This window comes from Streptomyces sp. TP-A0356 (assembly GCF_001417775.1).
Classification (GTDB): Bacteria; Actinomycetota; Actinomycetes; order Streptomycetales; family Streptomycetaceae; genus Streptomyces.
The window spans coordinates 56,647-379,954 of record NZ_BBZJ01000019.1; the positions used below are offsets into that span (position 1 = coordinate 56,647).

282 protein-coding genes, 2 tRNA genes, 2 pseudogenes and 1 riboswitch (1 of these 287 cut by a window edge) are annotated in these 323,308 nt (G+C 70.9%); of the genes and pseudogenes, 166 read left to right on the forward strand and 120 right to left on the reverse strand.

Features of this window, described 5'->3' with window-relative positions; all coding sequences use genetic code 11:
- From ASC56_RS17185 to ASC56_RS17200, 4 genes are all read left to right on the forward strand, one after another.
- A protein-coding gene (locus ASC56_RS17185; RefSeq protein ID WP_055492313.1) for an isoprenyl transferase crosses the window boundary here: on the forward strand, positions 1–386 show its 3' end. The gene continues 388 nt to the left of window position 1, outside the view; the window shows 386 of its 774 coding nt (coding positions 389–774); its start codon lies beyond the left edge, outside the window; the stop codon is at positions 384–386.
- Between the two features lie 397 nt (positions 387–783).
- A complete protein-coding gene (locus ASC56_RS17190; RefSeq protein WP_055492314.1) occupies positions 784–2,109 on the forward strand; it encodes a PhoH family protein in 1,326 nt (441 codons plus the stop codon).
- Positions 2,110–2,505: 396 nt separating this feature from the next.
- Positions 2,506–3,216, forward strand: coding sequence for a transglycosylase SLT domain-containing protein (locus ASC56_RS17195; protein WP_199836015.1), 711 nt, complete (start codon positions 2,506–2,508; stop codon positions 3,214–3,216).
- A gap of 173 nt (positions 3,217–3,389) precedes the next feature.
- Complete coding sequence (locus ASC56_RS17200) at positions 3,390–4,703, forward strand: AI-2E family transporter (protein ID WP_079102568.1); 1,314 nt, start codon at positions 3,390–3,392, stop codon at positions 4,701–4,703.
- A gap of 118 nt (positions 4,704–4,821) precedes the next feature.
- Here ASC56_RS17200 and ASC56_RS17205 read toward each other — a convergent pair whose 3' ends face one another.
- Together ASC56_RS17205 and ASC56_RS17210 are read right to left on the reverse strand one after the other, a co-directional pair.
- Positions 4,822–5,355: an alkyl hydroperoxide reductase gene (locus tag ASC56_RS17205; protein ID WP_055492316.1), complete on the reverse strand. Its 534-nt coding sequence runs from the start codon at positions 5,353–5,355 to the stop codon at positions 4,822–4,824.
- Between the two features lie 4 nt (positions 5,356–5,359).
- On the reverse strand, positions 5,360–5,914 hold the full coding sequence (locus tag ASC56_RS17210) for a peroxiredoxin (protein ID WP_055492317.1): 555 nt from the start codon (positions 5,912–5,914) through the stop codon (positions 5,360–5,362).
- Positions 5,915–6,073: 159 nt separating this feature from the next.
- Between ASC56_RS17210 and ASC56_RS17215 the strand changes: the two genes are divergently transcribed.
- The gene (locus ASC56_RS17215) at positions 6,074–7,030 is read left to right on the forward strand and encodes a LysR substrate-binding domain-containing protein (protein ID WP_055492318.1); all 957 of its coding nucleotides are present in this window, start codon (positions 6,074–6,076) and stop codon (positions 7,028–7,030) included.
- Between the two features lie 62 nt (positions 7,031–7,092).
- On the opposite strand, the gene ASC56_RS17220 is transcribed toward ASC56_RS17215, so the two are convergent.
- From ASC56_RS17220 to ASC56_RS17240, 5 genes are all read right to left on the reverse strand, one after another.
- Positions 7,093–9,417 carry an ABC transporter permease gene (locus ASC56_RS17220; protein ID WP_055492319.1) on the reverse strand — a complete coding sequence of 775 codons (2,325 nt, stop codon included), beginning with the start codon at positions 9,415–9,417 and terminating at the stop codon, positions 7,093–7,095.
- Positions 9,414–10,103 carry an ABC transporter ATP-binding protein gene (locus tag ASC56_RS17225; protein WP_055492320.1) on the reverse strand — a complete coding sequence of 230 codons (690 nt, stop codon included), beginning with the start codon at positions 10,101–10,103 and terminating at the stop codon, positions 9,414–9,416. The genes ASC56_RS17220 and ASC56_RS17225 overlap by 4 nt, the downstream gene beginning before the upstream one ends.
- A complete protein-coding gene (locus ASC56_RS17230) occupies positions 10,100–10,624 on the reverse strand; it encodes a PadR family transcriptional regulator (protein ID WP_055492553.1) in 525 nt (174 codons plus the stop codon). The genes ASC56_RS17225 and ASC56_RS17230 overlap by 4 nt, the downstream gene beginning before the upstream one ends.
- Before the next feature lie 148 nt (positions 10,625–10,772).
- Positions 10,773–11,021: a hypothetical protein gene (locus ASC56_RS17235; protein WP_063784976.1), complete on the reverse strand. Its 249-nt coding sequence runs from the start codon at positions 11,019–11,021 to the stop codon at positions 10,773–10,775.
- Positions 11,018–11,953 carry an SPFH domain-containing protein gene (locus ASC56_RS17240; protein WP_055492322.1) on the reverse strand — a complete coding sequence of 312 codons (936 nt, stop codon included), beginning with the start codon at positions 11,951–11,953 and terminating at the stop codon, positions 11,018–11,020. The genes ASC56_RS17235 and ASC56_RS17240 overlap by 4 nt, the downstream gene beginning before the upstream one ends.
- Before the next feature lie 238 nt (positions 11,954–12,191).
- On the opposite strand from ASC56_RS17240, the gene ASC56_RS17245 reads away from it, so the two are divergent.
- Positions 12,192–14,546 carry a transglycosylase domain-containing protein gene (locus ASC56_RS17245; RefSeq protein ID WP_055492323.1) on the forward strand — a complete coding sequence of 785 codons (2,355 nt, stop codon included), beginning with the start codon at positions 12,192–12,194 and terminating at the stop codon, positions 14,544–14,546.
- Positions 14,547–14,597: 51 nt separating this feature from the next.
- Here ASC56_RS17245 and ASC56_RS17250 read toward each other — a convergent pair whose 3' ends face one another.
- The 5 genes from ASC56_RS17250 to ASC56_RS17270 all read right to left on the reverse strand — a co-directional run bounded on the left by ASC56_RS17250 (position 14,598) and on the right by ASC56_RS17270 (position 21,650).
- Positions 14,598–16,061: a catalase gene (locus ASC56_RS17250; RefSeq protein WP_055492324.1), complete on the reverse strand. Its 1,464-nt coding sequence runs from the start codon at positions 16,059–16,061 to the stop codon at positions 14,598–14,600.
- Positions 16,062–16,227: 166 nt separating this feature from the next.
- Positions 16,228–18,345, reverse strand: coding sequence for a SpoIIE family protein phosphatase (locus ASC56_RS17255; RefSeq protein ID WP_055492554.1), 2,118 nt, complete (start codon positions 18,343–18,345; stop codon positions 16,228–16,230).
- 273 nt (positions 18,346–18,618) lie between these two features.
- The gene (locus tag ASC56_RS17260) at positions 18,619–19,311 is read right to left on the reverse strand and encodes a DUF402 domain-containing protein (protein ID WP_199836016.1); all 693 of its coding nucleotides are present in this window, start codon (positions 19,309–19,311) and stop codon (positions 18,619–18,621) included.
- 84 nt (positions 19,312–19,395) lie between these two features.
- Positions 19,396–20,781 carry an aspartate ammonia-lyase gene (locus tag ASC56_RS17265; protein WP_055492326.1) on the reverse strand — a complete coding sequence of 462 codons (1,386 nt, stop codon included), beginning with the start codon at positions 20,779–20,781 and terminating at the stop codon, positions 19,396–19,398.
- Positions 20,782–21,257: 476 nt separating this feature from the next.
- Complete coding sequence (locus tag ASC56_RS17270; RefSeq protein WP_055492327.1) at positions 21,258–21,650, reverse strand: nuclear transport factor 2 family protein; 393 nt, start codon at positions 21,648–21,650, stop codon at positions 21,258–21,260.
- 101 nt (positions 21,651–21,751) lie between these two features.
- Here ASC56_RS17270 and ASC56_RS17275 point away from each other — a divergent pair, with 101 nt between their 5' ends.
- Positions 21,752–22,195 carry a MarR family winged helix-turn-helix transcriptional regulator gene (locus ASC56_RS17275; protein WP_055492328.1) on the forward strand — a complete coding sequence of 148 codons (444 nt, stop codon included), beginning with the start codon at positions 21,752–21,754 and terminating at the stop codon, positions 22,193–22,195.
- A 247-nt stretch (positions 22,196–22,442) separates the two neighbouring features.
- Here ASC56_RS17275 and ASC56_RS17280 read toward each other — a convergent pair whose 3' ends face one another.
- Positions 22,443–24,119 carry a fumarate hydratase gene (locus tag ASC56_RS17280; protein ID WP_107309277.1) on the reverse strand — a complete coding sequence of 559 codons (1,677 nt, stop codon included), beginning with the start codon at positions 24,117–24,119 and terminating at the stop codon, positions 22,443–22,445.
- Positions 24,120–24,325: 206 nt separating this feature from the next.
- Between ASC56_RS17280 and ASC56_RS17285 the strand changes: the two genes are divergently transcribed.
- A complete protein-coding gene (locus ASC56_RS17285; protein ID WP_055492329.1) occupies positions 24,326–25,027 on the forward strand; it encodes a DUF1707 domain-containing protein in 702 nt (233 codons plus the stop codon).
- A gap of 164 nt (positions 25,028–25,191) precedes the next feature.
- Positions 25,192–25,563, forward strand: a complete 372-nt coding sequence (locus ASC56_RS17290; RefSeq protein ID WP_055492330.1) for a WhiB family transcriptional regulator — start codon at positions 25,192–25,194, stop codon at positions 25,561–25,563.
- 74 nt (positions 25,564–25,637) lie between these two features.
- Here ASC56_RS17290 and glpX read toward each other — a convergent pair whose 3' ends face one another.
- A complete protein-coding gene (gene glpX / locus ASC56_RS17295) occupies positions 25,638–26,672 on the reverse strand; it encodes a class II fructose-bisphosphatase (RefSeq protein WP_055492331.1) in 1,035 nt (344 codons plus the stop codon).
- Positions 26,673–26,800: 128 nt separating this feature from the next.
- Between glpX and ASC56_RS17300 the strand changes: the two genes are divergently transcribed.
- Positions 26,801–27,322, forward strand: coding sequence for a DUF4245 domain-containing protein (locus tag ASC56_RS17300; RefSeq protein ID WP_055492332.1), 522 nt, complete (start codon positions 26,801–26,803; stop codon positions 27,320–27,322).
- 15 nt (positions 27,323–27,337) lie between these two features.
- Here the strand turns inward: ASC56_RS17300 and ASC56_RS17305 are convergent, their stop codons facing one another.
- Together ASC56_RS17305 and xseA are read right to left on the reverse strand one after the other, a co-directional pair.
- On the reverse strand, positions 27,338–27,568 hold the full coding sequence (locus ASC56_RS17305) for an exodeoxyribonuclease VII small subunit (protein WP_055492333.1): 231 nt from the start codon (positions 27,566–27,568) through the stop codon (positions 27,338–27,340).
- A gap of 9 nt (positions 27,569–27,577) precedes the next feature.
- On the reverse strand, positions 27,578–28,786 hold the full coding sequence (gene xseA / locus ASC56_RS17310; protein ID WP_055492334.1) for an exodeoxyribonuclease VII large subunit: 1,209 nt from the start codon (positions 28,784–28,786) through the stop codon (positions 27,578–27,580).
- A 188-nt stretch (positions 28,787–28,974) separates the two neighbouring features.
- Here xseA and ASC56_RS17315 point away from each other — a divergent pair, with 188 nt between their 5' ends.
- Both ASC56_RS17315 and ppgK read left to right on the forward strand, forming a co-directional pair.
- Positions 28,975–29,979: a 4-hydroxy-3-methylbut-2-enyl diphosphate reductase gene (locus tag ASC56_RS17315; protein ID WP_055492335.1), complete on the forward strand. Its 1,005-nt coding sequence runs from the start codon at positions 28,975–28,977 to the stop codon at positions 29,977–29,979.
- Positions 29,980–30,030: 51 nt separating this feature from the next.
- On the forward strand, positions 30,031–30,777 hold the full coding sequence (ppgK, locus tag ASC56_RS17320) for a polyphosphate--glucose phosphotransferase (protein WP_055492336.1): 747 nt from the start codon (positions 30,031–30,033) through the stop codon (positions 30,775–30,777).
- Between the two features lie 31 nt (positions 30,778–30,808).
- On the opposite strand, the gene ASC56_RS38120 is transcribed toward ppgK, so the two are convergent.
- Complete coding sequence (locus tag ASC56_RS38120) at positions 30,809–31,456, reverse strand: DUF6542 domain-containing protein (protein WP_079102569.1); 648 nt, start codon at positions 31,454–31,456, stop codon at positions 30,809–30,811.
- Between the two features lie 199 nt (positions 31,457–31,655).
- On the opposite strand from ASC56_RS38120, the gene ychF reads away from it, so the two are divergent.
- The 4 genes from ychF to ASC56_RS17345 all read left to right on the forward strand — a co-directional run bounded on the left by ychF (position 31,656) and on the right by ASC56_RS17345 (position 35,278).
- Positions 31,656–32,744 (forward strand): redox-regulated ATPase YchF, encoded by a 1,089-nt coding sequence (gene ychF, locus ASC56_RS17330; RefSeq protein WP_055492337.1) that lies wholly within the window; start codon positions 31,656–31,658, stop codon positions 32,742–32,744.
- Positions 32,745–32,839: 95 nt separating this feature from the next.
- Positions 32,840–33,118 (forward strand): hypothetical protein, encoded by a 279-nt coding sequence (locus ASC56_RS17335; protein WP_055492338.1) that lies wholly within the window; start codon positions 32,840–32,842, stop codon positions 33,116–33,118.
- Positions 33,115–33,513, forward strand: coding sequence for a PIN domain-containing protein (locus ASC56_RS17340; RefSeq protein ID WP_055492339.1), 399 nt, complete (start codon positions 33,115–33,117; stop codon positions 33,511–33,513). Before ASC56_RS17335 ends, ASC56_RS17340 begins: the two co-directional genes overlap by 4 nt.
- Positions 33,514–33,736: 223 nt before the next feature.
- On the forward strand, positions 33,737–35,278 hold the full coding sequence (locus ASC56_RS17345; RefSeq protein ID WP_055492340.1) for an amino acid permease: 1,542 nt from the start codon (positions 33,737–33,739) through the stop codon (positions 35,276–35,278).
- 21 nt (positions 35,279–35,299) lie between these two features.
- Here ASC56_RS17345 and betA read toward each other — a convergent pair whose 3' ends face one another.
- The 8 genes from betA to ASC56_RS17385 form a co-directional block, all read right to left on the reverse strand.
- Positions 35,300–36,952, reverse strand: coding sequence for a choline dehydrogenase (gene betA / locus ASC56_RS17350; protein WP_055492341.1), 1,653 nt, complete (start codon positions 36,950–36,952; stop codon positions 35,300–35,302).
- 97 nt (positions 36,953–37,049) lie between these two features.
- On the reverse strand, positions 37,050–39,803 hold the full coding sequence (locus tag ASC56_RS17355; RefSeq protein ID WP_234376982.1) for a SpoIIE family protein phosphatase: 2,754 nt from the start codon (positions 39,801–39,803) through the stop codon (positions 37,050–37,052).
- Positions 39,804–39,992: 189 nt separating this feature from the next.
- Entirely contained in the window at positions 39,993–41,630 is a 1,638-nt protein-coding gene (locus tag ASC56_RS17360; RefSeq protein WP_055492343.1) for a choice-of-anchor P family protein, read from the reverse strand.
- A gap of 357 nt (positions 41,631–41,987) precedes the next feature.
- Positions 41,988–45,326, reverse strand: coding sequence for a lectin (locus ASC56_RS17365; protein WP_079102571.1), 3,339 nt, complete (start codon positions 45,324–45,326; stop codon positions 41,988–41,990).
- Positions 45,327–45,603: 277 nt separating this feature from the next.
- Positions 45,604–46,845, reverse strand: a complete 1,242-nt coding sequence (locus ASC56_RS17370) for a hypothetical protein (protein WP_055492344.1) — start codon at positions 46,843–46,845, stop codon at positions 45,604–45,606.
- Between the two features lie 358 nt (positions 46,846–47,203).
- The gene (locus ASC56_RS17375; protein ID WP_055492345.1) at positions 47,204–47,572 is read right to left on the reverse strand and encodes a hypothetical protein; all 369 of its coding nucleotides are present in this window, start codon (positions 47,570–47,572) and stop codon (positions 47,204–47,206) included.
- A 136-nt stretch (positions 47,573–47,708) separates the two neighbouring features.
- A complete protein-coding gene (locus ASC56_RS17380) occupies positions 47,709–48,914 on the reverse strand; it encodes a beta-1,3-glucanase family protein (RefSeq protein WP_063784979.1) in 1,206 nt (401 codons plus the stop codon).
- Between the two features lie 96 nt (positions 48,915–49,010).
- Positions 49,011–50,282 carry a glycoside hydrolase family 16 protein gene (locus tag ASC56_RS17385; protein WP_055492346.1) on the reverse strand — a complete coding sequence of 424 codons (1,272 nt, stop codon included), beginning with the start codon at positions 50,280–50,282 and terminating at the stop codon, positions 49,011–49,013.
- A 1,271-nt stretch (positions 50,283–51,553) separates the two neighbouring features.
- Between ASC56_RS17385 and ASC56_RS37260 the strand changes: the two genes are divergently transcribed.
- The 22 genes from ASC56_RS37260 to ASC56_RS17495 all read left to right on the forward strand — a co-directional run bounded on the left by ASC56_RS37260 (position 51,554) and on the right by ASC56_RS17495 (position 74,968).
- Entirely contained in the window at positions 51,554–52,012 is a 459-nt protein-coding gene (locus ASC56_RS37260; protein WP_234376996.1) for a response regulator transcription factor, read from the forward strand.
- On the forward strand, positions 52,009–52,746 hold the full coding sequence (locus tag ASC56_RS17395) for an enoyl-CoA hydratase/isomerase family protein (RefSeq protein WP_055492347.1): 738 nt from the start codon (positions 52,009–52,011) through the stop codon (positions 52,744–52,746). Before ASC56_RS37260 ends, ASC56_RS17395 begins: the two co-directional genes overlap by 4 nt.
- 406 nt (positions 52,747–53,152) lie before the next feature.
- Positions 53,153–54,442 (forward strand): beta-ketoacyl synthase, encoded by a 1,290-nt coding sequence (locus ASC56_RS17400; RefSeq protein WP_055492348.1) that lies wholly within the window; start codon positions 53,153–53,155, stop codon positions 54,440–54,442.
- Positions 54,439–56,259: a CoA-transferase gene (locus tag ASC56_RS17405; RefSeq protein ID WP_055492349.1), complete on the forward strand. Its 1,821-nt coding sequence runs from the start codon at positions 54,439–54,441 to the stop codon at positions 56,257–56,259. The genes ASC56_RS17400 and ASC56_RS17405 overlap by 4 nt, the downstream gene beginning before the upstream one ends.
- The gene (locus tag ASC56_RS17410) at positions 56,256–57,296 is read left to right on the forward strand and encodes a ketoacyl-ACP synthase III (RefSeq protein WP_055492350.1); all 1,041 of its coding nucleotides are present in this window, start codon (positions 56,256–56,258) and stop codon (positions 57,294–57,296) included. The genes ASC56_RS17405 and ASC56_RS17410 overlap by 4 nt, the downstream gene beginning before the upstream one ends.
- Positions 57,297–57,334: 38 nt before the next feature.
- Positions 57,335–58,306 (forward strand): ketoacyl-ACP synthase III, encoded by a 972-nt coding sequence (locus tag ASC56_RS17415; protein WP_055492351.1) that lies wholly within the window; start codon positions 57,335–57,337, stop codon positions 58,304–58,306.
- Positions 58,299–59,180: an SDR family NAD(P)-dependent oxidoreductase gene (locus ASC56_RS17420; protein WP_234376983.1), complete on the forward strand. Its 882-nt coding sequence runs from the start codon at positions 58,299–58,301 to the stop codon at positions 59,178–59,180. Before ASC56_RS17415 ends, ASC56_RS17420 begins: the two co-directional genes overlap by 8 nt.
- Entirely contained in the window at positions 59,177–60,001 is an 825-nt protein-coding gene (locus tag ASC56_RS17425) for an SDR family NAD(P)-dependent oxidoreductase (protein WP_055492352.1), read from the forward strand. Before ASC56_RS17420 ends, ASC56_RS17425 begins: the two co-directional genes overlap by 4 nt.
- A 53-nt stretch (positions 60,002–60,054) precedes the next feature.
- The gene (locus tag ASC56_RS17430) at positions 60,055–61,323 is read left to right on the forward strand and encodes a beta-ketoacyl synthase N-terminal-like domain-containing protein (protein ID WP_079102594.1); all 1,269 of its coding nucleotides are present in this window, start codon (positions 60,055–60,057) and stop codon (positions 61,321–61,323) included.
- On the forward strand, positions 61,313–62,638 hold the full coding sequence (locus tag ASC56_RS17435) for a beta-ketoacyl synthase (protein ID WP_079102572.1): 1,326 nt from the start codon (positions 61,313–61,315) through the stop codon (positions 62,636–62,638). The genes ASC56_RS17430 and ASC56_RS17435 overlap by 11 nt, the downstream gene beginning before the upstream one ends.
- Positions 62,635–64,272, forward strand: coding sequence for an SDR family oxidoreductase (locus ASC56_RS17440; protein WP_055492354.1), 1,638 nt, complete (start codon positions 62,635–62,637; stop codon positions 64,270–64,272). The genes ASC56_RS17435 and ASC56_RS17440 overlap by 4 nt, the downstream gene beginning before the upstream one ends.
- A complete protein-coding gene (locus ASC56_RS17445) occupies positions 64,269–65,111 on the forward strand; it encodes an SDR family oxidoreductase (protein WP_234376984.1) in 843 nt (280 codons plus the stop codon). The genes ASC56_RS17440 and ASC56_RS17445 overlap by 4 nt, the downstream gene beginning before the upstream one ends.
- On the forward strand, positions 65,111–66,841 hold the full coding sequence (locus ASC56_RS17450) for a CocE/NonD family hydrolase (RefSeq protein WP_055492355.1): 1,731 nt from the start codon (positions 65,111–65,113) through the stop codon (positions 66,839–66,841). The genes ASC56_RS17445 and ASC56_RS17450 overlap by 1 nt, the downstream gene beginning before the upstream one ends.
- Positions 66,838–68,571, forward strand: a complete 1,734-nt coding sequence (locus ASC56_RS17455; protein WP_055492356.1) for an AMP-binding protein — start codon at positions 66,838–66,840, stop codon at positions 68,569–68,571. The genes ASC56_RS17450 and ASC56_RS17455 overlap by 4 nt, the downstream gene beginning before the upstream one ends.
- On the forward strand, positions 68,568–69,485 hold the full coding sequence (locus tag ASC56_RS17460) for an enoyl-CoA hydratase/isomerase family protein (protein ID WP_055492357.1): 918 nt from the start codon (positions 68,568–68,570) through the stop codon (positions 69,483–69,485). Before ASC56_RS17455 ends, ASC56_RS17460 begins: the two co-directional genes overlap by 4 nt.
- A gap of 69 nt (positions 69,486–69,554) precedes the next feature.
- Positions 69,555–70,415, forward strand: a complete 861-nt coding sequence (locus ASC56_RS17465; RefSeq protein WP_234376985.1) for an alpha/beta fold hydrolase — start codon at positions 69,555–69,557, stop codon at positions 70,413–70,415.
- On the forward strand, positions 70,405–70,920 hold the full coding sequence (locus tag ASC56_RS17470) for a GbsR/MarR family transcriptional regulator (protein WP_055492359.1): 516 nt from the start codon (positions 70,405–70,407) through the stop codon (positions 70,918–70,920). Before ASC56_RS17465 ends, ASC56_RS17470 begins: the two co-directional genes overlap by 11 nt.
- A gap of 50 nt (positions 70,921–70,970) precedes the next feature.
- Positions 70,971–71,924: an amidohydrolase family protein gene (locus ASC56_RS17475; RefSeq protein ID WP_234376986.1), complete on the forward strand. Its 954-nt coding sequence runs from the start codon at positions 70,971–70,973 to the stop codon at positions 71,922–71,924.
- A gap of 123 nt (positions 71,925–72,047) precedes the next feature.
- Complete coding sequence (locus tag ASC56_RS17480; RefSeq protein WP_055492561.1) at positions 72,048–72,347, forward strand: hypothetical protein; 300 nt, start codon at positions 72,048–72,050, stop codon at positions 72,345–72,347.
- Positions 72,348–72,782 (forward strand): archease, encoded by a 435-nt coding sequence (locus tag ASC56_RS17485; protein ID WP_199836017.1) that lies wholly within the window; start codon positions 72,348–72,350, stop codon positions 72,780–72,782.
- A 253-nt stretch (positions 72,783–73,035) separates the two neighbouring features.
- Positions 73,036–73,464, forward strand: a complete 429-nt coding sequence (locus ASC56_RS17490) for a DUF2267 domain-containing protein (RefSeq protein ID WP_055492360.1) — start codon at positions 73,036–73,038, stop codon at positions 73,462–73,464.
- A 79-nt stretch (positions 73,465–73,543) separates the two neighbouring features.
- Positions 73,544–74,968, forward strand: coding sequence for an RtcB family protein (locus ASC56_RS17495; RefSeq protein WP_055492361.1), 1,425 nt, complete (start codon positions 73,544–73,546; stop codon positions 74,966–74,968).
- Positions 74,969–75,024: 56 nt separating this feature from the next.
- Here ASC56_RS17495 and ASC56_RS17500 read toward each other — a convergent pair whose 3' ends face one another.
- A complete protein-coding gene (locus ASC56_RS17500; protein ID WP_055492362.1) occupies positions 75,025–76,140 on the reverse strand; it encodes a pyridoxal-phosphate dependent enzyme in 1,116 nt (371 codons plus the stop codon).
- A gap of 165 nt (positions 76,141–76,305) precedes the next feature.
- Here ASC56_RS17500 and ASC56_RS17505 point away from each other — a divergent pair, with 165 nt between their 5' ends.
- From ASC56_RS17505 to ASC56_RS17530, 6 genes are all read left to right on the forward strand, one after another.
- Positions 76,306–77,862, forward strand: a complete 1,557-nt coding sequence (locus ASC56_RS17505) for a S8 family serine peptidase (RefSeq protein ID WP_055492363.1) — start codon at positions 76,306–76,308, stop codon at positions 77,860–77,862.
- Positions 77,863–78,189: 327 nt separating this feature from the next.
- Positions 78,190–78,942, forward strand: a complete 753-nt coding sequence (locus ASC56_RS17510; RefSeq protein WP_055492364.1) for a GntR family transcriptional regulator — start codon at positions 78,190–78,192, stop codon at positions 78,940–78,942.
- Between the two features lie 452 nt (positions 78,943–79,394).
- The gene (locus ASC56_RS17515; RefSeq protein ID WP_055492365.1) at positions 79,395–79,574 is read left to right on the forward strand and encodes an SPOR domain-containing protein; all 180 of its coding nucleotides are present in this window, start codon (positions 79,395–79,397) and stop codon (positions 79,572–79,574) included.
- Between the two features lie 52 nt (positions 79,575–79,626).
- A complete protein-coding gene (locus ASC56_RS17520; RefSeq protein WP_055492366.1) occupies positions 79,627–80,025 on the forward strand; it encodes a (deoxy)nucleoside triphosphate pyrophosphohydrolase in 399 nt (132 codons plus the stop codon).
- Positions 80,026–80,342: 317 nt separating this feature from the next.
- Positions 80,343–80,801 carry an ATP-binding protein gene (locus tag ASC56_RS17525; RefSeq protein ID WP_107309278.1) on the forward strand — a complete coding sequence of 153 codons (459 nt, stop codon included), beginning with the start codon at positions 80,343–80,345 and terminating at the stop codon, positions 80,799–80,801.
- 287 nt (positions 80,802–81,088) lie between these two features.
- Positions 81,089–83,698, forward strand: a complete 2,610-nt coding sequence (locus ASC56_RS17530) for a SpoIIE family protein phosphatase (RefSeq protein WP_055492563.1) — start codon at positions 81,089–81,091, stop codon at positions 83,696–83,698.
- On the opposite strand, the gene ASC56_RS17535 is transcribed toward ASC56_RS17530, so the two are convergent.
- Positions 83,685–85,382: a TPM domain-containing protein gene (locus ASC56_RS17535; RefSeq protein WP_234376998.1), complete on the reverse strand. Its 1,698-nt coding sequence runs from the start codon at positions 85,380–85,382 to the stop codon at positions 83,685–83,687. The two genes, ASC56_RS17530 and ASC56_RS17535, sit on opposite strands and share 14 nt — an antisense overlap.
- A 219-nt stretch (positions 85,383–85,601) precedes the next feature.
- On the opposite strand from ASC56_RS17535, the gene ASC56_RS17540 reads away from it, so the two are divergent.
- On the forward strand, positions 85,602–85,898 hold the full coding sequence (locus ASC56_RS17540; RefSeq protein WP_159039671.1) for a hypothetical protein: 297 nt from the start codon (positions 85,602–85,604) through the stop codon (positions 85,896–85,898).
- 183 nt (positions 85,899–86,081) lie between these two features.
- Here the strand turns inward: ASC56_RS17540 and ASC56_RS17545 are convergent, their stop codons facing one another.
- From ASC56_RS17545 to ASC56_RS17560, 4 genes are read right to left on the reverse strand one after another with little or no spacing between them, the layout of a single operon-like run.
- A complete protein-coding gene (locus ASC56_RS17545; protein ID WP_055492370.1) occupies positions 86,082–86,858 on the reverse strand; it encodes a succinate dehydrogenase/fumarate reductase iron-sulfur subunit in 777 nt (258 codons plus the stop codon).
- On the reverse strand, positions 86,855–88,804 hold the full coding sequence (locus tag ASC56_RS17550; RefSeq protein WP_055492371.1) for a fumarate reductase/succinate dehydrogenase flavoprotein subunit: 1,950 nt from the start codon (positions 88,802–88,804) through the stop codon (positions 86,855–86,857). Before ASC56_RS17550 ends, ASC56_RS17545 begins: the two co-directional genes overlap by 4 nt.
- A gap of 18 nt (positions 88,805–88,822) precedes the next feature.
- On the reverse strand, positions 88,823–89,656 hold the full coding sequence (locus tag ASC56_RS17555) for a hypothetical protein (protein ID WP_055492372.1): 834 nt from the start codon (positions 89,654–89,656) through the stop codon (positions 88,823–88,825).
- 53 nt (positions 89,657–89,709) lie between these two features.
- Positions 89,710–90,000: a hypothetical protein gene (locus ASC56_RS17560; RefSeq protein WP_055492373.1), complete on the reverse strand. Its 291-nt coding sequence runs from the start codon at positions 89,998–90,000 to the stop codon at positions 89,710–89,712.
- A gap of 331 nt (positions 90,001–90,331) precedes the next feature.
- Here ASC56_RS17560 and ASC56_RS17565 point away from each other — a divergent pair, with 331 nt between their 5' ends.
- Positions 90,332–92,449, forward strand: a complete 2,118-nt coding sequence (locus tag ASC56_RS17565; RefSeq protein ID WP_055492374.1) for an ABC transporter family substrate-binding protein — start codon at positions 90,332–90,334, stop codon at positions 92,447–92,449.
- Positions 92,450–92,660: 211 nt separating this feature from the next.
- Here the strand turns inward: ASC56_RS17565 and typA are convergent, their stop codons facing one another.
- Positions 92,661–94,568, reverse strand: a complete 1,908-nt coding sequence (gene typA / locus ASC56_RS17570) for a translational GTPase TypA (protein ID WP_055492375.1) — start codon at positions 94,566–94,568, stop codon at positions 92,661–92,663.
- 748 nt (positions 94,569–95,316) lie between these two features.
- On the opposite strand from typA, the gene ASC56_RS17575 reads away from it, so the two are divergent.
- From ASC56_RS17575 to ASC56_RS17600, 6 genes are all read left to right on the forward strand, one after another.
- Complete coding sequence (locus tag ASC56_RS17575; RefSeq protein ID WP_055492376.1) at positions 95,317–96,966, forward strand: ABC transporter substrate-binding protein; 1,650 nt, start codon at positions 95,317–95,319, stop codon at positions 96,964–96,966.
- Positions 96,967–97,159: 193 nt separating this feature from the next.
- On the forward strand, positions 97,160–98,086 hold the full coding sequence (locus ASC56_RS17580; RefSeq protein ID WP_055492377.1) for an ABC transporter permease: 927 nt from the start codon (positions 97,160–97,162) through the stop codon (positions 98,084–98,086).
- 34 nt (positions 98,087–98,120) lie between these two features.
- Positions 98,121–99,044: an ABC transporter permease gene (locus ASC56_RS17585; protein WP_055492378.1), complete on the forward strand. Its 924-nt coding sequence runs from the start codon at positions 98,121–98,123 to the stop codon at positions 99,042–99,044.
- Positions 99,045–99,095: 51 nt separating this feature from the next.
- Positions 99,096–100,142, forward strand: coding sequence for an ABC transporter ATP-binding protein (locus ASC56_RS17590; protein WP_055492379.1), 1,047 nt, complete (start codon positions 99,096–99,098; stop codon positions 100,140–100,142).
- A complete protein-coding gene (locus tag ASC56_RS17595) occupies positions 100,135–101,283 on the forward strand; it encodes an ABC transporter ATP-binding protein (protein WP_055492380.1) in 1,149 nt (382 codons plus the stop codon). The genes ASC56_RS17590 and ASC56_RS17595 overlap by 8 nt, the downstream gene beginning before the upstream one ends.
- A gap of 93 nt (positions 101,284–101,376) precedes the next feature.
- Positions 101,377–101,781 carry a VOC family protein gene (locus ASC56_RS17600; RefSeq protein WP_055492381.1) on the forward strand — a complete coding sequence of 135 codons (405 nt, stop codon included), beginning with the start codon at positions 101,377–101,379 and terminating at the stop codon, positions 101,779–101,781.
- On the opposite strand, the gene ASC56_RS17605 is transcribed toward ASC56_RS17600, so the two are convergent.
- Genes ASC56_RS17605 through ASC56_RS17625 form a run of 5 tightly spaced genes read right to left on the reverse strand, consistent with a single transcriptional unit; the run spans position 101,778 to position 107,739 of the window.
- On the reverse strand, positions 101,778–102,866 hold the full coding sequence (locus tag ASC56_RS17605) for an ABC transporter ATP-binding protein (RefSeq protein ID WP_079102573.1): 1,089 nt from the start codon (positions 102,864–102,866) through the stop codon (positions 101,778–101,780). The two genes, ASC56_RS17600 and ASC56_RS17605, sit on opposite strands and share 4 nt — an antisense overlap.
- Complete coding sequence (locus tag ASC56_RS17610; protein WP_055492382.1) at positions 102,863–103,861, reverse strand: ABC transporter ATP-binding protein; 999 nt, start codon at positions 103,859–103,861, stop codon at positions 102,863–102,865. The genes ASC56_RS17605 and ASC56_RS17610 overlap by 4 nt, the downstream gene beginning before the upstream one ends.
- On the reverse strand, positions 103,858–104,781 hold the full coding sequence (locus ASC56_RS17615; protein ID WP_055492383.1) for an ABC transporter permease: 924 nt from the start codon (positions 104,779–104,781) through the stop codon (positions 103,858–103,860). Before ASC56_RS17615 ends, ASC56_RS17610 begins: the two co-directional genes overlap by 4 nt.
- On the reverse strand, positions 104,778–105,845 hold the full coding sequence (locus ASC56_RS17620) for an ABC transporter permease (RefSeq protein ID WP_107309279.1): 1,068 nt from the start codon (positions 105,843–105,845) through the stop codon (positions 104,778–104,780). The genes ASC56_RS17615 and ASC56_RS17620 overlap by 4 nt, the downstream gene beginning before the upstream one ends.
- Positions 105,846–105,888: 43 nt before the next feature.
- Positions 105,889–107,739 (reverse strand): ABC transporter substrate-binding protein, encoded by a 1,851-nt coding sequence (locus ASC56_RS17625; protein ID WP_055492384.1) that lies wholly within the window; start codon positions 107,737–107,739, stop codon positions 105,889–105,891.
- A gap of 487 nt (positions 107,740–108,226) precedes the next feature.
- Here ASC56_RS17625 and ASC56_RS17630 point away from each other — a divergent pair, with 487 nt between their 5' ends.
- The 5 genes from ASC56_RS17630 to ASC56_RS17650 are packed head-to-tail and all read left to right on the forward strand — an operon-like array spanning position 108,227 to position 113,843.
- Positions 108,227–109,849 carry an ABC transporter substrate-binding protein gene (locus ASC56_RS17630; RefSeq protein ID WP_055492385.1) on the forward strand — a complete coding sequence of 541 codons (1,623 nt, stop codon included), beginning with the start codon at positions 108,227–108,229 and terminating at the stop codon, positions 109,847–109,849.
- A 33-nt stretch (positions 109,850–109,882) separates the two neighbouring features.
- A complete protein-coding gene (locus ASC56_RS17635) occupies positions 109,883–110,806 on the forward strand; it encodes an ABC transporter permease (RefSeq protein ID WP_055492386.1) in 924 nt (307 codons plus the stop codon).
- Positions 110,799–111,782 (forward strand): ABC transporter permease, encoded by a 984-nt coding sequence (locus ASC56_RS17640; protein WP_055492387.1) that lies wholly within the window; start codon positions 110,799–110,801, stop codon positions 111,780–111,782. The genes ASC56_RS17635 and ASC56_RS17640 overlap by 8 nt, the downstream gene beginning before the upstream one ends.
- 5 nt (positions 111,783–111,787) lie before the next feature.
- Positions 111,788–112,777 carry an ABC transporter ATP-binding protein gene (locus ASC56_RS17645; RefSeq protein WP_055492565.1) on the forward strand — a complete coding sequence of 330 codons (990 nt, stop codon included), beginning with the start codon at positions 111,788–111,790 and terminating at the stop codon, positions 112,775–112,777.
- A complete protein-coding gene (locus ASC56_RS17650; RefSeq protein WP_055492388.1) occupies positions 112,764–113,843 on the forward strand; it encodes an ABC transporter ATP-binding protein in 1,080 nt (359 codons plus the stop codon). Before ASC56_RS17645 ends, ASC56_RS17650 begins: the two co-directional genes overlap by 14 nt.
- Before the next feature lie 174 nt (positions 113,844–114,017).
- Here ASC56_RS17650 and ASC56_RS17655 read toward each other — a convergent pair whose 3' ends face one another.
- Positions 114,018–116,150 (reverse strand): S9 family peptidase, encoded by a 2,133-nt coding sequence (locus tag ASC56_RS17655; protein ID WP_055492389.1) that lies wholly within the window; start codon positions 116,148–116,150, stop codon positions 114,018–114,020.
- Positions 116,151–116,353: 203 nt separating this feature from the next.
- Here ASC56_RS17655 and ASC56_RS17660 point away from each other — a divergent pair, with 203 nt between their 5' ends.
- The 8 genes from ASC56_RS17660 (at position 116,354) to ASC56_RS17695 (ending at position 124,220) form a co-directional block, all read left to right on the forward strand.
- On the forward strand, positions 116,354–116,548 hold the full coding sequence (locus ASC56_RS17660; RefSeq protein WP_055492390.1) for a hypothetical protein: 195 nt from the start codon (positions 116,354–116,356) through the stop codon (positions 116,546–116,548).
- Between the two features lie 202 nt (positions 116,549–116,750).
- Positions 116,751–117,674 (forward strand): N-acetyl-1-D-myo-inositol-2-amino-2-deoxy-alpha-D-glucopyranoside deacetylase, encoded by a 924-nt coding sequence (gene mshB / locus ASC56_RS17665; RefSeq protein ID WP_055492391.1) that lies wholly within the window; start codon positions 116,751–116,753, stop codon positions 117,672–117,674.
- Positions 117,671–118,090, forward strand: coding sequence for a DUF6113 family protein (locus tag ASC56_RS17670; RefSeq protein WP_055492392.1), 420 nt, complete (start codon positions 117,671–117,673; stop codon positions 118,088–118,090). The genes mshB and ASC56_RS17670 overlap by 4 nt, the downstream gene beginning before the upstream one ends.
- Positions 118,091–118,315: 225 nt before the next feature.
- Positions 118,316–120,583, forward strand: coding sequence for a hypothetical protein (locus ASC56_RS17675; protein ID WP_079102574.1), 2,268 nt, complete (start codon positions 118,316–118,318; stop codon positions 120,581–120,583).
- 166 nt (positions 120,584–120,749) lie between these two features.
- Positions 120,750–121,673 (forward strand): ABC transporter ATP-binding protein, encoded by a 924-nt coding sequence (locus ASC56_RS17680; protein ID WP_055492394.1) that lies wholly within the window; start codon positions 120,750–120,752, stop codon positions 121,671–121,673.
- Positions 121,670–122,410: an ABC transporter permease gene (locus tag ASC56_RS17685; protein WP_055492395.1), complete on the forward strand. Its 741-nt coding sequence runs from the start codon at positions 121,670–121,672 to the stop codon at positions 122,408–122,410. Before ASC56_RS17680 ends, ASC56_RS17685 begins: the two co-directional genes overlap by 4 nt.
- A gap of 5 nt (positions 122,411–122,415) precedes the next feature.
- On the forward strand, positions 122,416–123,609 hold the full coding sequence (locus ASC56_RS17690) for a sensor histidine kinase (protein WP_055492566.1): 1,194 nt from the start codon (positions 122,416–122,418) through the stop codon (positions 123,607–123,609).
- Positions 123,606–124,220 (forward strand): response regulator transcription factor, encoded by a 615-nt coding sequence (locus ASC56_RS17695; RefSeq protein WP_055492396.1) that lies wholly within the window; start codon positions 123,606–123,608, stop codon positions 124,218–124,220. Before ASC56_RS17690 ends, ASC56_RS17695 begins: the two co-directional genes overlap by 4 nt.
- Positions 124,221–124,288: 68 nt before the next feature.
- On the opposite strand, the gene ASC56_RS17700 is transcribed toward ASC56_RS17695, so the two are convergent.
- Positions 124,289–125,140, reverse strand: a complete 852-nt coding sequence (locus tag ASC56_RS17700) for a transglutaminase-like domain-containing protein (protein ID WP_055492397.1) — start codon at positions 125,138–125,140, stop codon at positions 124,289–124,291.
- 17 nt (positions 125,141–125,157) lie between these two features.
- Positions 125,158–126,207: a GNAT family N-acetyltransferase gene (locus ASC56_RS17705; RefSeq protein WP_055492398.1), complete on the reverse strand. Its 1,050-nt coding sequence runs from the start codon at positions 126,205–126,207 to the stop codon at positions 125,158–125,160.
- A 140-nt stretch (positions 126,208–126,347) separates the two neighbouring features.
- Between ASC56_RS17705 and fdxA the strand changes: the two genes are divergently transcribed.
- Positions 126,348–126,668 carry a ferredoxin gene (gene fdxA, locus ASC56_RS17710; RefSeq protein ID WP_043443616.1) on the forward strand — a complete coding sequence of 107 codons (321 nt, stop codon included), beginning with the start codon at positions 126,348–126,350 and terminating at the stop codon, positions 126,666–126,668.
- A 148-nt stretch (positions 126,669–126,816) separates the two neighbouring features.
- Positions 126,817–127,911 (forward strand): bifunctional succinyldiaminopimelate transaminase/glutamate-prephenate aminotransferase, encoded by a 1,095-nt coding sequence (locus tag ASC56_RS17715; RefSeq protein WP_055492399.1) that lies wholly within the window; start codon positions 126,817–126,819, stop codon positions 127,909–127,911.
- Between the two features lie 87 nt (positions 127,912–127,998).
- Here the strand turns inward: ASC56_RS17715 and ASC56_RS17720 are convergent, their stop codons facing one another.
- Together ASC56_RS17720 and ASC56_RS17725 are read right to left on the reverse strand one after the other, a co-directional pair.
- Positions 127,999–128,451, reverse strand: a complete 453-nt coding sequence (locus tag ASC56_RS17720; RefSeq protein WP_055492400.1) for a hypothetical protein — start codon at positions 128,449–128,451, stop codon at positions 127,999–128,001.
- A 385-nt stretch (positions 128,452–128,836) separates the two neighbouring features.
- Positions 128,837–129,805: a hypothetical protein gene (locus tag ASC56_RS17725; RefSeq protein WP_055492401.1), complete on the reverse strand. Its 969-nt coding sequence runs from the start codon at positions 129,803–129,805 to the stop codon at positions 128,837–128,839.
- Positions 129,806–129,901: 96 nt separating this feature from the next.
- Here ASC56_RS17725 and dapE point away from each other — a divergent pair, with 96 nt between their 5' ends.
- The gene (dapE, locus tag ASC56_RS17730; protein ID WP_055492402.1) at positions 129,902–130,981 is read left to right on the forward strand and encodes a succinyl-diaminopimelate desuccinylase; all 1,080 of its coding nucleotides are present in this window, start codon (positions 129,902–129,904) and stop codon (positions 130,979–130,981) included.
- 163 nt (positions 130,982–131,144) lie between these two features.
- Positions 131,145–131,903, forward strand: a complete 759-nt coding sequence (locus ASC56_RS17735) for a TIGR00730 family Rossman fold protein (protein ID WP_055492403.1) — start codon at positions 131,145–131,147, stop codon at positions 131,901–131,903.
- 2 nt (positions 131,904–131,905) lie between these two features.
- Here ASC56_RS17735 and folP read toward each other — a convergent pair whose 3' ends face one another.
- Positions 131,906–132,766, reverse strand: a complete 861-nt coding sequence (folP, locus tag ASC56_RS17740) for a dihydropteroate synthase (RefSeq protein ID WP_055492404.1) — start codon at positions 132,764–132,766, stop codon at positions 131,906–131,908.
- 152 nt (positions 132,767–132,918) lie between these two features.
- Here folP and ASC56_RS17745 point away from each other — a divergent pair, with 152 nt between their 5' ends.
- Complete coding sequence (locus ASC56_RS17745) at positions 132,919–133,266, forward strand: DivIVA domain-containing protein (RefSeq protein WP_055492405.1); 348 nt, start codon at positions 132,919–132,921, stop codon at positions 133,264–133,266.
- Complete coding sequence (locus ASC56_RS17750) at positions 133,263–133,856, forward strand: DNA-3-methyladenine glycosylase I (protein ID WP_055492406.1); 594 nt, start codon at positions 133,263–133,265, stop codon at positions 133,854–133,856. The genes ASC56_RS17745 and ASC56_RS17750 overlap by 4 nt, the downstream gene beginning before the upstream one ends.
- 64 nt (positions 133,857–133,920) lie before the next feature.
- On the opposite strand, the gene ASC56_RS17755 is transcribed toward ASC56_RS17750, so the two are convergent.
- Positions 133,921–134,724 carry an enoyl-CoA hydratase/isomerase family protein gene (locus tag ASC56_RS17755; RefSeq protein WP_055492567.1) on the reverse strand — a complete coding sequence of 268 codons (804 nt, stop codon included), beginning with the start codon at positions 134,722–134,724 and terminating at the stop codon, positions 133,921–133,923.
- A 371-nt stretch (positions 134,725–135,095) separates the two neighbouring features.
- On the opposite strand from ASC56_RS17755, the gene ASC56_RS38125 reads away from it, so the two are divergent.
- On the forward strand, positions 135,096–135,263 hold the full coding sequence (locus ASC56_RS38125) for a DUF3117 domain-containing protein (protein WP_003966491.1): 168 nt from the start codon (positions 135,096–135,098) through the stop codon (positions 135,261–135,263).
- 162 nt (positions 135,264–135,425) lie between these two features.
- Here ASC56_RS38125 and ASC56_RS17760 read toward each other — a convergent pair whose 3' ends face one another.
- Entirely contained in the window at positions 135,426–136,124 is a 699-nt protein-coding gene (locus tag ASC56_RS17760) for an O-methyltransferase (protein ID WP_305793669.1), read from the reverse strand.
- 224 nt (positions 136,125–136,348) lie between these two features.
- On the opposite strand from ASC56_RS17760, the gene sigE reads away from it, so the two are divergent.
- The 5 genes from sigE (at position 136,349) to ASC56_RS17785 (ending at position 141,890) form a co-directional block, all read left to right on the forward strand.
- Positions 136,349–137,044 carry an RNA polymerase sigma factor SigE gene (gene sigE / locus ASC56_RS17765; RefSeq protein WP_079102576.1) on the forward strand — a complete coding sequence of 232 codons (696 nt, stop codon included), beginning with the start codon at positions 136,349–136,351 and terminating at the stop codon, positions 137,042–137,044.
- A complete protein-coding gene (locus ASC56_RS17770; RefSeq protein WP_079102577.1) occupies positions 137,041–138,033 on the forward strand; it encodes an anti-sigma factor in 993 nt (330 codons plus the stop codon). The genes sigE and ASC56_RS17770 overlap by 4 nt, the downstream gene beginning before the upstream one ends.
- 139 nt (positions 138,034–138,172) lie before the next feature.
- Positions 138,173–140,347: a trypsin-like peptidase domain-containing protein gene (locus ASC56_RS17775; protein ID WP_079102595.1), complete on the forward strand. Its 2,175-nt coding sequence runs from the start codon at positions 138,173–138,175 to the stop codon at positions 140,345–140,347.
- Between the two features lie 199 nt (positions 140,348–140,546).
- A complete protein-coding gene (locus tag ASC56_RS17780; protein ID WP_055492410.1) occupies positions 140,547–140,990 on the forward strand; it encodes a sec-independent translocase in 444 nt (147 codons plus the stop codon).
- Positions 140,991–141,233: 243 nt separating this feature from the next.
- On the forward strand, positions 141,234–141,890 hold the full coding sequence (locus ASC56_RS17785; RefSeq protein ID WP_234376987.1) for a hypothetical protein: 657 nt from the start codon (positions 141,234–141,236) through the stop codon (positions 141,888–141,890).
- An 88-nt stretch (positions 141,891–141,978) separates the two neighbouring features.
- Here ASC56_RS17785 and ASC56_RS17790 read toward each other — a convergent pair whose 3' ends face one another.
- Genes ASC56_RS17790 through ASC56_RS17800 form a run of 3 tightly spaced genes read right to left on the reverse strand, consistent with a single transcriptional unit; the run spans position 141,979 to position 145,002 of the window.
- The gene (locus ASC56_RS17790; protein WP_055492412.1) at positions 141,979–143,112 is read right to left on the reverse strand and encodes an Mrp/NBP35 family ATP-binding protein; all 1,134 of its coding nucleotides are present in this window, start codon (positions 143,110–143,112) and stop codon (positions 141,979–141,981) included.
- A gap of 44 nt (positions 143,113–143,156) precedes the next feature.
- Positions 143,157–143,735 carry a DUF1003 domain-containing protein gene (locus ASC56_RS17795; RefSeq protein WP_055492413.1) on the reverse strand — a complete coding sequence of 193 codons (579 nt, stop codon included), beginning with the start codon at positions 143,733–143,735 and terminating at the stop codon, positions 143,157–143,159.
- Positions 143,725–145,002, reverse strand: a complete 1,278-nt coding sequence (locus ASC56_RS17800) for a magnesium transporter MgtE N-terminal domain-containing protein (RefSeq protein WP_055492414.1) — start codon at positions 145,000–145,002, stop codon at positions 143,725–143,727. The genes ASC56_RS17795 and ASC56_RS17800 overlap by 11 nt, the downstream gene beginning before the upstream one ends.
- Before the next feature lie 174 nt (positions 145,003–145,176).
- Between ASC56_RS17800 and ASC56_RS17805 the strand changes: the two genes are divergently transcribed.
- Positions 145,177–145,929 carry a hypothetical protein gene (locus ASC56_RS17805; protein WP_055492415.1) on the forward strand — a complete coding sequence of 251 codons (753 nt, stop codon included), beginning with the start codon at positions 145,177–145,179 and terminating at the stop codon, positions 145,927–145,929.
- 118 nt (positions 145,930–146,047) lie between these two features.
- Here the strand turns inward: ASC56_RS17805 and ASC56_RS17810 are convergent, their stop codons facing one another.
- Both ASC56_RS17810 and ASC56_RS17815 read right to left on the reverse strand, forming a co-directional pair.
- Positions 146,048–146,578: a hypothetical protein gene (locus ASC56_RS17810; protein WP_055492416.1), complete on the reverse strand. Its 531-nt coding sequence runs from the start codon at positions 146,576–146,578 to the stop codon at positions 146,048–146,050.
- Positions 146,579–146,657: 79 nt separating this feature from the next.
- Positions 146,658–147,773 (reverse strand): magnesium and cobalt transport protein CorA, encoded by a 1,116-nt coding sequence (locus ASC56_RS17815; RefSeq protein WP_055492417.1) that lies wholly within the window; start codon positions 147,771–147,773, stop codon positions 146,658–146,660.
- Between the two features lie 470 nt (positions 147,774–148,243).
- Here ASC56_RS17815 and ASC56_RS17820 point away from each other — a divergent pair, with 470 nt between their 5' ends.
- Positions 148,244–148,828 carry a suppressor of fused domain protein gene (locus ASC56_RS17820; RefSeq protein WP_055492418.1) on the forward strand — a complete coding sequence of 195 codons (585 nt, stop codon included), beginning with the start codon at positions 148,244–148,246 and terminating at the stop codon, positions 148,826–148,828.
- A 30-nt stretch (positions 148,829–148,858) separates the two neighbouring features.
- Here the strand turns inward: ASC56_RS17820 and ASC56_RS17825 are convergent, their stop codons facing one another.
- Positions 148,859–150,124, reverse strand: coding sequence for an MFS transporter (locus ASC56_RS17825; protein WP_055492419.1), 1,266 nt, complete (start codon positions 150,122–150,124; stop codon positions 148,859–148,861).
- A 172-nt stretch (positions 150,125–150,296) separates the two neighbouring features.
- On the opposite strand from ASC56_RS17825, the gene ASC56_RS17830 reads away from it, so the two are divergent.
- The 3 genes from ASC56_RS17830 to ASC56_RS17840 all read left to right on the forward strand — a co-directional run bounded on the left by ASC56_RS17830 (position 150,297) and on the right by ASC56_RS17840 (position 152,741).
- Entirely contained in the window at positions 150,297–150,938 is a 642-nt protein-coding gene (locus ASC56_RS17830) for a DUF6758 family protein (RefSeq protein ID WP_055492420.1), read from the forward strand.
- A 157-nt stretch (positions 150,939–151,095) separates the two neighbouring features.
- Complete coding sequence (locus tag ASC56_RS17835; protein ID WP_055492421.1) at positions 151,096–151,962, forward strand: PHP domain-containing protein; 867 nt, start codon at positions 151,096–151,098, stop codon at positions 151,960–151,962.
- Positions 151,963–152,135: 173 nt separating this feature from the next.
- Positions 152,136–152,741, forward strand: coding sequence for a MarC family protein (locus ASC56_RS17840; protein ID WP_055492422.1), 606 nt, complete (start codon positions 152,136–152,138; stop codon positions 152,739–152,741).
- A gap of 89 nt (positions 152,742–152,830) precedes the next feature.
- Here the strand turns inward: ASC56_RS17840 and ASC56_RS39760 are convergent, their stop codons facing one another.
- On the reverse strand, positions 152,831–152,983 hold the full coding sequence (locus ASC56_RS39760) for a hypothetical protein (protein WP_107309281.1): 153 nt from the start codon (positions 152,981–152,983) through the stop codon (positions 152,831–152,833).
- Positions 152,984–153,232: 249 nt separating this feature from the next.
- On the opposite strand from ASC56_RS39760, the gene ASC56_RS17845 reads away from it, so the two are divergent.
- On the forward strand, positions 153,233–154,129 hold the full coding sequence (locus ASC56_RS17845) for an NYN domain-containing protein (RefSeq protein ID WP_055492423.1): 897 nt from the start codon (positions 153,233–153,235) through the stop codon (positions 154,127–154,129).
- A 99-nt stretch (positions 154,130–154,228) separates the two neighbouring features.
- Here the strand turns inward: ASC56_RS17845 and ASC56_RS17850 are convergent, their stop codons facing one another.
- Together ASC56_RS17850 and ASC56_RS17855 are read right to left on the reverse strand one after the other, a co-directional pair.
- Positions 154,229–155,128 carry an alpha/beta fold hydrolase gene (locus ASC56_RS17850; protein ID WP_055492424.1) on the reverse strand — a complete coding sequence of 300 codons (900 nt, stop codon included), beginning with the start codon at positions 155,126–155,128 and terminating at the stop codon, positions 154,229–154,231.
- 132 nt (positions 155,129–155,260) lie between these two features.
- A complete protein-coding gene (locus tag ASC56_RS17855) occupies positions 155,261–157,597 on the reverse strand; it encodes a DEAD/DEAH box helicase (protein WP_234376988.1) in 2,337 nt (778 codons plus the stop codon).
- A 473-nt stretch (positions 157,598–158,070) separates the two neighbouring features.
- Between ASC56_RS17855 and ASC56_RS17860 the strand changes: the two genes are divergently transcribed.
- Positions 158,071–158,808 (forward strand): ferritin-like fold-containing protein, encoded by a 738-nt coding sequence (locus tag ASC56_RS17860; RefSeq protein WP_371330094.1) that lies wholly within the window; start codon positions 158,071–158,073, stop codon positions 158,806–158,808.
- Between the two features lie 219 nt (positions 158,809–159,027).
- On the opposite strand, the gene ASC56_RS17865 is transcribed toward ASC56_RS17860, so the two are convergent.
- The 4 genes from ASC56_RS17865 to ASC56_RS17880 all read right to left on the reverse strand — a co-directional run bounded on the left by ASC56_RS17865 (position 159,028) and on the right by ASC56_RS17880 (position 161,073).
- The gene (locus tag ASC56_RS17865) at positions 159,028–159,297 is read right to left on the reverse strand and encodes a hypothetical protein (protein WP_055492426.1); all 270 of its coding nucleotides are present in this window, start codon (positions 159,295–159,297) and stop codon (positions 159,028–159,030) included.
- A gap of 223 nt (positions 159,298–159,520) precedes the next feature.
- Positions 159,521–159,748, reverse strand: coding sequence for a DUF3107 domain-containing protein (locus ASC56_RS17870; RefSeq protein ID WP_055492427.1), 228 nt, complete (start codon positions 159,746–159,748; stop codon positions 159,521–159,523).
- Between the two features lie 142 nt (positions 159,749–159,890).
- Positions 159,891–160,535: a TetR/AcrR family transcriptional regulator gene (locus ASC56_RS17875; protein WP_055492428.1), complete on the reverse strand. Its 645-nt coding sequence runs from the start codon at positions 160,533–160,535 to the stop codon at positions 159,891–159,893.
- 286 nt (positions 160,536–160,821) lie between these two features.
- Complete coding sequence (locus ASC56_RS17880; protein ID WP_055492429.1) at positions 160,822–161,073, reverse strand: hypothetical protein; 252 nt, start codon at positions 161,071–161,073, stop codon at positions 160,822–160,824.
- A 208-nt stretch (positions 161,074–161,281) separates the two neighbouring features.
- Between ASC56_RS17880 and ASC56_RS17885 the strand changes: the two genes are divergently transcribed.
- The 7 genes from ASC56_RS17885 to moeZ all read left to right on the forward strand — a co-directional run bounded on the left by ASC56_RS17885 (position 161,282) and on the right by moeZ (position 170,485).
- Positions 161,282–162,331 (forward strand): alpha/beta fold hydrolase, encoded by a 1,050-nt coding sequence (locus tag ASC56_RS17885; protein WP_055492430.1) that lies wholly within the window; start codon positions 161,282–161,284, stop codon positions 162,329–162,331.
- Between the two features lie 698 nt (positions 162,332–163,029).
- The gene (locus ASC56_RS38135; protein WP_055492432.1) at positions 163,030–164,073 is read left to right on the forward strand and encodes a DUF3152 domain-containing protein; all 1,044 of its coding nucleotides are present in this window, start codon (positions 163,030–163,032) and stop codon (positions 164,071–164,073) included.
- Positions 164,074–164,255: 182 nt separating this feature from the next.
- The gene (locus ASC56_RS17900; protein WP_055492433.1) at positions 164,256–165,986 is read left to right on the forward strand and encodes a DUF3492 domain-containing protein; all 1,731 of its coding nucleotides are present in this window, start codon (positions 164,256–164,258) and stop codon (positions 165,984–165,986) included.
- On the forward strand, positions 165,983–167,362 hold the full coding sequence (locus ASC56_RS17905; RefSeq protein WP_055492434.1) for a hypothetical protein: 1,380 nt from the start codon (positions 165,983–165,985) through the stop codon (positions 167,360–167,362). Before ASC56_RS17900 ends, ASC56_RS17905 begins: the two co-directional genes overlap by 4 nt.
- A 184-nt stretch (positions 167,363–167,546) precedes the next feature.
- Entirely contained in the window at positions 167,547–168,506 is a 960-nt protein-coding gene (locus ASC56_RS17910) for an NAD(P)-dependent oxidoreductase (protein WP_055492435.1), read from the forward strand.
- Positions 168,494–169,243: a spherulation-specific family 4 protein gene (locus ASC56_RS17915; RefSeq protein ID WP_055492436.1), complete on the forward strand. Its 750-nt coding sequence runs from the start codon at positions 168,494–168,496 to the stop codon at positions 169,241–169,243. Before ASC56_RS17910 ends, ASC56_RS17915 begins: the two co-directional genes overlap by 13 nt.
- A gap of 63 nt (positions 169,244–169,306) precedes the next feature.
- Complete coding sequence (gene moeZ, locus ASC56_RS17920; protein ID WP_055492437.1) at positions 169,307–170,485, forward strand: adenylyltransferase/sulfurtransferase MoeZ; 1,179 nt, start codon at positions 169,307–169,309, stop codon at positions 170,483–170,485.
- Positions 170,486–170,564: 79 nt separating this feature from the next.
- On the opposite strand, the gene ASC56_RS17925 is transcribed toward moeZ, so the two are convergent.
- Both ASC56_RS17925 and ASC56_RS17930 read right to left on the reverse strand, forming a co-directional pair.
- The gene (locus ASC56_RS17925; RefSeq protein ID WP_055492438.1) at positions 170,565–172,127 is read right to left on the reverse strand and encodes an alpha/beta hydrolase; all 1,563 of its coding nucleotides are present in this window, start codon (positions 172,125–172,127) and stop codon (positions 170,565–170,567) included.
- A gap of 131 nt (positions 172,128–172,258) precedes the next feature.
- Positions 172,259–175,204: a lysylphosphatidylglycerol synthase domain-containing protein gene (locus ASC56_RS17930; RefSeq protein WP_055492439.1), complete on the reverse strand. Its 2,946-nt coding sequence runs from the start codon at positions 175,202–175,204 to the stop codon at positions 172,259–172,261.
- 186 nt (positions 175,205–175,390) lie between these two features.
- Between ASC56_RS17930 and ASC56_RS17935 the strand changes: the two genes are divergently transcribed.
- From ASC56_RS17935 to nudC, 5 genes are all read left to right on the forward strand, one after another.
- Complete coding sequence (locus ASC56_RS17935; protein WP_055492440.1) at positions 175,391–175,756, forward strand: MGMT family protein; 366 nt, start codon at positions 175,391–175,393, stop codon at positions 175,754–175,756.
- Between the two features lie 332 nt (positions 175,757–176,088).
- Positions 176,089–179,796, forward strand: a complete 3,708-nt coding sequence (locus ASC56_RS17940; RefSeq protein ID WP_107309284.1) for an ATP-dependent DNA helicase — start codon at positions 176,089–176,091, stop codon at positions 179,794–179,796.
- Between the two features lie 241 nt (positions 179,797–180,037).
- On the forward strand, positions 180,038–183,553 hold the full coding sequence (locus ASC56_RS17945) for an ATP-dependent DNA helicase (RefSeq protein ID WP_055492441.1): 3,516 nt from the start codon (positions 180,038–180,040) through the stop codon (positions 183,551–183,553).
- A gap of 10 nt (positions 183,554–183,563) precedes the next feature.
- Positions 183,564–184,967, forward strand: coding sequence for a dipeptidase (locus tag ASC56_RS17950; protein ID WP_055492571.1), 1,404 nt, complete (start codon positions 183,564–183,566; stop codon positions 184,965–184,967).
- Positions 184,968–185,119: 152 nt separating this feature from the next.
- A complete protein-coding gene (nudC, locus tag ASC56_RS17955; RefSeq protein WP_199836018.1) occupies positions 185,120–186,073 on the forward strand; it encodes an NAD(+) diphosphatase in 954 nt (317 codons plus the stop codon).
- Positions 186,074–186,202: 129 nt separating this feature from the next.
- Here nudC and ASC56_RS17960 read toward each other — a convergent pair whose 3' ends face one another.
- On the reverse strand, positions 186,203–186,445 hold the full coding sequence (locus ASC56_RS17960; protein WP_055492443.1) for a mycoredoxin: 243 nt from the start codon (positions 186,443–186,445) through the stop codon (positions 186,203–186,205).
- A gap of 230 nt (positions 186,446–186,675) precedes the next feature.
- Here ASC56_RS17960 and ASC56_RS17965 point away from each other — a divergent pair, with 230 nt between their 5' ends.
- The 5 genes from ASC56_RS17965 to ASC56_RS38145 all read left to right on the forward strand — a co-directional run bounded on the left by ASC56_RS17965 (position 186,676) and on the right by ASC56_RS38145 (position 190,654).
- A complete protein-coding gene (locus ASC56_RS17965; protein WP_107309285.1) occupies positions 186,676–188,967 on the forward strand; it encodes an ATP-dependent DNA helicase UvrD2 in 2,292 nt (763 codons plus the stop codon).
- A gap of 165 nt (positions 188,968–189,132) precedes the next feature.
- Positions 189,133–189,453 (forward strand): hypothetical protein, encoded by a 321-nt coding sequence (locus ASC56_RS17970; RefSeq protein WP_055492445.1) that lies wholly within the window; start codon positions 189,133–189,135, stop codon positions 189,451–189,453.
- A gap of 176 nt (positions 189,454–189,629) precedes the next feature.
- A complete protein-coding gene (locus tag ASC56_RS17975; RefSeq protein ID WP_019072119.1) occupies positions 189,630–189,998 on the forward strand; it encodes a WhiB family transcriptional regulator in 369 nt (122 codons plus the stop codon).
- The gene (locus ASC56_RS17980) at positions 189,995–190,318 is read left to right on the forward strand and encodes a hypothetical protein (protein ID WP_055492446.1); all 324 of its coding nucleotides are present in this window, start codon (positions 189,995–189,997) and stop codon (positions 190,316–190,318) included. Before ASC56_RS17975 ends, ASC56_RS17980 begins: the two co-directional genes overlap by 4 nt.
- 111 nt (positions 190,319–190,429) lie before the next feature.
- The gene (locus tag ASC56_RS38145) at positions 190,430–190,654 is read left to right on the forward strand and encodes a hypothetical protein (protein ID WP_159039672.1); all 225 of its coding nucleotides are present in this window, start codon (positions 190,430–190,432) and stop codon (positions 190,652–190,654) included.
- Between the two features lie 6 nt (positions 190,655–190,660).
- Here ASC56_RS38145 and ASC56_RS17985 read toward each other — a convergent pair whose 3' ends face one another.
- The gene (locus ASC56_RS17985; RefSeq protein WP_055492447.1) at positions 190,661–192,022 is read right to left on the reverse strand and encodes an AarF/ABC1/UbiB kinase family protein; all 1,362 of its coding nucleotides are present in this window, start codon (positions 192,020–192,022) and stop codon (positions 190,661–190,663) included.
- Positions 192,015–193,239 (reverse strand): annotated as a pseudogene (locus ASC56_RS17990) (TOMM precursor leader peptide-binding protein). The gene ASC56_RS17985 and the pseudogene ASC56_RS17990 overlap by 8 nt, the downstream one beginning before the upstream one ends.
- A gap of 213 nt (positions 193,240–193,452) precedes the next feature.
- On the opposite strand from ASC56_RS17990, the gene ASC56_RS17995 reads away from it, so the two are divergent.
- The 4 genes from ASC56_RS17995 to ASC56_RS18010 all read left to right on the forward strand — a co-directional run bounded on the left by ASC56_RS17995 (position 193,453) and on the right by ASC56_RS18010 (position 197,596).
- Positions 193,453–194,049: a M48 family metallopeptidase gene (locus tag ASC56_RS17995; RefSeq protein ID WP_079102582.1), complete on the forward strand. Its 597-nt coding sequence runs from the start codon at positions 193,453–193,455 to the stop codon at positions 194,047–194,049.
- A gap of 265 nt (positions 194,050–194,314) precedes the next feature.
- A complete protein-coding gene (locus tag ASC56_RS18000) occupies positions 194,315–196,132 on the forward strand; it encodes a TerD family protein (RefSeq protein WP_055492449.1) in 1,818 nt (605 codons plus the stop codon).
- Positions 196,133–196,143: 11 nt separating this feature from the next.
- Entirely contained in the window at positions 196,144–196,824 is a 681-nt protein-coding gene (locus tag ASC56_RS18005; protein WP_055492450.1) for an AIM24 family protein, read from the forward strand.
- Positions 196,825–196,840: 16 nt separating this feature from the next.
- Complete coding sequence (locus ASC56_RS18010) at positions 196,841–197,596, forward strand: AIM24 family protein (protein WP_055492451.1); 756 nt, start codon at positions 196,841–196,843, stop codon at positions 197,594–197,596.
- Positions 197,597–197,641: 45 nt separating this feature from the next.
- Here the strand turns inward: ASC56_RS18010 and ASC56_RS18015 are convergent, their stop codons facing one another.
- Positions 197,642–198,157 (reverse strand): NUDIX hydrolase, encoded by a 516-nt coding sequence (locus ASC56_RS18015; RefSeq protein ID WP_055492452.1) that lies wholly within the window; start codon positions 198,155–198,157, stop codon positions 197,642–197,644.
- Complete coding sequence (locus ASC56_RS18020; protein ID WP_055492453.1) at positions 198,154–199,605, reverse strand: zinc-dependent metalloprotease; 1,452 nt, start codon at positions 199,603–199,605, stop codon at positions 198,154–198,156. The genes ASC56_RS18015 and ASC56_RS18020 overlap by 4 nt, the downstream gene beginning before the upstream one ends.
- Before the next feature lie 191 nt (positions 199,606–199,796).
- Between ASC56_RS18020 and ASC56_RS18025 the strand changes: the two genes are divergently transcribed.
- From ASC56_RS18025 to ASC56_RS18035, 4 genes are all read left to right on the forward strand, one after another.
- Positions 199,797–200,960 (forward strand): SDR family oxidoreductase, encoded by a 1,164-nt coding sequence (locus ASC56_RS18025; protein ID WP_055492454.1) that lies wholly within the window; start codon positions 199,797–199,799, stop codon positions 200,958–200,960.
- Between the two features lie 251 nt (positions 200,961–201,211).
- A complete protein-coding gene (locus ASC56_RS18030) occupies positions 201,212–201,673 on the forward strand; it encodes a molybdenum cofactor biosynthesis protein MoaE (RefSeq protein WP_055492455.1) in 462 nt (153 codons plus the stop codon).
- 186 nt (positions 201,674–201,859) lie between these two features.
- On the forward strand, positions 201,860–202,024 hold the full coding sequence (locus ASC56_RS41205; protein WP_199836019.1) for a hypothetical protein: 165 nt from the start codon (positions 201,860–201,862) through the stop codon (positions 202,022–202,024).
- 95 nt (positions 202,025–202,119) lie between these two features.
- Complete coding sequence (locus ASC56_RS18035; RefSeq protein ID WP_055492456.1) at positions 202,120–203,217, forward strand: PDZ domain-containing protein; 1,098 nt, start codon at positions 202,120–202,122, stop codon at positions 203,215–203,217.
- 86 nt (positions 203,218–203,303) lie between these two features.
- Here ASC56_RS18035 and ASC56_RS18040 read toward each other — a convergent pair whose 3' ends face one another.
- Positions 203,304–203,846, reverse strand: coding sequence for a PPA1309 family protein (locus ASC56_RS18040; RefSeq protein ID WP_055492457.1), 543 nt, complete (start codon positions 203,844–203,846; stop codon positions 203,304–203,306).
- A gap of 164 nt (positions 203,847–204,010) precedes the next feature.
- Here ASC56_RS18040 and ASC56_RS18045 point away from each other — a divergent pair, with 164 nt between their 5' ends.
- The 4 genes from ASC56_RS18045 (at position 204,011) to ASC56_RS18060 (ending at position 209,348) form a co-directional block, all read left to right on the forward strand.
- Positions 204,011–206,995 carry a UPF0182 family protein gene (locus ASC56_RS18045; protein WP_055492458.1) on the forward strand — a complete coding sequence of 995 codons (2,985 nt, stop codon included), beginning with the start codon at positions 204,011–204,013 and terminating at the stop codon, positions 206,993–206,995.
- Between the two features lie 44 nt (positions 206,996–207,039).
- Positions 207,040–207,113 (forward strand) — tRNA-Met (locus ASC56_RS18050).
- 228 nt (positions 207,114–207,341) lie between these two features.
- A complete protein-coding gene (locus ASC56_RS18055; RefSeq protein WP_055492459.1) occupies positions 207,342–209,156 on the forward strand; it encodes a tetratricopeptide repeat protein in 1,815 nt (604 codons plus the stop codon).
- A 118-nt stretch (positions 209,157–209,274) separates the two neighbouring features.
- Positions 209,275–209,348 (forward strand) — tRNA-Met (locus ASC56_RS18060).
- A 177-nt stretch (positions 209,349–209,525) separates the two neighbouring features.
- On the opposite strand, the gene ASC56_RS18065 is transcribed toward ASC56_RS18060, so the two are convergent.
- Entirely contained in the window at positions 209,526–209,942 is a 417-nt protein-coding gene (locus tag ASC56_RS18065; protein WP_055492460.1) for a Fur family transcriptional regulator, read from the reverse strand.
- A 145-nt stretch (positions 209,943–210,087) separates the two neighbouring features.
- Here ASC56_RS18065 and ASC56_RS18070 point away from each other — a divergent pair, with 145 nt between their 5' ends.
- A complete protein-coding gene (locus ASC56_RS18070) occupies positions 210,088–211,539 on the forward strand; it encodes a catalase (protein ID WP_055492572.1) in 1,452 nt (483 codons plus the stop codon).
- 73 nt (positions 211,540–211,612) lie between these two features.
- On the opposite strand, the gene ASC56_RS18075 is transcribed toward ASC56_RS18070, so the two are convergent.
- Both ASC56_RS18075 and hisN read right to left on the reverse strand, forming a co-directional pair.
- Positions 211,613–212,014 (reverse strand): cyclic nucleotide-binding/CBS domain-containing protein, encoded by a 402-nt coding sequence (locus ASC56_RS18075; protein ID WP_055492461.1) that lies wholly within the window; start codon positions 212,012–212,014, stop codon positions 211,613–211,615.
- A gap of 298 nt (positions 212,015–212,312) precedes the next feature.
- Positions 212,313–213,113 carry a histidinol-phosphatase gene (gene hisN / locus ASC56_RS18080; RefSeq protein WP_055492462.1) on the reverse strand — a complete coding sequence of 267 codons (801 nt, stop codon included), beginning with the start codon at positions 213,111–213,113 and terminating at the stop codon, positions 212,313–212,315.
- A 187-nt stretch (positions 213,114–213,300) separates the two neighbouring features.
- Between hisN and ASC56_RS18085 the strand changes: the two genes are divergently transcribed.
- Positions 213,301–213,909: a TetR/AcrR family transcriptional regulator gene (locus ASC56_RS18085; RefSeq protein WP_234376989.1), complete on the forward strand. Its 609-nt coding sequence runs from the start codon at positions 213,301–213,303 to the stop codon at positions 213,907–213,909.
- Between the two features lie 85 nt (positions 213,910–213,994).
- Here the strand turns inward: ASC56_RS18085 and ASC56_RS18090 are convergent, their stop codons facing one another.
- From ASC56_RS18090 to ASC56_RS18105, 4 genes are all read right to left on the reverse strand, one after another.
- Positions 213,995–214,318 carry a multidrug efflux SMR transporter gene (locus ASC56_RS18090; RefSeq protein WP_055492463.1) on the reverse strand — a complete coding sequence of 108 codons (324 nt, stop codon included), beginning with the start codon at positions 214,316–214,318 and terminating at the stop codon, positions 213,995–213,997.
- Positions 214,319–214,422: 104 nt separating this feature from the next.
- Complete coding sequence (gene rsgA / locus ASC56_RS18095; protein WP_055492464.1) at positions 214,423–215,433, reverse strand: ribosome small subunit-dependent GTPase A; 1,011 nt, start codon at positions 215,431–215,433, stop codon at positions 214,423–214,425.
- Positions 215,434–215,449: 16 nt separating this feature from the next.
- Positions 215,450–216,766 carry a 3-phosphoshikimate 1-carboxyvinyltransferase gene (gene aroA / locus ASC56_RS18100; RefSeq protein ID WP_055492465.1) on the reverse strand — a complete coding sequence of 439 codons (1,317 nt, stop codon included), beginning with the start codon at positions 216,764–216,766 and terminating at the stop codon, positions 215,450–215,452.
- Between the two features lie 166 nt (positions 216,767–216,932).
- Positions 216,933–217,664, reverse strand: coding sequence for a M50 family metallopeptidase (locus ASC56_RS18105; RefSeq protein WP_055492466.1), 732 nt, complete (start codon positions 217,662–217,664; stop codon positions 216,933–216,935).
- 49 nt (positions 217,665–217,713) lie between these two features.
- On the opposite strand from ASC56_RS18105, the gene ASC56_RS18110 reads away from it, so the two are divergent.
- The 10 genes from ASC56_RS18110 (at position 217,714) to ASC56_RS18155 (ending at position 227,819) form a co-directional block, all read left to right on the forward strand.
- Positions 217,714–218,529 (forward strand): SOS response-associated peptidase, encoded by an 816-nt coding sequence (locus ASC56_RS18110; protein ID WP_055492467.1) that lies wholly within the window; start codon positions 217,714–217,716, stop codon positions 218,527–218,529.
- A gap of 10 nt (positions 218,530–218,539) precedes the next feature.
- Entirely contained in the window at positions 218,540–219,166 is a 627-nt protein-coding gene (locus ASC56_RS18115; protein ID WP_371330105.1) for an alpha/beta family hydrolase, read from the forward strand.
- Between the two features lie 255 nt (positions 219,167–219,421).
- Complete coding sequence (sigR, locus tag ASC56_RS18120) at positions 219,422–220,105, forward strand: RNA polymerase sigma factor SigR (protein ID WP_055492469.1); 684 nt, start codon at positions 219,422–219,424, stop codon at positions 220,103–220,105.
- Positions 220,102–220,404 (forward strand): mycothiol system anti-sigma-R factor, encoded by a 303-nt coding sequence (rsrA, locus tag ASC56_RS18125; RefSeq protein WP_055492470.1) that lies wholly within the window; start codon positions 220,102–220,104, stop codon positions 220,402–220,404. The genes sigR and rsrA overlap by 4 nt, the downstream gene beginning before the upstream one ends.
- Before the next feature lie 195 nt (positions 220,405–220,599).
- The gene (locus ASC56_RS18130) at positions 220,600–221,994 is read left to right on the forward strand and encodes an HD-GYP domain-containing protein (protein WP_055492471.1); all 1,395 of its coding nucleotides are present in this window, start codon (positions 220,600–220,602) and stop codon (positions 221,992–221,994) included.
- Complete coding sequence (locus ASC56_RS18135; RefSeq protein WP_055492472.1) at positions 221,991–223,235, forward strand: HD-GYP domain-containing protein; 1,245 nt, start codon at positions 221,991–221,993, stop codon at positions 223,233–223,235. Before ASC56_RS18130 ends, ASC56_RS18135 begins: the two co-directional genes overlap by 4 nt.
- Before the next feature lie 141 nt (positions 223,236–223,376).
- A complete protein-coding gene (locus ASC56_RS18140) occupies positions 223,377–224,354 on the forward strand; it encodes a hypothetical protein (protein ID WP_055492473.1) in 978 nt (325 codons plus the stop codon).
- Positions 224,355–224,450: 96 nt separating this feature from the next.
- Entirely contained in the window at positions 224,451–225,101 is a 651-nt protein-coding gene (gene def / locus ASC56_RS18145; protein WP_055492474.1) for a peptide deformylase, read from the forward strand.
- Between the two features lie 271 nt (positions 225,102–225,372).
- A complete protein-coding gene (gene cyc1, locus ASC56_RS18150; protein ID WP_107309288.1) occupies positions 225,373–226,458 on the forward strand; it encodes an epi-isozizaene synthase in 1,086 nt (361 codons plus the stop codon).
- Positions 226,455–227,819 (forward strand): cytochrome P450, encoded by a 1,365-nt coding sequence (locus ASC56_RS18155; RefSeq protein ID WP_055492476.1) that lies wholly within the window; start codon positions 226,455–226,457, stop codon positions 227,817–227,819. The genes cyc1 and ASC56_RS18155 overlap by 4 nt, the downstream gene beginning before the upstream one ends.
- Before the next feature lie 16 nt (positions 227,820–227,835).
- On the opposite strand, the gene ASC56_RS18160 is transcribed toward ASC56_RS18155, so the two are convergent.
- Complete coding sequence (locus tag ASC56_RS18160) at positions 227,836–228,798, reverse strand: GlxA family transcriptional regulator (RefSeq protein ID WP_055492477.1); 963 nt, start codon at positions 228,796–228,798, stop codon at positions 227,836–227,838.
- A gap of 93 nt (positions 228,799–228,891) precedes the next feature.
- Here ASC56_RS18160 and ASC56_RS38150 point away from each other — a divergent pair, with 93 nt between their 5' ends.
- Positions 228,892–229,134: a hypothetical protein gene (locus ASC56_RS38150; RefSeq protein ID WP_079102584.1), complete on the forward strand. Its 243-nt coding sequence runs from the start codon at positions 228,892–228,894 to the stop codon at positions 229,132–229,134.
- Here ASC56_RS38150 and ASC56_RS18165 read toward each other — a convergent pair.
- From ASC56_RS18165 to ASC56_RS18190, 6 genes are all read right to left on the reverse strand, one after another.
- Complete coding sequence (locus ASC56_RS18165) at positions 229,047–230,060, reverse strand: ribonucleotide-diphosphate reductase subunit beta (RefSeq protein ID WP_055492478.1); 1,014 nt, start codon at positions 230,058–230,060, stop codon at positions 229,047–229,049. The two genes, ASC56_RS38150 and ASC56_RS18165, sit on opposite strands and share 88 nt — an antisense overlap.
- Positions 230,060–232,429 carry a ribonucleoside-diphosphate reductase subunit alpha gene (locus tag ASC56_RS18170; protein WP_055492479.1) on the reverse strand — a complete coding sequence of 790 codons (2,370 nt, stop codon included), beginning with the start codon at positions 232,427–232,429 and terminating at the stop codon, positions 230,060–230,062. Before ASC56_RS18170 ends, ASC56_RS18165 begins: the two co-directional genes overlap by 1 nt.
- Positions 232,430–232,551: 122 nt before the next feature.
- Positions 232,552–232,709, reverse strand: a riboswitch (cobalamin riboswitch).
- Between the two features lie 35 nt (positions 232,710–232,744).
- Positions 232,745–233,251, reverse strand: coding sequence for a GNAT family N-acetyltransferase (locus ASC56_RS18175; RefSeq protein WP_055492574.1), 507 nt, complete (start codon positions 233,249–233,251; stop codon positions 232,745–232,747).
- Positions 233,252–233,343: 92 nt separating this feature from the next.
- The gene (mctP, locus tag ASC56_RS18180; protein ID WP_055492480.1) at positions 233,344–234,972 is read right to left on the reverse strand and encodes a monocarboxylate uptake permease MctP; all 1,629 of its coding nucleotides are present in this window, start codon (positions 234,970–234,972) and stop codon (positions 233,344–233,346) included.
- The gene (locus ASC56_RS18185; RefSeq protein ID WP_199836020.1) at positions 234,969–235,235 is read right to left on the reverse strand and encodes a DUF3311 domain-containing protein; all 267 of its coding nucleotides are present in this window, start codon (positions 235,233–235,235) and stop codon (positions 234,969–234,971) included. The genes mctP and ASC56_RS18185 overlap by 4 nt, the downstream gene beginning before the upstream one ends.
- Positions 235,236–235,470: 235 nt before the next feature.
- Positions 235,471–236,235, reverse strand: coding sequence for a GntR family transcriptional regulator (locus ASC56_RS18190; RefSeq protein WP_055492482.1), 765 nt, complete (start codon positions 236,233–236,235; stop codon positions 235,471–235,473).
- A 427-nt stretch (positions 236,236–236,662) separates the two neighbouring features.
- Between ASC56_RS18190 and ASC56_RS18195 the strand changes: the two genes are divergently transcribed.
- The 4 genes from ASC56_RS18195 to ASC56_RS18210 all read left to right on the forward strand — a co-directional run bounded on the left by ASC56_RS18195 (position 236,663) and on the right by ASC56_RS18210 (position 241,461).
- A complete protein-coding gene (locus tag ASC56_RS18195) occupies positions 236,663–237,949 on the forward strand; it encodes an extracellular solute-binding protein (RefSeq protein ID WP_055492483.1) in 1,287 nt (428 codons plus the stop codon).
- A 165-nt stretch (positions 237,950–238,114) separates the two neighbouring features.
- Positions 238,115–239,101 carry a carbohydrate ABC transporter permease gene (locus tag ASC56_RS18200; RefSeq protein WP_055492484.1) on the forward strand — a complete coding sequence of 329 codons (987 nt, stop codon included), beginning with the start codon at positions 238,115–238,117 and terminating at the stop codon, positions 239,099–239,101.
- On the forward strand, positions 239,098–239,958 hold the full coding sequence (locus ASC56_RS18205) for a carbohydrate ABC transporter permease (protein WP_055492485.1): 861 nt from the start codon (positions 239,098–239,100) through the stop codon (positions 239,956–239,958). The genes ASC56_RS18200 and ASC56_RS18205 overlap by 4 nt, the downstream gene beginning before the upstream one ends.
- 9 nt (positions 239,959–239,967) lie before the next feature.
- The gene (locus ASC56_RS18210) at positions 239,968–241,461 is read left to right on the forward strand and encodes a glycoside hydrolase family 3 protein (protein ID WP_055492486.1); all 1,494 of its coding nucleotides are present in this window, start codon (positions 239,968–239,970) and stop codon (positions 241,459–241,461) included.
- A 72-nt stretch (positions 241,462–241,533) separates the two neighbouring features.
- On the opposite strand, the gene nagB is transcribed toward ASC56_RS18210, so the two are convergent.
- Positions 241,534–242,319 carry a glucosamine-6-phosphate deaminase gene (gene nagB / locus ASC56_RS18215; RefSeq protein ID WP_055492487.1) on the reverse strand — a complete coding sequence of 262 codons (786 nt, stop codon included), beginning with the start codon at positions 242,317–242,319 and terminating at the stop codon, positions 241,534–241,536.
- Positions 242,320–242,541: 222 nt separating this feature from the next.
- Here nagB and ASC56_RS18220 point away from each other — a divergent pair, with 222 nt between their 5' ends.
- Both ASC56_RS18220 and ASC56_RS18225 read left to right on the forward strand, forming a co-directional pair.
- Entirely contained in the window at positions 242,542–243,615 is a 1,074-nt protein-coding gene (locus ASC56_RS18220) for an SIS domain-containing protein (RefSeq protein WP_055492488.1), read from the forward strand.
- 640 nt (positions 243,616–244,255) lie between these two features.
- Positions 244,256–245,722, forward strand: coding sequence for a sensor histidine kinase (locus ASC56_RS18225; RefSeq protein ID WP_055492575.1), 1,467 nt, complete (start codon positions 244,256–244,258; stop codon positions 245,720–245,722).
- Between the two features lie 204 nt (positions 245,723–245,926).
- On the opposite strand, the gene ASC56_RS18230 is transcribed toward ASC56_RS18225, so the two are convergent.
- Positions 245,927–246,184, reverse strand: coding sequence for a WhiB family transcriptional regulator (locus ASC56_RS18230; protein WP_003992873.1), 258 nt, complete (start codon positions 246,182–246,184; stop codon positions 245,927–245,929).
- Between the two features lie 320 nt (positions 246,185–246,504).
- Positions 246,505–247,473 (reverse strand): diacylglycerol kinase family protein, encoded by a 969-nt coding sequence (locus ASC56_RS18235; protein WP_055492489.1) that lies wholly within the window; start codon positions 247,471–247,473, stop codon positions 246,505–246,507.
- Positions 247,474–247,623: 150 nt separating this feature from the next.
- Between ASC56_RS18235 and ASC56_RS18240 the strand changes: the two genes are divergently transcribed.
- A complete protein-coding gene (locus ASC56_RS18240) occupies positions 247,624–248,073 on the forward strand; it encodes a hypothetical protein (RefSeq protein WP_055492490.1) in 450 nt (149 codons plus the stop codon).
- Positions 248,074–248,132: 59 nt separating this feature from the next.
- Here ASC56_RS18240 and ASC56_RS18245 read toward each other — a convergent pair whose 3' ends face one another.
- From ASC56_RS18245 to ASC56_RS18255, 3 genes are all read right to left on the reverse strand, one after another.
- Complete coding sequence (locus ASC56_RS18245; RefSeq protein WP_079102585.1) at positions 248,133–249,275, reverse strand: RNA polymerase sigma factor SigF; 1,143 nt, start codon at positions 249,273–249,275, stop codon at positions 248,133–248,135.
- On the reverse strand, positions 249,272–249,685 hold the full coding sequence (locus tag ASC56_RS18250) for an anti-sigma regulatory factor (RefSeq protein ID WP_055492491.1): 414 nt from the start codon (positions 249,683–249,685) through the stop codon (positions 249,272–249,274). Before ASC56_RS18250 ends, ASC56_RS18245 begins: the two co-directional genes overlap by 4 nt.
- A 271-nt stretch (positions 249,686–249,956) precedes the next feature.
- On the reverse strand, positions 249,957–250,217 hold the full coding sequence (locus ASC56_RS18255; RefSeq protein WP_055492492.1) for a UBP-type zinc finger domain-containing protein: 261 nt from the start codon (positions 250,215–250,217) through the stop codon (positions 249,957–249,959).
- A gap of 62 nt (positions 250,218–250,279) precedes the next feature.
- Here ASC56_RS18255 and ASC56_RS18260 point away from each other — a divergent pair, with 62 nt between their 5' ends.
- On the forward strand, positions 250,280–251,875 hold the full coding sequence (locus ASC56_RS18260) for a Na+/H+ antiporter (protein WP_055492493.1): 1,596 nt from the start codon (positions 250,280–250,282) through the stop codon (positions 251,873–251,875).
- Positions 251,876–251,918: 43 nt separating this feature from the next.
- Here the strand turns inward: ASC56_RS18260 and ASC56_RS18265 are convergent, their stop codons facing one another.
- The gene (locus tag ASC56_RS18265; protein ID WP_234376990.1) at positions 251,919–252,842 is read right to left on the reverse strand and encodes a 1-aminocyclopropane-1-carboxylate deaminase/D-cysteine desulfhydrase; all 924 of its coding nucleotides are present in this window, start codon (positions 252,840–252,842) and stop codon (positions 251,919–251,921) included.
- A gap of 263 nt (positions 252,843–253,105) precedes the next feature.
- Between ASC56_RS18265 and ASC56_RS18270 the strand changes: the two genes are divergently transcribed.
- The 4 genes from ASC56_RS18270 (at position 253,106) to ASC56_RS18280 (ending at position 256,502) form a co-directional block, all read left to right on the forward strand.
- Positions 253,106–254,512 carry a family 2B encapsulin nanocompartment shell protein gene (locus tag ASC56_RS18270; RefSeq protein ID WP_055492494.1) on the forward strand — a complete coding sequence of 469 codons (1,407 nt, stop codon included), beginning with the start codon at positions 253,106–253,108 and terminating at the stop codon, positions 254,510–254,512.
- A 177-nt stretch (positions 254,513–254,689) separates the two neighbouring features.
- Positions 254,690–255,748 carry a family 2 encapsulin nanocompartment cargo protein polyprenyl transferase gene (locus tag ASC56_RS18275; RefSeq protein ID WP_371330100.1) on the forward strand — a complete coding sequence of 353 codons (1,059 nt, stop codon included), beginning with the start codon at positions 254,690–254,692 and terminating at the stop codon, positions 255,746–255,748.
- A 192-nt stretch (positions 255,749–255,940) separates the two neighbouring features.
- Positions 255,941–256,135, forward strand: coding sequence for a hypothetical protein (locus ASC56_RS41955; RefSeq protein ID WP_079102586.1), 195 nt, complete (start codon positions 255,941–255,943; stop codon positions 256,133–256,135).
- 19 nt (positions 256,136–256,154) lie between these two features.
- Positions 256,155–256,502 carry a DUF952 domain-containing protein gene (locus ASC56_RS18280; protein ID WP_055492496.1) on the forward strand — a complete coding sequence of 116 codons (348 nt, stop codon included), beginning with the start codon at positions 256,155–256,157 and terminating at the stop codon, positions 256,500–256,502.
- A 275-nt stretch (positions 256,503–256,777) separates the two neighbouring features.
- Here ASC56_RS18280 and ASC56_RS18290 read toward each other — a convergent pair whose 3' ends face one another.
- From ASC56_RS18290 to ASC56_RS18300, 3 genes are all read right to left on the reverse strand, one after another.
- Positions 256,778–257,527, reverse strand: a complete 750-nt coding sequence (locus ASC56_RS18290; RefSeq protein ID WP_055492498.1) for a VOC family protein — start codon at positions 257,525–257,527, stop codon at positions 256,778–256,780.
- Positions 257,528–257,633: 106 nt separating this feature from the next.
- On the reverse strand, positions 257,634–258,047 hold the full coding sequence (locus tag ASC56_RS18295) for a VOC family protein (protein ID WP_055492499.1): 414 nt from the start codon (positions 258,045–258,047) through the stop codon (positions 257,634–257,636).
- A gap of 9 nt (positions 258,048–258,056) precedes the next feature.
- Positions 258,057–258,488 carry a helix-turn-helix transcriptional regulator gene (locus ASC56_RS18300; RefSeq protein WP_055492500.1) on the reverse strand — a complete coding sequence of 144 codons (432 nt, stop codon included), beginning with the start codon at positions 258,486–258,488 and terminating at the stop codon, positions 258,057–258,059.
- A gap of 198 nt (positions 258,489–258,686) precedes the next feature.
- Here ASC56_RS18300 and ASC56_RS18305 point away from each other — a divergent pair, with 198 nt between their 5' ends.
- Positions 258,687–259,751 (forward strand): nucleotidyltransferase domain-containing protein, encoded by a 1,065-nt coding sequence (locus tag ASC56_RS18305; RefSeq protein WP_199836022.1) that lies wholly within the window; start codon positions 258,687–258,689, stop codon positions 259,749–259,751.
- A gap of 176 nt (positions 259,752–259,927) precedes the next feature.
- Here ASC56_RS18305 and sodN read toward each other — a convergent pair whose 3' ends face one another.
- Positions 259,928–260,323: a superoxide dismutase, Ni gene (gene sodN / locus ASC56_RS18310; protein WP_055492501.1), complete on the reverse strand. Its 396-nt coding sequence runs from the start codon at positions 260,321–260,323 to the stop codon at positions 259,928–259,930.
- Between the two features lie 145 nt (positions 260,324–260,468).
- On the opposite strand from sodN, the gene sodX reads away from it, so the two are divergent.
- Positions 260,469–260,903, forward strand: coding sequence for a nickel-type superoxide dismutase maturation protease (gene sodX / locus ASC56_RS18315; protein WP_055492579.1), 435 nt, complete (start codon positions 260,469–260,471; stop codon positions 260,901–260,903).
- Here sodX and ASC56_RS18320 read toward each other — a convergent pair.
- A complete protein-coding gene (locus tag ASC56_RS18320; RefSeq protein WP_055492502.1) occupies positions 260,807–261,436 on the reverse strand; it encodes an ABATE domain-containing protein in 630 nt (209 codons plus the stop codon). The two genes, sodX and ASC56_RS18320, sit on opposite strands and share 97 nt — an antisense overlap.
- A gap of 103 nt (positions 261,437–261,539) precedes the next feature.
- Between ASC56_RS18320 and ASC56_RS18325 the strand changes: the two genes are divergently transcribed.
- Positions 261,540–262,310 (forward strand): trans-aconitate 2-methyltransferase, encoded by a 771-nt coding sequence (locus ASC56_RS18325; RefSeq protein ID WP_055492503.1) that lies wholly within the window; start codon positions 261,540–261,542, stop codon positions 262,308–262,310.
- An 85-nt stretch (positions 262,311–262,395) separates the two neighbouring features.
- Here ASC56_RS18325 and ASC56_RS18330 read toward each other — a convergent pair whose 3' ends face one another.
- Genes ASC56_RS18330 through ASC56_RS18340 form a run of 3 tightly spaced genes read right to left on the reverse strand, consistent with a single transcriptional unit; the run spans position 262,396 to position 265,102 of the window.
- Positions 262,396–263,196 (reverse strand): amino acid ABC transporter ATP-binding protein, encoded by an 801-nt coding sequence (locus tag ASC56_RS18330; protein WP_055492504.1) that lies wholly within the window; start codon positions 263,194–263,196, stop codon positions 262,396–262,398.
- Positions 263,193–264,122: an amino acid ABC transporter permease gene (locus ASC56_RS18335; protein WP_055492505.1), complete on the reverse strand. Its 930-nt coding sequence runs from the start codon at positions 264,120–264,122 to the stop codon at positions 263,193–263,195. Before ASC56_RS18335 ends, ASC56_RS18330 begins: the two co-directional genes overlap by 4 nt.
- 29 nt (positions 264,123–264,151) lie before the next feature.
- Positions 264,152–265,102: an ABC transporter substrate-binding protein gene (locus ASC56_RS18340; RefSeq protein ID WP_055492506.1), complete on the reverse strand. Its 951-nt coding sequence runs from the start codon at positions 265,100–265,102 to the stop codon at positions 264,152–264,154.
- Between the two features lie 537 nt (positions 265,103–265,639).
- On the opposite strand from ASC56_RS18340, the gene ASC56_RS18345 reads away from it, so the two are divergent.
- The 5 genes from ASC56_RS18345 (at position 265,640) to ASC56_RS18365 (ending at position 269,891) form a co-directional block, all read left to right on the forward strand.
- A complete protein-coding gene (locus ASC56_RS18345) occupies positions 265,640–266,863 on the forward strand; it encodes an NADP-dependent malic enzyme (protein WP_055492507.1) in 1,224 nt (407 codons plus the stop codon).
- A 438-nt stretch (positions 266,864–267,301) separates the two neighbouring features.
- Entirely contained in the window at positions 267,302–268,267 is a 966-nt protein-coding gene (locus ASC56_RS18350) for a zinc-binding dehydrogenase (RefSeq protein WP_055492508.1), read from the forward strand.
- Positions 268,268–268,434: 167 nt separating this feature from the next.
- Positions 268,435–268,644: a helix-turn-helix domain-containing protein gene (locus tag ASC56_RS18355; protein WP_018571396.1), complete on the forward strand. Its 210-nt coding sequence runs from the start codon at positions 268,435–268,437 to the stop codon at positions 268,642–268,644.
- Complete coding sequence (locus ASC56_RS18360) at positions 268,644–269,207, forward strand: Clp protease N-terminal domain-containing protein (RefSeq protein WP_055492509.1); 564 nt, start codon at positions 268,644–268,646, stop codon at positions 269,205–269,207. Before ASC56_RS18355 ends, ASC56_RS18360 begins: the two co-directional genes overlap by 1 nt.
- 78 nt (positions 269,208–269,285) lie before the next feature.
- The gene (locus tag ASC56_RS18365; RefSeq protein WP_199836023.1) at positions 269,286–269,891 is read left to right on the forward strand and encodes a hypothetical protein; all 606 of its coding nucleotides are present in this window, start codon (positions 269,286–269,288) and stop codon (positions 269,889–269,891) included.
- A 64-nt stretch (positions 269,892–269,955) separates the two neighbouring features.
- Here ASC56_RS18365 and ASC56_RS18370 read toward each other — a convergent pair whose 3' ends face one another.
- The 7 genes from ASC56_RS18370 to ASC56_RS18400 all read right to left on the reverse strand — a co-directional run bounded on the left by ASC56_RS18370 (position 269,956) and on the right by ASC56_RS18400 (position 279,417).
- Positions 269,956–270,990, reverse strand: coding sequence for a PadR family transcriptional regulator (locus ASC56_RS18370; protein WP_055492510.1), 1,035 nt, complete (start codon positions 270,988–270,990; stop codon positions 269,956–269,958).
- Between the two features lies 1 nt (position 270,991).
- On the reverse strand, positions 270,992–271,951 hold the full coding sequence (locus ASC56_RS18375) for a DUF4097 family beta strand repeat-containing protein (RefSeq protein ID WP_055492581.1): 960 nt from the start codon (positions 271,949–271,951) through the stop codon (positions 270,992–270,994).
- Positions 271,952–272,293: 342 nt separating this feature from the next.
- Complete coding sequence (locus ASC56_RS18380) at positions 272,294–272,473, reverse strand: DUF6104 family protein (RefSeq protein WP_055492511.1); 180 nt, start codon at positions 272,471–272,473, stop codon at positions 272,294–272,296.
- Between the two features lie 248 nt (positions 272,474–272,721).
- Complete coding sequence (locus ASC56_RS18385; RefSeq protein ID WP_055492582.1) at positions 272,722–276,495, reverse strand: multifunctional oxoglutarate decarboxylase/oxoglutarate dehydrogenase thiamine pyrophosphate-binding subunit/dihydrolipoyllysine-residue succinyltransferase subunit; 3,774 nt, start codon at positions 276,493–276,495, stop codon at positions 272,722–272,724.
- A gap of 282 nt (positions 276,496–276,777) precedes the next feature.
- A complete protein-coding gene (locus ASC56_RS18390; protein WP_055492512.1) occupies positions 276,778–277,884 on the reverse strand; it encodes a HAMP domain-containing sensor histidine kinase in 1,107 nt (368 codons plus the stop codon).
- On the reverse strand, positions 277,881–278,618 hold the full coding sequence (locus tag ASC56_RS18395) for a response regulator transcription factor (protein WP_055492513.1): 738 nt from the start codon (positions 278,616–278,618) through the stop codon (positions 277,881–277,883). The genes ASC56_RS18390 and ASC56_RS18395 overlap by 4 nt, the downstream gene beginning before the upstream one ends.
- 112 nt (positions 278,619–278,730) lie before the next feature.
- Positions 278,731–279,417: a spermidine synthase gene (locus ASC56_RS18400; RefSeq protein WP_055492583.1), complete on the reverse strand. Its 687-nt coding sequence runs from the start codon at positions 279,415–279,417 to the stop codon at positions 278,731–278,733.
- A gap of 222 nt (positions 279,418–279,639) precedes the next feature.
- On the opposite strand from ASC56_RS18400, the gene ASC56_RS18405 reads away from it, so the two are divergent.
- Entirely contained in the window at positions 279,640–280,431 is a 792-nt protein-coding gene (locus tag ASC56_RS18405) for a rhomboid-like protein (protein WP_055492514.1), read from the forward strand.
- Positions 280,432–280,948: 517 nt separating this feature from the next.
- Positions 280,949–283,366 carry an endopeptidase La gene (lon, locus tag ASC56_RS18410; RefSeq protein WP_055492515.1) on the forward strand — a complete coding sequence of 806 codons (2,418 nt, stop codon included), beginning with the start codon at positions 280,949–280,951 and terminating at the stop codon, positions 283,364–283,366.
- Positions 283,367–283,446: 80 nt separating this feature from the next.
- Here lon and ASC56_RS18415 read toward each other — a convergent pair whose 3' ends face one another.
- The gene (locus ASC56_RS18415; protein ID WP_055492516.1) at positions 283,447–284,265 is read right to left on the reverse strand and encodes a lysozyme; all 819 of its coding nucleotides are present in this window, start codon (positions 284,263–284,265) and stop codon (positions 283,447–283,449) included.
- 284 nt (positions 284,266–284,549) lie between these two features.
- On the opposite strand from ASC56_RS18415, the gene ASC56_RS18420 reads away from it, so the two are divergent.
- Entirely contained in the window at positions 284,550–285,092 is a 543-nt protein-coding gene (locus tag ASC56_RS18420) for a MarR family winged helix-turn-helix transcriptional regulator (RefSeq protein WP_055492517.1), read from the forward strand.
- 22 nt (positions 285,093–285,114) lie between these two features.
- On the opposite strand, the gene ASC56_RS18425 is transcribed toward ASC56_RS18420, so the two are convergent.
- Entirely contained in the window at positions 285,115–285,903 is a 789-nt protein-coding gene (locus ASC56_RS18425) for a protein phosphatase 2C domain-containing protein (RefSeq protein ID WP_055492518.1), read from the reverse strand.
- A gap of 371 nt (positions 285,904–286,274) precedes the next feature.
- Here ASC56_RS18425 and ASC56_RS18430 point away from each other — a divergent pair, with 371 nt between their 5' ends.
- From ASC56_RS18430 to ASC56_RS18450, 5 genes are read left to right on the forward strand one after another with little or no spacing between them, the layout of a single operon-like run.
- A complete protein-coding gene (locus ASC56_RS18430; protein WP_234376991.1) occupies positions 286,275–289,313 on the forward strand; it encodes a nitrate- and nitrite sensing domain-containing protein in 3,039 nt (1,012 codons plus the stop codon).
- The gene (locus ASC56_RS18435) at positions 289,310–289,813 is read left to right on the forward strand and encodes a roadblock/LC7 domain-containing protein (protein WP_055492519.1); all 504 of its coding nucleotides are present in this window, start codon (positions 289,310–289,312) and stop codon (positions 289,811–289,813) included. The genes ASC56_RS18430 and ASC56_RS18435 overlap by 4 nt, the downstream gene beginning before the upstream one ends.
- Positions 289,810–290,214: a DUF742 domain-containing protein gene (locus ASC56_RS18440; protein ID WP_055492520.1), complete on the forward strand. Its 405-nt coding sequence runs from the start codon at positions 289,810–289,812 to the stop codon at positions 290,212–290,214. Before ASC56_RS18435 ends, ASC56_RS18440 begins: the two co-directional genes overlap by 4 nt.
- Entirely contained in the window at positions 290,195–290,842 is a 648-nt protein-coding gene (locus ASC56_RS18445; protein WP_055492521.1) for an ATP/GTP-binding protein, read from the forward strand. Before ASC56_RS18440 ends, ASC56_RS18445 begins: the two co-directional genes overlap by 20 nt.
- Before the next feature lie 23 nt (positions 290,843–290,865).
- Complete coding sequence (locus ASC56_RS18450; protein ID WP_055492522.1) at positions 290,866–292,119, forward strand: styrene monooxygenase/indole monooxygenase family protein; 1,254 nt, start codon at positions 290,866–290,868, stop codon at positions 292,117–292,119.
- Here ASC56_RS18450 and ASC56_RS18455 read toward each other — a convergent pair.
- The 4 genes from ASC56_RS18455 to ASC56_RS18470 all read right to left on the reverse strand — a co-directional run bounded on the left by ASC56_RS18455 (position 292,092) and on the right by ASC56_RS18470 (position 295,561).
- The gene (locus ASC56_RS18455; protein ID WP_063784983.1) at positions 292,092–293,333 is read right to left on the reverse strand and encodes an NlpC/P60 family protein; all 1,242 of its coding nucleotides are present in this window, start codon (positions 293,331–293,333) and stop codon (positions 292,092–292,094) included. The genes ASC56_RS18450 and ASC56_RS18455 overlap by 28 nt on opposite strands.
- Positions 293,334–293,436: 103 nt before the next feature.
- On the reverse strand, positions 293,437–293,751 hold the full coding sequence (locus ASC56_RS18460; RefSeq protein ID WP_055492523.1) for a hypothetical protein: 315 nt from the start codon (positions 293,749–293,751) through the stop codon (positions 293,437–293,439).
- A gap of 58 nt (positions 293,752–293,809) precedes the next feature.
- Positions 293,810–294,535 carry a TetR/AcrR family transcriptional regulator gene (locus ASC56_RS18465; RefSeq protein ID WP_055492524.1) on the reverse strand — a complete coding sequence of 242 codons (726 nt, stop codon included), beginning with the start codon at positions 294,533–294,535 and terminating at the stop codon, positions 293,810–293,812.
- Between the two features lie 96 nt (positions 294,536–294,631).
- On the reverse strand, positions 294,632–295,561 hold the full coding sequence (locus ASC56_RS18470; protein WP_055492585.1) for a diiron oxygenase: 930 nt from the start codon (positions 295,559–295,561) through the stop codon (positions 294,632–294,634).
- Between the two features lie 136 nt (positions 295,562–295,697).
- Between ASC56_RS18470 and ASC56_RS18475 the strand changes: the two genes are divergently transcribed.
- Entirely contained in the window at positions 295,698–296,804 is a 1,107-nt protein-coding gene (locus tag ASC56_RS18475; RefSeq protein ID WP_055492525.1) for a ferritin-like domain-containing protein, read from the forward strand.
- An 83-nt stretch (positions 296,805–296,887) separates the two neighbouring features.
- Here the strand turns inward: ASC56_RS18475 and ASC56_RS18480 are convergent, their stop codons facing one another.
- From ASC56_RS18480 to ASC56_RS18495, 4 genes are all read right to left on the reverse strand, one after another.
- The gene (locus ASC56_RS18480; protein ID WP_055492526.1) at positions 296,888–297,376 is read right to left on the reverse strand and encodes a DUF3291 domain-containing protein; all 489 of its coding nucleotides are present in this window, start codon (positions 297,374–297,376) and stop codon (positions 296,888–296,890) included.
- Between the two features lie 46 nt (positions 297,377–297,422).
- The gene (locus ASC56_RS18485) at positions 297,423–298,955 is read right to left on the reverse strand and encodes a penicillin-binding transpeptidase domain-containing protein (RefSeq protein ID WP_234376992.1); all 1,533 of its coding nucleotides are present in this window, start codon (positions 298,953–298,955) and stop codon (positions 297,423–297,425) included.
- Entirely contained in the window at positions 298,952–300,319 is a 1,368-nt protein-coding gene (locus tag ASC56_RS18490) for an FtsW/RodA/SpoVE family cell cycle protein (protein ID WP_055492527.1), read from the reverse strand. The genes ASC56_RS18485 and ASC56_RS18490 overlap by 4 nt, the downstream gene beginning before the upstream one ends.
- A gap of 146 nt (positions 300,320–300,465) precedes the next feature.
- On the reverse strand, positions 300,466–300,972 hold the full coding sequence (locus tag ASC56_RS18495; RefSeq protein WP_079102588.1) for a dual specificity protein phosphatase family protein: 507 nt from the start codon (positions 300,970–300,972) through the stop codon (positions 300,466–300,468).
- Positions 300,973–301,068: 96 nt separating this feature from the next.
- On the opposite strand from ASC56_RS18495, the gene ASC56_RS18500 reads away from it, so the two are divergent.
- Positions 301,069–301,872: a nuclease-related domain-containing protein gene (locus ASC56_RS18500; RefSeq protein WP_055492529.1), complete on the forward strand. Its 804-nt coding sequence runs from the start codon at positions 301,069–301,071 to the stop codon at positions 301,870–301,872.
- 60 nt (positions 301,873–301,932) lie between these two features.
- Here the strand turns inward: ASC56_RS18500 and ligD are convergent, their stop codons facing one another.
- Positions 301,933–302,814 carry a non-homologous end-joining DNA ligase gene (ligD, locus tag ASC56_RS18505; RefSeq protein WP_055492530.1) on the reverse strand — a complete coding sequence of 294 codons (882 nt, stop codon included), beginning with the start codon at positions 302,812–302,814 and terminating at the stop codon, positions 301,933–301,935.
- A 51-nt stretch (positions 302,815–302,865) separates the two neighbouring features.
- Between ligD and ASC56_RS18510 the strand changes: the two genes are divergently transcribed.
- Positions 302,866–304,071 carry a Ku protein gene (locus ASC56_RS18510; RefSeq protein ID WP_055492531.1) on the forward strand — a complete coding sequence of 402 codons (1,206 nt, stop codon included), beginning with the start codon at positions 302,866–302,868 and terminating at the stop codon, positions 304,069–304,071.
- Positions 304,072–304,256: 185 nt separating this feature from the next.
- Here ASC56_RS18510 and ASC56_RS18515 read toward each other — a convergent pair whose 3' ends face one another.
- Positions 304,257–306,020 (reverse strand): beta-ketoacyl synthase, encoded by a 1,764-nt coding sequence (locus tag ASC56_RS18515; RefSeq protein ID WP_055492532.1) that lies wholly within the window; start codon positions 306,018–306,020, stop codon positions 304,257–304,259.
- A gap of 474 nt (positions 306,021–306,494) precedes the next feature.
- Here ASC56_RS18515 and ASC56_RS18520 point away from each other — a divergent pair, with 474 nt between their 5' ends.
- The 5 genes from ASC56_RS18520 (at position 306,495) to ASC56_RS18540 (ending at position 312,219) form a co-directional block, all read left to right on the forward strand.
- The gene (locus ASC56_RS18520; RefSeq protein ID WP_079102598.1) at positions 306,495–307,025 is read left to right on the forward strand and encodes a hypothetical protein; all 531 of its coding nucleotides are present in this window, start codon (positions 306,495–306,497) and stop codon (positions 307,023–307,025) included.
- A 618-nt stretch (positions 307,026–307,643) separates the two neighbouring features.
- A complete protein-coding gene (locus tag ASC56_RS18525) occupies positions 307,644–307,901 on the forward strand; it encodes a DUF6507 family protein (protein WP_055492587.1) in 258 nt (85 codons plus the stop codon).
- 106 nt (positions 307,902–308,007) lie between these two features.
- Positions 308,008–310,206, forward strand: coding sequence for a hypothetical protein (locus tag ASC56_RS18530; RefSeq protein ID WP_055492534.1), 2,199 nt, complete (start codon positions 308,008–308,010; stop codon positions 310,204–310,206).
- 77 nt (positions 310,207–310,283) lie between these two features.
- A complete protein-coding gene (locus ASC56_RS18535; RefSeq protein WP_159039673.1) occupies positions 310,284–311,213 on the forward strand; it encodes a hypothetical protein in 930 nt (309 codons plus the stop codon).
- Positions 311,214–311,220: 7 nt separating this feature from the next.
- A complete protein-coding gene (locus tag ASC56_RS18540; RefSeq protein ID WP_055492536.1) occupies positions 311,221–312,219 on the forward strand; it encodes a DUF6177 family protein in 999 nt (332 codons plus the stop codon).
- A 117-nt stretch (positions 312,220–312,336) separates the two neighbouring features.
- On the opposite strand, the gene ASC56_RS18545 is transcribed toward ASC56_RS18540, so the two are convergent.
- Together ASC56_RS18545 and ASC56_RS41965 are read right to left on the reverse strand one after the other, a co-directional pair.
- Positions 312,337–312,789, reverse strand: coding sequence for a hypothetical protein (locus ASC56_RS18545; RefSeq protein WP_055492537.1), 453 nt, complete (start codon positions 312,787–312,789; stop codon positions 312,337–312,339).
- Positions 312,790–312,892: 103 nt separating this feature from the next.
- Positions 312,893–313,279 (reverse strand): RNaseH domain-containing protein, encoded by a 387-nt coding sequence (locus ASC56_RS41965; protein ID WP_234376993.1) that lies wholly within the window; start codon positions 313,277–313,279, stop codon positions 312,893–312,895.
- Between the two features lie 148 nt (positions 313,280–313,427).
- Here ASC56_RS41965 and ASC56_RS18555 point away from each other — a divergent pair, with 148 nt between their 5' ends.
- The gene (locus tag ASC56_RS18555; protein WP_055492539.1) at positions 313,428–315,104 is read left to right on the forward strand and encodes an SWIM zinc finger domain-containing protein; all 1,677 of its coding nucleotides are present in this window, start codon (positions 313,428–313,430) and stop codon (positions 315,102–315,104) included.
- A gap of 175 nt (positions 315,105–315,279) precedes the next feature.
- On the opposite strand, the gene ASC56_RS18560 is transcribed toward ASC56_RS18555, so the two are convergent.
- Both ASC56_RS18560 and ASC56_RS40645 read right to left on the reverse strand, forming a co-directional pair.
- Positions 315,280–316,524: an MFS transporter gene (locus tag ASC56_RS18560; RefSeq protein WP_055492588.1), complete on the reverse strand. Its 1,245-nt coding sequence runs from the start codon at positions 316,522–316,524 to the stop codon at positions 315,280–315,282.
- Between the two features lie 298 nt (positions 316,525–316,822).
- Positions 316,823–316,978 carry a hypothetical protein gene (locus ASC56_RS40645; RefSeq protein ID WP_159039674.1) on the reverse strand — a complete coding sequence of 52 codons (156 nt, stop codon included), beginning with the start codon at positions 316,976–316,978 and terminating at the stop codon, positions 316,823–316,825.
- A gap of 560 nt (positions 316,979–317,538) precedes the next feature.
- Here ASC56_RS40645 and ASC56_RS18570 point away from each other — a divergent pair.
- Together ASC56_RS18570 and ASC56_RS41215 are read left to right on the forward strand one after the other, a co-directional pair.
- On the forward strand, positions 317,539–318,504 hold the full coding sequence (locus ASC56_RS18570; RefSeq protein ID WP_055492541.1) for a hypothetical protein: 966 nt from the start codon (positions 317,539–317,541) through the stop codon (positions 318,502–318,504).
- Positions 318,505–318,717: 213 nt separating this feature from the next.
- Positions 318,718–318,840: pseudogene (locus ASC56_RS41215) on the forward strand (IS630 family transposase); the annotation flags it as partial.
- Between the two features lie 507 nt (positions 318,841–319,347).
- Here ASC56_RS41215 and ASC56_RS40650 read toward each other — a convergent pair.
- Together ASC56_RS40650 and ASC56_RS18585 are read right to left on the reverse strand one after the other, a co-directional pair.
- Positions 319,348–319,779 (reverse strand): hypothetical protein, encoded by a 432-nt coding sequence (locus ASC56_RS40650; RefSeq protein WP_055492543.1) that lies wholly within the window; start codon positions 319,777–319,779, stop codon positions 319,348–319,350.
- A gap of 49 nt (positions 319,780–319,828) precedes the next feature.
- Positions 319,829–320,761 (reverse strand): aminoglycoside phosphotransferase family protein, encoded by a 933-nt coding sequence (locus ASC56_RS18585; RefSeq protein ID WP_055492544.1) that lies wholly within the window; start codon positions 320,759–320,761, stop codon positions 319,829–319,831.
- A gap of 514 nt (positions 320,762–321,275) precedes the next feature.
- On the opposite strand from ASC56_RS18585, the gene ASC56_RS38170 reads away from it, so the two are divergent.
- On the forward strand, positions 321,276–322,676 hold the full coding sequence (locus ASC56_RS38170; RefSeq protein WP_234376994.1) for a serine/threonine-protein kinase: 1,401 nt from the start codon (positions 321,276–321,278) through the stop codon (positions 322,674–322,676).
- Positions 322,677–323,308: the final 632 nt, after the last annotated feature.

Here is a 323,308-nt window from a genome sequence, read left to right on the forward strand (position 1 = left end):
CCGTCCTCAAGGAGGCCGAGGAGGCCACCGCCCACATCGACGGGATACTGGTCAACGTCGCCATCGGCTACGGCGGCCGCCAGGAGATCGCCGACGCCGTCCGCTCGATGCTCCTCGACGCCCAGGAGAGGGGCACCTCGATGGAGGACCTCGCCGACTGCGTCGACATCGACATGATCGGCAGACACCTCTACACGAGTGACCAGCCCGACCCCGATCTGGTGATTCGTACGAGTGGCGAACAGCGGCTGTCCGGTTTCATGCTGTGGCAGACGGCCCATTCGGAGTACTACTTCTGTGAGGTCTTCTGGCCGGCCTTCCGCAAGGTCGACTTCCTGCGCGCCCTGCGCGACTACGCGGCGCGACACCGCCGTTACGGCGGCTGACACGCCCCTCGGCGGGGCGGCCGAGCACCCCCCGGGACAGGGGAGGAACTTCACCCGTTCGGGCGCGGGCGTCACGAGGAGTTCACCGGGGCGCCGTCATATGCCGTGGCATGGCAGCGCGTGTTCGAGGGCATAAGCCAAGCAGGTCGACACCCGAACCACGGGCGTCGTATCTCAGCGGACGGCTCGGGGCCGTCCGCCCGGGAGGCCCTTTGCACCAGCGCGACCGTGCGGTCCCTGCACGGAGGAAGCAGCGGAGGGCCGGTTCCCGGCCCGCGCACCGCGGCCGGCAACCGGCCGCCTTCCTCCCGCCCGCCCTCGCGGCCTTCTCCCCGCCGGCCCTCCCGGACCTCCTTCTCGTCGCTCCCCGACCTCATCCGAGGGGGTACGTCCTTCCGTGGTGACCAGCGCAAAGCGCCACAAGCCAGACCGGCGCACCTATGTTCTCGACACCAGCGTCCTGCTGGCCGACCCGAACGCCATGAGCCGTTTCGAGGAGCACGAGGTCGTGCTCCCGATCGTCGTGGTCACGGAGCTGGAGGCCAAGCGGCACCATCCCGAACTGGGGTACTTCGCCCGGCAGGCGCTGCGCCTGCTCGACGACTACCGCGTCCGGTACGGCCGCCTCGACGCCCCCATCCCGACCGGGGATCTCGGCGGCAGCCTGCGGGTCGAGCTCAACCACTCGGACCCCAGCGTGCTGCCCACCGGCTACCGCCTGGGGGACAACGACTCCCGCATCCTCGCGGTCGCCCGCAACCTGCAGGCGGAGGGGTTCGACGTCACCATCGTGTCGAAGGACCTCCCGCTGAGGATCAAGGCGTCCTCCGTGGGCCTCCTCGCCGAGGAGTACCGCGCGGAACTGGCCATCACGGACTCCTCCGGCTGGACCGGGATGTCCGAGCTGACCCTCTCGGCCGAACAGGTGGACATCCTCTTCGAGGACGGGCGCGTCCACATCCCCGAGGCGGCCGACCTGCCCGTGCACACCGGTCTGACCATCCAGTCGGAGCGGGGCAAGGCCCTCGGCCGCGTTGCCGCGGAGGGCGACGTCCGTCTTGTGCGCGGGGACCGGGAGGCGTTCGGCATCAAGGGCCGCAGCGCGGAACAGCGGATCGCCCTCGACCTGCTGCTCGACCCGGACGTCGGGATCGTGTCGATGGGCGGCCGGGCCGGCACCGGCAAGTCGGCGCTTGCGCTGTGCGCGGGTCTTGAGGCGGTGCTGGAGCGCAGGCAGCACCAGAAGGTGATGGTCTTCCGGCCGCTGTACGCGGTGGGCGGGCAGGAGCTCGGCTATCTGCCCGGCACCGAGGCCGAGAAGATGAGCCCGTGGGCGCAGGCGGTGTTCGACACGCTGTCCGCGGTCACCAGCCGCGAGGTCATCGAAGAGGTCACCGCGCGCGGCATGCTGGAGGTCCTTCCGCTCACCCACATCCGCGGCCGCTCGCTCCACGACGCGTTCGTGATCGTCGACGAGGCCCAGTCGCTGGAACGGAACGTCCTATTGACGGTTCTGTCCCGAATCGGCGCCAATTCGCGGGTGGTTCTCACCCATGACGTGGCCCAGCGGGACAATCTGCGGGTGGGCCGGTACGACGGAGTGGTCGCCGTCGTGGAGAAGCTGAAGGGGCATCCGCTCTTCGCGCACGTCACCCTCACCCGGTCCGAGAGGTCCCAGATCGCTGCCCTTGTGACCGAAATGCTCGAAGACGGGCAGATCTGACCCACATGCTCAATTGGGGGTAGTCACCCGTCGGTTGGCGCCGCCCGGCAAAGGCCAAGAGCCTAGCCGGGCGGCGTCTTGGTGTGTGGGACTTTCCATGAATCCCTTGGGCCAAACGAGGTGTGAGCTTTCACACTCAACGCGGAATTGCCACCCGGCGCCGGGTTACGGCAGAGTCTCATTCCTGTCAGGCCCCGCATACGACACACCGGTACCCCCAGCGGTACGGCACCACAGAAGCATCAGAACTCCATAGAGCTGTCGTATGCCGCCCGAGCACCACTCGGCGCTCCCGTCCTGGGGGTTGCCCACCGGGCCCGTGCCTCCCGTGACCCCGCAGTTGGGAGGCCAGCGTCAGGGGCACGATTGCGTCCGCCAGGGTCACCGAAGCGGGCGATGCTGGAAGGAAACCGTGTGAGCCGGATTTCGGTCCGGGGATTCGCAGTGGCCTCGGCCACGGCGGTCACCGCTGTCGGAAGCGTCGTCGGAGTTGCCTCGGGCAGCACCGCCCAGACCAACGACGCCCAGACGACGGCAAACGACACCACGCTCCTCGCGGACATACCCGCGGGTCAGCAGGCGCAGGTGCAGACCGCCTCCCTGACGCAGCAGGCCGATGCGCAGGCCATCGCCGCCGACGCGAGCGCCAAGAAGGACGCCGAGGAGGCGGCCCGCAAGCAGGCTGCCGCGGACGCCGTCGCCAAGCAGAAGGCCGCGGCGCAGGCCGAGGCGGACGCCAAGGCGCGCAAGGAGGCCGAGACCAAGGCCAGCCGCGCCACTCGTGACGTGTCCAGCTTCCCGGTCCAGGCCTCGTACAGCATCGCGCAGATCCAGGCGATGGCGCGTCAGATCGTGGCGGGCGACCAGTTCCAGTGCTTCAGCAACATCGTGGACCACGAGTCCAGCTGGAACTACCAGGCGGTCAACGCGTCCTCCGGCGCGTACGGCCTCTTCCAGGCCCTGCCCGGCTCCAAGATGTCGTCCGTCGGCGCCGACTGGCAGACCAACCCGGCCACGCAGATCAAGTGGGGCCTCAACTACATGAACAGCCGGTACGGCAGCCCGTGTCAGGCCTGGTCGTTCTGGCAGGCCAACAGCTGGTACTGAGCCGTGGAGCCGCCCGTGCGCGGCCGCTCAACCTCAGGAAGCCCCTCACCGTCTTTGGGTGAGGGGCTTCGGCCGTTTACCGGCCGTCGGCCCCTGCCATGTACGGTCGGAACCGACGACTCCAGGGGGGAGTGGTGGGGAGCACCCGGGGACACGGGGGAAGAGGACGGATCATGTCAGAAGTGCCAGGGTGGCTCGCCCGGCTCGGTGCCGGACTGACCCAGATGGGCGAGCGGTTGGACGAACGCCGCGCCGAGGTCGAGAAGGAGCGGAGCGAGCCCGAGCCGCCCCCGGCGCCGGAGCACGTCCCGCCGCCACCCGCGTACGCGCCCGCCGCGGCGCCGCGCCCGCATCCCGTCGAGGCGGTGCCGTGGGGCGTACGGGTCGCGGCCGAGGCGGGCTGGCGACTGCTCGTCCTCGCGGGCACGGTCTGGATCCTGATGCGGGTCATCAGCGCCGTACAGCTGGTGGTGCTGGCGTTCGTGTGCGCCCTGCTCATCACGGCGCTGCTGCAGCCGGCCGTGGCCAGGCTGAGGCGTCACGGCGTGCCGAGGGGGCCGGCGACCGCGCTGACCGCGATCCTCGGCTTCGTCATCATGGGCCTCATCGGCTGGTTCGTGACGTGGCAGGTCATGGAGAACATCGACTCGCTCTCGGGCCAGATCCAGAACGGCATCGACGAGCTGCGGAAGTGGCTGCTGAACAGCCCCTTCCATGTCACGGACAAGCAGATCAACAAGATCGCGAAGAACCTGCGGGACGCGGTCGGCGCGAACACCGACCAGATCACGTCGGCAGGCCTGGAGGGCGTGACGGTCATCGTGGAGGCGCTGACCGGCATCCTCCTGACGATGTTCTCCACCCTCTTCCTGCTGTACGACGGCCGCCGCATCTGGGAGTGGACGCTGAAGCTGGTGCCGGCCGCGGCGCGGCCGGGCGTGGCGGGCGCCGGGCCTCGGGCGTGGCGCACGCTGACGGCCTACGTCCGCGGCACGGTGATCGTCGCCCTGATCGATGCGATCTTCATCGGTCTGGGGATCTACTTCCTGAACGTCCCCATGGCCGTGCCGCTCGCCGTCTTCATCTTCCTGTTCTCCTTCATCCCGCTGGTGGGCGCGGTGGCCTCGGGTGCGCTGGCCGTGGTGGTGGCGCTGGTGACGCAGGGTGTCTTCACGGCCATCATGACGCTGGTCGTGGTCCTCGCCGTCCAGCAGATCGAGGGTCACGTCCTGCAGCCGTTCATCCTCGGCCGGGCGGTGCGGGTCCATCCGCTGGCGGTGGTGCTGTCGGTGACGGCCGGCGGAATCGTCGCGGGGATCGGCGGAGCGGTGGTGGCGGTGCCGCTGGTCGCGGTGACGAACACCGTGGTGGGCTATCTGCGGTCGTATACGGGTGGGACGCCACCGCAGCGGTACGACGCCGTGGAGACGGACGCGACACCGAACGGGGCACCGGCGCAGCCGGCGGTCACCGAGCCGGCGCCCTAGTGCCCCGGCAGGCGACGGGGCGAACGTTGCCTGTCGGGGCACCAGCTGTACTCGGGCATGACGAAGGGGCCTGCTCCCAGCCTCGGCCGGGAGCAGGCCCCTTGTGACGGGCGAACGCCTACTCGGCGAGGACCGCCTCCGCGTCCAGGGTCACGCCGACCGCCTGGATCACTGACGCGATCTTGAACGCCTCCTGGATGACCTCACGGTCCAGGCCCGCCTTGCGCAGCACCTGCTCGTGCGAGTCCAGGCACATCCCGCAGCCGTTGATCGCCGACACGGCGAACGACCACAGCTCGAAGTCGACCTTGTCGACCCCGGGGTTGCCGATGACGTTCATCCGCAGACCCGCGCGCAGGGTGCCGTACTCGTGGTCCGAGAGCAGATGGCGGGTGCGGTAGAAGACGTTGTTCATCGCCATGACGGCGGCCGCGGACTTCGCCGCGGTGTACGCCTCGGGCGACAGGTTCGCCTTCGCCTCCGGCTCCAGCTCGCGCAGCACGATCGCCGAGCGTGACGCGATCGCCGTCGCCAGCACCGTGCCCCACAGCTGCTGCGCCGGCAGCTCGGAGTTGCCGATGACCGAGCCCAGGTTGAGCTTGAGGTCCTTGGCGTAGTCCGGAATGGCGGACTTGAGGGTGTCGAGGGACATCCGGTCACTCACCAGCCAGCAGCTTGACCGGGTCCAGGGTGTTCTCGCCCTTGCTCCAGTTGCACGGGCACAGCTCGTCGGTCTGCAGGGCGTCCAGGACCCGCAGGACCTCCTTGGGGTTACGGCCGACGGAACCCGCGGTCACCATGGTGAACTGGATCTCGTTGTTCTGGTCGACGATGAAGACGGCACGCTGCGCGAAGCCGTCCTCGCCCTCGATGCCCAGGGCGCGCATCAGCTCGTGCTTCGAGTCGGCCATCATCGGGAACGGCAGCTCGCGCAGGTCCGGGTGGTCCTTGCGCCAGGCGTGGTGCACGAACTCGGAGTCACCGGAGAAGCCGAGGATCTGGGCGTCACGGTCGGCGAACTCGTCGTTCAGCTTGCCGAAGGCCGCGATCTCGGTCGGGCACACGAAGGTGAAGTCCTTGGGCCACGCGAAGACGATCTTCCACTGGCCCTCGTAGGTCTTGTGGTTGATCTGCTCGAACTCCTTGCCCTTCTCCAGCGAGACGCAGGCGGTCAGTTCGAACTCGGGGAACTTGTCACCGACAGTGAGCACACGCTCTCCTAGCAGCACAGAAGCACCGTGTTCACAAGGTGCTTCTCATGGGTTGGACATCCTCGATCCTGGCACAGGGTGCATTGATTCGGGAAATAGCTACACTCGGTCATGTTGATCGGTGTCGACTATCAGTGACTACGAGTAAGGGGTACGGTCATGGCTGGGACCAAGACCAACGGGCGCCGCCAGCCCAGCCTCGCCCAGCTGCGCGCCTTCGCCGCCGTGGCCGAGCACCTCCACTTCCGGGATGCCGCCGCCGCGATCGGCATGAGCCAGCCCGCGCTGTCGGGCGCGGTCTCCGCCCTGGAGGAGGTCCTCGGGGTCACCCTGCTGGAGCGCACCACCCGCAAGGTGCTCCTCTCGCCCGCTGGTGAGCGCCTCGCCGTGCGGGCCAAGGCGGTGCTGGAGGAGGTCGGCGCCCTCATGGAGGAGGCCGAGGCCGTGCGGGCCCCCTTCACCGGGGCCCTGCGGCTCGGTGTGATCCCGACCGTCGCACCGTACCTGCTGCCCACCGTCCTCAAGCTGGTCCACGACCGCTATCCGCTCCTCGACCTGCAGGTTCACGAGGAACAGACCGCCAACCTGCTCGACGGGCTGACCAGCGGCCGCCTCGATCTGCTGCTGCTCGCCGTCCCCCTCGGTGTGCCCGGCGTCGTCGAACTGCCGCTCTTCGACGAGGACTTCGTGCTCGTCACCCCGCTCGACCACTGGCTCGGGGGACGTGAGGGGATCCCCCGCGAGGCCCTGCGCGAACTGAACCTGCTGCTCCTCGACGAGGGGCACTGCCTGCGCGACCAGGCTCTCGACATCTGCCGGGAGGCCGGCCGCGAGGACGCGCCCGTGACCACGACCGCGGCCGGACTGTCCACCCTCGTCCAGCTCGTCGCAGGCGGCCTCGGCGTCACCCTGCTGCCGCGTACCGCCCTCAAGCTGGAGACCACCCGCAGCGACCAGCTCCTCACCGGCTACTTCGCGGACCCGGCCCCCAGCCGACGGGTCGCCCTGGCCATGCGTGCGGGCGCGGCGCGAGGTGCCGAGTACGAGGAGCTGGCGGAGGCGCTCCGTGAGGCGCTGCGTCCGCTGTCCGTACGGGTGCTGGGCCCCGACGCCTGAGCGCAGCCGGCGCACGCGCGCGGGACCCTCCCCGCCGGGGAGGGTCCCGCGCCTGCCGCGGGCTACTCCGTACGCAGCCCCTCCGGCCGCATCAGCCGCAGCAGTGGCGGCAGGCTGAGCACCGTGACCAGCAGGACGACCCCCGCCCCGATGCCGGACATCGTCAGCACGCTCGCCCAGTCCACGCTCACCGTGGCGCCGGACATCTTGAGCAGGATCGCGCCCAGCGTCAGACCGACCGCCGACGCCAGAAGCAGGCCCATCGCGATCGGGATCGCCGTCTGCCACAGCACCGACAGGCTCAGCGTGCGGCGCCGGGTGCCGAAGGCGACCAGCGACGACAGCAGCTTCCTGCGTTCCCGCAACTGCTCCAGTTGCGAAACCAGCAGACTGACGCCGATCAGCCCCAGCACACAGGTGGCGCCGACGAACAGGCCGGTTCGGATGGAGGTGAAGGCCCCGGACCGTTCGGTCGCCGCCCAGGTCATCGGTGTCGCCAGCGGAACGACCCGGGCCGCGGCGTTGCGGACGTGTTCGAGCGCGTCCGGAACCGAAGGGTCGAGCGCGAGGAAGACCACCCCCGCGAGGGCCGACTCCGTCCTGGCGGGCAGGGTGCCGCGGGTGATCAGGAAGCCGCCACGCTTCACGCCGGTCGGATCCTCGCGCGACTGGGCCTGCTTGATACCCCGCGGCACCGTCCAGGCGAACGGGGCGCTCCCGTTGTACCTGGCGTCGATGTACACCGTCCGGCCGGGCCTGGCCAGCTTCGGGGTGTCGGTGTCGTACTCGGCACCCAGCACCGAGAACACATCGCCCTCTCGGCAGGAGGGCAACGTCGCCACCTCGCGCAGGGACGCACAGTCGCCCACGAGCACCCCGGCGCCCTCGTTCGGATCCTGGCGCCGGTCTCCTGCGTACGCCTCGGAGAGCGCCATGACCCGGCGCACGCCCCTGGCCCTGCCCAGCTCCTCGGCGGCCGCGCCGACGGGGATGGTGCTCGGCACGTTCACCTGCGTCTGCGCCCGCTGCACGTTGTTGCGGGACTGCTTGGTGTAGTCGCCCTCGACGCCGGCGAACAGCATCTGCAGGGCGATCGCGCCGGCCACCGCCACCGCGATGCCGTTGACCATGCGGGCCGCGGTGCCGCTGCTCAACTGCAGCCTGCGCACCGCGAGTTGCCAGGCCACCCCGCCGGAGTTGAGCCGGGCGACGACCGTCTCGACGACCCATGGCAGCAGAGCGGTGACGCCGACGAGCAGGAGCAGGACACCGCCGATCACCAGGTACTCGTTGAAGTTCCCGTTGCCGCGGCCCTGCCCGAGCATCGGGTAGAGCATCGCGAGCCCGCCCAGCGGCAGCAGCAGCCGCCACCACAGCCGGCGCCGTGCGGGCTTGGCGGTGCGCACCACGCCGAGCGGCTCGATGACCACCCCGCGCAGCGCCAAGAGGGTGACCAGCACCGCGGCCGCCGGGACCGCGACCGCCACCAGCAGCGCCAGCGTGGGAGAGGGGTTGAGATAGCTGGGGAAGACGCTGATGCCGTAGACCTCCACCGACGCCGTGCCCGCACGGCCGATCAGGAAGAACACGGTGCCGAAGACCAGCCCGAGCAGGGCCCCCGCGAGGGCCTCACCGGCGGCGATCCGCCGGGTCATCCCGCTGTCGGAGCCGACGAGACGCAGCGCCGCGAGCCGTCGGTCGCGCCGCTCGCCGCCGAACCGCACGGCCGTGGCGATGAAGACGCCGACGGGCATGAGCAGTACCACCACGACGACGAGCATCAGCAGGACGAGGACGGGGTCCGACTTCTCGTGTGTGGGGTGGGGGTTACCGAACATGTCGATACGGGTCACGTTCGGCGGGTCGATCTTGGCGGCGAGCCCCTTGACGCCCGCGTAGTAGGCGAGTTCGTGGGAGCCGATCAGCCCGCTCTCCCCGATGGTTCCGACGATCCGGTACGGCAGCCGCTGCCTCAGCAGCTGTCCGTCGTCGGAGGTGAGCAGGTCCTTCAGCGCGGGGGAGACCACCATCTCGCCCGTCCCGGGGAACCTCTCCAGTCCCGGCGGCAGCGGCGCCCGTGCCCCCTCGGGCTCCATCAGCCGCCCACGGATGTCCCTCTTGTGGTACGTGGTGTCGAGGTCCGCGATCACCAGGGTGTTGTCCGCCCTGGGCTTGGGCTCCTGGTTGTAGGTGTGGTCCGCGCGGGCGTTCTCCCGGTCGTGCCGCGCCGCCACCGCGCCCGGGAGGGCGGTGGTGAGCAGCAGCACCGCCACGCCCAGCCCGACGCCGACGGCGGTCAGCAGCAGCCGGACCCACCCCTCGCGCCCGCCGGAGAACGCGTACTTGGCCCCCATGGCCAGATCCCTGCACCACTGGCGCACCCTCATACGATGCGCTCCATGTCCCGGGACTTCCCGTCCCGCACGACGATCTCGCGGTCGGAGTAGGCGGCCACCCGCGCCTCGTGGGTGACCAGCACGACGGCCGCGTTGGTGGACCGGGCCGCCTCGGTGAGCAGATCCATCACGCGCTCGCCGTTGAGCGAGTCCAGGGCGCCGGTGGGCTCGTCGGCGAACAGCACGCGCGGTCCGGTGACCAGGGCGCGGGCGACGGCGACACGCTGGCCCTGACCGCCGGATATCTCACCCGGCCGCTTCTTCGCCAGGTCGTCGACCTCCAGCCGGGACATCCAGGCCAGGGCGGTCCGCTCGGCCTCCTTGCGCGAGGTGCCGCTCAGCCGCAGCGGGAGCGCCACGTTCTCGACACAGGTCAGCTCGGGCACCAGCTGTCCGAACTGGAACACGAACCCGAACTCGGAGCGCCTGAGGAGGCTGCGCTGGGCGTCGCTCATGCCGGCCATCTCGCGGCCGTCGTAGGTGATCGAGCCCGAGTCGGGCGGCACGATCCCGGCGAGACAGTGCAGCAGGGTCGACTTGCCGGAGCCGGACGGACCCATCACGGCGACGATCTCGCCCGGGTGGATGGAGAACTCCGCGCCGTCCAGGGCGACGGTCGGCCCGTAGGTCTTGCGCAGGTTGTCGGCGACGAGCAGGGAACCGGCGGGAGCGGTCACTTGGCCACCACCTCGGCGAGCCTGTCGAGGCGCGCGGCGGCGAGCTCCAGCCAGCGCAGATCGGCCTCCAGATGGAACAGGGCGTGGTCGCAGATCAGCTGGTCGGCGAGATCGCCCTTGCGCTTGCGGTCGGTCAGGATCCGCATCATGCGCAGATGCTCGGCGCGCTGGGTGTCGAGGATGTCGGCAGCGTCGCGCTGTGTGAGCAGGGCCAGGACGACCTTGGTGTAGAGGGTCGACTGGAGATACGGCTCGGGCTTCTCCGGGGTCGCGAGCCACCGCTGTACGTCGGTGATCCCGGCCTCGGTGATCGCGTACCGTTTCCGTTCGGGCCCGCCGCCCGCCTCGATTCCGTCGACTTCGACGAGCCCGTTCTTCAGCAGACGGGACATCGTCGAGTAGACCTGGCCGTAGTGCAGCGGCCGGTCATGACCGAACTTCTCGTCGAAGGCCCGCTTCAGGTCGTAACCGTGACGGGGCCCGGACTCCAGGAGTCCTAGGAGGGTGTGACCGATGGACATGCCGAGCACTGTACACACGGCGTATACATCTGGCGTATACGTCATGCGTATAGGTGCCGCTCGGACGGGGCGTCCTCGCTGGTGGAGGCGGATTGTCACGGTTCTGCTACTGCGACGGTCCCGCGCCCTGGGCGTGCCTGGGTCGTGCCTACGCCTCGGGCTCCCCGGACGCGGGCGGACGTCCTCGGCGAGGGATGGGCTTCGCCCCACCGGGCAGGCGCCCCGCGTCGGACAGTGCCCTGCGCAGCAGGAACTCGATCTGCGCGTTGGCCGAGCGCAGCTCGTCCGAGGCCCAGCGGGCCAACGCCTCGTAGACCAACGGGTCCAGCCGCAGCAGCACCTGCTTGCGCTGCTGCGGCCGACGCTGAGGGGCCGAGCCCCCGGAGGGAGCCGTCACTGGTAGAGGGACCCCGTGTTGAGCACGGGCTGCGGAGTGCGGTCCCCGCACAGCACCACCATCAGGTTCGACACCATCGCCGCCTTCCGTTCGTCGTCCAGCTCCACGATGTCCTGCTCGGAGATCCGGGCCAGCGCGGCCTCGACCATCCCGACCGCGCCGTCGACGATCTGCCGTCGTGCGGCGACCACCGCGCCGGCCTGCTGTCGCTGGAGCATCGCGGAGGCGATCTCCGGAGCGTACGCGAGGTGCGTGAAGCGCGACTCGATGATCTGCACCCCGGCGGCCTCCACGCGCGCGTGCAGTTCGACGGCGAGCTTCTCGGTGATCTCCTCGGCGTTGCCGCGCAGTGAGAGCCCGCCCTCGTCGTGGGCGTCGTACGGGTACTCGATGGCGATGTGCCGCACGGCCGCCTCGGTCTGTGTGGCCACGAACTCCAGGAAGTCGTCCACCTCGAAGGTGGCCTGTGCGGTGTCCTCGACCTTCCAGACCACCACCGCGGCCAGTTCGATCGGGTTGCCGTAGGCGTCGTTGACCTTGAGGACCGCCGTCTCGTGGTTGCGGACCCGCGTCGAGATCTTCGTCCGCGAGGTGAACGGGTTCACCCAGCGCAGGCCGTCCTGCCGGATCGTGCCGCGGTAGCGTCCGAAGAGCTGGACGACGCGGGCCTCGCCCGGCGCCACCGTGTTCAGACCGCACATCGCGATGAAGGCCGAGAGGCCGGTGAGAAGGCCGACGCCGATCAGCGCGACCTTGACGCCCGACGCGGCGACCGTCGCGCCCCAGACCACCAGGCCCACGCCCAGCGCCAGTCCGGCCAACCCCAGCAGCAGCGCGAAGCCGCCGCCGATGCTGCGCGCGGTGAACTCCCGGACCCGTGGCGCGGGCATCTCGGGTATGTCGCCGGTGGTGGAAGCGTCGTATGTCGACATGGGTGGTGCCCCCCGTTTCGTGTCATAGCTCTGACCTATCTAAGTGATAACACATTTCCCGTCACGACAACCTTCCACACCTCCGGAACGTCGGTTCCGATGAAGTGGGTGCTGATTCTCACGTCCGCAAAAGGGAGGATCAGCAGTCCTTTGTCATACCGCGCGGTGTTAGCTTTCTGAGCTGACCTGAGCCACCTACCTGTGTGACACACGAGAGCGAAGCGGAGCGGATCGACTCATGGGACGAGCGGAAGAGAGACGAGCGCGGCAGCGCAGTGGCCGCCGCGCGGCGCCCAAGCGCTCGCCCAGAGCGGCGGGGTCCGCGTCGGTCGGCACCGCACCGGCGACCGGCGGCCGTGCCGCCGCGCGCGGCAGGGCCGCCAGGAGCGGGAAGACCGGGAAGAGCGGCATACGCCGGTTCTTCACCTGGAAGAAGGTCCTCGGCTCGTTGTTCGGCTTCGTTCTGCTGGTCATGGGCGCGTTCGTCCTGCTGTACGTCATGACCCCCATCCCGGCGGGGAATGCCACCGCCCAGCTGCAGAGCAACGTCTACCAGTACGGCGACGGCTCGATCCTCGCCCGCACCGGCGAGCTCAACCGCGAGAACGTCGACCTCGCCGAGATACCCAAGGACGTTCAGCACACCTTCGTCGCCGCCGAGAACAAGACCTTCTACCAGGACAACGGCATCGACCTGCGGGGCACGGCCCGCGGTCTGCTCAACACCCTCTCCGGCAAGGGCGCGCAGGGCGGTTCGACGATCACTCAGCAGTACGTCAAGAACTACTACCTGACCCAGAACCAGACCGTCACGCGCAAGCTGAAGGAACTGGTCATCTCGCTGAAGCTGGACCGCAAGAAGTCCAAGGAGTACATCCTCGCTGGCTACATCAACACCAGCTACTACGGCCGCGGGGCCTATGGCATCCAGGCCGCCGCGCAGGCGTACTACCGCAAGGACGCCAAGAAGCTCACGGTCGAGGAGGGCGCGTACCTGGCCTCGCTGCTCCAGGCGCCGAACCAGTACGACTGGGCCATCGCCACGGACACCGGCAAGCAGCTGGTGCAGGGCCGCTGGAACTACGTGCTGAACAACATGGTCGGAATGCACTGGCTGGATGCGAGCAAACGCCAGGCCATGAAGTTCCCCGTGCCGAAGGCGCCCAAGCCGGCGCCCGGCATGGAGGGCCAGACCGGCTATCTGGTGGACGCGGCGAACGCCGCGCTGGAGAAGCAGCTCGTCGCCCAGGGCACCGCGGCCTCGCTCGGTGACGCCGAAGCCCTCGTGAGGACGGGCGGCTGGACCATCACGGTGAACATCGACAAGAAGAAGCAGCGGCAGCTGGAGCAGGCCGTCAAGGACCAGCTGACCAGCAAGCTGAACCCGAAGAAGCGTTCCGTCGACGGTGATGTGCAAGCCGGTGCCGTGTCCGTCGATCCTGGGACGGGACGGGTGCTCGCCCTGTACGGCGGCGTGGACTACTTCAAGCACTACACCAGCAACGCGACCCGCCGCGACTACCAGCCAGCCTCCACCTTCAAGCCGCTGATCCTCGCGGCCGCCCTGGACCAGAGCGCCAAGACTCAGGACGGCCGGCCGATCAACGCGAACACGATCTACGACGGCACCAGCGGCCGTCCGGTCAAGGGCAGCCCGATCGGCTTCGCCCCGCCGAACGAGGACCACCAGGACTACGGCGACATCACCGTCCAGACGGCGATGAACAAGTCCGTCAACTCGGTCTTCGCGCAGATGGGCGTCGACGTCGGCATGGAGAACGTGCTGAAGGTCGCGAACTCGCTGGGCATGGACACCAAGGGCCTGGCGGCCGTGCCCGCGCAGACCCTCGGCTCCATGGGCGCGAGCCCACTGGAGATGGCCGGCGTCTACGCGACCCTCGACAACCACGGCAAGAAGGTCACCCCGGCGATCATCAAGTCGGCCGTGCACAAGGACCGTACGGTCACCTTCCCGAACCCGATCGGTGACCAGGTGATCACCCGTGAGGCCGCGGACACGGTGACCTCGGTGCTGACCGGCGTGGTCGACGACGGTACGGCCAAGTCGTCGGTGGCGGACAACCCCGCGCGCAACGGCCAGCAGGTCGCGGGCAAGACGGGTACGTCCGACAGCAACAAGTCGGCCTGGTTCACCGGCTACACGCCCGACCTGGTCACCTCGGTCGGCCTGTTCGGGGAGGACGCCAAGACCCACGCCCAGGTCACCCTGCAGGGCGCCACGGGTCTCGTGCCGAGCCCCGGCCGCATCAACGGCGGCGGCTACCCGGCGCAGATCTGGGCCCAATACACGTTCGACGCGATGGGCGACGTCAGCAGGTTCGACCTGCAGACCACGCAGGGCGCGGCGGTCCAGCCGAGCGTGACGCCGTCGGTCACGCACTCCACGAGCCCCACGCCCTCGACGTCGCCGACCACGAAGAAGCCGACGTCGCAGCCGCCGACGAGTTCGCCCCCGGCATCGCCGTCGACGCCGGCGACACCCAGCCAGCCGCCGACGAGCTCGCCCCCCTCGACGCCGGACACCACGCCTTCGACGCCACCGAATCCGCTCAATCCCAACGGCGGGCAGTGACGGGAGGGCGCCCGGTGGACCGGCCACCGGGCGCCCTCCTCGTCGTGTACGTCAGCTTCCGTTGACGTTGCCGGCGATGCGGTCGCCGATCTCCTTGTCGATGTTGCGCCAGTACTGCAGCGCGCGGTCCAGGACCGGGCGCGAGACGCCCTGCAGCAGATGGCCGGTGACGTTGGAGACCAGCCGGTCACGGGCGGCGTCGTCCAGGACCTGGCGGACCATCGTGTGGGCCTGGCCGAAGTCGTCGTCCTCGCGGTGCAGCCGGTAGGCCTCTCGCACCATCTCGCCCGCCGTCTGCCAGCCGGCCGGGTCGCCGAACTCGTGCACGGCAGCGGCCGGCCCACCGTAGGAGTTGGGCGCGTAGGGCCTCGCGGTGTGGGCGGGCTCGTAGCGCATCGGGCCGTCCTTGGCGTAGGAGCGCACATCCACCCGCGGCCGGTTGGGCGGCAGCTGGTCGTAGTTCGGGCCGATGCGGTACCGGTGCGTGTCCGGGTAGGAGAAGAGACGGCCGAGCAGCATCTTGTCCGGGGACGGGCCGATGCCCGGCACCATGTTGGACGGCTCGAACGCCGCCTGTTCGATGTGGATGAAGTAGTCCTCGGGGTTCTGGTTCAGGGTCATCCGGCCGACCTCGATCAGCGGGTAGTCGCCGTGCGGCCACACCTTGGTCAGGTCGAACGGGTTGAACCGGTAGTCCGGTGCGTCGTCGAACGGCATCACCTGGACGTGGACCGTCCAGGAGGGGTGGTCGCCGCGCTCGATCGCCTCGTACAGATCGCGGCGGTGCAGGTCGGCGTCCTTGCCGGCCAGTTCGTCGGCCTGCTCCTGGGTGAGGAAGTCGATGCCCTGGTCGGTCTTGATGTGGTACTTGACCCAGAACTTCTCGCCGCCGCCGTTGATCCACATGTACGTGTGCGAGGAGTAGCCGTTCATGTAGCGGTACGTCTTCGGGATGCCCCGGTCGCCCATGAGCCACGTCACCTGGTGCGCGGACTCGGGGGAGAGGGTCCAGAAGTCCCACTGCATGTCGTTGTTGCGCAGCCCGGTCACCGGGTGGCGCTTCTGGGAGCGGATGAAGTCCTGGAACTTCATCGGGTCACGGACGAAGAAGATGGGGGTGTTGTTCCCCACCAGGTCGTAGTTGCCGTGTTCGGTGTAGAACTTCAGCGCGAAACCGCGCGGGTCGCGCCAGGTGTCCGGGGAACCGAGCTCGCCGGCGACCGTGGAGAAGCGCGCGAGCATCTCGGTGCGCTTCCCGGGCTGGAAGAGGTCGGCCTTGGTGAACTGACTGACGTCATTGGTGACTTCGAAGATTCCGTATGCGCCACTGCCCTTGGCGTGTACCACCCGTTCCGGGACCCGCTCCCGGTTGAACTGGGCCATCTTCTCGATGAGGTAGTGGTCCTGCAGCAGGATCGGACCGTCCGCGCTCACGGTGAGTGAGTGTTCGTCGCTCTCCGCGGGGATGCCTGAGTTGGTGGTGGTGTACGGAACCGACTGGGGTATCTGGGTCACGAGCGTCCTCCCGTCATGCACAGGGGTCGGTCAGGTCGCTTCACCCACCTCAGCAGTCAACGCCGCCGATCGGAGGTCGGCAACATATGGACGGGGTCTCGTTCTGGTTCTCTTCCGGCCTCGGCCCCCGGCCCCGGGCGCTGAGGCCGAGGCCGGAAGCCCGGGGTCAGCCCCGGTTCAGCTCGAACCAGACCACCTTTCCGGTGCTCAGCCGGGTCGCACCCCAGCGCCGGGCCAGCCGGTTCACCAGATACAGTCCCCGGCCGCCCTCGTCCGTGGCCCGCGCCTGCCGCAGCCGCGGCAACTGGGGCACGTCGTCGCCGACCTCGCAGCGCAGCACATCGGTGCGCAGCAACCGCAGTGTGATCGGCCGTGACGCGTAGCGCACGGCATTGGTGACCACCTCGCTGACCAGCAGCTCCACCGAGTCCGTGAGCTCTTCCAGACCCCAGCGGGCGAGCGCCCGGCGGGCCAGCCTGCGAGCCCGGCTCGGCGCCGCGTCCTCGGGCTCCAGGAACCAATAGGCGACATCGCTCGGCGCGATCCCGTCGAAACGGGCGGCGAGCAGCGCGATGTCGTCGTCCCGGTCGCCGGGGCCGAGCATGTCGAGCACCTCGTCGCACAGCGCCTCCAGCGGCGGCGGGTGATCGGCGCCGGTGAGCTGGGCGGTCGCGGCGAGCTTCTCCCGCAGCTGCTCTATGCCCGTCCACACGTCCCTGAGCCGTGACTCGACCAGCCCGTCGGTGTACAGCAGCAGGGTCGCCCCGGCCGGGGCGTCCAGCTCGACCGCCTCGAAGTCCACTCCGCCCACGCCGATGGGGGCGCCCGCCGGCACCCGCAGCACCTCGGCCCGGCCGCCCAGATGCAGCAGGACCGGCGGCGGATGTCCGGCGTTGGCGATGGTGATCCGGTGCGAGACCGGGTCGTACACCGCGTACAGGCAGGTGGCCATGCGGTCGGTGCCGAGCCGCTGGGCCTGTTCGTCGAGGTGGTGCAGGACCTCCTGCGGCGGCAGGTCCAGCCCGGCCAGTGTCTGGGCCGTCGTACGCAACTGCCCCATGATCGCCGCGGACGTCATGGAGTGGCCCATGACGTCACCCACGACCAGGGCCACCCGGCTGCCCGGCAGCGGAATCGCGTCGTACCAGTCGCCGCCGACCCGTGCGGTCTCCGCGGCCGGCAGATAGCGGGACGCCAGCCGTACGCCCGTCGGGTTCGGCAGGGTCTCCGGCAGCATCGTCCGCTGCAGCTCGTCGGCGATGTACGCCTCACGGCCGTACAGCACCGCCTTGTCGATGCCGAGCGCGCTGTGCGTGGCGAGCTGCGCGGCGACCAGCAGATCGTCCGGCTCGAACGCCGCGCGTTCGGGGCGACGCAGGAACAGCGCGGCCCCGATGACGCGACGGCGCCCGCGCAGCGGCGCGAGGATCGCGCGCTGCCCCGGCGGGATCGAGAGGTTGTGGCCCAGCAGCTCCGGGAGCGCGGCGCGGGCCGCGGGCGCGTCCGCGAACACGGGCCGCACCCCGCGCAGCACCTCGGCGAGCGCACCGCCGGGCCGCACCTCGCACAGCTCGTTGCTCAGCGACGCCAGACCGGAGGTCTCCGGAATCGGCACGGGCAGGATCCCGTCCTCCAGATCCCGCTCCTGCGGGATCCGGTCGGTGCGCCGCAGCCGCAGCACCAGGGGCCCGGTGGGGCGCTCGTCGCCCACGGGCAGCGGGTCGCGCAGATAGACGAGGATCGCGTCCGAGAAGGTCGGCACGGTGGCCCGGCACAGCCCCATCACGATCTCGTCGAGATCGATGCCACGGGCGATCCGCCGCGTGGCGGCGCCCACGAAGCGCAGCCGGTCCCCGTCCCGCCGCATGGGCATGGGGCCGCTCGGCAGCGTCTGGCCGGTGCGCCGGTCCTTGCCGCCGGGCGGGGCGGTGGGACGCTCCTGCCCGGCGCCCGGCTGGGCCGGAATGCTCTCGGGAGCGGGGCGCGGCCGGTGTGTGTCGGGCTCGTCGGCGGCCGGCTGCGAGTGCTCGGTGCCGCCCGTCGCCGGCACCGGGGGCGGGGAGCCGCCCGGGTTGCCCGACGGCCCGTGCTGGCCGCAGGACAGCGGCGCGCCGGACGAGGCGGCCGCGTCGCCCGCGCGGGTCTGTGCGGGTAAGGCCGTGGCCGGCGGCGCGGACAGCGGCTCCGGGGTACGCAGCAGCGCCCCGCGGGGATCCGCGGGGCCCGCGCCCGGCTGCGGGCGCTCGTGGGAGGTCGGGTGCTCCGTCACGCGTGTCGAATCCATCCGTCCGGGGCTGCGCGCCATGCGTGAAGTTCGTCCCGCAAAGAAGCCGATACCCGGAATACGTGCCCCAGGAACGGAATTCCCGCGCGGTCCCACGCCGTCCATGATGCACCGGCCGGCCCGGCCGGCCCGGTGTGGCCCTCGTACCCCTCGCTCACGTCCTGCCGCCCCTCGGTGACGTTGGTCAAGCCCAGCGCATACTGCGGGAGTTGTTCTTCCGTGCCCTTGCGGAGGACGATCCTACGGTTGTACCGCGGGGGCGCAACAAGGGTCTCATGAGGTCATGTGCACGGGTGTGCGGTCCCAGTCCTCCGGCAGGGGCGGCACCGACCAGGACGGACCCGGGCGCCAGTGCTGCCAGCCGTCCGCGAACGGCCGGCCCCAGGCCTCGATCACCTCCACCGCCGACCGCCCCGCCGCACGCACCCGCTCGGCGAGTTGAGGGCCCATCAGGCCGTCCCGCTGGGCCTGCGCGAACTCGTCCTCGTCACGCCAGCCCCAACTACGGTCCGGGTAGACGCAGATGTCCAGGTAGTGGTCCTCGGAGTCGACTCCGCCGGACCAGCGCACCAGGGGTTCCTCGAGGTTGACGTACCAGTTCTTGAACCGCCAGCCCGGCTCCCAGAACAACCACACCGACCAGGGCTCCGCGGGCCGCGCCAGCTTGAGCACGCCGGTGCCGAACCAGCGGTCCAGCTGCACGGTCCGCGGCTTGGTGTAGCGGGAGTCCAGGGGCTCGGCGTGCAGTGGCGTGCCGTCGACGAGGACGGGTTTCACACACTGGGTACCGGGCGCCAGCCACACGGCCAGCAGTTCCTCGTCGTCCCTGACGACGGTGACGGGCCGCGCGATGTGGAAGCGCTCCCCACCGTTCTCCCGATACCTCCACAGGATGTGATCCCCCGGGGCCCAGTGTGCCGTCGACCCGCCCGCTTCCACTCGTCTCACCGCTCCGCCCTCTGCCATGCACAGATATTAGGTGCCCCAGGCATACGACGCCCCGCGCACCCATCACGGTTCGCCCACGGGCGGGTGACGTGACGCCGGACGTCACGGGTGCGTCATCCGCAGGACGTCCAGCGCCTCGTCCAGCTGCTCCCGAGTGAGGTCACCGCGTTCCACGTACCCCGATTCCAGGACGACCTGACGGATGGTCTTGCGCTCGGCGAGCGCCTTCTTGGCGACCTTGGCCGCCTCTTCGTACCCGATGTACCTGTTGAGGGGGGTGACGACGGAGGGCGACGACTCGGCGTACTCCCGGGCGCGCTCGCGGTGGGCGACGATGCCGTCGACGGTGCGGTCGGCGAGCAGCCGGGAGACGTTGGCGAGCAGCCGAACGGACTCCAGGACGTTCTTCGCCATGACCGGCATCATCACGTTGAGTTCGAAGTTGCCGGCGGCCCCGGCGGTGGTGATCGTCGCGTCGTTCCCGATGACCTGCGCGGCGACCATGAGGACGGCCTCCGGGATCACGGGGTTGACCTTGCCGGGCATGATCGAGGATCCGGGCTGCAGATCGGGCAGGCCGATCTCGGCGAGTCCGGTCCGGGGCCCGGAGGACATCCACCGCAGATCATTGGCGATCTTGGTCAACCCGACGGCGATCGTCTTGAGTTGTCCGCTGAGCTCGACGATCCCGTCCCGGGCGCCCTGGGCCTCGAAGTGGTCGCGGGCCTCGGTGAGCGGCAGCCCGGTGACGCGGGCGACCTCGGCGATGACGGCGGCGGAGAAGCCGGGCGGGGTGTTGATCCCGGTCCCTACCGCGGTGCCGCCCAGCGGCAGTTCGGCCAGCCGCGGCAGCGCGGCCTTCAGCCGCTCGACGCCGTGGCGTACCTGGGCGGCGTATCCGCCGAACTCCTGTCCGAGTGTCACGGGCGTGGCGTCCATGAGGTGGGTCCGCCCCGCCTTCACCACATCGGCGAATTCGTCGGCCTTGCGTTCGAGGGAGGTCGCGAGGTGTTCGAGGGCGGGGATCAGATCGCGGGTGACGGCGGAGGTGGCGGCGATGTGCAGGGAGGACGGGAAGACGTCGTTGGACGACTGGGAGGCGTTCACGTGGTCGTTGGGGTGCACGTTCCTGCCGAGCCGTTCGCTCGCGAGGGTGGCGATGACCTCGTTGGCGTTCATGTTGGACGAGGTGCCGGAGCCGGTCTGGAAGACGTCGACGGGGAAGTGCTCGTCCCACCGCCCCTCGGCGACCTCGGCGGCGGCCTCCTCGATGGCGTCGGCCACGTCCTTGTCGAGCACGCCGAGCTCCGCGTTGACCTTGGCCGCGGCGCCCTTGATCCGCGCGAGCGCCTCGATGTGCGCGCGCTCGATCCGCTGCCCGGAGACGGGGAAGTTCTCCACGGCCCGCTGAGTCTGCGCCCGCCACTTGGCGTCGACGGGGACCTGCACTTCGCCCATGGAGTCGTGCTCGATGCGGTATTCGCTCATACCGGGTACAGCGCGGGGGCGGGCGGGGATGTTCCGGGCGGTGGGCCGAATGGGGGTGCGCGGCACGGCCCCTGGGGCCGGACAGGCAGGCTCGGGACGGGCAGGGGCGGGACGGGGCAGGGGCGGCGGAGGCCGGGGCGGGACGGGGCAGGGGCGGCGGGGCAGGCTCGGGACGGGCAGGGGCGGCGGGGGCCGGGAGGCGAGCCCGCCTCGCCCAGGGCCTCCCCTCGCCCCGGGCTCCCGCCGCCGATGTCTTGCGCCGGTCTGGGCTCCCGCCGGCGTCTTACGCCAGCCCGGGCACCGCGCAGGCGGTCAGCGCGAGCACGACGACCAGAGCGTGCCGCACGCCGCGCGGATCTCGCGCCGCCGAGCTGACAGGTCCTCATGAACCCGACGTCAAGCGACCCCGCCGAGGCCTTGGTCGTCAAACATGCCGGGTCCAGGCCGCCTTCGCCACCGGACGGTGAGCGGCGAGCTCAGCGGGCGCTGCCGATGTTGCGGTCCGCTTCGGAGCCCTGGAGCATCAGTGTGGTCTCCTCTATGCGGCTGAAGCGGCCGTCGGATGCCAGGTCGGCGAACACGTAGACCTCCGTGAGCACACTCGAGCCGTCCTTCTTCGTGATGTTGACCGTATGGCGGTCGGCGTACTTGGTGCCGTCGTAGAGCTCGTCGTGGACCGCGACAGAGCCTTCGGCGACGAGCGTGCGCACGTGGGCGATGTGTTCGATGAAGCCGGCGCGGTCGGCCCACTGCCCGTCCGTGCGCTGCCGGTAGTCGGGGGTGAAGTGGCGATCGGCGGCTTCTTCGACGGTGATGTCGGTGTTGAAGATCAGGTCGGTGAGGGCGGCGGCGACGCCAGTGGGGTTCATGCGGATTCCTTTCGCGGTGAACACCGGGGAAGTGCGTGCGCTGCGCACGCTTCCCGGACTGTAGCACCAGATGCGTGCGCAGCGCACGCTACTGTGGGGGTATGGAGAACGAGGTAGGACACGAGATCGCCGATGCGCTGGGCATCCTGCTCAAACGCACCACCCGCGCCCAGCTGCACAAGAACCTGACCGAGGGCATGGGGGAGGCGGTGGACGAGCTGACCTACCCGATCCTCAGCGCACTGGCCAGGACCGGCCCCCGCAGTGCCGCCGACCTGGCTCCGGACGCCGGACTCGACCGCTCCGGCGTCACGCGCCGCGCCTCCCGCCTGGAGGCTGCCGGACTCATCCGCCGCGAACCGGACCCCACCGACCGTCGCGCATCCCTGCTGGTCCTCACGGACGAGGGAGAACACACCGTGGCCGAACTACGCGAGCGCCTGGCCACCCACATCGCGGCGAGCCTCAACTCCTGGCCCCCCGGAGACGCCCAGACCTTCGCCCGCCACCTCCGCCGCTTCATCACCGAAGGCCCCTTCGTATAGCCGCCTCACGCCACCGGGCCGTCGCCGTCGAGTTGAGGCGCCGGCTCGATTCCGGCGTCGCAGTCGGAGTGTCCATGTGCGGCTCCGTCAACTGAAGCGCGCTACTGCGCCAACCCAAGGGCTCACCCGCTGGCGTGTCCGTCTGATCGCCCGAGCGGTTGGCCGGGTGCAGCTCATAGCGCCGCCCATGGCACAGCAGCAGACCCCCCGGCGACGCCGAGGGGTCTGTGAGGCGCTTGGGGGTGGCTCAGGACAGGCCGGGGCCCCGTACCGGGATCGACGTGAACGTCGGCTGGGGAGCGGGGTCCTTGAAGAAGTCGTTGCCCTTGTCGTCCACCACGATGAACGCCGGGAAGTCCTCCACCTCGATCTTCCAGACGGCCTCCATCCCGAGCTCCTCGTACTCGACGACCTCGACCTTCTTGATGCAGTCCTGCGCCAGACGCGCGGCCGGTCCACCGATGGATCCCAGGTAGAAGCCGCCGTGCGCCGCACACGCGTCCGTGACCTGCGCGCTCCGGTTGCCCTTCGCCAGCATGACCTTGGAGCCGCCCGCCGCCTGGAACTGCTCGACGTAGGAGTCCATGCGGCCGGCCGTCGTCGGGCCGAAGGACCCCGACGCGTAGCCCTCGGGGGTCTTGGCCGGACCGGCGTAGTAGACCGGGTGGTCCTTCAGGTACTGCGGCATCTCCTCACCACGGTCCAGCCGCTCCTTGATCTTGGCGTGCGCGATGTCGCGCGCCACGACCAGCGGCCCGGACAGCGAAAGCCGGGTCTTCACCGGGTACTTGGTCAGCTCGGCGAGGATGTCGTCCATCGGCTGGTTCAGGTCGATGCTGACGACGTCGCCGTCCTGCTCCAGGTGCTCGTCCGTCGTCTCCGGCAGGAACCGCGCCGGGTCCGTCTCCAACTGCTCCAGGAACACGCCCTCGGCGGTGATCTTCGCGACCGCCTGCCGGTCCGCCGAACACGACACCGCGATCGCCACCGGGCAGGACGCCCCGTGCCGCGGCAGCCGCACCACCCGTACGTCGTGGCAGAAGTACTTGCCGCCGAACTGTGCGCCGATGCCGATCTTCTGCGTCAGCTCGAAGACCTTCTCCTCCAGCTCCTTGTCCCGGAAGCCGTGGCCCAGCTCGGAGCCCTCGGCCGGCAGCTCGTCCAGGTAGTGCGCGGAGGCGTACTTCGCGGTCTTCAGCGCGTACTCGGCGCTCGTACCGCCGACGACGATCGCCAGGTGGTAGGGCGGGCAGGCGGCCGTGCCCAGCGAACGGATCTTCTCCTCCAGGAACTTCATCATGGAGGCCTCGTTCAGGACGGCCTTGGTCTCCTGGTAGAGGAAGGACTTGTTGGCGCTGCCACCGCCCTTCGCCATGAACAGGAACTTGTAGGCGCCGCCGTCCGTCGCGTACAGCTCGATCTGCGCGGGCAGGTTGGAGCCGGTGTTCTTCTCCTCCCACATGGTGAGCGGGGCCATCTGCGAGTACCGCAGGTTCAGCCTGGTGTACGCGTCGTAGATGCCACGGGAGAGGGCCTTCTCGTCCTCACCCCCGGTGAGCACGTTCTGTCCGCGCTTGCCCATCACGATCGCCGTGCCGGTGTCCTGGCACATGGGCAGGACGCCCGCGGCGGCGATGTTCGCGTTCTTCAGCAGGTCCAGCGCCACGAACTTGTCGTTCGCCGACGCCTCCGGGTCGTCGATGATGCGGCGCAGCTGGGCCAGGTGGGCGGGCCGCAGATAGTGCTGGATGTCGTGGATGGCCTCCTCGGCCAGTTTGCGCAGCGCCTCCGGCTCGACCTTGAGGAACGTCCGCCCGTCGGCCTCGAAGGTGGAGACACCTTCGGAGGTCACCAGCCGGTAGGGGGTGGTGTCCTCTCCCGTGGGGAGCAGATCGGTGTACGCGAACTCAGGCATCTCGCCCATTCCTCACTCGTCAGGCAGCGGCTGGCCTCCGTTGGCAGCGTCCACCAGCGTAGAACCTGGCGCCGACGGCGAGCTTGTGAGGTAGGGCTCAGTCGGGCGGGGTCCCGCTCACTCGACGGCACCCCGCCGACCGGACCGTGACCGGGTCGTCCACGGGTCGGACCGAGGGGTAGTCGCGATCTATCGCGTTTCGGTACGCTGCTGCCGTGGACCTTCACAAGAGCCCCGCCCCGACGGGCCGGCAGCCCGTGCCCCCGGCAGAGTTGCGCTGCTCCGACGCCGACCGCGACCGCGTCGCCGACATCCTGCGCGACGCCCTGGCCGAGGGCCGACTCACCTCGGAGGAGCACGCCGAGCGCGTCGAGGGTGTGCTGAGCGCCAAGACGGTCGGCGAGCTGGACCGGTTCGTCCGCGACCTGCCCGCGGCCCACCCCCGCCGCACCTCCTCGGCGTACGCGCCGCCGCCCCGCCCCGCCCCCGGTTCGCCGCCCGTCGAGCCGGAGGAGCATGTGGTGGCGGTCTTCAGCAGCGCCATGCGCAAGGGCCGCTGGCGTCCCGGCCGCCGTATGCGTGCGTACGCGATCTTCGGCACCGTCGAGATCGACCTGAGCGAGGCGATATTCGAGTACCAGCAGGTGGTGATCAAGGCGGTCTCGGTCTTCGGCACGGTGGACATCCGCGTCCCGGAGAACGTCTCGTTGCACGGCACCGGTGGCGGCGTATTCGGCGCGTTCGAGGTGATTCCGCTGGATTCGGGAGACCCGGACGCTCCCGCCGTCCACGTCGATGGACTGGCCGTCCTCGGAACGGTCGACGCAAGGCCCAGACGGGGCAAGCGGGTCGCGGACATCCTCGACCGCGTCTCGGACAAGGTGGACAGAGCTTTGCGCAAACACCTGGACCGTTGACGCTTGTGAATCCGTTCGCGTCCGAAGTGAACCGGACACGTTGTGGTGGTAGGAACGCCCCCTGGAATTCCGGCGGTTGGGAACTCAGTGCATAGGCACGCGTACAGCGGGTAGGCCTTGCTGCATCGTCTCTCGCTCGCGAAGCCGTCGTCAGGAGTAGACCCGTGCTGCAACCGCCGCATTCGTCCCTGCAGTTCGCTGAGGTTCCGCATCAGCGGGTGCCAGCGCGCGACAGGGATCAGGACGCCCCCTGGCATACGGAGGCGGTGTGCCGGCGCGACGAGGCCGGCCTGTTCTTCGCCCCCTCCAAGGAACCCACCGCGGCCCGGCTGTCCCGCGAGGAGGCGGCCAAGCGTGTCTGTGCGCGCTGCCCGGTGATGGTCGAGTGCCGGGAACACGCGCTGCTGCAGCCCGAGCCGTACGGGGTGTGGGGCGGCCTCACCGCCGCCGAGCGCCGTGTGGTGCTGGCGCGGCGCCGCCGCCGCGACCTGGAGCTCAAGAAGGCCGCTCGGGGGACGATAGCCGCGGCCGGCTGAACGAGACCTACGACCTGGGGGGTACGGAAAGGGGCGCGCTGTCCGCACAGAGCGCGCCCCTGTCCGAGCCCTGGCTACTTGGCGCGGTCGAAGTCGATCGCGCTGTACGCGCGCAGCTTGCTCAGCCGGTGGACGGAGCCGATCCGGCGGACGGTGCCGGACTTGGAGCGCATGACGATCGAGTCGGTGCTCGCCGTCTCGGAGCGGTAGCGCACGCCACGCAGCAGCTCGCCGTCGGTGATGCCGGTGGCGACGAAGAAGACGTTCTCGCCGGAGACCAGGTCATCGGTGGTCAGCACCCGGTCGAGGTCATGGCCCGCGTCGATGGCCCGCTGGCGCTCCTCGTCGTCCTTGGGCCACAGCTTGCCCTGGATGGTGCCGCCCAGGCACTTCACGGCGCACGCGGAGATGATGCCCTCGGGCGTGCCGCCGATGCCGAGCAGCAGGTCGACGCCGGTGTCCTCGCGCAGCGCCAGGATCGAGCCGGCGACATCACCGTCCGAGATCAGCTTGATGCGGGCGCCGGTCTCCCGGACCTCCTTGATGACCCCCTCGTGGCGCGGCCGGTCGAGGATGACGACGGTGACGTCCTCGGGGGCGGAACGTTTGGCCTTCGCGACCCGGCGGATGTTCACCGACACGGGCGCGTCGATGTCCACGAAGTCGGCAGCCTCGGGGCCGGTGACCAGCTTGTCCATGTAGAAGACGGCGGACGGGTCGAACATCGTGCCGCGGTCGGCGGCGGCCAGCACCGCGATCGCGTTCGGCATGCCCTTCGCGGTGAGCGTGGTGCCGTCGATCGGGTCCACGGCGATGTCGCACTCCGGGCCGGTGCCGTCGCCGACCCGCTCCCCGTTGAAGAGCATCGGGGCCTCGTCCTTCTCCCCTTCGCCGATGACGACGACGCCGTTCATCGAGACGGTGGAGACGAGGGTCCGCATGGCCCGTACGGCGGCTCCGTCGGCGCCGTTCTTGTCCCCGCGGCCGACCCAGCGGCCCGCGGCCATCGCGGCGGCCTCGGTGACCCGGACGAGTTCGAGGGCGAGGTTGCGGTCCGGAGCCTCGGAGGGAACTTCGAGCTCGGACGGCAGATGGTGATTCTCGGTCATCGGAGCGCACCTTTCTGATACGACGACGGCCGGATGAGGGTGATGCCCCACGACTCTACCGTTGAGCAGACAGTATGAGCAGGGGGCCCCACGGATGAGCGGACCCCTGCACCTGCGACGATAGGGCCGTGGCAGGTACGAAAGGCAAGCAGAAGACGGTCCGGGACATGCTCCTCTCCCTGGCCCTGATCGGGCTGATGGCGGGCGTCATCTACCTCTTCATCCCGCATGACGACCACGCTCCCGACCTCAAGCGCGTCGACTACAGTGTCGAGCTGCTCACGGCGCGGCGCGCGGCGAGCTACCCGGTGGCCGCGCCCGAGGGCCTGCCCGACGCCTGGAAGGCCACCTCGGTGCGCTTCGAGGGCGACCACTTCGACGCCTGGCACCTCGGCTTCCAGGACCCCAAAGGTCAGTACGTGGCGATCGAGCAGTCGACTCAGAAGGCGTCCGCCTTCATCGACGACGCGAGCCAGGGCGCACACGAGACGGCGGTCACGCAGAGCATCGGCGGCCACACCTGGCAGCGCTACACCGGCGGCCGCTACGGCGCGCTCGTGCTCAAGGACAAGGGCTCCACCACCGTGGTGACCGGCACGGCGTCGTTCGAACAGCTGACCAAGATGGCGCAGGCGCTGAAGACACGGTGACGCAGGGGCGCGGGGTCACTCCGAGCCCTCGGCGCCCTCCTCCACTTCCTCCTCGGCCAGCGCCGCGTCGAGCCGCTTCCGGGCGCCCTCCAGCCACGTCCGGCACACCTTGGCCAGCTCCTCGCCCCGCTCCCACAGGGCAAGGGACTCCTCAAGCGTGGTGCCTCCGGCCTCCAGACGCCGTACGACCTCGATCAACTCGTCGCGCGCCTGCTCGTACCCGAGTGCCTCGTCCGTCTTGCTCATGCGCCCACCCTAGATCTCGGCCCGTACCGTCAGCTCACCCTCGGCGACGCGCGCCCGCAGCGCCTCGCCCGCCGCCACCTCCTCCGGCGCCCGGACGACGTGCCCGTCGGCCTTCTGCAGCACCGCGTACCCCCGCCGCAGCGTCGCGGCCGGCGACAGGGCCACCACGCGCGCGTGCGTATGGACGAGCTCCGACTCGGCACGGTCGAGCACATGCCGCAGCGTGCGCCGGCTGCGGTCGACCAGCGAGGCGACCTGGTCGGCCCGCTCGTCGATCATCCGGTGCGGATCCTCCATCGAGGGCCGCGCCAGCGCGTGCCCGAGCCCCCGCTCCTCGCGCTCGAGGAGGGAGTGCAGGCACCGCCGTGCCCGGTCCCGCAGCCCCCGCACCCGCTGCAGCTCCTCGCCGACGTCCGGCACGACCTTCTTGGCGGCGTCGGTCGGGGTGGAGGCGCGCAGATCGGCGACATGGTCGAGCAGCGGATTGTCGGGCTCATGGCCGATGGCCGACACGACGGGCGTACGACAGGCCGCCACCGCCCGTACGAGCTGCTCGTCCGAGAAGGGCAGCAGGTCCTCGACGCTGCCGCCGCCGCGCGCCACGATGATCACGTCCACGTCCTCGAGCGCGTCCAGCTCCTTCACGGCCTGGACCACCTGGGGTACCGCGTGCACGCCCTGGACGGCGACGTTGCGCACCTCGAAGCGGACGGCGGGCCAGCGGTGCCGCGCGTTCTCCAGCACGTCGCGCTCCGCCGCCGAGGCCCGGCCGCAGACCAGCCCGACGAGCTGCGGCAGGAAGGGCAGCGGCTTCTTGCGCTCGGGTGCGAACAGCCCCTCGGCGGCCAGCGACTTCTTCAGCTGTTCGAGCCGCGCGAGCAGTTCACCGACGCCCACGGGCCGTATCTCGGCGGCGCGCAGCGAGAGCTGTCCCCTGGGGGCGTACCACTCGGGCTTGGCGTGGACGACCACACGGGCACCCTCGCTCACGACGTCGGCGACGGCGTCGAACACCTGGCGATAGCAGGTGACGCCGACGGAGATGTCGTACGACGGGTCGCGCAGCGTCAGGAAGACGACTCCGGCGCCCGGCCGCCGCGACAGCTGGGTGATCTGCCCCTCGACCCACACGGCGCCGAGCCGGTCGATCCAGCCCCCGATGAGCCGCGACACCTCACCGACGGGCAGCGGTGACTCCGCGGACGTGTTGACAGCCATGGGCCGAGAGTAACGGCCACGACCGACAACGCCGGTCGGGACGACCGGCCCGGGCCCGCCCGCCGCCTCGCGGCCGCCCCGCCCCCCTGTCCCACCAGCACATGCCGCCCCCGGCTCACGCCCTCTTCCGGTTCCTCACCCGGTCTCCCCAAGGAGGCGATCTCCGGCCCGGAGGGTGCGGCCTTACGATGGTGCGCATGACCGCTTCGCCTGGCCGCCGTGTCCTGCTCGCCGCCCCCCGGGGCTACTGCGCGGGTGTCGACCGTGCCGTGATCGCCGTCGAGAAGGCCCTGGAGCAGTACGGGGCTCCGATCTACGTCCGCCACGAGATCGTCCACAACAAGTACGTCGTCCAGACCCTGGAGAAGAAGGGCGCGATCTTCGTCGAGCAGACGGAGGAGGTGCCCGAGGGCAACATCGTCATGTTCTCCGCGCACGGCGTGGCGCCCACGGTCCACGAAGAGGCCAGAAGGGGCCGGCTCGCCACCATCGACGCCACCTGCCCGCTGGTCACCAAGGTCCACAAGGAAGCGGTCCGCTTCGCGAACGAGGACTTCGACATCCTCCTGATCGGACACGAGGGCCACGAGGAGGTCATCGGCACGTCCGGTGAGGCCCCGGACCACATCCAGCTCGTCGACGGTCCCGAGGACGTGCCCAACGTCGAGGTGCGCGACCCGTCGAGGGTCGTGTGGCTCTCCCAGACCACCCTCTCGGTCGACGAGACGATGGAGACGGTCGACGCCCTCAAGGAACGGTTCCCGCAGCTGATCTCCCCGCCCAGCGACGACATCTGCTACGCGACGCAGAACCGCCAGCTCGCGGTGAAGCAGATGGGCGCCGAGGCGGACCTGGTCATCGTGGTCGGCTCCCGGAACTCCTCGAACTCCAAGCGGCTGGTCGAGGTCGCCAAGCTCGCGGGCGCGCGCGAGGCGTACCTCGTGGACTTCGCCGACGAGATCGAAGAGGCGTGGCTGGAGGGCGTGTCGACGGTCGGCGTGACCTCGGGCGCGTCCGTGCCGGAGGTGCTGGTCGAGCAGGTCCTGGAGTGGCTCGCGCAGCGCGGTTTCGAGGACGTCGAGATCGTCAAGGCGGCCGAGGAGTCCATCACCTTCTCGCTCCCCAAGGAACTCCGCCGCGACTTGCGCGAGGAGGCCGAGGCTCTCATCACGGAGCGCACCGGCGAGAACTGACGGCCCGGCGTCGGGGAGATGCCGTCGCCGCCACGACGTACCGTGGTCTCCATGCAGATCTTCGGCGTGGACATCGGCGGATCCGGAATCAAGGGCGCTCCCGTGGACCTGGACCGGGGCGAACTGACGGAGGAGCGCTTCAAGGTGCTCACCCCGCATCCGGCGACGCCCGACGGCGTGGCCGACGGGGTCAAGGAAGTCGTCGGTCACTTCGGCTGGACGGGCCCGGTCGGCATCACATTCCCCGGCGTGGTCACCGGCGGCTCCACGATCCGTACGGCGGCGAACGTCGACGAGAGCTGGATCGACATGGACGCGCGCGCTCTGCTCAGCGAGCGGCTGGGCGGGCTGCCGGTGACCGTGCTGAACGACGCGGACGCGGCGGGCGTGGCCGAGATGCAGTTCGGCGCGGGCCGCGACCGGCGAGGCACGGTCCTCGTGCTCACGTTCGGCACGGGCATCGGCAGCGCCCTGTTCTTCGACGGCGTCCTCGTGCCGAACACGGAGCTGGGCCATCTGGAGCTGGGCGGCCACGACGCGGAGAAGCGCGCCTCGACGAAGGCCAAGGAGGACCACGGCCTGACCTGGGAGCACTGGGCCCGCCGGGTGCAGAAGTACCTCGCCCATGTCGAGATGCTGTTCTCCCCCGAGCTGTTCATCATCGGCGGCGGGGTCAGCCGCAGAGCCTCCAAGTTCCTGCCCCTCATCGAGGGCGTCAGGGCGGAGATCGTCCCGGCCCAGCTGGAGAACAACGCGGGGATCGTGGGGGCGGCGATGAGGGCGGCCAAGGAGGCGTGAGGGTGCGGCCGGCGTCCGTCGGCCGGGCCGGTCAGGCCGTCCGTCGGCGTTCCGCCGCCCGTCGGCGCATCATCCGCACTCTGCGGACGGTCGCGATGACACCCGCGACGAGTGTGCCGCCGTACAGCCAGCCCGCCTGAGTGGCCAGCGCGGTGGCCAGCCCCACCAACCGCCCGCCGAGCCCGCCGTCGCCCTCGGTCACGGTCAGCAGCCCGACGGCGAAGGCGATCGGTACCACCACGGGCGCGGCCACCAGGTCCCCGCGCCGCACCCACAGTGCGGTCAGCGCGCACACGGGCAGGAACAGCACGCCGTACACCGTCAGGGACGCCCCGAACAGCAGCTGGTCCAGACAGCCGAGCGCGAGCATCACGGCCGCGCAGAACAGTCCGCCGCCGAGGCCGGTGAGCCTGGGGTCGGGCAGCCGCCGTACCGCCTGGACGAGGGGCGCGGCACCGTTCCGCGCGGGCGCCGGGCGCCGGGCGCCGGCTGCCCGGCTCGCCGGGCGTGCCCCGGCGGCACCTCCCCGGGGCTCGGGCCGGCCGGGCGCGCCGGACGGGGAGGGCCGGGCCGCCGTACCGGACCGCACCGGCACGGGTGCGGTCCGCCGGCCCTGCGGGGGAAGGGGCGCACCTCGTCGCGGTGCGTGGTGCGGGGGTCGCGTCCTGTGTTGCTCCACTGGACCAACTTAGGTCCGTTTATGTGCGGAATGATGTCTGGGACACGCCGATGGCGAGACCTTGGCCAAGCGTTCGATACGTCGCCGGGGCGGGCGCGGTACGCCGTAGACTGGTGGATCGGCCCGCACACACTCCTGACGGACCCGGGCCCACACCGCCCAGTCCAGTCCTCCAACCTCATGTACGGGAAGTCGCAACGTGTCGCTCACGATCGGAATCGTCGGTCTGCCCAACGTCGGCAAGTCGACCCTGTTCAACGCCCTGACCAAGAACGACGTACTCGCGGCCAACTACCCGTTCGCCACGATCGAGCCGAACGTCGGCGTCGTGGGCGTGCCCGACGCGCGTCTCACCGAGCTGGCCGGGATCTTCAAGTCGGAGCGGACCCTTCCGGCGACCGTGGACTTCGTCGACATCGCGGGCATCGTGCGCGGCGCGAGCGAGGGCGAGGGCCTGGGCAACAAGTTCCTGGCGAACATCCGCGAGTCTGACGCGATCTGCCAGGTCATCCGCGCCTTCAAGGACGAGAACGTCGTACACGTGGACGGCAAGGTCTCGCCCAAGGGCGACATCGAGACGATCAACACCGAGTTGATCCTCGCGGACCTCCAGACGATCGAGAAGGTTCTGCCGAGGCTGCAGAAGGAATCCCGGATCAAGAAGGACGTCGCCTCCAAGGTGAAGGCCGTCGAGGAGGCGAAGGAGATCCTGGAGAACGGCGACACGCTCTTCTCGCACGGCATCGTCCAGGGCAGCGAGCGTGCGGCGCTGCTGCACGATCTGCACCTGCTGACCACGAAGCCCTTCCTGTACGTCTTCAACGTCGACGAGGACGAGCTGATGGACGACGGCTTCAAGGAGGAGCAGCGCGCGCTGGTCGCCCCCGCCGAGGCGATCTTCCTCGACGCCAAGCTCGAGGCCGACCTCGCCGAGCTGGACGAGGACGAGGCCCTCGAACTCCTCCAGTCGGTCGGCCAGGACGAGCCGGGCCTCGCGACCCTGGCCCGGGTCGGCTTCGACACCCTGGGCCTGCAGACCTACCTCACGGCGGGCCCCAAGGAGTCCCGCGCCTGGACGATCAAGAAGGGCGCCACCGCCCCCGAGGCGGCCGGTGTCATCCACACCGACTTCCAGAAGGGCTTCATCAAGGCGGAGGTCATCTCCTTCGAGGACCTGGTCGAGGCGGGCTCGATCACGGAGGCCCGCGCGAAGGGCAAGGCCCGCATGGAGGGCAAGGACTATGTGATGCGGGACGGGGACGTGGTGGAGTTCCGCTTCAACGTCTAGTCGCAATTCCGCCACGTTGCTCTTGTCGAATCACGCATGCGATCAGGTTCGGCAAGCGGGTCGGATTGTGGCATTCCGAATGCCAAACTGGGGGCATGGCTGATGGTGGTGAGCTTCTTCCAGGCGATGGTCCCAGCAGTGGCATCTCGGTCTCTCTGTCCGCAGGCACCTTGCAGGCCATCCGGAAGCGTGTGGGCAAGCGAGGCGTCTCGGCGTACCTGGAGCGGGCTGCGCAGCGTCAGATCGAGCGTGACAATCTCGACGACCTGATCGCGGACTTCGACAAGATCCACGGCCCGGCGGATCCGGATGGGGTTGCGGCGAAGCGGGCCAAGCTGACGGGCCCTGAGACCGGGGCCGAGGCGGCTGCGTGAGCGGCGCCCTGATCCTCGACAGCGAGGGACTGGCCAAGGCTGTGGGCAGGGACCGGGAAGTCCACGAGTGGCTGACCGCAGCCCGCGACGCGGACTACCCGGTGATCACTTCGGCGGCTGTCCTGGTCGAGGTGATCCACCCGAGGATCGACGACGCTGCCCTGAAGTGGACCTTGTCCCGCATTCGCGTGGAGCCGGTGAGCCAGGCGATCGCTCAATTCGCAGCCGCACTCCTGCGCGCCGGCGGGCTCCACGGTCACAAGTACGCCATCGACGCCATGCTGTGCGCCACGGCCCTCACCCAGCCGGGGCGGGTGACGATCCTGACCTCCGGCGTGGAGGACATCCGGATGCTCACCGAGGCGCATCCCCGAGTGGTGGCCGAGAAGGTCTGACGGTGCAGGCCACGGAGGCGCAGTGCGGTCCTGTCCCCACGACGCTGATCTGGCAAACGCGCAGTTCGGTGGGCGGATCCGGAGGTCGTCGTCTGCCTCGGGAACGGGGCGGCACGTTGCTCGGCCGGATCCGTGGAGCCTTCGCACCACGAGGCCGAGACGGTAATCTGGCCTGCGGGAATACCCCGGCCTGCAGTGTTCCGCTGGGAACCATGGAGCGGCCATGCGCACCAGAAGGGGTCTTGGGCTCCATCTTCCCGAGCCGCCCGGCGACGACGGCGTGGATCTGAAGCGGTTCGGCTACCGACAGGAGTTGGCGCGCTGCCTCGGACCGGCGTCCAGTTTTGCCGCCGGCTTCAGCTTCATCTCGGTCATGACCGGCGTGTTCCAGCTCTTCGGCTTCGGCTTCGCCTCCGGTGGGCCTGCCTCGATCTGGACGTGGCCGCTGGTGTTCCTGGGGCAACTCGCCGTAGCCCTGTGTTTCGCCGAGATGGCCGGGCAGTTCCCGCTGGCGGGTTCGGTGTATCAGTGGTCCAAGCACATCGCCCGGCCCGCCGTCTCGTGGCTGTCGGGTTGGATCATGGCCATCGGCGCGGTGGCGACGGCGGCTGCGGTGGCCGTCGCCTACCAGGTCATCCTGCCGCAGATCACATCGGCCTTTCAGATCATCGGCGGCCCCGCGGACGCGGGTACGACCTCGACCCCCAATGGCGCCGGGAACGCGATCGTGCTCGCGCTCGGACTGGTCGTCCTCACCACGCTCGTCAACATCGCCGGAGTACGGCTGACGGCGAAGATGAACAACGTGGGCGTGGCCGCCGAGATGATCGGCGTGACCCTTCTCATCGTCATGCTGGCCGTGCACATCAAGCGGGGACCACAGGTTGTCCTGGAGACGGGGGGCACGGGTGCCGGCCACTCCTCGGGCTATCTCGGCGCCTTCCTGCTCGCCTCCCTCATGAGCGCCTACGTCCTCTACGGCTTCGACACCGCCGGATCGCTCGCGGAGGAGACGATGGGGCCGAGACGTCACGCGCCCCGTGCCATCCTGCGGGCCCTCACGGCCGCGTTCCTCGTCGGCGGGCTGCTGATGCTCGTCGCCCTGATGGCGGTCCGCGACATCACCGCGCGGCAACTGGGCACCCTCGGCATGCCCTACCTGGTCAAGTCGACGCTCGGCACCGGGATCGGCGACGCGTTCCTGGTGTGCGCGGCGATCGCCGTCACCGCCTGCTGCCTCGCCGTGCAGACCGCCGCCATCCGCCTGCTGTTCTCCATGGCCCGCGACGGCCGGCTGCCCTTCGGCAAGGCCCTGGCCCGGGTCTCCCCTCGTTCCAGGACCCCGGTCGTACCGGCCGTTCTCACCGGCGCACTGACGATCGCGCTCCTGGTGGTCAACATCGGCAACCGGCACGTCTTCTACACCCTGACCTCGGTCGCCGTCATCCTGTTCTACATCCCGTATCTGATGGTCACCGGGCCCATGCTGGTGCGCCGGCTGCGTGGCGACTGGCCGCGGGCGGACCATGGGCCGCACTTCACCATGGGTCGCTGGGGCCTGGCCGTGAACGTCGTCGCAGTGCTGTACGGCGCGGCCATGACCGTCAACCTGGCCTGGCCACGGGCCGCCGTGTACCCCGGTGGGCCCTGGTACTACCGGTGGGGCGCCATCCTCCTCACCGCCGTCGTCACCGCCGTCGGTGGCTTGCTGTACCTCCGCTATCGCCATGTCTGCCACAGCGGTGTGGTCTCGGCACGTTCGTGACCGGCGGCGGCCGGGCCGCCCTCAGCCGGTGCGGCAGTGGTGGTAGAAGTCGGCCGGGTCCGGGGCCAGTGGCGTGTTTCCGAGGATGATGTCGGCAGACTTCTCGGCGAGCATCATCACCGGTGCGTAGATGTTGCCGTTGGTCACGTACGGCATCGCGGAGGCGTCCACGACATGGATTCCCGCCAAGCCGTGCACCTGCATCGTGTCCGGGTCGACCACCGATGACTCGTCGGTGCCCATCTTGCAGGTGCACGCCGGATGGAGTGCGGTCTCGCCGTCGCGGGCGACCCAGTCCAGAATCTGCTCGTCGGTCTCGACCGAGGGCCCCGGGGACAGTTCACCGCTGCTGAACTCCTCGAAGGCGGGCCGGCCGAGAATGCCTCGGGCGATGTGGATCGCCTCGACCCACTCCCTGCGGTCCTGGGCGGTCGACAGGTAGTTGAACCGCAGCGCCGGGTGCGCGCGCGGATCGCGTGTCCTGATCTTGACTGATCCCCGCGCGTCCGAGTACATGGGGCCGACGTGCACCTGGTAGCCGTGTCCGCCCGTCCGGCAGGACCCGTCGTAGCGGATGGCGGCCGGGAGGAAGTGGAGCATCACGTTGGGCCAGGCGACGTCTTCGTTGCTCCGTACGAAGCCACCGGCCTCGAAGTGGTTCGTGGCCCCGGGGCCCTTGCGCAGGAACAGCCACTCGGCCCAGATCAAGGGGCGTCGCCACAGCCTGAGGGCGGGCTGCAGCGACACCGGCTGCCTGCTGCCGTGCTGCACGTAGACCTCCAGGTGGTCCTGGAGGTTCTCGCCCACGCCGGGCAGGTCGTGCACGGGGTCGATGCCCAGTGACCTGAGCTCGTCGGCGTTGCCCACCCCGGAGAGCTGGAGCAGTTGGGGCGTGTTGATCACGCCGCCGCAAAGGATCACCTCGCCGCCGCGGACGCGCCGCACGCCGTGTCCGCGTGTGTACTCCACGCCCACGGCACGATGGCCCTCGAACATGATCCGGGTGACCAGCGTCCGGGTGCGCACCTCCAGATTCGGGCGGCTCATGGCGGGGTGCAGGTAGGCACGGGCCGCGCTGAGCCGGCGCCCGCGGTGCACGTTGCGGTCGAAGGGGGCGAAGCCCTCCTGGCGGTAGCCGTTCAGGTCGTCGGTCAGTGGGTAGCCCGCCTGCTGCACGGCTTCGAAGAAGGCGCTGAACAGCGGATTGGTGGCTGGTCCGCGTTCCAGGACGAGGGGCCCGTGATGGCCGCGGAAGACCTCCTCCGGCTCGCTGAGGCAGTTCTCCATCCGCTTGAAGTACGGCAGGCAGTGCGCGTGGTCCCAGGCCTTCATGCCCGGATCGGCGCTCCAGCGCTCGTAGTCCAGGGGGTTTCCCCGTTGGAAGATCATGCCGTTGATGCTGCTGGAGCCGCCGAGGACTCTGCCTCGCGCGTGCTGGATCCGCCGCCCGTGCATGAACGGTTCCGGCTCGGACTCGTACTTCCAGTCGTAGAACCGGTTCCCGACGGGGAAGGTCAGGGCCGCGGGCATCTGGATCAGGACGTCCCACGGGTAGTCGGGCCGCCCGGCTTCGAGCACCAGGACCCGGTGGGCGGGGTCGGCACTCAACCGCGCCGCGACAGCGCAACCGGCGGAACCTCCGCCGACGATGATGAAGTCGTACTGCTGCCGCACAGCGTGACCTCCCGTCGTCAGCCACCGGCGTCTGCCGGGTCGATGCCTTCCGGCCCCGCTCCACACGTACACCGTCGCGAGGAGTCCGGAACGCCTGTCAGCCACGCGACAGCGGCTGCTCGGCCCAGATGACCTTGCCGTGCGGGGTGTAGCGGGTACCCCAGCGCTGGGCGAGCTGGGCGACGAGGAACAGGCCACGGCCGCCTTCGTCGGTTGCAGCGGCTTGGCGCAGATGTGGCGAGGTGCTGCTGGTGTCGCAGACCTCGCAGATGAGCGTCCGGTCGCGCAGCATCCGCACCTGGAGGGGACCGGTGGCATGGCGGATGGCGTTGGTCAGCAGCTCGCTCAGGATCACTTCGGTCGGGAAGCAGATGTCGTGCAGTTCCCAGAGCGTGAGTCGCTCGGTGACCGCGACCCGCATGTCGGACACGATGGCCGGGTCGGCGGGAAGATCGTCCCAGCAGGCGATGTCGAGGGGATCGAGACCCTTGGGACGTACGACGAGCAGGGTGACGTCGTCCTCGCTCGGCAGGGCGGACGGCAGACCTTCGATGACTGCCTTGCAGGTTTCCTCCGGCGACCGGCCAGGGTGGGCGAGGATGCGGCGCAGGTCCTCCAGCGCGGTCTCGATGGACCGTTCGCGGTCCTCGACGAGCCCATCCGTGAAGAAGACCAGTTGGCCGGCGTCCGGCAGGTCGATCTCGACCGTTTCGAAGGGAAACCCTCCCAGGCCGAGCGGCGGCGCGGCGGGGAGTTCGGGGAAGGTGACCGTCCCGTCGGGGCCGATGAGCGCCGGCGGGAGGTGTCCTGCCCGGGCCATGCTGCACCGGCGGGTGGTCGGGTCGTAGACCGCGTACAGGCACGTGGCTCCGATGAACACATCGGCGTCGCTCTCCTCCCTGGCCATCTGGTCGACCAGGTCGTCGAGGCGGCTGAGGAGCTGGTCGGGAGCGAGCTCGAAGGACGAGAAGTTGTGCACTGCGGTGCGCATGCGCCCCATGGTGGCTGCGGCCTGGACGCCGTGGCCGACCACATCGCCGACGACCAGGGCGACGCGGGCCCCCGACAGGGGTATGACGTCGAACCAGTCACCCCCGACCCCGGCCTGCGACGGCAGGTAACGGTGAGCGACCTCGAGTGCGTTCTGTTCGGGCAGGGCCCGTGGAAGCAGGCTGCGCTGGAGGGTCAGGGCCGCGGTGTGCTCACGGGTGTAACGGCGCGCGTTGTCGATGCAGAGGGAGGCGAAGGCGACCAGCTCCGAGGCGAGGGAGAGGTCGTCGTCTTCGAAGGGGACGGACTTCTTCGAGCGGTAGAAGGTGGCCACCCCCAGGGCCACTCCGCGGGCGCTCAGTGGGACGGCTATGAGGGAGCGGAGCCCCCGGTCGAGGGTTTCCGCGGCCCATACCGGGTCCTGGGCCATCCACATGCCTGACGCCTGCACATCCGGCTCCATCGCCGGCTCCCCACTGGCGAGGCATCTGGCCTGTGGTGTCGTGGCGGCGAAGGCGACCTGCTCGCCCACCCCGCAGAACGGAGTGTCGTCTCCCCCGCCGACTGCGGCACGTTGCATCCGCGCGCTGGCGGCCGAGGGCTCGTCCCCGCGGAGCACCTCGGGGTAGAGGTCGACGGTGACCACATCGGCGAACTCCTGGATCAGCACCTCGGTCAGCTCTTCGGCGGTCCGGGTCACATCCAGGGTGGTGCCGATGCGGCGGCTGGACTCACGCAGGAGCTCCAGGCGGCGTCGCGCCGCGAGGGCGAACCTGCCCACGCCCGGTTCTCCGATCGCCAGGAGCCACCGGGAGCGCTGCCCGTCCTTCTCGGCCGCTGCCGGAGGCGCGGTGTCGGCGGCAGGCCCGGGGCCAGGGGGCGCACCGGTTCGGTGCCTCCCCATGCCCGAGTCCGTCGCAGCCGAACGGGGCACCTCACCCGTGGTGATCAAGGGGGTGTCGGCAGGCAGTACCGCCTCCACCGCGACGCCTTCCAGCCCGTCCGTCACCGGCTGGGCCAGGAGTGTGGCGAACCGGCCGCCATGCAGGGGCACCGTGATGGCAGCCCGGTGGCCCGCGGCGATGAGGTCCGCCGCCTTCTCCTCCAGGATGAGACGGTCGGTGCCCCCCAGCGTCTCCGCGGTCGGGACACCGATGCTGATGTGCCTTCCATCCGGTCCAGGTGTCCGGGCACGGCGTGTGGCCTTGAGGTAGGCGTCCAGCAGGGCACGCTCGCGATCGGTCTTCTGCGCCAGCAGCCTCTGTTCGACCACCGGGGCTGCCTTACGGCCCATGGTCTCCAGCGCCGCCGTGAATTCCGATTGCCGGGATGCGAGGTCCAGGACGCCGACGATCCGTCCGCTCAGCGGGTCGTGCACCGGAACGGCCACGCAGCCTTCGACCACCCATGCGTCGGCGAAGTGCTCATGACCGCGTACGCGACCGATGGACCGCTCCATGAGCGCGAGGCCTATGGAATTGGTGCCGGCGAGTGATTCGTGGAAGCTGAAGCCGGGTGCGCTGCCACCGACCTCCTCGAGATAGCGGGCGACCTGTGGTTGTCCCGCCACGCACCTGAGCACTACACCCTCACTGTCGGTGAGGGTCACGGTCGCCCAGGTACCCGCGATAGCGACTGCCAGGTCATCGAGCACCGGCTGCGCCGCGCGGAAGAGATCCGTATCCAGGTCGGGTTCTCCCTGGTACGTCGATCCGACGCCTCCCGGGTCAAGGCCCAGGGACCGGCAGCGGCTCCACGAGGACAGGATCGCGCTGCGCACCCCGACGCCTGCGGGCTCACCCGACAGGAATCGTTCACGGCTGCGCGCGACCCTCGTGTTGCTGTCGTGATCGTCCGCCACGTGGACCACTTCCCAGCGGCGCAAATTACGGCGAGTCCTATACAAGATACAGCAAAGCCGTAGATACACCCCCCGGACGAAACCGCAGGTGAGCGCTGCGGTATCGCCTCCACGGACGGGGAGACCGCCGCTTCCTGCGAAGCCGCGGTCTCCCGTGGGTCGTTCCTGCCGGATCCTTCCAGGACGGATCTAGTACATGGCTCGGTGGCCCTTGCCCGGCTTCTTCTTGGGGTCCTTGCCGGAGTGCTTGTCGTCCCTGCACCCGTCGCTACGCCTGTCGTCGCCACACGGATCCCGCAAGATCGTCACCCTGTTGCTGGTGACGGTCACCGCGGTGCCGTCGGAGGCCGTGCCGGTGACCCCGACGACGAAGGCGATCCTTCCGGCACTGACGTCCGCACTGGTGGTGGTGTAGATGGCGGTACAGGTCACGGACGCGCCAGGCGCCAGCGTGGTCGTCGGGCAGCTCAGGGCCAGTGAGCCGACGGCCGCCTGGAGGGAGCTGATCGGCAGCCCACCGGTGTTGGTGATCCGGAGGCTGACGTGCAGCTGCTGGCCCGCCCTGCTGAACCGGCGCTCGCTGACGCTCAGACGGGCGCTGAGACCGGCCCGTGCCGTCAGCAGTGTGCTGACCTGGTTGCTGGTCGCGCTCACCGACGCGCCGCCGGGGGTGGTGGCAGTGACCGAGCCCTGGTCGGTGACCGAGCCGGCCTGGACGTCGGCCGCCGTGGTGACGTAGGTGGCCTGGCAGGTGGTGCTCTGGCCCGGCGCGAGCTGGTTGGTGCCGCAGCCGGAGACGTTGACGCCGGGGGTCAGGTCCGTCACGGTGACGTTGTTGATCTGCGCCTGGCCGGTGTTGGTGACGGTGTAGGTGTAGTGCAGCGTCTGACCGGCGCCGTGGAAGTCGGCTTCGGTCGGCTTCTTCGTGATGGTCAGCGCTCTGAGCGGGACGACCAGCTGGGGGCTGGTGGAGGTGACGACCCCGCCGTCCGGAAGAGTGGCCGTCACTGTCGCGGTGTCGACGATGCGCCCCGCGGCGACGTCCGCGGCGGTCGCGGTGTACGTGGCGGTGCACGGCACGGTGGCGCCGGGGACCAGCGGTCCGGCGGGGCAGGTGACCGTCGGCGAGCCGGGACCGTTGTCGGTGACCTGGAGGTTGGTCAGCGGCTCCGTGCCGTTGTTCCGTACGGTGACCGTGTAGTGCAGCGTCTGGCCCAGGACGAATGAGTCTTCCTGGGCCGTCGTCTTGGTGACCGTCGGTGCCGGGGCCGCGCCTCCGCACTGGACATGGCCGACGATGACATCGGCTGAGTTGAACTGCTGCAGCAGCTTCAGATGGACCGCGTTGACGGTGAGGATGCCGTTCGGGTCCGTCGTCTGTTCGTTGAGCGTGACGGTGCCGAGGTTGGGCACGTTCACGACGGTGTTGGGTGCCGCGTTCGCCTGGAGGGCGACAGGTGACTGCGCGGGGACCGTGGCCTGGCCCGAGGAGATCACGCCCGAGCCTGTGGCCCCGTTGGGGGTCGCGTTGCAGGTGGAGCGGACACCGACGAGGCTCATGGCGCCGATCGAGCCGAAGTTGGCGTCGATGGTCTGCACGGTGGCCGAGGCGCTGGACGTCCCCGCTGCGGGGTCGCCGGCGGTGATGGCGGTCAGGGTGGAGCTGGTGAGGAACGGCCCGGCGTTGATGCCCGCCTGGGTCGTCGTACCACCGGGCGGGTAGTCGGAGACCGGTACGGGTCCCACGGCGACGATCGAGCCGATCGCGGCGGAGGAGACGACGTACGCGTGCGCGACCGGCGACGGCAGCGCGGCGTGGGCCGGCATTGCGGAACACAATGTGCCGGGGAGAGCGGTGAGCGCGGTGATCGCCAAACCGCGCCTGAGGCGTGAGCCCATAGAGAGGTTCCTTGTGTTGCGGCGTGGGGGAAGCCTGCCGGGCAGTGCCGGTGGCATATCACGACCTGGCACATGCGGCGCCCGGGAAGCTGACCGCGAGAGCGGCACGCACATCATGGCCTCGAGGACCGATCACCCTTGATCATCTGGTGGACGAGCCGCGGCGCGTCGCCCATGAACCACCCCAGTGGCCGAACATCCCGCGCGGCACGCCTCTCGGCCCGTCGAGCGGGGTCGGCCCCCTCCGGAGCCGACCCCGTGACCGTGCCCCCTGCTGGATCCGTGCTACGGAAGTGTCCAGCGCTGGGCGCCGGTGCCGTTGCAGGTATGCAGCTGAAGCTGTGTGCCCCAGGTGGTGGACGAGCCCGGGTCGTCCAGGCACTTGCCGGACGCGGGGTTCACGAGGGAGTCGCGGGCGCCGACGCGCCACTGCTGGGCGCCGGTGCCGTTGCACGTGTACCACTGGACCGGAGTGCCGTCGGCCGTACCGGAGTCGGTGACGTCCATACAGCCGCCGAGCACGCGAAGGGTGCCGTCCGGCTCGACCGTCCATTGCTGGGCGCCGGTCCCGTTGCAGGCGTAGATCTGGAGGGGATTGCCTTCGGCCGTCGCACTGCGGCGATCGTCGACGCACAGACCGGCCGAGACACCCGAGACGATGGGCCCGGTGGCCGGACCGGTGGCGCTCCCGGTGCCGAAGCCGATCGCGAAGACGTGCAGTCCTCCGGTGCCGACGTCGGACGGCAGCCGCACGCCGCTGACCGTCTTGCCCGCAGCCAGCGCCACGGGCGTCGTGGCGAACACATACGTCTTGACGTCGTCGGAGGCGGAGCCGGCGTGGTTGCGGTAGGGCGCGGTCACCGCGACGGTGTTGCCCGAGACCGGCGAGGTACCGCCGCCGTTCAGTGTCCAGTCGGAGAGGCGGACGGTGACCGACTGGGTGGTGCCGTCCGTGTAGGTGACGATCGCGGTGCCGGAGGAGGGGCCGTTGTTGGCGGCGCCCAGGAAGGAGATGGCGCCGGAGCCCGACGCCCGTACGCTCTGCCCGTTCGCCTCGTAGTTGTCGGGCGTGCCGGTCGCCGCGTCGGGCCAGGTGAACGTGACGCCGTTGGCGGTGATCTTCGATCCGGGAGTGACTCCCGCGGTGGACAGGGCGTTCGCGGAGTAGCTGTGACCCGCGCCGTCGAAGTTGGCCGACGAGGTGGCGGAGTCGGGGGAGGTCCCGATGCCGGTGTAGGTGGGCGACCCCGGGTACGAGGGCGGCGCCGCGGAGGCGGCCGAGGCCCAGGAGGTGTTGGGGGAGGTACCGAGTTCGTAGGTGAGCGTGCCACCCTCGCTGATGGCGCCGGCCGGCGCGTGCGCCTTGTCCCACGCCGAGCCGTTCCAGGTGGCCGACCGTACGTAGGGAGCGTTGTCCGCGGCGTTGACGCCGTTGATCGTGAGGGTCCTGCCGGACGGGAGGGTGATCACCGCCTGGGTGAAGAGGGGACTGCCCAGTGCCAGGTCGGCGGTGCCGGGGGTCTCCGGATACATGCCGAGGGCGGACCACACGTACCACGAGCTCATCTCGCCCAGATCGTCGTTGCCCGCCAGCCCGGACGGGCTCGCGGTCCAGATCTGGTCCTGGATCTGCCGGACGATCTTCTGCGTACGGTACGGGCGGCCTATGTAGTCGTACTCCCAGGGGATGTTCAGGCTGGGCTCGTTGCCGAGGTCGGTGTGCCCGCTGCCGCCGGTCAGCGAGGACAGGTCCGTGTCGAGAAACCTGGCCATGACCGGGTCGCCGCCCATGGCGGTGGCCAGCCCGTGCAGGTTGAACGGCACCATGGGGGTGTACTGCCAGGAGTCCCCCTCGACGAAGTTCTTGCCGGAGGTCGGCGAGAACCCCGCGGTCCAGGTGCCCGAGGCGTCGCGCGGCTGGATGAATCCGCTGCCGAAGTCGAAGAGGTTGCGCCAGTTCTGCGCGCGGTTCACGAGCCGGCGCTGATCAGCGGTGTCACCGAGGGCCCCGGCCAGGGCGGAGACGGCGAAGTCGGCCGAGTCGTACTCGAGCGTGGTGGACGCCGGGCCGTAGTAGTTGCAGCAGCCGTAACGGCCGTTGCTGGGCAGCCAACCCAACTGCTCCAGGTAGTCGAGCCCTGGCCGGTTGTTGTTGCTGTGGGTGGCCTCCGCGACCATGCCCCTGAGTGCGGTGGTCGTGTCGAAGTCCCTGGCGCCGAAGGCGTAGTAGCCGGCGATGATCTCGTCGGCCGGATCGCCGACCATGATGTAGGTCTCGCCGTTGTTCTCCGACCACTTGGGGAACTGTCCGGTCTGGCGGTAGTCGTCGACCATCGACTGCGCGGTGTCGGAGGCGACCTGTGGGGCGACGAGGGCTTCGAGCTGGGCCTGTGAGCGGTAGGTGTCCCAGCCCGAGTAGTTGGCGTAGGCGGCGCCGTGGCCCGGGTCGACGGTGTGTGTCCTGCCGTCGAAGCCCGGGTACCGGCCGTTGCTGTCACTGATGACGTTCGGATGCAGCAGCGCGTGGTAGAGCGCTGTGTAGAAGACGGTCTGCTCACCGGGCGTGCCGCCGGCGATCCGCACCCGGCCGAGCAGGGAGTTCCAGGCGCTCAGCGCCGCGCCCCGCACGCCGCCGAGATTCCAGCCGGCGTTCTCCGCCGTGCGGTTGCCCGCCGCGTCGGCGACCGACACGTACGAGATGCCCACCTTGGCCTGGACGACCCGGTTTCCGGTGGTGTCGAACGTGACATAGCCGTCGGACCCGCTCGCCTGCGGGGTGAAGGTGTGTGCCGTACGGGGAGTGGCACCGTGCAGCACCGGCTTGTTCGGCGCCTCGGGGGTGTCGGGCGAGACGCCGGTCGTGGGCGAGGGCTGCGGGGCCACGGCCGCCGCCGTGCCGCTGTGGCTGAACGGCCGGTCGAAGACCATGTCGAAGTAGACGGTGTAGGAGTTGCCGGCGCCGCAGAAGTTGCCGCTGGTGACCTGACCGCTCACTTCGGTGCTGTTCACCACGGTGAACTGCGTGTTGGAGTCGCCACTCTGGCTGCCCGTCAGCTTCAGGATCAGATTCGCCTGGCTGCTGGAGGGGAAGGTGAACCGCGCCATGCCGCTGCGGGTTGTCGCGGTCAGCTCCGTCTTGACGCCGTTGTCCAGCGACACGGTGTACGAGCCGGGGGTGGCGGACTCGTTCCTGTGCGAGAAGCCGTCCGTGGCGCCGGTGTCGACCGCACCCACGGTCGGCAGGACCGGGATGTCACCGGCGGCGCGGCAGCCCGGCCCCGCGATGTGGGTCAGGCTGAACCCGGTGATGGAGGAGTCGTTGTACTCGTATCCGCCGCCGTAGGGCCGGTGCGGGGTGTCGGGGCTCCACTGGACCATCCCGAACGGCATGTCGGCCCCGGGGAAGTCGTCGGCGGCGTGCGTCGTCCCGATGAACGGGTTGACGAGGGAAGCGGGATCGGTGACCAGCGCGGGCGCGGGGGCCGCGGCGATGGCCGGGGCGGAGGCGGTGGCCACCACCAGGGCACCGGCGGTCAGGACGGACAGAGGGCGGAACCGCGGGAGGACTTGGGGCAGGAACGAACCGAATCCGTGCCGTCTTCCCGGACTTGTCGGTCTTGCCATCGTGATGACTCTTCCCTTCGACGGGCAGGATGATCGACCTGGACGAGGGAACTTCGCACGGGCGGTTGACAACGTTGTCCGGCGCCTGTGTGCGCCGGGCCGTGCCCGGCTGCAGGCGATGGCGGGTGGTGCGGCGGGATGGTACGGAGCGGAGCGGGTCGAGGGATGACAGCGTGGTCAACTGTCCGTACTTCCGGGAACGTTCGCCCCTTCGCCTCCTGCTGTCAAGGGTTCCCGCGGCCGCAGGAATACCGGTGCGTCCGGACCGGAACACCCTTCACAGGGTCCAGCCGTGACCGCCGCTGTTGTGGGACAGGGCCAGGACGGCGGTGGTCACGACGAGGTACTGGGTGAGGCGGCCTTGGCGGAACAAGGCCGCCAGCGCCCAGGCGAGAGCCGTGTACCAGGGCATCGTCCACGGTGCCGCGAGGACCCAGGCGAAGGTGAGCGCGAACGGTACGGCGACGACAGCGGGGGTGCCCGCCGGGACGCGACGGCGCAGCGCCCACGCCAGCGCGAGCATCAGGAGGGGCCACAGGACACTGGTGGCCGTCTCGGCCGCACGATGGCCGAGGGACGCGGTACCGAACCGGTCGAACACCGCCCACAACGAGGGTTCGGAGACCAGATGCGAGGCCGCGGAGAGCGGGGCGAGGGCGTGCAGGCCGTAGACGCCGTAGAGGAGGGCCGGCGTCAGCAGGGCCGCGCACGTCACCCGGGCAGCTCGTCCCCAGGCGCCCGAACGCAGCATCGGCCAGGCCAGTCCGACACCGAGCAGAATGGTGCTGATCTTGACACCGCAGGCCAGGCCGACCAGTCCTCCGGCGATCAGGTCGTGGTGCCATCGGGCGGCCCGGTGAACGAAGTGGATCGCGCAGACGGCCAGGCAGGCGACGAGGGTGTCCAGGTGCCCACCCGCGACCAGCACGCCGATCAGGAGCGGGTTGGCGGTCCACAGCAGGCCGGCCCGGACCGGATCCTCGGCGGTGCGCATCAGCAGATGGCCGGTGCCCAGGAACGCGGCGGCGTTCGCCAGCATCAGCGCCCAGATCGTCAGCCACGGCCGATCACCGCCCACGACCGCCGCGGCGGCCTGCCACCAGGTCGCGATCGGTCCGTACACGGAGGGCGTGCTCCGCCACCCCTCGCTCACCAGATGGCCGTAGGCCCCTCCCAGCTGGGCGGGCGTCGTCACATACGGATCACCGCCGAGCGCGGCGATACGGCCGTACGCGGCGTAACTGGCCGTGTCGGAGGAGCCGACCGGAGTCAGATTGGCGACGACGAGGACGGCGAGCGCACCGGCGCCGAAGAGGAGCCGTGAGTCGGGACGCCAGCCGCGGCCATGGGCGTTGAGCATGCCGAGTGCGCCAAGGCACGACAGCACTATGGCCGCGCAGGTGACCGCCTGGGAGACCGTGTCGGACATGGCGGGCAGGCGAAGCCAGGGGATCGGTGCCCTGAGCGTGTTGTGATTGGGCGCACTCGCGCCCACCAGCCCGAACAGTGCGATGCCCACCGCGGACATCCATACGGCTGCGCGTGGCCGCGGCGGCGCGACGACCATCGGTTCCCGTGCGGGAGCTGTCCGGATCCGACCCGCAGAACGCGGAGCCCGCTCTTCGTTGTCGGTCGTCAAGGTCACTCTCTGGGTCGCTGTCGGAGCTTGCGGCGAGAACGCCGGTGACCATCTTGCCTGCGATGCGGATCTCGGCGGTGGGCGGGGGAGTGTCGGCCGAACGCCATCCCTCCCACAGCAGCCCTCGGACCGGGCACGGAGCGGTCGGTTGAAATGGTGATGGCGTCCAGCTCCCCAGGGAGCCGGACGCCATCGGGTGACGTCGTCAGAAGGGCCCTGACCTCCTGGAACAACACACCTAGCGGCCCTTGGCCTCGGCCCGCCTTCCGTCCAGCATTCCGTGCAGATGTGCGGCGGCCTGCTCGATGTCCGTGTACTTCTGTTGCGCGGCGCGTACCTCGGCCGAGAGGACGCCGCAGCGATGGAGGCGCTCGAAATCGCCGTAGGGGAACTTGTACCTGCCCTTCGTGTCCTCCCCCATGGCGTCGTCGATCCCCAGGTACCACCGGGCGTACTCGTCGAGTCCGTGCTTCTCGATGTAGGCGTTCTCAGCCGCCGCCGAGGGCTGGTGCTCGCTCCACTCGTCCCGGTCGTCGAGGACGATGCGGTCGTCTTCGATCAGCTTCTTTGCGTGGTCGAACGCCTTCGCGTTCAGCTTCACCGTCATCCGCTCACACCTCCCGGCGCCGGTGCGACCAGCCGTCGGCGGTACCGGCCGCGGCTGGTCCCGTATCCCTCCCGACTACCCGGATTCACTCAAATCACTGATGTGCCGGTCGCCGGCGGGGTGCCTCGGCGGGGTCCTACAGACCACCGACGGTGATGGTGAAGCGGGAGGGGGTCCCCGACTGCACCTTGCCCTCGAAGTCCACTCCGGCCGGGTGCACGTCGTCGTACGGGAACGCGTATCCGAGTCGGTCCGGGGTGGTGGAGTGCAGGATGCGGGCGTAGTGATTGGTCCGGGGCCGGGTGTAGAAGGCGGCCGGGTCCTCTGCGTCCGGCTGGTTCGGGTTGTCCAGCAGGGTGGTCCGGTTGAAGGCGGCGGCCAGCCTCGCGCTGAGGTTGCCCATGACGTCGTTGCCCGTCGTGAAGGGCGCGTCGCTGCAGGAGAAGATCGCCAGGGTGGAGGGCTTGGCGAAGCTGCCGATCCCGGGGAAGGCCAGGGTGTCGCCGGTCACCCGGCCGACGGCGGTGCCCCAGGTGAACTGGGTGTCGATCCGCAGGTCGGTGGAGCGGTACTTGCTCCACACCTGGTCGACATAGCTCTCGAAGTAGCCGGCGAACAGGGACGAGTTCGCACGGATGGCCAGGTTGGGGCTGAGGACCCGCAGGTCCGCGCCGTTCTTGCTGACGATCAGCCGGCTCCAGTCGCTGCCGTCGGCCGCCGACTGGGCACGCAGCGCGCCGGCGACGCGCGACAGGCCGTCGGACGGCAGTCCGCGCACCGTCTGGGTGCCCTCGGCGGTCTCCAGCCGGAAGGCGATCGGGAGGCTGACCATGTCGACGAAGGTGATGTTGGCGTACAGCTGGTCGTCGTTGAAGGTGAACTCGCAGAAGTCGTGCCGGATCGCCGCGTTGGGATCGGAGGGGTTGCTCACCGAGGGAAGCGCCAGGCCGCCGCCCCGATTCATCAGGAAGGTGAGCTTGTCCCCCACGGAGAAGTAGATCCGTCCGCTGTCCAGATGCGGCAGGGTCACCCTGCGAGGGCCGGCCCCCGGCGCGTTGAGTGCGATGGCACAGTCGACAGCCAACGGCGTCTGGTCGTTCGCCGGAGACGGCGGGTGGTGGAGGGTGGAGCCATCGGCCTGGACGAAGGCCCAGTTACCGCCCGCCGCGGGGTCACGGCCCAGCACATAGGCGTACACGGTGCTGCTGCCGGTGGTGTTGACCAGGTCCAGCGGAAGGGTCGCCACGGTGGACGCGTTGGCGCTGGACTCAAGCCACCACGCCACTGCGGGGGCGGCGAGGGCCGCGCCGGCGGACGCGGCGAGGAACTTTCGGCGTGACATCGGTCGGTGGTGGCGCGGCGTCATGGTGTGCTGCTTCCTTCAGGGGGGTGGCGGAAAGGACGGGGCGGGGGTCCGCCGCTTCGGGCGCGGTCGGGATCAGCCGATGGTCCACTTCTGGTTGGCGCCTCCGGTGCACGTCCAGATCTGGAGCCGGGTGCCGTCGGCCGAGGAGTTGTCCTTGGTGTCCAGGCACTTGTCCGCGCCGACGTTGGTCAGGTCATGGGCGGCGGTGTACGTCCACTGCTGGGCCCGGGTGCCGTTGCAGGTGTAGAGCTGGACAGCCGCACCGTCGGCGGTGGCGCCACCCGCGACGTCCAGGCACTTGCCGAGGGCCCGTACGGTGCCGTCGGGGCCCGACGTCCAGTGCTGGGCCGCGTTGCCGGTGCAGTTGTGCAGCTGGATGGGGGTCCCGTCGGCGTTCGAGGCGCCGGCCACGTCGGCGCACATGCCGCCGATTCCCGTGATCGCGCCGCTCCTGTCCGTCCCGGAGGGCGCGTCGTTCCAGGCCGAGGCGCGGACGTAGTCGACGGTCATGGTCCCCGGGAAGGACGTGGACCCGTCCGGGCCGCCCGGCCAGTCGCCCCCGACCGCCAGATTGAGGATGACGAAGAAGGGGTGGTTGAAGACCCACTTGTTGCTGCCGGCGTCGGCCGGTGTGCGGGTCTCGTACGCCGTGCCGTCCACCGACCAGGTGATCGAGTTGGGGCTCCAGTCGACGGCGAAGACGTGGAAGTCGTCCGCGAACGCCTTGCCGCCGGGCAGGGTGTATCCGGCGCCGAGGCCGCCGGATCCGGAGTAGCCGGGGCCGTGGATGGTGCCGTGGACGGTTCCCGGCTCCTTGCCGATGTTCTCCATGACGTCGATTTCGCCGTTGTTGGGCCAGCCGACGCTGCCGATGTCGTCACCCATCATCCAGAAGGCGGGCCACACACCCTGACCGCGCGGGATCTTGATACGGGCCTCGAAGTGGCCGTACGCCTGGGTGAAGGACCTGGCCGTGTTCAGCCGCGCCGAGGTGTACTGGCACGGTCCGTTCCAGCAGTTGAGGCCGGGGTCCGTGTTCTTGCGGGCGGTGATGACCAGATGCCCCTGGCCGTCCATCGAGGCGTTGCTGGTGCTGTTCGTGTAGTACTGCAGCTCGTGGTTGCCATTGCCCGAACCACCGGTCTCCAGCGTCCACTTGGAGGAGTCCGGCGCGGTGCCGGCGGGGCCGTCGAATTCGTCGGACCAGGTCTGCGCGCCGATCGCGGCGTTGGCCTTCGAGGCGATGGGACCCGTCGCCGACATCAGGAGCGCGGTGGTACAGGCGGCGGCGATCAGGAGCACGAGCCCGCCGAGCGACAGTCGGCGTGCGCGATGAGCGGCCATGGTGGGGGTGCCTTGTCTGTGAAGTGGGGGAGTGGGCGTCGGCGGACGCGCGAGGAACGTCAGAGAGCGCTCTCACGTCGTGGCGGTCTCGCGGACGGGGCCCGATCCTATGCACGACACCACGCCGGGCCAACCGGAGACGCGCGGACGGCAATTACTCTGACCTGCGGTTCTTTCGCCATAGGTGTTGCATAAAGATCTATTAAGGCGGGCTTAACGTGGAGCGCGGGGGTGCGCGGTGTCAGGACGACCGGCGTATGACCGGTTCCGGGCGGAGGATCACCTTTGGTTCCGCGACGGTCTCGTCGTCGAGCCGGCCGATCAGGAGGCGTGCCATGTGCCGGCCCATCTCTTCCAGGGGTCCAGCCCGCCACGGCCACGTCCCCGGGCACCTGGCGCCCCGAGGCGACGGACGGGCCGGGCGGTCGGTTCCCGCCAGATCAGGTCCCGCGGGGGGCCGAGCGGCGGCGCAGCGCACGGCTCGGCCCTCTTCGGCCTGACGGAAGTTGCCCGAATGCGTTCGACGGCGGCGAAGTATCTTTCGTTTCCGATATTAGTAATACAGTCACTCTCATGGAAACCCCTCCTGTATCCCTCATTTGATTCGGTCGCGAATGGCCGAAAGGGCCCTGCCTGTTCGTCGAAACGCACTGCTACGCTGGCGGCAGGGGAGCGATGTAATGGGAAGAGGGGCATTCGATGTCTTCGCTCGAAAGGCGTGTCACTGCACAGGCGTCGACATGGCGGAGAGCGGCGAACCCCTGTTTCACCGACCCGTCGATAATGGCGGGCATTGCGGGATCGGGCCGTGTCTCCCCGGCCCGGGGCGGCAGTTGATCGGCGATCGCAAGGCCTGTATCGCCTGTTCTGTGGTCACTTTGGACCCACGGCAGCGGCTGGGACGGTCGCCTGCCGCCACTCTTGCGCGCGATTTCTAGCGGATTCAGAAAGAGCTGAACGTGCTCGGGTGGAGCCGCGCCCTGTCACGGCAGTGCACCAAGCGGTTGAGTACAGAGGTATCTCACGTGACTGGAAAAGCAAGGTGCAGCCTGTTCATACTTCACTCGTCCCCGCTGATTCGTAAGGCATTGCTCGATCTCTTCCGGGACAATCCCGGAATCGCGGTGACCGGCAGTGCCCTGCGTCTCGCCGACGCGGTTCCATTGATAAGGAGCACAAGGCCCGACATTCTTCTTGTCCAGTACGAGCAGTGGTACGGCTGCCAGGAATTCCTGAGAAACAGTCTCTCCGCGTGGAACACACGCGTGGTGATGTACAGCCGTGACAACACCCCGCAGTCCGTGGCGGATTCGATCCGGGGCGGAGCAGCGGCATTCGTCCATGACTCGTGCCCGCCGGAGAACATCGTGAAGGGCCTGTACGACGTGCTCAGCGGGCGCGGCTTCTGGCATCTCGGCGACGACGGCGAGGACTTCCGGGAGCCGGAGGCGCCGGCCGAGCGGTCCTGGACCGAACAGCGGCCGCCGAAGCTGAGCAACCGTGAGGAGCAGGTCCTGCAGCTGCTGCTGACACGCCGGTCCAACGAGGAGATCGCCCAGGAACTCTTCCTCACCCGCCAGACCGTCAAGAACTACGTCAGCCGGGTCTTCCGCAAGGTCGGGGTGTCCGGCCGCAAGGAGCTGTTCCAGGCGTACGGCCCCCCCGACCGCGCCCGGCGCCCGATACCCCGCGGCGGCACCTGGACGACGGCGGAGAGGGAGGCGATGTGACGACCGACGACGGGCCGGTGATCCTCACCGAGGGAGGCGCGGTGGCCATCCTCACCCTGAACCGCCCCGACCGTCACAACGCCCTGTCGACGGCTCTGCTGAGCCGACTGGCCGGGCACCTGGACGAGTTGGCGGGGGCCGGTGCGCAGGACCGCCCGCGCTGCCTCCTCCTCACGGGCGCCGGGCGTTCCTTCTGCAGCGGCGCGGACACCAAGGAGCCCGCATGGGGAGACCTCTCCCTGCGCGCCGAGCGCCGGTCGCACTTCACCGCCGTGTTCTCCGCCCTCCACCGGATCCCCTTCCCCGTGCTCGCCGCCGTCGAGGGATACGCGCTCGGCGGCGGACTGGAACTGGCCCTCGCCTGCGACCTGGTGATCGCCGGCGGCAGCGCGCTGTTCGGCCTGCCGGAGCTGGGCATCGGCGCCGTCCCCGGCGGCGGTGCGGTGCATTCGCTGATGCGCAGGGCGGGACGCGGCGTGGCGGCCAGGATGCTGCTGACCGGTGAGCGGATCAGCGCCCGGGAAGGAGCGGGTCACGGCGTCGTGGACCGGGTCACGGAGGACGGCTCCGCCCTCGCGACGGCGCTGGACGTCGCCGGCCGGCTGTCCGCCCACGAACCGGATTTGCTGACGGCCGCGGCACGGCTGCTGCGGGACTCCGGCCATCTGGACCGGACGGCGGCGCTCGGGCTGGAGAGCGGCTTCTGGTGGGAGGCGGCGGCCAGAAGGAGCTGAACGCACCGGACATCGGGCGGGTTCGCCGCCATGCGCACGGCCGCCACGGGAACCCTCCGGGGCGGCCGTGCCGTCGGCATGCCCGCGAGTGGCCCCGTGCGGGCCCGACCCGCCAGGTCCACCGCCCCGCTCCACCCCGTACGACGGCGTGACGTGCTCCCCGTGCGTGACGCGCTGTGACGGCGTGAGGCACTATCACCGCATCACACTGCATCACAGGCTGTGACGATGTGATGGGTCACGACGGCGTGCGGCGGTCCGCCGGCACCACGCGCCACCACGGCCCGGCCCCGAGCAACAGCGTTCCCCGCACCGGAAGTTGAGTACCTGCGGTCACCGGTCACCGAGGGTATTGAGTACCTGGCGGCCATCCCGCGGCCCCTGTCGTGCCGGTTACGTTCGGTGCATGGTCAATCACCGCAAGTCCTCCGCAGGCCGTCCGGATCCGATTGTCCTGACCGGGGTCGGATGCGTACTGCCGAACACCCCCGATGCCCGGACGTTCTGGGACCACGTCTCACACGGCGTTCCACAGGTCGGCCGCCTCGACCGGTTCGACCCGGCCGCCGAAGACATGCCGGTCCATGTCGCCGCCCAGCTCCGCTCGTTCGACCACCGGCCCTATCTCCCGAACCTTCCCGCGGGCCATGCGGCCAAGTACAGCAGGGAGATCCTGGTCACCATGTCGGCCGTCGCCGGCGCCTTCAGGGACGCGGGCCTGAGTCCGGGCCAGGTGCCCTCCGACCGGCTGAGCATCGTCCAGTCCTCCTCGCGGGGCCCGCTCGCCTGGTGGCAGTCGGCGATGACCGGTACGGCCGCCACCGATCCCTACCGGGACAGCGGCGCCATGTTCCGGGGCCTGGCCGGTTGCCCGGCAACGCTGTCAGCCATTCACCTCAAGGCCCGCGGCCTGGTCACCACCATCAGCAGCGCCTGCGTCGGCGGCCATCACGCCATCGGCCTGGCCCTGCGCGAACTGCGCGCCGGCAGCGCGGACGTGGTGCTCGTCGGCGGCCATGAGTTCCCCATCCTCGCCGAGGTCGCGCGCTGCTACCTCGCGCTCGGCAACGGTGTGCTCTCTCCCGAGCGCGACGACCCCGCGTCGGCCGTACGCCCCTACGACCGCACCCGTCGCGGCTTCGCCCTCGGCGAGGGCGCCATGACGCTCTGCCTGGAGCGGGAGTCCTCCGCCCGGGCCCGCGGAGCGCGCGTCTACGCGAGGATCCTCGGCCACCGCGCGCTCAACGAGGCGGCCCACGGCACCAGCATGGACCTGGTCGGGGACGTCACCGCGTCCGTCGTCGCCGGGGCGCTGAACGACGCGGGACGCAAGCCGGAGGAGATCGGTTACGTCTGCGGGCACGGCACCGCCACCCGCTACAACGACATCGCCGAGAGCCGAGCCCTGCGCAGGCTCCTGCCCCGCCACGACGACGGCGACCTGCCGCCGCACGGCTCCAACAAGCCGATCTACGGCCACACCTTCGGCCTGGCCGGAGTCATCAATGTCGCCGCGACGGCGCTGATGCTGTACCACCAGCGGCTCGCGAGGACCGCCAACCACGTCACCCCCGACCCCGAGTGCGACCACGACCATGTGGCGGACGGGCCGAGGGACACCGAACTCGACCTGGCCGTCTCCCTGTCGTTCGCCTTCGGCAGCCAGACGTCCGTCATGGCCCTGGAGCGGGCATGACGCTCCTCGCCCAACGGATCCCGCCCCGGCGTGGCAACGGCCCGTTCATCGCCTCCGGCCCCGACGAACTGGTCCGTACCTTCGTCAGGCCCGGCGCGCACGTCCACGCCGCCGCCACCCTGTCCCGGCCCAACGCGCTGATCAACGCCGTGGCCCGGGTCTTCGCCGGCACGCGCAGCCTGACCCTGAGCACCACCGCCGTCCACTCCAACGCCCATGCGCTCGCCCTGTCCGGAGCCCTGCGGAAGGTCATCACCGGGTTCCTCGGCGACACCTACCCGGCACCCCGGCCCAATCGGCTCTACCGCGAACTCGCCTCCGGGCAGCCCTTCGAGGTCGAGCTCTGGTCACTGCTCAGCTACACCCAGCGGCTGATGGCCGCGGCGCTCGGACAGCCCTACGCCACCACGGGGTCGATGCTCGCCGAGACCGACCTGCGACACGGCAAGGACGGCGTGCTGCACACGGTCGCGCACCCCGAGGACCCCGGACGCTCGGTGACGCTGATGAGCCCGCTGCGCCCGGACCTCACCCTGTTCCACGGGGTCTGCGCGGACCGGCGCGGCAATGTCGTCGCCTGCCCTCCACTGGGCGAGGGCGCCTGGGCCGCGTACGCGGCCCGCGAAGGCGTGCTGGCCTCGGTGGAGGCGATCGTCGACGACGAGGTCGTGGCCGCGATGCCGGACCGGGTGGTGATCCCCGCGGCACGCGTGCGGGGGCTGTGCGAGGCGCCGCTGGGGGCCCATCCGCAGTCGCTGCGCACGAGCGGACTCGCCGGGATCCCCGGCTATCTCGACGACTACGCCTTCCTCACCGAGATCGTCCTGGCCTGCGGGCAAGCGGACACGGCACAGGACTGGTACGAGACCTGGGTCGGCGGTGTCAGCGGCCATGACGCCTATCTGGACCGCCTCGGCAAGCAGCGGCGCGAGGCCCTGCGGCTGACCGACGACCGCACAGTCCGTACGGGCACCACCACGACGCCCGGAGCTGTCGCAGCGCCCCGAGACGACACCGGCCGCTTCCCCCCGCCCGATGACGCCCTGGCCCCGCCCACCGAGCAGGAACAGCTGATCGTGCTCGGTGCCCGGGCCGTCGCCGACCTCGTCGCGGAACGCGGCTACGACACCGTCCTCGCCGGCATCGGCGCCTCGCACATGGCCGCCTGGCTCGGCGCCCGGCTGCTGGCCGCCCGCGGGATCGAGGTCTCGGTCGCCGCCGAACTCGGCCTGCAGTCGATGGACCCGGTGCCCGGTGACGTCTTCCTGTTCAGCCAGCGCCACGCCGGCCGCTCCCGGATGCTGGCCGGCATCGCCGAGACGCTCGGCGGCGCGGTCGCCGCCAACCCGCGCTGCCTGGGGGTGCTGGCCGCCGCCGAGATCGACGAGGACGGCAACATCAACACCACGCTGCTGCCCGACGGCCGATGGATCACCGGCTCCGGCGGAGCCAACGACATCGCGTCCGCGGTGGACTGCCTCGTCGTCGCCCAGGCCGGCCCCCGTCGCTACGTCACCTCCCTCGCCCATCTCACCAGCCCCGGCCATCGGGTCCGGGACGTGGTCTGTCAGTTCGGACGGTTCGGCAGGCCGGGCGCGGGCAGTCCGTTCCGGCTCACCACCTGGCTGCCGCCGGTCACCAACGGCCCGCCCGCGCCGGAAGGTACGGAGGCGGTACCGCCCGCCAGGCCCGCCGAGACCGTGCGGCGGCTCACCTCCTGGCGCCTGCCGGAACCGGCCCCGACCGACGAGAAGCCCCTCACCCCCGAAGAACTCGCACTGCTCCGCAGCATGGACCCGGAAGGCCACTACCGATGAGTCCCACCGGCACCACCGCGCCCGCCGCCGTCCCCCTCCGCCGCCCCCTGCCGCCCACCGCGATCGCCCCGGCCCGGCTCAGCGGCATCGGCCACTACTTCCCGGGCGAGCCGGTCACCAACGTGTACTTCGAACAGATCGACGCGCTGGGCATCGACGACGCCTGGATCCAGCGCCACACCGGCATCCGCAGCCGGCACTGGCCGTCCGACGAGAAGGAGCGCGCCGTCGAGATGGCGGCCCGGGCCGTGGATCTCGCCCTGGCCGACGCCGGCCTGGCCCCCGAGGACATCGACCTGCTCATCGGGACCACCTCCACCACCCGGCCGCGCGTCAACCCCTCCAGCGCCACCAACAACTACATGGACATCTCACTGCCGTTGCAGCACCAGGCGGGGCTGCGGCACGCGATGTGCTTCGACGTCACCGCCGTCGCCTGCGCCGGGTTCATCTACGGCAGCGCGACGGCCTGCGCGATGCTGCCGGCGCTCGGCTTCCGCAACGCCCTGGTCGTCTGCGCCGAGAACCCCAAGCCGATCCTCAACTTCGACTACCGCTACTCGGCGCTCTTCGGCGCCGGCGCCGCGGCCGCGGTCTGGTCGGCCGACCCCGGGCACAGGGGGCTGCTCGACGTGGTCCTGCACGCCGACGGCTCGTACTTCGACGCCTTCGACATCGACGACAACGACAAGATGCTGATGCGGGGCGGGCAGGTCGGGCAGCTCGGCCCCCAACTGCTGACCCAGGTGGGCCGGGAGATCCTGGAGCGCAACGGCCTCACCGTGGACGACATCGACTGGTTCGTCCCGCACCAGGGCAACCTGAACATGATCAATCAGGTGTGCGAGGCGCTCGGGCTTCCCCGCGAGAAGGTCCTGACCAACATCCAGACCCGCGGCAACACCTCCAGCGTCAGCATCCCCAGCTGCCTGTCGGAGAACCTGCGCTCGGGCAACGTCCGGCCGGGCGACCTGCTCGCCACCATCGGCATCGGCCGCGGCTTCAGCTGGGGCGCGATGCTCTTCCGCTACCGATGACCGGCCGTACGGCACCGGCCCGACCGGGGGGACAGACAGTGAACGACGAGACATCGACATGGCGCGGCAGCGGTCTGCGTCTCGCGGGGTACGGGCACTACTACCCCCGCACCCGGGTGGAGATCACCGATGAGGGCTCGCACGAGGGGAACGCGGTCGACACAGCCGTGATCGGCACGCTCGACGTCCGCGCCCGGCATGTGGCCGAGGAGGACGAGACGGTCCCCTTCATGGCCGTCCAGGCGGCCGGTCGGGCCCTGGAACACGCCGGTCTGGACGCGGCGGACACGGATCTGCTGATCCTCAGCAACTGGACCGACCGGCAGTTCGTACCGGAGCACGGGCCGCAGGTGGCCCATCTGCTCGGAGCGGGACGGGCCTTGGCCTTCGACGTGTGCGGGGCGTGCACCGGATTCGTGCACGGGGTGCAGACCGCGGCGGCGCTGCTGGGGGCCCGTCCCGGGTGGCGTACGGCGGTCGTCGTCTCCTCGGAGCAGTTCTCCCGGCGGGTGCGGCCCGGCAGCAGGGGAGAGCTCGTCGTCGGTGACGCGGCCGGTGCCGCGGTGCTCGTCAAGGGCGCGGCCGGGGGTGAGGACGGGCTGTGGGACTCCCTGCTGATCAGCGACGGCGCGGCCCGCGAGACCGTCACCGTCCTTCCGCCGCGAGGCTGGATCAAGAGCAGCAGGAGCCTCGTGGACGTCGCGGTCGCCTCCCACGCCGACCTGGCGGATCGGGTACTGGCCCGTGCCGGACTGAAGATGGCGGACATCGACTGGGTCGTACCGCATCCCGGCACGGGAGTGCTGCACCGGGCCGTCCAGGAACGGCTGGGCATCCCCGGCGAACGGTTCGTCACCAACTTCGAGGAGCGCGCCAACACCGGCAGCGCCTCGATCCCGATCGTGCTGTCCGAGATGGCGCGCGACGGCCGGATGAAGCCCGGCGATCTGCTCCTGACCCCGACCGTGGGATCGGGCTGGTACTACGGAGGGCTGCTGTTCCGTGCCTGACCAACAGCTCATCACCCCTGACCGTCAGCGCTCCGGCCCGCCGGCCGGCCGCCGCGGCACCGCCCTGGTGACCGGCGGCAGCCGGGGCCTGGGCGCGGCCGTCGCCCGCCGTCTCGCCGCCGCCGGCCGGCACACCGTCATCTGCGCACGCTCCCGGGACCATCTGGACGCCTGTGTGAAGTCCGCCGCCGCCGACGGCCTGACCCTGCACGCGGTCCGGGCCGACGTCACCGACGAGGCGTCCGTCGACGCCCTGTTCGCCCGTCTGTCCGCCGAGGCGCCACCACTCGAGCTGTGCGTCAACAACGCGGGCCGCAACTACTCGCACCGGCTGGTGAGCGTACGGCCCGGCGAGAACGGCACCCCGAGGCTGAGCCCGCACCCGGTCCAGGACTTCGAGTGGACCGTGCGGCTGTGCCTGACGGGAGTCTTCCTGGTGGGGCGGGCGGCCGCCGAGGCCATGCTCGCCGCCGGCACGCGGGGCGCCATCGTCAACATCTCGTCCACGGTCCGCCACGGCGCCTACGGGCAGTCCGCCTACTGCGCCGCCAAGGCGGGCGTGGAGTCACTCACCCGCACCTGGGCGACGGAACTCGGCGAGTACGGGATCCGGGTGGCGGCCGTCGCACCGGGCGTGCTCGACGGCGAGGCCCTGCGCAGGCGCACCTCCGCCAGCCCCAGGCACGCCGCCTACATGGACGACCTGCGGCGGCACGTCCCGCTGCGCCGCTGGTGCGACGAGCGGGACGTGGCCGAGGCGGTCGCCTTCGTGGCCGACAACCCCTCGGTGACCGGCACCGTCCTGGAGGTCGACGCCGGAGGTCTGCCCGCCCGTGTCCTGGCCACGACCAACCGAACGGTGGAATCAGCATGAAGATCGGCTTCGCACCGGATGTCATGGACGGACGAACCACCCTGGTGACGGGAGCCAGCAGCGGCATCGGCGCCGTCATCGCGGCGATGCTGGCCGCACACGGCGCCAGGGTGGCGCTGCTCGCCCGTAACGAGAAGGAACTGCGGCGGCTGGCCGAGCAGATCGAGAGCGGGGGCGGGCGGGCGGTGGCCGTCGCGGCGGACCTCACCGACGGCGGGGCGGTGGCGGCGGCCGTCCGCCGGACCGAGGAACTGCTCGGCCCGGTCGACCAGTTGGTGCACTGCGCGGGCGAGGCCCGCAACCAGGCGTTCCTCTGCGACCAGACGGAGGAACAGTGGATGTCCCCGCTGGAGATCAATCTGGTGGGTGCCTTCCGGGTGGCCCGCGCCGTCGTCCCCGGGATGATGGAGCGCCGCAGAGGCGGTGTCGTGATGGTGTCGTCCGTCGCGGGCAAGCGCGGACTGCCCGCCAACACGTCCTACTGTGCGTCCAAGTTCGGGCTCAACGGCCTCACCCAGTCCCTGGCCGCCGAACTCGGTGCCTTCGGGATCCGGGTCAACGCGGTCTGCCCCGGGCTGACGGACAGCCCCGCGGCCACCGACGGCGGCCGCTACGGCGACGCCTTCATGGCGAGCCTCGCCAAGCACCACGGTCCGCCCGATCTGACCTGGGAACGCTATCTCAGGCGCGCGGTGGGCGCGACGATCCTGCGTCGGCTGGTACGGCCCGAGGAGGTCGCCACCCTGGTGCTGTATCTGCTCTCCGACCTGTCGGGAGGCATCACCGGACAGGCCGTCAACGTGGACGGGGGTGCCCTGTGAGCCGCGCGACCGCCACCTTCGTACGGGGCCCGAGGGACACCCTCGTCACCGGTATGGGCTTCTGCCTGCCCGGAGGTCCGGAGCGTCCCGTGCGGACGGCCGACGACCTGTGGCGCACCGCGTCCACCGGTACCAGCCACGTCGACCAGGGGGGCTTTCACCACGGCGCGGTGCACGGCGCCCGTCAGGCCCTCACCGAACTGCTCCCCGAGCTGCCGGAGAACCATCTGCGCAGCTACGCCGACGTGCATCTGTTCGGTCTGGTGTCGCTCGCCGAGGCCTGCGCGGACGCCGGGCTCGACCACAGGGCCGGCGAGCTGTCCCACGCCGCCGTGCTCACCGCGCGGGCGGGCGTGGACAGCAACTACGACAGCTACCGCGCCTGGCACGAGGCCGACCCGCGAAGCGTCAGCCCGGCGGACGCCAAGGCGCTGTTCATCAGGGCGATCGTCGCGGGAACGGTCAGCGACGTGGGGCCGGTGCAGGCGGCCCTGCTGGGCAGCACCGGTGCCTGCTACGCCGTCAGCTGCGGCTGTGCCTCGTCGGCCGTGCTGCTGGGGCTGGCCCGCACGATGATCGCGGACGGGCAGGCCGACCTGGCCGTCGTCACCGGCGTGGACCGGTTCGATCCGGAGCGGTTGCTGCACGGCGACCGGCTGCGGCAGGTGGTGGAACGCGAGCCCGTCCGCCACCACACCGAACCGCCCACCTCCCGGTTCGACCGGCCGATGCGGCCGTACGACGCCCGCGGCGCGTCCATGAACTACGGCGACGGCTCGGTCACCCTCGTTCTGGAGAGCCGCGCGCACGCCGAGCGGCGGGGCGCCCGCTCCTACGGCGCGGTGCTGTCCCAGGCCACCACCCGCGCCGGGCTCAGAAGCGCGTTCGCCATCGACGCCGGGGGCGGAGCGCTGGCGGAGGCCGCCCGGCGCTGCCTCGACGGGCGTGCCGAACTCGCCGAGGTGCCCTACATCAACGGGGGTGCCGAGGGCGACCCGCTGTTCACCCGGATCGAGGCCAACGCGGTACGCGCGCTGTACGGCGACGACTCCCGTTCGGTACTGGTCAGTTCGCAGGAGGCCTGCTTCGGGCACTGCGGTGCGCCGCTCGGCAACCTCGGCGCCGCACTCACGCTGCTGATGATGCGCCATGGCCAGGTGTGCCCGACCGCCAACTGCGAGAAGCCCTCGGACGTCTGCACCTTCGACCCGGTGCCGGGGACACGGCCCAGGCCGCTGGTCTTCACCCGTGCCCTGAGCTTCAACTACCAGCTCGGCGGCGTCAACAGCGCCCTGCTGCTGGGAGGCGCCGATGTCGCCTGATGCGCCGCCCTCGCTGCGGCTCGCGGGTGCCGGACTCGTCCTGCCCGGACCCGAGGGATCCGCGTGCACCGACGTCGACGGCTTCTGGCGGGTGATCCGCGCCGGCACCAACTGCCTGTCGGGCTACCGCCATCCGGGACTGCCGCTGCGTCTGGCCGGGACCGTGCGCGACTGGGACCCCGTACAGGAACTGCCGCTCCCCGAGAAGACCGTGGCGCGCATGTCCAGAGCCTCCCAGCTCGCCGTCGGCGCCGTGCACTCGGCGCTGACGGACGCCCGGCTGAAACCCTGCGACCTCGATACGGGGCGATCCGTACTGGTGGTGTGTTCCCTGCAGTTCGCCTTCCCCGAGACGGTCCGCTACTACGCCACCGCCCAGGCCAAGGGCATCGCCGCGCTCGGCATGGACTACTGGCTGACCGGTACCCCGCCCAGCGTCCACAGCGCGGTGGCCTCCTCGCTGGGCCTCGCCTGCCCCACGCTGAGCGTCGCCGGTTCCTGCAACGTGGCGCTGCGCGCCCTGCACGTCGTCCAGCAGATGTTCCGCTGCGGGGACGTGGACCGGGCGGTGGTGGTCGGGGTGGACGTGGCCACCGACCCGGTGTTCGTCGCGGGGACCACCCACACCGGCCGCAGCGGCTACCGGGCCTCCTCGCTCTCCGCGGACTGGACGGACGTACGGCCGCACGACGAGGTCCAGACGGGCAACGCCACCGGCGAGGGAGCGGTCGCCGTCGTCCTGGAGAACGCGGCCACCGGCCGGGGATCGGGCCTGCGCTACCGGATGCACCTGCATTCCTCCCGCAGCAACGGCCCGTCCACCGTGGCCACCGGCCCCCCCGACAACGTGGTCGGGGACATCCGGGCCGTGCTGGCCTCGGCCGACCGGTCGCTGGCGGACGTGGCGTTCGTCAACGACTACGCCGACGGCAACCGGTTCGTCGAGGACCACCTCTGCCAGGCGCTGACCGGCGCCCGTGAGGTGGCCGGGCACGGCGGCCGGCTGCTGCTGACGAACCAGGAAGCGGTCTTCGGGCATGTGGCGGGCACCGGCGGACTGGTCAAGCTGCTCGGCAGCCTTCTGATGCTGCACCACGGCGAGATAGCGCCGAGCGCCAACTGCCGGGTGCCCTACCGGAACCTGCCCGCGGAGCCCGTCCTCGGGCAGCCGCGGTCCACCGACGGGGACAGCGCCCTGGTGCTCTCCTGCGGGGCGGGCGGTGACGCCACCAGCATGCTCATCGAATACGAGGGCCACGAAGGCCTCCAGGGACACGAGAGCCACGACGGACGAGAAGGCGGCGAACTGCCATGACCGATGCCGAGCACGGCCCCCCGCAGCCGACGACCGCTGCCGAGTGGAACGCGCTGCGGGCGCCCTTCGGCGCCCCGCGCGGGCACGTCGCGTCCGAAGGAGCCACGCTCCGGTCCGCCACCGGCGCGCTCACGGTGCTCGACCCGGGACCCGGACCCGCCGCCGGCGCACTGACCGGGCCGCTCACGGCCCTGGGCCTGCGGACGATTCCGCCGGGACGCCCCGGCTCCGAGCGCGCGACCGGCTACTGCGCCGTGCTCGTCGGCGACGGCGCCCTCGGTGCCCTCCCGTCGCCCGGCCTGGACCGCGCCCGCATTCTGGCCGCCGCCCGTGCCATGGCCCGAGCGGGCGGCGGGCGGCTGGTGCTGGTGACGGACGCGGGATCCGAGACACATCCCGCGGACGGCTTCGAGAGCCGGGCGCGGCTCGCCGCCGATCTGGGCTGGTGGCAGCATCTGGCCGCCTCCTTCGCCGGGTCCGGCGTCGTGGCCAACACGCTGCTGACCGGGTACGCCCCCGAACTCGGCCACCGGCTGCCCGCGTTCGCCGAGGCCGGACTCCTGCGCTACCAGGCGCAGCGCCACTTCACCACGGCCGCCGAGGTGGCGGACGTGGTCGCCTTCCTGCTCTCCGCCGGCTGCTCCTATCTGGTGGGGGAGACCCTGCGCGCGGACGGTGGCGCCGGGCTCGGACAGATCCCGGCGCTGCCCGAGGGCGGCCCGGACTGGCCGCCCTCCGCCGCCCCCGAGCCCACCACCGCCACGCCTCCCGGTACCACCGCACCGAAGGCGGCGCCGCCCGGACCGGCCGTCGGCCCCCCGCCGGACGTCGGCGCCGATCTGGCCGGGGTACGCGTCCTGGTCGCCGGAGCGAGCAGCGGGATCGGCCGGGCCGCCGCGCTGCACCTGGCAGAACGCGGCGCCGACGTGGTGCTGGCCGCGCGGCGGACCTCCGCGCTCGACGAGACGGCCCAGGAGGTGACGCGGCTGGGCCGTGAGGCCTGGACGCTGCGCTGCGACCTCTCCGACGAGCAGGAGGCGGCGGGCCTCGGCGACCGGGCCTGGCAGGTGGCCGACGGCGTCGGCGCCCTGTTGTACGCCGCGGGCCATCTCGGCTTCAGCGCCGTCGGCGGGGACGCGGCCTCGGCACGACGGACCTTCGCGGTCAACCTGTTCGGCCTCATCGCCGTCGCCGAGGACCTGGTGGCCCGCTGGAGTGCCGAGGGCACACCGGGCTCGGTCGTGGGAGTGTCGTCGGTGAGCTGCTCCTTCTCACCGGTGGCCGGACTGGAGTACTACGGTGCGAGCAAGGCGGCGATGGCCCAGTTCATCCGCTGCCTCGCCGTGTCGGCGGCCCGCCACGGCATCCGTGCCAACTGTGTCGCGCCGGGCATCATCGACACCCCCATGGGGGAGGCGGCCGGACCCGGCCACCGCCGTGGCTGGATCAGCAGGATCCCGGCCGGGCGGGTGGGGCGACCGCACGAAGTGGCGTCGCTGCTCGGTCATCTCCTGAGTCCCGCGGCGCGACGGCTGACCGGCAATGTGCTGCGGGTGGACGGGGGCTTCGGTCTCGGGGACGTCGCGCCCCTGCGTGCGGGATACGGCCGGGACCGGGCGGGAGCGCTCCGATGACGGCCGGCCCGGCACCCATGTCATCGGCGTGCTTCCCGGCCGTCGCGCTGGTCGCCGGAGCGTCCTCGGGGATCGGTGCGGCCGTGGCCCGCAGGCTCGCCGCGCGCGGCAGCGCCGTGGCGCTCGTCGGCCGAAGGGCCCCGGAGCTCATGTCCGTGGCCGCCGGGATCCGCGCCGACGGAGGCACCGCGTTGCCGATCGGCCTGGACCTGTCCGCCGACGGGGGGCCGGAGGAAGCCGTCGCACGGACCGAGGACCGGCTCGGTCCGGTGGAACTGCTGGTGTGCAGCGCGGCGGCGATCCGGCTGGCCGACGTGCACGAGACGGAGCCCCGGCACTGGGAGCGGCAACTGCGCGTCAATCTGACGGTGCCGTTCCTGCTGGCCCGGCGGGTGCTGCCGGGGATGAGGGCACGCGGGCGCGGCTGGATCGTCACCATCGGATCCGGCGTCGGCTCCGAGACGGTGCCGGGCAGCGGTGCCTACGGCGTCAGCAAGCACGCGCTCAACCGGCTGACCGAGCTCATCCACGAGGAGAACCGCGACCACGGGGTGCGCGCGGTCACCGTCAGCCCGGGCTGGGTCGCGACACGACTGGCCGCCCGCCCCGCCGATCTCGGCGTGGACAGCGCGGAGGTGCTGACCCCCGAGGACCTCGCGGACACCGTCGAGTGGCTGGTGGACCGCCCGGCGCGGATGAGCGTCGGCCCGCTGGTCCGGGTGGAGCCCGCGGCGCGCCACGCGAACGCGGCAGCCGCCATGACCCGGCACGTCGGGGCGCGTCGCGCACGGACCGCGGCCCACGGCGCGGTCACCACGACGCCCCGGGAGGAAGGCTGATGGCGGCCACCCGCACCCTGATCGAGCACGATGTCCCCGTCCCGATGCGGGACGGCACCGTCCTGCGCGCGGACATCTGGCGTCCCGTGCCCGCCGGTCCGCACGGCGGCCCGGCCCCGGACGCGCAACCGCGCCCGGCCGTGCTGTTCCGTACGCCCTACGACAAGTCGGCGATGAACCTCGCCACCCTCACCCCCGCCCAGTGCGTGGCCCGTGGTTATGCCGCCGTCGTCCAGGACACGCGCGGCCGCCACCGCTCGGACGGCGACTGGGCGCCGCTGGCCTGGGAACGCGAGGGGCCCGACGGCCATGACACGATCGAGTGGATCGCCGCACAGCCGTGGTGCGACGGCGGGGTGGCGATGGCCGGCACCTCGTTCCAGGCGATCGTCCAGTGGCTCGCCGCCATGGAGAAGCCACCGCACCTCAGGGCGATCGCCCCGGCCATGTCCACCGCCGCCCGGTTCGACGCCGAACAACTCGGTGGCTGCCTGCGGTTGGACCACCTCACCAGCTGGCTGGGGCTGATGGCACTGGACTGGGCCGAGCGGCAGACCGCCGCCGGCACGCCGGTGAGCGAGGGGACCACCGCGGCGATCGTGGGACTGATGAACGATCCCGAGTCCTGTCTGCGGCGCCGGCCGCCGACGGACGTCCTGGACATCGACGGGCTCCCGGGCTGGTTCAGGGGCGTCCTGTCCGGGCGGGCCGCCGCCCTGGTGGACTACCGGCTCAGCGCCGTCGACGTACCGACCTTCTCCGTGGGCGGCTGGTACGACGTCTTCTCGTACGGCACCATCGAGCTCCACCGGGCCATGCGCGCCAGGGATCCGAGGCCCGGCCACCATCAGCTGGTGATGGGCCCTTGGGTGCACTCCGGCCAGCTCCCGCAGGTCCAGGGCGAGGTGAACACCGGCCTGTACGGCTCTGCCCAGGCGGCCGGGCTCGCCGATCTGCACCTCGACTTCTTCGACCGCCATCTGCGGCCGGCACACGCCCGGGGTCCGCGGCCGGGCAAGGAGGTGCGCTACTTCTTCCTCGGCCCCGACACCTGGTGCACGGCGGCGACCTGGCCACCGCCCCAGGCCCGCACCCACACCTGGCAACTGGCCGGCGCCGCGGCTCCGGGCGAGGGCGGACGGCTGGTCCGCGAACCGGCCGTGCCGCGCGAGCTGGGGCGCGACACCTTCACCTACGACCCCGAGGACCCGGTGCCCACGCACGGGGGCCGGGTGCTGCAACTGGGCCGGCTGGTGGCCGGACCGCTCGACCAGAGCCATCTGGAGGACCGTCCCGACGTGCTGTGCTACACCTCGGAAGCCCTGACCGAGCCGGTCGCGGCGGTCGGACGACACCGGCTGCGGCTGTCCTTCTCCTCGGACGCCCCCGCCACCGCGCTGGTCGCCAAGCTCACCGACGTGGGCCCGGACGGCCGGTCGCTGATCGTCGCCGAGGGCAGCCGGCGCCTGGACCTGCCCGAGGGCCGGTCCGCTCCCGTGGCGGTGGAGGTGCTGCTGGGCGACACCGCCTGGCGGTTCGCGGCCGGCCACCGCATTCGGGTGCACGTCACCAGCAGCAACTTCCCCCATCTGGACCGCCATCCCAATGTGGCCGGTGCGGCCGGGGAGGCCAGGCACAGTCGGACCGCCCGGCAGACCGTCTGGCACGGCGGCCCGCACGGCTCCGCCCTGGACCTCCAGGTGCTCGCCCCCCAGGAGGTGACCGCATGACGATCCCTCGACCCCGCGCCCGCACCGGAGCACCCGGCGCGGCGGCTCCCGACGACATCCTCGACCCCGCCTCCCCCGCGGTGCCGACCGCCGAGCAGTGCGTTCTGGGCCCCCTGTTGCGCCGCCGGGCCCGGGAACGGCCGGACGCACCGTACGCCCTGATGCCCGACGGTGAACTGTGGAGCTACGCGCGCACCCTGCGGGAGGCCGAGCGGACGGCGGCCGCCCTCCAGGCCCTGGGCGTGGCCCGCGGCGACCGGGTCCTGAGCTGGCTGCCGAACGGCGCCGACGCACTGCGTGTCTGGTACGGCACCAATCTCGCCGGAGCCACGCTGGTCCCCCTCAACGTCGCCTACCGGGGCGGGAACCTGACGCACGTGCTGGCCGACAGCGCGGCCGGGGTGCTGGTGGCCCGGCCCGCACTCGCCGAGCGGCTGGGCGCGCCCGGCGTCGGCACCGGGGCCGTGCACACCGTCGTTCTGCTGCCCGCCCCCGGTGACACCCCAGGGACCGTCGAGCGGGTGGCCGCCGGTCTCGACCGGCGGCTGCGGGTGGTGACCGGACTGGACGCGGACCCCGGTTCCGGCCCCGGCCGGGGCGGGTTCGCCGAACCGGAGCCGCCGCCGGCGCCCTGGGACGCCCAGACGATCATCTACACCTCGGGAACGACCGGGCCCTCCAAGGGAGTCGTGTCGTCCTACGCCCACCTCTACAGCAGTTGCACCGCCGCCTTCCACGGCATCGCCGGCCCGGACGACCGCTATCTGCTGCAACTGCCGCTGTTCCACGCCGGCGGCACGATCGGCGCCTACGGGATGCTCGTCCACGGCGGGTCGTTGACGGTGGTGCCGGCCTTCACCACCAAGGAGTTCTGGCCGCTGGTCCGCCGCACGGGCACGACGCTGTGCACCCTGCTCGGAGTGATGGCGACCTATCTGCTCAAGGAGCCGGAGGATCCGCGGGACACCGACCATCGGCTGCGAGAGGTGTTCGTCATACCGCTGGGCGGCGACACGGGAGACTTCGCGCGGCGTTTCGGTGTGCGGGTGCGGGCCCTGTTCAACATGACGGAGGTCTCGTGCCCGGTGCTCTCGGAACCTGATCCGGACATCCCCCTGTACTGCGGCACACCGCGCCCCGGGATCGAGTCGAGGGTGGTGGACGAGCACGACCGCGAGGTGCCGGACGGCGTGCCCGGCGAGTTGGTGCTGCGGTCGCGGCGGCCCTGGTCGTTGCTCAGCGGCTACCACGGCAGGCCCGAGGCGACGGCCGAAGCCTGGCGCAACGGCTGGTTCCACACCGGTGACACCTTCCGCCGCGCCCCCGACGGCGGACTGGTCTTCGTCGACCGCAAGAAGGACGCCATCAGACGCCGGGGCGAGAACATCTCCTCCTTCGAGGTCGAGGCACAGGCGCTGGCCCATCCGGCGGTGCGCGAGGCCGCCGCCGTGGCCGTACCGGGAGACGAGGGAGAGGACGAAGTACTCCTCGTCGTCTGCCCGCTGGGGGAGCCGGGAGCCGAGCGGCCCGATCCGGCGGCGCTGCTCGGCTTCCTCCGAAGCCGCCTCGCGCACTTCATGCTGCCGCGCTATGTCCGGGTGCTCGACGCCCTGCCGAAGACGCCCACCGGCAAGCCCCTGAAGCACCTGCTGCGCGCCGAGGGAGTCACCGAGGACACCTGGGACCGGGAGACGGCCGGAATCCGCATCCGACGGGAGAAGCTGCTGTGAGCACCGAGACCGTACGTCCCGCCGGGACCCTCCGCTCCGCCGAGCCGGCGGGGGAGCGCAGGGAGTGGACCGGCGCGGCGACCCTGTCCTTCGCCGCGTTCGCCGACCGCGTCGACCCGGACCCGGACGTCCCGCTGCGGGCACGGCTGGTGGACCGGGTGGCCACCCTCGTCCTCGACCGGCCGCGGCAACGCAACAGCCTCACCCACGTCCTCTCCAGCCACCTGCTGCAGGGCCTGCTCTGCGCGGGGGACGACCCCGAGGTACGTACCGTCGTACTCACCGGCGGCGGCGGGGCCTTCTGCGCCGGCGACGACGTGGACAGCGTGCGCCGCTGGCGGCTGGGCGACCGCGCCGACGCCCCCTTCGACCCCCTCACCTCCGACGCGCACTACCTGCGGGTCTGCGAGGCGGTCCTGCATCTGCCGAAGCCGGTGGTCGCGGCGGTGACCGGAGCGGCGGCCGGGGCGGGGGCCGAGATCGTCTGCGCCGCCGACTACCGGCTGGCCGACACCACCGCCTCGATCGGCAGCCGTCTCGCCGGGGTGGGGCATGTCGGCAATGTGGTGCTGATGTCCCGGCTGGTCGGCCCCGCCCGGGCCACCGAGATCTATCTGACCGGCCGTATGGTGCCCGCGGGGGAGGCGCTGGCGCTCGGCCTGTTCGACCGGATCTGCCCGCCGGACGCCTTCGGCCGCGAACTGGGCGCGCTGACCGAGCGGTTCGCGGCACTGCCGACCACCTCGGTCGGCCTCTTCAAGGAACTGCGGGAACGCAGCTGGGGCCAGCCGGCCGAGTACGGGCTCCGTTTGCAGGACGCGTACCATCTGCGCACCCACGGCACGGTGCGTGACGCGGCGGAAGGGCTGCGGGCCTTCACCGAGAGGCGTCCGCCCCGCTTCACGGGGAGCTGACGCGGATGCACCCCCCGTCATACGGCGTGTCACCGCACCGACACCGGCTGTCACGATATTCTGAATCCGGTGAACGACGTTTCGCCCCCTCCCCGGCCCGGCACCGGCCTCCGTGCCGAGGTCCCGCACACCCTCACCCGCGACGGCGCATGCCTGCACTACTGGACGGCCGGGCCCCCGACGGCGCCTCTGGTGGCCCTCACCCATGGCGCCGGTGCCGACCACCGCATGTTCGATCCGCAGATCCCCGCCCTGCTCGCGGCCGGGTACCGCACCCTGCGCTGGGACGTCCGCCACCACGGACTCTCGGTGTGCCGCAACCGCCGCTTCCGCGTCCTGGACGCCGCCGACGACCTGCGGGCCCTGCTGGAGACCTGCCCCGGACCCTGGCCGGTGGTCCTGCTCGGCCAGTCGATAGGGGGCAACATCGCGCAGGAGTATCTGCGCCGCCGTCCCGACGACGTGGCGGCACTGGTCGTCATCGGCTCCACGTCCAACACCCTGCCGGTCAGCCGTGCGCAACGGGCACAGCTGGCGCTGTCCCGTCCGTTGCTGCGGATGCTGCCCTACCGCCGGCTCGCGGCCAGGATGGCCGTCGCCTCGGCCCGGACACCCGAGGCCCGTGCCCATCTGCGGGAGGTGTTCCTGCGGATGGGCCGCCGGGGCTTCCTGACCGTGTGGGAGGGCATGACCCGGACGCTCACCCAGGACCCCGACTATCTGATCGACAGGCCCCAGCTACTGCTCTGCGGCCAGTACGACAGCACGGGGAACGTCAGGAGCGCCATGGAGCGGTGGAACCGGCGCGATCCGCGGAGCGGACTGCGGGTGCTGCCGGACGCGGGCCATGTCGCCAACCTCGACCGACCGGACCTGGTCAATCGGATGATCGTCGACTTCCTGAGCGGACTGAGGACCCATGCGGAATGAAACGGATCGCGACGCGGCCGCCCTGCCCGCCCCCGAGGACGCGGACGGACACGGACACGGAGACGTCTTCGTCTCCTCGATGGGCGCCCTGCTGGAGCGGTGGGGCCTGCCGCAGACGACCGGGCGGCTCTACGGCTATCTGCTGCTCCGGGACACACCCGTGGACCTCGACACGATGGTCCAGGACCTGGGCGCGAGCAAGAGCGGTCTCAGCGTGGCGGCGCGGCAGCTGGAGTCCTGGTCCCTGGTACGGCGGCTGACCCAGCCCGGCAGCCGGCGCGTCCGCTACGAGGCCGTCGGGGACGTACATGGTCTGCTGCAGGCCAACAACGCACACCTGCGGACCTTCTCGAACACCCTGCGTCTGGGGGTCGCGGCCGCCCGCGGCGGGTCGCGAGAGCGCCTCTCGGATCTCGCCGACCTCTTCACGCTCTACGTCGACCAGGCCGACCGGGTCCTCGCGGCCTGGGAGTCCGGCCGGGACTCGGCCCGCGAGGAGCGCTGACCCGGCACGGTCCACGCCCGTCCCGCCGCCACCGCAGAGGAGACACGCCCGTGCGGCCTCCCGTCATCGACGTCTGCTCGCTGATCCACGACACCGCCGGCTGGCGGGCCTACCTCAACCGGCTCGGTGAGAACGCCCCGGAGTACCTCGACGTCTTCTCCGCCGCTCTCTGCCGCTACTTCGACGCCTCGCGCCCCGTCTACCGGGCGGCGCTCAGGGACGGCTGGAGAGCGGCGCTGGACGTGCTGCTGCCGCCCGCCCGGCCGCCGTTCGACCTGCGGGCCCACCTCGCCGAGCAGGACCGGCAGGGTGTCGTCGCCGAGATCGCCATGGGCAGCCAGGAGCGGCTTCCCGACGGCCGTACCGTCAACGACTGGCTGCTGAGCACCACCGCTTCCGCCCGCTCCCGCATCCATGTGTGGGCGGGCATCTCGCTCCGGGACCCGGTGGCCGCCCTGCGCGAGGCGGAACGCACCGTCGAGGCCGGCGCCGAGGGCCTGTGCGTCATTCCGTTCCTCGACGGCACCGACCCCACCGATCCCGCCTTCACCCCCGTCTTCGACGCCGCCCGCCTGCAGAGACTGCCGGTCTGGCTGCACACCGGCCACCACTTCGCGGCCCGGCGCGCCACCGGCCTCGGCAGCTGGCGCACCCTGGAGACCCTGGCGGCGCGCCATCCCGGGCTCATCCTGGTGGCCGGCCACGCGGGCTGGCCCGAGGTGACGGAGACGCTGCTGACGGCGGCCCGGCACCCGCACGTGTATCTGGAGTTCTCCTCGCACCGGCCCCGCCGGATGGCCGACCCGGGCTCCGGCTGGTCGCCGTTGCTCCATCACGCCCGGACCCTCGCCCGCGAGCGCACCCTCTTCGGCACCTCCACCTGGGTCAACCCCGTGCCCGTCCGCAGGCTGGCCGACGAACTGACCGCGCTGGATCTCGGTGACGACATCACCGGCGCCTGGCTCTCCGCCAACGCCCGGCGCCTGCTCGGCCTCAGGGCCTGACGGGCGGCGGACCCGGGCCCCGGTCCGCGTTGTCGTCCGGGGCCGGCGGGCGGACCATACCCAGTAGCAGGCATCGTGGCGTGGTCGGGAGGGGCGCCCGCATCGGGAGAGGGGCTGATGGTCATGGAGTGGGCATCTTGGACGACGAAGGGAGTGTTCGCCGGGCGCGGAGGAGCCCGCACCGACGAGGCCGGGATCCTCACCGGCGACCTGACCGTCCACACCACCTGGCACTGCGGTCAGGCCGACGTGGCGGTCCAGTACAGCGGCGGCTCCCAGTGGTTCACCCTCACCGGAAGCCCGGTGCCGTGCCCTTCCGAGCAGGACAGCCGACACCTGCACCAGGAGGTGGTGGAAGCCGTGCGGGCCGGAGGCGGAGCCACGGTTCCACGGCTTCACGAGCATCCGCGGCAGAACACGTAGATGCGACCGGAGAGCGCCATGCCGCGCGGCGGGCACCGCAGCGTTCCGCACACCGCGGACCTGCGGGTGGAGGCATGGGGCACGACGCGTGAGGAGTGCCTGGCGCAGGCCGTGCGGGGGGTGTGCGAGTCCTTCCTGGACCTGACCGGAGCCGTCGGCGACCGGCGGCGGGACGTGGTGCTCCGGGCCGAACGGGACGAGGACCTGCTGGTGGCCCTGCTGGAGGAGGTCGTGTACCGGCTCGACACCGCGGGCGAGGTCCCGGTCGGGCTGGAACTCGCCCCGGTCGCCGGCGGCCTGCGCGCGGACCTGCGCATGGCCGACGCCGACTCGCTCCCGGTGACGGGCGCCGCCCCGAAGGCCGTCACCCTCCATGAACTGCACGTCGGTCACGGGGCCCAGGGCTGGACCTGTTCGGTGACGCTCGACGTCTGAGCGGCACCCGAGCCCACCCCGCGCAATACCATGGACGCCATAGGGCAGGAACGACGAGAAGCCACCGCGTGCGACGTCCTCCGCGCCTGCGTCATTGCCGCGGGCCGCCACCGCAGGCGCTGCCCGCATTCCTGTCGACTTCTGAATCACCTGATCGTTCGCGGTGTCGCCCACCGCACGCGCCGGGACGCCGCACTCCGCGCGGCCATCAATGTCACGGACAGCGCCCCGGACAGACCGGAAGGGAAGATTCATGTCCGTCACACACCCGCCCGACTTCGAGCACACCATCCACACGGCGAACATCTGGCTGAAATCGGTGGCCGAGAGTCTGGGAACCGAGGACCGCCACCTTGCCCACCGGCTCCTGCGCACCTGGTTGCACACGCTCCGGGACCGGCTCACCGTCGACGTGGCCGCCCACTTCGCCGCCCAGCTGCCCGAGCTGATGCGGGGCGCCTACTACGACGGCTGGGACCCCAGCCACGTACCGATCAAGTACGACCGCGAGGGCTACGTGAACCGCTTCTCCCAGGAAGGCAAGGTTCCGGTCGAGGACGTCCCACGGATCGCCGCCGCGGTCACCGCCGCGGTCCGCGAGCACGTCTCGCCCGGGCAACTGGAGTCGGCGCTCGAACAGGTCCCGCACGACATCCGCGAAATCCTCCTCCAGCCGGCCTGACCCGCCCACGGCGCCGGGGCGCGGGCTGGGCGCCGGCCCCGCCGCCGGGACGGCGGCCGGCCGACGGGTGGTGACGGGCATGGAGATCACGCTGGTGCCGGAGAACCCGTTCCGGTTCCGTATCGACCCGCACGACCTGATGCGGGTGCCGGGAGTGGTCTTCGCGACGCGGGACCTGCTGCCGCAGACGGTCGGGGACAAGGCGCTGGAACAGGTCGTCAACGTGGCGACGCTGCCCGGCATCGTCCGCGCCTCGTTCGCGATGCCCGATGTGCACTGGGGGTACGGCTTCCCGATCGGCGGGGTCGCCGCCACCGACATCGACGACGGCGGAGTGATCTCGCCCGGCGGCGTCGGCTTCGACATCTCCTGCGGTGTCCGGCTGCTCGCCGCCGGTATCGACCGTGACCGGCTGGCCCCGAGGATGCGGCCGCTGATGGACGTCCTCGGCGACACGGTTCCGCGCGGCATGGGCCGTGGCGGGCTGTGGAAGCTCTCCGGCCGGGCGGAGATGGAGAAGCTCCTCGTCGACGGAGCCCGGTACGCGGTCGAACGCGGTCACGGTGTACCACGCGACCTGGACCGTTGCGAGGACCGCGGAGCACTCGCGGGGGCCGATCCCTCACAGGTCGGGCAGCGGGCCGTGGAACGGGGGCTGCAACAGGTGGGAAGCCTGGGCTCGGGCAATCACTTCCTGGAGGTACAGGCCGTCGAGCAGGTGTACGACGCCGAGACCGCGGCCGCCTTCGGTCTGCACGCCGGCCAGGTCTGCGTCATGATCCACTGCGGCTCACGCGGCCTGGGCCACCAGGTGTGCACCGACCACGTCCGCGTCATGGACCAGTCCCTGCGCGCATTCGGCATCCACATCCCGGACCGGCAGCTGGCCTGCGCGCCCGTCGTCTCGACACCCGGCCGCGCCTACCTCGGCGCGATGGCGGCCGCCGCCAACTACGGCCGCGCCAACCGGCAGTTGCTCTCCCAGGCCGCGCGTCATGCCTTCGCCACCGCCGCGCGTACGGAACTCGACCTGGTCTACGACGTCTCCCACAACACCGCCAAGATCGAGACCCACGACGTGGACGGGGTACGGCGCCGGCTGTGCGTCCACCGCAAGGGCGCCACTCTCGCGCTCCCGCCCGGCCACCCCGATCTGCCGGAGGACCTCGTCGGCTTCGGGCACCCCGTTCTGGTACCCGGCACGATGGGCACGGCCTCGTACGTGATGGTCGGCACCCCCGGGAACGACGCGTTCTCCTCCTCCGCCCATGGCGCGGGGCGCGTGTGGAGCCGCCACCAGGCGCTGCGCCGGGTCCGTGGCGAGGAGCTGCGGGCCCTGCTGGAGTCCCAGGGCGTCTCCGTCAGGCCGTCCTCGTGGCGCGGGCTCGCCGAAGAGGCCCCCGACGCCTACAAGGACGTCGACGCGGTCGCCCGCGCCACCGAAGGCGCGGGCCTCGCCCGGCTGGTCGTCCGCCTGGTACCCCTCGGGGTCGTCAAGGGCTAGCGATCACTTCGGAGCACGGAACCCCGGCGAGCGGCTCGGCGCGCTGCTGCAAGACCTCAGGAGCCCGCCAGCCCCGTCTTCAGACCCGCCCCGCACAGCGGCACGGCCGCGCTGCGGCTTCCCAGCACCCCGTCCCGTACCGCCGCCCAGCACACCACCCCCGTGGACTCCACATACAGACCCCGGGACGCCAAGTCCAACTGGGCGTGGCGGATCTGGTCCTCCGTCACGGTGAGGAACCTGCCGCCCGAGTCGCGAACCGCGCGCAGGATCTGGCGGGCCCGGAGCGGGCGGGGGACCGCGATCGCCTCGGCGAAGGTCGGGCCCGTGCCGGTCGTGGGCGCGGTGTCCACCAGGTCGTCGGCGCCCTCCTCAAACGCGTGCGCGAGCGGCGCGACCGCCGCCGCCTGCACCGCGTACAGCGCCGGACGCCGGTCGAGCAGGCCCGCCGCGTACAGTTCGGCGACGGCGAGGGCCGCGCCCAGCAGCAGCGTGCCGTTGCCGACGGGCAGCACGAGCACGTCCGGCAGGCGACCCCCCAGGTCCTCCCACAGCTCGTGGGTGTACGTCTTAGTGCCGTGCAGGAAGTACGGGTTGAAGACGTGCGACGCGTAGAACACCTCCGGCTCGTCCGCCGCCTCGCGTGCCGCCCGCGCCGCCGCCTCGCGGTCGCCGTCGACCACCCGCACCCGCGCCCCGTGCGCCCGGATCTGCTCCAGCTTCTTGGTTGAGACGCCCTCGGGGACGTACACCGTGCACGGCAGCGCGGCCCGTGCGCAGTAGGCGGCGATCGCCGTGCCCGCGTTGCCGCTGCTGTCGGCGAGGACCTGCCGCGGACGCAGCCGCAGCGCCAGCTCGGCCAGCAGCACCGCGCCCCGGTCCTTGAAGGACAGCGTCGGCGTCAGGAAGTCGAGCTTGGTCCAGATGCCGTCCTTGAGCTCCACGAGCGGCGTACGGCCCTCGCCGAGGCTGACCGAGGGCGCGGCCAGCGGCAGCGTCTCGGCGTACCGCCACAGCGAGTTGACCCGTCCGGCAAGGGACTTCAGCGGCGCGGGGGTGGGGGCGAAGTCGAGGTCCAGAGGGCCGTGGCAGACGGGACAGCACCAGGCGAACGACTCCGCGGGCACGCGCGTTCCGTCCACCGGGCAGTAACGGTCCGGCAAAGGTGTCATACGGGCAGGGTAGTTGTCCGGTTGGTGGCGATATGTCATGATCGCGGCGCGGCGTCCGTGTTGTGTCCGTGCTCATCCCTCTGTCCGCCGTCCACCGCCCGCACCCGCACCGCCCCGCACCGCTCCGGGGCGCCACCAGCGCACCACCGATCAGGAGGACCTCGGATGGCAGTGATGCGGCAGGCCCAGCGACGACTGGCCGGGATCGGCGCGGCGGCCCTGGTCGCCGGGCTGGTCTCCGCCTTCACCGCGCACGCAGTGCCGGGTCCCGAGGGCCGGATCCAGTACGAGGGCGCGCCGAACGCCGTCGCCGACAGCTACATCGTCCTCCTCAGGACGGGCGTCACGGATGCGGACTCCGACCGGGGACGGGCCCTTGCCGCGAAGTACCACGCCACCATCGGGCGCACCTATGTGAAGGCGCTCAACGGATACGCGATCCACGCGGCCGAGGCCGACGCCAAACGGTTCGCCGCCGACCCGGCCGTCTCCTCCGTCGTCCAGAACCGTGTCGTGCACATCGACACGACCCAGAGCAACCCGCCCTCCTGGGGTCTGGACCGCATCGACCAGAAGCCCCTGCCGCTCAACGGCCGGTACACCTACCCCGACTCCGCGGGGCAGGGCGTGACCGCGTACATCATCGACACCGGCGTACGCATCACCCACACCGACTTCGGCGGCCGTGCCTCGTACGGCTACGACGCCGTCGACAACGACACCGTCGCGCAGGACGGCAACGGCCACGGCACGCATGTCGCGGGCACGGTCGCCGGCACCTCCTACGGCGTCGCCAAGAAGGCCAAGATCGTCGCCGTTCGCGTCCTCGACAACTCCGGCTCCGGGACCACCGACAAGGTCATCGCGGGCATCGACTGGGTGGCCCGGAACCGCAGTGGCCCGTCCGTGGCCAACATGTCCCTCGGCGGCACCGCCGACAGCGCGCTCGACACGGCCGTCCGCAACACCATCGCCTCCGGCGTCACCTTCGCGGTCGCGGCCGGGAACAGCAACGCCGACGCCTCCGGCTACTCGCCGGCCCGGGTGAAAGAGGCGATCACGGTCGGCGCCACCACGTCGAGTGACGCGCGGGCCAGTTACTCCAACTACGGCCCCACCCTCGACCTCTTCGCGCCGGGTTCCTCCATCAAGTCCACCTGGTACACCAGCGACACGGCGACCGCCACCCTGTCCGGTACGTCGATGGCGACTCCGCACGCGGCCGGCGCGGCGGCCCTCTATCTCGCGGACCACCCGGCGGCCAAGCCCGCGCAGGTCGCCTCCGCACTGACGAGCGCCGCGTCCGTCGGTGTGGTCACCGCCCCGGGAACCGGCTCCCCCAACCGGCTCCTCGACGTCGTCGGGGGCGCGGCGTCCCGGCCCCGCTTCGAGAACACCAAGAGCTACCCGATCAACGACAACTCCACCGTGGAGTCGCCGATCACGGTCACCGGGGTCTCCGGCAAAGCACCCTCGGCCCTCGGCGTCGAGGTGCACATCCGGCACACCTACATCGGGGACCTCAAGGTCGAGCTGATCGCGCCGGACGGTACCGCGTACCTGCTCAAGCCTTTCGGATCCGGCGGCGGGACGCAGAACATCGACACCACCTACACCGTGAACGCCTCGGCGAAGACGGCGAACGGCACCTGGAAGCTGAGGGTCACCGACAACGCGACGTTCGACACGGGGCAGATCAACTCCTGGGCGCTGCTGTTCTGATCAGGCGTCGCTGTTCCGATCGCACGAGCCGGGATCCCGGCACGACCGGTACCGAGGAGGCGGCATCGCGGGGCGGTCACTGCCCGCAAGGCTCTGGGCCCGGGCCCGTCCCCGTGGTCGCGCGGCGTGGATCGCGAGGAACCCTCCGGCGGGGTGGCGGAGGGCGGCGAACAGGTGTGACGGCGTCCATAGTGGGGAGAAAATGCCTGGGCAATGCCCCTGGGGGGCCTAGGTCATCACATCGAGTGATTCTCTGGCCCCTGCTTGCATGGCACAACCCACGGTTGCCACGCTGTTGCTGTCTGTACAAGCTGATGGGAGCGGCCAGTGACTTTCGGTGAGCAGCCGGCGTATCTGCGTGTCGCGGGTGATCTCCGCAAGAGGATCGTCGACGGATCGCTGCCACCGCACACCCGCCTCCCGTCCCAGGCCCGCATCCGCGAGGAGTACGGCGTCTCGGACACGGTCGCCCTGGAGGCGCGCAAGGTGCTCATGGCCGAGGGGCTGGTGGAGGGCCGCTCCGGATCGGGCACGTATGTCCGCGAGCGGCCGGTCCCGCGGCGGATCGCCCGCTCGGGGTTCCGTCCGGACAGCGGCGCCACCCCGTTCCGTCAGGAACAGGCGGACGCCACCGCGCGCGGCACCTGGGAGTCGCGCAGCGAACAGACGGAGGCGAGCGGCGCCATCGCCGAGCGGCTCGGTATCCACCCGGGCGACCGCGTGATGTGCACGAAGTACGTGTTCCGTGACGCGGGCGAGGCGATGATGCTCTCCACGTCGTGGGAGCCGCTCGCCCTGACCGGCCGCACCCCCGTGATGCTCCCCGAGGAGGGGCCGCTCGGCGGCATGGATGTCGTCGAGCGGATGGCGGCCATCGACGTGATCGTGGACAACGTCACGGAGGAGGTCGGTGCCCGCCCCGGCCTCGCGGAGGAACTGATGGCGCTGGGCGGTGTCCCCGGGCATGTGGTGCTGGTCATCCAGCGCACCTACTACGCCTCGGGCCGCCCGGTGGAAACGGCGGACGTGGTGGTCCCGGCGGACCGGTACCGCGTGGCGTACCACCTGCCGGTGAAGTAGCGGGGCGGCTCGCCCGCCTGCGTCCCCCCGAAGGGGAACCGGGAACGGCCCACGAGCGGGGTCCCCGGCGCGGCCGTGGGCGGGCTTCCGGGGGGCGGTCCGAACGCCCTTCCGAGCGCGGATCCCAGCCACCCTCCCCTCAACCAGCCCTTTCCTTCGGGAAGTTGCGCCGCACCTACCGCCAAGGGCAAGGCCCCCGCCCTCAGTTGCAATCCGGCCGTTCTCCGTTCTGCCCTCCGAGGGCGCTTCGCGCTGCTTCGGGTACGCCGGGGGCGCACTGAACGGCGCGTTCGACGGCGTGCGCTCCCTCCACCATGGCTGGTTGCGTACCTCTTTGTGAAAACGCGTATTCGCTGCGTGAAGGTAAGGCGTAGGCTCGGGCATATGCGCAGCGCGGTTTCCTTGGTGGGTGGGGCCCGGCGAGGGCCGGGGACGGGGAGTGGAGGGGTGCGATGAACGACAACACGGTCACTCTTCCCTGGCTCGTCATACGGCAGGACGACAACGGCAACCGCTATCGCGTGGGCAGGTACGCGACCCGCGCCGAGGCCCAGAAGATCGTGGACAGCCTCGACGACCGCGGCCACAAGCAGCTGTACTGGGTCGAACGCATAGGGCACCACGGCAAGTGAGGGCTCGGGACCGGGCATGTGATCCGTCGCGCACTCCCGTAGGCTCCGGCGCATGACGCAACCGATCGTGGTGGTCGGGGCTGCCGTGCTGAGCGCCGGCCGCCTTCTGGCCGCCCGCCGCAGCGCGCCCCCGGAGCTCGCCGGACGCTGGGAGCTGCCCGGCGGCAAGGTGGAGCCCGGCGAGGCCCCCGAGCACGCTCTCGTGCGCGAGCTGCGCGAGGAACTGGGCGTGACGGCGGAGCCCGTCGAGCGCGTACCGGGGGAGTGGCCCCTGAAGCCGGGGTACGTTCTGCGCGTCTGGGTGGCGCACCTCCTCGACGGGACCCCCGAGCCCCTGGAGGACCACGACCAACTGCGCTGGCTGACTCCCGATGAGATCTGGGACGTGGACTGGCTCGGTCAGGACGTGGCGGCGGTCAAGGCCGTGCTGGCCCGGTGGAAGCGGTCCTGACCTCCTTCCGGCCGAGTGTGATCCGTGGCGGGATCCGTGCCGAACGTGCGGAATTCGATCCCGGGGAAGCCGTGCGGAATACATGGAATCGGTAAAACCTGTGTCGGCGTCGTGCGCGGTACGCCACGGCGCCCGGCCGGAATTCCCCGCATGCGACGTGCGGGAAGGGCCGCGGCCGGACCTCGGGGACGCGGTCCGGCGAGCAGGTAAGGCCTGCGAATGGTGTGTCGCATGGTGTTCCAGGGACTGGCGCCCCATACGCCGTTCGTGCCACAGTGCGCCCCAGTGCGCGGTAAGGCGCTACGGATATCGGGTATGTGCCCATTAAGCCCGCGAAACCGGACGTGGGTGGGCTTCTGGCCTGGGAAGTGATCGGCGTGCTCGACACCCAAGGCGAAAGCGCCGAGTGGACGTTCCCCGCAGACCCCGGTGCGGTACGGACCGCTCGCGCCGTCGTCCGGGGCCAGCTGCGCACCTGGGGGCTTGCGGAGCTCGGGGACGTCGCCGCGCTGCTGGTCAGCGAGCTGGTGACCAACTCCCTGCGCCATGCGGCGGGTCCCATCGGCGTCCGTCTCGTCCGCACCGCCCACCCCGCCCCCTGCTTGCTCGTCGAGGTCACCGACCCGCTTCCCGACCCGCCCCGTGCGCGCACCGCCGGCCATGACGACGAGGACGGCCGCGGACTCCAGCTGGTCGCCCATGCCGCACGCCGCTGGGGTACCCGGCCGGCGAACTCGGGCAAGGCGGTCTGGTTCGAACTGGCGGTTCCCGGCTGACGGCGAGCCCGCGGTTCACGGCCGAGGATGGCCGGACGGGGTGCGCGGCTCACGGGGGGGCGCACGGTGACCGAATGGATCACGCCAGGGGTGACGGGAGCAGTCTTTGGTTCGACCGGGCATCACCTGGTTAGAAGACTGGGAGTATGACCCGGCCGGTCCAAAAAGCATCGGGACCGTGCTGTGATCGTGAACACCGTGTTGTGCGGCACCGTAGTGCTGGATACTGCGGGCAGCCGCCCCCGGTGACCGGTGCCGGACGCGGTGAGCTGGAGGGGACGGTTCGCGTGAGCGAGATACCAGCGAAGGCCACGGAGTCCGAGGACCCGTCGGACGGCGCGAGGGGTGGGGCCGCGGCCGAATTCGCCGCGGCCACCGACCCGCGCGACACGACGAGCGGCATGGTGTGGCAGAGCAGTCCGCCCGGCTCCATCTACGACTACATCAAGGTCGCCTCGTTCTCCCTCGGCCCGGACGGGCATGTCGACCAGTGGAGCCTGCGGGCCGAGCAGATCTTCGGCATTCCCGCCGAGCGGGCCGTCGGCATGGACCCCATCGAGGCGTTCGTCGCCCCGGCGTTGCGTGAGCGCGGCCAGCGCAAGATGGCCGAGATCCTGGACGGCCGGGAGTGGACGGGCGTGATCCCCTTCCGGCTGCCCGATCCGGGGAGGACCGAGGGAGTTGCCGAGGTCTATGTGATGCCGACCACCACGCAGGACGGCGAACGGGCCGCCGTGTGCATCATCGTCGACGTCCGCACGCTACGGAGCATCGAAACCGACCTCGCCGCCTCCCAGGCGATATTCGGTCAATCTCCTTTCGGCTTCCTGCTGATCGACGCCGAGCTGCGGGTACGGCGCGCCAACCAGCGGTTCGCCGCCACGTTCGGGGGCACCCCCGACGACCACCGTGGGCGTTCCGTGCACGACTATCTGCCGTCCCCGGAGGCCGAGCGCGTCGCCGCGACGCTGCGACGCGTCCTGGAGACCGGCGAGTCGATCACGGACATGCACGTGACGGGCTTCGTCCCCGGCTCAGACGAGCGCAAGCACTGGTCCGTCAACCTCTACCGCGTGCACAGCGGCAGCGGCCGTCCCATCGGCGTCGCGTGGCTCGGCACCGACATCACCGCCCGTCGCGCCGCCGCCCGCGAGGCCGCCGCCGCCCGCCGCAACCTCGCCCTCCTGAACGAGGCCGGTGCCCGCATAGGCAACTCCCTCGACCTGGAGACCACCGCGCGCGAACTCCTCGACGTGGTCGTCCCCGGCTTCTGCGACCTCGCCACCGTCGACCTCTACCAGGGGCTCCTGGTCGGCGACGAGACCCCGCCGGGCCTCGCCGACGGCAGCGCCGAGCTGCGTCGGGTCGCGTTCTCCAGCGCGGTCGCGGACGCGCCGTTCGCCGGTGGCCCAGCGCCCGTCGCCGTCGGCGCCGTCCACCACTTCTCCTTCAACTCGCCCTGCGCGGACGCCCTGCGCACGGCCCGGCCCCGGCACATCCCCCCGGAGGACGGTGGCCTGATCCAGTCGACGCTCGCGGTGCCGATGGTCGCGCACGACACCGTGGTCGGCCTCGCCCAGTTCTCCCGTACGAAGGGCAGCGAGCCGTTCGGGGAGCGCGACCGCGCCCTCGGCGTGGAACTGGCCGCGCGCGCCGCGGTCTGCATCGACAACGCGCGCCTGTACCGCCGGGAACACGAACGGGCTCTGATACTGCAACGGTCCCTGCTGCCGCCGGGCGACCCGGAGGCCTCCGGTCTGGACATCGCCTGCCGCTATATGCCGGGCAACGCGGCCACCGGGCGGCCGAGCGAGGTCGGCGGCGACTGGTTCGACGTCATCGAACTGCCCGGCCACCGCACGGCGTTGGTCGTCGGAGACGTCATGGGACGCGGTCTGCGCGCCGCCGTCGCGATGGGTGAACTCCGCACGGCCGTACGGACCCTGGCGCAGCTCGACCTCGAACCGGCCGAAGTCCTGGCCCAGCTGGACGAGATCGCGCGCGGCCTCGGCGCCCCCGGCGGCATCCAGCAGGCCACCCGCGCCGCCCGCCGGCCTCGCGAGGCGGACCTGTCCGAGGTGTACCTCGCGACCTGTGTGTACGCGGTGTACGACTCGGTGACACGGCGCTGCACCTTCGCCAACGCCGGGCATCTGCCGCCGGTGCTCGTCGAGCCGGGTGAGGCCGCGCTGATGCTGGACGTGCCGCCCGGGATGCCACTGGGCGTGGGCGGAGAGCCGTTCGAGGAGGTGGAGGTCGAACTCCCGGAGGGCGCGCTGCTCGCGCTGTACACGGACGGTCTCGTCGAGTCCCGCGACCATCCGCTGGACGAGGGACTGCAGGCGTTCGTAGGAGCGCTCACCGACCCCTCCCAGCCGTTGGAGGACGTCTGCGACCACGTGCTCAACACCCTCGACTCGCATCACGGCGAGGACGACATCGCCTTGCTGATGGCACGGGTGCAGGGGCTGCCGGCCGAGTCCGTCGGCGACTGGACTCTGCCGCGGGAGCCGCGGAGCGTGGGCCGGGCCCGGGAGTACGCGCGCGGCCAGCTGCTCAGCTGGGACCTGGAGCCGCTGGTGGACACCACGGAGCTGCTGGTCAGCGAGCTCGTCACCAACGCCCTGCGGTACGGCGAGGGCGAGATACGACTGCGGTTGCTGCTCGACCGGACGCTGGTGTGCGAGGTGTGGGACTCGGGTCTGGTCCAGCCGCGCCGCCGCCGCGCCCGGGACACGGACGAGGGGGGCCGCGGGCTGCAACTGGTCGGGCTGCTCTCCGCGGCCTGGGGCTCCCGCCGTACGCCGCGCGGCAAGACCGTGTGGTTCGAACTGCCGCTGCCCGGCGGCGAGAACGGGATCGCGGACCCGGCGGAGGCGCTGCTCAGTCTGTTCTAGCCGGGGGCCGCGGGCCCGTGCCCCGCGGTGCCTCCGGGTGCGGGGCGTCGGCCTGCGCGGGCCGGAACAGTTCGCCGCCGTCCCTTCGGCCCCGCGTGCCCGGTCCGCCGTAGCTCGCGGGGCCGCCGTCGCCCGGGTACCCCGGGGGACCGCCGCTCGGGTGCGGGGCGTCGAGCAGGATGCCGCCGAGTACGGCGCCGCCCGTCCAGAGGCCTTCGCCGTACGGCGTCCCGTACGCCCTTGCGTCCCGCTCCGCCAACTGGCGGGCCCCCCGGGCGAGCGCATCGGCCTCCCGCGCGTCCGCGAGGGCCTCGGCCGGCGCCGGCACGGGGGGCGCGTCCGTGTTCTCCGCCTCGCGCAGCCGCCGCTCCGCCTCCGCGAGCAGCGTCCTCGCCTCGCAGCCGACGACCCCGCGGTGCGTCGTCACATGGTCCGCCGCGGCACCGACGGCACCGCGGGCGACGAGGAGGGCCCGTTCGAGCCGCCGAAGGGCACGCGGCCCGCCCGGGCCCCGCCCCAACGCCCGGTCCAGCCCCACAGCCACCTGCTCGATCCGCCGCAACGCCCCCACCGGATCACATCGCCCCGATGCCTCCGCGACCCCCGCCCCACCTTCCCCCGCCGCTCCGCCGCCGCTGTCCGCGCGGGTGGTCCGCCCGCCCCCCGTCCCGCTGTCCGAGGCCGCCTCGTCCCGTACCACCCCCGCGGCCCCCATCTCACCCCGCACCTCCGCCACCACCGACTCCCCGTACGCGATCCGGCCCCGCAGGTCGGCCCGGGCGGACCCCGCCTCCAGCTGCGCGTGGGCCTCCGTCAGGTCGGTCTCCGTGTCGGTCAGGGCCGTGGGGAGGCGGGCCATGGCGGTGGTCAGGGCCGAGGCGAGACGGGCGATGCCGGTGACCAGGACCGCGGCCTGGTCGACGGCCGCCTCCGCGGCGCGCAGGTGGACCACCGCCCGGGCCGTCTCGTCCTCCTCCAGGGCCCGGCCCGCCCGGTGGAGGCAGGCCGTGGCGAAGGCCAGCCGGTCCTTGGCCTGTTCGTCGTGGCCCGCCACCGGCAGATACGCGGACAGGGCGTAGCGCTCACGCAGCCAGTCGAGCGTGTCGTCCGCGTCCGCGACCCGCCCCGCCACCTCCTCGAACCGCGTCTCGGCAAGCTCCAGCGCCTCCCGCGCGGTCCGCTCCAGCGCCCGCGTCTGGTCGAACCCGGCCGCCTCCGCGTCCAGCCGCCGCCCGGCCGCCCCGCACCGCGCCACGATCTCGTCGAGCAGCACCCGCGTGTCGCCCTCCCCGTCGTCGAGCCGACGCCGGACCCGCAACGCCGCCGCCAGCTCCGCCGCGGCGAACTCCACCGCGTCCGCATGGCCCCGTACCGCGTCCTCTCCCAACTGCGCGGCGGCCCAGCCCAGTTCCTCCCGGCTCGTGCGCACCCAGTCGTCGGCCTCGACGAGCAACCGCCGGGCCCTGCGGTCGAGTTCGTCGAGCGGTACGACCGTGGGCGCCCGCCCGCCCGGCGTCGTGCGCGTGGCCGCCCGCAGCCTTCGCCGCACCGAGGCGTACGCCGCCACGGCAACGGCGGCGACCACGGCGACCAGCGGCAGCACCAGATCGCCGGTGGACGTCCGCCCGGTCCCGGCCGCCACCGCCGCCACTGCGACCACCGGGGCCAACGCCGCCCCGCACACGACAGACACCCTCCGCACGGCTGGGTGCGCGACGGCCCGGCGCGGCCGGCGTCGACGGTGGGGCGGCGTCACATTTCGGAGCGTATGGCCGATGGCGCGGCCCCGCGACCGGTGTGCGCCTGATACGGCAGGACTCCCAGCGGATCCATGGAGGGGGTGGATCTGGTCGTCCCCGGCGGGCGGTGCCATCATCGGGGGCACCACATCACGGGGGTTTCCATGCACGTCATCTCACTGGTCGCCGTGTCGGTGATCCTGGTCCTCTATGCCGTCGCGGGCGTCATGGCCCTGACGACCGGCCGGATCCTGCCGTTTCCGCGGGGTCGTGTGCTACGGCCGCGCCTGTGGGGCTCCGGCGCCCTGGTGAGCTGTGCGGGGGTGGCGCTGTTGAGGTTCGGCTCCCCGGCGCGCGACACGGCCACCGCCGTTGCCGTCTTCGCGGTCGGGATGGTGGTGTTCGTCTCGGGGGCGGTGCTGCAGCTCCTCGGCCAGCGCGTCGGCCGCACCTCCGCATGACGCCCGCCCGCGCGCCCCTCACCGGCGACGCCCGGGCCTCCCTGACAGGACCACGGGCACGAGCCGGCCGCAGACCCGCGCCCCCACTGCGAGACGCTCGTAAGGGACCGGGACCGGGACCGGGACCGGGCGCGGGAGCCGGCTCCGTGCGCGGGATCGCCGAGTACGGCCTCGGACGGACGCTCAGCCTCCTGAAGGACGCCTCCTGATCTTCGACCCCAGCCAGACCAGCGGGTCGTACTTGCGGTCGATCGCCCGCTCCTTCAACGGGATCAGGGCGTTGTCCGTGATCTTGATCCCCTCTGGGCACACCTCGGTACAGCACTTGGTGATGTTGCAGTAACCGAGGCCGTGCGCGTCCTGGGCCGTGCGCTTGCGGTCCAGGCCCGTCTCCTGCGCCGCGTCCAGGGGGTGCATGTCCAGTTCCGCCACCCGCATCAGGAAGCGCGGACCCGCGAACACCTGCTTGTTCTCCTCGTGATCGCGCACCACATGACATGTGTCCTGGCACAGGAAACACTCGATGCACTTGCGGAACTCCTGCGAGCGGTCCACGTCCTCCTGCATCATCCGGTACTCGCCGGGGCCCAGGCCGGGGGGCGGCACGAAGGACGGGATCTCGCGTGCCTTGCGGTAGTTGAAGCCCACGTCCGTCACCAGGTCGCGGATCACCGGGAAGGCCCGCAGGGGCGTCACCGTGATCGTCTCGTCCCGGCCGAACACCGACATCCGCGTCATGCACATCAGTCGCGGCCGCCCGTTGATCTCCGCCGAGCACGAACCGCACTTGCCCGCCTTGCAGTTCCAGCGCACGGCGAGGTCGGGCGTCTGGGTGGCCTGGAGGCGGTGGATGATGTCCAGGACCACCTCGCCGTCGTTGACCTCGACCTTGAAGTCCTCCAGGCCGCCGCCCTGCGTATCGCCCCGCCACACCTTGAAGCGGGCTTCGTAGCTGCTCACTCGTACAGCTCCTCTTCGGCGAGGTACTTGACCAGCTCCTCCTTCTCGAAGAGGGCGAGCAGGTCGGGGCGGATGGGTTCGGTGGTCTCGGCGCTGAGGGTGATCTGGCCGCGGACCGGGTCGGTCGCCGCGAGGCCGCCGGTGGGGTCGGTGAGCCGGCACAGCAGATTGATCCGGCGCCATGCACGGTCCATCGCGGGGCAGTCCTCGCGCGTGTGTCCGCCGCGCGACTCCGTGCGTTCCAGGGCGGCCCGTGCCACGCACTCGCTGACCAGCAGCATGTTCCGCAGGTCCAGGGCGAGGTGCCAACCCGGGTTGAACTGCCGGTGTCCCTCGACGCCGGCCCGGCGCGCCCGTACCCGCAGCTCCGCGAGCTTCTTCAGCGCCTGCTGCATCTCCGCCTCGCGGCGGATGATGCCGACCAGGTCGTTCATCGTCTGCTGAAGCTCCTGGTGGAGGGTGTACGGGTTCTCGGGCGGGCGGCTCGGCTCCTGGACCTCCTCACCGGGCGCCGGTCCCTCGGCCGAGAACGGGCGCAGGGCTTCCGCCGCCGCGGTGTCCACCTGGATGTCGTCCACCGCGGGGCGCCGCGCCAGTCCCATGGCGTACTCCGCCGCGTGCAGACCGGCCCGCCGCCCGAACACCAGCAGGTCGGAGAGCGAATTGCCGCCCAGGCGGTTGGAGCCGTGCATTCCGCCGGCCACCTCTCCGGCCGCGTACAGCCCCGTGACGCCGCGGGCCGCCGCCGTGTCCGAGTCGACCGCGATGCCGCCCATCACGTAGTGGCAGGTCGGGCCGACCTCCATCGCCTCGGCGGTGATGTCGACGTCCGCCAGCTCCTTGAACTGGTGGTACATGGACGGTAGCCGGCGCCGGATGACCTCGGCCGGCATACGCGTCGACACATCGAGGAAGACACCGCCGTGCGGGGAGCCATGGCCCGCCTTCACCTCGGCGTTGATCGCGCGCGCGACCTCGTCACGGGGGAGCAGCTCGGGTGGGCGGCGGTTGTTGTCCGGGTCGTCGTACCAGCGGTCGGCCTCATCCTCCGACTGGGCGTACTTCTCCTTGAAGACGTCGGGAATGTAGTCGAACATGAACCGCTTGCCCTCGGAGTTCCTGAGGACCCCGCCGTCTCCGCGCACCGACTCGGTGACGAGGATGCCCTTCACCGACGGCGGCCAGACCATGCCCGTCGGATGGAACTGCACGAACTCCATGTTCAGCAGCGGCGCCCCGGCGAGCAGGGCCAGCGCGTGCCCGTCGCCCGTGTACTCCCACGAGTTCGACGTGACCTTGAAGGACTTGCCGATGCCGCCCGTCGCGATCACCACGGCGGGTGCTTCGAGGACGAAGAAGCGGCCGGACTCGCGCTCGTAGCCGAATACCCCGGACACCCGGTCGCCGTCCTTCAGCACCCGGGTGACGGTGCACTCCTGGAAGACCTTCAGCCGGGACTCGTAGTCCCCGGTCTCCTCCTTGTCCTCCTGCTGGAGCGCCACCACCTTCTGCTGGAGCGTGCGGATCAGCTCGAGGCCGGTACGGTCGCCGACGTGGGCGAGGCGTGGGTACTCGTGGCCGCCGAAGTTGCGCTGCGAGATACGGCCGTCCTTCGTGCGGTCGAAGAGGGCGCCCCAGGTCTCCAGCTCCCAGACGCGGTCGGGCGCCTCGCGCGCGTGCAACTCGGCCATTCGCCACTGGTTGAGGAACTTCCCGCCCCGCATGGTGTCGCGGAAGTGCACCTGCCAGTTGTCGTGCGGATTGGCGTTGCCCATCGCCGCCGCGATGCCGCCCTCCGCCATCACCGTGTGCGCCTTGCCGAACAGCGACTTGCAGATCACCGCCGTACGGGCGCCCCGCTCGCGCGCCTCGATGGCCGCCCTGAGGCCCGCGCCCCCGGCGCCGACCACGACGACGTCCCACTCCTGTCGCTCCACCACGGTCATCACAAGGCCCCACTCAATCTAGAAGAAGCGCGGATCGTCGAAGGCGCCGGACGCCACCAGGTACACGTAGAAGTCGGCGAGGGCCACGCTGACCAGGGACGCCCAGGCCAGCAGCATGTGACGCGCGTTCAGCCTGCTGACGAACTGCCACGCCCGGTAGCGCACGGGATGCTTGGAGAAGTGCCTGAGCCGGCCCGCGACGATGTGCCGGCAGGAGTGGCAGGAGAGGGTGTACGCCCAGATCAGGGCGATGTTCACCAGGAAGACCAGCGTGCCCAGGCCCATATGGCCCCAGTGGTAGTGCTGGTCCCGGAAGGCGAGCACGGTGTCGTACGTGAGGACGCCCGCCACGAGGATCGCCGCGTAGAAGAAGTACCGGTGGATGTTCTGCAGGACCAGTGGGAAGCGGGTCTCACCGGTGTACTTCCGGTGTGGCTCCGCCACCGCACAGGCCGGGGGCGACAGCCAGAAGCCGCGGTAGTAGGCCTTGCGGTAGTAGTAGCAGGTCAGCCGGAAGCCCAGCGGGAAGATCAGGATGATGATCGCCGGGGAGATGGCCCACCAGCTGCCGAAGAGGTCGGCGTTGGGCCCCGCGTGCATGGTCCGGCACCGCTCCGCCAGGCAGGGCGAGTAGAACGGCGAGACGTAGGGCGCCGCGTAGTAGTCCGCATCGGCGAAGGCGCGCCAGGTCGAGTACACGACGAAGGCCAGCAGTCCCGCCGCGGTGGCGGCCGGGGCCAGCCACCAGCGGTCGGTCCGCAGATGCGAAGCGGCGATGGCGGCACGCGCACCCGTCCGCACGCCGCCGGGAGGATGGGGTTGTGTGTCGGGAGGTTCCGTACCAGTGGCCAAGGAAAGCGCACCTCTCTGTTGTCGGCTCGTCCGCCTCCGGGGCCTTCGGGGGGTCAGGGGGCGTGCCGGTCGCGGGCGCCGAGACCCTCGTCGTCCGAGTCCGTCCACAGCGTGTTGTCGTAGGGCGCGTCGGAGATCGTGACGAGATCCGGACGCCGGGGCGAGGCATGGACGGAGGCCGCCTCTCGCAGCAGCGCCACGCTCTCGCGCAGATGGTCGGCGTCGGTGCGGACGCGGCGTATGTCGAGCCCGCCGCTGCCGATCTGCTGCTCCAGGCGTCCGACCGACCGGTACAGGTCGTCGAGGCACCGCTGAACTGATGTCAGTTCGTCGTATACGGACATGACATGACCTCGTTTCCATGGGCCCGAGGCCCCAGGTGGCAACGTTCATGCGCCTGCGAGTGTTGCGCGTCACAGCAGCCGGTGTGAAGGGACGTGCAGGGATTGGCCGACGCGTGTCGATGTGTGCGGGTGCGTATTCGAATTCCTGCCCCGTGGGGCCGGGCACCGGTTACGCCGCACGGGTGGCGTTCCCAGGGTCGTCGACGTGTCGCCGCATACCGCTGAACCCTTTCCTCTTCAGTGGGCTCATACATTCTGATCAGCTCCAAATACTCCCAAACCGGATCATAACGCCCGACGATCCGCGGAGCGCCCCCCGGAGGTAGACGTGATGTCCCACGACGGCGTCGGACCGCGCGCGGTGCTGCGCTCGGTCGCATTCCTCACCGCGGGAGCCCTCGCGGTCACCGCGCTGGCCGCCTGCGGCTCCGAGGAGAAGCCCAGCCGGCCGATCGCCGCGCAGGACATCGCACCGGCCGCACGCGACCTCGTCGCCGACGGCGGAACCCTGCACTGGGCCGTCGACGCCGTGCCCGAGACCCTGAACACCTTCCAGGCCGACGCCGACACCGCGACCGCCCGTATCGCCGGGGCCGTCCTGCCCTCGATGTTCCGGCTCGACGCCAACGGACGGCCGCAGGGCAACCCGGACTACCTCGAATCCGCCAAAGTGGTGTCGACCGAGCCCAAGCAAGTGGTCGTCTACCGCCTCAACCAGCAGGCCGTCTGGAGCGACGGCCGGGAGATCGGCGCCGACGACTTCGCCGCGCAGTGGCGCGCCCTCTCCGGCAGGGAGAGCGCGTACTGGACCGCGCGCAACGCCGGCTACGACCGCATCGAGAAGGTCGAGCGGGGCGCGAACAACCTTGAGGTCAAGGTCACCTTCGGCAAGCCGTACGCCGACTGGAAGTCGCTGTTCTCGCCGCTGTACCCGAAGGACGTCACGGGCACCCCGGGCGGCTTCAACGACGGAGCGAGGCGGGAGCTCAAGGTCACGGCCGGCCCGTTCTCGCTCCAGACGGTCGACCACAAGGACGGCAGCGTCACCCTCACCCGCAATCCGCGCTGGTGGGGGCACCCCGCCAAGCTCTCCGAGATCGTGCTCGTGGCCGTGCCGCGCGACAAGCGGGCCGCCGCGCTCGCCGACGGGAAGATCGACATGGCGGAGATCGACCCGGAGGAGGCCCAGCGGGTCACGCCGGCCGCCCGTGACAAGGGCGGCAGCACCCCCTTCCAGGGGCCCTCCGCCGATGCCGGGCGGGGCGGCGGCACGGGCGCGCCGGGCGCCCAGGAACAACAGGTGCCGGCCGGCTTCGCGATCCGCAAGTCCCTGGAACCCGCCTACACACAGCTCGCCCTGAACGGCTCCCGGGGCCCGCTCGCCGACGAGCGCGTGCGCCAGGCCGTGGCGCGCGCCCTCGACCGCGCCCAGCTGGCCGGACTGGTCCTCAAGCCGCTCGGGCTGCCCGCCGTGCCGGTCGGCAGCCATCTGGCGCTGTCCGGACAGGACGCGTACGCCGACAACAGCGGTGCGCTCGGCAAACAGGACACCGGTCAGGCACATGCGTTGCTGAGCGAGGCGGGCTGGGTGGCCGGCGGGTCGGTCAAGGAGCAGAAGAAGGGCGCGGCCGGCCCCCAGAGCCGGGAGTCGGCCGGCTCGGGCGACGACGGGACGTACATCGTCGGCGGGGACAACAAGGCGCCCGGGCGGCAGGACCCCGGGGACCACTCGGACAAGCACGACGGGCGGGACCCCGACGAGCGGGCGGGCAAGCACATCGACGGTGGGTTCCAGCAGGAGGGCGGCCGGCCCGGCGGAGCGCCGGGGGCGTACGCGCCCAAGGGCACCGCCGCTCCGGGAGGTGCCGCGGCCGGGGTGCTCGCCAAGGACGGCAAGCCGCTGCTGCTGCGGTTCGTGCTGCCGTCCGGGCCGGGCTCGCAGTCCCTGCGGACCGTCGGCGACCGCATCTCCCGCATGCTGGAGAAGATCGGGATCCGCACGGAGATCACCAAGGTCGCCGACGACACCTACTTCAAGGACCACGTCGCGTCCGGGGACTACGACCTGGCCCTGTACTCATGGCCCGCCTCCGCGTTCCCCGCGACCGACGCCCGGCCGATCTACGCCAAGCCGGTGCCGGCGGCGGACGGCTCGCTGAGCGTCGAGCAGAACTACACCAGGGTCGGCACCGACCAGGTGGACCAGCTGTTCGCCCAGGCGATCGCCACACTGGACGAGGACGAGGAGCGGGACCTGGTGCGCAAGGCGGACGCCCGCATCTGGGCCACCGCGGCCTCGATCCCGCTCTACCAGCGCCCCCAGCTCATTGCGGCCCGCACCGGCCTGGTCAACGCGGGAGCCTTCGGCTTCCAGACCCCGGGCTACGAGGACATCGGCTTCCTCAAGAAGGGCGCCCATCCGTCGGCGAGCCCGTCACAAACGCCCTAGTGCTGTGGCCGGAAAGGTTTGCCGGGCGTCGCGAGCCGGTGAACCTTTCCGGTCGCAGCACTAGCCGGAGAAGAGAGGCGGGCGGGCCTCGTCCAGGAGGCCCGCCCGCGGGAAGACGTCTGTCTCGCGGGCGGGCCTCGTCCAGGAGGCCCGCCCGCGGGAAGACGTCTGTCTCGGCGCGCCGCGACGGGTATCGCGGCGCGCGTCGGCGTCAGCTGTGCTTGGCGCGGCTGGCGGCGCGGGCGCGCTCGCGCTGGTCGAGGACGACCTTGCGGATGCGCACGGCCTCGGGGGTCACCTCGACGCACTCGTCGTCGCGGCAGAACTCCAGGGACTGCTCCAGCGACAGCTTGCGCGGCGGCACGATCGACTCGGCGATGTCCGCCGTGGCCGACCGGATGTTGGTGAGCTTCTTCTCCTTGGTGATGTTGACGTCCATGTCGTCGGAGCGGGAGTTCTCACCGACGATCATGCCCTCGTACACCTCGGTGCCCGGCTCCACGAAGAGCGTGCCGCGCTCCTGCAGGTTCGTCATCGCGAACGCGGTGACGGAGCCGGAGCGGTCGGCCACCAGCGAGCCGTTGTTACGGGTCTGGAGGGGGCCGAACCAGGGCTCGTGGCCCTCGTGGATGGAGTGGGCGATGCCCGTGCCGCGGGTGCCCGTGAGGAACTCGGTACGGAAGCCGATGAGACCGCGCGAGGGCACCACGAACTCCATGCGGACCCAGCCGGAGCCGTGGTTGGACATGTTGTCCATGCGGCCCTTGCGGACGCCCATGAGCTGGGTGACCGCGCCCATGTGCTCCTCGGGCACGTCGATCGTCATGCGCTCGACCGGCTCGTGCACCTTGCCGTCGACCTCCTTGGTGACGACCTGCGGCTTGCCGACCGTCAGCTCGTAGCCCTCACGGCGCATGGTCTCGACCAGGATGGCGAGCGCCAGCTCACCACGGCCCTGGACCTCCCAGGCGTCCGGCCGCTCGGTGTCCAGGACCCGCAGAGAGACGTTGCCGATCATCTCGCGGTCGAGGCGGTCCTTGACCTGCCGGGCGGTGACCTTGCGGTCCTTCACGGCGGCCTTCGCGTTGGCGCCCTTGCCGGTGCCGCCCTTGCCGACCAGCGGCGAGGTGTTCGTACCGATGACCATGGAGATCGCGGGCTCGTCGACCGTGATCAGCGGGAGGGCGACCGGGTTCTCCGGGTCGGCCAGGGTCTCGCCGATCATGATGTCGGGGATGCCGGCGACGGCACAGATGTCACCCGGGCCGGCCTTCTCGGCGGGCTTGCGGGTGAGCGCCTCGGTCATCATCAGCTCGGAGATGCGCACGTTGCCGACGCTGCCGTCACGCTTGATCCAGGCGACCGTCTGGCCCTTGCGCAGTTCGCCCTGCTCGACGCGGAGCAGCGCGATACGGCCGAGGAAGTTGTCGGCGTCCAGGTTGGTGACGTGCGCCTGGAGCGGGGCGTCCTCGTCGTAGACCGGGGCCGGGATGTGCTCAAGGATCGTGGAGAAGAACGGCTCCAGGCTGTCGCTGTCGGCCGGGACCGTACCGTCCTCGGGCTTGGTGAGGGAGGCGATGCCGTCGCGGCCGCAGGCGTAGACGATCGGGAACTCGATCTGGTCCTCGTCCGCGTCGAGGTCCAGGAACAGGTCGTACGCCTCGTTCACGACCTCGTCGATACGGGCGTCGGGCCGGTCCGTCTTGTTGATGCACAGGATGACGGGCAGCCGGGCCTGCAGCGCCTTGCGCAGCACGAAGCGGGTCTGCGGGAGCGGGCCCTCGGACGCGTCGACGAGCAGGACGACACCGTCGACCATCGACAGACCGCGCTCGACCTCGCCGCCGAAGTCGGCGTGTCCGGGGGTGTCGATGATGTTGATGGTGATGGGGTCCCCGCCGTCCTTCGGGTGATACTTCACCGCGGTGTTCTTGGCGAGGATCGTGATGCCCTTCTCACGCTCCAGGTCGTTCGAGTCCATGACGCGGTCGTCGACCTGGTCGAGCTGGTGGGCGGCGAAGGCACCGGCCTGCTTCAGCATGCCGTCGACGATGGTCGTCTTGCCGTGGTCGACGTGGGCGACGATGGCGACGTTGCGGATGTCGTGGCGCGTTGCCATGGTGTGGCGTACTCCCGGAGTGGTGAGGACGGCCTGCGCGTACGTCTGTGTTACGCGGGCCCTGCCGGGCTGAACATGCCACGGCCTCACCCCATGGTACGGGGTGCCCAGGAGACAGCGCCTCCGCGAGCCTCACGGGCCCGGGGCGCGGGATGTCCGAGAGGTGCCCGTCCGCGGTCCGGCCGGGCCGCGGAAGTGCCGCCCGGACCCGGGCGGGCCCCGGCTGAGTGATCATGAGCCGGCTCCGGAGGAGCCGATGCAGGGTTATCCCTATAGCACGGTTCGAGGGTCCTGTTCGCCCGCTTCCGTGCCCTTGCGGCGCTAAGGTTGCCGGAATGTGCGGTCGCCGCCCGAGTGATCTGTCGCGGTTCGTCCCGCTCCTGGTGTCGAGAACAGCTCTCCACCGTTGAGCGCAACCGGTTTTACGTGATCTTGTCCGCTCTCCGGACACTGCGCACCGATAGTTGTGTAACAAGTCCGTTTCGCAGGGATCTTTCGTCAAACCGTTTGTCCGGATTTTGGAAGAAGTAGGCGACAGGTGTGATCGAACCGAGACCTTGGGGGTGTGGTTCGGTCATGGCCCATGGCAGATAGTTAGGCGCGTAGAGCTCGGGTCAACGAGTCATGCGCTGCAGGAGGCGCCGACTCACGAGCGTGCGGCTGCACTTGACCTTCCCCGTTCTTCTTGTCCGTGGGATGTCGTGTGCTCCGTCTTGCGGTGAACAACAGGACTCATGAGGAGGAACCCATGCGCGGTGCCAAGAGCGCCAAGTGGGTCGCGGGGACGATAGTCATTGCCCTTGCGGCGACTGCCTGCGGTGGCAGCGACAGCGGCAGCGGCGGCGGCAGTGGCTCCGCCAAGGCCGGTGGCACCTTCAGGATGGGCATCACCGAGCCGGTGGCCATCGACCCCTACAACGCACAGGAGTCCGAGGGCACGCTGGTCGCGTCCAACCTCTTCACGGGGCTGTACCTGCCGACCGCGGACGGCCAGGTCGTTCCCGCGCTGGCCACCTCCAAGGAGGTCAGCGCCGACGGCAAGACGTGGACCTTCAAGATCAAGCAGGGCACCAAGTTCACCAACGGCGAGCCGGTGAACGCCGAGGCCTTCATCCGTGGCTGGAACCGTGTGGCGCAGAAGTCGGCCGCGTCCGACGTGGCCTACCACCTGGCCGGCATCGCGGGCTTCGACCAGGTCCAGGCGGGCAAGGCGACGAGCCTGTCCGGGCTCAGTGCGCCGGACCCGTACACCCTCCAGGTGAAGCTCTCCGCCGCGGACTTCGAGTTCTACATCAAGACCACGCACACGGTCTTCAGCCCCGTTCCCAAGGTCGCGGGCGACGCCAAGAACAAGACGTACAACGAAGCTCCCATCGGCAACGGGCCCTTCAAGATGCAGGGCAAGTGGGAGCACAACAAGTCGATCACCATGGTCCGCAACGACGACTACGGTCTGACCAAGGCTCATCTGGACAAGGTGCAGGTCGACATCCTGAACTCCAACAACGGCGTCACGCTGGAGTACCAGGGCTTCGAGTCGGGTCAGTACGACTGGGCCCGTATGCCCACCCCGCAGCTGCCGGCCGCCAAGGCCAAGTACGACGCGCAGGGTGAGTGGATCGCGCAGGACACCAACGGTATGAACTACCTCCTGCCGGTCACCGACAACGGCCCGCTGAAGGACGTGAAGGCGCGCCAGGCGGTCTCGTACGCGATCGACCGGGACGCCATCATCAAGGGCGTCTTCCAGGGCATGCAGACCAAGTCGACGACGATCCTGCCGCCCGTCTTCAAGGACGTGTACCAGAAGGACCTGTGCGCCACCTGCGTCAAGCAGGACAAGGCCAAGGCCAAGCAGCTCGCCGCCGAGGGCGGTCTGAAGCCGGGCAGCACCATCCAGGTCGCCTACAACACCGGCGCGGGCCACGAGGAGTGGATCCAGGCCGTCAAGCAGCAGCTCGAGGACGTCCTCGGCGTCAAGGTGCAGAGCGTCGGCAAGCCGTTCGCCGAGCTGCTGGCCGATGAGCAGAAGGCGGGCGCCTCGGGTCTGTACCGCTACGCCTGGGGTGCGGACTACCCGACGCCGGACAACTACCTGTACCCGCTGCTCGACACCGCGTCCATCAACAAGGACGCGTCGGGCAAGGTCACGGGTGACAACCGCGCCCGTTACAGCAACAAGGCGTTCGACGACCTGGTGGCCAAGGCCCGCGCGACCAAGGACCAGGCCGGCCGCAACGCGCTGTACAAGCAGGCCGAGAAGGTCGCCCTGGACGACCAGGCCCTGATCCCGCTGTGGAACCGAACCCAGCTGCGTCTCGCCAACACCAAGAAGTTCGCCAACATCAAGCTGGACTTCCACGAGGACCCGAACCTCGCTGAGATCAGCCTGAAGTAATCGGGTGCCGCGGTGCCGCGGCGTCTGGCGACCGGGGGCCGTGGGGTGCCGAGTTCGACTCGGCGGCCACGGCCCTCGACGACCGTCGGGAGTGGTGCGATCCGCCCTCCCGTCCCCCTACCCCCCACCACCCCCACCAACTCTGGGGTGGGGGAGCTGCTCAGGAAGCGGCAGCTAGGCAGAGAGGCAAGTCATGGGAAGGTATGTGGTCCGCAGGCTGGGCCAGCTGGTCGTGGTCGTGCTCGGCGCGACCATGATTCTGTTCGCCTGCCTGTTCGTGCTCCCCGGTGACCCGGTGGGGCAGATCGCGGGCAGCGACAAGGCACGCGATCCGGCCGTGATCGAGCAGCTGCACAAGCAGTACGGGCTGGACAAGCCCTTGGTCGTGCAGTACGGCAACTACGTGGGCAAGCTCGTGACGGGTGATCTCGGCGAGGACTACACGCAGAGCCGGCCGGTCTCGGAGATCCTGATGCCCAAGCTGGGCAACACGGCGAAGCTGGCCGTCGCGGCGATCGTGGTCGACATCGTCATCGGCATCTCCGTCGGCGTGGTGGCGGCGATGCGCAGATACTCGATCTGGGACGTGTCGGCGACCTTCGTGACCACACTGGCCATCGGCGTACCTGCCTTCGTGCTCGGCATGCTGATGCAGCGGTTCTTCGTCGTGGAACTGAACTGGTTCCCGCTGATCGCCGACGACAGCTTCAAGTCGATGGTGCTTCCGGCCGTGACCCTGGCGATCATCGACGCCGCCCTCGTCGCCCAGCTGGCCCGGAGCACGATGCTCGAGGTGCTGCGGGCCGACTACGTCAAGACGGCCGTGGCCAAGGGGCTTTCGCGCCGGACGGTCCTCTTCCGTCACATCCTGCGGAACTCGGTCATTCCGGTGATCACCTACCTGGGCATCTCCTTCGGCACGCTGCTCGGCGGCGCGATCATCACGGAGACGATCTTCAACTGGAACGGCATCGGGCTCGCGCTGATCCAGGCGATCCAGCAGAACAACAACCCCATCATCGTGGGTGTGGTGACGATCAGCGTGGCGGTCTTCGTCCTGCTGAACCTGGTCGTCGACCTGCTGTACGCCGTCCTCGACCCGCGTATCCGCCTTTCCTGACCCGCAAGGTTCGTCCCCCTCTAGGAGTCACACCATGACCGAACTCGTCACGGGCACGGGAGAGCCTGCGGCGGTCGACCCCGCCGCGGTGCGGCAGGACGCCGAACCCAGCGTCGCCAGGGTCAGTCAGTGGGCCGACATCCGGCACCGCTTCTTCGCCAACAAGCTGGCCGTCGTCGGCCTGGCGATCATCCTCGTCCTCATTCTCACGGCCATATTCGCCCCTCTGCTCGCGCCGCACGATCCGCTCCGGCAGGATCTGAACGCCACCCTCCAGTCCCCGGGCGCCGGACACCTGCTCGGCACCGACGCGCTCGGCCGGGACCAGCTCTCTCGCCTCCTCTACGGCAGCCGGATCGCCGTGGTCGTGGGCCTCGCCTCGATCCTCGTCGCACTGACCCTCGGCGTCGTCCTGGGCGCGCTGGCCGGCTACTTCGGCCGCTGGGTGGACACGGTGATCATGCGCACGGCGGACATCTTCTTCGCCTTCCCGCTGCTGATCGGCGCCATCGTCATCATCCTGCTGATGGGCCGCGGTGTGCTGCCCGTCGTCCTGTCGCTGGGCATCTTCCAGTGGGCGACCTTCGCCCGCCTGTTGCGCAGCCAGATCCTCTCCGTCCGCGAGATGGACTTCGTGCACGCCGCAGAGGCCCTCGGCGCGAGCCGGAGCCGGATCATCCGCAAGCACATCCTGCCCAACTCGCTGACGTCGGTGCTGGTGTACGGCACGAGCAACGTCGGCATCGCGATCGTGGCCGAGGCGTCGCTGTCCTACCTCGGTGTCGGAGTGGACCCCGAGGTCGCGGAGTGGGGGAACATGATCTCCGCCGGCCGTGGGTTCATGGGGGTCAAGGACTTCATGTGGACCTACCCCAGCCTCGCGATCGTCATCACCGCGCTGGGCTTCATCCTGCTGGGCAACGGTCTGCGCGACGCTCTCGACCCGAAGCTCCGGTGAGGCGCAGCCATGACTTCAACCCCCTTGAGCAAGCAAGACGAAGGTGACGGCATGACCAGCCAGGAGACGGCCCCCACGAGCACCGGGCCGGAGGGGACCGCGCCACTTCTCGAAGTCCGCGACCTGCACGTGGAGTTCAAGGTCCGTGACTCGGTGACCAAGGCGGTCAACGGCGTCAACTACAGCGTCAACGCCGGCGAGACGCTCGCCGTGCTCGGTGAGTCGGGCTCCGGCAAGTCCGTCACCGCGCAGGCCGTCATGGGCATCCTGGACAGCCCTCCCGGGCAGATCACCAAGGGCCAGATCCTCTTCCAGGGACAGGACATCCTGAGCCTGCCGGAGAACGAGCGGCGCAAGCTGCGCGGCGCCAAGATGGCGATGATCTTCCAGGACGCGCTGTCCTCGCTCAACCCCGTGCTCTCCGTCGGTTTCCAGCTCGGTGAGATGTTCCGGGCGCACCAGGGCCTGTCGCGCAAGGACGCCAAGGCCAAGGCCATCGAGCTGATGGACCGGGTGCGGATCCCCGCCGCACGGGAGCGTGTCGGCGACTACCCGCACCAGTTCTCCGGCGGTATGCGCCAGCGCATCATGATCGCCATGGCGCTGGCCCTGGAGCCGGACCTGATCATCGCCGACGAGCCGACCACGGCCCTCGACGTGACGGTCCAGGCCCAGGTCATGGATCTGCTCGCGGAACTGCAGCGCGAGTACAACATGGGTCTGATCCTGATCACCCACGACCTCGGCGTGGTCGCGGACGTCGCCGACAAGATCGCTGTGATGTACGCGGGCCGGATCGTCGAGGAGGCTCCGGTCCACGAGCTGTACAAGCGCCCCGCGCACCCGTACACGCGTGGTCTGCTCGACTCGATCCCGCGCCTGGACCTCAAGGGTCATGAGCTGTACGCGATCAAGGGCCTGCCGCCCAACCTGCAGCAGATCCCGCCGGGCTGCGCGTTCAACCCGCGCTGCGGCAGGGCGCAGGACGTCTGCCGCAGCGAAGTGCCGGCCCTGGTCCCGGTCACTGAGCAGGACGGTACGGAACTGGTGGGGCGCGGCTCCGCGTGCCACTTCTGGAAGGAGACGATCCATGGCTGAGCCGATCAAGAAGGACGAGCCGGCCGACGCCATGCCGAACGTCTCCGACGTCGAGGTGGTGGACGCACGGTCCGAGGAGGAGGCGGTCGCCGCGATCGAGGCGCCGGTCGAGCGCGGTGAGCCGATTCTTCAGGTGCGCAACCTGGTCAAGCACTTCCCGCTGACCCAGGGCATCCTCTTCAAGCGGCAGATCGGCGCGGTCAAGGCCGTCGACGGTGTCTCCTTCGACCTGTACCAGGGCGAGACCCTCGGCATCGTCGGCGAGTCGGGCTGCGGCAAGTCCACGGTCGCCAAGCTCCTGATGCATCTGGAGCAGGCCACCGCGGGCGAGATCTTCTACAAGGGCCAGGACATCACCAAGCTGTCCGGGCGCGCCCAGAAGGCCGTGCGCCGCAACATCCAGATGGTCTTCCAGGACCCGTACACCTCGCTCAACCCGCGTATGACGGTGGGCGACATCATCGGGGAGCCGTTCGACATCCACCCCGAGGTGGCGCCGAAGGGCGACCGGCGGCGCAAGGTCCAGGAACTGCTGGACGTCGTGGGCCTCAACCCCGAGTACATCAACCGCTATCCGCACCAGTTCTCCGGCGGTCAGCGCCAGCGCATCGGCATCGCCCGCGGTCTCGCGCTCAACCCCGAGATCATCATCTGCGACGAGCCGGTGTCGGCGCTGGACGTGTCCGTCCAGGCACAGGTCATCAACCTGATGGAGAGACTGCAGGACGAGTTCAACCTCTCCTACCTCTTCATCGCGCACGACCTGTCGATCGTCCGGCACATCTCCGACCGGGTGGGCGTGATGTACCTCGGCCGGATCGTCGAGATCGGCAGCGACGAGCAGATCTACGACCACCCGACGCACCCCTACACCCAGGCGCTGCTGTCGGCGGTCCCCGTGCCGGACCCGGACGCCCGCGAGCATCGTGAGCGGATCATCCTGACCGGCGACGTGCCGTCCCCGGCCAACCCGCCCTCCGGCTGCCGCTTCCGCACCCGGTGCTGGAAGGCCCAGGACAAGTGCGCCACCGAGGTGCCGCTACTGGCGATCCCGGAGCGCTTCAAGGACGCGGACACTCCGGTGGCCCACGAGTCGGCCTGCCACTTCGCCGAGGAGAAGGACGTCGTGCACGCGGCCTGACCTCTTCCCGGACCCACCGGTTCCCGGCACCTCCCGTGGTGCCGGGAACCGGCGTTTCGGGACCGTCCGCACACCCGCACCAGGAAGTCCGAGATGCTCCACCACATCGAGCTGTGGGTCCCCGACCTGCCGCGCGCGGTACGGGAATGGGGCTGGCTCCTGACCAGGCTCGGCTACCGGCCGTACCAGGAATGGCGGCACGGCCGCAGCTGGCGCCAGGGGCCGGTGTACGTCGTCGTCGAGCAGTCGCCGGCGATGGGCGGCACCCACCACGACCGGATGCGTCCGGGGCTCAACCACCTCGCGTTCCACGCCGGAAGCCGTAGGGACGTCGACGCCCTCGCCGACACGGCGGCCGCCCACGGGTGGGTGCCGCTCTTCGCGGAGCGGTATCCCCATGCCGGGGGACCGGGGCACTACGCGGCCTATCTGGCGAACTCGGATGGATTCGAGGTCGAACTGGTGGCCGTCGACGGGCCGCCGCAGGACATCGGCTAGGGCGCTTCTGACGGGTCTTGGTGGGACAAGGAGCGGTGTCCGGTGCGGCGAGGGTGCGGGCCGGGGGTCGCGACGCCGCGGAGATCCGTCAGAGGGGCCCGAGCCACCTGCGCCCGCGCCCAGTGGCACGCCACCTGCTCCCCGCCCCCTCCGCCGAGCACCTCCGGATCCAGGCCGTGGCAGGCGTCGGCGACGCCCGCCCGATCGGCCGCGCCGCTCGCCAGGACCTGGCAGCGGGCCCGGAAGCGGCAGCCGGAAGGGATCCGGGTCGGGTCCGGTGGCTCCCCGGCCAGCACCACCGGGTCCCCTGGCGCCTCCGGCAGGACCGACAGCAGTGCCTGGGTGTAGGGATGCCGAGGCGCCGTCAGCACCCGCTCGACGTCTCCGGTCTCCACGATCCGGCCCAGATACATCACCGCGACCCGGTCGGCGATGTTCCAGGCCAGACCCAGGTCGTGCGTCACCACCAGGGCGGACAGGCCCAGTTCGGCGCGTAGCCGGAGCAGCAGCGCCAGGATCTCGCCGCGCACGGAGGCGTCGAGCGAGGCCACCGGCTCGTCGGCGACGACGATTTCGGGCTCCAGGACGAGCGCGCCCGCGATCACCACGCGCTGACGCTGCCCTCCGGACAGCTCGTGCGGGTGGCGCAGCAGGAAGCGCTCGGGCGGCCGCAGCCCCGCCCGGGACAGGGCCCGCGAGACCGCCGCGCGTTCGTCTCCGGCGTACCGGTGGATCCGCAGCCCTTCGGCGACCGCGTCGTACACCGTGTGCCGCGGATTCAGCGACCCGCTCGGATCCTGGAGCACCAGCTGAACCCGGCCGCGGTGCGCCTTCAGGGCGCGTGAGGAGTACTCCAGCGGCCGCCCCGCGAAGGCGATGCTCCCGGAGGTGGGTGGCACGAGGCCCAGCAGCGAACGGGCCAGTGTCGTCTTCCCGCATCCCGACTCGCCGACCAGCGCCACGATCTCCCCGGGCCCGATGTCGAGATCGACACCGTCCACGGCCCGGGCCGGGGGCCCGCCGTGCCGCCCGGGGAAGCTCACGTGCAGCCCCCGCGCGCTGAGCAGGGGCGGTGGTGTCGTCATGGGCTGCTCCTCGCGTCCTCGGCCGCGGCGGTGGGGCCGGGGACCGTCGTCTCCACGTGCACACAGGCCGCCCGTCGCCCCGGGCCGGCGTCCCGCAGCGCCTGGTCCTGTGTGGCGCATCCGTCGAGGGCCACGGGACAGCGCGGGTGGAAGGCACAGCCGGACGGCAGGCCGGAGGGATCGGGCGGATCGCCCGCCAGGCCACGCGGGGCGAACCGGGAGGCCGGGTCGCCGATACGGGGGAACGCCGCGGACAGGGCCCTGCCGTACGGGTGCCGGGGGTCCTCGTAGACCTCGCGGGCGGGCCCCTCCTCGACCACCCGGCCCGCGTACATCACCGCGAGCCGGTCGCAGGTCTCGGCGAGCACCGCCAGATCGTGGCTGATCATGATCAGGCCCAGGTCCTGTTCGGCGACGAGCTGTCCGATCAGCCGCAGGATCTGCGCCTGGATCATCACGTCGAGAGCCGTCGTCGGCTCGTCGGCGACGATCAGCCGAGGATCGCAGGCCAGCGCCATGGCGATCATGACGCGCTGGCGCTGACCGCCGGAGAGTTCGTGCGGATACGCCGCCGCCCGCGCCGCCGGCAGACCCACGTGCTCCAGGAGCTCACCCGCCTTCCTGCGTGCCTGGGCGGCGGTCGCCCGGCGATGCACCAGGATCGGCTCGGCGATCTGGTCGCCCACGCGGTGCACGGCGTTGAGCGAGTGCATCGCCCCCTGGAAGACGATCGAGGCGCCCGCCCAGCGGACCGCCCGCACCCGCCCCCAGCGCATCGTCAGAACGTCCTCGCCGTTCCACAGGATCTCCCCGCCGACCCGGGTACCGGACGGCAGCAGCCTGAGCAGCGCGAGCGCCAGCGTGGACTTCCCGCAGCCGGACTCGCCCGCGACGCCGAGCTTCTGCCCCGCCCCCAGCACGAGGTCCACTCCCCGCACCGCGGCCGCCCCGCCCGCATAGGTCACTTCCAGGTTCCGGACCTCCAGCAGTGTCAACGGGCCTCCCCCAGCCTCGGGTTGAGAACGGATTCCACCGCGCGGCCGCACAGGGTGAAGGCCAGGGCGACGACGGCGATCGCGAAGCCCGGCGGGACCAGGTACCACCAGTCGCCGGAGCTGACCGCGCCCGCCTCGCGCGCGTCCTGGAGCAGCCCGCCCCACGACACCACCGTCGGATCGCCCAGGCCGAGGAAGGCCAGCGTCGCCTCGGCGAGGATGGAGGAGGAGATCATCAGGGTCGTCTGCGCCAGCACCAGGGGCATCACGTTGGGCAGCACGTGCCGGCCCATGATGTGCCAGTGGCCGCCGCCCAGCGCTCGGGCGCGCTCGATGTAGGGCCGCGACTCCACCGCCAGCGTCTGTGCCCGCACCAGCCGGGCCGTGGTCGGCCAGGACGTCACGCCGATCGCCAGGACGACCGTGCCGAGCGAGCGGGACATCACGGTGGCGAGGGCGATGGCGAGGACCAGCGTCGGCATCACCAGGAACCAGTCCGTGATCCGCATGATCACGGTGGCGTACGCGCCACGGAAGTGCCCGGCCGTGATCCCGGCCAGGGCACCGATCGCCACGGACAGCACGGCCGCGAGCAGCCCGACCAGGAGCGAGACCCGGGAACCCCACACCACCAGGCCCAGCAGATCGCGCCCGAACCGGTCGGTGCCCAGGAGGAACGTGCCGCTCGGACTCTCCAGCGGCCGGCCCGGCGCGCCGGTGACGCCGGCCACGTCGGAGCCGACGGTCAGCGGCGCGGTCAGCGCGACCAGTGCGAAGAGCACGAGTGCGGCCAGGCCCAGCAGCCCGGCGCGCTGCGTGCGGTACTGCCGCCAGAACCGGACGGCGGCGCGACGGCGGCGCTGCCGTGCGAGCGTGCGCGGGCCGGCCTTCGCCACCGGGGGTGTCGCTTCGGTCGTCATCGGCCCACCCGGGGATCGAGCAGCGGATAGATCAGGTCGGCCAGGGTGTTCATCACGATCACCGCCGCGGCGAAGACGAAGAACAGGCCCTGGACCAGGGGGAGATCGGGCACGCTCAGTGCCTGGTAGAAGAGGCCGCCGAGACCGGGCCAGGAGAACACGCTCTCGACGAGGATCACACCCGCCACGGTCCGGCCGAGATTGACGAAGATCAGTGTCACGGTGGGCAGCAGCGCGTTCGGCACGGCGTGCCGACGCCGCACCAGGTCGTCCCTGAGTCCCTTGGCGCGTGCGGTGGTCAGGTAGTCGCCGCCCATCTCGTCGAGCAGCGCCGAGCGGGTGACCAGCAGCGTCTGCCCGTACTCGACCGCGACCAGCGTGAGGACCGGCAGGACGAGGTGGTGGGCGACGTCGATGACGTACGCGAGGCCCTGCTTGCCGCCCGACTCCATGCCGCCGGTCGGGAAGAGGCCGGGTATCGGCCCTGTGCCCACCGCCAACACGATGATGAGCAGGAGGCCCAGCCAGAACGACGGGATCGAGTAGAGGGTCAGCGCCAGACCGGTGTTGAGCCGGTCGCCGAGCCCGCCGTGGCGCCATGCCGAGCGGGTACCGAGGAACATGCCGAGGGCCGTGTAGAGGACGAACGCGGTACCGGTCAGCAGCAGGGTGTTCGGCAGTGCCTCGGTGATCTTGTCGAGGACGGGTGCCCGGAACTGGTACGACGTGCCGAGGTCCCCGGTGAGCGCCTTGCGGCAGTAGTCCGTGAACTGCTCCCACAGCGGCAGGTCGAGGCCGAACTCCCTGCGGTAGGCGGCCAGTTGTTCGGCGGACACCGGCCGGCCGCCCGTCATGTACTTGATGGGGTCGCCGGGGATCAGGCGGAAGAGGAAGAAGCTGGTGACGAGGACGGCGAGCAGCGAGACGGCCGCGCCGCCGGCCTTGCCCGCCGCGTACCGCAGGTACGCCCGCTCGGCGCCGGCCCGCGGCATGCGGGCCTGCGGACCGGAGGGGACCGGGCCCCCGGCCCCGTCCACCGGTGCGGAGGCTGCGTCAGCGGTCATGGGCGGCTGCCTGCCGGGTCTGTGCCACTGGGGGGTTCATCCGCTACTCACGGTCCTCGGCGGTGGCACGGCGACGCACCGCGAAGAACACCCCGGCGCCCACCAGGACCACCACGCCCGCGACGATGCCGAGGACCACCCCGGTGGACGAGGAACCGCCGGCGGAGCCACCGGAGTCCGCCGGAACGGCCGACCACCAACTCCAGTAGCCGTCCTGGCCGTAGAGGTTGCCCGACTTCTCCGGCATGGTGGTGATCGACGTGATCTGGTCCGTCCGATAGGCCTCGACCGCGTTCGGATACGCCATGACGTTCATGTACCCGAGGTCGTACAGCCGTGACTCCACCTGCTTGACGAGGGCGGCCCGACGGCCGGGGTCGTACTCCGCCAGCTGGCGGGCGTAGAGCTCGTCGTACGTCTTGTCGCAGATGAAGTCGTCCGTGGCGCCGGTGCTCCTGGGGGTGGACGGGAGTGCCGCGCAGGTGTGGATCGACAGCACGAAGTCCGGGTCGGGGTTGACGGACCAGCCGTCGAAGGCGAGGTCGTACTTGCCGGCGAGCCAGGGATCGGTCACGTTGTCCAGGCAGTCGAGCCTGACGCCGATGCCGAGCTTGCCCCACCACTCCTTCAGGTACTGGCCGACCGCCTTGTCGTTCGGGTCGGTGGAGTGGCACAGGAGCCGGTAGTCGATCGGCTTGCCGTCCTTGCCGACGCGTTTGCCGTCGCCGTTCCTCCGGTAGCCCGCCTCGTCGAGCAGCTGGGCCGCCTTGGCCGGGTCGTAGGCGAGTTCCTGGCCCGCCGACGGCTTCCAGAAGTACGTGGTGAAGCGCGGCGGGATGTACCCGGCCCCCTCGACCGCGTGCCCCTGGAAGACCTTGTCGACGATGGTCTTGCGGTCGACCGCCATGAACAGCGCCTGCCGCACCTTCTGGTCGAGCAGCGACTCGTGGCCGTCGCCGAAGCGTTGGCCGTCCCTGGACCGGGCGCCCGGGTTGGTGGCGATGGCGTAGAAGCGGCGGCCCGGTGAGTCGTTGACCCTGATGTCCTTCTGTCCACGGAGTGCGGAGGACTGAGCGGGGGTCAGCCCGCTCACGAAGGAGACCTCGCCCTTCTGCAGGGCCGCGACGGCCGCGTCACCGTCCTTGTAGTACTTGAACACCAGCTCGTCGAACTTCGGGGCCCCGCGCCAGAAGCGCTTGTTGGGCTTGAGCCGCACATAGCTGTCGGGCTTGTAGTCGGTGAGGACGAAGGGCCCGTTGCCGACGACGGGGAAGCTCTTGTCGTTGTTGAACTTCGAGAAGTCCTCCACGTGCTCCCAGATGTGCTTGGGCACGATCGGGACGTCGAGGGCGGTCATGGTGGCCTGCGGCTTCTTGAGTTCCACGACCAGCCGGGTGGCGCTGGGAGCCGTGACCTTCCTGAAGTTGGCGACGAAGCTGCCGTTCGCGGTGGCGGCCTTCTCGTCGCTCATCATCTTGTCGAACGTCCACGCCGCGTCCTCGGCGGTGACCTTCTCCCCGTCCGACCACTCGGTGCCGGAGCGGATCGTGTAGGTCCAGGTCAGCTTGTCGGCGGAGGGCGTCCACCGGGTGGCGAGCCCGGGGATCGTGTGGGCGTCCTTGGGGTCGTAGTCGGTGAGGTACTCGTACATCAGCCGGTTGATGCTCGTACTGACCAGACGCGTCGCCAGGAAGGGGCTCAGCGAGTCCACGCTCTGGGCGACCGCCACGGTGAGGACCTTGTCGCCCGGCTTCGCCTCGGCCTGCTGGGGTGCGGTGAGCGGTGTCGCGAGGGCGGCCGTGAGCGTCAGGGCGGCGGCGAGCAGCCGGGGGGTGCGGGTCCGATGGGAGTCCGGGCGCGAGCGCCCGCTGCCGTGCTGGTCTTGGGTGCTCATCGATCGTGACCTCGCGTCGTCATGGGCACAGGAACGGCTTGTCGGAGTGCTTGATCGAGCCAGAACGGGTGACGCCAGCTGGGTGAAGAGTGTGTCTATCAGCGGCACTCCGCGTGCGTCAACGGCGCGTGAACCCCTTGTGGCCTGCGGAAATGACAGGTTGACGCGAATTCGGCAGCCAATGGTCCACACCTGTGAAGCACCCCTGGTGAGGGCCTGACGACGCATCGGCCGACTGCTGGGCGAAAGGGTGTCCGATCGCTGGACGAGTGGTGACGGCCGACATCTCGGCGGACGTGAGGGGTGGGTCGGCTGCCGGGCCGGGCCGTGGTCGCGGGAGTCCGCCACGGGAGGAATTGTCCGGGCGTACGGCGTGGCACCCGGACGGGTGGGATGCGTATGCGATGTGGTCGCTCTGCGCTGATATTGAACCGGTAGTGGATCAGCGCCCGGCGCGGAGGCACGACGCATTCCGAGGAGGCATGCCATGCGTGGAGCCAGGCACGCCAGGTGGGCCGTCGGTGCGGCGGCAGCGGCCCTTCTGGCGGCCGCCTGCGCCGGGGGCGGGGGCGGCGGCAGCAGCCCCGGAGTGCTCAGCTCCTCCTGGGGCGACCCGCAGAACCCGCTGGAACCGTCCAACACCAACGAGGTCCAGGGCGGCAAGGTCCTCGACATGGTCTTCCGCGGACTCAAGCGCTACAACCCCAGGACCGGCGCGGCCGAGAACATGCTCGCCGACAGGATCGAGACCTCGGACGCGCGGCACTTCACCATCACCGTCAAGGACGGCTGGACGTTCAGCAACGGCGAACCCGTCACCGCCCGGTCCTTCGTGGACGCCTGGAACTACGGCGCCAGCCTGCGGAACAACCAGAAGAACGCGTACTTCTTCGGATACATCGAGGGCTACGACAAGGTGCACCCGGACACCGGCGCCCAGAGCGCCGACACCCTCTCCGGCCTCAGGGCGACCGGCACCCGCACCTTCACCGTCACGCTCAACCAGAAGTTCTCGACGTTCCCGGACACCCTCGGCTACGCGGCCTTCTCCCCGCTGCCCAGGACCTTCTTCGACAACCACGCGGCCTGGGTGAAGAAGCCGGTCGGCAACGGCCCGTACCGGATCAACTCCTACACCAGGGGCTTCATGATGTCCCTCAGGAAGTGGGACGGCTACCCGGGCCCGGACAAGGCGCAGAACAACGGGGTCGACCTCAAGGTCTACACCGACACCAACACCGCCTACACCGATCTGCTGGCCGGCAACCTCGATCTCGTCGACGACGTGCCCGCCCCACAGCTCAAGTACGTCAAGGCCGATCTGGACGGCCGGTACATCAACGCCCCGGCCGGCATCATCCAGACCCTCGCCTTCCCCTACTACGACCCGAAGTGGGCCAGGCCCGGGACGGCGAAGGTCCGCACGGGCCTGTCCATGGCCATCAACCGGGACCAGATCACCCGCACGATCTTCCACGGGACGCGCACACCCGCCACCGACTGGACCTCTCCCGTCCTCGGCGTGGACGGCGGCTTCAAGGCAGGACTGTGCGGTGCTGCCTGCACCTACAACCCCACCCAGGCCAGGAAGCTGGTCCAGGAGGGCGGCGGGCTGCCCGGCGGCCAGGTCAAGATCGCGTACAACGCGGACACGGGCTCGCACAGGGAGTGGGCGAACGCCGTGTGCAACTCCATCAACAACGCCCTCGGCAATGACAGGGCGTGCGTCGGCAATCCGGTCGGCACCTTCGCCGACTTCCGCAACCAGATCAGCGGGCACAAGATGCAGGGCCCCTTCCGCGCGGGCTGGCAGATGGACTACCCGCTCATCCAGAACTTCCTGCAGCCGCTCTACTACACCAACGCCTCCTCCAACGACGGCAAGTGGTCCGACAAGGACTTCGACAGACTCGTCGACCGGGCGAACGCCGAGAGCGACAAGGCCCGGGCCGTGCGGCTGTTCCAGCAGGCCGAGGGGGTCCTACGGGACAACATGGCCGCCATTCCCCTCTGGTACCAGAACGGCAGCGCCGGATACGCGCAGCGCCTCTCCCACGTGGCGCTCAACCCCTTCAGCGTCCCCGTCTACAACGAGATCAAGGTCGGCTGAATCCCACAGCAGCCCGCTACCCCCGGAGGCCCCATGGGACGGTACGTCGTCCGGCGTCTGCTGCAGATGATCCCGGTCTTCCTCGGCGCCACCCTGTTGATCTTCCTGATGGTCAACGTGATGGGCGATCCCATCGCGGGCCTGTGCGGCGAGCGGCAGTGCGATCCCGCCACGGCCGCCCAGCTGCGCCGGGAGTTCGGCCTCGACAAGCCCTTGTGGCAGCAATACGCGACCTATATGGGCCACGTCTTCACCGGCGACTTCGGCACCGCCTTCAACGGGCAGAACGTCACCGAGCTGATGGCGACGGCCTTTCCGGTCACCATCCGGCTGACCGTCGTCGCGATCCTCTTCGAGATCGCAATCGGCATCGCGCTCGGCGTGGTCACCGGTCTGCGCCGCGGGCGCCCCGTCGACACGACGGTACTGCTGGTCACCCTCGTCGTGATCTCGGTGCCGACCTTCGTCACCGGCCTGCTGCTGCAGCTGCTGCTCGGCGTCGAGTGGCGCTGGGTCAGACCGTCGGTCTCCCCGGACGCCGGCTTCGGGGAGCTGATCGTGCCCGGGCTCGTCCTCGCGTCCGTGTCCCTCGCCTACGTCACCCGACTGACCCGGACCTCCATCGCCGAGAACAAGCGCTCCGACTACGTCCGCACCGCCATCGCCAAGGGGCTGCCGCGACGTCGTGTGATCACCCGGCATCTGCTGCGCAACTCGCTCATCCCCGTCGTCACCTTCATCGGCACCGACATCGGCGCCCTCATGGGAGGGGCGATCGTCACCGAGCGGATCTTCAACATCCACGGGGTCGGCTACCAGCTCTACCAGGGGATCCTGCGGCAGAACACGCAGACGGTCGTCGGCTTCGTGACGGTCCTCGTCCTTGTCTTCCTGGTCGCCAACCTGCTCGTCGACCTCCTCTACGCCGTACTCGACCCGAGGATCCGCTATGCCTGAGCAGCCGCCGTACGAGCCCGAGGGCGCCATCGCCGGGACCGGCATGGGCGGCGCCATGGACCTCGCCGCCAGCGAGGCGACCACCCTGGAGAGGGCGCCGGGAGGCCCTGCGGGCCCGGGCCCCGTCGGCAAGCCGCGCAGCCTCTGGTCCGACGCGCTGCGCGACCTGTGCCGCAACCCCGTCTTCCTCCTGTCCGGGCTGGTGATCCTCTTCCTCGTCGTGATCTCCGTCCGGCCGTCCCTGATCACCTCCGGCAACCCCCTCAGCTGCGATCTCGCCAAGGCCCTGGAGGGCTCCCAGCCCGGGCACCCGTTCGGATTCGACGGTCAGGGCTGCGACGTGTACACGCGGACCGTCTACGGCGCCCGTACGTCCGTCACCGTCGGCGTCTGCGCGACGCTCGGCGTGGCGCTCCTCGGCTCGGTCCTGGGCGGGCTCGCCGGGTTCTTCGGCGGAGGGTGGGACGCGATCCTGTCCCGGGTCACCGACATCTTCTTCGCCATCCCCGTCGTGCTGGGCGGTCTGGTCCTGCTGTCCGTGGTGACCAGCAACACGGTCTGGCCGGTCGTGGGATTCATCGTGCTGCTCGGCTGGCCGCAGATCTCCCGTATCGCCCGCGGCTCGGTGATCACCGCCAAACAGAACGACTACGTCCAGGCCGCCCGCGCCCTCGGCGCCTCAAGCTCCCGCATCCTGCTCAGGCACATCGCCCCCAACGCCGTCGCCCCGGTGATCGTCGTGGCGACCATCGCGCTCGGCACCTACATCGCGTTGGAGGCGACCTTGTCCTACCTCGGGGTCGGGCTGAAGCCGCCGAGCGTCTCCTGGGGGATCGACATCTCCGCCGCCTCCCCGTACATCCGCAACGCCCCGCACGCGCTGCTGTGGCCCGCCGGAGCCCTCGCGATCACCGTGCTCGCGTTCATCATGCTCGGCGACGCGGTGCGCGACGCCCTCGACCCGAAGCTGAGGTGACGGCGGTGCTGCTCGAAGTGCGGGATCTGCATGTGGAGTTCCGGATGCGGGACGGCATCGCCAAGGCCGTCAACGGGGTCGGCTACGCCGTCGACGCGGGCGAGACGCTCGCCGTCCTCGGCGAGTCCGGCTCCGGCAAGTCCGTCACCGCGCAGGCGGTCATGGGGATCCTCGACACCCCGCCCGCCAGGATCACCGGCGGCGAGGTTCTCTTCCAGGGCCGGGACCTGCTGACCCTGAAGGAGGAGGAGCGGCGCAGGATCCGTGGCGCCGAGATGGCCATGATCTTCCAGGACGCGCTGTCCGCCCTCAATCCCGTGCTCACCGTGGGCGACCAGCTCGGCGAGATGTTCGTCGTGCACCGGGGCATGTCGAAGAAGGACGCCCGCGCCCGGGCCGTCGAGCTGATGGACCGGGTCCGGATCCCGGCGGCCGCGCAGCGCGTACGCGACTATCCGCACCAGTTCTCCGGCGGCATGCGCCAGCGCATCATGATCGCCATGGCGCTGGCGCTCGAGCCCGCGCTGATCATCGCGGACGAGCCCACCACCGCCCTCGACGTCACCGTCCAGGCCCAGGTCATGGACCTGCTCGCCGAGCTGCAGCGCGAGTACCGCATGGGCCTCATCCTCATCACGCACGACCTCGGCGTCGTCGCGGACGTCGCCGACCGGATCGCCGTCATGTACGCGGGCCGGATCATCGAGTCCGCTCCCGTGCACGACATCTACAAGGCGCCGGCCCACCCCTACACCCGGGGGCTGCTCGACTCCATCCCCCGGCTCGACCAGAAGGGCCGGCAGCTCTACGCCATCAAGGGCCTGCCGCCGAACCTCATGAACATCCCGCCGGGCTGCGCCTTCCACCCCCGCTGCCCGATGGCCCGGGACGTGTGCCGGACCGACGTTCCACCGCTCTACGAGGTCGAAGACGCGGGCAGCGACCGGGTGAGCGCCTGCCACTTCTGGAGGGAGTGTCTGCATGGCCGGCCCTGAGCCGCTTCTGGAGGTCAGCGGGCTGGTCAAGTACTACCCGCTGACCCGGGGCGTCCTCTTCAAGAAGCAGATCGGCGCGGTCAGGGCGGTGGACGGCGTCGACTTCGCCCTCGCCCGGGGCGAGACCCTCGGCGTCGTCGGCGAGTCCGGCTGCGGCAAGTCCACGCTCGCCAGGATGCTGGTCAACCTGGAGAAGCCCACCGCCGGTTCGATCCGGTTCAAGGGCGAGGACATCACCAAGCTGTCCGGGCGCGCCCTGAAGGCCGTGCGTCGCAACATCCAGATGGTGTTCCAGGACCCGTACACCTCCCTGAACCCCCGGATGACCGTGGGTGACATCGTCGGGGAGCCGTACGAGATCCACCCCGAGGCCGCGCCCAAGGGCGAGCGGCGCCGGCGAGTGCAGGAGCTGCTCGACGTGGTGGGCCTCAACCCCGAGTACATCAACCGCTATCCGCACCAGTTCTCCGGCGGCCAGCGCCAGCGCATCGGCATCGCCCGGGGGCTCGCGCTGCGCCCGGAGATCATCGTCGCCGACGAGCCGGTCTCCGCGCTCGACGTGTCCGTGCAGGCCCAGGTGATCAACCTGCTGGCGGAGCTCCAGGACGAGTTCGGGCTGTCGTACGTCTTCATCGCGCACGACCTGTCGATCGTGCGGCACATCTCCGACCGGGTCGGGGTGATGTACCTGGGGAAGATCGTGGAGATCGGCAGCGACACGGAGATCTACGACCATCCGACGCACCCCTACACCCAGGCCCTGCTGTCCGCCGTGCCCGTGCCCGACCCCGACGCGCGAGAGCGCCGGGAGCGGATCATCCTCAGCGGCGACGTCCCGTCCCCGACGGACATCCCCTCGGGCTGTCGCTTCCGCACGCGCTGTTGGAAGGCCCGGGAGCGGTGCACCGTGGAGGTGCCGCCGCTCGCGGTCCCCGAGAAGTTCCGTCCGGCGGGGGGACCCGCGGCACACGACTCGGCGTGCCACTTCGCGGAGGAGAAGAGGGTGGTGCCGCCCGAGGAGCCGGCGTCGGATCGGCCCGAGGAGCCGCGAACACCCGGGGGATGAGCCGCACAAGGAGCCCGTACAACCGGGCAAATGCCCACGAACGCCGTTAACACACAGGCAACTTGGCCGACGCCATTCCGATATACGGACGCGGCAGAGTGAACAGCGTACGGCCGTGCGGGTGCCGTGAACGGGCCGGAGTGCACCATGTCACTCCGGCCCGTTGCCGTGGGTTCAGCCCAGGTTCAGAGCGCTCCGCAGGAAGTCCCGCTGGAGCAGCAGCAGGTTCTCGGCGACCGTTTCCTGGGGGGTCATATGGGTCACCCCGGACAGCGGCAGTACCTGGTGCGGGCGGCCCGCGGCCAGGAGGGCGGAGGACAGCCGCAGGGAGTGGGCCACCACCACGTTGTCGTCCGCCAGGCCGTGGACGATCATCATCGGGCGGGCCGGATCCGCGGCGTCCACCAGGCCCGCGTCGTCGATCAGTGAGTTGCGGCGGTAGACCTCGGGCCGCTCCTTCGGGTGCCCCAGGTAGCGCTCCTGGTAGTGGGTGTCGTACAGCCGCAGATCGGTCACCGGCGCACCGACCACGGCCGCGTGGAACACGTCCGGCCGGCGCAGCACCGCGAGTCCGGCCAGATAGCCGCCGAAGGACCAGCCGCGGATCGCCACCCGGGTCAGATCGAGCGGGAAGTCGCCGGCCAGGGCGTGCAGCGCATCGACCTGATCCTGGAGCACGACCGCCGCCAGGTCGTCCTTGACCGCCTTCTCCCAGGCGGGGGAGCGGCCGGGCGTGCCCCGGCCGTCCGCGACGACCACCGCGAAGCCCTGGTCGGCGAACCACTGCGAGGTCAGATGCGTGTTGTGCGCGGCCGCCACGCGCTGCCCGTGCGGGCCGCCATAGGGGTCCATGAGGACGGGAAGGGAGGTGTCACCCGAGTAGTCCGTAGGCATGAGTACGGCGCACGGGATTCGGCGTGCGCCCCCCTGGGTGAGTGTCACGCGCGGGGACAGACCAGGATGTTCGGCGTACGAGGCCACGGTGGCCACCGGCTTGCCCTCCCGCAGCACCCGTACCTGGGCCCCCGGGCGGTCGAGAACCGAGGAGACGAGTACGGTCACGCCTCCGGCGCGCACCGCCGAGTGCACCCCGGGCTCCTGCGACACACGCTCCACGCCGAGTTCGCTGACGCGACAGACATGGACCTCGCCGATCTCCGGATCGGCGGCCGCCTCGCCCGCCGACGCCGCTACCAGCACATCGTCGTCCGACACGTCGAGTACCGCGCGGATGTGCAACTGCGGTCCGGTCAGCGGCCGTTCGCCCACCGCGAGCACCCGTGCGCCGCCCTCGTCCGCGATCCTCACCAGCTGTCCGGAAGGGCTCCAGCACGGCACCCCGGCGAACAGTTCAAGCCAATCCGGATCTTCGTCCGCGTGCACCATGCGGGTGGCCCCGGTGTCCGGGTCCACGGCCAGGAACAGCTGACTGCGCTGGTCACGCGCCTGCACCAGAATCAGTGGTGCACCCGCCGCTGACCAGTGCACACGGGCCAGATACGGGTAGGCCGCACGGTCCCAGACGACCTCCGTGCGCGCCCCGTCCAGGCCCAGGACGAACAGGCGCACGTCCGCGTTGTCGGTACCCGCCGCCGGATACGCGATGCGCTGCGGCTCCCGCTCCGGCTGTGCCGGATCGGAGATCCACCACCGGCGCACCGGCGCGTCGTCGACGCGCGCCACGAGCAGCCGGTCCGACTCGGGTGACCACCAGAAGCCCCTCGAACGCCCCATCTCCTCGGCCGCGATGAACTCCGCCAGCCCGTAGGAGACCGTCCCCGGCTCCGCCCCGGGCTCCGGCTCCGCGAGCACCCGGTCGCCCTCGCCCTCGGCGCCGACCACGCGCACGGCGCCCTGGGTGACGTACGCGATGTGCCGCCCGTCCGGGGCAGGCCGTGGATCGATCACCGGGCCCGGCACGGGCAGCTCGCGGGCCGTGCCGGCGCGCAGCTCCGCCGTGAAGAGCCGCCCTGACAACGCGAAGGACGCCAACTCCACGGCGCCGTCGGTGGCGTAGCCGACGATGCCGGCACCGCCCTCACGGCTGCGTTCCCGGCGGGCGCGCTCCTCGGGCGGCAACTGCTCGACGGCGCCCCCGAGCAGGCCGGCCGGGTCGGCCGCCGGGCGCTCCGTGCCGTCCGCCAGGTCGAGGACCCACAGCCGGTGCGCGCGGTCCGTGCCGGACGTCGACCGCAGGAACACGACGCGGGAACCGTCGGGTGCGACGGTGAAAGCGCGCGGCGCGCCGAGCGTGAACCGCTGGGTGCGCGCGTGCCGTCGGGGGAAGGAAGCAGGCTCGGTGGTCATGCCTCGACCATATTGGCCATGCGCCCCCTTGTGCGGCCGTGCGCCGACCGATGCGCGCGTCCGGATAGTTATGATCACTAGCGCATAGTGGGTATGAACCCGCTTGCATCCAGGTGGATTTATCTGTGTGGATATTCCACAGGGATGTGTTGCCCCCATAGTCCGACCCCCGTGCCCCCCTGGATCTTTGGAGGTGAGCCGCCGTGGCACTCTCGATTTCGGCGGTGGTGCTGCTGGCGATCATCGTCTTCCTTCTCATCAGGAAGTCAGGGCTGAAGGCAGCGCACGCGATCGTGTGCATGCTGCTCGGGTTCTACCTCGCCTCGTCGACCGTCGCCCCGACGATCCACGATCTGACGACGAACATCGCGGGGATGATCGGCAGCATCAAGTTCTGACCGCACCGAAGGCGGGCTCCGTCGTCGCCGGGGCGCGCGGCGGCGCGGCGGGCCTCGGCCGGGGCTTCCACCGGGCCTTCGGGTCGCCGTCACAGCCGACGGCCGGGGTCGGCACGAAGAGGTGCTGCGGCCGGGTCGCCGTGGGTGACGAACGGCCGGGGAGGCCGAGTGGGAGGCGCGGGTCCCTCGTAGGGTGGGTGCCATGACGGATCTGCCCGACCGGCGTCTGCTCCTGGTGCACGCGCACCCGGACGACGAGTCGATCAACAACGGCGCGACCATGGCCAGGTACGCGGCCGAGGGCGCCCGCGTGACGCTGGTGACCTGCACCCTCGGCGAGGAGGGCGAGGTCATCCCGCCCGCGCTGGCGCATCTGGGGCCCGGCCGCGACGACGCGCTGGGCCCGCACCGCGCCGGTGAACTGGCCGCCGCCATGGCGGAGCTCGGCGTCACCGACCACCGCTTCCTCGGCGGCCCCGGCCGTTACCGCGACTCCGGGATGATGGGGGCCGAGCAGAACCACCGCCCGGGCGCCTTCTGGTCCGCCGACCTCGACGAGGCGGTCGCCCACCTCGTAGCGGTCGTCCGGGAGGTACGCCCGCAGGTCCTCGTCACCTACGATCCGCACGGCGGCTACGGCCACCCGGACCACATCCAGGCCCATCGCGTGGCCATGCGCGCCGCCGGGCCGGCCGCCGACGCGGACTTCCGCCCCGACCTCGGCGCGCCCTGGGAGATCGCCAAGATCTATTGGAATCGGGTGCCGCGCTCGGTCGCCGAGGCCGCGTTCGCACGGCTGGGCGAGGCGCTCGACAAGACCCCCTTCGCCAAGGCCGCGACCGTGGACGACCTCCCCGGAGTGGTCGACGACCCGGTGATCACCACGGAGATCGACGGAACCGCGTTCGCCACCGCGAAGGCCGCGGCGATGCGGGCTCATGCCACGCAGATCGAGGTCGCCGAGCCGTGGTTCGCGTTGTCCAACGCGCTGGCGCAGCCCCTGTTCACCACCGAGTACTACGAGTTGGTCCGCGGCGAGCGAAGCGAGACGGGGATCCCCCCGGCCGGAGGCCGGGGGAGCACCGAGCACCGGGAGACGGACCTGTTCCAAGGAGTGGCCCCATGACATCGACGGGCAAGCGGACGAACGCACTCGCACAGCCGCTGGATCCGCCCTCGGTCGGCCGGATCGCCGCCTACCTCGGCCTCTTCGTGCTCGGCGCGGTGGTCGGTGTGGCGGGCGCGCTCGTCCAATCCGGCTGGTTCCCCGGCGGATTGCTGCTCGCGCTGGCGGGCGCGGCCGGGCTCTTCCTCGGCGGCGCGCAGGCCACGGGGGCCCGCGCGGGGGCCATCGCGCCCGCGGCCGGGTGGATGGTCGCCGTCGTGCTGCTCACCTCCAGCCGCCCGGAAGGGGACTTCCTGTTCGGCGCGGGCCTGGGCTCGTATCTCTTCCTGCTCGGTGGAATGGGCATCGCTGTGATCTGCGCCACCCTTGCCCAGGGGCGGCAACCCGGCGGTTCCGGCGCCCGACTTGGCAAGTGACGTACCACTTCGCCTCCGGGGTCACGGGATGTCCACCGCAAAACGCGGCACGCACGTGGGGGTCCCGTGGGGGTTTCCCCTGCGGGCGCCGTCTGCGGGCCGCGGGCGGCCAGTATGGTGGTGCGCGCCGCCGAGCCTCCCCCAAACCCTCGGCTTCGCTGGAGCAGGGGGACCCCCACCTGGTGAGGTCGGAGCAGGCGGTGGAGCCAACCGGGAGAACCTGCCTTGAGTCGTGAAACTGACAGTTCGTCCGCCGGACCCAACGGTCGCGGTGGAGCCGCGTACCCGTCGGGGACGCCGCCGTACGGGACCCCCATGGCTTCCGAGGACGGTGTCGACGCGAGCCGCTCTGCCACGCAGCCGGAGGAACGCAAGACCGAGACCACACTGACGACCCGGATCCGGATCAACATCCCCGGGTCCCGGCCCATTCCGCCGGTGGTCGTGCGCACCCCCGTCGCGGACGCCGACACCGCGGGCGAAGCGAGCGCGAGCGCCGAGACCGAGACCACGAGCAACGTGAGCCCGCTCAGCACCCTCGACACCTCCGCGGAGCCTTCCGCGCCGGGCGAGGACAAGACGAACGACTGGTTCGCGCCCCGCAAGCCCGCGGCGGCCAAGGCCCCGCAGGGCGCCGGGTCGACCAACGGAGCCGGTCTGCTCGGGGCTGCGGGCATAGGCGCCGACAGGGCGTCGGGCGCCGGCGCGCCGGGTGTCCCCGGCGCGGGTGGCGCGCGACCGGGTGCTCCGGGCGCAAACAGTACGGGTGGCGCGCGTTCCGGTGCTTCCGGTGCTTCCGGTGCTTCCGGTGCGCCGGGCGCTCCCGGCGCACGGCCCGGAGGGGGCACGGGCGGCGCGGGCCCGCTGGGCGCACGCCCGGGCGGATCGAACGGCAGGGGGCTCCCAGGAGCGACCGGGGCGGGCCCCGTCGCGCCGGGGCACGGCGGAGGCACCGGCTCCTTCGACGTGTCCGACGCCGTGGCCGCCAGCACCGCATCGTTCCCCGTCATCGGCACCGACATCGGCGCCGACGGCGGTGGCGAACCCCGCCGTGACGACCTTCCGTACTTCTCCGAGCCGGGCCGGCACGGTCCCTCCGGACCCACCGGCGGCCCGGTCACGGGTGACGGACCCGTCATCCCGCCCGTGGGCCCCCTGTCTGGCGGTCCCGGCCTGGGCACCCTCGGCGCCGGTCCGGGAGGACCTCTCGGCCCCGGTCCGGAGGGACCTCTAGGCCCCGGTGTGCCCGGTGTGCCCGGAGCCTCCGCGGGCCAGGGCCTTCCCGGTGGCGGGCTGAGCGACGACACCGCGATCCTCACCCCGCAGAAGCCCGCCCCCGAGCCGGGCCCCCAGGGCTTCGGCGGTCCCGGCGACAACGTCTCGGGGCACACCGTCACCAGTGGTATCCCCGTCATTCCGCCCGGTGCGCAGAACGGGCCGTTCGGCGCGGGCTCCCACTCCGACGGACCGGTGCCGCACACGCCCCCGAAGCTGCCCGATCCGCCCAAGGCGCAGAGCTCCACCGGCGCGAAGCCGGCCAGGAAGAAGGGCCGCAGCAAGCTGGTGCTCCTGGTCGGCGGCGTGTTCGTCCTCGCAGGTGTCGCCTACGGCGCCGGGCTGCTGATGAACCACTCCGACGTGCCCAAGGGCACCACCGTGCTCGGCGTCGACATCGGCGGCGGCACGCGCGACGAGGCGGTCCAGAAGCTCGACGCCGCGCTGGGCAGCCGTACCGACAGGCCGCTCCAGCTGTCGGTGGACGGCCGGACGGTCTCCCTGCGGCCGGACCAGTCGGGCCTCCAGCTCGACAGCAAGGCCACCGTCGCCGCCGCCGCGCAGAGCGACTACAACCCGGTGTCCGTGATCGGCTCCCTGTTCGGGCAGCGGCGGGTCGTCCAGCCCGCCATGCCCGTCGACGTGGAGAAGCTGCAGGCCGCCCTGGAGCGTGCCGCGGGCGGCGCCGGTTCGATGACCGAGGGCACGATCAAGTTCGAGTCCGGCAAGGCCGTCGCGGTGTACGGCAAGCCGGGCAAGGGCATCGACGTCGCCGCCTCCACCACGGCCGTCGAGCAGGCGTACCGCACCCAGGTCGAGACCGGCACCAGCAGGCCCGTGCCGGTGCCCACGACGACCCGGCAGCCCACGGTCCCCAACGCCGAGGTCGACCGGATGATGAAGGAGTTCGCCGAGCCCGCGATGTCGGCGTTGGTCACCGTGCGGACGGACGCCGCGCACTCCGTGTCGTTCAGCCCGGCGCGCTCGATCTACAAGTTCCTGAGCGTGCAGGCGGTGAGCGGCAAACTGGTCGAGCACTACGACCTCGTCGTCCTGAAGCAGCTGTACGGAAGCGCCTTCAACGGGGTCACGGTCGTCAAGGGCGACGGCAGCAAGAAGCCGGTGAGCCCGCAGGAAGTCGCGTCCGCGCTCGGCAAGGCGCTGCGCGGCAAGACGGCCGCCGAGCGCGTCGTCACGATTCCGACGAATCCCCAATAGCGGGAGACGGGGGCACCCGGTGGACTGTGCCGGGTGCCCCGTCGTTCCGCGCGCGGGCACCCCGTGCGCGGAGCGAAGCAGCACCTCCTGCGCATGACATCTGTCATACCGGATCCGCGACACGCGGCACTGCCTCGCCGTCCCGCCTCGCCGCCACGATGGGGGCATGACGACGACAACGGCGGCCACCGGATCGGTGGTCGGCTTCGACCAGGTGACGAAGACCTACGGTGACGTCCGGGCCGTGGACGGGCTGACGCTCGAACTGCACCCGGGCGAGACCGTGGCCCTGCTGGGCCCCAACGGCGCGGGCAAGTCGACCACGCTCGACCTGCTCCTCGGACTCAAGCAAGCGGACAGCGGCGCGGTGCGGGTGTTCGGGACCAGCCCGCGCGAGGCCATCGTCGCCGGCCGTGTGGGAGCCATGCTGCAGAGCGGCGGCCTGATGGACGAGGTCACGGTCGCCGAGCTGGTCAAGCTCGCCTGCGCTCTGCACCCGAAGCCGTACAAGGTCACCGACGTGCTCGCCCGCGCCGGCGCCTCGCAGATCGCCGACCGCAAGGTCAACAAGCTCTCCGGTGGCCAGGCGCAGCGCGTCCGCTTCGCCCTGGCGACCGCCGGCGCCAGTGACCTGATCGTGCTCGACGAGCCGACCACCGGCATGGACGTCTCCGCCCGCCAGGCGTTCTGGGCCACCATGCGGGAGCAGGCCGACCGGGGTCGCACGGTCCTGTTCGCCACGCACTACCTCGAAGAGGCCGACGCGATCGCGGACCGGGTGCTCGTCCTGCACCGCGGGCGGCTCCTCGCCGACGGCACCGCCGCCGAGATCAAGGCGAAGGCCGGCGCCCGTCGTGTCTCCTTCGACCTGGAGGGCGCGATCGACGAGGCCCCGCTGCGCGCGCTGCCCTTCCTGACCTCCATAGACATCTCGGGGCAGACCGTCCGGATCCAGTCCACCGACGCCGACGCGACCGTCCACGCCCTGTACGGGCTCGGCGTCTACCCCCGCAACCTCGAAGTCGCCGGGCTCGGGCTCGAGCAGGCGTTCGTCGCCATCACGGAGGCCGAGGAGGCCAATCCATCATGAACAGCCTGATCAAGTTGGAACTCGCCCGCGCGCTGCGCAACCGGAAGTTCCTGTTCTTCTCGGTGATCTACCCGTCGGTCATCTTCCTGATCGTCGCGGGCAAGGCCGACAGCGTCACCAAGGTCGACGGCTCCGGCCTCACCGTCCCGACCTACATGATGGTCTCCTTGGCCTCCTTCGGCGCCCTGACCGCCGTCCTGATGGGCAACAGCGAACGCATCGCCAAGGAACGCGAGACCGGCTGGGTACGGCAGCTGCGGCTGACCACCCTGCCCGGGCGCGGCTACGTCCTGGCGAAGACGGCCAGCGCCGCCGTCGTCAGCCTGCCGTCCATCGTCGTCGTCTTCCTGGTCGCCGCGGCCGTGAAGCACGTCCGCCTGGACGCCTGGCAGTGGCTCGCCCTCACCGGCGCCATCTGGGCCGGCAGCCTCGTCTTCGCCGCCCTCGGTGTCGCCATCGGCTACCTCGCCAGCGGTGACGCGGTCCGCCCGATCACGATGATCACCTACTTCGGTCTGTCGATACTCGGCGGCCTGTGGATGCCCGCGACGACCTTCCCCACCTGGCTGCAGGACATCGCCAAGTGGCTGCCCACGCACGCGTACGCTGCCCTGGGGCAGGCCATCGAACAGAGCCAGGCCCCGCAGGCAAAGGACATCGCCATCCTCGTCGTCTTCTTCGCCCTGTTCGCGGGCGGCGCGGCCTGGCTGTACCGGAAGGACACACTGAAGGCGTGAGCGCCATGACGGAAGAGCCGCGGGCCGACGACGCCCGGCCGGCCGGAGCGCTGCGCATGGGCCGGCCGCCCCGCAACCGGCGCGAGTTGCTGCGCAAGACGCTGTGGATCGGCGTCTGGCTCGTCTTCCTCAGCTCGCCGGTCCACGACCTCGCCTCCGGGAACCACACCCCCGGCGGCACCCTGGCCGGCTGGCTGGGGCTCGCGGTCTTCGTCGGCGTCTATCTGACGCTGGTCTTCCGGAACATGGGCAAGCCGTTCTCCGGGGTGCTCGTCGGTGTCCTCCTGGTGGTCCTCGCCGCGCTCGCCGCCCTGCTGTGCCTCACCCTCGGCTCGCCCTGGCTCGGCCTGTTCGTCTACGTCTCCGTCGCCTGTGGGGCGACCCTCCCGCCGCGGGTGGCGTACTGGGCGATTCCGACGACGGCCGCCCTGATGCTCCTCGTCGGCCTGTACGTCGGCGAGAAGGACGCGCGCGACCTGGTCCTGCTGGTCCTGCTCATCGGGTACGCGATGACCGGCGTCGGGCATCTGGTGCGCACGACGATCGAGTTGCGCAAGGCGCGCGCCACCGTCGCCCAGCTGGCCGCCAACGAGGAGCGGCTGCGTCTGGCCCGCGATCTGCACGACCTGCTCGGCCACTCGCTCTCCCTCATCACGCTGAAGAGCGAGCTCGCCGGTCGTATGCTGCCCGACCACCCCGACAAGGCCGCCCAGCAGGTCGCCGACATCGAACAGGTCAGCCGCCAGGCCCTGGTGGACGTGCGCGAGGCGGTCACCGGCTACCGCCGCCCGCGCCTGGCCGCCGAACTCGCCGGTGCCCAGGTCGCCTTGACGGCCGCCGGTGTCACCGCGGACGTGCCCGGGGAACCGGACCTCACGGGTGTCGCCGAGGAGAGCGAGTCCGCCCTCGCCTGGGCGCTGCGCGAGGCGATCACCAACGTGGTACGGCACAGCGGCGCCGCGCGCTGCACGGTGGAGGTGCTGCGGCGGCAGACCCTGGACGGGCCGATGCTGGAACTCTCCGTCGAGGACAACGGCTCGGGCGGCTCGGGCAAGGGCCCCGGCAACGGTCTGACGGGCCTGACCGAGCGTCTGGAGAAGGCCGGCGGGACATTGGAGGCGGCCCGCGTGAAGCATGGCTTCCGGCTGGTCGCGCGCGTGCCCGTCGATGCCGCGGTGGACATAGGATCCGGGGCATGAGCCGCACGATCAAGGTCCTGCTCGCCGAGGACCAGTCGATGGTCCGGGAGGCGCTGGCCGCCCTGTTGGGTCTCGAGGAGGACATCGAGGTCGTCGCCCAGGTCGCCCGCGGCGACGAGGTGCCGGCGGCGGCGCGGGCCCAAGAGGTGGACGTGGCGCTGCTGGACATCGAGATGCCCGGCGCCACCGGGATCGAGGCGGCGGCCGAGCTGCGCCGGGAGTTCCCGGCGCTCAAGGTGGTCGTCCTCACCACGTTCGGCCGTCCCGGCTATCTGCGCTCGGCCATGGAGGCCGGCGCCGACGCCTTCCTGGTGAAGGACGCGCCGGCGGCCCAACTCGCCGAGGCGATACGCAAGGTCCTCGCCGGGGAGCGTGTCATCGACCCCACGCTGGCGGCGGCAGCCCTGGCCGACGGCGCCAATCCCCTGACCGACCGCGAGCGCGAGGTGCTGCGCGCGGCGGCGGACGGCGCGACGAACGCGGAGCTGGCCGCGTCCCTGCACCTGTCTCAGGGCACGGTCCGCAACTACCTCTCCACCGCGATCCAGAAGCTGGCGGTACGCAACCGGACGGAGGCGGTCCGGACAGCTCGCGAGAAGGGCTGGCTGTAGCGGCCGGGAGCTCCAAGAGCTGGGGAGCTGCAAGGATCCGGAGCTGCAAGGATCCCTAGGGGGAGACATCAGTTCAGCATGGCCCTGGCCGCCCGGGCCTGACCGCGCACCTGGTCGGCTGCCGTCTCGTCGACGGCGGACACCAGTTCGGCGTACGCATCGAGCTCCGCGGCCCCGCGCAGGAACTCCCCCCGCTGCACCAGAAGCCGCGCACGCTCGTACCGCAGCCGTGCGGGATGCGACGGCAGCAACAGCGACAGTTCGACCGCCCACAGGGCCACATCCGACCGCTCGGGCCGCGCGGCGGCCCACGCACGGATGTTGTTCAGCACCCGCAGCACGACGTCCAGCGGATCGGCCGGCGTGAGCATCGACGGGTCGAGCGACGCCCCCGTGGCCCCGGCGACCAGCATCTCGGCATCGCCGCCGGTCAGCACGCGACCTCCGTCGAAGGGATCGGCCAGCACTTGGTCCCGCGGGGGCCCGAACCCCACGACGAAGTGCCCCGGCAACGCGACGCCGTACACATGCGCCCCGGCCCTGCGGGCCACCTCCATCCACACCACCGACAGCAGGATCGGCAGCCCTCGGCGCCGCCGCAGCACCTCGTGCAGCAACGAGGACTCCAGGCGCTCGTAGTCCGCGGCGCCGCCGCGGAACCCGCAGCGCCCGCCCAGGAGGCCGGCCAGCGCGAGGGCCCAGGAACGCGGCCCGCCCGGCGCGAACGGCAGCTGTCCGGCCAGCCGGTCCAGCTCCATCTGCGCGGCGTCCATCCCGGCCTCCTCCAGCGTCCCGTCCGCCGCCGCGCCGACGAGCAGACAGAGGGTGGCGAGATCGGGCCGCGCGGAGCGGGCCTCGTCGCCGAACCGCCGCCGCACCTCGGCGGCACGCTCCGGCTCCGGGGGATAGGGGGCACGCATGGCAGCCTCGAAACCTCTCACACCACCGGGCCGGGCCCCGCGGCCGCCGGGCCGCCCGCCTCCGGGCCTCGAAAGCCCTCCGGCTCCCGGTAGTGGTGATATGCATGATGCGCCCCGAACCCGAGCCCCGCATACAGGCCCCGTGCCGGGGCATTGTCCGTCTCCACCTGGAGCCAGGCCGCAGAGGCGCCCTCCTCGAGGGCCTGCCGCGCCAGTGCCGCCACCACAGTGGTGGCCAGCCCCCGCCGACGCTGCTCCGGGTCGACCTCGACCGCCGCGAAACCGGCCCATCGGCCGTCCACCACACACCGCCCGATCGCCGCCGGAGGGGCACCCTCCATGCCCGGCACCGTGGCGAACCACACCGAAGGCCCGCTGCCCAGCACCCGCAGGGCCACCTCGCTCAGCCCCTTGCGCCGGTAGCGGGCGAGCCACGCCTCGTCGGCCGCGCGCGAGAGCACGACCGCGGGCGCCTCGCGGTCCGCCACCGGCGCCAGCGCGCCGGTCCACAGCTCGGCGGTCACCTCGCGTGTCCAGCCGCGGGCCTCCAGCTCCGCGCACAGCAGCTCCTGTGTGCCCTCGGCACCGGTCGCGAGCTGGATGTACGCGGGCAGGCCGCGGTCGGCGTACCAGCGCCGTGCGACGGTCAGCGCCTCGTCGAGCGGCAGGCCCGGGTCGCCGAGCGGCAGCACCGAATTGGCCCGGCGCGTGAATCCGGCGGCAGCGCGCAGCTCCCACTCGCCGAGCGGCTCCCGTTCCACCGGCTGCCAGGCCCTGGCGGAGATCCGCGCCAGCTCCTCGTACGAGGCCGCGGGACCCCTCCGACGGGCCGGGGCGGCAGGCACGACCTTGCCCGCGACCAGCGAGGATTCCGCGATCCGGACGCTCTCCCCGCTCCGCCGCGTGATCAGCAGCACACCGTTGTCCCATGATGTGAGAACTCCGACCGTGTCGGTGAACTTCTCACCCTCGGCGGCATGTTCGCTCAGCCGCCGTACGGAAACGCGTTTGCCCACGTCAGCGGCAGTGATACGGACCTCCAGCCGTCCGCCCGCAGAGATTTCCACAGGTCGGTTCACCCCTCCTGTTCGGATCATGCCCAGGAACGGAGATACTAGATGCGGGCATCGACGACGCCGCGCTCCCGCGCGCCAGGCGGCGGAGCCTGAGGAGGCCCGCCAGCGCCCTACCGAGGAGGAACGACAGCGTGACCTACGTCATCGCAGAGCCTTGTGTCGACGTCAAGGACAAGGCGTGCATCGAGGAGTGCCCGGTCGACTGCATCTACGAGGGCCAGCGGTCCTTGTACATCCACCCGGACGAATGCGTCGACTGTGGAGCCTGTGAGCCGGTATGCCCGGTCGAGGCCATCTTCTACGAGGATGACACTCCCGAGGAGTGGAAGGACTACTACAAGGCGAACGTCGAGTTCTTCGACGAGCTCGGCTCGCCCGGTGGCGCCAGCAAGCTGGGGCTGATCGAGCGCGACCACCCCTTCATCGCGGCGCTGCCCCCGATGAACCAGTAAGCGGCTCGGCCCCGGAGGCCGCATGAGCCGGTACCGCCTCGGTCCCGTACGGTGCCCGCCGCACCGTACGGGACCGAGGTGTTAGAGGTGTTTGGCGTCCGTACGCTCGTAGGGGGCGCCCGTCGACCCAGAGAGTGAGTCCGATCCCGTGTCCGCAGTCTCCGACCGCCTTCCGACCTTCCCGTGGGACAAGCTGGAGCCGTACAAGAAGACGGCTGCCGCGCACCCGGGCGGGATCGTCGACCTGTCCGTCGGCACCCCCGTCGACCCGGTCCCCGACCTGATCCAGAAGGCGCTCGTCGCGGCGGCGGACTCCCCGGGCTATCCGACCGTCTGGGGCACGCCCGAGCTGCGGGACGCGATCACGGGCTGGGTGGAGCGCCGCCTCGGCGCCCGGGGCGTGACCCATCGGCACGTCCTGCCGGTCGTGGGCTCGAAGGAGCTCGTCGCCTGGCTCCCGACCCAGCTGGGCCTCGGCCCCGGAGACACGGTCGCCCACCCCCGCCTGGCGTACCCGACCTACGAGGTCGGCGCGCGCCTGGCCCGCGCGGACCACGAGGTCTACGACGACCCGACCGAGCTGGACCCCGCGAACCTGAAGCTCCTGTGGCTCAACTCCCCGTCGAACCCGACGGGCGAGGTGCTGGGCAAGGAGGAGCTGACCCGGATCGTGTCCTGGGCGCGGGAGCACGGCGTCCTGGTCGTCTCCGACGAGTGCTACCTGGAACTGGGCTGGGAGGCCGACCCCGTCTCGGTCCTGCACCCGGACGTGTGCGGGGGCTCGTACGAGGGTGTCATCGCGGTCCACTCGCTGTCCAAGCGGTCGAACCTGGCGGGCTACCGGGCGGCGTTCCTCGCGGGCGACCCGGCGGTCCTGGGCCCCCTCCTGGAGATCCGCAAGCACGGCGGCATGATGACGTCGGCGCCGACGCAGGCCGCCGTGGTGGCCGCGCTGGGCGACGACACGCACGTGCGCGAGCAGCGCGAACGCTATGCGGCCCGGCGCACGCTCCTGCGCGACGCCCTCCTGCGGCACGGCTTCCGCATCGAGCACAGTGAGGCGAGCCTGTACCTGTGGGCGACCCGCGGCGAGTCCTGCTGGGAGACGGTGTCCCACCTGGCAGCCCTGGGCATCCTGGTCGCCCCGGGCGACTTCTACGGCCCGGCGGGCGAGAAGTTCGTACGAGTGGCGCTGACGGCGACGGACGAGCGGGTGCGGGCGGCGGTGGAGCGGCTCTCGTGAACGCACGGTGAGCTCGTGCCGCCGCCGTACGCGAACGGAGGGGTCCGGGAAACTCCCTGGACCCCTCCGCCGTGCGCGCCCGGAGGCTCAGCCACCCAGCGGCAGGCCGTTCGCCGGCAGCGGCTGCCCCGGCAGCCCCGTCTTCGCGGTCTCACCGATCAGACCGCCGGCCTGCCCGGCCGCGTCGCCGGCCGCCTTCTGCGCGACGGGCGTCGCCGTCCCGACGACCTTGCCGCCGACCTTGCCGGCGGCCGGTGCCGCCTTCTTGGCCGCCGCGCTGCCGACCTTGACCGCCTGGCCGCCGGTGTCACCCGCGACCCCGGTCACCTTCTGGGCCGCACCGTCGACCTTCTGGGCCGCGCCGTCGACCGTGGTGCCGACCGGCGCGGCGTCCAGGGCGGTCAGCCCGCCGAGGTTCGGGGTGGCCGGCAGGTCGGCCGTCGCCGCGCTGGCGGAGCCGGCCGCACCGACCACGGGCGCCGCTCCCGCTGCGATCAGCAGCGCTGCACGGGCGATCCGGCGGGTCAGGGGGAGGGACATGATGCTCCTTAGACGGGAGAGAACGGTGAAGTTTCCGACCGTGCCCGTGAGTTCGGCCGCTCGGTGAGCGACCGGCCGCTCGCGTCCGACTGGCTGTCGGCCGGTGCGGCTGGTGATCGTTCCGGGCTCGGACGCAGTGACTACCGCTCGAAGTCCGCGAAGGTTGCGGTGGCCCAACGTAAAGAGTTGGCAATGCGTCGCATTATCTGCTGGGGATGAAATCGGGCAAACAGCGTCCGGCCGGAAGGCCTGCTGAATCCTTACAGCCCTTTGCTCACAAGGGATTGGCCGACTGCGAGGGTGGCCGCCCGAAAGCGTGCGCGCCCCGTCGACGAGGCGCGCCGCGCATTACCCCGGAGGGTGAGGGCCCGCACTGGTGCCCGGGCTATTCCCCGGTGACGATGCGGACTTCGGCGGTCGACGCCTTCCCGTCGGAGCCACCGGTCGTGCGCCACTCGTTCGCGAAACCTCCGCGTGACCACTCGTGGCCCGCGAAGGAGACCCGCGCGATGTGCAGCGCCGAGGAGTTGGCCACCGCCCAGTGCGCCAGCTCCCAGCCACGCCGGCTGACGGAGCCCGCGGCGGCGGCCTTGCGGGGCACCGGGATCGTGACCGCGTCGGCGGCCGGTGCCGCCGTGCTCGTGGCCGTGGCCGTGGAGGATGGTGACGGCCGCCGGGTGCCCACCTCCGCGCCGGCCGCCTGCAGCACGTCACGCCCGAAGTCCCGCACCAGCGCGGCCCGTACGGCGTCCGGGCCGCCGGTGCCGGTCTGGGCAGGGCGCCCCTGGCAGGTCAGTGTGGCCGCCGTCCGCCCGGTGAGCGCGGCGGCGAGCAGCCCCGCGTCGGGCTCGTGCTTGGCGTACGCCTCCGGATAGCCGCTGCGCTGCACCTGCTGCGCCGCGACCGTCAGCGGCAGCTGGGTGTAGTCGGGCACCTTGGCCAGGTGCTCGTAGAACACCCCCGCCGCGTACGTCGGGTCCATGATCTGCCGGCTGGTGCCCCAGCCCTGCGACGGGCGCTGCTGGAAGAGGCCGAGCGAGTCCCGGTCGCCGTGCTCGATGTTGCGCAGACCCGACTCCTGGAGCGCGGTCGCGAGCGCGATGGTCACCGCGCGCTCGGGCATGCCGCGGGTGGTGCCCACGGCGGAGATCGTCGCGGCGTTGGCCGCCTGCTCCGGAGTGAACTCGTACGAGGCTCCGTCGCCCTTGCCCGAGACGACGCGGCATCTCGGCGCGGCCGAGCCGGTGAGGTACTGGACGGCGAGATAGCCCGCGACGGCGAGCAGGACCACGAAGGCCGCCCCGAAACGGAGGAGGCGGCGACGGCGCTTGGGGTTGGGGGACGGCTCTGGCACGCGTACAAGGTACTGGAGGCGCCTGGAGGTGCCGCCCGGGGCTGTGGACAACTCGTGGGGAGGGCATACGGTGTCGGGCGCGTTAGGGTCGACATCATGGCCGATACCCCGCTTGACCTCACGCTGGACGCCGCGCGGCTGACCGCGCAGCTCGTCGACTTCCCCTCCGAGAGCGGTGGCGAGAAGCCCCTCGCGGACGCGATCGAAAGCGCGCTGCGCGCCCTGCCGCACCTGCGGGTCGACCGGTACGGCAACAACATCGTGGCCCGGACCGAGCTGGGCCGCGCCGAGCGCGTGATCCTGGCCGGGCACATCGACACCGTCCCCATCGCGGACAACGTCCCCTCGCGGCTGGACGAGGACGGAGTGCTGTGGGGCTGCGGCACCTGCGACATGAAGTCGGGCGTCGCGGTCCAGCTCCGCATCGCCGCGACGGTCCCGAAGCCCAATCGCGACCTCACGTTCGTCTTCTACGACAACGAAGAGGTCGACGCACACCTGAACGGTCTGAAGCATGTGGCCGAGGCCCATCCCGATTGGCTGGAGGGCGATTTCGCGGTGCTGCTGGAGCCCTCCGACGGCCAGGTCGAGGGCGGGTGCCAGGGCACGCTGCGGGTCCTGCTGAAGACCAGGGGCGAGCGCGCCCACTCCGCGCGCGGCTGGATGGGGTCCAACGCGATCCACGCGGCCACCCCGATTCTGGCCCGTCTGGCCGCGTACGAACCGCGCTACCCGGTGATCGACGGCCTGGAGTACCGCGAGGGCCTGAACGCGGTCGGCATCTCGGGCGGGGTTGCCGGGAACGTGATCCCCGACGAGTGTGTGGTCACGGTCAACTTCCGTTACGCGCCCGACCGCACCGAGGAGGAGGCCGTCGAGCATGTCCGCGAGGTGTTCGCCGGCTGCGGGGTGGAGGAGTTCCTGGTGGTGGACCACGGCGGCGGTGCGCTGCCCGGCCTCTCGCACCCGGCCGCGGCGGCGTTCATCGAGGCGGTCGGCGGCACTCCGCGGCCCAAGTACGGCTGGACGGACGTCTCCCGCTTCAGCGCGCTCGGAGTCCCGGCCGTCAACTACGGCCCCGGCGACCCCCACTTGGCGCACAAGCGGGACGAGCGTGTGGAGACCGCGAACATCCTCGCCGGGGAAGAGCGCCTGAGGGCCTGGCTGACGTCCTGAGCTGCCGCGGGCCCGTGGGGACCGCGGTCCATGGGAGGACATGCGCAGGTCCCCCGTCCGTAACCCGCTTGGATCTACGCTGGGGTGGAACGACCTTCCCCGGCTCTCGGCTTCTCCCCATGAGCACACGAGCAGGGGAGGCCTCGATGCGGAGGGAGTGCACATGCCTACCGGCAATCCCGAGGGCAAGAAGGTGCCACCGGAGGAGCAGCGGCTCGGCCCGGTGCTGCGCAGGCGGGGCCAGGTGATGAAGAGCACCACCGACCAACGGCTGCTGGACGAGCGCGCCCCCACGGACTGGGTGCACACGGATCCGTGGCGGGTCCTGCGCATCCAGTCGGAATTCGTCGAGGGCTTCGGCACACTGGCGGAACTGCCGCCCGCGATCAGTGTGTTCGGTTCGGCGCGGACGCCGGTGGACTCGCCCGAGTACGAGGCGGGAGTGCGGCTGGGCCGCGGCCTGGTGGAGGCGGGCTGGGCGGTGATCACCGGCGGTGGCCCGGGCGCGATGGAGGCGGCGAACAAGGGTGCCTGCGAGGCGAAGGGGATCTCGGTCGGGCTCGGTATCGAGCTGCCCTTCGAGCAGGGGCTGAACCCCTATGTCGACATCGGCCTGAACTTCCGGTACTTCTTCGTCCGCAAGATGATGTTCGTGAAGTACGCGCAGGGTTTCGTGGTGCTGCCGGGCGGCCTGGGCACGCTGGACGAGTTCTTCGAGGCCCTGACCCTGGTCCAGACCCAGAAGGTGACCCGCTTCCCGATCGTCCTGTACGGCACCTCGTACTGGGGCGGCCTGGTGGACTGGCTCAAGAGCACCCTGGTGGCCCAGGGCAAGGCCTCGGAGAAGGATCTGCTCCTGTTCCACATGACGGACGACGTCGACGAGGCGGTGGCGCTGGTCTCCAAGGAGGCGGGACGCTAGGGCTAGGCGAGCCCCCGGCGGGCCACCGCCGGTGGCCGGTGGCCGGCGATCGTCGCGACCATGTCCAGCACCTGCCGGGTCTCGGCCACCTCGTGCACCCGGTACACCTGCGCCCCCAGCCAGGCGGACACCGCGGTCGTCGCCAGCGTCCCCAGCACCCGTCCCTTCACCGGCCTGTCCAGCGTCTCGCCCACGAAGTCCTTGTTGGACAGCGACACCAGCACCGGCCAGCCCGTGGCGACCATCTCGTCCAGCCGCCGCGTCGCCTCCAGGCTGTGCCGCGTGTTCTTGCCGAAGTCATGGCCCGGATCGATCAGCACCGACTCCCTCGGGACCCCCAGCGCCACCGCCCGTTCGGCCAGTCCCAGGGTCACCCGCAGGATGTCGGCCATCACGTCGTCGTACGTCACCCGGTGCGGCCGGGTCCGCGGCCGCGATCCCCCCGCGTGCGTGCACACCAGCCCCACCCCGTACCGCGCGGCGACCTCCGCGAGCGATGGATCGACCCCGCCCCACGCGTCGTTGAGCAGATCCGCGCCCGCCTCGCACACCGCATCGCCGACCTCGTGCCGCCAGGTGTCCACACTGATGACCACATCGGGGAAGCGACGCCGCACCTCGGCGACGAAGCCGACCGTCCGCCGCGCCTCCTCCTCGGCCGTGACCTCTTCCCCCGGCCCGGCCTTCACCCCGCCGATGTCGATGATGGCGGCGCCCTCGGCCACCGCCTGCTCCACGCGCGCGAGGGCCGGTTCGTCGCGGAACGTGGCCCCCTGGTCGTAGAAGGAGTCCGGTGTCCGGTTCACGATCGCCATGATCACCGGCTCGTGCGCGCCGAATTCACGCCTGCCCAACCTGAGCATCCGCTGTGACCTCTCGCCGTACGTCCTGTCCCGTGGCCGCCTGCGACCTTCATTGTCGGTGCCGCATGGCACGATCGGACCCAGACACATTCGACATCGGCACTTCCGCGTCGGCGCTCACGGCGTCGGCACCGAGCGTGGGGACCTCAGTGATGTTCATGTTCTTGTTCCTGGTCGTCGCGCTCGCCGTCGTGGTCGCCGCGGTCACACTGGCCGTGGTGGGCGGCGGCGAGAGCGCTCCCCTCCAGGACGCGCCCCCCGAGCGGCTCGACGACCCGCTGCCGCCGGACCGTCCGGTCGGCCGCGCGGACGTGGAGGCCCTGCGCTTCCCGCTCGCCGTCCGGGGCTATCGCATGGCGGAGGTGGACGACGCACTCGGCCGTCTCGGCGCCGAGATCGCCGAGCGGGACTCCCGCATCGCCGACCTGGAGGCCGCCCTGGCCGGCGCCCGCGCGGCCCGCGCCGTGTCGGACGAGCGGACCGAGGGGGACCACCGGTGAGCGGCGCCGCCGTGGCGGGGTCCGACGGAGTGCTGCGCTGCCCCTGGGCGCTGTCCACCGAGGACTACGTGGCGTACCACGACGAGGAGTGGGGCCGCCCGGTCCACGGGGATGACGCGCTGTACGAGCGGCTGTCCCTGGAGGCCTTCCAGTCGGGCCTGTCGTGGATCACGATCCTGCGTCGCCGCGAGGGCTTCCGCGCCGCCTTCGCCGACTTCAGGATCGCCAAGGTCGCCGCCTTCACGGACGCGGACCAGGAGCGGCTGCTCGCCGACCCGGGCATCATCCGCAACCGCGCCAAGATCGACGCGACTCTCGCCAACGCGCGCGTGCTGGCGGACTGGGCGCCGGGGGAGCTGGACGAGCTGATCTGGTCGTACGCCCCCGACAGTGCGTCTCGCCCGGTCCCCAGGACCCTCGCCGACGTCCCGGCGGTCACCGCCGAGTCGACCGCCCTGTCCAAGGCCCTCAAGAAGCGCGGCATCCGCTTCGTCGGCCCGACGACGGCGTACGCGCTGATGCAGGCGTGCGGACTGGTGGACGACCATCTGGAGGCGTGCGCGGCCAGGAAGAGCCTGTCCGGCCGATGAGGCCCGGGCCGTCCGGTCCGTCCGGTCCGGCCGGTCCGGCCTCATCGGTCCAGGTGCTTGGGCTTCATCGGCCCAGATACTTGGGCTTCTCCTTGTTCACGAACGCCTGCACCGCGATCGCGTGATCCTCCGAGGACCCCGCCCGCGCCTGCAGCTCGTCCTCCTTGTCCAGGGTCTCGTCCAGGGAGTGCGTGAGCCCGTACGCCACCGCCTCCTTGATCGCCGCGTACGCCAACGTCGGCCCCTCGGCGAGCGCCGCGGCCACCTTCCGCGCCTCGGCCCGCAGCTCGCCCGCGGGCACGACCCGGTTCGCGATCCCCAGCTCGAAGGCCTCCTGTGCGCCGATGCTCCGCGGGAAGAGCAGCAGGTCGGCGGCGCGGCCCGGCCCGACCACCCGGGGCAGCGTCCACGAGACACCCGAATCCGCGGTCAGCGCCACCCCCGCGAACGACGTGTTGAAGGCCGCGGTGTCCGCCACGATCCGGTAGTCCGCGGCCAGCGCGAAACCGAGACCGGCCCCGGCCGCGACCCCGTTCACCGCGGCCACGACCGGCTTGGGCGCGGCCGTGAGCGCCCGCACGATCGGGTTGTAGTGCTCCCGCACCGTGCTCATCGTGTGCCCCGAGCCCGCCTCCCGGTCGGCGGCCAGCAGGCCGATGTGCTCCTTGAGGTCCTGCCCCACGCAGAACGCCCGCTCTCCGGCGGCAGTGAGCAGGATCGCCCGTACGGCGTCATCGGCGGCGGCGGACCCGACCGCGTCCCGGAGGGCGACCTTGGTCGCGACGTTCAGCGCGTTCATCGCCTCCGGACGGTTCAGCGTGATCGTCGCAAGCCCTTCGCTCACCTCGTAGAGCACGGTGTCGGCCATGGTGGTCCCCTCCGGTGTCGCGGCTGCGTCGTACCGGTCGGTACGGCTGCGTACGAAGGACAGCATGGCCGAGATCACCGGCCGTGGAACGGACCGGACATGTGACCTGCGTCAAAGAATTCCCGTCGACATCCGCTCGGGGGACGTTCGTGCGGGGGCGCAGTATCACAGTCACATCGCCGAATTGAGTGGTTTTGCTCGCGCGTGTTGCCCAAGCGATGCCGACTCATGTTGGTCATCGGGTCCTGAGATGCGGGATAATGGCTTGGAAGCAATGTGTTCGATGCCGGTGTCGCGTGTCCCGCGAAGGACCGCGTGCCCTTCAAGGGCCGTCGGCTGACGATGAGCTGGTTTCAGGAAGGGGAACGAGCATGGCGGCCATGAAGCCGCGGACGGGCGACGGCCCGCTCGAGGTGACCAAGGAGGGGCGGGGCATCGTCATGCGCGTTCCGCTCGAAGGCGGCGGTCGGCTCGTCGTCGAGTTGACCCCTGACGAGGCCGACGCGCTCGGCGACGCCCTCAAGAAGGTCGTCGGCTGACGCAAGCGACCCTGGCTTTCAGCTGCCCCGGCATCGTACGCGGTGCCGGGGCAGCTGTCTTCCAGGTGCCGGGGCAGCTGCCTTCCAGAGGTACGGTCCTGATGTGTCCGCGCGCCTTCCCTGTCCGCGGGCGTCACCCACACGCCCCCGCCGCGCGCAGGCTCAGCGCTTGACCGCGCACAGCAGCCCGTCGCCCACCGGGAGCAGGGAGGGCACCAGGTCCGGGCTCTCACGGACCGAGCGCAGCAGCTCCCGCAACCGCAGGACCTCGGTGGGCTGCGGTCCGGAGTCCACCGTGCGGCCGTTGGCGAAGGCGCCCGCGAAGACGACGAGCCCTCCGGGACGCAGCAGACGCAACGATTCAGCGAGATAGTCGAGGACCTCCTGCCGATCGCCGTCGCAGAAGACGAGGTCGTAGCCGGCGTCCGCGAGCCGGGGCAGCACATCCAAAGCCCGGCCGGGGATGAACCGGGCGCGGTTGCTGGCGAAGCCGGAGGCACGGAAGGCGTGACGGGCGAACTGCTGGTGCTCGGGCTCGGGGTCCACGGTGGTCAGCACGCCGTCCGGCCGCATGCCGTGCAGCAGGTGGATCCCGGAGACGCCGCATCCGGTGCCGATCTCCGCCACCGCCTTCGCGTCCACGGTGGCGGCGAGCAACCGCAGCGCTGCGCCCGCGCCGGGCGACACCGAGCGCAGCCCCGCTTCGCGGGCCCGGTCGCGGGCCCAGCGCAGGGCGTCGTCCTCGGCGACATAGGCGTCGGCGAACGCCCAGCTCGTCAGCCGGTTGCCGGTAATGACCCTCTCCTGTCCCCGTGATTGCCTGGGCGTGACTGTATCCGTTGACGGCGGGAACCCGCAGATGGGACCAGGCGTTTAGGAGGGTGGGAAGGGTAGCGGGGGAAAGACGGGGGAATGGGATGGACCTGGACACCGAGCAAGTGCTGACGCAGCCGCCTCAGCGCCCATCAAATTCTCGTAAAACCGCTTATCCGGAGCTAACGGGCGAGGTGGCTATGGTAGGGGCTCCACTGGACACCACCAGAGCCGACAGGGGAGGTGCGGCTGCGCCTGCAGATCGGGGAGGAGTGCTGCGGCGCTTTCTCAGGTCATCGGGTGAGCCGAAATCCGTGACCGACATCGCTGACACTCACCATGCCGCCGACACCGCGCAGACCGCGACCTTCGCCACCGACGCGGACTCGCAGGCGTGGACTCCGCCCACCTGGGAGGAGATCGTCAGCACGCACAGCGGCCGGGTCTACCGCCTGGCGTACCGCCTGACCGGTAACCAGCACGACGCCGAGGACCTGACCCAGGAAGTCTTCGTCCGGGTCTTCCGCTCCCTGTCGACCTACACGCCCGGCACCTTCGAGGGCTGGCTGCACCGCATCACGACGAACCTCTTCCTGGACATGGTCCGCCGCAAGCAGCGCATCCGCTTCGACGCTCTCGGCGAGGACGCGGCCGAGCGGCTGGCGAGCCGTGAGCCGACCCCGCAGCAGGTCCTCAACGACGCGCACTTCGACGCGGACGTCCAGCAGGCCCTGGACACCCTCGCCCCCGAGTTCCGCGCGGCCGTGGTCCTCTGCGACATCGAAGGACTGTCGTACGAGGAGATCGCCGCGACCCTGGGCGTCAAGCTCGGCACGGTCCGGTCCCGGATCCACCGCGGCCGCTCGCAGTTGCGCAAGGCCCTGGCGCACCGCTCGCCCGAGGCCCGCGCCGAGCGCCGCTTCGTGGCCCGAGTGCCCGCGCTGGGGGGAGGGGGCGCGACCGCGTGAGTGGATCCCGTCGCCCCACACCGGCAGAGCAACACCTGGGAGACCGTCTCTCCGCCCTGGTGGACGGAGAGCTCGGTCATGAGACGCGCGAGCGCGTACTGGCCCATCTGGCCACCTGCGCCAAGTGCAAGGCCGAGGCCGACGCACAGCGCCGACTGAAGAACGTCTTCGCGGAAGCGGCCCCGCCGCCGCCCTCCGAGACCTTCCTGGCCCGTCTGCAGGGCCTGTCCTCGGGAGGCGACGCGGACGACGATGGCACGCCGCTCGGCGGGGGAGGATTCGGCAGAAGGCTCCAGGGAACCGTCGGGCTGCCCCCGGGCTCCGGCGTCTTCGGAGTGAGGGGCGAGCCCTTCGGGTACGTCCCGTCGGGGTCGCACGCCACGGCGCTGTCCGCTTCCGAGGGCCGCGCCCTGTCCGGGGACCGTGGCTTCCGTATCCATCACGTCGGCCGCCAGGACGCCGAGCGGTCGGCGTCACGCGGGCTGAGGTTCGCGTTCGCCGCCGCGGGTGCCGTGTCGCTGGCCGCGATCGCGCTCGGCGGGGTGTCGACAGGCATCCCGGCCGATACGGGCCCTGAAGCGCGCGGCGGTTCGGGCACCGGTAGCAATGTCACCCCGACGCGCCCGCCGGGTACGGGCGGTGGCACGGCGTCCCAGACCCAGCGTCGCCGCAACACCGCGCCGCTGCTGGGGCAGCGCACGCTGGGTGGCGGAGCCGTGGCCTCCACGGAGGCATCGGCCCCCCTGCTGCCCGGAGTCCCGGCGCCGGGCTTCCAGGACGACTCGGAGATCCGTGCCCTGACCGCTCCCGTGGTGGCCGGAGCCGCGGCCATGTCCCCGCTGATACGTCCCCTCACCGACCCCGCACCGGTCACGCCGGCCTCCTGGCCGGCCGCCCCGGGGATCATGACCCCCGGGTTGCTGGCCGCGCCGGCGCCGACCTCGTCGGCCACCCCCACCGCCACGCCCTCCTCGGGCGTCGCCCACTGAGCCCGGCGTCTGCGTGCCGACCGCGGAACCTGGTTGAATCCAGGGATGGCCGCGCCCGCGGAAGCGACCCGGGCGCGGAATCGACGATCCAGCGGTGACCGCCGGCGCCGCCGTGCCGCGGGCCGGGTGTGGGGAGAGCATGAACGAGGGGAAGCCGATCCCTCCGGGGGAGGCCGAGGTGGAGACACCGGCGGCGCGGGACGGCGCGGGCGCCGCGACCGGAGCGAGCCCGGAGGCATCCGGGCGTTCAGGTGCGCCTGGGAGTGTGGCGGTGGGTGAGGCGGCCGGCTCCGAGCACCCGGCGGCCGACGGTGAGAGGTCGAGCGGCGCTGCCGACGGCGACTACGAGCTGAGCGGGCCCGTCGCTTCCGACGGCGACTACGAGCTGAGCGGCCCCGTCGTCACGCCCGCACCGGACGAGACCGACCCCGAAGCGGACTTCGAACCGGAGTCTTCGGCTGCTGTGCGGTCGGAGAGCGAGCTCGAGGGGGACTTCGAGCTGGAGCGCCCGCTGTCGGCGCGGCCCGAGAGCGGGGCCCTGGACCAGGTGGGGTCGGAGGCGTCCGATGCCGTGCCCGTCGAGTACGCAGGCGCCGGTGGCGGGGCGCGGGAACGTTCCGAGGACATGGCTCCTCGGCCGGGCCCCGATGCACACCCCGCTCCCGCCGAGCGCCCCAGGCCGCTCCACGACCCCGACCCCTACGGCACCCCGCCCTACGGCGAACCGGGGCCCTGGGCCCCCGCCCCGCCGGTCCAGCACCCGGCGGTGACGCCCGCGCACGGCACGGCGCCCATGCCGGGGCTCCTGCCGGGCGCTCCTGTCCCGCCGGGCGCACCCGGGCCGGTCCCGCCGTCCTCCGGCGTGCCGCAGAGCGCTCCGGTCCCGTTGTCACCCCTGCCGCAGGACGGGCCCTCCGCGTCGGCGTCCGTCCCGTCGGCCACACCGAATCCACCCGCGTCCCTGCCGCAGGGCGCTTTGGCCCCCGGCACCCCCGGAGCCGACGCGACGGCCCCCGGTGTGCCGCCCGCGCCGTCCGGACAACCCTCCGCGCCCTCCGCGCCGCATCCGGCCGCCGCGCCCGACCCGGTGGCCGTGCACGCGGCCGAGGCCACGTACACCGGCCCCTGGCAGAACTACGACCCCTGGGCACCCCACGGCCCCCTCCAGCAGAGCGGCGCGCCCGTCGCCACCCAGGAGCATCGGCGCCGGCGGACCAGGAAGGTGCTCGTGCTCGGCGCCGTGCTGATCGCGCTCGTGTCGGGCGGGGTCGGCGGTGTCGTCGGCGCCGGGCTGGAGCGCGGTGGCGGACTCGGGGGCGTCCAGTTGCCCCAGGCGGGACCGGAGCCCAAGGGACGTGCCCCCGGCAGCGTCGCCGGGATCGCCGCCCGCGCGCTGCCCAGCGTGGTGACCCTGCACGTCAAGGGCACCGGCACCCAGGACACCGGCACCGGGTTCGTGCTCGACGGGCAAGGACACGTCCTCACCAACAACCATGTCGTCGAGCCCGCCGGATCCGGCGGCGAGATATCGGTGACCTTCAACGGCGGGGAGACCGCCAAGGCCACCCTCGTCGGCCGCGACACCGGCTACGACCTCGCCGTGGTCAAGGTCAGCGGCGTCCGGGGCCTCCAGCCCCTGCCCCTCGGCAACTCCGACAACGTGCAGGTCGGCGACCCGGTCGTCGCCATCGGCGCGCCCTTCGACCTCGCCGGCACGGTCACCGCCGGGATCGTCAGCGCCAAGGAGCGGCCCATCACGGCCGGCGGCCAGAAGGGCGACGGAAGCGATGTGTCGTACGTCGACGCCCTGCAGACCGACGCCCCGATCAACCCCGGCAACTCCGGCGGCCCCCTCCTGGACTCCAGGGGCCGTGTCGTCGGGATCAACTCCGCCATCCGGTCGGCCGGCGGCGACTCGGGCCGAAGCGGCCAGGCGGGTTCCATCGGGCTCGGCTTCGCCATCCCCGTCAACCAGGCCAAGCGTGTCGCCGAGGAGCTGATCAACACCGGCAAGGCCACCCACCCCGTCGTCGGCGTCACGCTCGACATGAGCTACCCGGGAGACGGCGCCCGCGTCGGCACCAAGGGCACCGGCGGCGGCTCGGCGGTCACCCCAGGCGGCCCCGGCGACAAGGCGGGTGTCAAGCCGGGTGACGTCATCACCGAGGTCGACGGCGTACACGTCCACTCGGGCGAAGAGCTGATCGTCAGGACGCGCGCCCACCGCCCCGGCGACCGCCTGGAGCTGACCGTCGTCCGTGACGGCGGGGAGCGGAGGATCACCCTCGTCCTCGGCGCCGCGAACGGCAACTGACACCAACCTCACGGGGACGGATCCGAACCGCGCACCACAAGGCAAACATCCCGGAAAACCCGCCGCGTACACGCGGCCGGGGGTGCCGGGACGGTACCCGTCGGACAGGAACGCCGGGTACCGTGGATCCGGCCCGGACCACGGAAGACCCGCATCGACCACCGGGGCCGAGGACCGAGGACATCGCTAGGAGCTTCAGGTGTTCAATGACATAGGACCGCTCGAGCTGGTCACGCTCGTCGTCCTCGCTGTGCTCATCTTCGGTCCGGACAAGCTCCCGAAGATGATCCAGGACGTCACGCGCACCATCCGCAAGATCCGCGAGTTCTCGGAGAGCGCCAAGCAGGACATCCGCAGCGAACTGGGCCCCGAGTTCAAGGACTTCGAGTTCGAGGACCTCAACCCCAAGACGTTCATCCGCAAGCAGCTGGACAACGACGACCTGGGGCTGAAGGAGATCCGCAACGGATTCGACCTGAAGAGGGAGATGGCCGAGGTCACGGACGCGGTCCACGGCCGCGAGTCGGAGCCCCCGTCGTCCTCGTCCTCCGCCACGCCCTCCTCCGGTCGCGTCGACATGACGAAGAAGCCCGAGAAGCTCGACCCCGACGAGCGCCCGCCCTTCGACGCGGACGCCACCTGAGCCGTCCGCGGCGGGCCCGCGCGGCGTAGCACGCCTGACGGCGAGGTGACGCGGGCCATACGCCCATCGGCGTGCGCGCGGCCGTATTGCGACCTGCAAGCGGCCGTACGCGCCGGGCGTTTCCCTGCTGCTCGGAGTGCTGTGGCTATGCTGCCCTGTTGTTGTGCGGACCGATTGGGAGCTAGGACGCCCGTGGGGGGCGGGCCGCTCGGGTCCGACGAGAGCGAGGAGGCGTCCGGGCAGATGGAGACGACGAGTCGGGAGGGCGCGCAGGCGCAGGGCGCGGAGGGCGGGCAGCAGCTCCCCTTCGCCCGGCGCACGGTGGACGGCTACCTCAAGGCGTCCTTCCCTTGGTACGGCCTCGACGAGGCGTTCACGGGTCCGCGCTGGCTGATGCAGGTGGGCACCGCGGCCGACGGGACGGTGGAGCACGGATCGACCGGACACGGTGACGAACCCTCCGTGCGCAACGACGCCACCGAGGACAAGGAGCGGTTCGCGGTCGTGGTCACCGTCGCCGCCAACCCCGTACGGCACAGCGCGGACGGCACCGGTCTGCTGGAGGCCACATCGGTCTCCTCGGCCGCCTGGCTCGCGGGCGTGGGGCTGCTGTCGTTCACCTGGCCGGGCCAGCTGGACCACGGCCTGCGGGACGACTGGCTGGACCAGCAGACCGAGACGGCGTGGGTGCTGGCGGACGACCTGACGGGCCCCGACTGGTCGGCCCTGTCCCTGCCCGTGGACGGCGTCCCGACGTCCTTCCACTACCGCGAGTCCGAGTTCGGCTGGGTACTCGCCGGGTCCACCCGGGAGGGCGTGCACGTGGGGGCGTACGGCAGGGGCATGAGCGCGTACGGGCTCGGCTTCGCCGTGATCAAGGACATCTCGGCGTACGCCTGATCCTGTGGCGCACAGGCCGAGGGGGCACCGTGGACCACGGTGCCCCCTCGGCGTAGGACATCAGCCTCTGGAAGGTGCTCCACCACCCCTAGAACTTGTTCTTGGGCGTGATTCCCAGGGACAGGCCCGCAAGGCCCCGCTGCCGTCCGCCCAGCTTCCCCGCGATCGAGCGCAGGGCCGAGCCCGCGGCGGAGTCCGGGTCGGTCAGGACCACGGGCTTGCCCTCGTCGCCGCCCTCGCGCAGGCGGACGTCGATGGGGATGGAGCCGAGGACCGGGACCGTGGCACCGGTCGTACGGGTGAGACCGTCGGCGACCCGTTGGCCGCCGCCCGTCCCGAAGACGTCCACCATCTCGCCGCAGTGCGGGCAGGGCAGGCCGGACATGTTCTCGACCACGCCCACGATCTTCTGGTGGGTCTGTACGGCGATGGCGCCCGCGCGCTCCGCCACCTCCGCGGCGGCCTGCTGCGGGGTGGTCACCACCAGGATCTCCGCGTTCGGGACCAGCTGTGCCACCGAGATCGCGATGTCGCCCGTGCCCGGCGGCAGGTCGAGCAGCAGCACGTCCAGATCCCCCCAGAAGACATCCGCGAGGAACTGCTGGAGCGCGCGGTGCAGCATCGGGCCGCGCCAGACCACGGGCGCGTTGCCCGGAGTGAACATGCCGATCGAGATGACCTTCACGCCGTTCGCCTGCGGCGGCATGATCATGTTCTCGACCTGGGTCGGACGGCCGTCCACGCCCAGCATGCGGGGCACGCTGTGGCCGTAGATGTCGGCGTCCACGACACCGACCTTCAGGCCGTCGGCCGCCATCGCCGCGGCCAGGTTCACCGTCACCGAGGACTTGCCGACGCCGCCCTTGCCGGAGGCCACCGCGTACACCCGGGTGAGCGAGCCCGGCTTGGCGAACGGGACCTCGCGCTCGGCCTGGCCGCCGCGCAGCGCGGTCGCCAGCTCGCGGCGCTGCTCGTCGCTCATCACGTCGAGCGTGACGTCCACCCGGGTGACGCCCTCGACGCGGGAGACCGCCTCCGTGACGCGCTGCGTGATCGTGTCGCGCATGGGACAGCCGGAGACCGTCAGATACACGGTGACCGCGACCGCGCCGTCCGCGCCGATCTCCACCGATTTGACCATCCCCAGCTCGGTGATGGGTCGCTGGATCTCGGGGTCGTTCACCGTCGCCAGTGCCTCGCGCACCGCGTCTTCCGTAGCCATAAGCACGATGGTACGGCGCCCGGCGGGGGCCTCGGAAAGCCCCGTCAGCGGTCGTCTACATCACGTCCGCGCGACCGGTCCGCCGGGAATACCACAGGGCCCTCGGAGCGCCGTCGCTCCTCCACCTCTTTCATGAGGTCCTGGAGTTCCGAGCGGATCCAGTCGCGGGTGGCGACCTCGCCGAGTCCCATGCGCAGTGCGGCGACCTCCCGGGTCAGGTACTCGGTGTCCGCGATCGATCGCTCGTTCTGCTTACGGTCCTGTTCCAGGTTGACCCGGTCGCGGTCGGCCTGGCGGTTCTGCGCCAGCAGGATCAGCGGGGCCGCGTAGGAGGCCTGCAGGGACAGCATCAGGGTCAGGAAGATGAACGGGTACGGGTCGAAGCGCAGGTGGCGGGGGGCGGCGACGTTCCACACCAGCCACAGCATGATGACGACCGTCATCCAGACGATGAACCGCCCGGTGCCGAGGAAGCGCGCGATCCGCTCGGACATGCGTCCGAAGGCCTCCGCATCCCACTCGGGGAGCACCCGGGCGCGCCGCGGCAGCGGCTGGTCGAGCCGGATGCGGGGTCGGGTGGCGGCGGTCGCGCCGGAGGGGGACTTCTCGCGCTCAGGCGCCATCGGCGGCCCCCTCGCCGTACAGATGGAACTCCGTCTCGCGCCAGTCGTCGGGCAGCATGTGGTCCAGTACGTCGTCCACGGTCACCACGCCCAGCAGCGAGCCGGCCTCGTCGACGACGGGCGCCGCGACCATGTCGTAGGTTGCGAAGAACCCGGCCACCACGGGCAGCGGGGCGTCCGGGGCCAGGGGCTGCAGATCGTCGTCGAGGATCGAGCTGACGAGCGTGTACGGCGGGTCGCGCAGCAGCCGCTGGAAGTGCACGGTCCCCAGGTACTTGCCGGTCGGTGTCTCGTCCGGGGGCCGGCAGACGTACACCTGGGCGGCGAGCGCGGGGGACAGGTCGGGATTGCGCACCCGGGCGAGCGCGTCGGCGACGCTGGCGTCGGGCCGCAGCACGATCGGCTCGGTGGTCATCAGGCCGCCCGCGGTCTTCTCCTCGTAGGCCATGAGGCGGCGCATGTCGGCCGCGTCGGAGGGCTGCATCAGGCTCAGCAGCCGCTCCTTCTCGTCCTCCGGCAGCTCGGCGAGCAGGTCTGCGGCGTCGTCGGGGTCCATCGCCTCCAGGACGTCCGCGGCGCGCTCCTCCTGGAGCTTGCCGAGGATCTCGATCTGGTCGTCCTCCGGCAGCTCTTCGAGGACGTCGGCGAGCCGGTCGTCGTCGAGGGCGGCGGCGACCTCCGCACGGCGTTTGGCGGAGAGGTGGTGCAGGACGTTCGCGAGGTCGGCGGCGCGCAGCTGCTCGAAGGTGGCCAGCAGGCTCTCCGCGCCCTGTCCGTGCTCCTCCAGGGAGAAGCCGGTGACGGCGGACCACTCGACGAGCATCGTCTCGCCCTTGCGCCGGAACGCCCCGCCCTTGCCCTTGCGCACGAGGACACGGTCCACCTCCCAGTCCCGGCGGGCGGGCAGTTGCTGCACGGAGAGGTCCAGGACGGTGACCTCCTCGCCGGTCTCGACGAGCTTGACGCGCCGGTCGAGCAGCTCACCGAAGACGAGCCGCTCGGTGGGCCGCTGCTCGAAGCGGCGGACGTTCAGCACACCGGTGGTGATGACCTGGCCGGACTCGATGCTGGTCACCCGGGTCATGGGCAGGAAGATACGGCGGCGGGTGACGAGTTCGACCACGAGGCCGAGCAGTCGTGGGGGGCGGCGCCCCACGCGCAGCATGACCACCAGGTCGCGCACGCGTCCCACCTGGTCGCCGTTGGGGTCGAAGACGGCGACGCCGGACAGATGCGAGACGAAGATGCGAGGGGCGCTTGCCGCCATGCGCGCGCCTCCTGTTCCAGCCGTTTTGTCCGCTCGCGTGGGCTTCAGGCTAGCCCGTCCCGGTGCGGCACGCCCTGGCGAGAAGCGCGGACGGACCGGCTCCGGAGAGCCTCCCGGGCACCGGTACGCTGCCGTACGCCGATGAGGAGTCCCGCACGAGAGGCAGCCCCACCTGTGACCGCAATTCCCCAGGGCCGTACCCGCAGGGCCGCACTGGTGAGCGCGATGTGCGCACTGGTCGTGACGGGGACCGGGCTGACGGGGTGCAGCAGTGGCGACCCTGACGCCGGGACGAACGGTGTGGGGAAGCTGTCGGCCGACAAGATCCAGAGCCGGACGCGTACGGCGGCCAAGTCGGCGTCGGCGGTGCGGCTGTCCGGCACGGTCGTCGGCAACGGCGGCACGTACACCCTGGACATGCAGCTGAAGGGCGACGGCGGCACCGGATCGGTGACCTCGAAGAACGGTACGTTTCGGTTGCTGCGGGTGGGCGAACACCTGTTCCTGAAGGCCGACGCGGCGTTCTGGAACCGGCAGGACGGCAAGGGGGGCGGTGGGGGCTCGGCGGCGGCGAGCAAGCTCGGCGGGATGTACGTGAAGGTGCCGACGGGGGATCCGGCCTACAAGCGCTTCAGCGGCTTCACCGACAAGGACGTGCTGCTCGACGGCCTCCTCACGCTGCACGGCACGCTGGCGACGGACGGCCGCCATGAGCAGAACGGCGTCCGCACGGTCCGTATCACCGGCGACAAGGGCTCCGGCGGCACGCTGGACGTCTCCCTGGAGGGAGCCCCGTATCCGCTGCGCCTGGTCCGCGCCGGCAACGCGGGGACGCTCCGCCTGTCGGACTGGGGGAAGGACTTCGCCCTGGCCGAGCCGCCGCAGAACGAGACGGTGGACTACGGGAAGCAGCTGCCGTCCTCTTGAGGAGCCGGGCCCGGCAGGAGCCGGGGCTCCTCGGCACCGCGGCGGTGCCCGGCGGCGGTGCCCACGGGCGCGTCCCGTCCGCCGATCCGGCCGTACCCGCTGCCCGACCGCCGGACGGCTATCGGCGCTTGCGCCGTAGCAGCCGGGGCAGTGCGGCCGGGATCGGGCGGCGGGTGGTGGCGGGGGTGGGGACCGGCGGGGCGGCGAGCGAGTCCTCCGGCAGCGGCATCGTCGTACCCCGCGGTTCCAGGCGCAGCACCCGGCACTCCCGGCGCCACCGCTGCGGCATCTCCTCGCCGTCCGGGGCGTTGAGCCGCTTGCTCTTCAGCTCGGCGACCGCGCCCTCCCACTCGGGCGACGCCGGCGACAGCTCCACCACCCGGGCGGGCCAGGTGACGATCCGGCCGCCCTTGTCCTTGCTGCGCACCGTGACGACAGCGTCCCCGCCGTCGACCAACCCGGTCAGCGGCTGCTCGCCGGGGCCGTCGCCCACCACGTGCGCCGCGCCCTCGTGCCACACGTGCCACAGCGCACGCGCGGGCCCGCCCTGGGCGTCCGTGCCGGGGGACGGCGCGCCCTGGACCCAGATCAGCCCGGACTTCTTCGTGGCCTCCTCGACGAGGGCCCGGTCGAGCAGCTCGCTTGTCATGCGCCCAGCCTAGGTCCTGTCGTCGGACCACCGTCGTCCGCCCGGGGAGCGGGCGTCCGACGCGAGGACCGGGACCCCGTCACAGCCAGCCGTTGCGCTTCAGCGTGCGGTGGATGCCCAGGCAGATGGCCACCGTGACGCCCATGATCACCGGGTAGCCGTACTTCCAGTGCAGCTCGGGCATGTACGAGAAGTTCATGCCGTACACCCCGCACACCATCGTCGGCACGGCGATGATCGCCGCCCACGCCGTGATCTTGCGCATGTCCTCGTTCTGCGCCACGGACGCCTGCGCCAGGTTCGCCTGGAGGATCGAGTTCAGCAGTTCGTCGAAGCCCACCACCTGCTCGTGGACCCGGGCGAGGTGGTCGGCGACGTCACGGAAGTACTTCTGGATGTCGGGGTCGACCAGCCGCATCGGCCGCTCGCTCAGCAGCAGCATCGGCCGCAGCAGCGGCGCCACCGCCCGCTTGAACTCCAGCACCTCGCGCTTGAGTTGGTAGATACGGCCCGCGTCCGTGCCCCGGGGCGTCCCCTTGCGGCCCGGCGAGAACACCTCCGTCTCCACCTCGTCGATGTCGTCCTGGACGGCGTCCGCCACCGCGATGTAACCGTCGACGACGTGGTCGGCGATCGCGTGCAGCACGGCCGAGGGCCCCTTGGCGAGCAACTCGGGGTCGTCCTGCAGCCGGTGCCGCAGCGCCCGGAGCGAGCCCTGCCCGCCGTGCCGGACGGTGATGAAGAAGTCCCGGCCGGTGAAGCACATGACCTCTCCGGTCTCGACGAGCTCGCTGTTGGCGGTCAGCCGGTCGTGCTCGACGTAGTGGATGGTCTTGAAGACGGTGAAGAGGGAGTCGTCGTACCGCTCCAGCTTGGGGCGCTGGTGTGCCTGCACCGCGTCCTCGACCGCCAGCGGGTGCAGCCCGAACTCACTGGCGATATCGGCGAATTCGGCCTCCGTCGGCTCGTGCAGACCGATCCACACGAAGCCCCCGTCGCGCCGCACCAACCGCATCGCCTCGTGCGGGGACAGCGCCTTCTGGCTCTCGACGCGGACACCGTCGCGGTAGACGGCGCAGTCGACGACGGCGGACGGCGTCGCGGGGTCGCGCGTGGTGTCGTACGTGCCGCTGTCCTTGCGCAGGGAGGGGCGGGACGGGCGGACCACGGCGCGCAGGTCGCGAATCATCGACATGGCAGGCTCCTTCGCAACGAGCAACGAAGGCGCCGACGGCGGTCGGAACTGCCCGGAATGGGGACGTCCTGACAAGGGGTCTCCCGCCCTTCGATGAGGGAAGGATGTTTGGCACGTCCACAAAGCGGGGAGCACCGCACCCGTCGCGGTGGCGGACTTCGCTACTGATTCAGATCAGACAGATCAGGCAAAGCGAAACGAAGTGCTCTTCCGCGGTGGCACGGATGCGAGAGGTGGCAGCCAGCCAGAGCTGGATCAGCGGCAGGAAGAGCGGGTGGTACTGCACGGTCGACTTCGATCCATAGCAGCCCCACCTCCTCCGGCCGGTCCCCCGTGAGGGAGTCTCATCGGCGTCGGGGCCGATCCGCGACGCTTGCGCGTGCTGCCCCGAACCACCGGGCAAGAGTATCAGCCGACTGAAGTGTCAAGGTGCTGCTTTGCCCCGTGCTGACGAGTTCTATGCTCGCCGCATGGTTGATGTTCTTCCTCTGGTCGAGGCCCGGTTGCGCACCGCGCTGGGCGAACCGGACGCCCGCGCCGCGGTCACCTTCCTGGGCACGGACCGCATCGAGGTGCTGCGCTTCCAGGAGGGGGACCTCGTCCGCTACGCCACGCTCGGCATGTCCGCCCAGCCGATGACGGACCCCACGGCGGCGCTCGCCGACCCCGTCAAGGGACCCCGCGCCGAGCTGGTCCTCTCCGTCCGGGCCGGCCTCGCCGAGAGCGACAAGGTGCTCCGCCCGCTCGCCGTGCTCGCCGCGTCCCCGCAGGTGGAGGGCGTGGTCGTCGCCCCGGGAGCCTCGCTGGACGTGGGCGAACCGCTGTGGCCCGGCGCCCCGTTCACCTCGGTCCTGGTCGGCGAGCCCGGCGGCCTGGTCGAGGATCTGGAGCTGGACGAGCCGCTCGACCCGGTACGGTTCCTGCCGCTGCTGCCCATGACCCCGAACGAGGCCGCCTGGAAGCGGGTGCACGGCGCCCAGGCCCTCCAGGAGCGCTGGCTGACGAACGGGACGGACCTGCGGGACCCCGCCCGCCGATCCGTCCCGCTGGAGTGAGCAAGCTCACCAACCTCTGGCCGGATACGGTCAGTTGGCAAAGGCCGTGACGCCGTCCTCGGTCGCGTGCCGCGGCTGGAGTTCCTCCGCTTCGTGGGTGAGCGCCTTCCGCCGTACGACGACCACGACCGCGCCGGCCACCGCCGTGACCGCCGCGACCACGAACGGGACGTGGATGTCGCTCCACTCCTCGATCTTCGGCGCCAGGTAGGGCGCGGCAGCCGCGGCGAACCAGCGCACGAAGTTGTAGCCCGCGCTGGCCACCGGGCGCGGCGCGGCGGAGACGCCGAGGGCCAGTTCGGTGTAGACGGTGTTGTTCACGCCGATGAACGCGCCGGACAGCATCGTGCAGACGACGGCGGTGGTGTGGTCGCCGTAGCCGAGAACCAGTACGTCGGTCGCGAGCAGTACCAGCGAGCCGCCGAGCACCTTCAGGGAGCCGAACCGCTGCTGCATGCGCGGCGCCACGACCACCGAGAAGACGGCGAGCAGCACGCCCCAGGCGAAGAACACCGCACCCGACTTGTACGGGGTCATGTTCAGCACGAACGGTGTGAAGGCCAGCACGGTGAAGAACGTGTAGTTGTAGAAGAACGCGGAGACGGCCGCGGAGGCCAGTCCGGCGTGGCCGAGCGCCTTGATCGGGTCCAGCAGTGAGGTCTTCCGCGCGGGCCTGGGCTGCTCCTTCAGGAACGCCGTGATGCACAGGAAGCCGACCGCCATCAGGAACGCGGTGCCGAAGAACGGGTAGCGCCAGCTGGCGTCGCCGAGCAGGGCGCCCACCAGCGGGCCGCACGCCATCCCGAGGCCGAGCGCGGACTCGTACAGCAGGATCGCCGCGGCGCTGCCCCCGGCCGCCGCGCCGACGATGACGGCGAGGGCCGTGGAGACGAAGAGCGCGTTGCCCAGGCCCCAGCCGGCTCGGAAGCCGACGAGCTGCCCGACCGAGTCCGAGGTGCCCGCCAGGCCCGCGAAGACCACGACGAGGGCGAGGCCGAGGAGGAGCGTCTTGCGGCCGCCGATGCGGCTGGAGACGAAGCCGGTGACCAGCATCGCGACGGCGGTGATCAGGAAGTACGAGGTGAAGAGCAGGGAGACCTGGCTGGGCGTGGCCTGCAGGCCCTTGGCGATGGACGGCAGGATCGGGTCGACGAGCCCGATCCCCATGAACGCGACGACGGACGCGCCGGCCGTTGCCCAGACGGCCTTCGGCTGACGCAGGATTCCGCCGGCTCCCGCGTCGAACGGGTCCGCCTCGGCCGCTGCTGTGGCGGGTCCTCCTGTGCTGCTGCTCATGTGTGGCCTCGCAGTTCTCGACAAGGTGGTTGGCGTATACACATATTAAGTTAGCGAGGCTAAATAGTGCAAGTGGCATCTAGTTCTCGCAGGTGAAGCGGGCATGAGGGGGCGACGCCGGACGGGTGATCGTCCTTGACGCGGCGCGGGACGGGGAGGACCGTGGGGCCCTATGAGGGGCGAACCCAGTTGCCCGAAGTGTGGTGGCCGGGTCAGGGCTCCCGGACTCTTTGCCGACTCCTGGCAGTGCGATGTGCACGGGAACGTGCATCCGCTGCAGCCCGTGATCCCGCCCAGCGTCGAGGCCCTCAGCGTCGTGGTGCACCGCGCCAAGGTGCCGGTGTGGATGCCGTGGCCGTTGCCGGTCGGCTGGCTGTTCACGGGGGTGGCCTACGCCGGTGACGACCGCAGCGGGGGCCGTGCGACCGCCGTGGCCTGCTCGGGCCCCGGGCCGCTCGGCGGTGTCGGGGAGCTGATCCTCGTCGCCGAGGAGTTGGGGGTCGGCCTCGGTGCGCGGTACGCGGGCGTCGAGGGCCCGGACCCCGGCCCCTATCTGAACGTCGAGAAGCCGCCCCAGGCGAAGGTGCTGGCCGTCGGCCGCCCCACTCCGCTGTGGCATGTCTCGGGCACCCCCGACGACCGCGCGGTCTTCGCGGGCGAGGCGTGCGGCCTGTGGCTGTGGGCGGTCGTCTGGCCCGAGCAGTCGGGTCTGCTGATGTACGACGAGATGGTGCTGACGGACGTGCGGGACGCGGGCGCCGAGGTGGACCTGCTGCCCTGCGGAGCGCTGTCGCCTCGCCTGCTGGAGCCGTGACTCCGCAACCATGGCAATGGGGCGTGACATCCGGCATGACGCGCGGCCTGCCGTGAGCGTAGGGGGCGGACCCCCTCGGCGGGTGTGACAGGGCACCCGGGACTCCCGTTATCCTTGAGCGTCCCCTTCCGTCCGGTCACCGCTTGGAGTTCGTGTCGTGCGCATCGATCTGCACACCCACTCCACCGCGTCCGACGGTACGGACACCCCGGCCGAGCTGGTGCGCGGCGCCGCCGCGGCCGGACTGGACGTCGTCGCTCTCACCGACCACGACACCACCCGCGGCCACGCGGAGGCGATCGACGCGCTGCCCGAGGGCCTGACCCTCGTCACCGGCGCGGAACTCTCCTGTCGGCTGAACGGCGTCGGCATGCACATGCTGGCCTACCTCTTCGACCCCGAGGACCCCGCACTGCTCGCCGAGCGCGAGCTGGTCAGGGACGACCGGGTGCCGCGGGCCCACGCGATGATCGCCAAGCTGCGGGAGCTGGGCGTGCCGGTCACCTGGGAGCAGGTGGCGGGCATCGCGGGCGACGGGTCGGTCGGACGGCCGCACATCGCCTCCGCCCTGGTCGAGCTCGGCGTCGTGGACAGCGTCTCGGACGCGTTCACGCCCCAGTGGCTGGCCGACGGCGGGCGCGCGTACGTCGAGAAGCACGAGACCGACCCCTTCGAGGCGATCCGGCTGGTGAAGGCCGCGGGTGGGGTCACCGTCTTCGCGCACCCGGCCGCCGTCAAGCGCGGCCGGACCGTGCCGGAGTCCGCCATCGCGGACCTCGCCGCCGCCGGGCTCGACGGTATCGAGGTCGACCACATGGACCACGACCCGGCGACCCGGGCACGGCTGCGCGGGCTGGCCGACGAGCTCGGGCTCCTGGCCACGGGCTCCTCCGACTACCACGGCAGCCGCAAGACGTGCGTGCTCGGGGAACACACCACCGACCCCGAGGTGTACGGGGAGATCATCCGGCGGGCCACCGGGGCGTTCCCGGTGCCGGGGACCGGCGGACGCCGCAGCGCCTGACCCTGTCGTAGTTCCCCTGCGTTCCCTCTGCGTTCCCCCTGCTTCTGCTTCCGGGGGCACCCGGCGCCCGCCGCCGTGCCCCGCCGTCGCGCGCCTCCCGGCGCACCGACCGTCCCCGCGGCCGCGGCCCGCCCGCTGTCGTCTGCTCGCCCGTTCCTCTCCGCAAGGCCCCCATGTTCGACGTCGCCGTCTTCGGTTCCCTCTTCCTGACCCTCTTCGTGATCATGGATCCCCCCGGGATCACCCCGATCTTCCTGGCGCTCACCGCGGGGCGCCCCGCCAAGGTGCAGAGGCGGATGGCCTTCCAGGCCGTCTGTGTCGCCGGCGGCGTCATAGCCGTCTTCGGCCTGCTCGGCCACCAGATCCTGAACTATCTGCATGTCTCCGTGCCCGCGCTGATGATCGCGGGTGGGCTGCTGCTCCTGCTGATCGCCCTCGACCTGCTGACCGGCAAGACGGACGAGCCCAAGCAGACCAAGGACGTCAACGTGGCCCTCGTGCCGCTCGGCATGCCGCTGCTGGCCGGACCGGGCGCGATCGTCTCGGTGATCCTGGCGGTCCAGAAGGCCGGCAGCGTGGGCACCCAGGTGTCCGTGTGGACGGCGATCCTCGCCATCCACATCGTGCTGTGGCTGGTCATGCGCTACTCGCTGCTGATCATCAGGGTGATCAAGGACGGCGGCGTGGTCCTGGTGACCCGTCTCGCGGGCATGATGCTCTCCGCGATCGCCGTGCAGCAGATCATCAACGGGGTCACCCAGGTCGTGCACGGAGCCTGAGCGCCGCGGCGGTCCCCGGTACGCACGAAGCCCCGTACGGCATCGATGCCGTACGGGGCTCCCAAGTCTTGAGAACGTCGCGCGACCCGTTACGACGCGGACGTGTCGGCCGGGCGGATCCAAAGACGCTGCCCGATGGCGGCGGCCTGCTGAACGATCTGCTTGACGGAGGCGGCGTCCACAACGGTGGTGTCCACGGGCGTACCGTCGACGTCGTCGAGGCGCATGATTTCGAAGCGCACAGGCTTCTCCCTTCGTCTGGTCATCCTCCTGCGGAGAACTACTGGTGGGTGGAGCGCGGGGCGACGGTGCCCGGCGTTCCTGTATGGATTCAACGGGATGCTTGTTACAAACATTCCCTACGCTAAGGAAATTTTTCGAGTCGCTAATTACTGGCCGGTAAGAGGTCTGAATCGGTGTGATATGCGTTCATGGTGCACTGATCGGGACCGGTTGTGTTCGCAGCGTGACCGCCGGGACAATGGAGGCATATGAACGACGACCTGGCGGGGCTCGGCGCCCGCATCGACCGCACGAACGAGCTGCTCCAGCGCATGCTCGCCGAGGTGGCGAAGACGCCCTCGACCCATGCGATCTTCGTCGACGCCGGCTATCTGTATGCGGCCGCGGGACGGCTCGTGGCCGGTACGGAGGACCGCCGGGCCTTCGACCTCGACGCCGAAGGGCTGATCGACGCCCTGATCGACAAGGCGCGCACCATCTTCGCGGACAGCCGGCTGCTGCGCGTGTACTGGTACGACGGCGCCAGACGCCGCATCCACACGGCGGAACAGCAGTCCATCGCCGAGCTTCCGGATGTGAAGGTGCGGCTCGGCAACCTCAACGCCAACAACCAGCAGAAGGGCGTCGACTCCCTCATCAGAACCGATCTGGAGTCACTCGCCCGGCACCGCGCGATCAGCGACGCGGCGCTCATCGGCGGCGACGAGGACCTGGTGTCGGCGGTCGAGGCGGCGCAGGGCTACGGGGCGCGCGTGCACCTGTGGGGCATCGAGGCACCCGAGGGCCGCAACCAGGCGGAGCCGCTGCTGTGGGAGGTCGACAGCCAGCGCACCTTCGAACTCGACTTCTTCAAGCCGTATGTGACCCGGCGGACGGCCGCGAGCTACGAGCCGTCGTCGGCGGCCCGTCCCACCCGCGAGGACGTCCGTTTCGTGGGCGCCCAGATCGCGGCGAAGTGGCTGGTGGCGCGTGGCCGGGAGGCGATGGCGGAACTGCTCACCGGACACCCGTATCTGCCCGGCTCCATCGACCAGGACCTGCTGGTGGAGGCGGAGGGCCTGCTGCAGTACTCGCTGCGCGGCCAGTCCGATCTGCGGCGCGCGCTGCGGGACGGCTTCTGGGAGCACCTGCAGGCGCAGTACTAGGGCGCTTGTGACGGATCCCCGTCGCGACGCCACTGAGATCCGTCGCAGAGGGGCCCCTGGTCCAGGCCGCCTGGGCAGCCTCGGACCGACTGCGCCGGGCTACGACCGTGTCCCCGGGGATGGCGCGGGCTGGGGGAGCCGGTCCCAGAAGGCGGCGAGGGCACGGGCCGTGTGGTCGGGCTGGTCCGTGTTGGGGGAGTGCTCCGCGTCCGGTACGACGGTGCGGTGCGCGTCCAGCCGGTCGGCCATGTCGTCCAGGAGGGGGATGGGCCAGGTGTCGTCACGGTCCCCGGACAGCACGTGCACGGGCAGGCCGACGGCGGCCAGTTCCTCCACGCGGTCGGGTTCCTCGCACAGCTGACGGCCCGTGGCGAGCAGCTGGGCAGGGCTGTTGCCGAGCCAGCGGCGGCGCAGCTCCTCGCCGTCGGAGAGTCCCTCGTCGAGTGCGCGGGTGTCGGCCTCCTCCGGAGGATCCATGGCCTGCATGGCGTCCCAGACCTGAGCCATGTCCAGTACGGCGAGGGCGTCGCGCAGCAGCTTGACGCGCTGCTGCTGGGGGACGGAGATCTGGGCCGGTCCGGAGGCCATCAGGGTGAGCGAGACGAACGGGGAGGCGTCGAGGAGGACGGCGGCACGAGCGATCTGGCCGCCCAGGGAGTGCCCCAGCAGATGCACGGGACCGCCGACGGCCCGCGCCTGCGCGAGCACGTCCCGGGCCAGCTCGCTCTGCGCGTACGGCGCCTCGTCGTCCCGGGGGCCGGGGGACTCGTACTGCCCCCGCCCGTCCACGGCGACCGTCCGGTACCCGGCCGCCGCGAGGAGCGGCTGCAGGGGGATGAAGTCCTCCTTGCTCCCGGTGAAACCGGGGAGCAGGAGGGCGGTCCCGTTGACCGTCGGTGACACCGGGGCCGCCTCCAGAACGGCGAACTCCCCGCGCTCCGTTACGAGCCGGTGGGCCCGGACGCCGGGGGGCGGGGTGAAGGTCGGGGGACGGCTCATGGGGCGAGGTTACCGGGCGGTTGGGACGGGATGCGGGTGGGGCCGGGTGACATCACGGTGTACGGAGACGGAGGAAACGCCGATGGCCCGCCCCCACGGGATGTGGGGGCGGGCCATCGAACGAGCGTCGGATCAGCCTTCGGCAGGCTCCGCGGCCTTGCGCGTACGCTGGCGCGGCTTGGCCGCCGCCTCGTCCGTCTGGGCCGGGATCTCCGCCTCCGCGGCCACCGTCGCCTTGCGGGTACGGCGCCGAGGCTTGACCTCGGGCTCCTCGGTGGCCTGCGCGGGAATCCCGGCGTCGACGACCACGGCCACGGCCTTGCGGGTGCGACGTCGGGGCTTGGTCTCGGCGGCTTCCGCGGTGTCGACGGTGGCCTCGGCGGGAGTGGGCTCCGCGGTCTTGCGGGTGCGGCGCCGGGGCTTGGTCTCGGCGGCTTCCGCGGTGTCGACGGTGGCCTCGGCGGGAGTGGGCTCCGCGGTCTTGCGGGTGCGGCGCCGGGGCTTGGTCTCGGCGGCTTCCGCGGTGTCGACGGTGGCCTCGGCCGGAGTGGGCTCCGCGGTCTTGCGGGTGCGGCGCGGCTTGGCCGGGGTCTCGGCCTGCGCCGTGGTGCCCTCGGCCGTCTCGACCGCGACGTCCGCGGCCTTGCGGGTACGGCGTCGGGGCTTCGCCGGGGCTTCGGCCTCCGCCGTCTCGGCGGTGGCCTCCGTCGTCTGGACGGGAGCGTCCGCCGTCTGCACGGGCGCCTCCGCCGTCTTGCGGGTGCGGCGTCGGGGCTTGCTCGCCACCGCCTCGGCGGTGTCGACCACACCCTCGGCGGCAGTCGCCTCCGCCTCGGCCGGGGCCGTCTCCGCGGCCTTGCGGGTCCGTCGGCGCGGCTTGGCCTCCACCGCTTCCGCGCTGTCCACGGCGGCCTCGGCGGCAGCCGGGGTCTCGGTCGCGGCCGGGGCCGTCTCCTCGCCCTTGCGGGTCCGTCGGCGGCGCGGCTTGGCCTCGGCGGCCTCCACGGTGTCCACGGCGGCCTCCGCGGCCGGCGCGGTCGGTTCCGTCGTCTCGGTCACCGTCGTGACCGGCTCCGCCGGCACCCCGCCGCGCATACGGCGACGGCGGCGCGGCGTACGCGGCTCCACGGCCTCGTCCGTCTCGGTGCGGTCCGCGGCGGCCGGCACATCGAGCGCCGCCCCGCCCCGCGTACGACGGCGGCGGCGCGGCGTACCGGCCGGACGCTCGCGCTCCTCGGACGGGCCCGAGGAACGGCGGCCGCGCGGCCCTCGGCCGCCCGTCTCGCCGAGGTCCTCCAGCTGCTCCGCCGCGAGCCCCGCACGCGTGCGCTCGGAACGCGGCAGCACACCCTTCGTGCCCTCGGGGATGCCGAGGTCGGCGAAGAGGTGCGGCGAGGTGGAGTACGTCTCCACCGGGTCGCCGAGGCCCAGGTCCAGCGCCTTGTTGATCAGCTGCCAGCGCGGGATGTCGTCCCAGTCGACGAACGTGATCGCCGTACCCGACGCGCCCGCGCGGCCCGTACGGCCGATGCGGTGCAGATACGTCTTCTCTTCCTCGGGCGACTGGTAGTTGATGACGTGCGTGACGCCCTCGACGTCGATGCCGCGCGCGGCCACGTCGGTGCAGACGAGGACGTCCACCTTGCCGTTGCGGAAGGCCCGCAGGGCCTGCTCGCGCGCGCCCTGGCCCAGGTCACCGTGGACCGCGCCCGACGCGAAGCCGCGCCGCTGCAGCTGCTCGGCGATGTCGGCCGCCGTACGCTTCGTCCGGCAGAAGATCATCGCCAGTCCACGGCCCTCGGCCTGCAGGATGCGGGCGACCATCTCCGGCTTGTCCATGGAGTGCGCGCGGTAGACGAACTGCTTGGTGTTCGCGACGGTCGCGCCCTCGTCGTCCGGCGCGGTGGCGCGGATGTGCGTGGGCTGCGACATGTAGCGGCGGGCCAGACCGATGACCGCGCCCGGCATGGTGGCCGAGAACAGCATGGTCTGCCGCTTGGCCGGAAGCATGTTGATGATCTTCTCGACGTCGGGCAGGAAGCCCAGGTCGAGCATCTCGTCGGCCTCGTCGAGGACCAGGCACTTGACGTGCTTCAGGTTGAGCTTCTTCTGGCCGGCGAGGTCGAGGAGCCGGCCGGGGGTGCCGACCACCACGTCGACGCCCCGCTTCAGGGCCTCCACCTGGGGCTCGTACGCCCGGCCGCCGTAGATCGCCGTGACGCGTACGTTGCGTACCTTGCCCGCGGTGAGCAGGTCGTTGGTGACCTGCGTGCACAGCTCGCGGGTGGGGACGACGACGAGCGCCTGGGGGGCGTCGGTGAGTGCCTCGGGCTTGGCGCGGCCCGCCTCGACGTCGACGGGGACGGTGACGCGCTCAAGGAGCGGGAGGCCGAAGCCCAGCGTCTTGCCGGTGCCGGTCTTGGCCTGGCCGATGACGTCGGTTCCGGAGAGGGCTACGGGGAGCGTCATCTCCTGGATGGGGAAGGGATTGATGATGCCGACGGCCTCCAGGGCCTCGGCCGTCTCGGGAAGGATTCCGAGATCTCGAAAAGTCGTAGTCAGGGTGCTGCCTCTTCTGTGTGCGCGATGCGAGGCGAGCGCGGGGGTCGTGACCGTGCGGATGACGTCGGCCTGCTTGGGGGACGGGCCTGTGGCACGGGACCACGCCGACGCTCCAGCGCTCGTACCGCTGAGGGTCCCTCCGGATGCCGTACGCACAGTGCCGTACGGGCGAGGAGGGCTGTCGGGTCGGAGCCGATCGGGCCACCGACCGGGCATCCTCATGCATGCAGCCTGTCGAGATACGTCGAAGTACTCAGCAGGCGCATTACCACCATACCCCGGATTCGCGCAGTCGCGATGGCCGATTCGGTCACGTAGTCGTCGTCACACTGATTGACCAGGGACTTCCGAGGCACGGTGAGCGAGCTATTGTGCGCTTCATGACGACGCCTGACAACGCCCCCGACGCATCCGCCGACACCACCTCGGTCGCCGCCCAGGACTGGGCGAGGGCCTCCGTCGACCCCCAGTACCGCGCCGCCGTCGTGGACCTCCTCGGCGCGCTCGCCTACGGGGAGCTGGCGGCGTTCGAACGGCTCGCGGAGGACGCGAAGCTCGCGCCCACGCTCACGGACAAGGCGGAGCTGGCGAAGATGGCGTCCGCCGAGTTCCACCACTTCGAGCGGATCAGGGGCCGGCTCACCGAGATCGGGGTCGAGCCGACGGAGGCCATGGAGCCGTTCGTGGCGGCGTACGACAGCTTCCACAAGCAGACGGCGCCCTCGGACTGGCTGGAGGGGCTGGTCAAGGCGTACGTGGGCGACTCGATCGCCAGCGACTTCTACCGTGAGGTCGCGGCCCGGCTCGACGCCGACACACGCGGGCTCGTGCTCGCCGTGCTCGACGACACCGGGCACGCGAGCTTCGCCGTGGAGAAGGTGCGCGCCGCGATCGACGCCGAGCCGCGTGTGGGCGGGCGGCTCGCGCTGTGGGCGCGCCGGCTGATGGGCGAGGCCCTGTCGCAGTCGCAGCGCGTGGTCGCGGAGCGGGACGCCCTGTCGACGATGCTGGTCGGCGGTGTCGCGGACGGCTTCGACCTCGCCGAGGTCGGCAGGATGTTCTCGCGCATCACCGAGGCGCACACCAAGCGGATGGCGGCCCTGGGGCTGGCCGCCTGAACCGTTCCACAGCGGCCCGCCGACGACGGCGGCCCCGGGGACACGGGGCCGCCGCAGTCATCGCGGTCGCCGTACGGGCCGATCGGCACCCGGGTCCTGCCCCAGGTCACCGTCCCTGACGGGCGCGCCACCGAGGTCGCAGCCTCGGATGCCACCGTCGCCGTTCCCGGGGTGTCTCGTCAGGGATGCTCCGGGCGTCGTGGTGCCCGGCGTCCGGCCTCAGGCCGTCGCCGAGCGGCGGCGAAATCTTTCCGCGGGCCGCAGCAGCAGCGACAGCGAGGCGGCGGAGACGGCCAGCGCGCCGACGAGGATCACCAGAAGACTCGCCGAGCGCACCGCGCTGTGGGTGACGAACGCGCCGAAGAGGGCCCCGGCCACGCCCGTCGACAGCACCAGGGCCCGGGCGGGCAGCCGGTGCGGCAGTCGGTGCGCGGCGGCCCAAGCCAGGGCGAGCCCGAGGACGGCGGAGCCGAGCGCTTCCAAGACCATGTGAGGTTTCCTCCCGCACGGCTGCTGCCTGGGCAAATCGGTCGTAGCCGGTCCTACCCGCGGCGCGCGGAACACAATCCTCCTCTGTGTACGAGATGTAGTCCATCTGTGCGCGCCGGACCGAGGGGAGGCAGGCCGGGACACAGCAGTGGAAGGGGAACGCAGAAGTGGGAGGGGCCCGATGACACTCGCCATCGGGCCCCTCCCACTGCTCCGTCCGGAGCTACACCGTGCCGAAGCCCACCTTGCGCGGGGCCGGCTCGCCGATCTCCACGTACGCGAGGCGGTCGGCCGGGACCAGGAGCTTGCGGCCGTGTTCGTCCATGAGGCTCAGCAGTGGCGACTTGCCGGCCAGTGCCTCAGCCACGACGCGCTCGACCTCCTCGGCAGTCTGACCGCTCTCCAGAACGATCTCGCGGGGCGCGTGCTGCACGCCGATCTTGACCTCCACGGCTTTGTCCCTCCGACGGTCAGTATGTGCGCGGCCGTCCGCGCCGTACCAGCACACATTAGCCCGGTGAGGGGACGTCCACGCTCCGCTCCAGCACGCCAGGAGCGAACAGCCGACGGGAACAACCCGCCGTACGGCTCAGTCAGTGGTGCTGTTCGCTGCCGTGCAGCGGGAAGCCCGCGATGCCCCGCCAGGCCAGCGAGGTCAGCAGCTGGACCGCCTGGTCGCGCGGCACGCTGCGGTCGCTGTGCAGCCAGGAGCGCGCCACCACCTGGGCGAGGCCGCCGAGACCCGAGGCCAGCAGCATCGACTCGGCCCGCGACAGGCCGGTGTCCTCCGCGATGACGTCGCAGATGGCCTCCGCGCACTCGTTCGTGACCTTGTCGACGCGCTCGCGTACGGCGGGCTCGTTCGTCAGGTCCGACTCGAAGACCAGGCGGAACGCTCCACCGTCGTCCTCGACGTACGCGAAGTACGCGTCCATCGTGGCGCGTACGCGCTGCTTGTTGTCGGTCGTCGAGGCCAGGGCCTTCCGCACGGCCTGCAGCAGGGCCTCGCAGTGCTGGTCCAGCAGGGCCAGATAGAGGTCGAGCTTGCCCGGGAAGTGCTGGTAGAGCACCGGCTTGCTGACGCCGGCGCGCTCGGCGATGTCGTCCATCGCAGCCGCGTGGTAGCCCTGCGCCACGAAGACTTCCTGCGCGGCGCCCAGCAGCTGGTTGCGTCGGGCACGGCGCGGCAGGCGAGTGCCCCGCGGGCGTGCTGCCTCTGTCTGCTCGATGGCTGTCACGCCGCCTCCCAAAATCGTCCACATGCGGTATGCGCCGCCCGGCCATCGTACTTTTCGGTAACCGTGCTGTGCGCGGTGCGAACGCAGAATTTCACGGACCGGACAGTGGCGAAAGTGCCATGGAACGCGCTGGAGGGAGCCAGGGCGGGCCGATCGGCGCCCTGATGCCGGCCGGCGGCACGCGCTCCATCGCCTCGCACACGCGTCCTCTCACCTGATGTGATCGTCTCAGCTGAATTCGCTACTCACGGATACTCACCGACACACCCACGGATACTCACGGCACTCACCGATAGTCGTCGTCGTCGATGGCGACGGCGCGCTTCTGCTCCACGAGGTCCGCCTCGTTGGCGCGCAGGATCTCCTCTTCCGTCAGGGGTTCGTCCCGTGGCGGCGGGGCAACCTCCCTGTGCTGTTCGGCGGCGTCGTTCTCCGGGGCCTCCACGTCGAGCTCGACGGCGTCCTCCTCGAGCTCCCTGAGGTCCTCGAGCTCGTCGACGTCCTCGAACGTCTCGGGTTCAGTGGGGTCTACGGCCATGGTGGGCTCCCTTCCTGTACTTCCTGGAACGCCCCTGAAGAAGCAGTGTCCCCACGCGGGTGCCCTGCTATGAGCCTAGGAGACACCCGAAGGGGACGCTATGTGTGATGAGGGGGCGCTGCGCGGCGTACTGGGCGTGTGCCACGGCCTCGCCGTCTGTGACGGCGAACACATGAGTCACTACGTGATCGTCTCGTAACATTGCCGCATGTCTTCGACAGAGTCGCCGTCCGTCCCGGCCTCCAATGTGCTGCCGAAGGTCGCACCCGTCAGGGTCGAGGAGGGCGAGCGGCTCAGGTCGGTGGGACTGCCGGGGATCACGCTGACGGTACGGTCGAGGCCGCCGGAGCGCCAGGGACTGCCGCCCGCGCTGTACGTCCACGGACTCGGTGGTTCCTCCCAGAACTGGTCGGCGCTGATGGCGCTGCTCGACGGGGTCGTCGACGGCGAGGCCCTCGATCTGCCCGGCTTCGGCGACTCGCCGCCGCCGGACGACGGCAACTACTCGGTCACCGGCCACGCGCGAGCGGTCATCCGCTACCTTGACGCGGCCGGGCGCGGTCCCGTGCACCTGTTCGGCAACTCGATGGGCGGAGCCGTCGCCACGCGCGTGGCAGCCGTACGCCCCGACCTCGTCCGTACGCTCACGCTCGTCTCGCCCGCGCTCCCCGAGATCTTCGTGCAGCGCGGCGCGATCCCGACGGGGCTGCTCGCCCTGCCCGGGGTCGCCGCCCTCTTCACCCGGTACACCAGGCAATGGACGGCCGAGCAGCGCGTCCGCGGGGTCATGGCGCTCTGCTACGGCGACCCCGGGCGCGTCACGCGGGAGGGCTTCCGCTACGCGGTCGAGGAGATGGAGCGGCGGCTGCGGCTGCCGTACTTCTGGGACGCGATGGCCCGTTCGGCGCGCGGGATCGTGAACGCGTACACACTGGGCGGCCAGCACGGGCTGTGGCGCCAGGCGGAGCGGGTCCTCGCCCCGACGCTGCTGGTGTACGGCGGCCGGGACCAGCTGGTGTCGTTCCGGATGGCCCAGCGAGCGGCGCGCGCCTTCCGCGACTCCCGGCTGCTGACCCTGCCGGAGGCGGGGCACGTCGCGATGATGGAGTACCCGGAGCTGCTGGCCGCGTCGTTCCGCGAACTGCTCGCGGAGACGGGCGAGTTGCCCGGGGCGAAGGACGGGACCGAGCGCCTGGGCGCCGACCGCGGCGGCTCCACGGCGACGGGCGCGTCCGACACCTCCGGTGTGGGGAGCTGAGGCGCGGCGTGGGACGCCACAGCCGCAAGGGGCGGGGCGACAGGACACACAAGGAGACGGGCGCGGCGCCGGGCAGCTCGGCGGCCGACACCTCGGCACGCGGCCTGACCATGCCCACGGACGGTCCGGTGCGTGGCGCGGCGGGGCCGTCGGTGCCGGGGGTGCCGGGGGTGCCGGGACCCGCGAGTCCTGCGGATCGCTCGACGCTCGATGCGGCGGGTCCGGCTCGTCCACCGGACGGCACATGGGCACAGTACGCACCCCGGCCCCCGGCCGGCACGCCCGGCCACGGCACAGCGCGTCTGCCGGATGGCACGCCGGCGCACGGGGTTTCGCGTCTGCCGGATGGCACGCCCGCGCACGGGGTTTCGCGTCTGCCGGATGGCACGCCCGCGCACGGGATGTCACGTTTCGCTGGTGGTGCTCCGGCGCAGGGTGCCCCTCGTGGGGCCGACGGGACTCCGGCGCAGGGTGTGCCGCGTTTCGGCGGCGCCACCTCCGCGCGTGGCGTGCGCCGCTTCCCCGATGGCACGCCCGCTCATGGTGTGCCCCGCTTCCCCGATGGCACGCCCGCTCATGGTGTGCCCCGCTTCCCCGACGGCACCCCCGCTCACGGCACCCCCCAGGTCCGCGGCGGTCACCCCCAGCAGCGTGAAGCCGGCGGTGGCTGGGGCGAGTTCACAGGGGGAGCCGTGCCCATGGGGGCGACTCAGGCCGCCCCGCCCGGCCGTGAGGTGCCCCGCATTCCGCATCAGCGGTCGCGGCCCGGCCCACGCCAGGAGTACCTGGACGCCTTCGACGAGGAGGAGGGCGACGAGGGCGAGGACGTCTTCGCGCCCCGCCGCTCCGGCGTGGCCGCCCGCGCTCCTCTCGCCGCCGCCCGCGCCACCGCTCCGGAACCGGAGACCGACGCGGACGGGGCGACCGAGGCCGACGCGGTACCGGGCAAGGGCGGCGGCAAGGGGCGGACGTTCACCGGGATAGCGGCCGCCGCCGTCACCACCGTGCTCGCGGTCGTCGTCGCCGGCCAGGTCGCCGACGGGCAGAACGGCGCCGCGGCGCCGTTCCGGGCCGCCCCCGACCGCGTCCCCGACACCCATGACACCGGCCCGGCCCTCTCCGCTTCGCCCAGCGCGACGACACCGCCGTACGAGCAGGCCATGGACAGGAAGTACCCGCTCAGCGAGACGCTGAAGGGGCCTGGCACGTTCGAAGCGGTCCCGGGCTTCGCCAAGGCACCCGGCACGGGGCGGAAGTACACCTACCGCGTGGACGTGGAGAAGGGGCTCGGCCTCGACGGCGAACTCTTCGCGCAGGCCGTCCAGAAGACCCTCAACGACGACCGCAGCTGGGCCCACAGCGGTGCCCGCACCTTCGAGCGTGTCTACTCCGGCAAGCCCGACTTCGTGATCACGCTCGCCAGCCCCGGCACCACCGCCGCCTGGTGCGCCAAGTCCGGCCTCGACACCGCGGAGGACAACGTCTCGTGCGACTCGGCCTCCACCGAGCGCGTCCTGATCAACGCCTATCGCTGGGCACAGGGGTCCACGACGTACGGTGACGACATTCATGCCTACCGGCAGATGCTGATCAACCACGAGGTCGGCCATCGCCTCGGCTACGGCCATGTCACCTGCACCAAGAACGGCGCGTTGGCCCCGGTCATGCAGCAGCAGACCAAGTTCCTCGACCACGACGGAATCCACTGTCTGCCCAACCCCTGGCCCTTCCCCGGGAGTTGACGGCGACGGAGTCTTAGCGCGACCGAACGCGGTCCGCGTGGGAAAGTTACGACCGTTCACCCCTTTTGGTGGCGCGATGGACAACCGTCCGTCGCGCCACCGTCATGTCCGCATACGTTCGTCCCGCTGCGAGCCGCCGGGGCAAGGGGCGGCTCCCCAGACGGGAGATCGGGGGTGCACTCGTGCGCATCGGACTGATTACGGAGGGTGGTTACCCGTATGCGAGCGGTGACGCGAGGCTCTGGTGCGACCGGCTCGTGCGCGGACTCGGGCAGCACGAGTTCGACATCTACGCGCTCAGCCGCACCGAGCGGCAGGAGACCGAGGGCTGGATCCCGCTGCCGTCACAGGTCAGCCGGGTGCGGACGGCCCCCCTGTGGACCGCGCAGCACGACGGGGCCGTCCACGGGCGCCGGGCGCGACGGCAGTTCGCCGAGGCGTACGCGGAACTGGCCGCCGCCCTGTGCACCGCACCCCAGACCGGGGCGCCGCAGAGCACCCCAGGCCCGGCCGACCCCGAGGCGGACCGTTTCGGCAGCGCCCTCTACGCACTCGCCGAACTCGCCCGCGACGTAGGCGGACTGGTGGCAGCCCTGCGCTCCGAGACCGCCGTGCGCGCCCTGGAACAGGCCTGCCGGGCACCGGGCGCCCTGCGCGCCGCGCGCGCGGCGCGCGTCCCCGAACTGCTCGAAGTCGCCGCGCATGTCGAACGGGCCCTGCGCCCCCTCTCACTCGACTGGTACGAGGAAGACGGGCTCGGCTCGGTCGACCTCTGTCATGCCACGACGGGCGGCGCCGCGGCCCTGACCGGACTGCTCGCCGGGTACTTCGCCGGAGTCCCGCTGCTGGTCACCGAGTACGGGGTGCAACTGCGGGCGCACTACCTGGAGGCGCCGGACGGGGCGCCCCCGGTGCGCGCGCTGCTCGCCTCCTTCCACCGCCGGCTGGCGGCCGAGGTGTACCAGCGGGCCGCCCGCATCACCCCGGGCAACACTCACGCCCGCCGCTGGCAGGAGCGGTGCGGCGCCGACCGGTCCAAGCTGCGCACGGTCTACCCCGGCATGGAGGCGTCCCGCTTCACGGACGTGGGCGAGTCGGCCGACGGCGCGGACCCGTACACCCTGGTCTGGGTCGGCCGTGTCGAACCGGCCAAGGACCTGATCTCCCTGCTGCACGCCTTCGCGGAGATCCGCAAGCAGGAGCCGAAGGCGCGGCTGCGGATCGTGGGTGCCGCGGCGGACGCCGACGGCGTGGCCTACCTCGGGCACTGCAGGGCACTGGCCGCGCAGCTCTTCCCCGACGAGGCGGAGGGCGTGCACGACGTCGGCGACAACCCGGTGTCCTTCGAGGAGATCGGCGGCCCGGAGGTGCCCGACCTGGCGGAGGCGTACGCGGCCGGGGCGGTCGTCGTCCTGTCGAGCGTCGTCGAAGGGTTTCCGATCAGCCTGGTGGAAGCCATGTTCTGCGGCCGCGCGACGGTCTCCACGGACGTGGGCGCGGTGGTGGAGGTCATCGGCGGTACGGGCCTCGTGGTTCCGCCCCGCAACCCGCGGGCGCTCGCGGAGGCGTGCATTGCGCTGCTGCGCGACCCCAAGCGCCGTGAACGCCTCGGCGCGGCCGCCCGCGCGCGAGCCGTCGAACTGTTCACCGTCGAGCAGAACGTCGCGGCATTTCACGGCATTTACCTGGAGATCCTCTCGCACTCGCCGATGCGGCGCGTGCTCGTGGACGACGCGGGCGAACCGCTGCCCTTCGGAACGCCGGCCGAGGCCCATCTGCCCGGCCGCTGGACCGAGCTGCGGTCGGTGGGCGTGAGACCACGCTGGGCCCGGGCGCCGGGCCCAGCGACGGCGCCCCTACGCGCCTTCGCACGCCTCGACGAACCCGTCCCGACGGCGGAGGGCGCGCGATGAGCGAGTCGCGAGGACTGGACCGGCCCGGCACCCCGGGCAGCCCCGGTGCCTGGGACGACCGGTCGCAGGCGTGGCTCATGGGGGCCCGGCTGCCCGACGATCCCCACGCACGGCCGGACTTGGCTTCCAGTGCCGAGGCATGCCCCGGCTCGGCCTCCCGCGCGGCGGCGCGCCCCGACTCCGCCTCCCGCGCGGAGGCGCGCCCCGACTCCGCCGCGCCGGAGCGCGCGCCCCGATCCGTCGGCGTCATCAGCCCCGCGCCCGACCAGAGCGCGGACCCCGCTCGCAAGCCCCCCGCCCGCCGCGGCGCCGTCGACCCCGTCAAGGCCCTCATGCACCGGCACCGCCAACTGTGCGAGCGGGCCGTCGACCCCCTGGAGATCGCCGCCGCTCTGGAGGCCCACGGACTGACCGACCGGACCGCCGCCCGCTTCCGGCACCGGGACGTGTTCTCGCTCGCCGAGGAGATGTACGCGCGTGTACCACGCGACGGCGACCAGCTCCCCCCGCCACCCGCCCCCTCGGACGACCCCCGCGAACCGTGGGCCTGGGCCGCGCTCGCCCTGCTCCCCGGCGCGCTGTGCACGGCCACCGTCATCGGGCTGCGATTCACCGAAGGCCGCCCCCGTTCGGCGGTCGTCGCGCTCGGCGTCCTCGCCGTCGTACTCGGCCTGCGCGCGGCGCTCGGCCGTGGCCCGCTGCGCGCCCCCGCCCGCACCACGCCGGCCGTCACTCACGCGTGGACCTGCTGGCTGCTCGCCTACGCCGTTCTCGGCGACGGCCTGTTGCGCGCCGCCCTGGACGGCGGCCCGCACGGCCCCTGGCCCACGGCCACCGCATCAGCCCTGGCTCTCGCCCTGTCCTGCGGCCCGGGGGCCTGGTGCGCCCGTCTCTTCGTCGTCCGCGCCCGCCGGGCACTCGCCGCCAGCCGTGGCCTGGACGAGTTCGCGTCCTCCGTCACCCCGCTGCTCCTCGGCGTGTTCGGACTCTTCCTGTGCGCCCTGGGCGCACTGCTCGCGCTGTGCGGCGCGCTGCTCGGCGAGCCCGCCGGGTATGCCGGGTATGCCGGAGCCGGTGCGCTGGGCGCACTCCTGCTGCTCGCCCGGCTGCTCCTCGCGCACGGATTCGGCCGCGTCCCCGCCGCCGTCCTCGGCACCGCGGCCGCTGCCGAGGCGACCTCGCTGATCACGGTCTTCGTCGGCCGGCTCCCCGGCTGCTCGTTCCTGGCCACGCCGGTCGAGACCCTGGCCGACGCCTGGGGCGCGGACGCCGTCCCCGCCCTCTTCTGCGCCCTGGCCGCCCTGACCCTGCTGATCCACGCGATCCACACCCTGACCCGGGCCTCGGCCCACGCCCGGCCGCCAGGATCGCCCTGAGCCCCGGCCCATGCCCCCCAACCCCCGACGGCATGAGCCGCAACCGCTGCCCGGGACCCGTTCCCCGGCACACCCATCCCGCGGGGCCGACACCGCGGGCCCCTCTCATTCCACGGCACCACCCTGAAGGAGAACGCCAGATGATCACCTCCCGAACCGGAGAACCCGCCCCGGGAGCCGCCCGATGAGGGTCCTGCTGATCGGAGCCAACGGATACCTGGGCCGTTTCGTCGCCGACCGCCTCCTGGCCGACCCGGCCGTGCAGCTCACCGCGCTCGGCCGCGGCGACGACGCCGATGTGCGGTTCGACCTCGCGTCCGGCAGCCCCGGCGCACTCACCCGCTTCCTGGACGCCGTCCACCCCGGGGTCGTCATCAACTGCGCCGGAGCCATCCGCGGCGGCGCCCGGGACCTCACCCGGCACAACACCGTCGCCGTCGCCACCGTGTGCGAGGCCCTGCGCCGCAGCGGCTGTGGGGCCCGCCTGGTACAGATCGGCTGCGGCGCCGAGTACGGCCCCAGCCAGCCCGGCTCCTCCACGGCCGAGGACGCGGTCCCGCGCCCGGGCGGCCCGTACGGCGTCAGCAAGCTCGCCGCCACCGAACTGGTCCTCGGCTCGGGCCTCGACGCGGTCGTGCTCCGCGTGTTCTCGCCCGCCGGGCCCGGCACCCCCGCCGGATCCCCGCTCGGCCGCCTTGCCGAGGCCATGCGCCGAGCCATGCAGTCGGGCGACGGCGAACTCAAGCTCGGCGGCCTCGGCGTGCAGCGTGACTTCGTCGACGTACGCGATGTCGCCCGCGCCGTCCACGCCGCGTCCCTCTCCGCCGCCCAAGGCGTGATCAACATCGGCTCCGGCCGCGCCGTACGCCTCCGTGACGCGGCCGCCGTCCTCGCCCGGGTGGCCGGATACGGCGGCGCCCTGCACGAACTGGACGGCCCTCCCGGCCCGGTGCGCCCGGCCATCGGCCACCCGCGCCACGACCCCGAGCACGCCCTTCCCATCGCCTACCCCTACCCGGACGGCTGCGGCAGCTGGCAGCAGGCCGATGTGCGCACCGCCCGCGACCGGCTCGGCTGGCGGCCCCGGATCAACCTCGAAGAGTCGCTCGCCGACATCTGGATGGAGGCGGCATGCCGCATCTGACCAGCGCCACAGCGGGCACCGCGAGTACCGATCTGGGCCCGGGCCTCGGCATTCCCGGCTATGCGCACCCCCTCCTCGCGCCCTTGGAGTGGAGCGAACTCACCCGCCCCGGTGCCCCGGTGCACTGGGCCGTCCTCAACGTGAGCGGCGGTCCCGGCACCAGGCCCGACACGCACTGCCGTGGGGCCGCGGAACGACTGCACGCCGCGGGCGTCCGGGTCCTCGGCCACCTCGACGTCACCTATGGCGCACGCGCCTTCGGCGAGCTGATGGAGGAGGCGCACCGGTATCTCCACTGGTACCGGGTCGACGGCTTCCTCCTGGAGCGCTGCCCGACCGAACGGGCCGCGCTCGCGGAGATCCGCCGCACGGTCACCGCACTTCGCGCGCTCCTCGACCACGGGCACATCGTCCTGGGACACGGCACCCACCCGTATCCCGGATACGCGGAGAGCGCCGACCAGTTGGTCACCTTCTCCGGATCCTGGAGCGACTACCGCTGGTCGCAGGTGGCCGAGTGGACCGCAGACCACCCGCCCGAGCGGTTCTGCCACTTCGTGCACGGCGTGTCCCGCGGGCACCTGGACGAGGCGCTGCGCATCGCGCGCTGGCAGGGTGCCTCGACCATCTGGTTCACCGACCGTACGGACCACGGCGGCCGCACCGACCCCTGGGAGTGCCTGCCCGGCTACTGGGACGAAATCGTCTCGCGGATCGGACCGGGTGTCTCGGAATGAAGAAGGGCGTGGCAGTGTTACGAGGAGAACAACCGTAGTGATCGACCGACAAACGGAGTCCCCGTGTCGCTGCCACCCCTGGTCGAGCCGGCTGCCGAGCTCACCGTAGACGAGGTCCGCAGGTACTCCCGCCACCTGATCATCCCCGACGTCGGGATGGACGGGCAGAAGCGGCTGAAGAACGCCAAGGTGCTCTGTGTGGGCGCCGGGGGTCTGGGCTCGCCGGCACTGATGTACCTGGCCGCGGCGGGCGTGGGAACGCTCGGCATCGTGGAGTTCGACGAGGTCGACGAGTCGAACCTGCAGCGGCAGATCATCCACAGCCAGTCGGACATCGGCCGCTCCAAGGCCGAGTCCGCGCGTGACTCCGTCCAGGGCATCAACCCGTACGTCAACGTGATCCTTCACGAGGAGCGGCTCGAAGCCGACAACGTGATGGACATCTTCAGCCAGTACGACCTGATCGTCGACGGTACGGACAACTTCGCGACGCGCTACCTGGTCAACGACGCCTGCGTGCTGCTGAACAAGCCGTACGTGTGGGGTTCGATCTACCGCTTCGACGGCCAGGCCTCCGTCTTCTGGTCGGAGCACGGCCCCTGCTACCGCTGCCTGTACCCGGAGCCCCCGCCGCCGGGCATGGTGCCGTCCTGCGCCGAGGGCGGCGTCCTCGGTGTGCTGTGCGCGTCCATCGGCTCCATCCAGGTCACCGAGGCGATCAAGGTCCTCACCGGCACCGGCGAACCGCTGGTCGGCCGACTGATGATCTACGACGCCCTGGAGATGCAGTACCGCCAGGTCAAGGTCCGCAAGGACCCGAACTGCGCGGTCTGCGGTGAGAACCCCACCGTCACCGAGCTCATCGACTACGAGGCCTTCTGCGGCGTCGTCTCCGAGGAGGCCCAGGCCGCGGCCGCCGACTCGACGATCACTCCGAAGCAGCTCAAGGAGTGGATCGACGACGGCGAGAACATCGAGATCATCGACGTCCGCGAGCCGAACGAGTACGAGATCGTCTCCATCCCGGGCGCGCGGCTGATCCCGAAGAACGAGTTCCTGATGGGCTCCGCCCTGGAGAGCCTTCCGCAGGACAAGAAGATCGTCCTGCATTGCAAGACGGGTGTCCGCAGCGCGGAAGTCCTCGCGGTCCTGAAGTCGGCGGGCTTCGCCGACGCCGTCCACGTGGGCGGTGGCGTGATCGGCTGGGTCAACCAGATCGAGCCGGACAAGCCGGTCTACTGACCACCCGTCCCGGCGGGCTGAGGGTCGCTCCACAGCCCGCCGGAGACCTGCACGCCCGGCTTCCCCGAGTCGCGGGAGTCTAGGAACAGACGGTGCCCGCCGAAGGCACCTTTCCGTTGAGCAGATAGCCGTTCACCGTGCTCTGCACGCACGTGTTGCCACTGTCGTACGCGCCGTGCCCCTGGCCCTTGTACGTCAGCTCGACGCCGACGCCCTTGCCCAGCTGCTGCACCATCTTCTTCGTGCCCTCGTACGGGGTGGCGGGGTCCCCGGTGTTGCCGACCACGAGGATCGGCGCGGCACCGGTCGCGGACACGTTCGGGTGGTCGGCGGCTCCCCTCACCGGCCAGTTGGTGCAGCTGAGCATGCCCCAGGCCAGGAAGTCGCCGAACACCCGGGAGGCGGACCGGAACTGCGGCAGCTTCGCCTTCACGTCGGTGGGCGTGTACCGAGGCTTCTCATCGGCGCAGTTGACGGAGACGTTCGCCGGAACGAGGTTGCTGTACTGGCCGTTCTCGTTCCGTCCGTTCATCGAGTCCGACAGCAGCATCAGCACCCTGCCGTCACCGGTGTACGCCTGCTGCAGGCCCGCGGTGAGGTAGCCCCAGAACTGTTTGGAGTACAGGGCCTGGGCGATGCCGCTGGTCGCCGCGGTCTGGGTCAGCCGACGGGGGAAGATGCCCGGGATCGGCTTGTTCTCCAGGTCCCTCAGCAGCTTGACGATCCGGTTCTCGACGTCCTGCGGCGTCGTGCCGACCGGGCATGCCGTGCTCTTCGAGGTGCAGTCCCGGGCGTAGTTGTCGAGAGCGAGCTGGAAGCCCCTGGCCTGTCCCAGCGCGCTCTGTTCCGGGCTCAGCGTCGGGTCGACGACCGCGTCGAACACGGTCCTTCCGACGTTCTTGGGGAACAAGTGCGCGTAGACGGCGCCGAGTTCGGTGCCGTACGAGATGCCGAAGTAGTTCAACTTGGCGTCCCCGAGCACCTCGCGCATCAGGTCCATGTCGCGGGCCGCGTTGGTGGTGCGCACATGGGGCAGTACCGTGCCGGAGCGCTGCGTGCAGGCGTTGTTGAACTGCTTGGTGTTGTTCAGGTAAGCCCTCAGCTCGGCCGCGTTGTCGGGGATCGCGTCCTGCTGGAAGTACACGTCGAGTTGCTGGTCGTCCTCGCACTTGACGCCCGCGCTGCGGCCCACCCCGCGCGGGTCGAAGCTCACCAGGTCATAACGGGCGCGCAGGGCCCCGTAGTCCTGGGCGAAGGCGGGCAGCGTAGTGACACCGGAGCCGCCGGGGCCGCCGAAGTTGAAGACGAGGGAGCCGATCCGCCGACTCGGGGGACCGCTGGCCTTCACCCTGATCAGCGCGATGTCGATCGTGCCGCTCCTGGGGTTGTCCCAGTTCAGGGGCGCCTTCATGGTCGCGCACTGCCAGCGGCCGCCGTCGGGCAGTGGCGAGGGAGCGCTGCCGCCGCCCTCCGAAGCGGCGGGCGGCGGACAGTCCCTCCAGCTCAGCTTCTGACTGGACAGACCCCCGTTGACGGGCAGAGCCCTGGTCGAGGGGCCGTTGGCGCAGCCCGTCAGCAGAGGGGACAGAAGGACGGCTGCGGCGGCCAGGGCAGTGGCGCTGATCCGGTGACGATTCGGCATGCTCCCATCGTGCGGCCGCACGGGTCGGTGCGCGCGGGGCGTGGGCCGTGCGGGTGAGGCACTGGCCCGGGACCGCGTGTCGCGTTGGCACCATGCACGCGCGCGTGCCCGGTCCTTGCCCCCGCGCAGGCCTAGAGCGCGCCCTTGCGTGTCAGGTGATTGAAGAACAGCCATCCCGGCAGCACAGGCAGCCACAGTGTCAGCAGTCGGTAGAGCAGCACCGCGGGCGCCGCGACCTCCTTGGGCAGGCCGACGGCGATGAGGCCGACCGTCAGGGTCGCCTCGACCGCGCCCACGCCGCCGGGGGTCGGGGCGGCCGAACCGAGCGCGTTGCCCGCGAGGAAGACGACCGCGACGCTGGCCAGGCTCAGCGTGGTCTTCTCGCCGTGCCCGAATGCCCGGATCGAGGCGTCCAGGCACATGACGAAGGACGCGGTCAGAAGCAGCATGCCGCCGATGCCCGTGATCAGCTTCTGGGGACGCTGCAGCACGTCGAGCATGCGCGGTACGACACCCGCGAACAGCGATCTCACCCGTGTGACGACGAACTTCCGCAGGAACGGCACCGACGTGACCACCAGGACGAGCACCGCGACCGTCAGCAGACCGGCGATGACCGTGCGGGACGGCGACAGGGACGGCGTCTTCTCGGTGCCGGTGAGATAGCCGAAGGACAGCAGCATCAGGATGTGGCAGCCCAGTCCGAACAACTGCGACGCGCCGACGCTCGCCACCGCCAGTCCCGGCCTGACCCCCGCGCGCTGCAGGAAGCGGGTGTTGAGCGCCACACCGCCCACCGCGGCGGGCGCCACGATCTTCACGAACGACCCGGCGACCTGCGCCGCCACGGCCCGCAGGAACGGCACCCGCTCGGGCACGAAGCCCAGCAGCGCCATCGCCGCCGCGACGTAGCTCAGCGCCGAGAAGAACACGGCCGCCGCCACCCAGCGCCAGTCCGCGTTGGCGAAGACCGTCCCGAACTGGATGTGCGTGAGCTGCGTCAGCAGGAAGTACGCACCGATGGCACCGGCGATGAAGCTGATCAGCGTACGCGGCCGCACCCGCTCCAGACGGGCCGGTTCGACCGGCGCCTGCGGCCGGATCCGCAGCACCTGGTGGCGGATCTGGGTGAGCAGGTCCTCCTCGCGCGCCTCGTCCAGCGCCTCGTCCAGCGCCCGCTTCTCGGCCCGTTGCGCGGCGCGTACGGACTTCTTGTCGGGCTTGTCGAGGGCGGCGGCCTCGGTGCCGTCGTGGCCCTCCTCCGGACGGGCCGCCTTGGCCTGCCGGGACGCCTCCAGGACGGCTTCCCGCTCACGGTGGGCCCGCTCCCGGGCCAGTCTCCTGAGCGTCGCGCGCGTGGAGCGCGTCAGAGCGATCGGCTGCAGCATGGGCAGACAGTCGGCGACCGCGTCCGGGCCGAGCACAGCGACCGCCGACGCCACCGCACGCTCGGCCCCGACCCGCAGCCCCAGCGTGGCGAGCAGCTGCGCGATGTCCATCCGCAGCACCAGGTCGCCGGCCGCGATCTCGCCGCTGCGCAGATCGGTCAGGACGACGGTGCCGGAACGATCCACCATGATGGCGTCTGCGGCCAGCCTGCGGTGCGCGATGCGCCGCGACTGCAGCGCCCGGACCTGGTGCCAGGTGTCGTGCAGCAGCTCGTCGGTGATCTCCGCGTCGGCCAGCTGGTCGAGGGTGCGGCCGCCGGTGTGCTCGTAGACGAGCATCACGGCGTCAGGACCCAGCTCGGAGGTCGCGATCAGCTTGGGCGCGTTGGCGCCGGCCGCGATCGCGGCGTACGCCAGGAGTGCCTCCTGCTCCAGGGCCTGGCGCAGTGACTGCAGGCTGCGCCGGGTGGTGATGCCGCGCAGTGTCAGCCGCCGCCATACGCGGTAGAAGAAGCCCTGGGCCTGCTGCTCGCGGTCGACGACGGTGACGTCGAGGGGCGAGCCGTCCTCCAGCGTGACGAAGTAGCGCCGGCCGCGATCGCCGTTGTCCGCGGAGTCGGGCGTCTCCTCGCGCGCCGCGCTCACCGGCCGGAAGCCCACCGTGCGCAGGCCCGCCATCAGGGTCCGCCCGGTGGGCTGTACGTTCGGCGAGCCGACGGCGTACAGCGTGCCGGCCGCGACGCTCCAGCCGATCAGCACCGTCAGGATGATCGAGAACGGCGTCGTGTAGCCGGTGACCAGCATCGAGAAGGCGTCGAGCAGCAGCACCACCCACAGCACGGCGCGCCAGCGCGGTCTGCGTGACATGCCCACGGCTGTCATATAGGCGATGACGGGTGCGAGATAGCCGTGCACCGGGTCGGTCAGGGCATGGACGTCGCTGGGGGAGGGCTGGGTGAGAGCCTCCTGAATGGAGGGCGGCGCGGCCCGCGCGACCCACAGGTCCGTGGCCAGTGTCACGCCGTGTGCGAGGACCGCCGCGAGAACGCCGTCGGCGATGCGCAGCCCGTCCCGCTTGATCAGCCGTTCGATCGCGAAGGCGACCGGCACGAGAAGGATCGCGATGCTCGACGCCAGACCGGCGATCTTGATCAGCAGATCGGGTGCCTGCCCCGTGCCCTTGTTGATGTCCTGTTCGAGCCCCGAGGTGGTGCCGTGGGCGAACGCGGCGACGGCCAGCAGCACCACGATCGCCAGCACGCCCACCAGGAGGCGCATGAGATCGGAGGGGCGGTGCACACGCGCGGGCAGCAGCGGCTCGTCGCCCTCGACCTCGTCGTTGTGGGCGTCGGCGCGGTCCTCGTCCGGCCCGTCCGGCCGCCGTGCCGACCCCTCGGCGCGCGCTTCCTCGTCGGCGCCGTCGTCCTGGTGCGTACGGTCGTCCTTGTGCGCGCCGTCGTTCTGATGCGTGCGGTCGTCCTTGTGCGCGCCGTCGTCCTGATGCGTGCGGTCGTCCTTGTGCGCGCGGTCGTCCTGGTGCGCGCCGTCGTCCTGGTGCGCGCCGTCCTCGGCCGGCGTCTTCATCTGCGCCCCGTCGTCGGCGTTCCCGCCCGCGGTGGCGGTGTCCGGGCGCGACGAACCCTCAGAGGTGCCCTCCGCGCCATCGGGGTGCACGCCCTGCTGCTTCATCGTCTCTTCTTGATCTCGTATCACCAGTCACCGCCCGCACGATGGTGGCATGCCGACCCGACACAGGGGGGCATCAGGGTGCAAATGCGGGGGCGCACAGTCTGCCCGAAGCACTGCGCCGGGGCGAGGGCCACGCTCGACCGCTCTCCCCTCACATTGTCGGTGGGGTGGGGCAGGATGGGGCGGATGAGCGAGGAGAGCCTTCCGGCGGACGCCCTGCCGGAATACGCGGAACGGGTCCTTGACGTGGCCGAACGCATTCCGCCGGGCCGCGTGATGACCTACGGGGACGTGGCCGAGTGGCTGGGGGAGGGCGGCCCGCGCCAGGTGGGCCGCGTCATGGCCCTCTACGGGGGAGCGGTCCCCTGGTGGCGCGTCATACGCGCGGACGGCGTGCTGCTCCCGGGCCACGAACTGGAGGCGCTCGGCCACTACCGGGAAGAGGGCACGCCTCTGCGCGGGGTCGGCCGCGGGTCCGAGGGCCATATGCCGAGGGTCGACATGAGGCGGGCGCGGTGGGACGGCGAGGAACGCGCGGAGGGGCACACCTGACAGCTTCGGGCATCGCGCGGGCCGAACGGGAGCCCGTGGCCCGTACGGGGTACCTATGGCACGTCCGTGACATGCCGTACGTTCGTGCACCGGGGGACACGAGTGACCCGATGGACCCATGGGAACAAATGGACCCCTGGGAACAAGAGGAAGCGCTGCTTCCGCCCGACGCGCGGGCGTAGCGTCGACGGCGCGCGTCACCCTCATCCCGCGGCCACCGCCCGCCACGCGCGGCAGCCCTTCCACCCGTCGCCCGACCACCGCCCCGCGATGACGGCGCTTCGCGCCGGCAGTGACAAGCCCGAGTACGACCACCAGGACCGGCGAACCACGTGAGCTCCTCTTCCACCACCAGACGCCTGCTACACCCCCAGGTGCGGCAGGGGAGCCGTGGCGCTTACCGACTGGTGCGTACCCCGCCCGCCCGGGTGGACCCCCCTCGACTGGACGCAGCACAGCGGGCGGTGGTTGACCACGGGGCCGGTCCACTGCTCGTCCTCGCGGGTCCCGGCACCGGCAAGACGACCACCCTCGTCGAGTCCGTGGCCGCGCGGATCGCCCGGGGCGGCGACCCGGAACGAATCCTGGTGCTGACCTTCAGCCGCAAGGCCGCCGTGGACCTGCGGGACCGGATGGCGTTGCGTACCGGGGCGGCCCACGCCCCTCGGGCCACCACGTTCCACTCGTTCTGCTACGCCCTGGTCCGCGCCCACCAGGACAGCGACCTCTTCGTGGAGCCGCTGCGCCTGCTGTCCGGCCCCGAGCAGGACGTGACCGTGCGCGAGCTGCTCGCCGGCCAGCCCGACCTGGAGCGCCTCGGCCTCGCCCATGTGCGCTGGCCCGACGAGCTGCGCGCCTGTCTGACCACGCGCGGCTTCGCCGACGAGGTCCGCGCCGTACTGGCCCGCAGCCGCGAACTGGGCCTCGGCCCGGACGCCCTGCGCCGCTTCGCCGAGCGCATCGGCCGCCCGGACTGGGAGGCCGCCTCCGCCTTCCTCGCCGAGTACCTGGACGTCCTCGACCTCCAGGGAGTGATCGACTACGCGGAGCTGGTCCACCGCGCGGTGCTGCTGGCCCGCCGTCCCCAGGTCGCCGAACTGCTCGCCAGCCAGTACGACGCGGTCTACGTGGACGAGTACCAGGACACCGATCCGGCGCAGGTACGCCTGCTGCACGCCCTCGCGGGCGGCGGCCGGACCCTGGTCGCCCTCGGCGACCCGGACCAGTCGATCTACGCGTTCCGGGGCGCCGACGTGGGCGGCATCCTCGACTTCCCGCACACCTTCCCGCGTGCGGACGGCGCACCGGCGCCCGTGGAGGTCCTCAGGACGTCGCGCCGGTCCGGCGCCGGCCTCCTGGCCGCCACCCGGCTGCTGACCCAGCGCATGCCGTTGACCCGCCTTCCCGCGGAGAAGGTGCGCGCCCACCGGGAGCTCGCCGCCGTTCGCGACGGGGGGCAGGTCGAGGTCTACACGTATCCCACGCCGGGCACGGAGCTGGACAACATCGCCGACGTCCTGCGCCGGGCACACCTGGAGGACGGCGTTCCATGGGGTGAGATGGCTGTCCTGGTGCGCGCCGGAGCCCGCATGATCCCGACGGTACGCCGCGCCCTGACGGCCGCCGGGGTGCCCCTGGACATCGACGGCGACGACCTGCCGCTGCGCCACGAGCCCTCGGTGGCACCCCTGCTGACGGCACTGCGCGCGGTGGCGCGGGCGGAGGCGTCGGGCACGGACGACGGCGTGCACGCGCGTGCGCACGCCCCGGCCGAGGACGAGGTACACGCGCGTGGGTACAGCGAGGCGGAGGATGGCGGGGCGTACGGGGGTGTTGGCGGGCCGGGCGGGGACGGCGGGGCGTGCGGTGCCGACGCGTCGGCCGAGGACGGCGGGGCACACGTGCGTGCAGGCGGGTCGGGCGAGGACGGCGGGGCACACGCGCGTGGAGGCGGGCCGGGCGGGGACGGCGGGGACGGCGCGGCGGGCGGGGGTGTCGACGGGCCGGCCGAGGACGGCGGGGCACACGTGCGTGCAGGCGGGCCGGGCGAGGACGGCGGGGCGGGCGGGGGTGCCGACGGGCCAGGCGAGGAAGCCGGTACAGGCGTCGTCGCGGGGACCGCGGACGCCGTTGCGGGCGAAGCGGGGGCAGGGGCGTGCTGGCTCGACACCGAGACCGCGCTCACCCTCCTCACCTCCCCCCTCGCCGGCATGGACGCCGCCGACCTGCGCCGTCTGGGCCGCGCCCTGCGCGAGGAGGAGCGAGCCGCGGGCAACCCCGTACCGCCGCCCTCCGACGAGCTGCTCGCGCGGGCGCTGGCCGAGCCGGAGCGCCTGGTGGCGCACGACCCCGCGTATGCGCGCGGAGCCCAGCGTCTCGGCGCGCTGCTCCGGAAGGCCCGTGAGCGGCTCGCGGGTGGCGGCACCGCCGAGGAGGCCCTGTGGGAGCTGTGGAACGGCACCCCGTGGCCCAAGCGCCTGGAGAGCGCCTCCCGGCGGGGCGGCGCGGCCGGGCGCAACGCGGACCGCGATCTCGACGCCGTATGCGCCCTGTTCGCGACCGCAGCGCGCGCAGAGGAGCGCACCGGCGGGCGCGGCGCGCTCAACTTCCTGGAGGAGATCGAGGCCCAGGACATCGCCGCCGACACGCTCACCCGCCGGGCCGTGCGCCCGGACGCCGTACGCCTGATGACCGCGCACCGCTCCAAGGGCCTGCAGTGGCGGCTGGTCGTCGTCGCGGGCGTCCAGGAGGGCCTGTGGCCCGACCTGCGCCGCCGAGGCTCCCTGCTGGAGGCCGATCGCATCGGCCGCGACGGCCTCGCCGAACCCCTCACCCCCGGCGCCCTGCTGGCCGAGGAACGCCGTCTGTTCTACGTGGCCTGCACGCGCGCGCGTGAGCGCCTGGTCGTCACCGCCGTGAAGGCCCCGGCCGACGACGGCGACCAGCCCTCCCGCTTCCTGGCCGAACTCGGCGTCGAGCCCAGGGACGTGACCGGTCGCCCGCGCCGCCCGCTGTCCGTCGCCGCGCTTGTCGCCGAACTGCGCGCCACGACAGTCGACCCGCGCGCATCCGACGTCCTCAGGGAGGTCGCCGCCCACCGACTGGCCCGCCTCGCCGCGCTCGCCGACGAGGACGGCCACCCCCTGGTTCCGGCCGCGCACCCCTACCGCTGGTGGGGCATGTGGGACCCGACCGAGGGCAAGGTGCCGCTGCGCGACCGGGACCAGCCCGTCGTGCTCTCCGGGAGCGCCCTCGACCAGCTCGCCAACACCTGCGCCCTGCAGTGGTTCCTGGGGCGTGAGGTGAAGGCCGACACGCCCGCGACCGCCGCCCAGGGCTTCGGCAACGTCGTGCACGTCCTCGCCGACGAGGTGGCCTCCGGACGCACCCCCGCCGATCTCGACGTCCTCATGGAACGCCTGGACTCGGTCTGGAACGCGCTCGCCTTCGACGCGCCGTGGAAGTCCGCGCAGGAGAAGGACAACGCGCGCGTGGCGCTCGAACGCTTCCTGCGGTGGCACGTCGATTCCAACGGCGTCCGCGCCGGTCGCACCCCAGTGGCGAGCGAGCACGACTTCGACGTCACCCTCGAAGCGGGCGAGTACGAGGTGCGCATCCGCGGATCCATGGACCGCGTCGAGGCCGACGCCGAGGGGCGTGCCTACGTGGTCGACTTCAAGACCGGCAAGCAGGTGCCCAGCGCCGCAGAGGTGGCCCGCCATCCACAGCTCGCCGTCTATCAGCTCGCCGTGCGCGAGGGCGCTGTCGACGAGGCCTTCGACGGCAGGCGCCCCGAGGCGGGCGGCGCCGAACTCGTCCAGCTGAGGCAGGGCGCCGCCAAGAAGGACGGCGGCGACACCCTGCCCAAGGTGCAGGCCCAGGAGCCCCTGGCGGGAGAGTGGATCGGCGAGCTGCTGGCCACGGCCGCGGGCAAGGTCCTCGACGAGCGCTTCTCGCCCACCACCGGGCAGCACTGCGCGCACTGCGCGTTCCGGGCCTCGTGCAGCGCGCGGCCGGAGGGCCGTCACGTCGTGGAGTGAGGACACCCCAGTCAGCCGGCGTGCAGACACCTCCGGTGAGCCGGTGTGTGTGACGCCCCGGTGAGCGGGCGTGGGGACATCCCGGTGAGCGGGCGTGCGGACATCCCGTTGAGCGGGCGTGCGGACATCCCGGTGAGAGCGCCTGTGTGACGGATCGCACCACGCCTGCCGACCAGCGGTTCCCGGGCACCGGGCGGCGCTCCGGCATCCGCTGTCAGTGGCCGCCGATAGCCTCTCCGACGTGCCCGCCCGTATCACCGACCCCGACGAGCTCAAGGAGCTCCTAGGCATCCCGTTCACCCCGGAGCAGACGGCCTGCATCACGGCACCGCCCGCCCCGCAGGTGATCGTGGCCGGAGCCGGTTCGGGCAAGACCACGGTGATGGCGGCCCGAGTGGTATGGCTCGTCGGCACCGGACAGGTCGCCCCGGAACAGGTCCTCGGCCTGACGTTCACCAACAAGGCCGCCGGTGAGCTCGCCGAGCGCGTACGCAAGGCACTCGTGAAGGCGGGCGTCACCGACCCGGACGTGATCGACCCGGACAACCCCCCCGGCGAGCCCGTGATCTCCACGTACCACGCCTTCGCGGGCCGCCTGCTCGCCGACCACGGACTGCGCATCGGACTCGAACCGACCTCGCGCCTGCTCGCCGACGCCACCCGCTACCAGCTTGCCGCGCGCGTGCTGCGCGAGGCCCCCGGCCCCTACCCGGCGCTGACCCGCTCCTTCCCGGACCTCGTCAGCGACCTCCTCGCCCTCGACTCCGAACTGGCCGAACACCTCGTACGGCCGGAGGACCTCCGCGCGTACGACGTCGGGCTGCTGCGCACCCTGGACGGCGTCCGCCTCACCAACGCCGATCTGCGCAGGGTCCCCGAGACGGCCACCGCCCGCCGTGCACTGGCCGAGCTCGTCAGCCGCTACCGCGCGGCCAAGCGGGAGCGCGACCTCCTCGACTTCGGGGACCAGATCGCCCTCTCGGCGGCCCTCGCCGGCCTCCCCGAAGTGGGGCGCGTGCTGCGCGACGAGTTCCGTGTGGTCCTGCTCGACGAGTACCAGGACACCTCGGTGGCCCAACGCGTCCTGCTCGCCGGACTGTTCGGGGGCGGCACCGGCCACCCCGTGACCGCCGTGGGCGACCCCTGTCAGGCGATCTACGGCTGGCGCGGCGCCTCCGTCGCCAACCTCGACGACTTCCCCGAGCACTTCCCGCAGGCCGACGGCCGTCCCGCCGGCCGCCAGGCGCTCAGCGAGAACCGCCGCAGCGGCGGCCGCCTCCTCGACCTCGCCAACGGCCTCGCCGAGCCGCTGCGCGCGATGCACGCGGGCGTGGAGGCGCTCCGCCCCGCCCCCGGCGCGGAGCACGACGGACTGGTCCGCTGCGCGCTGCTGCGCACCCACGCCGAGGAGATCGGCTGGATCGCCGACTCCATCGCCCACCTCGTGGGCACCGGCACGGCACCCGGGGAGATCGCGGTCCTGTGCCGCACGGCGACCGACTTCGCGGAGATCCAGGGCGCCCTCGTCGCCCGAGACATCCCGGTGGAGGTCGTCGGTCTGTCCGGGCTGCTGCACCTCCCGGAGGTCGCCGACCTCGTCGCCGTCTGCGAGGTCCTGCAGGACCCCGGCGCCAACGCCTCCCTGGTCCGCCTCCTCACCGGCCCGCGCTGGCGCATCGGCGCCCGCGACCTCGCTCTCCTGGGCCGACGGGCGCGGCTGCTCGTGTCGCACGCGCGCGCGGGTGCCGACGACGACCCGGACCGCCGACTCGCCGCGGCCGTCGAAGGCGTCGACCCGTCCGAGGTGATATCGCTCGCGGACGCCCTCGACACGTTCCTGGAGCTGCCGATGCGGGCCGAGCGGGAGGACGACGGACTGCCCTTCTCGCCAGACGCGCGCGTGCGGTTCGCGCGCCTCGCCGCCGAGCTGCGCGAGCTGCGCCGCTCCCTCGCCGACCCGCTGATGGACGTCCTGCACCGGGTACTCGCCGTCACCGGTCTGGAGGTGGAGCTGTCCGCGTCCCCGCACGCGCTGGCCGCCCGGCGTCGCGAGACCCTGTCGAACTTCCTGGACATCGCCGCGTCCTTCGCCGCGAACGACCCGGACGCCACCCTCCTGGCCTTCCTGGGCTTCCTGCGCACGGCCGCCCAGTACGAGAAGGGCCTCGACAACGCCCTGCCCGGCGGCGAGAACACCGTCAAGGTGCTCACCGCACACAAGTCCAAGGGCCTGGAGTGGGACGTCGTGGCCGTCCCCGGACTGGTCACCGGCACCTTCCCGAGCACCCAGGGCCGCGAGAAGTGGACCGCCCAGGGCAAGGTGCTGCCCCATGCCCTGCGCGGGGACGCCGACACCCTGCCGGACGTGGAGACCTGGGACTCCCGGGGCCTGAAGGCCTTCCACGAGGCCATGAAGGAGCACCAGCACATCGAGGAGCTGCGGCTCGGCTACGTCACCTTCACCCGGCCCCGTTCCCTGCTGCTCGGCTCCGGGCACTGGTGGGGACCCGCCCAGAAGCGCCCCCGGGGGCCCTCGGACTTCCTTCAGGCCCTCTACGAGCACTGCGCCGCCGGACACGGCGAGATCGAGGACTGGGCGGACGAGCCCGCCGAGGACGAGGAGAACCCGGCACTGCGCGAAGCCGCCGCCGACCACGCCTGGCCGCTCCCACTGGACGAGGCGGCACTGGCCCGCCGCCGGGCCGCCGCCGAGACCGTACTGGCGCACCTGGACCGTCTCGCGTCGCACGACGTCACCCACCCCGCGGCCACCCACGACCCCGCCACGTACGACGACCCGGAATGGCCGCCTCCCCCGGAGGACGAAGATGTCTACGGCCAAGATGTCTACGACGAAGATGTCTACGACGAAGGCGTCCACGCCGGAGACATCTACGAGAACCGCTACGAGGAGGACGGCGCGCCCAGTGCCAGCCCGCACGCGCGCGTACCGGGCGATCACGGCGTCCCGACCGTCCCGACCGTCCCGCACGCCCGTCGGCACCCGGCCGAGGACGCATCCGCGCTCACCCCGGAGGAGGCGCGCACCGTCGCCTCCTGGGACCGCGACCTGGACGCCCTCACCGGAGAGCTGCTGCGCGCCCGCGCGGGCGTCACGGACGTACCCCTGCCGCCGTCCCTGACCGCGTCCCAGGTGGTACGCCTGGCCGCCGATCCCGACGGGCTCGCGCAGGAACTCGCGCGCCCCATGCCACGTCCCCCGCAACCCGCCGCGCGTCGTGGCACCCGCTTCCACGCCTGGGTCGAGGCCCGCTTCGAGGAACTGCGGCTGCCCATGCTGGAACCGGAGGAGCTGCCCGGCGGCGAGGCCGAGATCGCCGACGAGCGCGACCTGGAGGCCCTCAAGGACGCCTTCGAACGCACCCCCTACGCGCACCGCACTCCCTACCGCGTCGAGGCACCCTTCCAGCTCTCCATCGCCGGACGCGTGGTGCGCGGCCGCATCGACGCCGTCTACCGCGCGGACGACCCGGACGGGACGGCGTACGAGATCGTCGACTGGAAGACCAGCCGCAGCCGCACCGGCGACCCGCTCCAGCTCGCCCTGTACCGGCTCGCCTGGGCCGAGCAGCAGCGCGTCCCGCTGGAAGCCGTCAAGGCCGCGTTCCTGTACGTCCGCAGCGGCGAGGTCGTACGACCCGAGGGCCTTCCGGACCGGGCGGCACTGGAGCGGCTGCTGCTGGCCGGGCCCCGCGGTGAGGAACCGGCGGACCGGGATGTCGGCGCGGGCCGATAGGCTCGTGAGCATGAGCGAGACCCCGGACAGTGCCGTCCGCACGTACATCGACCACCACAGCGCCGCCTTCCTCGACGACCTCGCGGAGTGGCTGCGCATCCCGTCGGTGTCCGCGCAGCCCGAGCACGGGGCGGACGTGCGGCGCAGCGCCGAGTGGCTCGCCGCCAAGCTCCGGGAGACCGGCTTCCCCACCGCCGAGGTGTGGGCGACCGGCGGCGCCCCCGCCGTGTTCGCCGAATGGCCGGCCGACGACCCACAGGCGCCCACCGTCCTCGTCTACGGCCACCACGACGTGCAGCCCGCCGCCCGTGAGGACGGCTGGGACAGCGACCCCTTCGAGCCGGTGATCCGTGACAACCGGCTCTACGCGCGCGGGGCCGCCGACGACAAGGGCCAGGTGTTCTTCCACACACTCGGCGTCCGCGCCCACCTCGCCGCCACCGGCCGCACCGCCCCCGCCGTCCACCTGAAGCTGCTGATCGAGGGCGAGGAGGAGTCCGGCTCCCCGAACTTCCGCACGCTCGTCGAGCGGCACGCGGACCGGCTCGCCGCCGACGCCGTGATCGTCTCCGACACCGGTATGTGGGCCGCGGACACCCCCACCGTGTGCACGGGCATGCGCGGCCTGGCCGAGTGCGAGATCGCACTGCACGGCCCCGAGCAGGACATCCACTCGGGTTCCTTCGGCGGCGCCGTGCCCAACCCCGCCACCGCGGCCGCCCGCCTGGTCGCGGCCCTGCACGACGAGCACGCGCGCGTGGCGATACCCGGCTTCTACGACGACGTCACCGAACTCACCGACCGTGAGCGCGAACTCTTCGCCGAACTGCCCTTCGACGAGGAGCAGTGGCTGCGCACCGCCAGGTCGACCGCCGCGTACGGCGAGGCCGGACACACCACCTTGGAGCGCATCTGGGCGCGCCCCACCGCCGAGGTCAACGGCATCGGCGGCGGCTACCAGGGCCCCGGCAGCAAGACGATCATTCCGTCCTCGGCCATGGTCAAGCTCTCCTTCCGGCTCGTCGCCGGGCAGGACCCCGACCACATCGAGAAGGCCGTCCGCGCCTGGGCCGCCGAGCAGCTGCCCGCCGGCATCCGGCACGAGATCACGTTCGGCGCGGCCACCCGTCCCTGTCTGACGCCCCTCGACCATCCCGCCCTGCAGTCCGTCGTACGCGCCATGGGCCGCGCCTTCCAGCGGCCGGTCCGCTTCACCCGCGAGGGCGGCTCCGGACCCGCCGCGGACCTCCAGGACGTCCTCGGCGCACCCGTCCTGTTCCTCGGCATCTCCGTCCCGTCCGACGGCTGGCACGCGCCGAACGAGAAGGTGGAACTCGATCTGCTCCTCAAAGGCGTCGAGACCGCCGCGTACCTGTGGGGCGACCTGGGGGAGAACTGGCGCGATGCGGACTGACGATCTCGCGGGCCGGAAGGCCGGCCGGGCCGGCCGCGGGGCACGGCACACTGGAGAGGCCGCCCCGCATGCCCAGGTCCCGCCGGACCCGGTCCACTCCGGCCGTACGTCCCGCTGAACCGCCCGCCGAAACAACCGTTACACCGGGGGAGTTGGAAGCACCCGTGACCATCTGGACCGACCACACCACCGACCGGCCCATCTCGCTCACCGCCTCGAGCGGCATCGACCGGGCCGCCCACCACCGGCTCGACGAGGCCTGGCTCGCCGCGGCCTGGAGCCACCCCACCACCCGCTGTTTCGTGGTCTCCGGCGGTCAGGTCCTCATCGACGAGACGCTCGACGGCCGGACCGAACTCGTCATGACCCCCTCCTTCGAGGCACCTCTCACGGAGGCCCACCGCTACTTCCTGGGCACCGACGAGGAGGGCGTCAGCTACTTCGCCCTCCAGAAGGACGCCCTCCCGGGCCGCATGGACCAGTCCGCGCGCCCGGCCGGACTGCGCGAGGCGGGACTGCTGCTGTCCCCGCGCGACGCGGGCCTGATGGTGCACGCGGTCGCCCTGGAGAACTGGCAGCGCATGCACCGCTTCTGCTCACGCTGCGGCGAGCGCACGGTCATCGCGGCCGCGGGCCACATCCGCCGCTGCCCCGCCTGCGGCGCCGAGCACTACCCGCGCACCGACCCAGCGGTGATCATGGCCGTCACCGACGAGGAGGACCGCATCCTGCTCGGCCGGCAGGTGCACTGGCCCGAGGGCCGCTTCTCGACCCTCGCCGGGTTCGTCGAACCCGGCGAGTCCATCGAGCAGTCGGTGCGCCGCGAGGTCTTCGAAGAGGCGGGCATCACCGTCGGCGCGGTCGAGTACGTCGCCAGCCAGCCCTGGCCCTTCCCGTCCAGCCTGATGCTCGGCTTCCTCGCCCGCGCCACCTCCACCGAGATCAACGTCGACGGCGACGAGATCCACGAGGCCCGCTGGTTCTCCCGCCAGGACCTGCGCGTCGCCTTCGACTCCGGAGAGGTGCTGCCCCCGTACGGCATCTCCATCGCCGCCCGTCTGATCGAACTGTGGTACGGCAAGCCTCTGCCGACGAGGAGCGTCTGATCCACCCCGCGGGGCTCGCCGGTGTGCGACTCCCGTGGCGCTGGACGCCGGTGGGGGACACACCACGAGAAGGCGGCCCCTGAGAAACCTCAGGGGCCGCCTTCCCTCACCACCGTGATCGCGGAGCGGTCACGCACCGATCTTCTGCTTGACCTGCGCCAGCGACGGGTTCGTGAGCGTCGAACCGTCCGGGAACAGAACGGTCGGAACCGTCTGGTTGCCGCCGTTCGCCTTCTCCACGAACGCCGCGGACTCCGGGTCCTGCTCGATGTTGATCTCGTTGTACACGATGCCCTCACGGTCCAGCTGGCTCTTCAGCCTGTGGCAGTAGCCACACCACGAGGTGCTGTACATCGTCACAGTGCCCGGCATGTCGGTCGCGCTCCTTCACGGTTGGGTGCGTGCTCGCTGTGGGGGCAACGTACGTGAAGGTTCCACCATTCCCGCCACCCCGTGCCCCGCCCCGCACCGCCTCACCGACGAGCGCTCACCGCCTCGGAGCCTCTGCCGCCCAGTGAGCCTCCGCCGCCTCAGCCAACCCCCGCCGCCTCGGCCAACGCCTGCCGCCTCAGCGAGCGCCTGCCGAATCAGTACGACTGCAGATGCCTCCCTGTGGACAACCGCCGCACCCGTCTCCACCGACCTGGCAGCATGGCGGTGTGACAGCAGCAACGCACTCCCCCCTCTTCCCGCAGGCTCCCGGCAGTGCCGAGTATTCGGCCCCGTCGAGTGGGGCCGACGCGGTGCTCGAAGGGCTCGACCCCGAGCAGCGCGAGGTGGCGACCGCCCTGCGGGGTCCGGTGTGCGTGCTGGCGGGCGCCGGCACCGGCAAGACGCGGGCCATCACCCACCGCATCGCCTATGGCGTCCGCGCCGGCATCCTCCAGCCCTCCAGCGTGCTCGCCGTCACCTTCACCAACCGCGCCGCGGGCGAGATGCGCGGTCGCCTCCGCCAGCTCGGCGCCGCCGGCGTCCAGGCCCGCACCTTCCACTCCGCCGCGCTGCGCCAGCTCCAGTACTTCTGGCCGAAAGCCGTCGGCGGTGGCCTCCCGCGCATCGTCGACCGCAAGATCCAGATCGTCGTGGACGCGGCCGCCGCCTGCCGCATCCGCCTCGACCGGAACGAGCTGCGGGACGTGACCGCCGAAATCGAGTGGTCCAAGGTCACCCAGACCGTGCCCGCCGACTACGCCGCCGCGGCCGCCAAGGCGGCCCGCGAAGCCCCCCGCGACCCCGCCGAGATCGCTCAGCTCTACGCCACCTACGAAGACCTCAAGCGCGAGCGCGGCGTCATCGACTTCGAGGACGTCCTGCTCCTGACCGTCGGCATCCTCCAGGACCGGCACGACATCGCGGAGGAGGTCCGCGCCCAGTACCAGCACTTCGTCGTCGACGAGTACCAGGACGTCAGCCCGCTCCAGCAGCGCCTCCTGGAGCTGTGGCTCGGCGACCGCGACAGCCTGTGCGTCGTCGGCGACGCCAGCCAGACCATCTACTCCTTCACCGGTGCCACCCCCGACCACCTCCTCGACTTCCGTATCCGCCACCCCGGCGCCACTGTCGTCAAGCTCGTCCGCGACTACCGCTCCTCACCCCAGGTCGTCCATCTCGCCAACGGTCTCCTCGCCCAGGCCCGAGGCCGCGCCGCGGACCACCGGCTGGAGCTGATCTCACAACGGGACCCCGGCCCCGAACCGGCCTACACCGAGTACGCCGACGAGCCCGCCGAGGCCGAAGGCGCGGCCCGGCGTATCCGTGACCTGCTCGCCATCGGCGTCCCCCCGGCCGAGATCGCCATCCTGTTCCGCACCAACTCCCAGTCCGAGATCTATGAACAGGCCCTCGCGGACGGCGGGATCCCCTACCAGCTGCGTGGCGCCGAGCGCTTCTTCGACCGCCCCGAGGTACGCAAGGCGGGCATCGCCCTGCGCGGTGCCGCGCGCTTCGGCGGCAACGACTCCCTCCTCGACGACGCCGTCGACCTGCCCTCCCAAGTGCGTGCCGTCCTCTCGGGCGAAGGCTGGACAGCCACGCCCCCCGCGGGCTCCGGAGCGGTGAGAGAGCGCTGGGAGTCACTGGCCGCGCTGGTGAACCTCGCCCAGGACTTCGCCGCGGCCAAACCCGGCGCCACCCTCGCCGACCTCGTGGCGGAGCTCGACGAGCGGGCGAACGCCCAGCACGCCCCGACCGTGCAGGGCGTCACCCTCGCTTCCCTGCACTCCGCCAAGGGCCTCGAATGGGATGCCGTCTTCCTGGTCGGTGTCGCCGAGGGCATGATGCCGATCACCTACGCCAGGACGGACGAGCAGATCGAGGAGGAGCGCCGCCTTCTCTACGTCGGCGTCACCCGGGCGAGAGAGCACCTCTCCATCTCATGGGCCCTCTCCCGCTCGCCCGGCGGCCGCCCCAACCGACGCCCCAGCCGCTTCCTCGACGGACTGCGCCCCGGCTCGTCCACCATCGCCGGCCGCGCCGTCGCCGGTGGCACCGGGGGCATCGAACGCGGCTTCACCGGCTCCAGCGCGCCCGGCACGGCTGCCGCCCCGCGGCGCACCAGCAGAACCCCGGCCCGCTGCCGGGTGTGTGGGCGCACCCTGTCCGAGGCCGGCGAGATGAAGCTGATGCGCTGTGACGGCTGTCCGTCCGACATGGACGAGGGCCTCTACGAGCGGCTGCGCGAGTGGCGGGCGGTGCAGGCGCAGCACAGCGGACAGCCCGCGTTCTGCGTCTTCACCGACAAGACCCTGATCGCGATCGCCGAAGCGGTCCCCGACGACGAGCGCGAGCTGGCCCGCATCCCGGGAGTGGGAGCCCGCAAACTCAGCCGCTACGGCGCCGCTGTTCTGGCCATCTGCGCAGGCCGGGAGGTCGGTGGAGAGGGCAACGAGGACTGATACGAACTCGTCGAGAAAATAGTTTGCGCATGCCCCAGCAATCCCCATAGGTTCTAGGCACGGAAGCGGCGGCCTTTTCGGAGGCCCCGATTTCGTGCTGTACTTAGTCATCCGTCGGACCAGCTCAACTCTGGTCCCCCGAGACGCCGAGAGGAGGCGATTGAAGTGATCAGCATCAAGACCAGCTCCACCCGCACCGTCAAAATGACCGATCGCTCGGTCGTCTCCACGTGCATGCTCGGCGTTTCGAACCCGGGCACCGGTCTGTCCGGCATTCGTGCCGCCCGTCCGGAGTCCTTCCTGTCCCTCACGGGTCTTCCCATCCGTGAGCGCAATGAGCGACCGACCAAGGCACTGGAAGCAGTAGCGGCACAGGCGCAGGCCTATGCCTTTGCGGCGGCCGGTGCCGGATTCCGGAAGCAGACGACGCAGCACCACCTGATGTGGGCCTTCCGTGGGCCAGAACCCTGGAGTGATCCAGCCTGACAGCCGATCAGGCCGGCGCCTTCAGGGCCGCGGAACCCCATCCGGGATCCGCGGCCCTTCTGTTTTCCCCCAACGGGGACAGCAGGCCGAAGGGGCCTCGGGACAAGAAGAGAACCCGGTACCAAGCCGCCACCCGGTCCAACAGGACCGGAACGACCAGACGAGGAAGACGAACCGTGCAACTCGAAGCGCACGCCCCGTCCGTACCGCCTTCCGAAACGATCCCCCCGCCCGGCCTCACGGAGGACTCCACCTTGACCCCGCTCACCGCGCTCACCGCGCTCGACGACGCCATCGAGAACCTCGGCGTACCCGTCCCCTGCCGCTCCTACGACCCGGAGGTCTTCTTCGCCGAGTCGCCGGCCGACGTCGAGTACGCCAAGTCCCTGTGCCGCACCTGCCCGCTGATCGAGGCCTGCCTCGCCGGCGCCAAGGAGCGGCGTGAGCCCTGGGGCGTCTGGGGCGGCGAGCTCTTCGTCCAGGGTGTCGTCGTCGCCCGGAAGCGGCCGCGTGGCCGCCCGCGCAAGAACCCGGTCACGGCATGAACACCGCAGGAACGATCGATCGCCCCCTCACGCACGACCCCAAGAAGCAGGCCCCGATGAAGCCGTCCACCAGCGAGCCCGCCGGCTCCGCGATCCCAGACTTCACCACCTCCGGCGCGAACACCTCGCGTCAGAACAGGACCCGAGAGATGCAACTCATCCCAGAAGCCATGGCTCGTGCGCATATGCGCGAGCGAATGCAGGAGGCCGAGCGGGAACGCCTGGCCGTACGCCTGGCGATGGCCCGCCGGATGCAGCGCCGGGCCGAGCGCGCCTCGCTGCGCGCTCGCCGCGCGCTCGCCATGGCCGTCATGCAGTAGCCGACGACAGTCGGAGTCAGGAAGGAAGACGCCGGGGGCCGGTCCGAAGGGACCGGCCCCCGCGGTGCGTTGTGTGCGCCGAACCGGGCAGACGGCGATATCGTCACAGGGGTGACGAGTCTTCCCGGAGACAGTGACAACAGTGGCTCCGTGCGGCCGCCCGGCACCGCACAGGCCCCCTACCCCGTGTGCGCCCGCTGCGGCACCCCGGCCGACGGCCCTCGCCCCACCTGGACCTGCTCCGTGGAGAACGGCCTGCGCCATTACTTCTGCGACCACTGCGCCCGCGCCAACATCAGGGCGATCGAGGGGCGAGTGGACTCGGCCTGGTGGTAGTTCCGCTCACGCCTCCTCTGCCGGTTCCTCCTCCGGCAGGAAGCCGGGCAGCCACTCCTCCAGTTCGTCGCGCAGACGCACCGTCGCGCCCAGCTGGCACAGCACGCCGATCGTGCTCAGCGTCACCCGGTGTATGAGGAGGTACGCCGGGGGCAGATTGAGCTGTCTGCCCAGCTGGTAGGCGGGCGAGCGCGGGTCGGCGATGCGGGCCGCCTGGCTGCGCATCCAGGTGCGGGTGAAGGTGAACTCGTCTGCCTGGGCAGGTTCGATGATCGGGAGGACATAGTCGAGAACCGCGTCGGGGTCGAGTTCGATGGACTCCTTGACGAAGCCCTCCTCGCAGAGCAGTTCGTAGACCGACTGGGCGTCGCCCTCCAGGGTCATGCGCAGGGAGTGGCCGATCGGGGCCGGCAGGCCGCCCGGCAGACGGTCGACCGTGCCGAAGTCCAGGACGCCCAGGCGCCAGCTGTCCCTCCCGAGGCCACCGTCGGAGCCGGGCAGGAGACGGAAGTTGCCCGGGTGCGGATCGGCGTGCAGCAGGCCCGTGCGGACCGGGCCCGAGAAGAGGAACCGGGCCAGCAACTGGCCTGCGCGGTCCCGCTGCTCCTGAGTGCCCCCGGCGATCACCTCCGACAGCGGTATGCCGTCGATCCATTCGGTCACCAGGACCTGCTCGCTCTGGTGCACCACCGCGGGCACCAGGACATCCGGGTCGTCGGCGAACTCCTCCGCATGGGCCCGCTGCGCCTGCGCCTCCAGGCCGTAGTCCAGTTCCTCGGAGACCCGGTCGCGCAGCTCCGAAATCAGCGGCTTGATGTCCATGCCAGGGATCAGGGGGCCCAGCAGCCGGGCGAAACGGCTGAGTTGGTTCAGGTCGGAGAGCAGTGCCTCGCCCGCGCCCGGGTACTGCACCTTGACCGCGACCTCCCGGCCGTCGTGCCACACCCCGCGGTGCACCTGGCCGATCGAGGCCGCCGCCGACGGCTTGTGCTCGAACTCCAGGAACAGCTCGTGCCAGTCATCGCCGAGGCGCTCCTCCAGGACCGCGTGCACCGTGCGCGTGGGCATCGGTGGGGCGGCCTCCTGAAGCTTCGTCAGCGCGGCGCGGTAGGGCCCGGCGACCTCCTCGGGCAGGGCCGACTCGAAGACGGACAGGGCCTGCCCGAACTTCATGGCGCCTCCCTTCAACTCGCCGAGAACACGGAACAGCTGCTCCGCCGTGCGCTGTTGAAGCTCGCGGCCGACGATCTCCGCGGATTCACCGACGATCCGTTTGCCGAGTCCCCACGTCGCCCGTCCGGCGAAGCCGAGCGGGAGCGCGGCGAGCTTGGCGGTACGGGTGACCGCCTTCCGGGGAAGATCAGACATGCGCCCTCCAAGTCCCAGCCGGCCGCGCCGCGTGCGCCTTACGGGACAGGTTTCCCAACGGCCGTTGCTCCGCCATTGTCTCGTGCGGCCCCCCGTCCATTGAGGTGTGTTCCTCCTTACCTTTCTCCGCCGCACCGCACCCGCATGCCGAATGCGCCCACACCGGTCGCGCATGCCAGTGGAGCCGGGGCACGGACACCTCCCAGCGCGCGCCCGCGCTGGAGGGCGTGTCGCCGTCCAAGAAGGCGAGCGCGTGTCCGGCCGCCGCTCCCGCGACGGCGGTCGCCAGAGCGAGGTCGCACGCCTGGACCTGCCGTGGGCGCCCGGAGCGCCACTGGGCGACCAGCCGTGGCCACGTCTCGTCCCGGTCGGCGCGCCCCCGGTCGAGACAGCCCGCGCAGCCGGTGTCGCCCGGCAGGACGAACGGGCCGACGATTCCCGTACCCTCCGCGACCCCCGCGTACAGATGGGGGGGTGCCGGAGGTGATCAGCGGCTCGGCTGCGAACGGGTCGGGCGCGTGGACCTCCAGGCCGTCTCGCGGGGTGAGGATCACCAGGGAGAAGCCGGGGCCCGGGTCCTCATGGGGTGAGCGGCGCGAGGGGCGCCCACGGCGCGGTGGCCGGTCCGGGGCGGCGGCTCGTACCGCCCGCCGGGCAGCCTCCTCCCGGCGCTCGCCGATCGCGTCCGCGGGCAGGCCGCCCGGTGCCACGTCCCACGGCTCGGCACAGCCGGTGTCGCGGACGTCCACCTCGCCGACACCCGCCCCTGCCAGCAGCGAGGCGAGGACGGCCCCCACACGGCCCGCTCCCCGGACCTGAACGCGCAGGGAGCGGCGGGCGGCCAGGCGCCGGGCGGCCTCGCCCGGCGCGCGGGCGACCAGTGAGAGGGACGCCAGGTCGGGACGGAGACGCTCCAGGACGGCCGCTTTCGCGCGGAGCGCGTCGGCCCCGGGGCCCCCGCCCGTCGCGTCGTCGAGCAGTCCCGCGCCGGACAGGCTGTCCACCACAGCGTCGGCATGGCCGTCGGGCAGTCCCATGCGGCGGGCCTCCTCGCGCAGCAGCGGCAGCCCGCGGGTGCCGTCGAGCAGGCCGAGGAAGCTGCCCGTCGCGGTGTCCACCGGCCCGAGCACCATCGCGTGCGCGGGTGCCATACCGAACTGCACGGTGTTCAGATCGCGCCAGCCGCGCCGCAGCGCGGGCTTCACCATCGGATGCATGACCGGCCCCCGAAGTCCCTGGTTCGTCACTGTTCGTCGGCGATGTCCTGGTCCGCCGACGCATGTCAGCATGCCCGGACCGGCCCGGGTCGTGCCGAAAGTTGTCCACAGGCAGGCATGTTCGTCATACAAATCAAGCGCACGGAGTGTGGATCGGCACGGAACCGTCCCGGAGGCGGGACTTCGCCCGTGTGCAGCGGGTAACGTCGGGGCGTGCCCGCCGACCCACTGCACCGCGCCGGAGAGCCACAGCGCAGCACGACGAGCCAGCCGCCGAGCGGCTCGGGGACGAGCGCGATCGAGGTTCGCAGGAGCGCGCGACGCCGCAGAACGGTCTCCGCGTACCGCGAGGGCGATCGCACCGTCGTGCTCATCCCCGCTCGGATGTCCGAGGCGGAGGAGCAGCGCTGGGTGACCGTCATGCTCGACAAGCTGGCCGCCCAGGAGAGCAAGCGGCTCATCGGTGACGCCGAGCTGGCCGAGCGTGCCGAGCGGCTGTCGCTGCAGTACTTCGACGGGCGGGCCCGGCCCACCTCGGTCCGCTGGGTCACCAACCAGAACACGCGCTGGGGCTCGTGCACCCCGTCCGAGGGCAGCATCCGTCTGTCGCACCGGTTGCAGGGCATGCCCGAGTACGTCGTCGACTACGTACTCCTGCACGAGCTCGCGCATCTGCTCGTACCGGGACACGGGCCGCGCTTCTGGCGGCTGCTGGAGGCGTATCCGCGCACCGAGCGCGCCCGTGGCTACCTCGAAGGGGTGGTCGCGGCCGACCGGCTGCCGTACCGGCACGCGCCCGACGCGGACTAGTGTTTAAAGATCGCCCGTCAGTGATCGATGTCACCAACCTCCGTGGACAGAACACCCGGATGCGACCGCTCCGCATCCGCCCGCCCTGCGCGCCCAGCGGACCGTCGGCTGCGCGCGCCCGGCCGTCGCGCGCGCCCGACAGAGGCCGCGAGTGCCCCCGAAGGACCGGTTGTGTACCGGGTCTGTACCGGCGTCGTCCGATTCGAGAGTTTGCCATTAGCCTGGCGCGACGCACTCACATCGGGATGGGGGACGGTCGTTACGCATGGCCAGGGAATTCCAACGCGGCCACAAGGCCAGGATCAGTGACCTCACCGCGGGCACGGATCTGTACGTAGGCGTGCAGATCTCCGCGCCCGGACTGACCTTCGACATCAGCTGCTTCGGTCTGGACGCAGGCGAACGGCTCTCGGACGACCGGTACTTCGTCTTCTTCAACCAGCCGAAGACGCCGGAGGATGCCGTTCAGCTCCTTGGTCCCCAGGCGGGCGACACAGAGTCCTTCCGGGTCACCCTGGACAGGATCCCCCCGCACATCCAGAAGCTGTCCTTCACGGCGACGATCGACGGCGCCGGGCAGATGTCGCAGATCGCCCCCGGACACCTGCGTATCGTCGCGGGCGGCGAGGAAGTGGCCCGCTACCCGTTCAACGGCTCGGAGTTCACCACCGAACGCGCCGTCATGCTGGGCGACTTCTACCTCAAGGACGTCTGGCGGTTCGCCGCGGTCGGCCAAGGCTTCGACGGCGGGCTGGAGGCGCTGCTGAAGAACTTCGGCGGAGAGGTCCTCGACGAGGAGACGGCCGCCCCGCAGCAGCCGCAGTCCGGTGCCGCGCCGGGGTTCGCGCCGCCCACCCAGGTCTCCGCCCCGCCCGCGTTCGCCGCCCCGGCCGCGCCCGCCCCGGCTCCCGCCGCCGCGCCGCAGCAGCCGCAGCCCGCCCCGCAGGGCTTCGCGCCGCCCCAGGGAGGGCCGCCGCGCGCCCCGGCCCCGGCGCCCTCGGTCCACGCCGCGCCCACGATCGTCGCGCCCCTGCACACGCCGCCCGCCGGAACCGTGCCGCCGCCCGGTCCCGCGCCCTACACCCAGCCGCCCGGGCAACCGGGCCCGCCGCCCGGTCCCGCGCCCTACACCCAGCCGCCCGGGCAACCGGGCCCGCCGCCCGGTCCCGCGCCCTACACCCAGCCGCCCGGGCAACCGGGCCCGCCGCCCGGTCCCGCGCCCTACACCCAGCCGCCCGGGCAACCGGGCCCGCCGCCCGGCTACGGACAGCAGCCGCCCGCCCCGATGCCGCCCGGCCACGGTCAGCAGACCCCGCCCGCGCCCCCTGGCTACGGCGGGCAGCCCTCCTACGGGCAGGTTCCCGGTCAGTACGCCGTCCAGCAGCCCGCCGTGCCCTCGCCGTACGGCGCCCCGGGGGGTGGCGCCGGTGTGGCCGCCGCGCTGCATGCCTTCAAGGAGACCCCCACCGGCCAGCGGTGGACGCAGCAGAACAAGAAGCTCGTCCGGGTCGACCTGGGCATGGGAGGCCTGCCGGTGCTGGCCCGGCAGGGCAGCATGGTGCTGTACCAGGGCAAGGTCGACTTCAGCTACAAGGGCGCCGGCCTCGCCGGGCGGCTCGTGGGCAGCGCGACCGGCCAGGAGATGCAGCTGATGCGCTGCACGGGCCAGGGCCAGGTGTTCCTCGCGGAGAACGCCTCCCATCTGCACCCGGTCGAGCTCCAGGGGGACGCGATCTGTGTCTCCGCCGAGAACGTCCTCGCCTTCGACGAGTCCCTCCAGTACGAGGTCCGGCGCATCGAGGGCCATGGCATTCCCGGGGGCGCGCTGTTCACGATGCAGTTCCAGGGGACCGGCACGATCGTCGTGAAGACGCACGGCGCGCCCGTGGTGCTGCCCGTCACACCGACGACGTTCGCCGACTGCAACGCCGTCGTGGCCTGGTCGGCCGCCGCCCAGGTGATCGTCTCCAGCCAGGTCCGCGTGCGTCGCAACGCCTACCCAGGGGACACCGGGGAGAGCGTGAACCTGCAGTTCCGGGCCGCGCCCGGCAATTTCGTCGTCGTCCAGCCCTACGAGGTCTGAGGGAGCCCGTCATGAACCAGCCGCTCGCGGGCTTCGCTCCCGCACCCGTCAGCGCCCGCATGGAGAACCACGGCAACCACATGCTGAAGGTCGCCATGCAGACCGGGAACGACCTTCTCGCGCGCGTGGGGTCGATGGTCGCCTACGAAGGGTTCATCCAGTACGAGCCCAACCCGCCCGCCGTGCGCCAGATCGCGCGGGACTGGATCACGGGTGAGGGCGCGCCCCTCATGAAGTGCTCCGGCGACGGTCTGCTCTACCTCGCCGACTACGGGGCGAACGTCGTCGTCATCAACCTGGGCGGAGACGCGATCTCCGTCAACGCCACCAATCTGCTCGCCTTCGACGCGCACCTGCAGTGGGGCGTCGAACGCGTCAAGGGCCTCGCCAAGTTCGCCGGTCAGGGCCTGTGGAACACGAAGATCTCCGGTCAGGGCTGGGTCGCCCTCACGTCCCGGGGCACGCCGATCGTCGTCGACTGCGGCGGCGGCGAGGACGAGACGTACGTCGACCCGGACGCCCTCGTCGCCTGGTCCCCGAACCTGAAGGTCAAGGGCAAGCGCAGCTTCAAGGCCCAGTCGCTGATCGGGCGCGGCAGCGGCGAGGCGTACCAGATGGCGTTCTCCGGGCAGGGCATCGTGGTCGTGCAGCCCAGCGAGGACAGCACCGACCGCCTCCGGATCAGGGGCTGAGGGGGAACCGCACATCATGCAGAGCACACTCTTCGGCTACAACGAGCAGCAGACCCAGGAGCGCTACGGCCTGCAGAACCCGCAGATGCTGCGCGTCCTTCTGGAGGGCCACGACGACGTCCTGGCGCGCAAGGGCACCATGGTCGCCTACCAGGGGCTCATCGAGTTCGACGCCGAGTACCAGAGCCACGGCCAGCAGCACGCGCGGGCGTACACCGGCGAGGGACTGGACCTGATGCGCTGTCATGGGCAGGGCACCGTCTACTTGGCCAACCTCGCCCAGCACGTGCACATCATGGACGTCGAACAGGACGGACTGACCGTCGACAGCGGCTACGTCCTGGCGATGGACTCCTCGCTGCACCACGAGGTCATCGCGGTGGACAGCCAGTACGGCATCTCCGGCTCCGGCAAGTACCAGCTCAACATCACCGGACGCGGCAAGGTCGCGCTGATGACGTCCGGCGCGCCCCTGCTGATGCAGGTCACGCCGGACAAGTACGTCAACTGCGACGCCGACGCGCTCGTCGCCTGGTCCACCGGCCTGCGGGTCCAGATGCAGGCGCAGACGCACTCCTCGGGGGTGTGGCGCCGCCGCGGCGGCACCGGTGAGGGCTGGGAGCTCAGCTTCATGGGCAGTGGCTTCGCGCTCGTCCAGCCCAGTGAGCTGCTGCCGCCGCAGAACGCGGTGATCGGCCAGGGACTGCGCGCGCAGTACGGCATGGGTCAGTACGGGGCACGGGGCCAGAACCAGGGCAACGTCTGGAGCTGAACCCGGGTGAGGGGTGACCGCGCCGGCGGTCACCCCCTCACTCCCTCACAGGCCGGCGCGCGTCGCCTTGAGCAGGCGTACGACCGAGTCGTCCGCCACGTCCGCCACCTCGTCGTACGCGAACCAGCGCAGCTCCAGGGACTCGTCGCTGATCGCCTCGACGGCTCCGGCCGGGGCGAGCGCCGCGTACTGGACATCGAGGTGCCAGGCGCACGGCGTGTGATGGCGGTCCAGCCGCACCGGCCCGCCCGGCAGCAGGGTCAGTCCCTCGATCCCCGACTCCTCGGTCGCCTCACGCAGAGCGGCCGCGGCCAGCGACTCGTCGGCCGGCTCGCAGTGGCCGCCCATCTGAAGCCACATCCGAAGCTTCTTGTGGAGGGTCAGCAGCACCCGGCCGCGCTCGGGGTCGATCACCAGGGCGCTCGCCGTGATGTGACCGTCCCCGCATGCCTTCCACATGCCGTCCGGATGCGTCGCCAGGTGATCCAGGTAGACCTGGCGCAGTTCTGCCTGGTCCTCGTACCCCTTGAGGACGAGGACCGCGTCGTCGTCCAGGCTCACTCGGCGTCGTCGCCCTTGCGGCCGCTCCCGGAGTCCCCGCCCTCGGCGTCGTCGTCCTTCCGGAGGTTCGGCTTGCCCTTGGAGCCGCCGCCCGCCGCCTCGCCGAGCATCTTGTCCAGCTCGGAGAAGTCCAGGTGCTCGCGGTGCACGAAGCCGTCCGGGTCGTCCAGGTCGGACGCCGTCGGAAGCATGTCCGGGTGGGCCCACAGGCCGTCGCGGCCGTCCACGCCGCGCGCGTCCGTGAGGGACGCCCACAGGCGCGAGGCATCCCGCAGCCGGCGCGGGCGCAGCTCCAGACCGATCAGCGTGGCGAACGTCTGCTCGGCCGGGCCGCCCGAGGCGCGGCGCCGGCGCAGGGTCTCGCGCAGCGCGTCCGCGGACGACAGGCGCGGCTTCGCGGCCGCGTGCACCACCGCGTCCACCCAGCCCTCGACCAGGGCCAGCGCCGTCTCCAGACGGGCCAGGGCCGCCTTCTGCTCCGGCGTGTCCTCCGGCTGGAACATGCCCTGCTGGAGCGCCTGCTGCAGCTCCTCCGGGTTCTGCGGGTCGAACTGGCCGACCACGTCCTCCAGCTTCGCCGTGTCGACCTTGATGCCGCGCGCGTAGCCCTCGACCGCGCCGAACAGGTGCGAGCGCAGCCACGGCACATGACTGAACAGGCGCTGGTGGGCGGCCTCGCGCAGCGCGAGGTACAGCCGCACCTCCTCCTTGGGCACCCCCAGGTCCTTGCCGAACCCCTCGATGTTCAGCGGCAGCAGCGCGGCCTTCCCGGCCGGGCCGAGCGGCAGGCCGATGTCGGTCGAGCCGACGACCTCGCCCGCGAGCACGCCGACGGCCTGCCCGATCTGCGTACCGAACATGGCGCCGCCCATCGAGCGCATCATCCCGATCAGCGGGCCCGCCATGGCCTGCATCTCCTCCGGCAGGACGTCGCCCATGGCGGCGCCGACGCGTTCGGCGACCGGGTCGACGAGCTCCTTCCACACCGGCAGGGTCGCCTCGACCCACTCCGCGCGGCTCCAGGCCACGGCGGAGCCCGCGCCGGACGGCAAGGACGTCACGTCGTCGAGCCACAGGTCGGCCAGGCGGACGGCCTCCTGCACCGCGGAGCGCTCGCCGGGGCCCACACTCGCGTCCTTCGTGCCGTCCGAGGTGCCCTGGGAGACCGTCTGGCGGGCGATCTGCTTGGCCATGTCCCAGTTCACGGGGCCGCCCTCGTACGAGAGCATCTGGCCCAGCTGCTGGAAGGCGGCGCCCAGGTCGGTGGGGTTCAGGGATCCGAACATCGCGGCGAGCGGGTTGTCGGCGCCGCCGGCTCCGGGCAACCCGAAACCGAACGGGTTGGCCGGTCCCTGGCCACCACCGCTCTGCTGGTCCTTCTTCTTGCCCTCGTCGCCGTTCTCCGGCTCCTCCGGCGGAAGGCCGAATCCGAATGGGGTGTCACTCACGGGATTCCTCGGCTGGTAAGGCCACCGGTTCTTTCCGGCGGCTGGCTGCCCGACAACACCACCCAGCGTAGACACCCGGACCCGATCGGGCCTGGGTGCTTCGCCGACACCGGGCCTGCGGCAGGATGGATGCCACCTGGTACGCACGCGTGCTTCGCGTTCGTACTGAAGACAACCGCTGGAGACGCCCGGTGAGTTCCCCAGATCCGCAGGTTCGCGGAGCGCGAAACCCTTCAACCCGCACGTCACCCGACCACAGCCCCGGGGCGGCGGCGCCGCGCGCCGGTGAGTCCTCCGCCGTCCGCGGGCCCGTCGTCGCGGTCACCGGTGCCGCGTCCGGCGTCGGCGCGCTGCTCACCGAGCGGCTCGCCGCGTCGGAGGAGATCAAGCAGGTCGTGGCCATCGACGAGCGGCGCGGGGAGTGCGCGGCTGCGCAGTGGCACATCCTGGACGTGCGGGATCCGGCGATCGCGGACAAGCTGCGGGGCGCGGACGTGGTGGTGCACCTGGCCCTGGACCTCGACCTGGAGACCGATGCGGCGGCGCGTACGGCGTACAACGTCCGGGGTACGCAGACCGTGCTGACCGCCGCCGCGGCGGCCGGGGTGCACCGGGTGGTGCTGTGCACGTCCTCGATGGTGTACGGGGCGCTGCCCGACAACGAGCTGCCGCTCTCCGAGGACGCCGAGCTGCGGGCGACGGCGGAGGCGACCGGGGTCGGGGATCTGCTGGAGATCGAGCGGCTCGCGCGGCGGGCGCCGCGGGCGCATCCGGGGCTCAATGTCACCGTCGTACGGCCCGCGGTACTCGTCGGGGGCACCGACACGGCGCTGACCAGGTACTTCGAGTCTCCACGACTGCTGGTGGCGGCGGGGTCGCGGCCGGCCTGGCAGTTCTGCCATGTCGAGGATCTGTGCAGCGCCCTGGAGTACGCCGTTCTGGAGAAGGTGGACGGGGAACTGGCCGTCGGGTGCGACGGGTGGCTGGAGCAGGAGGAGGTCGAGGAGCTCAGCGGGATCCGGCGCATGGAGCTGCCCTCCGCGGTCGCTCTGGGCGCGGCGGCCCGGCTGCACCGGATCGGCCTCACGCCCTCGCCCGCCGGGGACCTCGCGTACACGATGTACCCCTGGGTGGTCAGCGGGAGCCGGCTGCACGACGCCGGGTGGCGGCCGGGGTGGACCAACGAGGAGGTTCTCGCGGAGCTGCTGGAGGAGGTCGCCGGGCGGCACACCGTGGTGGGGCGGCGGCTCGGGCGCAAGGACGCGACGGCGGCGGGGGCTGCCGGTGCGACGGTGGCTCTGCTGGGCGCGGCGGCGGTGGTACGGCGGGCGCGGAAGGCTCGGCGGCGGATCTGAGGGGTGCGCGCGTGGGGGTGCGTCGGGTTCCCGCCCGGCGGCTGCGCCGCGGGTTCCCGCCGACGGCTGCGCCCCCGGGTCCCTGTGTCGGCCATGTGTCGGCCCGAAGGGCCTCGTCCCGGAGCGCTCGGCGGACGTCGTCGCGGTCCCTCCGGTCGCGGCCCCTCTGTAGGACGCTCCAAAGCTGGTCGCGCGCGTGCCGGGCGAATCGTCTATTCCTCGTTGTCCGCGGTGTACGGCACGATAAGGGCATGGCATCCAACAGCGACCACCCCGGTGAGCGGGGCGCGGACGATCCCATCAGGCTGCTCGCGATCCGTGACACCCCGCTCTCCGTCGACGAGGTCTTGCGGGCCGTGGGCGACGACGCGGCCGGAGGGACCGCGCTGTTCGTCGGGAGCGTGCGGAATCACGACGGCGGGGCCGACGTGGACGCTCTGGGGTACTCCTGCCATCCCAGTGCCGAGGCGGAGATGCGGCGGATCGCAGAGAAGGTCGTGGCGGAGTACCCCGTGCGGGCGCTGGCGGCCGTGCACCGGGTGGGGGATCTGCGCGTCGGCGACCTCGCGGTCGTGGTGGCGGTGGCGTGTCCCCACCGGGGCGAGGCCTTCGACGCCTGCCGCAAGCTGATCGACGACCTCAAGCACGAAGTCCCCATCTGGAAGCACCAGAGGTTCTCCGACGGGACGGAGGAGTGGGTCGGCGCCTGCTGACGGGTGCCGACGACTGCCCGCTCCGCGGGCGCCCGCCGACCCGGGCGGGGTGTGTCCCCCAGGGTTCACCGAGCTCTCACCGGGTCTCCGGTTGCGTAACCGCACCCCTGGCGTGAGCGTTGACATGGCGGATGACTAATCTGCTGATCAGTCAGTTGCGGTCGCTCATGGGGTTGGGAGGTCGGCATGGCGGCGCTCGCCTGGTTGCTGATTCCGCTTTTGGCTGCGATCGGTGCGGGGCTGTGGGGCGGTTGGGCCAGTCGCAACCGCGAGACCGCGGGCGACGGTTCCGAGCTCGCGGGGTACGCGCGCTTCCGCGAGGCCATGGAGAAGTCCCACACGGGCGGCTGAGGCCCACGGCTGAGGCCCCCCGGAACCCGGGGCCGTCCGCTCCGTACGGACGGCCCCGCCGGTGCGCTGACAGGACTGTCCCGTACTGTCGTTCCATGCCACGCCGCACCGCGACGATGCTCGCCTCCACCCTGATGCTGATCGCGCTCCTGTGCGCGGGAGTGTTCATCGACGTGCCGTACTCGGAGATGTCCCCGGGCCCGACCGTGAACACCCTCGACGAGCACGACGGCGAGCCGGTGCTGCAGATCTCCGGGCGCAAGACGTATCCGACGACCGGCCACCTGAACATGACCACGGTCCGGGTCACCAGTGCCGACTACCGGATGAACCTGGTCGAGGCCATCTATGGGTGGCTTGCACATGACAGCAAGGTCGTCCCGCACGACACGCTCTACCCGGGCGGCAAGACCGAGCAGCAGTCCACCCAGGAGAACGCCGAGGAGTTCAGCCAGTCCCAGGAGAGCGCCAAGGTCGCCGCCCTGAAGGAGCTGGGCGTCCCCGTGAAGTCCTGGGTGATCGTCGCCACCGTCCTCAAGGGCTCCCCGGCGGAGGGCCGGCTGCACGCAGGTGACGTCGTCAAGGCCGTCGACGGGACGGCCGTGAAGGCGCCCGACGACGTGGCCAAGCTGGTCACCAAGCACAAGCCCGGCGAGAACGTCGTCTTCACGACCGTGCCCGCCAAGGACCAGGCCGCCGCCGTGAAGGCGCACAGGACGGCCACCAAGACCCAGGACGTGACGATCACCACGGCGAAGTCCCACGACAGCGGCCGGCAGCGGGCCATCGTCGGGATCTCCGCCGGGACCGATCACACGTTCCCCTTCACCATCGACATCAAGCTCGCCGATGTCGGGGGACCCAGCGCCGGTCTGATGTTCGCCCTGGGCATCGTCGACAAGCTCACCCCGGACGACCTCACCGGCGGCAAGTTCGTGGCGGGCACGGGCACCATCGACGACAACGGCAACGTCGGCCCGATCGGCGGTATCGAGATGAAGACCGTGGGCGCACGCAGCAAGGGCGCCCAGTACTTCCTGACGCCCAAGGACAACTGCGCGGCCGCCACCAAGGACACCCCCGGCGGCCTCACGCTCGTCAAGGTCAACACCATCCAGGACGCCCTGAACGCCCTGAAGGACATCCGAACCGGCAAGACCGCCGACCTGCCCAGGTGCACCACCAAGGGCTGACGGACAGCGCCTTGGCACGGCTGGGGGGCGCCCGGGAATCCCGGACGCCCCCCCAGCCACGTGGAGCGAGTACTCGGTCCGCGTACTCAGTCCTCGAACGTCGCCGACAGCGCCTGAGCGAGACCCGGCACCAGGTCCGGCCCCGTCAGCACCTCCGTCGGGGAGTCCTTCTCGCGCAGCCGCAGCGCCGATTCGCGCGTGCCGTCCCGCAGGACCGCCACCGTCATCCGGACCTCCTGGCGGTCCGGGTGCTCGGCCACCCACTTCGCCAGCTTCTGCTCGCTCAGCCCCTGCGGGACCTGGGCCTCCGCGGACGGCGGCAGCATCAGCCGCTCCACCGTGAGGGCGCAGCCGGCCACCGCGTCGGGCCAGGCGATGGTGCCGAGGAACTCGTCCAGTGGCCTGTCGGCCGGGATCTCGTCCTGCTCGATCGGAGTGAGACCGGCGTTCCCGGGCTCCTCCTCCAGGCCGAGCTGGGCCGCGAGCGCGGGTTCCTGGGTCCGCAGCTGGGCGGTGTCGACGAGGGCGAAGAGGCGAGCGGGCTGGTCCCAGCCGAGGCCGGAGGCGTACTCGTCGATCTCGAGCACGGCCCGGGTCAGCGGGTTCGCTGCCATGGGAGTGTTGGACATGGTCACAATCCTGCCTTGTTCCCACCCGGATCCGGGAACCGAGTAAAGCGTCAGTAAGTTGCATAGGTGGGGCTCCGTGATCGTGGAGCCTCATCCATGGGCCGCGTTCACGGGGGCCTGTCGGATCAACAGCGAACTTCGAGGTGCGCACCTTGGCTTTCCAGATGCCGGACCGCGGCGGAGGCCCGACGGGGCCACGGATCAGAGTGGGCCGCCCGTCCGGGCGTGCCCGGACCCTGCTCATGACACTTGGGGTCCTCGCCGTCCTCGGCATGGCGTTCGTCATGTTCGCCGGCTTCTGGACGGACTGGCTCTGGTACCGGTCGGTGAGGTACTCGTCCGTCTTCACCACCACGCTGTGGACCAAGCTCGGGCTCTTCTTCGTCTTCGGTCTGCTGATGGCGGCCGCGGTCGGTCTGAACATCTGGCTCGCGCACCGGCTGCGTCCGCCGCTGAGTGCCATGTCCATGGAGCAGCAGAGCCTCGACCGCTACCGGATGGGGATCGCTCCGTACAAGAGGTGGCTACTTCTCGGGATCACCGCGCTGGTGGGCCTGATCGCGGGAGCCTCCGCGTCCAGCCAGTGGCGGACCTGGCTGATGTGGGTGAACGGCGTGCCGTTCCACAAGGTGGACCCCCAGTTCCACCTGGACGTCGCCTTCTACGCCTTCGACCTGCCCTGGTACCGGTTCCTGCTCGGATTCGGCTTCGCCGCCACGGTGCTGTCGCTGATCGCCGCCGCGCTCACGCACTACCTGTACGGCGGACTCAGGATCACCTCCCCCGGAGGGCGTGCCACGGCCGCCGCGACCGGGCACCTGTCGGTGCTGCTCGGCGTCTTCGTCGCCCTCAAGGCGGTCGCCTACTGGCTCGACCGGTACGGACTCGCGGTCAAGTCCAGCGACTTCAGGGCGACCGGCAACTGGACGGGCCTCAGGTACGTCGACGCGAACGCCTACCTGCCGGCGAAGACGATCCTGTTCTGCATCGCCGTCATCTGCGCGCTGCTGTTCTTCGCCACCCTGTGGCGGCGTACCTGGCAGCTGCCCGTCATCGGCTTCGGCCTGATGGTGCTCTCGGCGATCCTCATCGGCGGGCTCTACCCGGCGATCGTGCAGAAGTTCCAGGTCCAGCCGAACGAGCAGGCCAAGGAAGCCCCGTACGTCGAGAAGAACATCAAGGCGACCCGTGAGGCGTACGGCATCAACGACGCCCAGGTCACCGAGTACGCGGGCACGAGCGACGCCAAGGACAGGACCACGCTGCGCAACGACGTGGCCGCCGCGGCGAGCATCCGCCTGCTGGACCCGAACATCGTCTCCCCGACGTTCCAGCAGCTCCAGCAGATGAAGAACTACTACGCGTTCCCGACCAACCTGGACGTCGACCGTTACAACAAGGACGGCAAGGCCCAGGACACGGTCATCGGTCTGCGCGAGCTGAACCTCCCGGGCGTCCCCAAGCAGAACTGGATCAACGACCACTTCCGCTACACCCACGGCTTCGGTGCGGTCGCCGCCAAGGGCACCACCGCCGACGCCAACGGCCAGCCCGTCTTCTCCGAGTCCGACCTGCCGTCCACGGGTGACCTGGGCACGTACGAACAGCGGGTCTACTACGGCGAGAAGACCACCACCTACTCGATCGTCGGCGGTCCCCAGAAGGAGATCGACTACTCCGACGACAGCGGTGAGAAGACCACCAGCTACCAGGGCAAGAGCGGGGTCAGCCTCTCCAATCCGATCAACCGGGCCGCGTACGCGGCGGCGTTCAGCGAGCCGCAGATCCTCTACTCCGGCGCCATCGGCGAGGGTTCGCGGATCCTGTACAACCGCACCCCGAAGGAGCGCGTCGAGGCGGTCGCGCCCTGGCTGACCATCGACGGCGACGCCTATCCGGCGGTCGTCGACGGCCGTATCCAGTGGATCGTCGACGCCTACACGACGACGAACGGCTATCCGTACGCCTCCCGTACGACTCTCGGCGACACGACGGCCGACTCGCTGACCGCGGGCAACACCCAGCGCGCGGTGGTGGCCCAGCAGAACCAGGTCAACTACATCCGCAACTCCGTCAAGGCGACCGTCGACGCGTACACCGGCGAGGTCAAGCTCTACCAGTGGGACACCGAGGATCCCGTCCTGAAGACCTGGATGAAGGCCTTCCCGGGCACCGTGAAGCCCAGGACCGACATCTCGTCGGCGCTGATGTCCCATCTGCGCTACCCGCAGGACCTCTTCAAGGTCCAGCGCGAACTGCTGACCCGCTACCACGTCAAGGACGCCCAGACCTTCCTCAGCGGCAGCGAGGTGTGGCAGGTGCCGGACGATCCGACCAACAAGTCGGGCAACGCGGTGCCGCCGTACTACCTGAGCATGAGGATGCCCGACCAGCAGGCGCAGGCGTTCTCCCTGACGACGACGTTCACGCCGAACGGCCGGGACAATCTGAGCGCCTTCATGGCGGTCGACTCCGAGGCGGGCACCAGCGGGTACGGCCAGATCAGAATCCTGAAACTGCCGACGAGCAGAACCGTCGGCGGGCCCAAGCAGGTGCAGAGCCAGTTCAACTCCAACTCCCAGCAGAACATCGCCGAGTTCGTCCGGCTGATCAGGGGCGGTGACTCGGAGATCGAGTACGGCAACCTGCTCACGGTTCCGCTCGACGGAGGACTGCTCTACGTGGAGCCGGTCTACGTACGCGGCGGTGAACTCAAGTATCCGCTGCTGCGGAAGGTGTTGGTGACCTACGGAGGCAACACCGCCTTCGAGGACACCCTCGACCAGGCCCTCAACAAGGTGTTCGGAGTCGAGGGTCCGACCACCCCGCCACCGGACACCGGCACCGGCAATCCTCCGGCGACCGGCAATCCCACGGTTCAACAGGCGCTGAAGGACGCCCAGAAGGCCTTCGACGACAGCCAGGCAGCCCTCAAGAAGCTCGACTGGCAGGCGTACGGCCAGGCGCAGAAGGCCCTTCAGGCCGCGCTGAAGCGCGCGGAGGAGGCGCAGTCCAAGGCCGGCAGTGGCGGTGGCGGTGGCAGCGGCGGCGGCAAGAGCAGCAGTCCGTCCGCCGGCCCCAGCGCTTCGCCCAGCAGTTCGCCGAGCGGCAGACCGAGCAGTTCGCCGAGTGGCTCGGGCGGCGGCTGAGTCCGGACGCCCTCCCGCGCCGTGATACGGTTGCCGAACAACGGCGCGGGGTGGAGCAGCTCGGTAGCTCGCTGGGCTCATAACCCAGAGGTCGCAGGTTCAAATCCTGTCCCCGCTACTGAAGTCGAGGGCCCGGATCCTGATCATGGATCCGGGCCCTCGACGTGTGCGCGACACGACGAGGCGTACGGCGTGACCTGGTGACTCGCGTGAAGTGCGGCTCCTTGCGGGGTGAGTTGGCCGTTCTGTGTTTGACTTGTCTCTCTGTGGGCATGTCGACAAAACGCTGTAGTGACCTCAATGGCTGCGGTATACCAGGTGTACCCAGGTTGCAGGTGGTGCGACGATGGACGTTATGGGGGACAAGGCAACTCTGTTCGGGACAGGGCGAATTGTGCAGCCCGCGGAGCGGGATGAAACGGGCGAAGCGGCGGAGGCCGCCGAGGAGGCGCGCCAGCGGCTCGCCGCCGAAGCCGGTGACGTCGAGGCGATGAGCGTTCTCGGGGCCATGCTGCTGCGCCGCGGTGATCTCGACGGAGCCGAGCCCCAGTTGCGTGCCGCCACCGCCGCGGGTGACCGCGCGGCCGCCAACAACCTGGGTGTCCTCCTGCACCAGCGCGGATACGCCGACGAGGCCGCCGGCTGGTGGCGGGTCGCCGCCGTCGCCGGGTCCGCCGCCGCCGCGCACGCGCTCGGGCGGCACCACCGCGAGCGCGGCGACGAGCCCGCCGCCGAGTACTGGCTGCGCCAGTCCGCCGAGCAGGGGCACACTCTGGGCGCGTACGCGCTCGCCGATCTGCTGGAGCACCGTGGTGACCCGAGCGCCGAGCAGTGGATGCGGGCCGCCGCCGAGCGCGGGCACCGTGAGGCCGCCTACCGGCTGGCGCGGACGCTCGACCGCGAGGCCCTGCGCGAGCAGGAGGCCGACGGTGACAACGGTGTCGAGCCGTCCGCGCTGGAGGAGGCCGAGCAGTGGTACCGGCAGGCCGCCGCGCGGGGGCACCGACGGGCCGCGCTGCACCTCGGGGCAATCCTGGAGCGGCGGGGCGACCTCAAGGAGGCCGGGCGCTGGTACCTGACGAGCGCCAAGGACGGGGAGGCGCGGGCGGCCTGTGCGCTCGGCTTCCTGCTGCGGGACGCGGGCGACACCGAGAGTGCCGCCGTCTGGTGGCTGCGCGCCGCGCAGGAGGGGGACGGCAACGCGGCGAACGCCCTGGGCGCGCTGCACGCCGAGCGGGGCGAGACGCAGACCGCCGAGCGGTGGTACCGGGCGGCGACGGACGCCGGTGATGTCAACGGCGCGTACAACCTCGGGCTGCTCAGCGCCGAGCAGGGGCGGACCGCGCAGGCCGAGCAGTGGTACCGGCGGGCGGCGTACGCCGGCCACCGCGAGGCCGCGAACGCGCTCGCCATCCTGCTGCTGCAGGGCGGGGACGCGGCCGGTGCCGAACCGTGGTTCTCCAAGGCCGCGGAGGCGGGGAGCGTGGACGCCGCGTTCAACCTTGGCATCCTGTACGCCGGGCGGGGCGACGACGAGGCGGCACTGGGCTGGTACGAGCGGGCGGCGGCCGCCGGACACTGCGAGGCGGCGCTCCAGGTCGGGATCGCACGGCTGCGGCAGGGGGACGAGCGGACGGCCGAGCGGCATCTTCGCTGCGCCGCCGGGGGTGGCAGCGCGGAGGGCGCCTACCGGCTGGCGACCCTGCTGGACGCGCGCCGGCCGCCGGCGCCCGCGCATGAGCTCGGGGAGCCGTCGCAGGAGAAGAGCGAGTGCGAGGAGTGGTACGAGCGGGCGGCGTCGCAAGGGCATCGGCGGGCCCAGGTGCGGGTCGGGATGCTGGCCGCAGCACGGGGCGATGTCGTGGAGGCGGCGCGGTGGTACCGGGAGGCGGCCGAGGGCGGGTCGCGGAACGGGGCGTTCAATCTGGGGCTGCTGCTGGCGCGGGAGGGGAGCGAGCCGGAGGCGGCGCTGTGGTGGACGCGGGCGGCGGACGCGGGGCATGGGCGGGCCGCCCTGAGGCTGGCCCTCGTCTATGCGCGTCAGGGGGAGCTGGCGGAGGGGCAGCGGTGGGCCGACCGCGCCGTGTCGCTCGGGCCGGTCGCGGTGGCCGAGCGGGCGGCTCGGCTGCGCGATGCGTTGCGGCAGGAACTGTCGGCCTGACGGCACGCGCGGTGACCTGGAACCGGCCCGGCTTCTTGATACGCGCCGGACGGGTGTGGGGCGGTTCGTAAGCGATTTGCTTCTGTGCGAGCTGTTGACGTAATGTTGCGTTCACCGACGCGGGGTGGAGCAGCTCGGTAGCTCGCTGGGCTCATAACCCAGAGGTCGCAGGTTCAAATCCTGTCCCCGCTACTGAAGGCCCAGGGCCGGAATCCTCAGGGATTCCGGCCCTGACGCGTTCGCGGGCCATGGGCCCACCGCTTCCCGGGGCGATCCTGGCGGACGAAGGCCACGGGCGCTGAAGGCACCGTACGCAGCGAAAGGCCCCGGCACCTCGGTGGTGGTGTCGGGGCCTGGGCGGCGCCGTGGCTATATCGTCGCGCAGTTCGGGCACAGCCCGCGGTACGTCACCTCGACGTCCGAGACCATGAAGCCGAAGCGCTCCGAGCTCGGGAGGTCGGCCAGCGGGTTGCCCGTGGGGTGGACGTCGCGGATCGCGCCACAGCGAGCGCACACCAGGTGGTGGTGCGGCCGGTGCGCGTTTGGGTCGTACCGCTTGGCGCGCTTGTCCGTGGTGACTTCCAGCACCTCGCCGAGGGAGACCAGCTCGCCCAGCGTGTTGTAGACCGTCGCCCGGGAGATCTCCGGCAGCTTGGCGACTGCCCTCGCATGCACCTCGTCGGCCGTCAGATGGACGTGCTCACCGTCGAGGACCTCGGCCACAACGCGCCGCTGCGCGGTCATCCGCCATCCGCGTCCGCGCAGCCGTTCCAACAGGTCGCTCATACACACCAGCCTAACAGCAAGGGGAACCAGGTCCCGAACGTGTGTGACTTTGGAGCACTGCTTGACTTAGACATTGTCCATTGTAGGATCGAGATCGGCTTTGGCCAATGGACAGGATTGGTCGGAATTGACGCAGGAGGCGCACGTGACGCAGGGACCGCTCACGACGGAGGCCGGTGCTCCGGTAGCCGACAACCAGAACAGCGAGACCGCGGGCGTCGGCGGCCCGGTCCTCGTCCAGGACCAGCTCCTCCTGGAGAAGCTGGCCCACTTCAACCGTGAGCGCATTCCGGAGCGTGTCGTGCACGCCCGTGGCGCGGGTGCCTACGGCACCTTCACGGTCACCGCCGATGTCACCCGGTACACGCGCGCCGCGTTCCTCTCCGAGGTCGGCAAGCAGACCGAGACGTTCCTGCGCTTCTCGACGGTGGCGGGCAACCTCGGCTCCGCGGACGCGGTCCGTGACCCCCGTGGGTTCGCGCTGAAGTTCTACACCGAAGAGGGCAACTACGACCTCGTCGGCAACAACACCCCGGTGTTCTTCATCAAGGACGCCATCAAGTTCCCCGACTTCATCCACACCCAGAAGCGCGACCCGTACACGGGCTCGCAGGAGACGGACAACGTCTGGGACTTCTGGGGCCTGTCGCCCGAGTCCACCCACCAGGTGACCTGGCTGTTCGGTGACCGTGGCATCCCGGCGTCGTACCGCCACATGAACGGCTACGGATCGCACACCTACCAGTGGAACAACGAGGCCGGCGAGGTCTTCTGGGTCAAGTACCACTTCAAGACCGACCAGGGCATCAAGAACCTGACGACGGAGGAGGCCGTGAAGGTCTCCGGTCTCGATCCGGACTCCCACCAGCGTGACCTGCGCGAGGCCATCGAGCGCGGCGAGTTCCCGTCCTGGACCGTCCAGGTGCAGATCATGCCGGCGGCCGAGGCGGCGACCTACCGCTTCAACCCGTTCGACCTCACCAAGGTGTGGCCGCACGAGGACTACCCGCCGATCGAGATCGGCAAGCTGGAGCTCAACCGCAACCCGGAGAACATCTTCGCCGAGGTCGAGCAGTCGATCTTCAGCCCCGCGCACTTCGTGCCGGGCATCGGCCCCTCCCCGGACAAGATGCTCCAGGGCCGTCTCTTCGCGTACGGCGACGCCCACCGCTACCGCGTCGGCATCAACGCCGACCACCTGCCGGTGAACCGCCCGCACGCCACCGAGGCGCGTACCAACTCCCGCGACGGCTTCCTGTACGACGGCCGTCACAAGGGCGCGAAGAACTACGAGCCGAACAGCTTCGGCGGACCCTTCCAGGCGGGCAGGCCGCTGTGGCAGTCGGTCCCGCTCTCCGGCGGCACGGGCAATCACGAGGCCCCGGTCCACGCCGAGGACAACGACTTCGTGCAGGCGGGAAACCTCTACCGCCTGATGTCGGAGGACGAGAAGGGCCGTCTGATCGACAACCTGGCGGGCTTCATCGCCAAGGTCTCGCGCGACGACATCGCCGAGCGCGCGATCAGCAACTTCCGTCAGGCCGACGGAGACTTCGGCAAGCGCCTGGAGGCCGCGGTCCAGGCCCTGCGCGGCTGACCGGGTTGGACCGCTTGTCGTAGGGGACGGGCCGGAACCCCATCGGGGCTCCGGCCCGTTCGCGCGTCCGGGGTCAGCCGGTCGCGGCCGGGACGCGCCGCCGCGTGGGCGCCCAGCAGCGGATGATGTCGCGGACCGAGACGATGCCGACCGGTTCGTCGCGGTCGAGGACGATCAGATGCCGGAAGCCGCCGTGGGCCATCGCGCGGGCTGCCTCTTCGAGGGTCCAGGTGGGTGCGGCGAAGACCACGTCGGTGGTGGTATGGGCATGGACCCGCTCGGTGTCCGGGCTCTGGCCCAGGCCGACCGAGTTGAGGACGTCGCGCTCGGTGAGGATGCCGATACCGCCGGCGTCCGGATCGAGCACCACGGCCGCGCCGACGCGGCGGGCGGACATCAGTGCTGCTGCCTGGCGGAGGGTGTGGTTGGGGCCGATGGTGAGGACGACAGTGCTCATGGCGTCGCTGACGAGCATGGTGCGGAGCCACCTCCTGAGATGCACTGGGAATGCACTGGCTCAGCCCTCCGGATCCAATGGATGCCGCCCGCCGGAGGCGCATGTTCCCCGCTTCACAAGTTCACAAGTGCGGGGGCCTTCAGGGTCTCAGGCAAAGGGCCGGTCAACAAGGGGGCGTGCGACGTAAGTTCGGGGGCGCACGCGATGCACGTATATGTATGTGGCGTGTATTGCCCGGGTTATGTCTCTGCCGTGTATTGCCCGTGGCGCGATGGCCGCGAGCCCCTCGGTCCCTCTGCGAAACGGTCTAGTACACCTAGTGCCGGTCGTTCAGGTAGTCGAGCAGCGTGTCGTGGAGGAGACCGTTGGAAGCGGCCGCGTTGCCGCTGTGCGGCCCCGGGCGGCCGTCGAGACCCGTGAAGGAGCCGCCGGCCTCCGTCACGATGATCGCGTTCGCCGCCATGTCCCACAGGGACAGCTCGGGCTCGGCACAGATGTCGACCGAGCCCTCGGCGACCATCATGTAGGGCCAGAAGTCGCCGTAGCCCCGGGTGCGCCACACCGCGCGGGTCAGGTCCAGGAACCCGCCGAGCCGGCCCTGCTCCTCCCAGCCGGAGAGGGAGGAGTACGCGAAGGACGCGTCGGACAGCGTCGAGACGCGCGAGACCTGCAGCCGGGAGGCCGAGGCCAGGCTGCGGCCGGTGAAGGCGCCGTGCCCCTTCGCGGCCCACCAGCGGCGGCCCAGTGCGGGGGCCGAGACGACTCCGACGACGGGCTGGTAGCCGCCCTCGCCCGCCTCCATGAGGGAGATCAGGGTGGCCCACACCGGTACGCCGCGTACGTAGTTCTTGGTGCCGTCGATCGGGTCGACGACCCACCGGCGTGGTCCCGTCCCCTCGATGCCGTACTCCTCGCCGAGGATCGCGTCACGCGGCCGGGCGCGCTGCAGCTGCCCGCGGATCAGCTCCTCGGCCCCCTTGTCGGCCTCGCTCACCGGTGTCATGTCCGGTTTGGTCTCGACCTTGAGGTCGAGGGCCTTGAACCGGGCCGTGGTCGCCGCGTCGGCGGCGTCCGCGAGCACATGGGCGAGCCGCAGGTCATCGAGATAGTCGGGCATGACCGAACCGTATCTGCCCCTTCCGGCGAACGGCCACACGGCCCGCGGGAGTCTTGGGCCCCGCCGCCGGCGTGTGATCACGTCGTGCGATGACCGGAGTACACCTCCCGGCGCCGCCGCGAACCCTTGACAGTGCTGGTGTGCGCGTCAAATCTGTGCGTCAGAGCCGCCGGCCCCGAGGGAGGCGATGATGCCTGCAGCGCGGGAATCCCTGCTGGACGCTGCCTACACGGCGCTGCTGCGCCGCCCGTGGTCGGCCGTGCGCATGGTGGACGTGGCGGCCGCGGCCGGTGTCTCCCGCCAGACGCTGTACAACGAGTTCGGCAGCAAGGAGGGGCTCGCCCGGGCCCTGGTGCGCCGGGAGGCCGACAGCTATCTCGCCGGTGTGGAGCGGGCGCTCGCCACGCCCGTGGACGCCGGCGAACGGCTGGCCGTGACCGCCGAGTGGACCGCGTCGGCCGCCCGCGGCAACGCGCTGGTCCGCGCCATGCTCACCGGCTGCTGGGGTGATCACCTGCCCTCCCCGACGCTCTCGGCCGTGCCGTCCACCTCCGCGGTGCCGGCGCAGCGGAGAGCCGACGGGCCGCTGCCGTCCCCGGCGGACTTCGTGGGCCTGGTCCGCGACCGCGCCGTCGCAGCGGTGGCCGGTCCCGGCATGGGGAAGGCGGATGCGGGGGAGTGGGCGCGGGGCTGTGAGCTGGTCGTTCGGCTGGCCCTGTCGTGTGTGGTGGCTCCGCCGGGCGAGGGCAGGGTGGGGGAACTGGTGCGGGCCGCTCTGCAGCGCCAGGTGCGGTGACCGTCGGCCAAGGGGCGGCCGTGGCTCCGCAGGTGGGGCGTGGTTCCTCAGGTGGGCCGTGGTTCCTCAGGTGGGGCGTGGCTCCTCAGTGGGCCGAGCCCGACAGCTGCAGGCCTATCACGCCCACGATCACCAAGGTGATCGAGACGATCTTCAGCATCGAGACCAGATCGCCCAGGAAGACCATGCCGTAGATCGCCGTCCCGGCCGCGCCGATGCCCGTCCACACCGCGTACGCGGGGCCCACGTCCAGCTTCCTCAGGGAGAGGGTGAGGAGGCCGAAGCTGCCGAGGGCGAAGCAGCAGAACGCCACCGTGGGCCACAGCCGGGTGAAACCGTGCGAGAGCTTGAGACAGACGGCGAAACCGGTCTCCAGAAGCCCGGCCACGATGACCAGCAGCCACGCCATGTCTCGTCCTCCCGCGTCCCCACGTCGACTGCTTCGTCTGGTCGGATCCGGCCCGGTGCGAGTAAGCATTTACCGGCGCACCGCGGGCGCAAACAACGCGGAGGTCAGTCCCCCTCCCGCCGCTCGCGCGTGCCCAGCAGCCGGCGCAGGGAGTACAGGCGCGCCGGGTCCGCGTGCCCCTCCGCCACCCATTCGTCCAGGGCGCAGTCGGGTTCGTCGTGGCTGCACGCCCGAGGGCAGCCCGCGGTGCCGGGCTCCAGGTCGGGGAAGGCGTGGATCACACGGGAGGGGTCGATGTGCGCGAGGCCGAAGGACCGTACGCCCGGCGTGTCGATGACCCAGCCGTGCGCTTCCTCCAGCGGCAGCGCCAGCGCCGAGGTCGTGGTGTGCCGGCCGCGGCCGGTCACCGCGTTCACATGGCCCGTCGAGCGCCGCCTGTCCTCCGGGACCAGCGCGTTGACCAGCGTCGTCTTGCCGACCCCGGAGTGCCCGACGAACGCCGTGATCTTGCCGTCGAGATGCTCGCGCACCCGTTCCGCGGCATCGCCGCTCTCCAGCTCCTCGCGGCTGGTGACGACGTACGGTATGTCCAGCGCGCCGTACAGCTCCAGGAGCTTGTCGGGCGGGGCGAGGTCCGACTTGGTCATCACCAGCAGGGGGTCGAGGCCGCCGTCGTAGGCCGCCACCAGACAGCGGTCGATCAGGCGCGGGCGCGGCTCGGGGTCGGCCAGGGCCGTGACGATGGCCAGCTGGTCGGCGTTGGCGACGACCACGCGCTCGTACGGATCGTCGTCGTCGGCGGTGCGACGCAGGACGGAGCCGCGCTCCTCGATACGGACGATGCGGGCGAGGGTGTCCTTGGCGCCGGACATGTCGCCGACGAGTGCGACACGGTCGCCGACCACCGCCGCCTTGCGGCCCAGTTCACGGGCCTTCATCGCCATGACCGTACGGCCGTCGACGAGGCAGGTCAGCCGGCCGCGGTCGACGGTGAGGACCATGCCCTCGGCCGCGTCCTCGTGCTTCGGCCGGATGTTCGTACGCGGCCGGTTGCCCTTGCGGTTGGGGCGCGTGCGGATGTCGTCCTCGTCGGTGTGCTTGCCGTAGCGGCGCATGATTCCAGTCCGCCCGTCAGTTCCCGAGCATCCCGGTCCACAGGTCGGGGAAGTCGGGCAGTGTCTTCGCCGTCGTCGCCACGTTCTCGATCTGCACGCCGTCGACCGCGAGGCCGATGATCGCGCCCGCGGTGGCCATGCGGTGGTCGTCGTAGGTGTGGAAGACCCCGCCGTGCAGGGGGCGCGGGCGGATCTGCAGGCCGTCGGCGGTCTCGGTGACGTCGCCGCCCAGCTCGTTGATCTCCTTGGTCAGCGCCGCGAGGCGGTCCGTCTCGTGCAGCCGCAGATGGGCGACGCCGCGCAGGGTCGACGGGGAGTCCGCGAGGGCCGCGACCGCTGCGATGCCGGGCGTCAGCTCGCCGACCTCGCTCAGGTCCACGTCGATCCCGTGGATGGCACCCGAACCGGTGAACTCCAGGCCACGCTCGTTCAGTTCGCAGGAACCGCCCATCTCGGTGAAGATCTCGCGCAGCCGGTCGCCGGGCTGGGTCGTGCGGAGCGGCCAGTCGGGGATGACGACCTTGCCGCCGGTGACCAGGGCGGCCGCGAGGAACGGCTGGGCGTTGGACAGGTCCGGCTCGACGGTCAGGTCTCGGCCGAGCAGGGCCCCCGGCGTCACCCGCCAGACGTCGGCCTCGCCACCCGACTCGGGGGTGTCCACCTGGGCGCCGATGGCGCGCAGCATGTCGACGGTCATACGGATGTGCGGCAGCGAGGGCAGCGTCGAGCCGATGTGGCGGACCTCCACGCCCTGGTTGAAGCGCGGGGCGGACAGCAGCAGAGCGCTCACGAACTGGGACGACGAGGACGCGTCGATCGACACCGGGCCGCCGTCCAGCGCGCCGCCGCCGTGCACGGTCAGCGGCAGCGCGCCGCGGCCGTCGTCGTCGATACGGGCACCGAGGGCGCGCAGGGCGTCGATCACGCCGTTCAGGGGCCGCTCGTAGGAGCGAGGGTCGCCGTCGAAGCGGACGGGGCCGTCGGCGAGCGCGGCCACCGGGGGCAGGAAGCGCATCACGGTGCCGGCGTTGCCGACGTCGATCGTGGCGGGGCCGTGCAGCGCGGCGGGGATCACCCGCCAGGTCTCGCCGGTGCCGTCAGGCCCCACCCCTTCCTCGATGCCGACGCCCATCGCGCGCAGGGCGGCGGCCATCAGCAGGGTGTCGCGGGAGCGCAGGGGGCGGCGCACCCAGCCGGGTTCGGAGGCGAGTGCGGCGAGGACGAGGGCGCGATTGGTGACCGACTTGGACCCGGGCACGTGGACCGTCGCATCGACGGCTCCGCTCGCGTGCGGGGCGGTCCAGGGGGCGGTGTGAGCGGGGTTAACGGTCATGCGCCCCACTGTAGTGGCTGGTCCAGTCCCGAGATCTTGATCAAAAGCGGCGAAATACCGACGAAACCGTTGTCTGGTATCCGAGCCGTATGTGCCGCGCACATACGCACGATCACGTACGGTCGCACGTGGCCGGAGCGGGCATGAACGTGCCCCGGCCGGGCCCTCAGAGCCGCAGCAGCCACTGCCCGCCCCCCATGAGCGAACACAGCGACACCACGTGGAAGAGGAAGAGCCACAGCCCTGCCGGAACGTGGGTGAGCCGGGACAGCTGGTCCGCGTCCGAGTCCCGGGCGCCGCCGCGTGAGCGCTTGGCCTGGAGCTCGAAGGCCGGGCGCACGCCGCCGACCAGCAGGAACCACACCACGGCGTACGCGAACGCCGCCTGCACCTGGGGATCGGCCAGCCATGACACCAGCAGGAACGTGCCGCCGGTGAGGACCACGGTCAGCGCGCCGTAAGCGTTGCGGATCATCACCAGCATCGCCACGAGCAGTACCGTGGCCAGCCACAGCAGCAGGGTGATGTGTCCGGCGGCGAGCAGTGCCGCGCCGCCGAGGCCGAGGAGCGGGGGCGCGGTGTAGCCCGCGGTGGCCGTGAGGATCATGCCGACGCCGTAGGGCTTGCCGCGGCTGACGGTGAGGCCGCTGGTGTCGGAGTGGAGCCGGATACCGGTGAGGGTCCGGCCGGTGAGCAGCGCGACCAGTCCGTGTCCGCCTTCGTGCGCGATGGTGATGGCGTTGCGCGATATCCGCCACAGCCCGTGCGGGACGACCACGGCGAGCGCGGCGACCAGGGTGGCCAGGACCACCCACAGGGCGGGATTGGGCTGGTTTCCGAAGACCCGGTCCCAGAGGCCGGGCAGCGAGCTCAGCGAGGTCGAGGCGGGGCTGTCCATTGCTGGTTGTGGCTCCTGGGGTCTCGTCGGATCTGGCAGTGTGGCACGTATGTGCGGACGGTATGCAGCAAGTCGCAGCCCCGAGGATCTCGCAGGAGTCTTTGAGATCGAGAACTGGGAGCCGGAGGAGACCCTGGCGCCCGACTACAACGTGGCCCCGACCAAGGAGGTCCACGCGGTCCTGGACCGTCCTGTGAAGGACGCCGGCGACCAGCGGCCGGTTCGCCAGCTGCGCAGACTCAAGTGGGGCCTCGTACCGTCCTGGGCCAAGTCGCCCGAGGGCGGCGCCCGGATGATCAACGCGCGCGCGGAGACCGTGCACGAGAAGCCGTCGTACCGCCGGGCCTTCGCCACCCGGCGCTGCATCCTGCCCGCCGACGGCTACTTCGAGTGGGTGACCGGAACGCAGGAACGCGACCTGGAGGTCGAGGGAAGGAAGAAGCGGCCGCGCAAGCAGCCGTACTTCGTGCTGCCCGCCGACGGCTCGGTCTTCGCGATGGCTGGTCTGTACGAGTTCTGGCGCGACCGGACGCTGCCCGACGACCACCCGGGGGCCTGGTGGGTGACCTGCTCGGTGATCACGACGGAGGCGGAGACGGCACCGCTGGCCGTGGCCCCGGCCGAGGGCCCGCGCTCCCTGTCCGACATCCACCCGCGCATGCCGCTGATGCTCACCCCGGACCGCTGGGACGCCTGGCTCGACCCCTCCCGCACGGACCTCGACGACCTGCGCCCCCTGCTGGACGCGCCGCCCCCGGGACTGATGCGCGCCTACCCGGTCTCCACGGCGGTCAGCAACGTCCGCAACAACGGCCCGGAGCTGCTGAAGGAGCTGGAGGCGCCGGAAGAGGGCACACTCTTCTGACGTGACGGATGTGACAGAGAGCGTCCAGACCGACGCCGGTGCGGCCCGTGTCACCTGGCACCGGGCGAAGCGGGCGAAGCTCGTGCTCGCCGTCGGCCATGGGGCCGGCGGGGGCATCGAGGCCCGTGATCTCCAGGCGCTGGCCCGGGTGCTGCCCGGGCACGGCGTGAGCGTCGCGCTGGTGGAGCAACCCTGGCGGGTCGCGGGGAAGAAGGTCGCGCCCGCGCCGAAGACGCTGGACGTGGGCTGGCGCGGAGTGTGGTCCGCCCTGGAGAGGCCAGGTGCGCCGGTGATCGCCGGCGGCCGCAGCGCCGGGGCCCGCGTCGCCTGCCGCACGGCCACCGAACTCGGTGCCGTCGCCGTCCTCGCGCTGAGCTTCCCCCTCCACCCGCCGGGCAGGCCCGAGAAGTCGCGTGCCGGCGAACTGCTCGGCGCGGGGGTGCCCACGCTCGTCGTGCAGGGCGGCAGCGATCCGTTCGGCGGACCGCAGGAGTTCCCGCACGGGCCGTACGCACTCGTCGAGGTGCCGTACGGCGATCACGGCTTCGCCGTCCCCAAGCGCGCGGACATCACCCAGGAACAGGCCCTGGAGATCATCACCGATGCCGTGGTGGAGTGGACCGCGTCACTCGGGTGACGCCCGGGAATGCCGTGGGGTGGACCACTGTTGTGCGGATCAGACAGCACGAGCCGTGCTGCACCGTACATACGAGAGGAAGTCCGCCGCATGGGTTCGACCATCTGCCCGAGCCGCAGCAGTCGCGCTGACCTGGACTGGACGGTGCTGCACGCGACGAAGGCCGCCCCTGTTCGGGCGGCGGCGGGCGGGGATGTTCGTCTATCCTCCGATTCCAGTGGGACCGCTTTCGGTCCTGCCACATCGCTGGAGGAGGTGGGTCCGGTCACTGGGACCGACGCAGGGACCGATCACGGCCAGGCGGAGCAGCCCGAGGGCCGGGGCACGGGCGTGGAGTCGTCCGCCGAGCGCAGTGCGCGCTTCGAGCGGGACGCGCTCGAGTTCCTAGACCAGATGTATTCGGCCGCACTGCGGATGACGCGCAACCCGGCAGACGCCGAGGACCTGGTGCAGGAGACGTACGCGAAGGCGTACGCGTCCTTCCACCAGTTCCGTGAGGGCACCAACCTCAAGGCATGGCTGTACCGGATCCTCACGAACACCTTCATCAACTCCTACCGCAAGAAGCAGCGCGAACCCCAGCGCAGCGCGGCGGAGGAGATCGAGGACTGGCAGCTCGCGCGCGCCGAGTCGCACATGTCGACCGGTCTGCGCTCCGCCGAGTCGCAGGCGCTCGACCACCTGCCCGACTCGGACGTCAAGGAAGCGCTGCAGGCGATTCCCGAGGAATTCCGCATCGCCGTCTATCTCGCGGACGTAGAGGGCTTTGCGTACAAGGAGATCGCCGACATCATGGGGACACCCATCGGCACGGTGATGTCCCGGCTGCACCGGGGCCGCCGTCAACTGCGCGGCATGCTTGAGGACTACGCCCGCGAGCGCGGGCTGGTCCCGGCCGGCGCCGGAGAGTCGAACGAAGCGAAAGGTTCGGGCTCATGAGCTGCGGAGAGCCGCACGAGACGGACTGCAGTGAGGTACTCGACCATCTCTACGAGTTCCTCGACAGTGAGATGCCGGACCTCGACCGCACCAAGTTCCAGCACCACTTCGAGGAATGCTCGCCGTGCCTGGAGAAGTACGGACTCGAACAGGCCGTGAAGAAGCTGGTCAAGCGGTGCTGTGGGCATGACGACGTGCCGAGCGATCTCCGCGCCAAGGTCATGGGCCGCATCGAGCTGATCCGCGCGGGCCAGACGGTGCCCGAGCACGACGTGACCGCGACACCGCAGGAGTCCTGAACTCCAGTTCGGAGACCGTGGTCAAGCTCCGAAGGGTCGTCACCCGAATGTGCTAATCCGCGGGTCATGGGCCCGCGGATTCCCCCAAACACCGCCCCCACGTGCGGGCCTCCCCTCTAGGCTCCGGAGCCTGAAAGGGGCATGACCGGGCCCGTTCGGTTTCGGGACCGGGCGCGGGTTCGGGGAAGGTGCGTCATGGGGCCGGTTCGGGCAGGGGCACGCGTCTACGTCGGCTGTGCCGTCGTCGGTGCCCTGGTGTGCGTGGCCCCGGTGCCGGACATCCGGGCTCCCTGGTGGGTGGTCGTCCTGCTCACCGCGCTCTACGCCGGCTGCGAACACATCCCCAGGTGCCGTCCCGTCGGCGGCAGGCCCCCCGAGGGCATGGGAATCTTCTTCCCGGTCCTGCTCGCCGGGGCCTTTCTGCTGCCGCCCCCGGCCGCCGCGCTCGTGCCGCTGCCCGGGGCCCTGTTCGCTCCCGTCGCACAGCGGCCGCCGTGGCTGCGCCGGTTCTGGCGGGCCGCCCAGCTCGCCCTCGCCGTGTGGGCCGCCTCCCGTGTGCACTGGGCGCTGGGCGGACGTGACGCCGTGGTCGGTCCCCGCTTCCCGTACGCGCTCGCGCCCGCCGGGGCCGCCGTGGTGGCCTTCTGCCTGGTGCTGACCGCGCTCGACGTCGGCATCCGGGCGCTGGCCGAAGGGGGGCCGGGGCGAGGGGGGTGGTGCCCCCTGCTCGAGCGGGGCCGAGAGCTCGGGGGAGCCTGGCGCGGGCTGTTCCTGCGCTCCCTCGCACCCATCGGCGTGCACGGGCTGGCCGGGCTGATGATGGCCGTCCTGTGGCGCAGCCCGTACGGTCCGGTCTCCGCTCTGCTCGTGCTGCTGCCCATGTACGTGTCCTGCTGGGTCTTCGCCCAGTACCACCGGGAGCGGGCCGCCCACCAGGCGACGATCCGCGCGCTCGTCCAGGCCGTCGACATCAAGGACGGATACACCCGCGGGCACAGCGAGCGGGTCGGGCAGGCCTCGATGATGATCGCGCGCGAACTCGGCATGGACGACGAGCGCGTCGAGGTGCTGCGGTTCGCCGGGATCCTGCACGATGTCGGCAAACTCGGCGTTCCCACCCGGCTGTTGCGCAAGGACGGGCCGCTCACCCCGCAGGAGCGGCGGATCATCGAGCTGCACCCCGAGTACGGCCATGAGATGGTCCGCGGGATCGGGTTCCTCGGCGAGGCGCGGTCCGCGATCCTCCACCACCACGAGCGGTTGGACGGCAGCGGCTATCCGTACGGGCTCGCGGGCCGGCAGATCCCGGAGTTCGCCCGGGTCGTGGCGGTCGCCGACGCCTTCGACGCGATGACCTCCACCCGCTCCTACCGGCGTGCGCGTCCCGTCGCGGCGGCGCTGGAGGAACTGGAGCGGTGCGCGGGAGCCCAGTTCGACCCGGCGATGGTCCGGGCGCTGATACGCGCGCTGGACCGGCATGGCTGGCACCCGGCGGTGACCGCGGACGAGATACGCGGAAACGTACCGGCACCGGCCGTGCCCATGGCGGGCCGGCCGGCGGGACAGCCGCACGGCGGGGGCCGCGCGTGACCGCGGGCCGTCTCCCCCTCGTCCTCACCCACGGGACGGCCGCGCTCCTGGCCGCCGGCTCCCTGTGCCTCACACTCTGGCGCGGGCTGGACGATCCGGTCGTCGCCCTCGCCTTCGGGGCGCTCGTCGCGGTGGGGGAGCTGTCCCGGTGGAGCGGCAGCGACGAGCGGGAGCCGGCGCCCCTGGGGGCCGCCGGGGCGCTCTCCTACGCCCTGCTCGGGCAGAACGCCGGGCAGCCCACCCATCACGGGGTGCCGCAGGTCGTCACCGTGGTCCTCGCCGCCACTCTCGTCGGCTGCGTCCCGCATGTGGCCCGCGGCCACGGATCCACCGCCGACCACCTCACCCGCCGCCTCCTCACCGTCGCCTTCGCCACCCTCTGCTTCCAACCCCTCTACCACCGGGGCGAGTTGCACGGCTGGGACGGACCCGCCTGCGCGCTGCTCGTCGTCGCCCTGCTCGTCCTCACCGCGCTCTGCGACGCCGTGCTCGCCGCGGCGCTGGCGCACTCCCGGACCCGCTGGCCCTTCGGGCCGCTGCTGCGCGACGAGTTGCGGGCCAGACTCGGCATCGGCTCCGCCGTGTGCGCGACCGGAGCCGTGATGTCGCCGGCCGTCGCGGTCGTGGGCCTGTGGGCGCTGCCCGTCTTCTCCCTGCCGCTGCTGCTCACCCAGCTCTCCTACCGGCGCTACGCGGCCGTACGCACCACCTACCGGCAGACCATCACCTCCCTGGCACGCGCCACCGAGATCGCCGGGTACACGCCTGCCGGGCACGCCCGCCGCGTGGCCACGCTCAGCCGGGCCGTCGGGCGGGAGCTGGGCCTGACCGAGCCCGAGCTGACCGTGCTGGAGTACGCGGCCCTCATGCACGACATCGGGCAGCTCAGCCTCGTCGATCCGGTGCCCGCCGGTGCCACCGCCGCACTGCCCGCCGAGGAACAGCGGCGCATCGCCCTCCTCGGCGGCGCCGTCGTACGCCAGACCGGCGTGGACGCCGAGGTCGCGGTCGTCGTGGAGCGGCAGGCGGACCCGTACCGGGAACAGCCGGTCAGCGCCAGAATCGTCCGGGCCGTGAACGCGTACGAGGAGATGGTGCGGGAAGAAGCCGGACCGGGAGGACCGCTCAGCGCGCTGGAGCGGCTGCGGCTCGCCTGCGCGCGTGACTACGAGCCCGAGGTCGTGGAGTCACTCGCCAGGGTGTTGCAGAGAGACGGTCTGACCCTGCCTACGGCGGGGTAACCCATGGGTAATGAGCGCCCGTCCGGCCGTACGTGGTTGGATGCCAGGAGAGGGTGTTCGGGGGCACAGCTCGGCCCGTGGCCCCCGCAAACGTCAAGGAACTGGCAGGCGGGAATCGCAAGGGACTGGCAGGCGGGAATCGTGAGGATCTTCGGGAAGGGACGGCACCGGCCCTCCGCCTCCTGGCGGCAGGCCACCGACCGCGCGTTCACGCTGATCGGCGACGGCCGGTACGAGGACGCGGGAGCGCTGCTGACCCGTGCCGCGGACCTGGAGCCCTGGTTGTCGGAGTCCTGGTTCAACCTCGCCCTGCTGCACAAGTTCCGCCACGACTGGGAGCAGGCCCGCACCGCCGGGCTGCGCGCGGTGGCCCTGCTGGACCGGGACACCGGGGCGCCCGACTGGTGGAACGTGGGCATCGCCGCCACCGCCCTGCAGGACTGGCCGCTCGCCCGCCGTGCCTGGCAGGCGTACGGCCTGAGGGTGCCGGGCGGTGCTGTCTCCGGCGAGCCCACCGGGATGGAGCTGGGCAGCGCCGCGGTGCGGCTGTCGCCGGAGGGCGAGGCGGAGGTCGTCTGGGGGCGCAGGCTGGACCCCGCGCGAATCGAGGTGCTCTCCATCCCGCTGCCGTCCTCCGGGCGCCGCTGGGGCGAGGTCGTGCTGCACGACGGTGTACCGCACGGCGAGCGCACGACGGCCGCCGGGCACGCGTATCCCGTCTTCGACGAGATCGAGCTGTGGGCGCCCTCGCCGGTGCCGACCTGGGTCGTCCTGCTGGAGGCGGCGACCGAGGAGGACCGGGACGCGCTGGAGCAGCTGGCCGCCGACGCCGGCTTCGCCGCCGAGGACTGGTCCTCGTCCGTGCGGCTGCTGTGCCGTATGTGCTCCGAGTCGCGGATGCCGTCCGACGAGGGGGACGGCGAGCACCTCGACCCGCACGACCACAGCGAGCCCGGGCATCCCGGACCGCTGGGGCACCGCACGGACGGGCAGCTGTGGGTGCCGGAGCGCGAGTGCGGCATCGCGGCGCCGGCGTCGCTGGTGCGCGGGCTGCTGGACGGCTGGGTCGCGGACAGCCCCGACTCCCGGGACTGGCGGGATCTCGAAGAGGTCTGCTGACCCGGTCGTGCCCAGGATCCCGGGGAGCACGCCCCGGCGCCCCGTAGGCTGTACGCGCAGGTTTTACCCAAGGTTGCAGGAAGGCGTACGTCGGTCATGGCGCAGCAGGACACCGATCAGCAGCACGGGGGCGTGCTCCCCGTGGACGACGAGGGCTTCGTCATCGACACCGAGGACTGCGAGGAGCGCGAGACGGCCTGGCGTGAGCGCGGCACCTCGCGCCCGATCACGGTCGTCGGGAACCCGGTGCTGCACAAGGAGTGCAAGGACGTCACCGAGTTCGGCGAAGAGCTCGAGCAGCTGGTCGCCGACATGTTCGCCAGCCAGCGCACCGCCGAGGGCGTGGGCCTCGCCGCCAACCAGATCGGCGTCGACCTCAAGGTGTTCGTCTACGACTGCCAGGACGACGAGGGTGTACGGCACGTGGGCGTCGTCTGCAACCCCAGGCTCGTCGACCTGCCCGCCGACCGGCGCCGTCTCGACGACAGCAACGAGGGCTGCCTGTCCGTGCCGACCGCGTACGCGCCGCTCCCCCGCCCCGACTACGCCGAGGTCACCGGGCAGGACGAGAAGGGCAACCCGATCAAGGTGCGCGGCACGGGCTACTTCGCTCGGTGTTTGCAGCACGAGACGGATCACCTGTACGGCTACCTGTACATCGACCGGCTGTCCAAGCGCGAGCGCAAGGACGCGCTGCGGCAGATGGCCGAGAACGAGCCCCGCTACCCCGTGGTGGCCAACGACTGAGAGCTCACGATGGCGGCGCCTGGCCGGGGATCCCTCCCGACCAGGCGCCGTTCATATGTGCGTCGGACATCCGATCCCCTGTACGCATGAACTAACTCATATTCAGTCAAATAGGCGAGGTTCTCGGCATCCTGGGGGAGCCTGTGGAGCAAATCCGTTCCCAGACCGGTCAGTTGTAGTGCTGAATGGATTGCGCGGGGATACGCAACGGCGTGCGCCCGGCACGGCGGGAGGGGCGTGTCGCCAACCGGCGGCTGAGAGGGGTTTGTTCGTGCCAGCTATCCCACACAGCACTTCATCGACGGCGACCGCGGTCGCGGTTCCACCGGCGCTGTCCTTACCGGTGATCGAGACCGCGTTTCCCCGTCGGCTGCACCCGTATTGGCCCTGTATGCAGGAGAAGACCCGTTCCTGGCTGCTGGAAAAGCGGCTCATGCCGGCGGACAAGGTCGAAGAGCATGCCGACGGGCTGTGCTACACCGACCTCATGGCGGGCTACTACCTCGGGGCGCCCGACGAGGTCCTGCAGGCGATCGGGGACTACAGCGCGTGGTTCTTCGTCTGGGACGACCGCCACGACCGTGACGTCGTCCATCGACGCCCGGCCGCCTGGCGGGCGCTGAGGGGCCAGCTCCACACGGCCCTGGACTCCCCACGGGACCATCTGCACCACCCGGATCCCCTGGTCACGGGGTTCGCCGACAGCGTGGTGCGGCTGTACTCGTTCCTCGGCGAGACGTGGAACGCGCGCTTCGCCCGGCACTTCCACGCGGTGATCGAGGCGTACGACCAGGAGTTCCGCAACCGTACCTCCGGCTGCGTCCCGACGGTCGACGCGTACCTCCAACTCCGGCGGCTCACCTTCGCACACTGGATCTGGACCGACCTGCTGGAGCCGAGCGCGGGACGGGAACTGCCCGACGTCGTACGGAGACATCCCGCGTACCGGCGCGCGGCACTGCTGAGCCAGGAATTCGCCGCCTGGTACAACGATCTGTGTTCTCTCCCCAAGGAGATAGCGGGGGACGAGGTCCACAATCTCGGAATCAGCCTCATCCAGCACGAGGGGCTGACGCTCGAAGAGGCCATCAAGGAAGTGCGGCGGCGGGTCGAGAAATGCATATCCGATTTCCTTGACGCCGAGAAGGAGGCGCTGCGGTTCGCCGATGGCCTCGCGGACGGTACCGCACCGGGAAAGGAATTGAGTGTCGCCGTGAAGGCGATCGTCGCAAACATGCGGAACTGGTTCAGCTCCGTGTACTGGTTCCACCACGAGTCAGGCCGATACACGGTCGAAAGCTGGGACGACCGCTCGACACCCCCGTACGTCGACAACGAAGCGGTAGGTGAGAAATGACCCTCGAATCGGTCACGCCCGAGGCCGCGGCGGAGTTGCGGATCCCGCCCTTGGCCACGGGCGGCGTCCCCGGTCTCGGGCACGGCTGGAAACTGGCCCGCGACCCCCTTGGCTTCCTGAGCCGGCTGCGGGACGACGGTGACGTCGTACGGCTGCGGCTCGGCCCCAAGACGGTGTACGCCGTCACCACCCCCGAGCTCACCGGGGCCCTCGCCCTCAGCACCGACTACAAGATCGGCGGCCCGCTGTGGGAGTCCCTGGAGGGACTGCTCGGCAAGCAGGGGGTGGCCACCACCAACGGGCCGCTCCACCAGCGTCAGCGCCGGGCGATCCAGCCCGCCTTCCGGCTGGAGGCCATACCCGCCCACGGGCCGATCATGGCGGAGGAGGCGCATGCGCTCGTGGAGCGCTGGCGGTCCGGCGAGACCATCGACGTCACGGCGGAGGCGTTCCGCGTGGCCGTTCGCGTCTCCTGCCGCTGCCTGATGCGCGGCACCTACATGGACGAGCGGGCCGAGCGGATCTGTGCCGCGCTCGCCACGCTGTTCAGCGGCATGTACCAACGCATGGTCGTGCCCCTCGGACCGCTTTATCGCCTCCCGGTTCCGGCCAATCTCGAATTCAACCGTGCCTTGGCCGATTTGCATCTCCTGGTCGACGAGATCGTCGCCGACCGCCGGGCCTCCGGTCAAAAGCCGGACGATTTGCTGACGGCTTTGCTGGAGGCGAAGGACGAGAATGGGGAGCCCATCGGGGAACAGGAGATCCACGACCAGGTCATCGCGATACTCACCCCCGGCAGTGAAACCGTGGGCTCCATGCTCATGTCCCTCCTGCTGGTCCTCACCGAACACCCGGATCAGGCGGACAAGATCCGCGACGAGGTGAAAGCCGTCGTGGGTGACCGGCCGGTCGCATTCGAGGACGTCCGGAACCTGACGCACACCGCGAATCTCATCGTGGAGACAATGCGTCTGCATCCCGCCGTATGGATTCTGACGCGGCGGGCGGTGACCGAGACCGAACTCGGCGGGTATCGCATTCCGGCCGGGGCCGACGTCGTGTACAGCCCCTACGCCATCCAGCGCGATCCGCGGTCGTACGCACGCCACCTGGAGTTCGACCCCGACCGCTGGCTTCCGGGGCGGCACAAGGAGGTGCCCAAGTACGCCATGAGCCCCTTCAGCGTGGGCAACCGGAAGTGCCCGAGCGACCACTTCTCGATGGCCGAACTGACGCTCCTCATGGCTGCGGTGGCGTCCGCCTACCGCTTCGAGCAGGTGCCCGGCTCCGACGCCAGGCCCCGCATCGGCATCACGCTCCGTCCGCGCCGGCTGTTGGTGCGGGCCCTTCCGCGATGAACCGCCCGGCGCACGTTCAGGCGGCCTGCGGGCCCCTGAACGTGCGCCGGTAGGCGTTCGGGGTCGTGCCCAGGGCGCGGACGAACTGGTGGCGCAGTGCCGCCGCCGTGCCGAAGCCGGTGCGGTCGGCGATCGCGTCCATCGTCTCGTCGGTGCGCTCCAGCAACTCCTGGGCCAGCAGCACCCGTTGCCGCAGGATCCAGCGGTACGGGGTGGTGCCGGTCTCCTGCTGGAACCGGCGGGCGAAGGTGCGGGGGGACATATGGGCGCGGGCGGCGAGCTGCTCGACGGTCACCTCCTCGTCGAGGTGCCGCTCCATCCACACCAGCACCTCGGCGACGGTGTCGCACTGCGACCGCGGCAGCGGCCTCTCGACGTACTGGGCCTGGCCGCCGTCGCGGTGCGGCGGCACCACCATGCGCCGGGCGATCTTGTTGGCCACCTCCGGGCCCTGCTCCTTGCGCACGATGTGCAGACAGGCGTCGATGCCGGCCGCGGTGCCCGCCGAGGTGATCACCGGGTCCTCGTCGACGTACAGCATGTCCGGCTCGACCGTCGCCCGGGGAAAGCGCCGGGCGAGCTCCTCCGCGTGCCGCCAGTGCACCGCGCAGCGCCGCCCGTCCAGCAGGCCCGCCGCGCCCAGCAGGAACACACCGGAACAGACGCTGAGCACCCGGGTGCCGCGCTCGGCGGCCCGGCGCAGCGCGTCCAGCAGCTCGGGCGGATACGTCCGGGTCGCGTACGTGTCCCCGGCCGGTACCGCGATCAGGTCGGCCTCCTCCAGCCGCTCCAGCCCGTACGGCGTGGACACGGTGAAGCCACAGTGGGTGCCCAGCGTGGGCCCCTCGGCCGAGGCGACCGCGAAGTCGTACACGGGTAGCCCCTCGTCGCTGCGGTCGATGCCGAACACCTCGCACACGACCCCGAGTTCGAAGGGATGCACGCCGTCGAGCAGGACGGCCGCCACGTTCTTGAGCATGCTGCCAGTGTGCCTCGGAAGTGGCAGTAATTCGAGGGTGCACGGCAGTCCTGCCACTGACGGGCAGGAGTATCCGCCGCGACAGTGGTGTGCATGGATACCACACACACGCAAGCCCTGATCGGAATGGTCACCGTCCTCGGGATCCTCGTCCTGCTGGTCCTGCCCTCCCTGATCGGCATCGCGCACGACCGGCGCGTCGACCGTCAGATCAGGCAGGCCCAGCAGGCACGCGGGGAAGCCGTGGCTCAGAAGTCCTCGTCCAGGTCGACGGTGCCCTCCACCGCGATCTGGTACGCCGACGGACGCCGCTCGAAGAAGTTGGTCAGCTCCTGAACGCCCTGCAGCTCCATGAAGGAGAAGGGGTTCTCCGAGCCGTACACCGGGGCGAAGCCGAGACGCGTCAGGCGCTGGTCGGCGACGCACTCCAGGTACTGCCGCATCGAGTCGGTGTTCATGCCCGGGAGGCCGTCACCACACAGGTCGCGCGCGAACTGCAGCTCGGCCTCGACGGCCTCCCTCAGCATGTCGGTGACCTGCTGCCGCAACGCGTCGTCGAAGAGGTCCGGCTCCTCCTTGCGCACGGTGTCGACGACGTCGAAGGCGAAGCTCATGTGCATCGTCTCGTCGCGGAACACCCAGTTGGTGCCCGTGGCCAGACCGTGCAGCAGACCCCGGCTGCGCAACCAGTAGACGTACGCGAAGGCGCCGTAGAAGAACAGGCCCTCGATGCACGCGGCGAAGCAGACGAGGTTGAGCAGGAAGCGGCGGCGGTCCGCCTTGGTCTCCAGCCGGTCGACGTTCTCGACCGAGTCCATCCACCGGAAGCAGAACTCGGCCTTCTCCCGGATGGAGGGGATGTTCTCGATGGCCGCGAAGGCGGCGGCGCGGTCGTCCGGGTCGGGCAGGTAGGTGTCCAGGAGCGTCAGATAGAACTGGACGTGGACCGCTTCCTCGAAGAGCTGCCGGGACAGGTACAGCCGCGCCTCGGGGGAGTTGATGTGCTTGTAGAGGGTGAGCACCAGGTTGTTCGCCACGATCGAGTCGCCCGTCGCGAAGAACGCGACCAGCCGGCCGATCAGGTGCTGTTCACCGGGTGTGAGCCTGGCGAGGTCGGCGACGTCCGAGTGGAGGTCGACCTCCTCCACGGTCCAGGTGTTCTTGATGGCGTCCCGGTAGCGCTCGTAGAAGTCGGGGTAGCGCATCGGGCGCAGCGTCAGCTCGAAGCCGGGGTCGAGCAGGTTCTGGGATCGGGCGGACATCACTGGCAGGCCTCGCAGGACTCGGGGTTCTCAAGGGAGCAGGCGACGGCGTCGGGGTCGGCGACCTGCTGGACCGGGATGGCCGGTTGCGCCTGGGCGGCGCGGGCGATGCGCGTCGCCGGGCGCGAGCGCAGGTAGTACGTCGTCTTCAGTCCCTGCTTCCAGGCGTACGCGTACATCGAGGAGAGCTTGCCGATGGTCGGCGTCTCCATGAACAGGTTCAGGGACTGGGCCTGGTCCAGGAACGGGGTGCGCGCGGCGGCCATGTCGATCAGACCGCGCTGCGGGATCTCCCACGCGGTGCGGTACAGCACCCGGAGGTCCTCGGGGATCCAGCGGAACTCCTGTACCGAGCCGCCCGATTCGCGCAGCGCCTCACGGGTGCGCGCATCCCACCCGCCGAGCTCCTTGAGGTCCTTCACCAGGTAGGAGTTGACCTGCAGGAACTCACCGGACAGCGTCTCGCGCTTGAACAGGTTGGAGACCTGCGGCTCGATGCACTCGTACGCGCCCGCGATGGAAGCGATGGTGGCGGTCGGCGCGATGGCGAGCAGCAGCGAGTTGCGCATGCCGACGGCGGCGATGCGCGCCCGCAGGGCCGCCCAGCGCTCCGGCCAGGTCAGCTCCACGGCGTAGTGGTCGGGGTGCAGGACACCCCGGGCGGTGCGGGTCTTCTCCCAGGCCGGCAGCGGGCCGTTGCGCTCGGCGAGGTCGGTGGAGGCCTCGTACGCGGCGAGCATGACGCGCTCGGCGATCCGGGTGGACAGCCGCTTCGCCTCGGGGGAGTCGAAGGGCAGGCGCAGCTTGAAGAAGACGTCCTGCAGGCCCATCGCGCCGAGGCCGACCGGCCGCCACTTGGCGTTGGAGCGGCCCGCCTGCCCGGTCGGGTAGAAGTTGATGTCCACGACGCGGTCCAGGAAGGTCACGGCGGTGCGGACGGTGGCGTCCAGCCGCTCCCAGTCGAGGTCACCGGCTGTCGTGTCGACGAACGCGCCGAGGTTGACGGACCCCAGGTTGCAGACCGCCGTCTCCCCGTCGTCCGTGACCTCCAGGATCTCCGTGCAGAGGTTGGAGGAGTGGATGACGTGGCCCGGCTCGGCCGTCTGGTTGGCGGTGCGGTTGGCGGCGTCCTTGAAGGTCATCCAGCCGTTGCCGGTCTGGGCGAGGGTGCGCATCATACGGCCGTACAGGTCCCGGGCGGGGATCGTCTTCTGCGCCAGGCCCGCGGCCTCCGCCCTGCGGTACGCCGCGTCGAACTCCTCGCCCCACAGGTCGACCAGCTCCGGCACGACCGACGGGGAGAACAGCGACCACTGCCCGTCGGCGTCGACCCGGCGCATGAACTCGTCCGGAACCCAGTGCGCCAGATTCAGGTTGTGCGTACGGCGTGCCTCCTCGCCGGTGTTGTCCCGCAGCTCCAGGAACTCCTCGATGTCGGAGTGCCATGTCTCCAGGTAGACGGCGGCGGCGCCCTTGCGGCGGCCGCCCTGGTTCACCGCGGCGACCGAGGCGTCGAGGGTCTTCAGGAACGGGACGATGCCGTTGGAGTGTCCGTTGGTGCCGCGGATGAGGGACCCGCGGGAGCGGATGCGGGAGTACGAGAGGCCGATGCCGCCGGCGTGCTTCGAGAGCCGGGCGACCTGGTGGTACCGGTCGTAGATGGAGTCCAGCTCGTCCTTCGGGGAGTCGAGGAGGTAGCAGGACGACATCTGGGGGTGCCGGGTGCCGGAGTTGAAGAGGGTGGGGGAGGAGGGGAGGTAGTCGAGCCGGCTCATCAGCCGGTACAGCGCAGCCACTTCGTCCACGGAGCGGGCGGTGTCGTCCTCGGCGAGCCCGGCCGCGACGCGCAGCATGAAGTGCTGGGGCGTCTCGATGACCTTGCGGGTGATCGGGTGGCGGAGCAGGTAGCGGCTGTGCAGCGTGCGCAGGCCGAAGTAGCCGAAGCGGTCGTCGGCGTCCGGGTCGATCAGCGCGTCGAGGCGGGCCGCGTGGACCCGCGCGAACTCGGCGGTCCGGTCGGCGATGAGACCCTCCCGGTGCCCGACGGCGACGGACTCGGTGAAGGACGTGACGCCCTGGGAGGCGGCCTCGGTACGGATGCCGATCGTCAGCAGCCGGGCGGCCAGCCGCGAGTAGTCGGGGTCCTCGGAGATGAGGCCGGCGGCCGCCTCCGTGGCCAGCTCGCGCAGCTCCGACTCGTCCGCGCGCGCCGACCGGCCGCGCAACGCGGCGGCGGCGACCCGGCCGGGGTCGGCGTCGGGGAGGTCGGCGGTCAGCTCGGTCAGGATCCGCAGCAGCGCGGCACCGGGGCCGTCGTCCACCGGGTGCGTCTCGGCTGTGGAAGCCGGGGCGGCTGGCGCGATGGTCACGTGGGGGCTCTCCCTCGCTCGGCACGGGGCCTTGCGGAGGGCAGGGGCGGCTCACGAGCGCGCACGGGCGTCGCGTCCACCGGCCCATTCCACGAGGCCCGGACGTAGGCGCCCGGGCCGGAGTGGCCGGGCGCGCTGTCGGCAGGTGTTCGGACTGACGCTTGTGCGCGTGCGCCCCAGGGACGGACATGCACAAGTACACCGTTGCGGGACAGTTCCGGATTCGCACCGGATTCCCCTGCGGCGACAGCGAGCACGAGCATACATCTTGTGCCGGGCTGCGGTATCACCCCCAGATGTTGTGTCGTGCTGGTGTCAGAGCGTCAACTCGTAGGTGAGGAGCGTGATGTCGTCGAGGTGGGGAAGGGGATTCCAGTCCCGCTGCGGGGTACGGACGAAGCCCTGGCGCTCGTAGATGCGGTGGGCGGCGCGCATCGTGCGCTGGGTCGACAGAACCACGCGCACGCACCCCTCGGTGGCCCGCGCCTGGTCGACGCAGGCGCGGACGAGTGCCTCTCCGGCGCCCCGCCCGCGGGCCGCGCGGGCGACCGCGAGCATCCGTATCTCGGCCTCGCCGGGAGCGGCGATGTCGGCCATGGGTCCGCCGGCCGGTACGAAGGTGACCCCGCCGAGCACCCGGTCCCGCTCCACGGCGACCAGTACCCGCGCGGCGGCGGCCCGCTTGGCCACGTCCCTGAGCTCGTCGAGGTACGCGTCGCTCTCCCCGAAGTCGAGGAGACCGTCCTGGAGGTAGGCCTGGGCGGTGATCTCTCCGAGGGTCTCGTACTCGTCGGGTGCCGCCTGCCGGATCACGATGTCCATGGGGCCGAGTGTGCCGGACGGCTGCGACAACGTACGCGACAACGGGCCGCCGGATTGCCTCCGACGGCCCGTCGACAGCGTTGCCTGGGGCGCTAGTGGGACGCCCCGGCCGTGGCAGGCGGCAGTTCCACCTGCACCCCCGGGTCGCCCGCGTCGGCCGTGTAGTCCTCCGGCCTCGTCTCGTCGACGCCCTCCGGAGCCTTCACCGCCTTCAGGGCGAGGGTCAGCACGACCGCGACGGCCACGTTCAGCACGAACGCGGTCAGCCCGATGTAGCCGATCTCGCCGATGCCGGGGATCTCCTTCGCCGAGCCGCCGAAGTGCTTCTGCGTCGGCGAGGCGACCCCGTAGGCGGCGAACGTGCCGTACACCATGCCCACCGCCCAGCCCGCCAGCAGCGCCCAGCGGTGGAACCAGCGGGTGAACAGACCGCCGACCATGGCCGGGAAGGTCTGCAGGATCCAGATGCCGCCGAGCAGCTGGAAGTTGATCGCCACCGTCTTGTCCATGGTCAGGACGAAGACCAGGGCGCCCACCTTCACCAGCAGGGACACGATCTTGGAGACCCGGGTCTCCTGCTGGGGCGTGGCGTCGGGCTTGATGAAGTCCTTGTAGATGTTGCGCGTGAAGAGGTTCGCCGCCGCGATCGACATGATCGCCGCCGGGACCAGCGCCCCGATGCCGATCGCCGCGAAGGCCACGCCCGCGAACCAGTCCGGGAACATGGTCTCGAACAGCTGCGGGATCGCCAGCTGCCCGTTCTGCACCTTGATGCCGGCCGCGATCGCCATGAAGCCCAGCAGTGCCAGCAGGCCCAGCATCAGGGAGTACAACGGCAGGATCGTGGTGTTGCGGCGGATCACCTCACGGCTGCGCGAGGACAGCGTGGCCGTGATCGAGTGCGGGTACATGAACAGCGCCAGCGCCGAGCCCAGCGCGAGCGTCGCGTACGTCCACTGGCCCGCCTCCGGCGGCGCGAGGGCCCCGCGCGGCTTGCCTGTCACCGGGTTCGTCTGCGCGAACGCGTGGGCCGCCTTCGCGAAGATCGCGTCGAAGCCGCCCAGCTTGATCGGGATGTAGATGATCGCCACCGCGATGACGATGTAGATCAGCGTGTCCTTCACGAACGCGATCAGGGCGGGAGCCCGCAGACCCGACGAGTACGTGTAGGCGGCCAGCACACCGAAGGCGATCAGCAGCGGCAGGTCCTTCACGAACCAGTTGGTGTTCTCGCCGCCGCCGACGCCCATGACGTCCAGCACGGCCTGGATGCCGACGAGTTGGAGCGCGATGTACGGCATCGTCGCCAGGATGCCGGTCACGGCCACCGCCAGCGACAGGCCCTTCGAACCGAAGCGGCCGCGCACGAAGTCCGACGTCGTCACGTACCCGTGCCGGTGCGACACCGACCACAGCCGGGGCAGGAACGTGAAGATCAGCGGGTAGACCAGGATGGTGTACGGCACGGCGAAGAAGCCCCCCGCGCCCGCCGCGTAGATCGCCGCGGGGACGGCCACGAACGTGTACGCCGTGTACAGGTCGCCGCCGAGCAGGAACCAGGTGATCCAGGTGCCGAACGAACGTCCGCCCAGGCCCCATTCGTCCAGGCTGTGCTCGTTCTCGGCCCTGCGCCAGCGCGCCGCCAGGAAGCCCATGACGGTGACGGCCAGGAAGAAGAAGATGAAGACGCCGAGCGCGACGCCGTTCACGCCGTGCTTCATTCCGCCGCACCCCCCTTCCGGTCGGTGCGGGCGCGCTGGTCACGCTGCCACAGCTGGTACGCGATCAGCGTCAGCGCCGTGGAGATCAGAACCCACAGCATCTGGTACCAGTAGAAGAACGGGATGCCGATGAGCGTGGGGTCCGTCTTGGCGTAGGAGCCGACCCACAGCATCGCGACGAAGGGTGCTACGAGGCAGAGGGCGATGACGACGCGCATGGGCGTCACCACCGCTGCTCTGGTCACATCCGACTGATCTGACATCTGGCGGCTCCGTCCCCTCACTGTTCACCTGTGTAACGCGCCAGGCAATGTAAGTGACCGTGTCGCGCAAGCGGAAGCCCTCGTCCGTATATCGGTACTCGGGAACGCCCGAAACCCTGGCGGGGACGTCGCTCCCCACGGTCCGTGCGCATCCTCTCGCTCTTCTCCGGCGCCGGGAACAGCCCCGGCCGGGCTCCTCGGGAAGTCGCGCCCCGCGCGCGACCCGCCGGGCGGCCTACTCCTGCGGCCTCTTCAGCCGCGCCACGAACTTGTAGCGGTCCCCGCGGTAGACCGACCGCACCCACTCCACGGGCTTGCCCTCCTTGTCCAGCGAGTGCCGGGAGAGCATCAGCATCGGTAGGCCCACGTCCGTGCCGAGCAGCCCCGCCTCGCGCGGGGTGGCCAGCGAGGTCTCGATGGTCTCCTCCGCCTCGGCGAGGTGGACGTCGTACACCTCGGCGAGTGCGGTGTAGAGGGAGGTGTACTTCACCAGTGACCGGCGCAGCGCCGGGAAGCGCTTGGCGGACAGGTGCGTCGTCTCGATCGCCATCGGCTCGCCGCTGGCCAGTCGGAGCCGCTCGATACGCAGCACCCGGCCGCCGGCCGAGATGTCCAGAAGGCCGGCGAGCGTGTCGTCGGCGGTGATGTAGCCGATGTCCAGCAGCTGTGAGGTCGGTTCGAGGCCCTGGGCGCGCATGTCCTCGGTGTACGAGGTCAGTTGGAGGGCCTGTGAGACCTTGGGCTTGGCCACGAACGTGCCCTTGCCCTGGATGCGCTCGAGGCGGCCCTCGACGACCAGTTCCTGGAGGGCCTGGCGCACGGTCGTCCGCGAGGTGTCGAACTCCGCGGCCAGGGTGCGCTCGGGCGGTACCGGAGTGCCGGGCGGCAGCGTCTCCGTCATGTCGAGCAGGTGCTTCTTCAGGCGGTAGTACTTGGGCACACGCGCGGTGCGGACGGTCGCCCCGCCCTCGCTCTCCGCACTGCTGACGTCGGTGCTCATGCTCTGCCTTCCCGGCTCCGGATGCCGAAGTGGCCGACAGACCGTCGGCCACGGCTCACATCGTGACACGGCTGCATGGAGAGGGGTGCTCCCGCACGCTGCGTGATCCCCGTATGCGGCCGGGGATCCCCTCTGTATACCGTCGGCACCCCGGCTGGTCTAGTCCACCCCGCTCAAGTGGTCCAGTGGCCGGAGCGGCAAGACGCCCGCCCGTTTTCGCTGGGTTCCTACTTAAAGGTCCTTGCATATGTAGGTCCCATAACGGACGTCCGGAGCATGCCGAACACCCTTGACACTCCTATTGGTCTGGGCCAAGCTCCCCCGTACTGGTCTACACCATTGGTCCAGGTCCCGGCCCCACGGGCGGTACTCGTCGTCAGTCGCCGCGGGGACAAGGGGGGTTTGTGGCATCCCTGAGGAGGGTGGCGTGAAGCGCAAGCTGACAGCCGCGATCGGTATCGCGGGCATGATGGTCTCCATCGCGGCGTGCGGGGGCAGCGGCGGCAAGTCCGGCGCATCGGACAAGGGGGCGGACGCAAAGGAGCTCACCGTCTGGCTGACGGTCGATGCCCAGAACAACTGGCCCGCGCTGGTGAAGGCCGCCGACGACGCGGTGCTGAAGAAGCACCCGGGCGTGAAGATCAAGCACGAGTACTACGGCTGGCCGGACAAGAACCCCAAGCTCGACGCGGTCCTCGCCACCGACAAGGCGCCCGACGTGGTCGAGATGGGCAACAGCGAGATGCTCGGCTACATGGTCAAGGGCGCCTTCGCCCCCGTCGACCCGGCCAAGTTCGACAACTCCGGCCAGTGGCTGGACGGCCTGAAGACCTCGGTGACGTACGACGGCCAGACCTACGGCGTCCCGTACTACGCCGGCGGCCGCGTCGCCAACTGGCGCAAGGACATCGCCGCGTCGGCCGGCATCAAGGCGCCCCCGAAGACCTACCCGGAGCTGACCGCCGACCTGGACAAGATCCAGAAGAAGGAGGGCGCCACGTTCAGCGCCTGGTACCAGCCGACGCGCGACTGGTACGCGGCCATGTCCTTCGTCTACGACGCCGGCGGCTCCATCGCCAAGCAGGAGGGCGGCCAGTGGAAGGCCAACCTCTCCTCGCCCGAGTCCGTCAAGGGCCTCACCGAGTTCAAGAAGGTCGTCGACACGTACATGCACGGCGACAAGACCAAGGACGAGTCCGACCGTTACATCGTCTACGGCCAGGGCAAGTCCTCCATGATCTTCGCTGCCGCCTGGGAGGGCGCCACCGCGGCCGACCCCAAGAACGACAAGACCGGCAAGCTGAAGAACAACCTCGAGAACTTCGTGATGCCCGGCCCGTCCGGCAAGAACATCCCGGTCTTCCTGGGCGGTTCGGACCTCGCGATCCCGGTGAAGTCCAAGGCGCAGGCCCTGGCCGCCGAGTGGATCAACGCGTTCACGGGCTCGCAGGGACAGAAGGGCCTGATGGCCAAGGGCAACCTGCCCAACAACAAGACCGACCTCGCCACGCTGAAGAACGACCCGGCGACGGCGGTCCCGGCCACCGCGGCCGAGTCCAACTGGTTCGTCCCCATGGCCCCGGGCTGGGGCCAGGTCGAGAAGGCGCAGATCCTGCAGACCATGCTGCAGGACGTCGGCACCGGCAAGAAGCCGGTCGAGGCCGCCGCCAAGGAGGCGGACGCCGCGATCGACAAGGTCATCAACACCAAGTGACCCGGGCGCAGGGCCCCACAGCCCCGGGGGGTACGTGGGGCGGGGCCCTGCTTCTCGCACGACCGCGGCGGCTGCGTCCCCGAGCGGTCGTGCGGGCTTCGCCTTCGTTACGACCGTGCGGGGTTTCGCCCTCGTACGACCTGAGGGACCCCTGAGGAGCGCGCGATGAGTGCCGCAGACACGAGAACCCCTGCCAAGGTGCCGCCGCCGCGGCCGGCGCCGCCACCGAGCGTCCCCGCGAGACCGCGCGCACGACGGACGTCGGGCGGGGCCGCCGCCCCCTGGGCGCTGCTCGCTCCCTGTCTGATCGTCCTCGCCCTGGTGATGGGCTATCCGCTGGTCCGCCTGGTCACCCTCTCCTTCCAGAGGTTCGGCCAGTCCCAGCTCTGGGGGTTCAGGGCCGCCGAGCCGGTCGGCCTCGCGAACTTCACCCATGTGCTCGGCGACGGCGAGTTCTGGACCGTCGTCCTGCGTACCATCCTCTTCGCGGCCGGCTCGGTGATCTTCACCATGGTCGCCGGCATGCTGATCGCGCTGCTGCTCCAGCGGGTGTCCGGCTGGGTGAAGACGCTCGTCAACATCGCGCTGGTGGCCAGCTGGGGTATGCCGATCATCGTCGCGACCACGGTCTTCAAGTGGCTCTTCGACTCGGACTACGGCATCTTCAACGCCCTGCTCAGCAAGCTGCCGGGCATCGACATGATCGGCCACAACTGGTTCGCGAGCGGACCCCAGGGCCTGGCCGTGATCATGCTCCTGGTGGTGTGGGGCGCCGTGCCGTTCGTGGTCATCACGCTCGGCGCGGGGCTCACCCAGGTGCCCAAGGAGCTGGAGGAGGCGGCCCGGCTCGACGGCGCGGGCTCCTGGGGCGTCTTCCGATATGTGACCCTGCCGATCCTGAAGCCGATCGTCGTGATGCTCACGACCCTCTCCGTCATCTGGGACATGGGCGTCTTCCCGCAGGTCTTCGTGATGCGCGGCGGCCACCCCGAGGCCGAGTTCCAGCTGCTCACCACCTACTCGTACGACAGGGCGTTCGTGGTCAACGACTACGGGCAGGGTTCCGCGATCGCGCTGATCACCGTGTTGTTGCTGCTCGGTGTCGTCGCCGTCTACATGCGTCAGATGCTGAAGATCGGAGAGGTGGAATGAGCGCGACGGCCCTTTCCGAGCGCACCGCGGCCCGCCGCCGGGGGAAGTCCAGGCTCGGCTGGAACCTCCTCGGCCTGCTCGTCTTCCTCACCGTGGGCTTCCCCGTCTACTGGATGGTAGACACGGCCCTCAAGCCCGCGAAGGACGCCATCGATCCGGATCCGAGCCTGCTGCCCACAGGCGTCACGCTGGCCAACTTCCGCCGGGCACTGGACATCGCGGACTTCTGGGGACCGGTCGGCCGCAGCCTGATCGTGTCGCTGTCGGTGGTCGCGATCGGCGTCGTCGTCGGCATGCTGGCCGCGCTCGCCATCTCCCGCTTCGCCTTCCGCGGCCGAAAGATCGTGATCGTGGGCATCCTGGCGGTCCAGATGGTCCCGCTGGTCGCCATGATCATCCCGGTCTTCCTGCTCCTCAACGACCTCGGCCAGTACGACAAGTTGTCGGGCCTGATCATCACGTATCTGACCTTCATCCTCCCGTTCACGGTGTGGACGCTGCGCGGCTTCATCGTCAACATCCCGCGCGAGCTGGAGGAGGCGGCGATGGTGGACGGCTGCTCCCGGACCGGCGCCTTCCTGCGCGTGGTCTTCCCGTTGCTCGCGCCCGGCCTGGTCGCCACCTCGGTGTACGGCTTCATCCAGGCGTGGAACGAGTACCTGTACGCCCTGATGCTGATGAGCCAGCAGAACCAGACCGCGACCGTCTGGCTCGGCAACTTCACCACCAAGCACGGCACCGAGTACGCCCCGATGATGGCCGGTTCCACGATGATGGCGGTGCCGATCGTCGTCCTCTTCCTCCTCGTTCAGCGCAAGATGGCCGCGGGCCTCACCGCGGGCGCCGTGAAGGGATAACGCCACCCGATGACGACATTCGCCAGCGGCACCGACACCCTCACGCGCGACGCGCTGACGGTCCTCCAGCCCGGCTTCACCGGCACCACGGCCCCCGACTGGGTGCTGCGCCGCCTCGGCGAGGGCCTGGCGTCCGTGGGCCTGTTCGGCCGGAACATCGCCTCACCGGAACAGCTCGCCGCCCTCACCGCCCAGTTGCGCGCCGAACGTGACGACGTACTCGTCGCCGTCGACGAGGAGGGGGGTGACGTCACGCGCCTGGAGGTGAGGACGGGGTCCTCCTTCCCGGGCAATCACGCGCTCGGCGCGGTGGACGACGTGGAACTGACCCGAGAGGTGGCGCACGAACTCGGCCGCCGACTCGCGCGGTGCGGGGTGAACCTCAACTGGGCCCCTTCTGCCGACGTGAACTCCAATCCCGCCAACCCGGTGATCGGCGTACGGTCCTTCGGCGCCGACCCCCGGCTGGTGGCCCGGCACACCGCCGCCTACGTCACCGGCCTCCAGTCCGCCGGTGTCGCCGCCTGCACCAAGCACTTCCCCGGGCACGGCGACACGGCGGTCGACTCCCATCACGCGCTGCCGCGCATCGACGCCGAGGCCTCTGTCCTCCGGGAGCGCGACCTGACCCCGTTCCGCGCGGCGATCGCCGCCGGCACGCGCGCGGTGATGAGCGCGCACATCCTGGTCCCGGCCCTGGACCCGGACCGCCCGGCAACGCTGTCCCGCCCCGTCCTCACCGACCTGTTGCGCGGTGAACTCGGCTACGACGGCCTGATCGTCACCGACGGCATGGAGATGCGGGCGATCGCCGGGACGTACGGCATCGAGCGCGGCAGCGTCCTCGCCATCGCGGCCGGGGCGGACGCCATCTGTGTGGGCGGCGGCCTCGCGGACGACGAGACGGTACGGCGCCTGCGCGACGCCCTGGTCACGGCGGTGCGCTCGGGTGAACTGGCCGAGGAGCGGCTCGCCGAGGCGGCCGAACGGGTGCGGGCGCTGGCGCGGTGGGCGGCGTCGGCGGCCACGGAGAGTGCCGCGGGGCCTCCGGCCGCAGGCAGCGACATCGGTCTGCTCGCGGCCCGCCGCGCCCTGAAGGTCACCGGCGCGGACGGCTTCACCCCGCTCACCGAACCGCCCTACGTCGCCGCCCTCACCCCCGTCGCCAACATCGCCGTGGGCGACGAGACCCCCTGGGGTGTGGCCGCGGAGCTGTTCCGGCTGCTTCCCGGCACGGAGACGGGCAGTTTCGCGGGGGACACGGCGGGGGCGGCGGCGCTGGAGGCCGCCGGGAGGCGGCGGATCGTGGCGGTGGTGCGCGACGAACACCGCCACCCGTGGATGGCCGGGGCCCTCGACACGCTCCTCGCCGAGCGCCCCGACACGATCGTGGTCGAGATGGGCGTCCCCCAGGCCGCTCCCCGCGGCGCCCTGCACATCGCCACGCACGGGGCGGCGCGGGTGTGCGGACGGGCGGCCGCGGAGGTCATCGCGGGCGCGTGACCGTACGACGAAGGTGCCGGCCGCCCCCTGCGGGGCGCCGGCACCTAGGCATGAGATCCCGCCCGGCTGACCTCAGATGCCTTGCCAGTCGGGCTTGTTGGCGTAGGCGTGCCGGAAGTAGCCGGCGAGCTTCAGCTTGGCGGCGGCGGCCTCGTCGACGACGACCGTCGCGTGCGGATGGAGCTGGAGGGCGGAGGCGGGGCAGACCGCGGCCACCGGACCCTCGACGGTCGCGGCGACGGCGTCCGCCTTGCCCTCGCCGGTCGCGAGGAGCACCAGGTGCCGTGCCTCCAGGATGGTCCCTATGCCCTGGGTGATCACATGATGCGGCACCTGGTCGATGTCTCCGTCGAAGAAGCGGGCGTTGTCGATCCTGGTCTGCTCGGTCAGCGTCTTGATCCGGGTGCGCGAGGCGAGCGAGGAACACGGCTCGTTGAACCCGATGTGCCCGTCGGTCCCGATGCCCAGCAGCTGCAGATCCACCCCGCCGGCCTCGGCGAGCGCCTTGTCGTACTCCTCGCACGCCGCCTGTACGTCCGCGGCGGTGCCGTCGGGCCCCATGAACGCCTCCATGCCGATCCCGAGCGGCTGAAGCACCTCACGCCGCAGCACCGACCGGTACGACTCCGGATGCTCGGCCGGCAGCCCCACGTACTCGTCGAGCTGCGCGATGCGTGCGCGCGAGGTGTCCACGGCGCCGGAGCGCACCTTCGCCGCCAGCGCCTCGTAAATGGGCAGCGGGGTCGACCCGGTGGCCACGCCGAGCAGGGCGTCGGGCTTGCGTCGGAGCAGCTGTGCCATGGCCTCGGCGATGAGTTCGCCGCCCGCCTTGGCGTCCGGAACGATGACAACTTCCACGTCGGGCCTGCCGATCTGAAGAGGGCTCGCCTGGGAACCTGAGGGAACGCATGTGGTATAGACCAATCTAGCAGAAGCGGTCGTCCGGGGGCGGACCCGACGCCCGGGATTCCCCCGCCCTTCGTATGCAGGCAGCCCCCCGGATGCGCGGTCCCGGAGGCGGGGGAGTGCAATGGAGTCAGCCGGCGTCGTGCCGTACCGGTGAGACCCCAAGGAGGCCCCATGACCGCCCCCACCACGGATCCCCGCAGCGACGACCGCCCCGGGCGGACCATGGCCCGGGAGATGTCCGAGCAGCCGGCCGTGCTGCGCCGGATCCTCGACGCGGGTGCCCCGCGGATCCAGGAGGTGGCCCGGGAGATCGCCGCCCGCAAGCCCCGGTTCGTGCTGCTCACCGCCCGCGGCACCTCCGACAACGCCGCCCTCTACGCCAAGTACCTGCTGGAGATCCGCCTCGGCCTGCCCTGCGGTCTCACCTCCATGTCGACCACCACGGCGTACGGGGCCCGCCCCGACCTCACCGACGTCCTCGTCATCACCGTCAGCCAGTCCGGGGGCTCGCCGGACCTGGTCGCCTCGACGCAGGCCGCCCGCGAGGCCGGCGCCCTCACGCTCGCCGTGACCAACAACCCGGACTCACCGCTGGCCGCCGTCTCCGAGTACCACATCGACATCATGGCCGGGCCGGAGAAGGCCCTCCCCGCCACCAAGACCTACACCGCCTCCCTTCTCGCTCTCTATCTCTTCGCCGAAGGACTGCGCGGCGGCGACGGCGCCCCCGCGAAGGTGCTGCCCGACCTCGCCGAGCAGCTCCTCGCCCGGCAGGACGAGGTCCGTACGCTCGCCTCCCGCTACCGCTTCGCCGAGCGCATGGTCATCACCTCGCGCGGCTACGGCTACCCCACCGCCAAGGAAGCCGCCCTGAAGCTGATGGAGACCAGCTACATCCCCGCCCTGGCCTACTCCGGCGCCGACCTCCTGCACGGCCCGCTCGCCATGGTCGACAACGTCTCGCCGGTGATCGCGGTCGTGACCGACGGCAAGGGCGGCGCCGCACTCCAGCCCGTGCTGGACCGGCTGCGCGGCCGCGGTGCCGACCTCGTCGTCATCGGGCCCAGGAGCCAGGTCGAACAGGCCTCGGCCGGCTTCGTCCTGCGGACCGAGGGCGTGGCCGAGGAGGTCCAGCCGATCCTGGAGATCATCCCGCTGCAGCTCCTCGCGTACGAGGTCACCATCGCCCGCGGCCAGGACCCGGACGCCCCGCGCGCTCTGGCGAAGGTGACGGAGACGCACTGACGGACCGGGCGCACCGGCGGGCAGGGACACACCGGCGCGGGCGCACGCGCCGCTACGCAGGCGCGATCATCCAGGGAATGTCCCAACGGGCGCGCGACGGAGCGAGCCGGGAGGAACTGGAAGCACTGGCCGACGTCGCCATGGCGATCTGGCCCCGCGAGGGGGCCGAAGGCCGCTACGCTGCGGTGAGTCGTCGAGGGATGTCCAATAAGGGGGATGTCCGATATAGAGACAACAACAAACATCCCTCAACGCATGGACATGCGCGCCCGGACGCAGCAACATGGTCCATGGCCCGTGGTCTAGTCCACAAGCCGTAGGCAATCTCGGTAAAGTAAGTAAAGAGTCCTCGGCGCACCGCGGGAGGACGGCACACATGAACCTCCGTCTTCCCCGCACAGGAAGACGGATCGAGGATCCGGCGCTCTCTGCCCTGACTGCTCCGGCTCCTCGACCATCGGCCGACCGGGACCGCACACCCCGCGGCCGTTGCTGCTCCGGGCTGCGGTGCCGGGAGGGTTGAGGGTCCCTCCCAGGCGCCGCGGCCCGCGGGTGCTTCCGGGGCCTGCCTGGGCGGCCCCTCTCTGGCTGATTTCGAGCGTTGTCCGAACGCCCAGGTACCCTCGCACACGTGCCCTCCATGAACGAACTGGTCCGCCAGCACACCGCCCTCAGCGACTCCGACCTGGAGTGGCTTCACCTGCTGGTGTCGGAGTGGCAACTGCTCTCTGACCTCTCCTTCGCCGACCTGGTCCTGTGGGTCCCGACCAGCGACGGCACACGCTATGTGTCGGTCGCCCAGATGCGCCCCAACACCGGCCCCACCTCGTATCAGGACGACATGGTCGGCCACCTCGTCCCGCGCGGCCGTCGACCGATGCTGGACGCGGCCCTGGACGAGGGCCGGATCGTGCGCGAGGGCGACCCGGAGTGGCGGGAGGAGGTCCCGGTCCGGGTCGAGTCCATTCCCGTACGACGTGAGGGCCGCGTCCTCGGCGTCATCGCCCGCAACACCAACCTGCTGACCGTGCGGACCCCGAGCCGCCTCGAGCTGACGTATCTGCAGAGCGCCTCCGACCTCGCGCAGATGATCGCGGCCGGCGCCTTCCCGTTCCCCGACCAGCAGGTCGACATGGACGCCTCGCCGCGCGTGGGCGACGGACTGATCAGACTGGACGCGGACGGCATCGTCCAGTACGCGTCGCCCAACGCGCTGTCGGCGTACCACCGACTGGGCCTCGCCTCCGACCTGGTCGGCCATCACCTCGGCAAGACCACCGCCGAACTCGCCCCGTCCCGGGGCCCGGTGGACGAGGCACTCGTGAAGGTCGCCAGCGGCTGGGCGCCGCGCGAGTTCGAGATCGAGGCGAGCGACGGGGTGATCCAGTTCCGCGCGATCCCCCTCAAGCCCAAGGGCACCCGCATCGGTTCGCTCGTCCTGCTCCGGGACGTCACCGAACTGCGGCGCCGTGAGCGGGAGTTGATCACCAAGGACGCGACCATCCGGGAGATCCACCACCGGGTGAAGAACAACCTCCAGACGGTCGCCGCCCTGCTGCGCCTCCAGGCTCGCCGCATCGAGTCCGACCGGGGCCGGGAGGCCCTCGAAGAGGCCGTACGCAGGGTCGGCTCGATCGCGATCGTGCATGAGACGCTGTCCCAAAACCTCGACGAGCGTGTGGAGTTCGACGAGATCGCCGACCGGGTGCTCGCCATGGTCGCCGAGATCTCGCCCGGCAAGGTCACCGGCCGGCGCAGCGGCCGCTTCGGCATCCTGGACGCCGAGGTCGCGACCCCGCTCTCCATGGTGCTGACCGAGGTCCTGCAGAACGCCCTCGAACACGGCTTCCGCCAGGGCGACACCGGCACGGTCGAGGTGTCGGCGGTCCGTGGCGGTACGACGAAGGAGGCGCGTCTCCTGGTGACCGTTCAGGACGACGGGGTCGGTCTGCCCGAGGGCTTCGACCCCCACACGGCGGGCAACCTCGGCCTGCAGATCGTACGGACGCTGGTGGAGGGCGAGTTGGGCGGAACCTTCGACATGGTCCCGGCCCCCGAGCGCGGTACACGGGTGATCCTGGACATCCCGGTGCGGGCGCACAAGTAGCCGTATCGACGCCGGGAGGGGCCGTCCCTACCGGCGAGCGGACCCGAACAGCGATGAGCCCCGGACCACAAGTGGTCCGGGGCCAAAAGCTCGTTGCCTGCAAGTGCTAGGCGCATCGGGGGTACTGCGCGCTGCGGCTCGGGAGCGGGAGATGCGTACTCGCTGTACGCGCCGCCAAGCTCAGGCTCGTACGGGGTGGGTGAGTCAGGCGGAGGCCTGACGGGCCCGGTTGCGAGCGGCGCGGCGCTTCATGGCGCGGCGCTCGTCCTCGCTGAGACCACCCCAGACGCCGGAGTCCTGACCGGACTCGAGCGCCCACTGCAGGCACTGCTCGATAACCGGGCAGCGACGGCAGACGGCCTTGGCTTCCTCGATCTGCAGCAGCGCAGGACCGGTGTTGCCGATGGGGAAGAAGAGCTCGGGGTCTTCCTCGCGGCAAACGGCGTTGTGACGCCAGTCCATGGCTGCTACCTCTCCTTGGTATTACGTGCGGATTGCTTGTGAATGTGAACGCTTTCACGAATCCCTCAACAAGTGAAGGGCCGATCGTCAGAATCACTGACGTGGTCCTGTGGATTGAGGAGGGGTTCGGGCTCTCGATGGGTAGCCGATGGTGCGGGCTGTCCCGAGCGCCACGTAGAGACTCGCAAACCTCAGCGGCGGATACAACCCCTTCCGGGAAGTTTTTTTTGATTCCTTGGTGTCGACTAGGTCACAGCCGTACTTCCAAGGGGTGGATCCTGGCCTAAACGTTCGAGTGAAAGGACTTTGGCCCGTTCCGCTCACACAATCACACGCAGTGCACGGCGTACGCCTGTGAACGTCACGCTCGTGCGCAGTCCTAGATGGTCGCCGTCCATCTGCAGGGGCAGAGGCACCTTCGAATGCAAGGTGAAGTCACTCAGGTCGTGCATCGAGACCACGTGCTTGCCATGGGGTCCCTGTTCGGGGGACGAAGTGAGCAACTGCGTTGCATAACGGGCGATCGAGGTCGCTGACATGCGGCTGAGCGCGAGCACGTCGAGCCCGGTATCGAACGAGGCCTTAGGTGAGGCGTACACCGGACGATTGCCGAGAAACGTCCATGGCGCCGTGTTGCAGATTATGGACAGGACGAGTCCCGCGACCGGCTCCTGGCCCGCCCGCTCCAGGGTGATCGTTCCTCGCCTGCGGTGAGGTTCGTCCAAAAACTGGCGCACCATTTGGCGCAGATACAGCGCATGGGTGGAGCGCTTGCCCTGCTCCCGCTGCTGCTCGACCCGGCCGACCACACCCGCGTCGAAGCCGAGGCCCGCGTTGAACGTGAACCAGCGGGAGGGCACCCCCTCGTCCCTGGTGCCGGGGGTGCCGGCGGCCAGCCCCAGGCCGACCGTGCGCTCACGGTCCTCGCGCAGGGCGTCGAGGATCGCGCCGGTGGCCTCCACGGCGTCGTTGGGCAGACCGAGAGCGCGGGCGAAGACGTTGGTGGAGCCGCCGGGGACCACCGCGAGACGGGGGAGGCGGCCGGGGTCGGGGCCGTGGTGCAGCAGGCCGTTGACGACCTCGTTGACCGTGCCGTCGCCACCGAGGACCACGACCAGCTCGATGTCCTCGCTCTCCGACGCCCCTCGGCCGAGGTCCCGTGCGTGCCCCCGGTACTCGGTGGTGACCGCCTCGAGCTTCATCTCGCTCGCCAGCGCGTGGGTCAGGACGTCACGGGTACGTGCGCTTGTGGTGGTTGCCGCCGGATTGACCACGAGAAGTGCACGCATGGGGTGCAGCGTACCTACTGGCAGGTACCCGGCCCACACCGAGGTAGGGATCCGGTAAGAGGCCGGGGTGGGCACAGTGACGGTGGACCGGGCGGCGGGGGTGACGGACGGGTCGGCGGAGGGCGCGGGCGCGAGGGCTACCCTTCAGTGGTGAGCGCTGAGCAGAACCCCACCCCGCAGACTCCCGAAGCCGAGCCCCGGCCCGCGCGGCTGACCGCCGCGGCGGCGCTGGCCGGGCTGGAGGGGCTCGCCCTGCTCGTGGGCGGCGTCTGGATGCTCGTCCTGGGCCTCACGGGCTCACCGGACGACCGCCGCCAGGCCGTCACCGGCGGCGTCACCCTGATGGTGCTCGGGCTGCTGCCCCTGCTGGCCGCGCGTGGTCTGCTGCTGCGGCGCAGCTGGAGCCGGGGGCCCGCCGTCGTCACCCAGATCATGGCGTTGCCGGTGGCGTACAACCTGCTGCAGGCCGACAGCATCGCGATCCCGGGCGGCATTGCGCTCGGCGTCGTCGCGGTGGCGGCGCTGGTGCTCCTGGTGAACCCGGCGACGACGCGGGCGCTGGGCATCCGGGGGCCCGGGGGCTCACCGGACCAGAAGTAGGCGGCGTACACGCCGCCGGCGAGGAACTTCGGGGCGACCGGACTTCCGGTCGCCCTTCGTCACTCCTCGACCAGCAACTTCTCCCGCAGCTGTGCCAGCGTCCGGGCCAGCAGGCGCGAGACGTGCATCTGTGAGATGCCGACCTCCTGCGCGATCTGCGACTGCGTCATGTTGCCGAAGAAGCGGAGTAGAAGGATTCGCTTCTCTCGTGGCGGAAGGTCCTCCAGCAGCGGCTTCAGCGACTCGCGGTACTCGACGCCCTCCAGCGCCTCGTCCTCCGCGCCGAGGGTGTCCGCGACCGCCGGGGACTCGTCGTCCGTGTCGGGGACGTCCAGGGACAGCGTCGAGTAGGCGTTGGCGGACTCCAGGCCCTCGAGGACCTCCTCCTCCGAGATGGCCAGCTTCTCGGCCAGCTCATGGACCGTCGGGGAGCGGCCGTGCAGCTGGGACAGCTCGGCGGTGGCCGTCGTCAGCGCCAGGCGCAGCTCCTGCAGACGCCGCGGCACCCGCACCGCCCAGCCCTTGTCACGGAAGTGGCGCTTGATCTCACCCACGACCGTCGGGGTCGCGTACGTCGAGAACTCGACGCCGCGCTCCGGGTCGAAGCGGTCGACCGACTTGATCAGACCGATGGTGGCGACCTGGGTCAGGTCGTCCAGCGGCTCACCGCGGTTGCGGAAACGTCGCGCGAGGTGTTCGACGAGCGGCAGGTGCATACGGACCAGCTGGTTGCGCAGCTCCGCGTATTCGGGGCTGCCCTCCCTCAGCTTGCGCAGCTCGACGAACATGGCCCGCGCCCCGCTGCGGTCCTGCGGGTCGTGCTGTGCGCCGCCAGGCACGCCGTGCTCAGCGTTTCGCTCGTGCTCGCTCATCGTCCCGCCCGTCACCGTTCCCCCAGCTCTCGGCTCCGTTCGAGCAGGGGAGGCCCCATTTCCTCCGGAGGACGTGCTCCGCGTGGCACCGTCTGGATCCCCTCGTCCGTCGGCCCGGCCGGAGAACGCCTCGCCGGCGTCGGCCGACCCCGCCTGCGGGGGTGCCGCGACCGCCGAGGCCTCGTCCTCCGGGTGTGGACGAGCCTGCTCGGGGATGCCGTCCACGCCGCCTGCCACGCGCCGTGACTCGCTCGGGCCTGTGGCGTTCCCGGCGGAAAGTTCCCGTGTGCCGCGCTCTTCGTCCCGCACCGGCCCGTCCCCGTTCGTCACGCCGGCCCGGGTCCCGCGCCGCGCTGTTTGTAGAGGCTGATGGACACGGTCTTGTCGTCGGCGACCGCGGAGGAGACCTTGCCGGCCAGGGCCGACAGGACGGTCCAGGCGAAGGTGTCCCGCGAGGGGGCGTGACCGTCCGTGGTCGGGGCCGCGACCGTGACCTCCAGAGAGTCGTCGATGAGCCGGAAGACGCAGCTGAGCACCGACCCGGGCACCGCCTGCTGCAGCAGGATCGCGCAGGCCTCGTCGACCGCGATACGCAGGTCCTCGATCTCGTCGAGGGTGAAGTCCAAACGGGCCGCGAGGCCGGCTGTGGCCGTGCGCAGCACCGACAGGTAGGCACCCGCTGCCGGCAGCCGGACTTCCACGAAGTCCTGGGTCGCGGGCTCGCCTGCGATCTGGGACACCCTCACCTCCAAGGTGGTACAAGCTCTTTCGGGGCCGAGGGTCGCCCCCCGGGGTAACGCCCTACGTGGTTCAGCGGTGACGCTATCGCGCTCTCAGCTCTTCTGTCCCCGGGACCCCGAGCCCTTGCTGTCACTCATAGTAAACCTATGTATACGCACAGTGGCTAGGGGTCTGCGGACCCAATTGGGAAGAGCGCGCGCCGGTTTGACGTACCCAGGCGTCAGACCGGCGAACCGTCCGGATCCAGGGTCACACGAGCGGGGCCCGGAGTCACACGAGTACATGGTCGACGAAGCACCAGCGCCAGGTCTCGCCGGGTTCGAAGGTGCGCATCACCGGGTGGCCGCTCTCCTTGTGGTGGGCCGTCGCGTGGCGCCAGGGCGAGGAGTCGCAGCAGCCCACGTGTCCGCACTCCAGGCACAGCCGCAGTTGCACCGGGTGCGCGCCGACGGCGAGGCACTCCAGGCACGTTTCGCTCTGGGGGTCGGGTTCGGGGAGCGGCAGCGCGTCGGCGTGCGTGCACTGTTTCATGATTGCCAGGTTACGACGGGTCCGCGGGAAGCGGCGCGGAAAACGAGGGCGGGCGGAAGACGATGAACGTGTTGCCACTGCTGTTGCTGGTCGCCGGCAGCGCAGCCGTCGCCGGGGCGGCACGCCGCACCCCGGTGCCCGCGCCTCTGCTGCTCGTCGCGGTGGGCCTCGCGATCTCCTACGTGCCCGGGGTGCCCCAGTACACCCTCGCCCCCGGCATCGTCCTGCCGCTGGTGCTGCCCCCGCTGCTGTACACGGCGGCCACCGAGAGCTCCTACCTCGACCTGCGGGCGCAGCTGCGGCCCGTGGCGCTGCTGTCCGTCGGATACGTGCTCTTCGCCACGCTCCTCGTGGGCTGGGCGGCTTATCTGATCATCCCGGACCTGCCGTTGACCGCGGCACTGGTGCTGGGCGCGGTGGTCGCGCCGCCGGACGCGGTGGCGGCCACGGCGGTCGCCCGGCGGGTGGGACTGCCGTCGCGGATCACCACGATCCTGCAGGGGGAGTCGCTGGTGAACGACGCGACCGCGATCACCGCGTACAAGGTGGCGCTCGCCGCGGCGGTCGGGGAGGGCGCGACCTGGCTCGGCGGGGTGCGGGAGTTCCTGCTCGCGGCGGTCGGCGGTGTCGTGGTCGGTCTGCTGCTGATGGTGCCGATCCACTGGCTGCGCACGCATCTGAAGGAAGCGCTGCTGCAGAACACCCTCTCCCTGCTGATCCCGTACGTCGCGTACGGCGCCGCGGAGTGGGCGCACGCCTCCGGGGTGCTCGCCGTGGTCGTCGTCGCCCTCTATCTCGGCTACCACAACTGGCAGGTCGACTTCGCCACCCGCCTCCAGGAGGAGGCGGTGTGGAAGATGGTCGCGTTCGTCCTGGAGTCGGCGGTGTTCGCGCTCATCGGACTGCAGCTGCCGTTCGTCCTGAGGGGCCTCGGCCAGTACGAGGGCACGCGCGCGGCCTGGTACGCGGTGGCGGTGTTCCTCGTGGTCGTCGTGTCACGGTTCGTCTGGGTCTATCCGGCGACCTTCCTGCCGCGCATGCTGTCCGCGCGCATCCGGCAGCGCGAGGAGAACCCCACCTGGAAGGGGCCGTTCATCATCGCCTGGGCGGGGATGCGCGGGGTGGTCTCGCTCGCGATCGCCTTCTCCATCCCGCGGACCGTGCACGGCGGCGGCCCCTTCCCCGACCGCAACCTCATCCTCTTCCTGACCTTCACGACGGTGATCGGCACGCTGGTGGTGCAGGGCCTGACCCTGCCCCCGCTCATCCGGCTGCTGCGACTGCCCGGACGTGACCCGCAGGCCGAGACCCTCGCGGAGGCGAACGCCCAGGCACAGGCGTCCCGGGCCGCCGAGCAGCGACTCGACGAGCTCCTGAACGACGAGCGCAATGCCTTGCCGCCCCCGCTGGCCGAGCGCCTCCGCACGGTCCTGGAGCGCCGTCGCAACGCGGTCTGGGAGCGACTGGGCTCGGTGAACCCGGTGACCGGTGAAACGGCCGACGACACCTACCGGCGTCTGTCCCGGCAGATGATCGGCGCGGAACGCGAGGTCTTCGTGAGGCTCCGCAACCACCGCTACATCGACGACGAGATGCTCCGCACGCTGCTGCGCAGGCTGGACCTGGAGGAGGCGGCGGCCTATCGGGAGACGGCGTGAGCCGCTCCGGGGCCGAGGTCGTGTGAGCCGCGCCGGACCGCGCTCAGGAGAAGGGCCTCCCGGTGATCACGGCGGCCAGCGTCGTCCCCCTGGGGAACGCGCCCGCCTCCGTCAGCACGACAAGTCCGTACAGCAGCTTGGCGACATACAGACGTTCCACCGGGAGGGCGTGGCGCGCCTCGAAGTCGTCCGCGAAGGCCAGGAGTTCGTGCGGAGTGCGGCCGTAGCCGCCGAAGTGGAAGCGGGTGTCCAGGGACCAGGTGCCACGGCGGCCGTCGAAGGCCCGGGTCTGCAGGGCGGCCGTCTCGGCGGCCAGGAAGTCGCCCTTCAGGACCGCCATACCCAGGGCTCGCGCGCCGGGGCCGAGACCCGCGGCCAGGCCCGCCAGTGTGCCGCCGGTGCCACAGGCCACGGCGACCACGTCAGCCCGTCCGCTCAGCTCCTCGCCGAGCGCGCGGCAGCCCTGTACGGCCAGGGCGTTGCTGCCGCCCTCCGGCACCACGTACGCCTCCTCGGCGTCCGCCGCGCGCAGGATCCCGGCCAGGGTCTCCGGCTCCGTCTTGCGGCGGTACGTCGATCTGTCGACGAAGTGCAGGCGCATGCCGTCGGCCGCGCACCGGGCGAGCGAGGGGTTGAGCGGGCGGTCGGCCAGCTCATGACCGCGGACCACGCCGATCGTGTCCAGCCCGAGCAGCCGGCCCGCCGCGGCCGTGGCCCGCAGATGGTTGGAGTACGCGCCGCCGAAGGTGAGCAGGGGGCGGCCGGCCGCGGCCCGCAGGTTCGGGGCGAGCTTGCGCCACTTGTTGCCGACCAGGTCCGGGTGGATCAGGTCGTCCCGCTTCAGCAGGAGCCGGACGCCATGCCGTGCGAAGCGTTCGTCCGCCACCTCATGCAGCGGCGAGGGCAACCGCGGGTGCAGCACGGCCGGGTCGAGCGCTTCGGGGTGCGGCACGTCGGGGCTGTTCACCCCCACATTGTCGGACACGGCTTGTACCGGCGACCGCCTCGCCTTGTATCCGCGACCGCCTCGTCCTGTCCCGCGCTTCGCGGCCGCGCGAGCCGATCCGGCCGGCGGAGGATCTGCCGATGACCACACCGCTCGGCAGGGCGCTTCAGTGTGCCCCGTCCGTCGTTGATCCATTCCCGCTCTTTTGGGTAATGGTACGGACACTCTCCGTGCTGAGAGGCTTCTTTCCGCAGATCAATGCATGACCGGGAGGGGCAATTTCAATGTCGGTAGGCGAAGAGGTCCGCGCCGAGGAGAACAGGCCGCAGCAGAGTCTGGGCACCACGGCCGCGCGGAACCTGGCCACCACCACCAAGTCCGCACCCCAGATGCAGGAGATCAGCTCACGATGGCTGCTGCGCATGCTGCCGTGGGTGAACGTGCAGGGCGGTACCTACCGGGTGAACCGCCGGCTCACCTACTCCGTGGGTGACGGCCGTGTGACGTTCGTCAAGACCGGCGACCAGGTCACGGTCATCCCCGCGGAGCTGGGCGAATTGCCGGCCCTGCGCGCGTACGACGACCAGGACGTGCTCGCCGAACTCGCCCAGCGGTGCCAGCAGCGCAGGTTCGCCCCCGGGGACGTGCTCGCCGAGTTCGGCAGCCAGGCGGACGAGGTGTACCTGCTCGCGCACGGCAAGATCGAGAAGGTCGGCACGGGCCCCTACGGGGACGACGCGGTGCACGGCGTCCTCGCCGACGGCGCCTACTTCGGCGAGCAGGCACTGCTCGACCCGGACGCCATCTGGGAGTACACGGCCCGCGCGGTCACCGCCTGCACGGTGCTCGCCCTGCCCCGCCGGGACGTCGAACAGGTCGCCGAGCGCGCCGAGTCCCTGCGTGAGCACCTCCGGCAGCAGCGCTCGATCCCCGCTCAACGCACCAACAAGTACGGCGAGAAGACGATCGACCTCGCCGCGGGCCACAGCGGCGAGCCGGACATCCCGCACACCTTCGTCGACTACGAGGCGGCACCCCGTGAGTACGAACTGAGCATCGCCCAGACCGTCCTGCGCATCCACACCCGCGTGGCCGACCTCTACAACCAGCCGATGAACCAGACCGAGCACCAGCTGCGGCTCACGGTCGAGGCACTGAAGGAGCGCCAGGAGCACGAGCTCATCAACAACCCCGACTTCGGGCTCCTCCACAACTGCGAGTACGACCAGCGGCTGCAGCCGCACGACGGCGTGCCGAGCCCCGACGACATGGACGAGCTGCTCAGCAGGCGGCGCGGTACCAAGCTGTTCCTCGCCCACCCGCGCGCGATCGCCGCGTTCGGGAGGGAACTCAACAAGCGCGGACTCGTCCCGGAGTCCATCGACATCGGGGGCAACCGCATCCCCACCTGGCGGGGAGTGCCCATCTTCCCGTGCAACAAGATCCCGGTCAGTGACGCCCGTACGAGCTCGATCATCGCCATGCGTACCGGCGAGGAGGACCAGGGTGTCGTCGGCCTCAGGCAGTCCGGCATCCCCGACGAGATCGAGCCCAGCCTGTCGGTGCGCTTCATGGGCATCAACGAACAGGCGATCATCAAGTATCTGGTGACGGCCTACTACTCGGCCGCGGTCCTGGTCCCCGACGCGCTGGGAGTGCTGGAGAACGTCGAGATCGGCCGCTGGAGGTGACCCCGTACCACCGCATGCCGTGTTCCCGCCCCTCGGGGCGGGTACACCCTCGGAGTGCCCGAGCCGCGGTAGCCGAGGCATCACCGTCCGCAGACTCTTCGAGGCGGTCCCATGGGTGAGTTCATCACGGAGCCGAAGCAGAGCCCGACGCCGGCAAGGAGGAGACCGGCCGTTCCCATGGGGCGGCGCGACGCGCTCCCGAGCCCCGCGGGAGGGCTCGACGGGCACGAGGCCGAGGCGATCCTGGAGCGTGCCCGTGCCGCGGTCGATCCGGAGCTGCGCCGGGCCGTCGACTCACTCCCCGGCTCGATGCGCCGGATCGCGCGCTACCACTTCGGCTGGGAGCACGCGGACGGCACCCCGGCGGCCGGCAACGCGGGCAAGGCGATACGCCCCGCGCTCGTCCTGACCGCGGCCCGCGCGCTCGGCGGGCGGGGGGCCGCCGCCGTACGGGCCGCCGCGGCCGTCGAACTGGTCCACAACTTCACGCTGTTGCACGACGACGTGATGGACCGGGACACCACCCGCAGACACCGCCCCACCGCCTGGACCGTGTTCGGCGACGCCGACGCGATCCTCGCCGGGGATGCCCTGCAGGCGCTGGCGCAGTGGCTGCTCGCCGAGGACCCGCACCCGGCGTCGGGGGCCGCCGCCGCTCGGCTCGCGGCCTGCGTCGTCGAACTGTGCGCCGGGCAGCACGCGGACACGGCACTGGAGCGGCGCGGCCCGCACGAGGTCACCCTCGACGAGGTGCTCGCCATGGCCGAGGCGAAGACGGGCGCACTGCTCGGTTGCGCCTGCGCGCTCGGCGCGCTGTACGCGGGAGCCGACGAGCAGGACGTCGATGCGCTGGACGCGTTCGGCCGCGAGGCCGGGCTCGCCTTCCAGCTCATCGACGACGTGATCGGGATCTGGGGGGACCCGAGCCGCACCGGCAAGCCGGCCGGGGCGGACCTCATGGCCCGCAAGAAGTCGCTGCCCGTGGTCGCCGCGCTCGCCTCCGGCACCCCGGCGGCGGCCGATCTGGCCGAGCTGTACCAGGGGCCGTACGTGGAAGGGCAGCTGGAGCGCACCGTTCTCGCCGTCGAGCAGGCGGGCGGCCGGGACTGGGCACAGGGGGAGGCGGCCGACCGGATGGCCCGCGCGATGCAGGAGCTCTCCCGCGCGGTCCCCGACCCGGAGGGGGCGGGCGGCCTGCTGGCCCTGGCCGAGTTCGTGACCCGGCGCGCCTCCTGAGCGCCGCCCGAGGGGAGGCCCCGCAGACCCGGGTACCGCGCGGCTCCTGACCCCGCGCGGTACCCGACGGCTCCGGCCGGGGCGGGCCCCGCACATCCCCACGGTGTGCGGGGCCACGCCTCTGGCGTCAGCCGCGCGCCGAATCCGCTCCGTGGAAGGCGCCGGGCCGGGCAGTCGACCTACCCTGAAGGCATGGGCAGCGAGGACCGCGTCTGTCCGTCGTGCGGGCAGCCCGTCGCCACGGTCGTACGGCGCCACAAGACGCTGGGCGCCTTCGTCCCCGTATGGCGCCCCGGGCCCTGCCGCAACCCGCGGTGCCCGGCGTATCTGCGGCAGGATCCGGACGAGCCCACCCGCCGGAGCCCGCCGATTGAGCCAAGGCCTTAGAGGTCATTAGGTTGACGGCATGTCCGAACCTCTTGTGCACCTCACCCAGCGCTCCCTGTGGGAGGCGGCCCGCGCGACCGGCACCTACGAGATGTCGACCCGCGGCCGCACCCTCCAGGAGGAGGGCTTCATCCACTGCTCACTGCGGCACCAGGTCCCGTCCGTGGCCCGCTTCGTCTACGGGGCCTACGACGGGCCGGACGACCTGGTGCTGCTGGTCATCGACCCGGAGCGGCTGACGGCCCCCGTCCGCTACGAGGCCGCGAGCCCAGGCGGCGAGGAGTTCCCGCACGTCTACGGGCCGATACCCGTGTCCGCCGTGGTGGATGTGAAGGTCTGGGACCGGCGGGCGGCGGCGCAGGAGTGACCCGGACGGGGGGACGCCGCCGGGTGTGGCGATGGGCGGTCGGAGCGTGGGCCGCCCTGGTGGTGACGGGCGGTGGCCTCACGCTGTCGCTGCAGGACGCGAACGAGCCGGCGCCTCCCGCCCGGTGGGAGAAGGCGCCGGATCCGTCGACGTCCGCCGATGCGTACGAGTCGGGGTGTCCGCTGCGGGAGTACACGGCGAGTCCGACGCCGACGGCCTGCGCGTACGTGTCCCGATAGAGCGGGCCGGGGCGGTGGCCGCGCCGGCGGTGACCGTCAGCCGGGCAGGCCGCCCGTCCAGGGGTCGCGGCCCGTCAGGCAGTACGTGCCGCCCGCCGGGTCGCGCATCACCGTCCACTGGGTGCCGCGGGCGACGGTCGTGGCACCGAGCCGTTCATGCCGGGCACGGGTCCTCTCGATGTCGGCGCACGCCATGTCGAGGTGGGCGGAGGCGGGGCGATCGGTGCCGAGACGTTGCAGCAGGATGCGGACGGGAAGGCCGGCGGGCGGCCTGACCACGTGGAACTCCGGCCGGGAGCCGGGCAACGACTCCCAGCCGGTGAGGCCGCCCCAGAAGGCGACCTCGGCGTCGAAGACGTCGGGGGCCAGATCGAGGCAGACCTGGTCGAGCCGGGTGGCAGCACCGCTGGGCTCCTCGACCACGGGCGGCCGCACCGATTCCCCGTGCCAGGGCACCGCGCAGAACGACAGGCCGCCGGGGGAGCGGAGCACGGCCCACCCGGTGTGGTCGGCGGCGACGTCCGCACCGAGCCGCCGTGCCGCCGCGACCAAGGCGGGCACGTCCTCGACGGCGAGGTCGAGATGGGCGCCCCCGCCCGCCCGTACGGCCTGCGCCTTCAGGCACGCGTCGCCCGCCTCCGGTACCAGCGTGACGAACTCGGCCCGCTCGCCACGGGGTTCGGACAGCTTGCTCCCCGTGACGGCGGTCCAGAAGTCGCAGGCCGGTCCGAACATCTCGACGGGCCGGTCGACGAAGGCGTAGGTCCAGCGGACGGGTTCGGTCATACGAGGCTCCTCGGCAGGCGGTCCACGGCGCTCGTACCGTCTCCCGCCCGCCCGGATCCCGCAACGGCGTTTCCGCCCCGGTGTGCTCCGGCCGCAGCCGCACTCGTCAGCCGCGGCGTTCCGTGAAGCGCAGCAGATTGCCCGCCGGGTCACGGAAGGCGCAGTCCCGCACGCCGTACGGCTGGTCCATGGGCTCCTGGAGGACCTCTGCGCCGGAGGCGCGGACGCGGTCGAAGAGGGCGTCGCAGTCCTCGGTGGAGAAGATGACACCCCGCAGGATGCCCTTGGCGAGCAGCTCGGCCACCGCCTGGCGGTCCGCTGGAGAGGTGTCCGGGTTCGCCGCCGGAGGTTCCAGGACGATCTCCACGTCCGGCTGGAGCGGTGAGCCGACCGTCACCCAGCGCATCCCCTCGAAGCCGACGTCGTTGCGGACCTCCAGGCCCAGGACGTCCCGGTAGAACGCGAGCGCCTTGTCATGGTCGTCCACGGCGATGAAGCACTGGGAGAGTTTCAGGTCCATGGCCCCACGCTAGAGCTGCGCGCGCGGATCCGCTCGGGTATCGCCCGGTCGGCCCCGGCGCGGACGTGTCAGGCCCTTCGCCACGCACGGCGGTATCGCCGCGCCCTGCTCGTGCGACCGCGCCCGGTACGCGCTCGGCGTCTCGCCCACCAGCTCAGTGAAGCGCGAACTGAACGACCCGAGGGAGGTGCACCCCACGGCGAGGCAGACCTCCGTCACGGTCAGGTCGCCGCGCCGCAGCAGCGCCTTGGCCCGCTCGATGCGGCGGGTCATCAGATAGCTGTACGGCGTCTCCCCGTACGCCGCGCGGAAGCTGCGCTGGAAGTGCCCCGGCGACATCAGAGCGGTGCGCGCGAGCGCTGTTACGTCCAGCGGCTGCGCGTACTCGCGGTCCATCCGGTCACGCGCCCGCCGCAGCCGGACAAGGTCGTCGACGTCCACGCGGTCAGCATCGCACGCCCCACCGACAACGGACCCCGGCCGTCGGCCTCCGCATGACCCGCCGGGAGATCAGTAGGCCCCGGCTGCGCGGACTGCTCGCGCTGCTCGCCGACGAGCCGCGCCGGGTGCAGCGCCGCCCGGCCGGCCGACGGACCGTGGCCCGACGAGCCGCCCGAGAACCCCACCAAGGCGCTCCAGGTGCTGGTCTCCCGCGCCCGTTCCCAGCTCGCTGCCGCCACCGCCACCGCCACCGCCACCGCCGACCGGCTCACCCTGGACGCCGAGGCGATCGACACCTCCGCCGTCCTGCTCGCCGCCACCCGCGCCACCCGTGCCGCGCGCGACGGCGACCACACCACGGCTCTCGCGCATGCCGGGGCGGGGCTCACCCACTGGGACGGCCCGCCCGGCGACGACGCCCCCGACGACCCGGTCGCCGCTCTGCGGGCGGCGCGCGCGACGACGTACACCGCCCCGGCACGCGCCGGCTCTCGGTCCTGGCACCATGCCCGCATGGACCCGCACCCTCCGGCCCCGCTCACCGCGGCCCTCGACCAGGCACGCGGCCTGGTCACGACCCGCTACCCGGGCGCGCTGGCCGCCGTGCTCGGCGGCTCGACGGCCCGCGGCCGGGCGACCGCCACGAGCGACCTCGACATCGCCGTGCTGCTCCCGGACGACGACGTCACGCGCCGCGAGACGCTCCGCCACCAGGGGCGCCTGGCCGAGGTGTTCGCGCACACCCGCGCCGACCTCGCCGAGATCATCGCATCGGACCGGGCGAGCCGCCGCGGGTCGATGCTGTTCATCTACGCCGAGTCGGTGACGGTGCACGACCCGCACGGACACGCGGCGGCACTGCGCGCCGAGGCACGCGCCGAGCTCGAACGGGGCCCCGACCCGCTGACCCCGAAGGAGTGCGACGAGGAGCGCTACCGGCTCACCGATCTGCTGGACGACCTGGCCGACGCCACCGACCGCCATGAGCAACTGGCCGTCGCGGACCAGGTGCTGATCACGGCGGCCGTCCTGCTGGCGGGCCACCGTCGCGCCTGGCGGGGCGGCGGCAAGTGGCTTCCGCGTCGTCTGAGGGACGCCGACCCCGCCTTGGGTCGCGCCCTCCTCGACGCCCGCCTCACCGTCGCCGAGCACGCGGATCCGGCGCCGCTGAGCGCCGCGGCGCACGAGATCCTCAACCTGCTGGGCGGCCCCCTCCGGGAGGGCCACTCGCGCATCTGGAACGGCGCCGTGAAGGGACCCTGACAGGGGCCGGGAGAAGCGAGGCCCGACGGAACCCGGCGGAACCCGAGGGAAACAGGGACGGAAGGACCGACCGAATCACGACGGGGCCCGACCGATGGTGCGGCCGGGCCCCGTCATGGGAGCTGTCGACCTGCGAGGGTGCACCACTCGCCGGTCGTGCACAAGAGACCGGTGGATCAGGCCTTCTTGGTCTCCCAGAAGATCTTGTCGATCTGGGCGATGTAGTCCAGCGCCTTCTGGCCCGTCGCCGGGTCCGTCGACGCCTTGGCGGCCGAGAGGGCCTTCAGGGTGTCGTTGACCAGCTGGTGCAGCTCCGGGTACTTCTCGAAGTGCGGAGCCTTGAAGTAGTCGCTCCACAGCACCGAGACGTGGTGCTTGGCGAGCTCGGCGCGCTGCTCCTTGATGACGGTGGCGCGAGCCTGGAAGTGCGGGTCGTCGTTGGCGGCCATCTTCTCCTGGATGGCCTTCACCGAGTCTGCCTCGATGCGGGCCTGGGCCGGGTCGTAGACGCCGCAGGGCAGGTCGCAGTGGGCGCTGACCTTGACCTTGGGGGCAAACAGGCGGGAGAGCATGAAGCTGTCCTTCCTCGTGATCGTCTTCTCAGGTGGGACATTACTCCGTAGGGGACGGGTTTTCGCGAGTGCCCCCATGGGCTTAGGCCAAAAGTCCAGGGTGAGACTGGGACTGGTGGAGGATCGGACCGGGGAGGTGCCGGCGATGCCGGAGCTGTCACAGGAGACCGAGCGCACGAAGGCCTTGCTGCCGTTCGGGGCGGCGGAGGTGACGGGGCCGTCCATGGTGCCCACGCTGCAGCACGGGGACCGGCTGCTCGTCCAGTACGGGGCGCGTGTCCGGCCGGGCGACGTCATCGTCCTGCGGCACCCCTTCCAGCAGGACCTGCTGGTCGTCAAGCGTGCGGTCGAGAAGCGCGAGGGCGGCTGGTGGGTGCTCGGGGACAACCCGTACGCGGGTGGGGACAGCACCGACTACGGCACCGTCCCCGAGGAGCTCGTCCTCGGGAGGGTGCGGCTGCGCTACCGGCCGCTCAAGGCGGGTCAGCGCTCGCCCTTCGCGCTGCTGCGCTGGGCGCTCGTCGCCGCCCGGCCCGTGCTCTGCGACCGGTCGGCCTCCAGGCGCTTGCGGGCGCGGTAGGCGGCCACGTTCGCGCGCGTGGCGCAGCGGTCCGAGCAGTACCGCCGGGAGCGGTTCGTCGAGGTGTCGAGGTAGGTGTTGCGGCAGGGGGTCGCCTGGCACAGGCCCAGACGGTCCACGCCGTATTCCGTGAGGTGGAACGCCAGCCCCATCGCGGCGATCGCCGCGTAGCCGGCGGTCGCGTTCGACGGGTGATCCGCGAGGTGCATGTGCCACAGCGGGCGGCCGTCGTCGTCCCGGTGGTCGTGACCGGAGATCTGCGGGCTCACCGGGAACTCCAGGAGCAGGGAGTTCAGCAGGTCCACCGCGAGGGTCTCGTCGCCCTGGTCGGCCGCCTCGAAGACGGCGCGCAGCCGGGCCCGGACCGAGCGGAACCGGGTCACGTCGGCGTCGGTGGCGCGACGGGCCGCCGACTGGTTGGCCCCGAAGAGGTCGCGGACGGCCTCCACCGAGGTGAGCGAGTCCTTGCCCCGGGCCGGTTCCTCGCTGTTCACGAGACGGACGGCGTAATCCGAGTAATAGGCCAGTTCCACTTGTAGTCCTTACCGGGGCGCTCTATCGTCGTTGGCTGCGGTCAGGTAATAGATGGTCGCGCTTACAGGGTATTACGCGACGCAGTGCAGAAGGGGGCTTTGGATGACCACCACGACCGGATCCGCGGCGGGCACCGACTGGCGGGCCTGGCAGGAGAGCTGGGACCGGCAGCAGGAGTGGTACATGCCGGATCGCGAGGACCGCTTCCGGGTCATGCTCGACATGGTCGAGGCCCTCGTCGGCCCCGCACCGCGCGTACTCGACCTCGCCTGCGGCACCGGCACCATCACGGCCCGGCTCCTCGCCCGCTTCCCCGAGGCCACCAGCACCGGCGTCGATCTCGACCCCGCGCTGCTCACCATCGCCCGGGGTACCTTCCGGAGCGACGAGCGCGTCTCGTTCGTCACCGCCGACCTGAAGGATCCGGACTGGGTCACCCGGCTGCCGTACGAGTCCTACGACGCCGTCCTGACCGCCACGGCCCTGCACTGGCTGCACAGCGAACCCCTCGCGGCCCTCTACGGTCAGATCGCGGAACTCCTCCGCGACGGCGGTGTCTTCATGAACGCGGACCACATGATCGACGAGACCACGCCCCGGATCAACGCGGCCGAGCGCGCCCGGCGTCACGCCCACATGGACGAGGCCAAGGCGAACGGCGCCGTCGACTGGGGCGAGTGGTGGCAACTCGCCGCCCAGGACCCGGTCCTGGCCGAGCCGACCGCGCGCCGCTTCGAGATCTACGGCGAGCACGCCGACGGCGACATGCCGTCCGTCCAGTGGCACGCGCGCGTGCTGCGCGAGAAGGGCTTCGCCGAGGCCCGCCCGGTGTGGTGCTCACCCTCGGACACCCTGCTGCTCGCGCTCAAGTAGCCGACCAGCCTGACGTACGGGAGTGGGCCCCATGGCCGAGGCCATGGGGCCCACTCCTCGCCGACCTACCGCACGTGCGGCCGGCCTACAGGACCTTCGACAGGAAGGACTTGGTGCGCTCGTGCTGTGGATTCGTCAGGACCTCGCGCGGGTGGCCGGCCTCGACCACCACACCGTCGTCCATGAACACCAGCGAGTCTCCGACCTCACGGGCGAAGCCCATCTCGTGCGTGACGACGATCATCGTCATGCCGTCCTCCGCCAGGTCCCGCATCACGTCGAGGACCTCGCCGACGAGCTCCGGGTCGAGGGCCGAGGTCGGCTCGTCGAAGAGCATCAGCTTGGGTTCCATCGCAAGGGCACGGGCGATGGCGACGCGCTGCTGCTGGCCGCCGGAGAGCTGCGCGGGGTAGTGGCCGGTCCGGTCACCGAGGCCCACCCGGTCCAGCAGCCGCTGTGCGCGCTCCCGGGCGGCGGCCTTCGACTCGCCCTTGACCTGGACCGGCGCCTCCATGACGTTCTCCAGCGCCGTCATGTGCGGAAAGAGGTTGAAGCGCTGGAACACCATGCCGATGTCCCGCCGCTGCGCGGCCACTTCACGCTCCTTCAGCTCGTAGAGCCGATCGCCCTTCTGCCGGTAGCCGACCAGTTCGCCGTCGACGTACAGCCGGCCGGCACTGATCTTCTCCAGGTGGTTGATGCACCGCAGGAAGGTCGACTTGCCGGAGCCGGACGGGCCGATCAGGCAGAACACCTCGCGCGGGTTCACCTCCAGGTCGATCCCCTTGAGGATGTGCGCCGGACCGAAGGACTTGTGGACGCCTTCGGCCCTGACCATCGGGTGGCCGCCGGTGCTCTTGCCGATGTCCTTGCCGAGACCGCTCATCGGGCCACCTCCGGGCGGCGGAACGAACCGAACAGACGGAGGTTCCTCTTCAGCCGCTGCAGCGGGGTCGGCGGCAGATTGCGCGTCGAACCGCGGGCGTAACGGCGTTCGATGTAGTACTGGGCGATGCTGAAGACCGTGGTCAGGATCAGGTACCAGATGGATGCCACGAAGTACATCTCCACGACGGCGAGCGAGGTGCTGGAGATGTCCTGGGCCCGCTTGATGAGTTCGTTGAACTGGACCGCGTAGGCGAGCGACGAGGTCTTCAGCATGTTGATGAACTCGTTGCCGGTCGGCGGCACGATCACGCGCATCGCCTGCGGAAGGATCACGCGCCGCAGGGTCTGACCCTGGGTCATGCCGAGCGCGTGCGACGCCTCGGTCTGCCCCTCGTCCACCGACTGGATGCCGGCCCGGACGATCTCCGACATGTACGCGGCCTCGTTCAGGCCGAGACCCAGCAGAGCCGTCAGGAACGGGGTCATCACCTGGTTCATCTCGTCCTTGTAGAACCCCAGGTTGAGGATGGGGAACACCAGCGAGATGTTGTACCAGAGGAGCAGCTGGACGAGGACCGGAGTGCCCCGGAAGAACCAGACGTAGAACCAGCCCACGGTGCTGGTGACCGGGTTCGACGACATCCTCATCACCGCCAGGACGACGCCCAGGGCGAGGCCGAGCACCATGGCGAGCACGGAGATGTACAGCGTGTGCCAGACGCCGGACAGGATGGTGCCGTCGGTGAGGTAGTCGGGGATGACGTTGTAATGGATGTTCGCGTTGGAGAAGGCGATGCCGATCAGCACGAGTACGGCGATGACCAGAGCGCCGGCCACCCAGCGGCCGTAGTGGCGCACCGGGATGGCCTTGATCTGCTCCGGCGGCACGGCCGCCGCCGGAGTCCTGTCGATGGTGTCAGTCACGGTGAGGGCCCTTCAGGGTCGCGCGAGGCTCAGGAGCCGCCGTTGATCTTCGCCTCGGTCACGGCACCGTCGGTGACGTTCCACTTCTGAAGGATCTTCTGGTACTCGCCGCTCTTGACGATCGCGTTCATGGCCGCCTGCAGCGCGTCGCGCAGCTGGGTGTTCTCCTTGCTGACACCCATGCCGTAGGGGCCGGCCTCGATCTGGCTGCCGGAGACCTCGAAGTCGCTGCCGCCGCCCGAGGTCTTCGCGTTGTAGGCCGCGACCGGGAAATCGTTCAGGTCGGCGACGGAGGCGCCCTGCTTGAGGCGGAGCAGCGCCTCCGGGTCGGTGTCGAAGGTCTGCAGCGTGATGGGCTTCTTGCCGTCCTTCTTGCACTTCGTGCTCTGCGCCTTGGCGATGCCCTCGGACGTGGTGCCCTGCTGCAGGGCCACGACCTTGCCGCACAGGTCGTCGAGGGACTTGATGCCCTTCGGGTTGCCCTTCTGGACGAGGATCGAGGTACCGGCGGTGAAGTAGTCGACGAAGTCGATACCGTTGCCGACCTTCTTGCCGGTGTCGGAGTCGATGCCGTTCTGGCGGTCCTTCGTGTCGTTCATGGCCGACATGACCATGTTGAACCGCTTGGCCTGCAGACCCACGATGAGCTGCGCGAACTTGCCGTTCTGGAAGTCGAACCTCACCCCCAGCTGCTTGCCGAGGGCGTCCGCGACGTCCGGGTCGATGCCCACGGCCTTGCCGCCCTGCATGAACTCGACCGGCGGGTACGCGATGTCGGAACCCACCTTGATGACGCCCGCGTCCCGGATGTCCTTGGGGAGCTTGCCGGCGAGCGGTGCCGAGGAGTTGGAGCCGCTGTTGTTCTTGTTCGTGTGGTCGCCGCAGCCGGTGAGCACCAGGGTGCCCGCGACCGCGATGGCGCCGACCGCGGCTATCCGGGAGCGCGTGGCGGTCGTACGACGGGTGGAGCGTGCGGTCATGGCGGGTTCCTCCGGCGGGATGGGTTGTGCCGATGGGGTCGACGAGAACACACACCTTCGGGTGTCGCGACCTCGTGTGATTGAGGCATCTTGCCATTCGGACTCAGGCATTCAGGGGGCCGGATATGTCAAAATCGGATAACGGGTCACCCCCGAACCGCCTCGGATGGCCGATCAGGGCCGGACCTTGTGCGGGAATCCTTTATTCCGGCCGGAAGATCTTCGGTGCGTCTCACGATGTGGTTGGTTGCGCTGCGTACTCCTGATCGTGAGCGGACCCGTCGCGGACTTGTCCACACTTTCGCCCATGAGTCATCTCACCGGCGTGTGACCTTAGCGTTATGGACTCGTCCCGGACACCATCCGTCCGGTAAGAAGGATCCTTAACCCCTCATCCGGGGCTCAGGGCGCGTGTGCGGCGCGCCCGTCGCGTATGTGCCCGTACGTATCAGTCATCAGGGCCATGCGTGGTGCCCGCCCACCCCTCAACCAGGAGTGGTCACCCTCAAACCATGAACACCTAAGGGGTACAACACAGTGGCAGCGGAGATCGTCAATCCTCGCAGCGACAGCAATACGGATCAGGACGGCGGGGTCGAGCCCCACGACTCCTTCGATCCCGCGTTCGCGCTGCACCGCGGCGGCAAGATGGCCGTGCAGGCCACCGTGCCGGTCCGCGACAAGGACGACCTGTCCCTCGCGTACACGCCCGGCGTCGCCCGGGTGTGCACCGCCATCGCGGAACAGCCGGAACTGGTCCACGACTACACATGGAAGTCGTCGGTCGTCGCGGTCGTGACGGACGGTACGGCGGTGCTCGGGCTCGGCGACATCGGTCCCGAGGCCTCCCTCCCGGTGATGGAGGGCAAGGCGATCCTGTTCAAGCAGTTCGGCGGCGTGGATGCCGTCCCGATCGCCCTGGACTGCACGGACGTGGACGAGATCGTGGAGACCGTCGTCCGGCTCGCGCCCTCCTTCGGGGGCGTCAACCTGGAGGACATCTCGGCGCCGCGGTGCTTCGAGATCGAGCGCAAGCTCCAGGAGCGGCTGGACATCCCGGTCTTCCACGACGACCAGCACGGTACGGCCGTGGTGACGCTGGCGGCCCTGCGGAACGCCGCGCGGCTGACCGGCAAGGGCCTCGGGGATCTGCGGGCGGTCATCTCGGGCGCGGGCGCGGCCGGAGTGGCGATCGCCAAGATGCTGGTGGAGGCCGGGATCGGGGATGTGGCGGTCGCGGACCGCAAGGGCATCGTGTCGGTCGACCGGGACGATCTGACGCCGGTCAAGCGTGAGCTCGCGGGGTTCACCAACAAGGCGGGTGTCTCCGGGTCGCTGGAGCACGCCCTCGCGGACGCCGACGTCTTCATCGGCGTCTCCGGCGGTACGGTGCCGGAGGAGGCCGTGGCGTCCATGGCGGAGGGTGCCTTCGTCTTCGCGATGGCCAACCCGAACCCCGAGGTGCACCCGGACGTCGCGCACAAGTACGCGTCCGTGGTGGCGACCGGGCGGTCCGACTTCCCGAACCAGATCAACAACGTGCTGGCGTTCCCCGGGATCTTCGCGGGTGCGCTGCAGGTGCGGGCGTCCCGGATCACCGAGGGCATGAAGATCGCGGCGGCCGAGGCACTTGCGGCGGTCGTCGGGGACGACCTGGCGGCCGACTACGTCATCCCGTCGCCCTTCGACGAGCGGGTGGCCCCGGCGGTGACGGCCGCGGTCGCGGCCGCGGCACGCGCCGAAGGCGTCGCGCGGCGCTGACGCTCCGCCGGGCGGGCGGGTCGCATCTTCCCGCCCGCCCATCGGCGCGGCCGTTCCCGGTGCGGGTTGCCGCGCCCTGCGTCTGCGAGGTGCCTGGCGGTGGTGGAGTGCTTGGCCTTGGCGGCGGTGTGGGCCGGGCATGGTTGCGGTCGTCGGCTCGCCCATTGGCGCGGCCGCCCATTGGCGCGGCTCGCCCATTGGCGCGGCCCGCCCATTGGCGCGGCCCGCCCATCGGCGCGGCCGGCCCGCTCGGTGCGCGGTTGTGGTGCCTGGTGGTTCGGGGATGGGTGCCTGGCGGTGGCGGGATGCCTGAGATGGCGATGGGCGATGGGCGATGGCGTGGGTCGGGCGTCGTTGTCATCGGCCCGTGTGCGCAGGGACGTGTGTCACAGCCGGCCCTGGTTCCGTGCATCCCCGGCGGCGCCTATCGTCAAGGTCATGTTCGCTGCCTACGCCGCCCGCATCGACCGTGACCACCCTCTCACCGGCCTTGAGTTGGGAGAGCGCCCCGCCCCCGAGCGGAGGCCCGGCTGGACGACCGTGAACGTCAGGGCCGCCTCCCTCAACCACCACGACCTCTGGTCCCTGAGGGGCGTCGGTCTCTCCGAGGACAAGCTCCCCATGATCCTCGGCTGTGACGCGGCCGGTGTCGACGAGGACGGCAACGAGGTCGTCCTGCACTCCGTCATCGGCCAGACCGGCCACGGCGTCGGCCCGGACGAGCCGCGCTCGATCCTCACCGAGCGCTACCAGGGCACCTTCGCCGAACAGGTGTCCGTCCCCACGTGGAACCTCCTGCCCAAGCCCAAGGAACTCTCCTTCGAGGAGGCCGCCTGCCTCCCCACCGCGTGGCTGACCGCCTATCGCATGCTGTTCACCAACGCCGGCGTACGCCCCGGCGACTCCGTCCTCGTCCAGGGCGCCGGCGGCGGTGTCGCGACCGCCGCGATCGTGCTCGGCAAGGCGGCCGGCCTGCGGGTGTTCGCCACCAGCCGCGACGAGGCGAAGCGCAAGCGGGCCCTGGAACTGGGTGCCGTGGAAGCCCTGGAGTCCGGGGCGCGGCTGCCGCAGCGGGTGGACGCCGTCATCGAGACCGTCGGCGCCGCCACGTGGTCGCACTCCGTCAAGTCGCTGCGTCCCGGCGGCACCCTCGTCATCTCGGGAGCCACCAGCGGCGACCGTCCCTCCCACGCCGAACTCACCCGCATCTTCTTCCTGGAGCTGAAGGTCGTGGGCTCCACCATGGGGTCCAAGGACGAACTGGAGGACCTGCTCTCCTTCTGCGCCGCCACCGGGGTGCGTCCGGTCGTCGACGAGATCCTTCCTCTCGATCGCGCCCGCGATGCCTTCGAACGGCTTGAGGCGGGCGACCAGTTCGGCAAGATCGTGCTCACCACGAACTGACCGCCCTCTCGCTCTTCCCGTTCACGACGGCCAGACATCGCCTTCTCCGGCCACGGCGGGCTCGGAACCTCTCCGAGCCCGCCGTTCGCGTTCTCGTTCCCAGAGTGGCGGCAAGCATCTGTCAACTGGGGTTGACGGACACCATGCTGTCAATCTAGGTTGACAGCATGACCGAAGCAACGGATCTCGCCGAGCGCGCGGGCGACCGCGATCCGCGGGTCGGGCTGCGAGCCGTCGCCGCGCTGCGGAGGCTGCTGGAGCAGCTGGAGGCGGTGCAGGTGCGCAGCGCGCGCAACCAGGGCTGGTCGTGGCAGGAGATCGCCGCGGAACTCGGAGTGAGCAGGCAGGCCGTGCACAAGAAGTACGGGAGGCAGTGATGTTCGAGCGATTCACCAAGGACGCCCGCGCGGTGGTCACCGGTGCGGTCGAGCACTGCGAACGGACCGGTGGGGAGCGAGTCGAGGAGGCGCACCTGTTGCTCGCCCTCCTCGACCGCGAGGGCGGCCGCGCGGCGTTCGCCCTGGCGTCGCTAGGGCTCACGGCACGGCGGGACGCGGTCGAACGGGACCTTGCCGACGCCCGACGCCGCGGCGGTCTCTCCCGCGCCGACGCGGACGCACTCTCCGGTCTTGGTATCGACCTCACGGAGATCGTCTCCCGCGTCGAGGAGACGTACGGGCAGGGCGCGTTGGCGGCGGACCGCACAGGAGGCGTACGACGATCCGGGCGCCGCCCGTTCACCCGTGGCGCCAAGGACCTGCTCACCCAGTCCCTGCGCGCCGCCCTCGCCCACGGCGACCGGCACATCGGCGACGAGCATCTGCTTCTCGCCCTGACCGCCCGCCCCGGCGTCCCGTCCGACGTCCTGGCCGACCATGGAGTGACCTGTGCGGCCGTGGAGCGCGTGCTGTGGGGCGGCGACGAGGCCAGGGCCGGGTGAGCCCCGCGGCGATGGCGCCCGGGCAGTGTGGGCACCCCTAGGGTGGGTACCCCGGTTGTCTTGCCCCCTGGAGATACCGTGTCCGAGACCTTGCCGTCGTCCCCGTCCGAGCCCGTGCCCGTGGAGTTCACGCCTGCGGCCGAGCCCGTCCGGGAGGCGGTGACCAAACTCGGCGGGCAGCCCGTGTGGCTGGAGGAACCGCAGTGGCCGCTGTCCCGCGGGACGGGCGAACCCATGCGGTTCATTGGGCAGTTCACTCTTGCGGGTGGTGTGCTGGGCTATCTGTTCATGACGGGGAACGACAAGGGCACGTCCGTCGACGGAACCTACGACCCGGAGGGCGGCGAGAACGCCCTTCTGGTCCAGCCCGGCGGATCCGTCCCGGGCTTCGTCACCGTGGGGACCAGGGCGGAGGGGCCGACGGTGGGCCCCGACCATCTGCCACGCCCGGCCCGGGAGGGCGGTACCGACCCGGACGGACACGCCTGGCAGTTCCTCGGAGGGCCCGGCATCGAGCCCCGCTGGCTCCAGGGTGAGGAGACCCCGGGGGAGGGGTGGCGCCTTCTGGTCCAGCTCGACTCCGGCCGTCTGCCGTTCCGCGTCGACTTCGGCGACTCCGGCGTCGGCTACGCCTTCACCTCACCGGACGGCAAGGAGGGGCGCTTCCTGTGGCAGTGCCTGTGAAGAGCGCCCTTCGTCGGGCCGGATGAAGCCGCCCCTCCGCCGAACGGCCCCAGCCAGGCGTCAGTCACTCCTGCCGTGACCGCAGGGTCGCCCCGATGTGCGCCGCCGCCGTGGACAGATGGCGGCGGGCATCGCGGAGCTGGTCCTCCGTCACACCATGGTCACGGGCCGCGTCGCGGATGTCGTCACGGAAGCGGTCCAGAAGCCGGTCCAGGGCGCGGGCGGGGTCGCCCGAGAAGTCCTCGTGCGCCCAGGAGGGTTCGTACGCGCCGGGGAAGTCCTCGGGGGTCGCCGAGTACTCCGGTGCCTCGGCCGCTCCCGTGCGCCCGAAGCCCCAGTCCTTGCCGAACCCCTTGCCGAAGTCCTTCCCGAACTCGCCGAACTCCTTGGCCAGTTCGGTCAGGCCCTCCCGAACACCCGTCGGCCAGTCGCCCCGCGCGACGTGGTCCTGCACCTGCTCCTGGACCCGTCGCGCTATGCGCTGCAGCTCCTCCTGCGCCTGGGCACGCGCCCGCTCCTGCGCCTCCTTGGCCTGGTGGCGCGCCCGCTGGGCCTCCTCCCGGGCCCGCCGGCTCTCGTCCTTGGCGCGCCGCGCCTGCTCCTTCCACTCCTGCTTGACGCGGCGCATCTCCTCCTTGGCGGCGCGCCACGCCTCCTTCTCGGAGCGGTCGCCGTACTCCCCGTACGCACCCTCGTGCTCCTGGCCGTCCCTGCGGGCCTCGGAGACCGCTGCCCGCAGCTCGCGGCGCAGATCACCAGCCGCCCCGCGGACATCGGCCCGGATCTCGGCCGCCAGCTCCGCGACCGACTCGCGGATCTCCAGCTCCAGGTCGGCCAACTCACCGCTGCGGTCGGCCAGTTCGGCGCGGCCCGCGTCCGTGATCGCGTACACCTTTCGGCCGCCCTCGGTGGTGTGCGTGACCAGGCCCTCGGCCTCCAGCTTGGCCAGCCGCGGGTAGACGGTGCCGGCCGACGGCGCGTACAGCCCCTGGAAGCGCTCCTCCAGCAGCCGAATCACCTCGTATCCGTGGCGCGGCGCCTCGTCGAGCAGCTTCAGCAGGTACAGCCGCAGTCGTCCATGGGCGAAGACGGGAGGCATGTCAGAGCCCCTTCTGCTCGGTCGGACCGCCGGTCGTGCCGTCGGGGGAACGATCGGACGGGGCGGCGGTGTCGCTGCCGGTGCCCGGCATCGCGTCCTCCGCGTCCGCGGGGGACGCGACCCGTGGGCCGGGTGCGTCCCATGGCTCGTCCTCCGCGGGCGGGCGGCGGAGCAGGGCGATGGAGCCGGAGACCGTGGTCGCCCTCAGACGGCCGTTGCCCCCGCCCAGGCGGCCCGTGATCTTCTTGGCGCCCCACTGGCCGGTGACGCGCAGGTCCTCGAAGGCGTTGGACACCGTGCCGCTCGCCGTGTTGGCCTCGACCTCCGCGTCCGCCGGGTGGGGGAGGCGGATCGCTATCTCGCCCGAGACGCTCGTCAGGCCGGCGTCGGTGGGGCCGCTCGTGGGGTCGAGGTCCAGGATGATCGAGCCGCTCACGGAGTCCGCCTTCACCAGCGGGCAGGCGCCCTCGATGACGGTCAGATCGCCGGAGACGGAGCTGAGGCGCAGCTCGCCCGTGACGCCCTGGGCCTCCACGCTGCCCGAGACCGTCGTGGCGCGGACCGGTCCGGAGAGGCCGACCAGTGTGGTCTCGCCCGTGACGCCCTTCACCTCGGCGCCGCCGTCGATTCCGGAGACCACGGCGTTGGCGCCGACCGCGCCCACTTCCACACGGGTGGTCGCCGGGACGGCCAGGGAGACCACCGCGCTGCGGCGCCAGCCCTTCCGGTCGAGCCACTTGAGGAAGCCCTTCCAGGGGAGATCTTCGTACGCCACGGTGAGGACGCCGTCCTTCTGCGTCACCGTGAGGGGTGGGCCCTCGATCTCGGAGACCTCAAGGCGTGCGGAACCCTCGTCGGTGCCCACCACGTTCACCGTTCCGTTGACGAGGCGAACCTCCAGTGCCGTCACGGGGGCGTCGAAGGTGAGCTTCCTCGGCTCGGCGACGGACCACTCGGACATCCTGCTGACCTCCTCGGCCGGTGGGGACACGGCGTACGCGACGGACGACACCGCGGACCTACGCGACGGGCACGGGGAGCCGCTCACTCAACACGCCATATCGCGTCTTCTGTATTCACGATATATCGCGGCTACGCAAAGTCAAGAGACCCCTCCTGGCGAACCTACGGGGAGGAATGCTGACGAAACACCCTAATGCGGGGCCATGTCGACGGAAGATCGCGCCACCGCTGCTCCTCGCGCACGGCGGGCTCGGCCTGGTGTACGACCTCGCGCCCGCGCGAGGGACTGCGCACGCCGCTCGGCCCGGCCCCGACCGGCCCCCTCGTCCGGGCGCGGGCCCTACTCGTCGTCCTCGTCGTCCAGCCGCGCAAGCCAGGTCGCCAGCCGCTCCACCGGCACCTCGAAGTCCGGGTTGAGATCGACGAACGTACGAAGCTGCTCGGCGAGCCACTCGAAGGTGACCTCTTCCTCGCCGCGCCGCTTCTGCAGTTCCTCGATGCCGCGGTCGGTGAAGTACACGGGTGCTCTCCTGAAGGCGCTGGGCCGGGACGTACCCCTCCAGGGTAAGCCGCCCGCCGGGCCACCCCCGGCCGCCCGCCGGGCCACCCCCGGCCGCCCGCCGGGCCACCCCCGGCCGCCCGCCGGGCCACCCCGTCCGGCCGATCGTCCCCAGCGCCTCACCAGTGGCCGTGACGAGCGAAGGGCCCGGTCCCGAGTCGTCGTGACTCGGGACCGGGCCCTGTCGTCAGGCCGAGGTGCGCGGCGGCCTACGCCTCGAACACCTCACGCACCAGCTGCTCCTGCTCGGCCTGGTGCCGCTTCGCGGAGCCGACGGCCGGGGACGAGCTGTGCGGGCGCGAGATGCGGCGCAGGCGCTCGCCCGGCGGGATGTCCGCGCCGACCGCCAGGTCCAGGTGGTCGATGAGGTTCAGGGCGATGAACGGCCATGCGCCCTGGTTCGCCGGCTCCTCCTGGGCCCACAGGTACTTCTCGGCGTTCGGGTACTTCTTGATCTCCGCCTGGAGCTCCGCGCCCGGCAGCGGGTACAGACGCTCCAGCCGGATGATCGCCGTGTCGGTCACGCCGCGCTTCCGGCGCTCCGCCTCCAGGTCGTAGTAGACCTTGCCCGCCGTGAAGACGACCTTGCGGACCGCGGCCGGGTCCACCGACGTGTCGCCGATGACCGGGCGGAACCGGCCGGTCGTGAACTCCTCCGCCTTGGACGCGGCGGCCTTGAGGCGCAGCATCGACTTCGGCGTGAAGACCACCAGCGGCTTGTGGTGCGGGTTGTGCACCTGCCACCGCAGGAGGTGGAAGTAGCTCGACGGCAGGGTGGGCATGGCCACCGTCATGTTGTTCTGCGCGCACAGCTGCAGGAAGCGCTCCGGGCGGGCCGAGGAGTGGTCCGGGCCCTGGCCCTCGTAGCCGTGCGGGAGGAGCAGGGTGACGCCGGACGTCTGGCCCCACTTCTGCTCGGCCGACGAGATGAACTCGTCCACGACCGTCTGCGCGCCGTTGACGAAGTCGCCGAACTGGGCCTCCCACATCACCAGCGCGTCCGGGCGGGCCAGCGAGTAGCCGTACTCGAAGCCCATCGCCGCGTACTCGGACAGCAGGGAGTCGTAGACGTTGTAGCGCGCCTGGTCCTCGGAGAGGTACTGCAGCGGGGTGTAGTCCTCGCCCGTCGCGCGGTCGATGATCACCGCGTGGCGCTGGCCGAACGTACCGCGGCGCGAGTCCTGGCCCGACAGCCGGACCGGGACGCCCTCGAGCAGCAGCGAGCCGATCGCGATGGTCTCGCCCATGCCCCAGTCGATCGTGCCGTCCTCGACCATCGCCGCCCGGCGTTGCAGCTGCGGCAGCAGACGCGGGTGCACGGTGATGTTGTCGGGGATGTTGACCTGGGACTCGGCGATCCGCTTGACGACCTCGGCGGACACGGCCGTGTCAACCGCCACCGGGAAGCCGTCCTGCGGTTCCTCCGCCGCACCCGGAACCGGCTGCGACGTGGCCTCGCGGACCTCCGTGAAGACCTTCTCCAGCTGGCCCTGGTAGTCCTGCAGGGCCTGCTCGGCCTCCTCCAGCGTGATGTCGCCCCGGCCGATCAGCGACTCGGTGTACAGCTTACGCACCGAGCGCTTCTTGTCGATCAGGTCGTACATCAGCGGCTGGGTGAAGGCCGGGTTGTCCGACTCGTTGTGGCCGCGGCGGCGGTAGCAGATGAGGTCGATCACCACGTCCTTGTTGAACGCCTGACGGAACTCGAAGGCCAGGCGCGCGACGCGCACGACCGCCTCCGGGTCGTCGCCGTTCACGTGGAAGATCGGGGCCTCGATCATGCGGGCCACGTCCGTCGCGTACATGGAGGAACGCGAGGACTCGGGGGCCGCCGTGAAGCCGACCTGGTTGTTGATGACGATGTGGACCGTGCCGCCCGTGCGGTAGCCGCGCAGCTGCGACATGTTCAGGGTCTCGGCCACCACGCCCTGGCCCGCGAAGGCCGCGTCGCCGTGGATCGCCACCGGCAGGACCGTGAAGTCCGTACCGCCCTTGTTGATGATGTCCTGCTTGGCGCGGGCGACACCCTCCAGGACCGGGTCCACCGCCTCCAGGTGGGACGGGTTCGCGACCAGCGACACCGCGATCTGCTCGCCGTCCAGGCCGGTGAAGGTGCCCCCGGCACCCAGGTGGTACTTCACGTCGCCGGAGCCGTGCATCGACTTCGGGTCGAGGTTGCCCTCGAACTCGCGGAAGATCTGCGCGTAGGACTTGCCGACGATGTTGGCGAGCACGTTCAGGCGGCCGCGGTGGGCCATGCCGATGACGACCTCGTCGAGGCGCGACTCGGCCGCGCTGTCGATCACCGCGTCGAGCAGCGGGATGACCGACTCGCCGCCCTCCAGGGAGAAGCGCTTCTGGCCGACGTACTTCGTCTGCAGGAAGGTCTCGAAGGCCTCAGCCGCGTTCAGCCGGCGCAGGATGCGCAGCTGCTCCTCGCGCTCCGGCTTGGAGTGCGGGCGCTCCACACGGTCCTGGATCCACTTGCGCTGCTTGGGGTCCTGGATGTGCATGTACTCGATGCCGGTGGTGCGGCAGTACGAGTCCCGCAGTACGCCGAGGATGTCGCGCAGCTTCATCATCGACTTGCCGGCGAAGCCGCCGACCGCGAACTCGCGCTCCAGGTCCCACAGGGTGAGGCCGTGCTCGACGATGTCCAGGTCGGGGTGCTTGCGCTGGCGGTACTCCAGCGGGTCGGTGTCGGCCATGACGTGGCCGCGCACCCGGTAGGAGTGGATCAGCTCGAAGACCCGGGCGGCCTTGGTGACGTCGTCGTCGTGCGAGGCGTCGATGTCCTTGAGCCAGCGGACCGGCTCGTAGGGGATGCGCAGGGCCTCGAAGATCTCGTCGTAGAAGCCGTTCTCACCGAGGAGGAGGTTCGCGACGATGCGCAGGAACTCGCCGGATGCGGCGCCCTGGATCACCCGGTGGTCGTAGGTCGACGTGAGCGTCATGACCTTCGAGATGCCGAGCTTGTTCAGCGTGTCCTGGGAGGTGCCCTGGAACTCCGCCGGGTAGTCCATCGAGCCGACGCCCATGATCACCGACTGGCCGGGCATCAGGCGCGGGACCGAGTGGACCGTGCCGAGGCCGCCGGGGTTGGTCAGGGAGACCGTGACGCCGGTGAAGTCGTCCATCGTCAGCTTGCCGTCACGGGCGCGGCGGACGATGTCCTCGTAGGCCTGCCAGAACTCGAAGAAGTTCAGCGTCTCGGCCTTCTTGATCGCCGCGACGACCAGCTGGCGGTCGCCGTTCGGCTTGACCAGGTCGATGGCGAGGCCGAGGTTGACATGCTCCGGCTTGACGAGGGTCGGCTTGCCGTCCTTCTCCCCGAACGACCAGTTCATCGACGGCATGGCCTTGATGGCCTGCACCATCGCGTAGCCGATCAGGTGCGTGAAGGAGATCTTCCCGCCCCGGGCGCGCTTGAGGTGGTTGTTGATGACGATGCGGTTGTCGAAGAGCAGCTTCACCGGGACCGCGCGCACGGACGTGGCCGTGGGGAGCTCCAGGGAGGCGTTCATGTTCTTCGCGACGGCGGCGGCGGGGCCGCGCAGCGTCACCAGCTCGGGGCCCTGGGGCGCCTCGGCCACGGGTACGTCCTTCTTGGGCTGTGCGGGCGCAGCCGTGGGCTTCGCGGCGGCAGGTGCGGCGGGCCTCGGAGCGGCGGGCGCCGGAGCCTGGGGCGCCGCGGGAGCCGCAGGAGCGGCGGGCGCAGCGGCGGCCGGAGCGGCCGGGGCCGACGAGGTGGTCCCTGCGGCCCCCGCGGCCGCAGTACCCGCCGCAGCCGAGGCGGCAGCGGCCCCCGGCTTGTAGTCGGCGAAGAAGTCCCACCAGGCGCGGTCGACCGAATTCGGGTCCTGGAGGTACTGCTGATAGATCTCGTCGACGAGCCACTCGTTCGGACCGAACGCGGCCGCGGGGTTCTTCCCGGCTTGGTCGTCGGTCGAGATGCTCGAGTTACTGGGGGACTGTGGCGACACGGCGGCAACCGCCCTCTTCCGCTTCACAAGGTGATTGGACAGCGGGAATAAAGGCTACGCCTCCCCGGGCGTGAAGGTCGGGTCGGGCCGGTTCATCGTCGCGTAAGTCACATCGGAGCGCGCGTTTCGGGGTCCGAAATGGCGGGAAACAAGCGGGGTTCCGATCTGAAACGGGTGCGACGGGCCGGCACCGGCGCGGGGAGCACGCGGGCCTCTGCCTGATCACACGTGTCCACCGGCGCGGACGCGCATGGATCTTGTTGCTCCGCTTCGAACTTTACGTCAACTTGGCAGAGAAGGCTCTCCCGGAAGGGTGACCTGTATCCGGCAGCCGCGTGGGGATTCGGCCACGCCGATCCGGCCACCGTGCAGGTCCACCGCCCACCGGGCGATCGCCAGGCCGAGGCCGGTGCCGCCGTCGCTGCCCGGTCCGTGCGGCGCGCTCACGGCGCCGCGGTTGAACCGCTCGAAGACCCGGTGCCACTCCGACTGGGGGATGCCCGGGCCCTCGTCCAGCACCTCGAGCTCCAGGGACTCCGGAGCGGCGCCGCGCCGGGCCTTGACCGTGACACGGCCGTGCGGCGGGCTGTGCTTGACCGCGTTGTCGATCAGGTTGGCGACGACCTGGTGGATGCGCTCGGGGTCCGCCTGCGCGGTCAGCTCCGGCGGGGAGACGTCGAGATGCAGATGCACGTCCGTGCGGGTGTGGCTGCCGGAGCCCGAGGCGATGCCCGCGCGTGCGGAGGACACCATCTGCGCCTCCTTGAGGACGCCCGAGAGATACGGCCACACCTCGAAGCGGCGCTTCTTCAGCGGGACCACGCCGTTGTCCAGGCGGGAGAGGTCCAGCAGGGTCTCCACCAGGCGCCCGAGGCGTTCCGTCTGCTTCAGGGCCGTGCGCATGGTCTCGGGGTCGGCCTCGGTGACCCCGTCCACGATGTTCTCCAGCACCGCGCGCAGGCCCGCGATGGGCGTGCGCAGCTCGTGCGAGACGTTCGCCACCAGTTCCTTGCGCTGGCGGTCCTGGGCCGCCAGCTCGTCGGCCATCAGGTTGATCGTGTGGGCCAGGTCACCCAGCTCGTCACGGCGGTTGTCACGGACCCGGCGCGTGTAGTCACCGTGCGAGATGGACCGGGCCACCGTGTTCATCTCGTCCAGCGGGGCGGTGAGCGAATGCGCCACGAACTGCGTTATCAACAGTGTGGCGATCATCGAGAAGACCGTGATGAAGCGCAGCTCCGTCGCGGTGCGCACCGCGATCATCAGCAGGCCCGTGGTGATCAGCACCGAGATGATGACCAGCGCGCCCAGTTTGGTCTTGATCGAGAACGGGCGTACACCACCCCAGGGCTCCCCGGGGCTTCTCCGTGGGGCCGGCCCGTCGCTCATGGCGTCGGGGTCTCCAGCGCGTAGCCGACGCCGTGCACGGTACGGATGCGCTCCGCGCCGATCTTCCGCCGCAGGGCCTTGATGTGGCTGTCCACGGTGCGCGTGCCGGACGCGTCCGCCCAGTCCCACACCTCCGCGAGCAGCTGCTCGCGCGAGAGTACGGCGCGCGGTGTGTTCGCCAGGCATACGAGCAGGTCGAACTCGGTGGGCGTCAGATGGACGTCCTCGCTGCGCACCCGCACCCGGCGCTGTGCGTGGTCGATCTCCAGTTCGCCGAGGCGCAGTATGCCGCTGCGCGGTGTCGCTGCCGCCAGCGCGGCCCGCTCCACCCGGCGCAGCAGTACATGCACCCGGGCCGCCAGCTCCCGCATCGAGAACGGCTTGGTCATGTAGTCGTCGGCGCCGACGCCGAGCCCGACCAGCATGTCCGTCTCGTCGTCGCGCGCCGTGAGCATCAGCACCGGCACCGGGCGCTGCGCCTGCACGCGACGGCAGACCTCCAGGCCGTCGAAGCCAGGCAGCATGATGTCGAGGATCAGCAGGTCAGGCTGCCAGGCCTCGGCCGTGTCCACGGCTGCCGGACCGTCGCCGGCCGTTTGCACGAGGAATCCCTCGGCGCGCAAGCGGGCGGCGATGGCGTCGACGATCGTCGGGTCGTCCTCGACCACCAGAACCCGACGCTGAGCGCCCGGGGTCGCCGTCGTGCCGTTGTGCGAGGTGTGTGTCTGCTCCATCGCCCGCCCCTGAGTGTGCTTTCCGGAATCCGTGGGGTGATCCCATGACTGCGCTTGACGCTTGAATGATCCGCGTCAGGGAAGCAGCGTACGGGGAGTTACCGCGAGTCGGCTATCCAGGTCTGACAGCGAGGTGCACGACGTCGGGAACGCCCCGGGCAACGGGCACCTCTTCGGTACGCACCTGCTGGAACCCGGCATTCCATAGGGTTCCTTCAAATTCCGGAGAGGGCTGTGCCGACCACACCGCGAGCACACCACCGGGCCTCAACACCCTTGCGGAGCTTGCGAGTCCGGCCGTCGAGTACAGGCTTTCGTTGTCGTCGGTGACGGTCCAGCCTGGCCCGTTGTCGATGTCGAGGCACAGTGCGTCGTACGTGTCCGATGTCTCATTGACGTACGTCAGGAGATCGGCTTCGAGGATGCGGGTTCGCCGGTCGGCGCGCGCGTCCGCGGACAGCGTGGACAGGGGGCCGTCGAGGTGCCAGTCGACCACGGCGTGCTCACGTTCGACGACCGTGATGCGTCCCCAGCGCGCGTCCGCCGCGGCGTGCGCCAGCGAGAAGCCGACGCCCAATCCGCCGATCAGCACGCTCGGCTCCGGGCGTCCGTCCAGCGCGGCGTACGCGGCGTCGACGAGCAGCCGCTCCGAGCGTCCGTCGGAGGTGTCCATCAGGAAGCAGCCGTTGGCGATGATCTGGAGCAGTTCACCGTGGCGCCGCAGCACGATCTCGCCGTGCGGACCCTCGCGACGGTCCAGCACCTCCGGGGTCCCACAGGCGTCGTACGGATGAGGCATGGACCACATTCTGGTGACGAGATGTCCCCGGGGCGATGGATTTTCCCGATGGCTCACACCCAGTCAGATGTGACCGAGTCGCTAACATCCCCTCACGCATCCGCCCCCGGACGCATTCAGCGGCTAGGAAGTTGCTGTGAATCGCGTCTGTCGTGGCTTCGGTCATAGACAGCGGGCCCGCTCGGCGCGAAGGGTGGATCGTGACGGAAGGAGTGCCGCACTTTGGAACGCACGGTCTCGGCGGCTGACGCCATGCTCACGGTCCCCGAGACGGGCGCGCCACTTCTGGACGGCATGCCGCGCCAGCGCACGGTGGTGACCCTCCCCGTCCCGGTCACGCGCCCGGTTCCGGCGCCCGCGAGAAGGACCGGCCCGCACCCCTGGCTGCTCCTGCCGACCCCCACGGGCACGCCCTTCACCTTCGGATACGCCCTCGTCCTCATCGTGACGTCGATGTTCGCCGAGTTCGCCGAGTTCGCCGACCCCTCGCTCCTGCAGGTGCTGTACCAGGAGTCCAGCACCGACGTGGTCCACCTGGCGAGCAGCCCGGCTCTGGCGCTGGTCGCCAGCGCGCTGTGGATCGCGGGCGGGATGACGTCGGCGTACGCGCTTGTCTTCCTGCTCGTGCTCACGGCACTGGAACGACGGATAGGCGGCCCGCGCGCGGCCGTCGTCTTCCTGCTCGGCCATGTGCTCGCGACCCTGGCCACGGAGATCCCGGTCGGTGTCTCGGTACTGGCGGGCGATCTGCCCGACACCTCCCTGCACCGCCTCGACTACGGCATCAGCTTCGGCGTCGCCGCGAGCGTCGGCGCGCTGGCCGGCCTGCTGCGGCCGTGGCTGCGCTGGACGATGCTCATCATGTTCGGCGGAGTGCTGCTCGAAGACCTGGTCGAGTTCACGGACCCCCTGAGCAACTGGGGCCATCTGCTTGCCCTGGCGATCGGTATCGGCACATGGCCGCTGGTACGGCGCTGGCAGCGGACCGGCTCCGCGATGCCGTCGGTCGCGTGACTCCGACCGCCGGGCAGGCGGTTCGGTCAGGGCGCCGGTGGCGCTCACCCGTGACCTGAGGACAACGCACGCCGCGTTGGGCGGCGCGGTCGCCGCACCCGTGACCAGGGCCGGGCGGACCCTCCTGCTTCCTCCCGGGCCGGCTGCGAACCGCCCACGCCACCGGCGCACTCCGTCCCCTTCCGCAGCACCCCCGTGCGGCGCGGAGCGGAGCCGGACCGGCCCCCGCGGACCTCTGCCGAAGCCCCGTAACAGGCAGGCGGGCCCCTCGGCCGGGACGGCCGGGAAGCATCGCGCACCCTCAGGCGTTGGATCGGCACCGGACGGACGCCGGGGGACCCCGCGGCACCTCCCGCACCTCCGGCACCTCCCGCACCTCCCTCATGTGGGACGGCTCGTGGCCGCCTCGTGCCGAGCTCCCCGAGTGATCGCTCAGAGCGAACGGCGGGTGGGGAACAATCGAACCCTGGCATGCATTGAGTCCACATAGCTCAACTTGACTGCCGAAGGGGAGATCATGGCTTCGACGTCCACACCGCTCACCCTGCCCGTGCTGCCGCTCGACGGCGAGATCGTGCTGCCCGGGATGGTGGTTCCGCTCGACCTGAGCGACTCCGAGGTGCGCGCGGCGGTGGAGGCCGCACAGGCCGCCGCGCGGTCGCAGCCCGGTAAGCCCAGGGTTCTGCTGGTGCCACGCATCGACGGGACGTACGCGAGCACGGGTGTGCTCGGCACGGTCGAGCAGGTCGGCCGGCTGGCCGACGGTGACCCGGGCGCCCTGATCCGCGGCCGCGGCCGCGTCAGGATCGGCGCCGGGACCACCGGACCGGGTGCGGCGCTGTGGGTCGAGGGCACGAGGCTCGACGAGACCGTTCCCGACCCGTTGCCCGGCCACGTCGCCGAACTGGTCAAGGAGTACAAGGCCCTCGCCACCAGTTGGCTGAGGAAGCGCGGTGCCTGGCAGGTCGTGGACCGGGTCCAGGCGATCGACGACGTCTCCGCGCTCGCCGACAACTCCGGCTACTCGCCCTTCCTGACCACCGAACAGAAGGTGGAGCTCCTGGAGACCGCCGACCCGGTCGCCCGGCTGAAGCTCGCCACCCAGCAGCTGCGCGACCACCTCGCGGAGCAGGACGTCGCCGAGTCCATCGCCAAGGACGTCCAGGAGGGCGTCGACAAGCAGCAGCGCGAGTTCCTGCTGCGCCGTCAGCTGGAGGCCGTCCGCAAGGAGCTGCGCGAGCTGAACGGCGACGCCGCGGAAGGTGAGGAGTCCGACGACTACCGGGCGCGCGTCGAGGCCGCCGACCTTCCCGAGAAGGTCCGGGAGGCCGCCCTCAAGGAGGTCGACAAGCTGGAGCGCGCCAGCGACCAGTCGCCCGAGGGGTCGTGGATCCGGACGTGGCTCGACACCGTCCTCGAACTGCCGTGGAACGAGCGAACCGAGGACGCCTACGACATCCGCGGCGCCCAGTCCGTCCTCGACGCCGAGCACGCCGGCCTGGAGGACGTGAAGGAGCGGATCACCGAGTACCTGGCGGTGCGCAAGCGGCGCGCCGACCGGGGGCTGGGCGTGGTCGGCGGACGGCGCGGCGGTGCCGTCCTCGCGCTCGTGGGTCCGCCCGGTGTCGGCAAGACGAGCCTCGGCGAGTCGGTCGCCCACGCCATGGGGCGCAAGTTCGTCCGGGTCGCGCTCGGCGGCGTACGCGACGAGGCCGAGATCCGCGGCCACCGGCGTACGTACGTCGGTGCCCTGCCCGGCCGGATCGTCCGGGCCATCAAGGAGGCCGGTTCGATGAACCCGGTCGTCCTGCTCGACGAGATCGACAAGGTGGGGTCGGACTTCCGGGGCGACCCGGCGGCGGCCCTGCTCGAGGTCCTCGACCCGGCCCAGAACCACACCTTCCGGGACCACTACCTGGAGGTCGAGCTGGACCTGTCCGACGTCGTGTTCCTCGCGACGGCCAACGTCCTCGAAGCCATCCCGGAGGCCCTGCTCGACCGTATGGAGCTGGTCCGCCTGGACGGCTACACGGAGGACGAGAAGGTCGTCATCGCCCGCGACCACCTGCTTCCGCGGCAGCTGGAGCGCGCCGGGCTCGAAAAGGACGAGGTCACGCTCGACGAGGGCGCGCTGCGCAAGCTCGCGGGCGAGTACACCCGGGAGGCGGGCGTACGGAACCTGGAGCGGTCGATCGCGCGGCTGCTGCGCAAGGTCGCGGCCCAGCACGAACTGGGTGAGAAGGAGCTGCCGTTCACCGTCCGCGACGAGGACCTGCGCGGGCTGATCGGTCGTCCGCACCATGTGCCCGAGTCCGCCCAGGACCCGGCCGAGCGGCGTACGGCCGTCCCCGGTGTGGCGACCGGTCTCGCGGTCACGGGCGCCGGCGGTGACGTCCTCTACGTGGAGGCGTCCCTGGCCGACCCGGAGACGGGCGCGGCGGGCCTGACCCTCACCGGTCAGCTTGGCGACGTGATGAAGGAGTCGGCGCAGATCGCGCTGAGCTTCCTGCGCTCCCACGGCGCCGAACTGGAGCTGCCGGTCGGCGATCTCAAGGACCGGGGGGTGCACATCCACTTCCCGGCGGGCGCGGTCCCCAAGGACGGCCCGAGCGCGGGCATCACGATGACGACCGCGCTGGCCTCGCTCCTGTCGGGCCGTCTGGTCCGTACGGACGTGGCGATGACGGGCGAGGTCTCGCTGACCGGCCGTGTCCTGCCGATCGGCGGGGTGAAGCAGAAGCTGCTCGCCGCGCACCGGGCGGGTGTGAGCACCGTCGTCATCCCGAAGCGCAACGAGCCCGACCTGGACGACGTCCCGGCCGAGGTGCTGGACAAGCTGGACGTCCACGCCGTCACCGACGTCCGCCAGGTCCTGGAGCTGGCGCTCGCGCCGGCCACGAACGGCGCGACGCCGGAGGTTCCGGTGGCGGCGTGACGGACGCTGCCGGATGAGGGAAGGCCCGGGTTTTCGTGAGGGAGGCCCGGGCCTTCACCGTGCCTGCACGGGCGCGTGCGTCAGCCGTTGGCGAGCGCGACGACGCGGTCGAGCGCCCCGTTGAACCTGTCGTGGTCGCCGACCGTCGGGCCGGACGAGGTGTACTGCCACATCGTGTAGTACCCCCAGCCGGCCGGGAGCGTGCCCGGGTCGGCGGCGTAGCGGGCGATCCACAGCGGGTCGGCGGAGGCGAAGCCGCCGTGGTTTCCGGTGCACTGGGTCCACCAGCTGGTGGCCGTGTAGATCACGGCGTCCCGGCCGGTGCGTGCCCGGTAGGTGTTCAGGAAGTCGGCGATCCAGCCGACCATCGCGGCGGCCGACTTGCCGTAGCAGGTGGCGCCGTACGGGTTCCACTCGATGTCCAGGGCGCCCGGCAGCGTCCTGCCGTCGCGGGACCAGCCGCCGCCGTGGTCGACGAAGTAGTTGGCCTGGGTGGCGCCGCTCGTGGTGTCCGGCGTCGCGAAGTGGTAGGCGCCGCGGATCATGCCGACGTCGTACGAGCCGTTGTACTGCTGGGCGAAGTAGGGGTTCGTGTAGTACGTCCCCTCGGTCGCCTTGGTGTAGGCCCATCTGACCCCGCTGCCCCACAGGGTCGACCAGGCGACGTTGCCCTGGTAGGCGGAGACGTCCACGCCTTCGGTCTGCGCGACGGCAGCGCTGCTGGGCGCCCGGCCCCGGCCGTCGTGCGCCAGGACGCCCATGCCCATGTACGCGCTACCGCGTACGGGTGTGCCGGCGGCGTGGGCCGGGAGGGTGAACAGGAGGGAGAACGCGGCGAGCAGGATTGCTGCCGCTGACAGGCGCGGGCGCCGGACCGATCCGGGTCTGTGCACGGGCATGCGTGCCTCCGAAAGGCTCGGTGGAGCTCCGTGGAGCTCGGTGGGGGATCGCTCGGACATGCCCGTGCTCAGGTGCGTGGGGATGCGACGCGCTGTTGACAGCTGTCGATGGCGTGGGCATGCCATTAGTGGCCTGACTGGGAAGCTACGCACGTAGACCCAGGCTGGGAAGGGGGGCCGGAGGCTGCCGTTGGTCTACGCCTGCGAAATACTGACGGAGCTGCGGCAATGGCGACGTTTGGCAGAAAGTTTCAGGATCGGGAAACCGGGTCAGGGGTGCTGACGTGCACGAGGGCGCAAACGGCGAGGGGCGGCCGGTTGAATCCGGCGTGCCGGGAAGTGGTGTGGACCAGCCGGGGACGACACCGGGCGGTGCCGCGGCCGTGCCCGGCGGCGGGAACCAGGAGTTCCTGTCGCTGGAGCGCGAACTGACCGTGTTCCTGCGGCGGGCCCGCGCCAACCAGGGCGAGATGGCCCGCGAGGTCCACCCCGATCTGGAGTCCGCCGCGTACGGACTCCTCGTCAGGCTCGACGAGTGCGGCCGCCAGCGCGCCACGGAACTCGCCGCCTACATCGGCGTCGGCAAGGCCACGATGTCCCGCCAGCTGCGCGCCCTGGAGGACCTCGGCCTGGTCGCCCGGGAGCCCGACCCGGCCGACGGCCGCGCCTGGCTCGTCCACCTCACCGAGGAGGGCCGCAGCCGCGTCGGCCGTGTCCGTGAGGCCCGGCGTGCCCGCTATGTGAGCAAGCTCGCCCACTGGGACCCGCGCGAGGTCGCCGAACTGGCCCGGTTGCTGAACCAGTTGAACCGGGGCATGGAGAAGTAGACCGCGCCACGCCGCCCGCCTCTCACGGCTGCACGTACACCACCGTCGCGTCGTCGTGCGTCTTGCTGCGGCCCAGGCGCGTCCGCTCCTCGCGGTCGGCGCTCTCCAGCGCCCGTACGCGCTCCACCAGTGCCGCCGCGCCCTCCTTGCGGACGAACGTGAACAGATCCGTCCAGTCGCCCTGGCGGAACTTCTCCGTCCAGCGGGTCGCGCCGTCCGTCAGGGCCACCAGGCTGCGCACCGCCGCGCGCGGCAGTTCGCCCGTGACCGCGCGGGCCGCGACCGAGGGGTCCGCCGCCGCCGTGAAGAACCCGCCCTCCTTGTTGCGGACCGTCGCGTCCGCGATCGCGTCCGTCGCCAGACTGGCGCGCGGTATGCGCGCGAGACGGTCGTCCAGGAGGGCGGTCACCGCGCCGTCGGGCGCCTCGGCCAGCAGGGCCGAGTCCGAGAGGACCAGGTACTCCACCGCGCTCTCGGACCAGCGGGCGAGGACCACGGTCGCCTGGGGGGTGCGCGGGTGAGAAAGGTCACAGGTGGTCGCATGGGACTCGGCGGTACGAAGAATGGCGTGGGAAAGGATCTCCGGCAGCGTCAGATCCTGGCGGGAAACGGACAGTTCGGTCAGTTTGCCGCCCAGACGCGCGCAGAACCAGGGGACCGGGTGGAGGCAGCCGTCGTCGCCCCGCGGCGGAGTCACCCCGTCCAGGACGACCAGCGCCCCGCCCTGTCCTGAAGCCGGAACCGCGAGCGCGGCGAAGTCCTCGTTGGGGCGGGCGGGGTCCCCGGAGGCTGAAATCAGTTCAATGCGCATTCGGACAGTCTGCACGAGCCCTTCACAACGCCCACGAAAGGCTGGCAACGGCTGCCGGATCGCTGCGACGCCCCAGGTCGGCCGCCTGGTTTGCCACGGAATGATCGATTCCGGTGGTGCGTGGCGGCGAATACTGCCAAAGCCTGTCGCCGACGTCCAACCGGCCCGCCGCGCAAGGCCCTCGCACGGGCCACAGGAACTTGCCCGCCAACTCCCCGCCGAGGTTCACTCCTTCGGGTGGCGGGTCAGGCGAAGCGGGACCTCTGCCCACCGGCACTGGGAGGGTCGGAAGCCGTCGTACCGGGACGACAGCCCAGTTGACGGACCGTCACCCGGGCCCATGGGTACACGAGTGAGGAATGCGAGCACCGGTGCAGAAGATGCGGCCTCGGCGTACAGGCAAGCAGACGGCTCCCGAACGAGGCGCCTCGTCCGAGCCCGCGGGCAGCGGTCGCCCCGCCCATGTCCGCAACCGGCTGATCGTCGCGGTGGCCGTGGTCGCGGCCGCGATCGCCGGCGCCGGGGCGCCGAGCGTCATCGCCGCCTCCGGTCAGCTGAACGACTCACAGAACCTGGTGACGCTCACGGAGCAGACCCAGGACGCGCTCACCCTGGCCCATGCGCTGGCCGACGAGCGCGACGGGGTCACCTCGTACGTGGCCGCCGGGCGCCCCAAGTCCAAGGCGCCCGATGAGCAGCAGGGCGCGCGTGTCGACCGGCAGATCGACGATCTGCTTGCCAATCCGGACATCTCCGCCGGCATCCGCAAGGACCTCGACGACGTGGCCGCCGTTCGACGGGCCGCGCTCACCGGGAAGAGCAGCGCTCTGGAAGCACACCAGGCGTACTCCGCCGTCATCGCCGAGCTCCACGCCCTCGCCGATCAACTGGCCGCGAAGATGCCGCCCCGCGCGGGCTCCGGCGCCTACTCCCTCGCCGAGCTCGACAGCGCCGTGCAGCAGTCCGCCGCCGCCCGAGGACTGCTCCTCGCGGCCCTGAACGTCCCGCGCACCACCCAGACCGTCGTCAACCCGGTCACCGGCCTGCTGACCACCATCGGCAGCTCCTCGGCCGCCGACACCAAACAGCGCGACGCGCTCACCGCCGCCGCCCAGCAGGCCGCCGTCCGCTCCGACGCGGCCGTCGCCGACTTCCGCGACAACGCGCCCGCGGCCGCCAAGGCCTCGTACGACTCCACGGTCACCGGTCCCGAGGTCACCTCCGCCGAGAAGTACCTCAAGACGCTCACCGACCGGCCCACCCTCTCCGACAGCGACCTCGGCATCGGCACCAAGAAGGTCGACGCCGCCCTCTCCGCCCGCGTCGACCTCATGCGCGGTGTCGAGTCCTCCCTCTACGAGAGCCGCAGCAAGGACCTCGCGCAGCTGCGCGACGACGACGTCACCGCGCTGGAGATCCGCATCGCGGTCCTCGGCGCGCTCATGCTCGTCGCCGTCGGCATCGCCATGGCGATGGCCCGCAGCCTCACCCGCCCGCTCGCCGTCCTGCGCCTCGGTTCGGCCCGGGTGGCCGCCGACCCGGCCGCCGAGGAACCGGTGAAGTTCACCGGGCGCAACGACGAGTTCGCCCAGGTCGTGCGCTCCGTCAACGCCCTGCACGCGCACGCCGTCGCCCTCCAGGAGCGTCTGTCGACCCTGGAGGCCGACCGCAAGCACCTCGTCGGCCAGCGCCAGACGATGGCCGACGAGCGCGCCAAGCTGCGCGCCGAACTCGCCGAGGCCGCCGACCACCTGGAACAGGTCCGGCACAGCATCAACTCCACCTTCGTCAACCTCGCCCTGCGCACCCTCGGGCTGGTCGAGCGCCAGCTCTCCGTCATCGAGGGCCTGGAGGAGCGCGAGCAGGACCCGGAGCGGCTCTCCACGCTCTTCAAGCTCGACCACTTCGCCACGGTCATGCGCCGCCACAGCGAGAACCTCCTCGTCCTGGCCGGCGCCGACCACGTCCAGCAGCACGCCGGGCCGGTGCCGCTCGTGGACGTCGTGCGCGCCGCGGTCAGCGAGATCGAGCGCTACGAGCGCGTCCGCATCGCCGCGCTGCCGCCGCACGCGCATGTCGCCGGGTTCGCCGCCGACGACCTCTCGCACCTGGTGGCCGAACTCCTGGAGAACGCCACCTCGTTCTCGCCGCCGGACGTCGCCGTGGAGGTCTCGGGCTGGCTCCTGGAGAGCGGCGAGGTGATGCTCTCCGTGCAGGACGAGGGCATCGGCATGGCCACCGACCGGATGAGCCGGCTCAACGCCCGGCTCGCCGACTTCGACCCGCACGCCGCCTACGACCAGGAGGGCGGCGAGGGCCTCGGGCTCGGTCTGTACGTGGTGGCACGCCTCGCCCACCGGCACGGCGTCCGCGTCCAACTGCGCGAGCAGAAGCAGGGCGGTATCGCGGCGGTCGTCGTCCTGGCCAAGGCCCTGCTCGCCTCGGCCCCGGCGGCAGCCGTGCCCACCGCGGGCCCGGCGACGGGCGGTACGACCACGATGTCCCTGCCCGGTGCCGACGCGGAGGTCAACTCCAACGCCCTGAGGGGCCGCGCAAGGATCAGCCTCCAGGAGCCGAGCGGCGTCGAGGACCCCCTGATCGCGGCGGCGGAACAGGCCGTACGGAAGCACGACGGCCAGAACGCCCGTGGACCGGAGAGCGAGACCGGACCGGAGAGCGAGACCGGACCGGAGAGCGAGACCGTACGCGAGAGCGGGACCGTACGCGAGAGCGCGACCGTACGCGAGAGCGGGACCGTACGCGGCGGGAGTGCCCCGTGGGACGACCGCCCCGTACCCGCCCACGAGCCCTCGCCCGAGCCGGTGGACGTGGCGCCGGCCCTGGATCCGGCCCTCGCCGAGTCCGGTCCCGAGACCACGATGGAGCTGCTGCTCCCGCCGCCCAGGGCGGCCGAGCCCGAGCCCACCCCCGCTCCCGTCGTGGACATCCCCGCCCAGGCGTCGGCCGACCGGTACGCCATCGGGCCCGAGACCCACGAACGCACCGCCGACGAGGGCGAGCAGCGGCACACCCCCGCGGCGCCGCAGGAGCCGCAGGACCCGCGGGAAGAGTCCCCGGCACCCCAAACACCCCAAGCACCCCAGGAGCCCGAGGCTCCCCGGCTCACCGCCAAGGGCCTGCCCAAGCGCACCCCGAAGCTCTCCGCGCCCGCCCCGGCCCCGCCGCCGCGCGCCGGCGGTGTGGACGCCGAGGCGCTGCGCCGCAGGCTCGGCGGGTTCCACCGGGGCGCCAACGAGGGCTACCGCCACGTCGAGGCGGAGATCGCCGAGCGGACGGGGGAGACCAGGGCACCCGGGCCCCGGCCCTCGGCAGCACCTCAGAGCGCAACACCCGGAACCGCACAGGACGTAGAAGCATCGGGGGGCACAGTCGAGGAGGCAAGCAGTTGACCGCGTCCAGTACCTTCGGGTTGAGCAGTGAGGCCCGCAACCTGCACTGGCTGCTGACGAACCTCGTCGAGGAGGTGCCGGGACTGCTGTCGGTCGCGGTGGTCTCCTCGGACGGCCTGCTCCTGCTCTCGTCCGACCCCGGGCGCAACGCGCAGGCCCGCGCGGGCTCGGACGACAAACGCAGCGGCCCCAGGGGGTCCGCCGCGGACCTCGCGACCGTCGTCTCCGGCATCGGCAGCCTCACCATCGGCGCCGCGAAGCTCATGGACCTCGGCGGGGTCAAGCACACGATGGTCGCGATGGACGAGGGCAGCCTCTTCGTCATGTCCATCAGCGACGGCTCGCTGCTCGGCGTGCACGGCTCCGCGGACTGCGACATGAGCGTGGTGGCGTACCACATGGCGCTCTTCGTCGGCCGGGCCGGGCACGTCCTGACCCCCGAGCTCCGCAGCGAGCTGCGCAAGTCCCTGGAGGCCGAGTCGGCAGGGAGTATCCGATGAGCAGCACTCCGAAGAAGCTTCCCGTCCGCGGCGGCGACCGCAAAGCCGCCCGCGTGCGCCCCTATTCGCTCACCGGCGGCCGCACCCGCTTCGGCCACGTCCTGCTCGTCGAGACCTTCGTGGCCGCTCTTGAGGCCCCGGAGGAGCGGCGTGAGCTGACGAATGGTTCACTGTCGACCCGAGTGATGCCCGAGATGCGGGCCATCGTCGAACTCTGCCGTCGTATGCGCACGGTGGCGGAGATCGCGGCGCTGCTGAAGATGCCGCTCGGAGTGGTCCGTGTGCTCCTCAGCGACCTCGCGGACCAGGGAAAGATCCGTGTATACGGAACCGGTCACGGCCCCGGACAGCCGGACCGCGCTCTGCTGGAAAGGGTGCTGAGTGGACTCCGTCGTCTCTGACGCCTCCCCGGGCGTCTCACCGCTCCACGTCGTCCCCGATGAGTTGGAGCAGCCGCGGTCCTGGCAGACGGACCACACGCGGGCCCCGATCGCCACGAAGATCGTGGTGGCCGGCGGCTTCGGTGTCGGCAAGACCACCCTGGTGACCGCCGTCTCGGAGATCACGCCCCTCCAGACGGAGGCGCTGATGACCGAGGCCAGCGAGGAGACCGACGACCTCAGCGGCACTCCGCAGAAGCTCACCACCACGGTGGCCATGGACTTCGGCCGCATCACGCTCGACGACGACCTGGTGCTCTACCTCTTCGGCACGCCGGGTCAGCAGCGGTTCTGGTTCATGTGGGACGACCTGGTGCGCGGCGCGATCGGCGCTGTCGTCCTGGCCGACACCCGGCGGCTCGCGGACTGCTTCCCCGCACTCGACTACTTCGAGAGCAGCGGGCTGCCGTACGTGGTCGCGGTCAACCACTTCGACGGAAGCGAGCGGTTCGAAGCCGAGGACGTGCGCGAGGCCCTCACCATCCCCGGACACATACCTGTCATGATCATGGACGCGCGCCGCCGGATCTCGGCGATCGAGACCCTCCTGGCCCTCGTCGGCCACGCGCTCGACGTCACCCCCGAGTAGTCCTGAGTAGGAGCACCACCCGCATGCGCAAGATACTCGTCGTCGGAGCCGGCCAGTCCGGACTCCAGCTCGCCCTCGGCCTCCAGTCACACGGGTACGAGGTCACCCTGATGTCCAACCGGACCGCGGACGAGATCCGCACCGGCCGGGTCATGTCGACGCAGTGCATGTTCCATACGGCGCTGCAGCACGAGCGCGACCTCCAGCTGAACTTCTGGGAGTCCCAGGCACCGAAGATCGAGGGACTCGGCGTGTCCGTCGCCGCCCCCGGCTCCTTCGACCCGGGCCCCTCGCAGCGGGCGATCGACTGGGTGGGCAGGCTCGACGGGTACGCGCAGTCCGTGGACCAGCGGGTGAAGATGGCCGGCTGGATGGAGACGTTCGCGCAGCGCGGCGGCCAGCTGGTCATCCACGGGGCGGCGGTCTCCGACCTCGACTACTTCTCCCGCACGTACGACCTGGTGCTGGTCTCGGCGGGCAAGGGCGAGCTGGTGTCGATGTTCGGCCGAGACGCCTCGCGCTCCCCGTACAGCGAGCCGCAGCGCGCCCTCGCGGTGGCGTACGTCCACGGCCTGGGCCCCCGCCCGGAGCACCCGGAGTTCGACGCGGTCCGCTGCAACCTGGTCCCCGGCGTCGGCGAGCTCTTCGTCATGCCGACCCTGACGACCTCCGGCCGTGCGGACATCCTCTTCTGGGAGGGCATCCCCGGCGGTCCGCTCGACGTCTTCAACGGCGTCAAGGACCCGGCCGAGCACCTCTCGCTGACCCTGGAGCTCATGGAGCGGTTCACGCCGTGGGAGTACGCGCGGGCCACCAAGGTGGAGCTGACCGACCCGAACGGCACGCTGTCGGGACGCTACGCCCCCACCGTCCGCAACCCGATCGGCCGGCTGCCCGGCGGCGGCCTGGTGCTCGGCGTCGCCGACGTGGTCGTGGCCAACGACCCGATCACCGGCCAGGGCTCCAACTCGGCGGCCAAGTGCGCCGCCTCGTACCTCGCCTCGATCCTGGAGCACGGGGACAAGGAGTTCGACGAGGCCTGGATGCGGGGGACCTTCGACCGGTACTGGGACACGGCCCAGCACGTGACGAAGTGGACGAACGCGATGCTCGGCGTGCCGCCGGAGCACGTGCTCAACCTGATCGGTGCCGCGGGGGCGATGCAGCCGGTGGCCGACCGCTTCGCCAACGGCTTCGACAATCCGGCCGACTTCGAGAACTTCTTCTACGAGCCGGAGAAGACCGAGGCCTATCTGGCGTCGGTTGCCGGTGCCTGAGCGCCGGAGCGGCCCCGGTCGTCTGTGAGCCGCGGGCCGTCCGGGCCCGACCGTGCGGTTCCCCACGCCCCTTGCGGGGCGCGGGGGCCCTCGTCCGAGCCGTTGGTGGCGCCCCGGGGAATGTTCGGTGGGGCGTACTCCCGCCGCAGTGGGAGGGCGCTCGGGTCCGGGCGTACGGCTCCCAGCACCGGGTTGGCCGCGATCGGGGACACCTTGACCGTCGTCCCCGGCCGCGGCGCCTGTACGACCATCCCGTCCCCCAGGTACAGGGCCACGTGCGTGGCCTCGGGGAAGTAGACGACGAGGTCCCCGGGGCGCAGCTCCTTCAGCGGTACGTGCGGCAGCTGCGCCCACTGCTCCTGGCTGGTGCGCGGGATGGCCCGTCCGGCGTGCCCCCAGGCCTGCGAGGTCAGCCCCGAGCAGTCGTACGCCCTGGGGCCCTCGCCGCCCCACTCGTACGGCTTCCCGATCTGCTCGACGGCGTACCGCAGCGCCCGGTCGCCCTTCTCCGTCGGTGCCCGCTCCGGGCTGAGGGCGCCGGACGCCAGGAACGCGCGCTGCGCCGCGGCGATCCCGCCGCGCTCCCACTCGGCCAGTTGGGCGAGCTGTCCGGCGCTCAGCGAGGCGAGCAGCTGCTCGACGTCCTTCAACCGTCGCTGGACGTCGTCGCGTGCCTTCTTCTGGCGGCCGGTCAGGACGAGCTGGTCGTCCAGGGCCTTGCGCGCCGCGCGGGCCAGCCCGTCGGCGTGCCTCTCACTGCCCGTCAACTGGCGCACAGTCTCGGCCCGCCCCCGCGCCACCTGTCCCAGCACATGGCCCTCGTCGAGCGCGTGCTGCGGATCGCGGGCGAGCAGCAGGCGTACGTACGAGGAGATCTGCGTGCTGTTCCGGTACTGCTGCCGGGCGAGCCGACCGGCCTGCCCGCGGCTGATCTGCAGATCGATCCTGGCCCGGGCGAGCCGTCCGTCCAGCCGCGCCACCTCTGCCTGGCGCTTCTTCAGCTGGGCGGTGGTGGCGTTGTAGGACTCGGTGGCTCGCTCGGCCTGCCGGTAGAGCCGCTGAAGCTCCGTCAGCAGCTGAGATGTGGAACGTGTGTTCGGCTGACCGGTCCGGCCGCTGCCCGGATCGGGGGCCGCCACCGCGGGTGCCGGGACGAGCAGCGCCGAGACGGTCACCGCCGCCGTACAGACCAGACGCAGCAACATCTCTGACATGTCATCACCTCCGGTGCGGGGGGTGGTCCGTCCACCTCGCACCGGCAGGATGGGATGCGTGCGACCCGGGCGCCCGCCGGATGGTCGGTTCGGCCCAGCGAGGTCACTCGTCGGCGGGGTCCGTGCCGGCGCCCGGCGTGGCGGCTGGCCCCGGGCGCGGTTTGGACCACGGCCACCGGGGACGGCCGCCGTCCTCCCCCTCCGGGTCGTACTCGTACCGCCAGCCCGGGTGCAGACCGAACCGTCCGCCGGGGCCCGCCTGGACGCGCCGGTAGACGAGGACGGTCGGCGGGCCGCCGACCGCGTCCGGGACCGGCACGCGGTACGTCTTCGGGGGGTGGCCGGTGAGGCCCAGCAGGACGGGCAGGACGCGCCCGTCCAGGGGGCCGCCCACGAACGGGGTGTCTTGGCTCTTCACGGCACCAGTGTCCATGTCACGGGCCCCGGGCCCGTCGCGCGGCACAACGGCACGGTGGTCACAGCAGGTGACCCGCGTCGGCGAGCACGGGCAGCACGCGCCGGACCAGCGCGCCGATCGGCCCCTCGGCGCTCTCCAGGGCCAGGGCGCCCCGGACCACGGCGGCGGTCTGTGGGTCGCGTCCCGCCCCGGCCACCAGGCAGGCCACGAACTGCTCCACGAGCCAGTCCCGCAGCTCCTCGACCGGCGGCTGCTTGTCCTCGTCGAGCCAGATGAGGGAGGCGGCCTCGACGGAGGTGATCCACATCCGTACGGTCATCCGCAGCCGGGTCCCGGGCCTCTCGACGCCCAGATGGCTGAGGATGTGCTCGGCGGCGGCCCGCCGCACCCCGTCCACGATCGCGGTGGTGCGGGACGTCTCGACCACACTGCCGCCCTGGAGCAGGGCGCTGAAGCCGGCGTCGTGCTGGTCGACGAAGGCGAGGTAGCGGTCGAGGGCGCGGCCCAGCCGCCGGGTGAGCGGTCCGTCGGGGGGCTCCGCGAAGCAGTGCTGGAGTTCCTCGGCGGCGGAGTGCAGGGCGGCCTCGTACAGCTGCTGCTTGCCGCCGGGGAAGTAGCGGTAGACGAGGGGCCGGGAGACTCCCGCGGCCTCCGCCACGTCGTCCAGCGAGACCTCCTCGGGCGCGCGGTGCGCGAACAGGGAGAGCGCGGCGTCGAGGAGCTGGGTCCGCCGCTCCTCGACGCTGAGCCGGCGGTACGCGCGCGTGGTGGCCTCGGAGGTCATATCCCGCAGCGTAACCGGGCCGTCCCGCGAAACGGCCACGAGCGCCGGGCCGAACGTCGGCCGCCTCACGGTGGCCGCGGGAGGCCGGGGACGCTTTCAGGCCAGCAGTCCCGACGACCTCCACAGCCGTCGGCCCATCCCCCGCAGTACGCCGATGTCGTCCAGGAAGTCCGTCAGCCGTTTCGCGCCCGTCTGCATGACCTCCCGGCGGTGTCCGCTCGCCCGTACCTGCGCCACGGCCTCCCGCTTGTCCAGGCCGACGTTCGTGTACACCTCGGGGTTCACGAACGCGACCGAGAACACACGTGCGAACTCGCCGGAGGTGATCCGGGTGAACTCCTGCGACCAGCGCGGGGCGGTCAGCATCTGGCGGCGCAGCTCCTCGCGCGCGTACCGGACGTGCCGGGCCTCCTCGACCACGTGGATGCGGGTGACCCCCCGGACCAGCGGCTGCACCCGCTCGTCCGGGAAGGTCAGCCGCTGCATCCAGTCCAGGACCTCCTCACCGAGGAGGGTCGCCGTGAAGGAGCCCGGCGTCGTCGAGATCGTCTTGAAGACGCGGCCCAGGTTCTGGTGCGCCCGGCTCACCGGGTACCAGGGCGTGTCGCCGTGCGCGATCAGCCGGGCGAACATCTTGGAGTGCCGGCACTCGTCCTCGATCTCGGTCAGCGCGTAGCGCACGTGGGCGCTCGTCGCCGCTTTGTCGTAGATGTGCCGGACCAGCAGCTGCATCAGGATGATCTCGAACCAGATGCCGAGCGAGGCGAGCGCCGCGGCCTCGTGCTGGGAGAGCAGGATCCGCTGCTCCTCGCCCATGCGCTTCCACAGCGGAGTGTCGTAGAGCGACACCAGCTCCGGCGGCCAGAACCACTTGCCGTCCTCGTAGGGCGCGTCCCAGTCCAGTTCGCTGTCAGGGTCGAAGGAGTGCTTGGCGGAGGAGTCGAGCAGTCGCTTCGCCACCTGCTCCCGGTCCTTGAGCAGGCCGAGCGCGTCGCGCAGCACCTCGGCTTCCGTCACGGTCGTCATCGCTGTCCCCACCACCTCGTCGTACGGGCCGCCGTTACCGGCGGTCACGTCTTATGAGACTGCTTGTCAGCAAGGACGTCAATCCCCTGTGCCGCACTTGTTGACGCCGCGTCTACCTCGTGTGAGCGTGGGCTGTATGCCGACCCACGAGCTGTACGCCAAGGACCCGGGAGACCCGCTCTGGCAGGTGCCCGCCGGTGGCGCCGCGCGTTTCAACTGGGAGTATGACGACGGGCGCGACCGGCTGCTCGCCCTGTACCAGAAGGGCAAGGACAAGCAGTGGGACGGGCAGAAGCGGATCGACTGGGACCAGGAGGTGGACCCGTACGATCCGCTCGGCACCCCGGAAGAGGCGATGACCCTGTACGGGACGCCGTACTGGGCCAGGATGACCGACCGGGACAAGGGCGAGCTGCGCAGGCACTACGCCTCCTGGCAGTTCAGTCAGTTCCTGCACGGCGAGCAGGGCGCGATGGTGTGCGCGGCCCGGATCGTGGAGTCCGTCCCCGACCTGGACGCGAAGTTCTACTCCGCGACCCAGACGATGGACGAGGCGCGGCACGCGGAGATCTACGCGCGCTTCCTGCACGAGAAGATGGGCATGGTCTACCCGATCAACGACAACCTCCGGTCGTTGCTCGGCGACACCCTTCGCGACTCCCGCTGGGACATGCCGTATCTCGGGATGCAGGTGCTCATCGAGGGCCTGGCGCTGGCGGCGTTCGGGATGATCCGTGACACCACGAACAAGCCGCTGCCGAAACAGATCCTGGCGTACGTCATGCAGGACGAGGCCCGGCACGTGGCCTTCGGCCGTATGGCACTGCGGGACTACTACAGGCAGCTCACGGACGCCGAACTGCGCGAGCGCGAGGAATTCGTCATCGAGGGCTGCTATCTGATGCGCGACCGGCTGCGCGGGGTGGAGGTTCTGGAGAACTTCGGCATTCCGAAGGCGGAAGCGGAGGAGTTCAGCGAGAACTCCGAATTCCTCCGGCTGTTTCGTCAGTTGCTCTTCAGCCGCATCGTCCCCTGCGTCAAGGACATCGGTCTGTGGGGCAAACGCCTGCAGCAGGCCTATGTCGACATGGGCGTCTTCGAGATGGGCGATTCGAACCTGGACCTGCTGATGGCCCAGGACGAGGAGATCGCCGAGCAGTTGGACGCGGAACGCTTCGCCGCGGAGGAGAAGGCCCGCGTCGCCGAGGTGGAGGAGACGATCGAGGCGGGGGCGGGGGGTTGAGGATCGCGTCCGGGGCGGGGCGGTGGCGGCGGGTCTGCTCCTCCTGTCCCACGCGGCCGATGGCGGCGGCACACGGCGGGGTCCTAGTCCTCGCGGGGCCCGTCGGAGCCCGGCGGGAACGACGCCCGGAGGGTGAAGGCGTATCGGGTCGCCCCCTGGGCGCGCAGATGCAGCAGGCGCTCCTCCGCCTCCGCCACCGTGGGGCGGTGGCCGGCGGGCACCCACCACAGGGCCGTGACCGCCTCCTGCAGGCGCTCGAACCAATCGCGGCGCCGGGCGAGCAACTCGCGGTGCTGCCCCTGGTACATGAACGCCGTAAGGGCGTCGATGTCCCGCCATGTCGACATGTTGATGATCAGCCAGTCGTCACCGAGGACGGGTACGTCCGTGGCGTTGCCGGAATCGCTCTGCAGACGCCAGACGAAGCCGTCCGAGGCGTCGGCCACCGCGTTCACGGGATCCAGCGCGTCCACGAAGTCCTTCAACTGCGGTGAGTCCAGCGGGGCCTTGAGGCGGGCGATGTTGACCTGGGCGAGCTCGTACGCGGCTGCGGGCCGATCGTTCACCGTCATGGACCGAACGGTAGGTCGGCTGCCCGGTGCGGCGACAGCCCCCGTCTCAGCAGCCGGACGGCCCGCAGCGCCGCGTCCGCGGATGCCCGTTCAGCACCGCCTCCATCACCGCCTTGGCGATCGGTGCCGCGTCCCCGCCCCCGCTGATCTCCCCGCGTCGGCCCGCCGCGTTCTCCACCACCACCGCGACCGCCACCGCCGGCTCCGGCGCGTCCTTCGCCTGCGCCCAGGAGATGAACCAGGCGTACGGATTCCCGGAGTTGCCGACGCCGTGCTGGGCCGTGCCCGTCTTGCCGCCCACCATGGCACCACGGATCGCCGCGTTCCTGCCCGTGCCCTCCGCCACGGTGTCCATCATCATCTCCCGCAGCTGCTGGGCGGTCTCCGGGGTCATCGTCCGGTGCAGGGTGCGGGGAGCGGTCGTCGAGACCGTCTCGCCGTCCCCCGCCGTCGTCCTCTCCACCAGGTACGGGGCCTTCACCTCGCCCTCGCCCGCCACCGCCGCCGCGATCATCGCCATCTGCAGCGGCGTCGCCCGGGTGTCGAACTGCCCGATGGAGGACAGCGCCAGCTGCGGCCCGTCCAGCTTCCGGTCGAACGTGCTCGGCGCCACGGGGAACGGGATCCTCAGCTTGCGGTCGTTGAACCCGAACTTCGCCGCCGTCTCCGTCATGCTCCGCAGCCCGACCTCCACGCCCAGCTTCGCGAACACCGTGTTGCACGACCACTCGAAGGCGTACCGCAACGACGCGTCCGCGCAACCGTCGACCTCGTTGGTCAGCTGGGTGCCGGTGCCGGGCAGAGGGTAGGGGTCCGGAGACGTCGTACGCGCGTCGAGGCTGGTCACCACCCCCGCGTCCAGCGCCGCCGCGGCGGTCACCACCTTGAACGTCGAACCGGGCGGGTACGTCTGCTGGATCGCCCGGTTGAGCATCGGCCGCGCCGCGTCCCCGGTCAGCCGCTTCCAGGCCCGGGCGACGGCCGCCCTCGACCCGGACAGCTCCGCGGGGTCGTAGGACGGCGTCGACACCAGCGCCAGGATCCGCCCGGTGGACGGTTCGATCGCGGCGACCGCGCCCGTGCGCCCGGCCAGCTGCCGGTACGCCGCCCGCTGCGCCGCCCCGTTGAGGGTGGTGACGACGTTGCCGCCGGCGTTGCGCGCCCGGGCGACGCCGTTCCACAGGTGCGGCGTCGCCAGCAGCGGGTCGGTGCCCGCGAGCAGCGCGTCGTGCGTGTTCTCCAGCTGCGTCGTCCCGTACACCTGCGAGGCGAAGCCGGTGACCGGCGCGTACAACGGACCGTCCGTGTAGGTGCGCTCGTAGCGGAACATGCCGGCCGTGTCGCGGGAGCCGGTCACCGCGCGGCCGTCGACCACGATGTCGCCGCGTGGTGAGCTGTACCGGACGATCGCCTGCCGGCGGTTGGCGGGGTTGTCGGCGTAGCGGGAGGACTCGAGGATCTGCACCCGGCTCGCGTTCGCGAGCAGGGCGATCAGCAGCACCGCGCACAGGGCCGCCGCCCGGCGGATGGTGGGGGTCCCCCCTGGCCGGCCGAAGTGGAGATCCTGGGGAAGGCTCACGGCGCCGCCGCCCCGTCGCACTGGCCCCGGGCCGAGTCGCTGATCCGGATCAGCAGCGCCACGATGATCCAGTTGGTGACCACCGACGAGCCGCCCTGGGCCAGGAAGGGCATCGCCATGCCGGTGAGCGGGATCAGGCCCGTCACCCCGCCCGCGATCACGAACACCTGGAGCGCGACGATCGACGCGAGCCCGATGGCGAGCAGCCGCCCGAACGGGTCCCGCAGGCCCAGGCCCGCCCGGTAGCCGCGCTCCACCAGCAGGGCGTAGATGAGGAAGAGCGCGGACAGGCCCGCGAGGCCCAGCTCCTCGCCCGCCGTCGCCAGGATGAAGTCCGACTTGACGGCGAAGCCGATGAGGATCGAGTGGCCGAGGCCGAGGCCGGTGCCGAGCGCGCCCCCGGCGGCGAACGCGAAGAGGGACTGGGCGAGCTGGTTGGGGCCGTGGCCCGCCTCGATCGACGCGAAGGGGTGCAGCCAGTCCGCGACCCTGCCGTGCACATGCGGCTCGATCGCGCCGACGGCGAGCGCGCCGAGGAGCGCGAGCACCAGGCCGACGGCGACCCAGCCGGTGCGGCCGGTCGCGACGTACAGCAGCACCACGAACAGTCCGAAGAACAGCAGCGAGGTCCCGAGGTCGCGCTCCAGGACCAGCACGCCGACGCTCAGCAGCCAGATCGCCACGACCGGGCCGAGGACGCGTCCGGTGGGCACGTGCAGCCGCCACACCCGGCGGCGCGTGAACGTCAGTGCATGGCGGTTGGCGGCCAGGTACCCGGCGAAGAAGACCGCCAGCAGCACCTTCGCGAACTCGCCCGGCTGGATGGAGAACCCGGCGACCCTGAGCCAGATCCGGGCGCCGTTCACCGCCGGGAAGAAGATCGGCAGGGTCAGCAGGCCGAGGGCGGCCACCACACAGACGTAGGTGTAGCGCTGGAGCACCCGGTGGTGGCGCAGCAGCACCACGACGGCGATGAACAGGGCCACGCCGATCGTCGACCAGTACAGCTGGGTGGGGGCCGCCCGGTCGCCCGGGGTCTCGAGGTCGAGTCGGTAGATCAGCACCAGGCCCACCCCGTTGAGCAGCACGGCGATGGGCAGCAGCAGGGGATCGGCGTACGGGGCCCGCAGGCGCACCGCGCAGTGCGCGAGCAGCGCGAGCACGCCCAGCCCGGCCCCGTAGCGGGCCGCACCGGGCGGGACGGTGCCGTTCTTCGCGAGTCCCACGGCGCAGTAGCCGTACACGGAGAGCAGGACGGCGAGGAGGATGAGGGCGAACTCGATGCCACGGCGCCGGGGCAGGCCCAGGGCGGGAGCGGGGGCGTCCGCCGCCCGCGTCGGTCCTGGCATTCCGGGCTGGATCATGTGCGGAACGTAGCAAGCGGGCGACCGAATGTCCCGCTATATGGTCACAATCGGGCCGTTCCGGTACATCTCGAGGCCCCGGTCATGGAGGCATCGGAAGGGAAGGGCCGGGCCGTCCGGCATCTCCGCGTGGCCGGACCGTGGCGTCACTCCGTGAGTTCCTCCAGGAGACGGGCCGTGCCCAGGCCGGCGCGCAGGTACTCCACGAACAGCTCGTTGTGCAGCGCCCAGGGCCCGCGGCGGGCGCGGATCATGCGAATCGCCTCCTCGGCGGTGTGACCGGCCCGGATCAGCGCGTCCGCGACGACCAGCCCCGAGCGGTTGTAGCCGTGGTAGCAGCGCACGAGGACCCGGCGGCCGTCCTCCAGGGCGTCGTCGGCGGCCTGCCCGAGCCGCATCACGCCCGCGAGCTGCGTTCCGTCGAGCGGGCCGTCCGGAATCGGCCACACACGGTGCTCGATGCCCTCGTCCGGGCCATGCCCCGGCAGCCGCAACAGGGTCAGTACCAGATCGAACTCATCGCGTACGACGGCGAATTCCGTCTCTCCGGAGCGCGCCCTGAATTCATGGCCGCCCATCCACAGCCCGGGCACGATCTCGTTCCACGGACTGTCCGGAGCGGGCACCTCGGGTTGCTTTCTGCGGGTCCGCAACGGCGCCTCCCAGCGACTGCCCAACTGCTCACAAGGTAGCCGGGTTCTTGCCCCTGGAGCACCCCGCCTGTTCCCATGGTCGGGGGGTGATGGTGCATGAGTGGACTGCGCGTCATACCGACCCGGCGGCACGGACAGGAACGCCTGTACGTGTGTGACACCGACGGGAGGAACATCGCCTGGTACGACCGAGAGGCGGGCCGGGTCAACCTGCTCAGCGAGGACCGGCGGCAGGAGGTGCTGGAGGCGCTCGGCCCGTTCCTGAGCGGGCCGGTGGCGGTGGGGCCGCCACCCGTTCCCACCCCGGCCGAGCTGGTGCGGCTCTCCCTGCACCCGGACGACGACCTCGCGCCGAACCGGCCCGGCGAGGCGCTGGTGATCGCCCTGGACCGCGACCCGGAGCACGCCCACCTGCTGCGCCCCGATCCCCGGCGCCGGGCGCTCGCCGCGGAGCAGGCGGTCGGCGAGGCGCTGGATCGCCTGGAGGGCGTGGGCTGGCGCACCTTGCACTCGGTGCCGCTGCCCGGAGGCGACCGCATCCACCACCTGGTGATCGGCCCCGGCGGACTCTTCGCCGTGCGCTCGCTCTACGCCCGCAGGCAGCGCATCCGCGTCGCCGACCCGATGGTGACGGTGGGCCGCGGCGAGCCGCTGCCGCTGCTGCGCCGGGCACGCTCCGACGCGGACCGGGCCTCCTACGCCCTGACCGCCGAGGTCCACCCGGTCCTGGTCCTGCTGGAGCCCGCCCGTGTGGAGGTCACGGTCCCGCCGCGTGAGGTCCGCGTCCTCAAGGACACGGACGTTCCCGGCCTCGCCCGCCTGGGCGGCATGCTGAAGCCGGCGGACGTGGAGGCCCTGCACGCGATGGCCCGGGACCGGCACACATGGTCGAGGGTGTGACGGGTTCAACTGACCTCGACAATGGCTTTCGTGATGACGGGCAGCGGCGGCGCGTCCAGATCAGGGCAGCGGCGCCGCTCGGTCCGGTTCCAGGAGCGGCGCCAGTAGGTCGCCGTACGCCTGCACACGGGGGCCGATGTCCGGGGCGCGGAAGACCAGGTCGCCGGGGGAGACGCAGTCCGCCACCTCCTCCCACGTCACCGGCGCCGACACGGTGGGTTCGGCCCGGGCGCGCAGTGTGTAGGGGGCCGCCGTCGTCTTGCGGGCCGCGTTCTGGCTCCAGTCCACGAAGACCTTCCCGGGCCGCAGACTACGGGTCATACGGTGGATCGCCAGCCGGGGCAGCGCCTTCTCCGCCTCCACGGCGAGCTGTCTGGCGTACTCCGTGGTCCGTCGCGACGGCGTCCGCTCCACCGCCGCCAGCAGGTGCAGCCCCTTGGAGCCGGAGGTCTTCGCGTACGCCTCGATCCCGTCCGCCGCGAGCCGCTCCCGCAGCCACAGGGCGACCTCGCAGCACTCCACCACGGTGGCGGGCGCCCCCGGGTCCAGGTCGAAGACCAGCCGGTCCGCCTCGTCGGGCGCGTCGATGCGCCACTGCGGGGTGTGGAACTCGGTGACCAGGTTGGCCGCCCACATCAGGCTGGGCAGGTCCTGGATCAGCACCATGCGGGCCGGGCCCTCGGCGCGGGGCACCTCGGCGGTGGTGACCCACTCGGGCGTACCCGGTGGCACGTTCTTGGCGAAGAAGACCTGGCCGTCCGGGCCGTCGGGATAGCGCAGGAAGGACAGCGGGCGGTCACGGAGGTGCGGCAGCATCGCGTCCGCGGTCGTCGCGTAGTAGTGCAGCACCTCACCCTTGGTGAAACCGGTCGCGGGATAGACAACCTTCTCCAGGTTGCTGAGCGCGAGCCGTCGCCCCTCCACCTCTGTGATCGGCGTCATACGATGAGAATCCCATGAAATCGTCTGATCTCTGTTGAAAAGGTGCGGCACGTGCGATCCATCTGGAACGGCACCATCTCGTTCGGCCTGGTCAGCATCCCCGTGAAGCTGATGAACGCCACCGAGAACCGCTCGATCTCCTTCCGCCAGATCCATCTGGAGGACGGCGGCCGCATCCGCTACCGGAAGTTCTGCGAGCTGGAGGACAGCGAGGTCACTCAGTCCGAGATCTGCAAGGGATACGAGGACGCGGACGGCACGGTCGTCCCGATCACCGATGAGGACCTGGCGAAGCTTCCGCTCCCGACCGCCCGGACGATCGCGATCATGGCCTTCGTTCCCGCGGAACGCATCGATCCGCTCCAGATGGACATGGCGTACTACCTCGCCGCGAACGGCGCTCCGGCAACCAAGCCGTACGCCCTGCTGCGCGAGGCGCTCAGACGCAGCGGGAAGGTGGCCGTCGCGAAGTTCGCGCTGCGGGGCCGCGAGCGGCTCGGGATGCTGCGCGAGTTCGACGGCGTGATCGCCATGCACGGGCTGCTGTGGCCGGACGAGATCCGCACGGCGGAGGGGGTGGCTCCGGACACGAGCGTCACCATCCGTGACAGGGAGCTGGACCTGGCGAACACGCTGATGGAGACGCTGGGGGAGGTGGACCTGGACGATCTGCACGACGAGTACCGCCAGGCGCTGGAGGAGCTGATCGCCGCGAAGGTGGAGGGCAGGGAACTGCCGCCGGCCCCCGAGCCCGAGGGCGCGAAGGTCCTGGACCTGATGGCCGCTCTGGAGAAGAGCGTGCGGGCGGCGAAGAAGTCGCGGGGCGCGGAGACGGGCCGGGCGGCGGAGGTCAGACGGCTCCCGGCGCCGAAGCCGGCACGCGCCGAACCGAAGGAGGTACGCGCCGAACCGAAGGAGGCCGGCGGCAGGCCGAAGGGGGCCGGAGGCAGGAAGTCGACGGCTACCGCGAAGAAGACGGCGGCGAAGCCGACCGGCACGGCGAAGAAGACCACCGCGAAGTCGACGGGGGCCAAGTCGAGCGGGACGGCGGAGAAGACGGCGGGGAAGAAGACGGCGGCGGAGAAGAGGACCGCGGCGGAGAAGAGGACCGCGGCGAAGTCGACCGGGGCTGCGAAGAAGACGGCGGCAAAGAAGACGGCGGCGAAGAAGACGCCGGCGAAGAAGACCGTGGCGAAGAAGACCGTGGCGAAGAAGACCGAGGCGAAGAAGTCGGTGGCGCGTAAGCGTACGGCGTGATGCGGCGCGGCGCGGAGCGTATGCGCTGAGTGGCGCGCGAGCGTACGGCGTGACGTGGGGCGTGAGCGTATGCGTTGAACGGCGCGCGAGCGTACGGCGTGATGCTGGGCGCAAGCGCAAGCGCAAGCGCAAGCGCAGGCCCAGGAACAGGCAAAGGCACAGGCAAAGGCACAGGCACAGTGGCGCTATCGCGCCACCCTCCGCAGTGCCAGGACCGCGTTGTGGCCGCCGAAGCCGAAGGAGTTGCTCAGGGCGAGGTCGCCCGTCGAGGGGAGCGGGCGGGGGGTTCCCCGGACCACGTCCAGGCGGATCTCCGGGTCCTGGTCCGTGCCGCCGATCGTCGGGGGGATGACCCCGCGGTACAGCGTCAGGACCGTGGCCACCGCCTCCACACCGCCCGCAGCCCCCTGCAGATGGCCCAGGTTGCCCTTGAGGGCCGTGACCGGCACCGCACCGCCGAGGACCGTCCGCAGCGCGGCCGCCTCCGCGAGGTCGCCGTCGGGTGTGGCGGTGGCGTGGGCGTTGACGTGGACGACGTCCACGGCGTGGGCGTCGGCGTCCCTCAGCGCCCGTCGCAGGGCGAGCGCGATCCCGCTGCCGGAGGGGTCCGGGGCGGCCATGTGGTGGGCGTCGGCGGACAGTCCCCAGCCCGCCGCCTCGCAGTAGACGCGGGCGGCACGGGCCCGCGCGTGCTCCTCCGCCTCCAGCACCAGGAACCCGGCGCCCTCGCCGTTCACGAAGCCGTCGCGGTCCTTGGCGAAGGGGCGGGAGGGGGAGGCGTCGCCGACCGTGTGGTTCGACAGCGCGCGCATCGAGGCGAACGACGCCATGATCGCCGGTGTGACCACCGCCTCCGCGCCGCCCGCCAGGGCCACGTCGACGTGGCCGTGGCGAATGCGGTCGATGGCCTGACCGATCGCCTCGGTCCCCGACGCGCACGCGCTCGTCACCGTGCGGGCCTCGCCCGTGATCCGCAGGTCGAGTGATATCTGGGAGGCGGCCTGGGACGGCACCGTCATGGGGGTCGTGAGGGGAGAGACGGCACGCGGGCCCCTGTCACGCAGCGCGCGGTCGCCGCCGACCAGGATCGACGCGTCGCCGAGGATCGCGCCCACCGAGACGCCGACCCGCTCGGGGTCCAGTCCGCTGGGCACCGTTCCCGCCGTGTCGAACCCCGCGTCCCGCCAGGCCTCCCGTGCCGCGAGCACCCCGAACTGGGCGGCCCGGTTCATGCGCCGCGCCTGCGGACGGGGCAGCAGCGTGGCCGGGTCGACGGGTACCGTGCCGGCCACCCGGACGGGCAGCTCCGCGAACCCCTCGCCGGTCAACTCCCGTATGCCACAGCGTCCTTCGACGAGCCCCTGCCACAGCTCGGCGACGCCCATGCCCAGCGGGGTGACCGCACCGAGGCCGGTGACCACGACCCGCCGCGGCGCCGCCCCGGGGGCCGAGCGGCGCGGGCGCGCGTGGTGGCGTACGAGATGACCCCGGGCAATGGCGTCCTCGGCCAGCTCCCTCAAGCCCGCGTCGGTCAGCGGCCGTTCCACGGGGTCCTCCAGGTCGCGATGCCAGACGCCCCAGCGGCGTACGTACGTCTCCTCCACCGCCCGGGGGTCCACCGCGCGCAGGGACGTGACCCGGTCCCCGTCGCGGAAGGCGGTGCCGCCGAGGTCGCTCGACGTGAGCAGCGGAACGGCCGCGACGTCCATCCGGTGGCCGGCGACGGTCACGCGGCGGGCGCGGGAGACGACTTCGTCGTGGTCGGTGCCGCCCAGCGGCGGGCGCAGGGTCATCCGGATGGTCTCGGGGTCCTCCGGCACGGTGTGCATCACGACGTACCAGGCGTGCTCGGCGGCGTCCTGCTCCGCCGGGTCGAGCAGATCCCCGGGGACGACTTCGGCGGCGGTGACGGTGTGGGGCCGGAGGGAGATGTCGACGGAATGGCGCATTTGTTCGTCCGCTGCTTTCTGTGGCCGGTCGAGTCCATGGCAGGAGGCACAACAACGGAAATCGCAGTTGTGCCCGCCCGGCAAGGTGCCGCATTTCACGGCCATGGCCGACCGAATCCCAACTCTCCTTTCATCATGGCTCGTTCGCCATTGAACAGGTCAACTCGTGTGCGAAGAATCACTGATCTGATGAAGATCGTGGGAAAGGATCAAGAATTCCGGCAGAGTGGATGTTGAAAATTGGCCAACGTTGCCGAATTCATGCGCTCGCAATTCGCCGGGTGTCAGCGGTGACGTTGGCAGCGTGTGACGGGAACGGATCCGGCTGGACCGGTAGTCCCGTGGGCACGGGCCTGCGGGTCCAGCGCGCGCCCCCCTCAGGCACGGGGCGACCCATGGAGCAAGATACCGCGCGATCTGACACCTCGTCACTTACACTGTCGCCGTCACACACCGAGGGGTCATGTGAGCAGCATGAACAGAACACCACGAAGGCCATGGCGCCACCTCGTGCTCGGCGGAGCGCTGGTCGCCGCGCTCGTCACGCAGTCGAGTGCGCTCGTCGCCGAGCAAATGCAGATCGGCGACCTGCAGGTAGAGCACATCGAGCCCGGCCCCTCCGGCCCGCCCGGCCCGTCCGGTCCGCCCGGCCCTCCGGGCCCGCAGGGCAGAGAGGGGAAGGACGGCAAGGACGGGAAGGACGGAGCCGACGGGAGGGAAGGCAGGGAAGGGAGGGAGGGCAAGGAAGGCAAGGAAGGCAAGGAGGGGAAGGACGGCAAGGACGGGACCAACGGAATGGACGGGAAGAACGCTGTCGCCACACCAACGCCGACTGAGTCCCGCGGCCACCGTGAGGACGCCCCGAACAGGGTCCTCCCGGGCAACTCCTCCGTCATGAACGAGAGGATGTTCGACCATTGCACGCCCGAATGGGGATACCCGCAATTGCAGACGGCAACGCCCGACGAACCGCAGCACCAGAGCGAGTGCGAACCGGACCGGTGACCGGGCGGGCTTGCCCCGCCGATGAACGGGCCCGCGAACTCGTCATCGCCAAGCAGCGGCCGGGGGCCAGTCACGCTGACCCCCGCTCTCTCGCGTCGGCATCCGCCCCGGCCAACGCCTGACGTTCGGCGATCGATCCAGGCCGCCATCCGATTGAACCATCCATAGCTGATGTGTCGCTGGGAGCGGGCTTGGCCGGGGCCGTGAGCCCGAGCGACGAGGGCCATGGCGGACCGGGACGACACAGCACTGCCCTCGGCAGTCACAGGACGAGACCACGGCAGGTCCATGACGTGCCCTTGCTCGCCTTCACCCAGCCGGAGTGAGGTGTCGGCGTACTTGCTCATTGCCCGCGCCGTGCCGCTGTCCCATGTGCACTCGGTCTCACAGGACGGTGATGAGGCCCCGGAGCGGCGCTGGCGCTGTGTGATCGACTCGACGCTCGTTTGGCCTTGAAGTGCGTTGCTGCTGCAACAGACGGGCTGCTAGAGGTGGGCTGCTAGAGATGAAGGCTCTGTTGTCAGACGCGCGTGCGATGCTGAGCAGCACTGAAGGAACGTATCTGCCGGGGGATGTGCGGGGGTTGGTGTGACGGGGTGGGACATCGCGCCTGCGGGCGTGCAGTCGGTGATCTCCAAGGTGAGGGAGGCCGCTGATGGAATGAACGCCGGGATCACCGTGGAAGGCACCGAGAGGGACATGGCGTTCCTGCCGCTGCGCGCGAGCAATTCGGCGAATGGGGCGATAGAGGCGACCAACGCATACGTGTCCGGCGCCTTGGAACAGGCTTGGAACGCCCAGCGGCAGGCGATGCTCGCGCCTGATGTGACGGCGTTCCTGGAAGCGGCCCGGAAGAAGGCGGGCGAGGGCCGGTGATCAGCCCGGACAAGATACCCACCTTCACCGGTGACCTGATCGAACTGCGCCGCGAGGTGAGCTCCCTGCGGCGGGCGGCGAAGGCGACCGGGAGCACGGCAGCGATGTGCACACCCGCTTCCAGCGCCTGGACGCCTCCTACAAGGCGCCCGAGGCCGAGCAGTTGTTCGCGACGACACAGGCGGTCCAGGGCACCTCGGGGAACGTCGCCGACAAGCTGGAGACGGTGGCCGGGGCGCTGGAGGACTACGCCGTCGAGGTCGCCGACATCGTCAAGCAGTTGGAGACGCTGCGCGCTCACGCGGCAGCGTTCGTGGCCTCCGTCCACGGCGATTCCGGCTTCTTCGCCCCCTGGCGCAAGGATCAGGACAAGGTCGACGAGCATCAGGCGCTGTGGGACGGGGTGAACACCGCGGTCGCGGCGTTCCAGCGGGCCGAGGTGACGTGCGCTGACAAGATCACGGCGTTGGTGGGCGGCACCCAGTGGCACATCAACGACGGCAGCCCACAGCAGAAGAACGCCTACGGCTTCAGCGCCGACCAGCTGGCACACGCGGACAAGCTGCCGTGGGGGAGCCCGGAGCACTACGAAGCACTGCCGGGTGGGATCGACTACCACCTGAAGCAGACCGGGCTGAGCATCTTCGACAACGCCAAGGGTGCGGTCGAGGGGCTGGTGGACCTCGTCAGCCCCGGCGAGAAGGGCAACGCCACCCGTGAGGGGCTGGCCAGGGTGGTCATCGGCGCCGAGGGCTACCTGATGGACCCGTACGGCGACAACCAGAGTCTCGACCCGCTCAACAAGCGGTTGATGGACGAGAACAAGCCGTATGCGAAGGAGCTTGCGAAGTCGTTCGTGGGCTGGGACGACTGGCAGACGAATCCCGGCAAGGCGCTGGGCACGGTCATCTTCAACGGTCTCACCCTCGGGTCGGGCCCGCTGGGCGCGGCCTCAAAGGCAGGCGCGGCGGCGGGCGAGGCCGGCGCGCTGGCCCGGGTGGCCGGCACGCTGTCCAAGGTCGGCGAGGTGCTGGACCCGATCGGCGCGGCGACGAAAACGGCCGGCGCGGCGGCCCGCGCCCTGCCGAAGGTCTCCGACCTGGTCGCGGGCGTCCGGGCGGCCACGGAATCGGCGGCGACCGCGGACAGAGTCCACAGCGTCGTCGGCCTGTCCAACAACTACGAACTCCATGTCGAAGATGGTGAATTCGCAGTCCACAAGAACGGCGCCCCGGACAGCACTCCGGCTCCCCACGAGCCGGCCGCCGCTGACCGAGCACGCGCGGTTCAGGCTTCCCGCGAGCAAGAACTGATCGGCGCGGGCGCTCACCCGCCAGGAGGCACTGCTCATGCCGGTGAGAACCGGCCGCCGGGGGCCGGCCACGACGGCCCTCACGTAGGCGGTTCTGGCGGTGATGTCCCGGGGCACGCCGGTCAGCCGCACGCGGGCTCCGCTCACGACCATCACGGAAACGGGTCGGACTCGCACTCGGAGGGCGGGCACGGCGCTGAGGGCTCTCAGCCTGGGCATGGCCACTTCGGACACACGGACACTACGCCGGACCTTGGTGGCGGAGATGACGTAGGGCACTCGGATAACAGCCATGGGGCGGGTGAGGCGCACAGTGCGCCTCCTTCGGGTCCATTGGAACTGGGAGGTGAGGCCGAGCGTGAACTCCGGGAGGGGCTGCGCGGCATACCCAAGAACACCATGAAACCCAAGGTGGTCGAGAAGCTCATCACCAGGCTGTCGGAGCATCAGTCTGGGCGTGAAATGGCTGAAATCATCAGCTCTGGACGCTTCTCCCATGCGCGGGGTTTCAGGGACACGGTCTCGATGCTGGGGTCCGGAATCCCTGACCAATTTCCGCGGGCTATTGATCAGATTCGGCTCGGCAATCAATTTTACGAGAGCGGTCTCCGGCACATTGAATTCGAGGTGAAGAATCCAAGCATCAAGGCAGATCTTGATGTGCGAGTGACGGACGACTCCGGAGACAGTTATGGCTATCAATTGAAGCGCCTGAACAACCCCAAGAACCCCTTCGAGAACATAACGAAGCCAGACAACCTCGGTCAGCTCTCAAAGTCGGAAGCCGATCACAGAATCATGCTCGTGGACGGACAGGGGACCGTCGCCGAGTGGGAGTCCAGGGGCATCCCGGACGAGCTCCTCCAGGTGCACCGCGGTGACCATCCGATCAAGAGCGAAAAGGGGCGTGGCATCCTGTTCGTGCTTCGACTGGACGACGGGACGATAGTGATTCCACCGGGTGCCAAGGCTGATCCACGAGGTGTTCTGTGATTACGACGATGCCGGTCGGTAGTTGGTCATGGGAGACCAAAACGCCGACTCAGGGAGCGGATGCCGCCGTGAGGTGTGTGCGACAGGCGCTGGACGTGTTGGAGGTGCTGCGGTCTCTTGGCCTGGCGCAAGGGGATGTGCACGCCGACATCACGGTGGGCTCCAGAGACAACGCGGTCCTGCTGTCCTTGAAGCGTGTCCACGTGAGCTCGGTGGGCGCGGGCGCTGACCGAGAGGTTCTTCGTCATCTGCGATCGGTGGACCTGGAGCACACCGGTATGGTGAGAATCGAACTGACCACTCCGGGAACCTGCCTGCGAGGCAGTGAGGCGCGCCTGGTTCAAAAGCTCTTCGAGATCTCCGTGGAGGCGTGGTCCAGTGGCGCAGGGACCGTGATGCTCAGCACGTTCTCCGACGCCTGGATGTCACACAACCTGCGTGGTCACAAGCAGCCCGAAGCGCAGGAAGCGAATGCTCCTCGCCTCGGGGGCGCTCTTGCGGCCATTACGAGACTGACCGAGGCTGAGGTCGTACCTTCAGACCCGACGTCGTACGGCGTGCCGACCGAGGTCGGATTTGCCGAACTGCCCGATGAGGATCCGGACCTGCTGGATTCCTGGCATATGTTCGAGGTTCCGCGCCGCACAGAGTTGCTGCAAGCTAAATTGCCGCCACGTGCATGTCTGTATGAAACGCAAACAGACCTTCCCGTCGATTTCGTAGAGGTAGCGAACAACGGTCTCACCGTCGGTTATCTCTGGGGAGCCGACGGTGATGACGCGGCAGGATACGAGCCGTACACACCCACCGGTGAAGCCTCGCTCGATGCCGGAGAGGAGTGGCTGGCACGCCTGAGCCAGGCAAAGGAACGGGGGCTGCCTCCGTCCGAGGCGTTGCGTGAGCTCTCGTCCTGGTCGGGAAACGCGCGGTCCGGCGCCGTCCTGCCTGGCTCACTACGAACAGCGTCTTCCCTGGAAGATCTACAAGACCTCTCGGGGCGCGAGTGATGAGGACATGACCCAGGACCTCATTGCCCTCACCCCGAGCATGCCGGACGTCCGGACCATACTCGCAGGACTGTATGCCGGTGGGCCCGACCTGCATGTGGACCGCGTCTTCGACGGCGCTGCGGTCCAGCTGTGCGCCCGCGACGGGCGTCCCCTCGTGACCGTCGAGGTCCCTGTGCTCGTCCAGGTTCCAGGCGAGGTACGGCGATTGCTCGGCGCAGAGGCGCGGGCTACCGAAGAACCGGTGTGGTGGACCGAGGTGCGGGCCACCACGGCGGTCGCCGAAGCCGGACGGCTCGCCGGATCCGTAGCAGGGAGGTTGATCGCCGTGCTGGGCGGGACCGCCTGGCCGGCCGACACGGTGCACACCGACGTCGTAGCCATCCCGGGCATGGACGGTACGACAGCGGACCGTGGCCCGTTCGACATCGATGTCCTCACCGACCAGGGCGCCCTGGTCATCCAGGACCGGCCCGTGATCGCCGCGACCAGCTGGCTCACCAACCTCATGCAGAGCACGGTCGGCTCCGCCCGTGAACTGCAGATCGTCACCCCGCCCGAGACCCGGCTGACCCTGCCCGTCCGTACTCTCCTGGCCAACATCCCCGCCCGCTGGGTCGTCCGGGATCCCACCTGCGGCTACTACGACGGCCTCACCGGTGCCATCCTCCGCTGGCACGAAGGCCGCTTCGTCCGCATGCAAGAGCGCGCCGCAGTTGCGGCAGCGTTCGTCTCCAACGGGGACGCCCGGGACGAACGGCAGCTCCACCTCTCCCTCCATGCCGTCCACCCCGCCGACGAACACCTCCTCCTCGGCGGCGTTCTGGAAGCGGCCGGGCGCGCCCTCACCGGCGCCCCGCCCGTCGGCTGGTCCACCGCGGAACCCGTGAACCAGCCCTGGTCACCGCGCCAGGGTTGGAGCTGCCCGGGAATACGACCGCCGCAGATCAGAGTGGGCGCGGTATGCCGCGCAGGGAGTTGGACGACAGGCCGCGGCGATCCGTAGCACCGTCCCGGTACCGGCTGACCAGGCCGGCCACCGCAAGCGCCGCGCAGTAGTGGCGGACGTCCGCCGACCTTCGACCCATGAGGACTACAAGGCCCGGCAGGCCGTTGCGCATCTTCAGCGGTAGAGAACGATGAGGGAGCCGAGCAGCAGCGTGGCTGAGACGGTGATCCCCAGGATCCGGTAGCGGCTCCACGCGGCGAGCGCGAAGCCGCATGACCACGCTCCGCCTACGATGGTGGCAGCCCACGAGCCTGCGGTCGTCTGTGCGGCCTCGAGAGGAAGCGGCGCCAGCAGGATCGTCGGGGGGATGACGGCGAGCCGTGGCCTGATGCCCAACTGCTTGTAGACGACGATCAGCACGACCAGGGCGATCGTGATGACGAGCGGGATGGCTGTCAGGTCCCACCAGGTGAAGCAGAGGCCGTCGATCGATTCGCATGCCTGGTTGCTGTGACGCTTGACCCACGAGAGGTAGTGCCCGGCGCCGGTGGCCAGAACCGCACCCGTGACAGCCGCGCCGAACACGCGCGGTATGACGGGCCGTGGCTCCTTGAGGGTGGTGTTCATGCCTGCAGCTTTGCCTAATCGATGGCCCGGGGGCCTGAGTACGGATACTCAGGCCCCCGGATCAGTTACCTGTCACATCCCCCGGAGTGTCTGTTCCAGGGTGTCAGGGTGTCTGCGTAGAGGCGAGGCCCTGCGGCTTGGGATGGAAGGACCGCATCGACGGCGACGGAGCGTCATGGTCCGCCTGCTCTCGCCCGGTTACCACGATGCCGTGAATGCTCTCGGGATCACCGCAGACGGCCTTGCCGTCGAAGTCGTCCCGCGGGTCGGAGAAGACCGCCCACGATCCGGCATCCTGAGTGGCTCCCTTCATATCGGTTGCGAGACCGTCAGCCAGAGTGCGTACCCAGTCGTTCTCAACGTCCGGTGGCAGCGGCAGTCTCAGCGCATCCGGCAGGCCGGGCGCCTGACGGAGCTGGTGGGCTGCGAGAGCCAGAGCCTCGGGTGACTCACCGTCCTCGGGATGGCAGCCGAGGACCGTGAAGTCCACGAGACCCGGGGAGGGGAGCGTGACCGGCCTGCCCCCTTGGCACCGGTCGAGCTGGAGGCCAAACCCACCGAAGTCGCCGCTCGCACCCCCGGAACCCCTAGGCTGGCGGGGCATCAACTGCACAACCACACCGGGGCGGAAAAGAAGCATGCGTGGCCTCTCCGAGGCGAACCTCAAGACGCTGGCCGGTGCCCGTTCCTTCGAACGCGGCCTGGAGTACCTCGACGCGGTGTCCGGGATCGAGGTCGGTGACGGCTGGGTCACCGCGAGCGTCCACGGCACGGAACGGTACGAGGTAGAGCTGACCCTGGACGGGCCCGGCGGGCCGGCCGGCGAGTGCGACTGCCCGTACGGCCTGGAGGGCAACTTCTGTAAGCACCTCGTAGCCCTCGGCCTGACGGTGCTCGCCCAGCGGGGGCGCCTGCCGCAGCAGCGGAAGGCGGCCCGGGAGCGCGCCCAGGATCTCGACGGGTGGCTGTCCGCTCTGTCCAAGGACGAGTTGCTCGCTCTGCTGCGGGAACAGATCGACGGGGACCGGCAGTTGCGGCGGCGCCTGGAACTGCGGGCCGCGAGCGCCCGCGGGGACCTTGCCGCGGTCCGGTCCCGTATCCGCGATCTGCTCGACATCGGACCCTTCGCGCAGTACGGGTACGTCGAGTACGCCGATGCCCGCGCCTACGCCGACCAGGCCGGGCAGGCGGTTTCCTCGATCGGCGCGCTGACCGGCTCGGGACGGGCCGCCGACGCGATCACCCTGGCGCGGGAGGCGATGCGGCTGCTGGCCGAGGCGGTGGAGAGCGTCGACGACTCAGCCGGCTGGCTCGGGCAGATCGGTGCAGACCTCGCCGATGCACACCTCGACGCGTGCCGTGCGGCAGGTCCCGACCCCGAGGAGCTCGCGCGCTGGCTGGTCGGCCATGCGCTCGGTGACATCGACGACGGCCTGACCGACATCGATCCGCTCGATTACGAGGATGTCCTCGGCGAAGAGGGAATGGCCGTCCTGCGGAAGTCGGCGGTCGAGGCGTGGCGGGGCAACCGTCGCGGCTGGGCCCAGAAGCGTCTGATGGAGCGTCTGGCCAAGGCGGGAGGCGATGTCGACGCGGTGGTCGCCGTGCACGCGGCCGACCTCTCGCCGAACGGCCACACGCACCTGGTCATCGCCCGTGAGCTGGACACGGCCCGGCGCTCCGAGGAGGCCCTGCGCTGGGCGGAACGCGGCATCCGGGAAACCCGGGACCTCTCCGCCGTCGACACCGCCCTCGTCGACTACCTCTGCGAACGCTACGCCCAGGCGGGCCGGCTCGCCGACGCTGTCGCCGTGCGCCGCGAGCACTTCGGTGCCCGCCGCACCCTGGCCGCGTACCAGCAGCTGCGCGCCGCCGCGCGGGCCGCGGACCGCTGGCCGGCCGAGCGCGGGGGAGCCCTTGCCCTGCTGCGTGCCGACGCGAAGCGGCGGCAACAGGGCTGGTACGGCGGCCCCGTCCTGGTCGACGCCCTGCTCGACGACAAGGACGTCGAGGCCGCCTGGGGGGCCGCCACCGAGACCGGCGCCGATGACCGGCAGTGGCTCACCCTCGCCGACCAAGCACGGGCGACCCGTCCCGCCGACGCGCTCGGCGTCTACCTGCGTCTGGCCGAGCCACTGACCAAGCAGACCGGCAACACGGTCTATGAGCAGCTTGTCGGCCTGCAGCTGAGCATCCGCGACTGCCACCACCGCCTGGGCACGGAGGACGAGTTCGCCGCATACGTCACCGCCCTGCGCACCGCCCAGAAACGCAAGCGGAACCTGATGCGGCTGATGGATGAACACGGTCTCTGAACCGGAGGGCGTCTCTAAGAGCTCCGAACAGAATGCCGCGAACTGATCGGACTCCCATTCTGTTCGGAGCTCTAAGGCCCACCCGGCGCCCACGCCGCCCTCGAACCCCACTGCGGCTGGTGTCCGAGGTAGGAGTCCGGGGCCGACGTCGGGGAACAGTGTGGAGCTGCGCGTGTCATGTGAGGCTCGCGGCCTGTTCCCTTGTGTTCTGGGGCGCGTTCTCGCGGCGCGGGAGCAGCACCGGGGTGGTTAGGAGGAGGACTCCGGCGACAGCGATCGCGGTGCGGGGGCTGGTGATGGCGGCAAGCAAACCCCACACGGCGGTCAGGGCCGCGATGGCAGCGCTGCTGCTGACCGACCACGCGGACAGGGTGCGGGCGACCCGGTCGGGGTCGGTGTGGTCGAGCCGGTAGGTGGCCAGCACTGGGTTGAACAGGCCGCAGCAGGTCACCAGGCCGAGTTGGACGGCGATGATGAGTACGATCCCGGTGACACCGGGCCGGACGAACGCCAATCCGACAGGCCAGCACGCACGCAGCGCCCCGGCGGTGAGGATCACCTTGTGCTGCCCGAACCGCGCCACGAGTCGGCGCGCCAGGCGTGAGCCGACGAGGCCACCGACGCAGGGGGCCGCGAACGCGAGGCCGTACTGCCAGGGTGCGAACCCGAGGCGGCCCAGCAGGAGTACGGCGAGCAGCGGCTGGCTCGCCATGATCAGGCCGTTGACCACGATCGTGTTGAAGAACAGCGGGCGCAGCGCGGGGTGGGTGAGGATGTGGCGCCATCCTTCGAGCAGGTCGCCTACTCGCAGCCGCGGCGCACCGGTTCGCGCGGGGCGCGGTTCCGTACGGCCGATGGCGCGGATGCCCAGCGCCGAGAGCAGGTAGCTGACCGCGTCGGCCACCACGGTCGTCACCGGGCCGAACAGCCCGATCGCGGCCCCGCCGAGGGGTGGTCCGACCACAGTCGAGGTCCACGTCGTGGACTCCAACCTGCTGTTCGCGACGAGCAGGTCCTCCGGCGGCACGAGCGACTTCAGGTACGCGCCGCTGGCCGCCTTGAAGGCGATGTCGGCCGCCGCGGTGACGACGGAAACCAGGAGGAGTTGGGCGAAGCTGAGCCGGCCGAGCGCGAACGCGGCGGGGACGCTCATCAACGCCGCGAACCGGGTCAGGTCCATCGCCACCATGACCGGCCGCTTGCGACGGAACTCCACCCAGGGACCGAGCGGCACCGCGACCAGGGCTCCCACGGCCCGCCCTGCGGCAGACAGCGCCGCCACCTGGGCCGGCCCGGAGTGCAGCACCAGGACCGCGATCAGGGGAAGCGCGCCGAAGCCGAGCCCCGAGCCGTACGAGCTGACGGCATACGCCGCCCATAACCACCCGAACCGACGCCCCAGCGCCCGCCTGCCCATCATGCCCACCGCACCCCTCGCCGAACCGAACAACCACCGCTGGCCACCGGCATCAAAGCGAGTGGGGGATGGCGAGATCAAACAACCGATCAGCCAGGAAGCACAACCACTCGTTGTGCGGACAGCGTGGTCGGCGTGGATCTCGATGCGGTGCGCACCTCTGTGGCCGCCGCGGACGCGGCCTCACCCTCGTCGGCCAGGAGCCGGGGCTGCTCGGCCAGTTCGCCCTCACGTCCGACGAACAACCGGACGCGGACCCGCGGAGATTCCCGGCCCCTGGCGGCGCGTCCACCTCCTTGGCTTAGCGCACAGCCTCGGCCGGCAGCATCACCACCTGGGCACCATCCCTGTTGATCGCCACACCGACACCGCCACCCACCGCCACGGACCGCACCGCCACGGACCGCGGACCCGTCGCGTGCGGACCGCCGCCTCCGGGCACAAGACTGTGCGTCATGGCCTGATCGTCGCGTTGTCCCCGGTGACGGCCGTGCCGATGGTCTTCGCGGCGATGGACCGCTCACCCGACGCTGTCACGTTCACCGTCTCAGGCAGCGGGCAGCAGCCGGCCCAGGTCAGCCAGCAACTCGGCGTGCCGGCCGGGCGGACGCGCGCTGCGGCGAAGCGGGAACGTGGCTCCCCTCGCGAGCACTGCCGCCAGGTGACAGGGGTGAAGACCTCCTGCCCAGGACCGGTGGCCAGGGCCGCCACCGAGGGTGCGGGCCGGCGGTAGCGAGGCTGGGGCCAGCACCTGGCCGGACCAACCGTGCTCCCGCTACGTTGGCTCTGCGCGCAACTGGACAGAAGAAGAGGGGGCCAGGCGTGACGAGCGGGGAGCCCGGCGGCGGTGTATCTGCCACCGCAACAGCCGATACGGACACCACACCAGGCACGGACCCGCATGGGGACCCCGACACGGACCCGGACCCGGGTGGTGGGCCGGACCACTTAGCGGGGGGCGATCCGGGGCAGAGCGAAGCCAGCCTCACCGAGTACCTGTTCTTCTTCCTCGGCCTGTTGCCCACACTCATCGCCGGGATACGGATCTATCTGATCGCTCACGGCGACCGCACGACCATGCTGGAACTGCTCGACACGCTGAACGTGAGCGCCCTGATGCTGGACACCTTCATCCGCTTCATCGGTGTGATCGGCGGGGCGGTGACGGCGTTCCTCCTGGTGCGCCTCGTCCTCGAACGCCCGGAATCCCCTCCTCGCTCCTGGCTACGCCGCGTCATCTGGGACCACCGCCGCCCGGCCCTCTGGCTGCTGGCAGGCACCTTCGCGGCGTTCATCAGTACCGCCTACCTGGAAGAGTTCTACGACGCCGACAACAAGTGGGCCTGGCAGCCCGTCGACCTCTTCAGGATCTACGCCTGGCTCGCGGCGCTGTATGTCGGCCGCGCGCTGGCTGTCCGTGCCTGGCGACGCCGCTCCGCGTCCCGACGACAGAGTCTGGACGGCACAACGGGCGGCACCACGGATGACACCGGCGACCCGAACCAGGCTCAGCCGCCGGCTGCGCCCGCCCGCAGTCCCTGGCGTCTGTGGGGAGTGGCGACGTACACGCTTCTCCCGGTCGCCGTCCTCATGACGTCGTCATTGCTCAAGCAGTCCGACGACCGCATGTGGCTGCCCGCCCAGGTGATCACCCTCGACGGCGTCCCGGCCCCGGTCACGCAGGAGGGCATTCAGCAGGACCCGGAATTCCCGCATCTGAACGTCGAGCACGACGGTCACTACACCTTCGTCGGCTACGTCCTCGCCGACGACGGCACCTCGGAGACCATCCTGTCCTCCAACGGAGTTCTGCTGACCGCCGACTCCAAACACGTTGCCGACAAGGAGTTCTGCCAGTACGAGCCCACCCACGACGTCGCGGACGACACCCCCTTCATCGACCGCATGGTCAACCACGACGACTCCTGGAATCCCGGATTCACCTGTGCGGACCTCCTCAAGAAGGACATCGGACTGAAGTAGGTCGCCGGACCGATCCCCTGAGGAATGCTCTCTGCCTCTGCACCATCCCGGAAACGCCATGGCCCCGGCATGGCCGGGGCTCTTGGCGTACTGGTGGTCTCTAGTGCTGTGACCGCATAAGTTCGCGGGTTGGTGGTCGTGGCGGTTGGGTGGGCGGTGACGTCCGATCCGACCGCTGGAGGCGTGGTGGTCGAGCCCGTCCGTGTGCGCAGACTGACCGCGCTGAAGTCGATCCGTGCCGCCCGCCCGGACGGCGCACCCATCTACGTGATCATGGACAACCTGTCCGTCCACAAGGGCGCCGACATCCGCCGCTGGGCGAAGAAGGAAGCCGTCACCGGCCACGACATCGACACCCTGTGGGCCTCCCGAGACCGCAGCGTCCTCTACGAGCCACACGCCCACTTGGCCTACCGGTACGGCGAGTTGACCAAGACCCGGGCACCCAAGCTTCCACCTCGCCCCGGCACGCCACTATTTGCCCCGGCGTAGCGGCGCTGAACTCCACCGAAAGGACTTGTGTCTACCCGAACCGGCTTCTCGGGAGTCCGTCCCTCAGGTCGACTTCGACGCCGGCGAGGAGATGTACCTTGACTTCTACCGCAAGGTCTCTGTCCGCGAAGACATGCTCGTTCCCCTCGCCGAACACCCCACACCCAATGGGCGCGCACAGGCACTACGTCCTGTTCGACCGCACCGCCACCTGGGGGTGCCCCGGTATGCCGCAGGTGCTCGCCGTACATCTCGCCCACAACTCGTCACTGATCTTTACGGCCTTTGCTGTGCAATGGTCACCCCCACAAAGCACGGGATCACATACATCTCCACCGTGCCACAACAAGATTATTCTGGATGGACCTCTTGGCCCACGTAGCGACTGGTGTCCAAGGTTGGCACGGCGTGTGGCTCGCCGGTGAGCCGTTCGACGAGTTCCTGCACGACCTCTTGCGCCGAGACGATGGTGCGATGAAGCGACCTGGCATCCTTCGCGAATTCCTTCGCGGAAACCTCGAAAATTAGGTCGATGTCGGGTCGCTCGCCCATGGGATCAGGTGTATAGCGACTGTTGGCAGCATAGAAGTCGTACAGCTCATTCTGGATGAGCATGTATCGCTGATATGATTCCAGCGCCCTCTCGACCCGATCCTGCACCAGGGCTTGTCGGTCACCCAGCCTCCAGTAGATCCATGCAGTAAGCAGGGACAGCTGGGTTGCGGAAGCAGCAGTTTCGCCGAACTGTCGAAGGTGACGAGCCAAGTTCCGGCGCTCGGACATGGTGGCCGCACTCCTCCACTCACCGGACCCGGCCAGCACCAGTACCGCTCTACGAGCGTTCGGCGAGCAACTCAGCCAGGCGGTCGGCAAATTCGGTGAGCCGGTCCAGCCGTGGTCCAGTGCGGGCGATGCGAAACCCGTGGCGGCGGCCCCAGAACGCAGCCTGGACGGCATGGAACTGGGCCCACCGCCGGACGCGTTCACGGTCGAGTTCCGCGGCCTCCGTGAAGACGTCCAAGACGCGGTAGACAGCCTTGTGCAGGTCATCCGCTTCGAGGAGCTTCAGCGCGCGGGACTTCAGCAGTGTGCCGCCGTCGTAGGCAGGATCTCCCACGTACCCCTTTGGGTCCACAGCCAGCCACGGCTCCCGGCCGGCGCGCAGGATGTTCCGGGCATGGAGATCGCCATGGACGAGGGTGTCCGGCTGGGCCCGCCCCAGCTCCCGAACGGTCGCCACGGCGGCATCCAGCACTTGACTCGGCAGTGCATGCGGCAGCTCCTCGGCGTCCTTGCACAGCTGCTCCTCCCAGGCATCGGCCTGCTCACGCAGCCGGGGCAGGCCGGGCGGTGCGGGGATGGCCAGGCGGCGATTGAGCCGCCCGGCAACCGTCACCACCTCGTCGCCGTCTTCGACCTCCGCCAGGGTCGACGGCTGAACCCGCTCCAGCAGCATCGCGAACCGCTCGTCGTCACGCTCATGCAGCAGCACGGCGCCGCACCCGCCCCACGCAACGAATGCATCCGGCTCATGGACGTTGCCGGCATGTGGAAACGACACCTTCAGTACGGCGCTCTCCCCAGCCCGCCGCCGTACCGGAACGATGACACCGACGCCCCCGTGCATGACGTCGCCATCCGGCACGCACCCCCAGCGCCCCAGCAACTCCTTCACGATCCCGGGCAACTCGGCGAGCCACGCGGACCCGGTCTCCCCCTCACGGTCGATGGTGCCCTGTGCGAACTCCTCTGGCATCGCGATCATCCCGGCACCCTACGCGCCAGCCCGCCGCAGCCACCAAGCCAAAGCCGACCGCTGCCGCCGCCCGGCAGACCGCGTACTACGAAGATCGCGATCTACAGCTGGAGTACCTAGGCGCATGCTTGACCCGCGCCTCTTCGTCCGAAGCAACTTGGATAAGGCCCCCACCTTGGGCTAGGGCACCTCTCACCTGCGTTGATGGTCCGCTGGCGTCCGCGCTCGTCCGCCGTTGTCCGTGGGCGTTGTCACGCGGTTGGACACTCAGTCGGCCCAGCAGGAGTGGGGCCGTTTTCGTCGCTGCGCCGAATTGGGCCGGATATCTGACCCAGGCTGAGGGTACCCGCCTCGCAGCATGGCCCATGGCCGAGTCCGGTACGCGGTGACAGCAACGGAGAACCAGATGAAGGCCCGCCAATCAGCAGCTCCGCCGACGCCAGCGCCGGTTCCAGCGGATGAGCAGCCCACCGAAGTCCTCTCCGGCCGCTACCGGTTGGGCGCGAGAATCGGATCGGGAGGCATGGCCGACGTGTACGAGGGCGTTGACACGCGCCTTCGGCGGCCCGTGGCCGTCAAGGTGTTCCGATCCGGCCCGGACCCGCAGACGGAGGACCGTCTCACCGCGGAGGCCGTGCTTCTGGCCCGCCTGCAGCACCCGGGACTGGTCACCGTCTACGACGCCGGCCGCCACGACGACCGCACCTACCTGGTCATGCAACTGATCAAGGGCCCCACGCTGCGCAGCCTTTTGGCGTGTGGAGCGCTGCCTGAGCGGCGTGTGGTAGATGTGGGCGCCGCCCTCGCGCGGGTGCTGGCCTATGTCCACCGGGCCGGCGTCGTGCACCGAGACATCAAACCGTCGAACATCCTCCTCGACGCGGCCGGGGATCCTCACCTGGCTGATTTCGGCATCGCGCGCCTGGCCGATGCCACGCGCCATACGGCACCGGACGTGCTGATAGGCACCGCCGCCTATCTGGCACCGGAGCAGGTTGAGGGCAGGCGGATCGGGCCGACCGCCGACGTCTACGCGCTCGGCCTGGTCCTGCTGGAGTGCTTGAAAGGCGAACTGGAGTACCAGGGCACCCCGTTGGAAGCGACAGTCGCCCGCCTACACCGCCCACCCGAAGTCCCCACCTGGCTCCCCCCGGAACTCGCGGCCTTGCTGCGGGCCATGACCGCCCAGGACCCCGAGGCCCGCCCGGACGCCGAGCAGTGCGCGCAAGCCCTCGCCTCCCAGCACGCCGGACCTGATCCATACCCCCTGCCGCTCTCGGCGCCCTCCGAGGCGTGCCTTCCGACGCCGCTGGCCGCTCACCCCGGAACGAAGGAGCACATACGCTCTCAGGAGGCGGCAGTCACCCGGCGCAACCTCCCCGGCGGCACTCGCCGCAGCCGTCGCCTGGCAGCGGGCACGGCCCTGGCTCTCTCCGTGGCCCTGGGCGCGACTCTTGCCGTCGCATCGAGCACCAGCGGAAGCGACGACCGGGCAGCAGCGACGCCCGCCGGGACTCCCTCACACCCGCCCTCCGGTACGGCGATTGCCAAGAGCGGGCCCGGTGCCCTCCCACCCACCCGATCTCACGGCGCTCAGCCCCCCTCTAGGGCATTCGGTGCGTCCCACCGTGGGGCTGCGGCAGCCGGATCTCATGCCCAGCCCGTCTCTAGGACACTCGGCGCTTCGTATCCGGCGGCTGCCCCGAGCTCGAGCCGCAGCGCCCCTGCAGCGCCCGCGAGCTCGAGGCCGCCCGGATCGGCGTCACCGCCGCCACGATCCGTGCCGACGGCAGCCGGGGCCGCTGGCCCGAGCCGGACGACACCTGCGGCGGCGCCAACCGCTGGCACGACGCCCCCATCACCAAGGCCCTCGAAGGGCGGCGCCGCTACCAGCGCACCGCCCAGCCCAAGCCCGACGCATTAGAGGCCGAGGACCAAGCCCGCCGTGCCGTTACGTGGTCAACCTTCTAGGGGTACACCCGCTTTAGAAGTTCGATCAACGGGGGCTGCACGTTGGTCGGATCCGAGGACGGGAGGCCATAAGGGGCCGCCCGTGGTTGCTGCTGTATGCCGTCGTTGATGTCACGTATGGATGTCAGGAGGCGGGCCTGTCCAGGGCTCAGCTCCTCACCATCATGACGATAGACACGGGTATCGTGACCATCCCGCACACTATGAAGACACCGCCGATGAAGCGAGCGAAGCCCAGAGGCACGGACTGTGCTCGGGCCTGCTGCGTTGGCTTGGTCGCCAGACCCTCCACGATGAAGGCGCGGAAGCGCTCTGAAAGCCTGCGGGTTACCAGCACTCCTCCGCCAATGAGGGCCAACATGCCCCAGATGAGCAGAAACGGAGCGGGGCTCGGCCCGTCTTGGCCGGCGATAGTTACCACCTCTGCATGATCCGCTGGTGACGGGGCCTGGTCAACGGGCGCGGATGAACGGGGCAGGCGGGAAGTTCGAACTACGGATCAGCGGCGCTCTTGGCTGGGGAAGTTCGGGTCTTCTGGGGAGCTGCGGCGCTGATCTGCGACCCGGTTCGTGGAACATCTGATCC

What these genes read in the sequence shown, in the direction of transcription:
- ASC56_RS17815 (WP_055492417.1), bottom strand. Translation starts at nt 147,773, where the DNA reads ATGTCGATGATTCGCGACCTGCGCGCCGTGGTCCGCCCGTCCCGCCCC.
- ASC56_RS18230 (WP_003992873.1), bottom strand. Translation starts at nt 246,184, where the DNA reads ATGGACTGGCGTCACAACGCCGTTTGCCGCGAGGAAGACCCCGAGCTC.
- ASC56_RS18085 (WP_234376989.1), top strand. Translation starts at nt 213,301, where the DNA reads ATGATGCCTGCAGCGCGGGAATCCCTGCTGGACGCTGCCTACACGGCG.
- ASC56_RS18190 (WP_055492482.1), bottom strand. Translation starts at nt 236,235, where the DNA reads ATGAGCACCGACGTCAGCAGTGCGGAGAGCGAGGGCGGGGCGACCGTC.
- ASC56_RS38170 (WP_234376994.1), top strand. Translation starts at nt 321,276, where the DNA reads ATGGCCGACGTGTACGAGGGCGTTGACACGCGCCTTCGGCGGCCCGTG.
- ASC56_RS18210 (WP_055492486.1), top strand. Translation starts at nt 239,968, where the DNA reads ATGACGACATTCGCCAGCGGCACCGACACCCTCACGCGCGACGCGCTG.
- ASC56_RS17670 (WP_055492392.1), top strand. Translation starts at nt 117,671, where the DNA reads ATGACATCGACGGGCAAGCGGACGAACGCACTCGCACAGCCGCTGGAT.
- ASC56_RS18370 (WP_055492510.1), bottom strand. Translation starts at nt 270,990, where the DNA reads ATGCCTCCCGTCTTCGCCCATGGACGACTGCGGCTGTACCTGCTGAAG.
- ASC56_RS18260 (WP_055492493.1), top strand. Translation starts at nt 250,280, where the DNA reads ATGAACGTGTTGCCACTGCTGTTGCTGGTCGCCGGCAGCGCAGCCGTC.
- ASC56_RS17635 (WP_055492386.1), top strand. Translation starts at nt 109,883, where the DNA reads ATGGGACGGTACGTCGTCCGGCGTCTGCTGCAGATGATCCCGGTCTTC.
- ASC56_RS17400 (WP_055492348.1), top strand. Translation starts at nt 53,153, where the DNA reads ATGGTCAATCACCGCAAGTCCTCCGCAGGCCGTCCGGATCCGATTGTC.
- ASC56_RS17695 (WP_055492396.1), top strand. Translation starts at nt 123,606, where the DNA reads ATGAGCCGCACGATCAAGGTCCTGCTCGCCGAGGACCAGTCGATGGTC.
- ASC56_RS18045 (WP_055492458.1), top strand. Translation starts at nt 204,011, where the DNA reads ATGCCGGACCGCGGCGGAGGCCCGACGGGGCCACGGATCAGAGTGGGC.
- ASC56_RS17515 (WP_055492365.1), top strand. Translation starts at nt 79,395, where the DNA reads ATGAACGACAACACGGTCACTCTTCCCTGGCTCGTCATACGGCAGGAC.
- ASC56_RS18065 (WP_055492460.1), bottom strand. Translation starts at nt 209,942, where the DNA reads ATGAGCGACCTGTTGGAACGGCTGCGCGGACGCGGATGGCGGATGACC.
- ASC56_RS18395 (WP_055492513.1), bottom strand. Translation starts at nt 278,618, where the DNA reads ATGGAGCAGACACACACCTCGCACAACGGCACGACGGCGACCCCGGGC.
- ASC56_RS17950 (WP_055492571.1), top strand. Translation starts at nt 183,564, where the DNA reads ATGAGCGAGACCCCGGACAGTGCCGTCCGCACGTACATCGACCACCAC.
- ASC56_RS17305 (WP_055492333.1), bottom strand. Translation starts at nt 27,568, where the DNA reads ATGAGCAAGACGGACGAGGCACTCGGGTACGAGCAGGCGCGCGACGAG.
- ASC56_RS18480 (WP_055492526.1), bottom strand. Translation starts at nt 297,376, where the DNA reads ATGACGGTGAACGATCGGCCCGCAGCCGCGTACGAGCTCGCCCAGGTC.
- ASC56_RS17965 (WP_107309285.1), top strand. Translation starts at nt 186,676, where the DNA reads ATGCCTCCCTGTGGACAACCGCCGCACCCGTCTCCACCGACCTGGCAG.
- ASC56_RS18000 (WP_055492449.1), top strand. Translation starts at nt 194,315, where the DNA reads ATGGCCAGGGAATTCCAACGCGGCCACAAGGCCAGGATCAGTGACCTC.
- sodN (WP_055492501.1), bottom strand. Translation starts at nt 260,323, where the DNA reads ATGCTCTCCCGCCTGTTTGCCCCCAAGGTCAAGGTCAGCGCCCACTGC.
- glpX (WP_055492331.1), bottom strand. Translation starts at nt 26,672, where the DNA reads ATGACCGAGAATCACCATCTGCCGTCCGAGCTCGAAGTTCCCTCCGAG.
- ASC56_RS18280 (WP_055492496.1), top strand. Translation starts at nt 256,155, where the DNA reads ATGTCCGAACCTCTTGTGCACCTCACCCAGCGCTCCCTGTGGGAGGCG.
- ASC56_RS17755 (WP_055492567.1), bottom strand. Translation starts at nt 134,724, where the DNA reads ATGGCCGACACCGTGCTCTACGAGGTGAGCGAAGGGCTTGCGACGATC.
- ASC56_RS38125 (WP_003966491.1), top strand. Translation starts at nt 135,096, where the DNA reads ATGGCGGCCATGAAGCCGCGGACGGGCGACGGCCCGCTCGAGGTGACC.
- mshB (WP_055492391.1), top strand. Translation starts at nt 116,751, where the DNA reads ATGACGGATCTGCCCGACCGGCGTCTGCTCCTGGTGCACGCGCACCCG.
- ASC56_RS17565 (WP_055492374.1), top strand. Translation starts at nt 90,332, where the DNA reads ATGTCCCACGACGGCGTCGGACCGCGCGCGGTGCTGCGCTCGGTCGCA.
- ASC56_RS17960 (WP_055492443.1), bottom strand. Translation starts at nt 186,445, where the DNA reads ATGCCGGGCACTGTGACGATGTACAGCACCTCGTGGTGTGGCTACTGC.
- ASC56_RS17215 (WP_055492318.1), top strand. Translation starts at nt 6,074, where the DNA reads ATGGCTGGGACCAAGACCAACGGGCGCCGCCAGCCCAGCCTCGCCCAG.
- ASC56_RS17620 (WP_107309279.1), bottom strand. Translation starts at nt 105,845, where the DNA reads ATGACCGCTGACGCAGCCTCCGCACCGGTGGACGGGGCCGGGGGCCCG.
- ASC56_RS17880 (WP_055492429.1), bottom strand. Translation starts at nt 161,073, where the DNA reads ATGGCCGTAGACCCCACTGAACCCGAGACGTTCGAGGACGTCGACGAG.
- ASC56_RS17905 (WP_055492434.1), top strand. Translation starts at nt 165,983, where the DNA reads ATGAGCGAGTCGCGAGGACTGGACCGGCCCGGCACCCCGGGCAGCCCC.
- ASC56_RS17580 (WP_055492377.1), top strand. Translation starts at nt 97,160, where the DNA reads ATGGGAAGGTATGTGGTCCGCAGGCTGGGCCAGCTGGTCGTGGTCGTG.
- ASC56_RS17720 (WP_055492400.1), bottom strand. Translation starts at nt 128,451, where the DNA reads ATGTCCCTCCCCCTGACCCGCCGGATCGCCCGTGCAGCGCTGCTGATC.
- hisN (WP_055492462.1), bottom strand. Translation starts at nt 213,113, where the DNA reads ATGCCCGACTATCTCGATGACCTGCGGCTCGCCCATGTGCTCGCGGAC.
- ASC56_RS40645 (WP_159039674.1), bottom strand. Translation starts at nt 316,978, where the DNA reads ATGACGCACAGTCTTGTGCCCGGAGGCGGCGGTCCGCACGCGACGGGT.
- ASC56_RS18400 (WP_055492583.1), bottom strand. Translation starts at nt 279,417, where the DNA reads ATGCCTCATCCGTACGACGCCTGTGGGACCCCGGAGGTGCTGGACCGT.
- ASC56_RS17500 (WP_055492362.1), bottom strand. Translation starts at nt 76,140, where the DNA reads ATGACACCTTTGCCGGACCGTTACTGCCCGGTGGACGGAACGCGCGTG.
- ASC56_RS17810 (WP_055492416.1), bottom strand. Translation starts at nt 146,578, where the DNA reads ATGACAAGCGAGCTGCTCGACCGGGCCCTCGTCGAGGAGGCCACGAAG.
- ASC56_RS18375 (WP_055492581.1), bottom strand. Translation starts at nt 271,951, where the DNA reads ATGTCCGAGTGGTCCGTCGCCGAGCCGAGGAAGCTCACCTTCGACGCC.
- ASC56_RS18490 (WP_055492527.1), bottom strand. Translation starts at nt 300,319, where the DNA reads ATGATCCAGCCCGGAATGCCAGGACCGACGCGGGCGGCGGACGCCCCC.
- ASC56_RS18205 (WP_055492485.1), top strand. Translation starts at nt 239,098, where the DNA reads ATGAGCGCGACGGCCCTTTCCGAGCGCACCGCGGCCCGCCGCCGGGGG.
- ASC56_RS18130 (WP_055492471.1), top strand. Translation starts at nt 220,600, where the DNA reads ATGGGGCCGGTTCGGGCAGGGGCACGCGTCTACGTCGGCTGTGCCGTC.
- ASC56_RS17435 (WP_079102572.1), top strand. Translation starts at nt 61,313, where the DNA reads ATGTCGCCTGATGCGCCGCCCTCGCTGCGGCTCGCGGGTGCCGGACTC.
- ASC56_RS18225 (WP_055492575.1), top strand. Translation starts at nt 244,256, where the DNA reads ATGAACGAACTGGTCCGCCAGCACACCGCCCTCAGCGACTCCGACCTG.
- ASC56_RS17385 (WP_055492346.1), bottom strand. Translation starts at nt 50,282, where the DNA reads ATGGCCGCTCATCGCGCACGCCGACTGTCGCTCGGCGGGCTCGTGCTC.
- ASC56_RS17625 (WP_055492384.1), bottom strand. Translation starts at nt 107,739, where the DNA reads ATGAGCACCCAAGACCAGCACGGCAGCGGGCGCTCGCGCCCGGACTCC.
- rsgA (WP_055492464.1), bottom strand. Translation starts at nt 215,433, where the DNA reads ATGCGCCGCTACGGCAAGCACACCGACGAGGACGACATCCGCACGCGC.
- ASC56_RS17520 (WP_055492366.1), top strand. Translation starts at nt 79,627, where the DNA reads ATGACGCAACCGATCGTGGTGGTCGGGGCTGCCGTGCTGAGCGCCGGC.
- ASC56_RS18440 (WP_055492520.1), top strand. Translation starts at nt 289,810, where the DNA reads ATGAGCAGCACTCCGAAGAAGCTTCCCGTCCGCGGCGGCGACCGCAAA.
- ASC56_RS18450 (WP_055492522.1), top strand. Translation starts at nt 290,866, where the DNA reads ATGCGCAAGATACTCGTCGTCGGAGCCGGCCAGTCCGGACTCCAGCTC.
- ASC56_RS17655 (WP_055492389.1), bottom strand. Translation starts at nt 116,150, where the DNA reads ATGACCACCGAGCCTGCTTCCTTCCCCCGACGGCACGCGCGCACCCAG.
- ASC56_RS17590 (WP_055492379.1), top strand. Translation starts at nt 99,096, where the DNA reads ATGACCAGCCAGGAGACGGCCCCCACGAGCACCGGGCCGGAGGGGACC.
- ASC56_RS18105 (WP_055492466.1), bottom strand. Translation starts at nt 217,664, where the DNA reads ATGGACAGCCCCGCCTCGACCTCGCTGAGCTCGCTGCCCGGCCTCTGG.
- ASC56_RS18075 (WP_055492461.1), bottom strand. Translation starts at nt 212,014, where the DNA reads ATGCTCGTCAGCGACGCCATGAGCACTGTCGTCCTCACCATCGGCCCC.
- ASC56_RS17245 (WP_055492323.1), top strand. Translation starts at nt 12,192, where the DNA reads ATGGGACGAGCGGAAGAGAGACGAGCGCGGCAGCGCAGTGGCCGCCGC.
- ASC56_RS18585 (WP_055492544.1), bottom strand. Translation starts at nt 320,761, where the DNA reads ATGATCGCGATGCCAGAGGAGTTCGCACAGGGCACCATCGACCGTGAG.
- ASC56_RS38135 (WP_055492432.1), top strand. Translation starts at nt 163,030, where the DNA reads ATGGGGGCGACTCAGGCCGCCCCGCCCGGCCGTGAGGTGCCCCGCATT.
- ASC56_RS17275 (WP_055492328.1), top strand. Translation starts at nt 21,752, where the DNA reads ATGGAGAACGAGGTAGGACACGAGATCGCCGATGCGCTGGGCATCCTG.
- ASC56_RS18470 (WP_055492585.1), bottom strand. Translation starts at nt 295,561, where the DNA reads ATGACGACCGTGACGGAAGCCGAGGTGCTGCGCGACGCGCTCGGCCTG.
- ASC56_RS18515 (WP_055492532.1), bottom strand. Translation starts at nt 306,020, where the DNA reads ATGCGCCATTCCGTCGACATCTCCCTCCGGCCCCACACCGTCACCGCC.
- ASC56_RS18500 (WP_055492529.1), top strand. Translation starts at nt 301,069, where the DNA reads ATGAGTGGACTGCGCGTCATACCGACCCGGCGGCACGGACAGGAACGC.
- ASC56_RS17425 (WP_055492352.1), top strand. Translation starts at nt 59,177, where the DNA reads ATGAAGATCGGCTTCGCACCGGATGTCATGGACGGACGAACCACCCTG.
- ASC56_RS17775 (WP_079102595.1), top strand. Translation starts at nt 138,173, where the DNA reads ATGAACGAGGGGAAGCCGATCCCTCCGGGGGAGGCCGAGGTGGAGACA.
- xseA (WP_055492334.1), bottom strand. Translation starts at nt 28,786, where the DNA reads ATGGCTGTCAACACGTCCGCGGAGTCACCGCTGCCCGTCGGTGAGGTG.
- ASC56_RS18425 (WP_055492518.1), bottom strand. Translation starts at nt 285,903, where the DNA reads ATGCGCATTGAACTGATTTCAGCCTCCGGGGACCCCGCCCGCCCCAAC.
- ASC56_RS17265 (WP_055492326.1), bottom strand. Translation starts at nt 20,781, where the DNA reads ATGAGCGAATACCGCATCGAGCACGACTCCATGGGCGAAGTGCAGGTC.
- ASC56_RS17485 (WP_199836017.1), top strand. Translation starts at nt 72,348, where the DNA reads ATGCGACCGGAGAGCGCCATGCCGCGCGGCGGGCACCGCAGCGTTCCG.
- ASC56_RS18545 (WP_055492537.1), bottom strand. Translation starts at nt 312,789, where the DNA reads ATGAACACCACCCTCAAGGAGCCACGGCCCGTCATACCGCGCGTGTTC.
- ASC56_RS17450 (WP_055492355.1), top strand. Translation starts at nt 65,111, where the DNA reads ATGGCGGCCACCCGCACCCTGATCGAGCACGATGTCCCCGTCCCGATG.
- ASC56_RS37260 (WP_234376996.1), top strand. Translation starts at nt 51,554, where the DNA reads ATGTACAGCCGTGACAACACCCCGCAGTCCGTGGCGGATTCGATCCGG.
- ASC56_RS17200 (WP_079102568.1), top strand. Translation starts at nt 3,390, where the DNA reads ATGTCAGAAGTGCCAGGGTGGCTCGCCCGGCTCGGTGCCGGACTGACC.
- ASC56_RS18255 (WP_055492492.1), bottom strand. Translation starts at nt 250,217, where the DNA reads ATGAAACAGTGCACGCACGCCGACGCGCTGCCGCTCCCCGAACCCGAC.
- ASC56_RS18295 (WP_055492499.1), bottom strand. Translation starts at nt 258,047, where the DNA reads ATGGACCTGAAACTCTCCCAGTGCTTCATCGCCGTGGACGACCATGAC.
- ASC56_RS18165 (WP_055492478.1), bottom strand. Translation starts at nt 230,060, where the DNA reads ATGTCCGCCCGATCCCAGAACCTGCTCGACCCCGGCTTCGAGCTGACG.
- ASC56_RS18540 (WP_055492536.1), top strand. Translation starts at nt 311,221, where the DNA reads ATGACCCAGGACCTCATTGCCCTCACCCCGAGCATGCCGGACGTCCGG.
- ASC56_RS18350 (WP_055492508.1), top strand. Translation starts at nt 267,302, where the DNA reads ATGTTCGCTGCCTACGCCGCCCGCATCGACCGTGACCACCCTCTCACC.
- ligD (WP_055492530.1), bottom strand. Translation starts at nt 302,814, where the DNA reads ATGACGCCGATCACAGAGGTGGAGGGGCGACGGCTCGCGCTCAGCAAC.
- ASC56_RS18175 (WP_055492574.1), bottom strand. Translation starts at nt 233,251, where the DNA reads ATGGACATCGTGATCCGGCAGGCGGCACCCGACGAGTACGAGACCCTC.
- ASC56_RS18475 (WP_055492525.1), top strand. Translation starts at nt 295,698, where the DNA reads ATGCCGACCCACGAGCTGTACGCCAAGGACCCGGGAGACCCGCTCTGG.
- ASC56_RS41955 (WP_079102586.1), top strand. Translation starts at nt 255,941, where the DNA reads ATGGGCAGCGAGGACCGCGTCTGTCCGTCGTGCGGGCAGCCCGTCGCC.
- ASC56_RS17885 (WP_055492430.1), top strand. Translation starts at nt 161,282, where the DNA reads ATGTCTTCGACAGAGTCGCCGTCCGTCCCGGCCTCCAATGTGCTGCCG.
- ASC56_RS18560 (WP_055492588.1), bottom strand. Translation starts at nt 316,524, where the DNA reads ATGATGGGCAGGCGGGCGCTGGGGCGTCGGTTCGGGTGGTTATGGGCG.
- ASC56_RS18200 (WP_055492484.1), top strand. Translation starts at nt 238,115, where the DNA reads ATGAGTGCCGCAGACACGAGAACCCCTGCCAAGGTGCCGCCGCCGCGG.
- ASC56_RS18325 (WP_055492503.1), top strand. Translation starts at nt 261,540, where the DNA reads ATGACCACCACGACCGGATCCGCGGCGGGCACCGACTGGCGGGCCTGG.
- ASC56_RS17380 (WP_063784979.1), bottom strand. Translation starts at nt 48,914, where the DNA reads ATGTCACGCCGAAAGTTCCTCGCCGCGTCCGCCGGCGCGGCCCTCGCC.
- ASC56_RS17600 (WP_055492381.1), top strand. Translation starts at nt 101,377, where the DNA reads ATGCTCCACCACATCGAGCTGTGGGTCCCCGACCTGCCGCGCGCGGTA.
- ASC56_RS17240 (WP_055492322.1), bottom strand. Translation starts at nt 11,953, where the DNA reads ATGTCGACATACGACGCTTCCACCACCGGCGACATACCCGAGATGCCC.
- ASC56_RS17790 (WP_055492412.1), bottom strand. Translation starts at nt 143,112, where the DNA reads ATGGCTACGGAAGACGCGGTGCGCGAGGCACTGGCGACGGTGAACGAC.
- ASC56_RS17845 (WP_055492423.1), top strand. Translation starts at nt 153,233, where the DNA reads ATGAACGACGACCTGGCGGGGCTCGGCGCCCGCATCGACCGCACGAAC.
- ASC56_RS17195 (WP_199836015.1), top strand. Translation starts at nt 2,506, where the DNA reads ATGCTGGAAGGAAACCGTGTGAGCCGGATTTCGGTCCGGGGATTCGCA.
- ASC56_RS18275 (WP_371330100.1), top strand. Translation starts at nt 254,690, where the DNA reads ATGGGGCGGCGCGACGCGCTCCCGAGCCCCGCGGGAGGGCTCGACGGG.
- ASC56_RS17410 (WP_055492350.1), top strand. Translation starts at nt 56,256, where the DNA reads ATGAGTCCCACCGGCACCACCGCGCCCGCCGCCGTCCCCCTCCGCCGC.
- ASC56_RS18055 (WP_055492459.1), top strand. Translation starts at nt 207,342, where the DNA reads ATGGACGTTATGGGGGACAAGGCAACTCTGTTCGGGACAGGGCGAATT.
- ppgK (WP_055492336.1), top strand. Translation starts at nt 30,031, where the DNA reads ATGCAGATCTTCGGCGTGGACATCGGCGGATCCGGAATCAAGGGCGCT.
- def (WP_055492474.1), top strand. Translation starts at nt 224,451, where the DNA reads ATGGCGCAGCAGGACACCGATCAGCAGCACGGGGGCGTGCTCCCCGTG.
- ASC56_RS17930 (WP_055492439.1), bottom strand. Translation starts at nt 175,204, where the DNA reads ATGAAGCAGCAGGGCGTGCACCCCGATGGCGCGGAGGGCACCTCTGAG.
- ASC56_RS18465 (WP_055492524.1), bottom strand. Translation starts at nt 294,535, where the DNA reads ATGACCTCCGAGGCCACCACGCGCGCGTACCGCCGGCTCAGCGTCGAG.
- ASC56_RS17855 (WP_234376988.1), bottom strand. Translation starts at nt 157,597, where the DNA reads ATGACGCTCCCCGTAGCCCTCTCCGGAACCGACGTCATCGGCCAGGCC.
- ASC56_RS17360 (WP_055492343.1), bottom strand. Translation starts at nt 41,630, where the DNA reads ATGCCGGCCCACGCCGCGCTGCCGTCGCCGGTCGCGCACGCGTACGTC.
- ASC56_RS17440 (WP_055492354.1), top strand. Translation starts at nt 62,635, where the DNA reads ATGACCGATGCCGAGCACGGCCCCCCGCAGCCGACGACCGCTGCCGAG.
- ASC56_RS17375 (WP_055492345.1), bottom strand. Translation starts at nt 47,572, where the DNA reads ATGACGGTGAAGCTGAACGCGAAGGCGTTCGACCACGCAAAGAAGCTG.
- ASC56_RS18090 (WP_055492463.1), bottom strand. Translation starts at nt 214,318, where the DNA reads ATGGCGTGGCTGCTGGTCATCGTGGCCGGGCTTCTGGAGACCGGTTTC.
- ASC56_RS17640 (WP_055492387.1), top strand. Translation starts at nt 110,799, where the DNA reads ATGCCTGAGCAGCCGCCGTACGAGCCCGAGGGCGCCATCGCCGGGACC.
- ASC56_RS18235 (WP_055492489.1), bottom strand. Translation starts at nt 247,473, where the DNA reads ATGCGTGCACTTCTCGTGGTCAATCCGGCGGCAACCACCACAAGCGCA.
- ASC56_RS18340 (WP_055492506.1), bottom strand. Translation starts at nt 265,102, where the DNA reads ATGACCGCACGCTCCACCCGTCGTACGACCGCCACGCGCTCCCGGATA.
- ASC56_RS17615 (WP_055492383.1), bottom strand. Translation starts at nt 104,781, where the DNA reads ATGACGACCGAAGCGACACCCCCGGTGGCGAAGGCCGGCCCGCGCACG.
- ASC56_RS17270 (WP_055492327.1), bottom strand. Translation starts at nt 21,650, where the DNA reads ATGAACCCCACTGGCGTCGCCGCCGCCCTCACCGACCTGATCTTCAAC.
- ASC56_RS18270 (WP_055492494.1), top strand. Translation starts at nt 253,106, where the DNA reads ATGTCGGTAGGCGAAGAGGTCCGCGCCGAGGAGAACAGGCCGCAGCAG.
- ASC56_RS17335 (WP_055492338.1), top strand. Translation starts at nt 32,840, where the DNA reads ATGGCTGATGGTGGTGAGCTTCTTCCAGGCGATGGTCCCAGCAGTGGC.
- ASC56_RS38150 (WP_079102584.1), top strand. Translation starts at nt 228,892, where the DNA reads ATGGATACCACACACACGCAAGCCCTGATCGGAATGGTCACCGTCCTC.
- ASC56_RS17680 (WP_055492394.1), top strand. Translation starts at nt 120,750, where the DNA reads ATGACGACGACAACGGCGGCCACCGGATCGGTGGTCGGCTTCGACCAG.
- ASC56_RS17550 (WP_055492371.1), bottom strand. Translation starts at nt 88,804, where the DNA reads ATGACCGTGGTGGAGCGACAGGAGTGGGACGTCGTCGTGGTCGGCGCC.
- ASC56_RS18330 (WP_055492504.1), bottom strand. Translation starts at nt 263,196, where the DNA reads ATGAGCGGTCTCGGCAAGGACATCGGCAAGAGCACCGGCGGCCACCCG.
- ASC56_RS18005 (WP_055492450.1), top strand. Translation starts at nt 196,144, where the DNA reads ATGAACCAGCCGCTCGCGGGCTTCGCTCCCGCACCCGTCAGCGCCCGC.
- ASC56_RS17230 (WP_055492553.1), bottom strand. Translation starts at nt 10,624, where the DNA reads ATGTCCATCGGTCACACCCTCCTAGGACTCCTGGAGTCCGGGCCCCGT.
- ASC56_RS17650 (WP_055492388.1), top strand. Translation starts at nt 112,764, where the DNA reads ATGGCCGGCCCTGAGCCGCTTCTGGAGGTCAGCGGGCTGGTCAAGTAC.
- ASC56_RS18455 (WP_063784983.1), bottom strand. Translation starts at nt 293,333, where the DNA reads ATGTCAGAGATGTTGCTGCGTCTGGTCTGTACGGCGGCGGTGACCGTC.
- ASC56_RS17685 (WP_055492395.1), top strand. Translation starts at nt 121,670, where the DNA reads ATGAACAGCCTGATCAAGTTGGAACTCGCCCGCGCGCTGCGCAACCGG.
- ASC56_RS17630 (WP_055492385.1), top strand. Translation starts at nt 108,227, where the DNA reads ATGCGTGGAGCCAGGCACGCCAGGTGGGCCGTCGGTGCGGCGGCAGCG.
- ASC56_RS17220 (WP_055492319.1), bottom strand. Translation starts at nt 9,417, where the DNA reads ATGAGGGTGCGCCAGTGGTGCAGGGATCTGGCCATGGGGGCCAAGTAC.
- ASC56_RS17820 (WP_055492418.1), top strand. Translation starts at nt 148,244, where the DNA reads ATGGTTGATGTTCTTCCTCTGGTCGAGGCCCGGTTGCGCACCGCGCTG.
- ASC56_RS17980 (WP_055492446.1), top strand. Translation starts at nt 189,995, where the DNA reads ATGAACACCGCAGGAACGATCGATCGCCCCCTCACGCACGACCCCAAG.
- ASC56_RS17800 (WP_055492414.1), bottom strand. Translation starts at nt 145,002, where the DNA reads ATGGCGGCAAGCGCCCCTCGCATCTTCGTCTCGCATCTGTCCGGCGTC.
- ASC56_RS18220 (WP_055492488.1), top strand. Translation starts at nt 242,542, where the DNA reads ATGACCGCCCCCACCACGGATCCCCGCAGCGACGACCGCCCCGGGCGG.
- dapE (WP_055492402.1), top strand. Translation starts at nt 129,902, where the DNA reads ATGGCCGATACCCCGCTTGACCTCACGCTGGACGCCGCGCGGCTGACC.
- ASC56_RS17925 (WP_055492438.1), bottom strand. Translation starts at nt 172,127, where the DNA reads ATGCCGAATCGTCACCGGATCAGCGCCACTGCCCTGGCCGCCGCAGCC.
- ASC56_RS17830 (WP_055492420.1), top strand. Translation starts at nt 150,297, where the DNA reads ATGAGGGGCGAACCCAGTTGCCCGAAGTGTGGTGGCCGGGTCAGGGCT.
- ASC56_RS18290 (WP_055492498.1), bottom strand. Translation starts at nt 257,527, where the DNA reads ATGACCGAACCCGTCCGCTGGACCTACGCCTTCGTCGACCGGCCCGTC.
- ASC56_RS18155 (WP_055492476.1), top strand. Translation starts at nt 226,455, where the DNA reads ATGACCCTCGAATCGGTCACGCCCGAGGCCGCGGCGGAGTTGCGGATC.
- ASC56_RS40650 (WP_055492543.1), bottom strand. Translation starts at nt 319,779, where the DNA reads ATGTCCGAGCGCCGGAACTTGGCTCGTCACCTTCGACAGTTCGGCGAA.
- lon (WP_055492515.1), top strand. Translation starts at nt 280,949, where the DNA reads ATGGCTTCGACGTCCACACCGCTCACCCTGCCCGTGCTGCCGCTCGAC.
- typA (WP_055492375.1), bottom strand. Translation starts at nt 94,568, where the DNA reads ATGGCAACGCGCCACGACATCCGCAACGTCGCCATCGTCGCCCACGTC.
- ASC56_RS17860 (WP_371330094.1), top strand. Translation starts at nt 158,071, where the DNA reads ATGACGACGCCTGACAACGCCCCCGACGCATCCGCCGACACCACCTCG.
- ASC56_RS17575 (WP_055492376.1), top strand. Translation starts at nt 95,317, where the DNA reads ATGCGCGGTGCCAAGAGCGCCAAGTGGGTCGCGGGGACGATAGTCATT.
- ASC56_RS17505 (WP_055492363.1), top strand. Translation starts at nt 76,306, where the DNA reads ATGGCAGTGATGCGGCAGGCCCAGCGACGACTGGCCGGGATCGGCGCG.
- ASC56_RS17735 (WP_055492403.1), top strand. Translation starts at nt 131,145, where the DNA reads ATGCCTACCGGCAATCCCGAGGGCAAGAAGGTGCCACCGGAGGAGCAG.
- ASC56_RS17495 (WP_055492361.1), top strand. Translation starts at nt 73,544, where the DNA reads ATGGAGATCACGCTGGTGCCGGAGAACCCGTTCCGGTTCCGTATCGAC.
- ASC56_RS17785 (WP_234376987.1), top strand. Translation starts at nt 141,234, where the DNA reads ATGGAGACGACGAGTCGGGAGGGCGCGCAGGCGCAGGGCGCGGAGGGC.
- ASC56_RS18415 (WP_055492516.1), bottom strand. Translation starts at nt 284,265, where the DNA reads ATGCCCGTGCACAGACCCGGATCGGTCCGGCGCCCGCGCCTGTCAGCG.
- ASC56_RS17585 (WP_055492378.1), top strand. Translation starts at nt 98,121, where the DNA reads ATGACCGAACTCGTCACGGGCACGGGAGAGCCTGCGGCGGTCGACCCC.
- sodX (WP_055492579.1), top strand. Translation starts at nt 260,469, where the DNA reads ATGCCGGAGCTGTCACAGGAGACCGAGCGCACGAAGGCCTTGCTGCCG.
- ASC56_RS18185 (WP_199836020.1), bottom strand. Translation starts at nt 235,235, where the DNA reads ATGTCAGATCAGTCGGATGTGACCAGAGCAGCGGTGGTGACGCCCATG.
- ASC56_RS18555 (WP_055492539.1), top strand. Translation starts at nt 313,428, where the DNA reads ATGCGTGGCCTCTCCGAGGCGAACCTCAAGACGCTGGCCGGTGCCCGT.
- ASC56_RS17365 (WP_079102571.1), bottom strand. Translation starts at nt 45,326, where the DNA reads ATGGCAAGACCGACAAGTCCGGGAAGACGGCACGGATTCGGTTCGTTC.
- aroA (WP_055492465.1), bottom strand. Translation starts at nt 216,766, where the DNA reads ATGACCGTTAACCCCGCTCACACCGCCCCCTGGACCGCCCCGCACGCG.
- ASC56_RS17745 (WP_055492405.1), top strand. Translation starts at nt 132,919, where the DNA reads ATGTTCATGTTCTTGTTCCTGGTCGTCGCGCTCGCCGTCGTGGTCGCC.
- ASC56_RS17490 (WP_055492360.1), top strand. Translation starts at nt 73,036, where the DNA reads ATGTCCGTCACACACCCGCCCGACTTCGAGCACACCATCCACACGGCG.
- ASC56_RS17825 (WP_055492419.1), bottom strand. Translation starts at nt 150,124, where the DNA reads ATGAGCAGCAGCACAGGAGGACCCGCCACAGCAGCGGCCGAGGCGGAC.
- ASC56_RS17915 (WP_055492436.1), top strand. Translation starts at nt 168,494, where the DNA reads ATGCCGCATCTGACCAGCGCCACAGCGGGCACCGCGAGTACCGATCTG.
- ASC56_RS17865 (WP_055492426.1), bottom strand. Translation starts at nt 159,297, where the DNA reads ATGGTCTTGGAAGCGCTCGGCTCCGCCGTCCTCGGGCTCGCCCTGGCT.
- ASC56_RS17985 (WP_055492447.1), bottom strand. Translation starts at nt 192,022, where the DNA reads ATGTCTGATCTTCCCCGGAAGGCGGTCACCCGTACCGCCAAGCTCGCC.
- ASC56_RS17840 (WP_055492422.1), top strand. Translation starts at nt 152,136, where the DNA reads ATGTTCGACGTCGCCGTCTTCGGTTCCCTCTTCCTGACCCTCTTCGTG.
- ASC56_RS17700 (WP_055492397.1), bottom strand. Translation starts at nt 125,140, where the DNA reads ATGCGTGCCCCCTATCCCCCGGAGCCGGAGCGTGCCGCCGAGGTGCGG.
- ASC56_RS17690 (WP_055492566.1), top strand. Translation starts at nt 122,416, where the DNA reads ATGACGGAAGAGCCGCGGGCCGACGACGCCCGGCCGGCCGGAGCGCTG.
- ASC56_RS17315 (WP_055492335.1), top strand. Translation starts at nt 28,975, where the DNA reads ATGGTGCGCATGACCGCTTCGCCTGGCCGCCGTGTCCTGCTCGCCGCC.
- ASC56_RS17205 (WP_055492316.1), bottom strand. Translation starts at nt 5,355, where the DNA reads ATGTCCCTCGACACCCTCAAGTCCGCCATTCCGGACTACGCCAAGGAC.
- ASC56_RS17470 (WP_055492359.1), top strand. Translation starts at nt 70,405, where the DNA reads ATGCGGAATGAAACGGATCGCGACGCGGCCGCCCTGCCCGCCCCCGAG.
- ASC56_RS18035 (WP_055492456.1), top strand. Translation starts at nt 202,120, where the DNA reads ATGCCACGCCGCACCGCGACGATGCTCGCCTCCACCCTGATGCTGATC.
- ASC56_RS17560 (WP_055492373.1), bottom strand. Translation starts at nt 90,000, where the DNA reads ATGTCCGTATACGACGAACTGACATCAGTTCAGCGGTGCCTCGACGAC.
- rsrA (WP_055492470.1), top strand. Translation starts at nt 220,102, where the DNA reads ATGAGCTGCGGAGAGCCGCACGAGACGGACTGCAGTGAGGTACTCGAC.
- ASC56_RS18355 (WP_018571396.1), top strand. Translation starts at nt 268,435, where the DNA reads ATGACCGAAGCAACGGATCTCGCCGAGCGCGCGGGCGACCGCGATCCG.
- ASC56_RS18030 (WP_055492455.1), top strand. Translation starts at nt 201,212, where the DNA reads ATGGCATCCAACAGCGACCACCCCGGTGAGCGGGGCGCGGACGATCCC.
- ASC56_RS18360 (WP_055492509.1), top strand. Translation starts at nt 268,644, where the DNA reads ATGTTCGAGCGATTCACCAAGGACGCCCGCGCGGTGGTCACCGGTGCG.
- ASC56_RS18110 (WP_055492467.1), top strand. Translation starts at nt 217,714, where the DNA reads ATGTGCGGACGGTATGCAGCAAGTCGCAGCCCCGAGGATCTCGCAGGA.
- ASC56_RS18390 (WP_055492512.1), bottom strand. Translation starts at nt 277,884, where the DNA reads ATGAGCGACGGGCCGGCCCCACGGAGAAGCCCCGGGGAGCCCTGGGGT.
- ASC56_RS17430 (WP_079102594.1), top strand. Translation starts at nt 60,055, where the DNA reads ATGGGCTTCTGCCTGCCCGGAGGTCCGGAGCGTCCCGTGCGGACGGCC.
- ASC56_RS17795 (WP_055492413.1), bottom strand. Translation starts at nt 143,735, where the DNA reads ATGGCGCCTGAGCGCGAGAAGTCCCCCTCCGGCGCGACCGCCGCCACC.
- ASC56_RS17405 (WP_055492349.1), top strand. Translation starts at nt 54,439, where the DNA reads ATGACGCTCCTCGCCCAACGGATCCCGCCCCGGCGTGGCAACGGCCCG.
- ASC56_RS17255 (WP_055492554.1), bottom strand. Translation starts at nt 18,345, where the DNA reads ATGGATTCGACACGCGTGACGGAGCACCCGACCTCCCACGAGCGCCCG.
- ASC56_RS17910 (WP_055492435.1), top strand. Translation starts at nt 167,547, where the DNA reads ATGAGGGTCCTGCTGATCGGAGCCAACGGATACCTGGGCCGTTTCGTC.
- ASC56_RS17445 (WP_234376984.1), top strand. Translation starts at nt 64,269, where the DNA reads ATGACGGCCGGCCCGGCACCCATGTCATCGGCGTGCTTCCCGGCCGTC.
- ASC56_RS18010 (WP_055492451.1), top strand. Translation starts at nt 196,841, where the DNA reads ATGCAGAGCACACTCTTCGGCTACAACGAGCAGCAGACCCAGGAGCGC.
- ASC56_RS18520 (WP_079102598.1), top strand. Translation starts at nt 306,495, where the DNA reads ATGAACAGAACACCACGAAGGCCATGGCGCCACCTCGTGCTCGGCGGA.
- mctP (WP_055492480.1), bottom strand. Translation starts at nt 234,972, where the DNA reads ATGAAGCACGGCGTGAACGGCGTCGCGCTCGGCGTCTTCATCTTCTTC.
- ASC56_RS17345 (WP_055492340.1), top strand. Translation starts at nt 33,737, where the DNA reads ATGCGCACCAGAAGGGGTCTTGGGCTCCATCTTCCCGAGCCGCCCGGC.
- ASC56_RS17455 (WP_055492356.1), top strand. Translation starts at nt 66,838, where the DNA reads ATGACGATCCCTCGACCCCGCGCCCGCACCGGAGCACCCGGCGCGGCG.
- ASC56_RS41205 (WP_199836019.1), top strand. Translation starts at nt 201,860, where the DNA reads ATGGCGGCGCTCGCCTGGTTGCTGATTCCGCTTTTGGCTGCGATCGGT.
- ASC56_RS18040 (WP_055492457.1), bottom strand. Translation starts at nt 203,846, where the DNA reads ATGTCCAACACTCCCATGGCAGCGAACCCGCTGACCCGGGCCGTGCTC.
- ASC56_RS17280 (WP_107309277.1), bottom strand. Translation starts at nt 24,119, where the DNA reads ATGGGCGAGATGCCTGAGTTCGCGTACACCGATCTGCTCCCCACGGGA.
- ASC56_RS17260 (WP_199836016.1), bottom strand. Translation starts at nt 19,311, where the DNA reads ATGGCAGAGGGCGGAGCGGTGAGACGAGTGGAAGCGGGCGGGTCGACG.
- ASC56_RS17480 (WP_055492561.1), top strand. Translation starts at nt 72,048, where the DNA reads ATGGAGTGGGCATCTTGGACGACGAAGGGAGTGTTCGCCGGGCGCGGA.
- ASC56_RS17595 (WP_055492380.1), top strand. Translation starts at nt 100,135, where the DNA reads ATGGCTGAGCCGATCAAGAAGGACGAGCCGGCCGACGCCATGCCGAAC.
- ASC56_RS17850 (WP_055492424.1), bottom strand. Translation starts at nt 155,128, where the DNA reads ATGAGCCGTCCCCCGACCTTCACCCCGCCCCCCGGCGTCCGGGCCCAC.
- ASC56_RS17540 (WP_159039671.1), top strand. Translation starts at nt 85,602, where the DNA reads ATGCACGTCATCTCACTGGTCGCCGTGTCGGTGATCCTGGTCCTCTAT.
- ASC56_RS17935 (WP_055492440.1), top strand. Translation starts at nt 175,391, where the DNA reads ATGAGCGAGGAGAGCCTTCCGGCGGACGCCCTGCCGGAATACGCGGAA.
- folP (WP_055492404.1), bottom strand. Translation starts at nt 132,766, where the DNA reads ATGCTCAGGTTGGGCAGGCGTGAATTCGGCGCGCACGAGCCGGTGATC.
- ASC56_RS17605 (WP_079102573.1), bottom strand. Translation starts at nt 102,866, where the DNA reads ATGACGACACCACCGCCCCTGCTCAGCGCGCGGGGGCTGCACGTGAGC.
- ASC56_RS18160 (WP_055492477.1), bottom strand. Translation starts at nt 228,798, where the DNA reads ATGCTCAAGAACGTGGCGGCCGTCCTGCTCGACGGCGTGCATCCCTTC.